The sequence below is a fragment of the Autumnicola tepida genome, assembly GCF_031846485.1.
Taxonomy (GTDB): domain Bacteria; phylum Bacteroidota; class Bacteroidia; order Flavobacteriales; family Flavobacteriaceae; genus Autumnicola; species Autumnicola tepida.
Genome location: NZ_JAVRHQ010000001.1, coordinates 172,318 through 568,834 on the forward strand (window position 1 = coordinate 172,318; position 396,517 = coordinate 568,834).

Here is a 396,517-nt window from a genome sequence, read left to right on the forward strand (position 1 = left end):
CCTGGAACTTCCATATTCTTCTATAGTTTTATATCCCAAATGATTAAAACTAAAGGTTACATTTCGGCAAGGGATCATTTCGTAAGTGCGTTGTGCGGGCACCAGGTGCCTTAATAATTTCATCAAAGAAGTTTTACCGCAGCCTACTGGACCTGAAAGTAGTATCCCTTTTTCGATATCAATTTCATATTTATCGCAGGTAGCCTTGTCCCTGATGAAATAAGAACATAACTTTAATAGGATTTTTTTGTCTTTCTTATAAATTTTGAAATTTTTCCCGAAGAGCAATTTTCCTTTGGCATCAAGGTAGACCAGAATTTTTTCAAAGTCATAGTGCACACATTTTCCGTCAAACCTGCCTAAGGAATATTCAATGCCACCTTCAATTATTTTAGAGGGGTTGTCCATAATCTTTATTTTTTGTGGTTCGCAGGTTGTCCCTGAAATGGGATGCTTGCTTTTTATTTAACTTATTTTTTTCTTTCATAAGCGATTTTTGTTCGACCCAATATTTAGCCAGAGCGCGCCAATCTCTCACATCAGAACCATCACTTGTCTGCCACTGCCGGTCTTCATAGTACTCGTAGAACTCTTTTCCATAATTAAGATTAAAATTTTTATTACTAAAAAAATCCAGTACCACCTTCAAACTGTTTGGATGTTTATTATGTTTTATTGGTTTAGTATTGTTTATAGTAGATACCAAAGCTTGTCCACTGGTGGGACAGTGTTGGTCTATTACTTGTTCCCTTATGGGATGGTAGCGTTCCGCAAGTGGTTCTAATTTGGGATCGTAATGGTCTTCCTCAGGTTCATCACTTGTCCCTATAATAGACATCTTGATTTTACTGCCTTTATAAGGGTTATTGGAAGGAAAGTATTCCAGGTAACTCCAGGTATCAAGATTGGTTATACATCTGTGATAGGTAGATTTAGATCCTATCTTTGCAGCATTCATCAAATCCCTTCGGTTCACGAAAAAATCCGGCGCGAATCTGCTACTATTCCATTCCTGGAATAAAGCCATATACAAGCTGATATGCGTTGGATTTAGACGCTCATCAAAATAAAATTTTTCAAAAGCGGCGTTTAAAAGCTTTATATAATTCATCGCTTAGTATTCTAAATGATGCACACGATTCTCTTCCATTACTTTTTGGATTTCATCCATCTCGTAATAAATGAGCCCACCTATTTTGGTATAAGGCAACGTACCGTTTATTCTTAAGTTTTGAAGCGTTCCAGGACTTACCTTGAGAAGATCCATAACTTCAGCAGATTTCAGGTACTTTTTAATCCTTCCTGACTTTTGCTGGGCAAGCAGTTTTTTAATGTCATCCAGCAGTTCCATTTTAAATTCTCTTAAATCGTCGGTGGTAATAATTGATGTAGGCATAATACAATGGATTTTAAAAAGGGGACTATAGGTTATAATAATTTAAATAGCCCCCTTCAGGTTATTAAAAAAGTCTCCTGTCAAAATTGTAATTAACCTTTGAGAGTTTTTATATAGGGATGTGGTAACTACGTAAAACTTTAACGTTTCATAGTTTTTGATACGATTTGAGATAATTTGGTAAATTCAGTGCCTTGAAAAATGAATTTTGTGCTGGAAATAATAGACAAAACCGAAAACACGTAACTACGTGGTTACTTACGTGTTTTTAGAATAAAAAATAAAAGAAAATTGAAAGTGGTTGCACTCCTTTGCAAGAATTGAAAAGTATTGGATAATGAGATGGAGAAAGATAATTTACTAGCAGGGGCAGGGGTACATGGTTAATTGGTACTATTAATCATCATCCTTATTCATTTTGGTCTCAAGCAACATTATTAACAGGTTTAAGAATTTAGTGCGGTCGCCTTTTCGAGCTTTAATATTGGAGTAGGTTTTATAGGGATTAGCCAGCTTGATATTAAAAATATCCTCAAAAGCCTTGCAAATGGTAATAATGTCTGATGTTCCGTGGTTTAAATATCCGCTGGCAAACAAGGCATATATAAGCTCAATTAAATCAGTTTTTCCGCCTGACCAGACTAAAAGACTGGGTTGTCGTTCTCTAAATTCAGAACTACTGCCGGGCTCTAACCGCTCTAATTGTTCACGGATATAATGGATGTAACGATACAGTGCCTGTACTTTGGCCCAAAGCATATCATGACTGGTAGAAAACTCAGGATTTTCGTAATAATTAATGGAAGGGGTAAGGGAAAAGTCCACCTGACTCTGACGGCTAAAGAACTGGTGATCCAGATAACTATGGTTTTGTTCCATATAATGAACAAATCCGTTATTCGTTGAAAAGAACTTATTGATTTTCTTGATTTCTTTTTTCAGAAATCGCACTTTATGAGAGTTCCCTGCTTTGGGCAATAAGAGCTCGCAAGAACGTACCTCAGTGAAATAGATAAGGTAGCTCATCGGGTAGGGTTTGATGTTTTTGAAAAAATCAATTTCCGATTGGCTATCCTCAAAATCTTCCCGGTCCACCAGCTTTTGCAATCGGGATAAGGTTTTGATACAAAGATTTATACCGCATTCAGCCTTTTTCAAATCGGAATCCTCCGACTTGATAATGCCTTCAACCTTTTCGCTAAATGTCGACATAGTCTTTTCGAACATGCTGGTAGTAAATGAAAATATATAAAATCGTTGTTGGGCTCTTTTCAAGTTTGGTTTTGTTTAGATATATTATACCAGGGGACCCTAATTGGCAATAAATTAGCTCAAATTATATGATTCGAGATGTTAAAAGCAGAAAAACTGCTAAATATTAATTAAATTCACAAGTTTACTTCCAGATTGTATAAGTATTAATTGAATTTTATCTTTTATATTTGAGATATGTAAAACTGGTTCTTCCAGATACTCCCTTAAAAAACCCTACTTAACAAAAATAAACAGCCCCTTATGTTTAAAGGTAAGTATGGTACATATTGGATTGAAGATGGTATTCTATTCGTAGATTATAAGCCAGATCTTGTAGTCTCTCTAAAAGTTGCCAAAAGAATTGCTCGAGACCGGATGGAATTTCAGCAGAACAAGGAATATCCGGTTTTTTGTAATCTTGACGGTATTGTTGGAGCACATTCAGATGCCCGGCACTACCTTGTTCAAGAAGGGACATTGCTAATAAATGCCCTGGCACTTCATTCCACATCTCCGGTTGCTATTCGGCTTACCGAATTCTATCTCAAAATTCACAATCATAAAATACCGACTCAGATTTTTAAACATAAAAACCAGGCTATGCATTATTTAAAACCCTACACCCAATGAAATATTAATCTAAACCTACAATTATGGAACGTGAATTTAATAGGGCAAATTTACGTGGTATATACCGCATGCTTACCGAAATAGCTAAAGGCAATTTTGCCTTTCAAATCAAACGCACCCACCACAGGGATGAGCTCGAAGGGCTCAATGCTTATGCAAATCAAACTTCAGAAGAACTTTATAGAAAGCGGCATCAATTTTTATGGCTTAATAGAAATACCGAAGCTATGGTGATCCGAACAGCGAACTTTCTGTTGGACAAAAATTTAAGGGTGATGGATTATAGCTATAAGCATCCTGATAATATTGAAGTTGCCCAAAATAATATTTTAGGCAAAGCATTTTCTGAACTACTTGTTAGAAAATTTCAGGAAACTTGGGAGAAAAAAATCCTGAAGTTCATAGCAGGCAAAGAACAATCTTTTGATATCCGTTTGGAATATCATTTTGATGAACTGCTAAAAATAAATTTGCATACTGTTGTCTCTAGGTTAACAGGTGTAGTAGAGGAAAAATATATAGTGACTTCTTATCTTATGGATGGCTCTAAAGATTTTTTCTCAGAATTACCAGAAAATTCTGAAATCAAAACGTTTTCAAAATGGGACCAAAAATTATTTCACGAAATCCATATCTATATTATTCACCATTTGGATGAACCTCCTAAAACTTTAGATCAATTAGCTATGCTCTTCAATACCAATGAATATAAAATAAAGACTGGGTTCAAAGAGATTTTTGGTTGTACCCCAAACCAATATTATAATAAGCAGCGCATTCGGGAATGTAAAATACTCATTGAAAATACGAGTCTCTCCCTAACGGAAATTTCAATTAAGATGGGCTTTAGTTCTTACCCCCATTTTTCGAAGAGTTTTAAAAAGGAAACTCATGTAACTCCTAGATTTTACAAAAAAATCACCCGAAATTCATAAAATTTGGATGAATTTATACTGATCTGACAAGTTTACCTCCACTTTGACTAAGTATTTTTACTGATATTTACACTGTTGATGATCAATGAATTAAAAGCTTTTAAATGGAGTTTTTGAAGAATGAAGTTAAGAAGCAAAAACTATAAGCCCTACTTCGTTTTCAGTAACACTCCTAAAGATTTTATTGCGCGATGATGCAGGTGGAAGCCGATTACCTGTTTTACAACGGCATTATTTATTAATCTATAAATTTAATACGATGAAAAATTTAAAATTTTTATTACCGATGTTGGCAATGATATTTGCCATAGGATTGACCTTTGCTACGGTAGATCCGGAGCCGAAGCCGGAACCAGTGGAGCAAGCACAGGACTATATTTTACTCAATGGAACTACTTGGGTGAGTATTGATGAGCAACCATGTGAAACCGGGGAATTTACCTGCCGCGTACAAGACGGGGAAAACGGACCAATATATGAAGTCTACGATGAAAGGAACGATGAAGAGCCAAAAGGAAGCTCTTCTGAGGATCCAATGGTTATTGAACTTTAATTGCTCAATTGAATGTTAGGCACATCGCGTAAAGTGATGTGCCTTTTAACTTAGTTTACCTGCTTCCTACTTTCAGGAAGAGAAAGAAATTTTTGCATGTTTTCTTCGATTAGATATCGTTTGGCTGCCCTATTGATTTCTTCTAAGGATATAAAATATTCCAATAAAGTGCCATACTGTAAAATATCCTGAACATAATTTTCTCCAACCACCAATTTAGACTGAAGGTATTCAGGCCAGAAATTTCCATAACCAAAATTATTAAAACGTCCTTCAAACCCCTTTACTTCCTTAGCAATGTTTTTTTCCAGCCATTCCCTTTCTACACCTTTTTCTTTTAATGCCAAAAATTCTTCCCTGGCATATCGAATCATTTTCTCTTCATTACCAAGTTCACTGTTAAATTGGATGAAAAATGTAAAAATTCCATTTTTAGTATCAAGCCATTCTCCATTTCCAATAGGTGCATAGCAACCATCACGTAATCTTTTTCTGATGCGATCTCCCAATGCTCTAGACAACAGCCTTAATATAGCTTGAGTTTTTAAATCTCTTGTTACCTTAACCGGGTAATAAAGATTAACAAAAGCTTGGTTTATATTTTTAAAATAAAGGGTGTCATCTATTTTTTTCAAAGGAAAATCAAAACCGGTCGTTTTTCCTGAAAACACTTCCCTACGTGCCGGAAAATTTGAAAGTTTTTGAACTATTTGAGGTATTAAACGACTTTTATTAAAACCCCCAGTAATTATAAATGTATAGTCTTGGAAATTATTAAACCATTTTTTGGAGGCATTTATTACTTCTTCCTCTGTTAAGTTTTCTAGGTCCTTCATTCTCATTTTTGGAAGCTGTGGATACCATTTAGTTAGAATTTCATTTTTTATAAAACTGGTTGAACCCCTCAGTCCAAACCCGCTCAATTGTTCTTTCTTTTGAGCCTTCCATCCAGCAAAGCCAACCGAATCTTTCCTTGGATTGTTCATATATAAATACAAGAGGTTAAATAGTTCATTCCAGGACTCTTGAGTACTACTCCCAGTTATCAATTGAAAATCCTTAGTTTGCCTAAAATTAATATTTAAGTGCTTTTCATTTTTAAAGCGCTCCAATTCAAATTTGTTATAGGGTCCGGCACCGGTATATCTTATTACCTCAGGATAAACCTTTGTCGCCAGATATTTTTTGCGATTTTTTAAGGGGTTTCGATTTGATCGAAAAGCTTGAAATGAAATTTTATTTTTGAAATTATCAGAACGTGGCTTGGTTGGTTTTAGGACTAATTTAATTCCGTTTTTAAGCTTTATTGTAGTTACACCAATAATATTTTCTTTTTGTCCAAAATCATTCTTGTTTACTTTATTCGGGATATTGGCTGCTTTTGCTAAAGAATGTATGGGAGGAGGTAGTGGCTTTAAAGGAGTTACTTCTTTGGCACTAATTTCCCTGATCCATTTCCTTAATTTTTCATCTGAGGGTATGCTTTCAATCTTTTCGCTAAAAAATATAAAATCTGTATTTTTATTCAGTGCTGCTTGTTCACCTATAAAAGCTGTCATTTCCCTAAGGCTAATCTGTTCAAGAATTTCAGAAACCAATTTTGATTCTACGCTTGGATGAGGGGCTGCGCTACCTTTTACAAAATGATCTTTTAACCTACTAATCCACTCCGAGGAAGGATAAGAGTTTCTTTCTGTATATTTTTGCATTAGCGATTTCTTGCCTTTTTCTAAATCAGAACTAGTTATTCCCAAATGCATTTGTCTCCAGGCTAGCATTGTTTTTTCCAGACGCTTTTTCATATGTGTGGTATCATTTGTTTCAAAATCAATTTCCATTTTTGAAGCCAAAATTTGTCCTCCTCCTAACAGATTTCGCCTATAATTAAGATTCAAATTGGAATATGGGGGGTGACGTTGCTGTTCAAATTGGTTTTGTTTTTCTTCAATTAATAGCCAATAAAGTTCCTGAATTAAGAAAGACCTATAATCAGATTTAGAACTTGGATTGTAAGAATAATTAGGTTGCTTTCGCAATATTGTTGATCGAAGATTGGAACGTACACTATCAAGCACACTTGTAAACCAAATTTCCCCATCCAATTCAAACTTCTGAGCATTTACATAGGCTTCAGCATTTTTTGGGTTTTCTGGTACTTTCAAATCCGAAAATAAGCGCTTTATTTCTAATTCCGTATTATCCAGATTAATATCTCCAACGATGATTGCAGCTTGTAAATCCGGTCGATACCAGTCTTGGTAAAACCGAAGAAAAGAATCCGGGTTAAAATTTTGGATACTTGTTTTTTCCTTTTTGAAATTGAAAGTTTTAAAATCAGTAGGTTCTAAAATTTTTTTATGAATGACCCTGCTTTTCCAGTCCCTATAAGGATTAATCGTTCTCATCTCACCTAATACCGCAGCCTGTTCAACAGCTATAGACTTTTGGTTTATACGTATGCCACGTGCCCAATCCCTAAGCACTTGTAGCCCATCTTGATATAATGGCTTATTTTGAGATGGAATAGTAGCATAGTACCAGGTAAATGTATATCCCGTTTTGGCACTTTTATTTTGTGCGGGTCCACTAAATTTGGCATCCAGGCTTGGAAAATTCTTTGTCCCTTTTGCTAAAACGTGCTCTAAAAGGTGGGCATATCCCAATTGATCTTTATCCTCATGATACATTCCTGCTTTTACAACCATATTTAGCTCGATACGATTGGATGGAACATCATTCTTTCGAAGATAATAGGTGAAACCATTGTCAAGGCTCCCATACCTTACCAAACTATCCAATTGTAAACTTTCTTCTTTGAGTCCCTTCCTATTTTCCTGCGTTCGGCCACTTCCAATGCACAGGAATAGAAATGCTGCTAAGAAAAAGTATGATTTGTAAGTTTTATTTATAGTTCGGAAATTAATAGCCGTCATTTTGATCTAGGTTTGGGTTTTTTCTTCGCTCTTCTGCAGGAATAGGATAATAAACATCCGTTTCTTCCCACATTGGTTTAGATTGTCCTAAGACTTCTCCTGCTTTATTTATACGTTTTAAGTCCAACCACCTATGACCCCATTCAGCAAATAATTCTTTTCTTCGCTCTTCTATGATTACATCAAGTAACTCTTCCTGAGAGATATCAGGTCTGGTATCCGCTATTAAGGACAGTCCGGCCCTACTTCTTATAATATCTAGATCCTCAACAGCACCTGAAATGTTTCCCTGTCTTGCCCGCGCTTCAGCCCGAATTAAATATTGTTCTGCTAGGCGTAATACCATAGAATATTCCTCAATAGGGAATTCACTCGTATTCCAAACTTTGTATTTATAGGCGAAAAAGGCCTCTTCCTCATTGTGATAGCTTATCCAATTATTAAATCTTAAATCATCTTCTTCAAAAATCTCCACAAAAGTTTCTCGAAGTTGTATACTGGCCACAAATGAAAACACAGGATGGATAAGAAACATACTTGCTTCGTTGGTATTACTAATAAAGCCTCCATCTCCTATTGGGGAAATTTGCCAAATAGCTTCTTTGCTATTAACCAAAAACACATCGTTGAGATTATCCAAAAGTTGATAGGTGCCAGTTTCCGCTATAACCTGGCTACTTAGACTCTCAGCATCTTCCCAATTCTGCAGGTGTAAGTTTACGCGACTTAACAATGCTGTAGCTGCATATTTGTTAACATTGGTACGTTCTCCATTTAAATAATCCGTACCTAATACATCAGCAGCAATTTCCAGATCATTTATTATTTGATCATATACCTCCTCAATAAGAGATCTCGAAGCTAATTGATTATTGTTATATTCAGTGGTTGTTAAAAGGGGTATTTCACCATAGAGATTTACAAGATAAAAATAGCTAAAGGCTCTAATAAATCTGGCTTCACCTTCTAATTGTAATTTGACACCTTCGCTTAAATTTTCGGAGTTGTATACTCCCTCCAATAAGGAATTGGCCATATAAATAATATTATAGGCACTGGACCACAAATAAAGGTTATTTGGGTTATCGGGGATCAATTCATTTTCCTCAAATTCCATCCGGGTATAATTACTCGGATTAATATTCCGAATATTATCGGCTGATAATCCGGACAGGACAGTTACACTGCTTCTGGAGCCATTTGAAAATGCTGCCTTGAATAATTGATTGTAAATTCCATTCATTGCACTTCTCGCTGTTGCATCAGTGCTGAAAACATCCTGTTGTATTAGCTTATTATTTGGAGAGCTTACTTCCACGAAATCTTCGCACGAGAGGAATAGAAGCGCTATAGCAATTACAAATGTGTTATTTATAGAAAGTCGTGATTTCATAATTAAAAAGTTTTAAAAGTTTATTTCAAGACCCGCAGTTATCGTTCTCAGATTTCCAATCCCTGAAGAAGTGCGTTCGGGATCCATTCCGGAATATTCCGAGAAGGTCAATAGATTCTGGCCATGAAGAAAAAGTCTCCAATTTTCCATTCCAAATTTCCGCGTGAATGCTTTTGGCAGGTTATAGTTAAGTGTTATAGTTTTCAGGCGTACAAAAGATGCATCTTCAACAGGAATTGAAGTATTGATAGCATAGCCATAAGCAGTTCTTGCCTGTGCAGATTGTGAAATTTTTTGATAAACGGATTCTCCTGCAAGTGTAGCCAGTGCAACCGATCTTGAATTACCTACTGTCCCACCATCAAAGCTAGTTTGTAAACCTTCTTGCATTACAAACTCCCATAAAAATTGTAGGTTAAAATTTTTAAATGAAAAGCTGTTGTTTATGCCACCAAACAGTTCACGGTTTAAATCCTGGATAATTATACGGTCTTGGTAATCAAAGCTTCCATCTTCATTTACATCTCTTACCGTATAAAAACCCGTTTCAGGATCTAAGCCGGTATAATCAAACAAAAGGGAAATATTTAACGGGTAACCTACCCGATAGGTATTGGCATATGAAGACTGGTCAATATCGGGATAGTTAACCAATTCATTCTTTGGGAGACTAACATTTAAAGAAGTTTGCCATCTAAATTCTTTGCTGTCTATATTGAGGCTTGAAAATTCAAATTCCCAACCGGAGTTTTCAACTGTTGCAGGTAAATTGGCTTGTACTGAGGTGAAACCGGTAATCTCTGGAAGTGGATAACCTACCAATTGATTGGAAGAACGGTTTCGGTAACGACTAAATCCTGCACGAATACGTTCTTCAAAAAGACCTATTTCAAGACCTACTTCAAGTTTTTTATTAACTTCCCAGGAATAATTAGGGTTGGCCAGGCCAGTGGGGTATAATCCCCCGGGGCCATCGGTTGCTTCATAGGCATTTAAATAACCATAATCTCCTATTTGATCATTGCCTGTGGTACCGTAACTTCCTCTTAACTTCCCGAAGCTTAAAAATGGGAGTTTTTCTTTAATGAAATTTTCTTCGGTAAAAATCCAGGCAGTTCCTACAGCACCAAAATTGGCAAACCTATTATTAGGGCCAAACCGAGACGAGCCATCCCGTCTTCCGGTAAGATTAATATAATATTTTCTATCCCAGTTAATGCCAATTCTTGAAAATAGGGCTGCATATTTATATTCTGCACTTTCTCTTCTGGCATTTATAATTGATTCAGCTGCGGCGATATTGCCGATTAATGCTTCCGAAGCATATCCGGTTGCCCGGAAACCTTCCTGGTTTTGGATGTTTTCTTGAAAAGTAGCTCCTACTATTGCATCAATTTTTAAATTATTGAAAGACTTTTCAAATAAAATTTGTGGTTCCAAAATCCAGGATTTTCGGCCAGCGCTTAAGTGTGAAGAGTTATTCGGTGTTTCATCAGCAGGGTTATACGATTGGGAAGGTTGTTTTCTCATTTCCTTTGAATCATAATAGGAATATCCCATACTGGTTTTAAACCTTAATGCAGGAAAGATTTCGTAGGATAAAGTAAGGTTTGAAATGAAATTGTTGGTTTGCGTATTGCTGGTATTAAAATAGCCCTCCAGCGGATTATCAAGTCCGGCCACCCCCCATTCTTCCCAGGCCAGGGATCCATCATTGTTGAAAATTTCGGGTGCATTGGGTGGCAAAAATGCTGTGGTGGCATTGAATCCTACATTTCCCACTAAATTGTTGGTGTCAACTCCGTAATTTAGGGAAAGACTTAGGTTGAATTTATTGTCTCCAGAGCGATGATTAAGATTTAGATTCCCGGTTACTTTTCGGTAATCATAATCCCCGGGATAAACTGTGCCCTGGGTATAATAGGAGCTACCAAATCTAAATGAAGTAGTTTCATTTCCACCTGAAAAAGTAATATTTGCATTAGTTGTTTCAGAAGTCCCTCCATAAAGAAATTCCTGCCAGTCGGTATAACGATCCTGATCCCACAATAAAAGATCATAAGCATTTCTTTCTGTGGGCTCAACTCCGTCGTTTTCAAAAGCTGCTCTTCGAATCTCAAGGTATTCTTCGGTATTTAATAAATCCCATCGATTAGGAACTGTTGCCATGCCAGTATAAAATCTTGCTTTCACGCTGGTCCCAATCTCACGTCCTTTTTTTGTGGTAATTAGAATAACTCCGTTGGCTCCCCTGGAGCCATAAATAGCGGTAGCATCGGCATCTTTTAAAACTTCTATACTTTCAATATTAGAGACATCCAGGTTATTTAACGGATCTATCCCCGCACTTGACATAAGGGAATTACTTTCTACCGGGGTTGAATTGATAGGAACACCATCTATAATATATAAAGGATAGTTTCCTTCTTCCCGTAAACTATTGGTTCCCCTAATTTTTATAGTAGGAGCCATTCCAGGATGGCTGCCACCGGAAGTAACTTCTACCCCCGCCATTCTACCGGCCAGGGCCTGTATAGGACTTACCACCGGTTGTAGTTCTATTTCCTCTGCGGTAACTCTTGAAATATTCCCAGTTCGTTCTCGTTCAGTAGTATTGTAATAGCCAGCATTAATTTTTACTTCGCCAAGGGCAGAAACATCTTCCTCTAATTGAATGCTAATTTCTTCGTTGTTATCTACCGGGATTTCTACTGTTTTAAAACCTATATAGGAAAAAACCAAAGTCCCATTGGCAGGAGCAATGATGTTATATGCTCCATCCAAATTAGTTACTGTTCCTCTATTGGTATTTTTTACTGTAACGGTAACACCTGGAATAGGAAGGCCGTTTTGATCTTCTACTACACCTGAAACTTCTTGCTGCTGCAAGGGCAGGGGAGTAGTGGTTGCTGCATTAGCAGCCTTGGACAGGAAGAAGAGTACCCCGCCTATAATAATTAGCGCCACCCATTTAAGGCGCGAGTAATTATTTTTCATAATTTTACGTGTGTTTTGAATGAAACATTGTTTTATTTAAGCTTAGGCCTTCCCCACACAGACGCCAATCTTTAGGAGGAAGGTCTTTTTGCTTATAGGCTAATTCAAACTTTTCTTCAATAGCAATTTCTTTTTTTTCTAAACCGGTGCCCAAATACCGGTTTCACTTAAACCTATTCACCAATAATTTTACCCAAGGCTCCAGCGGAGCCCCACCCAAAAGCCGCTGAAAATTATAGGGCTCACAACGGCGACCCACGGGATTGTTTAAGTGATTTTTCCTGCTCCCGCAAGCTAGGAATTAGTGAATACAGCTGCGATTTTGCAACCGGTGACCGCTTTGGCCTGAAATAAATTATAGTGTAGGTTAATTTATTAAATACCAAAACCGGCCCTGCTCACCTAAGAACGCAAATTTTGGATTTGCACGAATAAGGAAAACCTATTACATTTATAGCATTGCGAATAACCATATAATGTAGTGTCTTAACCCTTCTGGCAATGCCTGTTTATTTTGCACAGGTAGCGGACCGGTTACGCCCTCATTATTCTGGGGCGCATTTGATGTTTTTTGATATAGGTTGTAACGATCGGGGTTGTACCTTAAGGCTATGGTACGAGACAAAACCTTTTGCCGGTTTACTACCGTAGAAGTGCTTTAATGGGTCTGTTCTTCTCGTTTTCATAGTTTTCAAAATTATGTAAACGATTTGCTGATAGATGAGATACAAAAAAACGCCCCTCACACTTCTGTCCGAAAGGGTAAAACGACCAAGCTTTAACCCCGCCTTAGCTTCGAAAAGCTTTGACGTCCATACAGAAGTTTAACGCGAGAGGCGTCCGCCAGAAAGGCTCTGTAAAGATACCTATTTCTGGCAATTTTGGACGAACTCACGGTCAACTCGTATGGAAATGCTTGGTCTTTTTTTCGAACGAGCAACATCGTTAGTTCTCTCCCAATATGGGAGTGACAGTATTTTATGGATTAATTAAATCCGTACAAGTCTCATTAATAATGATTTGAATTGTTATCGAAACAAATATAAGAAACATTTTTTAATAAACCAATATGTTGGTTTAAAAAACTTATGATTTATGTCTAATAAAAAGGTTTTAATTACAACTGTCTACAGTGAAATATCTCACTTAGATTATCTTTTTATCCTATACATAAAACAACTTCGAGAAAGGAATAATTGGACTCAACAAGACTTAAGCAAAAAGATGGGAGTCTCAAAAAGTTTTGTAGGTAATGTTGAATCATTTATCCAACGCCATAAATATAGTATTAGACATCTAGGTCTTTTAGCAAAAGCATTTCGCTATAAATCGGTAGCAAATCTATTTGACTTTCCAGCTCCAGATTATGATATGATAAAATTGACATTAAAAGTTACCCGCGTTATTCAAGATAGCGGAAAGGTTAGGAATAAGTCGGTAGAGGTTGTGAAGGTGGAGCCGATTGAATAGTGATGTGCGAGATTTTGTATTTTTGTCTTAACTCTCACAACCGTGCGAGTATTAAAAACGAGCAGATTATCCTTCAATAAAAAATTTTATATTTAAATTTCCATAAAGAATTCATTTTAGATGAAAGAAGAAAAATCTTATTCCCGGAAGGAAATAAATGAGATATTTAGCCAAAATGGACTTGATTTTAATTTCGAAGAATTATTGAATCTAGATTCAGACATAATATGGTGGAAAAAACTAAGCTACGATTGGAAAATTATTATGCTTTATAATCACAATTATGAATATAGGTTTTTTACCAGTGGGAGAATAAAAGACTTCAATTCAGTACTAGATGAAATTAAACAATACAACAAATTTGAACTAAAAAAGTTCATTGATGAACTAAAAGAAATCAAAGATTGTTTTTTTAATTTTGATACGAGCCTTTTGATAACTGATTTTAAACCATTGGAAAACTTTTTGAGAATTGAAAGGTTATTTTTAAATGGTATGAGGTGCTGTAATTTAGAAACTATGCCAACTTTAGAAAGTGTAAAGTTTTTAGATGCTAAAAACTCAGCGTTAAATTCTCTTTTAAATATTTCAAAATTCAAAAATTTGGAACATCTGGATATTCATAATACACATATATCTAATTTAAACGGAATTGAAGAACTTAAAAAATTGAATTTTTTAAATGCAAGTAATACTGATATTGATTCACTAAATGGATTAGAAAATCTTAAAAATCTAAAATATCTATCAATATTTCGGACTGAAATTAAAAATTTAGATGCAATAAGAAAACTTGAAAATCTTCGTACTATTTACGCGTATTCAACTAATATTAGGGATTTAAATAAGTTAGCCGAATTAAAGAGCCTTGTAAAAATTAATATTAATAATACTTCGATTAACGATCTATTACCATTAAAAGAAAACCATAATTTACAAGAGGTTGCTGCTAAGGGAACAAATGTAACTCTAGAAAATGCAGAAAAATTAAATGCTTTGATGCCCGGAACAATTATTTTACTACAATAAATACTTACAACAGAGCGGTTCATCGCAAATATCCGGTACCGTTAGAAAGAAAATAATTAACTTGACAAACAAACCTATACTAAGCCGACAAATCAGTTACTCCGCCAACATGCGATAACCGAGACCATTGGCGGTAATTTTTGTCATTCTTTATTATTAAATAGTTGAATTTTAAAATCAAATAATTAATGGGAAAAATTGGCAGACCTCAGAATGAAGTTAATGCTATGAAATACGAAAATTTTCTCAAGAGAGGTTTTCGATTCAATAGAAGAGTAAGTAGAGCAAGTAAGAGTGAATTGATTAATTTGATAAATTGTGAAAATGGAATCAAACATACATTCCTACCAAATAGAGAGAAACAATTATCTGAGATAAAAGGTAGATTAATAAAAGCTATTGAATTAATTATAAAAAATAATCATTTGGATAAGATTAACGAGAAAGCGTTAAGTGATTTATCCATAGAAGTAAATAATGCTAATTCATCATCAGATATTAATAAAATTGTAGAATCTGGATTATATTTTTCACAAGAAAATAAATAGCAAAAAATATATGGAATTTGACATAACAGATATTGATAAAAAACTACTTATAAGGACATTATTAGCACACTCTGAACCAATTGGATTGGGGAAGGCAGAATATAATACTCGAAAATCTCATCGAGAAATCGTTGATGGAATATCGGATCAAGAATGTGATTATTTATTAAGCGAATTTAATCATTCTTCAGAAAAACCTTCAACATTTGGAATTCTAGATTATCATATGGGAAACCGATGAAACTTAACTTTTTTCGAAAACAGAATGGACAAGTAATAGTAAGTTCAGATGACTATGATACTCGAAATGGAAGATATAGATTCTTATAAGCTATGCTAAATACATTTCATTTAGATGAAATAAAAATCACTAAAAAGGGATATCAACAATTCGTAATGACGGATTTACCAAGTGAATTAGAAAGAAATAAAGAAGAAAAAAAGTTATTTAGAGATTTACTAAGAAATTTGACCGAAAAAAAAGAAAATTTTGGAAAATACTGGGAATTTGACCTTGAAAAGGTTGATTACACACCATCAATTATGAGATAAAAAACTACTGCCAACTTAAGTCGGTTCATCGGAAAAAACGGGTATTGTGTAAAAAGTGTAATTTTTAGAAACCAGAGAAAAAGTGCTTAAGCTAGTAAATCCCTTCTAATCTAAATCACTAGAATTTTTAGCTTACAAAAGTAGTTTGTTTGCATAAATCCCCGAAAAATAGTAAGTTTATAACTTAGTTTCTTAGTGCAAATGGAAAATAATAGAAAATACAAATTAAGAAAGGCAGCTTTAAAACCTGGCGTAAAAAATAGGAGATTTAAAGTGTTGGAAGATGATAGAGATCTTTCCTTTATAGGAGCGATTGCTGCTAGTGCTACAAATGAGGCTTATCATAAGGCTGTAGCGATTTCAGAGAGTATTATCGAAGTAGAAGATGGTAAAGTGATTCGCAAACAAAAGGATGGAAGTTTTGAAGTTATTCAAACCTTAGCACCTCGAAAGTCAGTACAAAAAGGAAAGACAATTACCATACCTTAATTTATTATGGCCAGCAAAAGATTGCGAATGTTTGCAGGCCCTAATGGCTCCGGAAAAAGTACCATTTTTAATAAAATACGTTCGCAATTTAGTCTGGGTATTTATCTTAATGCCGATGAGATTGAGTATCTCTTGCGCAACCGGAACCAGTTGTCCTTAAAGGCATTTAATCTTAGTGAATCCCACGGACTAAAATTTAATAAATTTCTTCAAAATCATTCTCTTTTCCAGAAAGCTTCTTCCCAGGGTTATAACATAGACCTTAATTGCCAAAATGGTATAATATCTAACCCTAATAATGCCACACATTCTTATGAGGCTTCAATTCTTACGGATTTTTTAAGAACCGAATTAATTCAGGCTGGTCAAAAAATTACATTTGAAACGGTAATGTCACATCCTTCTAAAATAGAAACACTTAAGAAAGCCAAGGAATTAGGTTATAAGAACTACTTATATTTTATATGTACAGAGAATGTAGAAATTAATAAAGCGAGGGTTGAAGAGCGTGTGAAGAGCGGTGGTCATAATGTGCCTCCCGAGAAAACAGAACAACGATATTACAGAAGTCTTGAGCTACTGCCGGAAGCAATAGAAAATTCTTACCGGTCATTTATTTTTGATAATAGTGAAAATACCTCGAAATTAATACTCGATGTTTATAGGGCAAGAAAGTTACTTTTCAAACTGAAGAAGTGCCGCTTTGGGTAGATAAGTATTTTTTGAATTTATAAATATAGGTTGCTAAAAAATTTATTCAGGAGTATGTATACCCCTCGAATATTTAATAGTTAGTTAAGTTTGAATTTGCCGTGTTTTAATGTTTTTGCAGGTAACCAAGACAGTAACTATGATGGTAACCAAGATGTAGATTATAATAAATTGGTGGAATTAATTAACAAACATAATTTGGAGGGCTTTTTTCCGGAAAATGTAAACCCAACTGAAGAAATTTTGGAGGATAATTTGAATATTTCAAACCAAACAAAAAATTTTAAAACCCATATTGAATCATTGTTTGAAAATAAACTTCTAGGAAGAACAATTAAGGACAAGCCAACAAGCAAGCTACAAAAATATTATACCACCCCTTTAGGAAAAGTAGTCCTTGCCGTTTATAAGAAAAATAAATAAGTTCTAAGAATAAAAGTACTACTTGTATAAATACAGCATAAAATATCCCGTTGCATTTAACCAAGCCAACAAAAAAATTGTTCCAATAGAGAAGGTTACGAAGGATAATAGGTTGAAATTAATTTGTCCTGTGTGTAAGGATAATTTTATAGCTATTATTAATCACCGAAATCCACATTTCAGACATAAACCCAATACTGAGTGCTCCGGCAATTTAGAGTCTTATATACACTGGTTAACAAAAGAGGTTTTTAAACAAATTGGAGAATTGGATATACCTGAACTCTTAATTGATGACCTTCCCGAAAAACATAGGCAAAAATTTCAACTCGATTTTAATGCGATACTAGATACAAATATACCTTACTCATTTCAGGGAGAATTTAAAAAAGGATTAAAAGCAAATCGTATGCGTCCGTCTAAGTGCATCTTTTCTGAGAACCGTGTAGGTTATAATTTAGCAGTCTAAATATACTTAAAAATGACTCGATCTTCTACCTCAGAAATGCGTAAGCTGGTCACCAGCTTTTATGAATCAGATCAAAATCAATCCGCTTTTGCCCGTGCCCATGGAATCAGCAAAGGCAAGCTATCCTATTGGATCCAGAAATTTCCCAGGGAGCAAGTTACAAAACCCGCTAAAAGCAATTTTGTTTCCTTATCGGCCGACCCTTCTACCACACCGACATCCTCCAGGAGTATGCACATCCGTTTAGGTAATGGCGTAGAAATTGAAATTCCCCTGTAATGTTTGCCTTAAGCAGTTCCCTGAATTACCAGTTATATCTTCCTGGTACCGATATGCGTAAGAGTTTTGACGGGCTATGTGGTTTGGTGCTTGGAGAATTAGGTCATAGTCCCCAGGATGGTTCGGTCTATATCTTTATCAATAAAGCGCGCAATAAAGTCAAGTTGCTGCACTGGCAGTCCGGGGGCTTTGTGTTATATTATAAACGCCTGGAGCGTGGTACTTTTGAGTTGCCCGATTACGATGCATCCGTGGGAGGACTCCAGCTGGATTACACCCAACTGGTAATGCTCATAGACGGGGTAGCCATCACTAATATTACCCGGAGAAAACGCTATAAAAAAGCCCAATAAATGCTGGTATATTTTTAACAAGGGTTGTATTTTAGCTACCCGATGACCTACCAGGAGCTACAAAAAGAAAACGAGCAACTTCGAGAGTCCAATGAATTCTTTAAGGAGAAAATTTCCGCTTTGGAAGTGCAACTCGGGCAGCTCTATAAACTGATCCAGGGTTTTAAATCGGAACGTTTTATCCCAGAAATCCTGGAACAGCAACTATCGCTTTTTTCTGAAAAACAAGATGAACCGGGGCAAATAGCTGCACCTAAAGAAACGATCACCTATACCCGGGAAAAACAAAAACACCCGGGACGTGGTAGTTTGCCGGAACACCTTCCGGTGCGGGAAGTCATTCTTGAACCAGAAGAAGATGTAAGCACGCTGAAAAAAATTGGCGAGGAAGTTAGTGAAACCCTGGAATATACCCCGGCCAGCCTGGTTAAAAGACGTACCATTCGTCCTAAATATGCCAGGAAAGACCAGCAAGGGGTACTAATCGCACCACTACCCACGCGTCCTATCGAAAAATCTATTGCCGAGGCCTGCTTACTGGCCTATATCCTGGTGAGTAAATATATTGATCACCTGCCATTCTATCGTCAGATCCAGCGCTTTAAACGAGAGTTTGGGTGGGAACCGGCCTCCAGTACTTTAAGTGACTGGATGGCGAGTTGTTGCCAGCTGTTGGAACCTCTTTATAATACCTTGAAGCAAAAAATCCTTGAAGACGGGTACATCCAGGCGGATGAAAGTGTGTGCCTTGAAGCGGCCTAAAGTAATGCCGCAGGCTGTTAGATTGATGGTGGTAGACCCACCGTAGGGGTTAACAGACAGACCCTACAAACCACCTTGTGGTGCTTTATTTCGAAAGAATGAGGTGCTGAGCGACAAGGAAAAGGCGAGAGAATACTCGTCAGGTGAATTTCAGTGAGCTGAACGAAAGTGAATCACTGGTTAAGTTAAAGTACCGATATCGCCAGATTCTGTCGAAATCGGAGAATTGTGTTTCTTCTCCGAGAATAAAACTTAGTGGCAGTAACCTGAAGTTGACTAAGTGACAGGCGGTACAGAGGTGGCAGGACACTGAAATAGGCGATCTAACGGAACAAGGGAATTTGTACAGGGATGGTAAGGGAAATGCACAAGCGGAAACCCCGTGAGGCAGAAAACCAATGAACTGTACAGAGGCGGACTAAGCCGTAGTACTGCAGAAGTCTCTGTAATGGAGATGGAGGGAAGGGCTTAGCCAGATTAGTTTTATGTAAGACACAACTTTGAAAGAAGGATGATTGATTATTATGAAACAAAACAACATCCAATAACCAAGAAAATGGTATTGGATGCGTACAAGAAAGTAAAGTCCAAAAAGGGCAGTGCCGGAGTCGATGGACAGAGTTTACAGAATTTTAGGGAGAACCTCTCTGGAAATTTGTATAAAATCTGGAACCGTATGACCTCAGGCAGTTATTTTCCGCCTGTTGTAAAGGAAGTTCGTATAACCAAGAAAACAGGAGGCTTTCGCAGTCTCGGAATTCCTACGGTATCGGATCGCATTGCGCAACAGGTGATTAAAAGTTACTTAGAACCCAAGGTGGAAAGCAGTTTTCATCAGAATAGTTATGGATACAGACCCAGGAAAAGTGCGCATCAGGCACTGGAGAAAACAGTGTCCAGATGTGGTTATTACAGTTGGGTGGTAGACCTTGATATTCGTGGATTCTTTGATAACATTGACCATACCCTACTGATGAAGGCAGTAGAAAGGTATACAAAAGAGAAATGGGTGTTGATGTATATTGGAAGGTGGTTGAAAACAGGAGTATCCAGAGAAGGTGAAATCACCGATAGAATAAAAGGTACTCCTCAAGGCGGCGTCATTAGTCCGCTACTTGCCAATATATTTCTTCACTTTGCATTCGATAAATGGATGCAAATCCATCACTCCAATATGCCTTTCGAACGATATTGCGACGATGCCATCATACATTGCACATCAGAGAAACAAGCATATTTCATTAGAGAGGCTGTTTCTAAACGGATGAAAGCTTGTAAGTTGGAACTCAATAGTGAGAAAACTCACATTGTGTATTGCAAGAATCACGTGCACAGCGAAAGTCACAAGAATACAAGTTTTGATTTTCTCGGTTACACGTTCCGCCCCCTCAGACGACCAACCAAAAATGGTTGGAAACTGACTTACTTTCCAGTAATGAGCCACGCCTCAAAGAAAGAAGCAAGGCGAAGACTTAAGAAGGTTGTCAATAGAAAGTTTCGGGGATCCATCCAAGAACTGGCACAGATAATCAACCCTATGATAAGGGGCTGGTATCAATATTTTTGCAAGTATTCGAAATGGACAACCCGTGGACTATGGTATTGGTTAAACAGGAAAATAGTTAGATGGATTAGGAGGTACAGAAAGCGCAGTAGAGTGCAAGCTCGAAAATGGCTAAAAAATGTGTACAAGACTAACCCACAATTGTTTGAGCATTGGAAACCTGTCTTAGATATAAAACCTTACTAATTGTACCGTTAATCTGGAAGCGCCGTATGATGGGAGACTATCACGTACGGTGCTGTGAGAGACTTGGGGTGAAATTCCCCTTGTCTACTCGACCCGATAAAGGTGCTGGATAGTGATAAAAAAGGCAGCACACATCAAGGCTATCAATGGGTCTATCACGACCCCTTGCAAAAACTGGTGCTCTTTAATTACCGCAAAGGACGCGGGCAACATGGTCCCAAGGAACTCCTTGATGGGTATAAAGGGTACGTTCAATGCGATGGTTACACGGTATATGATAAAATCGGGTTAGATCCGGATATTACTATGGCCGGTTGCCTGGTGCATGCCAGGCGAAAATTTGTGGATGCCCGGGACCAGGATCAAGCAAGGGCAGAAAAAGCACTAGCGATATTTAGTGAAATTTATAGGGAGGAACGAGCGATCAAAGAAGCAGCAGCCGGGGATGCAGAGATGCGAAAGGAACTAAGATTACAAAAGGTGCTGCCGCTACTGCAACAGATCAAAACCTGGATCCAGGAAGAACAGTTTAAGGTGTTACCTAAAAGTGCGATGGGGAAAGCCATGACGTATTTTATAAATCAATATCCTAAGTTCGAGGTGATCTTTGAAGATGGCAGGATCGAATTGGATAACAACCTTATTGAGAATGCTATTCGTCCATTGGCTCTCGGCCGAAAAAATTTCTTGTTTGCAGGCTCTCACAAGGCTGCGCAAAATGCGGCTATGTTATATTCCTTCTTTGGGAGTTGTAAAATGCAGGGTGTGAATCCCCAACAGTGGTTAGAGGATACTCTGCAAAGAATACCTAATCATAGCATCCAAAAACTGGAGGAGTTATTGCCCGGCTATCAAAAAGCTTAGCAAGCTTCCCTTGAGAGATACCACAAGAATCCTATACTAAAATATAATTATGAAGAAAGTGACTTATAATGAAAAGGACAATAGTGAAACTTCTGAATTAGCCGGTCTGATCAGAAAAATAGACACTTTAGATGCGCAGTATGTAAATAGGATTTGTGAGGAAATATTTAAACATCAACCTTTCTTCCTAACCGTTCTTCTAGGTTACAGAGCAGATGTTTCCCCGCAGGAGTTGGAAGAAATAATGAAAATTTATTTTTTAATATGGGAGTATTTTGGATCAAACGAAAATCTTCCCAAAAGGAAAGTGACCCAGGCCCAGTTCGAAAAGCTTCAAAGGGGTAATAAGCATATGCTTGATTATAGTGAAGGAGAACCCGAAGAATCCAGAGAAAAGATTTATACAGATACATTGCAGAATCTCCAATCTAAATCCTTGTGGACAGCTGTGCTCTTCAGATATAATAACAGACCAGTACTAATCAATATGGATCGGGAGAACAAAGGAATAATCCTTTTAGGTATTCTTAGCTTTATTCAGAGCTTTGAAACCCAGTAGAGTTTTATAGATGGCAGGGATAGATAAGGAAGGGAATGATGGGGAATATATCTCTACTAGAAATGACCAGAATCCATAACTTCTAAAAACACTGGCTCGGACGGATACAGCAAATCTAACTGATAGTAAAAATTTAGCAATAGAAGGAATAGAAACCGAAAAGGAGTATAATACCGAGCTGGGGAAGGTTAGAATTGACATTGTAGCGACCGTTGGTGATAAAGAGTATTTTATTGAACCATTCTTTTCGAACTCTATAGATGATGATAAGAAGAAAAAATTATCACGAATCAAAAAGCCTACTTTGTCTATAGACCTCGTAGATTTCCTTGATAATTTTTATTTCAATTTTTCATTTGAGACATTGAAGAAATATCTTATTTCAAAAAAAAGTAAAAAGTGGGAATATTTGTCCGAGGATGAATATGGTAGCTATGTAGAGGGTTATCAGCAATATTTATTTGAGGAAATTGAGAGGAATAAATTTTTAATTGATAATCACAATTCTAAACTTGAAAAAATTGCAACCTTAGAAGAAGAATGCGATAAACGTAAGGAAAATATCAATATTCTTAGAAAAGAAATTCGAGAAATAGAAGATGAAATTCTTTCTCTAAAAGATGAACTTAATGTCCCATATTATTAGGAATTATAATAACGGTAAACGGAGCATATTTGGTATTCGCATTCAATCCAACCAACTTGAGTCAGTAAATGACAGGATGTTAAGTTTATTAACGCACTAATATTAATTACTCCTAACCAATTTAATATTCAATGAATAATCGATTAAATAATATAATTAAAGGTGATTTTAAGAATTTCGACCGCTGGATTGAAGTTTTGAACCGGCAAAGGAACTCTTTATTTGATATGGAGAACCAAAGTGAGGAAGAGTTAACAAATTTGACTTACGAAACTTCTGGCATACTTGGGGAAATTGCTGATTTGGCTATAGAATATGGAAATTTTAAAGATGACTTTGATACAAGTAAAATGTACGTGAATTTATATGGACCATCATTAATAATTGAATCAAAAAAGACTGGCGGCACTTATTATTTAGCAACTGATTTAGAAGGGATTTACTTAACAACATCATTTCTTCATGCTGATAACCTGAAAAATATGAGCGATTCTTTTTGGCTAGAACTTTTTAAGCTAAAAAAATTCAGTGGATTTGAGTATGAGGAAAATTCATTTTTCTCAATCGATGTGCAAAGAAAATATCCTGAATTATTTCATACTTACAAAGATACATTGTTCTTAATGTTTAGAAAATTCTTTTTATCGCATACAGAAAAACATAATGACATAGATATTGGAAACTTCAAAGTTAAATGGAAGCCTGACGAGGATTTCAGTAAAATGATTTCGGAAATATGTTTAGCATTTAAATCTATGTATAAAATGGACTATCAATTGTGGAAAATAACTGACTTGCGAATGAAAAAGAATGATACTAGGAAGTAAGCCTTCCTGTTGGTGGTACGGACGAATGTATATGCAAATTTTTAGTATCAATTATTTATAGCAGCTCAGAGGTCACAAACATACCAAAAATTATGAAGGGAGATATACATTATAGTCTTCACTAAAAAGGCCGAGAGAACCAGAGCAATAAAATCTTGCCTAACACTTGAAAAACCATAAAGAATCGTGTAAAGTTTTAATTACTGAATTTCCTTTTCCGGGTGGTTCACTTATGTACCTTGGTAAGATATATAATATGCTAGAAACTCTCGCCTCAGCGCTGGATAAAATAAGCCCCGCCTCATACGGGACTTATTTGCAGATTAATATTAGATAACGCCGTCTTTATCAGCCGCAAGTCGCCCCCATCATCTGCAAGGTGTTGGCCACTCCTTAACCGCTATCTTCAACTTGAATTCAAATATAAAGGACTTTTAAATAACTGTATATTACAAGCTGGGAAACTTAATTTTTTCTAAATTGGTTTTTAACCAGTGAGAATATAGAAATCTAAGGGAGATATAATAAATAAAAATGGGAGTTATGAAGTCATTAAAAATCCAGCTTGCTTTCTTAACAATCATACTATGTTTTTCATCTTGCAAAGAAAATAATGTAAGTAAAGATGCCTTCAGCTCTAAGGAAATGCTCATCAGAATAGCAGAATTAGAAATTTATCCTGAGTACATAGAGGAATATAAGGAAATTTTGAAAGAAGAAGCTGAGGCCTCTGTTAGGGTGGAGCCCGGGGTCGTTTCAATTTTCCCCATGTATCAAACGGAAAACCCTAACCAAATAAGGATTTTAGAAATTTATGCTGATAAAAAAGCATACGAGTCTCATTTGGAAGCACCGCATTTTCAATATTATAAAACCAATACCCAGAGAATGGTAAAATCTCTGAAATTAATAGATATGAAAGCAATTGATGAAGAGTCAATGCCAGAAATATTTAAAAAAATTGACGGACATAATTAGCAGATTTTCTGTTAATCCATTACTGAATATATCTTTAATAACCCTGAAATTAATCTCTCCCGCATCTGTATTTGCAGAAGATATTCTTGGAAATGGAAAGATACTACTGAGGTCACCGGCACCTTTCAAAAAATTTAGGTAATTGCCATCACCTAAATTTAAAAATTGATTACACTATCCAAAGCCTCATCAGCTTCTTTATGAATAAAATTCGCTTGATAATTTATGGTGGTAGTTACCGAGGAATGGCGGTAGAGTTTTTGTAACATTTGAATTGGAATTTTATCGCCAGAAATATTCCCGAAGCTGTGACGGGCGATATGCATGCTCATTTTTTTCTTAATCTCTAGTTTTGATGCCACCCTTTTTAGGAGCCGGTTTAGGTTTCTGTTTACACTTTGGGTTCTAATAGAAACTCTATGGGTATCTGATAGGTCTGTGTCTTTGAGATAATCAAAAATCAAATCCTGTAGGGAATCTTTCTTTCGATACTGTTTGAATATAGCCTCAGCCTTTTCTGGTGTTTTAAGGGTTACCAATTTACTGTTTTTGTTCATTCGGTACATTAACCTTCCATCATTAAAATCTGACCATTTTAATTTTAATACATCACCTACCCTGATCCCGGCAAAATAAAAACTGATAAGCCATACATGCACGGCTTTTTGCTGAGGTTCTGTCAGATCGGCGGCATTTTCCAGGCGTTGTATCTCTTTAAGGTTTAAACCAATTTTCTGGGTTTCTGGAATTTTGATCTGAATTTTTCCTTTTCCGAAGGGATACATACCTCTGTCAACTAAAGATTCAGATATGGCAAGATTGTAAATAGTTCGTATTAAAATCAGATAGTTCACTACCGTACGCGGTGAACGCTTTTTATCATGAAGTAAATAGGCTTCAAATTTTTTAAGAAGTGAAACAGTTATCTCATTAAAACCTAATTCGTTTTTCTTTATAAATTTTTTTAGCTTTTTTAAGCGACCTACCTCAGTATCATATTGATGATGTCGATTCCTGTTTTTTAAATTTTCCAGATGCTTATCTGCAATTTCAAAAAAATCGACTTTTTTATTCTGTGTGATTTTCCTTTTTATGGATCTAACGTTTTGGTATTCTTCACTGCTTTCAGCTTCGAGAACTTTCTTATTTGCTTCGGCAATTTTCGATATAATAAAATTGTTGATGTAATTGGCATTAGGATGTTTTTTCCTCACACACCTATTTGTTTTATCCCAGTATTTTTCTTCAATATATTGACCGGTACCCAGAAACGTACTTTTTCTGTCTTTTGTGATCCTAATTGCTATCGGAAATTTATTTTCTGAGTTCTTTTTTTTGCGTAAAACTGCTCTAATGGTTGCCATAATAAATACATTGAATTATAAATATAGTGAATTATGGGTACAACATAGGTACAACATTTATTAGTTTAAAGCCTTATTTTTTAATATTGAAAAATATTGAAATAATCGTAAATCATTGAAAAACAGGTATTTTAAGTGTATTTGAAGGGTGGAGGTTGAAAACTCATAACCCGAAGGTCACTGGTTCGAGTCCAGTTCCCGCTACTATCAAAGACAGGGCTTCACAGAAATGTGAAGCCTTTTTTTATGGCATATTCAGAAGTAAAGCAATTTTCATGGATCATTCCTAAAAGTTGTGGACTAGGCAAATATTCTGATTAACCTGAACAGGAAGAATTCAAGGATCATTCCTAAAAGTTGTGGACTAGGCAAATATTCTGGTTAATCTGAACAGGAAGAATTCCATATTTTTCACTCCTCTAAACTGACTTCTAAAGGCTTTAATTTTTTGCATTACAGGATTTCTTACCCCCTCCCTTTTTTCTAAACTTAAATTCATATCTGTAATTTATTGATTCTTAGTAAATTATTGAATAAATTTAATGATATTTATAGTGTTTAGTATAAAAAATCTAACCACTAATTATTTCAGCCATGAAAGAAAAGATAGAATCCCTTACCGACGAGCAGGCCCAACATGCTTTATTACGTTTTTATGAACTTTTACCGGAAGAGTTTTGGCAGGGTTCCAGACTTACCTTTGGAGACTTTGAATTCTGGCAGGAAGAGATACAAGAAGCTGCAACCCCGGAGATACAACCTTTTCTTAAAGCAGTGGAAGACGAGGCTGATCCATCAGCAAGGGGAGAAACATCACGGCTTGTACTGAAGCAGATGGCAGCGCACAAAGATTTTCAGCCTTACCTGGAACAGGCTGTGGAAGAGGCTAAAATTCCGCATATGGCTCCCATTCCAGAAATTATTATTGCGGCCACTATTGTACTGGCAGCAATGCCTAAAGAGATTGAATGGAATAATTCGGCTGGAAATCAATTGAAAATCAAGTTAGGGCACTTAGATAGTGCAGCTGAATTCATCAAATCTATTACCTCTTTTCTAAAAGAATCCAAAGGACTGTTGCCATTCTAAAACAAAAAGAATCCAGGTATGAGTACGCTGGTGGAACAGATGAAGCTATTGCAGGAGGCGAATAGGAAACTTGATATCGCCATCCAGGAAAAATGGTGTCTGCTCCCTTACCAGCCTGAAAAAGCAAACAGTGAATTTATAAAAATAAACCAGGAGTTTCAGCAGCTTTCTAAAGACTGGGAGCAATGGTTAAGGGATTTTGAAAGTTTCAATATTGACAATAAAATTGATCTTCGGGATCAGATCAACTCCATACTTGACCAAATGGAGCAGTTTCTCAATCAGGGAATGGGGCTGGCTCTGGCTTTACTTGGCAGGTTAGTTGAGGCCCAGCAGGCTTATGAGCGGAGCCTGAACTTACTTGCAAATTCTCCCGGTCCTTCCGAGGCTTCTTTGAAAGAGGCAATGGGGCAGCTTGCTCTACAACGGGCTAACTTTGATGAAGCCGAAGAATATTTCCAGTCTGCTTACGATGGTTTTATGAAGTTTGCCGTACCGGAGGCCTGGCTAAAGTTTGTAAACCCCGAAGATCTAAAAAAATCTGCCCGTCTTTCGCTGGAAGGTGCAGCCAGAATGCTTGATAACCTGGCACAGGTTGCTCTGCAACGTGGGGATCGCGAAACATTTCTGCAGCGTCAGTTAAAAGCTATTGAATTTGCTAATAGCAAGGATTTTCCCCGCCTGGCAAGGAGCCTGTGGCTTAATTTCTATACCTGGCAACTTCAATGGGACGTACGCGGTAGGCTTCCGGATATTTTAAAGCAAAAGTTTAACGAGCTGCAAGATATGCAGGAAGGTGTGGGATCTGGTTTGGAGACAGATACCCTTATTCTTGAAGCCGAAAACAGTATTGTTCGCGGCAGTAGAAGCCAGGCTAGGAAACTATTGAATAAAGCAAGAGGGATTCTGGAGAAGGAACCCCACCTGATGGATAAGCGTTGGAAGCTGCATTTAGCATTCGTTAATTATTACGAATGGCAGGATGATATCCTAACCGCAATTGCGCATGCCGAAGCAGCTTTAGAGGCTGCCAAACATACCGGAGTGCCTGATCTTATTTATCAGGCCACCGATAGCCTGGTTCGCTTATCGGCCCTTGAGAAAGCAACATCCGGCCATTATTCAAGGGCAAAAAAACTGTTGGACAATACAATAGATATGCTCAGGCAAATCGAGGCGGGTGAGGTCCTGTCGCAGGCGCTAATGCAACGGGCCCTGGCATATCATCTACCTTCCGGTAATTATAAAAAAGCCCTTGCTGAACTTGATGAGGCTGAAGGATATGTTAGAACCCGGGATTTGCGGCAGCTGATCCTGGGTGCACAGGCGGCTGCTTTAAAGATGAATGGGCAAAAGGAAGCGGCATTAATAAAAATTCAGCAAGCCATTAATTTATGCCAGGAGCAGATGTTGCCGCAGGGGCAGGCTTCTGCGAAAAGTTATAGGGATTTACTTCATCAAACTGAAACCCTGCACGAAGCTGCGGCAATTTTATCGGCAGATCTGGGGCGGGTAACCGAAGCTTTTGGCTGGTCAGAAAAAGGTAAGACCCTCCTGCTACGGCAGCAGTTAGCGCAGGCAGGGCAGAAATCTCAATCGGATACATGGGAGATTCCGGGGGTCACCTACAATGAAGAATTGCAACAATCTCTCAAAGAAGAGTCAACGGCATTCCTGTTCTTTTGTATTGGAACCGGCAGAACATTGGCCCTGCTGCTTGACCCAACAAAGACGGCACCTAAACCATTTTTTGTTGACCTTAAAGAGACAGACCTTCAGGGAACAAAATTAGCCAAAGGCTTATGGCCTTCAAGTATTACAAGCGAAAATGAATTTGTCCAACTTCTTTCCTATTTGTCTGAGAAGCTATTAAAGCCGATTGCAGATGTCCTGCAGGATGTAATGGGCCGGTGCGAAACTCTATATATAGTCCCTGATTCCAGATTGTACCTTGTTCCTTTCAGTGCGCTTAGTTGCAATGGAAAACTGCTTGTGGAACACAATCACTGCTCTCTTGCTCTTGCGCCCTCTGTTGCACTGTGGCAATGGTGCCGGCAGCGTCGCCTGGCCATCAGGGAGCGTAGCTGTATGGTGGTTGGCACCGGGCATTCGGGTAAATTTTCTTTTGCAAATCAGGCAAGGGCAATCATGAGGGGATGTAACTGGAAGAATTCGCCAACTTATCTTCTGGATGACGAAAGAGAGGTAACGGCTGAAGGTATTTGGCAGACTGCCAAAAAACATAGTGTACTACACTTTTCCTGTCATGGAATGGAGGAGCCTACAACTCTCGATACGCTTTCTGCATTGCACCTTGTGCTCTCCAACAATGAAAAATGGCATGCTAAAGATGTTTTTAGTCACAAAAATGAATTGTCTGCTGAGCTTGTATTTTTAAACGCCTGTATGTCTGGCAGGTTTAGGTTGCAGGAAGGTGTGGCTATCGGGGGATTTTGGGAAGCTTTTTTGCATGCCGGCGCAACCTCCATAATTGCCACCCTGGCTGAAGTTCATCCCAAAGATGCTGAACAGCTTGCACAATCATTCTACAGAATCTGGTTAAAGGGTAACATAACCAAAGCCCGGGCACTACAAATGGCGCAACAGGAATTGCGTGAAAAAAACACTGATTCCTTTCACTGGGCCCGCTATATCCTGATTGGTGACTGCCGTTAATGCTTCAGATTATTCTCTCTAAAATTTTAATATTTATAGATACCTGCCTAAGGCTTCTGCCTGCCATCATTACGATAAAGGAAAAGTGATAATGAAAAGCCTCTCGATTTCAGTAGGAGGAACTGCATTCTGCTGCTATGCTAGAGCAAATTTATTATAATCCAATTAATAATATTAAGATTAAATGGGGAGAGAAGGCCTCTTTTAGAAACTCAAAATATGTTATCTTGGCAGGCCAACTGTTGGCGTGGCACAACGGCAAAACTAAAACTAGCATTATCATCATTAAGGGGCTAAAAGAATTATTTTCCTTCGGGAAAAAATTTCCGCATCACCTGGGCATCTGCCTAAGTGGTGGGAGTGCACGCGGTTACGCTCATGTTGGGGTTTTACAGGCGCTGCATGAACATGGGATAGAACCGCAAATAATTTCAGGGACAAGTATGGGAGCTGTGGTTGGAGTGCTTTACGCCGCCGGTTATTCCCCGGCCGATATAAAGACAATTCTTATGGAGGAAACCTTTTCTAAAATGACGGGATTTTCCTGGAGAAGGACTGGTCTTTATAAGCTACAGAAAATGAAAACAGCCCTTGAACGTTATATTCCTGAAGATGATTTTGCTGTTTTGAAAAAACCATTTTACCTGGGGCTATGCAATCTTGATTTGGGTTGTGTTGAAATGCGTGGCAGCGGACCGCTTTTTAACTACATTATCGCGAGCTGCTCTGTTCCCGGTTTCTTTGCGCCTATAGTTCTGGATGGCGTCAATTACGTAGATGGCGGACTAATGTGCAACCTGCCGGCCTCACCTATTAGGGAACAATGCAGATATCTTATAGGATCACATGTTAATTTTCCCGGAAAAAAAGTTGGATTTGCCGGGCCAAAAGCGATCCTGGAAAGATCTGTTAATCTGGGGATTACTCAAAATACCGTCCCTGAAAAGGCCTTATGTGATATAGTAATTGATCCTCCAGAGATGCAGGCTTATTCCCTGTTTGATTTCAAGAAGATAGAGGAGATCATTTCAGTTGGTTATACCTGTACTGTTGAAATGATTGATAAAGGAGAAATTCCCGTGAAGAAATTAAGAGAAAGGTGATTTTATTGATATTTTGGTGCGAATATTTTTAGATCAATGAAAAACAGGGGGGAAATCATAGTCCGTAGCTGGGAAAGTTTTGGCTATAATTTTAGCATAATCGTCCAGGATTAACTTTTTAGGTTTGGCTTAAAATTCTTTAATTTCTTGTTTAACAGATAGACTTCCCTGCTTAACGATTCCAGGGATTCCTCAAAAAACTGCATTTTTCCTTTAAAAGCCATTTCCCGGTGGGGAATAAGCACATTGCTCACTTTTCCCATTACCATTAGAAGCTGGTGAATGTCAGATTTTTTTATTTCTTTTTTCCTGCTTTCATCAGGGTTATCGCTCTCCGTCCAGAAATATCTATCATCCTCATGTTTATAAATTCGTTTGGTAAGAATTGCATCTTCCGTTACGAGGATAACAATAGAACCATCGAGCACATGATCCAGATTTCGCTGGGTTTGACATATTAAAATATCACCAGACATTACTGTAGGCTCCATACTATTCCCTTCGTTCTGAATTAAAATACTATCCTTGGTAGGATTAAAACCCGGAATCCTGTAATATTCAAAATCATCCATGACATCTTCCTCATGCATATTCTTTAGGAATCCGGCATGTGTCTTCGCATTAATTAATGGAATAAAGCCGTTCTTGTAATTCATTTCAATTAAATTTTTAGAGGTCAGTATTTAAATTCATATCTTAGAAGTCAATAAAATAAGGGAAATTATGAATGTTTTCAAGGGTCAAAATCTCCTAGAGTTCTCTGATCGGTTCAAAACCGATGAAGATTGTAAAGAATACCTGGCCAGGATTAAATGGAATGATGGGTTTGAGTGCCGTAAGTGTGGTCATAAAAAATCCCAAGTAAGAAAGGATTTCTCGAGAACCTGCAATATTTGTTCGCACCAGGAGTCTGCTACTTCCAATACACTTTTCCATAAAGTCAAGTTTGGCGTGCGCAAGGCTTTTTTTATCGTCTTCGAGATGGCTACCAGCACCAAAAGTCTTTCGGCGAGTTATGTTTCTGTACGTTTCGGGGTGACAGAAAAGACAGCGCGCCTGTTTATGCACAAAGTTCGGGAAGCCATGGAAAGCAGTGGTAACCATCCTATGGATGGAACTGTCCACGTTGATGAATTTGTCCTGGGTGGGCATGAAAAGGAAAAAATTGGCAGAAGTTATAAGGCCAGGAAAAAGAAAGCGATAACGGCTGTTGAGCTAACGGATGATGGCAAGGTCAAGAGAATGTACGCAATGCGTATTGATGATTTTTCGGCCAGATCCCTGCAATATATCTTTGTTGATCATATCAGCCGTGACGCGAAAATAACAACAGATAAATGGCGTGGTTATAGGCCGATTGCAAAAGCGTATGATATTACACAGATTGAAAGTAATTCTGGTTTGAATTTCAAGGCGTTGCACACGATGATCCATCAAATAAAATCATGGATAAGAACAACATACTCTTGGGTCAGCGATTTTAATATCAATAGATATTTTAATGAGTTTTGCTTTAGGGTCAACCGCTCACAGAGCAAGGCAACAATCTTTAATAATCTACTAACCAAAATGGTCAACAAGGATAAAGTGTATCACAAACAAATTATATGTAACTAACTACTGACCTCAATAAATTTTTATTTCCGGATAAGAGAAAATCGGCGGTCACTTCATACAATCTCGACAGTCTTAGGAGGTGTTCCGAATTAATACCGTTTTGACCATTTTCCATGAGAGAATAGGCAGGCTGTGACACAAAAAGTTTTTCAGCTATAAAAGATTGGGGATAGTCCCTCTTATAACGTAAATCTTTTATTCTTCTTGCAATCTCCAATCGTTCTCGCATAATTCCCGTATTGTACCTAATATTATTCGAAAATATAAGGTAGGCTTATTTTTAGGCCTCGATAGTTAAACAGGTGTTAATATGCTATAATCATTTTAAGATAATTTTTAGAAAATCAAGATACTCGTGACCTTCGTTATTCTGCAGGAGATTCGCTAAAGTTGAGTTTGGAGCGTACTTTCCCGGGCTTGTTTTTATACTTGTGAAGCATAATGCTAAAAGTGGTGCCTTTACCTTCGTTGCTTTCCAATTCGACGCTTCCTCCATGTGCCTCAGCAACTGCTTTAATTAAGGTGAGTCCCATTCCCCAGCTTTTTAATTTTCCCGCACTTTCTTTTTTGCTGCTATTAAGAAAATCAAAAATCCCTTCCTGCTTATCCTGTGGGATAGGATTACCAAAGTTATGCACGCTGAGACTTACTTTTTCGGGAAATTCCTTGACCTTAATAGTAATAGCAGAATTTTTTGCACCGTGTTTTACAGCATTAGATACCAGGTTTTCAAGGATCCTTCTTATGGCAGTACCGTCAAATATTCCATTTAATTCCTGGATATCGGTTTCGATGTGAATGTCGTTGGTGTAGATTTCAGAAGCTTCTGAATATACCCATTTAACATCCCGCATCAGGTCTACGTTCTCAAAGTTCATCGTGATGCCTTCCCCTGCTTTTACCGTTATGGCATCAAGCATTCCTTCCATTAATTCCAGCGACTTTTTTAAGCTTCTCAATCCAAGTTTTTGAAGTCTCTGTAGCCTCTCTTCTCCTTCGCTATAATCCATCATCTCTATGGCAAGGTAGGCGGCAGAAACCGGGTTTCGGATATCGTGGGCTAATGTGCCTACCAGCTTATTCCGCATTTCCTGAAGGGCTTTAGTAAATGAACCCGCGGAATTTAACATGGCGGTTTCCAGGGTATACTTCAATAATATTCCAACTTCTGCAGTATAGGCATCATTTTTCCTAAGAAAATCCGTAAGAGTTTTGTGAAATATAATGTATTCATGCAATATTTGCTCCACGGTATATTTTGAAGAGGCAGCCCTGTGCCGCCCGTGGTCTATACTGTTCGATATAATTTCCTCGTATCGCTCCTCATTTTTTATTTCTTCAAAACCCTCATACCTGTCCATAATTTCGGCAATATCTTCCAGTACATGAGGTAGTTGGTTTCTTAATGCAAGATTAGAGCTGATTCTGGAAGCTTCAACTTCCTTTTTTACAGTTTTCGACCAGGAATCCATAATTTCATCATTGAACTTCCTAATGATTTGAGCTGCTCTTTTCATCTTAAATTTGCATGTTAAGGAAATGCAAATTTATTCAAGATTTGCCAATTTTAAAAGTTTAATACTAGTCCAATATAATGATATTTACATTTTATTGCTTTTTTTGAAGGAATTCACCTCCTTTTTTTGTTAAAGTAATCTTAAGATATCTTTGGTTATTCTATGGATTTAACTTAAAATTAAAGTGAAAGAAAAAATACTGTCACCTTACAATGGTTTTTGGAAGATTAGCTCTTAAAAAAGCTATTTTAGTAAAATAACTGTACTAAATGGAATCAATGCAAAACATAAGCCCTGGAAATCTCATCCTTCAGTTACCCCTGAAGGTGCAATATGGGGTAATGGAAGATATTTTAAGAGACCGGGCCATAGGAGAGAAAATCGGAACTGTAGATGATAAAGGGGAAACCACAAACTATGCTGAAATACTGGACATAACTTTTGGAGAAAGCCTCAGAGAAGATTTCGATTTTGCCGTTAACCTGAAATTTAAAACCCTCACCAAATTATTTAAAAATAAGATTGGAAGGCTGGAAATGGATGTGGCACTGGAGTTTGATGAAGCGACGCAGGAAATAGGTATAAAAAATTACAACCTGGAAGGGGATACCAATAATTGGTTAATGAACAATTTTATTGAAAAAATGGTCAATAATGTGCTCTACGGAACATTAAAAAAGAAAATGAAGTTTGATTTGAGCCCTTTGATTGCCCGCCGGTTGGAAAAGATAAATTCAAAGTTCTTGGCTGGGATGGAACCACTGGAAGGTATTCTGGCAACCGGGGAAATTAAAAATTTTAAAATAGACAACATTGTTCCCGGCAGCGGATTTTTACTCATTCAGGTGAGCCTTAATGCTGAAGCCATGGTAGCAATCGAACATTTAAACCTGGAGCAAATAAAAGCATAACGCTGTTGGGTATTAATTTTTATTAAAAGCTGCGTAGAGCCTCTTTTCTATCCAACCGTGAATTTGTTTCCGCATAAAAGGCTGATACCTGTTTTTGATAAAGCTTATAAAGTTTCAGGTTTTTTCCCTTACCAGGTGCAGTAATTCGAATTTCTTCGGAATTTTTAGCGTGGAGTATTCCGGATCATATTCCAGTTGGACCAGGCTTACTTCTTCAGTGTCTATAAAGGCTTTTCCAATTTTAAACGGAAGGCCGTGAAACCTTACCTGGAGATGCTCATAGGGAGTTAGGTATTTCCCGTCTTTATGCTGTTGAATAAAAACTTCACTGGCCCTGCCTCTGAATTTGAAAGTTTTAAGGCTGTACCTGCCCTTCTTATAATCATAGCCATCATGCGCGTCTTCATATAAAACAGAAGTTTCGTTTCCGTTTTTATAATAAATATCAAGATATAGTTCCTTCAGTACAATTTCATCTACATATTGCTGTACCGGGAATTTTGGAATAATAGCTCCCTCTTTTACAAAAATGGGTGATTTTTCTAAAGGCGCATCCACCCAAATTTCTTTTCCGCCAACAATCTGCTCGTCATTCCAGAAATTATACCAGCGTCCTTTTGGAAAATAAACGCGCCTTCCCAAGGAATTAATATCCTGGATGGGACATGCCAAAATCTGGTTACCGAAGATGAATTCATCAGACCTGTAATAAGTATGGGCATCTTCCTGGTCAAAATAAACCAAAGGCTTTAAAATGGGTATTCCCTCCTCTACATATTGGTAAAAAGCCGTGTAAAGATAGGGAAGAAGCTGGTACCTGAGGTTCACAAATTCCCTTGTAATATTCAGGACTTCTTCTCCAAATGACCATGGCTCCTGGTTTCCATGGTCGCCGGAAGAATGCACGCGGCAGAAAGGATGAAAAATTCCCAGCTGAATCCACCTCGTGAACAATTCCCCCGAAGGCTGCTCCGCAAAACCACCAATATCACTGCCTGTAAAGCTCATGCCACTTATACAAAGGCGCTGCACCTGGGTGTTGGCGAGCCATAAGTGTTCCCAGGTGGCAACATTATCTCCCGTCCAGGTGGAGGTAAAACGCTGGCCGCCGGCAAAATTTGCTCGGGTCATATTAAAGGGGCGTTTGGGAAAAGCGTATTTTTTTACTCCCTCGTAAGTGGCCCTGGCCATTTGCATTCCGTAAATATTATGGGCTTTTCTATGGCTGCAGGCATTGTCATCGTAATCATGCCGTACGTCCAGGGGAAATGTTTTGCCGGGCACTTCCATCACTGCAGGTTCATTCATATCATTCCATACGCCTTTAATGCCAATTTCACCAACAAGTTCTTTAAAAAGATCTGCCCACCATTCCCTTACTGCAGGATTGGTGTAATCTGGAAAATAGCACTCACCGGGCCAGACTTTGCCACGCATATATGGGCCATCGGCCCTTTTGCAGAAATAATCCTTTTCCAGCCCTTCCCTGTAAACATCATAATTGCTGTCTATCCTTATGCCCGGATCAACAATTGCCACCGTTTTAAAGCCTTTTTCCTCCAGTTTTTCAACCATCTGTTTGGGGTTCGGGAAATGTTCCCTGTTCCAGGTAAAGCATCTGAAACCATCCATGTAATCTATGTCCAGGTAAACAGCGTCACAGGGAAATTTCAATTTTCTAAAATTATCTGCGAGTTCGCTTAACCTTTCTTCCGGAAAATAACTCCATTTACTTTGATGGAAACCTAATGCCCACATGGGCGGCATGTCGGGCGTTCCGGTGAGGTGAGTGTAGGAGGACACCACATCGGCCATTTGCGGCCCATAGATAAAATAATAGTCCATTTCTCCCCCTTCAGCCCAAAACCTGACCGCATTTCTCTTTTCATGGCAAAAATCAAAATGAGAGCGAAAACTGTTATCAAAAAAAATTCCGTAGGAGGTGTTACTATGGAGCCCAATATAAAAAGGAACCGCTTTATATAATTCGTCTACATCTTTACTGTATGCGAACTGGTCGGTATTCCACAGGCTTAATTTTTTTCCTTTCAGGTTAAAACTGGTTGGCTTATCTCCTAATCCGAAAAAGTTTTCTCCATCCATGGATGTTTTAGACATCTTTACGTAGTTTCCTCCGTATTCAAAATTTTCTTGCCAGTGAAAACCGGCTTCATCTTCAAGAATTAATTTATTCTGAAGGTCATAAATGGCAACTTTCAGGTCCCTGGTAGAAATCCGGCATTTAACTTTACTGGTGAGAATAGTAATAAAAGAAGGGTTTTCCTGTATTTCGAATTTATTAAAACCATGAATAGTTTCCTTATCTATGGCATAGGAAAAGTCGTTTTCAAAGATCCCGTCAGTACCATATCTAAAGCGAAGGATGCTGTCCCTTAAAACATCAATTTTAAGCAGTACGTTGTTTTCTGTGGTAAAAGTGACAGAGTTGCCCTCAAACCGGAATTCCTTTATCTGGCCGGGGAATAAATTTCCTTTGGTTTCCAGTTCGGTACTTGTGATCATAAAAGAAGGTTTTACTAAATCATCAAATTTTTCCCGCGAGTAAAACTTTACCCAAATGAAAATTAGAGGCAAAGATAAGGTATGAAACCATATCATTATTGGTTCGCTATAACATTAACTGATTATTGCTGAAGGAAAAACTTATACTTTGCACTAAAAGTAGTGGCCTTAGCTTTCAGGCTTTAATTCTGTTATGAACATAAAAAAGGATCGCTGTGAATGGCGATCCTTTCGCGTTCGCGGAAGATTTATTGAACGCTGGCTATTTTACTGGGAGAGGAAGGAGGTGGCACGGCATTGTTAACCGGTTGCGTGTTCTTTAAGTAAACGAAGATTGCCGCAAGATCCTTATCGCTTAACTTAGCAAAGTTTTGCCAGGGCATAGGAGGTAATAGTGGCCGTCCTTCTGGCATACCCTTATGTTTCCCTTCTCTTATGGCGGCTATAAACTGTTCTTTTTTCCAGGTTCCAATCCCGGTTTCGTGCGGGGTGATGTTGGATGCATAAGATATGCCCCAGGGCCCAATGGCTGCGGTAAGATCGGCATTCATCAACACCCATCCTTCCGCAACAGCCTCAGGATGGTGCTTTGGAAGTTTTTGCCCTGCCTGGTATCCCGATAAGGCTAATTCCGGTATAATTTCCGGCCCTTGTTCTCCCATTCTTTTTGGCGAATGGCAGTCATGGCAACCAATGGCATTTACCAGGTATTCCCCTCTTTTAATAGAGTCCTTTACAGTCATACTGGCTTTATCAGGAACATCTTCATAGTATTTATCTTTACAGCTGAAAGAAATAAGAATAGAAGCTATAAGGCAGAATCTTAACCAATTATTCCATGCCTGCGAAAAAGACCTTCCGCAGTAAGGCGAAAGGCCGGTAGAGGGAGTAGCCATAGGGGAGAAATATTTATATTAACAATATTAAGATTAGAACAACAGGTTAAAGGTTCTATTAATTACTAGAAATGGCAATAGGTGTTTTCCGGTATTTTTTATTCTTGCGGAGGAAAACTATTTTTGAAATATGAAAATAGATAATCTTGAGCAGGGATTTTTTGGGATTGGTATTCAGAATGGGAAAACGCCCGAAAATCTTGGTGTACTATGGCGTTCCGCTCAAAATATGGGAGCCAGTTTTATCTTCACCATTGGCAACCGGTACGCAAAACAAGCCTGCGACACCCATAAAGCTGTTGGAGCAATGCCTTATTTTCATTATAAAAGCTTTGATGATTTTTATGCTCATCTTCCCAAAGGAGCCATGCTGGTGGGAGTGGAGCTTACAGAAGATGCCGAGCCCCTGGAAACATTTAAGCATCCGCGCCGCTGCGTGTATTTGCTGGGCGCTGAAGATCACGGGTTATCAAAAAAAGCTATTTCAAAAGCCCATCACCTGGTAAAATTTAAATCCACGCTCAGCCTTAATGTTTCGGTAGCTGGAAGTATTGTGATGTATGACAGGGGACTGGAGAAGTAATTCCTGCCTCTGCTCCTGCCTTTTTTCTGTTCTATTCCGTAATTTAGCGGGAGTCAAAAATTAAAATTTTATAATGAAGCAATTTACACGAACAGCCGTTGTGCTTATGCTTATGAGTATTTTTAGCTATAGCGGTTATGCACAGGAGGTTATAGAGGATAACCAGTCCGATTTTGGAGAATTTATGGACCGCAGCGGTAACCGCTTTAGGTCTGCCTCCGGAGTACCTGGTGAAGAATACTGGCAGAATGAAGCTGATTACAAGATTAAGGCGACCCTGGATGATGAGAACCACCGTATTTCAGGGAATGTGGTACTTACTTACACCAATAACAGTCCGCAGGATTTGGATTTTATCTGGATGCACCTTGAACAAAACAGGTTCACCCCCAATTCCCGGGGCACCCTTACCACTCCAATAAGCGGGAACCGCTATAACGGCGATGTAGACGGGGGCTATACGATAAGCAACCTGGAAGCCAAAGTAAAACGCAGCACTTCTTCCCATTATATTATTTCTGATACCCGTATGCAGGTGTTTTTTGATAAGCCTGTTCCTGCCAATGGCGGCCAGGCCACCATTTCTATGGATTTTGAATATAAAATTCCGGAGAAAGGCATGGACCGGATGGGACGTCTTGATGTTGAAGACGGTACCATTTATGCCATGGCCCAATGGTACCCAAGGGCCGCGGTTTATGATGATGTTGAAGGCTGGAACATCGAGCCATACCTGGGCGCGGGAGAATTTTACCTGGATTACGGAAATTATGATTACGAAATTACCGCTCCTTATGATCACATAGTGGTAGGATCTGGAGAATTGCAGAATCCGCGGGAGGTGCTTTCGGGTACTATGCGGGACAGGATGGATAGAGCCTCTGAAAGTGACTCTGCTGTTTTTATCGTAAAGCCTGAAGAGGTGAAGGATATGTCTCTAAGGGCCAAAAACAGCGGCATGCTTACCTGGCATTTTAAAATGGAAAACACCAGGGATGTGGCCTTTGCTTCTTCGAAAGCTTTTATCTGGGACGCGGCTAAAATTAACCTTCCCGGCGGGAAGACGGCCATGGCACAATCGGTTTATCCACAGGAAAGCGCAGGCCGGGAAGCCTGGGGGCGTTCTACAGAATATACCAAAGCAGCCATAGAGAATTATTCCAATATGTGGTATGAATTTCCTTATCCCGTGGCTGTAAACGTAGCGGCAGCGGTAGGCGGAATGGAATATCCCGGCCTTAGTTTTTGCGGATGGCAGTCTGAAGGCGAATCCCTGTGGGGTGTAACCGATCATGAATTTGGACATAACTGGTTTCCTATGATTGTTGGTACTAACGAACGCAGGTATGCCTGGATGGATGAAGGTTTCAATACTTTTATAAACCATTACAGCACTCAAAAGTTTAATAACGGGGAATATGCTTCAACATTAAACCAGACCAGGAGAATGGTTGGATGGTTCACCAGCCCAAGCCGGGAAGGTATAGATACTTATCCTGATGTTACTAATTTGAGAAACCTGGGGATGACGGCCTATTATAAACCAGCCGTAGGATTGTTGCTGCTTCGGGAATATATTTTGGGGCATGAGCGCTTTGATAATGCCTTCAGGTCTTATATTGAAACCTGGGCATATAAACACCCGCAGCCGGCAGATTTCTTTAACCATATGGAAAACGTGGCGGGAGAAAATCTTTCGTGGTTCTGGAAAGGATGGTTCTACGGAACCGGAAATATTGATATTGCCCTGGAGGATGTAGAGGAAAAAGATGGCAATTATATTATAGAGCTTTCCAACCTGGGAGATATGCCGATGCCTGTGGAAATGAAGCTGACTTACGAAGACGGCAGTACAGAAGATCTAAGGCTGCCGGTGGAAATCTGGCAACGTGGTGATACGTGGAGCCATCTTTTGGAAACAAATAAAACCTTGGAGAGAGTGGAGCTGGATCCTGATAAGATTATCCCGGACATCAATTTTTCCAATGATGTCTGGCCAAAGAATATCTATAAGAATTAATTTTTTCTGAAAATTGTAATTTGAAGAGACCGCCTTAAAATTTTGAGGCGGTTTCTTTTTTACATGATCCTGTTTTGAGAAATAATTTTTTAACTGATTTTTTCGTTGGAGAATTTACTCTTTTCGAAACATGTTGTTTTCTTTAATAAGCCTGGCGGTATCTTCAGCCACAGCATCTTCCCATCCGGGTTGGCCTTCCCTAATCATTTCATGCACTTTCCTGGAATTGATCTCCAGGATATGAGGATCGTATTCCAGGATATCCACTACCCGGCCGTTATCCTTAAAAAAGCGGAACAATTCCCTGGCACGTGGTTCCACCTTCAGGTTTTCACTGGTAATAATTTCTCCGGTCTCAGGATCTTTTTGAGGTTGCAGGTAAATTTTAAGGCTTTTAAAGAATAATTTACCAAAAGCTTCAAGGATTCCGCCACTTAAATGGGTATAATAATCTTCCTTAAAAACTTCAATAAAAGTATTTACGCCCATCGTAAGCCCCATGCGTTCGCGTGTAAATGCTGAGAAATATTCCACTACTTTATAATATTCCTGGAAATTAGAGATCATTACTGTATGTCCTAAAGAGCACAGCAGGTCTGCCCGGTCCAGGAAATCTTTTTCATCTATTTCCCCTTCATTTTTAAGGTTGAAAAGGGTAATTTCAAAAATGGCCAAAATCCGGTCTTCATCTACTTTGTTTTCTTTTTTAAACAGCTCAAGTGATTTTTCGAACATGTTGAGGTTAACCTTGGTTACAGGCCTGAAACTTCCCCTAAGGGTAAGAATATTTTTCTTATAAAGAAGGTTGGCCGCCAGTATATTATTGCCATCGGGCGCAAACATTACGGCGTCTGTTTTTCCTGTTTTTACAAGGTGAAGGCTCATTAGCCTGTTATCTACATTTTTAAAAGTCGGCCCTGTAAAATTGATCATATCAATTTCAATCTTAAAGGAATTAAGGTGGTCATATAAGCTATTAAGAAGGTAAACAGGGTCATCATGAAAATAATAGGCGCCGTAAATTAGGTTCACGCCCAGAATGCCTAAACTTATCTGTTGTTTGGCTGCGTTGTTTTCGTGAAACTGAACATGGATAATAATTTCACTATATTCCTCTTTTGGCCTGGTTTGGAACCTGATGCCAATCCAGCCATGTCCTTTGTACTTTTTAGCAAAATCTATGGTGGCCACAGTATTGGCGTAACTAAAAAAGAGCTTGTTTGGGTGCCTTGCACGGGAGATACGTTGTTCAATTAAACCGGTTTCATAGGAAAGCATGCTTTTTAGGCGGGACTCGGTAACGTAACGTTTGTTTTCGCCCACGCCATATATGGCATCGCTAAAGTCTTTGTCATAGGCGCTCAGGGTTTTTGCTATGGTGCCAGATGGGTTTTCTGCCCGGAAGAAGTTGCGAACAGTTTCCTGTCCTGCCCCAATTTCAGCAAAAGTGCCGTAAATATTTTCATTAAGGTTTAATCTTAGAGCCTTATTTTCGATAGAAACGATATCCCTAAACTCTCTTTCTTTTTCTAAATCTTCAGCCATATCTCTTCTTCTCTTTCCCATAAAAGTAAGAATAATATATGTCAAAAAAAGGGAGGAGGCTGCTAAGGATTTGCTAAACTCAGGAGCTGTTTTTCGCTATTTCTAAAAAGATTGGGCAAAATCTAATTTGTTTTTCTATTTTTAAGAATAAATGAAAACAGAATAATAGAATGGCTCATAAATTTTCAAGATTAGTTTTATTGCTGGCTATGGGGTTTTTCAGCTTTAACGGAATGCATTCCCAGGAAATCGGGATATTTGATAATCACCTGGATATAGGTGCGGTAAAGAATGAAGGTTCTGTTACCTACAACGAGGAAGAACAGGTTTACACCATTACCGGTTCGGGAACAAATATGTGGTTTGGTGAAGATGAATTTCATTTTTTATGGAAAGCCATCCAGGGCGATTTTATCCTAAGGGCGAGAGTAGAATTTGTTAGGGAAGGCACAGATCCTCATCGAAAAATCGGGTGGATTGTGCGTAACAACCTTGCTCTGGATTCACCTCATGTAAATGCGGCGGTACATGGAGACGGGCTCACCTCTCTTCAGTATAGAAAAAGTGAAGGAGCAGATACGCAGGAGGTGGTTTCACAGGACGAAGCGCCGGATGTGGTCCAGCTGGAAAGGCGCGGGAATTTATTTATCATGTCCACAGCTAAATTTGGGGAACCCTTTACCAGTGTGGAAGTGGAGATGGACCTGAGAAATGAAGTTTTTGCAGGTTTGTATATAAGCGCCCATAATCCCGATGTTGTGGAAAAGGCAGTTTTTAAAAATGTGCGGATATCCAAACCAGCACCTGAAGACCTGGTTCCTTACCGGGATTATCTTGGGAGCCGGCTGGAGGTTATGGATGTGGAGACGGGGGAGCGCAAGGTGCTTCTAACCTCAGGCCACAGCATACAGGCGCCAAACTGGACAAAAGATGGGAAGCTTATCTATAATTCAAATGGTTGGTTATATGAATATGACCTGGAATCGGGGAAAGTTTCTATGCTGAATACCGGATTCGCCAGCAGCAATAATAACGACCATGTATTGAGTTTTGATGAAAGCAAAATAGCCATAAGTCATCACAATCCTGAAGATAGCGGCAATTCTTCCATTTATTATCTTCCAATCGAAGGCAGTGACAATCCTGTAAAAGTTACCAAAAACGGCGTAGGCGCTTCCTATGCCCACGGCTGGACGCCCGATGCCGGGGAGATTCTCTTTACCGGGGACAGGAATGGGCAGTATGATATTTATAAGGTAGATGTGGAAACGGGAGAAGAACAGCAATTGACCAATACAGAAACACTGGATGATGGATCTGAGTTTTCTCCTGATGGAAAATACATTTACTTTAACTCCAACAGAACGGGTTCCATGCAGGTATGGCGCATGAAGCCTGATGGTAGTGAAGAAACTCAAATAACTACAGATGAATTAAACGACTGGTTTCCCCATATCTCTCCGGATGGGGAGCAAATGATCTTCATTTCTTTTCCTAAAGAAGTGCCTTCCGGCGACCATCCCTTTTATAAAAGATGCCTGCTAAGGTTAATGCCTGTTCAAGGCGGTGAGCCTAAGGTGATAGCTTATCTCTACGGAGGGCAGGGTACTATTAATGTCCCAAGCTGGTCGCCAGACGGGAAACATGTGGCGTTTGTTACTAATTCAGATTAATTATGAAAAAAGTTATTATTTTAGGATTTATCCTAATGTCGATTAATATGAATGCACAAAGCGGCTTTAATTTTAAAAAAGATCATGATGCCCTAATGGTGAACGATGTAGATGCTTCGGCGGAATTTTACATGAACATTCTGGGCCTTCCGGAAATTCCTAATGGCGGTTTGGGGGACCACATCAGGTGGGTGGAATTAAATGATAAAGTCCAGATTCATCTTATAGAAAGTGAAGAACAGGTAGAAAAGAACAAAGGAGTGCATTTGGCAATCAATACCAATAATCTTGAAGGTTTTATGAACTTCTTAAAATCTAAAGATGTTCATTTTGAAAACTGGGCGGGAGAAGCCGGAACCACCAATACCAGGCCAGATGGCGTAAAGCAGATTTATCTCCAGGACCCAGATGGTTACTGGATTGAAGTGAATGATGGTAAATTGAAATAAGGAAACCAACAATCTCTGGTTGGTCTATTTGTATCAATGTGCGGGCAGGAGCGCCACAGAATGCTGTAACCAGGAGATAAGTCTTCTATTTCATCAATTCTGGTGGTTTTTTTTGTACTGATTGATCTTTCAAAAAATTAATGTATCTTTTCGTTTTTAGTTAATAATACATAGGCATATTTATCAAAAACGAAACAGATGATTTTAAAAGCTAAAGGTTTGCTATCTTATTCATGCCTGTTCTTTTTCACATTATTTATTTTTAGTTGTGGAAAAGAAAAAGAGGAGGATACCCCCTGGATGAACCTTTTCAACGGAGAGAATTTGGAGGGTTGGACCAAAAAAGGAGGTGAAGCCAACTATGAGGTGAAGAACGGTGCCATAGTGGGTTCCACGGTTAGAAATACTCCAAATACTTTCCTTACCACAGATAAGATGTACGATGATTTTATCATGGAAGTGGATTTTAAGGTAGATTCCACAATGAACTCCGGCATCCAGATTAGAAGCAATAGTTTCCCCTATTATCAAAATGGCCGGGTGCATGGTTATCAAATAGAAATAGATCCTTCCCCCAGAGCATACAGTGCAGGAATTTATGATGAAGCAAGGCGCGGCTGGTTGAATACATTGGAAGATAATCCTGACGCACAGCAAGCTTTTAAGCAAAATGAATGGAATTCTTATCGTATTGAAGCCATAGGCGATACTATAAAGACATGGATAAATGGGGTGCCTGCTTCTTATCTTATCGATGATAAAACCGGCGAAGGTTTTATTGCACTACAGGTGCACAGCATTGGAGATGAAGAGGAAGAAGGAAAAGAAGTGATGTGGAAAAACATCAGGATTTTAACCGACAGTCTTTCAAAATATTCAAAAGATACTCCCCTGGAACCTGTAGTCACCAGGAACAATCTTACAATGGATGAAAAGAATAATGGCTGGGAGATGCTTTGGGATGGAGAAACCACTTCAGGATGGAGAGGTGCGAGATTGGATGAATTCCCGGAGCAGGGCTGGAAAATAGAAGATGGGAATCTAATTGTATTGGCTTCCGGAGGAGAAGAGTCTGCCGCGGGAGGAGATATTGTGACCAAAGAAGTTTACGGTGATTTTGAATTAAAGGTAGATTTTAAAATAACCGAAGGTGCCAACAGTGGCATCAAATATTATGTGGATACCGATATAAATAAAGGCCCGGGCTCTTCTATTGGTCTGGAATACCAGATCCTTGATGATGAACGCCATCCTGATGCGAAATTAGGAAACCATGAAGGCAGCCGAACTGTTGCTTCCCTTTATGATCTTATTGAAGCAAGCCCCGATAAACCTATAAATCCTGTTGGGGAATGGAATACTGCGCGTATTATCTCCAAAGATAACCATGTAGAGCACTGGCTTAATGGGGTAAAGGTGCTGGAATATGAAAGGAAAAGTGACAATTACAGAAAACTGGTATCTGAAAGTAAATATGATAAATGGCCAAACTTCGGGGAAGCTGAAAAAGGGCATATTCTGCTTCAGGATCATGGAAATCGCGTTGCTTTCAGAAATATAAAAATCAAACCGCTGTAAATTCCGAAGATGACAACGAGAAGAAATTTTATAAAAAAAGCTGGCCTTGGAGGGGTAGCATTAACTGTTGCCGGTTCTGCAATGAATATGTCTGCACAAAGCTATCGCCGCATAATTGGTGCGAATGAAAGATTAAGAGTGGGTATTGCAGGGCTTGGCCGCCGTTTGGGTGCATATTACGATCCTATCGCCAGGACTGATAGCAATGTAGAACTTGCTTACTTGTGCGATGTGATGGAAAGCCAGCGTATAAAAGCACTTCAAAATTTTAAAGAGGTAATAGATTATACTCCCAAACTTGAAAATGATATTAGAAAAGTTATAGATGATCCCGATGTTGATATCTTAATTAATGCGACTCCGGATCATTGGCATACCCCCGGCTCGATTATGGCCATAAAAGCCGGCAAGCATGTATATGTGGAAAAGCCCAGCAGCCATAATATGGAGGAAAACGAAATGCTGGTGAAAGCTGCAGATAAATATAAGCGTGTGGTCCAGATGGGGAATCAGCAGCGGTCCTCTGCGCATACCATAGAAATAATTAATGAAATTCATAATGGTATTATTGGCCGGCCTTATAAAGCGGTGGCCTTTTATACCAATAGCCGGGGAGAAGTGCCGGTTCAGCAAAAAGCACCTGTTCCCGCAGGTCTGGATTGGGAATTATGGCAGGGGCCTGCGCCAAGAAGGGACTATACTTCTGAAACTTGGAATTATAACTGGCACTGGTATGGCTGGGATTATGGAACTGCAGAGACAGGCAATAATGCAACACATGAGCTGGATATTGCCCGGTAGGCACTACAGGTAGGTTTCCCTAACTATGCGAGAACAGAGGCCGCAAAAAGGCATTTTTTGGAAGATGGATGGGAGATGTACGATACCATGGAAGCCACATTTAATTTTCCTGAAGAAAAAGTAATTCAATGGGATGGCAAGAGCCGCAATGGATATGATACCTACGGCGGAGGGCGCGGCACTATAATTTACGGAAGTAACGGCGCTGTTTTTATTGATCGTGAAAAATATGTTTTAACAGACAGGAGCGGCAATGTGGTGCGCGAAAGAAACTCTGCATCTAATGAAGCCGGTACTGCTCTTGGTGGCGGTGGAGATATGTCTACTACCCACATGATGAATTTTTTTGATGCTGTTCGTGGAAAGCAGAAGCTTAATGCTCCTATTGATGATGCCAATGTAAGCATGGCCATGGTCCATTACGCAAACATAGCTTACCGTATAGGAAAAGGTTTTGAAATTGATGAAAATACCGGGCGTATGTATAACCGTGATGCCATGAAGCTTTGGGGCAGGGAATATGCGAATGGGTGGAAGCCTGAAGTTTGAAATGAATGGTTTTTACATTCTTCAATTGTGGCAAGATTATAATTCATCCATTTTAGTATTTCAATGCTTGGTTTTTACGGCTTTCTTTTAGTTGAATGGCCGAAATTCCGCATAAGCGCTTCAGATGGGTACTAGTCTCCACTTATCCTTTTTATTAAATTTGAATAGGTGACTATTTTCGTTTTTCCTATTTTTTCGAGCACAAGTAAATCGCTATCTCCGGTAACTAGATAATCTGCTTTTCCATCGACTGCCAGGTTTAGGAGAAAATTATCTTTTGGATCACGACAAATATTTATCTTAGATTTGATCGCTACCAATTCAGCGTACTGATCAAAAAGATCTAAGAGTTTTTCAATATCTTTTTTGGAGAAGAATTTTTTAAATTTCGGCCTTCCCACGACTTCTATAAATTCTTCCAAAGACTCATTTGAGAATATTAAGTTGATGTCTGCTGTTTGGATTAAATGGTCAATTTTATTGAAGTTTTTGGAAATCAAAAAACTAATCCACAAATTTGTATCCAGGATTATCCTTTTACTCTTCATACCGTGATTTTCTCACGCTCTCTACTTCTTTTGTAATTTCATCAAAACTTATTTCTTCTTTTGATTTAGATCTAAATTTTTTCAGAAGATTTGAAAAATCAGATTTCTTTTCGGTTTTGATTTTTATCAAATTTAAATCAGCTAAATCTTTCAATAAATTTTTAGCTTTCGGATTTAAGATGTCGATTCGGATCGTTTCCATTCCTTATTTTTTATAAAGCTAGTGAATTATTTTCTTTCTTTAATTTTTTTGTGTATGCTGCTCAATGGCATCTGTAACAAAGTATACTTCCGGGCGTCTAAAAATAAAATCATCACATGAGGCGCCTGCTTTTTTATTTCATCTTTTCTGTTATTTCTTCACTGCAATTCCTTTCTGCACAGAACATTTCAGGAACATTAAAAGATTTTCAGACTAAAGAACCTATTCCTTTCGCTACGGTACAATACGGAGCAAACAAGGGAGTGGTAACAAATGATGAAGGTTTTTTCAGTATTCCTGGAGAAAAAATAAGCGTTGATAAAATTTCCATTTCATCCATCGGGTATGAAACCGTGGATATTCCTATAAATAAGCTTGAAGAAATAATCTATCTGAAGGAGAAATCCATAGAACTGGCAGATGTTTTTATTTCAGATAAAAATTTAAGCGCTGAAGAAATTGTGGAACGGGCGCTCGCCAGGGTAGACAGCAATTACAATTTCAATCTTACCAAAAAACGCTTCTTCTTTCGCAGGTCTTATTTTAACAACGTGAACCAGTTTGATCTGGAAGTTGAAGAAAGCACTGTACCGGAGGTCAACCAGGACCTGATGGATGAGGTGGTTGCAAAAATTCCGGATTATGCCCACAGTTATTATGAATATCTTGGCGATTTCTATGGAAATCAGGAGAAGCAGAAGGTTCAGCTTATAAAGGCTGCAAACCTGGAAAACCCTGTAAATGAAGAATCCCTTGAAGAACTTTCGCACAGGTTTGAAAAAATACTTCAGGAAAACCTCGGGGAGGATACCTTCCTGAAAATCAAGACCGGGATTTTAGGTTTTAAGATGGATGCCGAAGAAATAAATGAAGGCATTGAAAAAGCCAATAATCCCGAAGAAAAAACAGCGGAAGAACTGGAAAAGGAGCAGGTAAAAAAGCATAAGGAAGTGCAGGAAACCGCGGCAAAGTTAATCAAGGGTCAGCTGCAAAATATGTTCTGGAAAGAAGATGGGAAACTTGATGTTTTTGAGAAAAGCCGCAAGTATGATTTTGCTGTGGATGGTTACACGCAGCTTGACAATTCCATTGTTTATATCATCTCTTTTGAGCCAAAAAGAAAAGCCGATTTTAGAGGAAAAATGTATGTGAATACCGAAGATTTCGGGATACATCGGCTGGATTACGAAAATGTAAAGCCGCTGAAGAAATTTAGCCTGTTTGGGATAAGCGCAAAAAATGACGTGTATCGCGGCAGCATGATCTTCAGCAGGGATAGCCTGGGGAAATATAACCCGAAATACCTGGAAGTGCAGGATGGAAGTACGGTGGGAGTGGACCGCCCACTTAAATTAATGGTAAAAGAAGACAGGTGGCTCTTTAATAAAAAGCTGAAAGAGGTAGATATGGAAATAAGGATAAACAACAGCGATATTTCCAAATTCCAGCTGGTGATATATGAAAATAGTGAAATTGATGAAGGCACTTACAACAGCCTGAATGTTACAGAGGAATTTGAATTTGGGAACTTTAAAAAATACAACCCCGATTTTTGGACCGGCTATAATATAATTGAGCCCAACGCCGCTATAAAAGCTTTTGAAGTTATAGATGAAGAAGAGCAGGATTTGTAGAAATTCCAGCTCGCTTAAAAGTAATTAGCCATCCGAACGAAGTCGGGAACCTGAAAGATTCTCCCGCCTCCGCCCGAGATAACAATTGCTGATTATTGGCAGCTTAAGTCGTACGTTCTCAAATTTATACTTTATCTGTCGCTACTTTATAATGCGGGTCTTCCAGTACGTTCACTTCAATAATGGCATCGGCATTGTGCAGTAATTGTCGGCAATCTTCGCTCAAATGCCTTAGATGAAGTTTTTTGCCCTGTTTCAGGTATCTTTCGGTTAACTTATTTACGGCTTCTATACCAGACATATCCACAATCCTGCTTTCAGAAAAATCGATTATTACCTCTTCAGGATCATTAAGAATATCGAATTTTTCATTGAAGGCGGCCACAGATCCGAAGAAAAGAGGACCGTAAATTTCATAATGTTTCACCCCTTTTTCATCCACCCGTTTCCTGGCCCGGATTCTCTTGGCATTGTCCCATGCAAATACCAGCGCAGAAATGATTACACCAACCAATACGGCCAATGCCAGGTTGTGCAGGAAAATAGTTACCAGAGTAACCAGTACCATTACCAGAACATCAGACTTTGGCATTCTCCTGAAGGTTTTAAGGCTGGCCCATTCAAACGTACCAATGGCCACCATTATCATTACGCCGGTTAGTGCGGCCATGGGCAGTTTTTCAATAAGGTCTGCGCCAAACATGATAAAAACCAGCAGCATTACCGCGGCCACAATACCCGATAATCTTGCCCGCGCCCCGGAAGATACGTTTATAAGGCTTTGCCCAAGCATGGCACATCCTCCCATTCCGGAGAAAAGGCCGGAAAGCATATTTGCCGTTCCCTGGGCCACACATTCTTTGTTGCCACGGCCACGGGTTTCGGTGATTTCATCTACGATATTCAGCGTTAACAGGCTTTCAATTAATCCTACCCCGGCCATAATGGCCGCATATGGAAAGATCAGCTGCAAAGTTTCCCAGGAAAATGGTACTTCCGGGATATGAAAGGGAGGAAATCCACCGCTAATAGATGCCATATCTCCAACGCTTTTAGTATCTATGCCCAAAGCCACTACAATTCCAAAAACTACTAAAATTGCCGCTAATGAAGAAGGGAATACTTTGGTGAGCTTTGGCAGTCCCCAAATAATAACCATTGCGGTTAATACAAGGCCCAGGAATGTCCAAAGCGGCGGGCCCGTCATCCACACCATTTCTCCGGCAGCATTAAGCGTTTTAAACTGGGCCAGCTGTGACATGAAGATGATAATGGCCAGGCCGTTTACAAAACCAAAAATTACAGAATGCGGCACAAGCCGAATAAGTTTACCAAGCCGAAGCACCCCTGCCAGAATTTGGATAATTCCCGCCAGGATAACGGTGGCGAAAATATATTCTGGCCCGTGTGTTACCGATAGGCCTACGATAACTACTGCCACCGCGCCTGTGGCTCCAGAGATCATCCCCGGGCGACCTCCCAAAATTGAAGTTATCAATCCCATTACAAAAGCCGCGTACAGCCCGGTAAGCGGGGAAAGTCCTGCGATAAAGGCAAAAGCAACGGCTTCCGGGATTAGCGCGAGGGCAACGGTTAATCCCGCGAGAATTTCGGTTTTATAATCTACTTTTTGTTTAAAATCGAAAAGATTAAAAATCTTTGTCATAATCAATAATTTATATGGTGGCGTGAATGGAATTTTTTCAGATAAAATCCTGAAATTGAAGCGTCGGGGCATGAGAGCCGCTTTTTATGGCGGAGTAACAGGAGACGATATTAAAGCTCTTCCGTTTTTCATAAGAGCCGGCAAAATTAGATAATTTTATTTAATGGCAAAGCTTCAGCTTAATTACCTGCTTATTTTTAAGACATTCATGAAAAACCGCTGCTTGTTTTAAAGCATTGATAATCAATTAGCTTATGAAGGTCTGGTTTTTATACTTGTTTTTCCGCCTAAAGCCCTGAAGGATAAAAATGTTAGGAGGGTGGGCTTAAATAAAATACCTTTGTAAAAAATTCTAGTTATGGCACATAAAGCCGGTTTTGTAAATATTATCGGGAACCCCAATGTTGGGAAATCCACCTTAATGAACGCTTTTGTAGGAGAAAAGCTTTCCATTATCACTTCCAAGGCACAAACTACCCGCCACAGGATACTTGGTATCGTGAATGGCGAGGATTTCCAGGTGATTTTAAGCGATACTCCCGGTATTATTAAACCGGCTTACCAGCTGCAGCAATCCATGATGGATTTTGTGAAATCGGCTTTTGAAGATGCCGATGTGCTGGTGTATATGGTGGAAATTGGGGAAAAAGCTCTTAAAGATGAGGCTTTTTTCAGGAAGATTATCCATGCCGATATCCCTGTTTTATTACTGCTGAATAAGATTGACACTTCCAACCAGGAGCAGCTGGAAGAACAGGTGCAGCTCTGGAAGGAGAAAGTACCCAATGCCGAAATTTACCCGATTTCAGCCTTACAGGGTTTTAATGTTTCTGAAGTTTTTAGCCGAATTGTGGCGCTTTTACCTGAAGGCCCCGCATTTTATCCCAAAGACACCCTTACCGATAAGCCGGAACGCTTCTTTGTAAACGAAATTATTAGGGAAAAAATCCTCATGCATTACAAAAAAGAAATTCCTTATAGCGTAGAAATCGACACCCAGGAATTTTTTGAAGAGGAAGAAATCATCAGGATGCGTAGTGTAATTATGGTAGAGCGGGAAACCCAAAAGGGCATCATCATTGGCCATAAAGGATCAGCTTTAAAAAGAGTGGGGGTAGAAGCCCGCAAAGACCTCGAAAAATTCTTTGGAAAACAGGTGCACCTGGAGCTTTATGTTAAGGTAAACAAGAACTGGCGCAGTGATAGCAATCAATTGAAAAGGTTTGGGTATTCAGATTAAGCTGAATCTAAAAAGCCTGAAAATCCTAAATTCTTTATAAGCCCTCCTTTGTGCATAGGCTTCAGGTTTCATTCTTTATATATTTAAGTCTGTTCCATTTTTGATAATTGGTCATGGGCTATTTTTACATTAGTACAATCATTGTTTTTCTGGCTGCCATCTTTGGGTATTTTAATACGCGCTTCCTGAAGTTGCCCAATACCATTGGGCTTATGCTTATTACCATAGTGTTCTCCCTTGGTACTTTTGGCTTAAGTTATTTTGATGATACCATTTTAAATGCTGAAGAATATGTTATTCAGCAAATAGATTTCCGCAAAATTGTGCTGGATTTTATGCTTGGTTTTATCCTTTTTGCCGGAGGTTTACATACAGATTTAAACAAGCTTAAAATGCAGCGGTGGCCGGTTATTGTATTTGCCACAGTGGGAGTACTTATTTCTACCTTTCTGGTAGGAATCCTGATATATTATCTGCTCAACCTGTTTCTGGGGCTGGATCTAAATTATCTCAACTGTCTTTTGTTCGGTGCGTTAATTTCTCCAACAGATCCTATAGCGGTTTTGGGAATTCTAAGGAAGGCCGGTATAGATAAGAAACTGGAGATAAAAATTGTTGGAGAATCCCTGTTTAATGATGGGATAGGAATAGTTATTTTTCTTACCCTCTTTAATACTGTGAGTATGGGAGGAGAAGGATCGGGAGTATGGCAGATATTAAAGCTTTTTGGGCAGGAAGCTGTTGGCGGGGTGGCATTAGGACTTAGCCTGGGATGGCTCACGCATAAAGTGATGCAGACTATAGACGATTATAATATTGAGGTTATTCTTACTCTGGCCACTGTTATGGTGGGGAGTGCCATTGCGCAACAACTCCAGCTCTCGGCTCCGCTTGCCCTGGCTACTGCAGGGCTGTTCGTAGGGCGGGAAACCGTAAGGATAGGGGCAATGTCTGATCGCACTGAAAATTATGTGGATAAATTCTGGGAGCTTATCGATATTCTCTTCAATACCATCCTTTTTGTGCTTATTGGAATGGAAATACTCGTGTTAACAGTAAAGGGAGAATATTTTCTTGCCGGGGCAATTGCCATCCCCGTTGTTTTAATATGCAGGTACTTGTCCCTGCTTGGCCCGGTAAATATTTTTGAAAAAGGCTTTGCTTTCTTTCCAACAAATATCCGCATTATGACCTGGGGCGGGCTGCGTGGGGGGATTTCAATTGCTCTTGCTCTTGGTTTAACAGAAGAAATGCACCGGGACCTGTTTTTGGTAATGACTTATTGCGTGGTGGTATTTGCAATTATTGTGCAGGGGCTAACCGTGCATAACTTTGTAAAAAGCGATAAAAATGAAGCTGAAAAAGAAGTAAGCACAGCCTCCTGAAATATTCCTGAAAATAAGATAAATAATATACAAAGGCATTTGTTTTAAAACCACTAATTTTGCCATTTAAAAAGAATCAAAGATATGGGGAATATTGTAGCCGTTGTAGGAAGGCCTAACGTGGGAAAATCTACCTTTTTTAACCGGTTAATCCAGCGGCGGGAAGCCATTGTAGACGCGGTAAGCGGGGTTACCCGCGACCGGCATTATGGGAAGTCCGACTGGAACGGGCGAAAATTTTCCCTTATCGATACCGGTGGTTATGCCAAAGGCAGTGAGGATGTTTTTGAAGATGAAATAGACAAACAGGTAGAGTTGGCTATAGATGAAGCAGATGCCATTATCTTTATGGTAGATGTGGAAACAGGGATCACTCCAATGGATGAGGATGTTGCATACCTTCTCCGGAAGGTGGATAAGCCTGTATTTCTCGCCGTAAATAAAGTTGATAATAATAAGCGCCTGGCCAATGCCGTGGAATTTTATAACCTCGGCCTGGGTGAATATTATCCCATAGCCAGCACTAACGGTAGTGGTACGGGAGACCTGCTGGATGCTTTAGTTGAAGCCCTGCCGGAAACAGAAGCAGAGGAAGAAACAGAACTGCCCCGGTTCGCGGTGGTGGGAAGGCCAAATGCGGGGAAATCTTCTTTTATAAACGCCCTTATAGGGGAGGATCGTTACATAGTGACCGATGTTGCGGGAACTACCCGTGATTCTATAGATACACGTTACAACAGGTTTGGCTTCGAATTTAACCTGGTGGATACAGCGGGAATCAGGAGAAAATCCAAAGTGAAGGAAGACCTCGAATTTTACTCGGTAATGCGATCTATTCGTGCTATTGAAAACTGCGATGTATGCCTTGTTGTTCTTGATGCCCAGAGAGGATTTGACGGCCAGGTACAGAATATTTTCTGGCTGGCGCACCGCAACCGCAAAGGCATCGTAATCCTGGTGAACAAGTGGGACCTTATGGAAAAGGAGACCAATACGCTTAAAGATTACGAAGCCAGGATAAGAAAAGAAATTGAGCCGTTTACAGATGTGCCAATTGTTTTTATTTCTGTACTCACAAAACAGCGTGTTTTTAAAGCTATAGAAACTGCGGTAAGAGTATTTGAAAACAGGAGCCAGAAAATAAAAACAAGGGAGCTAAACGACGTGATGCTGCCAATTATTGAAAACAATCCACCGCCTGCTTACAAAGGCAAATATGTAAAAATAAAGTTTTGTACCCAGCTGCCTACTCCACAGCCACAATTTGCGTTTTTCTGTAACCTTCCGCAGTATGTGAGGGATCCTTATAAACGTTTTATAGAAAACAAACTTCGTAAGGAATTTGACCTGAAGGGAGTGCCGGTAACAATTTATTTCAGAAAAAAATAGGGTTTTATTAAACTTTTAAGGTTTTAAGGAGTCATAGGAGTACCGGAAGCATAAAACTTCCGGGCATTCTATCAATCAACCTTAGATTTTAATGAAATTTTATCTTAGTCTCGCCTTAGTTTTTCTTTCGGGCCTCGCGTTCTCCCAGCAATTTGAAGTAACAGGAAAAGTGGTAGATGAAGAAGGGCAACCTTTGGAGTCTGCTACCGTTTATCTTGAAAAGGCAGCAGACAGCAGCCTGGTTACCTATACAATTTCAGAAGGCAACGGCAGCTTCCGCCTTACCGGGAGAGCCCCGGAAAATACTCAGGCCAATCTCATCATTTCTTTTGCAGGATATAAACCGCTCCGGAAATCTCTTCAGCTAAAAAATAAAAATATCGCGCTGCCCGCCATCAGCATGGAAATTGAAGATAACGAACTGGAGGAAGTAATGGTTACCGCCACCCGTGCGCCCATAACCATTAAAAAAGATACGCTGGAGTTTAATGCTGATTCCTTTAATACCCGCCAGGATGCCAATCTGGAGGAGTTAATGAAGAAGCTGCCCGGCGTGGAGGTAGATAATGAGGGAAATATTACCGTTAACGGCAAGCCGGTTTCCAGGATCCTGGTAAACGGGGAGGAATTTTTTGGGAACGATCCTAAAATTGCCACCAAGAACCTTCCCAAGGAAATTATTAATAAGATTCAGGTTACCGATACCAAGACGAAATCGGAAGAATTTACGGGCAAAGCCGGAGACCCCGATAACAAAACGGTCAATATTACCATTAAGGAAGATAAAAACAAGGGGTATTTTGCCAGGGCCACCGCCGGCGGGGGAACAGATGAACGCTACGAACTAAGCGGGATAGGAAATTATTATAAAGATAATCTAAGGATTACCGCGCTGGCCAGTTCCAACAACATCAATACTTCAGGCTTCAGTTACGACGAGGTATTCGGGATGATGGGAAGAACCGCCGGGAGAAATATCTTTGGCGGAGGAGGCGGGGGAATAACCAAGGCTGAGACTGCCGGCCTCAATTTCGTGAACAAGTGGGATGAGGAAAAAGAAATTGAATTAAGTACCGATTATCTCTTCGAAAGGGGAGATACCGAAACCCGCACCGTGGTGGCAAGGGAGAATTTCCTGCCAGATTCCCTTTATTATACTAATTCTGAACAGCGCAGCAATTTGCTCAATGACAGCCATAATGCCAGCGTGCGTTTTGAAGTTGAATTTGATACGCTTACCCGCCTTTCTGTACGTCCACGTCTGGATGCCGATTTTGGCCATTCGTATCGAAGCAGAACGGCCGAATCTCTGGATGAAGGGCGAAACCTTGTAAACAGTACAGAAACATCAGAAGATGAAGAGCTTAATAATGTGGATTTCAGCAACGATATAGATTTCATAAGGCGGTTTGGAAGTCGCGGCGCTTACCTGCAGCTGGAATTTTCGAACGACCACAGCCGCCAGAAAAACGACAACTTTTTTTATTCTGAGTTTTACGAGAGCGATGAAGCCCTTACCGAAGTCCAGGATCAGTATATAGATGAAGATGAAAATGAGAATAATTATTCTTTTGAAGTTAGCAAACGCAGCGTGCTTGCGGACCAGTTCTTCCTGGATGTCTCCTATGATTTTGATTATGAGAATTCTACCAACAAAAGGTATGTGTACGAAAATGATGATGCCGGCGGGGATAGCTATAACCAGCTCAATGAGCTGTTAAGCAGTGATTTTGAAGTGACCAGCAGGCGGCACATCCCAAACCTTGGGTTGAATTACGAAGGGGATATCTGGCGGGTAAATACCGAAGTAGGCCTTTTGCATACCAGCCTCGAAAATAGCAATTATTTAGAGGAAACTTCTTTTGACAATATATACAACAACCTTTTTCTGGAGGCAGGGGTGCGCTACGAGATAGAGCGGTCCAAAAGCCTTTCGGTACGGTATAACACCAATGTGGACATTCCTTCCATCAGGCAGCTTCAGCCTGTGGTAGACAGGACTAACCCGCTGAACATTGTGGTGGGTAACCCGGAGCTTGAACCAACTTACCGCCAGAGTATAAACCTTAATTACCGCAATTTCGATTTTGCCACGCGCAGCGGTATCTTCAGCTGGATGAATTTTGATTTTTATAAAGATAACGTGGTGCAGGTGAGCATTGTTGAAGACGGGAGGCGTACCACCACTTATACCAACGTAGATGGGGCAATGAACGCGAATATGGGGGCTTTTTACAACAAGCAGTATAAAACTGAAGCAAGTACTTTTAGGTACAATGTGGGCTTTAGTGCCAGTTACAACAAAAGCGTAGGTTTTATTAATGGTGAAAAATTCCATTCCGAACGCTATAATATTAGCCCAAGGCTGCGTTTGAGTTATGAAATTGAAGAGCTGCTGAATGTTGAGCCAAATTATGAACTTACCTTCAATAAAACCCAGTACGACATTAGCTCTAACCGGAACGAGCAATTTACCAACCATCGCGCCGGGTTGGAGGTCACCACCTACTGGCCTGAAAATGTGGTTTTCGGGAATGATATTTCTTATAATTACTTCGGAATTGTCTCGCCGGGATTTGACAACTCCTCAATTTTATGGAATATGAGCCTGGGCTATGAGTTTTTAGATGATAATGCCACAATTAAGCTGAAGGTGTACGACCTGCTGGACCAGAATATCAATACCCGAAGGGAAATAGGCGATGATTACATACAGGATGTGAGCAGCCTTATCCTTACCCGCTATGCCATGCTTAGCTTTACCTATAAGATCAAGAATTTTGGTGGAAGTTCCGGTCCGGATCAGGGCAGGGGGCGTGGTTATAGAAGATGATCTTGCAGATATTATATAATTGTAAACGCTAAAGGACAACCCTTTTTATAACTCCTGTATGTGAAATTTAATTCTTGGGGATTAATCTGGTCTCTCTGGTCCTGATTCCTGGTTCTTTTTTATTTCACAGAATATTCAGGAGGAAATTAACACCTTTTGGTATGTCTACATTGGCAAATTGTCCAGAGAAAACTACCAGCTTCCACCGGCACCCCCGCCACCAAAGCCGCCACCGCCAAAGCCGCCACCGAAGCCACCGCCTCCTCCAAAGCCGCCACCGCCGCCACCAAAACCACCGCCACCACCAAAGGTGCCACGGCCCAGCGAGCTTAAAATAACTGCATCAAAAAGGGTACTTCTGCCACTTCTGCGGCCTCCGTTTCTACCACCACCTCGTTTCTTACTCAGCGCAATAAGGATAATAATAAAGACGATAAAGAAGATTATAGTTCTTATCGGAGTTCCTCCGGAAGCCTGTCTCCCCTGTGGAGTGCCTTCAAAAGTACCGTTAAGAACTTCAAATACAGCGGTTGTTCCCTTGTCCAGGCCAGCATAGAAATTATTTTGCCGGAACTCTGGCAGAATAATATTTTCTATTATAAGATTTGTTTTAGCATCGGTAAGATATTCTTCCAGGCCGTACCCGGTAGTCATCCATATTTTGCGGTCATCTTCAGCAACAAGAATAAGGAGTCCATTATCTTTTTCACTCTGTCCAACACCCCATTCCTGTGCCCAGTGCGCGGCATAAGTCCCGGCATATTCGCCGTTGAGGGATTGGATAGTGACTACTACAATTTGGGTTGAAGTGGTATCGGCATAATTGATTAGTTTTTGCTCCAGCCTTTGTTCTTCAGAAGAAGAAAGCATTTCCGCTTCGTCATACACGCTGGTTTCTTCTGAAGGTTTTGGCGGAATATCTCTTTGTGCAAGAAGAATTCCTGTGAATGCGAAAAGGAAAAGTAAAGTTAGGTGAAGCTTTTTAGAAAGTACAGGCATTTATCCTTTGGAGATTTTATCGGAAAGTTCGTTTACATCATTTTCATTCCATGGGAAATGTTTCTGAAGTTCTGTTCCTGCTTTTAAAACACCATCCACGAGCCCCTGTTTGAACTTTCCTTGTTTAAACTGAGCCACAATAGCGTCTTTGGTGCTTTCCCAAAAATCATTTTCAACCACATCGTTTATACCTTTATCGCCATAGATCACAAAATTACGGTCCTCTACGGCAACATAAATAAGTACGCCGTTATCCTGCTTGGTATTGTCCATTTTGAGCATGTGAAACACCTCCATGGCACGCTCAAAAATATCTTTGCCGCCGGTGGATTTTTCGAGGTGTACCCGAATTTCTCCCGAAGTATTCTTTTCGGCAGTGCGTATTGCTTCTACGATTTCCTCTTCTTCAGCCTTGCTTAAAAATTCTTCAGCTTTGCTCATATCTTAAAAATCAAATTCCACATCAGGAGCGTTTTCCGCTCCGGCGTCTGCTTCAAAAGTCGGCTTTCTTTCAAACCCAAACATTCCTGCAAAAATATTATTAGGGAACTTTCTAATGTATGTATTGTATTCCCTTACCGATTCATTAAACCTGGTTCTGGCCACGCTTATCCGGTTTTCGGTTCCTTCCAGTTGGGATTGCAGTTGAAGAAAATTCTGGTTAGCCCTTAATTCAGGATATCGCTCCACCGTTACCAGAAGCCTTGAAAGCGCAGAGCTCACACCGCTTTGGGCCTGTTGGAATTGTTGGATTTGCTGTGGGTCCAGATCATCGGCATTTACGTTTACTGATGTTGCCTTAGCCCGCGCTTCAATAACATCGGTTAACGTTCCCCGCTCAAAATCGGCTGCGCCTCTAACCGTACTTACCAGGTTTGGGATAAGGTCGCTCCTTCTCTGGTAGGAGTTTTCCACATCGGCCCAGGTTTGTTTTACGGTTTCTTCAAGTTCTACCGCCGTATTGTTGATGCCCGCGGTAAGGCTGTAAATTATTATAGCTATAACAACAATAACAATTGTGGGGATTAGCCATTTCTTCATAATTACAACTGATTTTTTATATTTATAAGGGTAGCTTTAATGCCCTCTAACTTACGAATAATTTCAAAGTTATTTAGGGTTTGCTGCTTTTCTTCTTTCAGGTGGATTTTGGCGCCTTCAAGGGTGAAGCCGCGCTCTTTTACAAGGTGAAAAATAAGCTCCAGGTTTTTAATGTCCTCCTGGGTGAACTTCCTGTTGCCTTTGGCATTTTTCTTTGGTTTAATAACATCAAATTCCTTCTCCCAAAACCGGATAAGGGAGGTGTTTACCTTAAAAGCTTCGGCAACTTCGCCAATGCTGTAATAGCGTTTTTCGGGTAGGTTGATGTGCATTAATCCAGAGATTGATTTTCCTGTTGTGCTTTTTCCAGAATTTGGTCAAATTCTTCGGGAGAAAGGTTTCCGTAGTAAAAATTGATTGGATTTATCCTTTCATCATCTTTAAAAATCTCATAATGCAGGTGTGGCCCTTCAGAACGGCCGGTGCTTCCAACAAACCCAATCACGTCCCCGCGTTTTACCTTTTGGCCCCGCCTTACGTTATACTTGTAGAGGTGACCATAGAGACTGGTGTAGCCGTAGCCATGGTCTATCCTTATGTGGTTGCCATAGCCGGTGGAGCGGTTGTCTGCCCTGGCCACCCGGCCATCCCCGGTAGCATAAACCGGAGTACCCCGCGGAGCACTAAAATCCATACCGTAATGGAACTTTTTTACTTTGGTAAAAGGATCGGTTCTCCATCCATATCCCGAAGCAATACGTTTTAAATCTTCATTTTTTACAGGTTGAATGGCCGGAATAGCGGCCAGTAAGCTTTCCTTTTCCTTTGCAAGTTCGGCGATTTCATCTAAAGATTTGGATTGAACAACCAGTTGCTTGGTGAGAATATCCATACGTTTGCTGGTTTGGATAATAAGCCTGGAATTATCAAAACCTTCCAGGTCTTTATAGCGGTTAATCCCGCCAAAACCTGCTTTTCGTTGCTCTTCTGGTATGGGGTTGGCTTCAAAATAAAGCCTGTAAATGTTGTTATCGCGGTCTTCTACATTGGCCAGCACTTCCTGTATCTGGTCCATTTTCTTGTTCAGCAGGCCGTATTGCAGTTTCATGTTCTGCAGTTCCCGCTTCAGCGCTTTTTCCTGCGGAGTTTCTATTTGCGGAATGTTCAGGTAAATTACCAGCAGGATAAATCCCGCCAGGAACGAACTAAGGATGCTCAACAGTATAATTCCCAGTTTCCGGCCTTTACGGCGCTCTATTTTTTTATAGGAAAGTGTCTCGCTATCGTAATAATATTTAACCTTCGACATGAGTTAAATTTATGCTATTTTTGCCATTCAGTTACCGCACAATTACTGTGCAAATTTAGATGGTAAACGAACAAATATAGCAATTGTTTCATCGCCATCATAATTTTGTAAAACCACAACAGAAGAGCTTCATGAAATCGCAGGATATCCGAAACCAGTTTCTCGAATTTTTCAAAAGTAAAGGCCATTCCGTAGTAGCCTCGGCACCCATGGTAATTAAAGACGACCCAACGCTTATGTTTACCAATGCCGGGATGAACCAGTTTAAGGAATTCTTTTTAGGAAATTCAGAACCCAAAAATTCCCGTGTTACCGATACGCAAAAATGTTTGCGGGTTAGCGGCAAACATAACGATTTGGAAGAAGTGGGGCATGATACCTACCACCACACCATGTTTGAGATGCTTGGGAACTGGAGTTTTGGGGATTACTTTAAAAAAGAAGCCATTCAGTGGGCGTGGGAACTGCTTACTGAAGTTTATAAAATCAATCCTGAAAATTTATATGTTTCGGTTTTTGAAGGCAGCAAAGACAATGATAAGCTGGAGTTGGATTCCGAAGCGCTGGACCTGTGGAAGGCCATTGTGCCTGAAGAGCGTATTATCTACGGAAACAAAAAGGACAATTTCTGGGAAATGGGAGACCAGGGGCCTTGCGGGCCCTGTTCCGAAATTCATATCGATATCCGGACTGAAGAAGAAAAAGCTAAAAAACCCGGTCGCGAACTTGTAAATGCAGACCATCCGCAGGTGGTGGAAATCTGGAACCTGGTTTTTATGCAATATAATCGCAAAGCCGACGGCTCCCTGGAAGAACTGCCTGCAAAACATATAGACACAGGGATGGGCTTTGAACGCCTTTGCATGGTATTGCAGGGAAAACAGTCTAATTATGAAACCGATGTTTTTACACCACTAATCCATGAAATTGAGGCCGTGACCAACAACAAATACGGTGCTTCAGAAAAGGCAAATATCGCCATTCGCGTAATTGCAGACCATGTGCGGGCGGTGGCTTTTTCTATTGCCGACGGGCAGTTGCCCAGCAATACCGGCGCCGGCTATGTGATAAGAAGGATTTTGAGAAGGGCCATTCGCTACGGATTTACTTTTCTTGGTACCAAAGAACCTTTTATTTACAAGCTTATGGAAACCCTTAGCCGCCAAATGGGCGATGCTTTCCCTGAGTTAAAATCCCAGAAGCAACTGTGCGAAAATGTGATAAAAGAAGAAGAGCATTCATTTTTGCGGACCCTGGATCAGGGGCTGGTGCTGCTGGAAAACATTATAGAAGAAGCCGAAGTAAAGAAAATCTCGGGAAAAAAGGCCTTTGAACTTTACGATACCTACGGTTTTCCCATAGACCTTACAGCGCTTATTTTAAGGGAACGCGGCTACCATCTGGATGAGAAGGAATTTGAAGCCGAGCTGAAGAAGCAGAAGGACCGTTCCCGTGCTGCCACGCAAATTACCGCCGGCGACTGGGTAGAGCTGGGCGAGGTAGATAAAGAATCTTTTGTAGGTTATGATCATCTGGAGGCTGATGTGAAAATTGCGCGGTACCGAAAGGTGGAAACAAAAAAGCAGGGGGAATTATTCCAAATTGTGCTGAATAAAACTCCTTTTTATCCTGAAGGTGGAGGACAGGTAGGCGATAAAGGCTATCTTGAAGCGGCCAACGGAAATGTGACCTACATAACCGATACTAAAAAGGAAAACAACCAAATTATCCATTTTGCCAAATCGCTGCCCGAAAACCCGGAAGAAGATTTTAAAGCAATAGTAGATGCCGACCAGCGTGCCCGCACTGCTGCAAACCATACGGCCACCCATTTGCTGCACCAGGCGCTGCGCAACATTTTGGGAGAACATGTGGAGCAAAAAGGCTCTATGGTGCAAAGCGGCCATTTGCGTTTTGATTTTTCCCATTTCAGCAAAGTTTCTAAAGAAGAGCTGGAAGAGGTTGAGGCTTTTGTAAATGCGCGCATCCGTGAAAACCATGAGCTTTCTGAACAGCGTAACCTGGCCTACCAGGAAGCCATAGACCAGGGAGCCATCGCTTTGTTTGGTGAGAAGTACGGAGATAACGTAAGGGCGATAAAATTTGGAGATTCCATGGAACTCTGCGGCGGGACGCATGTACAGAAAACTTCAGATATCTGGTATTTTAAAATTACAGGAGAAAATGCTGTGGCTTCCGGAATAAGAAGGATAGAAGCCATTACCGGAGAGGCGGTGAAAGATTATTTCGCCAACCAGGATAAAACCCTCGAAGAGGTAAAATCACTTCTGAAAAATGCCAAAGATCCTGTAAAATCCATCAACAGTCTTCAGGAGGAGAATTCAGAATTGAAGAAGCAGGTGGAAAGCCTACTGAAGGACAAGGCGAAATCTTTAAAATCTGACCTTAAAAATGAAATTTCAGAACAAAACGGGATCAATTTTCTGGCAAAAATTGTAGACCTGGATGCAGGAGGCATAAAAGATCTGGCCTTTCAGCTTGATAATGAAATGGAAAACCTTTTTCTTGTATTTGGCACTGAACAAAACGGCAAAGCCCTAATTTCCTGTTATATTTCCAAAAACCTGGTGGCCGAAAAGGATTTAAACGCCGGAAAAATTGTGCGTGAACTCGGGAAGTATATACAGGGCGGCGGTGGTGGCCAGCCATTCTTCGCCACGGCCGGGGGAAAAAATCCTGCTGGTTTAAATGAAGCCATACAGGCAGCGGCAAATTTTGTAAAGTGAAGTATGAGGTTGGAGATACGAGGTAAGAAGTAAAATCTGAAGTGAGAAGTTGAAAAATAAGCCTACAGCCTGCTGCCGAATACATAAAGGAAAAATATGGAATTCAGGACAATAGTACCTACAAAAGAACAACAGCCGAAAATTGATTATAATTCCAAAATTTTTATGCTTGGCTCCTGTTTTACAGAAAATATTGGGGAAAAGCTGGAGTATTTCAAGTTTCAGAATTTTCGCAATCCATTCGGAATATTTTTTCATCCCAGGGCAATTGAGAATTTTCTGGACCGGGTGGTTTCCAGGTTTAAGTATAAAGATGAAGATGTTTTTCGGCATAATGAACGCTGGCATAGTTTTGAAGCCCATTCTGAATTGAGCAACAGCAACAAGAAAAATTTGCTGAGGGACCTCAATACGGGATTGAGAAATTCTGGAAAATTTCTAAAATCTGCCACTCACATAGTCATTACTCTTGGAACTGCCTGGGGATATTACCATAAAGACCTGGATGAAACCGTAGCCAATTGCCATAAAGTTGCACAGCAGGAATTTGAAAAGCAGCTAATGACGGTAGATGAAATCCGCCAGAGTCTTTTGCAGATTTTATCTTCCATTCATCTTATAAATCCCAAAGCTTCCATCATATTTAATATTTCCCCGGTGCGCCATCTTAAAGACGGGTTTACGGACAATCAGTGGAGTAAATCCAATCTCCTGGCGGCGTTGCAGCAATGCTTATCAGAATTTTCTCAAAATAAAGAATGGGGAGAAACCCTTTCCTATTTTCCCAGTTATGAGATTATGATGGACGAGCTCAGGGATTACCGATTTTATGCTGAAGATATGGTTCATCCCAATAAAACTGCTGTGGATTATATCTGGAAACAATTTCAGAAAACGTGGATTTCTGCGGAAGCAGAACCAACCCTTAAGGAGGTTGAGAGAATTCAAAAGAGCCTTTCGCATCGTTCATTTAATCAAAAATCGAAGGCGCATCAAAAATTTCAAAAGCAGCTGCAGGGGAAAATGCAGAAACTTCAAAAGAAGTACTCTCATATCAAATTTTGAGATTCGGATAACAAGAAGGTTACATTGGGATAATCTTAAAAATTTAGTCAAATTTATTATGGGTTTTAAATAATTTGTATTTTTACAATACGGATCCTGACTGTTAAGGTGTTATAGTAAAGGGTTTATATTCTTTATTGCCTGGGCTTCGGGATTTGTAATCTAAAATTTGTTGGGGTAGATTTTAGAATTTTTAAAACTAATGGACGGGTGGGGCCGTCCATTAGTATTTTAAAAAATCAATGAATTTTCCTCCACACCTTTAAAATAGTTGTTTTCTGCAAGATCTCCACGTGTAGAAATATTATTTGTATTTTGCTCCTAAATCATTTAAAAATGAAAAAAATCCTGGCGGGAATCCTGTTGGTTCTACTAATTTTCTTCGCTTATAAATATTTCCAGAATCAACAAAATGAAAGGCAAAAACTGCAGGAAAATACTTCTCTTATTCAGGAGCAAATTCGTAATGTGGGGAAGTTAGTGGTTACTGAAGGCACTTTTTCGCAAGTGTATTCTTACAAAGATTCAAAAAAGTTTTATTTAGATATATTTTCTGCCCGTAAAAAAGCACTCATTGTCGTTAATGCTGAAGTAACTGTAGCTTACGACCTGAGTAAGCTTAAAGTAGCAGTGAATGAAGAAGAGAAAACTGTCAATATTCTCAGTATTCCTGAAGAGGAGATAACCATCAATCCGGATATTCAGTATTACGATGTTACCCAGGATTACCTTAATAAATTCGACGCTTCAGATTACAACAAGATTAAAGAACGGGTAAATGCCTCCATCCGCAGGAAAGTAGAGCAGTCCAGCCTGAAATCTAATGCGCAAAACCGGCTGATAAGCGAGCTTCAGAAAATTTACATTCTTACCAGTTCTATGGGCTGGACGCTGACTTATAATGATAATCCCATCCAGAATTCCGGAGACTGGACGAGCTGAAGATGTAAATTCTATTTCACGAGTTCAGCATCAACCATGGTAATGCCATCTTCAATAAGATGCCTGATTTTTGGCCTTTTTGCTTTCACGGTTTCTAAATGCTCAAGAACTTCTTTGGCCAGGTTCTGGTCTTGGAAAACCGCAAGTTCATAGATTTCCACAGCAAGAAGCCAGTCTTTGGGATGATATTTTTTCAGCAGGTCAAAAGCAGCATTCAGCGAATATTTAGTGGTTTTACCTTCCCTTATATTTCTTACCGACTCATAAAGGCTTTCCAGCTCTTCCCGCTCTGGTGTCTTTTTACTTTTTACCGTAGTTGAAGAGGTTTTGTGGGTAATCAGGTCAAAAGAATTATTATCTGCAGGCCCGGCAAAGGCTGAAATCACCTCCTTGCCAACAGCCATATCATATTTCCCCCACTCCGGTTTAAAAAGTATTTTTTCGCCATGGGTCACGCTGCAGTTTTTAAAGCTGATGAGGATAATTTTTCCCTGCAGGTTGCGGGTACCGGTTATAATCTCGCCCTCAACCACAATACCGCCTTCAAATTCCAGTTTCACCTGCTCGCCTTCATAGATGTCATACGCCCGCAGGTCCCGTGGGCTCATATCTTCAATAGCAAGGTTAATTCCTTTTAGCTTACCAATGGGAGAGCCAAAACCTTCGGGATGATTTTTGGTTCCATGCCCCACCAGTTCCTTTTCCCGGTAAGATAATGCGGTTTTTCCGCTGGTTTTAACGTACACAGGTTCGCCTTCATTGGAGATTACTTCTGTAAAGTCTCCTGAAACCTGCAATCCCGTGCTTAATTCTATAGTGCCAATACTTTTAGAATCAATCAGCTTCTGAATACCTTCCAGTCCTCCTTTGCGAAGCGCCATGGAATTGGCAAATTCTTCCAGCACCAGGCTAAGATGGGCAAAATCTGGCGTTACATATAACTGTGGCTGGGGTTTGGTGATATCAAAATCCTGCTTAACCGCCTCAATAGTGTAAGGCAGCTTCTTCACTTTATCGGTCATGCACCAGGTGCTTTCCCCAATAGAAGACAAAAGTCCGGCGCCATAAATTTTAGGGTTTTCAAGGCTGCCAATCAATCCATATTCTACCGTCCACCAGTGTAAATTACGAATCCGGGCCATTTCGCTGGCTTCACCCATATTATTCTGAAGGTAATCCACTTTTTCTTCCGCAGCTTTAATCTCTTCTTCAGGCGTATCTTCAGCCTCTTTTAAAATACTCAGCAGCCGTATGGCTTCGTACATTTCATAATCCCGGGAACTGGAGATGGCTTTGCAGCCAATCTCGCCAAACCTCCTCAGGTATTCAGCATATTCGGGATTGGCGATAATAGGCGCATGCCCGGCACCTTCATGAATAATATCCGGCGCGGGCGTGTATTCTATATGTTCCAGTTGCCTGATATCACTGGCGATGACCAAAACATTAAAAGCCTGAAATTCCATAAAAGCCGCCGGTGGGATAAATCCGTCTACGGCAACCGCAGCCCATCCAATCTCCTTTAAAATACGGTTCATCCCGTACATATTGGGAATATGGTCTATGGAAATGCCTGTTTTCTTCAGTCCTTCCAGGTAAGAAGAATGAGCCACCCTGCTGAGGTATTCCACATTTTTGCGCATTACATACCTCCAAACCGCCTGGTTAATGGCGGTATAATTATCATAATTCTGCGGTTTTATATATTGCTGAAGATGTGCCGGCAGCCGGTCCAGAATTTCGTTGGATTGAATTTGGTCAAGCATAATCGTGTGGTTGTGGTTTGAACTAAAGGTAAGAAAATTGTAGTTCAAATTGCAGGATTTCGGGAAAGGCTGTAAATAAAAAAGCCCCGGTTAAGGGGCTTTAAAAGTACTTTATTGATTTGATCCCGGAGGATATTTTTCTAAAATTTCACTTACAATCTCATTGATGCGTTCCTGTTTCCTTTCAACTTTTTCAGCCAAAGCTGCAGTTCCCATTCCCTGCCAAACCAGTTCCATATCGTCGGAATCAATTAGGTCAATATAAAGTGTACCTTCACTGGTACGGTTAACGGTATTATAGCCACTTCCCCAATACCATGGGCTCCAGCCCCAACCATAGCCCCAGCCGGGCATATTGTTCTGGTAAATATTAATGTTTTCGTTTGTTTTGGTAAAAATACTTACCAAAAGATCAGGATTTTCAGATTTGGTAAAGCCTTTTTCGTTCATTGCCTGTTCAATAGCTCTCAGAATTCGTTTTTTGTCAAGATCTGAAATTTCCGCCTTGTCAATTCCCGGTTTAAAGAAAGCATAGGTGTTGTAAGAACTAAAATTGGCTTCGCGGTCATAATCGGAAGCGACCCGCACAGTGTTGCAGGAAGTAAAAAATACTGCGGCAAGCAACAGAAATGGTGTAAACTTTAAAATTTTCATATTCTCAAAATTTAAGTGGCCTTTAAACCTCACTTGTCCGTTTACGGTTAATCGGCCTTTAGTTAAATGCCCATGAAGGGCGTCAATGGTTAAGTTAAGCTGAATTAATTAAAAATCTTCTTCAGTAGCGTCTTTTCTTTCCAGATAATAAAAAACATCGTTAGCTGTGATATTATTAAAATTCTCCTTTAAGATGATGCTCAATCTATTTATTGAATACAACATGCATAATTTAACGGAGAAAGACGCTCTTCAGATAATTAAGAATCTCAACAATCATGCCGATAATCTCAGTATTACGCAGGATACATCAGATATTCCTGTTAATATTGTTCTTTATTTGTTGTAAAACAATTGCGTTGTAAACATTTCATCAAATTTTATAAGAACTCTTGTGGCTATTGGATTTCGAGTTACTTTTTAAGATGAAGAGACTGTTCTTGAATATGTAAGCCTACATTTTTTTCCTTTTCTTGCATCCGACGCCCGAAGGGAGAGGAATGCATGTAAAAAAGAAGAGTTTAAAGGAAAGTTTAATTAGGACAGGATTGGTTATAAAACAGTTGAAGTATTGTCGTCGATACCTTTGTGGGAAAAGTGGATTTCCCCATTTTAATTACTGCCTGTTGGTTTTCCTGTTGTAGCCATAAGGACAATGCCGACAGCCGCTTTCACAGCAGTAGCCTCTTTTTAAATGATATTGCTCTGTAAAACATTTATAGCCTTCAGGCGTGAGATAATAATCGCCCTCTTCCAACGGGATCTTTTTTCTTGAAAAATTCATATCACAAATTTACAATTTCTTATATTGAATGTGTGATCGTGCTTGTTAACAAATATCTGCTGGCAAAAGGATTTAAAGGTGTGAGTTTATGGCCTTTTGTAATTGTAAAATATTCGAGGTATAAGAAGGATGGGGTTTTTCTTAATCATGAAAAAATTCATTTACGGCAACAGCTTGAAATGCTCATTATTCCTTTCTATTTATGGTATGCAATAGAATTCTTTATTCGTTACCTTCAGTATAAAAATGGGTATGAAGCTTACAGGAATATCAGTTTTGAAAAGGAAGCTTATGGGCTGGAAAAAGATTTTGATTATCTAAACCGAAGAAAATACTGGTCTTTCCTGAAATATCTCTAGCATTTCGTTGTATGGCAGGAGCGGCTTTTTGATCTTTGCATTATGGCTGATTTTCTCAATGCTGAATTTGACGCGGTTCCCAACCAGTTTATTAAAACCTTTGATAATGGCGTGTCCCTTTACCTGAAAAGGGAAGATTTGCTTCATCCTGAAGTTCCCGGTAATAAATTCAGGAAGTTAAAGTACAATATCGCTGAAGCCAAAAGGCAGGGAAAAGAGAAAATCCTGACTTTTGGCGGAGCCTTTTCCAACCATATAGCCGCCACCGCAGCTGCCGGAAAACATGCTAAAATAAAAACAGTAGGAATTATAAGGGGTGAAGAGCTTGGGAATGATCTGCCAAAAACTTTGGATTTTAACCCCACGCTCAAGTTTGCCAGTTCCTGCAGAATGGAATTGAAATTTATCTCCCGGGAAGTGTTCAGGAAAAAAGAAGATCCGGCGTTTATTGATAAATTAGGAGCAGAATTTGGGGATTTTTACCTGGTGCCTGAAGGCGGCACCAATACGCTCGCTATTAAGGGTTGTGAAGAAATCCTTACTTCAGCCGACGCGAAATTTGATTATATCTGCACTTCAGTTGGGACTGGCGGCACCATCTCAGGGATTATTAATGCCTCTCTTGCCCATCAGCAGGTGTTGGGGTTTTCAGCATTAAAAGGAGAATTTCTTGATTCCGCAGTAAAAAAGAACGTGACCAAAGAGAATTGGCAAATTATACCAGATTATCATTTTGGCGGTTATGCAAAGGTAAATGCAGAACTGGTCCGCTTTATCAATCATTTTAAGGCGGAATATGATATTCTGCTGGACCCGGTTTACACAGGGAAACTAGTTTTTGGTATTTTTGCAATGATCGAAAACGGCTATTTTCCGAAGAATGCAAGAATCCTTGGGGTACATACGGGAGGATTGCAGGGAATTATTGGGATGAATAAACGATTACAAAATAAAAATCTGCCCTTAATCAATGCGTGATATGAAGATAAAACAGCTCCTTTTGTTAATAATGATGAGTTTTTTGCTGTTTTCCTGCGGAAGTAAGAAAAGAGCAGCCAGGCGAAATTCCACCGGAGATACGGTAAGCAGGAGGGAAGCGCCGGCCAGTGTTGAAAATAATGTGAGGGAAAGAAGCGGGCCCGTAACTTATGCGGTAAGTGTGGAGCATTATATACAGTTATTTGCTCCAATTGCGATGGAAGAAATGAAATTGTATAAGATCCCCGCAAGTATAACCCTTGCCCAGGGCATCCTTGAATCCGGCGCCGGCAGGGGACAACTTTCCCGAAACGCCAATAATCACTTCGGGATTAAATGCCATGACTGGAAAGGCGCTAAAGTGTATCATGATGACGATCGCCGGCAGGAGTGTTTCAGGAAATATAAAGACCCAAAATATTCTTACCGTGACCATTCCCTTTTTTTAGCGGAAAGAGGACGCTATGCAGAATTATTTACCCTGGACGCCGATGATTACGAGGGTTGGGCAAAAGGCCTTAAAAAAGCTGGTTACGCTACAGACCGCAGGTATCCCGATAAACTGATTGACCTGATTGAAAAATATCAGCTGCACAAATTTGATGAAGAGGTGCTGGGCAGGCCTTCCCGAAATTATGCCGATGTTGCCGATGGAAACCGTACCTCTACGGCAACTTACGTGGTGCGTAAAGGAGATACGTTGTACTCTATCGCGAAAAAATATAATACCACTGTTGCTCAAATTCAGCGGTCCAATAACCTGGATGGGACAACTATTTCCATTGGGCAGCTGTTGTATATTAACTAAGAAACTAAAATTATGATTTATAAAAGAAGCAGCGAATTGTTCGCTTCAGCTCAAAAAGTAATTCCCGGAGGAGTAAATTCACCCGTTCGCGCATTTAAGGCTGTTGGTGGCGACCCCGTCTTTATTAAAGAAGCTAAAGGCGCATATATTTATGATGAAGATGGGAACCAGCTTATAGACTACATCAATTCCTGGGGGCCACTTATTCTTGGCCATGCGCACCCGCCGGTGATAGACGCACTGGTGGAAAGAGCAGAAAAGGGAACTTCTTTTGGAACACCTACCGAACTGGAAACCAAAATTGCGGAACTCGCGGTAAAAATGGTGCCAAATATAGATAAAATCAGGATGGTGAATTCCGGAACCGAGGCCTGTATGAGTGCCGTGCGTCTAGCCAGGGGTTTTTCAGGAAAAGAGAAAATTATCAAATTTGCCGGCTGTTACCATGGCCACAGCGACAGTTTTCTAATCCAGGCAGGCAGTGGGGCTGTAACTTTTGGAACTCCAAACAGCCCCGGCGTTACCCAGGGAACTGCGAAAGATACTTTGCTGGCAACATATAACGACCTGGAGAGTGTGAAGCAGCTTATTGAAGCGAATAAAGATGAGATTGCCTGCCTGATTATAGAACCTGTTCCCGGCAATATGGGCTGTATTCCTCCTAAAGAAGGGTTTTTGCAGGGTCTAAGGGAGCTGTGTGATGCTAACAATATTTTGCTGATTTTTGATGAGGTAATGACGGGGTTTAGACTGGCTCCGGGAGGTGTACAGCAACGCCTGGGGATCAATGCCGATATTGTTTGCTTCGGAAAGGTGATAGGTGGTGGTTTGCCAGTTGGGGCTTTTGCTGCCCGGGACGAAATTATGGATTACCTGGCCCCGGTCGGGTCGGTATACCAGGCAGGAACTTTGAGTGGAAACCCTTTGGCAATGGCTGCCGGATTGGCTATGTTGCAGGAGCTTAATGACAGGCCTGCAATATATGAATCTATAGATAAAAAAACAGAGTATTTACATAATGGAATGGAAAAGGTACTGGAGGAAAATAATATAGCGCATACCATAAACAGGATGGGATCTATGATTTCAGTGCATTTTTCTGAAGAACCCGTGGTAGACTTTGCTTCTGCGGCAAACGCGGCCTCAAACGGGAAATTTAATACATTCTTTCATAGTTTGCTGGAAAACGGAATATACATCGCCCCAAGCGCCTTTGAAACCTGGTTTATAACTGAAGCATTATCTTATGAAGATTTGGATAAGACTATTGCCGCGGTAGGAAAAGCAGCCAAAGCTTTATAAATTTTGTAGTGCTGAAATAAAGGAGGCTTAGCGAAATCATTAATGTTATTAGTGCGGGTCCTTGTAAAATCTTATTCCCGAAATAGTGTAAAAATTTTATCTATATTTACTTTTTTAAGAGTGATTAGCTCAGTTGGTTCAGAGCATTACCTTGACAGGGTAGGGGTCACTGGTTCGAATCCAGTATCACTCACAAGTTACTGTTCGTCCGGTGTTATGTATGGTTTCAGGATACATATATCCGGATGGATTTATTTTAGGTGCACTTAATCATATTGTTATGGAAGAGTTGAAAATCGATGTAAAAAATAATGGAGAAGTAGTAGGATTTAAAATAGATTCTGAAGTAATGAAGGATCTGTGGCTAACTCATACAAAAGAAAAAGTTGATGCGAATATCAGGAACTTCGCTATTGATATTGAAGTCTCGCCTAATGGAATCGCCACTAAGATTTCTAAGATAGATGAGATGGCCGTACTCACTTTAATAGCTAACAGTGAAAGGAAATATCAATACGTTGTAGGGAAAGATCTGGAAATGGATAAGGTTGCAAATATGGATTCCCATCAAGTCCCCGATCAGATTAAGGGGCTTATAAGGCAAACCTACGACGCGGCTTGTGCTTAAGCCATTTGCTGGTACATTCTTCTCGTGGAAACGGTTCGGGAATTAATGATCCAGAAATAATAGTTATTGGAATTATTTCAAATTTTCTGCCTGCTTAGGTTAAGTGGTTTTTCTGAAGAAAAAGTTTTAGGGAAATACTTTTACTTCGGAATTTTTTAAATTTAAGATCTAAAGCTGCCATATCCAATATCTTAATTATGCTAAAGCCCGGCTTTTTATTTCTTTTTCTGTTTGCTGTATTCCTTTCTACGAACAGTTTTGCTCAAATTGACAGCCTGCCAAAAAAGGAGAACCTGGTTGTAGGGGTTTATTCCCAGCCTCCCTATATGATTGCTGATGATAAAGGGAATTGGGACGGGATTAGTATTCGTCTCTGGCGGGCAGTGGCCGATCGGCTGGATGCTAAATATCAACTAAAAGAAATCTCCAGGGATTCTGCGGTAACGGCATTGGCCAATCAGGTTGATGTGGTCCTTCTGAAAGATGTTACCGCCGATGCAGAAGAACAAATTGATTTTAGCCATATTTATCATAAGGCCGAAATGGGCGTTGCCTCCTCCCAATCAATGAGTCTGTCTTCTATAGCCAAAGCTTTTTTCAATAAGCGCTTTTGGTATATTGCCGGAATGCTATCTGTTTTGTTGCTGATAGTGGGCAGCATTATCTATTTTATTGAACGCGGCAGCAATGAAGATAACTTTGGCGGAGAACGATCTGTCGTGCGGGGAATAGGTTCCGGTTTCTGGTGGGCCGGCGTTACAATGACAACTATTGGCTACGGCGATAAATCCCCGGTGACGTTTTGGGGTCGTGCCGTGGCGCTAATCTGGATGCTTGTGGCTATGGCGGTTACAGCTGTGCTTACTGCTTCCCTGGTTTCGGCGGTTATGGGAAACTCTTCAAGTAAAATAAATATTCCTGAAGATTTAAGAGATATGAAAATGGTTGCAGTGCAAAGCTCTTTTGCGGCAGATTATCTGCAGAAGGAAAGAATTCCTTTTAAGGAGGTGGAGAATATCTCGGAAGCTTTAAAAACAGTTAGGGACCAGAAAGCCGATGCGGTTTTAAACAACGTGCCCGTGATGCGTTATACCATAAACAATGATCCTGACCTTTCCCTAAAGGTGCAACCGATAAATATGGATCCACATTATTATGCCTTTGGCCTCGCCCAGGGAGATTCCCTTAGGGAGCCGCTAAATCTGGCGATGTTAAAGGTGATGAATTCCTCCTTATGGCAACAGGAACTGGAGCGGTATGTGCCAGAGAAGAAAAAACGATAAAATTGATTTTCCTTTTATATAGCTTCCAGAATTCTTTCCAGTGCTAATCCTCTTGAGCCTTTAATAAGAATATGGCAGTTATCAAAGTTGGTTTCCTGGAGATGCTCCTTCAGTTTTTCCACACTTTTAAATTTGATGATGGTATTTTTGTTGGTCTGGGTACGGTTAAAATGATCCCCGACCAGATAACATTCGGTAAAATCATCATTTTCGAGTAAGTTCACTATTACCTGGTGTTCGGTATCTGCTGAAGCTCCTACTTCCAGCATATCACCTAGAATAACAATTTTAGGCTCTTTTGTTTCCAATTCCTGGAAATTGGAAATGGCAGCATGCATACTTGTAGGATTGGCATTATATGCGTCCATAAAAATAGTATTGCTTCCCTTTTTTGTAATCTGCGAGCGATTGTTTGCAGGGGAGTATTCTTCAATAGCTTCTTTTATTGCATCAAAAGGAACTTTAAAATAAAGGCCCATGCAAATAGCGGCAGCGATATTTAAAGCGTTATGCTTTCCTGTAATTTTACTGTTGAAATCTGTATCGTTAAAATTCACGCTGGCGTAAGACTGGTTTCCGGAATAGCTAAACTGAACCTTTGCATCTTCAGCGGTACCAAAAGTAAAAATATGGTCATATTTAAAATGTTCCCGCTGTACAGGGTCATCTGCATTCAGGAAAATCAGCCTCTTGTGTTTTTTCAGATGTGTATAGAGTTCGCTCTTGGCTTCAATCACTCCTTCAAGATTTCCAAATCCTTCCAGGTGGGCTTTTCCGAAGTTGGTGATATAGCCGTAGTCCGGCATTGCGATATTTGAAAGCTCCGCAATTTCTTTAAAATGGTTCGCGCCCATTTCCACAATTCCAATTTCGGTCTCTTCATCCATAGAAAGAAGAGTGAGCGGAACACCAATATGGTTGTTGAGATTGCCTTTTGTAGCTACTGTTTTGTACTTTTTGGAAAGGACTTTATTGGTGAGTTCCTTGGTGGTGGTTTTGCCGTTGCTGCCCGTAATTCCTATAATGGGCAGTTGTAAATATTTTCGATGAAAGTTGGCCAGTTCCTGTAAGGTTTTAAGAACATCTTTTACCAGGATAATTTTTTCCGGATCGGTGGCATAACTTTCTTCGTCTACCACGGCTAATTTTGCGCCTTTTTCTATGGCTTCCCTTGCAAAAGTATTGCCGTTGAAGTTAGTCCCCCTGAGAGCAAAATAAATTCCGTTCTCCTTAATATATCTTGTATCTGTAAAAGCTCCCGAGCTTAACAGGAAACGCTGGTGTATTTGTGCTACATTCATAAAATAAAGCTATAAAAAAAGCCCTAAAAAATAGGGCTTTTAAAGATATTTAACCAAAATTGTTAATTTCTGGCTGTCTTATTTTCTTCTTTGGATTTGGATCCCACCCGGGACATCGCATTTCTAAAGCCAATGTAATCTGTAGCCATATCCTGAGGGAAAAACCTTCTTTGTGCGGGATCTAGCCAGTAGGCTCTGTCTCTCCACGAACCTCCTTTATAGACTCTTACTTCGTCACTAATGAGGGTTGTTCTTTCGGCAGAATCATAACCTCTCTCTGCAATAGTTCCGGTGCTGTCACTGTACTTCACATTGTTGTAAGTTGGAGAATTATACATCCTCTTGGAGGGATCACTTGCATCCTGGAAAGGCTGGTAATATCTTGTAGAACTTTTGTCCCCGTCACGAAAATCCCTCTGGTCACTTTCGGTATAATTGGTTCTCATATAAGTATCCTCGCTGGTCACAGGTGTCTGCGCGATTTCTCCAGGAAGGTTTCTGGCTACAAGTTTACCATTGCTTAACGTATCATACTGAACTTCGTCAGCTCCAAGTATTTTTACACTTCCATCTTCATTAATAGCGTTTTTGGTATACACGTTACCTCTGTAGTAGTTAAAATCGTTAAATTCATCATCTACAATCGGGCGGTAAACATCAAGCACCCATTCTGCAACGTTTCCTGCCATGTCATAAAGGCCAAAATCGTTTGGTTCATAAGATTTTACTTCCGCGGTAATATCGGCGCCGTCATCACTCCAACCTGCAATTCCACCATAGTCCCCGGCACTTTGCTTAAAGTTCGCCAGCTGGTCTCCCTGTCTTTTAACATCACCAGACCTGGTGTATTGTCCATCCCATGGATATTTTTTTCTGCCACGGTAAACATTATAGTTTCTTAACCCAACAAGGGCAAGAGCGGCATATTCCCATTCTGCTTCTGTAGGCAGGCGGTATTCCGGAGAAACCAGTCCGCTTTCCCTGCCGGGATATACTTTTCTAACAGGATTACCTTCATCATTGGTGTCTTCCAGTCTGTCCTGGATTTCTTCTCCCTGGCTCAATTCCGTATTTCCTCCGTAGGCATTTGAAGGGGAATAAATATAAGCTTCGGTATTAAAAGACTGCCCGGGTTCTGCCTGATACCTGGCACCTTCTGCTATAATTCCTTCTTCCTCAAGCATAAGCTCGTTCACCCTGTCGGTTCTCCATTTGCTGAATTCCACTGCCTGAATCCAGCTCACTCCTACCACAGGATATTCAGCATACGCAGGGTGGCGCAAATAGTTGTTTACCATGGTTTCGTTAAAACCAAGGCGGTTTCTCCATACCAGGGTATCAGGAAGTGCTCCTGTATAAATATCTTTATATCTTTCTTCGGAAGGAGGGAATACTCTTTTTATCCAATCCAGGTATTCCAGATACATTTTATTGGTAACTTCTGTTTCGTCCATATAAAAGGACTGTACATGTTGTTGGGTAGGGCTGTTGTTCCAGTCGTGCATGGGGTCGTCCTGAACCCTTCCCATGGTAAAGGTTCCTCCTTCAATAAAAACAAGGCCCGGCATTGTTTCCTGTTCCTTAAAGTCGCTATTGTACTGGAATCCACCTTCGTCTGAATTGATGTCCCAGCCGGTGGCGCGGGAGGTGTTTTTATAATCTCTGGAATTGTTACAGCTTATCAGGCCAATGCCAAAGGCAATTGTAAAAAGTGCTCTTACAGCAATATCAGTTCTCATATTCATCGTCCTTTTGATAGAATTTTTAGGCTTTGCAATATAGTAATTAACGCTAAATGTACAAGATTATTTTATTTAATTAAAAAAGTGTCCAAAGCTCTTTAACTGTCTGATGTGCTTAGGGCTTGCTCCTAATTTCATAGTCCTGAAACATCAAAAAAAGAACCCTGTTATTAACTTTTTAAAAGCGCAAAATTACAGCTTTTTGTGATAGGTTTGCAGAATTAGTGCCAAAATCGGATTTCTGAAATTGAACAATAAACAATAATTTGCTTTTTTTGCAGTTATTATTTGTTGAATGTGGAACTTCCAGATCAAATTTTAATTTTGGAAACCGCTTTAGGCCTTCGTACGGGGACTGCCTGCAATTTTAGGCTGGAAGGTTCTTTCTTAACAGGAATTTAAATATATATTTGTTACAGATAACGTTCAGGATGAAAAAATTCAAAATTGTACTACTTGGAGTTGGGTTACTTTCAGGCTTCTCTTCTTTTGCCCAGGAAGAACAGGATAGGGTGATTACCACTGCAGTTCCATTTTTACAGGTAGCGGCAGATGCCCGTGCTGCAGGTATGGGAGACCAGGGGGTGGCTACTTCTATGGATGTGTATTCCCAGCAATGGAATCCCGCGAAATATGCTTTTGCCGAACGCCAGCAGGGAGTTGGGTTTTCTTACACTCCTTATTTAAGTGATATTGTGAACGATATCTTTCTGGGGAGCTTAAACTATTATTATAAACTGAATGACAGAAGTGTCTTTGCTTCAAGTTTACGTTATTTTAGTTTAGGTTCAATAGAAACAAGAAACACTTTTGAGCAGGCCCCGTTACTGGTGAATCCGCAGGAATTCACTTTTGACCTCTCTTATTCCCTTAAGCTAAGCGAAGATTTCTCTATGGCGGTTGCAGGTAGATATTTGCATTCTGACCTTGGCCTGCAGGATGAAGAAGATTTAGGGGCGGCAGGAAGTTTTGGCGTAGATGTGGCCGCATTTTACCAAAGTCCTGAAATCTATATGGATAGTTTTACAGGGAGATGGAGATTAGGTGCCAATATTTCAAACATAGGCCCTAAGATGAAGTATGATGATTCCGGACAGGAAGATTTTATTCCAACCAACTTTAAAGCGGGAGCGGGATTTGATTTTATCCTGGATCCGCAGAACAGAATAGGGACATATGTGGAATTCAATAAATTGCTGGTGCCCACTCCACAGGATTTTAATGACGACGGGGATATTAACAGTGAAGATGAAGAAATCTATAATGATATAGGAGCAATTGAAGGAATTTTTAAATCTTTTGGAGATGCGCCTGATGGATTTGGAGAAGAGCTTCGGGAAGTGACCTGGGCGCTTGGGGCAGAATATAAATATCAGGATGTATTTGCCTTCAGGGCGGGTTATTTTAATGAAAATGAAAATAAAGGGTCCCGAAAGTTTCTTTCTTTTGGAGCCGGGTTCCGTTATGAGATTGTAAATATAGATATCTCTTACCTGTTCTCTACTTCTAATGTGCCCAGCCCGCTGGAAGGAACCTTACGATTTGGCCTCACTTTTAATTTCGGGGAGGAGTATTATAACTAATTCTAACCTGCAAACTGCTAAAACTATCCCATTTCATTTGGTACATTTGTTGTTCTGGTTACCTTGTATTCCCAATAAGTATTTATGAAACCACTTACTTTTACTTCCAGTCTGGAAGTTTATGATTCTCTTGGTGAACTGCCTGAGGATATTCAGGATTTAATGAAAGAAGCCTTTAAGGCGCGCGATACAGCTTATGCGCCCTATTCAAAGTTTAATGTTGGGGCAGCCATTCTTTTGGAAAACGGGGAAACGGTAATAGGGAGCAATCAGGAAAATGCCTCTTATCCTTCGGGCCTTTGTGCAGAGCGCACTGCTTTTTATTTTGCCGGGGCAAAACATCCCGGGGTAAAAATGCAAAAAGTGGCCATTTCAGCAAAATCACATCAGCGAGCTATGGAAAATCCTGTGCCGCCATGTGGCGCCTGCAGGCAGGCTATGGTGGAGTATGAAGTGAAACAGAATGCTCCTATTGTGCTTTACTTTATGGGAGAAACCGGTAAAGTGGCCAAAGCAAAATCTGTCCAGGATTTACTGCCCTTTATTTTCGACAGCAGCTGTCTGTAATGTTTTCGTATTTTTTGCTCTAAAACTGTTTTTCATTCTTACTGAAAATAGTATTTTTGTTATCCGCTTGGCAAAACCCATCTGTCCGGCCTAAAATTTTATACTTTGATATGAAGAAAATCACAAAAGCCACCTATTTAAAGTGGTACGAGGATATGTTGTTTTGGCGCAAATTCGAAGACAAGCTTGCGCAGGTTTATATTCAGCAGAAGGTTAGGGGGTTCCTACACCTTTATAATGGGCAGGAAGCTATTTTGGCCGGAGCCCTTCATGCAATGGATACTGAAAAAGACAGGATGATTACCGCTTACAGGAACCACGTTCAGCCTATAGGTATGGGAGTGGACCCAAAAAGGGTGATGGCCGAGCTTTACGGAAAAGGCACTGGTACCTCCCAGGGCCTTGGTGGTTCTATGCATATTTTTTCTAAAGAACATCGTTTTTACGGCGGTCATGGGATTGTAGGAGGGCAGATTCCTCTTGGTGCGGGTCTTGCCTTTGCAGATAAATATTTTAAAAGAGACGCCGTGACCCTTTGTTTTATGGGAGATGGCGCCACCCGTCAGGGATCGCTTCACGAAACCCTGAATATGGCAGTGAAGATGGATCTTCCTGTTGTATTTTGTGTTGAAAATAACGGGTATGCCATGGGAACTTCTGTAGCGCGTACTTCTAAAGGAACCGATATCTGGAAACTTGGGAACGGGTACGAAATGCCTTGTGGGCCTGTAGATGCTATGGATCCGGTAAAAGTTGCTGAAGCTCTTGACGAGGCTATTGCCCGTGCAAGAAAAGGGGAAGGCCCAACCTTCCTTGAATTAAAAACATACCGTTACAGAGGCCACTCTATGAGTGATGCCCAAAAGTACCGTACTAAAGATGAGGTTGCGGAATATCAGAAGCTTGATCCTATCACCAAGGTGCGTGATATTATTAAGGAGAAAAAGTACGCTACTGACGAAGAAATAAAAGAAATAGATAAACGCGTTAAAGACAAAGTATCAGAATGTGAGAAATTCGCTGAAGAATCTGACTTCCCTGAGAAAAATGTTATGTACGACGTGGTATACGAACAAAAAGATTATCCATTTTTATCACATAAAGTAGACTAAATTATGGCTGAAGTAATTAATATGCCACGCCTTAGCGACACTATGGAAGAAGGTGTTGTGGCAAAGTGGTTAAAGAAAAAAGGTGATAAGGTTGAAGAAGGAGATATTCTTGCCGAGATAGAAACCGATAAGGCGACTATGGAGTTTGAATCTTTCTACGAAGGAACACTGCTTCACATAGGAATTGAAGAAGGTGAAACCGCGCCTGTAGATACTTTGCTGGCTATAATTGGTGAAGAAGGAGAGGATATTTCTTCTTTAATCGAAGGAGGTTCCTCTTCAGATAAAGAAGAAGAAAAATCTTCCGAAGATAAGTCTGAAGATGCACAGGAACCAGAAGATGAAGCTGCTTCTGAAGAAGAAAATGGAGGAGACGGAGAAATTCCTGAAGGAGTAGAAATAATTACCATGCCGCGCCTTAGCGATACTATGGAAGAAGGTACTGTTGCCGCCTGGATTAAGCAGGAAGGTGATAAGGTTGCCGAGGGTGATATTCTTGCTGAAATCGAGACGGATAAGGCCACCATGGAATTCGAATCCTTCTATGAGGGAACGCTTCTTAAAATTGGGATTCAGGAAGGCGAAACCGCAAAAGTAGACAGCCTTTTGGCAATTATTGGCCCTGAAGGAACAGATGTTTCCGGCATCAGTGCTGATGGTTCAGCGAAAAAATCTTCAGCGAAAAAAGAACAAAAGGAAGATAAGGCCGAAGAAGAGCAGAAAGAAATCGCGGCTACAGAAGAAAAGAGCGCTACCACTTCAGAATCTAAAGATACGGGCCGTATTTTTGCGTCTCCTTTAGCCAAAAAAATGGCTGAAGAAAAAGGTATCGACCTTTCCAATGTGGAAGGTTCAGGAGAAAATGGCCGTATTGTTAAAAAAGACATAGAATCTTATAAACCATCTGAAAAACCTGCAACTCAAACGCAGACTGCCGGCAGCGAGGAAAAACGCGCTTCTGTGCAGCCTTATGTTCCTGCAGGGGAAGAAAGCTTTGAGGAAATTAAAAATTCTCAAATGCGCAAGACTATCGCGAAAAGGCTTGCCGAATCTAAATTTAAAGCGCCACATTATTACCTTACCATCGAGGTAGATATGGATAATGCCATGGCTTCCCGTAAGCAAATTAACGAGCTGCCAGATGTAAAGGTTTCCTTCAACGATATGGTAATTAAGGCCAGTGCGATGGCCCTTAGAAAACATCCGCAGGTAAACAGCCAGTGGACAGACGATTCTATGAAAATGGCCAAGCACATCCACATGGGAGTAGCTGTGGCCGTAGAAGAAGGGTTAGTGGTGCCTGTATTAAAATTTGCCGACCAGATGTCTATGACGCAAATTGGCGGAAATGTAAAAGAACTTGCAGGGAAAGCCAAAGCCAAAAAATTACAGCCTAAGGAAATGGAAGGCAGTACCTTTACGGTTTCCAACCTGGGAATGTTTGGAATTGTGGAATTTACCAGCATTATTAATCAGCCTAACTCTGCTATTCTCTCTGTGGGGGCAATAGTAGAAAAGCCTGTGGTAAAAAATGGTCAAATTGTAGTAGGCCATACCATGAAGCTTACGCTTGCCTGTGATCACAGGACGGTGGATGGCGCTACCGGAGCTGCATTCCTGCAGACCCTTAAAACATATATGGAAAATCCGGTGACTATGCTGGCGTAATTCATTTCCGCTTTTGCCAATAATTAATATCAAAATCCCACTATAGCGTGGGATTTTTTTATCTTTAATGCCAACCAACTGAATTTGTCATTTTGGTCTTTTTTAAACCTTCTTTTAATTATTCTGAAAAATGAAAATCCCCTTTTATAGAATAGGAGCAATAGCTTCAGTTTTTTTAACTGTTGCCTGTAATTCAGCACAAAAAAAATCTTCAGATGCTGTTATTGCTTCTGAAGATAAACAGTCTGCACGGACAAATTTTGAAGTTTCGGCGGCAGATTTAAAAGAGAACCTGGAATATCTGGCTTCCGATGAGCTTCAGGGTAGGTCAACGGGCACAGAAGGAATAGAGAAAGCCGCAGCTTATATTGAAGAGGATTTTAAGGACAACGGCATAGCCTCCTATTTTCAAAATTACAGGGACAGGTTTGAAGTTCAGGGTAAAAAAGCTTTTAATATTGTTGGGGTACTGGAAGGAAATGATCCGCAGCTAAAAGACCAGTACATTATTATTGGTGCTCATTATGATCATATTGGGATTCAGGAAGCTGTGGCCGGGGATTCTATAGCAAACGGCGCTAATGATAATGCCGCCGGGACTGTAGCGGTAATGGAACTGGCTGAAGAACTTGCAAAAATGGATAATAATGGAAGGAGCATCATTTTTGCCCTATTTTCAGGGGAAGAATTAGGCCTTACCGGTTCGGCGCATTTAGCTGAAGTGTTAAAGCAGGAAAACCTGGATTTATACGCGGTGGTAAACCTGGAAATGATTGGTGTGCCTATGAAAGATAAAGAATACATGGCTTACCTCACCGGATTTGAAAATTCTAATTTCGCTGAAAAATTTAACGGGTATGCGGGGCAGGAAATTCTGGGCTTTCTCCCTCAGGCAAAAGAATATAACCTTTTTAAAAGAAGCGACAATTATCCGTTTTTCAACCAGTTTGGGATTCCCGCACAAACCATCAGCACTTTTGATTTTACTAATTACGAATATTATCATCATGCTGAAGATGAAGCGGGAAAAATGAATTTTCAGCACATGGGAAACTTAGTCGAAGCTATTTTGCCGGCGATTTTAAAAATGGCTAATACGCCGGAAAAGGAAATTAAAATGAATGAATAACGACATTTAAAAAATTCATCAATTTAATAAACTTTATGCCGAACAAACAATTATGAAAAATATTGTAATTACCGGAACCAGCAGAGGTATAGGTTATGAACTGATTTCAATTTTTGCCAAAGCAGGGTACCAGGTGCTGGCCCTTTCCCGGAATGATGAACCTGTTAGAAAGCTAAATTTTGAAAATGTGACAGCGCTTTCCTGCGACATTGGTAAAAAGGAAGACCTCGATGAAGTTTCAGATTTTATTTCTTCTGAATGGGGGAATGTTGATATTCTAATAAATAATGCCGGCAAGCTCATTAACAAAGCTTTTGCAGAACTTACTGCCGAAGATTTTGAAATCGTTTACAGGACCAATGTAATGGGGGTGGTAGGCCTTACCCAAATAGTCCTGCCCTTGATGCCAAAAGAGGGACATGTGGTGAACATCAGTACCATGGGTGGCGTACAGGGGAGTATGAAATTTCCGGGTTTATCGGCATACAGTTCCAGTAAGGCGGCCATAATAACTTTAACGGAATTACTGGCTGAAGAATATAAGGAAACTGGCCCGTCCTTTAATGTTTTGGCCCTGGGTGCGGTACAAACCGAAATGCTGGAAGAGGCATTTCCAGGTTATAAAGCTCCTCTTTCCGCAGAAGAAATGGCGGCTTACATTGCAGATTTCAGTTTAACAGGAAATAAATACTACAACGGAAAACTTTTGCAGGTTTCCAACAGCACACCTTAATTTTTGATGAAGCATATACTTGAAAAATATCTCCCCAGTCATGCTACGGAGCCGGTTTTTATGCTTATAAAAGACAATAATGTCCATCTTAAAATTGTAAACGAAAGAAGGACCAGGCATGGCGATTACCGCCGGATGCCTAATGGGGCGCAGCAAATTACAATTAACGCTAACCTCAATAAATACCGTTTTCTTATTACACTTGTGCATGAAATTGCGCACCTGCTGGCTTTTGAACGCTTCGGTAGAAATATTAAGCCGCACGGCACCGAGTGGAAGCTTACCTTCCGCAACCTGATGTTGCCCTTTATACGCCCGGAAATTTTTCCGCAGCAATTATTGCCTTTAATCGCCAGTCATTTCAGGAATCCCAAAGCCAGTAGTGATACAGATGCGAGATTATCGGTGGCACTAAAAAGTTTTGACCCGAACAATGATAGGAGTTATGTTTTTGAGGTGCCTTTTGGGGCGGTTTTCAGGATATATAACGGGAAAGTTTTCAGAAGAGGGGAGAAAAGAATCAAACGCTACGAATGTTTGGAAATGGCTACCGGAAAGATATATTTGTTCCAGCCAAATGCAGAGGTTGAACTTTTAAAAAATTAATATTAGAATGAACAGTAATTATTACGCTATTTTAATGGCAGGTGGAGTAGGTTCCAGATTCTGGCCTGTAAGTACAGCAATGTGCCCAAAGCAGTTTCAGGACGTTTTAGGGGTAGGCGAAACTTTGGTACAAAGTACCTTTAGGCGGCTTTCACAGCTTATTCCGCGGGAAAATATTTACATCCTCACTAATAAAAACTACAGTGATATTGTTAAAGAGCAGCTGCCAGGGGTAAAGCAGGAGCAAATTGTTCTGGAGCCTGTTATGCGCAATACCGCTCCAAGCATCCTGCTTGCTGCCATGAAAATAAAGCAAAAAAATAAGGATGCCGTAATGATGGTGGCGCCCAGTGATCATTGGATCCAGGGGGAGCAACAGTTTGTTGAAGACCTGGAATTTGCCTTTGAAGAGGCCGCAGAGGATGATAAACTAATCACGCTGGGAATTACCCCAAGCTTTCCCAATACCGGGTACGGCTATATAAAATACGATGACACAGAAGAAAAAAGGATGATGCCGGTACAGGCATTTACAGAGAAGCCAAATTTTAAAAAGGCAGAAGCTTTTCTAAGAGAAGGCAATTATGTCTGGAATGCAGGGATCTTTATATGGAATGCCAATGCGATCCTTCAGAATTTTGAAAAATTACTGCCGGAGATGTACAGGCTTTTTGAGAAGGGCAATGCTGCCTGGAATACCGAGAAGGAACAGGAATTTTTGGATGAAAACTATCCGCTGGCTAACAAAATTTCTATTGATTATGGTATTATAGAGAAGGCGGAAAACGTTCATATGATTCCTGCTTCTTTTAAATGGAATGATTTGGGTACCTGGGGGTCTTTGCAGGAGCAACTTCCGCAGGATGATAATGGAAATACGCTTATTAACGCCCGTTTTCTTTCTTTTGAAGCTGAAGGGAACATCATACGGACTGAAAAAAATAAGGTGGTTGTAATTGAAGGGCTCAAAGATTACATCGTGCTGGAAAATGAGCAGGTTTTATTGATAATGCCTAAGAAAAACGAGCAAAACATAAAAGAGATCAGGGATAAAGCTATGGAAAAATTTGGGGATAAACTTGGATAATTTCCGGCAGGGACAAAAGAAGCGGCTTTCGGTTTTTGCTGAAAAAGAAGACACACAGCGGCTAAATGAAGATCAAAACTGATATCCTTAAACTTACTTTAAAGCTATAGTCCCTGTAGTTGCGCCTGTCTTACTTTTTTGAACAAGTCTGAAGAATAAACAAAGTCTGTAACAGTTTCGTCATCGGTCTTAAATATCTGGCTTTTGTCACCTTTCCACGCGAGAACGCCATCTTTTAGAAACGCGATGTTCTCACCAATTTCCAGTACAGAGTTCATATCGTGCGTAATAACCACCGTGGTGATTTCGTACTCCACAGTAAGTTCATGGATAAGGTTATCTATAATTGTAGCTGTTTTTGGGTCCAGCCCGGAGTTAGGTTCGTCGCAAAATAAGTATTTCGGCTTATTTACAATTGCTCTTGCGATAGCCACCCTTTTCTGCATCCCTCCGCTGATTTCCGCAGGAAACTTTTTACGATGCTCTTCTCCCAGCTTAACCCGATCCAGCACTTCATAAACGCGGTCCAGGTGGTTTTTTTTCTTTCCTTTTCTAAACATCCTTAGCGGGAACATCACGTTCTCTTCCACCGTCATAGAGTCAAATAAGGCGCCTCCCTGGAAGAGCATTCCCATTTCCTTCCGCAACTCGCGTTTTTGTTCGGGATTAAAACTGGAATACGCTTTTCCATCATACTCTATTTTTCCTTTCTCCGGAGTAAAAATCCCCAGCATGGATTTTAGCAATACACTTTTTCCTGAACCGGATTGCCCAATAATAAGGTTTGTCTTTCCGGTTTCAAACACAAAGTCGATCCCCTTTAGTACATTCTGTTCACCAAAACTCTTATGTAGATCTTTAACTTCAATCATGTTAGCTAAGTAATAATTGGGTTACTATATAATTTGTAACGATAATTACCACACTGGTCCATACAAAAGAGGTGGTACTTGCTTTTCCTACTTCCAGGGAACCACCGGTCATGTAGTAACCATGGTATGCCGGGATAGTGGCGAGGATCATGGCAAAAAGAAAGGTTTTAAAAAAAGCGTAGAAAACCTGGTAACCTATAAAATCCTCCTGTAATCCGCTAATAAAAGCTTCCGGGCTTAGAAAGCCGCCAAAAACCGCTGCGGCGTAAGCGCCCATAATTCCTAAGAACATGGAAATGGCAATAACAAACGGATAAGTTAACATTGCGATAATCTTTGGGAAAACCAGGTAATTTAGCGAATTTACCCCCATTACTTCCAACGCGTCTATTTGCTCGGTTACCCTCATAGAGCCAATACTTGAGGTAATAAAAGATCCTACTTTCCCCGCCATGATTATAGAAATAAAGGTGGGAGAAAATTCCAGGATTATAGACTGCCTCGCAGCATATGCCACCAGGGATTTGGGGATTAGCGGGTTGTTGAGGTTTAAAGCCGTCTGCAATGCCACAACTCCACCAATAAAGAAAGAAAGGAACGCCACAATGCCTAATGAGCCTATTACCAGTTCATTGATTTCCTTAAAAATTAATTCTTTCAATACCGAGCGTTTGGTCATTCTGCCAAACACCCCTTTAATCATTAAAATATATTCACCAATGGAATGCAGATAACTCATTCAACAATTTTTGTAAAGCTAAAATACAAAAAAGTGCCACTAAAGTTATTAACGTAGAATTAAAGTTTTTGCCACGCTAATCCTTAACTTCGTGTCTTTAAAAAACCTATTATGAAACGCATAATTTTTTCGTTCCTGGCGCTTGTTCTTATTTCCCCCGTTAAAGCCCAGGAAGTAAAGAATGAAAAACCAAAACTGGTTGTGGGGATTGTGGTAGACCAGATGAGGTACGATTATCTCACCAGGTTTTGGGAAAGATACGGGGAAGGAGGCTTTAGAAGAATGATAAATGAAGGCTACAACTTTAAAAACAACCATTTTAATTATGTGCCTACCTATACCGGCCCGGGACATACCTCGGTACATACCGGCACCAGCCCGATGAATCATGGGATAATAAGTAACAGCTGGTATGATAAGTTTGAAGGAGCAGAAGTTTACTGTGCAGGGGATCCTTCTGTAGAACCTGTGGGAACCACTTCTTCCGCAGGAAAAATGTCCCCTCATCGAATGAAGGTTACCACGGTTTCAGATCAAAACCGCCTGCATACCCAAATGCGGGGAAAAACAATAGGTATTTCCATAAAAGACAGGGGCTCTATTTTGCCTGCGGGACATACTGCCAATGCTGCTTACTGGTACCATGGGGGGGACGAAGGTAAATTTATAACCAGCTCCTATTATATGGAGGAACTGCCGCAATGGGTTAAAGATTTCAACAATTCCAACGCTGCGGAAGAATACTTCAAAACCTGGAATACGCTGGAAGATATTTCAACTTATAAAGAAAGCGGGGCAGATATTAACAACTTTGAAGGTGGTTTTAGAGGAAAGGAAACGGCTTCTTTCCCTTATGATCTTGCTAAACTAAAGGATGAGAATGGTAATTATGAGATAATTCCTCAAACTCCTTTTGGCAATGATCTTATCCTGGATTTCATGTTGGTGGCAATTAGAGCCGAGCAACTGGGCCAGGATGAGGATACCGATTTTCTGGATGTGAGCTTTTCCAGTACAGATAAAGTAGGGCATAATTTTGGGGTAGATTCCAAAGAGATTGAGGATACTTATTTAAGGTTGGACAGGAATATTGCGGAACTGCTGCAGTATCTGGACAATTATGTGGGAGAAGGTAATTATACTGTTTTTCTTACTGCCGATCATGGAGGAGGAGAAGTTTCCAGCTACCTGAAATCGGTAAAAATTCCTGCTGATTACTTTGATTACAATGCATTCTCAGATAATCTTCATGCTTTTGTGGAAGAGGAATACGGCGAATCAGACTTCATTGAGAATATTTCCAATAATCAGGTATTCTTTAATTATGATGCTTTAGATGAAGCTGATATTGCAACTAACGAACTGGAAGAAAGGATCGCCCATTATATCCTTCAGCAGGATCAAATCGATAAAGTTTTTACAAGGTCCCAGTTAGAAAACGGCGGACTTACCACCGGCATGGGAGCTTTAATCCAAAACGGTTTTAACCAGAAGCGCAGTGGAGATGTGGTTTTTGTGCTTAATCCCGGCAGCGGCTATTCCAAAGGTTCCACCCACGGCAGCGGCTACAGCTACGATACGCATGCGCCCCTGCTTTTCTTTGGAAATGGTATTCCGCATGGCAGTACAACAGAGCGTTCAGAAATTACAGATGTGGCACCAACTGTTTCGGCTTTGCTGGGAATAGAATTTCCAAGCGGTACAACCGGTCATCCATTATACATTATGCTGGACCAGGAAATTTCAGAATAACTTTTTACGAATATTTTTCCAACGCAGTGCTCTTATAAAGCGGCCTTCTTCTTCGGAAACAAGAAAAGGCTGCTTTTCTTTTTTAGCTTTAAAGTAGCCACGGAGGGAGTCCAGAAGAAACGTGGACTGTTTCTTTTTGAAGGCCAGTTTGGCTGAAGCAATTCCAGTAAGAGCAAATCCGTAATGCAGTCGGTAAAACGCTTCTCCCTGTTTATATTTAGATGTTTTGTTATAATTTTTTCCTGTAGGTTTAAGATGTTTTACCAACAGGCTTTCATCTGTTTTAATTTTCCAGCCGTGATATTGTGCAAGTAACTCATCCAAAGTATCCCAGCCCATCGCTGGCTTTAATTTTCCAATTTCAAGAAAGCATGCCTTGCGATAGGCTTTTAAAGCCCCGCGCACATGGTCTTTCCCGGTTAAGTCTTCTTTTATCCAGCTACCTTTTTCAAATATGGAGCAAAAGCCTCCGCAAATTCCGGTTTTGGGAGAATTCTGGAAGTGTTCAGAGAGCTTTTCAAGATAATTTTCAGGGAAAAGCAGGTCGGCATCAAATTTACAGATCACATCATAATGCTCACCCATTGTTTCATAACCTTTATTGAAGGCATTGATCACTTTGCTGCCGGGAAGATGCGTGCTGCCTGATTGATTTCTCACCAGCTTTATAAATGGATATTTGAGGATAAAAGACTCCACAATGTCTGCAGTCTCGTCAGAAGAATTATCGTCTACAACCACAATTTTATCCGGTAATTTAGTCTGCTGAACCAGGGATTGCAACGTTTGGCCAATAAATTCAGCTTCATTATGGGCCGGGATAACTATATAAATTCTCACAAGATGAATTTTCTAGTCTGTAATTTACAATTTAATGGATACTTCACCTTTCCGCGTAAACCGCATAATAACGGGGTGTAATCCTTCTTAACAAAGGACGTACTCCTACTTTATTTACCGGATTTGTCCATTTTGCGGTGTCCTTTATTTTCCAGCCTGCCTTTTCAAGTAACCAGTCAAACTGCCAGTCTTCAAATTCGTGGTAATGCCGGTCCCATTTGTCGGTTTTGCTTCTGTAGGCCGGAGAAAACCATAATTTTAGCGGAATGGTAGCGATGAGTTTTTCAGCTTTTATATCCTTCAGTACATTAAAAGGCGCCACAAGATGTTCAAAAATTTCAAAGGCAGTAACAGCTTCATGACCTTCTTTTTTTACTGCGGAAGTATCCAGGTCCAGGTCTTCTCCGGAAGTGTTGGTTACTTTATAGCCTTGCTTCCGCATCACTTCAGAAAATGGATTTTCTACTCCTAAGTCTAAAATGTTTGCGGGTGAAGCAACATGTTTTTGTAAAAATTCAATGGTTTCCCTGTACCTTTTGTTCGGAAAGCTGTTTTCGTACATGCTAATATTGGTAAACTACCGCGTTAATGTTCATGCCTGCTCCAACACTTGCAAAAATCATTACGTCCCCATCCTTCAGTTCCTGATTCTCTATTTCACCATTAATAACCAGGTCCAGAAGAGTAGGCACAGTGGCCACACTGCTGTTGCCCAGCTCCTGGATAGTCATGGGAGTAACATATTCCGGGACATCCAGGCCATGTAAATTGTAAAAGCGTTTAATGATGGCATCATCCATTTTTTCGTTGGCCTGATGAATAAATATTTTTTTCAGGTCCTTTATTGATTTCCCGCTTTTTTCGAGGCAGGATTTCATGGCTTTAGGTACATTGACCAGTGCAAACTCATAAATTTTACGCCCGTTCATCTTTATGTACCTGAGATCCTGTGGGGCTTCAGCATTATTGGATTTACCAAAATAGATATAATTCGCTTCGTTGTAAGCATAAGTGGCACTCTCGTGTGCCAGGATTCCGCCTTTTTCTTCTGAAGATTCCAAAACAGCCGCTCCTGCACCGTCTGAAAAGATCATGGAATCACGGTCATGCTTGTCAACAACCCGGGAAAGTGCTTCCGCCCCTATTACCAGGCACTTTTTTGCCATTCCGGCCCTAATAAAAGCCTGCGCCTGTATTAGTCCTTCTATCCATCCGGGGCAGCCAAAAAGCACATCATAACCCACGCAGGATGGATTTTTAATCCGTAGATGATGTTTAACACGTGTGGCCATGCTTGGAACGGTGTCACTCTGGTGACAATTGAATTTTACATCACCGTAATTATGCGCCACAATAATATAATCCAAAGTTTCGGGGTCTATTCCAGAAGCTTCAATAGCCTTTTGAGCGGCAATAATTGCCATCTCCGAGGTATTTAAATTATCGTCCAGGTACCTTCTTTCTTTAATTCCTGTGATGGCTTTGAATTTTTGAATAGTGCTTTCGTTATCACCCGGGAAGGTAGAACCATCTATATTATAAAATTCATGTTGATGAAAATCAGCATTTTTAGTAATTACATTAGGGATGTAGCTTCCTGTGCCGGTTATTTTAATGCTCATTTTTTCGGAACTTGTTAAGTTTGTCTAATTTAACGAAATATTGGGAATTTTTTGCGCCTACCGATGGAAATTACGATGGCTGGCACAAAAATCGGAAGCAAAAAAGAGGAGCTAACAAGCTCCTCCAATGTTTTAAGCTTCAGCATATTCCTCGGTGGGTGGGCAGGTGCACATTAAATTCCTGTCGCCAAATGCCTCATCTACACGCCTAACGCTTGGCCAGAACTTGTTTTCCCTAACATACTCCAGGGGATAGGCTGCCTTTTCCCTGTTGTAAGGAAGGTTCCATTCATCTGAAGTAAGCATTTGCAAAGTATGCGGTGCATTTTTAAGGACGTTATTTTCATCTTCGGCAGAGGTTTCTCCGATTTCCTTTCTAATAGAAATAAGCGCTTCACAAAAACGGTCCAGCTCGGCCTTACTTTCGCTTTCGGTAGGTTCAATCATCACCGTTCCCGCTACGGGAAACGAAACGGTTGGGGCATGAAAACCATAATCTATAAGCCTTTTTGCGATATCTGTAACTTCAATCCCGTTTACTTTAAAAGGGCGGCAGTCAATAATCATTTCGTGGGCAGCCCTTCCTCTTTCTCCGGAATAAAGGGTCTTATAATGTTCATTTAGACGCTCTTTTAAATAATTGGCGTTCAAAATAGCATATTCTGTTGCTTTCCGGATTCCTTTTGTTCCCAGCATCCGTATATAACCATAGGAGATCAGGCAAACTAAAGCCGACCCCCATGGAGCGGAAGAAATTGCCCCGATGGCTTTTTCTCCGCCTGTTTTTATCACAGGATTGCCGGGCAAAAATGGCTTTAACTGTTCGGCAACGCAAATTGGGCCAACACCGGGCCCGCCGCCACCATGTGGAATGGCAAAGGTTTTATGCAGGTTCAAATGGCAAACATCGGCACCTATAGCTCCAGGGTTTGTTAGCCCAACCTGGGCATTCATATTTGCCCCGTCCATATAAACCTGTCCTCCGTTATCATGGATAATATCGGTGATTTCCTTAATAGCCGATTCAAACACCCCGTGGGTGGAAGGGTAGGTAACCATTAAAGCTGCCAAATTATCTTTATGTTTGATAGCTTTCTCCCTAAGGTCTTCCACATCTATATTTCCGTTTTCTGATGCTTTGGTCACGATTACTTTCATTCCCGCCATTACTGCGGAAGCAGGATTGGTGCCGTGGGCCGAAGACGGAATAAGGCAAATATCGCGATGGCCTTCGCCTCTAGACTCCTGGTAAGCTCTTATTACCATTAACCCGGCATATTCTCCCTGCGCGCCGGAATTTGGCTGAAGGGAAGTTGCCGAAAATCCAGTGATCTCGGTAAGGTATTCTTCCAGTCTTTTTAATACAACCTGGTAACCTTCGGCCTGTTCTACCGGTGCAAAAGGGTGGATGTTCCCCCATTGCGGATTGCTGAGCGGAAGCATTTCTGAAGCCGCATTCAGCTTCATGGTGCAGCTTCCCAGCGAAATCATGCTGTGGTTTAAGGATAAATCTTTGCGCTCCAGTTTTTTGATATAACGCATTAATTCCGTTTCTGAACGGTAAGAGTTGAAAACCTCATGCGTTAGAAATTCTTTTTTACGCTGAATCTCCGTTGGGATTACCGTGTTTTGAAGAAGCTCCTTCAGAGGTTCAGCCTCTTTTCCGGCAACTTTGGCGAAAACCGCGATAATATCATTAACATCTTCAAGGGAGGTCGCTTCATTTATAGCAATAGAAACAGTTTCTGTATCGGGATAATAGAAGTTGATCTCATTTTCTTCTGCTATTTTCTTAACAGCTTCAGCTTTGGCCTTAACCTGAATAGTATCGAAATAAACCGAATTTACCTGTTCAAAACCTAACTTTACCAGTTCAGCAGAAAGATTGGTCGCTGAATAATGTACGGTATCAGCAATATATTGTAGACCTTCCGGGCCATGATATACTGCATACATTCCAGCCATAACTGCAAGTAAAACCTGTGCAGTACAGATGTTTGAAGTGGCTTTGTCTCGTTTTATATGCTGCTCCCGCGTTTGCAGGGCCATTCTAAGGGCGTTATTGCCATCGACGTCTTTGGTTACCCCAATAATTCTTCCCGGCAGGTTTCTTTTGTATTCTTCTTTGGTGGCAAAATATGCTGCATGCGGGCCACCATATCCTAATGGAATTCCAAAACGCTGCGTGGTGCCTACAACAACATCTACTCCTAATTCCCCCGGGGCCTGGAGTTTAACGAGGCTAAGAATATCGGCAGCTACGGCTACTTTTATTTCAGCTTCTTTACAATTGGCAATAAATGAGGAGTAATTATGTACTTCCCCAAATTTTCCAGGATATTGTAGAAGCACTCCAAAAAAGTCCGAAGAGAAATCAAAGTTTTTATGCTCCCCAATTACCAGCTCGATACCCAGGAAATCTGCCCTTGTACTTAAAAGGGAAATGGTTTGAGGCAGGGTTTCTTCAGAAACAAAGAATTTATTAATATTTTCTTTCTTTTGCTTTCTGTCCCGAACTGCATGCAATAAAGCCATAGCTTCTGCCGCCGCGGTAGATTCATCCAGGAGTGAGGCATTGGCAATTTCCATCCCGGTAAGGTCACTCACCATGGTTTGAAAGTTGAGTAAAGCTTCAAGGCGGCCCTGCGCGATTTCAGCTTGGTAAGGGGTATAAGCAGTATACCACCCCGGATTTTCCAAAATATTACGCTGGATTACCGCCGGTAATATTGCCTGGTGATAGCCTAAGCCAATATAGCTCTTGAAAACCTTGTTTTTAGCAGAGAGTTTTCCAATATGTTCCGCATACTGGTTTTCACTCAGTGCCACAGGAAGGTTTAGGGGAGATTTAAGCCGAATATCGTCTGGAATGGTTTCGTAGATCAACTGTTCAAGAGAATCTACCCCTATGGTTTGCAACATTTCTTTTAGTTCGCTTTCCCTGGGGCCAATATGGCGCAGTGCAAAAGAATCTGTCCTCATTAAAATACTGTTGTGTTTTGAGCTGCGAAATTACATATTTTAAATGTAAAATAGCCTGATTTAAAGGCGAGCAGTTGTTAAGATTTTATGCAAGTCTAAATGAAGAAAAACCGCTGCTGGAATTTAATAAAAAATACTTTCCCGGGGGAGAAAGTATTTAAAAACTAGAATGGTTAATAGATGTTACTTTTGTTATATATACGCAAGACAGCGGAATTTAGTTTTCGATTTCGGAATAAAATAGATGTAGCGTAAATAATAATCTTTGAAATGTTACTTAATTACCCCAATCTTACAGGATTAAATACGGTTTTGTAAGAATTATATAGTCACAGAGGTTTTTATTACTGCCGTTGTAAGTTGCACATTTGCCCTGCTGAAGCTTTAACTTTGTATTTTTACTAAATGAATCTATTGAAAAATTTATTAGACCTGTACATTAACAGTAGTATTCATGTGGCTTTGGCAGTGGTTTCTTTGAGCCTGGTAAGTTTTTTCAAATTTCAGATCTCTCCTGATTATGATTTGCTGCTTTTTATCTTCTTCGGGAGCATTACCGGTTATAACTTTGTAAAGTATGCGGGAATAGCAAAATTGCACCACCTTAGCCTTACCCGAAATCTTCGATTTATCCAGGTTTTTTCTCTGGTTTGTTTTCTTGGGGCGGGATATTTTGTTCTGCAACAGTCCTGGCAAATATTAATACTTTCGGGAGTTTTAGGAATATTTACCTTGCTGTATGCGGTGCCATTCTGGAAAGGGAAAGCAAATTTAAGGAGTTTAAACGGGACAAAAGTCTTTGTGATCGCCGTGGTCTGGGCTGGAACCAGTGTGCTGCTGCCACTTCATAAGTTATATAATTTGGAAAACAGGGACGTGTTAATTGAATTTTTTCAGCGCTTCCTGCTGGTAATAGTACTCATGCTTCCCTTTGAAATCAGGGACCTGAAATTTGATACCTTGCAACTGGGGACGATCCCGCAGCGTGTGGGATTTGGTAAAACGAAAATCCTGGGATACGTCTTGTTGCTGCTGGTAATTCTTGCTGAAGTTTTTAAAGAAAGGTTTTTACTAACCAACTTTATTTCCCTGGTTCTTGTTTCCCTGGTCTCAGGAACATTTCTTTACAAAACCAGAATAGATCAACAGCCATATTTCGCGTCTTTTTGGGTAGAGGCAATTCCAGTAATGTGGCTGGGAATAACCGTTGTGGTTATAAATCTTTTTTAGCCAGTTCTTCCCTTATTCTTTCTTTCCAGAGCTCTTTGTCTACTTTATTGCAGGTTTTTAAGTTGGATTTTTTTATCAATCTGGTAAGTTGGGTATTGCGGGCGGTATATTGCTTACAGCGCCGGCAGACGGCCAGGTGCATAAGCAATTTGATTTTATTTGCGCGGCTAAGTTCTTTATACTGCGCTTTATCGCAACAATTTTCTGCCTTGGAACAGTCAATAAGAAAAAAGAAATTTCTAAACATCATTAAAACCAGTTTTTTTCCAGGCATGCAGCCATCGCCACCCGTGCTCTGTGAATAATCACCCACAGGTTAGACGGGGTTATATTAAACTCATTACAAATCACTTCAGTATCTGCACCATCAATAGTTTTCATTTTAAAGATCGCAGCCTGCTTTTCATTCAGCTGGTCCAGGCATTCCAAAATGGCCATTCCCAGTTCGGTGTTTTCCATTTCATCTTCCGCATTACGGTCTGAGGCGTCTGCCACCTGCTCTTCCAGCCATTCTCCATCGCTATATTCATCAGAATAATTTATATGGACTTCAGCCTTCCCTTTTTTGGAATTTATACGGCGGTAATAATCTATAATTTTTCTTTTAAGTATTGAAATGAGCCAGGTGCGTTCACTGGCTTCTCCTTTGAAGTTCTTTTTAGATTTTAGCCCGGCAAGAAAAGTTTCAGAAATAAGATCATTGGCAATCTCACGATCATTTACCCGAACAATCGTGTAATTAAAGAGATAATCGGAATATTTGTCTACCCATTTGGTGGGGTCTAGGCTGTGCGCTGGCATGATCTTTAGCTGAATGTCTTCATCCAAAAATAGAAAAAGATAGCATCAAATGAGTTATAAAAATGATAAGATTAAAAGTAATCGGCCAAGTTCCATTTTAATCTGAAAATCAGCCGATTTTCTATTTTGCATCCTAGTTTGGAATTAATCCTGCCCTTTTCAACAGTGCGTCAGGTTGAGGCTCTTTTCCGCGGAATCTTTTATAGAGTTCCATTGGATGTTCTGTACCTCCCCGTGAAAGTATATTTTCCCTGAACTTATTGGCGACTTCCCGGCTGAAGATTCCCTGTTCCTGAAAATATTCGAAGGTATCAGCATCCAGGACCTCTGCCCATTTATAGGAATAATATCCAGCAGAATACCCACCCTGGAAAATATGGGAAAAAGATGTGCTCATGCAATTTTCAGGCACATCCGGATACAACCTTGTAGGTTCAAAAGCTTTATCTTCATGCGCCTTAACATCTGTAATCCCGGTGGGGTCTATTCCATGCCAGCTTAGATCTAGCATTCCAAAGCTTAGTTGTCTCAAGGTAGCCATTCCTTCATGAAAATTAGCCGATTCTTTTATCTTTCCTACCAGTTCCATAGGAATGTCTTCTCCGGTCTTGTAATGTTTGGCAAATAACTGTAAAGCCTCTTTTTCGTAACACCAGTTTTCCAGCACCTGGCTTGGCAGTTCCACAAAATCCCAGTACACATTTGCTCCTGAAAGGCTTGGGTAAGTAGTATTGGCTAGCATTCCATGTAAGGCATGCCCAAACTCATGGAAGAGCGTGGTTACTTCGTTAAAGGTGAGTAAAGAAGGTTCTGTTTTAGAGGGTTTGGTGAAATTACAAACTATAGAAATATGCGGCCTTTCGTTTTTGCCATTTTCTATGGCTTGCTGTTTGTAAATAGTCATCCACGCGCCATTGCGCTTACCTTCCCTCGGATGGAAATCGGCATAAAAAAGTGCAACTTCTTCATCATATTCATCGGTAACCCTGTACGTTTTTACATCGGGATGATATTTATCCACATCAAAAACTTCATTAAAGCTAAGGCCGTAAAGTTTGTTAGCGACAAGAAAAACACCTTCAATTACATTTTGGAGTTTAAAATAAGGCTTCAGTTTTTCATCATTCAGGTTAAAAATTTCCTGTTTTAATTTTTCTCCATAATATGCCGCATCCCATTTTTCAAGATTGTTGATCTTGTCCAGTTTTTTGGCGAAATTTTCCAGTTCGGCAAATTCTCTTTCCGCAGCGGGTTTTGCCTTTTCCAGAAGTTCATTTAGAAAATCATTTACCTTTTCAGGCGTTTCGGCCATTCGCTGTTCCAGCACAAAATGCGCGTGGGTTTTAAAACCTAACAAGTTTGCCCTTTGATGTCTCAATTTGGCAATTTTCAGCACATTTTCCTGGTTATCCAGCTCATCACCATGAAAACCTTTAGCTCCAAAGGCAATGGCCATTTTTTTTCGGAGCTCCCTGTTTTCAATATATTTCATGAAAGGGATATAACTGGGGTATTGCAGTGTAAAGATCCAGCCTTCTTTCCCTTTATCTTCCGCTGTAGATTTTGCTTCTTCCCTAAAACTTTCAGGCAGGCCTTTCAGGTCTTCTTCATCGGTAATATGGAGCTCGAATTTATTAGTTTCCTCCAGGACGTTTTCCCCAAATTTTAAGCTTAAGGAAGACAGCTGCTTATCGATTTTCCTTAATTCCTGCTGTTTTTCTTCAGGTAAATTGGCGCCGTTCCTGGAGAAGGCTTTATATTTTTTCTCCAGTAGAGTCTTTTCTTCAACCCCTAAATCGAGGTTTTCCTGCTCCTGAAAAACCTTTTTCACCCTTTCAAATAGAGCTTTATTAAGGATGGTATCGTTCTTAAATTCGGTAAGTAACGGGGAAACTTCCTGGGCGATTTGCTGGATTTCCTTATTGGTTTCCGCAGAGTTTAAATTGAAGAAAATGCTGGTTACCCTGTCCAGCTGTTTTCCTGCAAAATCAAGGGCTGCGACAGTGTTTTCGAAGGTTGGTGTTTCTTTAGAACCGGCAATCTCATCTATTTCTTTCCTGGCTTTTTTTATGGCTTCCAGGATTGCAGGTTTGTAATGTTTGGTTTCAATTTTTGAAAAGGGAGCCTCATCAAAAGTTTCCAAAAGAGGGTTATATGTGGGTTGCATAATTTTCGTTTATTAATGTTATTGATATTTATTATAATGTAAAAAGTAGCTTTTGGGACTTTTTTAACTATATTTACACCTTGAACAAAACATTTAAAGTGTAGTTAATTTTAAGTTGTGGATTAATATATTTAGAATGGTTAATAAATAGGATTTACAAATTGAAAAGGAAGTTAACTACTCCGCAAGCCGCATTTTATGCGGCTTGTTTCATTTTTGTACCTTTTTAGAACCTTCTATTACTTTCTCTTTAAGCCCTTCTTTATAAACCAATATTTTATCCAGTACGCATTTATCTGAACACCCAATAATCTGCGCGGCGAGAATGCCCGCATTTTTTGCCCCGTCCAGCGCTACTGTGGCTACCGGAACTCCGCCGGGCATTTGCAGTATAGATAAGACCGAATCCCATCCATCTATGGAATTTCTGGATTTTACGGGAACCCCAATAACCGGAAGCGGAGAGAGGGAAGCAATCATGCCGGGTAAATGGGCGGCGCCACCAGCTCCGGCAATAATCACCTGTATATCCCTGGTGTGTGCGTTTTTGCCGTAATCAAACAATTTTTCGGGGGTGCGGTGGGCAGAAACAATATCAACTTCCACTTCAATATCAAAACCTTTCAGGATGTCGATTGCCTCCTGCATCACCGGCAGATCGCTGGTGCTGCCCATAATTACTGCTACTTTTCCCATTTTATTTTTTTGAAATTACTTTAATTGAATTTTTTACTTCTTCAGCTATCTTCCTGGCTTCAGAAATTTCCCGGTTTACAATAGTTACATGTCCCATTTTTCTAAAAGGCCTGGTGATCTTTTTTCCGTAGATGTGAGGCGTCACGCCTTTCATGGACATTATTTTTTCAATATTTTCATAAACCACCTCTCCTTCATGATTTTCATCTCCTACAAGATTCACCATAATTCCGCCAAGCTTGCTTTCCGTTTTTCCCAATGGAAGGTCCAGGATGGCCCTAATATGTTGCTCAAACTGGTTGGTATAGCTGGCTTCAATACTATAGTGCCCGCTGTTATGTGGCCTTGGGGCAACCTCGTTAACCAAAATATCATCTTCTTTGGTCTGGAACATTTCTACGGCAAGTAATCCTACATGCTTAAAAGCTTCGGAAACTTTTTTGGCCAGGTTTCTTGCTTTTTCAGCTACTTCGGAATCTATCCTGGCGGGGCAAATCACGTATTCCACCTGGTTGGCGGTAGGATGAAATTCCATTTCTACCACCGGATAGGTTTTAACTTCGCCTGAAGGATTTCGCGCCACAATTACGGCCAGCTCATTCTTAAAAGGGATCATTTCTTCCGCGATACATTCGGCGTCTTGAATTTCTTCTAAATCTGATTTAGCTTTTATCACGGCCACCCCTTTCCCGTCATAACCTCCGGTAGTGCTTTTCCATACAAAAGGGAAAGTTCTTTTTCCTTCTTCAATAGCCTTTATAAGTTCTTCTTTACTGCCGAAAATTTCAAAGCCGGCAGTAGGAATTTGATGGTCCAGGTAAAATTTCTTCTGAACTCCCTTATTCTGAATTTTTTCCAGGGTTTCTGCCGAAGGATAAGTTTTAATACCTTCTTCTTTTAACTTCCTAAGGGCATCCACATTTACGCCCTCAATTTCAAAAGTAAGCACATCTACTTTTCTCCCAAAATTAAGAACCGTCTCATAATCCATAAGATCACCCTGTTCAAAATAATTGCAGGAGATCCTGCACGGGGCTTCAGGATTGGGGTCTATAACGTGGGTTTGTATATCGAGCTTCCGGGTTTCATAAAGCATCATTTTTCCCAGCTGTCCCCCGCCAAGAATGCCTAATTTGAAATCTGAAGAAAAATAATTGAGCATATATATTTCAGGTTTAAGCAAAAATAAATTTTTAAGGTGGAAACAGCCACTTATTCTGTATAAATCTGATAGGGTGGGTAATTGAGAATCCTTATCTTTGCCTCTTTAAAATTTTTGATGTTTTGATCCAACTTCACGATTTACAATTCGAACCTTTTATTTCCGAAGCAGAAATTGAGGAAGCCATTGCTAAAGTGGCAATTAGCCTGAATGAAGAGTACAAAGGGCAAAATCCTGTTTTTGTGGGAGTTTTAAACGGCGCTTTCATGTTTGCTTCAGATGTGATTAAAAGATTTGAAGGGGATTGTGAAGTGAGTTTTGTTAAACTGGGCTCGTATGAAGGTACTTCTACTACCGGTACAGTAAAAACCCTGGTAGGGCTTAACCAAAAGTTGAAAGGTAGGAAGGTGATTATCCTTGAGGATATTGTGGATACGGGCAACACCCTGGAAGAAATTAACCGTATTCTGGAAATAGAAGAGGTGGCAGATTACCAGGTGGCAACATTGTTTTTTAAGCCTGAAGCTTATAAAAAGGATTTTGAGATTAAATTTAAAGGACTGGAAATCCCCAATAAATTTATTGTGGGTTACGGCCTGGATTATGACGGTTTAGGCAGAAATCTTACACAAGTATATAAACGCAAAGAATAAAAAATGACAAATCTGGTGCTTTTTGGCCCTCCCGGAGCAGGAAAAGGAACGCAGGCTTCTGTGTTAAAGGAAAAATATCAACTGGTGCATATCTCTACCGGAGATGTGTTCAGGCATAATATTAAAAATCAAACCGAGCTCGGTCTAAGCGCGAAATCCTTTATAGACAGGGGGCAGCTGGTTCCCGATGAGGTTACTATAAATATGCTGCGTGCCAAAGTTGAAGAGCATAAGGACGCTAAAGGCTTTATTTTTGACGGCTTTCCAAGAACAGTGGCACAGGCTGATGCTTTAGGTGAATTACTGGCTTCTATGAACGAAGAAGTGGATGCTATGGTTGCGCTGGAAGTGGAAGATGAAATTTTGGTGGAGCGTTTGCTCGAACGGGGGGAAACTTCCGGAAGGCCTGATGATGCAGATGAAACCGTGGTGCGAAGAAGAATAAAAGTTTATTACGAAGAAACTGCTATTCTGAAACAATACTATCAGAAACAGGGTAAATATTACGGAGTAGACGGAGTGGGTTCTATTGAAGAAATTACTGAAAGGCTAAGCAAAGTTATAGATAAACTTATCTAGGCCGGCTTCCCGATTTTTATATTTAGCTGCTAAACCTTAAACTTCCCTCAAAGGAGAAACTACAAAAATGACTGAAGGAAATTTTGTTGATTACGTGAAAATTCATGTTAGTTCCGGAAACGGGGGTAGCGGTTCTTCCCATTTGCACCGGGAAAAATATGTTGCCAAAGGCGGCCCCGATGGAGGCGACGGCGGTAGAGGAGGCCACGTGATTATACGGGGGAATAAGAATCTCTGGACCCTTTTTCACCTAAAATTTAAAAGGCATGTAAGGGCAGAACATGGAGGAAACGGGGGAAAGCAGCGCAGTACAGGTTCCGATGGTTCCGATGAATATATAGATGTTCCGCTGGGAACGGTAATTCGGGATACCGAAACACAGGAGATAATTCATGAAATTACTGAGGACGGAAAGGAATATGTAGTTGCTGAAGGAGGAAAGGGCGGACTTGGAAACTGGCATTTTAAAAGTTCCACAAACCAGACGCCACGTTATTCCCAGCCGGGGATAGACGGGCAGGAGGTAGATGTTACCCTGGAGTTAAAAGTACTGGCAGATGTTGGCCTGGTTGGTTTTCCAAATGCCGGAAAATCTACGCTTCTTTCTGTGATCACCGCGGCAAAACCAAAAATTGCCGATTATGAGTTTACCACTTTAAAGCCCAACCTGGGGATTGTGCAATACAGGGATTACAAAACTTTTGTGGTGGCAGATATTCCCGGAATTATTGAAGGGGCAGCTGAAGGGAAAGGGCTTGGTTACCGCTTTTTGCGCCATATTGAAAGAAATTCCACCCTGCTTTTCTTAATTCCTGCAGACGCGCCCGATGTGAAAGAGCAATATGAAATTCTTGTGGACGAGCTGCGCCGGTATAATCCCGAAATGCTGGACAAGGACAGGCTCATCGCGATCTCGAAAAGCGATATGCTGGATGCAGAGTTGAAGGCGGAACTAAAAAATGAGCTGGATAAAAGCCTTAAAGCCGATTATGTTTTTATTTCTTCTGTAGCGCAGCAGGGCCTGACTGAGCTAAAAGACAGGCTTTGGGAAATGCTGAATAAGAAGCCTGCTTAATATTACGAATTTTTCTTTTCTGGGATAGTTTTTGCTTATTTTTAGTAGAAATCTGGATGGCAGATATTAAACAGGAAGCGGAAGCTTCTAATACCTCTACTAATATGAAAATTGTAAAACTTCTTTTTTTATGCCTGCTTTTTGCGGCTTGTAATACTCCTAAAATTGCTTATGATTACGACCAGAATGCTAATTTTAGCAATTATTCCACCTATGCCCTTTTTCCTGAATTCCATTCCGGGTTAAGTCAGCTGGACGAACAAAGGATTGTAAGGGCGCTGGATAACGCTATGGAGCAGAAAGGCTTCAGTAATGCAGATAATCCGGGGATTTTTGTAAATGTTTACACAGAGAAATTTCAGGAGGAAAGCAATAATTCCGTAGGAGTTGGTATTGGAGGTGGAGGAGGAAATATGGGTGTTGGCGTTTCCGGCGGTATTCCCATTGGAGGCCCGGAAACATTCCTGAGAATGACAATCGATTTTATAGACAGGGAAAAAGATAGTCTTGTGTGGCAGGCCATAATAGATACCAAATTTGATCCAAATTTAAGTCCGGAAGAACGGCAGGCCCTGTTTAGTAAGATCATTAAAAGAGCTCTTGAGGCTTACCCTCCTGAGAAATAAAAAAACAACAAAGCCCTCATCCAGAGGGCTTTGTTTTAGGCTTGGTGCTTAGTCCGCTATATCTTCTGCAGCGTCCTCAACATCATCGGCGGCCTGTTCTATTCCTGATTTTTCTTCCCTACAGGAAGTAAAAACAGTCGTATAACAAACCAACGCCAAAATCAGCATCAGTTTTTTCATATTTTCATTTTTGTTTTCGTGATTAAATCTAATAATCGTCAGTATTGTTGATTTCATCTTCCACTTCATTCCCGGCATTATCTATGGCGTCACCAGTTTCTTCAGCTGCGTTTTCAACTGCATCTCCGGTTTCTTCAGCGGCATTTTCAATGTCCTCATCTATATCGTCGAGATCATCTTCTTCCATATTCATGTCATCGGTTTCCATTTCCATATCATCTGTGCTCTCATTTTCCACATCTCGGCAAGATGTAAAAGAGGTGGCAAAGGTGAAAAGAAATACAAAAAATAAAATTTGTCTTTTCATAATAAATTGTTTTTACAATTATTAATTAACAAAATTAGTTATGTAAATGTCTATTTATTAAAAGTTGTTGCTAAACTTTTCATAAAAAAGTATAAAACTTTGAGTGAATTGAAAATATGGGGCAAGTAGCGAAAACCAGCAGGTTTTCCAAAGCTATAGGAAAGCAGTTCTTGCTTTTTGCTCTCCTTATTTTTTATGAGGAAAATGGCGGCACAGGCTACTGATCTGTAAATGTTTTACCTTCAAAAAAAATACTTGCGAACAACTTCTGTTGCGCCTGTATTTGAATTGATAAAGTGCCCGGCGATCATCCCGGTTTTTTTTCTGAAATTTTCATCGGTCATTAACCTGTTCAGGAGAGAAGAGGTTTCTTCTGCGGAAGCAACCGAATAAAGTCCCGCCAGTTGTTGCAACTGTATGGCTTCAGGGAATTTGGAAAAATTTGAGCCAATAACTATAGGAACCCCAAAGGTGGCAGGTTCCAGAATATTATGAAGGCCGGTTGTTCCCGCAGCACCGCCAACATAAGCCACATCGGCATAGCTGTAAATCTTCCCGAGTAAGCCTATAGTGTCCACTATTAAAACCTGGAATTGTTCCAGATCTTCAAATTGCTCACTGTACCTTGCGGTCTTTTTCTTTAATTTATCCTGTAGCGCGTTTATTTTCTCGGCTTTAATTTCGTGGGGTGCAATGATGATCTTTACATTTTTTGGAGACTCATTGATATAGCTTAGGAGATAATCTTCGTCTTCCGTCCAGGTACTGCCGGCAACCAGGCACAAATTCCCCTGCAGGAAATTTTCAATAAAATCAAGTTTATTATCATATTCAACCTGTCGGGAAACACGATCAAAACGGGTGTCGCCACTAAGGCTGGTGTTGCTGAATCCAATACTTTTCAACAACTCCCGGGATTTCCTGTTCTGAAGAAAAAAATGCTCAAAAGCTGTCAGCGCATTTCGCATCCAGGTTCCGTAGCTTTTAAAGTAGATTTGATTCTCCCTAAATGCTCCCGAAAGAAGGAAACTGCGAATATTGCGTGCTTTTAATTCTTTTAAATAATTTGGCCAGATTTCATATTTTACAAAAAAAACCATTTCAGGATGGCTAAGCCTCAGGAATTTCCGCACATTTTTTTTGGTGTCAAACGGCAGGTAAGTAATCACGTCTGCCAAGGGATGTTTCTTTTTGTTTTCATATCCTGAAGGAGAGAAAAAGGTGACGAGGATTTTATGGTTGGGAAGCTCCTTTTTTATCATTTCCATTACCGGTACGGCCTGTTCAAATTCTCCCAGGGAAGCGGCATGAAACCAAACCACCCTGTCTTTTTGTCTAATTTCAGCTTTAAGTTTGCTGCTAACCTTTTTCCTGCCTTGAATGCCCTGTTTTAACTTCTTATTGAATAATGCAGGGACAGGAAGGAGCATTTCTGCCGCGCCGGTAAATAGATTGTATAAAAATTGCAAAGCGTGTATTTTTTAAGCTTGCTAAATTAAGCCTTTCCTATATATTGCATTGGCTATAGGGCTGATATTTCGTATTTTTGGTGCCCTACAAATAAAAATGATGAAAAAGATACAGATGGTTGACCTTAAGGGTCAGTATAAAGATATTAAAGAAAAAATCAATGGATCCTTTGAAGAAATTCTGGATTCGACTGCTTTTATCAACGGTCCCGAAGTTCAGAATTTTCAGAAAGAATTAGAAGATTACCTGGGTGTAAAGCATGTAATCCCTTGTGCTAATGGTACCGATGCCCTGCAGATTGCCATGATGGGTCTTGGTCTTAAGCCGGGAGACGAGGTGATAACTGCCGATTTTACCTTTGCCGCTACTGTTGAGGTAATCGCACTTTTACAACTGACCCCTGTGCTTGTAGATGTGGAGCCGGACACGTTTAATATCGATCCCGAAGCTATAAAAAAGGCAATTACTCCAAAGACTAAAGCCATAGTCCCAGTTCATCTTTTTGGGCAGGCGGCAAATATGGACGCCATTATGGAAATTGCCAAAGAACATGATCTTTTTGTTATCGAAGACAATGCGCAGGCTATTGGCGGAAATTATCATTCCAAAGCCGGGCAGGTTTATAAAACCGGAACCATGGGAGATGTTGCGGCCACTTCTTTTTTCCCTTCTAAAAACCTTGGCTGTTACGGGGACGGCGGCGCCATTTATACCAATAATGATGAACTGGCGCATACCATCCGCGGGATCGTGAATCATGGCATGTATGAGCGCTACCACCATGATGTTGTGGGTGTTAATTCCCGGTTAGACAGTCTGCAAGCGGCGGTGCTGCGGGCTAAGCTGCCGAATCTTAACCAGTATAATGAAGCACGGCGGAAAGCTGCAGATAAATACGATAAGGCTTTCGAGGACCAGGCAGAAATTGAAATTCCTAAAAGGCAGGGCAATAGAGATGCACATGTTTTCCATCAGTACACTTTAAAGATAACCAACGGGAAAAGAGATGCACTCGCGAAACATCTGCAGGAGAAAAATATCCCCTTCGGAATTTACTATCCTATTCCGCTACACCTGCAAAAAGCTTATGCAGATGAGCGTTATAATGAAGCCGATTTTCCTGTGACCAACAAACTGGTAAAAGAGGTGATTTCTTTGCCTATGCATACAGAACTTGACGATGAGCAAATAAATTTTATTGCCGGAACTATTGTTGATTTTATGAACAGGAAATAGAATTAGTGGTGTAGATTGGCAGTATTTATATTTATTTCTTCGGAAATTAAATTCCCTTCTTCCGTCATTCCCTGGATTAATAATTTAATTTCCGATTGTAAGGTATTTTGTATTTTAATGCTAGCCGTACCTTTTTGATTGAGATATAAGTCACCAATCCACTGGATGATCCCGTAGTCTTCGAAAATCTTGCTGGTATAAGAACGGTATCGTGGAGTATAAAATTCCTTTGCAGGTGCAAAACCATTTTCAGCAGTAGTCATAAAGGTAGTGGAGTCGTCGATATCAGACTTTTCACGGTATAAATCGTTTAAGGTGTTAATTTTGATTACGCCTCCAATGCCGGTAGCACCCATTATACCGCCTCCAGTCCTGTTGATATAAACAGATTCCACGTCTTCTGTATATAAGGTCGAAAGAAAATTATAATTCTGCACTCTTACATTATCCATATATATTATCGGCGAATAATTTTGGCCGAGCCTTCTGGAGATTATCTGGAGTTCGCCACTCCCCGGATTTGTAGAAATTTCAAATCCCTGCATTCTTAAGTAGCTGGTAAAAAATAGACTTTGCTTCGCTACCTGGTCTGTAATTATTTCTGTTTGTCCACTCGGATCTAATTCCATGGCTATCTCTTTTGCGCTTTTGCTACTGCCGGAGATTAAAACTGTGTCTAATTGTTGTGAAGAAGAAATAAAATTTTCAAATTCATAATCCTTTGCAGCTTTGGTTGGTGCAAAAGATTTTTTAATAAGCTGTTGTTCCAGGTTTTCCAGCCTTTTAAAAGGCTTTATCACCAGGTTTATGGCGGGCTTTTCAATTTTATTCTTCTTATTCGCCAGTCCCACATATATAGAAGCACTGTCCATCAAAAATATATTTTCAGCTTTAAAACGGTTCTGTGCATCCAATTCAAGAATCTGGAAGAGGCCAGATTCATTAGATTTTAAAAACAGGGTCTGTCCTTCAGAGACTTCAGGGTTGTTGATTCGGCCTTCAACCGTAAAACCTCTTTCAGCCTGATACCGTTCATGAGGAGGATGATTAAAGATATCTTTCCAGGAATATTTACTCCAACCCTGGGTTAGCAAAAGAAGGTCCAGGTTATATTCCTGCTCTCTTTTATTTTCATCTTTTGAAAAATAGTAGCCGGCATTTTCCACATGACCATTTATATAGGGCTTTAAAAGAAATGCGGATAAGATATCATGATTTGGAGCATTGGCCCTGGTGCCTGCCGGAAGCACCGAAATACTTAAGCTATTGCCCTTTATGCCATTCTTATTTGTGCTGATGGTTAATTCAAGACTGTCACTGGGTTTAGCAGCAAGAGAGGCCTCCACCTCCAGCCTTTTAACTCCTTTATTATTGAAAACAAGGCGTTCTGCCAATGGTTGATGTGCTTCATTAAATATAGTAAGGGTATTAATCCCGGGAAAAAGAGAATCGGTTTTAATATTTACCGGAGCAGTAGGCTTATTATTGGGAAACTGAAACTGGTATATTTTCATTTTTCCTTTTTGGTGTACGGCCAGCAACAAATTCTCTTTCTCCAGGTTGGCAAGACTTTTTTTATTCGTTTTTACAGAAACGATGAGTTCATCTTTTAAAAAATGAGTAGATAAGGTTAAACCTTCCACTTCTGCCGGTCCTATTGGTTGTATAATATTTTCGCCATTTGCGTTGATGACCAGCGAATAGCTTTTCCCGGGCTCAGGTCTGAAACCAAATTTTCCCATTCCGAATTCGTTAGAATTGAAGTAAGTAACCACCTTGTTTTCAGAATCCTTGACTTTTGCATTCAGGAAAGGAATGCCTGCCCCTGTTTTGCCAAGCAGCTTAACTCCTACATTGTTATAGGTATTTGCCAGCAGATGCCCTCCTTCCGGAAGGATCTGCAAATCCACATTTTCCTTTTCCGGAAGAGGATTTTCGCCCGTTGTTCCCCCAAGTATAGTGAATGTTGTGGCGTAACTAAGATCTTCACTGAAATTATCCATGTACCTGGTGGAGGCTTTTATAATATAGTTGCCGGGTTTAAATTCTCCTGGCTTCAACTGGAAAGAACCTGTTCCTTTTCCTCCATTTATAAAAATGGTTTTTGTCCCTAAATGTTCTCCTGAAGCATTATATATATTCACATGTAAATTAGACGTAAAGATGGAAGGGCGATTATTCCCGGGGTTATAAACATAAGCGGCAAACCACAATTCTTCTTTAGGCAGAAAAGAGGTTTTATCTAAATGAAGGTAAACGGCTTCCCGGTTTAAGCTGAGGTATTCAGCGTATTTTTCCTGTAGCCCGATTGCATCTACAGGTTTTTGAGCATATACTATGGAATAAAAAAAACAGCAGAGGAAGAAGGCAGTTCTCTTGATAACAGTCACAGGGATTTAATTTTGAGATTTGATGAATAGTTGCTGTAGGGAAAGAGAATATAATAAAAAATAAGGTAGAATATTAATTGAAGAAGTATAAATGCCGGTTTTTTAACAAAAAGAAGCCTGGTTGTAGTGACCAGGCTTATCTGCAGTATCAAATGTGGGGACCCTTAAATTTCTCCCGAATGCACCTCCGCACTGCGGTCTATTTTTTTTACAAGTCCCTGTAGAACTTTTCCCGGGCCTACTTCAGTAAATGTTGTGGCGCCGTCTTTAATCATATTTTGCACAGACTGCGTCCATTTTACCGGGGCAGTAAGCTGAAATACCAGGTTCTTCTTAATTTCAGAAGGATCTGTAACCGCGAAGGTGCTCACATTTTGGTAAACTGGGCAAACCGGTTTTCCAAAATTCACTTTTTCAATCGCATCTGCCAGTTCCTGTCTTGCCGGTTCCATTAAGGGAGAATGGAATGCGCCACCAACCGGCAAAAGCATTGCCCGGCGCGCGCCTTTTTCTTTTAAAGCTTCACAAGCCTTTTCCACAGCTTCAACTTCTCCTGAAATTACCAGCTGCCCGGGGCAGTTATAATTTGCGGCAACCACCACGCCATCTACATCGGCGCATACTGCTTCCACCATTTCATCTTCCAGCCCCAATACAGCAGCCATTGTGGAAGGTTTAACTTCACATGCCTTTTGCATGGCCATGGCCCTCTTATAAACCAGTTGCAAACCTTCTTCAAAACTTAGCACCTTATTGGCCACAAGGGCAGAGAATTCGCCAAGTGAATGTCCGGCCACCATATCAGGCTTGAATTTATCACCCATCACCTGGCTAAGGATAACGGAGTGTAAGAAAACAGCAGGTTGGGTGACTTTGGTTTGTTTCAGGTCTTCTGCAGAACCTTCAAACATCACATCTGTTATTGAAAATCGAAGAATATTATTTGCCTCATCAAAAAGTTTTTTGGCCGCGGCAGAACTTTCATACAGGTCTTTGCCCATTCCTGAAAACTGCGCACCCTGGCCTGGAAAAATATATGCATTCATTGCTTTTAATTTATGAGGCTAAAATAGACAAAAAAAAAGACCTCATAACAATACGATTATTACAAGGCCTTTTCCTGACAAATACAGATTTAAATATCTAATCTTCCTTTCTCACCAATATCCTTCTGGTCCCCGCCTAATGCCGCAAGTCCCATCTTAAAAAGGGTAATATATTTGTTTTGCTTTGAATCCCAGTAGTAAGCTTCCTGTGGGCGAACCTTGATTGCTGAGAGGTTTGGATCATCTGAACCCGAGAACCAGGCATCATCTACTTTGGAATAAAAATCTTCCAGTGTTTCTTTATCGGTAACAATAGAAGCCTTACCAAAAATGCTTATGAATTCCATGTCTGAAGTATTACTGTAAAGCAGCTGCACTTCGTCATCCTTGGCAATATCAGCATTATGGTCGCTGGCCATACTGCTCAAAAACCAGATATTGCCGTTACCGTCCACTTTTTTTGTTGACATGGGGACCGCACTAACGGGTTTCTGTCCAAGGCCCGTTACCAGAAATCCGGTTTTTATATCATCCACAAGGGAGGTTAATTTTTCTTTTGCTTCCTTTTGATTCAGGTTTTTCGTGCTCATTTCCAATTTTTTATATGAGCTAATGAAGATAAGAAGCCAAGGGCTGGTTTTGAGCTAACAAACTCCTAAAAGTTAAAACAGCAGTGTTAAGAACTGTAAAATTAGCGGTAGCGGCGTAAAATATTTTCTACGGAAGCTTTATATCTGGACCCAAAGATATTTAAATGTACCAGCAAATAGTATAATTGCCAAAGTGGTACTCTTTCTTCAAAACCTTCGGCTAAAGGAAAATGTTTATGGTAAGCCTGAAACATTCTGGCGTCAAAGCCTCCAAACAGTTTCATCATGGCAAGATCCATTTCCCGCGGTGCAAAAGCTACTGCGGGGTCAATAAGAACGGGCATCCCATAGGTACTCGTCATATAATTACCATTCCAGAGATCCCCATGAATCAAAGCCGGAGCTTCATCAGGAATTATTCCGGAGCAATTTTTAAGAAAGTTGTCCTTATTGCCCAGATCGTAACCTCTGTCTTTAGCCATTTTAAATTGTGGCTCCAGCCGCTGGTTTACATAAAAATCGGCTGCGGAATTTTCTGCGGAATTATACTGCGGAAGGCTGCCAATGTAATTATCGGTTTCAAATCCAAAATTTTCAGCAGAAACCTTGTGCAGTTCTGCCATTTGTTTTCCGAAGATTTTCCAAAAATCTGAAGATTTTTTGCCCGCTTCTAAAAATTCAAGGATAAGGTAAGATTGTTCCTCTACTTCACCCCTATGCAGAGTTTTAGGTACTTTAATTATTCCAGATTTTCTAAGGGCGTCCAATCCTGCTTTTTCTGCCTCGAACATTCCAGGATAACGTGCAGCATCATTAATTTTAATCACCAGTTTATCAGCGGAACCTGTTTCAATCAAAAAAACATCATTTATATCTCCGCCGGAGAGGGGAGTGGTGTTTTTTACTGAAAACCCATGTGCTTCTCCCGCGGCATTTATTATTTCTGAAAATTTATTTACGCTCATAGGTGATATATGTAAAGGAATACTGGTGTTTCGCATCCTTTTCATGAAACTCTTCTGAAGAAACTTTCCATTCTTCCTCGTTGATTTTCGGGAAAAAAGTATCGGCATCAAAAGTGCCATGTACGCGGGTGAGTTCAATTTTTTCAGCTTTGTCTATAGCCATTTTATAGATTTCCCCGCCACCTATAATAAACGGCTGCTGATCAGCCTCAGCAGCTTCCAGGGCTTCTTGTAAAGAATTCACCACTATAGCGCCTTCGGGTTTAAAACTTTGGTTTCGTGTAATTACAATGTGGGTGCGGTTGGGCAGTAGGTTTGGGAAAGACTCAAACGTCTTGCGGCCCATAATAATATGATGTCCTGAAGTGAGCTTCTTAAAACGCTTAAAATCATCTGGCAGGTGCCATACAAGGTCGTTATCTTTTCCCAGGGCATTATTTTCCGCGGCAGCGGCAATCATTGTAAGCATAAATCAGGTATTATAAGGTTTACGCGGAGTTTCAGGGTCTGTTTTCTCAGGATGTGAATTTTCAGCTTTTGGCAGCGGATAATCTTTTTCTACCTTGGTCTGCATTTTGGCAATTTTCTCCTTCTGCTTTTTAACCAGGAGTTCCATTTGCCTGTCCTGCCATTCCTTTCCCATAAAAGTATGGACCACAAAAACATTAAAAAAATGGATTAGGAATATTAGTGCCCATAGAAGCACGGCCCATACAAACCAATTATAACCCAGGGGTTTAAAATCTTCCTGGTAGCCAATAACAACGTTTAAAACAATTAGAAAAACAGCTCCTATCAGGAAGATCACAAAATGCTGAAAAAGCCTTTTCTTTTGCAGGGTTCTTTTACGGGCATATTCATAGAGTTCCCGGTTTTCTGCATCTAGTTTGGAGTTGTTTTTTTTTCTGGACAGCATAATTAGGAGTACTTTAGTGTAAACCAAATTTACAGTTTTTAAAAAAGAATTCCCGCGCACCTATGGATAATTTAAGAAAAGGCTTTCCTGTTTTAAAAAGATATACCTATTTGAACACAGCAGCTTCCGGGCTTTTACCAGAAAAAGTTTTTGAATTCCGGCAGAACCATGACCTGGATTTTCTAATTTCTGCCAGCATATTAAAAGAAAGACAGGGGGGGATTTTAACCGATGTAAGGGAAACCGTTGGCAGGTTTTTTAATTGCGAGGCACATCGTGTGGCACTTGTTCCAAATTTTTCCTATGGCTTTAATACGCTCCTGGAGGGTTTTGAAAAACCAAAAAAAGCTTTGTTGCTTAAAGGGGACTATCCCTCTATAAACTGGCCGGTAAAGTCCAGGAACTTTGAGATTTTTTATGCGGCCATTAATGAAAATCTTGAGGATAATATCCGCAAAGCTTTAACTGAAAATAAACCGGACTTTTTCGCTTTTAGCATCGTCCAGTATATCAACGGTGTAAAGTTGAATATCAATTTTATAAGTGAGCTGAAGCAGGAATTCCCCGAAACTCTATTTATAGCAGACGGGACGCAGTACCTGGGAACTGAAGCTTTTGATTTTGATTCCACGGGAATAGATGTGGTGATTAGCAGCACGTATAAGTGGCTGAATGCCGGCTACGGCAATGGCTTTATCCTCTTCAATGAAAAAGTGGAAGGGAAAATTGAACCCAAACATCTTGGCTTTGGATCGCTGCAGGGAAAATATAAAGCGCACGAAGGAAATTTTCTGGGCAAGTTTGAACCCGGCCATCAGGATACCTTAAATTATGGGAGTTTGGCTGTGGCCCTAAGGCTGCTGGAAGAAACCGGAATAAATAAAATTGAAGCGCAGGTTGTCAAATTAAAGAATTTTGCCTGGCAAAAGTTTGCAGAAATGGGACTTCTTGAAAAATATGTACTGGAGAGAAAAGAACATTCTTCGCTTTTTAATATTAAAGGAGATGATACACTTTTTCATCACCTTCGGAATAAAGATATTATTACCTCACAAAGAGGGGAAGGCATACGGGTAAGTTTTCATTATTTCAATACCACCGACGAAATTGAAGAACTTACAGAGGCTGTTAAAGAAAAGATGTAGGTTTCTGTTTTGTAAATCATAAAAGATTTATATCCCATTATTTTTCTTTCGGTAAAATATCATTTCTATTATTAATAATTTCATAAAAGTTATATATCTGGCTGATTTAAGGAAATTTAAATGCATCGTAATTCTTATTTTTACAGCGTTCTAAATATAAAATACAACACCTATGCCTATTACAAAACAATATTTAAAGTCCAAGCCGGAGTGTAAGGTTACTTTCAACATTCCTGCTAAAGAAGCCTCCTCAGTTGCCGTTGCCGGCGATTTTAATGACTGGAAGAAAATGGAATTAAAAAAGCTGAAGAACGGTAACTTTAAAGGCCAGATGAAGCTACCTACAGATAAATCTTACGAATTTAAGTACTGTATAGACGGGGAGTGGAAGAATGAAGAAGAAGCTGACCGTTATAACTGGAATGAATACGCGGCAGCTGAGAACTCTGTTCTGGAGCTTTAATTTGCTGGAAATAAATTGAATTGCCGGAGGCGGTATTTTGCCGCTATCCGGTAATTTCTACTCCGTTCCAAAAGGCAACATAATTTTCAATAGGTTTTGCTGCATGGCTCGCCTGTGGATAATACCAGGCAGCATCTTCATTAACTTTATCTTTCACCTTTATATTAAAATATGAAGCCTTGCCTTTCCAGGGGCAGCGGGTGTGAGTCTCACTTTCCTCCAGGTATTCCTGTTTTACAGATGCCATGGGAAAATAATGGTTGTTTTCCACGATTTTAGTCTCATCACTTTCTGCTATAACAGCATTGTTCCAGATAGCTTTCATAATATTTTTTACTTTAGTTTTATGAAAAAAATGCCAGTGAAAAAGTAGGTTTACTCCACCAGGATTTGATAAACGCCGGTTTCCTCCTGCCGTTCATACTCAGCACCTTCTATTTCCACGCTGTTTATTCTTGTAAAAGAACAGCAATCTTCAGTTACCCTATCGGCGTCTACGAGCAGGCGAAAAGATACTTCTTCTCCTATTTCAATTAAATAATCTGTGTTTTCGGTTTCCCATCCTATGCTGCCAACCTGAAGTATATTATAGTCATTTTCTGAAATAAAAACCACATCCACGTCGGAATCTTCAGACTGGTCGGTAATGGAAATATCCTCTTCCTGAAAGGTACCATTGGTAAACAGGTTCTCACCGGAAGTTGCATCTATAAATTCAAATTCAAATGCTTCGGGAGGTGTAAAGCAGGAATAGTCTTCGCAATTACTGTTACTGTCACACGCTGAAAAAAGAAAAATAAGGCCAGTTAATAAAAGTAATTTCTTCATCTATAATTTTATATTTAAGTTGTTACTACTATTTAGATGGAGAACGCGCGAATGGTTGCGTAAAATCTACACTAATTTTCAGAATCTGCATTAATCCTTTTTCTGAACACGTAATTTTTATAGCAATTTTCATTATCGCTAAAGGCTGTTTCTATTGCCAATCCTGCTTTTTTAGCAAGCCATTTCACAACCGCATCGTCATATTTCTGAGAGATCTCTGTATGAATAGTTTCCCAGGCTTCCAGGTTTACTTTGAGGTCTAATTTTTGAATATAGACCTCCTGTGCTTCTTTACTTACCAAAAAACTTTTTGCCGTTCCGGATTCGGGATCGTAGGTTTCCCAGTGTAGAAAAGAATCAGTATTAAAGTTTCCGGCCAGTTCGGTATTAATCCTTTCCAGAAGGTTCTTGTTGAAAGCTTCGGTAATTCCTGCAGGATCATTGTAGGCGTCCAGGATTTTCTGCGGATGCTTTTTCTGATCAAAACCCATAAAAAGCATGTCATCTGAACTCATGGAATTTTGAATATTCTTTAAGAATACTATGGCATCCTTATGCAGTAAATTTCCAATATTGGAACCTAAGACCATAATAATCTTCTTTCTGGTATTATAATCTGCCAGGCGCTCCAAAGTTTTAAAATAAGTGCCCTGCTGTGTTTTCACCTTCACTTCAGGTATTTCATCGGCCAGTGCAGCTTCTAACTCATCCAGCACATGCTGGCTTATATCCACAGGCTGATAAGTGAAATCGTATTTTTTTTCAGCTAAATGGCGCAAAAGTATTTTAGTCTTTTTGCCGTCCCCGGCACCAAGTTCAATAATGTCAAATCCTGAAGCACCGTTAAAGGAATCGGCAATGGCCGCGGTATGTTCTTCAAAAATTACTTTTTCACAATTGGTCAGGTAGTACTCCGGCATTTCCATGATCTTCTGGAAAAGCTTATCCCCCTTTTCATTATAAATGTATTTTGAAAGCAGATATTTGGGAAAACTCGTTAAGCCTTTATAAGTGTCTTCTGCAAAGGCAGTGTCGAAATCGGTCATTGGTGTGGACATCATAATGTTTTATCTGGCTAATCTCAGGCCTGTGAACTGCCATCTTAGGTGAGGGTGGAAAAAATTTCTGTAAGTTGGGCGGGTGTGTTTTTCTGAAGTGGCCACGGAGCCTCCGCGAAGTACTTTCTGGCTCACCATAAATTTGCCATTATATTCTCCTAAAGCGCCTTCTGCGGTCTTAAAATTGGGATAAGGAGAATAAGCACTTTCTGTCCATTCCCAGCGGCTGCCCCATTTAAAGCTGCTTTGAGCGATTTCCCATTCAGCTTCAGTAGGCAAACGCTGGCCTTTCCATTGGGCATAAGCGAAGGCCTCAAAATAAGAAATATGGCTCACCGGGGCATCAGGAATAAGAGAAATCATTCCGCCAAGCGTATATTGATGCCAGTCTCCGTTAATTTTATGCCAGTAGGAAGGTGAAGAAATATTATGGGTGTTTTTCCAGTCCCAGCCTTCCGCATGCCATAAAAGAACATCATCATAGCCACCGGTTTCAATAAATTCGATATACTCTTTATTGGTAACCAGTTTGTTGGATATCTCATAATCGTTGAGGTAAACTTTATGGACTCCCAGCTCATTGTCATAACAGAAATCCTCAGATTTATGCCCCACCTCGTACACCCCTTCTTCAATTTTTAACCAGTTTGCCTGGAAATCCTGGATGGGGTTTTCTTCAAATTGCTTGTTATAAACCGGGAAAAGAGGGTTGTTGCCTAAAATATATTTGATATCGGTGAGCAGTAATTCCTGATGTTGTTTTTCGTGATGGCAGCCAATTTCAATTATGCCGCATAGTTCTTCTGAAATTTTCTGGTGCTCCAGAAGCTCCGCCATGGCTTTGGTGACATAATTTCTATATTCATAAACCCAGGCAACAGTAGGCCGGGAAAGATTTCCGCGATCTGTACGGATTACTTTTTCACCCACGCTTTCGTAGTAGCTGTTAAAAACATACGCCGAATGCTTATCAAAAAGCTGGTAGTTTTCGGCATATTCCTTCAGCACAAATTCTTCAAAAAACCAGGTGGTATGTCCTAAATGCCATTTTGGAGGAGAAACATCCTCCACAGGTTGTACTACATAATCTTCAGTTTCCAGAAAAGAACAAATAAGTTCGCTATGAGCTCTTGTCTCTTTAAATAATGATGATAATTCGTTTTGTGAAAGCATAAAAAAGAGTGACACTTTAGAGGGTGCCACTCAAATTTACACTTTTTTACTAATGCCAAAAATTAACGCTAGTTAAGGCAAAGTTAAAGTACGCCAGCTTTATAGCGTAAGCGGAATGGTGTATTTTATAGAAGCAGGTTTGCCGCCCCTTGTTCCCGGTTTCATCTTCGGAATTTTTTTGATCATGCTTTCTGCAGCCTGGTTAACCTTTGGGTTATCACCTTCAACTGCTTTTACTACCACTTCGCCGGATTCGTCAATTTCCAGTTTTACAACGGCCTTTCCCCTTATAAAATCTCCATCGTCGTTTTTGGGATATTTATAGTTTTCCCTAATGTGCTGCATCAGTTTTGCGTTAAAGCACTTTTTGGTTTCATTGCTGTCTTCGCACCCCGGCCACACCGGGGCAGATTCTTTAACGGTTATTTTATTGCCCTCAACTTTTACGCCTTCCTGGGCAAAACCCGCCGAAGCGGCAAGAAACATAAAAACTATAAGTATCTTTTTCATAAAAAGTGTAGATTAAAGGTTGGGACTGGAAGGATTTAGAACTTAAAGGTGTTGGTAAACTTCCTGTCGTCTACTTCCCCTCCAAGTGTGCCAGGTTCCATTTTTGGCATTTTTTCAAGCATTTCCCTTGCTGCCTGGTTTACTTCAGGTTCTGGCCCTTCAACAGAATTTACAACTACTTCTCCTTCTTTATTCACGGTAAAGGAAACGGTCACTTTGCCGCGAACATATTCTCCCTTGTCGTTTTTAGGATATTCGTAAGTAGACCTTACAAACTGGGAAAATTTCTGGTTAAAACATTTTTTTACATTGTCACTGCCTTCACATCCGGGCCATACGGGCGATGTTTGATCCTGGGCCATACATAAGCCTCCAACAAACATACACGCGATCACCAATAAATTTTTCATGATAAATTAAAAGTTTTTAAATTATAAAAGAGTTATACCGCAACTTTGCCTTTAATAGGCGGGTGCGGGTTATAATCCTCTAATATAAAGTCTTCAAATTTAAATTCAAAAATATCTTTGACTTCGGGATTCAGCTTCATTTTTGGCAAATTTCGTGGCTCCCTTGAAAGCTGAAGTTTTACCTGCTCCATATGATTGCTGTAAATATGGGCATCTCCAAAAGTATGGATAAAATCCCCGGGCTGTAGATCGCATACCTGGGCCATCATCATGGTGAGCAGGGCATAAGAGGCAATGTTAAACGGAACTCCAAGAAAAATGTCGGCACTGCGCTGGTAAAGCTGGCAGGATAATTTTTCGTTTGCCACGTAAAACTGAAAAAAAGCATGGCAGGGTGGTAATGCTGCTTTACCTTCTTTTACAGTTGCTGAAAATGATTTTGAAGTATCTGGCAATACTGATGGGTTCCAGGCAGAAACCAGCATTCTCCTGCTGTTTGGATTGTTCTTTAGCGTTTCTATAATTTCACTAATCTGATCGATCTCCTCACTGTTCCAGTTACGCCACTGGTGGCCGTAAACCGGCCCAAGATCACCATTTTCATCTGCCCATTCATTCCAGATGCGCACTCCGTTTTCCTGCAGGTATTTTACATTAGTATCTCCTTTAAGAAACCAGAGCAATTCGTAAATAATTGACTTTAAATGCAGCTTTTTTGTGGTGACCATGGGAAAGCCCTCTTCCAGGTTGAACCGCATCTGGTATCCAAAAACGCTTTTAGTACCTGTGCCGGTGCGGTCTCCTTTTTCTGTTCCGTTTTCTAAAACGTGCTTTAGTAAATCGTGGTATTGTTTCATAAGATGTTTGGAGATTTCAGCTAAAATAGAAAACAGCTCCGGTAATCGAAATTTTACCTTCTTAAAAAATTTGAAGAAAATTATCCCAATATCATTCCTGCGATTGTGGCAGAAAGCAGTGAGGCCAGGGTGCCGCCAATAAGCGCCTTCATTCCAAATTCCGAAAGCGTTTTTCGTTGCCCCGGTGCCAGGGAGCCAATTCCTCCAATCTGTATCCCAATAGAGGCAAAATTGGCAAAGCCGCAGAGCATATAAGTCGCCATTATCACAGATTTTTCATAAGTAAGGCTAAGGGCGTTGGCGGGATTCTTTAAATCTGCCAGCTGTACATAACCTACAAATTCGCTAGCAGCGAGCTTAATTCCCAGAAGTTGGCCCATAAGCATCATGTCTTCTTTGGCCACGCCAATAATCCACATTAAGGGCGCGAAAATCAGCCCGAGTACAGATTCAATAGAAAACTTTGAATAGGGGGTGTATTCTGCCATTAACATATTGATATGGGTCCAGCCTCCCACACGTCCAAGAACATAGTTGATCATCGCAATAAAAGCGATAAATACCAGTAACATGGCAGCCACATTCGCGGCAAGTTTTAAACCTTCAGTAGTACCATTGGCAATGGCATCAAGAATATTGGAGCCGATCTTTTCTGAAGAAACATCTACGCTGGAGTCTATAGGCTCCTGCTGCGGATATAAAATTTTAGAGACCACAATAGCTCCCGGAGCGGCCATCACTGATGCAGCAAGGAGGTGTTTGGCAAATTGCAATCTTAAAGCCGGGTCGTCACCGCCGAGAAAGCCAATATAGGCAGCGAGTACCCCACCGGCAACGGTAGCCATTCCGCCTATCATAACCAATAAAATTTCAGACCTGGTCATTTTTTCCAGGTATGCTTTAATCATAAGGGGAGCTTCTGTCTGGCCAAGAAAGATGTTTCCGGCAACGTTAAGGCTTTCCGCTCCAGAAATTCCCATAAGTTTGGTGAGCACCCACGCCATTCCACGTACCACAATCTGAATAATTCCAAGATAGAAAAGTACGGAGGTAAGGGCGGAAAAGAAGATAATTGTGGGAAGTACCTGGAACAGGAAAATAAACCCGAAGCTTTCCACATCCATCATTCCGCCTAGCAGGAATTCGCTTCCCGCAGCGGTAAAATCGAGGATCAGTACAAAAATACTTCCTACAAATTCAAATATTTTTTGGATAAAGGTGATTTTTAATACCCCAATGGCCAGTAAAAGCTGGGCGCCCAGGCCAATTAATATGGTTCGCCAGTTGATGGCTTTGCGGTTGCTGCTAAAAAGGAACGCTATAAGAAGGAGAACCAGCATACCAAGTGCGCCACGGGCAACACTTGTAAAGGAGATGCCTTCGCTGGGTACCATTTCTTTGGCGATTTCTGCCGGGACTGCTTCTTTTATTGTTTCTGAATATTCCTGGAAGGCATAAACGTTACTGCCTTCGGTAAGTCCCATTTCCCCTTCTGAAAGGCCGGAAACCCTAAAGTTTCTAATAGTGTCTTTAGGCGTGCTGTAAAAAAACACCAGATTGTTATTCTGGTAGATATATTCTCCTGTAGCAAGAGTGTCCTGGGAAGCCTGCCTGGTTATGCTGAAGCGCCCTTCTGAAAGGTTCAAAACATTTTCAGAAGAAAAAGCGGTTAAGGGATTTTGTAGGGAATCTTCCGTATTGGGTTGAAATTGCCAGCTTTTAGAGATGCTTTGTGAGGAAGCGGTGCTTATTCCAAAAACAATTAAAAACAGACAGTACCAGATTTTATTCATCTAAAACAGGGAATTTTCAGGCTCCACTATGGTGGTTTTTGTGAGCCTATTACTAAACAAGCACTTAAATGGCATTGGGATTTACTTTCTTTTTGAAATTTCGTCCCTTATGCGTGCCGCTTTTTCATAATCTTCATTATGTACGGCCTGGGATAATAAATCCTTGAGTTCAGACAGTGACAGCTTTTTGTAATTAGTGTCATCAGCCTTTATTTCTATATCGTCAGACAGTAGTTCTTCGGCGATAATTTCTTCCTCTTCCTTTCCTGCAGGCTCCTTTCTTTGTGGTTCTTCTCCTTTCAGGAAAATACCAGCTTTATCCAGGATGTTCTTGTAGGTGAAAATAGGCGCGTCAAACCTTAATGCCAAAGCAATGGCATCGCTGGTCCTCGCATCTATAATTTCTTCAGTTTTATCACGTTCGCAGATAAGACTGGAATAAAAAACACCGTCTACAAGCTTATGAATAATTACCTGTTTAACCACAATTTTAAACCTGTCGGCAAAATTTCTGAACAAATCGTGGGTAAGCGGTCTGGGAGGTTTTATTTCTTTTTCAAGGGCTATGGCAATAGATTGTGCCTCAAAAGCCCCAATAACAATAGGAAGTTTTCTTTCTCCGTCTAATTCGCTAAGTATTAAAGCGTAAGCTCCATTCTGCGTTTGACTGTAAGAAATTCCTTTAATGTTAAGGCGCACTAAACTCATATTCCAAAAATTGAAAAAGGCTGTCTAAATAAGGACATTAGACAGCCCTTTTAATGGGGCACAAGTTATAAAAATTATGCGTTTTTATCTTTAAATTCCTTCAATTTTTCGTTGAGCCTGGGAACGATTTCAAAAGCATCGCCCACAATCCCATAATCTGCAGCCTTAAAAAACGGAGCCTCAGGATCGTTGTTAATAACCACTTTGGTTTTGGCGGCGTTGATTCCCGCAAGATGTTGTATTGCTCCTGAAATTCCCACGGCGATATAAAGGTTGGAAGCAACCGGCTTTCCTGTCTGGCCCACGTGCTCGCTGTGCGGCCTCCATCCCATATCACTCACAGGTTTGGAACAGGCTGTTGCTGCACCAAGAATTTCGGCCATTTCTTCTATCATTCCCCAGTTCTCGGGACCTTTTAAACCGCGTCCTCCGGAAACCACAATTTCGGCATCTGCGATAGTCACTTTATTGGTGGCTTTATCTACAGATTCAACATTTACAGAAAAGTCTTCCTCAGAAAGGCTGGGGCTGAATTCTTCAACTGTAGCTTCTGCCTGCTGTTCTTTTACTCCAAAGGCGTTTTTCGCCAGACCAATAATTTTTACATCGGTAGTGATTTTAGTGAAATTGAAGGCCTTCATGGTAAAAGCATTGCGTTTTACCGTGAAAGGTTCGGTGCTTTCAGGTAAGGCTACTACATTGGAAGCGTAGCCGGCTTCTAATTGCACAGCCAGAACTGGTGCCAGGTAACGGCTGTTCGCGCTTTGGGAAAGCACAATAACTTTACTGCTTTCCTTTTCCGCAGCCTGTTTTATCGCATCGGCATAAGCTTCAGCGTTAAATTTATTTAATTTTTCGTTTTTGATATTCAGCACTTTTTCAATTCCGTAGCTGCCCAGTTCTGCAGATTCGGGCGCATTAAAAGTAACAGCGGTTACTGAAGTGCCCATCATACCGGCAACTTCTTTGGCATATGAAGCAACTTCAAAAGAGGCCTTTTTAAATTTTCCTTCTTCTGATTCTATATATACTAAAACTGACATTGATTTTGTGTTTTGGCATTTCCGCGAAAGCGAAAATCAAATTAATAATTTAATCTTTCCTGATGTTTTTAGATTGCTTTGGCTTCGTTATGAAGCAGGTCTATCAGCTCATCCAAATTTTCAGGATCAATAAGTTTTACTTCGCCTTTTGGAGCTGGTTTTTCATATTTAACCGCTTCTGTCCTTGTTTCCGGTTGTGTTGGTTCCACTACATTAAGTGGTTTTTTACGGGCCTGCATGATCCCCCTCATATTGGGAATTTTCAGGTCGCTCTCTTCCACAAGGCCTTTTTGCCCTCCAATTACAAGAGGAAGGGCGGCCGTAAGGGTTTCTTTTCCGCCATCGATCTCTCTGATGGCAGTGGCCTTATCTCCTTCAATCTCCAAACCGATACAGTTAGTTACAAAATTTGCTCCTAATAACGTTGCTAACATTCCGGGAACCATCCCGCCATTATAGTCTATAGATTCACGGCCGGCAATTATAAGATCGTAATTCCCTTCTTTAGCCACATTCGCCAGTTCTTTGGCTACCTGGAAGCTATCTGTGGGGGCAGTGTTCACCCTTATGGCGCTATCGGCACCTATAGCAAGAGCTTTTCTAAGCGTAGGCTCGGTCTCTGCACCTCCCACATTTACAACATCTACAGTTGCTCCCTGCTTTTCCTTGAACCACATGGCACGCGTAAGGCCAAATTCATCGTTGGGATTGATCACAAACTGCACACCGTTGGTGTCGAATTTGGTATCGCCTTCAGTAAAATTAATTTTTGAGGTAGTATCAGGTACGTGGCTAATACATACTAAAATTTTCATATATAAGGTCGTTTTATAGTAAATCGTTCAATTACGAAGGTACATAATTTAATTCGAAAGTACTATGCATGCATAATAAAATTTGTTAAATCTGAAGACTGAATTGTTAGGCGATTTCGCGGATTAAATTGACTAAAAAGCTCTTGCCAGGCCGGTAATTTTAGTTTTGCATATCCTTTTACAGGCGCCATGGTGAAAACTGCTAAATTTTTGTTCGCCGATTGTGGTGAAAACTTTATTGAATTACTATTTTTGTTCTCGCAAGATTTTAAAATAATTATAATACACTATAATGAAGACAATTCAATTTAGGGAAGCCGTTCAGCAGGCAATGAGCGAAGAGATGCGCAAAGACGACTCGATTTACCTGATGGGGGAAGAGGTGGCCGAATATAACGGTGCCTATAAAGCGTCCAAAGGTATGCTGGATGAGTTTGGTCCTGAACGTATAATTGATACCCCTATTTCTGAGCTTGGTTTCTCCGGAATTGGAGTGGGAAGTGCAATGAACGGTAACCGCCCGATTATTGAATTTATGACTTTTAACTTCTCACTGGTTGGAATTGACCAGATTATTAATAATGCGGCCAAAATGCGCCAGATGAGTGGTGGCCAGTTTAATATTCCTATCGTGTTTCGCGGGCCAACGGCTTCTGCAGGCCAACTTGGCGCAACGCACTCCCAGGCTTTTGAAAGCTGGTATGCCAATTGCCCTGGTTTAAAAGTTATTGTTCCTTCTAATCCTTACGATGCCAAAGGTTTGCTTAAAGCAGCTATCCGCGATGACGACCCGGTAATTTTTATGGAAAGTGAGCAGATGTATGGGGACAAAGGAGAAGTGCCCGAAGAGGAATATGTAATTGAAATTGGCAAAGCCGATATTAAAAGAGAAGGTACAGATGTAACTATTGTTTCCTTCGGAAAGATTATAAAAGAGGCTTATAAAGCGGCTGAAGAATTGGAAAAAGACGATATTTCCTGTGAAATTATTGATTTAAGGACTATTCGCCCGATGGATCACGAGACCATTATCGAATCTGTGAAGAAAACAAACCGTTTGGTAATCCTTGAAGAATCATGGCCTTTTGGTAACATTTCTACTGAAATCACTTATCAAGTTCAGGAAAAAGCTTTTGATTATCTTGATGCTCCAATAATTAAGATTAACACTGCAGATACCCCTGCGCCATACTCGCCGGTACTCCTTCAGGAATGGTTGCCTGGCAGTGAAGACGTGATTAAAGCTGTAAAAAAGGTGCTTTACAAATAGGCGCTTAATTATATTTATTAAAAAACTTCATCTTAACCGGTGAAGTTTTTTTGTTAATATGAGGGATGTATAGTGGAAAAGGAGGCAGGGACTCTTACTCAATAAGGGTCATTGGCAGCATAATGTTATTTTCATAATCTGGATGCCAGGTCCTTTGCGCTTACAGCTTCTATGGGTTTACATTTTTAATAACAGTTTTTAAAGTGGGAATTACTTATATTTGTTGCCCTTAAAAAATAGAAAAATAAATAAAATGTCTGAAACTTTTGACGTATTGATAGAGATCCCGAAGGGGAGTAGAAACAAATATGAATATGATTTTGATCTGAAGAAGGTGCGTTACGACCGTATGATCTTTTCTTCCATGATGTACCCTGCAGATTACGGCTTTATCCCCAATACCCTTGCGCAGGACAGCGATCCGCTGGACGTGCTGGTTTTGGTTTCTGAGCCCACTTTTCCGGGAATTGTAATGGAGGTAAAACCTATCGGGGTTTTCCACATGGCAGATGAAAAGGGACCTGATGAGAAAATAATCTGTGTGCCGGTTTCTGATCCTATCTGGAACAGGTTAAATGATTTAAAGGAGTTGAACGGCCATATGTTGAAGGAGATAGAGCATTTCTTTAAGGTTTATAAAGACCTTGAAAAGAAAAAAGTTGATACCGGTGATTTTGGAGACGCAACAGAGGCACGTGAGATCATAAGGCAATGCGTTGAACGTTTTGAGAATTATGACGGGGATAAGAGTCGATTTGGGATATAATCGCAAAAATAACCTCAATTGATTAATAAATTAAAAGCAATAACCTAAAAAAGTTATTGCTTTTTTAATTATTATTGATTTACTACATTAGCTGTAATTAACTCGCAATTACTAATCTATGGAATCAATAATGATTTACATGCCTGCTGTAATGGCAGTTCTTGGGCTGCTTTACATGTGGTCCAAAAGGTCCTGGGTAATGAAACAGGACTCCGGCGACGGAAAGATGAAAGATATTTCGTCGCATATTTATGAAGGGGCGCTTGCCTTCCTGAAAGCAGAATACAAACTGCTCACTTTCTTTGTTATTGGGGCCAGTCTTGCCTTAGCTTTAATAGCTTTCGTGGTGCCCACTACGCACTGGCTAATTATCGTGTCCTTTATTTTTGGGGCATTTTTTTCGGCTCTGGCCGGAAATATGGGCATGAAGATCGCCACCCAAACCAACGTACGCACTACCCAGGCTGCAAGAAGTAGTCTCCCAAGGGCTTTAAAGATATCTTTTGGGGGCGGAACGGTTATGGGTCTTGGTGTTGCCGGCCTTGCAGTGTTGGGCCTGAGCCTGTTTTTTATCATTTTCTTCTATTATTTTATGGGCGGCGAGTGGACCAATACTTTAGACATGACCGTAGTCCTTGAAACCCTCGCCGGTTTTTCCCTTGGAGCTGAATCCATAGCGCTTTTTGCCCGCGTTGGGGGCGGTATCTATACCAAGGCTGCCGATGTTGGTGCCGACCTGGTGGGAAAAGTAGAAGCCGGTATTCCTGAAGACGACCCGCGTAACCCCGCCACCATAGCAGATAATGTGGGAGACAACGTGGGAGACGTGGCAGGAATGGGTGCCGATTTATTCGGGAGTTATGTTGCCACCGTTTTGGCTGCCATGGTGCTTGGAAATTATATTATTGAAGATATGGGCGGCGATATTGTTGCTGAAGGTTTCGGCGGAATTGGACCTATACTTCTGCCGGTGGCCATCGCCGGTGCCGGGATCATTATTTCCATAATAGGTACCCTGCTGGTGAAAATAAAAGATAATAATGCCAAAGAAAATGAAGTGCAGAAGGCGCTGAATATCGGGAACTGGGTTTCCATAGCCCTGGTTGCCATAACAAGTTTTTTCCTGGTGCGCTGGATGTTGCCGGAGAATACCATGAAAATGGGTTTTTTTGTAGGTGGCCGAGAAGGTTTTGAATTTGTGAATATTTCTTCCATGCGGGTTTTTTATGCTACCCTGGTGGGAATTGGCGTAGGAGGAATTATTTCTGCAGTAACCGAATATTATACAGGCCTGGGTAAGAAACCGGTGCTTTCTATTGTACAAAATTCCAGCACAGGCGCGGCAACCAATATTATCGCCGGGCTTTCTACCGGAATGATTTCCACATTTTCTTCAGTATTACTTTTTGCTATCGCCATTTGGGCTTCCTATGCTTTTGCCGGTTTTTACGGAGTGGCTTTGGCAGCTTCAGCAATGATGGCTACCACGGCCATGCAACTGGCCATTGATGCTTTTGGCCCTATTTCTGATAATGCCGGCGGGATTGCAGAAATGAGCGAACTTCCCGCAGAGGTAAGGGAGCGAACCGATATTCTGGATTCCGTAGGAAATACCACAGCGGCTACCGGGAAGGGATTTGCCATTGCCTCGGCAGCGCTAACGTCCCTGGCGCTTTTCGCGGTATACGTTACTTTTACCGGAATAGACGGGATAAATATTTTTAAGGCGCCAGTGCTGGCCATGCTTTTTGTGGGCGGGATGGTGCCGGTGGTTTTCTCGGCCCTGGCTATGAGTTCTGTGGGGAAGGCCGCCATGCAAATGGTAAACGAGGTACGCAGGCAGTTTAAGGAAATTCCTGGAATCCTGGAAGGGACGGCAAAACCGCAATACGATAAATGTGTTGAAATCTCTACCAATGCGGCCCTTAGGGAAATGCTGTTGCCGGGAGTACTTACCATTGGTTTTCCTATTGCAATCGCCCTTTTGCCCATGCTCTTTGGCTATGAAAAAGTGCTGATTGCTGAAATGCTGGGCGGGTATATGGCCGGGGTTACCGTTAGTGGTGTGTTGTGGGCGATTTTTCAGAACAATGCCGGCGGGGCATGGGATAATGCGAAGAAATCTTTTGAAGCCGGGGTGATGATTAACGGGGAGATGACCTACAAAGGTTCTGATGCCCATAAGGCGGCAGTTACCGGAGATACAGTAGGAGATCCTTTTAAGGATACCTCGGGGCCATCCATGAATATTCTAATAAAACTTACCTGCCTTATAGGATTGGTGCTGGCGCCAATTTTAGGAGGCCATACCACCGATGCTGAAAAAGTGCGGGAAGAACAGGCAAAAGTTTCTAAAGTTGAAAACAGTAGCAATGAAGGGTTCATCAGGCAATAGTAACTTAAAATTGTTAATTTCCTTTTAAGAAGATATCCTGCAGTGCCGGGATTGATTATTTTAAGGCTCATATGAACTATGACGATTTAACTACTTTAGGAATTGCCTTAGGATTGGGAATGCTTGTAGGCTTGCAGCGCGAGCATTCCAACCAGGCCATCGCAGGGGTGCGCACTTTTAGCATCATCTCTATTTTTGGTGCTGTGGCGGGCTTTCTTACCCGCGATATGCAAAATGAATTTATACTGCCCGCCCTGGGAATATCCCTTGTGGCCCTGGTATATACCGGCGGAAGAAGTAAAGAAGATCAAAAGGATCCCGGCAAAACAACTGAAGTCGCCATTTTGCTGATGTTTGCCATTGGCGCCTACCTGGTGTTGGGAAACCGGGTGCTCGGTGTGGTGGCAGGCGGATTGCTAACCATGCTGCTTTATGCCAAATCCCACCTTCACAATTTTATAGATAAACTTAAAGATTCCGATGTTTCTGCAATTATGACCCTCGCGGGAATTTCCCTTATTATTCTGCCAATCCTACCAGACCAGACTTACGGCCCGTATGATGTTCTCAACCCTCATAACATCTGGTTAATGGTGGTTTTTATTGTTGGCCTTAGCGTTGTGGGATACTTTATCTACAAATTTGTGGGTAAAGATTCCGGCGTGATTTCCAATGGGATCCTGGGCGGACTCATAAGCAGCACCGCCACAACGGTAAGCTTTGCACGAAAACAAAAACAGGCGCCAGATATTGCCCGGGTAGCGGTATTCGTGATTACCACAGCCTCGGCAATTGCCCTGGCCAGGGTTTTAATCGAGATATCTGTAGTTGCGCCTGCAGAATTGCCAAAACTGGCTATGCCCATCGCTTTTAATTTCGTGGTAATGTGCCTTATGTGCGTATGGCTTTTCTATACAATTAAAAAAGACAAAGACGCAGGAGAATTGCCCGAGCCCGAAAATCCGGCGCAATTTAAAGCTGCCCTCGTCTTTGGGCTGTTATATGGGCTCATCCTGCTGCTGGTGGCATTCGCCAAGGAACAATTCGGGAACCAGGGGCTTTATATTGTGGCGATAATTAGCGGACTTACAGATGTAGATGCCATTACGCTTTCTATGTCTAAAATGATAAAAGGAGGAGGGGTATCCACCAGTCTGGGATGGAAGCTCATTTTGCTGGCCTCTTTGGCCAACCTCCTCTTTAAAGGAATTATGGCTATGGTTATTGGGACGGGCAAAATTGTAAAATGGCTTGCCCTTACCTTCGGGATCTCGATAGCAGTTGGGTTGCTAACCATTTTCCTCTGGCCGGAAAACTGGCATTTCTAAATCTTCTTTTCCGTTTTTCTGCGGAAAACATTTTAAAGGTTAAAACCACATTAAAGCATGCTAAACTTATTATAATCATGTTCTTACCTGCTTTTTTGCAAATATGATGTTGTAATTTCAAATGAAATTATTAACCAATTAAAAAAACATACATATTATGGGAAGATTGCAGGGAAAGACCGCTATAATAACCGGAGGTGCCACAGGAATAGGAGAGGCCATAGCGAAAAAATTCAGCCGGGAAGGCGCAAAAGTTCTCATTATTGGTCTTCCGGACAATCCGGTAGATCAGGTGGTGGAAGAAATCAACAATAATGAAGGGGAAGCAATAGGCTTTTCAAAAGATATTTCTTCCGAAGAAAATGTAAAGGAAGCCATTAAAACGCTTATTGATAAATGGCAAAAACTGGATATCCTTATCAATAATGCCGGGGTTTTTCCTGAAGCGAATACGGCAGATGAATTTTCTGTGGATGCTTTTGATAACCTTGTAAAGAATAATATTCGTACGACTTTCCTGTTCACCAAGCACGCATTGCCGGAACTGCAAAAAACGAAGGGCTGTATAGTCGCTGCAGGTTCTGAGGCAGGTTTGCTGGGAATCCCGCAGGTGGCCGTGTATGGCGGCACAAAAGGTTTTGTGCACTCCTTTATAAAAGGAATCGCCGGAGAGCAGGCCAAAAATGGCGTGCGGGCAAATGTTGTGGCTCCCGGGGCTGTAGATACCGCCTGGACGCATAAGGAACAGGGGCCAATGGACGAGCAAATGGAAGAGATGATGGTAAATGCCACTCCCATGGGCCGCCGTGGAACAGTGGAAGAAATTGCCAATGTGTACTGCTTCCTTGCTTCAGATGAGGCTTCGTTTGTTACCGGCTCTATTTACTCGGTAGATGGGGGAATTACCATTTCAAAAGGTGCCATGGGCAAACAGGTGCCAGATGAATTGCGTGATAAAAAAGTAGGCCTGGATGTGCAACATTCCAGGGAAGGCGCTACTGAAAAGAAATAAAAATGAATTTCTTCTGAAGAAAGTTTTTCCTTTTCCGAAGTTTTGTGGCGGAATGGGAAAAGCTTTTCTTTTTAGAAGTTGATTGGATAGTATTCAGTAATGAACTGGAAAAAATTCTTATACAGGATATTTGTTGGCTCCCATAATGTTCATTTCAAGCAGCATTTCTTTTATCTTATGGCGATGGCACATCAAAGTTTCCCGAATCCTGCCATCATTGATTTTTGAAAGGCAGGAAATATAATTATCTAATGTGTTCTTCTCTGTTACCAGGCAGTTCTGAAGATCGTCTTTTGTTGGCAGGTAAAATGGAGGTAGTGTGGAACGGGTTTTTTTAGGACTTTTAAAGTCGGGAATGTTGCTTTTGCCAATTTCATATACCTGTTTTTGGAGTTCTTTTATAAGCTTCTCCATTTCCCGAAGACACTGTTCCTTTTGTTTTGATAATCTGAAAAAGAAATTTTTAAGCATCAGCTTCTTATTCCGCATCCCGGCATTTTGATACAACATGAGGCTTTCGAAGTTTTTACTCCGAAGCTCCTCAAGCAATTCAATCGTTAATATTTTCCGCTTTAAATTCATTTTTAATAAAAAACATCTATATAAATTTAATAATTCATAATATCAGATTTTTGATTTATGAGACTTTTAACTTTAATTTAGTTATGCTGAAGAAGAAATTATAATTAACAGTAATAGTCATTCAAAAAGTTGTGAATCAACCTGGCTTGTTATGAAGTTAAATCAGCGTTAATCAACAGCGATAACTAATATAAATTCTTCATTTATTGTAGCTTTAAGAGACAATCCAATAACTTAAATATTTCTGTTATGGCTAAAAATCATGGACCACAGATCAAGAATGATAAGCAATATGAGGAATTGCGCGATAAAGGTATGAGCAAAAGCAAAGCTGCCCGTATTGCTAACGATCCCAACTCCGGCAAAAAAGGAGGCAAGGCAGATAAATATGAAGAAAGGACGAAAGAAGATCTTTATGAAGAAGCCAAAAAAGTGGGCATAGAAGGCAGAAGTGACATGAGCAAGAAAGAATTAATCAACGCTTTGCGCAATCATTAGTAGAGAAAATGAGATCTATTTGGAACGGCTCTATCAGTTTTGGCCTGGTTTCTATTCCGGTAAAGTTATATTCTGGTTCAGAAGAGCGAAAGCTGGACCTGGATATGCTGGACAGGCATGACCATTCCCGCATCAGGTATAAAAGGGTAAATGAAGCTACGGGCAAGGAAGTGGAATGGAAAGATATTGTAAAAGGCTTTAAAAAGGAGGAGGGTTATGTGGTGCTGGAAAAGGAAGATTTTGAAAGCGCCAACCTTAAAAAAAGCAAAACCATAGATATTGAAGAGTTTATCGATGAAGAAGAAGTTGCAGACGTGCTCTTTAAAAAACCGTATTTCCTGGAGCCGCAAAAGGAAGGGGGAAAATCTTACAACCTGCTGCGGGATGCTTTAAAAAAAACCGAAAAATTGGGCGTGGCGACATTTGTGATGCGCCAGAAGGAGCACCTTAGCCTGGTTGGGGTATATAAAGATGCTTTGGTTTTACACGTTATTCGCTTTGCAGATGAAATCAGGGACCCGTCAGACCTGAAATTACCTGATACGAAGATTAAAAAAAAGGAAGTAGATATGGCTATTTCCCTTATTGAGCAGTATACCAGTGAGTTTAGTTTTGAAAAATTCAAGGATGTGTATAACGATCAGCTCCTGAAGATTATTGAATCCAAATCTGCAGGAAAAACTGTGCAGCCTGAAGAATTTGAAAGCAAACCCACCCCTGCCAAAGATCTTATGTCTCAGTTAAAAGCCAGTCTCGAGAAAAAGAAAAAAGGCAAGGCGTCTTAAGATATGAGTCTTGAAGATTATATACGAAAACGGGATTTCTCTAAAACTCCCGAGCCTGGTGGCGAAATAAGCAATGAAAACCGCGGCCGGTTTGTAATTCAGCGGCATAAAGCTACAAGGCTACATTACGATTTACGCCTTGAAATGGATGGGGTTCTTAAAAGCTGGGCGGTTCCCAAAGGCCCTTCCATGAATCCTTCCGATAAGCGCCTGGCCATTCAAACAGAAGACCATCCAATTAAATATCTTAATTTTCACGGTACCATTCCCAAAGGAAATTATGGCGCGGGGGAAATGAGCATTTGGGATGAAGGCGAATATGTTTCCGCAGAAGCTGCAGGAAATAAAGACCTCCTGGAACAGCTTGAAAAGGGCAACCTGAAAATCAAATTTTCGGGAAAGAGGGTAAAGGGAGAATTTGCATTGGTGCATACCCGCCGCGGCGAAGGCAACCAATGGCTGCTCATTAAAAAAAAAGATGATTTTTCTACAGATCTTGTTTATGATGCCGAGGTGTATGCCCCTTCCGAAGAAAAAAAGAAGCCCAAAATAAGAAAATTAAACCCTGAAGATCCCGTACGGCCAATGCTGGCCACTGCCACAAAAGAAATTTTTAATGATCCCGGATGGATATATGAGCTTAAATGGGACGGCTACCGTCTAATCGCAAATATCGATAACGGCAATGTGAGGATCCATTCCCGCAACGGGATTTCATATAATTCAAAATTTCCTAACCTGGTAAAGGACCTGGAACAAATACAGCAGGACGTGATTTTAGATGGAGAGGTGGTGGTTCTTGACAAAAACGGTGTTCCGCTCTTCCAGGAATTGCAGAATTATGATAGCAGCACCAAAGGCGCTTTACGGTTTTATGTTTTTGATATGCTCTATCTTAATGGACACAGCATGCTGGAACTGCCGCTTTTGGAGAGGAAAAGCCTTATTCCAGACGTACTGGAAGAAACCAGCCTTAGCCTCTACTGCGACCATATGGAAGGCATGGGCAGTGCTTTTTACAAAAAGGCCGTAGATGCGGGTATGGAAGGCGTAATCGCGAAAAAGGCAGATTCTACTTATGCGCCGGGATACAGGACAGAGCACTGGCTGAAGATTAAAGCTATGGAAAGCCAGGAAGCTATTATTTGCGGATATACAGAATCTGACAAGGACAGCTCTGTTTTCAGGTCCCTGATCCTGGGGATGCTCGAAAATAACAAATTGAAGTATATAGGAAACTGCGGTACCGGCTTTTCCCATGCTGAACAGAAAGAGCTGTTGGCGCAGATGAAAACACTGGAAACTGAAGAAAACCCGTTTGAAAAAAAGATAAATCTCAAAGGGCGTAAACCGGTATGGGTGAGGCCAGAGCTTATATGCGAAATCAAATTTTCTGAATGGACCAAAAGCGGCAATATGAGGCACCCTTCATATAAAGGCCTGCGGCAGGACAAGAATATTACCGAGGTGCATAAAGAAGAAAAAACGGCCACTCCCGGCGAAGCTTCAGAAACAGAAGTGGGTGCCAATCAGCTGGAAATTGGAGGAATACCGGTATCTTTTACAAACCTTGAAAAGATATACTGGCCGGAAAGTGGTTTCAGGAAATATGACCTTGTAGACTATTATTTGCAGGTTTCTGAATATATGATGCCGTACCTAAAGGACCGGCCTCAAAATTTGCACCGGCATCCCAACGGGATTCATCATACCGGGTTTTACCAAAAAGACAATGAAGGACTGCTGGCAGACTGGGTGGAAACGGTAAAAATTTATTCTAAGCACAATAACCGTGATATTGAATACATGCTTTGCCAGAATGAAGCTACTCTGCTCTATATGGCAAATTTGGGATGTATAGAAATTAACCCCTGGAATTCCAGGGTGGGGAATCTTGAAAACCCCGATTATACGGTAATTGATATAGACCCGACCGATAAGAATACTTTTGAAGAGGTGATTGAAGTGGCACAGGCGGTAAAGGAAGTACTGGATAAAGCTAAGATCGAAGGCTTTTGCAAAACTTCCGGTTCCAGCGGGATGCACATTTACATTCCATTAGACGGGGAGTATAGCTACGAAGAGGCCCGGGATTTTACAAAATTACTGTGCTATTTTGTTCAGGAGAAAACTGGCAAATTAACCAGTATGGAGCGGGCGGTAAAAAGCAGGAAAGGCAAAATTTATCTTGATTTTCTACAGAACAGGAAAGGGCAAACCCTGGCTGCACCCTATTGCGCACGGCCTAAGAAAGGGGCAACGGTGTCGGCGCCGCTGCGGTGGGAAGAAGTGAGGAAAGGCTTGAAAATATCAGATTTTAATATTAAAAATATGCCGGAGAGGATAGAAAAGGAGGGGGACCTTTTTACAGGTGTCCTGGGGAAGGGGATAGATATGGGAGAAGTCCTGGAAAGGCTTAACACTTAAAAAGGAGTATACTTAATGCTGAAACGTTTAAAAAAACTGCTGGGAAGGTACAGGAATTACGACCAGGTTTTGCTGGTGCCTTACCGCAGCTACGGTACTTATTCAAGATTATATGTAAAAGGCCGGGCGCTGGATAATGAACCGCTAAATATTGTGCAGGAGCAATCTACCTTCAGGACTATAAAGAATACCTGGAAGCAGTTTGACAGTTTTGAAATCCCCGATGCCAAAATTGAACTGGTTTTGCCGGGAAAGGTAAAATTATCTGCTAAAACCAATTCTGAAGGCTATTTTTTATTTGATAAAACCCTGGAGAATAACCTGGCTGAACATTCTTCCAATGAAGGATGGATCCCTTACCAGCTGCATTACCGGGAAAAACTGGATCCCGGAACAGAGCTCTTGGAAGGCCATTTCCAGGGCGAATTTCTGGTGCCACCGGTAGACGCCGAGTTTGGGGTGATAAGCGATATTGATGACACCATTTTGCATACCGGTGTAACTTCCTTCCTGAAATGGCGCCTGCTGAAAAATTCCCTGCTCACCAACGCTTATAAAAGAATTCCGTTAAAAGGCGCTCCCGCTTTGTACCAAAAGCTGCAGGCCGGCAAGAGCGGGAAGAACAGGAATCCCATGTTTTACCTTAGCAACAGCCCCTGGAATTTATATGAATACCTTAAGCTTTTTCTCGATCACAACAATTTTCCTAAAGGTGCTATCCTGCTAAGGGATTTCCGCAGCCCTTTTGACGCTGCAACAAAACCGGAAAAACCCCATAAGCAAAAAGAGATCACCAACATTTTAAAAGCTTATCCAGACCTTAAATTTATCCTGATTGGCGACAGCGGCGAGCATGACGCCTCCATTTATACTGAAATCGCCGCGCAGTATTCAGACAGAATCCTGGCTATTTACCTAAGGAGCGTAAAGCACGAAGGAAGAATGGAAAAGGTACGAAGCCTTATCGATAATTTTGATTCCACTCCCGTATTACTGGCAGATTCTTCAGAAGAAGCGCTAAAACATGCGCGTGAAAACGGGTTTATTCAGTAAGCTGTTTATTTGATGAGCCTGAAAAAGACTTCTCTGAACAAATACAGCAGTACCAGGAAAAAGTTATAGCTGTAAATGAGCAGCTTCCAGAAAAAATTTTACCCTGAAGTACAGCTTCAGGGTTAAATTTTAATTTTTTATAGTTCGTTTTAATTTGCTAATCATCAATACTTGTTCCCACAGATGCTCTTTTAGCCATTGGGGATTTACGGGGCATCGTCCTGAAAATATGGTCCCACAGCGCCGAAGATACTCCGAATGCCCGGTCTGGTTCACGATAGTGGTGAATGCTATGGTGATGCCACAGGGTTTTCAAGAAGTTATTGGGCACTTTAAAGGCGTGTACCGAATAATGTACCGCCAGGTAGGCCGCGTAGCCTATAAGAAATCCTGCCAGGAACCCGAACACATAGTCGCCAAGTACTGCCCTGTAAATAATAAAAAGCACGGTGGCGATAATCAGGCTTAACAGCGGTGGCATAGCCAGCCTGGATTTATCCTTCGGGTAATCATGGTGAACCCCGTGCATGGTATATGAAATTTTCTTTTTCCGTTCACTGGTGGCCGGGATGTGGTACAAATACCTGTGCATGATGTATTCCACAAAAGTGAAAAAGAACAATCCTGCGGCAAAAAGAAGTATCATCATAGGTGCTTCAAAACCTTTTTCGATAATTCCGTAGTAAATAAGAGCGGCCGCGATTACCGAGAAAATGATAAGCGGCAATGAAATATGGGTATGGGTTAGTTTTTCAAGAATAGGGTTATCAAACAATTTGGGCGAACCTTTATGCCTGGGCCTTTTTAATTTTGTAGATTCCATAACTGCAATTTTTTAAAATAATCCGTGTAATTCTCCATCAATCCTGTTAATAATATCTCCTAGGTCTTCAGGATTTTCTACGAAGTTAATATTATCAACGTCAATTATCAACAAATTGCCCTTATTATAATCATGCACCCAGGCCTCATAACGCTCATTAAGCCTGCTAAGGTAATCTATGGAAATTGAATTTTCGTAGTCCCTGCCGCGCTTCTGGATTTGGGCAACCAGGTTGGGAATACTGCTTCTTAGGTAAATAAGCAGGTCCGGCCCCTGCACCACGCTTTCCATAAGATCGAAAAGCGATTTGTAATTCTCAAAATCCCTGTTGGGCATCAATCCCATCGCGTGCAGGTTTGGAGCAAAAATGTGCGCATCCTCATAAATGGTCCTGTCCTGAATAATGTCTCTGCCGCTTTCCCTAATCTGGAGGATTTGCCTGAACCTGCTGTTTAAAAAATAAATCTGCAGGTTAAAAGACCATCGTTCCATCTTGTTATAAAAATCTTCCAGGTACGGGTTTTCCAGAACATCTTCAAACTGCGGTTCCCATTTGTAATGTTTGGCAAGTAATTTAGTAAGGGTTGTTTTTCCCGCTCCAATGTTTCCGGCGATGGCTACATGCATAAAGTAAAATTTAGGGTGGTTTAGTGCTGCTGCGATTAAAACAGCGGGGCAAAGATAATAGTTTTGAAATAAATTATTCCTTTTTCACTTAGCTCACAAGGCTTCCTTTTTTTAAAATTATTTAGTGCTTTTCCCGGGGCATAAAATTTGGTATAAAATTTTTACCGCCTGCGGGATAAGGATTAAATTACCGCCGCAAACCTGTCTTCAATGAAAAAATTTTTTCTTCTTTTACTTTTAGTGATAAATATTTCCTGTACCGATGACGATCCGGGGGATGTGCTTTATTCTTCGGAAGTAGTTAAAGTTACGGGCGCGAGATATTCTGCCAGTAATGTAGACTTCAATAATACCTATTCCGCATTTATGGCTGCTGTAAATGAAGAAGACAGCCTGGAAATTTTTCTTGAAATCAATCATGCCGCTAACGCCATTGCCCTGGGACGGGTGCTCAATCCAAGCCGGTTGTTGTTCTTTGGAAGCCCGGGGATGATGATTCCCCTGCTACAGGAAAATCAGTTGGCCGGCCTGGACCTGCCGCAACGAATGCTGTTCTACCAGAATGTGAATTCTGAAGTTTTCGCGGTTTACAACACTGTCCCGTATCTCTCTTCCCGCTACGGCTTAGAGCAGGCAGAACCCCTTCAACATACAGCGGTACTGCTTAAAAACCTTGCCAATGCCGCCACGCGGGCTGAGGTACGCACTGCGGCCGACCTTCTTGTGGAACAGGGGCAGGGGATTATTAGCAAGAAAAGTACACAGGCTTTCGATGCAACCTATTCCGCTGTAAGGAGAAAGTTAGGTGCTTATGAAAATGTGACTATTTTAACCGAAATAAATTTTCAGGATTATTCCCCGGTTCAGGAAAGTGAAAATATTTTAAGGCCTACAAAGCTGGTAATATTTGGGATGCCACAGCTGGGTACACCTTTAATGCAGGATTCGCCGACTCTGGCTCTGGACGTACCACAAAAGATATTGGTGTGGGAAGATGAAGAGGGCATAACAAACATTTCTTATAACGATCCCGCGTTTTTGGCAGATCGCCACAATTTGCCGGCTACCGCTCCCGAAATAGAACAAATAGCCGCTGTGCTCGATGAGGTTTCCAGCGTGAATACCACTAATTAAAGCAGCGACACTATGAGCACCTGAAAATTTTGCTGAGGCAAAATTTACTCTTCTTTTCTGAAGAGGTGCTTTCTGCCCTACGCATTCCATCGTAAACCGCGCCTGCTGCAAAAGCATAAACAGAATGGTGAAGAACATCTATGGCAATTTGCCCCGCCGGCCATTTATTGATGGGTTTGCTGCCTGCAACTGTTGGCAGCATTACCTGCGCGGTACCCCAGATAGCCCCAAAATGAGCGGCACTGGCAATTGGGCCGCGCAGCCCTGCCACATCTAAAGCTCCACGGAACACACCCCACCCGGTCCCATAACCAAAATGCATGATTTGGGAGAATTTTTCTTTATTCTGCGCTACCTGCTGCTGTACTTTTTCTGAAGCTTTATCCTCTTGGGAATTTGCTTTCTCTTTTTCTTCTACCGCTTTTTTACGGGGTTCCACGCCCAGCGTTTTACCGCCCACGATAACGGGTGCATTGCTCATATTTCTCTTAGTGATCTGCATCTCGATCATTTGCGATATTGTAATGGCCACGGTGCCTGCAAAGCCCGCGATAAGGCTTTTGCCCAAAACGCCCCCTGCATTTGCCAGAACCGAAAAAACTTTTGAATCACTCTTCATCTGCTATAATTTAAAATTCCTCCTTATTAATTTTTCCTGCGGAATATGCCGTTACAGGAAATACATTTCTCTAAAAGTTAGGAAATTATCCTGAAATGGGGATGAAAGATCAGATACTTTGGAAAATGTTTAACAGCTGGTTATTTAAGGATAATTGCTGAACCCATTTGAAGATTTCAGAAGAATAATAACATTCCCCGCATTTGGAGAACGTCCAGAGGCAGTGGGTAAAATCGGTAAACATATGGAATAGCAATCCGATGAAAATTAATTTCAGCAGTTGGTTTTTTGCAAATAATACACCCAGTAGATAAAGTATAATCGCCGGTGCTGTATGCATTGGATGGTATCCAATGCCGCAACGTTCTGCATCAAAAACCGGATTGGCAAAAACATGGTCTAAATCCACGAGCATCGTCGCGATTAAGATCATCCAGTTATTTTTCCAGTTTTCTTTATCGTATAGATAAGCAATTGCCCCTATGGCAATAAAATGAAGAAAATAATGGGTAAAAGCCTGCAACATTTATCTTAACGCCTATTCACGCTCTGCTTCTTCTTTTTCCCGTCTTTCAGGTTTAAGAAGTTTATTGAGTTTTCTTTCCAGCGCAATATAACGCGAAATACCCACGGTTATAAACACCACGCAAATAAAGAGGGAGAGGTAACCAAGCCATTTTACGTGCTCATATTCTTTTATTTGCAAAAGCGCCAGCCCGCCAATAAGCAGGTAAAGCGATGCCCTAATGTAAGACAGGACGGTACGTTCGTTTGCCAGTTTTGTGCGTTCCAGGGCAAGATGTTCCCTTATCAGCTTTTCATCAATAATCCTGGTTTTAAAAGGGTTGTGTAATCTTACTTTTCTCATGCCAAAAATGATAATTCAATAGAAGGAGGTAGGTGGCACTGCGGTAAATTCTTCAGCATATCACAGTCCGCTACCTGCAAAGAAAGGTACTTAGAAAAAATTAGTTTTCCAGAAGCCCGGCTGAATTTTGTAATTATAAACGATTCATTATAACTTTATAATGGCCAGATTATGGGCACCAGCAGCAAGATAATTAGAAGCAATATAATGGTTAGGGGAACTCCTGCCTTTATAAAATCAATAAACCGGTACCGCCCTGGGCCATAAACCAGAATGCAGGAAGGTTCAAATGGGGTAATAAGGGAGACAGAGGCCCCGAGCATGATGGCGATGGCGAAGGTTCGCGGATCGGTATTTAAAATCTGAGCAGCTTCTATGGCCACAGGAAGCACCACAAGGGCGGCAGCGGCGTTAGACATAGGCTGGGTAAGCAGGATCACCAAAATCACAAATCCCGCCAGAACATAACGCACCCCAAAATCTCCCAGCAGGGCGATAATGTTTACGGCCAGGAATTCTGAAGCCCCGGAATTGTGCATGGCAGTGCCAAAAGCGCTCATGCCACCTATTAGAATTAGCAGTTTCCAGTTCATGATCTCGTATGCGCGCTCTACGCTTATAGCGCCTACCACAACAGTTAACAGTGCCGCGGTAAGAAAGGCAATAGACAGGGGCACCAGCTGAAAAGATGCGACAGCTATGGCAACAATAAAAGCCAGGGCAGAAAATATTCCCTTACGCTCTTTGAACATATTAACCTTAAAATCGCCCATTACCGAAAAATCTACCGAATGTTTCATGGCTTCTATAGATTCTTCGGTGCCCTGTACCAGCAGCACATCTCCAATCCTGAATTTTAAGCTGCCTATCTTTTGCGAGACCGTGCTTCCAAACCGGTGAATGCCAAGAACCACCAGGTCGTAATTCTGCCTGAACCTTATCTCCTTCAGCGATTTATCCACAAGAATGGAGCCGGGGGTCACCAGCACCTCCATAAGCCTTACCTTGTCGCTTTGGATGTCGGTAGCAATTGTATCGGCAAGCACTTCCAGTCCTACAGCCTCTTTTACTTTAATGAGGTCTTCCATTTTGCACTCCACCAGCAAAATATCATTCAGTTCGAGTCTTGTGAAGCGGTTTGGGATTAATTCATCTTTGCTCCTAATGATTTTTATTATTCTTACATCCCATTTTGCCAGTTCAGACTGAAAAGCAAGTTCTCCAATCAGGTCTGAATTTTCCCTGATTACAATTTCTGAAAGATATTCCTTGATCTTATATTCTTCAGCATAACTTCCTTCTTTATGGTCCGGAAGGATTTTTTTCCAGAAGAGCAGGATAAAAGTAATCCCGGTAATACAGAGGATGATTCCTATTCCGAAGATTTCAAAAAAATGGAGAGCTTCCATGCCCACACTGGCAATATAGCCGCTCACAGCAACATTAGTTGAGGTGCCAATAAGTGTACAGGTGCCCCCAAGAATAGAAGAATAGGCCACAGGAATAAGAACTTTTGAGGGGCTAATGTTGAGCTTCCTGCAGATGCCCACCACCGGCCCTGTTACAAGAGCGGTGACTGTGGTGTTGTTCATAAATGCTGAAAAGGCTCCCGTGATAAACATGGTATAGGCAATAAACAAAGTATTGCTTTTGCTACGTTTTACAAGGGTCGCACCAAGTTTATCCAGGAGGCCGGTTTCAGATAAGGCACCGGAAATTACAAATACTGAAGCCAGGATAATCATAAAATCACTGCTGAAACCTTCAAAAGCTTCAGCCGGAGTTAAAATTCCGCTAAGGCTTAATATCACGAGCAATCCGATAGTGACTACATCAACAGAAAATTTTTCTGTGGCGAAAAGAATTATGGCCGCAATCAACAACCCGATCACTAAAGCTATTTCCATAATTCCTGTTTTTTAAGGAAACTAAAGATAGATAAAATAAGGGCACATTTTAATGCTGAATTCACCGCTGATGTTATTTTTGCGGCTTCTTTATTTCAAAACTACATCCCTTTCAACGCTCCTCCATCTATGGGGATTTGTGTTCCACTGATGTATGCGGCTTTATCGGAGGCCAAAAAGCTTACCAGATAACCATATTCTTCAGGATTGCCTATACGGCGTACGGGTACTTTAGCTTCCATTTCTTTCCGGATCTCAGCCTGGTCAACACCCCGTTCTTTGGCTTTTTTTGCGTTCAGGTTCACAAGGCGCTGTGTATCAAAATAGCCGGTAAGTACACTGTTTACGGTAATTTGATCTGGCCCCACTTCCCTTGAAAGGCTTTTGGCCCAGGTTACCAGGGCCGCCCGCAGGGTATTTGAGAGTACCAGGTCTGGCTTGGGCTCTTTTACTGAAACGGAGGCTACATTTATAACCCGCCCCCACTGCTGTTTGCGCATATGTTTTAAAGCCAGTTCTGTTGTAAAAACATTCACCTTAAATAAGAGATCAAAAGCCTGCTGATAATCTTCAATCTCCTTTTCCAGCGCTGTTCCCGCCGAAGGCCCCTGGGTATTGTTAACCAGTATATCCACAGTGTTTTTTTCGAAATAGGCTGTAATCTGCTGTTTATAATCCTCAAAATCATTAAAATCGGCTACCAGAACTTGGTGTTTCTGCCCTTGACCTGTCGGAAAAGCCTCAACAATGGCTTTCAGTTTATCTTCACTATGGGACATAACCGTTGCGCTGGCGCCGCTTTCGGCAAGCTGTTGTGCAATGGCTTTGCCAATCCCGTCACTGCCGCCGCCCACGAGGGCATTTTTCCTGGAAAGGTTAATATGCATAATTTACTGTTTTAGAATTGAAGTTTTTTAGTTTTTCAATCTTAAAGTTAAAAAAAGGAAGCCTTGGAACAGCCTGAAATACCATTCTTTTTATACCTTCGGATAAATACTACAGATGAAGAAAATTTTACAAATTTCACTGCTACTTTTCTTAATTCTGCCGGTATCAGCACAAAATTCTATAGAAGAAGATAAAAGGCAGACAAGGAATCTAATTGCCAATTCCTTTGATGATATTTTTTCCGATATGGATACGGCAAAACTTTCAAAATACTATACTGCTGATTTTCTGCTTCTGGAAAACGGGGAAATCTGGGATATCGACACGATCAAAAATTACATGAAAAATGCCAGGGCACAGGGGCTGCTGCCAGAAAGGATAAATTCGTTGGATTTTATAGAAATTAAAATTCAGGATAAGATGGCCTGGGTAGCTTATTATAACAATGCTGTTTTTAAAATGGATAATGAAATCAGAAACGAAATGAACTGGCTGGAAAGCGCCACCGCCATTCTTACTCCAGATGGATGGAAGCTGCAAATGCTCCATTCCACAATCCTGCAGCATGAACACTAATAAAAAAGAGCATTAGTTTTTTAAAATATTTACATGAATACATCAAACAAACCTGAAGTTTGGCTGCGGGGGCCTCTCCCGGAAATTCCCGATTTGCTGCAACCCGCTGCCCATGCGTTGCTGCAATCTGCGGAAGAGGTGCAGCGATATACTGAGGATTTTCCGGAGAAAGAATTATGGACAAAACCTGCGGGAAGGGCCTCGGTTGGCTTCCATCTTCAGCATATCACCGGGGTGCTGGACAGGATGTTTACTTATGCTGAAGGGCAGGCCCTGAGCGACCTGCAATTTGAATACTTACAAAATGAGGGACGGGCTTCAGAAGAAATTAAGGTGGATACACTGGTGAAAGCTTTTAAGGAGAAAGTAGGAGAGGCCCTTGAAATTTTTAAAAACACTCCTGAAGATATTTTAGCTAAAAAAAGGACCGTGGGCAGAAAAAAATTGCCTTCTTCCGTGATTGGTTTGTATTTTCATGCCGCAGAACACAGTCAGCGGCACGTGGGGCAGCTACTGGTGACTGTGAGTGTGCTGAAATTGGGCTAAAACGGCAGTTGGTTTAAATCCACATTCCCGCCAGAAATTACAATCCCCACCTTCCTGTTCCTGAATTTTTCTTTTTCACGAAGCACGGCAGCCAGGGCAGTTGCGCTGGAAGGTTCTACAATAATTTTCATTCTTTCCCATATTAGCCTTAAAGCTTCAATGATTTCAATTTCTTCCACACGGATTATTTCAGAAACATATTGCCTTATGATTGGAAAATTTTTGTCGCCAAGCTGGGTTTTTAATCCGTCTCCTATGGTATTGGTGGTTTTATTGGTTTCAATTTTTCCACTTTGCAGCGAACGATAGGCATCATCAACCTCAAAAGGTTCGGCGCCTATGGTTTTACAATTTTTTCCGAAGAAATGGGCAGCAAGGCTTGTACCCGCAACCAGCCCGCCGCCCCCAACAGGAGTGACGATATATTCCAAATCATTCTGCTCTTCGAGCAATTCCATGGCTGCAGTTCCCTGCCCCAGGATAACATCAAGATCGTTGGAAGGATGTAAAAATGCCGCGCCGGTTTCCCGCATAATTTTTTCCGCAGTTTCTTCACGGTCTTTCAGGGTAGGCGGGCATTCGGTAATATTACCGCCATAGGTTTTAACCGCCTCTTTCTTGACTTTTGGGGCAGAAGAAGGCATCACGATATAAGCAGGGACACCCAGGGTTTTTGCGGCCAGCGAAATTGCTTGCGCGAAATTGCCTGAAGAATGGGTGACCACGCCTTTTTGCTGTTGTTCCTGCGAAAGCTTAAGAATGGCATTAGTGGCGCCCCGCATTTTAAAGGCACCCATTCGCTGAAAGTTTTCACATTTAAAAAATAGATCTGCGCCGGTAAGTTCATTCAACAACCGGGAGGTAAGCACCGGGGTTTTATGGATATACGGCAAAATTCTTTTATGGACCTTTTCAAGTTCCTGCCTGGTGTGCATAAAAATTGTTTTCTGCTAAAATTAAAAATTATATGCTTTTTTCCTGCGGAAGGAAATTAAAGAATTCTGGCGTGAAAAAATAAGGCTCCGCAAGTTTTTTAAGCCTGCGGAGCCAGATAATTAGGACCGGGAATTTGTTATTCTTCATCTATAGGAATGGTAAGAATAGGGATACTGGTATTTTTCAACAACTTGAGCGAAACACTTTCCGATAGAAGATTGTGTAAAAAACTATGTTTATGGGTGCCAACAATCATAAGATCAGACTTCAGCTTTTCCGCTTCTTTTAAGACAGTTTCTACTGTAGAACCCTGAATGAGCAGGGCTTCAGATTCTATTTCCTTATTCAGGAAGGCGTCGCGAAGCGCCTGTAAACTGCGGTGTTCTTCTTTTAGTTCTTCTGCCTTGAAATCCCTTATGTACTGCGGGCCTGGTTTAAAACCTACAAAATCGGGATCTGGTTCGGTAACATGGACAAGCCAGATCTTGGCCCCGTATTTTTCGGCAAGGCTTTCAGCGTAGGCTAGCAATTCTCCCACACTTTCATTAAAATCTACTGCTACCATTATGTTTTTGATCCCTAGCATAGGATTACTTTTAAGCTGGTGTTAATAACCTTTCTTTCTCTCTACCACATTTTTCAAAAGTTCTTCTTCCTTCATATGTTCGTAATTTTCAATAATCTGTGGTACTACAGATTCTGCACTGGTAACGCTGGCAATATGGGGGGTTATTAGAATATCGGGGTTTTCCCAAAACGGGTGCCTTTCTGGCAGGGGCTCTTCCTTGAAAACGTCGAGCGCCGCTCCAGATAAATGCCGGCTGCCAATCATTTCCAGTAAATCATGTTCAACCAGGTGTTCCCCTCGGGCCACATTTATCACATAAGCACCTTTGGGTAATTTTTCAAAAAGGTCGCCGTTCAGGATGTTTTCGGTTTGGGGGGTTAAGGGAAGCAGGCATACGAGAATGTTTGATTTGGACAGAAATTCTTCCAGGCCTTCCTCACCGCAATAGGTGTTCATATCTTTCTTGTCTTTTTCGCTCTTTGCCCAGCCCAAAACATTAAACCCATTTTTGGAAAGTTTTTCACCTACTGCTGAGCCCAGAACTCCTACCCCCATAATTCCAACGGTGACGTTCTGCGGCCGTTTATAAGGGGTGCGGTCCCAGCTTTTCTCCTTTTTCTGCTCTTTATAAATGGATAAGCGCCTAATATGGTTCATCACCAGGCCAAGCACAAAATCGCCCATATCTTCTGTAAGCTGGTCATCTACTACTTTGGTGATGGTAATGTGTTCCGGAAGTTCCTTATCACTTGTGATATGGTCTACGCCGGCGCCCATTGAAGCCACCACCTTAAGATTAGGATAATTCTTAAAGAGGCCGCGGGGGTGATTCCACACCAGCGCAAATTCTACTTCCTCCTTATCATGGTCTTCCGGGTACACGTAAATATTTAACCCGGGATGCTGTTTTTTTAAAGCTTCTATCCATGGTTGCGGGTCTTTGCCCGGACTTACAATTAAAAATGACATTTATTTTCTTTTTTAAATTTAGTATTAGCTCACAAATGCGCTAAAGCCGGTAATGGCTCGTCCCACAATTAATGAGTTTATTTCTTTTGTTCCTTCATAGCTGTAAATTGCCTCCGCATCTGCCACAAAACGGGCAACATCATATTCCAGAAGGATTCCGTTGCCGCCCATAACTTCCCTTGCCCTGCTTACCACATCCCGTGTGCGCATACTGCAATAAACTTTGGCCAGGGAGGCATGCTCATCTGTTAGCATATCCTGGTCCTGCATTTCAGAGAGACGAAAAACCAGTGTTTGCATAGCGGTAAGGTTAGAGAGCATTTCCACCAAATGGTTTTGCACAAGCTGGTAAGACGCGATAGGCCTTCCAAACTGCTCCCTTTCTTTTGTATATTTTAATGCGCTTTCATAAGCGCCACGGGCACATCCCACCGCCTGCCATGCCACACCGGCTCTTGTCATCCTCAATACATTTGCTGTATCTTTAAAAGAATTGGCATTTTGCAGCCTGTCACTTTCAGGGATTTTACAGTCGTTTAAAGTGATAAGGGCGTTCTGCACAATACGCAACGCCATCTTATCTTCCATTTTTTCGGCTTTAAAACCCGGATTCTCTTTTTTTACCAGAAAACCTTTCACCTGGTTACTTTCCACATCCCGCGCCCAGATGATAATCACATCGGCAAAAGTGGCGTTTCCAATCCATTTTTTCTGGCCGTTTAATATCCAATTTTCGCCATCAAATCTACAGGTGGTTTCCAAACCTCCGGCAACTCCCGAGCCTACATTGGGCTCGGTTAAACCGAAAGCGCCTATTTTTTCCAGTTTTTGCATTTTTGGGAGCCATTCCTGCTTTTGCGCCTCACTTCCGCATAAATAAATAGATCCCATGGCCAGGCCGCTGTGAACCCCGAAAAAGGTAGAGATGGAAACATCTACCCGGGCGATTTCCTGCGCAATAATGCCTTCCATTAAAAAAGGCAAATTCGGGCAGCCGTAACCTTCATAAGGAACACCGGTAATATTAAGTTCTTTAAACTTTTCTATAATTTCCATGGGAAATTTTGCACGGTTCCAATAATCATTGGCTAAAGGCCTCACTTCCTTTTCCATAAACTCCCGCACCTTTAGTTGTAGCTTTTTTTGCTCGGGGCTTAAGCGTTCATCAAGATTATAAAAATCGCCATTTACAGGAGGCAGTTCATGCTGCTTTTTGGTGCGCTTTGTTTTTAACATTTTCATCAGCCCCTGCAGTTGTCGCTCGTCTAGAGTGCCCAGTGTTTTCATTGCTTCAGAAAGGTCTATCTGCTCATTTACTTTTGCTAACTGGTCCAGATCGACCGATTTTAAGAGGTTAATGGTGTCTCGCACCTTTCCGAAGAATGACATACTATAATTATTGGTTATTTTTAAAAATACCCATTTAAAGCCTTGCGAGTTGTTAAAGCTTTCCGAAGAAAAAGTCAAAAAAGAATAGCATGTTTTGCTTAGGTAAAAAAAGCTTTTAACGCGGAAAAAAGTTCAAAGGAAATAATAGGAGTTTTAGGCAGATTACTCGCAGCGGCTTTTTAAGGTATACTTAAATTTTTAGACTTAATCTATAGAAGATTTATAAAAGCTAAATCCAGATTGTAATCGAAACGAGAAAGGCTGTTTTGCCTCGGCTCTAGCAACCAGAAGGTCTGCTCGAAACTTTTTAGTGCAAAATTAATTATTGGAAATTAAAGTATTAGCAATCCTGCTAGGAGAAGTGCTTTAATAATTAATAAATACTTCTGCTTCGTCACTTATTTTTTCAAAGGATATGATTACAGGATAGTCGTTTCTTGAAATGCCGCCCATAAGCTTCAGCGTCATCTTGTTCTTCCTCAAATGCAGGATCTCGAAAGCTTCCACAAACATTAATCCACCGGAATAAAATAAGTAATAACTGTCTTCCCCTTTGTGCCATTGCCCGCCTTGTTTGTGGATGTTGCGATAGCAGTGGCCTTCTTCAGTTTCTTCATAAACTTCCAGTTGGAAAAGATCATACGCAAATTCCCATTTGCTTCTGCGAAGGCATTCACTTTCATCATCGGTTACACTACGTATAATTTTTCCGGCATCATCAAGATACTGTTTTTCAATAGGTTTCCATACCCCGGGCATGAGAACTTCCGGATCTCCTACTTCATCTTCTTTTGAACATGAATTTAAGAAAAGGCTGAAAATTACAGCAACGACACATAAACAGGATGATTTCATAATTTTAAAAATAGGTATTGCACTAAAAGATGAAGTGCGGTATCAGTGGCCTAAAATACTTTTTTTTTTGAAGATCACGTATTGCTGTTAAGGAATGAAGTTAATTTTTAGTGTTGCGTCTTCTTAAATTCCAGATTAGCTGTTATATCAATTTTAGTAAACTTTTAGCGAAGCCTTTTAAAACTACTCCTGTTAGATAGCTAAATTTGTTAGAGACTTTATTGTATAACAGGATGTTACCGCTGTTAGGTCAACAGTCTTATTAACCAAAAAATCAAATGTTATGAAAGATCCACAGGAAAAATATTCAAAACCACCATTCCCAAAAGAAAAACAGGATGAACCGGGAAAAGAGGAAGAAATGAACCCAAAGGTAGATCATGGGGAGAAATCTTACAAAGGTTCGGGCAAACTGGAAGGTAAAAATGCCATTATTACCGGAGGAGATAGCGGAATTGGCCGTGCAGTGGCTATCGCTTATGCCCGTGAAGGCGCCAATGTCCTTATCTCTTATCTTGAAGAAACAAAGGATGCTGAAGAGACGGCAAAATATGTGGAAGAGGCCGGAAGAAAAGCAATACTTATGGCAGGCGATGTGGGAGAGGAGGAACATTGTAAAAAAATTGTGGACCGTGCTGTAGAAGAATTCGGGCAGATTGATATCCTGGTGAACAATGCGGCTTACCAGATGGCACGGGAATCTTTGCAGGAAGTTTCAGCTGAGGAATGGGATTATACCTTTAAGACCAATATTTATTCCATGTTTTACCTGATTAAAGCAGCAGAGCCACATATGAAGCCGGGTAGTGCCATAATTAACACTACCTCTATTAATGCCTACCAGCCAAATCCCCTGTTGCTGGCATACGCAGCTACAAAAGGTGCTATCCAGAATTTAACGGCCAATCTCGGCCAGGTGATGGCAGACAAAGGCATAAGGGTAAATTGCGTGGCCCCGGGACCTATCTGGACTCCGTTAATTCCGGCTACTATGCCCGGGGACAAAGTGAAAAGCTTTGGGAAAAGTACCCCGATGAAACGTCCCGGGCAACCCGCTGAACTTGCTGCAAGTTATGTTCTTCTGGCTTCGGAAGGTTCCAGTTACATGACGGGCTCCACCGTGCAGGTTACGGGGGGAAGGCTTACAATTTAATAAGTATATAAATCCCCTCAAATTTAAATCAATTGCAATGGAAAAGAAAAATGACAAACCAAAAAAAGAACAACGGAGGCGTTTTATAAAAGGCGCCTTTGGTATCGGGGGAATAATGTTAGGTTCTCCAATGCTTTCTTTTATGTCTGCCCCGGCTGCTGGAGCCGGGCGTAAACAGAAGGAGAAACTGGGAATAGCTTTGGTGGGGCTCGGCAACTACAGTACAAATCAACTTGCCCCGGCACTGCAGGAAACCAAAAATTGTTACCTGGCCGGGATCGTTACCGGCACTCCTTCAAAAATAGACGACTGGACAAAAAAATATGATATTCCGCAGAAGAACGTCTATAACTATGAAAATTTTGATGAGATCGCGAATAATGATGATATAGATATCGTATACGTGGTTCTGCCAAATGCTATTCATCCCGAATTTGTAATAAGGGCGGCAAAGGCAAAGAAAAATGTGATTTGCGAAAAGCCCATGGCCACCAATGTGGAAGATGCCCAAAAGATGCTGGATGCGTGTAATGAAAATGGAGTCCGGCTGGCAATTGGATATCGTCTTCATTTTGAGCCTTTCAATAAGAGGGTGATGGAGTTTGGACAGCAGCAGGTTTTTGGCAAGGTGAAAAGTATTACCGCGAATAACAGCAGTGATATGACCAGCAATAAGCCGAATATCTGGCGGTTGGATAAAGAACTTGCAGGGGGCGGCCCGTTGATGGATCTTGGGATATATGCCGTACAGGGTGCGGTTTACACCATGGGAAAGCCACCCGTTGCGGTAACTGCAGCGTATGGGGAAGTAACAAAACCTTTATATTTTCATGATGTGGAGCAATCCATTCACTGGGAGCTGGAGTTTGAAGATGGAGTGAAGGCACAGAGCAACAGCAGTTATGCTGAAGAGCAGAATGAACTTTCTGCCGAGGCTGAAAATGGCTGGTGGAAACTTAGCCCGGCTTATGCCTATGAAGGCAAAAAGGGAGAAACCAGTGAAGGAAAAATGGATTATCCCAACATTTATGAGCAGGTAAAGCAAATGGATAGCCAGGCAGCAAGCTTCAGGAAAAATGAGAAGTCCATAGTTCCAGGAGAAATGGGAGTACGCGATATGAAAATCTTAATGGCTATCTACGAATCTGCAGATGCGGGAGGCAAGAGAGTGGAGATTCAATATTAATTCTTTTTATTCAGGAAAAGAAAAACCTCACAGGAATCAAAGTACTGTGAGGTTTTTTATATTAATTTATAGCAATCCCAGGCTAAAGATTACTCCAGCCCAAAAACTTCCTTAATCTTATCTACATAATCCAGCTTTTCCCAGGTAAAAAGCTCCACTTCTTTTTTTACTTCTCCCGAATATGGACTTCTGAACACCTTGGTGATTTTTCGTGGTTCTTTTCCCATATGGCCATAAGCCGCGGTTTCCCTGTAAATCGGGTTCCTAAGATTCAGTCGTTCTTCTATGGCAGAAGGTCGCATATCAAAAATCTCCCCCACCTTTTTCGCAATTTCTCCATTGCTCATATCTACCTTCGATTTTCCGTAGGTGTCCACAAAAATAGAGGTAGGTTCCACCACGCCAATAGCATAGGAAACCTGAACCAGAATTTCGTCAGAGAGTCCTGCCGCTACGAGGTTCTTTGCGATATGCCGTGAAGCATAGGCGGCTGAACGGTCTACTTTACTGGGATCTTTGCCAGAAAAAGCTCCCCCTCCATGCGCGCCTTTCCCACCGTACGTATCCACAATAATTTTTCTACCGGTTAGGCCCGCGTCTCCGTGAGGGCCTCCAATTACAAACTTTCCGGTAGGATTAATATGGTATTTGATATTATCAGTAAACAGCTTCTGAACGTATTCCGGCAACTGTTCTTTCACCCTGGGGATAAGAATCTCGATAATATCTTTTTTGATCTTCTTCAGCATTTCCTCATCATTCTCATCAAATTCGTCATGCTGAGTAGAAACCACAATGGCCACTATTTTCTGAGGCACATTATCATCGCTGTATTCTATGGTTACCTGGCTTTTTGAATCGGGTCGCAGGTACTGTATCTCTTTTCCCTCTCTTCTTAATTTGGCAAGTTCAATAAGGATCCTGTGGGAAATATCAAGGGCCAATGGCATGTAATTTTCTGTCTCATTGGTGGCATAGCCAAACATCATTCCCTGGTCACCGGCACCCTGCTCTTCTTTTTTTCCGCGGTCCACACCCTGGTAAATGTCCTGGGATTGTTCATGTATAAGGGAAATCACCCCGCAGGAGTCGCCGCTAAACTTATAAGCCCCTTTGGTATAGCCTATATCATTAATTACTTCCCGGGCAATGTTCTGCACATCCAGATAAGTGTCGCTGCGCACTTCACCGGCCAGAACCACCTGTCCCGTGGTCACAAGGGTTTCACAGGCAACTTTGGAATTTTCATCAAAGGCAAGGAAATTATCTAAAAGAGTATCGCTAATCTGGTCTGCAATTTTGTCCGGATGACCTTCAGAAACACTTTCTGAAGTAAATAAATACGCCATGTTTTCTTTTTTAGTTTAAATTAAACAGAGGCGGAAGTGACGTGCAAGGGCTACAGAAGTACATTACTGCTTTAGCATTTTCAACCGGAGCTGTTCCGGTGTTAGGGTTGCAATCAGTCAAATCTTTCCCTGTAATTAAATCGCTTACAAATGTATAAAAATAGTTTAGATTCAAAATTGCTTTAACGGGATTTTATAGGTATGGGCGCTGCCCTCGCCGGAAATGTTGCCCGGTTTCGTGATAAGGCGGGCTCGGGCCAGGCTTTCGCGGCTCGCTTTTTACAGTTAAAAAGCTGTAAAAGAGCTCAAACAACCGCTCAATCCTTAGCGCAAATAAAAAAACTTTCCCCGTAACAGGTACAGGGAAAGTTTTTTAGCTAACTGGTAAAATAAATTTTCTTAGTCAAAGTCTTCAACAGCGTCTTCTGCGTTGGATCTTGGCAGGAAAATTTGAACGCCTACGGTAAGACCAAGGGAATTCTGGTAATCTTCATTGCCGCCGCCTGCAAGTCCGTTATACTTTAAACTCGTTTCAAGCGCAATGCTCTCGGTGAGGAAATAAGAATATCCTGGCCCAAATCCAAAGGCAAAACCATTGGTTGTACTTCCGCCAGAAACATTTCTTCCGGCAATACCCGCGTTGGTTTCAATAAAGAATTGTCCTGCAGGCACGCTATCTTCAACTCCGGCTTCTCCAGGGCTAATATAATAACGGGTCAGGGCCTGTACCCCATAAACAAAAACTCCATCCGAGCCTTCGCTGGCCTTATAATGCCCAAGGTTAACAATTCCACCCAGAAGAAAGTTGTCGGTTAGCATATAACCCGCTTTTGGACTAATGCCAACATCCCATCCGGCGCCGTCATTCAAGCCTACATTAAGCCCGAACAAGCCATTACTTGCGGGATTTACAAGGCCATTTCCCAAGTCGGCACCTAACATAAAGTTACCTTCCTGTAATTGTGCCTGGGTAATTCCAAAGCTTAAAAACAAAATCAGTGTAAATACCTTTTTCATAATTGTGATTTTTTAAAATTTGCGAATAAACAATTTTGAAATGTAAAGGTAAGGACCACATAGCGCCTGCATGATTTTTTATAAATATCTTAGCAAGATTTTAATAGTTCTCTTAATGCTCAGGAAGCCTTATGGGGCGTATGTTCCAGTTGTTAAAAGAGCTGTATTTTAAGCGCCTTTTTTCTTCATTAATGCGGCACATAGAAGGAAAATCAAAAATAAATTTGCATATTAAAATTTTCTGTGCTTATCTTTGCTTTATAGTCAAACGAGAAAATGAAACAGTTTATTTGCAATATGATGATGTGCATGATGGGGAGACCTTCCGCAGCGCACATTTTTGCATAAAATTGAAAAAATAAATGTAAAAAGCCGCTGCCACCGCAGCGGCTTTTTTGTTAGAATAAAATCGATTATATCGAGAGCAGGAACTTGAAAAAAAGTTCTACAGATTAATTAAATATTTAAAACTATTCAATGATGAAGATGGCAATAAAAATAATGTGCGGCATGATGATGCAGGTGATGTGTATGCGTCGCATGAAAAGCTATTGCCAAAACTCGAGGATGTAAATTAGTTTATATAGTTCAATTCGAAAGTCCCCTTGGTAATAGCTAACCAGGGGGACTTTTTTTTGTATAGAACTTTATGCTTCCTGAAAAGATCTGAAAGGATTCGGAAAAAATAACAAGAACAACAACATTTAAAAATTTATATCATGAGTAATCCAAAATTTTCAACCAACGCCCTTCACGCAGGTCACGATGTAAACGCTAACGGCGGCACAAGGGCCATCCCTATTTACCAGACCACTTCGTACGTGTTCAACAATTCACAACACGCAGCCGATTTATTTTCCCTTGCAGAACCGGGATTTATCTATACCCGGCTCAATAATCCCACCAACGATATCCTGGAACAGCGCTTAGCAGCACTGGAAGGAGGGATTGCCGCTGTGGTCACCGCCTCGGGCACAGCCGCCATTAACACCACCTTGCTTACCTTGCTTAAAACAGGAGATCATATCGTGGCTTCTAACAGCCTTTACGGAGGTACTTATAACCTGCTTAGCGTAACCCTGCCAAGGCTGGGGATCGAAACTACTTTTGTAGACCCCGGCAATCCCGAAAACTTTAAAAAGGCGGCAAAGGAAAATACCCGTGCCTTTTTTGTAGAGTCCCTGGGAAATCCAAAACTGGATGTGCTTGATCTTGAGGCGATCTCTGCCGAAGCCAAAGCTCATAAAGTTCCTTTTATTGTGGATAATACGGTGGCTACACCTTATCTGTTAAATCCTATTGAATATGGGGCAGACATCGTAATTCATTCCCTTACCAAGTACATTAATGGCAACGGGACATCGCTTGGAGGAGTGGTGATAGACGCCGGAAAATTTGACTGGGCCAATGGGAATTTTCCAGAATTTACCGAACCTTCGCCAGGGTATCATGGGTTAGTGTATCACGAAGCCCTTAAAGAAGCTGCTTTTATCGCGAAATTAAGGATTGAAGGTTTGAGAGACCACGGCGCGGCCTTAAGCCCTTTTAATGCTTTCCAGATCCTTCAGGGGCTGGAAACACTTAAGGTGAGGATTAAACAGCATAGTGAAAACGCGCTGGAACTGGCAAAATGGTTAAAACAACAGGAAGAAGTTACCTGGGTAAATTATCCCGGGCTGGACGATAACAAATACAATAAACTGGCAAAAAAATACCTGCCCGAAGGCCAGAGCGGGATAGTGACCTTTGGGGTGCAGGGAGGCTACGAAGCCGCCCGTGTGGTAGCCGATGAAACAAAGATTTTTTCTTTGCTTGCCAATATCGGGGATACGAAGTCCCTTATCATCCACCCAGCCAGTACCACCCACCAGCAGCTGGATGAAAAACAACAGGCTTCTGCAGGGGTGACGCAGGATCTCATCAGGCTTTCTGTAGGGCTGGAAGATCTCGAAGATTTAAAAGCCGATTTAAAAGAAGCGTTTTCAAAAATTGAAAAAAAGGCATCGGTTTAATTATTTGTTGGTTGGAAGCTTAGGGAAAAAGAATCCAAATTATTCCTTTTTCCCTTCTGGCTTCCTCAAAAAAGAAAAATATGCTTGAAGAAATTCGCATAGGGAACTTCAAAAATTCGGCAGGGACAGTTCAGGATATTCCGCTTTCTTACGAAATCTTTGGCCAGCCGCTAAATACTGCGCCGGTGGTAATGATAAACCACGCGCTCACCGGAAATTCCAATGTGGCGGGAGCTGATGGCTGGTGGAAAGAAATTGTTGGGGAGAAAAAATGTATCGATACCAGGAAATACACCATTCTGGCGTTTAATATTCCCGGTAATGGCTATGATGGCTTTATTATCGAGAATTATAAAGATTTCGTAGCCCGGGATATCGCCCAGATTTTCCTTCTTGGCCTGGAAGAATTAAAAATTGAGAAATTGTTCGCTTTAATTGGAGGTTCGCTTGGCGGCGGTATCGCATGGGAAATGGCAGCGATTAATCCTGCAATTACCCAAAATTTAATACCCATTGCTACCGACTGGAAGTCTACCGACTGGCTTATTGCCAATTGCCAGGTGCAGGAATTGTTCCTGAATAATTCTAAAAATCCCGTGCACGATGCCAGGATGCACGCGATGTTGTGTTACCGCACGCCGGAATCTTTTAAATCCCGCTTTAAACGAAGCACCAATGAAGAGCTACAGGTTTTTAACGTTGAAAGCTGGTTGCTGCATCACGGCAACAAGCTCCAGGAACGTTTTCAAATTGGCGCTTATAAGCTCATGAACCAGCTTCTAAAAACCATAGATGTTTCCCGCGGCAGGCCTGAGTTAGATAAAATCCTGGAGCGAATCGAAGGGAATATTTCTATTATTGGGGTAGATTCCGATCTTTTTTTTACTGCGGAAGAAAACAGGGAAACGCATCGGCAGCTCGCGCAAAGCAGCAATAAGGTTACCTACAGCGAGATCCATTCTGTTCACGGCCATGACGCTTTTTTAATTGAAGCCAGGCAGGTGGAGCAGATCATTTCCGGGATTTTTCAGCAGGGAAGTAAGCTTAAAATTGTAAAATTCGGCGGTAAATCGTTGTCCAATGGCAATGGTATCAAAGCGGTACTCGATATTATTGAAGATAAAATTAAAAAACAGGAGCGCATAGGCGTGGTGGTTTCCGCCAGGGGAAAAACAACCGATCAACTTGAAGAACTGCTGGAAATGGCTGCTTCCAACCAGGATTATACGAATGCTTTTAATAAATTCAAGAAATATCAAACTGGTGGCTATGATGCCTTAGATTTTTCCGAAGAATTTAAAAATATCGAAAACCTTCTGGAAGGTGTGCGTTTGCTGGGTGATTACAGCCTAAAGGTGAAAGATCACCTACTTGCGCAGGGAGAAATATTATCGGCTAAATTTATAACTGAAATCCTGAAGCAACGAGGCCATCAGGCAAATTTCACCGATTCCCGCAAGCTTTTAAAGACTGACGATAAATACGGCAGTGCCCAGCCCATCGAAGCAGTTTCCAAAGAATATTTTCTGAAGCATTTTGAACAGCATAACGGGCAGACGGTAAATATTATTACCGGTTACATTGGGGCAACACCAGGTGGCGAAACCACTACCCTAGGTAGAAACGGCAGCAATTATACCGCGGCGCTTATAGCCAATTATCTGGATGCGGAAGAGCTGCAGAATTACACTCACGTAGATGGAATTTTCACGGCCAATCCCGACCTGGTTCGAAGTGCGCAGCGTATTGAGGAGCTTTCTTATAGTGAAGCAAACGAATTGGCCAATTTCGGGGCGACCATCCTGCATGCTAAAACCATTATTCCTTTAATAGAGAAGAATATTCCGCTGCGGATTTTAAATACCTTCAATAATGATAACCAGGGAACTTTAATTACCGCCAAGCCTACAAAGGAAGGCATCAGGTCGTTATCGGTTCTTGAACATAATTCCCTGCTGAACCTGGAAGGCCGCGGACTTTTAGGAAAATCTGGTATCGATGCAAGGATTTTTCGGGCCCTTGGAGATAGCGGAATTAGCGTGAGCATCATTTCGCAGGGTTCTTCGGAAAGAGGGATCGGGCTTGTGGTAGATGCCCAAAATGCCCATCGCGCGGTAAAGGCCCTGGAAAGGGAGTTTGAAAGCGATTTTTATTCCAAAGACGTCAATAAGATTTCGGTGGTAGATGATGTTTCGGTAATATCGATTGTTGGTCAGGATCTAAGTACGTTTCATAAGCCTTATAATGCGCTCATCAGGAACCAGATCGTGCCGCTGCTTTTCAATAATACTGTTACCGGGAAAAACGTAAGCCTTGTGGTGAAGAAATCGCAGCTGCATAAAGCGCTGAATGTTATTCACGGGGAAATTTTTGAAGTTTATAAAAAGATCAATATTGCCATTTTTGGCCATGGAAATGTTGGCGGAACTTTAATCGACCAGATTTTGCATTCTGCAGCTTCAATCGAAGACAGGAAAAAAATTAAACTGAATGTTTTTGCGGTTGCCAATTCCAGAAAACTTCTATTGGATTCCGAAGGCATTTCCGAAGACTGGAAAGAAAAGTTGCAATTATCAGAAAAAGCGTCTTCGGTTTCAGAAATTATAGATTACGCGCGGCTGCATCATTTGGAAAATCTTATCGCCATAGACAATACGGCCAGCAAAGACTTTGTTCAGCAATATCCAAAGCTGGTTAAAAATGGCTTCGATCTAATTTCTTCCAATAAAATCGCAAATACCCTCGATATGGATTTTTACAGGAATTTACGAGAAGACCTGGAAAAAAACCAGAAGCGTTATCTTTACGAAACCAATGTGGGAGCAGGCCTTCCACTTATTGATACTATAAGGATTTTGCATCTTTCAGGAGAAAATATTACCAGGATAAGAGGGGTCTTTTCAGGGACCCTAAGTTATCTTTTCAATACATTTTCTTCGGAAGACCGGCCTTTCAGCAGCGTAGTAAAAGATGCAATTGATAAAGGCTTTACAGAACCTGATCCTCGTGAAGACCTGAATGGAAATGACGTTGGCCGAAAACTGCTAATTTTGGCACGAGAGCTGGATTTACAGAACGAATTTGAAGATGTGAAAATTAAAAATCTGGTGCCGGAAGATTTAAGAGGTGGAGAAGCAAAGGATTTTATTGCCAATCTGGAAAAACTGGATAAAACCTATCAAAAAATAAAAGAACAACAAGAACCCAATCATGTCTTGCGATTTATTGGAGACCTTTCCGGAGATTTGCAGCAGGACAAAGGCGAGCTGGAAGTCAGTTTAACCTCTGTTCCCGCAGATAGCAGCCTGGGGCAGGTTAAGGGCGCCGATTCGATTTTCGAGATTTATACCGAATCTTATGGCGACCGGCCTATTATAATCCAGGGTGCCGGTGCTGGTGCCGCAGTAACCGCAAGAGGTGTATTTGGGGACATTTTAAAATTATCAGAAAAAATAGCTTAATGGAAAACTTTGAAACAATAGCCGTAAGAACTCAAACTGAAAGAACCCAGTTTCAGGAGCATTCCACGCCTTTATATCTCACTTCAAGTTATGTTTTTGAAGATTCTGAAGATATGAGGGCCAGTTTTGCGGAAGAAAAGGAACGCAATATCTACAGCCGTTTTACCAATCCCAATACTTCAGAATTCGTAGAGAAAATCGTGAAAATGGAAGGAGCAGAGGCTGGTTATGCTTTTGCCACCGGGATGGCCGCGGTATTTTCAACATTCGCCGCCTTGCTGAATAGTGGAGATCATATTGTTTCTGCAAGATCTGTTTTTGGTTCTACCCATGGCTTATTCACAAAATATTTCACAAAATGGAATATTTTGCACAGCTACTTTAATGTAAACGAACCCGAGACTATTGAAGGTTTAATTAAACCGGAAACCAAAATATTATTTGCCGAGTCGCCCACAAATCCCGGAGTGGATATTCTGGATTTGGAATATCTGGGCGAAATTGCCAAAAAACATGACCTGATTTTGATTATCGATAATTGCTTTGCCACGCCATATATTCAGAATCCCATGAAATATGGAGCTGACCTGGTTATACACTCTGCCACTAAATTGATTGACGGGCAGGGAAGAGTGCTTGGAGGAGTGACTGTTGGAAGAGAGGATCTGGTGCGTGAAATTTATCTTTTCAGCAGAAATACCGGCCCGGCACTCTCGCCATTTAATGCCTGGGTTCTTTCCAAAAGTCTGGAAACGCTTCCGGTAAGGCTAGAAAAACATTCAGAAAATGCATTGAAAGTTGCAGAATTCCTGCAAGATGTTCCGCAGGCAGAAAGTGTAAAATATCCGTTTTTAAAATCACATCCGCAATATGAAATAGCGAAAAAACAGATGAAGCTCGGGGGGAATATTGTCGGTTTTCAGATTAAGGGCGGGCTGCATGCCGGCAGAAAGTTTATCGACAAACTGGAATTATGTACCAGATCGGCAAATCTCGGTGATACACGGACTATTGTAACCCATCCTGCTTCAACCACACATAGCAAATTATCTTCCGAAGAATTAGAGGCAGCAGGAATTTCAGAAGGTTTGGTTAGGATTTCGGTTGGGCTTGAACATGTAGATGATATTATTGCCGATTTGAGACAGGCACTTGGTAGTGTGTAGTTTTTAGTTCTTAATTAGGAGTGAAGAATGCCATCACTTTTTTTGTAAAACGATGCTCCTTCATTTTCAAAGGGGAGGTCGCCTAAGGCCGGAAGGAGTGCTGGGAAGTTGAAAGTTATAAAGTTTAAAAGTTAATAAGAAAAGTCAGGATCAGGAGACAGGAAGCAAGAGCAATAAATCCATGAAAACTCAGAACTCGACACTTGAAACTTTAAATTTTAAAATTTGGCTATCTTCGCGCTATGCTGTCAAAAAAGACAAAATACGGGATCAAAGCTCTTGCATTTATTGCGAAACAGCCAGGAAAGAAGCCGGTACAGACTTCAGAAATTGCCAGGAGTGAGAACATTTCGCAGAAATTTCTTGAAAGTATTCTGCTGGAATTACGAAAATCGGGCTTCCTTGGCGCAAAAAAAGGCAAAGGCGGTGGCTACTATCTTATCAAGGAACCTGAAGAAATCAAGATGACTGCAGTAATCAGGGTTTTGGAAGGGCCAATTGCGATGGTGCCCTGCGTTAGCCTTAATTATTATGAAAAGTGTGACGACTGCCCAAGTGAGGAAACCTGCTCGGTACACTCATTGATGATCCAGGTTAGGGACAGTACCCTGAAGGTATTGGGAGAGAATACTTTGGCAGATTTGGCTGTAAAGGAGCAGGAATAAGAATTTAATGTTAAAAAGTATAAATTAAGCAGCGATTAATTGGTGTAATGAAAAATGAAAGTTATTTTTGCTTAATAACCTACTAGCCCGATAGGGTATTAGATTAATGTGAATGACCATGCTTATGTTCCTGGAAAAATCTAAAGAAAAAAAGAGCTATAAAAAAGATAAGACATCAGAAAAGCCTCTGCGCAGTATAGCCAAGACTATAAGCTGGAGAATAGTAGGAACAATGGATACGGTGGCCATCTCCTGGATACTTACGGGACAAATAGAAACGGCTCTGGCAATAGGTTCGGTAGAACTGGTAACAAAAATGATACTTTATTTTGGGCACGAGCGGCTTTGGAATATGATAAACTTTGGAAAGGAATAGTTATGAAAAGGTATAGCGAAAAAGAACTTAAAATCTTAAACCAGCAGTTGAAGGGAATCACTCCTGCTGAGATCGTGCAGTGGATTATGTCCAATGCTGAAAAACCTGTTGTTACTACTAATTTCAGGCCGTACGAAGCCGCTATTCTGCATGCCTGCGTAAAAATAGACCCTGCTGTAAAGGTTATCTGGTGTGATACCGGCTACAATACGCCACAAACTTACCGTCACGCCAAAGAAGTTATAGACCTGTTGGGGCTGAATGTGAAATTGTACACCCCAAAGCAAACCGCAGCCTACCGGGACGCCCTTTTTGGAGGTATTCCGCAGGTGGACAGCCCGAAACATGAAGAATTTACCCGCCAGGTGAAACTGGAGCCTTTTCAGCGGGCAATGAAGCAGCAGCAGCCCGATGTGTGGTTTACGAATCTAAGGAAAGGCCAGACCTCCTTCAGGGACAGCATAGAAATTCTTAGTTATAGTAAAGACGGTGTTTTAAAAGTGAGCCCCTTTTACCATTGGAGTGACGAGAAGCTGGATGTTTACCTGGAAGAGCATGGTTTGCCAAATGAATTTAAGTATTTTGACCCGACAAAAGTTTTAGCCAACAGAGAGTGTGGACTGCACGCTTAAAAAGAATATATAATGAACCCAATTTTAAATCAAAATACCTTAGAAAGCGAAGCTATTTACATCTTTAGAGAGGTGGTGGCCCAGTTCGAAAACCCGGTGTTGCTCTTTTCCGGAGGGAAAGATTCCATAACCCTTGTTCGGCTGGCGCAAAAGGCATTTTATCCCGCAAAAATTCCTTTCCCCTTACTTCATATCGATACCGGCCATAATTTTCCCGAAACTATAGAATTCAGGGACAGGCTCGTGGAAGAGCTGGGGCTTCAGTTAATTGTACGAAAAGTACAGGACGATATAGACAATGGAAAAGCTGTAGAGGAAACCGGCAAATATTCCAGCCGTAATTCCCTTCAAACCAACACGCTTCTGGATGCCATCGAAGAGTTTAAATTCGATGCCTGCATTGGCGGGGCCAGAAGAGATGAGGAAAAAGCCAGGGCCAAAGAAAGGATATTTTCAGTAAGAAATGATTTTGGCGAATGGGATGAGAAAAATCAGCGCCCCGAGGTATTCGATATGCTTAACGGGAGAATTGATATTGGCCAGAATGTGAGGGTATTTCCTATTTCAAACTGGACCGAGCTTGATGTGTGGAATTATATAGACCAGGAAAAAATAGAAATTCCTTCTATTTATTTTGCCCACGAAAGGGAGATTTTTGAACGGGACGGCCTTATCTGGACAGCTTCAGAATATGTGTATAAGGAGGATGATGAAATTACCGAAACCCGCAGCGTGCGTTTCAGAACCGTGGGAGATATTACCTGTACCGCCGCGGTAGAATCTAAGGCCGATACCATTCAGAAAATCATTGCTGAAATCAGGGAATCTTCAATTTCCGAGCGAGGCGCGAGAATAGATGATAAGCGGTCCGAAGCGGCAATGGAAACCAGGAAACAACAAGGCTATTTCTAAAACCACTAAGGAAGGTTTTAAACGTGTATAAACGATAGACATTTTAAAAATGAAATTATCAACTAATAATAAAGCCCAAAATGCTCCCTCTCCTTCGGAGAGGGCAGGGGGAGAGGCCATGGAAGTTTTAAAAATAGCAACAGCTGGTAGTGTAGACGATGGAAAAAGTACTCTTATTGGAAGACTGCTTTACGATACGCAATCCCTTACCTCAGATAAGATTGAGGCTATAGACAGGAGCAGCCGCAAGAAAGGCCTTGATTATCTTGATTTCTCCCTGGCTACAGATGGTTTGGTGGCAGAGCGCGAGCAGGGTATAACTATAGATGTGGCGCATATCTATTTTTCCACCAAGAAAAAAAGTTACATTATTGCCGATACTCCCGGGCATGTGGAGTATACCAGGAATATGGTGACCGGCGCTTCCACTTCGCAGGCTTCAATTATCCTTATCGATGCGCGTAAAGGGGTGATAGAGCAGACTTACAGGCATTTTTTCATCAACAACCTGCTTCGTGTAAAAGAAGTGATTGTGGCGGTGAATAAAATGGACCTTGTAAATTATTCTGAAGATGTTTTTAATGAAATTGTTGATGATTTCAGGAAGCTGCAGGAAAAAAGCGATTTTAAAGAACAGAAATTAACCTTTATCCCGGTAAGCGCGCTTTGGGGAGAGAATATTGCTGAAAAATCTACCGCAATGTCCTGGTACAACGGAGACACTGTGCTGGAACATCTTGAAAACATAAAAGCTGAAGATTTTCAGGAAGAAGCGCAGGCCCGTTTTGCGGTGCAAACGGTAATTCGCCCAAAGACGGAAGATTATCACGATTTTAGAGGGTATGCCGGGAAGATCAGCGGAAATAGCCTGAAAGTAGGAGATGAGGTTACCGTACTTCCTTCTCTTACCACTTCCAAAATAAAGGAAATTTTCTTTTTCGATAAAAAATTCCAGGAGGCGCCCGCGGGCAGTTCCGTAACCATAACCCTGGAAGATGATATTAATGTGGCTCGAGGGAATACGCTGGTGAAATCTTCAGAAGTCCCTCAACAGGCAAAATCGCTTAATGCCACCGTTTGCTGGATGGACGGGAAACCCCTGGTGCCGGGCACCAAGTATGTGCTTCAGCATAATACCAACGGGATCCTGGCGAAAATTGATAAAATTGAAGGGCATATTTCCACAAATTTCGGTGGGATAAGTGAAGCCTCTTCTCTTGGCCTCAACGAAATAGGGCAGGTTTCAATTAAATTAAGCAAGCCTATTTTTGCCGATAATTTTGAAGAAAACAAAGCCAACGGAAGGTTTATTCTGATTGACACTCAAACCAATACCACCGCGGGAGTAGGCTTTATTAGGTAAGACTGGATTATGGATATTATGAAGAAATCATCATCAATGTACATGTGCATGCGCTGCAAAGCCAGCACTTAAGAAGCTGTTTTATAAAAACGATTTTATAAAAGGTTCTTTTAAGTGCAAAAACTAAAAAGGACCTTTTTTATTAAATACCTGTTTTACAGGCAACAAAATTAAATACTTATTCACCATGCAAAGTTTTAGAACCGAAATCGAGAATCCTGTTGTTGAGAAAGACATCATAGATTTAGAGAAGAAGATAAGGCTCTTCCGCGAGGGAAAAGCCGATGAAGAGAAATTCAGGAGTCTGCGCCTTGCCCGTGGGGTTTACGGCCAGAGACAGGCGGGCGTGCAAATGGTTCGCATAAAACTGCCGTTTGGTAAAGTTACTTCTGAACAGTTGCACCGTATTGCAGATGTTTCTGATGAATATTCCCGCGGAAGGCTGCATATTACCACCCGCCAGGATATCCAGATCCATTACGTAAGCCTGGACCGCACACCAGAGCTTTGGGCGCAGCTGGAAAGAGATGATATCACCCTGCGTGAGGCCTGCGGGAATACTGTAAGGAATATTACAGCTTCCCCCACTGCCGGGATAGACCCAAAAGAAGCTTTTGATGTGTCTCCTTATGCGCATGCCGCTTTCCAGTTTTTTCTGCGGAACCCTATCTGCCAGGAAATGGGGCGTAAATTTAAAATGTCTTTTTCAAATTCTGAAGAAGATACTGCCTTGAGTTATATCCACGATCTTGGGTTTATTGCGAAGCTGAAGGATGGCAAACGCGGGTTTAAAGTTATGCTTGGTGGCGGTCTGGGTTCTCAGCCACGGCATGCCGATGAGCTTTATGATTTTCTTCCCGCCGAAGAGATCATCCCGCTTATTGAAGGAGTGCTTCGGGTTTTTGACCGTTACGGTGAACGGGCCAAAAGGTTAAAGGCCAGGATGAAATTCCTTATTAAGGATATTGGAAAAGAAGCTTTTATGGAACTGGTGGAAGAGCAAAAAACTGCCCTTTCCCAAAAACAGCCAAAATTTGAAATAGAAAAATTTGAAGCTGCGCCGCCACTTCAGGATATTGAAGTGCCTTCAGTAGAAATTGAGGACCAGAAAGATTTTGAATCCTGGAAAAATACTAATGTTTCTGCGCAAAAGCAGGAAGGTTTGTTTGCAGTGGGAATCCGTGTTCCGCTAGGCGATTTTTATACGGGAGGGGCGAGAAAACTAGCCGATCTCATAAAAAAATATGCAGGCAACGAAATAAGGTTAACTCTTAGACAGGATATTCTAATTCGCCATGTAAGGGAAGAGTTTCTGCCGTTTTTCTATTCAGAATTAAAAAAACTGGGCTATGCCGAAACCGGTTATAACAAAACCGTAGATATTACCGCCTGCCCGGGGACAGATACCTGTAATCTCGGTATCGCCAGCAGTACAGGAATTGCCGATGTGCTGGAAGATGTTTTAAAGGAAGAATACCCGCAATTTGTGAATGGCCGTGACATCACGATCAAGATAAGCGGATGTATGAATGCCTGCGGCCAGCATAATATGGCTGAAATAGGCTTCCAGGGAATGTCTGTAAAAGTTGGTAAAACCGTAGCGCCGGCCTTGCAGGTACTACTTGGGGGCGGAACTTTAGGAGACGGTAACGGCCGGTTTGCAGATAAGGTAGTAAAAGTACCAAGTAAAAGGGGCCCAGAAGCACTAAGGCTTTTGCTGAACGATTTTGAAGCCAATTCAGAAGCAGAAGAAAAATATGCCGAATATTATGATCGCCAGGGCAAAACTTATTTCTATGATTTGCTGAAGGATCTTGCTGATACTTCCAATCTCACTGAAAATGATTTTGTGGACTGGGGCCATGAAAAGCCATACATAAAGGCAGTTGGTGTTGGCGAATGTGCCGGCGTGGTAATAGATCTTATCGCAACCCTGTTATTTGAAAGTGAGGAGAAAATAGATAATGCCAAAAGCGCGCTGGAGCGAAAAGACTGGGCAGATAGTATTTACCATTCCTACACTTCTATTGTAAATTCGGCTAAGGCGCTTTTACTGGCCGACGATGTAAAAACCAATACGCAGGCGGGAATCATTTCCCAGTTCGACGAGCTGTTTGTAGATACCGGAAAAATTGAATTATCTACTTCTTTTAAGGAATTCGCTTACCAGATGAATGAAAACGAACCTACAGAGGCTTTCGCAAAAAAATATCTTGAAGACGCGCATTTGTTCCTGAAAAGGGTGGACGCTTATAGAACAAAGGAGGTGCAGCATGCTTAATTCACCAAGATTAACAGTAGTAGGCGCAGGCCCGGGAGACCCGGAATTAATTACCATTAAAGCTGTAAGGACTTTAGAGTCGGCGCAGGTGGTGCTTTACGACGCGCTTATCAACCGGGAATTGCTGGAATACGCGCCCCAGGCCGAGCATATATTTGTGGGGAAACGAAAGGACAAGCATCGTTATTCACAGGAAGAGATAAACGAACTTATCGTAAAATATGCGCTGGAAAGAGGCCATGTAGTAAGGCTGAAGGGAGGCGATCCGTTCATCTTCGGAAGAGGTTCCGAAGAAATCGACTACGCCAGGAAAAACGGACTCGAAACTGCGGTAGTTTCAGGAATCACTTCATCTATTGCTGTTCCCGCGAATGTTGGGATTCCGCTAACGCAAAGGGGAACATCAGAAAGTTTCTGGGTAATTACCGGCACCACAACTCAGCGTAAATTATCTGATGATGTTCGGCTGGCGGCACAATCTACCGCAACGGTTGTGATTTTGATGGGAATGGGAAAGCTGGCTGAAATTGTGGAAATTTTCAGTCGCTTTGGGAAAGAAGATGTTCCTGTTGGCGTAATTCAGAATGGAACCACGCTAAATGAAAAATCGGGCTTTGGTACCATAAAAACCATTGAAAAAGTAGTTGCTGAGAAACAATTAACCGCACCGGCAATTATCGTTATTGGCGAGGTGGTAAAGGAAAGAAATGAATTAAAGGCAGTTCTGGGAAATGCGATTGAAGAAACAAAATTGATAAATTCCCCCATCGGGGGCTAGGAGGCTATGGAAGAAAGAAATGAATTATACCCCGTTTTTCTGAAAGTCAACAAACTGAATATCCTGGTTGTTGGCGGCGGAAATGTGGGGCATGAAAAACTGCATTTTCTGTTCAAATCCAGTCCGAATGCTAATGTAGAAGTGGTTGCGAAGTGGTTTCTGCCAGAGACTGAAGAGCTGGCTAAAAAGCACGGTGCAAAATTGACAAAAGGCAGGTACAAAAGGAAATATTTAAAGAAAAAGCATTTCGTGATTGCCGCCACTAATGATTCAAAGCTGAATAAGCGGGTTTACCGGCATGCAAAAAAACGGTATTTGCTCGCAAACATTGCCGATACGCCGGAGTTGTGTGATTTTTATATGGGCGGAATTGTAAATAAAGGGCATGTGAAAATTGCCATTTCCACCAATGGAAAATCGCCTACCACGGCAAAAAGGCTGCGACAGTTTTTTGAGGAAGTAATTCCTGAAGATGTAAACCGAATGGTTGAAAATTTAAATGAATATCGGAAATCCATTAAAGGCGATTTTGAAGCTAAAGTGGAGCAAATGAATAATATAACCGAATCCTTAACAGTAAAGAAAGAGCAAAATGATTAAAACAGATATCCTGATAATAGGAGCAGGACCAACCGGATTGTTCACCGTTTTTGAAGCGGGATTGTTAAAATTAAAAACGCACCTGATAGATGCTTTGCCACAGCCGGGAGGCCAGTGCTCAGAGATCTATCCTAAAAAGCCTATTTATGATATTCCGGCCTTTCCGGAAATTAAAGCCGGCGATCTGGTAGATAATCTGATGGAGCAAATTAAACCTTTTGAACCCGGTTTTACCTTAGGAGAACGTGCAGAAACTTTAGAAAAGCAGGAAGACGGGACTTTTATCGTAACCACTAATAAAGGAACACAGCATCATGCGCCTGTAGTGGCCGTTGCAGGTGGCCTGGGGTCTTTTGAGCCAAGAAAACCCCCTATTAAAAATATTGCAGATTATGAAGATAAAGGTGTTTCTTACTTCATCAAAGATCCGGAAGTATTTCGTCATAAAAGAGTGGTAATTGCCGGAGGAGGAGATTCTGCCTTAGACTGGGCGATTTATCTGGCTGATGTTGCTGCGGAAGTCGCACTGGTACACAGAAGGCAGGAATTTCGTGGAGCGCTGGATTCGGTAGAAAGGGTTTCTGAACTGGCAAAACTTGGGAAAATAGAGATGATCACCAATGCTGAAGTTGTTGGCCTTAGGGGGGAAGATAATCTGGAGCAGGTGGTAATTAGGCATAAAGATGAAGCCCGTGGCGAAGAATTAAGGGAAGTAGACGATTTTATCCCGCTTTTCGGGCTCTCGCCAAAACTCGGGCCTATTGGCAGCTGGGGACTGGAAATTGAGAAAAATGCCATAAAAGTCGATAATTCTTATGATTACCAGACCAACATCCCGGGAGTTTACGCCATTGGCGATGTTAATACCTATAAAGGAAAACTGAAATTAATACTTTCTGGTTTCCATGAAGCGGCCATCATGTGCCAGAGTGCTTACCAGAGAATCTATCCGGATAAGAAATATATCCTTAAGTATACTACCGTTGGAGGTGTGGAAGGATTTGACGGCAGTAAAAAAGAAGCTAAAAAAGAAGTTGTTCAGAGTATAGGTTAACCACCACGGCCTTCGGCCATCCTGAGCGACAAGTCATTCAGGCGGGCCTCCTTGAAAAGGAGGGGAGCTGATTAGTCTAATTCGGCATAGTTTTTTGAATATATGTTATTTCGAGCCTGCCTTGGCGGCAGACAGGCGCAGTCGGGAAGTTTTATTTAAAAAGCACCTCTCGGCTGCGCTCGAGGTAACGCTTGTTCCTATAAAGAAATTGCTCCTTCCTTTTTTAAGGGAAGTGGCACTTCGAAGAAGTGACGGAAGGATAAAACCTCATTCTTTTGTGCAGCATAATTTTAGTTGATGCTGATTTTTCTACCTTTGCTTAAAATTTATAATTAAATGAAAGTATTCCTCACCCGATTAAACGACGCGTATCATTTTGAAACCAAGAATGAACGTGGAGACGTAGTTCATTTAGATAACAAATCTGAAGAAAATCCGCAGGGATCGAGCCCTATGGATTTAATTTTAAGAGGAATTTCCGGTTGCAGCAGTATAGACGTGGTGATGATTTTAAAGAAGCAGCACCTGGAACTGGAAGACCTGCAGGTGGAAGTGGAAGGTTTTCGTGAAGATGGCGCTGTTCTCAATGTCTTTAAAAAGATCCATTTAAATTTTATCCTGAAAGGGGAAGTGCCCGATGCCAAGGCATTGCGCGCTGTAGCACTGTCTATGGAGAAATACTGTTCCGTGGCGAAAATGCTGGAAAAAGCTGCTGAAATTACTTATGAAGTGAACCTGAATGGGAAACTGTTGCAGTAAAGTTAAAGAGACAATGAGTTAAAGAGGAAAGAGAGAGTTTTAGTTCCTCTTTAAGCCTTTTCCTTATTCACTTAATTTTTAATTAAATCCCTTGCAATTTCAGGGCTTAAACCTATATTTGCTAATATAAGTTCATTAAATAATCTCGTTATCAAGAAAGGTTGAGGGAATAGACCCGGTGAAACCTTAGCAACCCTCCTGTAATGGGAGAAGGTGCTACCTTCTACTTCGGATTTCTTCCGGGGATAGATAACAAAAGAATGCTTTCCATCTTCTTTTTTTGATAATGATTCAGAATAACAAAAATGTCAAAAATAGAAGAAATTCTTTCTCAAAAAATACTGGTTCTTGATGGTGCGATGGGCACCATGCTTCAGGAATATAAATTTTCTGAAGAAGACTTCCGTGGAGAACGTTTTAGAGACTGGCCCGTAGCCCTGCAGGGAAATAACGATTTGTTGTCTATTACCCAGCCCGAAGCCATTGCTGAAATTCACCGTAAATATTTTCTTGCCGGGGCCGATATTGTGGAAACCAATACTTTCTCGGGAACAACTATTGCCATGGCCGATTATAAGATGGAAAAGCTGGTGTATGAGCTTAATTATGAGTCGGCTAAAATCGCAAAACAGGTAGCGCAAGAACTTACTGCTGAAAATCCTGATAAACCCCGTTTTGTGGCCGGTGCTATGGGGCCTACCAACAAAACCGCCAGTATGTCGCCAGATGTGAACGATCCCGGCTACCGCGCGATTTCTTTTGAAGAACTTAAAGTTGCTTATCAGCAACAGGCAAAAGCATTAATCGAAGGCGGGGTAGATGTTTTACTCGTGGAAACCGTTTTTGACACCCTCAACGCGAAAGCCGCCTTGTTCGCTATAGATGAATTGAAGGAAGAGCTGAATATTGATATTCCTATCATGGTGAGCGGAACGATAACCGATGCTTCTGGAAGAACCCTTAGCGGCCAGACAGCCGAAGCATTTTTAATTTCGGTTTCTCATATTCCGCTGTTAAGCATCGGGTTTAATTGTGCCCTTGGTGCCAAACAGCTTACGCCGCACCTGGAAGTGCTTAACCGCTATGCCACATCTGGAGTTTCGGCTTATCCCAACGCGGGTCTCCCCAATGCTTTTGGGGAATACGATCAGGACGACCAGGAAATGGCGTCGCAAATAAAGGAATACCTTGAAAAAGGGCTGGTAAATATCATTGGCGGCTGCTGCGGAACAACTCCCGCACATATAAAAGCCATTGCTGAAATTGCCAAAAATTACCAGCCAAGGCCGCTGCCAATTAATCTTCAACCGGAAAGCATCTGATATTTATGTTAGAAGAAATTAATTCAGAAGAAATAAAAGAAAAAGACTCCTCCCGATTGGAAAAGGCTATTCGTCCCTTAAAACTTTCCGGCCTCGAGCCATTGGTGATCACTCCTGAAAGCAATTTTGTGAATGTGGGGGAAAGGACGAATGTAGCGGGTTCCCGTAAATTTCTTCGGCTTATTAAGGAAGAAAAATTTGATGAGGCACTGGATGTTGCCCGGGAACAGGTAGATGGTGGTGCGCAGATAATAGATGTGAACATGGACGATGGCCTAATTGAAGGCAGGGAAGCCATGGTGAAATTTCTTAACCTGCTTGTGGCCGAACCCGACATTGCCCGGGTTCCTATTATGATAGACAGCTCAAAATGGGAAATTATCGAAGCCGGCCTTCAGGTGGTGCAGGGGAAATGCGTGGTGAATTCCATCAGTTTAAAAGAAGGAGAAGAAGAATTTCTAGATCATGCCAGGAAGATAAAACGGTATGGTGCCGCCGTGATCGTGATGGCTTTTGATGAGGTGGGGCAGGCCGATAATTATGAGCGCAGGATAGAAATAGCCAAACGTTCTTACGATCTACTGGTGAACAAAATAAAATTTCCTCCTGAAGATATCATTTTTGACCTTAATATTTTCCCGGTGGGAACGGGAATGGACGAGCATCGCAGGAACGCCATAGATTTTATTGAAGGCACACGCTGGGTAAAGAAAAATCTACCACATTGCAGTGTAAGCGGTGGGGTGAGCAATGTTTCCTTCTCTTTCCGCGGAAATAATCCCGTGCGCGAAGCCATGCATTCCGTTTTTCTTTACCATGCCATAAAGGCCGGGATGAACATTGGAATTGTAAACCCCGCCATGCTGGAAGTTTATGATAACATCCCCAAAGACCTGCTGGAGCATGTGGAAGACGTGATTCTGGACAGGCGGGACGATGCTACCGAACGCCTGCTTTCTTTTGCGGAAACCGTTGTGGGCACCACCAAAGAAAGCAAAGTAGATCTTTCCTGGAGGGAAAAACCCCTGCAGGACAGGATTACCCATGCCCTTGTTAAGGGAATTGATGCGTACATTATTGAAGATGTTGAAGCGGCGCGCCTGGAGGCAGATAAACCAATTGAGGTAATTGAAGGAAACCTGATGATTGGGATGAATGTGGTGGGCGACCTCTTTGGAAGCGGAAAAATGTTCCTGCCTCAGGTGGTGAAATCGGCCAGGGTAATGAAAAAAGCCGTGGCTTACCTTTTACCTTATATTGAAGAGGAAAGAAAGAATCAAGCCCCCCAACCCCCAAAGGGGGAGCAATACTGGCGCACTGCAGAGCCGGCGCTTTATGGTAGGATGAAAGAGTTTGCCCGAAACATGCGCTACGAGAAATCAACTAAAGCAGAACGGGTGCTATGGGAGGCTCTAAGCAATAAAAAACTTGAAGGCTATAAATTCCGGCGTCAGCATATTATTGGTAGCTATATAGCAGATTTTGTTTGCCTCAAGGAGCATTTAATTGTTGAGGTTGATGGCTTGATTCATCAGCATCCGGAGCATAAAAAAAGTGATCAGGAGCGGACAGAGTGGCTGAAGGAGTATGGTTTCCGGGTTCTCAGGATCACCAATGAGGAGGTTTTGACAGATATTGAAAAAGTACAGAAGAAAATTCTGCGAGAATTAAAAAAAGCACCCCCATCGGGGGCGGGGGGGGCAGGAAAAGTGCTTATGGCCACGGTAAAAGGCGATGTGCACGATATTGGTAAAAATATAGTGAGCGTTGTACTGGGCTGCAATAATTATGAAATTATAGATTTGGGAGTAATGGTGCCCCCCGAAAAAATTATAGAGACCGCAAAGGCTGAAAATGTTGACGCCATAGGCCTAAGCGGATTGATCACGCCATCGCTGGACGAAATGGTTTTTCTTGCCAAGGAAATGCAGCGGCAGAATTTTGAAGTTCCGTTGCTTATTGGCGGCGCCACCACTTCAAAAGCGCATACTGCGGTAAAGATAGACCCGCAGTATCACCATGCCGTGGCCCATGTAAACGATGCCTCCCGCGCGGTTACCGTGGTGGGCGATTTGCTGAAGGAAAGCACCCGCGAGAAATACAAAAGCGACCTGAAGGCGGAATATGACAAATTCCGGGCAAATTTTAAGAAGCGAAGCAAGGTTAAAAGTTTCCTGAAGCTTTCGGAAGCACGTAGAAATAAGTACAAAATTGACTGGGAAAAAACTTCCATTTTTAAGCCGAATAAACCCGGGGTGCAGGTAATTGAAGAATTTGACCTAAGCAAACTGGAAAAATATATCGACTGGTCGCCGTTTTTCAGGAGCTGGGATTTGCACGGCCGCTATCCTGATATTCTTAAAGATGATAAAGTAGGGGAGCAGGCAAAAACCTTATTTGAAGACGCGCAGCAGCTGCTGAAAAGGATCCTGAACAACAGGCTGCTTAAAGCAAAGGCGATTTTTGGCCTTTTTGAAGCCAATTCTGTTAATGACGACGATATAGAAGTAAGCTATCATGAAGGTTCTGAAGAAAAGACAAAGCTTTTCAGGACGCTTAGGCAACAGCTAAAAAAGCATGGGGAAAAGCCAAATTTCGCCCTGGCCGATTTTATCGCGCCAAAGGAAAGCGGGATCCAGGATTATTTGGGCTTTTTCTGTGTGAGCACCGGTTTTGGAACGGCGGAAATCGCTGCGGAATATGAAAAAAACCACGACGATTATAATTCCATTATGATCAAGGCGCTGGCCGATCGTTTAGCGGAAGCTTTTGCGGAATATTTGCATGAAAAAGTGAGAAAGGAAGACTGGGGCTATGCTTCAGAAGAGAATTTGAGCAATGAGGCCTTAATTAAAGAAGAATATAAAGGTATTCGTCCGGCGCCGGGTTATCCTGCCTGTCCCGATCATTTGGAGAAAATCAGCATCTGGGAACTTTTGAAAGTAGAAGAGAGAATTGGTGTAAAGTTAACCGAAAGCCTTGCCATGTGGCCTGCGGCGAGTGTTAGTGGCTATTATTTTGCCAATCCCGAAGCCAGATATTTTGGTCTTGGGAAAATAAAAGAAGACCAGGTACAGGATTTTGCCGAAAGAAAAGGCATCAGCCTGAAAAAAGCGGAAAAATGGCTGAACCCGAATATTGCGGATTAGTAGTGAGTAGTTAGATTAGACCGCACAGGTTTCAAAAACCTGTGGGGTCTGGAAGGAAAATTCAGTGAGACCTGCAAGGTTTTTAAAACCTTGCAGGTCTGGGAGAAAGAAGTGGGACTGGATAAAAAATAATTTGACATTCCAAACCTGCCTACTGTCAGGCGGGCTTGTTTTAGAATGTTAGAAAGGCTGAAATAAATTCAGCGTTATAAATATTTTGAATTAGGATTAGTAGAAAATTTAGGCTTAGAGCTCATGGCTAAAAGCTTACAGCTAAAAATGCGTTAGGGATTGCAGCGGCATCCTTTTTACCGGCACGCAGCGAAGCGTAGGGCGGGAAAAAGATAAAGCGGAAAGCCCGGGCCTGTAAGGCAACGCCATTAGAAGAATTATAGGTTTACATGAAAGTTACAGAACACATCAAGAACGCGAATGGGAAAACCCTGTTTTCCTTTGAGATTATTCCACCCAAAAAGGGGAAAAACATCCAGGAATTGTATGATAATATAGACCCCCTGATGGAGTTTAAACCTCCTTTTATAGATGTGACCACCTCCCGCGAGGAATATGTTTATGTAGAAAGGGAGGGCCTGCTGGACAGGCAGATTACCCGCATGCGCCCTGGGACGGTGGGGATTTGTGCGGCCATAAAGCATAAATACAATGTAGACACCGTGCCACATGTGCTTTGCGGCGGCTTTACCAAGCAGGAAACCGAATATTTGCTGGTGGATTGCCATTACCTGGGCATCGAAAATGTGATGGCCCTGCGGGGAGACGCCATGAGCCACCAGAAATATTTTGAACCTTCGGAAGGCGGGCACAACTATGCCTGCGACCTGGTGGAGCAAATCCAGAACCTCAACAACGGCAAATATTTGCATGATGTTATTGAAGCCGACCATAAATCTGATTTTTGCGTGGGAGTGGCCGGCTATCCTGAAAAACACCTGGAAGCCCCTTCTTTAAAATCGGATATGAGGAGGTTAAAGGAAAAGGTAGATAGGGGAGCCCATTATATCGTGACCCAGATGTTTTTTGATAATTCCAAGTTCTTCCAGTTTGTGGAAGATGCCAGGGAAGCGGGGATTAACGTGCCCATCATCCCGGGCATAAAGCCTATTGCCACCAAACGGCATTTGCAATTGCTCCCGCAGGTTTTTAGGATAGACCTTCCGGAAGACCTGATTTTAGAAGTGGAAAAATGCAAAACCAATGCCGAGGTACGGCAGGTGGGAGTCGATTGGTGTATAAGCCAGTCTAAAGAATTAATGGATGCTGGCGTGCCGGTGCTGCATTATTATTCTATGGGCAAAAGTTCCAATATTCAGCAAATCGCCCAGGCGGTTTTTTAGAAGTGTGCGCGGAAGAACTTCTGCTTAAAAACCTTAGCTTTGCGGGCATGAGTAGATTTGCCCTGTACCTGCTTGTTTTTTGCTGCGGCATTTTAAATGCCCAGCAGAAAAGTCCGGAAATTTATACCCTGGAGACCAGTTACTTCTATGGCAGTATTATTAGACATAGCCCCGATATCGCGCATCTTATTACCGGCCATCCTAACGGCTTGATTTTAAGTTTTCAGAAAAAAACCTTTGGGTATAAGGAGTGGGAACGCCGGTACAATTATCCTGATGTTGGCTATTCCTTTACCTATCAGGATTTAAAGAATAAACATTTAGGACAGAATTACGGCCTTTATGCTCACCTGAACTTTTATTTTTTAAACCGAAACCTCATGCTGCGCGTGGGGCAGGGCCTGGCTTATGCTTCCAATCCTTACGATGCCGATAATAATTACCAGAACAATGCCTATGGTTCCCGAATTTTAAGCTCCACTTACCTGATGGGGAACTATCGCAGGGAAAATCTTTTTAATGGCTTCGGAATTCAGGCAGGGGTGGGATTGCTTCATTATTCCAATGCCGATTTTAAATCTCCCAATTCCAGCACCAACACCTTTACTTTTAATGTGGGGATGAATTATACGCTGGACTATGAAGAAATTCCCGCATATATCGCAAAGCAGCCCGGCGATATGGAACACAGCGAGCCTGTGCACCTTAATTTCGCGCTGCGGGGCGGGGTAAATACCATGGGCATCATCGGCTCTGCACATTATTTATTTTTTACCCCCACGGTTTTTGCCGATAAGGTTTTAAACGCGAAAAGTACGCTGCAGGCCGGCGCAGAATTTTTTTATTCCAAAGCCCTCGAGGAATATATAAAATATCAGTCGGTCGCTTTTCCTGCCGGCCATACCAGGGGAGATGAAGACGCTAACCGCATAGGTGTTTTTGTGGGGCATCAGCTGAATTTTAATAAACTTTCGGTGATTACCCAGCTGGGGTACTATGTGTATTATCCTTACACCGAGTATGTAGACCAGTTGTATAACCGCATCGGCCTGGGAAGAAAAATAAATAAGGACTGGTGGGTTTCGGCCACGGTGCGTTCCCATGGTGCCAATGCCGAAGCTGTGGAATTCACTTTAGGATACAGATTATGAAAACCTGTAACAGGTATTTAAAAAGAAAATTTTAGAGTGAATGGCATCGTAAATTTTTTGAAACTCTTGGGTTTATTTTAATTTTCTCCGGCCTATCGAAAGTTTATCGTGAAATTTGAAGTGAAAGCACCGTAAAATTTTAGACTCTTTGAGCCTGTTCTTTTTCTTTCTTTAGTTGAATTAGAATGGCGAGTTTCTAAAATTTAGGTGCTGAACGAAAAATTTAATTTAAAATTTTCTTCAGGACAGCAATGATTTACAGTAATTAAATGAAAGTGACTGATCTGGAAATGTATTAATGAAGAAAAAACTGTACATATTATTTTTTAGCATTCTCTATATAGGTTGTTCTCCTGAAGAGGCGGGGACCTGTTTTACAAGTGCCGGCGATATTGTTAAAGATGAAATGGAGCTGCCTGTTTTTGATGAAGTTATTGTTTATGAACGGGTGAAATTATATATCGAGCAGGGGGAGCAGCAAAAAGTAATAGTTGAAACCGGGGAGAATTTGCGGGATGAAGTTTCTGTTGAGGTGGAAAATGGAAGGCTGAGTATTAAAAACAACAATTCCTGTAACATCTTCCGGGATTATGGAGTCACGAAAGTTTATGTAACTGTCCCGGAGCTTACATGGTTGCAGAACAGCAGCGGAAGTACTATCGAAAGTACTGGAGTGCTGAAATTTGAGAATCTATGGCTGCGTTCTGTGAACCAGGAAGAAGATCCTGATGTTCTCACTGTAGGCGATTTTAAGCTGGACCTGGATGTGGAAAACCTTCGCATAACCAACGACCAATATTCCAATTATTTTCTTTCAGGGGAGGTTGAGAACATGAATGTTTTTTTCGCGGCCGGGGATGGGCGGCTGGAGGCTGAAGATCTAATCGTACAGCATTACGATATTTTTCACCGCGGAACCAATAAGATGATCCTCAACCCGAAGCAGTCAATAAAAGGTGAAATCAGGAGTTTTGGAGATGTGATTTGTGTTAATCGCCCTCCTGTGGTAGAGGTGGAAACTTTTTATGAAGGAGAATTGATATTCCCCCCAACCCCCGAAGGGGGCTTTTAAGAGAAATAACTAATAAATTATTCAAGAAACTCCCCCTTCGGGCGCTGGGGGGATAGTAAGTTCGGCAAAAAGACTTTCCAGGTTTTTGGTTTTCTGGTTTAACTGAAGGGTTTTTAGTCCGTTATCGTGGGCAAAATCAAAAACCGCAGGGCGCATGTCTTTTCCCGTATCAAAAATAAGTTCGTACCTAAAGCCGCCGGTGTTTTTCACCCCGGTTAAATGCGGCAGAGCCCGTAAGGCCACTTCTTCAATGCGATAATCAAATTCCACCATTATAGTTTGCTCATTTTCGTCCCGCAGGTCAGCCATTTTCTTATCGGCCACCACTTTCCCGTGATCAATAATAATTACCCTTTCGCAAATAGCCTCCACTTCCTGCATGATATGGGTAGAAAGGAAGATGGTTTTGTTTTTCCCGATGTTGCGGATGAGATTGCGGATTTCCACCAGCTGGTTTGGGTCCAGCCCCGTGGTGGGTTCATCTAAAATAAGCACTTCGGGATCGTGCAGAAGTGCCGAGGCCAGGCCTACCCGCTGCCGGTAACCTTTGGATAGTTGCTCGATTTTTTTGTTCGCTTCGGGCGTAAGGCGGGTAAGCTCAATTACCTCTTCAATCCTGCTTTTGGCTATATTGTAAATATTCGCGTTAAAGGCAAGGTATTCCCGCACATACATTTCAGGGTAAAGCGGATTGTGTTCCGGCAAATAACCAATGCTTTGCTGGACCTGGTGAACGTCCTTATTTAAGGGATTGCCATTTACGGCGGCTTTTCCTTCTGAAGCAGGCAAATATCCGGTAAGGATTTTCATCAGCGTAGATTTTCCCGCGCCATTTGGGCCCAGGAAACCTACAATTTCTCCTTTGGCAATAGAAAAGGAAACCTGGTCCAGTGCCTTTTGCTTTCCATAGTATTTTGAAATTCCTTCAACTGAAATAGACATTTCGCTCTTTTTGTCAAAAATAAGGATTTATTAATTCGCTTCAGAAGGCTTAGGTTTAGATTTTGGCTGAATTGGTTTTAGATGATTCGGAAAAAACCAGAACCTTAAAACCAAAATTTTAAGGAATTTTTTACAGAATGCATTTCCTGAAAAGGAATTGATAAAAAGCGTAAAAAACACGCAGAAACTAGGTTTTATTCTGAAATTATATATTATTTTAGCCGTGTAACAAAGAAGTAATGAGCAATTTAATTACCTGGAACGCATTCTATTATTTTTATTTCTATACCAGAGATAAGATCGGGAGTGCTATGTAATTAACTAAGCCAAATTATATAAAAGTCTCGATCTAAAATCGGGACTTTTTTTTTAGATCAGTTTGAATGGATAAAAAAATAGCGATTCAGGGGATCCAGGGTTCCTTTCATCATCTGGTGGCGCAGCAGTACTATAACGAAAATGTACAGGTGCTGGAATGCATGTCTTTTAGAGAACTTGTCGCGGCACTGGTCTCAGGCGAGGCAGATGAAGCGGTAATGGCCATAGAAAATTCTATCGCCGGCTCAATTTTGCCAAATTACGCCATGATAGATGAAAATAATGTAAAGGTAATCGGGGAACATTATATTCCTATTGATATGAACCTCATGGCGCTGCCGGGGCAAAGTATTGAAAAGATTAAAAAGGTGTTTTCCCACCCCATGGCGCTGCTGCAGTGCAAGGAATTTTTTAAAAAATACCCGCATATTAAGTTGATTGAAGATGCCGATACTGCGGAAGTCGCCAAAAGAATACATGTGCAGCAGTTAAAGCATGTGGGCGCTGTGGCCAGTAAAGCCGCAGCTGATATTTTTGAACTTGAGACGCTGGCCGAAAGCATCCATACCAAGAAAAGCAATGCCACCAGGTTCCTTATTCTCAGCATGAAGAAAAAGGAGCCAAATGGCGAAAAAATAGACAAGGCTTCGCTTAAGTTCGAGCTGGAAAGCAAAAGGGGCAGCCTGGTTTCGGTTTTAAATATTATAAGGGATTTTAACCTGGATATGACCAAAATCCAAAGCATGCCAATAATAGAAACCCCCTGGAAATACTCGTTTTTTATAGATGTAATCTTTGAGGAATACGAAGAATTTAAAAAGGCGATGGAAATTCTGGAAGTGATGACAGAGCAGTTAAAAATTTTCGGGACTTATAAAAACAGTTTGTAATGGTACCACAGGCAAAAAGACTGGACAATGTTCAGGAATATTATTTCTCCAGCAAATTAAGGGAGGTCCGGGCCCTGGAAGCAGCGGGTAAACCAATTATTAACCTCGGGATTGGCAGTCCAGACCTTGCACCGCCAAAACAGGTAATCACCAGGCTTAATGAAGCTTTAATGAACCCCGGCGCCCACCAGTACCAGCCGTATAAAGGTACTGCTGAATTTAGGAATGCCATTAAAGATTTTTATAAGAACCATTATGCGGTAGAATTAAACGCCGAAACTGAAATTTTGCCTTTAATGGGTAGCAAGGAAGGCATTACGCATATTTCGATGGCTTTTTTAAATGAAGGGGACCAGGTTTTAATTCCAAATCCCGGATACCCCACCTATTCTTCGGTTACGAATTTAGTTGAGGCGGAAGCCGTTTATTACGAACTAAACGCTGAAGGCGGCTGGTTGCCGGATTTGAAGAAACTGGCAGAGAAAGATCTGAGCAAGGTAAAACTCATGTGGGTCAACTATCCGCACATGCCTACAGGGGCTTCGGCAAATGAAGAATTTTTTGCTGAACTGGTAGCTTTTGCGAAACAGCATCAGCTCCTGGTGATCAATGATAATCCGTACAGTTTTATTCTGAATGATAATCCGCAGAGCATTTTGAAAACCGAAGGAGCCAAAGAAGTGGTGCTGGAACTAAATTCCCTTAGTAAAAGCTTTAATATGGCGGGCTGGCGCATAGGGATGGTTTGCGGAAGTGAAAAAAATATAAATACTATCCTGAAGGTGAAGACCAATATGGATAGCGGGATGTTTTTCCCTCTACAGGCAGGGGCCGCCGAAGCTTTGCGCCTGGATAGAAAGTGGTTTAGCGATCAAAACGAAGTTTACAGGAGCCGGAAAAATAAAGTGCTGCAGCTTGCCGCCGCCTTAAATTGTGTGCCGGAAAAGGACCAGCAGGGAATGTTTATCTGGGCCAGGGTCCCCAAGGGAAAGACTTCGGAAGGTTTTGTAGACGAACTATTGCATGAGCACGATATTTTTACCGCCCCGGGCTTCATTTTTGGCAGTCAGGGTGAGGGCTACATTAGGTTTTCCTTGTGTACAGCAGAAGAAAATATAGATGAAGCCATTAATCGGGTTAGGAAATGAATGTATATATAATAGGAATAGGCTTAATTGGAGGCTCCTTCGCACTGGATGTAAAGACCGGTTTTCCCGAAGCCGAAATTTTTGGAATAGACGCCAGTGAATCTCATCTTGCCAGGGCCAAAGAATTGAAGCTTATTGATTACCCTGCTGTAATGGCCGATCTTAAAAATGCCGATGTGGTTTTTATTGCCGTGCCCGTAGATGCGAGTATTGGGGTAGCCCGGCAGGTGCTTGATGAGATTGGGGAAAATACGCTGGTGGTTGATGCCGGTTCTACAAAATCGAGGTTGTGCACGGCCATTGCAGAGCATCCTAAAAGGAGGAATTTCCTGGCTGCGCATCCCATTTCAGGCACAGAATATTCAGGCCCGGAGGCAGCCATTCCAAATCTTTTCCGCGGAAAAACTAATATTATTTGCGAAGTAGAGAAGACCGCTTTTAAGCTTCAGGAAAAAGCCATGGAAATCTTCAGCAAACTGGGCATGCGCATCAGGTATATGGATCCTGAATCCCACGACCGGCATATTGCTTATGTTTCGCATTTGTCACACATCAGCTCCTTTATGCTTGGCAAAACGGTACTGGAAAAAGAAAAGAACGAGCGGGATATTTTTGACCTGGCGGGCAGTGGCTTTGCCTCTACCGTAAGGTTGGCCAAAAGCTCCCCCGCCATGTGGTCGCCTATTTTTCAGCAAAATAAGGAGAATGTTTTGGAGACTTTAAATGAATATATCCATAACCTTAATCAGTTTAAGACCCTTATCGAAAATGAGGATTTTGAGGGGGTTTTTAAGGAAATGGAAAAGACCAACCACATAAAATCAATATTAAACGGAATTAACTAATACTACTTAAATTACTTTAAAAATGGAAAACAGGAAAGAACTTAGAAACTGGCTGGATGCTTTTGGACTGGACCATCCCCTTGTAATTGCCGGCCCTTGTAGTGCCGAGACCGAGGAGCAGGTTTTAAAAATAGCGCACCAGCTTAAAGATACCGATGCCACTGTATTGCGGGCAGGGATCTGGAAACCAAGAACCCGGCCCGGAAATTTTGAGGGTGTGGGCGCCCTTGGGTTGAAATGGCTGAAAAAAGCCAAGGAAGAAACAGGAATGCTTACGACTACTGAAGTTGCCAATACTGCCCACGTAGACCTGGCCCTGGAAAATGATGTGGATATTTTATGGATTGGCGCGCGTACCACGGTTTCTCCTTTTATTGTACAGGAAATTGCAGATGCCCTGAAGGGGACCGATAAGGTTGTGTTGGTCAAAAATCCGGTGAATCCCGACCTTTCCCTTTGGCTGGGCGCCGTAGAGCGTTTTTACACTGCAGATATTAAGAATCTTGGGGTGATCCACCGCGGATTTTCGGCTTACGAAAAAACCAAATATCGTAACAATCCGGAATGGCAGATTGCCATTGAACTTCAGAATAAATTTCCTGATCTTCCGCTAATTCTCGATCCTTCCCACATCGCCGGGCGCCGGGACATTATTTTTGATCTTTGCCAAACCGCCCTGGATTTGAACTACGACGGGTTAATGGTGGAAACCCATCATACTCCAGACGAGGCTTGGAGTGATGCGAAGCAGCAAATAACGCCGGAAACACTTGTTCAGATTATGAAAGATTTGAAAATTAGAAAAGAAGTTTCTGAAAGTGAGGAATTTCAGAATAAATTAAGCAATTTGAGAGCGCAGATTGATGTTGCCGATAACCAGTTAATCGAATTGCTGGCCAAAAGAATGCGGGTTTCAGACGAAATAGGAAAGGTAAAGAAAGCGCAGAATGTTTCGGTGCTTCAAACCAAAAGATGGAACGAAATTCTGGGGAAAATGGTGCTTGAAGGGGAGCAGCACGGGCTAAGCGAGGAATTTATCCTGCGCCTTTTTAAAGCTGTTCACCAGGAATCCATCAATCACCAGGAAAAAATCATGAACGCTTAAAGGGAAATCTTCAAAATTTCTGTTATTCCTGAAATTGTAACTTTTGCATTTCATACTTTAGCGATCAAGAGTTATGGTTTGAAAAAATAGATGTGTCACCTCGAGCGCAGTGGGGAGGTACTTTAAAAGATTAAATAAAAACGTTCCCGACTACGCCTGTCTGCCGCCAAGGCAGGCTCGAACTGACATTATTTTTACAGGCAGAATTTTCAAATAGTAGCAAACCTCACAGGTTTCCAAAACCTGTGAGGTTTAAAAGATTATAAATGAAAGGAACGGTATATAAATCCACAGGGAGCTGGTACCTGGTGAAAGCAGAAGACGGAAAAACCTATAACTGCCGTATTAAGGGCAAGTTTCGTATTAAGGGAATTAAAAACACCAATCCGGTGGCCGTTGGGGATAAAGTGAGTTTTGACACTGAAGGGCAGCAGGGAGAGGAGCAGCAAGGGGTGATTAAAAAAATTGATGAGCGCGAGAATTACATCATCCGTAAATCGGTAAACCTTTCTAAGCAAACCCACATTATCGCCTCGAATATCGACCAGGTTTTTTTGATGGTCACGCTTAATAATCCGCCAACCTTTACCAGTTTTATAGACCGCTTTCTGGTAACCGCAGAGGCTTACGATATTAAAGCCGTTATTCTTTTCAACAAAATAGATACCTATAATGAAGAGGAAACGCTGGAAATTAAATTTTTGGCCAAACTCTACCGGGAGGTAGGATATGAATGTATAGGGATTTCAGCAAAAACCGGCAAAAATGTGGATAAAGTCAGGGAGATGATGCTGGACAAAACCAGTATGTTCTCGGGCCACAGCGGTACAGGAAAATCTACGCTAATCAATGCCCTGGAACCTGATCTGAATTTAAAAACTGCGGAAATCTCTGAGCAGCACCGGCAGGGGCAGCATACCACTACCTTTGCCGAGATGTTCGACCTTAGCTTTAATGCGCGAATAATCGATACCCCGGGAATTAAAGGTTTTGGGGTGGTAGATATGGAGAAGGAAGAAATTGGTGACTATTTCCCCGAATTTTTTGAATTAAAGCAGGATTGTAAATTCCATAATTGTTTGCACCTGGAAGAGCCAAAATGTGCGGTAAAGGAAGCGTTGGAAGAGGGAGAAATAGCCTGGTCCCGGTATAAAAGTTACCTGCAAATTATGGAAGGCGAAGACGAAAATTATCGAATAGACAATTATTCAAATCAATGAGAGTAGTATTGCAAAGGGTTGCTGAAGCTTCAGTCACCATTAATCACCGCGTAAATGCAGTTATAGAAAAAGGAATTTTGATCCTGTTTGGGATAGAAGATGAAGATGGTGAGGAAGATGTTGAATGGCTGTGCAATAAGATCGTAAAAATGCGCATTTTCAATGATGAAGATCAAGTGATGAACCTGTCTTTAAAGGATGTTGGCGGAGATGCCATCGTGGTAAGCCAGTTTACTTTGCATGCCAGTACAAAGAAGGGGAACAGGCCCAGTTATATTAAGGCCGCCAGGCCCGAAATTGCCATTCCACTTTATGAAAAATTTATCGAGGTTCTGGAAGAGAAACTGGGCAAGAAAGTTGGGACCGGTGAGTTTGGAGCAGATATGAAAGTAAGCCTTCTTAATGATGGGCCGGTAACTATTTTGATGGATTCAAAAAATAAAAGTTAAAAATTCTTAAAATTTTATATATTGCGATAGTAAATTCTCCTATTCATCACAGTGTATAAGATTTCTTTTGCCGCAGTCTTTGTATTCCTATGCTTTTCTCTGAATGCCCAGGATTACCAGTATCAAAGTATTTTTCTGGATTCCAGCTTAACAGCGAATGCCAATGCAGTTGTTAGGGAAAAAGCCCTGGAAATAGAGGTTTTAGCCGTCGATAAAATGCTTATCAGGCGAAAAATGGTCGTTACCGTTTTAAATGATAATGGTAATCATTTTGCTTTTGCCACAGCATTTTATGATGATAACCGAAGAATAAAAAGCCAGGAAGCTTATATCTTTAATCAACTGGGGGAAGAGGTCCAACATTATAAGAAAAGGGATTTCAAGGATAACAGCGCAGTGGGAGGTTCTACCTTTCATTCTGATGAGCGGGTGAGCTATCTCGATTTTACCCCAAGGAGTTATCCCTACACAATTTTATACGAAAGCGAGGTAGAAACTAATTCTACCATTTTCCTGCCGCCATGGCAACCAGTCTCCGGCTATAATGTTAGTACTGAGAATTCTTCATATAAACTACTAAATCCGGCTAAAATTCCTTTGCGATTTGAAGAGCGCAATTTCGGGGATTTCAATATTGAAAAGAAAAATGCTGAATTTGAATTTTCCTATACTATAAAAAATGTACCCGCTTATGTTCCCGAGGCCCTGGCGCCAGACCTGGGATATTTTACACCAAAGGTTTTGGTGGCTTTAAACGATTTTGCACTGGTAGGTGTTACTGGCCATGCTACCAATTGGGCTGAACTGGGGAAATGGCAGTACGATAATCTGCTTAAAGGCAGGAACAGTTTGCCTGAAGAGACTGTTGCAAAAATTATAGCACTCACCAAAAAGGCCAAAACTAAAGAGGAAAAAGCCAGGATCATTTACAAATACGTGCAGGATAACACGCGCTACATTAGCGTGCAACTGGGCATTGGCGGGTGGGAACCCATGTTGCCTGAAGATGTGGACAGGTTGGGTTATGGAGACTGTAAAGCCCTTACCAATTACACCAAAGCTTTGCTGCAGTCGCAGGGTATTTTATCTAATTACGCGGTGGTTTATGCAGGAGAGGAAAAACAAAATATAGATGCCGATTTTGCTTCTATGCAAGGCACGCATGTTATATTGAATATTCCGCGAGAGAACGAAGACATTTGGCTGGAATGTACAAGCCAGACCACACCCTTCAACTATCTGGGAGATTTTACTGACGACAGGAACGTATTGTTGGTAAAGCCTGAAGGTGGAGAGATAAAACGTTCAAAAATCTATTCGGCATCAGAAAATCTCAGGGAAAGCGTTTGCGAAATAAACTTGCAGCAGAATGGTTCTTTTGCCACCCATTTTGAGCGCAGGAGCAATGGGGTTTTCTATGGGAATATATACCATCTAAAAGATGAAGAAGCTGCTATTCAGGATATTGTTTATAAGGAGAACTGGGGACATTTGCAGGGCTTGAAAATTGAATCCATTAATTATAGGGATGATAAGGAACAGCAGCAGTTTGTGGAGGAAATAGATTTTAGAGGGCAGAAATATGCCACCAAAGCGGGGAAAAGGCTATTGATGCCGGTATGTTTCCTGGAGCTTAACACCTTTGATATTTCAGGCGCGGGAGAGCGAAAACTGCCGCTGGAGATTAGGAGGGGAAAAACTATAGTAGATAATTTCAGTTTCGTTTTGCCGAAAGGTTTTGAGGTGGAATCTTTGCCGGAGTCGGCAAAAGTAACGTCTGAATTTGGAGGCCTGGACCTGCAGCTGAACCTGGTGGAGGTTGAAGGCGAAAAAAAGATTGAGGTAAAGCGAAAATTCAGGATGAACAAAGGCTTCTGGCCTGCTGAAACCTACTCCGAATTTCGAGATTTTATATCAAAGGTAAATTATCTAAATAATCAAAAAGCAGTTATAATAACAAACATCTAATTATGCGCAAATTACTATCTCTCCTATTCCTCTTTACCATCAGCGCGGGCGCCCAGGATTACCGCTTCGGAAAAGTTTCAGAAGAAGAAGTACTGGAAAAAGTTTATCCCCTTGATTCAACGGCAAATGCCGCCGTCTTGTATAAAAGTCAGGATACGCATTATGAAGTCAATCAGCACACTGGTTTTACTCTTGTGACCGATGTTTATGAGCGGATCAAGATTTATAACAAAGACGGTTTTGACTGGGCCACAAAAGAAATTACAGTTTATCAGGATGGTTCAGACCGGGAAAAGGTAACCAACCTCAAAGGCTACACCTATAATATGGAAGATGGTAAATTAGAGGATGAAAAGCTGCGGAATGATGGCATTTTTGATGAAGAAATCAATAAGTACCACCTGAAGACGAAATTCACTATGCCTGCGGTAAAAGAAGGCAGCGTTATAGAATTCTCCTACAGTATAAGATCCCCTTTTTTAATTAGTATAGACGAGACCAGGCTGCAGTACAGCATTCCTATAAAACACCTTGAAGCCAGGGTGAAAATCCCCGAATTCTTTATCTTTAAAATGCACTCTAATCTAAAATCCCCTCTGATTTTTGATATAGAACAGGACAGGGAATCCTTTAAATATTCTTACCAGCAGAGCAACAGGAGGATGTCAGATTACGTGGTGTCTACAGATTATTCCACCAACTCTGTAGATTATATGCAAAATATTTATTCCATTGAAAAAGATAATATTCCGGCATTAAAACAAGAACCTTTTGTGGATTACCTGCAGAATTATGCTGCTTTTATTAAGTGGGAGCTTATGTACACTAAATTTCCCAGTTCTCCCATAAAAAATTACTCCCAATCCTGGGAGAGTGTCACAAAAACTATTTATGAAGGTCTTGGGCGCGAATTAGATCAGCAGGGATATTATAGGAAAGACATAGATAAATTGCTTTCGGGAATATCCAATCCGGCTACCAAAGTGGCTATGATATATGCTTATGTAAAGAACAAAGTAAAATGGAACAATTTTGTAGGATATTATACCGATAACGGACTTAAATCTGCCTACAAAGATGGAGTTGGGAATTGTGCAGATATTAACCTGATGCTTACCTCTATGCTAAAGTATGCCGGTTTAAAGGCTAACCCGGTTTTATTAAGCACTCCCGATAATGGAATTCCGGTTTTTCCAACGAGAAACGGCTTTAATTATGTAATTTCCTGCGTAGAGCTGCCAAATCAAACAATACTACTGGATGCCACAGATCCACTTGCTTCTGTAGGAGAACTTCCAAAAAGGGCAAGAAATTTTCAGGGCAGGCTTATTAGGGAAAAAGGAACTTCAGCCTGGGTGGATCTTATCCCTACTGCTTTTTCTGAAGTTAAAAGTTTTCTCTATATAGGTTTTGATGAAGAGCTTAAGATCCAGGGGAAAACCAGCAAAATACATCAGGGGCTTCATGCAAAACGTTTTCGGGAGAATAATGGCATGAGTGATGAAAAATACCTTGAGAAGCTGGAGGAAAAATTAGCTAATTATGCAGTTTCAGAACTTGCTGTGGAAAATAGGAAGGCTGTGAATAAAAACATTCAGGAAACTTATACATTTACAGGTAAAAATCCGGTAGAAGAAATTAACGGGAAAATATATTTACAACCATTTTTATTTGATGCTATGGAAGAAAACCCTTTTAAGGCCGAAGAGAGAAGTTATCCGGTATTCTTCGATTTTCCTTCCACACAGGATGAATCTATTACACTTATGATCCCTGAAGGATATGTTTTGGAATCTTTTCCGGAAAGCGGAATAATCCAGCTGAATGGGGGAGAAGTAAAATATACTTTTTTAGTACAGCAAAACGGAATGGTGCTGAATATTAAATCTAAGCTGGATATGGCAAAAACTGTTTTTGCTGCTGAAGATTATGACGGCTTAAAGAAGTTTTACAATCAGATTATAGAAAAACAAACAGAAGCCATAGTGCTTTCTAAAGCTTAAGAAATGAAAATACAGGATGCTCAAAAGGCAGTAGATAATTGGATAAATGAACACGGGGTTCGTTATTTTAATGAACTTACCAACATGGCCCAACTAACCGAGGAAGTAGGGGAAGTGGCAAGGATTATTGCCCGCAGGTATGGGGAGCAGAGTGAAAAAGAAAGCGATAAAAATAAAGACCTGGGAGAGGAGCTGGCAGATGTGCTTTTTGTAGTTTTGTGCCTCGCAAATCAAACCGGTGTTAACCTGCAGGAATCTTTTGATAAAAAACTGGACCTTAAAACCAGGAGGGATCATGACAGGCACCACAATAATGAAAAGCTAAAATAATGGGCTTTAAGGGTATCGTATCTAAGGGGAAATACTGGCGTTCTGTCGTGGTGCTGGGGCTGGTATTCACTGTGTTGTATAATTTAATCTCGATTTTCTTTGAATATGGCAGTTTTGCCTTTGAGCAGTATTACCGGGACCATATTGCCGGGAATGGCTTAAAATATGGTATTGGCCAAATAGGAGCGGCACTTTTCTATGGACTCATAGTTTCATACGGCCAGTTTAGGGCAAGGGAAAAAAGGGAAAAGAACTCTAAATAAAAGGAAGCAATGGATATCCATATTTCGCATAGTAAAAAGAAAATTAGCGGGGAGCTGCAAATAACCGGTTCAAAAAGTGAATCTAACAGGCTTTTAATTTTGCAGGCCCTGTACCCCAGCCTGGAAGTGAGCAATCTTTCTAATAGTGACGATACCCAGGTGATGCAAAAAGCTTTGAGCAGCCGCGAGGAAGTTGTGGATATTCACCATGCGGGAACCGCCATGCGCTTTCTTGCCGCTTATTTCGCCACGCGCGAAGGAAGGGAAGTGGTGCTAACTGGTAGCAAACGCATGAAGGAACGCCCGGTAAAATTGCTTGTGGATGCCCTTAAAAGCCTTGGCGCAGATATATCTTATGAAGAGAATGAGGGTTTTCCCCCTTTGCGCATAAAAGGGAAGAAACTTGAAAAAGACGCAGTAAGGGTGCAGGCGAATATCAGTAGCCAGTATGTTTCCGCATTAATGCTAATCGCGCCTTCCCTGCCTGGCGGACTGGAGATTAAACTGGACGGGCAAATTACTTCTGCTCCCTATATTTCCATGACGCTGGAGATTTTGCAGAACGCCGGGGTAAAAGGAGAGTTTAAGAACAATAAAATTAAGATCCAGCCGGAAAAGGAACTGCCTTCCAAAACCATCAATATTGAATCTGACTGGAGTTCGGCTTCTTATTTTTACAGTATAGCCGCCATTTGCGAGGAAGCGGAATTAAAGCTTTCCAATTACCGCAAGACCAGCTTGCAGGGAGATTCCTGCCTGGCCAGGATTTATGAGCATTTTGGGGTGATTACAGAATACCTGAAAGATACCATTGTACTGCGGAAAAAGCCCTGTAAAAAGCCAAAGCGAATAATCGAGAACCTGCAGAATTCTCCCGATATAGCCCAAACCATAGCGGTTACCTGCCTCGCCCTGGGGATAGGATGCGAGTTAAGCGGTTTACATACCTTGAAAATTAAAGAAACGGATAGGTTGGTAGCTTTAAAGACAGAGATGGAAAAATTTGGAGCGAGAGTGGATATAACCCAGGACAGCCTCAGGTTATTTCCGGTAAAGGAGCTGGCCGAAGGCGTTTCCGTAGAAACCTATAACGATCACAGGATGGCGATGGCTTTCGCACCATTGGCCTTAAGGATTGGCCATAGATTACTGGACGCCGGGGTGGTTTCAAAATCGTATCCCTCTTTTTGGGAAGACCTTGATAAACTGCAATTTTCGGTAAAAACTGTGGCAGAATAAATCATTTTTTAAATAAACACCTATTTACTTGACAACCCCTATCTTGAGGTTGTATATTTGCGCCTTTTAAAAATTCAATTATGGGAATGAAACTTTCACACTTCAATTTTGAACTTCCAAAAGAACTTTTGGCTGAATATCCTTCAGAACACCGGGATGAGGCAAGGCTAATGGTGCTTAACAGGAAGGATCAAACAATTGAACACAGGCAATTTAAAGACCTTATAGAATATTTTGATGCGCAGGACGTAATGGTATTGAACAATACCAAAGTATTTCCCGCGAGGCTCTTCGGAAACAAAGAAAAAACAGGAGCGCGAATTGAGGTTTTTCTTTTAAGGGAATTAAATCCTGAAACAAAACTGTGGGATGTGTTGGTGGATCCTGCCCGAAAAATAAGGATCGGGAACAAACTTTACTTTGGTGATGACGAAAGCCTTGTGGCCGAAGTTATAGATAACACTACTTCCAGGGGTCGAACTTTGAGGTTTCTTTACGATGGTTCTTATGCCGATTTCAGACAAAAACTGAACGACCTTGGGGAAACCCCGCTTCCAAAATACATTAAAAGGGAAGTAGAGCCTTCAGATGAAGAGCGTTACCAGACCATTTACGCTAAGAAGGAAGGAGCCGTGGCAGCGCCTACCGCAGGCCTGCACTTTTCAAAGCACTTATTGAAACGCCTTGAGATAAAAGGAATTGATTTTGCTGAAGTGACGCTGCACGTTGGCCTCGGTACTTTTAGTCCGGTTGAGGTAGAGGATCTTTCCAAGCATAAAATGGACAGTGAAGAAGCTTTTATAGACAGCACAGCGGTAAATACCATCAACAAGGCCAAGGCCGAAAAGCGCAAAGTTTGCGCGGTGGGTACTACTGTAATGAGAGCGTTGGAAAGTTCGGTTTCCTCTAACCAGACGCTTAATGAGTTTGGGGGCTGGACCAATAAATTTATCTTTCCTCCTTACGATTTTAGTATCGCTAATTGCATGATAACCAATTTCCATACACCAAAATCTACTTTGCTGATGATGATTTCGGCTTTTGCCGGCCATGATTTTATGAAAAGAGCGTACGAAGAAGCGGTAAAAGAAAAATATAAATTCTATACCTACGGGGATGCTATGCTGATTTTATAGTATTCTGAAGAATAATTTTAAAATAGACCTCACTGGTTTCCAAAACCTGTGAGGTCTTTTGTATTTTTGAAGCGTGAAAAATGACAAGAAAGATATACGGGCATTAACCAGGAAGCAGCTTCAGGAATTCTTTGTGAGTCAGGGTGATAAATCCTTCAGGGGAACGCAGGTTTATGAATGGCTTTGGAATAAAAGCGCCCATACTTTTGAGGAAATGACCAATATTTCCAAAGAAACCAGGGAGATGCTGCAGGAGAATTTCGTGATTAACCATATTAGGGTAGACCAGATGCAGCGCAGCAGTGACGGGACCATCAAAAATGCGGTAAAGCTGCATGATAACCTTACGGTAGAATCTGTGCTTATCCCTACTCCCACGCGTACCACTGCCTGTGTTTCCTCACAGGTTGGCTGCAGCCTGGATTGCCAGTTTTGCGCTACGGCCAGGCTAAAGCGCATGCGAAACCTTAATCCGGACGAGATTTACGACCAGGTAGTGGCTATAGATAATGAAAGCAGGCTGTACTTTGATAAGCCGCTTTCCAATATCGTCTTCATGGGAATGGGCGAGCCGCTCATGAACTATAAAAACGTGATGAAGGCTATTGAGAAAATTACTTCAAAAGACGGTTTGGGAATGTCTCCAAAACGCATCACGGTTTCAACTTCAGGGGTGCCCAAAATGATCAAAAAGCTGGCAGATGATGAGGCGAAAATTAAGCTCGCCGTGTCATTACATTCGGCTATAGACGAGGTGCGTACGCAAATAATGCCCTTTAACGCCACATTTCCGCTTAAAGACTTAAGAGAGGCACTGGAATACTGGTATTCCAAAACCAGGAGCCGCATTACCTATGAATACATTGTTTGGAAAGGAATAAACGATAATGAAGCCGCTGCCAGGGCTTTGGTTAATTTTTGTAAAGCAGTGCCCTGTAAAGTGAATTTAATAGAGTACAATCCCATAGATGACGGCCATTTTCAGCAGGCATCTGCCCAGGCTACAGATATGTACCAGCACATGCTGGAGAAGAACGGGATTACCGTAACGGTGAGGCGTTCCAGGGGCAAAGATATTGATGCGGCCTGCGGACAGCTGGCAAATAAATCGGCCTGATTGCCTTTTGAAAAAGCAGTTCTGAAATTCACATAAAAAGTTATCTTTGCTGACTGCTTTATGAAGGTAATTTCCCAAATAAAACTTCCGGTGGAAAAGGAGATGGAACTTTTTGAAAAAAAGTTCTTCCAGTCCATGTCTTCAAAAGTGGCCCTTCTTAACCGTATCACGCATTACATCGTAAACCGAAAAGGCAAACAAATGCGGCCCATGTTCGTGTTTCTTGTGGCTAAAATGGTATCGGAAGGAAATGTAAATGAAAGGACTTACCGTGGAGCTTCGGTTATAGAGCTTATCCACACCGCCACGCTTGTGCATGACGATGTGGTGGATGATTCTAACAGGAGGCGCGGATTCTTCAGTATTAATGCCCTCTGGAAGAACAAAATTGCCGTTTTGGTGGGCGATTATCTTTTATCTAAAGGCCTGCTGCTTTCTATAGATAATAATGATTTTGACCTGCTGAAAATTATTTCGGTGGCTGTGCGGGAAATGAGCGAGGGGGAATTGCTGCAAATAGAAAAAGCCCGAAGACTTGATATTACTGAGGCCGTTTATTATGATATTATCAGGCAAAAAACTGCTACCCTTATTGCTGCCTGTTGCAGCCTGGGCGCCGCGGCGGTAAAACCTGAAAGTGACGATATTGCAAAAATGCGCAGGTTTGGCGAATTAATTGGAATGGCTTTCCAGATTAAGGACGACCTTTTTGACTACGGCGAGGAGAAAATAGGCAAACCTACCGGTATAGATATAAAGGAGCAAAAAATGACGCTGCCCCTAATTTATACACTGAACAACTGCTCCAAAAAAGAAAAATCCTGGTTGATCAATTCCGTTAAACGATATAATAAAGATAAAAAAAGGGTGCAGGAAGTGATCGATTTTGTGAGGGAAAGAGGTGGCCTGGCCTATGCTGAAAAAAAGATGATGGAATTTCAAAAAGAGGCGCTTCACATCCTTCAGGATTATCCTTCTTCAGCATATCGTAATTCCCTGGAATTGATGGTGAATTACGTAATTGAAAGGAAAAAATGAGACAGCCCGCCTTAAATGCGGGCATAGTGATATAATTAATGCCTTCCCGGAGCAGGAGAAAGTAATCTTTTGAAAACCTGTAGAGCTAATTCTTAAAAATCGTCATTAGCTTCTTCGCCGTTAATATCGTCAGTTTCATGAATTTCTTCATCTAACTCTTCCTCTACCTTTTTGGCCCCGTCTTTTATTTTTTCGCCGGCTTTGCGGGCGTTGTCTTCAATATCTTCTCCTATGGCCTTAACAGCGTCTTCGGTTTTTTCCTGGGTTGTTTCCCTGCAGGATATGAAAAACATGGCTAGAAATGCCAGCGCCATAACTGTCTGCTTTTTCATACAATTATTTAATTAAGATTAAAAAAGGATTTAAAAAAAGCCATCTGCATTTAGCTGGATGGCTTTTATATAACTCTGAAGAAATGAGGATTACATACCTTCGTCAGTATTGTCTATTTCATCTTCAATTTCATCTCCTGCATCTTCAGTAGCATCTTCGATATCGTTACCTGCATCTTCAGCAGATTCTTCGATATCGTTTCCTATTTCTTCAATATCGTTTTCAGCATCTTCCTGAGTTGTTTCTCTACAAGAATAGATTGATAAAGACATTGTTGCTACTGCGAATAATAAAAATAACTTTTTCATTGTACTATTTGTTTAATTAGTTGAAGAAACAAATTTAAACTATTTTTTAATTATGCAAGGGGCTCTTCTCACTTAAATATTTCCAATATCTTTTTGGTACATGTTGAAGGTGTAGCTTCATATTTCTCCTGGACGGAATATTGGTATGGGTAAAGTATTCTTTCCATAGCTTCTTGAATTCTATTTCTTCTGAAGTAAACAGTGCACTATTACTACTATTATGATTAAAATGATGAGAAAAATCCAGGGTGATGCGGTTAACCTCCTGAAGGTCATGATATAGCCCAAAATTTCTCTTCAAGTCATAAATAATCCATTTTTGGTCGGAATATCTTTTTTTAAAATGATCCTTAATGAGGGGTAAAACATTGAAATCTGGTTCAATATTGGCAAAATAGATATCATCTTTAGTCAGCTGAAATCTCACAAATGCTTCCATTCGGTGCTTTTCCCGCCCAACTTTTTTAGCTGTTTGGGCGATTTTCAGCACGGCAGGATGACTAAAATCCTCGTCGACCTGTTTTTTGCTTTCAAACAAGTACTGCAGATATTGAAACATGCACATTTCTATTCCTTGCTCCTCGCTAAGAAACGCCCGGTAAAGGTTTTTTTGTCCCGCAGCTGTGCATTTTCTTTTTATCGCCAGCGCAACCCGGGAAGCTTTAGCTTCCTGTGTAATTATATTCTGAATATTTCCAAACAATTGTTTGGAAGCATTCTCTTGTACCTGTATATCCAAAACCTCCAGCTTTTCTTCATAAGCAACGAAAACGCAGGTGAGTAATCCCTCCAGGCTACCGTCATAACATAAAACACTTTTCATGATTCAAAAATTGATAACTGAGGGCTGTGATTTTTTGCGAATTTGCTGCTGGAATTCCTTAATATTAAATTTTTTATTTTTTCTGAAGTAAGATCTCTTTTCTCCCATTCACGGGAATTACAGGTAATAAAATAGCGGGCGCGGTTTAAGGCAACACCAATATTTTTAAGATGTTCCCAATTGAGACTCCGGTATTTTCGGGCATTGATGATCTTCTGAACTGACTTTAGTCCTACGCCGGGAATTCTTGCCAACATCTGTTTTTCTGCCTTATTGATATCTACGGGAAAATGCTGCAAATTCCGCAGTGCCCAGCTTAACTTTGGATCTATGTCTACATCCAGATTTTTATGATCTTCATTTAATAGTTCTCGTACGTCGAACCCGTAAAAGCGAAGCAGCCAGTCCGTTTGATACAACCTGTTTTCCCGGAGCATGGGAACTGCAGAAGTCAGCGCAGGGAGACGTGGGTCTGAAGATACAGGCACGTAACCAGAATAGTACACCCTTTTCATTTCATACTTCTTGTAGAAATAAGTTGCGGTATACATAATATCCCTGTCTGTTTCCCCGGTTGCACCCACTATCATCTGTGTACTTTGCCCTGCCGGGGCATACTTAGGGGTGGATTTCAGAAATTTTTTTTCCTCCCGGTTTCTTATGATTTCATTTTTTACTTTACGCATAGGCTTCATGAAATCTTCATGATTTTTATCTGGGGCAAGAAGTTTCAAGCCAGACACTGTAGGAATTTCGATATTCACACTTAGCCGGTCAGCGTACAATCCGGCTTCCTGCATGAGTTCATCACTTGCGCCGGGAATGGATTTTAAATGAATATAACCATTGAAGTTTTCTTCCAGGCGTAATTTTTTTGCCACCTGTATAAGCCTTTCCATAGTATAATCGGGATCCTTAAAAATGCCTGAACTAAGAAAAAGGCCCTCGATATAATTCCGGCGATAAAAGTTGATGGTAAGGTCTACCACTTCCTGAACTTTAAAGGCAGCGCGTTTAATGTCATTGCTCTTTCTGGTTACGCAATAAGCGCAATCGAAAATACAATGATTGGTGAGCAGGATCTTTAAAAGGGAAATGCAGCGGCCATCTTCGGTATAACTATGGCAAATTCCCATTCCTGAAGAATCGCCTAATCCCTTTCCCTTATTTTCTCTATTGCTGCCGCTGCTGGAGCAGGATACATCATATTTTGCAGCATCAGCAAGAATAGATAATTTTTCTTTTATGCGCTCAAAATTCATCTTCGTACAGTTTTTTCAAATATAGGATTTATTCCTAATAAATGGATTAATTCCTATTTATTTCTTGAATGTACATCTGAAAAATTTCAGCTTAATTAATAATTTCTGACTGTATCATTTTTTGATCCAGGATAACATCTTTTAAAAAGTTAAACACCTGAGGAAGCTGTTCAAAAGGCATTCCTGAAATTTCATGCCCCGCTCCTTTAAAAGTATATAACAGATAAGGTGAATTTAACTCTTTCAGCTTACCAGCAATAGTTTTAGAGCCATCCAGGATGAGGTAACCCGGATCTTCGGAATGGCAAAAATGATGTGGGGCAGTGTCGTAAGGAACTAGTTGATCTGCCGTTCCGTGGAAAAGGATAGCTGGTACTACATTATTTTCGTTGATGTAGCGTTTATCCAATATGGCACCGGCAAGAGAAAAAACAGCCGCAAAATGGGGTTTTTCTTTCAGGCCGGGAAAAAGCAACTGGTGGTTATAAACTGCATTAAGAACGGCTTCTGCGCCGGCACTGCTTCCTCCTGCAATAATTTTTGAAGTATCGATCTTAAACTCTTTACTATGCTCGCGCATGTAAGAAACGGCATCCAGATAGTCAGCGGCGGCTTCCTTGAAGGTTTTTATTTTTCCCGAAGCATTGTAATCACAGCCAAAAGACTGGTTCTTCCGGGTAAGCCTGTAGGAGATTTGTACCGCCACATAACCTTTTCTGGCAGCCATTTTGGCAAACTCCACTTCTCCTTCGTTCTTGGGGCTTCCGCCGGCAAATCCTCCACCATGCATAAAAATAATGGCAGGTCGTTGGGAAAGCTTATCTCCCTTTGGCAGATAAATATCTGCCATAAGTTTCTCCCCATCTTTTTTTGCGTAAATTTTGGTTATTACCTCTTCATTTTCAAAAATATCATCGATATACCTGGTTTGGGTGTAAGAAGAAAATGTAATTAGCACAAATAGAAGGAGATAAGAAATTCTCATTTATAGGATGTTTTTCAGGAAGTCAAGTTAGTTAATTTGAAAGGAGATTTAAATGGGAATTTTAATTTAATATTTTATCTTCGCATCAGGAATTATTAAGAAATGAGTCTACAGGAAAAGGTGATGGCAGAAATGAAAGCTGCCATGAAAGCAAAGGATAGCTCCAAGCTGGAAGCTTTAAGAGCAGTGAAAAGTGCTATTTTACTGGCAAATACAGATAGTTCTTCCAAAGATGGACTTTCGGAAGAGGAAGAGATGAAACTTTTGCAAAAACTCGTGAAGCAGAGAAAAGAAAGCGCCACGATTTACCGGGAGCAGGGACGGGAAGATTTGGCTGAGCCCGAAGAAAAGCAGGCAGAAGTAATAGAGAGTTTTCTTCCGGAACAAATGAGTGAAGCTGAAATTGAAGCCAAAGTAGATGAGGTGATTGCAAAAACCGGAGCCAGCGGAATGCAGGATATGGGAAAGGTAATGGGAGCTGTTACCGGCGAACTGTCCGGAAGGGCAGATGGAAAGACGATCTCATCAATAGTAAAAAGGAAATTAAGTTAGAAAAGTTCAAGGTTTAATTAAAACTTTGTAAAGTACGAATAAAAATTTTAACAACTTATAACTTATAACTTATAACTTATAACTGATAACTGATAACGGCCCCGTGGCGCAACTGAATAGCGCATCAGATTTCGGCTCTGAGGGTTGGGGGTTTGAATCCCTCCGGGGTCACCTTATGGGACAAATTCAAAAATGATGAATTTGTCCCATTTTTATTTTCATTTAAATCCCTGTCTATCAGCATAATATACTGAATAGCTTCATTGACTCTTATGGTTCGATATTTAAAACCGTCAAAAGTCAATTTTTCAGGAAAGATCGAACCAATTATTTTTCTTTTTTGTATTGTTGAGCCTGATTCATATAAAGAATCCAGTTGGGAAAGATTGCTTATAGCCTTATCCCATAAGGGTTCAATGTTATGCGTGTCGGTTATTGTACTTGTAAGTTTAGCCTCAATCCTGTTTATTGTTTTTTCGGCATCCGCTTTCATCATTCGATAATCAACCGCTTCTATCTCACCGCACAAAAGTAATTCCCTAGCTTTGCTTAGTTTGTTGTTTTCTTCCTGTAGATGAACTTTCAGTTGCTGGATGGTCCCTGTACGGTCTTTTGTCTTTGCTTTATATACTGAAGTAATAATTTCCTTATACAATTTAAGTTTTGGCAATGGACGAACATACCTTCTGATTTCGGCAATAATTTTATCGTTCATATCCGGTGCCTTTAGTCTGAATTTGCAACCGCCTGAACAATGGTAATAATAGTAATGCTTTGAACGTCCTTTAGACTTACTACCTGTAAGCATACGGTCGCATTTAGGGCATTTCAGAAATCCTCTCAAAGGGTAATTCTCATCCACAGTCATTTTTGTACGCATGACTTTCTTACGACCATCAAGAACATCCTGAACCTCATAAAATAAAGCTTCGGATATCAATGGTTCGTGTTGTCCCGTAACCAGTTGGATTTCTTCATCTTTGTATTTTGGGATGGATATTTTACCACAATATACGGGATTGCGAATGGCTCTCCAGAAATTATTCTTGCTACATTTTAGGCCTTTTTCCTTTGCCATCTTCCATACCTGTTCAGTATTAAAGGTTTTTTTTGCCAATTCCTTGAAAGCCCATTTTATAATATCACTCTGGCCTTCTTTGGGAGCAATATATTTTCTACCACTTTCATTTATCCTATTGACGTAACCGATTGGTGCGGTTGCCATCCATCGGCCTTCCTTTTTTGCCCGGCGCATTCCATGGAATACGTTTAACGCCCTTCTATCGTTTTCTACTTCAGGAGCAGCCAGGTAAAAGGCCAGCATCATCTTATTTTCAGGAATTGATAAATCCAATGGTTGTTCGACCGCTTGGGGTTCCACCCCTAAACGTCTTAGTGTAGCAATCATTTGATATGCATCTCCGGCATTCCGGCTAAACCTGTCCCACTTGGTAAAAAGTATCAAATCGGATTGCCCTCTGGATTTACGAAGATTACCGAGCAGCTTGATCCAGGAAGGGCGATTAAATGTTTTTGCCGAATGGTCTTCATAAATAACCTTTCGTACCTGGATATGGTTTATTTCGCAATATTTGCGCAAACGCTCTTCCTGATCCCGCTGGGAGTATCCTTTGTCGGCCTGTTCATCCGTGCTTACCCGTATGTATAAATCTGCAATTTTCATCTTTTGAGTGTCTTAAGGTTGTACCATATAACATCCTGATTATCTTTACAATTTACAAAATTCAGGCAGGTTTTGCCAGATATTGATCCACGACAATTTCCGCCATTTCATACATAAAGTCCAGGATGACTTTCACCTGTTCCGCTGTTACTTCTATACCGTCTTCTTTCAATAGTGCTATTGCTTTTTCAGGCGGAATTCTTACTTCACTTTCCATCTTACATCTCCGCTTTAAAACAGCAAAAGCCCCGAAGGGCTTTGTTCCGAAAATTTAAGTCATGCTACCCATCGCTTTCGGGAAAGTAGATTTTACTCCCCTTGTTTTTATTGAATGAGGGTTCATACCGTATATACCCGTAGGCATTGAGATCCTTTACACATTTATGATATGTCATGGCAGATGATATTTTTGCAATCTTCATAATGTCATAACTAAATGCCAATATCGGATTGCTATAGCCCATCTGTACCTGGTACTCCAACAGGGCAGCATATATCCCTATATGTGTAATACTGATACGGCCATCCTGCTCAATAGCCATAAAAAAATCAGATAAAGGCTTTAACTGTTCCATATCGTTTAGGTTATGGTGGGTCTCTTTCTTTTCTTCTTAGCCTTCGGTATGTCCGGAGCCTCATCGGCAATCGGTTGCTGCTGGTTTTTATGCTCCTGTTTAGTAGAGCGACTCTGTCCTTCCGATTGTTTTTCCGTCCTGGACTGGCGATTATCTACCCGTTGCATATTGACATCATAGATATTGAGGGTCTTGAAGCGGGGATTGGCCTCAATAAATTGTTTCTGCTCTGAATTTTCCCGCTTAAATGTAGCAGATTGGAGATTTCCTTTTTTCAGGGAATCGATCAGATTGGATTTATATTCTTCATTCCCCAGTTCTTTAATGGGATGCTTACCCAGTATAGTTTCGAGATCATAACCATAGTTCTGATGGTATTGCTGCATTTTAAAGTTCCCCTTGTCATCACTTTGCTTAAAATCCATCTTTAACCAGGCGTTATATAATTGCCCCTCTTTGTTAGTCAGATCCTTATTGACCGACCGCCCTTCCATTAAATTATAGGCTTCTTTAAGGGTAATATTATTCCCTTTGTTGATAAAGAAGGTTTGTTTCATCGCTTCATCAGGTTTATTTTCTTTCTGCACACTTACCTGGTACGAGTTAAAGAAATACATATCCGTTTTTTTGGACTTGCTAAAATGTAGTGTGGAATCTACCTTGTCGTTACCAAATTGTGTTTGGTGCGGTATCTTGAATTCAGGCTCTCCCTGTGCTATCTTTTGCTTTAGGACTTCTCCGAGTCCTTCGCCAAAGCCAGTATATTTTATCTGGTCTTTCAGGTATTCAAAATTCTTCTGGTTCATAATATATTAATTTAAGAGTTATTAATGACTGTACTTTACATTGGATTCTAATTTTGGAAGTACAGATGCTTTAGTAATCGTATTGTTTTTTACACTCAGCTCGATATGCCTACCCCCGTTTGCTTCGAATAATTGAATGGCAAGATATTTTTTATCGGGAATGGTGAATTTTAGAACGGCAACCACCAAACTCTGTGAAGACTGACCGGCAATTTTTGTTGCCTCATTTTGAATGTGTACCGGTGTGATCTCGATTTCCTGTGAAGCTGTCCTTTTCGCTTTTTTCTGGTCACGGATAAAAAAGCGTAATTGGTCAATATCATAGCTGATATTGGAGGTGTTGGTAATCGTTAACCGCAGGTACATCAGGTTGTCCCGAATGAATATCCCGTTCAATCCGAAGTGGATACCATATTTGCGGTGCTTTACCTTACGCCCCTTGTATTTGGAATACAGGGCGCGAGTAGCATAGGTAGTGACTTCAGCCTCGTTAACCAATTCGGGTGAAAGGAAAATACTGTTTTTGTTATCCCTTTCCTTTATGGAAATATTTAACATGGACGGTTTGGGCGTGTAGTTAATCACAAAAGAATTTAATTTTCCGTCTGCTGTAATTACCGTTAGGTTGGTCTCCGGGAAACTGTCCCTTGCCGCTTTGAGCTGTAGAATATTGGCAGCTCCTTTGGCTTTTTGTGCCAATACATCTTTACTGCCCCTGTCCACACCTACAATGGCACTTGGAAATATAACATTGGTTGTTTTGAAATAGGTAATCTCCAAAGGATAGGGAGCGATGGATTTGGGCTCAAGCTTAGGGCTGCTTTGAGCGTTTACATTCAATCCGAAAAGGAATAGGAAAAATCCCATCACCATACATGCATTTATCTTTTTCATCTTTATGGAATTTTAAATGGTTATTAATTATTGATCTGTTTTTGTTTCTCATCACGGAGCAATACCTGATAACCCGCTTTTAGGGTTACTTTTATCAGTTTTACTTTTTTACTGAACAGTGATTTAGCCGTTTCTATTCCTGCCCCTGCGGCCTGTGCCTGCCAGGAAGGATCAAGGGAGGTTAGTCCAATATTTTGCATAGAGCGGTCAGCCGATTGTTTGGCGACATCCCGGGTAATGGCGCCGGGAATGTATATTCCGTCCAGTCCATCCATATCATACACGGAGAGTTCTACCGGGAAGAGGGAATTACCGCTTCTAATGCTATTTATTTTGATATGCAGCCTTTCTCCGCTAAGGGAAGCTACCCCAAACACAAAGCTGTCTTTGGGAATATGCACCCCATTAATGAATACATCATTGACCAGGCGAAGCTTCACGGTAGACCCGTTCACTACGGTCTGTGATTCGTGAATAACTGCCTTTATGGCATTTTCCGGTTGTTCAGCAATTTGGTCATTGTTCAGGGAATAAAATCCGTTTGCCGTAGGAGTAACAAAATGTCCGGTATCCAACAGGGAAATACTATCATCTTTCTGTGCAGTGGATACTTCATACAATTGTTCCCTGCGAGCCTCCGATAGTTGTTTTATTTTCTCCTGAACCCGCTCCGGATGTTGTACATCCAGAATCTTTTCCAGCATACTGTTGAGTTGTTCCAGTTCCGGGTCAGGTGCTTCCGGCTGGGTCATCGTATGCATCATTTCTTCCAGCCTGTCCACGTCACTAGAACTTACGGAGGTATTTCCATAATTGGTTTTTGTTTCCTGTTTCGGGGAATCTTCAGGAAGCTGGGTTCGTTCCACCGGCTTATTCAATTCCCTGTTTAAGGCTTCCAGCTTTTTATAAATTTTATCCGTATTCGGATCGTTGCCCTGACCGCTTCCGTACAAGGAAGTTTTCAGTCCACCAGAAGATAGTTGACCCGGTTTTACTTCGGGTTGGGGTAATGCATTCTCCGTATCGGAAATCACACTGTTTTTATAATTCGGATCATTTTTACGGAGTTCCCTGAATTTTGCCGAATCCTGTTCCGCCCGATTGTAGTAGCTCATTTTATCCATTTGCTTATCATCGGTCAGTTTTGCTTCCGGCAGGTGAAGGTTAAACCCGTTCTGTGGAGTTTCCTGAGCCTGTAGTTCCTGTACCTGGCCACCTCCCAATATCAAAAAGATGAGGGTCGTAAAAGGAAGTACGAGCAGCGGCAATACCAATAGGAACTTACGCTGTCTTTTCATTTTTAGTGTTATTACCTGTTTTTCCATGGTCATTGATTTTTAATGGTTTGATATTGTTTTTCGATATAGTGAACCGAATCCATCAGTCCCGGACGAGTTGCTATGATACTGTCATAGATATTTCTGCCCGTTGGACTTCGGGCAAGGCTATCCATATACAACCGGAACTTTTGGATGCGGCTGTAATCCCGTTTGGATACCGGTGGGAGCGGTGATGCTATAGCTTCGGATTCCGTAAGATGCTCGGGACGTTGGATCGGGATTACAGTAAAGGCACTGCCCTTATTTTTTCCCGTGATGGCGTGTACCCCGAGATAGATACAGTAACTGCTTGTAAGGCTTACAAAAACGAACAGTGAGATGGTTACTGACCGCTTTGAAATGCTCTTGGTCTTATTCGACATCCATTGTGCCCATGCTTTTTGCAGCCATTTGTACAAGGCAATTAATCCTAACATTAACAGTCCGTTTTTAGGAGCCTCTTTTTTCTTTTTTACGTTTTGTTTCATTTGTATGAAATTTTATAAGCCCTCCATTGACTTTGTTTGTATAGATTTTGAATAAATGTCCATTATGGACTTAATACCTCCTGGCGGTCGTTTTCAGATCCTTATTGGCGATGGTTGTCCAGCGTTCTATCAGAAAACCATGGGGGTTATTATCACTGCGGGATACATTACGCAACCCTCCTTCGGTAATCAGGCTTCGAGTAGTGATACTGGTGGGACGGACGATACGCTGGGTAGCATAGCATCGAAATTTATAGGGGTTTTCATTGATGTCAACCGCCACGCTATCCACATGGATGGTCTGGTTAACATTTCCGGAAATAAGATCTGCATAATATCCGTTCTCCTTCAGGTCGTCATAAATCCGTTTGGCACTGCCATCAGCCAGATATAGGGCTTTAGTGATATTCGTTTCAATTGCTTTATCATCCGGGTCAAGGGTAAAGAATAATTGGTGGAAGGCTTTCACATGATCCCGCGCTTCCACAGGGATATTGTCCTTACGCCCGGCGGAATAGGCTTCCAGTGCCTTGCCATTGGCAAGAATGTAAATCCTGTCCTGCATCTGGGATACCAGACTGAAACTCTTATAAAGCGCAAAGCAGGATAATAGCACTGAGCCAGCAATAATGAGCATGGTAAATCCCCGGATATGCCGAAAAGCCGTATCGATATTTTTCATTTTTTTAAACATGAATTTTTCTTTTTTTGCTGTTAAGAATTGCCTTTGAGTTTGTCATTCATATAGCCTGAGCCACCACCATTCGAATGACCGTCTCTGAAATAAGGGTTGGTAGTCCCATTGCTGGCCATACTTTGGGAAATACGGCTGGCAGCATTGCCCATTGCATCCGCTGCCATAGTGGCTCCGCCTGTAGCTGCCCCCACAACCGCCCGGGAGGAACTGCTGAAGATACTGGTGACTTTCTGTCCCAAAGCACCGCCACCTCCCGCATGGACGATGTAATTCGCTACCGAAGGCACGGTAAAGTATCCCACAATACCGATGATCATAAATACCAGGTAGGCCATATCCGTCCGGCTGAAAAAAGTATCCCCGTAATCCTGCACCTGGGTAATGTCCATTTCCAGCATTTTCTCCTGGATTTTCCCAATGATGCTTCCGAAAATATTGGCAACTGGGAGCCAGAGAAAAATATTGATGTAGCGGGCGATCCATACCGTAAGCGTATGCTGAAACCCGTCAAAAACAGCTATACCAAACACTAGTGGACCCAAAATAGCGAGTACCACCAATTGAAAGGTGCGTAGCGTATCGATACATAAGGCTGCAGCTTCAAAGAGTACCCGCAGTACTTCACTCATCCATTCCTTGACTGAATTGCGGAAATTGTAGGAGGCCTTGGACATAGCAAACTTGATATCATTGCCAATACTGTCAAAAAGGCCCTCATCGGAAGAGTTGGCATTATCATGTGTATATTTGTACCATCTGTCCCGATCGCCATCACCGCTTTCGCCCACATACATCTGCCAAACATCCGTTTTTTTGATGGCTTCTTCCTTCTTTTCCAAAAGCACCGCAATCGCCCTGTCGGAGCCTTCCACCATCGAAGCGGTAGCGGTCACCGTTGGTTTCATGACCCCATTGATCAATCCTAAAACAGAAGGGAACATCAGTATACAAAAGCCAATCACAAACGGACGGAAAAGCGGATAAAAGTCGATAGGCTCCGCTCTTGACAAATGTCCCCAGACCCTGGAGGCGATATACCACATGGCGGCAAATCCCGCCAGTGCCTGTCCAATGCCAATAAGCTGACTGCATAGTGGCATCATTTCATCATAGAGCCCTTCCAATACGCTATGTAAGCCGCTTATCTCACCGCCAATTCCCTGTGCACTGCCCGTAAAAGGCAATAGGAATCCTATAACCGCCAGCCAGGCGGTTTTTCTATACGTTGCCATACAATTGATTTTTAGTTGTTTATCCCATAAATATTGCGAATGGTGCGGGCATCATTTCTTTCTTTTGCCCTTTGTACCGCAAGAATGATCGTATTATTGTTAAAGTGTCTGAGGAACATTAGTTTATCCTGCATATCGGCATAGATCCGGTCGATGGCCTGTAAACGCTCATCATCACTCATACGGGCTTTACCTGCTGTGATAATGACCAGTAATTCATCAAGGTTGCGCAGGCTTTCATCAAAGAGGTTATCATATACCCGTCCGAGATACGCCAGTTCCTGCGGATTGAAATTCCCGTCACTTTGAAACCGGTCATACGCATCCCGGTATTCCCTGACCAGTATTATCTGGTAGTTTACAATATCGCCCACACGTTTGTAATTGTGAACAGTAGGACTTACTTCCATCAGCCCATCCAAAAAAGCTTTGTGCAGGCTAAAGTTCCCTTCCGATATATCCCTTATGGTATTGTAACCCCCTTCCAGTATCTGATAGCCCTTTTTCATATCGCTCAATATCTGTTTGAACTGGGTCAGTTTTTCTACATTGAGCAAGAGTTGTTGTATCTCTGCGGATTGCGCTGATGCCCTGAAAGAGCAGAAGAGCCCGCAAACCACAAGTCCTACAAGCATTTTGGTCTTTTTCATGGGTTTTCGTTTTGAAGGTTCCTGAGTGTTTGGCCGTATTGTACTTCATGGTATTTCCTGATCCGAACGGCTGCCATCACCCTGGCTTCATTGCCGAAACTTTGTGCGAAGGTGTAATTGTCCTGCATCCGCAAGTAGAGCTTGTCGATATGCTTCATACGCTCATTATCTTCCATTTGCAACTCGGCATCCGTTGTTACCGCCATAAGTTCATCCAGTGCCTGTTCACAATCCTCCAATAGCCGGGTAAAAACCCGCCCGATATAGCTGAGTTCTGCTTCGGTAAAAGCATCGCTATTGCCAAGTTGTCCGTAGGTCTGCCCGTAATCCTGAACAATGCGTATTTGAAGGGAGATGATGTCTGCGACCTTTGCATAGTGTCTGATTTCAGGGTTGATCGTACTTAAAGAGTTTATAAAATCACTGTGCAGGTCAAATTCCCCTTTGGTAAACCCGCCGATGGTCGTCAGACCTTCTTTGGCAATACGGTAGCCTTTTTGAGCATATCCGATATATACCTGTAAAGCGGCAATCTGCTGAAGCAGGTATTTTTGCTGTGTTTTTTTCTGGCGGAACCACTCCGAAAAGGTCTGTGCCTGAACAGTTCCGGCTGCCAGAAACAGCATGAGTCCTATTAGAATTATCTTTCTCATAGTTCGTGTTATTGGGGAAGTCCATATAATTTTTTCACGGTTTGCACTTCAATGGAGGTCTTTGCCCGGGAAAGGCTCAGCAATACATTCTGCTGATTAAAGCGCATCAGGTCATCATAGTTGGCATCGACCTGATCGGCAGCATTGTTGATGATCTCCAGACGTTTAGCATCGCTCATCGTTGTAGTAAAGGATTGGACAATCAGGGTAATTTGGTCGATGTTGTTCAGGCTCTCTTCCAGGATACCGGAGTACACCCGGGACATATATTCAATCTCATCCGAGGTAAAGTGGTCATCCTGCTGAATAAGATGCCAGGCATGTTGGTATTCATTGATCAGCCGAACCTGTTTTTGGGTAATATCCCGGATGCGCTGGTAATAGGAAATAATCGCCTTTACCTTAGCCAGCTCTTCATAATACTCCCGGTATTGCTCTTTTTGTTTTTCCGTCCACTCGGAAATTTCATCCAGTTTGAGTTTGGAAAGTGTGTTTTCCAAGGTCTTCTGGGCATTCTGTAACCAGATGGTCTTATTCTGTAAGCGCTGGATTTTTAAATCCACGGCTTTGATTACCTTTTTGATGCCTGCCTTGATGATTTCTAGAATGGCTATCGGGGTGGCATTCGCCTGTTGTGCCGGTAGTACCGTAAAGGAGATACAAAGGGCAAGCAGTAACATTCTTGCATATTTTTTCATGGTTCATCATTATTTAAGTTTTAGATCTTCCGCCATTGCGGCAATGCCCTTGCGGATGTCCCCGCCAAATTTTGCCGCATATTCCATCAGTTTCACCTTTTCGGTTTGCTCGGTGGTGTACGCCAGGTATTCTTCCACGCTAACTTCGGTGCGGTACACTTTACTGAGCATTCCGCCGAGGCTGATAAAGACCTCTTTGTATTTTCGGGTGGGGTCGTTGACTTTATTGACCGATAACACGAGGGCTTTTTCTTTTTCTGTCAATCCTAAAAGTTCCTGTATTTGGTCAAATTTGTTCTGATACTTGCTCTGGTCGAGCAGTATTTTACAATCGCTGTTATTGATGATTGCCTGCTTGACCACCGGAGAAGAAATAATATCTTCTACTTCCTGGGTCACCACGATAGCCTCGCCAAAGAATTTCCGTACCGTTTTAAAGAGGTATTTGATGTATTCCGCAAAGCCTTCTTTCATCAGAGCTTTCCAGGCTTCTTCAATTAAGATCATCTTTCGGATGCCTTTCATTTTGCGCATCTTGTTGATGAAGACTTCCATGATAATGATGGTCACTACCGGGAAGAGGATGGGATGGTCTTTGATATTGTCCAGCTCAAATACAATAAAGCGCTCCTGTAAAAGGTTCAGGTTTTCAGTGGCATTGAGCAGGTAATCGAATTCCCCACCCTTGTAATACGGGCGGAGTACATACAGGAAATTATCCATATCAAAATCCCGGTCTTTTACCCGATCCTGTTGAAGTACCGCTACATAATTATCCCTCAGGAATTCATAAAAACTATTGAAACAAGGGAAGACCGATGGATTCTTTTCAAGGTGCTGGTAATACCCGGTAATGGCATTGGAAAGTGCAACATACTCACTGCGTTTAAAGGCTTCATCATCCTTTTTCCAAAGGGCGAGCAACAGTGTTTTAATACTTTCTTTCTTTTCTGTGTCCAGGTTGTCACTCTCCCCAATAAAGAAGGGGTTGAAACGGATCGGGTTTTCTTCACTGTAGGTGAAGTAGTAGCCGTTGACCATATCACACAGGCCTTTATAGCTATGTCCCACATCTACCAGTACAATATGGGTTCCCTGCTCGTAATAGCTGCGTACCATATGATTGGTAAAAAAGGATTTTCCGCTCCCGGAGGGGCCTAATATGAACTTGTTGCGGTTGGTACAAATCCCCATGTTCATAGGTTCATCACTAATGTCCACGTGCACGGGTTTGCCCGTCATGCGATCTCCCAGACGAATACCTACAGGACTTAAGGAAGTACGGTAACCCGTTTCCAGGTTCAGAAAACAAGTTGCCTGCTCGGCAAAGGTGTCGAAGGTGTCATTCATCGGAAAGTCAGCGGCATTGCCGGGAATACCCGCCCAGAAAATCTGGGGAGCTCCGATGGTTTCTGGTTTGGCTACCGCATCCATCTGCGCCAGTGCGGAGGAGACTTTGTTTTTCAGGTCTTTGAGTTCTTCCTTATCTTCCGTCCATACCAGTACATTAAAATGAGCTTTTACCGGAAGGCGTTGCTGACTGATGGCTTCATTTAAAAAATCATTGGTCGCATCACGGGCAATCATATTTTCCCGGCTGTAAGCAGACAAGGATTGCAATCGTAGCCTTTTGGATTCCAATTTTGCAATAGTCTTCTGGGCATCCTGGATAAACAGGTACTGATTGTAAATATGGTTACAGGGCAGTAGTTGCCCCAGCGTAGAGGCAAAGCCAATACTAAATTTGGTTTTGTCCGTACTGTACTTGTCGTAATTGATCCGGCTACCGCAAAGTGCCGGAAGGTCGGCAGCATCCCCCAAGGTGTAAAGTTGGCAATGCTTTGAACCTACCTGTAAACCTTCCTGGAAATTGATGTCTCCCAAGAGATACTGGTCATTGCGCGCGGAAAGGTAGCAGTACTTTTCAATGATACCCATTGTCCGTTTGCCGCTCCAAAGTTCCTTCTCCCGTAACCGGGTCAGCTTTACAAAACCACTATCTTCCATGATGCGTTGAAACTGACCGATACTGTCCAGAAAATCCTGTAACAAGGAGGGTTTCAGTGTTTCTTCCGGTACGATGCTCTTACGCAGCAGACTGGAATAGGCAGAAGTGGCCGCTTTCCGGTGAACCGGTTTTTTGGTCAGCAGGATATAACAGCTATGATCCAGAAAGGGGCGTTCATTAAAAAACCGCTCACTTGCCCGGCTTAAAAAACTGGTATCCGCTTTGGTAAAATCAGGCTGATGCCGGGTTTGTAAAAACCAGTCTTGTTTATGCAGTACACCAAATTTGGGCAATACCTTAATGGCTTTTACCCAGGCCTGATGAAAAGCTTCATATTCCTGATCGGAAAGGGTAAATATCTCCGGCAGGTCTGCTTTAAACACTACGGTGACATCGCCTTGTTTACTTAGGATGCAGTCGTGTTCCACATCCATAATCGGTAATAGATCCTCCAACATTTTTTCCATTCTTATAGTATTTACCGAGTTGTTACTTAATTTTTTTATCGTTTTAAAAAAGCCCTGCGGCTTCTGGAGCGAATTGCTTTGGGAACCTGCTTTCGTGCCAGGGTTTTCATGAGTCCGTGTTCCCCGTATTGATGGCTCATCCGATAGATCTTCATCACCAGCAGGGTTCCAGAGCCGAGAATAACACCGATACATACCAGTGTGGGTAGCCCGATGATATACATGATGGCAAATACGATGAGCAATCCTACCACACCGCCACCCAAATACCAGATATATTGGGCTTTTAATCCCTTAAATTCGATACTGCGGTTAATTCCTTTATTAACCTGATATACACTATTTCCCATACGTTTCTTTTTTTAATGTTACAATCGCATCCTGCTACGGGGACGCTCCGATGCCGAAGCAGCTACCACGGTTTCTTTCACGGCATGACCGTTGGTTTGATGTTCCCCGAGTTTGATAACCGGGGTTTGTTCTTCATCCGGTTCATTGGGTTGGTGTTGCTTTAACTGGTTTTCCTGAATCTTAATGGCGATCTGCCGTTCCAGATTAGCGAGTTCTGTTTTCAGTTCCCGTAGCTCGTGCTCCTTGGTAAAAGGTTTGGTGGTGAGTTTTTCAATCTTGGGAAGTTCTGTCTTCAGATCGGAAAGGTTCCGCTCATACCGCTCTTTGAGATGCTCCACCCGGTCAATGGCATTTAAAAAATGCCGTGCTGCCAGCTTCGGATTATCCGTATTGGGTAAACCGTTATTGTAGGTATATTTAATCCCCTCACTTTCCCTTTGTGCATAGAAGCTATTGGAATACCGGTATTCAAATAATCCGTTTTCTTCGTAGGCTTCCTGTTGTCTGCGGATGTATAACTGAAAACCGTACAGGTTGCCAATTTTTTCTTCGTGTTGTCCGGCTTTTGGCTTCCAGTTTTGAAACAGCTCTATAATATGCTTGCCTATAGCTTCACTGTCCCGACCAGCTATTCCGTCCAATTGAATGGGGTTGGCTTTCTTACCTTCTTTGGTCATCTGGAGACAGTCTTTATACACGGCTGCATCGGCAGAAAGCTTTCCAAGTGTTTTTTCAGTGGAAGTATGGTCGTTTTGCAGTTTTTCCAACTGGTATTTATGACGAGTGAGTTCTCTAAAGTGGGAATGTTTCAGACTTTCCATCACCGCCACTTTCTTTTCCAGTTTGCTTTTTTCCAAAAGGGAGGTGTCCCCGGAAAGGATGGCAATGTATTCGGAGAAGTTCATACCACTTTTTTCATCTACAGCCCCTTCATCAATGGTTCGGACATTGAGTTCATTGTTTTTCATTTGGGAAATGAAGGTCTGTTTGTTTTTAAGCAGGTTGAATTTGTAATTGTCCAGCGATTGCTCCACGGCATAGACAAAATTCTGTACCTGATTGCCGTAATGTTCTTTGGCAATACGGTTACCCTGTCTCGCCCCACGGCCATTGCGCTGTTCCAGTTCCGAAGGTTTCCAGGGAATATCCAGGTGGTGCATCGCTACCACACGTTCCTGTACATTCAAACCGGTTCCCGCTTTTTCCGTACTTCCGAGCAGGATGCGGATTTCACCCCGGTTCATTTTACGGAAGAGTTCCGGTTTCTTGCGATCCGTCCAGTCGTGGATAAAAGTGACTTCCGAGACAGGGATATGAAAATCCTTCACCAGTTTTTCCTTCAGGGTATCATAAATATTAAACCGATCCGGTTTGGGTGTCCCGATATCTGAAAAGATAATCTGCGTCCCTTTATGAGGTTGGGTGTGGTGATAAATTTCAGCGATCTTTCTTGCTGCGGTGTTCACTTTGTTGTCCGGATGGTCTCCGTATTTCCAATCATCTACCAATCGCATATCGGCTGCCATTTTCTTGGCGTAATTGGTTGCTATAAGCATACGCCCTTTATCTTCTTCAGGGGTCAGCCTGCCACGCCCGATCAGTTCTCCATTGCCGGTCTTGGCGAATTGCATCAGGTTTTTAATAAACACCGATTGCTGCGGTGTAGGAGGGATATTGACCAGGGTTTCACTGAGTTCCGGTTTATCCAGTTTGATGTGCCTGGCGGTTTTGTAATCGGTAATCTCGTTATAGAACAAAGCCAGTTCAGGGACTTTGATAAAATGACGGAAGCGTTCTTTGGCAATGATCTCATTGGTGACACTAAACTCAAAGTCCGTGGTTTTACGGGCAAATACCGCAGCCCAGCCGTCAAAATTCTCAATACGCTGACGTTCCATTTCTTTAGGTCGCAGGTATTTGAATAGCAGGTACATTTCCGTCAGGCTGTTGGAAATCGGTGTACCTGATAAGAAGGTCACACAGAGATCGGAATTGAAACGCTCCTGCAAGGTGCGCACGGCAAAAAGCATGTTAAGTGCCTTTTGGCTCCCCGCCATATTGCCCAGTCCGGCCACACGGTTATGACGGGTGGTAAAGGTCAGGTTTTTGAATTTATGGGATTCGTCCACAAACAAATGGTCAATACCCATTTCTTTAAAGTTGATGCCGGTATCCTTCTTTTCTTCAATATCCTTGAGTACCGTTTTTAATTTTCCTTCCAGATTGTTTTTTCGTATTTCCAGTCCTTTGAGCATCTTTTTGGAAATCGCCCCGCCCAACTCCCTAACGGTATTCAGGTCACGCTGGATATGATCCAATTCTGTCTGGAAAATCTGTTGCTGCATTTCCGGGGACTGTGGTATTTTACCGAACTGGTCATGGGTAAGGATAATACAATCCCAGTTGTTGTTTTTGATTTCATGGAATAAGCGTAGCCTTTTAGCCGGTGTAAAATCATTTTGCCCCGGGGATAATATTCTTGCATTGGGATAGGCTTTACGATAGGTTTCTGCAATTTGATTGACATTGGCTTTCAGGGCAAGGATCATCGGTTTTTGGACAATGCCGAGCCGTTTCATTTCCTGTGCGGAAACGATCATGGTAAGGGTTTTTCCCAATCCCACTTCGTGATCGATGAGTGCGCCCCTGTTCTGGATGATTCTCCATGCGGCATTCTTCTGACTGCTGTACAAATCTTCAATGCCCAAAGCCTTTTTGTCCAGTCCGGGAAAGTTCAGGTGACTACCGTCAAATTCCCGTAGTACATAACAGTTGAAAGTATCATTGTACAGGTTTTCGATATGCTTTTTATCGGTGTCCGGCAATTCCTTGAGCCAGTCTATAAAGCCATTTCGTATCTGGTCGATCTTTTGGTGCGCCAGTTGAATGGCTTCATTATCGGGAACCCGTATGCTTTTGCCATCCCCAACGGATACTTCATAGGTAAAGAACGGGGTCGTATTTTCCAGGGCATGTTCCAGCAAGGTATAGCCGTAAGTTGTCCGTCCGCTTTTCGGGGTGACGGCAAACTCCCGGGCTACTTTGGTATTCATCCCGGTGGTGACCTTAAAGGCATCCAGGGAAGGGAAATAGTTGATATCCGTATGTTGTTCGAAAAGTTCCGCTGCAAAACGTTCATAATAGCTTAAGGGAATCCAGCGTTCGCCCAGATTAAAATCCAATAGTTCGAACGGGATACGCTGCGGTTGTACTTTTTCCAAAGCGGTCAGGCTTCGCTGTACTTGCAGGTTATCATTTTCAGCACCTACTTGTTGTTTTGCCTGTCGTAATTTTTCCACCACGTTACCGCTCAGGAACTGATCTGCGGTTTCCCAGTCTTTGCTTACCGGGTTTAGGTAAATATGTTCACCCAAACGGGCAATGGTTTCCGGTTTCTCCAATCCCATTGCTGCACTGATAAAATCAATATCCACCTTTCCGGTATCGTTCAGGCTATGCGCCAGGGCTTCAATCGGATCATCGGTGACAAAGCGTTTTACGGATGACTGAGCAGTTCCGGTCAATATATCGGATTTGACAAAATGTTCGCCTTCCCTGCGTTCCAGAGAGGATAACATGATCAAACCGAAAGCGGGATCTTCCAATATGCGTCTGCGGTTACCTTGGCTGTTTAACTGCCCGTATTGGGAAATGAACTGGTCATAATTTTGGTTAAGTTCATCCCGCTCGGTTTGAGAAACCGGAGTTCCTGTACTTTCTTTTTCGGAGATTTCCAGATACTTATCCCGAAGGCTGGTATAGTGTTCATAGAAACGCTTATCGGCTTGCATCCCCAAGGGTTGGAACACCGCATTTTTAAAATCATTATCAATTTCGGAAAGCGTACCCACTTGTCCCTGATAAACGATCAGTGTTCCTTCTTTATGAAAGGCTTGTATATCGGTATAGGTACGTGCTGCCTGCCCGTTTAATTGAAATATCCCTTCTAAAGTTTGGTCGCCTTCGTAGGTAAATGCATGGCCAAATCCTTGTAACTCCCCGGACAGGTTTTGCAGTTCATGCCCCAATAAGCGTGCATCCATCCAATTGGCAGAGAAATGATCAATCTCTTTGACATTGGAATACAGTTTATACAGGTAACGATTGGATTTTTGTTGTTTGGCTGTCAAGAGCACCATACTCTCGTGGATAGGATTATCGGTAGTTCGAATGGTACTGATGACCCGTGCGCTTTCTTTTCGAACAACGGTTGCATCCAAAGGGTTAATATAGGCTATGGCACGGTTGATTTGTTCTGCCGGAGCGGTATCAAAAAGCCCTAACTGCACAGAAACGGTTTCTGCTTTATTCTCAGGCATCGGAAGATAGGTGAGCTTACTGCTACCAAATTCCTGTTTTTCTTTTGGAAGGTATTGACTTTGGAAATAACGTTCCCGATTTAAACGGGTATTAAAACCTTCGGTAATCGTCTGTCCAAGTTTTTCACGGATGTCATTGAGGTCGCCTTGCTGCCATACGGTTTCGTGTGCCTGTCCGTATTGATTTTTACCTGGTTGGATGGTATTGCCCGTAATGATATCCCGATGCTGTTGAATATAGCTATTGCTATGGTAGGTTCCGAATTCATTCTCTAATGGTACGGTAGTCATTAGTAATGCTTCTTCTTCGGACAGGGTCTCTTTTGTTGCATTCTTTTGAACAATCAGCAGGTGATTGGGAGCTTCGGTATTGCCGGTATCCCTCATCAGGTTGTCGGGCATAACGGACAGGCTTATAAAATCCGATTTACCGAACAGGTATTCCCTCGCTTTTTGATTGGAAGGGCTATTTAGGAAAGCATCCGTGGTAATATAAGCCATGAGACCGCCATCCGCCAGTTTGTCCAAGCCTTTGGCAAAAAAGTAATTGTGTATTTTTCCTGAGAGTGCCTTATCTAGATACGCCTCATCATATACCGAAAAGTTGCCGAACGGGATATTGCTGACGATAAGGTCATAGCTGGAATTTTCGGAGACCGGAGTTTCTTCAAAACCGGTGATATGGATTTCTGCCGGAACAGGCAGCGTACTATTGATAGCGGAGAGTACCAGCCCGGAAAGAGTATCTTTCTCGACGGCGGTGATCTGGTTCAATTCAGGAAAAGCCTTTACAGCTTCACTGATAAAAACACCGGAACCCGCCGAAGGTTCGTACAATCGTTTGGGTTGCAGGTTTTGAGCTGCAAGGACAATATATAAAGTTTCCGGGACTACCTGTGGGGTATAAAAGGCGGTCAGGACACTATTACGTAAAGAAGAAATGATATTCCGATATTGAATCTGGCTGTAATTTTCCTTTAGCAGGTCATGAAGTTCCATAATACCTGCATGGTGTTTCAGGTCTTCTTTGGTAGCCCCATTAGCTGACCAATCTCCCGGTGTGCCATAAGGATAAAGGATGGCCTTGATGCCTCCAAAACCTGAGAATTTTTTCAGGTTCGAGACTTCATCAGAGTTTAGTTCTTTTCCGTCTTGATGGCTCAGGGCGATTCGGATCGCCTTGATATTGTCCTTTAGTTTTTCTGAAATATTGTAAGCCATATCCACACATTTTCATTCTCACAATTCCTCTATGGCTGAAAAGCCGTCACCTTCTCCTGATGACTGGCTTTTTTCTTCTCAGTAGTTAATTGAGATACTCGTGTATCTGTCCGATGACAGTGTACCTTAGCTGCCTGTCTTCTTCATTTTCTGTATTAAATCCGTATCCGTCAAAGATGTCCTTGCAATAGGCAATCAGGTTGAGGACTTCATAAGTGAGCGTGCCACTTTCCCGTAACCCCTCATAGTCGGCAGTAAATTCTTCCTCAAGTATTGAAAGGAGGTAGTGGTAACGGGAAGGTTTGAGCTCTTCGGTCATCTGCTCCAGACATAATTCTTCCACAACATAACCGGGCTGGTTTTCACAAAGTAATTGTTCTGCCAAAGGTATAATGTCCTTTACTTTTGAATCTAGATATGTTGTCACCGAATAGTCTTCCTGCAAATTGAACATCAGTTCGGGATTGTTGTGGACGATAAACGCCCACAACTTTTCTTTTAATAGTGTCTGCATACTTCAGGGATTTTAGATACCGAAGAACGACTGGATTACGGTAGCCACAACCACCAGGAAAATACAACTGCCAAACCAGGCGGCTGCCACTTTGCCGGTGTCCTGATCTCCATTGTTCCATTTCTGATACACTTTGACCGCCCCGATCAAGCCTAGGATAGCTCCCACAGCATACATCAGGTTGGTGCCTGCGGCAAAATAGCTGCGTACTTTCATGTTGGCTTCATTGATCCCCTCAATACCATCTTGTGCATAGGCACTGTATTGAATGGCCAATAATGCCATAGCGGCACAAATGGTGATAACCTTTTTGCGGTTAAACTTTGTTTTCTTGCTGCACATTTTCATAACTCACATGTATTAAAGTTTAAAATTAAATGCTTTTAATAAAAGCGGAACGGTTTCGCTACCTCATGCCCATCCTTTTCTGTCACACATCGCCTTACGCTCGGGGTAGGGAAGGGAAACACGTTCCGCCGGGACGGCTACCTTTTATCACTCCACAATTCATCTACTTCCTCTTCATTGAAGGCAGCAATCCCTTGTTTTTCGCACTCCGATACAATAAGTTCGTTGATCGAAGGGCGGAGCGCGGATGTTTTTATGGAAGGAAATTCTTTAAGGACAAGGCGCAGGTACTGTCTAAATTCTTCCTTGACAAGTTGTTTGCCAAGCGCATCGGCAATCATGGCTTTTACCTTCTCGATCAGGTTTTCTACTTCTGCAAATTCGTCCTTGGCTTCCTTATCAGTAGTTACAGGAATACTTTCTAAAGTTTCATTTGGTAAGGTTCCATGTTGCGGAAATCCAGATGGCTTTAGGAGAAGTTTTCGTTTTCCTGAAAGCAGATCTTTCAAGTCACCGGAAAAATATTGTACCCCAACAAATAAGTAATAAATAATTAGTAGTATGGAGACTGCCAACAGGTAGTCCGTCCATGAAATTTGGGTAAACATACGCCTCTCATTTTATCGTTCTACAATTCAACGCGGCATTATAATGTCGGGTTGATTCCTAATATCGATAACAAAGAAACGGATGAAGGAGGGCTGCTACAAGTCCAACTTTTTGTTGGAACCTCTTTGTAACCCTGGGAACCTCAATGAAATATATGATTCAGAAAAGAAATTTTTTCAAAAAAAAAGAACCTCAGAAAGTTCTCTTTTGTATATATGGCTTTGAAAGATTCTTATTGCTTTATCAATTTCCATTTCCCGTCTGAGAAAAGTAGTGTAGCAGAGAGCACAATCGGTTTTGAAAAATCACGTTTCATTAAAAGAGAAAAGGGTGTAACATTGGTACAGGTTACTGTATAAGTCACCGGGATAGATGTTTTACCATTGGATTCAGTGCTATTTCCAAGTTCTATTTGGCTTACAGTTTCTTCTGCAACCTTTACTTTTTGTATGTCCATTTTCTTTTCCTCATCCGTAGGTTTTATCAGATACGGTTGAGCTGCTTTGGTAAAAGATACCAAAGGCGATCCGAGGTCATTTATCTTTTGTGTTTTCTGAATAGTAACCATACCTGCCGTATCAAGCTTTAGATCCAAAAGCTTTTTAGCATGAGCGGGATCACTACAAAAGATTTCATAATCAATAGTATGAGGGTAATGTAATTCTTCAGTGATAATTTTTAGGACAGTATCCTCATTCGGTTTGTTGACAGTATAACATCCTGTAAACAGAATAACGGTAAAGAATAAAAGAAGTAGTTTTTTCATAATGTGATGATTTTAATATTCCCTAATTTTTTTAATGATACGCTCTAGTGTTTCAATGGCTATTTGTTTATCCCGTTCTTCGGCCACATAAGATTTACTACGCATGCCATCATAAGAAAGGTCTTTTTTGTGAGATGTGGATAAATGAGGGACTATGGTTTTAAATACCTGGCTCATGGATTTTGCCACCAATATCCGCGATTCATCCGCGGCACGAAGTATAAGTCCTATCTGGTCTGTAGAAAGCATACAAAGCACTTTCTGTTTTTCCTTTGGAGTTGCCGGATTAGACTTTTGTTTTTCCATTTTGCTATGCAAGGGAACCACCGATAAGCGCAGTTTCTTTTCTAAATAAAGAATCTCCTGAACAAACCAATTACCCAAAATTGTTTCCAGACCATGGTATTTGGGATTAAGAATCATATTAGGCTTTCGATGTAATTGATTAAATGCTTTGTAGTAATAAAGCAGCCTATCCATCTTTTCTATAGTGTTGTCATAACTATTTATGCATCTGGCAAGACGATCAGTAAGTAAGTTCATATAAGCCTTACTGTTATAGTTCAGGTAGATCAGTAACTCATCAAGGGGAGAATAAGCTTCAGTTTGATCTTTTTTCCAATCAAGATCTTCAAGGCCTCGTAAGAGGGTTTTTTTATAGAATACATCTCTAAATGTTACTTGGTACTGAAGACAGGTGGTATTGACAAAATGGTATAATCGGTTTAATATTATTTTAAAAGCAGGATTTTGCTTAACATCGTCATTGACGTTTGATTTCAGTTTATCCACTTTTTTCTTAAGTTCTTTCCGGGTAACAGAAAGATAGGTTTTTGGAACTCTTTCTTCTGGACTGAGATTATCGCAAAATCGTGTTTCTATAAAGGAGAGGAGTTCGTCAATATTTGATAATAGAACTTTATAAAGATTCTTTAAATTGGCCGTTTTTGATGAGGTGGTTTTATTCTGCAATGCCTGGTCAAGGAGTACGATCAGTGAGGAGTGATATTGCTTTATCAGTAGTATAATTTCTTTTTGCTTATTGCTGGAGAAAATCTGGCTCTTTATAAGTGATTGTAGACGTAAGTTCTCTTGAGGAAGGCGATCGATGATATAATCTAACTGCTCACTATCAATAGAAGTTATATCTGTTCTGTCGGGATTAAGTGTAACTGTAATTAATAGATCAAGCCATTCTAGGGGGTATGGTAGGTATTCATTTTTCAATGCTATATAGTAATTTTATTAAAACTAACTTCAAGACATAATTGCATCTGATCTATAAAAATTTCAGCCTTAATAAACGAGGCAATAATGAACCAGGTTGTCCAGGAACCAAGTCTGTTCATTTGGATACAAGAGAAGCCAAACAAAAATCTCAATGCAATAGCAACTGGGGCACAAATTTTAAAGTTCTTCCTCCTTATTTAATCAAAAAGGGGCTGAACCTTTGAAAGTCTAACCCCTGTTTATTTTAATCTAAGCAAGTTATAGCAATGTCTTTCGCCTCTACCGCTCAAACATTGACAACTTGTGGTCCGGAAGGAGAAGGGGGTACTATTTGCTATTATGGAGGACAATTGAAATGGTTCTCGAAAGTTGTGGTATTATTATAAATATTTAAGGATTAGATTCTTATATAATATCTTTTAATTGATTTTACACCAATTTTTGAAACAGAAAATTTTTAAACTCCGCATAATTAATTTCCAAGAGTATAACCTATAGAAAACATAATTTGATAAATTTCGTTTTTTAGGTTAACTGGTCCAGAGTTAACTTTCTTTCCTATATCCAGTAAGTATGATGCATTCAACCCTAATCTAATTCTCTCTAAATCTCTTACTAATCCTATTTCAGTTTTAGCACCGAAGGAAAATTTTTCCATCTCGTAATAGGATGAATAGACTTCACTCTTAAAGCTTGCATCACTTACCAATAAATCCATTTTAGGACCTGCTCCTATAAATAAATGATGATCTACATTCGAAAATAATTTTAATCTTAAAGTACTGTTGAAATGAATAAAATCCCACGTTTCTTCTATCTCAGATAACTCTTCAGATAAATTTGGATTCTTTTCATATCCTCCTATTTTAATATAACCTACCTCACTAGAAATGTAAAATTGCTTTCTATTCCAATAGTCCAAGCCTATATTAACCGAATAACTCTTAATTTTTTGTTCTAGAACATCAAATTTCTTAGAATTACTAAAAGAAGAAAAAGTAATGCCATTATTCAGCTTAAGGGTTTGAGCAGTAACATGAAAATATGATCCTAGAAGAATAAAAAAAAATGGAACAAAAATTTTTTTTGATTTCATCTCAAAACCTTTTAATGCGATTTATTTTAAAATAAGTTCTTTAATTAATATTCTAAATAGAAATAATTAAAAGGTAAATTTTGTCCAATTTGTTCTGGAAGATATCTGTTGATATATTTTCCCTCTAAACTATTGATAACCCGTATGCTGTAGGTGGTTATTATTAAGGTTTGAGAAGTTGAACTAGCGTTCGTGTAATAATTTAAGCCTTTTTCGAAATTTTGCAGGTCAGTGTAGCCGGTCCACTCTTTCGGACTTCCATTGACATACAATATCTTAGGTTCAGCTCTTCCTACAGAATTAATGGATAATTCCACCTCTGCTTTATTTAGGTAAACGTCACAATAGTAATATCCTGTGGCTAATAAAGGTGCACCTGAAATTGCTAATAAAACATCATCTTGAATTTTTGTCTGTTGTGAATATACTGAAAAAGGGCCTTCCCATTCTATGCTTGATTTGGCGATTATTGAATTGAAATTGCCTCCTTTAGAAAATAGGAGATTTAACTCTTCTCCTTTATTAATTTTTTTATAATCTTTAAAATCTAAGGCAATTAGACTATCCAATTCTGCTAATGTTAAAACCTTGACTTTATTAAGAGTATCGATGCTAATTTGGTTACCAGCCTTCAAATCTTCGGCCGTTGATCCTTCTGGATTATTTGAACTGCCAAGATTTATGATTGCCTCTTTACTGCAGGAAAAAATTATTAAAAGAAATCCGGATAATAGAAAAAATTTCTTCATGATATTGAATTGTAGTTAATAGTAATATAAATGTATGAAGGAGGAATAAATAGATTTCTTATTAAACCACATTTCGAATTCGGGAAAACCACGTTTAACAAAATAGAGTATGAGCAAGGAAAAGCAAATATGGTTAATTTATAGTGGATAGTGAATTCAGTTAAGGAGGGCGATTAGCGAGGAGTGATATTGCTTTATCCGTATTATATTTTTTTTGCATACTGGTGGAGAAAATCTGGCTCTTTATAAGTGATTGTAGACGTAGGTTCTCTTGAGGAAGGCGATCGATGATATAATCTAGTTGCTCACTATCAATAGAAGTTATTTCTGTTCTGTCGGAATTAAGAGTGACTGTAATTAATAGATCGAGCCATTCCAGGGGGTACGGTAGGTATTCATTTTTTAATGCTATATAATAAATTTCATTAAGACCAACTTCAAGACGTAATAATTATCTTAATCCTTCTTGATGCTATTGAATCTTACTGAAGCGATCTATGAATAGATAAATGAGGAAGCTGATATAAGGGGATAAGGTTGTTAAAATTAAAGAAACGGAATAATACTTTGGAAAAAATTTTGTTTGCCGATCAAAATTTTTCCATCGGTAACAAGGTTGTCTTCTAGTTCATTAATCAGGTTTATTGATAACTCACTTCCAGTAATTTCATACTTCTCACTAGCTATTTTCTTGAGAGGTACTATTATTTCCTGATAATTCTCCAATTCTATTCTCTCAGATTGATCTAGGTCAGCATTAGAAATCAAGAATAATTTATTTTTACTAGCCACTATCTCCACATCCGTGTATTCTGGAACTTCTATTACATATTTCCCCATTAAAAACATAAACATCACCAAGATTATTACGAACCAGGATCCATATTTTACCGTTAGTCCTCTTCTACCCAATGAAATTTCAGATAACTTTTCCATGAATAAATATTATATTAAAAGCTATAATTAATTACCTAATTCTAATTGATTTTTAACAAGATGAAAATAATCCCCTTTATTGGAAACTAATGATGAGTGATTACCGCATTCAACTATGTTACCATTCTTTAAAACAATAATTTGGTGAGCATTTTTTACTGTACTTAACCTATGTGCTATTATGACTGAGGTTTTACCCTTCAAAAATTCATCTAATTTCTCCATTATCAACTTTTCATTATCAGCATCAAGTGCACTTGTTGCTTCATCAAAAAACAAATATTTTGGGTTTTTATAGACCGCTCTAGCAATTAGAATACGTTGCTTCTGCCCTCCACTTATACCATTACCTGCAGCTCCAATTTTTGTTTTGATCCCCAAAGGCAATCGTTCAATAAATTCACTTAAATTAGCTGTTTCAATCGCCTTCCGTAATTTTTTATCATTTACATTTTCATCCCCAGTTACGATATTCCTTTCAATAGTGTCTGAAAAAATGAAACCATCTTGCATAACTGCGCCACAATGTTTTCTCCAGCTTCTTGAGGACATTTCATTTAATAGAAATTCGTTTACAGAAATTTCACCTGATGCAGGAGGATAAAATTTTAATAGAATTTTCATCAGGGTTGTCTTACCACTACCGCTAGCTCCTACAATGGCTGTTATTTTCCCTTCGGGTATAAATAAACTTATATCTTTTAAAATATAAGGGGACTTCGGACCTTCATATTGAAAGCTTAGATCATGTATTCTTATACCTCTCGAACCATGATTTTCACTTTGATCAATTTTTTGACCATCCAATATGATTTGACCTTGAATTTCTTCTTCATTTTGAGAGTGTACTTCTCCTAATCTATCCATACTAATACGCGCATCCTGAAATGAACGAAAGAAATTTGTTAGCTGATTAATCGGCGAATTCATTTGTCCAATGATATACGAGATACTTAGCATCGCTCCTAAAGAGATATTCCCTTTTATCACTTCATTAGCGGCAATAAAGGTTACCAAAATGTTTTTAAGGTGATTGATAAAATTAAATCCAACACTCTGATATTGATTAACCTGTAATATTCTTTGGTTAACCTGGAATAATTTTATTTGAATTCCCTCCCAAGCATTATTTTTAAACCTTTCGAAATTATTAAGCTTTATTTCCTGCATACCATTGATAAGCTCATAAATAGAATCTTGATGTTCCGCTCTTCTTTGAAAGCTCTGATAATCCAGTATTTTCCTTTTATTTAGAAAAAATAACACCCATATTATTGCCAAAATTGTAAAAATCAAATACACCATTACTATCATTAAATCGTAATAAGCTAAGACGATAAAAAATACAGATACATTGATTAAAGAAAATAACGTAAATAAACTTTGGGATGTTAGAAAAGCTTCAATTCTTTCATGATCTGCTATTCTTTGAGTAAAATCACCTATCATTTTAGCATCAAAGAATTTAATTGGAAGCTTCATGAGCTTTCGGAGGAAGTCAGAAATTATGGAGATATTTATTCTGGCCCCAATATATAGTGTAATCCAGTTTCTTATGATCTCAATTACTGAATTCCCTAAAAATAAAAATATTTGGGCCAACAAAATTATATATACAATTCTCAAGCTTTGATTACCAATTCCCTCATCTATTAATGCTTGAGTAAGAAAAGGAAAAATTAAAGTCAATAGAGAACCTCCTAGTAGACCTATAAATAATTGGAAGAATTCAGATTTATAAGGCCTTAAATAATGGAAAATAAACTGAAAATTTTTTTTTTCCTCTTTTGGAGGTTTTATATCAAGAAACTGATCACCAGGTTTTAAAAATAATGCTACACCTGTGTCGTTATCACTTAGCCAAGATTTTTCTAATTGTTCTGCAGTGAGCTTGATAAAACCATAACCAGGATCTGCTATTTTATAAACATTTTTTTTTGAAAAAAAATCATATTTAACATCATAAAGAACAACAAAATGATTTTGATTCCAGTGAAGAATACATGGCAAGTTTTTTTTATTACTGATTTCTTCTATCGCCACCTTTGCTGAAAAAGTATCGAAACCAATTTTTTCTGAAGCAATACTAATACCTAATAAGCTGACCCCATCTTTACCTAAAAAGCAATTTTCTCGAAGATAACCTAAAGGGTACTTTTTCTTGTAATACATTGCTATCATCGCAATACATGCCGGACCACAGTCCATTTGATCGTGTTGTGCGATAAACTTCATCGGTTATGATCCAATTAATAATAATTCATTCACTTTCGGTAGCTTCTTGTTATTCTCAATCATAAGGGTAATACCAATTCCAGCAATACCCCAGTAAAAAGAATATTTAGCAGAGCTATCTATTTTCCTATCATTTTCATACTGAAACTGAAACCCCGCCAGATTTTGTTTAGAGGAATTTCTATAACTCATTATTTGCTTATACCAATACTTATATACCTGCAAATAGGTCTTGTCAGATGTTGTCTCAAAAAGGTCTCTATACATGTGGTACAGTCCCGAACATCCATATAGAATACTCGCATCTTCAGTATAGGCCGAATTTAGTTTTCTTATTGAAGTAATCTTTGATATTTTTTCAATCCTCTCTTCAAACTCATAGAATTTAAACGTCTTGATTGATTTATATATAGAAAGTATTATTCCCAAATCTCCATAACACATAGATAGTTGCGTTGGTACTAATTTTTCGGAAAGAGGGAATTTATGAGGAAAAAAGCCGTTATGGAAATCTCTATCCCTATTTATGACAAATGAAATAGCTTTTTTAACAATCTCTTTAAGCTCTGGGTATTCACCATCATATATTCTGAAATCAACAATCTTGGAAAGAAAATTAATGATCATGGCTGAGCCGTGAGACAAGCCTAAATATATTTGATTATTATACGTTGGTGACTTCCAATATACTTCTTGATCATTAAGAAGTATAGCATCTTTTAAGATAGATCTAACAATTTTATTTAATGCATAACGTGAAAAAGGATCTTTATCATAGTTATATTTATTTAGAAAGTAATATCCACTTGCTAAACTACCACTAAAATAATCATGATCTTTCCTGGACATTGATTGTTTGGCTGTCTCAAATAAAACATCATTCAAAAATTGAAAATTTTCAGAAAAATCATAATTTTCCCCGTAGTGTCTTTGGATAAATATTAACCCTTTCCCGAAACTGGATATCGTTTGTCCAATCGATTCTCCCTTAAACTTTAATGAGTGGTTTTCTTTAAACGAAATATTAGAGAGCATATTGATTGATTCTTCAATTAAAGATTCTCCTTTTAATAAATACTCTTTATTATCAAAATAATATTGGTAGTAATAATAGAAAACTGCGGCACCCATCTTTCCGTATTCTACTGATGCATCAGAAAATACCTCTAAATGAGAATCTATATCCTTTCTTATTTTTTGAATTACATCTTCGATCATTTCGATTTTTTCATTCTGTGATAAATAGAATTATAAGTTCTAAACATGAAAAAATAGATCACCAATTCATGCATTCTGGCCTTTGTAACAAAAATTCTATTCATATTTATATGAACATAATCCTTGATAAGTTTTTTGAAAATTTCCTGATTGCTACAGTTATTCTTTATTAAACCAGCAATAGCTGCATTTTTCTGAGATCTAAAGTTCAATGGTTTAACAAAGCTTTCAACTTCGGAATAATTATTTAATCGAAGTATTGAATCTATATAGCTAAGATTTTCTTTATACTTTTTTTCTATAGACTTTTTAAACTCCTTAAGATATTCTGAATTAGAAACATCTACATTTTCCGGCGTAAATGTTTGAAAAAGTTCATCAAAAATTTGAATTCTCATTCTTAGAGGAATATCAAAATCATCCATTAAAAAATGTAGAGACATTAATCCTATTTTCCATCTTAATTCTTCATCCAAAAGATCATCTGAAGAAATTAATTCTAAAATTGCAACACTATCATTGAAAAAAAATTCTTCGGATAGTTCCATATTATAGCTTCCGTATCTTTCAACTTCTCTTTTATAAGTGTCGATTTCGATAGAAGATACAATGCCCTCTTCTACCAAATCCTCAATCAAATTATTTATATACTCGATACGTTCTTGATTAAGTTTATGTTTAACGCGAAACCTAATATGAAACTCTGGGTCATTATACCTTATATAATGCCAAAGGGTCTTTTCAATAGTACTAAATTGTTTCATATAAGGTTTAATCACCTTTCTAATTATAGTATCACCATATTTATGACTTGTATAAATTTTGAAAAAACTCCAATCTTCGCCAGGTAAAAATTTTCTCTTAATTTTTTTCTCTGAATCTATATAACTCTCATTTTGCTCCTTCACTTCTACCTTATTAAGCAAAGGAAAAATAAATTCTGCACTAAATTCTTCTCCATTTTCGTTAGGCAACCTTAGGGGGTCAAGATATTCATATACTGTGATAGCTCTTTTTGCAATTTCCTTCATCAAAATATGCAAGCAAGTATCTTCATTGGTTGCCAAAACTATTACGTTGTCTCTTTTTTTAATTTTACAGAGTTTGGGAATATTACTAGTGTTAATAATCTTCTTCAACTTATCAATAGTTATATTTTCATTTTTTTCTATCCGCCAACGCGCTTCTGATAGTATCAATTCTTTGTATTCTACCCGTGGTAAAAAATTATTATTTTTTAAAATTCCCCATCCCCATTTAAACCCAGAGTCTACACCATAAAATTGGAAATCGCCCAAAAAATTAATTACTGGCAACTGATTCTCATTATAATTGTACGCATTGGAATATCTAGGTTTTACATCCTTATTTAAACGTTTTGACCTTAATTTAATTTCTCCTTGTTCATATCGTATATATAGATCATCAATTGATATTACGCAGGAGCCTTCTCTTTTACTTTCTGAGGCATAAGGTAAATCATAGTTATAGAAATTTGGCCGAAGCAAAACATTTCCTAATCTATCCTCTCTATGATGAAGAAGTTCCGCGTAGACACATTGACCAGAATCTTTTTCTGTTATATCTTCCAAATTTTTCCTTAACTCTTCATCGTAATAAGCAAATCTTGATAATATAATATGAGCATTAGCCGTGGGAATGGGTGAAGATGGTAAAAACTTAAAATTACCGGTATTAAGGTCTTTACTATTCTTACAAATAAAAGATCCAAATAAATGACTATTGAAACCAAACGAAGGTAGCTTTTCCTGATCAATAGACGCCTCCTTTACATCTTTCTCAGACAACTTGATCGGGGTAAAATTAATAGGAGAAAAGCTCTGATTATATTTTTTCAGAATAAGCTTTATTAATGGGCTAACTTCAGCATCACTATCCCTAAAATTTTTAAAAGTAAAATATATATTGTTTAAAAGCGGAGTGTGCTCTAAATTACCACTTATGTGTAAGTCATAACCTACTCCAAAGTCTGGATCTAAGGCTTTGACTAACGGGATTTCTTGAGTTTCAAACTTTTTATAAAATCTTTTTATAAAATTTGACATTCTATAATCAATACTGCTTTTGACTAATGGGATAATTTCTTCAGCTCTTTTAGCTAATCGGGATGTTATATTTTCACTTATGACATTATTTTTCAAAGTTATTTTGGAATCTATTTGAAAAATTTGATGTTTTTTATTGAAGCTATCCTCAAATTGATTCGATAGCCTATCAATTTCTTTGATTACTTTATTAGAATTCAAGAGGTTTTTTGAAGTAATATTCTTTCTTACCGCTAAAATTGATTTTAAACTATTGGTTTGAAATTTATACTTTCTTAAATAATCTTCTAATTCACATAAGGGATCATCCAAACTCGTCATAAAAGGAGGGACTCTATCTACAAGTATTTTATTTTCTATTAATGCATTGACATAATCATCAATCTCTTCTTTAGAAACATTTTGCAGTTTATTTTGAAGAAAAACTTCTATTTCAATTTTTTTAATTCCCGGTTTGGCTAATTTTATAATTGAATCCAAAATTGGATCTTGTGGAATCTCTAAGATTTCATAGTTATAACCATTAATCCAATTTATATACCTCCAATTACTGCCAAAAACATACATCGTGTTATTTGGATATAATGGAATATCAAGTAAGCCCTGTTTAGCAAAAATTTCATCTTTTACATGTTTAAGAAAGTAAACATCCGTTCTCGCCTTTGGTATAATTTTTTCATTTTCAAGAACTATATCTGTAGGACCTTGGGACACTTGCCCTGATGCAAAACCGGCAAAAAGACCATAAGGCGTACATCTGCAACACATCCGTATATAATATTTGTATAAACTTTGAAGGACCCGATCTGACGGAGAAAATTCAATATCATCATTTTGCAACCAATTGAGTGCTACTTCATAAAATTCCTTAGAGGCAAAATATAATGCATTAAGAAATTTAATTTCTTTGAAATAAGATTTTATCAAAGAAATATCCTTTGCTCTCATTGCATCATTCAATGATCCAAAATTAGCTGAAGGAAGAGATGATATACGGGCTACGAAAAAATTGGTAGGATTAAGAATTTTCAATTGAATAAAATATGTTTTGACTTCTTTAGATGTGATAAAATTTAAGCAGCTTAATTAAAAACAAACAACCTTTCCAGATTAAATCTGGAAAGGTTGTCTTAAATACTAATTACTCAATATTAGTAGTGGAAGTGGTACTACAATTTTTAGTAGTAGAAGTTCCTGAACAACCTGTTTCAACTTCTGTATCTACACTTTTACTTCTTGCATTATTACCACCTTTAACTGAGCTTAATTGGTCTTCATTTAATTTAGCTATGGTTTTTTTGCTAAATTGAAGTTTACTGAATTTTTTATTCATGACTATAAATTTAAAATTGGTCTCTACTCTTTAAAGGATTTTCGAGTTTCTCCTCAACGCGCGTTTGTCTTTATTTTATTATTAATTTGCTCTTGATTTCTCATTGAACTGAATATTCTTTTTATTGCCATTTACTTTGTTGTTCCCAAATGAATAACTTAAACTAATGACCAGCCTTCTACGATCAAAGTAGCTAGTAAATTCCGATCTATATCCTGAATTATAGGAATAGCCATTACTTTCAAATGTTTTAAAAAGATCAGTTATAACTGCACTAGCGGTGAGCTTTTTATTTAGGAAAGATGCTTTTACTCCCGGTGAAAAGTTTAGTTGACTTTCTATATTTATATTTGCATACACGTAAGGAAGATCATGCCAGTAATTCAATAGTAAAAACCAGGTTTCATCTGTATTTAAGGTTATAGTGTTGTATAGCGAATAGGAAAACGAATTAACATTTAGTCCTTCTGCCTCCTGAATAATCGGTTCCGTAGCAGTATATGTTCCTGTAGCACTAAAAGAGATCTCCCATGCATTAAAATAGCGGTCATTATAATTAATTTGTAAGCCGAGTTTGTTTTCATCAAAGCTATTTTCTATAACATTAGTATAAATCCCATTATTTAGACGAGCTATATTTGAAATGCCATTTTTGCTATATTGATAATAGAAACTTGAACTGAGCTTATTTCTAAACGTGTATGTAAACTCCAGATTGTCACTAAAGGTTGGCCGTAATGTTGGGGTTCCTGTAAAATATGTATATGGATTTGTATACCATCTAAAGGGGTTTAAAGACTGGAAACTAGGACGGTCAATTCTTTTAGAATAACTTAGTGTAAAAGAATTCTCCATCGATGGTTGATATTGAACATAAGCGGTTGGAAATAATCTACCATAGGAATTATTAATAATATCATTATTCTGTTCAGGCGATGTTCCAATCAACGTAGTATACTCATATCTCAAACCTGATTTAGCCGACCATTGATCATTAAAATCTTTCTGCCAACTTATGTAAGCCGCATAATTTTTTTCATTATAATCAAATGCATTACTTTTCTCTGGGTCAATTACATAATTTGAATTAATGACATTGTAATAATCGACATTAGAATTGTTTTCAAATGAAGTATATTTTATTCCACTTTCCACTGTTCCAAATTGATACGGAAGTGTGATATCCGCTTGGCCTGAATAAATATTATAATCTAAATAACTACTATTACGAACAATAGATGCATTCTTCCCATTATCACTAATTGTTTCGAAATCATTAACTTTATCAGGACTGTTTCTCAAGTAATTTCCAGTAATATTAATTCTCTTTCCAGTAGTATCTAATTGTATATCATAATAAGCATTTAAGGTATGAGTTGAAGTTTCCCAGCGTTGCTGTTGAAAAGTACTGAGAATGGAATCTATAGCACCGTGAGATTCATACCTACTTATACCACTGGCATCAATAGCCTGATTTCTATTATTGAAATCATATATAACACCAATATTTTGATTTTTATTTATTTTAAGGTCGAAACTGTAATTAAGACCTAAAGTTTCGGAGTTATCTTTGCGCACCTCACTCGTATAGATACTGTTATTTTCCCCTATCAAGTTACGCGATCCAACTGGTTTAACAGAATATTCATTTTGCCGGAGTTTTAAAGAAGAACTAATGCTATTCGATTGATAATTGATCGTTGCTCCAGAACCAAAACCATCATATGATGTTTTCTGATAAGAACTATTCAAATTCCCATTCCAGCCAAGGTTTTGATTCTTTTTTAAAATGATATTGATAATTCCGCTATTACCTTGGGCACTATATCTCGATGGAGGTGTAGTAATCACTTCTATACTTGCTATATTATCGGAACGCAGAGATTGAAGATAACTAGTCAACTCATTGCCCGAAAGATGAAGTATTCTATCGTTTATCATCAGAATAATATTTCCTTTACCAACGATAGAGACATTTTCGTTTTGAATTCTTACTAATGGCGTATTGCTCAATGCATCCAATGCACTCATTCCTTGTGACGCTATCGAATTTTCAACATTAAATACTAAACGATCTACTTCTCTCTCAATTAAAGGTTTCTTACCTTTAATTGTTACCTCATTTAATAAGTTTGGATCATCATTTAAATTTATTTTTCCCAAATTGATATCTTTTGTCACTTCAATCGTATCATTCCATTTTTTATATCCAATAAAACTTATTTGAAGAATATAATTCCCTGGTGATGTTTTGATAAAATACTCTCCATCATCATTCGTAATCTCTCCCGCAATTAATTGATTATCTGCGTCAAATAACACTACGTTTGCAAAACTTATTGGCTTATCATTTGTATCATAAACCTCCCCGGAAATTTGTATTTGCGAAAAGGTTAGTAATGGGAAAAGCATAATTAAAGTGGGTATTAAATTTTTGATTCTCATTCTTGATTTAAATGTTAATCTAAAATTAAACTCTTCTAATGACATTTGGGTTTGGAAATACCACATGATTATTGTGGGAAAACCACATTTCTTTGCATTTTTAGACATAATTAGGTGAATTTGTTAGTTTCTCTGTAAACTAAGGACAACTAAAACGCTTTTTTGTTACACCATCAAAACCAATGAGCCAAGTAAAACAAATACTGCGGATGCATAAGCATAGTAGGAAAAAAGTCCATTGCCAAGACTTATCGAAAGGGTATTAGAAATGTACAGGCAGGAACGCTCGCCATAGAAGCCTTGCCACATTTTGAGAAACCGATACTGGAAGGGAGACACAGCCACTTGGTAATCCGGCCTACAAAAACTAGCGTTAAGAGCATCTTAAGACGCAGCTTGAATACTACAGCAAAAAACTTAAAATAAGAAGGTGTTACTCAGCAGTGCACTAGGAGAGTAAAAAATGTGTAATCTCCATTCTTATAGCTATGGCCAGTTCTGCTGATACCTCCAGCAATACGTATTTATTTAACGGAAAGGCATCCATTGCCCAGAATAAGGTGGAATGAATTATAGGTGTTTTATGAATAAGCAGCTAAGTTTATATATAACCACTCTCTCTCGCTTTCTCTAATAATGCTTTATTTCCTTCACCACTTACTCCAAAAATTTCTTTCAGCTTTTTCTTTCTATCTTCTACAGCACGTAAAGATAAATTTACAAATTTGGTAAGATCTTTAGTTTTGGTGCCTAATGAGAGCTGGTAAAGTATTATCCTATCGGTTTCGTCTATAGAAAACTGGTGAGCAACTTCAGAACGGAGTAATCTAGAAATTTTTTGCCCATAGTATGGTGGTGCAGTGATGACTTTTTCCAGGCATCTTGATAATTCCTTAGAAGTGGTCTCGCCCTTCAAAAGAAAGCCATCAGGATTAATATTTGATAATATGTTGTGAAGTCGGAACGAATCTTCCAAAACAGTTAATATTACAACTTTAATTTTGGGAAATTGTGTTTTAATTTTTACTCCTAAATCTTCGCCAGAAAGTATTATACTATTTTCCTGGACAGGAAAATTTATATCGAGAAAAACAATGTGGTAGTTCTTATTTTTAATTTTCCCCCAAGCGATATCACAATTGTCAGCCGTATCAATTGAAAGTTCTACGTTATCTAATTCTAACTGGGATAAAACATTCTTGTATCCCTCTAAGATCATATGGTGATCATCAATCAATAAAATATTTATGCTGTTTAACTCTTCCATATTTTTTCTATTTCTCATTTTTTATATTTATTGTAATCTTAATGAGAGTACCTTGTGGGCCCGATTTTATTGAAAAATGTCCATCAATATTGAGGCTACGATCTTTCATGTTTTTTAAACCAATACCTGTTTTGGATTCATCGCTATTAAATCCTACTCCATTATCCCGAATATGAAGAATTATTTTCTTCTTGTTTTTTCGAATTTCAATTTTTGCTTTAGTGGCTTTTGAATGTCTATGGATATTGTTAATGGCTTCCTGGATAATTCGATATATATTAATTTTGATATCATTTCCTATATCTTCCCAGAAAATGGAATTTTCCATTTGCAGTTGAAAATCTACTCCCTGATGTTGATTTTTTATAAGTTCTTCTAATACAGTTTTAAAATCGACATCAACTATAGAATTTTTGTTGAGTTTATGAGAGATCAACCTGATTTCTTCCGCTATTTTTTGTATTTCTTCAATATAATGAAATCTTTTTTTCTTACTCTCGACCTCATCTCGCTCATTTAAAGAATCTAGACTTAACCTTACTCCAAAAAGCTTTCCTAAAATTCCATCGTGTAATTCTCTTGAAATATGCTGCTTTTCTTTTTCCCGGCCTTCTTCAAAATACTTTTGTTGTGCCAATATTAAATTATAAATTTCCTGATTGGCACTTTCCTTTTGTCTTATAAGCTTATTCTTTGATCTTTGATCTTTAATGATGTATAGTAATATAAAAATCAGTAGTATTCCTAAGGTTATTAATGAGATCCGAAATATCCGCTGATTTAGCCTTTCAGTTTCAGAAATATATTCATTTGTTTCAAAGTGTATTCTTGCGAATTTGTTTCTTACAGATCTTTCATGCTTTTGAAGACTATCGCTAATATTTAAAACTTTTCTTGTGTAAAATAAAGAGCTATCTTTTTTTACGTGAGAAAGAAAAATTAATGAATTAATTAAATCTCTGGTATTGCTGGTTTGCATGCTTAATTCTTTCGCTTGAGAGGCATAATGAATAGCAGAAATGGTATCAGAATTTTTAATAAAATATTCGGCAAGGTGAAGCTGATTTATAACTATTCCAGGTATGAAGCGGTGCTTCTTGCGTATTTGAAGAGATTTTTGTAGTTGTTCCAGTATTTCCTTTTTTTCTCCCGCTCTTAATCGGTTATAAGCCTGATTGTCCAATAACATAGCGTAAAGTTCTGGATCAACATTGGCTAAATCCTTTCTGTAATTTAAGGCTTTATTATAATAGTCATTTGCTTTATCAAATTGCTTTTTGTTGTGCAAGACCACTCCAATATTATTCCAAATGGAAGGAAATTTATCTGCTCTTTCGGATTTTTCTAAATAATTTTGAGCTTCTTCATAATAATTTAATGCTTTATCAAATTCCTCTAACTCATTAAAGACAATTCCTAAATTATTGTAGGCGCTGTAAAGTTGTTTGTTCTTGTGTAAGGGCTTTAGCAAAGTGATAGCATTGGTTGTAGTTACTTCACTACCGGTGTAATCTTTTATATTTTTTTGAATCATCGCCATATTTAGCAGTAATCTACCCGAATTGAATTCATTGCCGACAAGAGCATATAGTTTTTGGGCGTTATTATAATAAAAATATGCACTATCTTCTATATTAGTTGTATGGTAGTAATTGCCGAGATCCCAATATGCCATGGCTAAGCTTAGAGAGTCATTTGAGTCAGCAGAAAGTTTTCTTACTTTTTTATTTATGGTTAAAAAAGCTACAGAGTCTCTTAGTTTTAAAAATTGGTAAGAAATTTCTAATAAGTTTTTATTCCTTATATCATCTTCTTGTTCGTTGGCTAAATTATAAGCATCTTGTAGAATTTCCTGCTTTTCTTGAAGTTTGAGGCTGGATTTAGACACTTGATCCAATTTCTGATTTATCAATTTAGAGTAATCATTCTTTGAAGATGAATAATCTTTGTTACAAGAAATTAGAACTAATAATTCCAGTAAGAGAAGTAATTTAGCTATCTTCAAATTATACAGATTTAATAATAGCAAACCTATCCAAAAAGGATTAGGTTTGCTATTTCATTGGTTTTAATCTTCATGTGGGTTCTCTACTTCATAATCCTGGTCTCCTGTATCAGCTGAAATGTTTTTATGAATTGAGGTTGTAGTTTCTGGTAACTCCTCGGGTTCACAGGAATAAGCAACAAGGACTATAAGAGTTAAACTTAATAAATTTTTAAAAGTTTTCATGTCATATTAGGTTAAATTAAACAATAGTGTAGAGGCCCGAAGGCCATAAAATGGCTCAGTGTTTAATCATGCATGATTGAGTTGGACATGAAAGTCCAATTCTTAAGAAGCTTCTCTCTTAAACCGTGTTAAAAGTATCTTAAGGAGATGAAGAAAACCTTTTCTTTTTGTTCCATTTAGTAGTGTGCCAGTTTCTATTAGGTAATGACGAATATTTATTAGTTACTGAAGATTTCTCTCAGCTCATAAAATGTCTTTTAGAAGTTTTTGAGGAATATCTAATGGTTCTAATTGAATGAAATTGCCTTCTGTTCCAATAGTTCTTCTAATGAATGAAGATTATGTCGGTAAGACTTAGAAAAAGGTAAACTAACTTTATTTTGATTTAAATAACATTTTAATTTACCAAAATTGATTCTGGAGATATAGTGTTTGTTTACGATATAACTATGGTGGATCCTTAAAAAATTATCAGGCAAAACCATTTCAAAAGATTTAAGGGTTTTAAAGGCACTCACTTTTTTATCATTCCGTAATATGAAGTCTGTTGCATTATTGTCTGCCTGCAAAAATAATATTTCATCGACGGATAGGAGGGTGTAATCCTTATACGATTTTAAACATAAGGTATTGTCTAAAAATGGTTTTTGCTCTTTTACCAGTTGCAAAATAATTTTACGAATTTCCAGTTCTTTCCCTGGTTTAAGAATATAATCGTAAAACTTGTTTTTTAATGCCATATATGCTTTAGATGTGTCAATTGACAAGGCTACATATAGTGGTTTTTTTTGAATATAGGTGTCAATTTCGCTGCAGTAAGAAAAGACATCACTATACTTTCTATCGGGGTTTGCATCAATATCTATAAAAACAATATCCGGACTATTTTTTAAAATAGCATTCATTCCTTCTTCGTAATCATCGTTGACACCTGAGCAATAAAATTCTGGAAACTCTTCAAATATTTCACAAAGATTACAAGAGGTACAGCTATCATTATTCAGTATGTAGTAGGATTTCAGCAAGTTATAATTTTGATCAAAATTATAGAAGAACTCACAGCTTCCTGATTGGTTTTCCCACATGATTTATGTGGTAATACCACGAAAATTCTGGAAATAAAACGTGGTTTTCCCGTATTTCATTTGTGGGAAAAGTGTATCCTTTTCTTAGTTTTTTATAATAATTTTTATCTAATAATAATTTCTGAACATATCAGATATTTAAATCTCTCAAAATGAAAAAAAACTATTTCCTGTTGTTGGTGGTTATTGCATTTTATGCTTGTTCAAAAGAAGAGTATAATTCAGTTGAAGATGAAAAATTAGTTCCAGAATATTCTGTAGAAAATGTAATGTTCAAAAACAAAAAAATGCCCTCTTCATTAAAAAATATTTTTTCTAAAATTGAAGAAGGGAGGAATGAGATTTTTAATGATAGTATTTTGTATCTTGAAGAATATGATGTTGAGGTGGTATTAACTTCTTCTTTTAATGTTTCGAAAGGCAGCTATGATTCATATACTTTTCCTACTATTCAAAGATTAGACGAGCCAATTAAAAACTTATTATTTTCTAAAAATAAAAATGGTGATTATGATGCATATTTAGTTGAATATGGGTATTCAAAGAATGATCTCACTGAACTAGATTTTGAAGAAATTCCCAAGAAATTTAAAATAACTCCTCTTCAGCTAGATTTAACTGCTCTCACTAAACAACCTATTTCATATTTTTTCTGTACATATGAATATTTTTGGACTCCAGATCAAGGGCAACTTGTAGGAGTAGGTAATACAGAGTTAGGAAGATGGGTTTTAATTGCCAGGCAGTGTTTTACTATTACTTATGAAAATAATGGTACGGTTGGCTTTACGATAGATTACGAGGAAGGTACAGCAAATTACTCTACAGGTTCTATAGGAGTTGCAACTATCCCTATGGATCCGGTTATAACTCCATTTGATGATGAAGAAATGGCAAGAATGGAATATGTTGCAGGGATACTCGGTTTAAATAATGTTCAAAAAAGTTGGTTTAAAACACACGTGCAATCTTTGGCGGTAGTAAATTTTTTGGAAGAAAATGCGTTTTCCGCAGAAGCCGTTGCCTTTGGGAAGAAAGCTACATTAGCTCTTATTCACGGAGATTATGTTGATTTTTCATATCAAGTAATATTAAGTGAGTCTTTTAAAAATAACAGTTGTCTTAATGGAGTTTATCAAGACATGGGAAATGCTTCAGCATTTAATACCTATCTTAACAATTTTGACGGAGATATGTCTGTGGCGAATTTAACTTTTGATTCTTCACCAACTTTACCTGTTAACATCAATGCAGAAACAAGTGCTCCTGAAAATTATATGATAACAATAACATTTAATGAGAATAATCTAACTAGACCTCGATTATCTGTGGCGCGAACATTGATACATGAAATTATACATGCTGAAATGTTTAGGAAACTTCTTTCTGTATGGCAACACCCAAGTCTTGATGGAATTACTTATACAGATATAGTAGCAATGAAGGAAGACTATCCAGGTTTAGTTGATTACTACACCAGGTGGAAAAATAATGTTCCTCAAGGAATGGATGCTACAAGTGCTCAACATCAAGCTATGGCTCAACATTACCGCAATGTGATAATCAATAGCTTAAAAGAATTTGATGATTCATATTCTGATGATGTATACGAAGCTCTGTCGTGGGTGGGGTTGAAAAATTCTATTGCTTGGAATAACTTATCTCAAGCACAAAAAAATAGTATAAATAGTACCTTATATAATTTTGAAAATAATAATCAAAATTGTCAGTGAAATGATTGGAAAAATTTTTTTTATGTGCACTGTGACTATCTTTTTTATTTCAAAAAGCTGGTCACAGGATAACGGTAAACTTTGCGTTTGTTTTGATCAATCGAAGTATATGGATGTACGGCTGCGATCTGATTCTACATATACTGATTTTAAAGTAGTTAAAGAAGGATTTGAATCTAAAATAAAAAGAGCTCGAACTACGGAGAAATCAAAAAATAATTTTCTTGAAGCAGATCCGGAATTTTATCTGCACTTTTATTCTGTTGAGAAGCCAGATGTAATAGAATCCGTAGTTGGTTTATGCCAAGAATTAGTAGAGTTAAATAAATTCAGAAAAAGTAACTATAAAAAACCTTCAAATACTTTTAGTAATACCTTTATTTTTTTGAAAAAGTTGCCTGGCGATCGCTATTTAAAATGGGAGGTTATGTTGGAACCAGAAGAATAATCTAATTTATACTGTTTCGGTAGTGATATGAAGAAGATTTCTTACTTTCCCACATATTTTTCTAGGGTTAGTAATGTCATTCAACAACATCAGGATAGCAATGACATCCATGGACCTCAAGTTCCATCTTGAGCAACTACAATCTTATCTTACGCCCACTTTACGATTTCTTTACTGCTGATGCCAATCACGATGCTTAAAAACAAAAAAAAGCACGGGATAAAAGAGAAATTTACCTGAAAACAGGTAATGTCAAAAGAAAAAATTAACAGCTGATGTGGAGCTGGCTCTTGTTCAAACCAAATTCAACCTTATTTTAGAATTTGCATGGGGTTGGTTTAATAATGTGGAAAATTTTGGTATGGATTAATGACTTTGTTTACAATAGAACCAAACACTTCTTTTTTCGTTTCAAAATGCCATCTAGAAAATCGTTTCATGTCACCTTAGAGGAAAAAATAGAAAAACCGTCTTATTTTACAAAAGTGAGACGGCTTCTCCTTTTTATTACCATTAACTTATTAATACAGATAATTTAAAGCTACTTCATCATAGTAGCCAAAATTGCCATCTTCATTTGCACTAAAGCATGCAAGCATTATAGAATTGGAATCATACCCTGTAGGCGTGCCCGGAATGTGCACTGCGCCATCAGAACCTGCAGATTCCCCTGACTGGCCACAACTCTGCCTGCTATACCAGTCAGTATGTCTTAATCCAACGGAATGACCAATTTCATGGGTTAATACATGTTCATTAGTGGCTGTGCTATAGCTTTCCATTCCAGAGAAGATCTGAACATATTTGTAAGGATTTCCGTTTGCAGGAAAACCGGCTACACCTCCTGCTTCACCATTCGAATTTTGGTAAACTACAATATCATATGGTTGATAATTGGTACCGAAAGTTAATGTAAAATTAATTCCTATATTAAGAGAATTATAATTAGTTATTGCTCTTTGTAAAGCAGATTTTTGCTTATCCGTTAAGCCCTGGCTGGAATTTGCAGTAAAACCAATAACATTAATAGTCTTGGGGCTGCTGACCAAATTATAGGTTCTGTATTGTTTACTTGTAATATCCTGGGCACTCATATTATTTAATTGTGAAGTACTCATAAGGATATCTCCTTCAAGAAGTATAGCCTCTTCAATAGAACCATCCGGTAATAAAAAATCTGTGACCTTTGCTCCTTTGTCATTGAAGTGCAACCTGGTGATATTATCCAAATTCTCTTTGGATAATTTTTCTTCCTGAGAGGAAATTGCATTTACAGGTGATTCAGCGGCTATAGTCTCGTCTTCCTTTTGGCATGAAGTAAAGACAACTGCTGCTGTCAAAATTGATAGTAAAAGTTTTTGTCGTTTCATAAGTAGGTTTTTAAGTTTATAACCATAAAACTATCCTTTAAAAAGTTATTCAAAGAATTTTTATCCACATAAAAATTGCGGTTTTCCCGCAGCTTTGTTGTCGTAGTAGGTGAAGTGGCACCCTTGCAGAAACCTAATTGTCCTTTTTATTAGGAAAAAAACGTGGTTTTACCACAGAATTTCCGTGGTTTTTGAATAGAATGGGGAGATTGCTAAAATCTATATTTACGCCAGTTACGAATAAAGGTAATCGCATATTATTCCTTTCTTTTTCTTAAGAAAGTTGAAAAATAATCACTTTTATTCATGACTATCACAATACACGCGTGTACAAGGAGTTACTCGAAAATCCTAAAAAGAGTAGAGGTTAAATCCAAATTAATTTTTTATGAAAAAAGTGTTAATTTTAGCAGCTATTGGAATATTTTCTTTCCCTTCCTTTGCAGGAAGTAAAATAGTTAAAAATGCTTCTAATTTAAAAGAGGCTGATTTTGCAGTTTATTGTGATGGTGTTTATGCTGGACAAGCCAGTACCGTTCAAGAAGCACTAGATATGTGCAATTAGTAATCTACATTCTTAAATAAGTGCAGCATGTTAAAAGCCATGTTGCACTTTATTTTTATTAGTTATAACTTTTTAATTATGAAACAATTTTGCATTTTGTTGTTCTTCAGCCTAATGAATTTTACGCTTCAGGCTCAAAAAGGTATTGCTTATTATGGCCAGATAAAAAGTCCTGGTATGAGAAGTGCCTCTGGTCCAGATTTAAACGCTTATCTAGTTTTTAATCAGGAACATTCTTATTACGTGACCGCAAAAGACTCATTAGAAAAAGACTTATATGATAATCAATCTATTTTTAAAGGCAATAATGAACAACAAGTAGCTTATAATGGAGGAAAAACCACCAGATATGGGCAACAGGTTTACTATAATAGGGACAAGGATAGTTTGTGGTGGAGCCAACGCTTTCGTGGCAATATATATATAGCGGAGGAAAGACCGATAATCGAATGGAAATTACAATCTGAAACAAAAGAAATTGGAAATTTCAAAGCACATAAAGCTATTGGGAATTTTAGAGGACGTACTTATACCGCATGGTACACTTTGCAAATTCCTCTTCCATATGGCCCCTGGAAGCTGCAAGGATTGCCGGGATTAATCTTAGAAGCCTATGACCAAAAGAAAGAAATGTACCTGTATTTTAAAAATGTGGAATACCCGACTACGAATGAAGCTCCTATTTCTCAAGTAAGAAGGCCAGGCGGAGACCCTGATGGCTGGCAAACAATCCAGGATTTTGAAAAAATGGAGCGAAAGAGCCTGGTTAAAGCTTATAATAGCATGGTTCTAAGGGCGGAAAAAAAAGGAACTGAAAAACCAAAAAAACCTGTTTTTCAAGAAATATATATAGAATCTTTTGAATGAGAAGATTGCCATGGGCATGCCTGTCTTTTTTTCTTTTTATAATGAATATGAATGGACAGACTGCTATTCAAGGTTTTGTTCAGGATCAGGGTGGAAGTCCAATCGAAAAAGCTAGTGTGATTGTCTATAATTCGAGCCAGAGTATCCTTACTTATAGCTATACGGATGAAGAAGGAGGATTTTTGCTGACAATAAAAGATGAGGATATTAATAATAATCTTCTTATCGTTGCCGCTAACAGTTTAGGTTTTCAAGAACAACAGGATAGCTTGCAGCTCGTGCAGGGTAAAAATGATTATTCGGTGATCTTTACATTATCAGAAAAAGCAGAACAACTAAAAGAAGTGGTTCTGGAATCTACCAAAAAAATTTCCGCCAATGGAAATATAACTACTATACAAGCAGGAGCTTTTACAAATAATACAGAACACACTGTTGAAGATGTACTAAAAAAATTGCCTGGAATTGAAGTTCTGGATGATGGAGCCATTAAAGCACATGGAAAATTTATAAATAAATTATTGATCGACGGAGAGGACCTTTTTGCTAATGATTACCAGATTTTATCCAGAAACCTGGATGCAAAAACATTAGATGAAATACAAATTATTGATAAGTTTGAAGATAATCCTGTGCTGGCGAAAGTATTAGATTCTGATAAAGTTGCATTAAACCTAAATCTCAAGGAAAAATTTAAGAATATTTGGTTTGGGAATGTTACCGCAGGATTAGGAACGGAAGAACGAGTAAAAGCAGCTGCTAATATTGGGCTTTTACGAAAACAAATTAAGTTTTTCTATTTCGGAGATTATAATAATCTGGGCAACAAAGCCTCTGATCAACTCACAGGCTCACCCTCTTCGGTCAATATCACTTCAGCTTACCAGGAGCAGGAAATTGAACCCGAAATAAATCCTGTATTTTCCATTCCGATGAATGAAAATAATTTTTTTCGGGAAGGCCAAAGTACTTTTAATAAAGCCCTTTTGAATTCTCTTGGATTCGTTACTAAGCTTACACAAAATATTGAGTTACGTGGTACGGGCTCTTTTACAAATGATATTCAAAATCAACTTTTTTCTTCGGAAACTTTTTTCAATGTTCAGGAAGATCCGGTGATTTTTTATGAGAACAGCGACAGCCATCATACTAACACTATAGGTTCGGGAGAATTAGAAATTAAATATACCGGAGGAGAAAAATCATATTTGAAAAATTTATTTGTTTACCAAAATCAACCGGAAGAGTATAATAATAATTTGCTATTCAATAATATTGACATAGCTCAAAATTTAGTCAAGAAAGAATCTTCTTTTTACAACCATTTTAATTATAGCTATGTATTAAGCAAAAACAACGTATGGCATAATTACATCTATTTTGGACAGAACGAAGTCGAGCAGAATGCTGTTATTCGATCTCCTGTTTTGAACTCTCTATTTTCTTCACCTGAAGACTCCAGAATTGATCATTCTTCTGATGACAAACTTAACGTCTTTGGGTTTACTTCTAATCTCTTCTCCAAGTTTGGGGAATTTGAACATAGATTGGAAGTAGGTTATGAGTCTCTAGCGGAGGATCGCAGGAACAATTTTATCCTTAATACTCAGGAAAATACTCTAGAAGTAGACAGTTTGAGAAACGATCTACAATTTGAACGGCAGAGATTGAACCTGAATACACGGTTAAACTATTCCTTTTCCGATAAAGTAGAATTGGCAATTGGATTTTCATTGGATCATTTAAAAATAAAAAATGGCAGGGATAATAAGGAAGAATGGTTTTTTAATCCTGAGGTAGATCTAGATTTACGAAAAATGAAAATAGGCCGATTTCAATTCAGTTATGAAAACACCTGTAATTTCCCAGAATCAATTTTTTTCCTAGAAAATTATCAATTAAAAAATTATAGATCTGTCGTACAAGGTACTGAAAAGATTTATCTGCCAAAAAGAGACGTGTACGGTTTTTCATATAAATGGGCTAACGAATTGGAATCCCAGGCGTTTACCTTACGTCTTAAATATGATGATACCAACGGAAGATATTCGACGGCCAATCAAATAAGCCAAGACTTTATTTTATCTTCTTACCGTTTCGTCAATGCAGGAGATAGAATTTCGGGGAACATTGATTTCACCTCTTATTTTGCAAAACTTAAGCTTTCCACTAATCTCAGAACCACACAAAATTGGTTTGCAATGCCACTAAAGGCTAATTCGGCGGATTTTAGCATCTTAAAAAACTATTCGGCCTCTTATCTCTTTTCAGGAACGACCTACTTTGATTTGCCTGTAAATTTTGGTTTTAAAATAAACTTAAGCCACAGTAAATCCCAATTCAACGGTGTAATGTCAAAAACTTACCAGAATAATGCAGCAGTAGAAATTAATTATGAGGTATCCAATGAATGGTTCGCTTCTTTAAATAATGATCTATATCAAATGGAGAATAATAGGAGCTACTTTTTAGGTTCCACAATTAGCTACCAACCAAAAGAATCTAATTTTTCCTATAGGCTAAAAATGAATAACCTCACAGGGGAAAATGAATTCAGCACTATTTTCATCGATGATTATGCAATGTATAAGTCTAGTGTAAAACTTCTTCCTAGGTTTTTTCTATTTACACTAAAATATAGATTTTAGAAAGATGAAGAACAAAAAAGAAGAAGGAGGAGTGGTTAGAAAATTAAGCTATATTTCAGCACATGGATATTACAGGGGTTGGAGCATATCAAATTTTGAATTTTCTAATTGAATATCTGACTAAATAAAAATGTTAAAGAAAATTGTAGCACATATTTCTACTTTTATAATATTGATTTTTCTTACTATTTATTTTTTATTAGCGACAATCAATTCAGCTGTTAGCAAAAAATACGAAGTTTTTAATCCTTCAGAAACCTATTATTACTCCACGTTAAAAACTCAAGCTGAGAAAACTGATTATATTAATAAAGTTGAGCACAATAATTTTGTAATCAAAGGAAAAGTATATATCTACTTTATTTTAACCATTTTAAGCTTCCTTGCTGGATTTGTAATTCTATATCATAGAAATAGAACCTCAAGAAGAAAAAATATCATTAATTAATGTTTATTCAAACGCACAGTTTACAACAACGGTAACCGTTGCACAAGCCATTAATTTTCAAAAACCCAGATTAAAATAAGCTACTTTAAGCGGTTTTTCTTGTAGAGATTAGGATAGCTGTGACAAAATTCAGGTTCCTTAAAAGTGGACTTAGGAGCTTCTGCAGTGAGTTTTTGTATGGAAAGAGTAAGGCAGACTGTGCTGCCCCGGATTTTACTCTTTTTGCGGTATGTTTCAGGTACTTCTTCAGATTATAAGCGACTGCTGCCAGGTGCATGCATTTATTGGCCTGCCGGATTCCAATGGTATTGACCTTGCGCAGCCCCAGGAATTCCTTTAAAGTGCCAAAGACGGGTTCTACAGTACTTTGTCGCTTGCCTTTCATATAACGGCCACGCCTGCTGTTCACCCTTTTGATATTGCGCTCATATTCTTCACGGTAGGCAGTGATGGTAATTCGCTTCTCATGGCTTTTCCCGATGCAGCTTTGTTTTAATGGGCAGCCTTTGCAATCGCTTCGCCGGGTAAAATAATCATCTACCAAAGAGCCCTTTCGTACCCATTGCTTGCGATAGGTCACTTTCTTTCCCTGCGGGCATAGCCAATAGTTCTCTTCTTTGATATATTTAAATCCTTCAGGGCCTCCTTTGTAAGTGCCGTGGGGAGGAATATAACTTTTGATCCCTTTGTTTTCAAGATAAGCGTAGTTTTCTCCGCTACTGTAGCCGGCATCTGCCAGTACATTCTCCCAGATCATTCCCTCCCTGCGAAGGCGTCGGTTTAACCTCCGGGTGGCATCCTGCAAATACCGATTATCTTTTTTATCTGCCAGGTAAGCCTGCACATCGGTAATAATATGCCTGCCAGTGTCCACAGCAATATTGCACAGATAATTGAGCTTGCGGGCCTTGCCCGGCTTGACACTTATCTTTGCATCGGGATCTGTAGGACTGTAATGCGTTTTGTTACTGGTGTACCTGCTGCCTTTGTTTTTGGCTCCCGGACGCATGTCCTGATCTTTGCTCCATTTCTTGTTCCTGCTTTTTATTTCCTGAAGCTCCTTTTTGCTGGCCGTAATTTTCTGTTGTTGCTTTGGAGCCTTGTTTTCTTTGGCTTTTCGGTCCCGGCTGCTTTGCACCCTCACTTTGGAAAGATGCTCTTCCAGTTCTTCGGCCGGAACTTTGATCTCCAGGCTGTCCATCGAGGCATTGGCCTTTACGGGAGCAGAGTCAATGGCCTGGGTATGGCCGCTTACCAGCCCGGCTTCAATGCACAGCTTTAATACTCTGGTAAAGACTTCCTCAAAAATATCATCGGGGAAAAGCTGGCGGGTACGGCTAATGGTACTGTGCCAGGGCAATTCCTCATCCACATCATAACCCATAAAATAAAGAATGTCCAACCGCATGGCACAGTGGTTCATCACTCCACGGTCGGTGGTGATGTTTTCCAGATAACCCACCAGGCAGATCTTGAAAAAGACCACCGGATCAATACTTTTCTGGCCGCTCTCTCCATAAAACTTTTGAGTAAGGGGATAAAGAAACTCCAGGTTCAGGGCTTCTTTTAAACGTCTGTAAAAATTTTCTTCTGGGATCCGGTCACTTAACCGGAAGGAAGTGAAGAGTTTTTCCTGATAATTTTTCTTGCCTTGCATGTAGTAAATTAGCACTTTTAGCTAACTTGTGCAACAGGCACAACGGTTATCGCAAATGCCGGGTTTTGCCAAAAAGAACTAACTTAGTTTCCATAACAAACCAAAGCGTTAAGCCGACAAATCCGCTTCCATAACTCCGCGGCACTTGTCGTTAACCGCAACAGTTGTATGCAATTTTGAGAAAATACTAACTATAACATAAATTTTATGATCGAATTCCACGAAGATTCCAATGCACTTCAAATCCATTATTACTTAAGTGACAAATCTCATTCAATGAATGCTTACACTTTAAATAAAGCAGAGAATGAGCTTTTAAAAATTATCGGGGAAGTATCTAAAATATTAGATATACAAGTTGTAACTGAGGCTTATGCTTTAGAAGAAGGTGGAATAAAGGAAATATACAAGTTCGTTCTAAAGCATAAAAAACAAGCAAAATATATAGGTGCGTTTTTAGCGGGAATTTCAGCAACTATAATTTCAGATGTAGTTGGGAATTCTATAAAAACTGACGCTGAGTTGGAAATGCTGAAAAAGGAAGAACTCAGGTTGTCAATAGAGAAATTAAAAAGAGAATTAGAAGATAGTGATCCAGAAAATACGCAAGCTAATACTTTAATAATTGAGAACTTATCAATTGTACTTGCTGAAACCAATAAGGTAAAAATATCTAAATCTAACTTTTACAATACACTACTAAATGAAGAAAAAATTAGTAAAGTTTCAACACAAGAATTGGACAGGAATTTAGAACCAATTGGGCAAGAGAAAATTGTCCCTAGAGCAGACTTTAATAAATTTATAATTGAAGAAGCTGAGATAGAAGATGAGTTTTTGGAACAAGTCGAGTTAGAAATTGTTTCTCCGGTTCTAAGAAGAAATAGATCAAAATGGAAGGCTATCTATAATGACAACTCATTCAGTTTTACAATGAAAGATAATTATTTCCAAGAATTGGTGATAACTAGAAATCTAAGTTTTTCAAATGGAACTAGTATAATTTGTGATCTGGAAACTAGTCAGAAATTAGATATGGAAGGAGAAATAATTCCTGGAGCTAAAAGAGTTTATAATGTATCAGCAATAATTTACAAAGATGGAACTAGATATGATGTAGAATAAAAACTGCATACAATAAAGAACTGAGCTAACATCCAAGTAAATTATCCCATTTTTGATACAAAATGCTCATCATAGGGTAGTCCTGATTTTAATGAAGAGATAAACCAAAAGCTGAAAGAAACCGCGCAGGCACTTTATAAACATTGGTTTATTGATTTTGAATTTCCTAATGAAGATGGAAAGCCTTATAAATCCTCTGGCCGAAGTATGGTTTTTAATGATGAACTCGACAAGGAAATTCCTGAGGGGTGGGAAGTTCTTCCTTTAAAAAAGTTAACTCATTATTCGAAAGAAAGAATAAATATTAAAGAGCTGAATCTGGAAAACTACATTTCAACAGAAAATATGTTACCGGAAAGAAAAGGGATAACCGCAGCTACTAATCTTCCCAATTCAAAGACAGTGACTAAATTTACTGTAGGAGACATATTAATCTCAAATATCCGTCCGTACTTAAAAAAAATCTGGAAAGCTAATTTTGCTGGGGGATGTTCAAATGATATTATCTGCTTTAAATTAAACGGTAGAATTAATCCAACCTTCCTTTATTATACTCTGGAACAAGATATCTTCTTTGATTATGTAATATCAGGAAGTAAAGGGACAAAAATGCCAAGAGGAGATAAGAATTGGATTATGAAATATCTGATTGCAATTCCTTTGAATGATGACCTTTTAAATCGGTTTGCGAGTAAAGCCAAAATTCTATCTCAGGAAATATTGATTAAACGTTCTGAAAATTTCAAGATGGAAAAAATTGAATCAATTGTCTTGTCAAAAATGGCGACCATAGAAGAATCAATATAATATTAGCTATGAGTAAAGGTAGTTTAAAAAATCAGGAAATTGAAGACTTTATAAATGTTCCATTTAATTCTCTATCACCTGTAAGTGATCCTGAAAAACATAAGTTTTACTGTGATTCCCTAGAATGGGCATTATTAAACAGGAAAGAGAAAGATATTAAGAATATCGCTCTCACAGGAACCTACGGCTCTGGGAAAAGCAGTATTTTAAAAACATTTCAGGAGACAACCACAAATGAAAATTTGAAATTTTTAAATATTTCATTAGCAACTTTTAAAGAGGTAGAAGACAAAAATGCATTCTCACGTAGAGAAATAACTAATGATGAGCTTAAACAAAATGTTGATTCCCTTTCAACTATCACAAATGGAACAACAGGGTCTCTGATGGGTACTAAAGACCAATTAAGATTAATAGAATTAAGTATTCTTCAACAAATCTTCTATCATGAAAAATATGATAACATACCAGATTCTCGGTTCAAAAAGATAAGGAGTTTAAAGCCCCAGGAAATTCAGGAGACCACTTGGTTGTTATTTGGACTTATCTTCATATTATTTACTTTTTTTAATTTTCACTATCTCCGATCCTTAATGAATCTGCCGGAACCTAAATTATGGTTCGCATATATCCTACAGGGTTTATTGGCCATTGGAGGAATGATACTTTGCTTTTATTTCCTAAGAGGTATAGTTGAGTTTTCTCAAAAATTTACAATTAGTAAATTAAATTTTCAGAATTTTGAAATTCAGGTTGCGGATAAAATAGACAAATCTATTTTAAATAATCATCTGGATGAAATATTATATTTTTTTGAAGTAACAGATTATAATGTTGTAATTATCGAGGATTTAGATCGTTTTGAGCAAACAGAGATTTTTACCAAACTTCGCGAAATAAATCTTTTAATAAATAATTCAAAATCGATTAATCGTACCGTAACCTTTATTTATGCTATTCGTGATGAAATGTTTAAGGATAAAGATCGTACAAAATTTTTCGACTTCATAATTCCGGTTATACCAGTTATCAACTACTCTAACTCCAATGAACAACTAACCCGAGCATTAGGAAAATTTGATTATTCTTTATCTACAGAATTGATAGATCAAGTTGCATTTTATGTAGATGATATGCGGCTTCTGTATAATACTGTAAACGAATTCCATATTTACTTTCAAAAATTTAAAGGTGAGAAATATCAAAATAAACTTTTCGCAATAATCGTATATAAAAATATTTATCCTGAAGATTTTGTTATGCTAGGGAAAAATCAAGGCCTATTATATAAAAACCTAGTAGAGAAAAAATCCGCTTGGATAAACGATACAATCCGAGAAATTAATGAGGAAATTTCAAGTTTAAAAAGTGAGCTGGCTAAGTTGGAAGAAGCATTACCTAAAAATATGGAAGAATTGAGACGAGTTTACCTTATGGAATATATAAAACGTGCAAACAGCTTAACATATTTTCGTATTGCAAATACCAATTATTCCGTTGAAAAAATGTTAGAAGAGGAAAACTTCGAAAAATTAAAAAGTGGCACAATTTATTATAGAGAGAACCAGTATAATAGACAATTTAACATTAAATTTTCTGATGTAGAATCATATGTGGATCCAAAAAAATTATATTCTGAAAGAAAAAGAGAAATTGAAAGCAAAAATTCTGGAAGAATTAAGGATATACATGAAAAATTAAATCAAAAAGAGGAAGAAAAAAGAAGAGTTAAAAGTGCTAAAATAAAATATCTTCTAAAGAATAAAAGAATCACTTTGTCTTCAAAACCTTCTAAGCAGGAACAATTAATTATTCTTTTGATTCGGAATGGTTACATAGCTGAAGATTACCTTAACTATATTTCTTACTTCTATCCAGGTAGCATAACAGAAAGAGATCACTGGTTCTTAATGAATGTAAGGAATGAATCTGAAAGCGAATTTAATTATAAGTTGGATGAAGTAGATAATGTGATAAAGAAAATAAGTGATTCAGAATTTGAGAAAAGCTATGTTCTTAATTATTCACTGTTGGGCCACCTTCTTGAGAGCCGTAAATTTGCTACCAAGAAAGAAATATTCTTCCGACAATTAGCAAATGAATCTGATATTTCTGTAAAATTCAATTATTCTTACATTAAAGAAGGCGGAAATTTACAATTATTCGTCAAAACTTTATGTGCAAATTGGACACATTTCTGGCGTTACATTGAAAAAGATAGCTCTCTTTCAGAAGATGAAAGGTCTAATTATCTTTCCCTTATTCTTAATAACGCTGAAATTGAAGATATAGAAAAAATAGCTTCTACCTCCCAATTAGAAGTAGTGTTAAATGAAAAATCAGATTTTTTTTCAGTAGTAAATGGTTCTAAGAGACAAATCGAAATCATAGATCATTTTGATCTAAAATTCAAATCATTAAAATGGGATGATTCCTCTAATAAAATAAGGGAGTACATCTATTCTATGAATAACTATGAAATCAATCCCTATATGTTGAGGATAATGATAAAGGAATTCGGTGAATACAGGGACAGTGATTTTAATCATAGTAATTATGCAGCCATTCAATCGTCTGGTTGTGATAGCTTAATTAATTATGTAGAAAAGAATATAGAGGAGTATGTCAATTCGGTTTATTTAAAACTAAAAGATAACTTCAAAGAAAAACAGGACTATCTACTTAAATTACTAAACAATCCAGACATCAAAAAGGCAAGTAAAGAAAACATAATCTCTCAAACCAAAACTCTATTGCCTTCCCTTTCTGAATTAGAAGAACTTAAAGAATTGAGTGATTTTTTACTTGAAAATTTAAAGATAGAACCTACCTGGAAAAATGTAATTTCTTACTATCAAGAAAAGGAGAATTCATTTTCGGAAACACTTACTGGTTTCCTAAATAATCCAAAAATTGCTAAATCTCTAGTAAAAAATTCTATTAAAACAGATAAGGAATTTCTAAGTTTCAGACGTGATTTCTTGTTAAACAATGAGATTCTCGATGAATTATATATTTCTTATTTAAAAGCCGTACCGCTTGCTTTTAAAGAATTAAGCTTTGAAAGTATATCCGTAAAAAAAGTAGAAGCATTAGTAGATGAGCATAAATTATGGTTCAATCAAGAGAATTATAACAAACTAAGAACAAATTTTGCCCCCCTACATCTTATCTTTATTATCCTGAATATTTCAGAGTTTTTCAAAATATATGCAGAAATTACTCTCTCAGAGCCTGATTTAGCGGAAATCCTCGGAAATTCTAGATTAGCTGATTCTCATAAGATAAGGTTAATTGAAAAATTCGAAACGGAAAACGCAATAACGAATAATAAAGCACTGACTCTAATTGGAAAAATGGTTTTGGAATATACAGAACTAAAATTGTCTGATTCATCCATTTCTTCAATTTTATTAAAATCCTTTTTAAAAACAAATGAGAAAATAAAGTTATTCCTTAATAATCCTACTTCTTTTGATAAGGAATTTATAACGTCTTTTTTAAATTCCTTAGGAGGGGACTATAAACATTTAAATGAAAAAGGACCAATGCCTTACTTTGAAAAATCTGACATCTTGATTAATTTCTTCCAGCTCTTAAAAAAGGAAGGTAAAATCTCTAAAATAAAAGAAAAACAGGATCTTATTCAAGTTACAACCTTTAGAAAATAAACCATGTTTATAAAATCCAATGATAATCTAACCGCTTTCCTATAGCACAAGACAAATACAACATGAATAAAAACGGCCTACAACATAACCTGGTAGAGGAGCTAAGCCAGCTTATAGAACAGGGAAAACATCAAATCGCGGTACAGGTAAACAGTACCATGACTTTGGTGTTTTGGGAAGTAGGCAAACGCATAAATGAGGAAATACTGCAAAATGAACGGGCAGATTATGGTAAAAACATTGTGACAACGGTGTCGTCACAATTGAAAAAGCGTTACGGGAATAGCTTTGGAACCCGAAATGTAAGGAGAATGATGCAATTTGCCGATATCTATCCCGATATTCAAATTGTAGATTCCCTATCAAGACAATTAAGCTGGTCGCATTTTGTGGAACTATTCCCAATAAAAAGCAAAGAAACCAGAAACTTTTATGCCCACCAGATAGCAGAAGAAGGCTGGAGTGTAAGGGAAACCCGGAAGCAAATAGAACGAAAAGCTTTTGAGCGCAAAGAAATTGCCAACAGTCAGTTGTCGCATTCCGGCACAGCCATGCAGCATAGTTTTAAAGACCCTTATTTCCTGGATTTTTTAGGATTAAAAGAAGGCTATCTTGAAAATGACCTGGAAGCCGCCATTTTGAAAGAACTGGAATATTTTATCCTGGAACTGGGGAAAGGATTTGCTTTTATCGAACGCCAAAAGCGAATGATTATAGACGGGGAAGATTTTTATCTGGACCTGCTTTTCTATCACAGGAAATTAAAACGACTGGTAGCCATCGAATTGAAAATAGGCAAATTTAAAGCGGCCTATAAGGGGCAAATGGAACTTTACCTTAAATGGCTTGATAAGTACGAAAAACAGAACGGGGAAGAATATCCCATCGGGTTAATATTATGTGCTGAAGCCAGTTCAGAACAAATAGAACTTTTAGAAATGGATAAAAACGGGATCATGGTCGCCGAATACTGGACAGAATTGCCACCGAAAAAAGAACTGGAACAAAAAATACATCATGCCCTGGTCGCAGCGCGGGAACGTATAGCACAGAAAAAATTACAATAAACCAGGCTGGAATGAGTAAAAAGTTTACCGAAGCACAACTGGAAAGTGTTTTTGCCACGCAGCTGGAGCAGGAAGGTTACAAGCATCAATTAGGAGGAACCATATCCCGACAGGAAGATGAAGTGCTCATTGAAAGTGATCTTCGGGAATTTCTCTTGGCAAAGCTTTAAAAGTCGGGCTTATACTACTACTACTACTACTACTACTCGATGAACACGGTTATCCGCCAGTGGAACGAGACGAGGTTTATGAAGAAATCTTTGAACAGGCGGAGAATTTTAAGAAGAATCGACCAGCTTAGAGGAACCCCTAAAATTTAAGGCCTGGCACTAACAGTGTAAATATTTAACCACTCAAATAGTAAAAATACCCTATAAAAAGTTTTTGAATTTGTATGACTTTGGCTTTCGATAAGACCATTTAGGGAATGGCTCATAAATTTTAAGTTTTTCCATTAACCTCTCCAGATTATTATATATGTATCCAAGATCTTCATTATCGTATAAATATTCTTCAATATCTGAATCCCAAAAAAAATCACGAAGAATCGCTATCTTTCTCAAAAATGGCATTCTTGATCCCCTTTCAAGATGTTCGAGTAAAACTAATTGACGGTGTAATTCAAGTAATTTGTCAATGACCTCTTTCCTGAATTCATCGTGAAATTGTACTTCTTTAAATGCTCCCTGCTCTTCCATAATTATTGAATATTTGGTGATTACTAAATATACTACATTGATTTAAATGGTGATATTTGAAAAAGAATACATAATTAAAATGCTTTATGCTTCAAAGTAACCCAACCAGGAAAGGGACAGGAATAGAATTATGGGGTGATTACGGTGACTTAACAAGCCTGTATGAAACCATTCACAAAATAGGAGAGAGGGTAAATGAATATAAAAAGGAAGAGAAGGGGAAATCAGATATAATAATGGGCTTTGCTTACGAGCTTCGTAAGGCCTTCCAGCATTCCAGGTTGAAAGAAAATTTTGTTTTTGATTCTGAGAATAAGGTTGAATATTTAGGCTTCAGATACCTATGGACAGGCTTACTTTATTTGATTTCTGTTCTTCGCTATAATGCAGGTTATGTAGTGTTGGATGCCCTGGATCAGGCAAACCTTTATATCCTGGAATATAATTGTAAAAAAGCCTTATTTGATTATGATCCGCAGGGCGCACAAAAAATTCAAAATTTCCTAGGTCAAGGAATTGATATACATAATGACCTGGTTTTTTTAGTGCTGCAGGCCATTAATATAGAATATTTAAGCAAGACCCCGGGAAAAAGAAGATTTCGGAGTATACCAGATTTGTTAATGGCTTATTCCCAATATTCGCCAGCATATAGAATGTGGAAGTCTGATATGGTAAGCAGGGCTAAGGAATTAAGCTGTAATATAGAAGAATTAAATTATCATGATTATCCTGAAATAGTTTGGTAATCGTTAAGTGAAAAAGCAGCTCTCAGACAGAATTGATTTTTGAAAATCTACAAAACTATCTAAAGCTGCTTTTAAAAACCTTAAACCGTCGCATAAGGAGACTGCAATCCAAAGTCCCATTTAAGGCTTATAAAATAAGTCTTATACCATCACCAGGGAAATGCCATCCGAGGCTGAATATAAGACTTAAAATATTATAATATTTACAAATTACTAAAATAAGCAATTCGGAATAGTAGTATGGGAAAGAAAAAGTTCCTGGCTTTGAACAAACGCAGGTAGTTATTTACCGTAGTGTGGGAGATATTCTGTGTGTAATAAGTAAATTGAGCCTTCCAAAGGATGTGATCCTTTTTTCTTACATTTCAAGTTGTGAGAAATAAGAAGATGAGCTTAAAGTAACTTAAGGTTGTAAATATCAGGTCAATTTTAATAGAAATTAATATGGAAGAAAATAGAAAAACGGTAGCAGAATTGACTATTTATTACAAGAAGCAGCGTTTGACCAGCCTGATTTTTGATAGTCAGCAGACTGCAGACAGATGCTTTGAAACTTTAAATATGCTATTTAACAAAAAAGGAGAAAAGGAATTTTCGTTTAGTGGAGAAATCAAGAAAGTATATTCGGGTAGTAGTCTTATTGAGGAACTCAAAAATTGGGAAGATGGGAAAATAGAGCCCAAAGGTACGCTTCTGGAAATGATAAAAATCCTGGATCGTTTAAATTAGAGTTAAAATAGAGGGTAATTCATTTTCATTATTTCGCTTATACTCAGAAGATTTTTATTTTCAAATAGCTTACATAATTAAATAGAAATTTTTTCATTTCCATCTAAGATTCAAAAAACTATCTTTGTAAAAAATATTCTTGAAGCGTTTTGCTTTGAGTCCGGCACTGAAACTTAGGAACTTTCGATAACAGCAGGACAACAAGTGAAGAACGCTCATGCTATTGCGTGGGCGCACTTATTGTTGTTAGGTTTCCTAAGACCTCAGTGCTGTAAGTTGCTGCCTGCGCTATTTTAAATCAGGCGGTATTAATCCATATTGATATGAAAGCAGCCGCCAAGCATTTTCCCGGATTTCAGTATTCAGCTTCAGAACTCCTCAAATACATTACCGTAGCAAAAGATTTTACCATCATGCTATCATCAGGAGAATTTATTAAATTTACTCCCATTGACGATTCTTTATTTGAAGATTGGCTCATTGCAAACAATGTTCAGAATATCAGAAAAGAAGAAGGCTGGATAACCGAATAACCAGCCTGAATACTTTACTTCCCTTTTCCTAACTCATTCAGCTTTTCATTGAGTTCAATCAGTCCGGCTTTTTCGAGATACTGACCGGCAATACTTTTCAATTCTTCCAGATTTTCTTCGGGCACATTGGATAAAAGTCCATTATTCTTCTCATCATCTTTAACGACCAATCCACGCTCAATTACATGGTTTAGTAATAGCACATTTTTACGTGAGATCCTCAAATCAATCTTCACTGTGTCATTCATACCAGGGATACTTAATATCGTATCATACACTTTGGCTACATCATTCGTTGTCAACATAATCACACGTTTTTAAATCATTCAACATCAGTAACAAAAATAGTAGGAGTTAAAGAAATCATCCTCATCAAAATATAGAGGAGATAATTTTTAGAGCTATGGAAAATAAATCAAACGCTCTCATTATTACTGGAGGTCCCGGAATGGGAAAGACTTCGGTGGTAGAACAACTTACAGTTATAGGATAACATTCCGTTGAAGAAACTGGTAGAAGCATTATTCACAAAGAACTTAAAACAGATGGAAATCGTTTACCGTGGCTTGACAAAAAAGGATTTGCAATGTCTATGTTTCAGCAATCCTTTGAAGATTTTCAAAATGTGTCGGAGAAGAGTGGATTAACATTTTTTGACCTTGGTATTCCAGATGTCATCGGATACCTAAAACCCTGCAAAATTTCCATTCCTGAAACAATATGGCAGGCAGCGAAAGAAAACCGATATTATATTAATGTTTTTATTACCTCACCTTGGAAAGCAATTTACGTAAATGATGCCGACAAAAAACAGACTTTTGAAGAAGCAGTTGCCACGTATCATAACATGAAAGAAAGCCATTCTTTCTTGGGGTATAAATTGATTGAACTGCCTGAAACCACAGTTTTAAAAAGAGCAAAATTTATTCTTGATTATCTTTTAACCTGCTGACTACCATCCTGTTCAAAATATAGAGAGGATGGGTGGAAGCCATACCACTTGTTTAACTTTACGTCCGTGAACTGAATAGTGAAGATGAAAATGTGTAGTTATGGATTTCAGGAAACAAAAACTTTCCATTGAGGAAGCTAAGGAAATGGATATGGTTCAGTACCTCTCCTTGTTAGGTCATGAACCTTCAAAAATCAGGAACAATGACTATTGGTATCGTTCTCCATTGCGGCAGGAAAAAACGCCCTCTTTCAAGGTTAATCGAAAACTGAACCGATGGTACGATCATGGTCTTGGTAAGGGAGGTAATATTATCGATTTTGGGATTCAATATTTTGATTGTTCCGTTGGAGAATTTCTAAAAAAATTAGATGGTGGTTTTTCTTTTCAAGAGCCCTTAAAAAGTATTCCCAAAAGAGAAGGTGAACCTGAGCATCAACTTAAAATTTTAAAAGAGATTGAGCTTAGTTCGTATGCATTGATTCGCTATTTGGAACGACGAAAAATTCCTGTGGAAATTGCAACCCAATATTGCCTGGAAGTACATTATAAACTGAATGCCAAAAGCTATTACGGAATCGGTTTTAAAAATGATTCCGGCGGATTTGAAATACGTAATCCTTACTTCAAAGCAAGCAGTTCTCCAAAGGACATTACTACTGTAAAAAATGGTTCTGATGAGGTGACAGTATTCGAGGGCTTTATGGATTTTCTTTCGTTCAAAAGTATCAGAGAAAATGAGGTAAATAATACTTCTGATTTTGTCATTTTAAATTCCCTTTCCCTGTATGAAAACGCACGCCCATTTTTGGAATCGCACAAGTCAATAAAGCTGTACCTGGACAATGATGCCGCCGGGCAAAAAGTTGCCAGAAAAGCATTGTCTATTGGAAATAAGTATCATGATAAAAGCAGGCTTTACCGAAACTACAAAGACCTTAATGACTGGCTTGTGCATATTGAGAAGCAGCAGAAGAAACGCTTAGGGAGTAAACTGTGATAGTATTTCTAAGCATTTTAGAAAACCTCACTATTTAGAGAATTGCCAAAATCCCTGAAAGTGAATAATAGGCATCCGGGAGACATTGGCAAAACGATGAGTTTGCAACGTTCCTGCAAACGGCAAGATGAACGGTTGTTAAACAACCGACATCTTGCTGCCTGTCACTCGGAACTCGTGGGCAGGGCGTATAGAATGAATTTTTGAGTTTGATAACGTGATAAAGGAGAAGGAGATGGAAGGAAAAAAATCAAACAGGACACGCATTGTCGGGCTGCGTTTAACACCCGATGAGTATGAAAAAATCGAAAAAAAATGGCAACACAGCACCTGCCGAAAACTAAGCGAATATGTTCGTCACAGCCTTTTTGAAAAGCCCATTGTAACCACATATCGCAACCAATCTGCCGATGATTTTATGGCAGAAATGGCTAAGCTCAGAAAAGAACTTAACCACCTGGGCAATAACTTTAATCAGGCGGTAAAAAAGCTCCATACGCTTCATGAAATTAAAGAATTTAAAAGCTGGCTGATTGCCTATGAAGTAGAAAAAAGAACCCTGTTCAATAAGGTGGATGAGATCAAAAATCACATCCAAAAAATGGCAGAAAAATGGTTGCAGTAATCAAAACAGGGCACTCCATTCACCGCATTTTAAACTACAATGAGAACAAAGTGAAGCAAGGCGTTGCGGAATGTATCGGGGCAGGAAATTATCCGGTTGACCCGGATAAAATGAGCTTTACCATGAAGTTGAACCGCTTTTTAAAACAGATGGAATTAAATGAAAAAACAAAACGGAATAGTGTCCATATTTCACTCAATTTTGATGTTTCAGAAAACCATTTGTCAAAGCAAAAACTGCTTGAAATAGCCGACAGTTATCTGGATAAAATTGGTTTTGGTGAGCAACCTTATCTGGTCTATCAACACCAGGATGCAGGGCATCCACACATCCATCTGGTAACTACCAATATCGAAGCCGATGGCAAACGAATTGACTTGCACCATTTAGGTATTCGTAAATCAGAACCCGCTCGTAAAGCATTGGAAAAAGAGTTTGGTTTGGTACATGCTGAATCCCAAAAGAAAGATGAAAATCATCAGTTAAAATCCATAGTTGTAGGCAAGGCAATGTATGGTAAATCACAAACCAAAATGGCTATCCAAAACATTCTGGAAAATGTGTTGAATCCATACAAATATACCAGTCTTCCGGAACTGAATGCAGTACTCAATCAATACAATGTAAAAGCAGAACGGGGAACAGAAAATTCAAAGGTGTACCAAACTGGCGGATTGCTATACCGGGTACTGGACGCCAATGGTAATCCGGTAGGGGTTCCTATCAAAGCCAGCCTGTTTTATAATAAACCTACCTTGAAATTCCTGGAACAGAAATTCAAAGAAAATGTGGCGAAACGAACACCTTTTAAAAGACTGATTAAAAATGCGGTGGATAAAGAATTGTTATCAAAAAAGGCATCCATTCCAGAACTAATATCTGCATTGGAAAAACAGGGTATTCATATCGTACTAAGGCAAAATGCTAATGGAATTTTATACGGAATCACGTATGTGGATCACCAAACCAAATGTGTTTTTAACGGAAGCGCTTTGGGCAAAGCCTATAGTGCAAAAGCCATTCAGGAAAGGTGTTTGACGGAAGGTGTTTCAGGGCAGGATTTGCTAAGGCATCCCGCCCCGAAACAAACCATTGGGTTACAGCCACAGACTACCGCTGCGGCAGAAACCAAAGAAGCTGATAAAGACTTTCAATCTGCTTCCATATCAACAAGAAAAGTAAATGTATTGGAGGTGTTGACCCAGGCAGAAAACACCTCAGATTACGTGTCCAATCAGCTTAAAAAGAAACGCAAAAAGAAGAAAAAAAGAAACCTGAATAATAACCAGTAAAAAAATAAAGCCATGGGAACGCACACCGGAGAAAATGAACAGGCACTGAGAAAGATACTGGATATGACCAGGCTTATCAGTATTACCATATTAATTATCCATTTCTATTATTACTGTTACAGTGCTTTTGAAATATGGGGTTGGCAAAGCACATTTGGCGACCGTATTCTAAGCAATATTTATAAGACGGGCTTGTTCAGCAATTTTTATAAATCAAAATTAATTGCGCTTGGTTTTTTGGGTATATCCCTTATAGGAGCCAAAGGGAAAAAGAATGAGAAATTAAACCACAGAACAGCTTTTGCTTACCTGATTACCGGATTGCTTATTTATTTTATCAGCTACCTGTGCATGAAGTTAAATACACCTGTAATTACGACTGCTATCCTGTATGTGGCACTTACAGGAATAGGCTTTCTTCTGGTATTGACGGGAGGCACCTTGCTTTCCCGAATTATTAGAGATAAAATTAATAACAAGGACATCTTTAATAAGGAAAACGAAACCTTTCCACAGGAAGAACGGCTGCTGGAAAATGAATATTCCATAAATCTTCCTGCCCAATACCAATTAAAAGACAAGCAACGGAAAAGTTGGGTCAATATCATTAATCCATTTCGGGCGATTATGGTATTGGGAACTCCCGGTTCCGGGAAATCCTACTTTGTGATACGTCATGTGATTACACAGCATATCCGCAAAGGGTTTACCATGTTTGTGTACGACTTTAAGTTTGATGACCTTTCCAAAATAGCGTATAACACCTGGCTAAACAACCAGCATCGATATACCAAGCCACCGGCATTTTATGTAATTAATTTCGATGACCTCACCCGTAGCCATCGATGCAATCCTTTGGAGCCTTCAGCGATGACCGATATTACCGATGCAGCAGAAAGTGCCCGTACTATTTTGATGGGATTGAATCGGGAATGGATTAAACGTCAGGGGGATTTCTTTGTGGAATCCCCAATTAACTTTCTAACTGCTATTATCTGGTATCTGAAAAAATATCAGGATGGAGAATTCTGCACCTTACCACATGTGATAGAATTGATGCAGGTAGATTATGATAGCCTGTTTACTTTGCTTCGTACCGAAAAGGAAATTGAAGTGCTTATCAATCCTTTTGTTAATGCGTACCTGAACGATGTCATGGAACAATTGGAAGGTCAGATAGCCTCAGCAAAAGTGGCAATGGCAAGGCTTTCATCTCCACAATTATACTATGTGTTATCAGGAAATGATTTCAATCTGGATATTAATAATCCGGATGATCCAAAGATTGTGTGTATGGGAAACAATCCGCAAAAAATACAGATTTACGGAGCGGTATTATCGCTCTATGTAAACAGGTTAATTAAGCTGGTGAACAAAAAAGGGAAGCTAAAGAGCAGTCTCATATTTGATGAGTTCCCGACTATCTATCTGAATAATATGGATAGCCTGATTGCCACTGCAAGGAGCAATATGGTTTCTACTTGTCTGGGTATTCAGGATTTTAGTCAGCTTCGTAAAGATTACGGACGTGAGCAGGCAGATGTCATTATGAATATTACAGGGAATATTGTTAGCGGTCAGGTTACGGGTGATACTGCCAAACAACTATCGGAACGTTTTGGGAAAATCATGCAGGACAGGGAAAGTTATTCCATTAACAGCGGGGATACTTCCATCAGCCGATCCAAACAATTGGAGGCAGCCATACCACCTTCCAAAATATCGGGGTTAAGCTCCGGTGAATTTGTGGGTATGGTAGCCGATAATCCAGATTGTAAGATTGACCTAAAAGCGTTCCATTGTGAGATCATTAATGACCATGACAGCCTTAAATGTGAGGAGCAAAATTATAAGGACATTGAAGTTATTCGAAAATTGGATTCGGGCATGGTACAGCGGAATTATTTTCAAATCAAACAGGATATTCAGGACATTATACAATCAGAAATGGAACGGCTGCTGAATGATCCGGGACTGAGCCATTTGGTGGTGAGGAAATAATAGCATATTCGTTTTTTTTCCTTGGATAAGAATGACTTTTTCTGTTGTTTTCAAAATTTGAAAAACTCTACAAAATAATTTTATTAAATATTGGATGTTTTTTATATATTTGTAGTGAATTTGAAATAAGCTACAAATTAAATGAAGGTAAAATTAGGAGATATTGCTCAATTACAGTTTGGTTTATACGTGAAGCCTAAAAGTATTGGTAATGCGGTGTATTTGCAGGCTAAGCATTTTGATGATTGGGGGAATCAAACGGATGAGGTTGACACTTTCGTTCAGATAGATCAAAAAAAGAAAGCTCACCTTCTTGAAGATGGAGATATTCTGTTGGTTGGAAAAGGAATGAGGAACTTTGCTTGGACTTATAATAAAGAATTCGGTCCAGCGATAGCATCTTCAATATTTTTTGTTATCAAGCCTGATGCTTTAAAAGTAATACCTGAATTTTTGACTACCCTATTTAATATGCCACAAACGCAGGCTTATTTCCAGACTCTTGGTGCAGGGAGTTCTATTCCTTCCATTCGTAAATCTGAATTGGAGGCTTTTGCAGTGAAGCTTCCTCCTTTGGAATTACAACAAAAAGCAATAGCTATTAAGTCCTTGCATTATAGAGATATGGAAATATCAAAACAGATTATTTTAGAAAAACAAAAAGTATATCAGGGTATAATAGGAAAAATCATTAATGGCGTTATGATTAATTAGATAATGAAAAAATTAAGTGAAATATTAAAAAGGCAAAAGGAATTAATGGGTATTGAGAATAGCTATGCTATTGAAATATCTTTTGACATCAATATCTTTTCGGAATTAATTCTTGAACATAAAACTTATCAAAAATTCCAGAAAACTCAGAATAGGTACACCTATCATCCTGAAGATAAAAATATTCCTGTTAAGGGACATTATCACATTTACCCAAGGAATAGCAAAAAAGAGATTTATGCCGTAAATACCGATGGCACAGCACATCACAAGAGTAATAGAGGTTTTGAGATTCCAAAAAAGGAAGCTATGGAATTAAAGAAACTTGGTGTGCAAATTCCCGATAACAGGATTCTCGAACATAAGGAAATATTCATTAACGAAAATATAGAATCATATACCTCTATATATATAATAATAAACGATTAGCATGAGTAAAAAACCAATTACACAAAACGAGATTAATAATATTGTTTGGAAGGCATGTGACACCTTTAGAGGGGTTATTGATCCATCCCAGTACAAGGACTATATCCTTACTATGCTTTTTGTGAAATATGTATCAGATGTATGGAAAGACAAAAAGAATTTTTATGCAGAAAAGTATAACGGTGATGAAATCAGAGTGCAAAGAGCTTTGAGAAATGAGCGTTTCCAGTTGCCCGATACCTGTACTTTCGACTATTTGTTTGAGAATAGGAATGCGGCAAATATTGGAGAATTGATCAACACTGCACTGGAAAGCATGGAGGATGCCAACCGAAGTAAACTGGAGCGTGTATTCCGAAATATTGACTTCAATTCAGAAGCAAATCTAGGTCAGACCAAAGATAGAAATAGAAGGCTTAAAAATCTATTGGTTGACTTTTCTGCGTTAGATCTACAGCCTTCCCATTTAGAGGATAATGACGTAATTGGAGATGCTTATGAATATCTAATTGAAAAATTTGCCAGTGATGCCGGAAAGAAAGCTGGGGAATTTTATACGCCTGCGCAAGTTTCAAAACTTTTAGCCAAACTACTCAATCCTCAGCCTGGTGATCGCATTATTGATCCGACATGTGGTTCAGGTTCTTTGTTGATTAAACTTGCTGAAGAGGTAGGGAATAAAAATTATTCACTTTATGGTCAGGAAATCAACGGTAGCACTTGGGCTCTTGCTCGTATGAATATGTTTTTGCACGAGATAGATGATGCTACTATTGAATGGGGTGACACTTTAAACAATCCTAAGTTGCTGGAAGAAGATAGCCTGCTTAAAGGGAATATAGTAGGGGCAAATCCTCCGTTTTCATTAGACAAGTGGGGAGCTGACAACGCTATTTCTGATCAGTTCAACAGATTCCATAGGGGAACTCCTCCAAAGAGCAAGGGAGATTATGCTTTTGTTTCTCACATGATAGAGTCTACGTATCATGACACAGGTCGCGTTGGTGTTATTCTGCCTCATGGGGTGCTTTTCAGGGGAAGCAGTGAAAGTAAAATAAGAAAGCAGCTAATTGAAGAAAACTTGTTGGAAGCAGTGATTGGCTTACCTGCCAACCTCTTTTATGGAACGAGTATTCCTGCTGCTATTCTAATTTTTAATAGAGCCAAAGAGAAGAATAAAGATATCCTCTTTGTTGATGCTAGTGAGGGGTATGAATCCAGTACCAATCAGAACCGATTGCGTGATGCGGACATTGATAAAGTTGTCAACTCTTATCGTGCATTTCAGAAAGCCGCTCCCTTGGACAAGGAAGAAGGCAAAGTATTAGAAGAAAAATATGCCTATCGTGCCACAATTCAGGAAGTAGAAGAAAACGGGTACAATCTCAATATTCCACGCTATGTAGACACATTCGAGGAGGATGAGGAGATTGACGTTTCAGCTACGCAAGACAATATCATTGAATTGAAAAAGGAGCTTTCGGATGTTGAAAAACAAATGGATGTATACTTAAAAGAACTTGGATTTTAATGAAGAGCCTCGATATAAACATACTACCAGATACCTGGGATGTAAGAAAGCTAAGTGAAATTACAACAGCTAAAAACTCTTCAATCTCCATGGGAGAAATAGAAGGAGGCAGTGGCTCATTTCCCATTTATGGTGCAAGCGGGATAATTACAACAATCAATACTTACGCAAGTGATGAAGAGTATGTTGGTATAATAAAGGATGGTGCAGGAGTTGGCAGGGTATTAAAATGCGAGCCAAAATCTTCTTTATTAGGGACCCTCACGTATATTTTCCCAAGTGGGAACTGTGACATAGACTATTTATTCTATTCACTTCAAGCTGTTCATTTCAATAAATTCATAATTGGAAGTACAATACCGCATATTTACTACCGAGATTATTCGATGGTTAAAATTCCATTCCCTCCAATAAAGGAGCAGCGTGAGATTGCAATTGTTCTTGTAACTATTGATCGCGCAATTTCAAAATCATCAAGCCTTCTTCTTCTGTCGGAAAAGAGAAAAACAGGATTAAAACAGCAACTTCTCACTGGAAGGAAGCGATTTAAAGAATTTGTCAAAAGTAAAAAATCACTTAAGACTAAATTAGGTGATTTACCAGAAGACTGGGAATTAAAACACATTTCGGACATAGTTCATCGAGTTAAGAAACGATTCACGCCTGATCTTGAAACACCCTATCGTGAAATTGGCATTCGCTCACACTGTAAAGGAATTTTTCATAAAGAAGAAGTTAGCGGAGCTAGCCTTGGTAATAAATCAGTTTTCTGGATTCAACCGGACTGTTTTGTAGTTAATATAGTTTTTGCATGGGAACACGCTATCGCTAAAACCACAGAAGCGGAGGTAGGTATGATCGCCTCTCACCGTTTCCCAATGTACAAGCCCAAGAAAGAAATTCTTGATCTGGACTACCTGCTTTATTTTTTCAAAACCGCCAGAGGTAAGCACCTTTTAGGCTTAGCCTCTCCTGGTGGAGCTGGAAGAAACAAAACCTTGGGGCAGTCAGAATTTGCCAAACTAAAAATACCTGTACCCTCTTTAGAAGAACAAAAGAAGATTGTAGCCGTCCTTTCGGAAGCGGACAAGGAAATAGAACTATTGCAGCAACAAATAGATGTACTAAAAGAGCAAAAGAAGGGTTTGATGCAAAAGCTTTTAACTGGTGAAGTGAGGGTTAAAATTGATTGATATGAGTGATGTAAACGAAATAGCTACCGAACAATCAGAAACATTGGTTTCTGAAATAAAGCATTTTGCTAATGAGCTACCCTATTGGGGACGGTTTTTAGTTGCCAAAATTTTTGAGAATCAGGATATTGATGATACGGTAATTGATTCAGCATACGAATTGCTTTTGGAAGATTTAGGCATTAAGGAAAGTCAAGAGCATGAAGATATTACCTTTGAAGATCCTGACTTTACAGAGGGTTCTTATGGCACTCAGGTTGTTTTTGAAAAACTAGAGAATATTGAAGGGGTAAACGCATTGAGTGAACGGCAACAATTGTTGTTTGATAATAAGTTTACCTTGATTTTTGGAGCCAACGGAGCAGGTAAATCGGGCTATGTGAGATTACTAAAACAAGTATTTCATTCTCGCTCAAAAGAAACTATACAACCTAATATTAATGAAGATACCCCCAAGAATGTAAAAGCAAGCTTTTCGTTCAAAAAGGATGGTACTTCATTGCCATTATCCTATCCAACGGATGAAGCGAATAGTATTTTTGAACAATTTGCTGTATTTGATGGAGATAGTGCCCAAAAGTATCTCAAAGAGAAGAATCAGTTTACTTTTAGACCATCGGGGTTAAATTTCTTTGGTAAATACAATACTGCTATCAATCAACTGGAGGCAAAGCTAAAGGAACAGATTGAGCAAAAAGATACCGATAATAACCTAGAGGCTCTATTTGAAGGTGAATCGGATATTAAATCATTTGTACAAGGTGTTTCTAAAAGCACAACTGAAGAACAAGTTGCTCAATACACTCCTTTTTCAGAGGTCGACAAACAAAAGCAAGAACAGGTTGAGAAAGAACATGATGAGTTAAGCGTTAAGGTTAATTCTAGTAAGAAGGAAATTGAAGCTCTCGAAAAACTTAAGGCTCTCATTCAGCCTAAAATAAGTGAGATAACTGCCTTAAATGCTCATTTTACAACGGAAAAAATGGATGAGTACAACAAGCTTATTACAGGCCTAAACGCATTTGAAACACAAGCAATAAGTGAAGGTATAAGTAATTTCAGTACGGATAAATTAAAAGAGGTCGGCTCAACCGAATGGAAATCGTTCATTACCTCTGCGGATACCTTTGCCAAAAAGCAAAACCCGGATTACCCTGCAAATGATGAAACTTGTTTGCTGTGCCATCAACCATTGGATGAGAACGCAAAAGATTTGATTTCCAAGTATTGGACATTCATAAAAAGCGAAGCGGAGCAAAATTTGAACACGCATATTCAAACATTAACTTCTAAAATTAATCTACTTAAAGATCTAAGTTTTGACCTGCTAAAAGAAGATAGTGTATTGGGTGAATGGATAAAAACTAATCATGAATCTACCTTTATTATAATCACAACTCAGTTGGGCGTGTTAAAAACATTGTGCGGAACAATCACTTCTGCCCTTGACAAACGAGAAACATTCCAAGCTACATCTATTGAGGTTAAAACAGATCAATTAACAGCTTTAGAAAACGGCATTACAACGACTATTAGGCAGCTTAAAAGTGATGAATTACTTACTAAGCTTACCGACTTGAAAAAGGAAAAAACATTCCTGCTCCACAAGCAGAAATACAATCAGCATTTATCGAAAGTAAAAGACTTAGTAGCAAACCTTAAATGGGTTGACAAGGCAAATAAAGTCAAGTATCAGAAACGAAAAGTTACTGATACCGAGAAACTGCTTTCAAATAAGTACTTCAATGATGAGTATGTGCTGGCTTTTAATGAAATCTGTGAAGAGTTAAATGGAAATTTTGGTATTACCATCAATCATACTGGTTCGGGAGGTACATCATTCAGACAATTAGAATTAAAAGGCAATTCTCCTTCTACGATATTAAGCGAAGGCGAACAAAAGGTGATTGCTATTGCAGATTTTTTGGCTGAAATGAAAATGTCAGAAATTAATCAGGGTTTAATCTTTGACGATCCAGTAAACTCATTGGATGATGATAGAAAAGAGATAATAGCCAAGCGTATTGCCAAAGAAAGCACCACAAAACAAGTAATTATCTTTACGCACGACAAGCCCTTCTTTCATCATGTAAGCAATGCTGTTGAGCAATTGGAATTGAGTTTTAAAAACCACATGATAGAGAGCATCGGTAAGGTGTATCTTGATAACTCTCCTAGAATTGAGGCGAAATACAAGAATACAGAAATACCAACTGGTTATTTAAGGAAGAGCCGAGCAGCAGCACCGGAAGAACGTTCTTTGATTCTAGCCCATGGTTTTGCCTCTTTGGCAACCTGTTACGAGTATTTTGTTAAAAACAATATGCTAAGAAGCATCATAAGTCCTTTTGACAAGCATATAAAACTATCTAAAATCAAGGAAATTAAGTTAGATAATGATTTTTCTGAGAAGTTCGTGCAATACTATGGTAATGTATGTGACTTGAAGGAAGGACATCTTCCATCTGATAGTTATAGTAATCTAGAAATTAACTCAGACCTTTTAGACGAGGAAATTAACAAGTTGAATCAGCTAAAAGAAGAATATAAAAACATTTAAATATATGCAGTTAAATTACTTCCCCATACGGTTTGATTTTTCAGATTACCAGATAATAACGGAGACATATTCTGATGAACGATTGCAAGAATTGAGGCAAAATTATAATAGTTCTTACTCATTTTTTAGGGATGGTAATTTGATTGTTATTTCAAATAAAGATGATGAGAAAAGCCTGCTTAGCGGTAAGGTAGAAAAGCGATCGGTATTTGGTGATGCCAAAGTAACCGCATCATTGGTAAAGCACATTTTTTTTAGAACGTTTAAAGATAGGTTTCAAGGCTTTATACCGGTAGATTTTTATCCTTTTAGGTTTTATTCACGCCAAGATAAAGACGATTTAATTTTAAATTTTCTACCAGAAAGATTAAAACATAAAATTGCGTTTAAGAAACTTATCGAGGTACAACTCCGAGATACAAATATTAATGACTCTAAAGGTTTTGCTTTTTTAGTTAACATTCGTAGAAACTGGGTATTTAATATTTCATGTTTGGAACTATCTCGGGAAGGCTTTGATTTGATTGATTTTGAAGTATTACATACTGAAACGCTTCCGGGATTAGATAATATACTTGCTCCAAACGAAGATTTTGTAGGTGTAATAAAATCGATTAGTGGCAATATAGCGATAGTTTCCACAAATGATGGTGACGAGAGTTATCCACTGAACGAACTCTTTATTCGTAAAACGAGGAGAAATATTCAAGCCTATTTAAACTTTGCTATTAATCAGCAAAAATGTGATCAAATATTAGAGGCTGTAAAACAAGAACGTATTAAAAAGCAAAATCCTGTTAGCCAGCTTGCTGAAATAAATAAGATTGCAAAGCACCTTTTTTCGGGTGGTGATAATCCAATTTTGTTTCAAAACCGAGATGGATTTTGTTTTAAAGTAGATACATCGCCATTGCAAGTTCAAAATAGCATGAATTTGCAAACACCAACATTTATCTATGATCATGCTGGCACAAAAAAGAATAATATAAATGCCGATATGGGACTGTCAAATTATGGACCTTATGACAGCATTAGTTTTGATATAAAAAATCCAAGAATAATAAGTATTTGTCATAGAGCCAAGAGAGGTGATTTCACAAGATTCTTGTCTCATTTAAAGGATGGTATAGCAAACTCCCGATACTTCCAAAAAGGATTACTTAAAAAATATGAGCTTCAAGATATTAATTTTGATATACAAGAAATTTCTGATTATGGCTTAAAGGACTATTTAAGTGTAATAAGTAATTATGATAATGAGAAGCCACATCTTGCTATAATCGAGATACCTGATAGATTTAAAGCTCTTTCAGATAGAGACAATCCATATTATAAGATTAAGGCGAAACTACTTTCTTTAGAAATACCGGTACAGTTTGTAAGATCATCTACCATATCTAACTATACGGAATATATATTAAACCCATTAGCTCTTCAGATTTATGCAAAGTTAGGAGGAACACCGTGGGTATTGCCCGCCCAAAGGTCGGTGGACAGAGAAATTGTAATAGGGATAGGACATAGTTGGCTGAGAAGTACAATATACAAGGGAGCTGAAAGTAGTCGTGTAGTGGGAATTACCACCTTTATGTCGAGTGACGGACAATATCTTTTAGGAGACAAGGTAAAAGATGTTCCGTACGAAAGTTATTTTGAAGAATTGCTCAAAAGCCTTAAAAGTTCTATTGGCCGTCTTTCAGATGAATATGCATGGCAAGAAGGAGATACTGTAAGATTGATTTTTCACATATTTAAACCGATTAAAAATGTGGAGTTTGGAGTTATTAGCCAGCTAGTTAAAGAGATTGGACAGTTTAATATCAAGTTTGCTTTCGTAACAATAAGCAAAAGCCATCCAAGCATTTTATTCGATACTAGTCAACAAGGAGAATCAAAATATGGATCGCATCAAATTATAGGAAAGTATATTCCAAAGCGAGGAAGTAATGTCTTTATAGATGATGAAACCTGTTTAGTACAGATGCTTGGAGCAAGGGAACTAAAAACGGCTAAGCATGGCATGAGCACCCCTATACAAATTAAAATAAGAAAGCCTCAAGGAAATTATGATGATCCCGAATTAAAAGACTTGATGTTTTATGATTTGAATTATATCACCCAGCAGATTTATTCATTCACCTATTTATCCTGGAGAGGTTTTTTACCAAGAGAAGAACCTGCGACTATGCTGTATTCTAATCTTATTTCAAGGCTACTTGGAAAAATGAGACATATACCAGAATGGGATGCTGATAAATTGAACTATACCTTAAAGCGAAAAAAATGGTTTTTATAGAAGAAAAGCATAGTTATTTGAGCAGTCTAGCCAAACAACCTAAGCAAGCTGCTTTGGTTGCCTTGGTTACCGATGAGGTATTTCAATTACCTCAAGGTAGCTTTTCAGAACCTGATACAATTTATTACTCGTCTATTCAGGCTATTAAAAAGAATTCAAAAGAAAGTTTTGAGTCTCAATATGCCAAAATATCAAAACGTAAAGTTTCTGAGAACTCTGTTGCTCCTTTTATACATGACGATTTCCTGATTTTTACATTGGTTATAGGGGTGCTGAAATTTGAATGTGATAAAGAATGGCTTTTGGGTGTCATCCGAAACCGAGCTAGAGGTAAGGTTACAACGAGTTTTGAAAATTTATTGATTGGTAATTATCTAAGCAAAGCCAACAATCAGTCTATGGTTTTGGTGTTTCTCTTTTTACTGGATAAACCAAAAATAACCAATGACCAATTGAATGAAGCGTATAATACAATGAGCAACACCAAAGAATCATTTAACAGCGACTTCATACGTATCGTGTATTACCGTGCATTTGATATTATTATCCAATTTAAGTTGCCAAGAGATGCTGATGAAGTATCTCGTTTATTAGAATTTGAGAGTCGTTTTAAAAAGCGAATCAATATTTTTTCAATTGCAGTATACAACCTTTTTATTATTGGGATTCTTTGTGGAGCATATAAAGCCTTTCAATTGTTACCTGAAGACAAAAAGCTATTTGTGAACGACTTGAATCTAATCTTAGGATTAGGTGCAGTTATAGGTTTGTCAGGAAACTTTATTCCTAAATTAAAAATCAAGTTTCAAGAAATGATATTAAGAGCCTTTGGCTACCAAAATACAAAGTAATTATGGGAATATTCTTATCTGAAATAAAATTCACTACTATATTTCAATGCTGAGACTGAATAAAAGTGTGAAGAGTTTTGGATTTGGTAACTAAAAAACAATTCAATAATGAGCAAGAAGATAGGAAGAAACGATAAATGCCCATGTGGCAGTGGCAAAAAATACAAGAAGTGTTGTATGAATTCTGGTCGTACGTTTAGTACTTCACATACTCAACAACAACCTCGCCCATTTTTCTCTGAATACAATTCAATTGACCTTCTAAAGTCCTTCGCTGTTCTCACTTTACTCGCCCAAAATCATGGTAAGAACGTCCGTTTCGAAGAGCTTTCGAGGATATGCCTAAGAAACTTTAATGACGATAAGCCTAATGTATCTCAAGCAGCATTAACGACCTTCCTAAATGAGAATTACCCCTCACATTATCTGGAAGATCCTGTCACAAACCTATTCACAGACTTAATCACATTCTACGGTGGTGACTACATTATTTTCCCAGGCATTACAGAAGGTGGTAGCTATGTGCCCTCCAAGCTATTAACGGCAATTTACAATTGGCCGGATTCAGGCATTCCAGACTGGTTTAAAAACAATTGCATGCATGCAGCTCTGTTAATTTTAAATCTTTCAGACAGAGTGGCTACCCGTCTAGGATATGGCCGATACCAATTTGAAGAAGTTGAGAATAACCTCGTATCTATTCCTGATTCAACACGCCTTGCAGAATTAAAAGCAGCTGTTACTTTTTCTGAGGAGGAAATGACCCAATTGCTTCAATCTGAGCAGATAGCAAGGGAAGCATTAGACATGTTTGTACTTGACATTCACGATCCTGAAATAGCTAATGATCATATTGAGGAAAGTCCATTGCTGGCTAAACCAATAATTCACCACAATGGTGAATACATCATTACCTCCCCGGCAACACTCAGCTATGCTTTAGTCGATTTCATTCATTCAGAAGCAAGGACATCAGGCTGCTTCCCTGCTGTTAGCAACGCCTATCATAATGTCATTTGGAATTACACACAGCTTCACTTGAAGCAACTCGGCTTTTCACGAATTGATATTCCTGCAATTTCAGAAAATACTGACCCTACCATTAGAGAAGCGATCTATCGCTTTGATGATGACAAACTCGCATTTGTTCAATACAGAACATCAGGTGAAGCAACACATGAGCAAAGAAAGCAACAGATTATCAACAGCACCCTGGCATTGCCTGAATTTGCAGGTCACCAGTTTATGGACATTTCCCTGATTTCTTCAATGGGTCAAGACATGTTCTTCATGTATGGCAATACTGAAAACTCTGTGAGTATAGGAATGCCAATCTATGATTTTGACACATTAGTGAAATTGAAAGAACATGACGCTATTGACCTTTGGAATTTCGCCAATGCAAGAGATAGTCAAATCCCAGGCAGCAACATGTTTGGAGCTTCTTTTCTGGATGTCTTCAAAGTATACAAGGAAAATGATGACTCCTTTTATGTTTCAGATGATAGTTCCGGTGTAATCCTTCACGTAGAGCCGGGATATGCAGGTAGTTTATATCAGGAAGCAAAGCTTCTTTCTGATGAGCATTCGGTAACACGATTAGTCGAAGGTAGGCTTGCGAACATCCCTGTGATACGAAAGGATAAGTATGCTCCAATTTATTGTTCCATTGATGAATTGTCAGAAGGCAATCTCAATATGGCTGTCGAAGGGTTTCCTTTACCTGTTTGGGTTTCCCCGAATAAAAACTCATTTGACATCCCCCCAGCTGCAAGAGGCTTGTATTTTGAAATGATTGACGCCATCGCTTTTTGGTTATGGCAATGTCAGGAATTTATAAATGCCGACTTATCTAATCTTGAGCAAGCTCCTATTGCTTTTAGATTCGAGTTTGAGCAGGAAGACCGTTTCAATCCCATAGAGCGAAACTTTGAACGTGATCCTGCGTTGGCCAGTCATTTCAACATATCAGTTGATGGCAATACTATCTCAATTTCGATACCACCTGCCATTATACCATATCTGTACGGGGCAGACAACCAAGGAGAACGAGAATTAACAAGGCAGATTCTTCTAGGAATAAATCTCCTGTTGGAGGCTCAACAGAAGCCGACTATCGAGACTGAAAGAATTAATCAAATTGTTGATGCAGCCGCACCCCTCGGAGTGAAGAAGAAAATCTTTATTCTGGATTCAGCTGATAACCTATTACTCGATCCTTCAAACCTTACAAGGCATAGATATTTACAAGGCTATAATGTGAATACCATATTAAATAGTCTTATTCCGGGCTTGGGCAACTTATGCCCTGCAGTTGGTGAGATTACTGATAAAGCTGTAAAGACCAAATTGACAAGGGATGTAGTGATGCGAGTATTGCTACCTATGCTGCAGACAACAATTAGCCAATACCCTAATGAACCTCTCCTCAAAAGGTTAATCAACCTCAATGAAAGCTTAATTCATAAAAGAGAAGAACTAAGAGTCAAAACACCAACCCGAATTGCATGCTTTGTTACTCAGGAACAACAAACAAGTGATTTACAGGATAGCCTTGCTAAACTCAATCAAACGACCATTGCGGTAAGGTGTTTAATAGAACATCTGGCAGCAGAACCCTCCACTGGCAACAAGATCATTAGCACAACTGCTATAGATGAGCTAGTAGCCATAATGAACGCAATAATCGATTGGGGTTCTATGGGTGATCAGATTGAATTTGACCTTTTCGAAATAGAAATGGGCATTTTGCCTTCAGGTCGTATCGGTACAAGCAAACAACTCTTCCGAGAAATTTTTGACCCATATCACGCCTCCAAGTCGAAAGAGAATGTACGTGATGCTCAAGACACTTTCGAACAAGTATTTCCACAACTGAATCCTATGGAGGGCTCAGACGTACCCGAAAGTCTTGATAATGCTTTTACAGAAGAGTTTGGAATCTCCTTCACAAGATTGTGTAAGGTAGTAAATGACTTGGGAATTGTAGCCTATTCCCAACCTAATGCATGTGCAACCATGCTGAAAAAGGATTTATTCATTGAAATAAACAAGCATGATCACACCTATACTGAGGAAGAATTTAATACAGCAATAGCATATCTGAGTTTATTCAATAGAGGAAAAGTACATCGTGTTCCTGCTGGTTTTGACAATATTGACATTTCACCTTGGAGGTTTAACAGAAGACTTTCCCTGCTTCGCAAGCCATTAGTCTTGGTTGACAACCCCACAGACCCAGACAACCCAACCGTTTACTGGGGATTTAGACAGCTGCTATCAAGCAGAATGTATTGGTATGATCAATGTACCACAAACAGACTCAGAGTAAGTGATGACGGACCAGTGCAAAAAGTCTTAGGCAAACTGGCACAGCATAATGGTAAAAGATTAGTAGAATCCGTTTTGAATGAATTTGATAGAAAGGACTTGATGATTGATTCTGAAGTTCCAATCAATCCAAAATCAGTCCTCAAAAATGATACTGATATAGGTGATGTTGATGTGCTTGTAATAGACACTTCCACAAAGACCATATACAGTTTAGAATGTAAAAGCATGGCTCCAAGTCGAAACATCAAAGAAATGATTGGAGAGGTTGACAAACTATTTGGCAGTGATTCGGAAAAAGGTTGGATTGATAAACATGTGGAGCGAGATAGCTGGTTGAAGGCAAATTTGGATCAACTCAGTAAAAAGTACGGCTTGGATTTATCTGATTACACAGTGAAGTCATTTTTTGTGACACAAGAAGACATGCTTACTCCATATCTTAAAACGAGACAATTGGCAATGCCTTTTGTTACCCTTTATAATTTAAAAGAAAACGGATTAGATGCTCTTAAATAAAAGATTAATATAATGGCAGTACCATCTTTCAAAGAAGACCATATATCACAACTTCCAGCATTGAAATTACTGATGAATATGGGCTGGAAATACATTTCTCCAGAGCAGGCTTTAGAAGCTCGTGGAGGCAGAACCTCCAATGTTCTATTGGAAACTATTTTGAAGAACCAACTTCAATTCATAAACACTATAGAATACAAAGAAAAGGAGTTCCCTTTTTCAGACGTAAATATAAATAACGCAATTCTTGCTATACGTGACCTACCTATTCAGGACGGTTTTATTGCTGCCAATAAAGCATTTTATGAATTAATCACATTAGGCAGAAGCTTTGAGCAATCTATTTTAGGGGACAAAAAAAGTTTCTCATTTCATTATATAGATTGGAAACATCCTGAAAACAACACTTATCACGTATCAGAAGAGTTTAGTGTTCTCAGAAGTGGCAGCAGTGAACATTACCGTCCTGATATTGTATTGTTTATCAATGGTATTCCAGTCGTGGTTATTGAGTGTAAGAGTCCAAAGATCAAAGACCCAATCGACAAATCGATTGAGCAACATCTTAGGAATCAGCAGGAAGATGGAATACGTGCATTATATCAATACTCCAACTTGTCCATGGGACTGGCCACGCATGAAGCCAAATACGCCACAACTGCCACTCAGAAAGAGTTTTGGAGTTTTTGGAAAGAACTCTTTAAAACAAAAGCGGAAGAAACTGCCTGGCTCGATAAGCTCCAAGCTTTAAAAAATCAGCCACTACCTACCAACGAAAGAACAACGGTTTTTCAAGAACGGTATAAAAACGTCTGGACTTTCTTCCAGAACCTCCAAAAGGAAGAACAGGCGGTAACAGAACAAGACAAGCTACTATTTAGCATTTGTAAGCCAGAGAGACTTTTAGACCTATTCTTCAACTTCACTCTTTATGATGATGGCATCAAGAAAGTCACTAGGTATCAGCAATACTTTGCCGTTCACAATACCTTGGATAAGATCGTAAAAACAGATAGCGAAGGATTAAGAAAAGGCGGTGTAATCTGGCACACTCAGGGAAGTGGCAAATCCCTTACTATGGTCATGTTGGCTCAACTGATTGCTACGCATCCTCAAATCAAGAATCCTAAAATCATCTTAGTTACTGACCGTATTGATTTGGACGATCAAATCACAGAGACGTTTAAAAAATGTCAAATACCAGTAGAGAATGCTCAAACAGGCAAGCACTTGGTAGAGCTTCTTTCCGGCACAGGTGATACAGTTATCACTACTTTGATTCATAAATTTGAAGCGGCTGTTAATCAGGCCAAAGACGGATTTGATTCACCCGACATTTTTGTTTTGGTAGATGAAGGGCATAGAAGTCAATATGGTACATTCAATATCAAAATGCAAAAGGTATTTCCTAAAGGTTGTTTTATAGCCTTTACAGGAACCCCTTTAATGAAGAAAGAGAAAAGTACTGCAAATCGCTTTGGAGGTTTGATAGATGTTTACTCTATTACCGATGCAGTTGAAGATGGAGCAGTAGTCCCCCTACTTTATGAAGGTCGCCATAACTTAATTGAAGTGAATGAAAAGCCTTTGGATAATTATTTTGATCGAATATCCGAACCTCTAACACCTTATGGTAAAGCTGCTCTCAAGAGAAAGTTTAGTTCCACCAATCAGCTTAATAAAGCAGAAGAGATTATCTACGCTCGGGCTTGGGATATTTCAGATCACTACGAGCAAAACGTTCAAGACATACTTTTTGGAAGTTTAAAAGCTAAAGGTCAGTTAGTAGCTCCAAATAAGACGACGGCTATACGATACCGTGAGTTTATCAGGCAAATAGGCAAAATAACCTGTGAAGTCCTCATTTCCCCTCCTGATGTTCGAGAGAATTACGAAGATGCCTTTGAAGAAAGTGACGACTTAATATTAAAGTTTTGGAAGGCCATGATGGATAAATATGGTAGTCCTGAGAATTATGAAAAGTCACTAATAAGTTCATTTAAGAAGCAAGATCAACCAGAAATCATCATAGTAGTAGATAAATTACTTACTGGATTTGATGCTCCTAATAACTATGTTTTATATCTCACCCGACAACTTAAAGAGCATACTTTACTTCAAGCTATTGCTAGAGTGAATCGTTTAGCTCCAGGCAAAGAGCATGGGTTGATTATTGATTATTATGGTAATTTGGAAAATCTGGATATGGCATTAGAGACCTACTCTGGAGCAGATAACTATGATGCAGCGGATTTGGAAGGAACATTAACCAATATTAGTGAAGAAATAAAGAGATTACCTCAGGCTCACTCAGAAGTATGGGATATTTTCAAGGAAGTGAAAAATAAGTATGACGAACCTGCTTACGAAGAACTATTGGAGGATGATGCTATTCGACACATTTTTTATGAAAAAGTATCGGCTTTTTCTCGCTTGTTAAAGCTAGCCTTATCGAGTTTTGAGTTTATCAGTAAAACTCCGGAGCAGCAAATAAATAAGTACAAACAGGATGCTAAATTTTTCCTTGGATTAAGAATTGCAGTCAAACGGAGATACTTTGACGATCTGGAATATAAGGAATACGAGCCACAAGTTCAGAAACTCATTGACAAGCATATTACCACAGAAGGTGAAATTCTTCGTATTACTGAAATGGTCAATATTTTTGATAAAGAAGAAAGGGATCGTGAAGTTGAGAAGATAACCAGTAAGGCAGCCAAAGCCGATCATATTGCTAGCAGGACTATAAAAGCTATCAATGTGAAAATAAATGAAGACCCAGTTTACTATAAAAAACTTTCAAGACTTATTAGAGATACTATTGAAGACTATCACCAGCATCGTATTTCAGAAGCTGACTATTTAAATAAAGCGAGAGAATACGAAGATCAATTTCATAATGGTAGACAGGACAATGTGCCGGAGAACCTTACTGGAAATGATACCGGTATTGCCATTTATAATTTAGTGAATGAGATTTTTAAAGGAAACTTAAAGCGTTCGGAAGGCTCACAAAACATTGCTGCATTGATGGCTGAAGGTATTGATGAAGTTATTAAGTCTATTGTATTTGAAAACGGGAAGCCAATAATTGATTGGGTAAATAAATCAGATATTGAAGGAAGGATAAAAATTGATATTGATGATTATTTATTCGATTTAAAGACGCAGCAAGGTATAGAGTTGCCCTTTGACCTAATAGATGAATTGGTTGAAGAAGGAATTAAAGTAGCGAAATTGAAATATGTCTGAAACGCTTAACATACAATCTATAGAATTCGGTTCGAGAAAAATCGCATTTGAACTTTCTTATAAGGATCGTAAAACTCTTGGCATTCGGGTGTATCCTGATTGTAAAGTAAAGGTGATTGCTCCGTATAATACCACAGAGGAGAAACTGGAAGCTAAACTTCGGGAAAAAGCACCTTGGATCATTAAACAGCAGCTTGAATTTTTATCCTATCATCCATTAACACCACCAAGAAAATATGTTAATGGAGAAACTCATCTTTATTTAGGTAGGCAATATAAACTTAGAATAGAGAAGTCGGAAACTAATGAAGTAAAGTTATTTAGAGGAAGATTATTAGTGTTGAAAAAGGATAATACATCCGCTAAAAATCTATTGTCTGAGTGGTATAGAGAAAAAGCTTTCGTTCAGTTTGCGGAGACATTGAAAAAAACAATTCCACTTTTTAAACGATTTGAGATTGATGAACCTGAGCTCCAAATTAGGCTAATGCCCACTCGCTGGGGAAGTTGTACCTCTCGAGGCAAAGTAATTTTAAACCCTGAATTGATAAAGGCTCCTAAAGGAAGTATTGAATATGTTATTATTCATGAATTATGCCATTTGGTTCACCACAATCATACTCGAGCATTTTATGCTTTACAAGAAGCAATAATGCCAGACTGGAAAAAATGGAAAGAAAGACTTGAAACGTCTTTGATATGATTTGTAATTAATGTTTTTTGAATTGCAGAGAAAACTTTTATGAATTTAAAATGAATGTATTTATTAAGGTATACCCAGCCAAAAATGGAGATTGCTTTTTAATAAGCTTTAGTGAGAATGAACAAATACAAAAACATTTGTTAATTGATTGTGGGTATGCTGATACTGTAAAAGCTTATTTAAAAAATGATTTAATTAGAATCGGAGAGGAAGGTGGAATTCTTGAAAAATTGATTTTAACGCACATAGATGCGGATCATATTCAAGGGGCTATAAGACTTTTAAAGGACAATAACTTATTGAAATTTATTGAAATTAAGGAAATATGGCATAATTCGTATCGCCATCTTTCTGAAAAAAGACAAATAGGTATTGATAAAAGCCACAAAAGAATACTCAATCAAATAATTCGGAGAGGATATACATTGAAAAAAAATGATGTAAAAGGTGAACATGAAATAAGTGCTGAACAAGGCACTACTGTAGGGGCATTAATTTTACAAGGGAAATATTCGTGGAATAGCGATTTTGAGGGGAATGCAATATGTACCGACTTTAAAAGAGAAATTAGCATTAGTGAAAGCGTAAAATTATTGCTTCTATCCCCTAATAAAAGGAAATTGGAACAATTGAAAAGTTTTTGGAGGGATGAGCTATATAGATATGGGGTAAGTTATGATGATGGCAACTCAGAATTGTATGATGATGCTTTTGAAATGCTTATGTCTTGGGAAAAGGACAACGCCATAAAGCGATCTGTAGAAATTTCAGCTGAAAAAGAAACATTCCAAGATTTACTTGAAAAGCCTTTTAAAGAAGATAATACTGTTACTAATGGTAGTTCCATTGCTTTCATATTAAAAATTCAAGAGAAGAATTTACTTTTTCTTGCTGATGCACATCCTGATTTGATAGTCCAATCGCTAAAGGAATATAATAAAGATGGTATAATTAAATTCGATTTAATTAAAGTTTCACATCACGGTAGTTTCAATAATATTAGCAAGGATTTATTGGAATTAGTAGATTCCCCAAAATACCTCATTTCTACTAATGGAGGACGCCATAATCATCCTGATAAAGAAACAATAGCACATATTATAAATCGGCAGACAAATTTCCACAGAGAAATATATTTCAATTACATAACTGATAACTCAAAATACTTTGATAGGGCTGATTGGAAAAAAAAATATAATTACTCAATTCATTATTTAAATCAAGCCCCATATAACTTATCACTATGATTTCAAGAATACTACACCCGACAGAAATAGAGAGAGCAAGTGTAAGAATAAAGAGTGGCAATAAATCTGGTACAGCTTTTTTCATCTTTGTTGATAATAAAAAACATTTTTTATTTACATCTGAGCATAATATTCCAGAAGGAGAGTCTATTACATTATACACTGGAGATGATGGAGAGATTGAGGCAGAGGTTTTAGAAAGGATACCAGAACATGATGTTGCTATTCTTGTAGTCAAAAATATAACTATAGACAACATAACTGCACTTCCCCTAAAGAACATACAAATACCTTATAATGAAAACTGGGAGACTTATGGCTTCCCAGTGCAAAGAGTAATTTCTGGAGGAAGATATTCAGGTACTGTATCCCGGATTAGCAAGGGTACGAAATGGGATGTAGATTTAACCTGTGATCAATATGCAGATCTTGAAGACTTTGCTGGTCTATCTGGTTCAGCTTTAATAATTGATGGTTATGCTGTAGGTGTTATTGGGTATGATAATGTTGGTACCCTTGGGGCAACAAGTTTACGAAATATAGCTGAGGTTTTAGCAAAACACGAAATAGTTATCGCAGGTGATAAAGAATACTCTACACCAGATTCAATAGAAGAGGATATCTTAAATAGTACACCTAATGATGAAGTGCTAGTCAAAATAAATGAAGTTATTACGGATCAAATTGCTTCCAGCTATTTTTTGGTAAATGGTAGTCCTGGTTCAGGCAAAACCACAATTGCGGCTCAATTAGAATTAGTAAATAATAATCATGTAATCGTTGATCGTTTCTTTGTTAAAGTTCCTGAAAGTGAAGAATACCCAACACAAATCAGGGCAACCCCTGAGTTTTTTATAAAATGGATTGAAGAAGTCTGTTATCGTGCATTGTATAACAGCCCTCCTCCAAAACCCCAATCAGAAACAACTTTAAATGACAGAGTTTTAACAATTAATCAGGTTATTCAACAACTGTCAAATCATTACCAACAACAAGGAAAGATTGCATTTTTGATAGTGGACGGTTTAGACGATGTTAGTAAATCTAAAATAGAAGATTATCTATTTGTTCTACCACCAAATTTACCATCGAACTTTAAAGTCATCTTCTCCTGTACTTCTCGGGAAGTATTACCCTCTTCAATTCGAGGAATGATTAAAACTTCGAATGAGATTAAAGTTACTCCTTTATCAATACAGAATGCTGAGAAATTTTTGTCTGAGCAATTAAAAGACAAGCAACTAAAGTCCACTCAAATAACCGAATTAGCTCAAAAATCAGAAGGGCATCCGCTATACATGCGGTATCTTATTAAATACGTTTTAGAAACTGCCGACCTTGATGCATTAGATAATTGGATTGATTCCATACCGGCTATCGGCGGAGAAATTGAAAACTATTATAATAAGATATGGCGACAATTAGATAACCAAACTAACGAAATTTGGTTGGCAGCTACCTTGGCGAGATTGAGAGTTCCAGTTGAAAAAAATGTATTACAAGAATTATTACCTTCATCTACCAAAGATCATTTTATATCAAGTTTCAAGGAAATACAACACTTATTGAGGGATAAAACCGTAATAAGTATTTATCACACATCGTTTTCAGATTTTATAAATGAAAAAACAACAGATATAAAAAATCAGGTTCATGCAAATATTGCTGAATATGTACTAAAGCATCGACAAACAAACTTTGGAATTTCAGAGCGGGTTTATCATTTAGCACATGGAAATGAGCAGAACAAAAGAACTGCAATTGAAGAATGCAATCAAACTTGGGTAGATGACTGTGCTCTGAATAGTATTAATCCCGATATAGTCTTGGCAGATATAAAGAACATTATCGGCATAGCAGCAGAATTGGGTATAGCTCACAAAGTCATTTCTTTGCTGCTTCTTTCACAACGTGTAAATTTTAGATACAATACGCTTTTTCAAGAAAATGCCGTTTTTCTTGTTAATGCTCTACTTTCTTTAAATAAGCCGGAAGAAGCTATTAGATATGTCGTTCGTAACAAAACTTTAATAACAGGAGATGGCGATGCACTCTATTTGTTACAAAAATTTTATGAGTATGATGCAAATGAAGAAGCTGAGGCCTTATTGAATGCGATCAATCAAACATGTAATAATATAACAGAAAACGGATTTGATGCTGATTCGTTTAATCGATTTATTCAATTAAAGTTTAGTGCTGTTACATTATCTGCTAATTCAGATTTTAAGGAAGCCTTTCATGAGTTCGATCATTTGAAAAGGACAGCAATTAAGATGATTGAAGCAAGCGGCAATCCCAAAGAAGTTGTTAACAAGTTCAAAGATGATATAGGCTCTTTCAATGGTGGATATTTTATTTGGCGATTTAATATTCCGCCAATATCAAAAAAAATTGAAGAAGAATTGAAGTCTTTCAATTTTGATGATCGTTCGAGCGGTTACATTGCTTTAACAATTTATCATGCTTTGGATTTTCAGGAAAAGAGTCCAAAAAGAAAAAAAGTTGACAATATTCCAGTTTGGATTGAAGACTTAGAATATGTGATTGATAAATATGGCACAAATTCCGATTATCACTTCATGCTATTGCATATTCTTTTGGGGAGGTCGAGAAGAGTAGATATTATTGAAGCCCTCTACCAAGAAGTATATCCCAATGAAGAGAAACTTGATTTTAGAAAAGAGAATGGAGTTGATTTGAATCACCAATCTATACATCGATTTACCCTTTACGCAGAATGCCTAGGATTTTTTGATACTTCCAATAAGTTCCCAGAGTTACCTAAATATGGATTTTTTTTTGGTAACTGGGAGGGTAATATTAAGATGATCTTTCTATATATATGTTTTCTTGATGGTAAAATAAAGCGTTACCAAATGGAGGGTAAAGTTGAGGAAATCAAGTCGCTTGAATCAAATTTTAGAGATTTATTTGAAAAGCTGATTCCTGATCTTAGGGATAGAATGAACTGGAAGCGTGGTTATGCTCTGCCTGAATCTATTTATCCCAATATATATAAGCGTCTTATTCACTTACTTAAGAATTTTTTTCCTAATCAGGTGATTGTGTTTACTGAGGTGATTGTACAGAAAAAAAACTATCAACTCGGATTATATACAGAAGGATATACAGATAGCCTATTTGTCATAGCACGGGAGCTCGCCAAAGATCCTGAATATGAATTGTCCGCTTTTAAAGTAACCAGAGTGTTGGAAGAGCATATTATAACTACAATAGAAAATCGCTGGGAACGAAATGAATATCTGTTAAGATTGATAGAGCTATATGCATTACTGAAAAACAAAGATAAAGCGGCTGATATTTTTGAAGAAATGATTGATACCTCCATGGGTCCATCGTGGTATAAGGAGGCGCAATTAGGAATTATTAATACAGCAGTTTCAAATATTATCCCTGAAAACGGCGACCAATCCTATTTGCAAAAGTTTGCCGCTCATTTGCATAATGCTTCAGGAGAAATGACATTTCAACGTTACGTAAAACAACAACAAGAAGAATTTGTAGGAGATTTAGCTAAAATTGGTTTCTTGGATAAATCAATCTCCTATTTTAAATACTTATTACTTCCTGACTATAGAACAGTTATTGATAATGCAGAATTGTGTAAAGTAGATATGCCTTATTTAGGACATAGTTATGTACTAGGAGCAAGAGGAATTGAGGAACAAAGTGGTATATTAGATATGCTTCGGAATATCGATTGTAAAGGATCATTGATTGCTTGGGGGCTTAGTGAATTATTTATATTAGGTGATGACAGGTATATTAGAGGCTATGCTAAAGTACAAGCAAGTATCTTGAATTATATCGAAAATAATGAAACGGAGAAACTGGATATAATTTTTAAACGTATGTCCCGGTTTGTAGTTACTGAAGTATCTGATGAGTATCGGTATGAATATCTTCGTGAACTATTCAGTGAATTAAGTCAATCAAATTTCGAAAGAGTTAAGGGTTATTTAGAATCTGTTGGTCTGAAACCAACAAATTCCGTACAGGAAAGTGCAGATAAAACAGATACGACCTCTTCACAAATTAATGAAAGAGAAGATCCTTTAGACAAATTAGTCAAGGCTAAAGAAGATGCGCAAAAAAAACTTACTACTGAAAACAAAAGTGAAGCACGAAAAATAATCGTAGAAGCTTTGCAGGAAGTGCAAAATCAAAATTATGGAATATGGTCATTCAATTACTCGAGCAAAATAAATGAAATTAGGAATCTTCTTTCTGAAAGTTATAATAACTCCTTTGAGTTTATTAAAAATATAAGAAACCTGATTATAAATGAACCCTATTTTGAAGAATGGGTTATAGCCAATCAGATTATTAGTCTACTTCGAAATATAAATGACGAACAGGAGAAGCAATTAATTTTATCATCCGTCCTTGAGCATATTGATTTAATGGTAAGAACGCCAAAATTATTCTACAGCAAATATGGTTGGATAAGTAATAATGTTATCGATAATATTACTAATCAAAATGATCAATTGCTGTTAGAATTGCTAATTTGGTTTTTAAACCATCCGTCTCTTGTTGTTAAGAACAGGACGATAGAGATATTAACCTGGCTAGGCACTGCCATGCCTGAAACAGTAACTTATGCACTGATAAACGAAATAACTTGTCAGGGATACAAAATCTCAAAAGAACTTTCAGCTTCTATTATTCATCAGATTTCCAATCTAAACCCAATAGGATTTCCAGAAGTATTAAAAAACATTCTTGAGCAGAATGAACAGAAATTAATGGAACTTCAGCATTTTATGATAAAAAATACTCTGTTGGATTCTCTAAGAGAACTAAAATCACATGGTGTTAACAGCTTAGATAGTTTGATTGCAAAATTTGAGCAAACATTTATAGCTTCTACTAAAGGCAATGGAGATATTATATTCGAAGAAGAGTATTTAGAGTCAATAAGTGATTATTTGTATGAACTTAATGAGCTTAATTTTTTGACTAAAGAATTTGCTCAAACACTTTTGGGGCAAATCAAGAAAATGACTCCACTATCGATTAAAGAATGTCAAAAAGCAAGTGGGTATATTGACAGAAGTTTTAATGACCACAATGACATTACTCTTGTTTCGGATTTTGATACAATATTGAGGTACTCTCTTAATATTGCAATTAGTTCTTGTGTAACACTTGAAGGTAAACAAAAAGTAGCTGATATAATGCGGTTCTATCAGCCTACCTTTCCTGAAAATAATTTACATACTCAACTTAATACTAATAGAGAACAACAATTTGAAACAACGATTAAAAATTTGTTTAGTGAGGGCAAAATGGAATTTGAAAAACTGTTCTTTGAGGGTGAAATAGTATTGAATTATTTTAGTACTAAATATGCCGAATCTCGCCGTAGTTCTAATGAAAAAATTGAGCTTACATCTTATTTAATCCCACTAGATAAATATAAAAATGATAGGCATTCTTATCCTTGGTTAACTTTCTCGGCAAATAGGAATCCTTATGCCACTAATTACGAAGACGATAAAATTGTGATTCCTTTTTTTATCAAAAGCGAATATGCCGGAAATGTCACAGGAAGTGAGCTAGTGCCTGCAATAATCAACCCTAATATTAAGACATTGATTAAAGATATAGCAAGCGATATTAAATCAGTGTACTGGAGAAGGGGAAGAAATTGGGATAATCATATGCAAGGTGTAGCTTTGAAAACAGGATATTTTTATACAATTCCTGAGAATTCTATTAATATTCTAAAGGCTAAATATAAATTGATATTACAGGTATATTATGGATATGAGTTCAAATATATTGATGTCTTTGAACAAAAAGAAATATAAAATGATTACTCCAAATAATAGAAAAGAGTTCGAACGGCACATTGATATTTTAGCTGAAAGTATTGAAAGAAAAACATTTCAATTGCCACCTAGTCGAAGAATATTAAGGGGATTGTTAAGTGCGAAACAATTACCCAATAAAAGAATTAGTTTTTTAACTATTGATGAATCTACTCGGTTGTTAGCAAACTCTTTAGCTAATTTTGATAGGCCAGAATTTAAAAACAGAAAAAATGCCAGATAGTAGAAAAGAATTTGAATATAATATGTATATGTTTTTGGAAAAGTTAGAAAGAGGTCAGGTACATATATCTAGGTCTAATACCAGAACTATCAAAGGTATTATCAATGCTAGATATGCACCTAATAAAAGAGTTAACCTTCATACAATAGATGAAATGGCTAGATTAATGGCAAATAGCATTGCCAATATGATGCAACACAAACAATTAAAACCAGAAGATGAGGGAGAGGAGTAAATATGGAATGCCTCCGCCGAAAACTAGGAGAGAATTTGAACATAATCTTTTTTTATTAGTAGAAGAAACAAATAGAATCCTAGCAAGTGATGAGAAGGATATTATACGAAATTTCTTATGGGCAACATATCCACACATAAAAGGTATAAGAAACCATCCAAACGGTAGGATTAATTTTTTAACAGTGAATGAACAAGCTCGCCTACAGGCGAATATGAAAAAATGGATGAGTAGAAATAATTATTAGTAGCTATAAATCGAGACCCCACCATATTTTGAGTAGGATCCTAAAACCCTTAATAGGTAGCTTTGTATTTGAGAAATGCAGAGTGAAAATGGAAAGAGGAGAAACTCAAAATATAGAATATAAGCAGGCATGGAGGGATGAATACCTGAAATGGATTTGTGGTTTTGCCAATGCAAAAGGAGGACATATTTACATTGGTATTGATGATAATGGAAATATTATCGGCGTAGATAATTATAAAAAGCTAATGGAAGACATTCCAAACAAGTCTGTTAACCATTTAGGACTTGTGGTTGATGTGAATCTCCATGCGGCTGAAGGAAAAAATTACCTTGAAATTATTGTTCCGATTAGTAATGTAGCCATTGCTTATCATGGAGTTTATCACTACCGAAGCGGAAGCACCAAACAAGAACTTAAAGGAATTGCTTTACAAAACCTGTTGCTCAATAAAATGGGAAAGAAATGGGAGGATATGGCTGTTGAAGGAATAACATTTTCCGACCTTAATGGTAATAGCATTCAAGCATTTATTATTAAGGCAATTGAGAAAGATCGTATTCCTCCAAATACACTAAACATTGGTAAGCAAACCCTATTCAAAAACCTCGGACTTCTTACAGAACAAGGGCAGCTAACAAATGCCGCCGTTTTATTATTTGGGAAAAATCTAATCAAGGTATCGGTAACAGCAAGTTTCAAGATTGGACGATTTGGAAAATCCAGCCATAATCTTTTGTTTCAAGACATCGTTGAAACTAATATTTTTGAGATGGCTGATAAAGTAATCGAAATCCTTAAAACCAAATATTTGGTTAGACCTATTTCCTATAAAGGCTTGGAGCGTATGGAACCGTTGGAATATCCAGAAACGGCATTAAGAGAAGCAATATTGAATGCTATTATTCATAAGGATTATTCCAGTACATATACCTTTCTTCGTGTTTATGATGATCGATTACATTTATGGAATCCGGGAACTTTACCCGAGGAATTGACAATAGATAAACTAAAAAAGGAACATTCATCCTATCCCCGAAATCGAAATATAGCCAATGTTTTTTTTAAAGCTGGCTATATCGAATCCTGGGGACGAGGTATTAATAAAATTATCGATGCCTGTAAAGAAGCTGGATTGCCTGAGCCGATTATTGAGGAAGATCAAGGTGGAGTAAGTGTTATTTTTCTAAAAGATATTTATACAGAAGAAATTCTGAAAACATACAATCTTGAATCTCGACATATTAAAGCTTTGTTATTTATAAAAGATAATGGTCGGATTAATAATAAACAATACCAAGAACTTTTTGAAATCTCCAAAAGGATGGTGTCTTATGATTTACAAATGCTTGTTGATAGGAATTTTATAACCAAAATAGGTTCCACCGGAAAGGGAACCTACTATATTCTCCAAAGGGGCAATAAAGGGGCAAAATTACCTCTAAAGGGGCAATAAAGAAGCAATTGAACAAAACTACTTCTTAAACCATTTGTAAATAAGTGATTTGAATTTTTTTAAGCAGCCAGTATATCAGCTAAAAGCTTTAAATCTTCTATTAATTGGTTCGAGTTCTGTACCATAGCGTTCACTATAATTACAAAATCCTTCAAAGTCATTGATTTTGAAGGGTTTTTTGATTCATTTTATAAAAAAAGGAAATTAAAATAAATATTAAATTACTGATTTTTATTGGTTTACGGTTCGAATACCAAGAGGTTATTAGCTGTGCGTGTTTATTACTTGGAAAGAGAAACTGATTCTATTCTGGAAACGGATTTGTCGGCTTAACGCTTTTGTTTGAAGGGAGCAATTGGGGCTAAAGGGTTGCGCATGGGCATCTTCTCAAAGGCAATTTTTCTTGCTAAAATTGTGTCACACATTATTCCCGCGGTGTATTTTATCTTTCAATCCAAACGATTAAATTTATTTTAGATTATAATCCAGTCTTGCTAAGACTTGGGGTTTCTGGGAATGTCGTCTCCATTTATAATATCTGGGCCGGGTTGCCTTTAGGGAATCTTATCTTAGAGTAATCTAAATAAGATTGATATGAGAAAAAAATAATCCTAGACCTACGATAGCTATCCCTGTGAGTTGGTGGCAAATTTGATAGTCATTATTAGGGTTATTCAGGCTTGCAGCTTCGAAAAACTGACTAAAGATATATTAAGGTAACTAGTAAAACTAGGCAGGCTTATTAAAAGTGAAAAATGAGTATATTGGCTCTTTGTTCTTTAAATATTTCTTGTGTAGGCACTAGGAAAAAGATGACACGCCTATAATGAAATGCATAGATTATTCCCCGATGGGATGTTGTTACCGGGCAGGCATGGAAACGCAACGGGTTAAAAAGATTTTTAAGACCCTGCCTCCAACTATGCAAGGAAATGTTTATTTTTATGTAAGCAATGCGTTTATTCTCGTAAAGAGATAGCTCAAAAATTTAATGTTACTCCCAAAACTTTAGAAAATAAAATAGGAAAGGCCTCGAAACAGATTCGGGAGAAGATGACGGATGATTTGATAACCATGCTCTTTTCATACGACCAAGGATACAAAAATTTAAAAATACGCACTGCAAATTTTAGGGGTTCCCTACACTCTAAAAATTTTTATTATTTAACAAACTTTACCAATGACTATGAAAACCAACTTTATCGTAGGGATGTTATTATTGAACTTTTCCCTTTTTGCACAAGAGGTAAAACCAATCACCATCGATATGAATGGTGAGGAAAACATACCCACCATTGATTCTGAACAGACACGATCATTAAATCAGGGGGATTACTTTCAAATTGTTATCGATAATTTAAACACGTACCTCTATAAGGTAACAATTGAAGATGAGGATATTACTATGCAGCCTGCAGAATTACCCAATAGTATTACAGGTCTTGTAACACCAGGTATTTTAGATGGCATCCTGACAAATATCCGAAGTGCCTTATCATCTCCGGTCCCCGATGTCAAGTTTCTGGATACATTACAGATTGAAAAGGGAAATACATCCGATACAATTGTAGAGATCAAAGAGTATGCGGTTAATTCTAACAGATATAAAAATCTTCGAACTGCTTTAGATAAACCAGGCATAAGTGATAAAGATAAAATTTCTTATACAGATAGTATTTTAAGTTACCATCAATGGATTTATAGATATGAATCGGATGCACTTGAAGATAAAATCAGTAAACTGGAGTCGTATTATCAGGATATTTTGAATTACGAAACCGCTTTACATTATGTTAGACCAAATGTGGTGATTGAAGACTTCAATAATCAAAAGGTACGTGATTTACTGACCGAGTATCGGAATTTAAATAATTCAATTCAAAAGTCTATTAACAGCATTGAAAATTCGACTCTGGTCTATGATGAATTCAAAACTAACAATAAAGAACTAATTAATAATAATGACGACTTAAAAAAAACGAGGAATATTGTAGATGAATTCAAAACCGATCTGGATATGGTGATCAAAACAATCAAGAAAGAGATCACTACGGAGAAATACCAGGAATTACAAAAAGGACTGGCCATGATAGTGAATCATAAAGATTTCTCCTTCGCTTCACTACCCATCCAGATCCTGGAAGATGGTAAGAAAATCGATCTAACAATTTCCCCTCGGGATGATGCAACCACGTTAACGAGTTATGAAACAAGTTTTCGAATTCCCGATAAAACTAAAAATTACTGGGCTGTGACTACAGGCTTATACCTTATCGATAATCTAAATCAAAACTATTCTATAATGACAGATATCATTGAGTTGGAACCGGATACCCCTACTGAAGAAACGGAAGGAGAAACCGAGGAAAGTGAAGGACAGGAAGAGGAGCCCACAGAGGAAACTATTTACTCTTTTGTTGAAGAGGATCGATCCAAAGATGAAATAGGTGTAAAAGCAATGGTTCAATATGGCTGGTATTTGACGGAGACTTTTCTTGGTGACTTTTACGTAAACCTGGGAATCGGTGCCGGTTTGTCTATCACGGAAAAACCCAAACCGAGATTCTTTTTTGGTCCTGGTGTATCATTTGGTGACAAAAATAAGTTCACGATTGATTTTGGGGGTGCTTATATTTTCTATGATAAATTGTCAAATGGATATAATACCACGGATGAATACAGATCTAAACCCACGGACTATCTGGTCACGCAAAGTCAGATTAAGGGATATATAGGGGTAGGATATACGATCAACTTTAATGAAGGAGACAAGGAAGAGTAATTGCACTTAACCTTTTGTAAATAAATGATTTAAGCTTTTTTAAGCAGCCATTATATCTGCCAAAAGTTTTAAATCATCTAATAGATGGTTCGATTTATCAAAAATGAAATTAAAATAAATGTTAAATTATTGACTTATAGGAGTTCTACTGTTTGAATGTCAAGAGGTTAATTTAATTAGCCGGTTAAAGTCAAATTTTCTGTACTTATACCAATTTTTATATTATTAACTGCCGTACTTGCGGTAAATAATGTATAAACTTACCCAGATCAGAACTGTTTAATTTTCTAATACAACAATTCTGTACTGATCAAAGGATGGCATTGAATATTCTTGTTCATTTTGCCTTACCTATATATTCCAATCTTATTTTAAATAATCGGATGGAAGAATAGAAACTGCAGAATTCCTTAAATATACCAACTCTCCCTCGCCTTCTCTAGTAGAGCCTTATTTCCCTTAGACGCCAAAGGTATCCTTAAGCTTTTTTTTCCTGATTTCTACAGCCCACAATGAAAGGTTGACATACCTGGGCAAGTTCCTGGTTTTTGTTCCCAAAGAAAGCTGGTACAGAATTATTCTATTAAATTCATCTATTGAAATTGAATAGCTTTAATCAGAATACCGTTTGGTAGGTACCATTAACAATGTTTTCCCAGGCAGTATCACAATTATCTGCGGTATCTATGGAAAGGTAAATATTATTTAATTCTGATCTGGACAGGACATTTTTATAGTCCTCCAGGATCATATGGTGATCATCAATAAATAAAATGTTTATTTCTTCTCTTTCCTGCATTAGAAGTTATTTATGAGTCATGCCAACTTTACAGAACCCTTATAAAGTACCTTAAGCAGATGAATTAATAGAAAATTTTCCATTGATATTTTTTACACGGCTTCCAAATTTTTCAGGTCAATCCCTGTGTTTGAGGGCTTACGTTCTAAACCGACCCCCATTATCTTTTATAAGGACAAGTTCATGATCACTTTTTTCAATTGCCACTTCAGCCGCTGCAGCCTGGGAATGCTTGTGGATGTTATTAATCGCTTCCTGAATTATCCGGTACAGATTGATTTTAATGTCATTTTTCAAATATTGTTCCAGTCATACTCGAATCGACCTTCAAAGTTATCCTAGTTTCCTTCGTACTCTGATTCTTAACAATTTCTTTCAGCACAGTTTTGAAATTCACGTCGACCAGGGAAGTTTTGTTCAACTTATGATAAAGAAACCTGATTTCTTCAGCTATTTTCTGCATTTCCTCTATATATTTTGAATCTCTTCTTCCTGCTCTTCTCAGTTTCTTCCTGGTTTATAGAATCCAGGCTTAACCTTATGCCAAAGAGTTTTCCGAGGATACCGTGATGCAACTCCCAGGATATATGCTGCTTTTCCTTTTCCCGGACTTTTTTCCTTTAAAAATAGTATCATATAAGCTGAAGTGTAAGCACTGTACTAATTAATTGAGGGTTTGTTTTTGCTTCAAATTCTTCACGGAGGTCTTTTAACTTCTTTTCTATAGAACTTTTACTAAAAGGGGTGATGCCCTGAGCTTTAAATTTCATACTTATCTCTTCCTGTATATAACCATCACAAAGAAGTTTCAAGATGGATAGATCATAATCTGATAATTCTTTTACATTCTTATGATGTAGTGTTTGTTCAATATCGGGAGATAGGTATGATTTTCCGCCGTACACTTGCTGAATAGCTTGTTCCAAATGATTCATACCTTTCCGGCCTTTACATACATATCCGTCAACATAGGGAATTATTTTTTTTACCTTTCCCGGATGATCTTCAATAGAATGAATTATAATTTTCAATTCAGGCATTTCTTTTTTAAGGATGAGGGACAATTCTTCTCCTGATCTAATTTTTTCTTCTCTGTGGTCCTGTCTGAATGAAAGATCAGAAATTACGAGTTCGTAGGGAGATTGTTCCTGATAAGCTTTTTTACATTTCAGGTAGGCTTCATCACAGTACGAAGCATACACCACTTCCTGAGCCCCTAAACTCAATAAGAACTTTTTTAATGCAGTGTTCACTGCATCTATATCTTCTGCTATCAGAACTTTTTTAAACATCTAAAAAGGAATTACAATTTGTGCGGAAAATCCCTCGGTGGTTTCCGGTTGAAAATTAAAAGAACCTCCGATAGAATCAATACGGTTTTCCACATTTTTAAGTCCGGCACCTTTTTTTAATTCCGCTGAAGAAAATCCTTTTCCATTATCAATGTAGGAAATTGTAAGTTTTGAAGACGTTTCTTTGAAATTTAATTTTACTATAGAAGCTTCACTGTGTTTTTTCATATTCACCATTAATTCCTGGAGCACACGGTGAACAACTATTTTAGATTCAGTACTTAATTTTGACCAGGAAATATCTTTTAATCCTATAAGATACAATGTTGTTTGTTGAGGTACACTTTGGGATAGCATGTCTTGCAAATCCTCGCGATAACCGGAACTAGTAGTCACTGGAGTATTTTCCCGGGAAATATTCCTTGTTCTATCGTAAATACTTTCTAATTTTTTTACTGTACCTCTTTTATATGAATGATCCGGATTTTCAAGTTCAGTCATAACGTTGTAAACATCGTTTGCCAATTCATCGTGGATTTTTTTAGAGATGCGAGCTTCAGTGGCATGAATCTCTCTTATTCTCTCCTTCTTATGACGTTGCTTTGAATAATAGTAGATGACAGCGGCGCTACCAGTTAAGAGGATCCCTAAGAGAATAGCAATATTGAGCCGATTTCTGCCTCTCAATACCTCAAGCTGTTGTTGTATGGATATTTTTTCTAGTTGATCTATTTCTTCTAATTTCTGCTCCTCATCATATTTAATTTTAGCGAATAAATTTTTGACCTTGTCCCTGGATTTTATTAAACTATCATTCAGGCGGATGTGTTCTAATGCATAAGGTTTGATTTCGTTGACAGGGGATAACCGAACAAGATAATCCAGGGCAGAGATTTCATCGGTGACGCTGTTAAGTTTCCGGGAGGTTTCATAATAAGCTTTGGCATACCGCAAGGCTTCCTTTGGAGAATCTTTTTCATTTACCTTTACTAAATGATCGTAACTCGACAATAATCCGGTGAGGTCATTGTGTTTACTTCTGGCTTCCATAATTAATTCCAGTGAATCAGTAATATCGGTTTTTTCGCTGAGCCATTTCGTAAAGTAATAATTATCCCTGATACGGTTAATGAAATTTTGGTTTTCAGCTAAAGGCAGGATTGACTCTAATAGTCCAAGGGACTTTTTAAAATCTTCTTTCTCAGCATAAACATTAGCTATATTGTTAACTACCGCCAGACTATCCTGTGAAGAATTAATATATTTTAAAGCATTACTGTACTCTTCAATAGCCTCATCAAAATCCTTCAGTTTTCTATAGGTAGCTGCGAGGTTGTTGTAAGAACTAGCAATATAGAAAGAATCTTTGGAAGGCTTTAAAAGGGAAAGCGCTTTAACAGCACTGTTTTGGCTCGCGGGAAAATCACCCAGTCGCGTTTGAGCAATACTCAGTTCCAGTAAACGCTTACCTGCATTTACGCTATCTCCGGCTAATAAATAATACCTCTGTGATTGAAAAGTATTATTAAGCACATTTATTTGGTCATTTTGATAAAAAAAACTTTTTGCCTTCCTGTAATACCCTTTTGCTACTTGCAGGGTGTCTCCTTGCTCAAATCCATTTTTTATAAGAAGATTCGCATAGTATACAGAACTGTCTATTTCTTTTTTTTTGTTGTGAAAATAGATAAGATTATCATAAATGGTTGCTTGTAGTGTGTCTTGGGGTGTGTAGATTTCTGCTAGTGCCTTTTTCAAGAGCGTCAGCTTTTGATTCAGATCCTCTGTTTCTTTGCTTCTCTCAAAGAACTGAGCGGCGAGATCATTCCGACATTGTATTTTTTTAGTTTGATCTTTTTCCTTGCAGGAGATAAGAAGAACGATAAAAAAAATTGAAAGAATCAGGGGGCTTTTCATGCAACTAAAATAAAAAACCCTGCTGATTTAGCAGGGTTTTCTAAAAATTAATTACCGGCTGGCGGTTCTTCGGGTGGATCCAATTGCTGATCTTCACCACCATTACCACCGCCAGTGTCACCATCGGCATAAGTGTCCATTTCTTCCTGCACATCGGCGAGGCTATCGTCTGTACAGGCAATAAATGATAAATTTGCACCTATTAGACATACAATTAATATTGCTTTTTTCATTTTTCTTATTTTAAATTTTAGACATGGGACGTCTGGGGGAGACTTTTCTCTCCGTTTACGACAATCCGTAATTGGGGTACCCGTACTGCGAGTACATTTGGGAAGTTGAAGAGATCAATACGGCTGTGTTTGGTTACTTCCCGGTGACCTTCACAGGCCGTATTGACTTTTCAGAATAATTGAAAGCTGCGCGTGATGATGTTTGCAAGCCATAATCGTCTTTCAATTACATGGCAAAGATGTGAAGGGAAGGGCCTTTTTGCAGAGACATAGCGGCGACATCTAAGGGGCATTTAAAGGACAGGGTGGAGACATGTTAAAGACACGTTTTGTCATTTTTATGTCTAACTGAATTTGAGTATGTTAACGGCAAATGTTAATTTTAGATCATCATCAAAACGATATCTATGGATAAATTTTTACAAGATATTTTTGTTAAGGCAAAGGAAGAATCCGGAGAAGATAGTCTGAGGAAATGGGCGGAGTATATAGCCGAATACTTATTGGAAGAGTTAAAGTATCCTTTGTCAGTAAAAACCCTGGAGAGATACTACAATGGAGAGACCGAGCCGAACCTTGAAAAAAGGAATAAACTCGCCGTGTTTCTTGGCTACAGCGATTACAGGGAATACAAGGCTGGAATGCAGGAAACTCAGCCTAAGGAGGAAGATTCTGAAAAAACCGGAGAAGGTAAGAGCAACAAAAAATACAGCAAGCGAATCATGCTCCTGGTTAGCTTAATTGGAATTTTAGTACTAGGGGCTGGATATCTGGGCTATTCTTCAGGGAGTGAAGATTGTATGATCTGGAAAGAAGATCACTATGAAGTGACTCCTTGTGAGGGTAAAGCAGGAGAAACGAAAAAGACTCTTCACTTACTGGAAAACTTCCGACAAATCGAGGTAAGTGACACCACTACTTTTTTCAGGAATGGAAAAGCAAATGTGTGGTACGATAAGCACGAGAATGAGCTGTACTTTTTTAGTGCCCCCGGAATAAATCCTGAAACCGGTAAAACGGTGAAGGAGATTACTGATTATATGATCAATAAATATGTATTAGTTGATTAGTTGGAGAAAATTAGATTCGAAAATAAAGACTAATAGGTGTTAAGGCGAACTTTCTTTCTCTAAACCTGAATACTTCTGCCTCATCTTTTTAGTAATAATTTCAAAGTGGTGTTTTTTAATAATCCTCTAGGTAGGGTATTCATTCTTCCATTCGCCGGGCAGGATTGATAATTTCGCTGCGGTCAATCCGAATATTTCTGGTTTCTGCATTCTGTTACGGTAAAAATAAGAGGTTGAGTTACATACTGCTATTTAGAAGTATTAAACCAGCAAAACGCCGGGTTCATATAGCACGCCAGTTATCCTATTGCTAAAGACTTATTTTTTGATTTGCATTCCTTTTAGGTTATTTATAAGGATCTCCAGAGGCTGCTGTTACAAATGAGATGTAAGATTTAGCCGGGAATAATAAGTAGAAAATAACCTATTTCCACTATGATAAGCCAAAACAGACCTGTTCCAATATTTCCCTTGTACATTTGTCCCGCTCCTGGAATAACCAGTCTTAATACAGCAGCCACACCGAGGCTCTATTTTCGTTCTCTTAGAGGAGTAGATTGATTTTGATAAGATCGGATGGCTCTTATTCCACCATCCAACATTTCGCTGCAATGTTTACACTTAATTGCTTCTTTATTAATATTTTCTGCGCAGTAAGGGCATTTTTCATTTCTGTTTGCGTTAGTTATTGTTTTTTTTAATCAAATAAAGGCAGTTGAGCTATTGAACATCTTAAATTTTACTCCTAGATATTAACTGGATTCACTCAACCGGCATCCGGTATTTTGTTTCATTGATTTCCATTCTCTCCTTATTTAATGTTACTATGATTGGCTCCTGTCGCTCCCTTTCATATTCCACATACTCATAGATTTTTATTTCCCTTACGCCACTATTTTTATGTCTACATCAATTCCCTGAACCTGATTGTCGTTGTGAAGCCCCAGGAAAAAAGTACCACTTGTGTGGGTAGTATTTTTGCCATATGCAGCAATGCCTTTCCCTTTATCGAAGATGGAAAATGCTTGTCCACTTCTGAACAACCCGAGGTTAGCTTCATCGGGAATAAACCAGTAGGAAACGTCCTCTCCTGTTTTGGGAATGATCAATTCTGAAATCGCACCCATCGCAAGGCCGGCTAAAGGTGTCCCGTAAATAGAGGTAACCTCTTCTGCTAATCCGGTAAAGAACTCCGTATTCTTTTTATATGCTTCCTGAGATTCCTGTCCTACACCTATCCAATAGGCCCAGCTTATTATTCTTTCTTCGCGTAAATCTGTAATAAGCGGCTGTGGCAAATTGATCAGTAAGAAAGTGCTGCTTTCATTTTCGTTGAAGTACGAATGGACCCTCTGATTCTTGTCGACTAAAAGATCCTCTTCCCGCTTAATTTCAATTAATTCCTTTACATTTTCTGTATATTGTATAGTGTTATAGCCTGTAATACTATCAATGGTGTAAGGAATATATACTGTATCCCTCTGTGTTTCCCACCGCCAGTCGGTATTAAAATGCATGGTTTGTTCATTTGCAGGGATCCTGCTAATGGTAATTTTAAATGCTCTATTGGTTAGTGACGGCCTGTAGAACTTAAAGCTATAAACACCCTTCTCTCTGGCTTTAACTTTCTTGCCTGTTAAAGATTTCAATTTGTATTCTGAGAACAGGGTATTTGAGGATGGTCCCGAAATTTGAAATTCTTTTAAATGTTTCCCTTTAACCATTTCAAGGTCTATTAAAATTTCGTCCCCTTCAGCAAAACTGAACAATATTTCTTTGGTTTCATCAAAACTAATTTGAATAGCTGATTCAGTAATAAGAATAGGTTCATTGGATCCAAATGATGAAAAGGATAGGGGGAGGAGTAGGAGTACGAGTAATTTTTTTACCATAGGAGTTGATTTTAATAGTAATTGTAGGTTGTTATTATCTGTTTTGTTTGACAGCTTATTGGTATGCTTCCATAGCATTGGCAAATTCTTCTGCTTTTTCAAAACTGCTCATTAAATAAGCTTCGTTAAGTCCGGTAGAGCTGGATAGTTTAATGGATCCATATTTGCAAACCGGAATCTGATAATTGGCTTTAAACCTTTTATCCGGAGTTCCGTTTTTATTTACTTTGGCCCAGGTGTATTCTATTATAGAAGCATCTCCAGGAACCTTCTCTTCTTCAATAAAACGTTGGCTATGAAAGTAAAACTCTAATTCTTCAATTTCTATAAGTCCAAGATTTTTCCTGTCGTCAACAATTGCCATAAAAGCAGGATACAAGTATAGGTCTCCACCATTGGCGTTTTCCAGGTGTAATGTATCAAAAGAGGATTGAATAATTTCAATATTGTTGAAACCAAATTTTACCGGCCTTCGATTTACAGAATTTGCTGCTGCGGAGCGGGTGATTTTTTGATTTACAGTTTCCCTGGAAGTGATATCCCATATACGTTCACACGAGAGTAAGGTTTTATAATCCTCGATAAGTTGATTATATCTAATTTTTATTTCTTTCGGAAGGTTAATGTCTATATTAATTTTAAAATTTTTTAGCTGCTCTTTCAATTCATTCAAATCTTCCCGATGTTGGCGTTTATTTTCTTTAAACCATTTAATGAAAAAACCGAATATGAAAAAATAAGAGAGTACCAATAAGATGGAAGCGGTAGAAACCTTTCTTTCTGCTTTTTTTATTTCCGCCGTGAGTTCTTTTCTTTCCTGATAACATTCGAGAAGTGTCTTTTTTAAGTCATGTAATCCTTCTGTAGTAATACCTTCTGGTTCATTGGATTTGATTTCAATGGTTTCCTGATAATCGTATTGTTCTGGAGGAGTTGAAGAAATGTGAGATGGAATTTTTGAATTACTTTTTTTTCTACCACCTATTCTTGTGCGGTCGTAAAGTCCCGTTCCGGGAATCCCGGTGTTAAGAAAAGTTCCTTGTTTATTGAAATTTACACTGGCACCCGGAACTCCGATGGTGGTGCTAATGCCCGATTTACTAAAGTTAAGATAAACCCCGGGAAACAATTTTGCTCGTTTTCTAAATCTCATATTCCTGTATTTTAGGACGTCCACAAGTGGGACAGCAGTTAATTTTCTCTTTTCTATTGGTTAATTCTTCAGAAAAGCCGGAGGCAAGAATGCCTGTTGGTAACGCAAATAATCCAATCCCTATAACAGCAATGACACCTCCCATAAATTGTCCTAAGGGTGTTACTGGATAAATGTCTCCATAGCCTACTGTTGTTAATGTTGCAATTCCCCACCACATCGTTTCCGGGATACTGGAAAAGTTTTCGGGCTGTGCTTCATTCTCTATGTAGTACATGAGAGTGGAAGTAATTAAAAGAAGGGAAAGAGTGAATATTAAGGATAGCACTAATTCCTCCTTCTTTTGGCTCACCACCCGGTTCATAAGTGCCAGGGCAGTCACATATCTCGCTATTTTAAAAACCCGAAAGATTCTAAAAATACGTAGGACCCGGAGTAAACGGAGATCTACACCGACAAAAGGAAGAAAAAAAGGTAGGATTGCCAGTAAATCAACAAGGGCAAGTGGAGATAGAGCATATTTTAAACGGCCTTTTACGGGGGAAGGGTAGGCAGGGGAAATATTAGCTGTCCAGATTCTCAAGATATATTCCAAGGAAAAAATGGTGACCGAAAAAATTTCGAAAAGCTTAAATTCTGCTGAATACTTTAGCCGGATAGGTTCAATGGATTCCAACAACATTGCCGCCACATTTCCCACTATTAAAATGATGATAAATACATCAAAATTCCAGCTGGCGTCTCCGGGCTTTCTGGAAACCTTTAAGATGCTGTAAACCCGATGTTTTAATCTTGGAAGACCAGACATCGCTTTCTATTCAAGATCTTCAATTGCATCCATGAAATCGAATTCATGAACCAGGCAAATCGTATGACCTGCTTTTCTGAGATCTAAAGCTTTTTCAACTTTTCGGCCATAGCAAGCAAAAGCCCAGGCTGGATTCCCGTTGTCGCCCACAATCAAATAATCAGTGTTTTTAGAGACTGAGTTCGTCGGAATTCCACCAAGATCTGAGATGATTTGCTTTAGGTTCTCTCTGGTCCCGCTTTTTAAAACTCCGGTCACGCAAAATGTTTTCCCGTCGAATTGAATGTCAGGCTCGCTTGTGCAATGGCCGGAAATATGAATGTCCTGTGTTTCTAATTTAATCTGGTTACTTACATCCTTATTTCGTAGACTCACAAATTGTTTTAAGTAAGCCTTCAAAACCAACTTTTCTTCTTCATCAACTTTTCTATCTGCAACTATAGAGGAAATCAAACTTCTAATCTCATCATAGGGATAATAGGTTCTTAAATGAACATTTCCTTTTAACCATTTTTCAAGGTCAAATACTTCTTTTTCATTGATTTCTCCATCTGCTAAGATACCATGGCAAATTCCCTGTAAAGTTTGTAAATCGGCCGTTACGGTATTGTAGTAGTAACTCTCGCCTTCATATTTTTGACAGAGCCAAAATAAATCTTCAATAGTATCGGTGGAAATGTCTTCATTGGAAATTACTTGCTTAATTGCTGTCATAAATTCCCTGAAAGGGTTACGATTAATTAGATTCCGGTGAGAAATCGTCCATTGATGAAGTTCATTCGTCTCCCTTTTACTAATTTTTCCATCGAGGTTGATCCCCAACAGGATTCCCTTAAGGGAATTGATGGCTTTATCAGCTTGTGCTTTTGAGGTGACAATCTGTAATTGTTTTTCATTTAATTCATTCATAGCGCTTATTTTAATTTATTTCGGCAGCTAATAGAGATATGTAATACACTGCTCAATATTTGATGTAGGTCATTTCCCTGTTCTGTTAATCTTCCCAGCCACAAATAGTTTTTCCTATTTTTTTGGCATCCGCTAAGGAGAGTTTTTTTATGGAAGCTTTGCAGGCATTTAAGCCCCGGCAGTTTTTAGTAAAATGATATTTCTTACCATTTTTGCTATTACAGATAAATACGTCTTGATAGGTTATGGACGGTAAAGTTACTGTAGCAGAAGTCGTAAGAAACGCAACGCTAATGAGTAGGATGAATTTTTTCATAGGTTTGGAGTTAGTTGAAGTTCTAAGGTTTTCAATATTTAGTTATATGGGATTGGCACTCGCAAAAATTTATTCTTATCTAAAGTCCCAGGGTGCTATGGGATTTTCACCCTGCCATAATCCCCGGCGTGCTTTTCTGGCCTCCATCTCAAGAACATCGTAGCTCATTTCCGTACTATATTTTTTGAAGTGCCAGGCATATCCCAATCTTACCATTTCTTTATTTACATTAATCCCTTCCTCATTTAGGATCTCCGCTATTAATCTTCCGCCCATATCAAATTTTCCATCGGTCAGTAAGTTTATGTTCTGACCAAAACAGAGGTCGGATATCACAAGTTTTGCCTTATTCCCAAAGGCTTGTTTCCCTCTCTTTTCCGGTGCATCAATATGTTCCATTCTAATCCTTAATGGCAAGTCGTGATACAAGACATCTACGGTATCCCCATCGACTATTCCAATTACTTTCGCCGGAAGTACTAATTGCTCCTCGGTGGATTTTGCAGTTTTACTGGAATCTATTAATTCTGAAGGAATGGAGTCTGTTACTTTCTGCACCTGGTTGCAGGAGAAATGAACTAAAAGCCACAGGAAGATGAGGGGGAGACGGATTGACATTCTTTCTGTTTTTAAGCTTTTAAGATGAAATCCTGAATGATTTTTTCCATGTTCGAAGGAAGTTCTGCATTTTTGATTTCATATCTCTTGACACCCATTTTTTCAAACCAGTCAGCCCAGTATTTCTTGATTAGCTCTCCTTCATATTCATTTTTTTGATCAGGGTTTATTCCCAGAACCAGTACTTCAAGATTTTCAAGATTTTCTGTTGCCGGTATAAAACCGTACTCATCATTTTTAAATTTAGTAGCCCAATCGGCTGAATTTAATTTTACAGAACGGATATATTCAGGAGTCAGGTAGGTTGTTTTATTTCCTTCCGTTCTTCGGTTATCTACATGAAACATGTAACCGTCCGTTAAGATGACAAGGATGTTCCTGTGACCTTCTGCTATAGAATAGTCTTTAACTTTGTTTTTGAAGAAACTCCAGGTATCAGAACCTACATAGTGGTCATCTTGGATGGCCAGTTCATATATTTTTAAGGGCTCTGTCTGGTACACCTGTGAAAGATTCGACAATACATCGTTAGAGATATTCGTTTTGTTTAGATCAAACTTCAAGTTTTTCGAAATAGAATTAATTTCTGGATTAAGTGGCTCAGGTTCAAAAAACAGCTGAATTCTTTCGTTAATGCTTATTATTTTCTTGTTTGAAAGATGGCTTTGGAATGCTTCTGACACCGCTGCGATGTAAGCCGCGTCCCTTTGATAATATTCCATAGCCGGATTCGGGTATTTTTCGGGATTAATTCGGTCAGAAAGATCTAATAATAAGCTTATGTTAAGGTTGGTAGTTCCGTTTGTGGAGCTAGAAGCCTGGGAAATCTGGTGGGGATTTGGCTCCTGTTTATGCGTATCATTCAAACAGGACATACTGATGATAAGCAACGTGATTAGAAAAACTTTTTTATAAATAGAAATGGTCATTTTATTAATTTTTTGAGTAAACTAAATGTTGAAAATCTGGATCGGTCAATCTCATTTTCGCGAGGTATTCGGTAGAAATCCTTTCGCATTCTTCCAATAGCTCATTCTTTTGTTTAGTGGGAAGGGCAATTTCAGTGTTTATAGCCTGAAACCAGCCTTCCTTATACTGCGAGTGGTATAACAGATACTCCTTAATAGGAAAAATGAAACCATTAATTTTTGCCTGGATTTCTGAGATCTTACCATTTACTTCTGTCATTTGGTGACGGAAACCTTCAATTTTTTCATCTATGGTAGCTTTGGTATTTTTGAGGTTTATGATCTCTTCTTTTTTGTTTTTTATAAAAACTTTGATCTTGTCAATGTTTTCATATTCTTTCATTATAAAATCGAAGACAAGACCCCAGATTATATACACTACAAAACCGGCGAAAATGATCATCCAGAATTCTGCTTCAGTCAGTGCAATCTGTAGGTCATAAGGAGGGGAGTTGAGGGTTTTATTGAAATCGTAGATTTTCTTTTCAATTTGATATGCGAGCAGTGCATCGAAGAGAAATGTAATTAAAAGTAAGCCTCCCAGTTTTAGAAAATTCATAAACCCTTTCCCTTTCTGCATCATATGGATGACATATCCAAGGCCCATAAAAACAAAAGGAATGGTTATCACCAGTAAACCCTCCAGCCAGCTGTCATTGAAGGCGTTATTAAATGCATCTTTGTCAAAAATAGCTGCAGAAAGCATATCATCGGTAAATTCTTTAAAGAAAGCGGAGTAGGATGCCGATACATAAAAAACCAGCAGGTAAAGGGTGATAGGAAGCAGCACAAATAAGCCAATGTAGAACTGGGCTTTTGGCCTTTTATCCGCATCTACCCCATAGTTGCCGGGATTGTGCTTTACATCCACAATTTCTTTTTTTACAGTTTCAATGGATTCAACTACATCGGCCTCTTTTTTCTCAAATATTCCTAATCCGGTTTCCAGTTTTTTAAGTTCGGTGCGCAGCTTTTCCTGTTCTTCCCGGTAAGGCTGCTTAAGTTTCTCCTGTTCGGCCAGTTGCCGCCGGCACTGATCTTCAAAGCTGCTGAATAAATTTTGGAAACAAGCCTGTAGGACTATAGGTTTTCCGGAAGCTTTACTTGATGACGCAAACCCACTTTGATAGTAGGTGATCCTTATTTGTTCCCGGTCATCTGTATCTTCCACAAGGGGCTGGAGGTTCGCTGTGTTATCTTTAATGCTGAACAGTTTTTTTATTGACTCCATAGCTATCCGTTAAGTTGATTAATGATTTCATTTTTGGTTACTCCTTTTTGAACACAGTTTAAAAGATAATCTGCCAGTTCATTTACATTTTCTTCTAAAAATTCGAACTTCCTACAGTATTTTCTTAAGGTATTTTTTTCATCCTCGGTGATGATGTCATCGGCCAGGATCATACAAGCCAGATCATATAAATATTCGATACGAGTAGGAATGTCCTTAGGAATTGAAGTAGAGTGATCTACAGGGTTGAGAAGCAGCCTGTCCAGTTCTTCTTTGGGTACTCCGCGATCATCTGCAAATTGATAGAGCATTTTCAGCTCCATGACATCAAAGTTGTCATCAGATAAAGCCATTTGATACAATCTAAGGAAATGGCTTTTTAATTCAGTGGGGATGAAGGTTTTGTTCATATGGTACGATTAAATGATTAAGTATACACTGGTGAAGGTTAGGGTGATAAAGATGAGGAGTGTTAATACACATCCACTTTTTGAGCTCTTAGAAAAGCTTTTTCTATATGTGGCACCGGGGATTCCCGTTCTCACAGAATATCCTTTGGAGCTTATAGACCCTACTTTTGTTCTTATACTTGGAGATATACCCGACTTACTAATATTCAATCCTATACCTTTCCCGAGGTTAATCCTTTTTTGGTAGCGAAATCCCATAACTTCTTGATTTGTAGTCAAACCTAAGTGATTGTTTTGTAAAAATCTTACGGGTTTCCGTATAGAATAAAAAAAATAGTATGGTATTTGGAGGAAAAACAAAACCCACCAACGTGATGGCGGGTGTTGTTAATTGAGAGAGTATGCCTTTGAAATTGTTAAGTTTACTCTTCTGAAATTAGGATGTAATTAGAATTAACAAAACCTTCCAATTGACCGTTTTGCGTTCTCACCTTTAGCCAATCTCCTGTCTTAGCAAGAAATAACAGTTCTTGATTCTTTTGCAATTTGACCTTAACCGAATAGTTAGTACCTGGTCCATTTCGGAGGTTTAATGTTTGGGCGTCTACAATCAGTAACTTTAAATAATTTTTCGATTTTGTATCGTCGGTCATATTAAAGTCTCTCATTGGAGTGTTGTTTGTTTGTGAACCTGTAGTTCGGGAAATAGAGGAAGATTTATAGCGTGTGCCACTGGTACTTCCTGAACATACTCCGCAGGACCCTCCACTGTTACAGTGTCCACACCTGCTGCAGTTAGTACAGGCTCTGCAATAAGATGAGCCGGTACATTTTGCATTTTCTCCACTACAACAAGAAGAGATGGCTAAATCATTTTGACCGATCAGAAGAGCAGGAGTGAGAGTCAAAAACAAAAAAAAGAACAAGTTTTTCATTCTTCTGAGATTAGTATTTGTATAAATGTTACTTACATCCATTTCTGGAACAGGTTATTCTTTCATTGGTATTTATCCAATGATCAGCTTTTTCTTGAGTGTTGATTCCACAACCGGTTCTTCCCCCTTTGTTCCCCACGTGAACTTCACCTGAGGGTGTGTGTTTAACTGCCATAATTTTATTTTTAGGTTATACGGTAAAATTATTGAAGTTGGCTTTCTGTACCTTACGACATCGCGTAATGGACTGATTTTTTGTGGACAATTCGATTAACTACTTTCCTTAGAGAGAGCTATATGGAATTTTAAAAGTGGTCGGATATTCCGACTATTCGATTCTGAAATTAGCGTAAAGGTGTGGCTTTTAGCTTTGTGCAATATGAGATTCTATCCTAATTTTCAAATCGCCCTGAAAATCTTTAGAGACTTGATAAGTACCACTTGTCCATCCTTTTTACAAGCGTAATTTTCTTAAGCCTGGCTGAACTTGAACCCATCGCTATCTCAATTCTAGCCGTATTATTTTCCATTTCAGTTTCACCCTTTATTCTGCCGGTTTTAAAATTATCTACAAATATGTCCTGCATCTCAGCCGGTTGCATTTGCACCCAACCAATACCCCCTGCATCAGCATCATTCTCGAAGTATGGATCGAGTAGGTGCCTAAGTTTATCAAATTCCCGTTCTTCTGCGGCTTTAAAAATATATCCTAATACACCTTCCGGGGAGTCTTGAAAATCGAAGGTTTGGTGTAAATGGATAAGAGAAATTTCTTCTTCAATACTCGTAATGTAGTTTTCTATTTTTTTGATTTGTTTCTGCTGTTCAAAAAGTTGTCTTTCTTTGGTGGAACTGGATCTGCCTATTTGAAATTCTTCAATTTCTGCCAGATTATTTTCTTCTTCTTGCAAAATCTTTTTAACCCTATCAAGCTCGTTTGTTAGAAATATCTTCTTTTTAGAATCACCAACTTCAATTTTTTCCTGGTGAATTCTTTCCTGTTCCTCTTGAGCTGCAGCTTCTTTCTGTATTTGGGCTAACTGTGCTTTGTACTGTTCTACTTTTGTTTTACTTTTTCCACAGGAACTAATGAAAATAGCCAGGATTAAAATGAAAATGTAATTTGATCTCATAAGTTTGAGGGGATGCTTTAAGGAAGAATTAATTAATGGCATTTTTTTTAACTTTTCAGTTCTTCAATTTTATTTTTAGCTTCAATAAAATTAGATTCTATTCTCTCTAGATCGTTTATGAATAGGGTTTTATCTGAACCATATTTTTCCAATTTTATGTACCAGGTGGCTTTTCCCTTGGATATGAAATAACCTAACTGAAACCCGTCTTCCGTTATAAATTTATTTTCTAAATAATCTGGTCCTGCACTTACATCATTTTCGACTTCAGATTTTAAACTATTAAAGGCTTTTATTACTTCTAATAAATCAGAATATTCAATGGAGGCTGTTGAACTTCCATATTTATCAGGTTTTTCAATTTGATAAAAGTAGCTAGCGTTATCTCCACTATTTATTTTTCTAATTCTGGTTTCCGCGACTGTGTAAGAAGATTTTAAATTACTCAGATTGGAATCTGTGAATTTCGTAATAACACCTGTTTTTGAAGCAAACGCTTCCATTTTAGTTTTTACATCTTCAGATTCTGTCTGGGCGTCTTGTGAAAAACTATATGTTGTTATTAAAAGGGCAAGAATGGTAAGTGTTTTTTTCATGAAAATGAGTAGTTAGGTTTATTTAAAATTAGAGCTCAAGAAGTTTAATTAAGAAATACCGTAATGATTAATGATTAAAGAATAGAAGTATTTCTCTAATCTCCAGGCTTGTGCCTATGAGGTCTTAGCTTAGGATGTTTAGGTTTACTATCAGGTGTAACACGCCTTCTTTTATCTGGTGTTCCATCATCTTTTTTGGGTTTTGGTCCTGGTTTAATAGCTGTGATTGTTATCATATCTATGAATTGATTTGGTAGATTTTAAGGAATTATTCCGTGTATGCTGAACAGGGAATTTATTTTCTTTATATCTTTGGTGGAAAATAGAATTAACTGGTGTGGCAACGTGGTGAACAATGAATACAACCGTTTACCTGGTTGTAAGATTGTTTGGCTTTATCTACTGCCGATTCGCAGTTTGCATGAAATCCTAAATCTTTTCGGTTACTTACTCCTGGTGCATACCTGCAGCTTTCTTTATGAACCTCCCGATCTCCGTTTGGCTGCGGCTGAGTGTTTAAATAATAACGTTCCATAACTGTGTGTTTTTAGGTTAATATTTACAAAGTTAAAGCTGTTGAAGGTTAGTTGTTTACGGTTTCTCGTAAAGCAATGGAATTTTTTTAGAACTTTAATGGAGAATTATCATTGAAAGATCTCCATAGAGATGTTTTGTTCTATGACCTTAAAAAGAATCATTGCGTAGTATTGAGCAAATATTCATTAACACATTAAGGTATTTTTTTGGTGCGGTAGGTCACCTCGTTGCCGTGATAGAGGTCAAGAATCAATGTAGATTTTGATTATATCATTCTCCCAATATCTATTAAATAAAACTTTTGCATTAATCTATTGTTTATTCCAGATTAGCTCACTCTATATTGTATACACGGTTCTATAAATAATGCGGAATATCAGAAACTTGAAAATATATCCAAAAGACGGATACCCGTGCTTTACAGGAACTGATAGATAAAGAATTTGTTGAATGAAAAGGAACAACAGGAAAGGGAACTTCGTATATTTTTCGCTCCAAAACAGCAATGGGGTCATAAAGGGGTCAAACGAGCCACAATGGGGCCATAAATTTGCTGATTATAAATAAATCCTTCATTATCAATTGTTTTGAAAGACCCTATCAGTTGTTAAGCGGCAAGTATAGCACGTTAAACATCACTCTTACAATTTCTCACTTGACAAGTTATATGATAGCCAGCACAGTGCAAGATATAAAGACAGTAATATAGACTAAAAAAGGTTAGGGTAAAGTTAATGATTAAAAAGTCAAAGAACATTTACGGTTTAAAATGAACCATAAATGTTCTTATTTGCAAATATTTTAATAGTCAGTTATTTTAAAAGACCCCATTAGTAATTATGCAGCCAACATCTCCGCCAAAAGCTTTAAATCATCTAATAAATGGTTCGAGTTTTGTACCGTGGGGATCACTTTTAAGAATAACAATTCTTATTAAAACCACGCAAATCTCAGGATTAGCGTGGTTTTTAAGGTTTTAGGAGAAAACTGATGTTAGCTAAAATTCCTAAAGATTCAATATATCAAATTACGGAATTGGCAGACTTATCTTATTAACGCCTTTCTCACCGCAAAATTTGCTGGAAATTTAATTTATTCTGCTTGTAGCCGTGGCTATTGAAATGCTTTTAGAAAAACTGCATCGCTGGATTAAAAACTAATTCCCATAAAATTCCGGCCATCTTTTTACGAATAATTTAAATAATGAAGTTAAACCTTGCTTAAAATGTTTTTCAGGAAGTATGGAAGCAATATTTTTATCTCACAACAAAAATAAAAGTTATGGCTTCATATTTAAATAAAGATGAAATTGCAGCATCCCTAAAGGTGCTGATTAAGCAATACGTGAAGGATTGCGAAGACTGCGGGAAGCTTTCTCCTGAATTTATAAACCTTATCAAACATAATTTTCTTGCAGAATATGTTGTTTATGATAAGGAAGCTAAGACAGTTGAAATAGGAATAGAAGTTTCAGACACTAAATCGGTTTATCCCGAAATAAAAGTTTATCAATTTTCTTTGAAGTCGGCAGAAGACTGGGTAGCAAAATCCTGTAAAGAGGAAAATAGCGATCTCGAATTTTATGGAAAACTTCTAAATAAAAATGATATTTTAAATTCTTCTGATGTGGTATTGCTTCAGTAGATTTTTTATCAGAAGAAATTTTTGGAAAGCGGTTTTTGTATTCAAGAGCCGCTTTTTTATTTCCTCATCCGGTAAAAATTTATCCCACAGCGTTATTTTCAAACAGGAAGCCGATCTGCTACTTTGACAGGATGATAATTTTTTAGGGTAAAATTTATAATATACAAATAAGAGCCTGTTTGGGAATATGAGTTTTAACAGCTTGATAATTAACATTTTTAGAAGTGCTCCTCTGGTGATTCATGCGAAATCTTTTATTAAATTACTCTTGTAAATCATCAAATTTTTATTGTTATGTTAGCATATTTAGAAGCAGGAGAGATTAAAACTTCTTTACAAAATCTTATTAATGAGTACGTACAGGAATGTATGGAACAAAAGGAGCTTTCACAAGATTTTATAGAGCTCGTTAAACATAATTTTCTTGCTAAATATGTTTATTATAACAAGGAAAGGAAGATAATAGAAATTGGTATAAACGAGTCCAAGTCCCGGCAATCCTATCCTGCAATCCAGGTTTATTCTTTTCCTCTGGCAAAAGCGCAGGAGTGGCTTGGGGGAAAATTTAAAAATAACAGGTGTGATCTTGAATTCTACGGAAGCCTTATTAATAGCAGGAATTCTACTTCAATAAGCCGGGTGGTTGTAATGTAAAGTTACGGGAAAACATTATTAGTTTTGTAGCCTCTGTTATTTATTTTATTGATCAATCCCCAGGGGAATGCAGATGGAGATTAACTTTATTAATAAAATTATCAGATTATCCCGGGCTTGGATTCCATTAAGACATATTTAATTTATTTAATGCTTGTTTAACGGACTGGTCCGCTACTTTTCTATAACTTAAAAATAAAAGATTATGGAAAAGTACACGAATTTAAACAAGCAATTTATTGGAGGAAACTGGCAGGATGGAATTGACGATTCAAGCATAACCAATCTCAATCCGTTTGATGAATCTGAAATACATAAGGTTAAAGGCGCGAATGAAGCCGATGTGGATGCGGCATACAAAGCAGCGCAAAATGCTGCAGGAGAATGGGGGAAAACTCTTCCGCAGAAACGTGCTGAAATTATCCAGAATGCCATTCAGCTAATCACCCAAAGGAAAGAAGAAATTATTGAATGGCTCATAAAGGAAGCCGGGAGTACGCGAATAAAGGCTGAAGTGGAAATACAAATAACCCTCGGGATAATGAAAGAATCAGCATCTTTCCCTACCCGTATGCATGGGTTTATTTTTGATTCCATCACCCCGGGTAAAGAAAGCAGGGCTTACCGAAAACCATTAGGGGTAATAGGAATTATAAGCCCGTGGAATTTCCCTTTAAACCTTTCCATGCGTTCCATAGCACCTGCTTTGGCCACTGGTAATGCCATTGTGCTGAAACCTTCCTCCCAAACCCCTGTAACCGGTGCTACTTTGGCAGCCAAAATTTTTGAAGAAGCCGGGCTTCCAAATGGGGTTTTTAACGTGGTAATAGGCAAAGGTTCATCCATTGGAGATGCTTTTGTTGAGCATCCTATTCCAAAATTAATATCTTTTACGGGAAGTACTGCAGTTGGAAGAAATATAGGAAAACTTGCTGGACAGGCAGTAAAAAAGACTTCTCTGGAACTTGGAGGAAACAACGTTTTTGTGGTTATGAAAGATGCCGATATCGACAAAGCAGTGAATGCGGTGGTATTTGGTAAATTTATGCACCAGGGGCAAATTTGTATGGCCATAAACCGCGTGCTGGTGCAGGAGGATATTGCTGAAGAATTTGTAGAGAAATTTGTAGAGAAGACCAGGAAGTTAAAATCGGGTAATCCTTCCGAAAAAGATACACTTATAGGTCCTCTTATAGATCATGACCAGGTAGAAAGGATCCTGAAAGATCTGAATAAAAGTGCCAGTGATGGTGCAATTATCAGAATAGGAGGTAAAAATAAAGGTAATATACTCGAACCGACAATTATTGATAACGTAAGGGACGATATGCCCATTGCCGACAATGAAATATTTGGTCCCGTGGCTCCTGTTATAAGATTCTCTACAGAGGAAGAGGCTCTTAAAATTGCCAATTCCAAGGCGCAGGGTTTAAGCGGCGCGGTGTTTACTAAAGATACTGAAAAAGGGGTTGCTTTCGCCAAAAGAATAGAAACAGGAATGGTCCATATCAATGACCAAACGGTAAATGATGAGCCTAACGCCCCATTTGGAGGAGAAAAAGGTTCCGGAATAGGCCGTTTTAATGGTGATTTTATACTTGAAGAATTCACGCGACTACAGTGGATAACCGTGCAACATCAGCCACGGAATTACGCTCCGTTTGCATAAATAACTATGATTTAATAAAAGTTAAGCCAGGCATCAGTTTCTATGGTGCCTAGCTTTTTGTTGTAATATGCTCCATTATCATTTTTGCATGGATCCTTGAGTTTTCGATAAACCATTTGTGCGTGTCCACTCCGCCACAAATCACTCCTGCGAGGTAAATATTCTCCATATTTGTTTCCATGGTCTGCGGGTTATACTGAGGGATTTTTTTTCCATCCTCAGAAAGTTTAATGCCTGTTTTTTCCAAGAAAGCAAAATTAGGCCTGTAGCCCGTCATTAGCAGGACAAAATCATTTTCCATGGTTTGTTTGCCCTCCGGAGTTTCTATTACTACCTCATTTTTCCTTATTTCCAGAAGCTTTGCACTAAAATGGGCTTTTATACTGCCTTCGTTAATTCGGTTATCGATATCTGGCCGTACCCAGTATTTTACGCGCCGGCCAATTTCAGGTTTCCTAACAATCATGGTAACCTCCCCACCTTTTCTGTATATCTCCAGCGCAGCATCCACGGCCGAATTACTGGCGCCCACAACCACGGTTTTGCGGGTGGCATAGTAATGAGGATCATTATAGTAATGATAAACCTTTGGCAGGTTTTCGCCCGGGATATCCAGGTAATTAGGAATATCATAAAACCCAGTCGCTATAATAACATTTCGCGCATAATAATCGGCTTTTACAGTAGAGATTTTTATAAGGTCATTCTCCTGTTTTTCTACGGAATCAACTTTTTCAAATAAATTTATATTTAACTGATTGGAAGTGGTAATCCTCCTGTAATATTCAAGAGCTTCAGCTTTTTTAGGTTTTGGATTGGTGCTGATGAAAGGGATATTATCTAATTCCAGTTTTTCCGATGTGGAAAAAAAGGTCATATTCGTGGGATAGTGGTAAAGCGAATTTACCAGGCAACCTTTTTCCAGGATGAGGTAATCCAGATTTTTTTTCTCAGCTTCGAGTCCGCAGGCAATCCCTATAGGGCCGCCACCTATAATGACTATATCGTGTATTTTTTCAGGAGTTGGCAAGTTGCTTCAGGTTTTTAATGGTTCCTATTTGATTTTCAGCTTTAAAAACAAAACTGCCCGCAACGAGTACATCTGCTCCGGCTTTGGCAAGTTCTAAAGCATTTTTATCACTAACCCCACCGTCAATTTCAATAAGGGTAGCAGCATTGTTTTGAAGGATCAACTCCTTCAATTGCTTTATTTTTTTATAAGTATTTTCGATAAAGCTCTGACCTCCAAAACCTGGGTTCACACTCATGATGAGGACAATATCAATGTCTTTTATTACGTCCTTCAATAGATCTACATTAGTATGAGGGTTTATCGCAACGCCCGCTTTCATTCCTTCAGTCTTAATAGCCTGGAGGCTACGGTGTAAATGGGTGCATGCTTCAAAATGAACGGTAAGATTTTGGGCGCCCAGTTTCGCGAATTTCTTAATGTACCTGTCCGGCTCAACAATCATAAGATGGACATCCAGAGGTTTGGCGGCATGTTTGGAGATTGCTTCAAGCACCGGCATTCCGTAGGAGATATTAGGGACAAAAACACCATCCATAATATCGATATGAAACCAGTCTGCAGCGCTGCCATTAACCATTTCTATGTCCCTTTGAAGATTGCCAAAATCGGCAGCGAGAAGAGAAGGGGCAATTAATTTTTCTGTCATAGCTTTTGTTGTGTTGCGACAACAAAAGTAACAAGAATAAAACTAATTATTTGAATATATAAAAGTCTTTAAAATACCCTTAACCACTCTCTGGCAGCTCTCATCCAGTACTTTGATATGGTCTAAGTATCCTTGTAAAATTTCTTCTTTGTATTTGGTTTCTTCAGAAACAAAGTCCACATCATATCCGTCAAAAGATTCCTTATTAATTTCCCTGCCAAAAATACGGATTAGGTTATGATGTCTTTTATCTTCTTTAATTTTCCTGTACAACTTTTGAATCTGTTCTTTTTCACCTTCCATCACCTGGAGAAAATTACCGTCAGAATATAGAAGTAATCCCGTAATACCTGTAGCATTATTCTCTTTCCTGCTGTGCAATAACAACTCTTCTATTTCCCATCTTTTTATAGAAGGATTTGCCGTGCTTACATAACAAACAGCGTATCGCATTTTAACAGGTTTTAATTAAAAATAAGGAAAATAACCGGGATGTAAAGAAGGGATAATCAAAAGTTGTATTATCAATTTTTAGCGATAAAAGAGCCGAGAAGATTTTTTATGGCTTTTTGTGTAGAGTTATCCAGGCTCTTAATATTTTCTAGATACCGGTCTATGGCTTTACCCTCATAGCCTACTTCAGAAGAAAGAAATTTACAGGAGTACTCTTCAAAAGATTCTTTGTTAATAGGTTTTTCAAAGATTTTGATAATGCTATGATGACTTTTATCCTGCTTTATTTTCTCATATAGATCTGAAATGGAATGCTCTTCACCCTCCAACACCTGAAAAAAATTTCCTTCAGAAAAAAGCAGCAGGCCGGTGATATTATTATTGTTGTTATTAATTTCTGAGATTTTTAAAATTTCTTCTACTTCCTGGGAAGATAATTCCCTCCTGGCGGTGCTTACATAACTTATGGCATGGCGCATCTTAAATGTATTGATGTTAAAGAACAAGATAACAAATTTTAAGAATTGTTCAAAAGGCTTGTTGGATTTAGGCTATTTAAAATTCTAAAAGTGGTCACGAAGAACCTTCTCGGCTGCACTATATCCACCCATGCCATGTACGCCACCACCAGGAGGAGTGGAGGATGAACAAATATACACCCGGGGATTCGGCGTGGAGTAGGGGGAGAATTTCGTTATTGGCCTGGTAAAAAGCTGGGTAATATCCTGGCTGCCGCCATTTATATCACCGCCCACCAGGTTAGGGTTAAAATTTTCCAAGGCCTGTGTATTCATGGTAGATCTTGCTAATATACATTCCTTAAAACCTGGAGCGGCTTTTTCTATTTGTGCCTCTATTTCTGCAATATAATCTCTGGTGTTTCCATTGGGTACATGGCAGTAGGCCCATGCAGTATGTTTATTTTCCGGCGCTCTGGTAGGATCAAATATGGAATGTTGGGCCAACAGGACATAAGGGTTTTTATTTGTGCTGTGGTAGTGGGTGGAATTTTCAGACCGTTCCAGTTCTTCCTGGCTGTAGCCCAGGTGAACAGTACCAGATTTTTTACACTTCTCACTCAGCCACGGAATAGGTTCGCTTAATGCCCAGTCCATTTTAAAAACTCCCGCGCCATATTTATAATTTCCCATTCTTTTACGATAGAGATCGGGGAAATTTGTGCCTTTGATTTCCAGAAGTTGCTTTGGGGTTAAATCGAAAATATAAGATGTTGCTTCTGGCAAATCTTCAATATGAGTAATTTTTTGGTTGAAATTTATTTCCCCTCCCATAGATTTATAGTAAGAGAGCATGGCCTCAATAAATTTCCCTGCACCTCCTTTTGGAAACGGCCATCCATATTTATGCGCCATGGCTGTTAAAACAAGGCCGAAGGAAGATGAGGCAACTCCTGTTAAGGGCAAAGTCGAGTGTGCCGCCGAACCGTAAAAAAACACCTTTGTTTTTTCATTTTTGAAATAATGATTTACCAGGCTATGGGCAGATGTAAAAGCTTTGAGGCCAAACTTAGACAATTTCAATGGATGCTTTGGCCACTTTAAAGGTCCTAACAGATTATTTTCTATATGCGGCCAGTCATTAATAATAGGTTCAAAAAGACTCTTATAGGCTTTGGCATCCTCGGGTACTTGATCTGCGGTCATATTAATGTCCTTATAACAGGCAAGTGCAGAACCATCAGCAAAAGGATGAGAATAGGGGATATCTGGAAAAATCCATTCCAGTCCGTGCTCCTCCAGTGGTAATGTTCGCAAAAACGGAGAAGCATAGCCTAGTGGAAGAATGGCTGATCCTATATCGTGTTTGAATCCGGGCAGGGTGACTTCCAGGGTTTTTGTTGCTCCCCCTGGAATAGATGCCTGTTCAAAAACAGCTGTTCTTAAACCTTTTTGCTGAAGATGAATCGCTGCCGATAAACCATTTGAACCACTCCCAATTATTATCGCATCATATTTATTATCCATTAAGGCAGCTGATTTTTATCAAGGTTACTTAAATATTCTTTAAAGGTAGTAGTTCCATACTGTTCACCAATCATATCCCTTGTAGTAATGTACTTGAAATAATCGAGTTTATCATGAAAGTCGTCAAAGAATTTAGGGAGTGCCAGCCCTGCATCAGCAACTATTTCAGGGATTTTGATAATTTTTCCGCCAATGGCTTCCTGTATCATTTCTGCCATTTCCAGGCGGGTGTGAATTTTTGGTCCTCCAACTTCAATCAATTCCGGGCCGGAATCTACATAACGTACCACCACTTTGGCCAGGTCTTCATGATGGATACTGTTGGTTTTAGCACTTCCGTCTCCAACTATTGGAATAACATTTCGTTTTGCCATTATGGCCAGATCATGGATTCCTGAGAAAAAACCTACCGGTCTTAAAACGGTATATTCTATGGAAGAAGCACGCAGTTCCTGTTCAAAAAGCTTGTGGGCATTGGCCACAGTATAATCCTTATTGCTGTCTGCACCTTTAATAGAAATATAGACGAATCTTTTAACATTGTTCTTTTTTGCGTCCTGCAGAAGGTTTTTATTAGACTGGTAATCTATCTCATAAAAAGATTCCTTGTTGGGAGTGAACAGGCTTACACTATTTCCCAATGCCGAAACCACGGTATCAATTCCTGCGGTAATATCTTTAATACGGGACACTTCTTTACTGGCATCTGCTTTCCATATATCGTTACTATATGGAGTGAGTTTCTGCTCCCCGTCATCAGAGCTTGTGAGAACCCTTAATTCGTAGCCCTGTTCGCTCATAAATTTTACAATTTCCAGGCCCAAAGCGCCGGAAGCTCCTGCAACCAAAATTTTTTTCTGTTTGTCCATACCGGAATTTTAATGGAAAAAATACACAGAAATTGTAGAAAAAATAAAAAGAATATAGTTGATTAACACATGTTTAGCTTCCGTTGAAGTTGAAAGAAAAAGAATTCCAAAAAGAAAAAACCCCGGTCATCACTCCGGGGTCATTCATCAATCAAAAAACGAACAGTTATTTTCATACCGGTCATCACTCCGGCACTAAACTGTTGTCATCTTAAATATCTTATCCTAAGTAAGTTTTTAGAATCTTACTTCTGGAAGTATGTTTTAACCTTCTTATGGCTTTTTCTTTAATTTGTCTAACTCTTTCCCTTGTTAGATCAAAAGTCTCGCCAATCTCTTCCAAAGTCATGGGATGTTGGTCTCCCAAGCCAAAATAAAGTCGAATTACATCGGCCTCACGAGGAGTTAGGGTTTCTAATGCACGCTCAATCTCGGTTCTAAGCGATTCGTGAAGTAGCTCTTTATCCGGGTTTGGTGATTCCCCACTACGTAAAACGTCGTAAAGGTTAGAATCCTCACCTTCCACCAATGGAGCATCCATAGACACGTGGCGACCGGAATTCTTCATCGATTCCTTTACGTCGTTAATGGTCATGTCCAGCTCTTTGGCGATCTCTTCTGCACTTGGAGGACGTTCGTGGGATTGCTCCAAAAATGCAAAGGTTTTGTTGATCTTGTTAATCGAACCAATCTTGTTCAGCGGCAGGCGCACAATACGCGACTGCTCTGCTAAAGCCTGTAAAATCGACTGGCGAATCCACCATACGGCATAAGAAATGAATTTAAAACCACGGGTTTCATCAAAACGTTTCGCGGCTTTAATCAGTCCTAAATTTCCTTCATTAATAAGATCGGGAAGCGTTAATCCCTGATTTTGATATTGTTTTGCAACCGAAACCACAAAACGTAAATTCGCTTTGGTCAGTTTTTCCAAAGCACGGTTATCACCCGCTTTAATGCGCTGAGCCAATTCTACCTCTTCATCGGCAGTAATCAAATCAACCTTACCAATTTCTTGCAAATACTTATCCAGCGAAGCAGTTTCACGATTTGTTACCTGCTTCGTAATTTTAAGTTGTCTCATCTATCTTTCTCCTTGGATTTTAATATGAATAGCTCTTGTACTGGTTTATACGTAAGGAGTAGTCGTAATGTTACAAAAAAACTTAAAAAAATTTTCAGGGCGCCTCCCTTCGGGCCGGGCTTTTCGCTTCAAGTCCTCGCTCCTTTCAGTCGCTGCGGGCTTTACACTGCAATCCCTGGCGCGAAGAGTTTGAAAGTTGAAAGTGGAAAGGTTTAAAAATAGACCATAGACGGTAGAGTGTAGACTGTAGTTCGGAGTGAATAGCTGGGGGAATAAGATATTGCTGTTTGGTGAAAATTCATATTTCAAGGCCTTATTCAAGATTTTTTAAAATGTCCGAAGTTCTAGTCCGGAGTAAGGAGAAAGCCGGTTTTCTGCAGGTAAAAATTGCCATTTGAAATCTCTCAAAATTTAAAATTATCCATTCAAAATTCAACATTTAGAATAAATCCGCTCCCCATCACTTTAAGAAGTGGGCGAAGGCCGGGATGATTGAAGTAAACAATAGTTTTTAGTTCGGAATTCGGGAAAAGCCGGTTTTGCCAGCTGGAAATTACCATTTTAGTGGTCTCATTCAAAATTCAAAATTTCTAATCCAAAATTTTATAAAGGTTTCCTCTGCGCTGAAAATTGCCGTTTCGGCTTGTTTTTCAAAATTCGACATCTTTAAAATTAAATGCCCCTGAATTTCTCCAGGGGCATTTAAATATATAATTCAGAAGAAATTAATCCTCTTTTCTACGATCTCTCCCGCGGTCGTTTCTTCCTCCACCGCGATTGTCCCTGGAACCGCGGTTATCGCGGTTTCCTCCACCTTTATTATTGTCTCTCGGCGGGCGCGACTGGTAACCTTCAGGTTTTTCAAGTAAAGCCTTGCGCGATACTTTTTCCTTTCGGGTTTTAGGGTCTATACCAAAGTATTTTACATCAATAACATCTCCAATATTTACAATATCAGTTACATTATCGGTACGTTCCCAGGCAAGTTCAGAGATATGAAGCAAAACTTCATTCCCCGGAGCTTCCACGTATTCCACAACAGCACCAAAATCAAGTACTTTAATCACTTTTACTTCGTAAACGCTGCCCTTTTCAGGCTTAAAGGTAATCGATTCTATTTTAGCAAGAACCTTGTCTATACCTTCCTGCTGAGTTCCAAGAATTTCTACAATCCCTTCTTCAGTCACCGGATCTTCGTTAATCACGATTTCTGTTTTGGTTTCTTTCTGAAGTTCCTGGATCACTTTTCCGCCAGGCCCGATTAACGCCCCAATAAATTCATTAGGAATTCTTCTGGTGATAATCTTTGGAGAATGCGCTTTTACATTTCCGCTTGGCTGAGCAATGGTGTCCGTCAGTTTTTCAAGAATATGAAGTCTTCCTTCACGTGCCTGTTTAAGGGCTTTTACTAGAATTTCGTAAGAAAGTCCTTTAATTTTAATATCCATCTGGCAGGCGGTAATTCCATCTGCAGTTCCGGTCACTTTAAAATCCATATCACCTAAAGCATCCTCATCTCCAAGAATATCAGAAAGAACAGCGAAATCTTCTCCCTGCGAAATCAATCCCATGGCGATCCCCGAAACCGGCTTTTTAAGCTGCACTCCAGAATCCATAAGTGCCATAGTACCGGCACAAACGGTAGCCATAGAAGAGGAGCCGTTAGATTCCAGAACTTCAGAAACCACACGTACGGTATAAGGGCAATCTGCGGGAATCATTCCTTTAAGGGCTCTTTGAGCTAGGTTTCCGTGGCCAATCTCACGTCTTGAAGTACCTCTTATAGGGTAAGCCTCCCCGGTTGAGAAAGGAGGGAAGTTATAGTGCAGGTAGAAAGTTTCTTCTCCCTGCTGAGTTGGTAGGTCCACCTGGTTAGCTTCCCTTGAAGTTCCCAAAGTAACTGTTGCCAATGCCTGGGTTTCTCCCCTTGTAAATATTGCCGATCCGTGGGTAGAGGGTAGATAATCTACTTCACACCAGATTGGGCGAATTTCATTCGTTTTTCTTCCGTCAAGACGAATTCCTTCTTTCAGGGTAAGATCCCTTACCGCTGCTTTATGGGCTTTATTGAAATAGGTACTAACAAGGGCAAGATTTTCTTCCAGTTCTTCTTCAGTAAAAAGCGCTTTTACTTCTTCTTTTAATTCAGAAAAAGCCTCAGAACGCTCTTTTTTATCAAGTCCTTGTTTTGCGATATCATAAGCCTTCTGATAAGTGGCTTCATGAACTTTTTTCTCAATATCTTCATCTTCCCTGGCAGTTTCGTACTCGCGGGTTTCCTTTTTTCCAAAGGCTTCTGCCAGTTTTACTTGGGCTTCACACTGCTTTTTAATGGCTTCATGGGCAAATTTAATTGCTTCAGCCATTTCTTCTTCAGAGCATTCGTCCATCTGGCCTTCCACCATCATTACAGAGTCTGCAGAGGCGCCAACCATCACATCCATATCGGCATCTTTCAATTGCTCGCGGCTGGGGTTAATTACAAATTCCCCATTAATGCGGGCAACGCGTGCTTCAGAAATAGGGGTTTCAAACGGAATGTCTGACAACTGAATGGCTGCAGAGGCGGCCAGTCCAGCCAGCGCGTCGGGCATTACTTCCTCATCATGAGACATCAGCTGAATCATTACCTGGGTCTCAAACTTGTAATCTTTAGGGAAAAGCGGGCGCAATACACGGTCTACCAACCTCATCACCAGAATTTCCTCGCTGCTTGGCCTTGCTTCTCTTTTAAAGTATCCACCGGGGAAAAGTCCTGCTGCGGCGAATTTTTCGCGGTAATCCAATGTTAATGGAAAGAAATCCATTGTGGTGGGAGTGTAGGAAGATACCACCGTACAAAGTAACATGGCATTTCCCATTTGTACAACAACAGAGCCGTGAGCCTGTTTTGCTAATTTTCCGGTTTCGATGGAGATCTCTCTTCCGTCTCCAAGGTCGATAACCTCTTTAAATGTCTTTGGAATCATAATATTTTTTGAATTCTATCTGTCCGGCAATTCTCCGGAAAGTGTTAAACAATGGTCTCCGCCTTGCCCGGGCGGCCGGGATGTGTTGTTGTGTTGTGTGAAGTTAAGATTGACCAATGAAAAACTACCTCCTGACTTTCGATGCGAGGTGACAATTTTTAAGTTGAAAAAATGATAAATTTATCATTTCAATATATAAAAAAAGGGGCGAAAAACGCCCCTGAAATTTATTTTCTTAATCCTAATTCCTGAATAATGGCACGATATCTCATGATATCCTTTTTCATCAGGTAATCAAGTAAACTTCTTCTTTTTCCTACAAGTCTTACCAATGAGCGCTCTGAATTAAAATCTTTGCGGTTTTTCTTCAAATGCTCTGAAAGGTGAGCGATCCTGTAAGTGAACAATGCAATCTGACCTTCGGCTGAACCCGTGTCAGTTTTACTCTGACCGTGTTTTTCGAAGATTTCTTCTTTTTTCTCTTTGCTTAAATACATTCCAATATTAATTTTAATGATTTTTATGTATTGATAGGTTTTCTATCAGGCGGCAAATATACTACTTTATATTATTTTACCTACTGATTAGTTCTTTTTTAATTTCAGGCTCTTACCGGCTGATTTTGAATTAAATCCAGATACAGGTTTATCTGGTTTTTAAGCTCCGAACGCTTCACTATAAAATCAAGGAATCCGTGTTCTTGTAAGAATTCGGCGGTCTGGAAGTCTTTGGGAAGGTCTTTTCCTGTGGTGTCTTTAACCACACGTGGGCCGGCGAATCCAATAAGCGCGCCTGGTTCAGAGATATTGATATCCCCAAGCATGGCAAAAGAAGCAGTGGTTCCTCCCGTAGTTGGATCTGTAGCTAAAGAGATGTAAGGAATTTTGGCATCTGCAAGTTGCGCCAGCCTCACAGAAGTTTTGGCCATTTGCATTAAAGAAAATGCAGCTTCCATCATTCTTGCTCCTCCAGATTTGGAGATAATCATAAAAGGAATCTTGTTCTTAAGGGAATATTCTGCAGCACGTGCGATTTTTTCTCCTACCACAGATCCCATGGAACCGCCAATAAATCTAAAATCCATGCATGCGATCACCAGGTCTTTGCCTTTGGATTTTCCAACAGCTGAACGTACCGCATCGTTAAGGCCGGTTTTTTCCTGGGCGGCCTTCAGGCGATCGGTATATTTCTTAGTATCGGTAAACTCCAGCGGATCTTTAGAAGTAATATTTTTATCCAGTTCTTCAAATTCGTTATTATCAAAAAGGATCTTAAAATATTCATTACTACCAATTCTTACGTGGTACCCGTCTTCAGGACTTACATAAAAATTGCTTTCCAGCTGCTCTGCATCTACGATTTTTCCTGTAGGGGATTTATACCATAAACCTTTTGGTACATCTTTTTTCTCTTCCGTTGGGGTTTGAATCCCTTTTTGTGTTCTTTTAAACCAGGCCATAGCTTTCAATTTTTATCTTCCGGGGCTGCATCGTCAACCGGAAATTTTGGTCAAAAAAATAGCTGAAGCACCAACAGTCCTTCAGCTATTTCAAAAATTCAGTTATAAAGTATTGATATTGTTTAAATCTTCAAAGGCTTTTTTAAGACGGGCTTTAAAAGTAAGTTCTCCTTCACGAACCCAAACCCTTGGGTCATAATGCTTTTTATTTGGTACGTCTGTTCCTTCAGGATTACCAATTTGCGCGGCAAGATAATCTTTCTTGTTGCCCATATAATCGCGGATTCCTTCTAGATAAGCATATTGAAGATCTGTGTCGATATTCATTTTAATAACTCCGTATCCAATTCCTTCACGAATTTCTTCAACAGTAGAACCACTTCCGCCGTGGAATACAAAATCGATATGATTTTCTTTTAATCCAAATTTCTTGGAAACAAATTCCTGTGAATTTTTAAGGATTACAGGGGTGAGTTTTACATTTCCGGGCTTGTATACGCCGTGAACATTTCCAAAAGCAGCGGCAATAGTAAATTGTGGACTAACTTTGCTCAATTCTTCATAAGCATAAGCTACTTCTTCAGGCTGTGTATATAACTTTGAAGAATCGATACCTGTATTGTCCACACCGTCTTCTTCACCACCGGTAACGCCAAGTTCAATTTCCAGCGTCATGCCCATTTTGCTCATTCTCTCCAGGTATTTTTTGCAAAGCTCAATATTTTCTTCAATTGGCTCTTCAGAAAGATCTATCATGTGGGAGCTGTAAAGCGGCTTTCCAAAATGCTCGTAATGTTTTTCGCTGGCATCCAGCAACCCATCGATCCATGGCAATAGTTTTTTCGCACAATGGTCGGTATGAAGAATTACGGTTGCCCCGTAAGCTTCTGCCAGTTCGTGAATATGTTTTGCGCCGGCTACAGCACCTGCAATTGCAGCTTTCTGATTTTCGTTAGAAAGGCCTTTCCCGGCATTAAATTGCGCTCCACCATTGGAAAACTGAATGATTACAGGAGAATTTAGCTCTGCTGCAGTTTCCATTACCGCATTGGCACTACTGGATCCAATAATGTTCACAGCAGGAAGGGCAAAGCCCTTTTCCTTGGCATATTTAAAGATTTCCTGAACTTCGTTTCCTGTGGCTACGCCTGGTTTAATGTTATGACTCATAATTTTAGTTAATTAGGCTTACAAAAATAAGAAAATAAGTTGGCTTAAAAAGGATAATTGATCCCTACATTATAAACGGCGTGGTTGAAGTTGTAATTTTGGAACCACCTGTCGCCTGCAGGAAGTGCGGGATTGTAGGTTTTAAATCCTATATCGAACCTTAGAACAAAAAAACTAAAGTCGTACCGCAGGCCAAAGCCGCTGCCTATGGCAATCTCATCAAGGTCTGAAATGGAGGTGAAAGTAGAGGCTTCATCTTCAACAATATCAAGAACATTCCAGATATTTCCCACATCTACGAAAAATGCGCTGTTTAAAGCACCAAACAAATTGTAGCGGTATTCAAAATTAAAGGCCAGCTTCATATTTGCCTCGTTAAATTCACTTCTTCCGCCGCTGCCTCCAGGGCCAAGATCGTACGCCTGCCACGCGCGATTATCGTTGGGGCCTCCGGCAAAAAAACTGCGGGTAAACGGAATGCTGTTAGCGTTCCCGTAAGGAATAGCGATGCCCCCAAAAGCCCTGAGGGCAAAAATATTGTCATGGCCAAGGTCCCAGTGTTTTATATAATCTATCTCTGGTTTTACATATTGTGAAAAAGCCACTCCCATGATTTCATAATTTCCATTCTCGTTTTTATCTGCTCCTGCCAGGCTTGATGCGGCCGATAGAATATTTCCCGCTGTCTCTATTTTAAATCGTAAACGGGAAAATTCCTCGTCGTACAAATTTTCTTTGGTGTTCCATAAATAGGTGAAATTGCTGGCGAATATCAGGTTGTTTTCAGTAAGACGCCTTTTACGCTCCCTTATATTTATAACATTTTGTCGCTGATTTTCTGTAAGGCCGCTGGTTGTATTTTCATTATTGTTTACGGCTTCAATAAAATTTTCCGCGCCAGTGGGGATAGTCAGCTGTCCACTCGTGTTTAAAAAAGAAGGATCGGTGACCACATTGGGCGATTGTACGATGTCGTTTAATTCACTGTAAGAATTACGGTACACATTGAAGTAATTATTGGTGTTAAGATTTCTTACATATTGAAGGTTTATTAAATCCAGCCGATTGGAGACCTTTCGGGAAGGATTCCATTTATAGTTAAGGGTAGAGGAGAGGTTTTGCTTATCCAAACCTATGTTGTTCTGCGTGCTTAGCCCTAAGCTAAGAGTTGTAAAAGGAGACATGTAGCCCGGGATGAATTCTTCAGTTTCAAAAGGGAAAAATATCCGTGGGAAAATAAGGTTTACATCTGCCCCAATTTCAGAAATATCAAAAAAACGGTCTTCATCCCTGCTTGCCGCGGCATCTGTAGAAGAACCTATGCTTCCACGGCCCGCGATTTCCAGGTTTTCTGCTCCGCCAAAAATGTTCCTGATTAAAAGGGAGCCTCCAAACCCAATCCCGAATTTCTGAATATTACTTTGGGAAATATCAAAATCAAAGCCCAGGGAATATTTTTGTTGCGGGGTTAGAAAGATATTAGCTATAAGGGCTGTATTGGTGGAATCTGCAGGATCTGGATTGTACTGGATATTTGGATATTTAAAGACCCTCATGGAATTAAGCCTGCTATAGGTTCGTGTCCTGGCAAGGTCACTGTATGTACGGCCGGGCCTTATAAAAACCGCATCGGTAATAGCTTCAGGTTTATATTCCAGATCCCCAAAACTGTAGATGGTAAAATTACCCACCTGGGCACTATCTGTTACCGGTTCATTACGGTTGGCGTAGGTGTAATCGGTAAAAACATTTACTTTGCTTATCTCATATATTTTAAAGGGAACGCGATAGGTGGAATCTCCATTAGTGACCTGGCGGTTGTTGATGATTATGGTTGTGTTAACTTTATGATTGGTATTAATAGTATCAGCATCAAAATTTAGATATTCCTGCTCGAAATTATAAACTCCGTTATTTCTGAAGAGTTGGGTGAGACGGTCCCTTTCCGCATTAAAATCAAGGGTCCTGTACTGCTGATTGGTCTTTATTTCGGATTCTGCACGATGGCTTTCATAAATAGAATCCAATACCGGGGAATCAATATCGGTTTTGATGGAATCTACCTTGTAGGCTTTATGAGTATTTACATAATATTCCACCTTGGCCCTCTTTTCTTTTTTTTCTGAAGGAATAATGGAATAGTCAGTTTCTACATTAAACCAGCCATTGTTCCAGTACCACGACTGAAGGCGGTTAACAGACTTCCTGGCATCTTCTTCGTTTACAATTACCGGTGCTTCCCCTGTTCTTTTTATCCATTGGTTGAATTCCACACGGGAATTAATGTACTTGTCCAGTTGTTTACGGGAAAGAACAGCTTCCAGCTTTTCCCTTTTTCGGTCATTCTGCAGTAATTTTTCGCTCAATATGGAGTCTATGTTGGGACGGGCGAGATTATAGAAATTTAGCTGAAGTGGCACTCCTAAAAACCTGGAATTTGGCTCCTGGTAAAGTTGATTGTAGATCCTGTTTTCCTGGATTTCCTCTCCGTTTAAAAAGATGCTGTTTTCTGTAAGTAAAGCTTCATCGGGTTCCACACGTTTTACAGCGTTACAGGAAACAAAGAGGGATAAGGTTAGTAAAATTAATGATATTTTTGCGAGAAGCTGTTTCAAATAGAGTTCGTTAAAGCATCAAAAATACATCTTTTGTATGGTTAGTAAAAACCAAATAAAGTTAATTAAAAGCCTCTCTCAAAAAAAGCAGAGGCAGGCAAAAGGCCTCTTTGTGGCTGAAGGAAAAAAGACAATTGCCGAACTTCTGGATTCGCCCCTTAAACTCGGTATGCTCTTTTCTGAAGAGGATATTTTTGATGTTCCCCGGGAGAAATTTGTGCTGCTGGAAAAAGGAGAACTTAAGAAAATCAGTTTCCTGACAACCCCGCAATCGGCGCTTGCTGTTTTCCAGGTTCCTTCAGGTTTTAATCCTGAATATGAAGCATTAAGCCTGGTGCTGGATGGGGTAAGGGATCCTGGAAACCTTGGTACAATTATCAGGTTGTGTGACTGGTTTGGGATTCCCGAGCTGGTATGTTCAGAAGATACGGTAGATTGTTACAATCCCAAAGTAGTTCAGGCAACTATGGGTTCCATTGCCCGGGTAAAAATTTCTTATGTAAATTTAACTGAATATCTAACCGCACGGCCTCAGGATCTTCCGGTTTTTGGTACTTTTATGGACGGAGAAAATATATATTCAGATCCCCTTCCGCAGAAGGCGATGCTTATTATGGGGAATGAAGCCAACGGAATTTCAGAAGTGGTGGCGAAACAGGTTAACCAGCGTGTGGCCATCCCGCAATTTGGAAAAGAGGCCTCTGCCGAAAGCTTAAATGTAGCCACGGCTACGGCGATTTGCCTGAGTGAGTTTAAAAGAACAGCTTTTACTGGAAGGTAAAATTGATAAATATGGCCCTTGAAGTCATTTTGTCCACGTTTCCTGTATAAATGCTATTCGGGTTCTCATCCCGCACCAGTTCGTCATTTATCGCAAATACCCCTCTTATGCTTGGAGTGAGTTTGAAATAGTAAAGATAAAGATCTATGCCAAAGCCCAGTTCATAATAATAAGTATTGGTCTTCATCCTGAACTGGCCCACACTGTTATCATCCGGGCTGTTTTCGTTACTGGAAAGGTTTATGGAAGTGGAAAGTCCTCCCACCACAAAAGGTTTAAAATTGTTCAGCCGGTTGGCAGAAAATTTAAGGAGTAAAGGAATATGCACATAGGTGGAATTTATCTCCCTGAAGGTGTTGGCATCGGCCCTCACAGCCTGAAATCCGCGGGAATTAAAGCTAACGCCTGGCTCCAGCCTTAAATCCAGGTTATTATTAAGCTTTAAGTTGCCCACAAGTCCCACATTGAAGCCAATTCTGCGCTCTACCCGAAAATCCTGGCCGGTAACGGGGCTTGGATTGTAATCCTTATAATCAAAATTAAAATCGTAGCTGTTAAACCCTAGAAAATATCCCCAGGACCAACGCTGCTGGTCAAAGTTTTCATTATTCAGCACCTGGTCTCCTGTGAATAACTGCGCCTGGGAAAACTGGTAGCAGCACAGAAAGAAAGTTATAATAAAAAAGTTTTTCATTTAATTTTTAAAATTTTAACCGCTTGAATATCGAAAACTCGATTTTCACCGAAATTATCAGGATGGTATTTTTTAAAATTTGGTGCAATTATTTTGAAGCAACATATATTGTAGCAACCCCAAAAGTTTGCGGCTTATCTTCTACGTTTATAAACCCGTTTTTCTTCAAAATATTGTTGAAGGCTTCTCCATAAGGAAAGCTGGCGGCACTTTTACTGAGATATGAATAAGCATCCCTGTCTTTTGAAAATAATTTCCCTATAAGTGGAAGGATGAGATTGCTGTATAATTTGTAGCCTTGTTTAAAAGGAAATTTTACGGGAACTGAAGTTTCCAGTACCACAAAAATCCCTCCGGGAGTAAGAACGCGGCGGATTTCCTTTAAGCCTTTATCTAGATTCTCAAAGTTACGGACTCCAAAGGCTACGGTAATGGCGTCAAAAGAATTATCATCAAAAGGCAAAGCTTCGGAGTCGCCCTGCACCATTTCAATTTTCTTTTCCAGGTTTTTCTTTGCTATTTTCTTCCTGCCTACGGCAAGCATTCCTTCAGATAAATCCAGCCCAACAATTTTACTTGCCCCGGTATTAATCATTTTTATTGCAAGGTCTCCAGTGCCGGTGGCAATATCCAATACGGTTTCAGGATTTTGGCTTTCTACAAGTGCCACTACCTTTTTCCTCCATTTTTCATCGGTTCCCAGGGAGATTACGCGGTTTAGCCCATCGTAATTCCCGGAGATTTTATCGAACATCTGTTCTACCTGCTTCTTTTTGTTGAGAGAAGAGCCTTTATAGGGAGTAACTTTCTTACTCATTTCAAAATTTTTTCCAAAGATACATGATATAGGATAACTGCCTTCTTTCCAATTGATTTTTTGTTCTTAACAGGCGATGTTTTGCGTTAATTTAAAATAAGTTACCTTTGCTAATTCTTTACAATTTCAAGTTGTTATATGAAAATAATTATCGCTGGAGCAGGTGAGGTAGGCTTTCATCTGGCAAAATTACTCTCGTATGAATCTCAGGATATTACCTTGCTTGACACCAATCGGGATAACCTCCAGTATGCAGATACTCATTTAGATATAAGGACTATAAAGGGTGATGCTACTTCTATAGCGGTACTTAAAGATGCCCAGGTTAAATATGCCGATATGGTTATTGGCGTGACTTCTAGCGAAGCCACCAATATTACCGTGTGTGTGCTGGCGAAGCAGTTAGGGGCGAAGCGCACTATTGCAAGGATCTCCAACACCGAATTCCTGGAAAACAAAGAAGAAATTGGTTTTGTGAAGTTTGGGATAGATGAACTTATTTCTCCTGAAGCCCTGGCGGCAAGGGAAATTGAGCTGCTCCTGGACCAGTCTGCCTTTAATGATAGTTACGAATTTGAAAACGGGGCTTTGACCATGATTGGTTTAAGTTTATCCCGAAATGCTCTTTTTGTAGGAAAAACGGTAAAGGAAGCTGCAGAAATTTTTCCTGAACTTAACTTCGTGCCCATTGCAATTCAACGTTTTGGTACTCAATACACGTTAATACCCCGGGGAGATACACAATTTAAGGAAGGAGACCAGGTATATTATGTGACCCTGGAAAGTGGAGTTGAAGAACTATACAAGCTCACCGGAAAAACAAAGCAGGATATTAAAAATGTAATGATCCTGGGTGGTAGCAAGATTGGGCGCAAAACGGCAATGGATCTTTCCAGGAAGAGTTTTAATGTAAAGCTGGTCGAAACTAATAAGGAAAAGGCTTACGATCTTGCAGATGAGTTGCCGGGCACACTTATAATTAATGGGGATGGACGAAATGTGGAGCTTCTGGAAGAAGAAAATATTCATGATATGGATGCTTTTATAGCTGTAACCGGAAATTCCGAAACTAATATTATGTCCTGTCTCGTTGCCAAATCAAAAAGTGTAAAAAAGACCATCTCCCTGGTGGAGAATATGGATTATTTTCAGCTAAGTCATTCTATAGGAATAGATACTTTAATTAATAAAAAGCTGTTGGCGGCAAATAATATTTTCAGATATATTAGGAAAGGTGAAGTGGTGGCTATGACGAAGCTCAACAATATGAATGCTGAACTGCTGGAATTTATCGTAAAACCCAACTCACAGGTAACCAATAAGAAAATAAAAGATATAGATTTCCCAAGATCTGCAATTATTGGGGGGATTATTAGAAATGGAGAAGGGATTATTGCCCTGGGAGAATTTCTAATAAAATCCGGGGACCGCATTGTGGTTTGCTGCCTTCCCCGTTCTATTAACAAGGTGGAAAAACTTTTCTTGTAATGCCAAGGTTAAACTACCCTATTATCCTGCATGTAATGGGCTTGTTGTTGCTGTGCAACGGCGGGTTTATGCTAACCGCGGTGCTAATAAGCTGGTTTTATGAAGACGGGGTAACCATGGAAATTTCCATTGCGTCCTTAATTACTTTATTTGTTGGAACATTGCTCATGTTCACCACCCGTGGGCATAGGAAAGAGGTAAAAAAGCGGGAAGGCTATATTATTGTGACTTTTGGCTGGATCTTCATGGCTTTAAGCGGAACATTGCCTTACGTTATAACTGAATCCATCCCAAGCTTTACCAATGCTTTTTTTGAAACCATGTCTGGCTACACCACCACGGGAGCTTCTATTTTAAATGATATTGAAGTGGTGCCGGAAGGAATACTCTTCTGGAGAAGCCTTACCCACTGGATAGGCGGAATGGGGATAATCGTGCTCGCCATAGCTATTCTGCCATTATTGGGGATAGGAGGAATGCAGCTTTTTGCTGCGGAAGCCCCTGGCCCCAGTGCAGATAAACTGAAGCCGCGTATTACCGATACGGCAAAACGACTATGGCTGATTTATGTAAGTTATACTGCCGCCGAAACCATTTTACTTAGCGTGGCCGGAATGAGTTTTTTTGATGCTATCAATCATGCGATGAGTACTTTAAGCACTGGTGGTTTTTCAACAAAAAACGCAAGTATGGCCTATTGGAACGATCAGCCGGTGATTCAATATATCGTGATCCTGTTTATGTTCCTGGCGGGAAGTAATTTTGTGTTGAGTTACTTCAGCTTTAAGGGTAAAATCCAGAAGGTGTTGCATGATGATGAATTCAAGTGGTATTTTATTTTTATCGCTGCATTTACGGTAATATCTTCTTTTATTGTATATCTGGAAGCAAACGTAGAGCTTTCCTCCATAGATCATCCCATGGTTTGGGGTGAGGCTGAAAGTGCTTTTCGGCATTCCCTTTTCCAGGTATTAACGGTTATTACCACCACCGGTTTTGTTTCTGCAGATTACACTATGTGGACGCCGTTTTTGACTATTTTCTTCTTCGGAATGTTTTTCTTAGGTGGGTCCGCAGGTTCTACAGCGGGTGGAGTAAAGGTAATGCGGCATATTATAATGATAAGGAATGGGATTACTGAATTTAAAAGAACCTTGCATCCCAATGCTATTCTTCCGGTGCGTTTTAACAAAAAAAGCATTAGTGAAGAGATCGTTTTCAATATTCTTGGTTTTTTTATTCTCTATATGCTGGCTTTTATTATTGGTTCGGTTGTTCTGGCTGCGCTGGAGCTCGATTTTGAAACGGCAATCGGCGGGGCGGCATCTTCTCTTGGTAATATTGGCCCCGCGTTTGGAGCGTTAAGTCCCGTAAATAATTTCGATATGCTGCCTTCTTTTGGAAAATGGTGGTGCGCTTTTTTAATGCTAATAGGCAGGCTTGAACTTTTTACAGTGCTTATAATCCTTACTCCCTTCTTTTGGAGGAATCGGTAGCCTTCTTAGTTAATTAGGAAAAGAGTGAAAGAGTTAAAGAGAGAAAAAGAGGAAGAGGCATATGCAAATTTTTCTCGTTATTCTTTTACTTTTCCTCTGTAGAAACCGGTTGGTATGAATAGTGAAAAGTTTCAGGTTTAAAATTTGAAATTTTTCTGCGGAAATCTGCGAACTCCGCGGGAGAATTTTTTTAATGTTTACTTCAGCAGAGTGGGAAAATTTTAATTCTGAAACACCCCTTCTTGAGGAATTCTTAGTTTTCAAGTTAATGAGTTAAAGAGGAAAAGAGAAAAAGAGGAAGAGGCATATGCAAATTTTTCTCGTTATTCTTTTACTTTCCTCTGTAGAAACCGGTTGGTATTAATAGTGAAAAATTCCAGGTTTAAAATTTGAAATTTTTCTGCGGAAATCTGCGAACTCCGCGGGAGAAATTTTTTAATGTTTACTTCAGCAGAGTGGGAAAATTTTAATTCTGAAACACCCATTCTTGAGGAATCCTTAGTTTTTTAAGTTAATGAGTTAAAGAGGAAAAGAGAAAAAAAGGAAGAGGCATATGTAGTTCAGTGAAACCTGTTATTTCTTTTTCCGGAAAAGTTAATTGACTTCAAATGAAAAAAACCTCACAGTTCCTAATTTCTGTGAGGTTTTTTAATATTATTTTCAAATTTTTATGCTTCGGAAAGCGCTGTTTTAATTCTCTTCAGGGCTTCTTCAATTTGTTCTTCGCTGGCGGCATAAGAGATCCTGATGCAATCGGGGTTACCAAAAGCGTCTCCGGTAACTGTGGCTACCAAAGCTTCCTCTAAAAGGAACATGGAGAAATCTGTGGCGTTTTCAATTTTATGGCCTTTGATCGTTTTTCCGAAGAAAGCTGAAATATTTGGGAATACATAAAAAGCGCCCTGTGGTTCGGTAGTCACAAAACCATCTATTTCGTTCAGCAGGTCGATGATCAGTTTTCTTCTTGATTTAAATTTATCAATCATATAACTAATCTCGCTCACGGGAGCTTCAAGCGCGGTGATAGTGGCGCGCTGTGCAATACAGTTGGCACCGCTGGTGACCTGGCCCTGCAATTTATTGCAGGCACGGGCAATCCATGCAGGAGCACCAATATAACCAATACGCCACCCGGTCATGGCAAAGGCTTTGGCTACACCATTCACGGTAACAGTACGATCGTACATATCTTCAAAACCGGCCATGGAAGCATGTCCTCCTACATAATTAATATGCTCATAAATTTCGTCGCTCACCACTATAATATCAGGATATTTTGCCAGTACATCGGCAAGTCCTCTAAGTTCTTCTTTAGTGTAAACCATTCCGCTGGGGTTACAGGGCGAGCTGTACCAAATCATCTTTGTTTTTGGCGTGATCGCTTTTTCCAGCTGCTCAGGTGTTATTTTAAAATCGGTTTCCACTGTTGTAGGTACTTCAACAGGAACACCTTCTGCCAGTTTTACAATTTCAGCATAACTTACCCAGTAAGGGCAGGGTAAGAGCACTTCATCCCCGGGATTCAGCAAAACCATGGCCACATTGGCTAAAGATTGCTTGGCTCCTGTGGAAACCACAACCTGGGAATGGTTGTAGGTGAGGTTATTATCCCTCTTGAATTTTGTAATAATGGCATCTTTTAATTCCACATAGCCATCTACGGGGGTGTAAGAATTGTAATTTTCATTAATGGCCTTTATAGCCGCATCTTTAATAAACTCTGGGGTAGTAAAATCTGGTTCGCCAAGGCTAAGGCCAATAATATCTTTTCCTTCGGCCCTTAATTCACGCGCTTTTGCAGCCATTGCCAAAGTTTGGGACGTTGCCAGATTGTTAATCCTGTTTGATAATTGTTCTTGCATTTTAGTTGATTAATAATGATTATTTAACTGGATATTGCAGGTTTGGAACCCATCTCTTTTAGATACTGAAAATGGGCTTTTATAGCTGCGCGTGTGGTTTTGTATTCGTTGTAAGGTAAATTGCATTCCATGGCAGTCTCTTTCACTATTTTAGAAATTTTCGTGTAGTGAATATGACTGATATTTGGAAAAATGTGATGTTCTACCTGATGGTTAAGTCCGCCGGTGAACCAGTTTACGATCCTGTTTTTAGTCGAGAAATTTACCGTAGTGAAAAGCTGGTGAATTGCCCAGGTATTTTTCATGGAGCCTGTATTATCAGGTAGCGGCATTTCAGTTTCTTTTACGACGTGTGCAAGCTGAAAAACCATGCTCAAAATTAAGCCTGCCGTGTAGTGCATTATGAAAAAGCCAATCAAAATTTTCCACCAGGCGATGGAAAGAATGATCATTGGCAGCACGATCCATATGGCGATATATATTAATTTGGTTATCGCGATAATACTCCACTGGGTTACAGGGTTGGGCAATTTCCCGTAGGCAAGTTTTCTTTTTAGATAACGTTTGGTCTGCTTAAAATCTACCGTTAAAGCCCAGTTGAAGGTGAGCAGCCCATAAAGGAAAACCGAGTAATAATGTTGAAATTTATGAAAGCGCTCCCACTTTGCATGTTTTGAAAACCGTATCACCCTTCCTGCGTCAAGATCTTCATCATGCCCGTGAATATTGGTATAAGTGTGGTGAAGCACGTTATGCTGCACCTGCCAGTTGTAAACGTTACCGGCAAGAATATAAATGGTCCCACCCATAAACTTGTTCACCCATTTTTTTGAAGAGTACGAGCCGTGGTTCCCGTCGTGCATAATATTCATGCCCACTCCGGCCATGCCCGCGCCCATTACAATGGTAAGCAGTAACATCCACCATTGGGAAATATCAAGGGTCATAATTAGAAAATAGGGGGTGAGGAAAATACTAAACATCACCGCTGTTTTGAGATGAAGTTTCCAGTTCCCGGTTTTTTTAAGATTGTTTTCTTTAAAATAAGAATTGACCCTTTTATTAAGGGTCCTGAAAAATTTTGCTGAATCGATTCGGGAGAATCTTATATTATTCTGAGGAAACTCCATTTTGCTTTCTTTAATCTTCAAAGGTAAAATATTATACAGTTCTGTGATATGAAATGCTCAAATTTTAAGCCGCGATTCGTATTTTTGCGAAAAATGCTCATAAATTGGAATTAATACAGAAATATTTCCCACAGTTAACGGCGGATCAGATTGATAAATTTCAGAAGTTATCCGGACTTTACAAAGACTGGAATCTTAAAATTAATGTGGTTTCCCGAAAAGATATAGACGAACTTTATCTTAGGCATGTACTGCATTCCCTGGGGATCGCAAAGGTACAAAGCTTTAATCCCGGAGCTGAAATTCTTGATGTTGGAACAGGTGGTGGCTTTCCCGGAATTCCACTGGCTATTTTATTTCCTGAGACAAAATTTCATCTGGTAGATTCCATTGGGAAAAAAATTAAAGTAGTGGAAGAGGTTTCTGCGGGATTAAACCTACAGAATGTAAAAATTACCAATGCCAGGGTTGAAGAAATTGGCGGGCACTACGATTTTATAGTGAGTAGGGCTGTGGCAGCGATGCCTACTTTTGTTCACTGGACCAAGGGGAACATTGCAAAGAAGAGCAGTCATGAACTGAAAAACGGTATATTGTATTTAAAAGGAGGTGACCTTTCCGAAGAACTCCAGCCTTATAAGACGGTGAGTATTTATGAACTGTCTGATTATTTTGAAGAAGATTTTTTTGATACCAAAAAAGTGGTACACCTTCCTCTAAAGTTTAAAGGCTAATAAAAATATGGGCTGCCGGAAAAGGCAGCCCATATTTTTAGTTATTGATGATCATCTTTTTGTTGATGAGTTTATTTTCAGAATAAATTTTCACTACATAAACAGCAGTACTTACGGGACGGCTTACGGTGAGGTGGATCTCCTGTTGTAAAGGGATTTCTTTAAAGCTTTCAATAAGTTTTCCATTAATGCTATAGATGCGGATTTCGTCAATCCTGGTTTCTGCCGGATTGCTGATGATGATTTCTTTAGTATCCATCATATAATCTGCAGAGAGCTCAGCCAGATCATCTTTTTCTCCGGGAATTTCTACTGGGGTTTCCGTTTCAGGATTGCCGGATTCTTCTTCAGAGCCTTCAGAGCCTTCTTCAGGATTTTCGCTGTTCCCTTCTCCTTCTTCCTCTTCCTGATCATCAGAATTGTCTTCTTCGTTTTCTTCGGTATTATCGGGATCCTGTCCTTCTTCTTCTGTGCTTTCCTCAGGCTTTTCAAAAACTAATTCGAACTGGCTGGTATGGTAGCCAGGTTCAATAGTAGATTTGTATTCCCCAGCTCTAAGGTCATGATAAGTAGTGTCTGCATTATTCTTTAGATAAATTTCCATATCTGCGGGAACATTCTCCAGTTCAGCGATTTCTATTTTAAATTCTCCTTCCTGGTCTATGGCAAGCCCTAAAGGTAGCACCTGTCCTGGATTAAAATCCGGTACCGCCTGAATTACGAATTCTGAATCGTTAATTATCCAGAACATATCTTCCAGGTTATAATCCATCATAGGCGCATCATAGCCAAGGTCAAACCCATTGGTGGTAAGGTTATCGGCAGCTACAAGGATCTGGCGGTGATATCCGGTTGGAGAGGAAAAATTCAGCCTGATTTTGTAACGCTCGTCCTTTTTATATTGTGCCTTATTACCTTTTGTTAGATGTAGCGGTTTTAAGAATTGGGATTCTTCAGTGGATTCTTTTACAGAAAGCCTTTGGCCGTTTTTAAAGAGAATATCCCCGCCATTTATTTGGTATTCTTCAGCTATTGCTTCATCTATGATTGTATTTACAAAAAAGCCCTGCGCAACAGGAATATATTTTTCGGGGCGTTTGTCACCCTGATCCCCTGTGGCATCAATGCGGGAATCTGTAGAGATTGCAGGAACTCCGTCTACTAAATTAAAAGTAGCATAGCCTCCTACATATTCTGCCAGGTTATGACTGTCCTTCTTGCCAAAATGGTCCCAAAAATAGAGCGCTCCGTTAAAAATGTTTCTGCTGTTTGTTCCTCCCGGAACATCCTTGAGGTTGTCTCTGATAAACTGTTCGGCATCAATAGCTGAGGGGTAAGGATTTCCCACCAGCCTGTTTTCATTTTCTGAAACTTTTATTCTTATTTCCCCGTTATTCGGTTTTCCTGTAAAGACATAGTTTTGCCTTTCAGAGATTTCCACATTCCCGGAAGTACCCTTCATGGTATAACCTTCTCCGGCATCCAAATGGCCCTCCTTCCCAACATAATCCCATTCTCCATAAGAATCTGCAGTTCCTTCAAATTTGTACAGCCAGTAAGTGCTGATTCTTTTGGCCCCCGAATAGCTTTTATCTGCAAAAGTATAGTCATGGCCAAAGGATAACCTGATCGGATTTTTTGAATTTGTGCCGTCGCGCAATACTTCAGCAATGGTAAAACCTGAATTATTACCGCTTCCCTGAATGCTAACGGGAGATGTCCAGTAATTATAATTGTAACTGTTTGCCGTGCCCTGCTGATCCCTCTCAAGATAACCTGTACTGGAATTTTCCAGTACGCTTCCCTCATCCTGTACCAGCTGGGACTCCCCAACCAGATCGATGATACCATTAAGTTTTAAATAATGGGAAATCTTAAGGTTTTTTCCCCCATTAAATTCATTTTGTGCCTGGTTGGGATTAATCATAGTGAGTTTATTACTCTCTGAGAGTAACCCCAGCAGGTTAATATCCTTATCTCCTGAATTAATAGTATGGGAAATACTGGCGATATTCCAATTAATCTTCTTGCCATTTATGCCAGTACTGTTTGGTGGATCCCATACCTGGGGCCTCTTCCAGGTATTGTTGCTGTACCAGTAGCCTGTGCGGGCAGAAATATATGGCAATGGAGCAGTTCTTTCCTGATTAGTGGTAATATTGACCATTCTTCCTTTTACTGCTAAAGATGCTTTATTTGGAGTATAGCCATTTTCTATTTTTTCAAGTTGATAATATCCTTTTAATTTATCCCATCTAAGGCCTTCAGGAACGTCAAGAGGAATAATTTCTCCTCTTACATTAGCGCCGTTTTGCTCTAGTCTCTGGTTCATCATAAAGTGGAGCTGATTTTCTGAAAGTGCTGTATCCCAGATTCGCACCTCTTCAACCCATCCATGGAAGTAATTAGAAGGCTCTTCAGGATTATCGGCGTTGTACATTGCGCCAATTATAAACGGGTAATTATTGGCGGTTAGAGAGGCGGCACTAGCTTTCCCTACCTCTAGTCCATCAACGAGGATATAAGTGCCCTCGCTTTTCGTAATTACAGCCAAATGGTACCACCTATTTGTGCCAATTGGATCTGAAGATGAGAGCGTATTTCCGTTCCAGCGGAATTTAGGAGTTCTGTTATCAATAACCAGGTCATAACCGCTGCTACTAAAGTCTGTCGTACTGCGTTTAGAAATAACTGTTTTAAGACCTGAGGATGCTTCAGGTGATAATTTTATCCAGGCTTCAAGAGAAAAATTTGTGCTGCCATTAAAGTTGTCGCCAAAAACAATATAATCGTCTTTTCCATCAAAATCGATCGTATTACAGTTGCTCAGGGTGATTTTTACATCATCAGACTTTCCGCAGTCAACGGTCCATCTTAAAGTATAAGTTCCCTGTGTTCCCGTAAAGCTGGTTTCAGGATTTGTGGCATCAGCAAAACTGCCGCCAGCAGGTCCATTAACAATGCTCCATTCTCCGGTAAATTCTTCTGAATTTTCTGTCGGAAGGCTTGCAGATAGCTGAGTTGTAGTGATTCCACAGCTAAGAACCTGGTCCGGGCCTGCATTGGCAATTAATTCTTCCGGCTGAGTAATTGTAACGGTAATCCAGGTTTCACAGCCATTAGCATCTAATACCCGCACATCATGGTCTCCTGCTTCCAGGTTGGTTGCCGTAGGCCCGGTTTGGCCATTATCCCAAACATAAATATAAGCATCTCCTGAAGTTGCCGGTGTACCTCCTTCTGCTGCTACTGTAGCACTTCCATCAGTGCCTCCAAAACAGGTCACATCTGTTTGCTCAACAAGGTTAAGCTGAAGGGGGTTTGAAGGCTGGTTTATTTCTTTGGTCATAAAATGACTTTCGCCTTCAGCATCGCGAACTTCTATATTATAAGTGCCTCCCGGAAGCCCTTCAATTATATTAGTGTCGTATTCTTTTCCATTAAGGAAATACTGGTATGGAGAAACTCCCCCGGAAGCTCTGATCGTAATCTTACCGTCCTCAGAACCATTACATAAAAGCTCGTTTGCAAATGCTACGGCATACAATGGTGAAAAAACAGTCGTTTCATTATTGGTGGAGAAGCATTTAGGTTTGGAACCTTGTCCACATTCCCGGTTTTTATTTTGGGCGAAGGTAAATCGAACTCCATCTATCTTTACAATATCTCCACAGGAATAGTCAATCTGGAAAGTTTGGGCTTTGTCAGGAATATCTTCCTTTTCGTAGAAACAACCTAATTCCCTGTGATTTTCAACCTCTCCTGTTTCAATATTTTCAATAGAATAAATAAATTCCACACTAAGGGAGTAGCGTTTTGGATTAGAGGGGATGTAGATATATATAAATTTATCATCAGAACTTCCACAATTTTCAGCAGTAATTCTGGTACCGCTGCTATCTCCAATATAATAATCTTCTGCTGTTAAATCGTTAGATCCACAATCCGTAACAAAACATGCCCCCACATATTGAATTATAGTTTTTGTAAGCGACACTCCATTTGCGTCAGTTATTTTAACGCTGATCTCTTTATCACCAATAGATTCATAATTTATTTTCGGAGTTTGTAATCCTGTGTATTTAGAGATCGAAGCATCACCTTTAAATGTCCACTCATAGTTATAAGGAGCGGTACCACCTCTGGCACTGCCATCCAAAATTGTAAATGAAGAAGTACGGATTATATCGTTTGTACTTTCACAAATTGAAGTAGGTAAAATTTCTGCGTCCAGACTGTCTATCACAACAACAGATCTGCTGGCTGTACAACCATTTTGATCGGTTACTGTAACGGTATAGGTGCCTGCAGTTAAATTTTGAGCGGTTTGCCCGGTCTGCCCGTCAGACCATTCAAATGTATAATTGGGGCTTCCGCCGGTAACCTGTACTGTCGCACTACCTGTAGCAGAGCCATAAGAAGTGGTTTCGGTAGTTAAAAAACCGCTGATTTCCAGTTTGGTAGGGGAGGAAACAGTGACTGTCCTTTCCTTTTCGCAGCCGTTTTCATCTGTAATCACCACAGTATGATCCCCAGGAGCCAGTCCTGTGGCTGTTTGGGTGGTTTGGCCATCCTCCCATAAATAGGAATATTGGCCGGTGCCACCTACTGCTTTCACCGTTGCTGTACCATTATTTGCTTCAAAACATCCAGAAGTGGAAGTAACTTCAGTAATTTCAATAAAGCTGGCAGGTTCAGTTATAGTTACAGCTATGGGTTCTGTTTTACATCCATTTGCATCAGTTACAATTAGCTCATATTCTCCGGCAGGGAGATCTGTTTTGTTCTCTCCATAGCCTAAGGAGCCCCATGAAAAAGTATAGGGCGCGGTTCCTCCGGTGGCAGAAGCAGTAATTTCGCCTGTTGCAAAGCCTTTACATAAAACATCTGTTGTAGATGCTATAGCTGCAGTAAGCACTTCAGGTTCGGTGATCTCTAAATTGCCGTCGAGAACCAAAATACAGCCGGGCTCACTGCTGTCCCGCATCTGCACATTGTAAGTGCCAGGGGCAAGGGAACTAAATGTATTACTGGCTTGCCAGTTACTGCCGTCTATGCTGTATTCAAAAGTATCGTGTCCTCCATAGGCAAACATCATCTCAATACTTCCATCACTGGCGCCTTTACAGCTAATATTGGCAACTTCCAGTTCAGCCCCAAGAGGGCTAATTACCACATCCTGTTTAATTGTACTTGTATTACCGGCAGCATCTGTAAATTTCCAGGTGATGGTATGGGTGCCTTCAGCAGAATAAGTGAGGGGGTTAGAAGTTGTGGCGGTAATTTCTCCTGAACAATTGTCTGTTGCCACGGGAGGGGTGAGGGTATATTCACATCCGGAGATTACATCTTCTATTGCTGGTAACTCCGGTGCTTCTTTATCTTCCACGGTAATTTTTTGGATAACCGCTACCGCGTTATTTGCATTGGCATCACTTACATTCCAGGTGATTTCTGTTGTTCCTACAGGGAATTCTGCGGTAAGGGCTTTGCCATCGCTCCTGCTGCCGGAAGGGCTGCCCACAGTACAATTATCTGTAGCTGTTGGAGGGGTAATGCTAATACTGGCGCCGCATTTTCCAGCATCATTTGCAACAGTAATTTCTGAAGCTGTGGTTATTACGGGTAACTCTTCATCTTTAACAGTAACGGTGGCAGTAGCGGTAGCCGTATTTTCATTATTATCCGTAACTGTCAGTGCCACCGTGTTTTCCCCTACATCTGTACAGCTGAAATTTTCCCTGTCTAAAGTATAGCTTTTAATTCCGCAGTTATCGCTGGAGCCGTTATCAATATCAGCCGGAATAATGGCAGCATTGCCTGAAGCGTCCAATACAATACTGATATTTTTGGTAATTACCGTGGGATCTGTATTATCTTCAACAGTAACTGTGGCAGTAGCGGTAGCTGAATTTTCATTATTATCGATCACCGTCAGTGTCACCGTGTTTGGCCCTACATCTGTACAGCTGAAATTTTCCTTATCTAAAGAATAGCTTTTAATTCCGCAGTTATCGCTCGTGCCGTTATCAATATCAGCCGGGATAATGGCAGCATTGCCTGAAGCGTCCAATGTAATACTGATGTTTTTGGTAATTACTGTTGGGTCTGTGTTATCTTCAACAGTAACTGTGGCAGTAGCGGTAGCTGAATTTTCATTATTATCGGTCACCGTCAGTGTCACCGTGTTTGGCCCTACATCTGTACAGCTGAAATTTTCCTTATCTAAAGTATAACTTTTAATTCCGCAGTTATCGCTCGAGCCGTTGTCAACATCAGCCGGGATAATGGAAGCGTTTCCTGAAGCATCCAATACAATACTGATATTTTTGGTAATTACAGTTGGGTCTGTGTTATCTTCAACAGTAACTGTGGCAGTAGCGGTAGCTGAATTTTCATTATTATCGGTCACCGTCAGTGTCACCGTGTTTGGCCCTACATCTGCACAGCTGAAATTTTCCTTATCTAAAGTATAGCTTTTAATTCCGCAGTTATCGCTGGAGCCGTTGTCAACATCAGCCGAAGTAATGGAAGCGTTGCCTGAAGCGTCCAATGCAATACTGATATTTTTGGTAATTACTGTTGGGTCTGTGTTATCTTCAACAGTGATAATTTGGGTATCTGAATCTGAAGCTCCTTCAGCGTTGGAAACAATCCAGGTAATTACAGTTGTACCTAAAGGAAAGGAATAAGTATTTGGACTAATTTCACTGCCATTTACTTCCAGTCTCAGGTTATCATATTCACCGGTAATGGTGGGGGAGCCTAACTGTATGCCGGTCGCACTACAGCTGCCATTGCCGGTGTTCACTGTTTTATCTGCCGGTGCTGTAATCTGTGGGTTTTCCAGCTCACTTTTAGCGTAGGAGATTTCTTTTCCGTCAAATGCCCTGTAAGGGGATTCGTTAAAGGTTAAGTTATTGGCCGGTAAAAAATATCCTATAAAAACAATGAGAAATATTGAAATTCCTGTTGCTTTTATACGGGGAGTAATTTTGCCCATACACATTTAGTCAGATAAAATAGATGACAAAATACGCACAAATGAAGTTAAAAGGCAAATTTAATCGATGAAATACATTTTTAATATTCTCGTTATCAGTAATAAAGCACGGCTTACCTAAAGGGATAAAAATACTTATCGCATGATGATTTTTACATTTTTGATGCCCTTGCTATAAATCATCTTAACAATATAGATTCCTGAGCTAAAATCCTTTACCGGAAGGTAAAATTGTTTTTCCGACGGCAATTCTTCAAAAGCTTCCACCAGTCTTCCCCTGATGTCAAAAACCATCAATTCTGAAATTTCCAGAACTTCAGGGTTATCAATTCTTAAATTACGGGTTTTGTGATTATAGGTTATTTGAATACTTTCTGCGGAATTTTCCTCTTCATCGGGATTTTCTCCGGTATTTCCTTCTTCTTCAGTTTCTTCCCCAGGCTCTTCTTCCTGCACATCAGAAAATACAATATCAAACCTGGTGGTGTAATAACCCGGTGCCAGGGTAGCAGTGAAACTGCCTTCAGATAAATTATGATGAGTTCCCGTCTCGTTGTCTCTTATGAAAACTTCAAAATTCTCTGGCAGGTTTTCCAGGCTATCAATAGAAATTTCAAACTCCTTTTCCTCGCTAATGTAAAGCCCCAGGGGAAGTGTCCTTTTCAGTCCAAAATCTTTTACGGCCTGGATCACGAATTCCCCGTTTTTGATCATCCAGAACATATCTTCGGCATTATAATCCATCATAGGGGCATCATAGCCCAGGTCGAAATCGTCTGTTGTAGCCAAATCTGCCGTAGCGAGAATTTGCCGGTGATAGCCGGTAGGCGACACAAAATTCAGCCTTATTTTTGGCCGCGTATCTTCTGCCATCTCTTTTTGTTGCTTCTGGATATTCTCCGGGCGTAAAAACTGGGAATTCCCTGGATTTTCCCTTACATAGGTTCTTTGGCTGTTTTTAAATACCACTTCTCCTCCAGATACAGTAATATCTCCTGCCACCGTCTCGTCCAGGATGGTATTTACAAAAAATCCCTGCGCAACGGGTATTCCGTTCCCCGGCAGTTTGGTGCCGCTGTTGCCATTGGAATGTATTCTTTTGTCATTTGATACACCGGGCACGCTTCCGGCAAGGGTAAAGGCGGCATAACCGCCAATATATTCAGCAAGAACATGTGTGTCTTCCTGCCCAAAATGATCCCAGAAGTAGATAGTGCCATTGAAAATATTCCTGGTATTTCGGCCTCCGTTTATATTTTTAAGATTGTCTTTTATAAATTCCCTGGCATCAATAACCGATGGGTAAGGATTTCCAACCAGGCGGTTCTCATTTTCTGAAATTTTAATTTTGATAGTGCCATTGTTGGGTTTTCCTTCAAAAATATAATTTTGAAGGTCTTTTATTTTTGCTGAACCTGAAGTTCCCTTCATGGTGTAACCTGTGCCTGGCTCTAAATGAGTTGTGGCATCTATATGCTTCCACACTCCATATTCATCTGCAGTACCATGGAAAATATTGAGCCAGTAAGCGCTAATCCTTAGGTTTCCTGAATAATTGCCATCTGCAAAGGTGTGTGAATTTCCAAATGAAATGGGTTTGGGAGTAGATGGGTTGGTACCATCATGAAGTACAGCTGCAATACTATAACCAGAATTAATTGGTTTGTCTTTATAGCTTACCGGAGAACTCCAGTAATTATAGTTGTAACTGTTTTGTGTTCCCTGCTGGTCCCGCTGAATATAACCACTGCTCTCGGGATCAAGAATACTGCCTTCAGATTGGATTAATTGAGATTCCCCGTTTAAATCGATTATTCCATTAAGTTTTAGATAATGAGTGACGGTAAGGCCGCTCCCGTTATGATTGTTGTCTCCCTGCATATCAAATTTGCCGTCTTCAGATAAAAGGCCCAGGAGCGTAATGCTGTTTTTATTATTAGGCGTGCCTGGATTATAAACGTTATCTCCAATTTTAACAATATTCCAGTCTATTTTAGTTTGATTATCTATTCCGAGGCTGTTTGGGGCGTCCCAAACATCTCTCTGGCTGATTGTTTTTCCATTGAACTTTTGAGGCAGCTGCCAGGTAGATTTGTTGTACCATTCTTTGTTACTGGTGTACAAAACGTAGGGCAGGGGAGCAGTGTTTTCCTGCATCTGCTGAATGTTTTTCAGAAGCCCGTCGGCTTTTGAACCCTCTGATCCTAAATTTTCAGTATAGCCTGAACTAATGAGATCTTCCCTTGCCAGAAGCTGATAATACCCGGGCAGATTGCTATAGTTGGGCAGGGTTGGTGCATTGGTAATATTCATTTCCTGCTCTAGTACTTCACCATCTACTTTAGAGCCATTTTTCCAGAGGCGCTGGTTCATAAAAAATCTTATCTGGGCAGTTGGAATAGCGCCTTTCCAAATTCTCACTTCTTCAATAAAGCCGTTAAAATGTTCCTTAGTGCCCCTGGTACTAGCTGGTGAATGTGCTGCACCAATTAAAAACGGAGCTTCAAAATTTCCTGAACCGCCGGGAATATTATTGGTGTTCTTCTGAATTTCTACCCCGTCTACATACAAACTCATTTGAGAGTCGGAATATACTCCAGCAATATGGTACCAGCGGTCTGTGGCAATTTTTTTAGTACTGGTAACACTCCGGTTTCGCACCCTAAAACTAGGTGCGCCATTATTGAGAATAAGATCGTAGCCCAAATTGGATTCACCTTCCACTCGTTTGGAAATAATGGTATTAACCCCGGAAATTGCATTAGGCTTTACCCAGGCTTCCACAGAAAAATCGTTTCCTCCCATAGCATAATTCTCACCGGCATCCACATAATCGTCTTCCCCGTCAAAATTAAGCTTGCTGCAGGATTCTGGGAAATGCACTGTAAGAGTGTCAGAAAGTTCGGGACAATCGGTTTTAGGAATCACTGCCCATTCCAGTTCATAGGTAGTATTTGCTTTCCCGTAGAAAATGGTATTGGGAAGGTGCGCATCTTCAAAATAGCCATCCTGGCCAGAAATTACGTGCCATTCGCCCTCGCCAAGGGATTCATCTACAGGAACTGCTTCCAATTGCACCTGTGTGATGCCACATTGTTCCAGAGACAGGTCTGTTCCCGCATCTACAATAATTTCTTCCGGCTGGGTAATGGTGATATTTGAAGTAAGGCTGGTGCAGTTTGCAGGCGTGCTAACACTAAAGGTGTAGTTTCCTGCAGTAAGGTTGGGAACAGTTATAGTTGGACTTGCCACATTTTCTTCAGTATAAACCATCGCACCCTCACTATCTAACAGCTGAAAATTATATTCGGGGCTGGCCCCTTCAAGAAAACCTCCGGTAACTTCTATAGTTGCCGTGCCATCATTTGCTCCAAAGCAAGTTACCGCGTCAAATTCTGTGGCAACAATTTCTAACGGGGCCGGCTCCTCTATAACGATATTTTCTGAAGATACCGAGCAACCATTCGCATCGGTAACAGTAACAAAAAGATTGTCAGCTTCCCCTGTTTTTCCCAATCTTGTGGCCGTTTGGCCGGTCTGTCCATCGCTCCATAGATAGGTAAAAGGAGCTGTTCCTGTATTTTCAGCAATAATTACAGTGGCTGTAGCGTCATTGCTTTGATAGCAGTTGGCGGGAGTAACTTCAATTGTCATTTCAGGCGAAATATTGAAGAAGATGGTCAACTCGTCGGTACAGGTGGCTTTAGCATCGTTTGAGGTAAGGCTAAGGCTCACACTTCCCGCAGCGATATCATCTTCACTGGCAGTATAAATTGCATCCAGTTGTGTATTATTTGAGAATGTGCCTGAACCTGAAGTACTCCATGTGCCTCCAGCCTCAGAACCTATAATTGTACCGGCTAGCGTGACTTCGGCTGCATTGGAGCATACAGTCTGATCTTCGCCGGAATTGATCTTTAGTATTTTAACTTCTGTAGTAGCCGTTTGGGAAGCGCAACCGTAGAAATCTGTTACTTCCAAATTATAAGTTCCGGCCATGTCAGCAGTTATATCCGGAACTTTTAAAGTAACTGCTTCGTTAAGTTCCTGAAGGGTATTTACTGTTGTGGTATGAGAAAAATTACTACCTGCAGGACCGGTCCATTTAAAAGTTATGGGAAAACGCCCACCTTCAATATTAGCGTATAATTCCAGTTCTTCTCCTTCACATAAAATTGAATTATTGTCGGGGTCAATTTCAAATACTATTGTTTCCAATGTTCCAAAAGAGATGTCATCTAGGCCAAAATCGTTACCCCCTGTATTTGTATTTAGATTAACAATTTCCAACACGGCAGTTGTTGAATTTCCGGAATTCCAAAACGGATTGCTATAAAATTGAACCCAGTTAGCGCGATTTACTTGGCCGTTACTCGTAGGTGTGGCTGCTTGGGACAATTCTGCTATGGTACCTGTATTAACTCCATTAACTTTGAATTGTAAACGAGCTGGGCTGGATGGGTTTAAATTCATACCCCAGGCATTGAAATAATAATTAGTGTTTGGCTGAATGTTTTCTATTGTTTGTCTCCAAACTACTTTACCTGAAGCAGGAGCTCCATTAATTAACATAAAATTTCCATGACCATTACCATACGTATGATCCTGTCCATAAAAATGAGGATGCCAGGAATACGGATTTTGCCTAGCATCATTTGATATAGTGTAAGTTTGTTCAGCCCACAGGGCTGATGTTCCCTGATTATTATTTGTATATGCTGTAGGGTTTGGTTTATAATTATATTCCGTATAAAAACCAGTATTGCCATCTTCGAAGTCGCCATTTGTAATTAACTCATTGGAAACATTGATATATCCTGTACCCTCACAACCTAAATCATCAGTTACAATAAGCGTATATGTTTTTGCAATTTCAACATCCAGGGTTCTGTTTGTGCCTAAGACTTCCCCATTAGCTTCCCAACGATAAGATGAATATTCATTATCTGAAACCAGCTCAATAAATTGGGAACTGCCGCAATAATTTGCTGTAATTGTAGGTTCGGGAGGGGTGCGAACTATAACTTCTACACTGTCGGTTCCCGGGCAATCTACACTTTCATACTCATAAGTGGCAGTAAAAGTTGTCGCCATATTTACCTCAATATTTTGTAGATTTTGATCGTGAGATATCCAGTTTTCATCATCAGACCTTGTCCAGGTAATGTTAGGTTGTTCAGCTCCTTCTCCGGTTATGTTAACGTTTCCAATTGCCCAAAAACCTATTCCATAATAGCCCCTCTCGTGGGTGTTATATAAAAACCGGATTTGAACATTTTCTTTATTTCCTGGCAGTTTTATTTCCTGGTTATTATTAGTTCGTCCTGGAACCATTTGCTCTTCAGATCCAATTGAGGATGTGTAACTAACCAAATTTTGCCAATTCCCATAATTTATGCGAAACTGGACTCTGGCAATATCTGCTTCAATATCATATATACTTCCTGCATCTCTATAAGCATGATCAAAATTTAAAGTTACACTAGAATATCCTATTGTACTAAAACTGGGGCTAATCAAGGCAACATTATCATAATTACCTTCATATTGATAACTGTTTACAGCAAAAAATGGAGAATTTATGTTCTGAAAAGCATATTCGTATTCTTCTGTACATATATATCTGTTCCTATATCCGCATCTGTAATCACGCTCATAAGCAAGATCTCCGTTCTGTCCTGTCCTCCATCGTCTACTTTCGTGGGACGGATCTGTGCTCCATGCATTCCTGGCGCTCGAGGAACTAAAATCCCAAGAGTCAATTTCAGGTGGCAAATTTTCTGTATTCTCTAATGTTGCATTTGAATATAAATCTACAGATGTTGTTCCAGGACAAATTTCGATAAATTCCGAGTTCGGATTTTCGGCGGCACCACTACTTACTATAGAAGCATTTACAACTGGAGCAGGTTTTACCAGGACACGAATTTCATACGGATTTGGGTTATCACACTCATTAGAACTTATAAAAATTTTATAAACTGCTGTAATTTCTGATGATCCGGAATTTATAAGCTTCTCATTTATATTACCGGAGCCATTAGTTGCCGAGTTTTCTCCTACTTGTTGTCGTTCCCAATGGAAGGTGGTATTGGGGGTATTGCTTGATGGGCTAAATTCGAAATTTTCTCCGCCACATGCTATATAATTGTACACAAAATCTTGTTCAGGATCAGTGGACGGATTATTTAATTTAGGAATGGGGTTTACTAACGTTTTTATTTCCTGATTGGCAGTACATCCCTCAGGAGAAGTTAATGTAACTACATAAGTAACTTCTATTGGCTTATCCGACATATTCGTTAGATTTTCCCCAATATCTCCATTTCCACCACCGGTTGTATTGCTTGAAATATTCGGATTCGCCAATCTCTGCCATGAGAATTCTGTATCTGGAATACTGCTGGTCAATTCATAAGTAAATGATGAATTCGAACAAGTCTCTGGTGCGTCAAGAGGTACTGTTAATTTGGGTGTTTCATTCACCGTCACCTCTTGCTCTGTAGTACAACCAGAACTATTTTTTCCAATTATCGTATAGAATCCGGCATTCACGCTATTTGGATTTTGTACCTGATTTCCATTTTTAAAATACGAAAAACTTAATCCCTGTGTTGAATCCTCTGTTAATTCCAGACTTGTTAAATCGGCAGGGGAACATAAAAGTTGTTCAGTTTTAAAGCTGAACTCCGGTAATGGATTCACCGTAACTGTTACCGAAATTGGGGTTCCAGGGCAGCCATTTGCCTCCGGCGTCACCTTATAAATGATTTTCGCCGGGGAGCCGGTAGTATTGGTAAGGTTTTGTTCAATTTTATCTCCACTGCCATCGCTGCCGCCACTAATGCTGCCTGATGGAATAATTTCTGAAACCGTCCAGCTATAGGAAGTTCCCGCTACGGCCCCCGTAAAAGTTATGCCCGTAGTCTCTCCGGAACACAGTGCCTGGCTCGCAGGAGAAATTGTAATATTGGGGGTTGGGTTTACGGTAATGCTAAAAATTTCAGGTTCTCCCGTACAGCCGTTCGCTTTTGGAGTGACACTTATTTCTGCGGTTGCGGGACTCGTGCTGTTGTTATCAGGGGTGAAAGAAGAAATTTCAGTAACCGAACTTTTGTTGGAAAGGCCTATAGAGGAGCCACCTTCAATATCATATGTTGTCCCTTCAACCGGGCCGGTGAGCGAAATGGCCGTTGTGGCAACTCCGTTACAAAAGGTAAAATCTTCAAGCGGTTCTACTTTTGCCTTCGGTTTAACTTCAATAGTAAAGGTTTCCGCAATTCCCTCACATCCATTGGCAGAAGGCGTGACAGTAACGGTGGCAAAAATACTTTCACTGGTGTCGTTGGTGGCGGTAAAGGAATTGATTTTCCCATTGCCGTTGGCCTTCAGGCCAATATTGGTGTTATTATTAGTCCAGCTTTTGCTGGTCCCGCTAACAGAAGCGCCGGGAAATTTTATTTCTTCCACAGTTTCACCTGCGCAAACCGAAATATCCGAAGGTTTTGTAATAGTGGGAGTGGGATTTACAGTAATGGTAAAATTCACAGGCTCTCCCTTACAGCCATTCCCATAAGGAATAATTGTAAATACAGCTTCAATAACTTCACTGCTGTTGTTTCTGGCGGTAAATTCCGGAATATCGCCAGAACCGCTGGATGGGATTCCTATATCAATACTGTTATTATTTACATCTATATAAGACCATTCGTAATATTTGTCTTCCAGTTCATTTCCAGCAAATTTTATTTCCGGGATCACTTCTTCATTGCAGAATTCAGATCCATCTATGGAAGGAACCTGTACAGTTGGTTCCGGAATTAATATATTTTGAGTTGTAGTAACCGAATTTCCTGAGGGATCTGTAAAAACCCATTCAATTGTATAACTTCCAAAATCGTTAAATTCCAGGTCATTATTTGTGGTTGCGGTAATCTCTGCGGAACAATTATCTGTAGTAATAGGATAATCAGTGATTTGCATACCACAGCTCCAGGTAAGATCTGGCAAATCTGGCGCTGCAGGCGCCTGATTATCTTCTACCGTAACCACCTGCGTTGTGGTTTGAACATTGTCCGAATTATCGGTCACGGTCCAGGTTACCGTAGTATTTCCTAACGGAAAAGTAGCCGGGGCGTCATTGGTTACCGATTTTACCCCGCAATTGTCGCTGGTTGTTGGAGTTTCTAAGGAAACCCCTGAGGCAGTACACTGGTTATTATCGGTATTTACCGTTTTGTCTGCCGGGGCCGAAATTGTAGGTTTTTGCGAATCCACTACAGTGATGACCTGCGTTGTGGTTTTAACATTGTCCGAATTATCGGTCACGGTCCAGGTTACCGTAGTATTACCTAACGGAAAAATAGCCGGGGCATCATTGGTTACGGATTTTACCCCGCAATTGTCGCTGGTTGTTGGAGTTCCTAAAGAAACCCCTGAGGCGGTACACTGGTTATTATCGGTATTGACGGTTTTATCTGCCGGGGCCGAAATTGTAGGTTTTTGGGAGTCCACTACAGTGATAACCTGCGTGGCGGTTTGAACATTGTCCGAATTATCGGTCACGGTCCAGGTTACCGTAGTATTACCTAACGGAAAAGTAGCCGGGGCGTCATTGGTTACCGATTTTACCCCACAGTTATCCCTGGTTGTTGGAGTTCCTAAGGAAACCCTTGAAGCGGTGCACTGATTATTATCGGTATTTACCGTTTTGTCTGCCGGGGCCGAAATTGTAGGTTTTTGAGAGTCCACTACAGTGATAACCTGCGTTGTGGTTTGAACATTATCCGAATCGTCGGTCACGGTCCAGGTTACGGTTGTATTTCCAAAGGGAAAAGTAGCCGGCGCGTCATTGGTTACCGATTTTACCCCACAGTTATCCCTGGTTGTTGGAGTTCCTAAAGAAACCCCTGAGGAGGTACACTGGTTATTATCGGTATTTACCGTTTTGTCTGCCGGGGCCGAAATTGTAGGTTTGGTATTATCTTCAAAAATGATTTCTATAGATTCTGAAGAAGAATCTCCGTTGCTGTCAGTAACAGTGATCTCATAAGTACCCGGTGAAAGATTGGCGATATCTTCATTTGAAGAAGAAAAACCTCCGGGACCCGTCCAGTTGTAGTCGTAAGGGGGTACTCCTCCTGAAATGCTGATGTTTATTGACCCGTCAGAACTGGAGCTGCAGGAAGCGCTTGTCCTGGAATCTACCTTTATAATTGGATTTGCGATTACTCCCGATTTCCCTTTGTTCACTTCCAAAGTTTTGGAAGAAGATGCCCCATAATTTCGCGTAGCACTTCCTACTGCCGAAATATTCTTGTAAGAATCTTCGGAAGGTTTGGAATTTGATGCCGTTAAAACAAAACCGATGAAAATAATCAGAAAAGCCGATACTCCAATTGCTTTCATCACCGGGGTAATTTTGCCCATACGCAAATACTCTTAATTTCAGGCTGTAAAACTACGTATAAATTCGGTAAAATGTAAAGTTTTCAGGATTAAATGTAAGCATAAGCTGCTAGTTTTCAATATTAAAGAATAATGGGTGGTTGGTTTTCTTCCGGGATTTGTAGGAAATTAATGTCTTCGCTAAACTTTTTTATCCGGAGAATAGACAAATTCAGAGGAAATAAAAAAGCCGCGCTTAGCACGGCTTTCAGAAAATATTATAAAATAAAGGCTTATTCGCCCATAAATGGATATCTGTAGTCCGTTGCCGGAACAAAGGTTTCCTTAATCAACCTTGGGGAAACCCATCGTAAAAGGTTTAGTTTGGAACCTGCTTTATCGTTTGTTCCACTCGCCCTGGCACCTCCAAATGGCTGCTGGCCTACAACGGCTCCGGTAGGTTTATCGTTAATATAAAAGTTTCCGGCAGAATTTTGTAGTCGTTTTGTTGCCTTTGCAGCTTCATATCGATCCCCGGAAAAAATTGCCCCGGTTAATCCATACATGTTCTGGTCAACTAAATCGAGCGTTTCCTCCCATTTTTCATCTTCATAAACATAGATAGTCACTACAGGGCCAAATAGCTCTGTACACATGGTTTCGTAAGTAGGATTTGAAGTTAAGATCACAGTGGGCTCTATAAAATAACCCTTAGATTTGTCGTAATTTCCGCCTACAATAATCTCCGAATCCTTATCTTCTTTAGCCTCGTCAATATATTTTGCCAGCTTATCAAAAGAAGCTTCATGGATCACAGCATTTATGAAATTTGTCATATCTTCAGGTGAGCCCATTTTAAAGGACTTTACATCTTCAATTACAAAATCCTTTATCTCAGGCCACAAACTTTTTGGAAGATAAACTCTTGATGCGGCACTACATTTTTGGCCCTGGTATTCAAAAGCTCCCCGGGAAATTGCCGTAGCAACCTGTTTTGCATTAGAAGTTGGATGTGCAATTATAAAATCCTTACCTCCGGTTTCTCCTACAATTCTTGGATAAGATTTGTATTTATGAATATTGTTTCCAATCTGTGCCCATATATTTTTAAATACGGTGGTGCTTCCGGTATAATGAATGCCGGCAAAATCAGCGCTATCCAGCACCACATCGGTGATCATCTTGGGATCTCCCATCACCATATTAATCACGCCGTCTGGCACCCCGGCTTCTTTAAATACTTCCATTAAAACCTGGGCAGAGAATATCTGGCTGTCGCTGGGTTTCCATACGGCAACATTTCCCATTAAGGCGGCACTGGAAGGAAGGTTTCCGGCAATGGCGGTGAAATTAAAAGGGGTCACGGCATATACGAAACCTTCCAGGGGACGGTATTCTACACGGTTCCAATTGCCCTCAGAAGATTCTGGCTGGTCATCATAAATCTGTGACATATATTCCACATTAAAACGCAGAAAATCACAAATTTCACAGGCAGAATCAATTTCGGCCTGGTAAATATTTTTTGATTGCCCAATCATAGTCGCAGCGTTCATTTTTGCACGGTATGGCCCGGCGATGAGGTCTGCTGCTTTAAGAAAAACTGCTGCTCTTTGTTCCCATTCAAGGTCTGCCCATTTTTCCCGGGCTTTCAGGGATTCTTCAATAGCTTTCTCTATGTGTTCTTTGCCGGCTTTATGGTAAACACCCAAATCATGCTGATGGTCATGCGGCGGGTGCATGGTTGCGGTTTCGCCTGTTTTAATTTCTTCGGAACCTATGTAAAGCGGTACTTCAATTTTATTGTTGTAAAGTTCTTTGTACGTGTTTAAAACTTCTTTTCTTTCCGGGGATCCTGGCTCATACGATTTCACTGGTTCGTTTGTAGCGACAGGAACATGAAAAAATCCTTTTCCCATAAATTTTTTTAGGTTTTTAGCGTTTGATACTTAGTGGCTAAAGGTAAAAAAATTAAGCGGGATTCATATTTATAAAACCCGTATTCACGAAAGCTTAACTTTTTTTGTAACTTCATGAGATTTTTTAATATTTATGTGTACAGTAAGCCTTGTTGCTCAACCTGAAATCCAGAATGGTTTTGTGCTCACTTCTAACCGGGATGAAATTAACGGAAGAGAGAATTTAGCTCCCTCCTGGGAGGAATATCTGGGGGTGCAGCTTTATTTTCCAAAAGACAAACTTGCCGGTGGCACCTGGCTTGGGGCAAGTGAAAGACAAAGATTAATTTGCCTTTTGAACGGAGGTTATAAAAAGCATGAGCGAAAGCAGCCTTACAGGAAGAGCAGGGGAGTAGTGGTGAAGGATTTTCTGGCGGCCCTGAAGATAGATGAAGTTATTAAAAACTATAATCTTGAAAATATAGAACCTTTTACCATGGTTATTGCCGATTGGCAAGAGGAACTAACTTTTCTTGAATTCGTGTGGGATGGAGTTGAGCGGCACCGGAAAAATTTACAACTTACCAGCCATATCTGGTCTTCTTCTCCTTTATACTCTGAAGAAATGAAAGCGCAGCGCCGGCAATGGTTTGAGGCTTTGAAGAGTGAAAATAAACCAGGTGCAGAAGCCTTGCTGGAATTTCATCATTCGGCAGGAGTGGGAGATAAAAATATCGACCTCGTGATGGATCGTGGTTTTTTAAAAACCCAGAGCATTTCCCAAATTGAAAAGATTACTTTAGGTTTAAGATTTTGGTACAAAGATTTGGCTAATGATAAAGTATCTGAAAGTATCCTCAAATTCTAGTTAAGTGCAAAAGGTGCGCTTAATTTGAAGCTGGGGATTTGTACTTTAAATTTCCTGGCTGAAGTAAAATTTACCATATTATAATGACCTTTCATGGCGCCGAACGGAGCAGTGAGCATGCAACCGCTCTGGTAGGAATGCGTCTCCCCCGGATTTAAAATTGGCTTTTTTCCTATCACACCTTCTCCTTTTACAATTTCTGTTTTATTTAATGCATCTTTAATTTTCCAGAAGCGGGAGGTAAGCTGCACGGCGTCATTACTTTGATTCTCAATTGTTATACGGTAGCCAAAGGCATAGCGAATCTGGTACTCTTTAAAGTAAACTCCTTCAAAGTGCGTTTCAACAGAAATTTTTATTCCCTTTGTTACCTGCTGAGTCATATTTAGAATATTGCAAAGGATGCTAATGCTGAAATTACAGCCGCGGCCAGGGCTAAAATAAAAAATATAACACTGAGTATGATGAACTTTAAAACCGTTTTAACACGGCCCTGATTGTAAAATTTTCTTAAGGCTTTATACAAATACGCCACGAATACGGTAATGGCTATTGTTGTTCCCCAGTCGCCCGAAATAAAGTAATCAAAGATAAGTGCAAGGGAGAATAATACGAAAAAAGTGGTTTGCACATGGAAGGCAAAAATCAAATGTTCCATGTAATTAAAAGGTCTTCTTATGTAAATAAGCCAGATGAACAGAGCGAAAACCGGCAGATAGAAAAAGATGATAAAAGGAAGCTTACTAATAAAGTAGTTTACAAAAATGGAGGGATTTTCGTAGATCCTGTTAAAGTTTACCGCTTTTTTGTATAACCACTCGTTGTAAGTTCCGGGGGTATAGTGAAGGCTGTCTATGGCTCTCCCTGCATTTACGATCTCTGTTTCTTTGTGAAATTCTGAAAAAATTTTAAGTTTTTCGGCATTCCGGTTCCAGAATCCCATGGTATCCAGGTCTTCTTCCGGAATGTAAACATCTGTATAAGAATTTTCCTGTGCTGCCGACTGCACCAAAGAATCCACCCGCAATTCTTCCTGTCTTAAACCCGGGACCATTTTCAGGTTTTGATTTATCTGATTAAGGCTGTCTTTGGGTATGCGGGATAACTCTTCCCGGAATTCGGCCTGGTTGGGACCAAACTCCACTTCATCCCATGAACTGGAAAAGCTCATTATAAGGAAAAATATGATGGAAGCGCTCAGGTAAAACCGAAATGGATTGGCGTAGCGCATTCTTCTTCCCTGGATATAATCTTTTGAAATTTTACCGGGTTGGAATAATAAGGCCTTCAGCGTACGTTGAAAACGTGAGTCGTAAGCAAAAATTCCGGAGAAGAATTCCGAGAAGAAATCATCAAAGCTTAGTTTTTTGGTGCTGTTCATTTGTCCGCATCGTGGACAAAAACGGTCACTAATGCTTAGCTGATGGTCACAGTTAAGGCACCTGGTCCCCCTGTACTTTAGCAGAGATCTTTTAACTTTCATAATCTCTATGGCTGGTTGTTAGTTGCTGATGTTAAGAGAACTGGCCTTGCCAAGGCCAATTACCCTGTCATATCTTGCGCCGGGCGTCCTGTAATAAACCACTACCTGGTAATCATTTTCGGTTTCATCAAAATCCCCGCTTATAAAACCTTCATTCAGGCTGCCATCGGCATTAAGCAAAACGTATTTGTAGTTGTAGAAGCCTTGTTTAAACAATCTTACCCCTTCAAAAAACCCTGTTTCTTCATTAAAATTAAGTCTGGTGGTTTCGTCAAGAACGAAATTATTAAATTTTCCGTAGATGTGAAGCTGCCCCCCGTTCAGCGGCCGTGAATTTTCTAGCTGAAAATGTATCCATACGTATTCTGCCTCAATATCGGGATTGGTGCTATACAGGCTTCTAACTAAAAAGCCTCCGTTAATATCGGGATTGTAGGTGTAAGGTTCAAAAGCCCTGGTGAAATCTGTAAAAAGAAAATGATGATAGAGTTCCTCCAGTTCCACAAAATTAATGTCTCCCGTGGTGGCCCTTAAATCTTTACTGTCAAACTGAATATATTCATTGCCGCCCCAAAAAGCGGTGGGATCATCATATTTGTAAATAAGTTCATTGCCAATAGTGTATTGTGGCTTTATACCTTTAATGGCTGTCTTAAAATTGTGATTTTGAAGCAGAAGGACTTTAACATTTTCAGCAGGATTTTTCAGAAGAAATTCTGAGGAGGTAATGCTGAAGTTTAGCACCTGTTTTTCATTGATGAAATTAATGTCCCTGGACCTTCTTACCGTTGCGCCAACTTTCGCCAGTGGCTCATAAATGATAAATTTACGGGAGAATACAAGTTCCCTTTCCGCATTAAAGATTTTGATCATATAATTTCCGCTAACCTTAAAGCCTCCTGTGTCGCTGTTTGGGATTTGCAGTTCGTAATGGGAGTAGGGCTGTAGGGTATTAAGGGAATTCCTGTAATTAAAAATGCGGATATCGTCAAAACCCAGCAAATATTCAGATTTAGAAAGTTGGGAGGGCGTCCAGTCATAATTATAATGTTCAATTATGTAATAATAATCGGCTTCGTCTCCTATAATATCATCAAATGAAAGGCTTAAACTTTCCCCGAGGAGCATTATAGGGTCGCCACCCGGGGCAACGGCACTGCCATTAAGCTGAATGGTCCTGATATAGTTGGGTGGCAGGATTTCTACTTCAGCCTGGCTATAGCTAAATAGAGTATTCAGAATAAGAAGAGAAAAAAGAAAAAATGCTTTCATTTTTCAAAAGTAAAAACAAAATTAACATTAATCCCATAACAGAATTTTTGGTCTTCCATTTTAACAGTCGGCTCATGTAAAAAACTCCTATTTGTTGGGAAAAGTGAGGTGAAAATTCATAAATTTGCACGACTTTAAAATAAACATTTTTTTAACATACACTCCATCCTATGTCAAAAGACATTCGAATTAAAAGAGGATTATCTCTAAAATTAGAAGGAGAGGCGGAAAAGGAACTTATTGAAGCTCCAAGATCTAAAACCTACGCTATCAAGCCGCCGGATTTTCATACAGTTGTACCAAAAATGGTTGTAAAAGAAGGAGCAAAGCTCCTGGCTGGTGATGAAATTTTCTTCTCAAAATATACTGGTGAGGTGCGTTTTACCAGCCCCGTTAGCGGGACGCTTAAAGAAATAAAGCGTGGTGCAAAACGTAGGATTTTGGAAATTATAATAGAGGCAGATCCTGAAGACACTTATAAAGATTTTGGGAAAATGGATGCTTCTGCATCAGGTCCGGAAAAAGTTAGGGCGCGCATCCTGGAAAGTGGTTGTGGCGCCTTTATTAATCAAAGGCCCTACGATATTATAGCAGATCCTAAAGATTCGCCAAAAGCTATCTTTGTTTCGGCGGTATCTACAGCGCCACTGGCCCCGGATGCAGGCTTTGTTCTTAAAGATAAAGTTGCTGCTTTTCAGGAAGGGATTAATGCTTTAAGAAAACTTACTGACGGGAAAGTGCATCTTTGTGTGGATGAGAGTTCAGCTAAAGTTCTTAAAGATATAAAAGGAGTGGAGCTGCACCATGTAAGTGGCCCGCATCCTGCAGGAAACGTTGGTGTTCAAATTCATAAAATTGACCCTCTTAATTCAGGGGAACGTGTTTGGACAGTTGCTGCGGAAGATCTTACTATTATTGGAAATGTTTTCCTCACCGGGAAATACATCGCCGACCGTACAGTAGCAGTTACCGGAAGCGAAGCTAAAAACCGCAAATATTACAAATCCAAAATTGGAGGAAATGTTACCGATTTGATTGGAGAGCAAACTGATGCGGTGAGGATAATTTCAGGGAATGTACTAACGGGACAAAAATTGTCCAACCACCAGTATATCGGTTTCTTTGACAATGAGGTGACCCTTATTCCTGAAGGTAACAAATATCGTATGTTCGGTTGGTTGCCGTTTACTTATAATAATATCCACTCTAATTCCCGTACTTCTCTTTCGTGGTTGTTTCCGAATAGAAAATACAAGCCAACCACCAACCTTAATGGGGAAGAGCGTGCCCTTGTGGTAACAGGAGAGATGGAAGAAGTGATGCCTATGGATATTTTCCCGATGCAGCTTATAAAAGCATGTTTGGCGGGTGATATCGAAAAAATGGAAAATCTGGGCATTTATGAGGTTGCTCCTGAAGATTTTGCCCTTGTGGAATACGTTAATACTTCTAAGATCGAAATTCAGGAAGTGATACGTTTAGGTTTGGATTTAATGATTACTGAAGTAGGATAAAAAGAAGTTTAACTATGGAATGGATTAGACAGAGATTAGATAAAATAAAAGAACCATTTGCAAAGGGTAATAAGTATGAGAAATTTGCCCCGGCTGTTAATGCCCTGGACACTTTTCTTTTTACCCCTAACCACACTACCCAAAAAGGATCCCATATTAGGGATGCGGTAGATTTAAAGCGGGTGATGATTACCGTGGTAATCGCACTTATCCCGGCCTTGCTTTTTGGAATGTGGAACACCGGGTACCAGTACCTTGTGCAACTTGATGAGCCATTTACCTTCTGGGATGCTTTTGGGCATGGAGCCCTAAAGATCCTCCCAATGATCGTGGTTTCTTATGCCGTAGGTTTGGGAATTGAATTTGCTTTCGCTATTTTCCGAGGGCATGAGGTTAACGAAGGTTACCTGGTGACCGGATTGCTTATCCCTATGATTATGCCTGTAGGCCTGCCTTTATGGATGATAGCCATATCGGTTGTTTTTGCAGTGCTTATTGGGAAAGAAGCTTTTGGGGGCACGGGAATGAATATCCTTAACCCTGCGCTCACGGCCAGGGCTTTTGCCTTTTTTGCATATCCTACTTATATGTCTGGTAACCAGGTTTGGGTAAGTAATGCGTGGGAAGTAGACGGTGTTTCCGGGGAGACTATTCTTGGAACCCTTGCTGCGGGTCATGATGTGCAATATTCAGCAATGAATATGTTTACAGGAGTAATTCCTGGTTCTGTTGCAGAGACATCGGTTTTATGTATCCTACTTGGAGCCCTGCTTCTGGCAATTACCAAAACAGGAAGCTGGAGAATTATGTTAAGCGCCTTTATAGGAGCTGCAGTAATGGGATTGATTTTTAACGCACTGCCTGCAATGGGACTTGAAGGTAACGATCTTACCAATTTCCCATGGTATCTTCACCTGCTTGTAGGTGGGCTTGCTTTTGGTATTGTGTTTATGGCTACAGATCCGGTTTCCGGGGCGCAAACCCTTAAAGGAAAGTGGATCTACGGATTCCTGATTGGGTTCTTCTCTATTATGATAAGGGTTTTCAACCCCGCATATCCTGAAGGAGTGATGCTTGGAATTCTGTTGATGAATGTGTTCGCACCAACGATAGATCATTACGTGATTCAATCGAACATCAAGCGAAGAAAGAAAAGAGTTTACACTACTAACGCTCAAGTAGAAACAGCAGTTTAGTTATGGAAGAAAAATCAGTAAATAAAACGAATAGTAACGGTTATACCTTCATGTTCGCGATCATCATGGTATTGGTCGTCGCCTCTGTACTGGCTTTTACCGCCACTTCGTTACAGCCTACGCAGTATGAGAATGTGCGCCAGGAAAAAATGCAGAGTATTTTAAATACTATAGGTATAGAAACAGACCGCCCGGGAGCCCAGGCATTGTATGACCAGTACATTACTGAGGAAATCGCCCTTAGGGAAGATGGCTCTGTAGCCGAAGATGTAGATGCCTTTGCGGTAGATCTTGCCAAGGAGATAAAGATGGAGGATAATGAACAAATTTATCCTCTTTACGTGGCCGATTATGAAGGAAAGACTTATTACATTATTCCGTTAAGAGGTAACGGACTGTGGAACGCTATTTTTGGATATATCTCTTTGGAAGATGATATCAATACCATTAAAGGGGCCACTTTTGATCACCTTGGGGAAACACCGGGATTGGGTGCGCAAATTACCAAAGCCTGGTTTAGAGAGAGTTTTGTCGGCAAGAAGATCTTCGATAAAACCGGTAAGCTGGAAGGGGTTTCTGTTGTAAAAGGAGGCGCTTCCACAGAGCATGAAGTAGACGCGATTTCCGGGGCGACTATTACCGGGAATGGGGTCTCTAATATGATTTCAGAAAGGTTAAGGCATTACATACCTTACTTTCAAGAACACACAGATATGAAACTTACAGAGTAATTATGGCTAAAGATAAAAACCTTACTTCTGAAGAAAAGGAAGCTAAAAAGAAAGAAATGATCTTATTCCTCTCCGATTCCGAGGAAAAGGAAAGTTTCTTTTCTAAAGAGAACAGAAAACTGATTACAGATCCTTTAAACGACGATAACCCTATTACCGTCCAGGTTTTGGGTATTTGTTCGGCGCTGGCGATTACGGTACAGCTGGAACCGGCCATAGTTATGGCTATAGCGGTAATGGCGGTAATGGCAGGTAGTAACATCCTTATTTCCTTATTGCGTAACCTTATTCCCAGCCGTATCAGGATTATCGTGCAACTGGTAGTTGTGGCTGCCCTTGTGGCGCTGGTAGACCAGATTTTACGGGCTTATGCTTATGATGTGAGCAAGCAGCTTTCGGTATTTATTGGTCTTATTATTACCAACTGTATTGTAATGGGCCGCCTGGAAGCCTTTGCACTTGGCAACGGGGTGTACAAATCTTTTCTGGATGCGATAGGAAATGCAGCGGGATATGGATTAATCCTTATTATTGTGGCATTTTTCAGGGAGCTTTTAGGTTCAGGAAAACTTTTTGGATACGAAATTCTGGGACACCAGGGTACTACTGCGGCAGAGTCTACAGGTTTGTATTCCCTTGGCTACGAAAACAACGGTTTAATGCTGCTCTCCCCAATGGCCCTTATTGTGGTAGGCCTTATCATTTGGGTGCAGCGCTCCAGGAACCGTAAACTGATTGAAGAAAACTAATAGCGCAACAGCTTAAAATTTTATGAAATGGATTTATTAAACTTATTTGTAAGAAGTATTTTCATCGAGAATATGATTTTTGCCTATTTCCTTGGGATGTGTTCCTACCTGGCAGTATCAAAAACGGTGAAAACGGCTGTTGGACTTGGGGCGGCGGTAATATTTGTACTTACCATTACCGTTCCGGTAAACTATTTGCTGGATAATTACCTTCTAAGTGCAGGAGCTTTAACCTGGTTAGGGCCGGAATACGCTTCTGTAGACCTTAGTTTCCTGAGTTTGATCATGTTTATTGCAGTAATCGCATCTATGGTACAGCTTGTGGAAATGGTGGTAGAGAAGTTTGCCCCTGCCCTATACGGTTCTCTGGGTATTTTCCTCCCTCTAATCGCGGTAAACTGTGCCATACTTGGTGGAGCGCTGTTCATGCAGCAAAAAGACTTCAGCTATGTTGGTGAAGCCCTAACTTATGGCTTTGGTAGTGGTATTGGATGGTTCCTTGCTATCCTGGCCATTTCTGCAATCCGTGAAAAAATGGCTTATTCAAATGTTCCTGCGCCGCTAAAGGGCCTTGGGATCACCTTTATTATTACCGGCTTAATGGCGCTTGGGTTCATGAGCTTCATGGGAATTAAATTATAATCGCAAAAAAGGAACTATGACAGTTATAATAGCAAGTGTAGTTGTATTTTTAGTATTAATCTTATTGTTGGTTTCCATTTTGTTGGGTGCTAAAGCCAAGCTGATACCTTCAGGTCCGGTTAATATTAATGTAAATAATGAAAAAGATATAGAAGTTGGTTCCGGGGGAACTTTACTTTCAACTCTTGGAGAAAATAAATTGTTCCTTCCCTCTGCCTGTGGTGGGGGTGGAACCTGTATCCAGTGTAAATGTATTGTAAAAGAAGGCGGTGGGGCAATTCTTCCTACTGAAGAGCCACACTTTACCCGTAAAGAAATTGCCGATGGCTGGAGACTGGGTTGCCAGGTGAAGGTTAAAGAGAATATGAAAATCACCATTCCGGAAGAAGTATTCGGGATTAAGAAATGGGAAGCTACCGTTGTAAGGAATTATAATGTGGCGTCTTTTATCAAGGAATTTGTGGTTGAAATTCCGGAAGATATGGATTATAAAGCCGGTGGGTACATTCAAATTGAAATCCCAAAATGCGAGGTGAAATATGAAGATATGGATATCACCGCGCATCCTGAAGAGCATGACGATCCTAATAAATTTAAAGAAGAGTGGGATAAATTCGGGTTATGGCCACTTGTAATGAGAAATACCGAAACGGTAGAACGCGCTTATTCCATGGCTTCTTATCCTGCAGAAGGTAGGGAAATTATGCTGAACGTGCGTGTGGCCACCCCGCCATGGGACCGTGCTAAAAACGGGTGGATGGATGTGAATCCGGGTATAGCTTCTTCTTATATTTTCTCAAGAAAAAAAGGAGATAAAGTAACAATTTCAGGACCTTATGGGGAGTTTTTTATCAACGAAAGTGATGCGGAAATGCTTTATGTTGGTGGTGGTGCAGGAATGGCACCAATGCGTTCTCACCTTTATCACCTGTTCAGAACACTTCAAACCGGTAGAAAAGTTACTTACTGGTACGGTGGGCGTTCCAAGAGGGAGTTATTTTATGTAGAGCATTTCAGGGCTCTGGAAAGGGATTTCCCAAATTTCAAATTTTACCTTGCCCTTTCAGAGCCTATGGAAGAAGACAACTGGAAAGTGAAAAAGAGCCTGGATGATGATGGAGACGGGTTTGTAGGCTTTATCCACCAGGTAGTTATCGATAATTATCTAAGTCAGCACGAAGAGCCGGAAGAAATAGAATTATATTTCTGTGGTCCGCCGCTTATGAATAAAGCTGTTCAAAAGATGGGTGAAGACTTTGGAATACCACCGGAAAACATCAGGTTTGATGATTTTGGAGGATAAATAATCAATCCCGCTTCGGCGGGATTTTTTTATCTTTGGATATGGCAGAATTAAATAAACAGGAGCTACATAACCTGGCGATGAATATCGTGGGAAAAGATCTGGAGGACAATGGCTACGAATTTCTTGGTGTGAACAGCAAGTTGAAGCGGAATCCCCAGTTTGTAGCGCTCAAGGATAAAAAACTTCATTTTGTAATTGTGCGCGCGATTACTTATCCTGAGAATCCTAAAGATTTTGATCGTATTTTCATGGAAAGCATGAAGGAACATGCGCTTAAATTCAATGCCCGTACGTTCTATGCAGGAGTTGGGCTCGCCAATTCTTTAGATTACGAAAAACCCATTACCAGCGAAGAGGATTATGTGGTTAACTACAATGGCTGGCAGGAAATTTAATCCCGTAATGGGCATTAAAAGTTTAAAATGGCTGTCAAATTCAAATTATAAAATTAGGATAAGGCACGTCCGGTTCAACAAATTAATTAATATCAATGAGAAAATTTCTAGCGGCAATTTTTGCCATTTTTATATTTCTTTCCTGTTCAGAAGATGGGGCAGAGAAATATACGGCTTCAGGAGATGCTTTAGGAACAACATATCATATTACTTTTTTTGCTGAAAATGAACTTCCTGTTGCTGATGCTCTGGATTCCATTTTCAGGGTGATCAATAATTCCATGAGTACTTACCAGGAAGATTCAGATATCTCCAGGATAAATGATGGAAACACCAATATCCAGGTAGATAGTAATTTTGTTGAAGTTTTTAATTATTCAGAAAAAATATATAACGAGAGTAATGGCTATTTTGATCCTACTGTCGGCCTTTTGGTGAATGCTTACGGTTTTGGCCCTGAAAATTTCTATGAAGAGCCAGATAGCCTTGAAATTGATTCCCTGATGACATACGTGGGATTTGATAAACTAAAATTAACTGAAGATCACAAAATACGAAAGGAAGATCCGGGTATTTATATGGATTTTAACGCCATTGCAAAGGGGTACACCATAGATGTGATTGCAAAATGGTTTGATGAAAAAGGTGTGGATAACTATCTCATTGAACTTGGAGGAGAGCTGGTGGCAAAAGGAAAGAATACTGAAAATGACCATTCCTGGCGCGTGGCTATTGATGATCCACAGCAGGAGGAAGGGGAGAGGACTTACCAAACTGTTCTTTCTCTCGAAAACAGGGCTTTGGCAACATCGGGCAATTACAGGAAATTCCGTACCGATTCTTTGACCGGCGAAGCCTTTGTGCATACCATAAATCCTTTAACGGGAAAAGCGCGGCAAAGTAATTTGCTTAGTGCTTCTGTTCTTGCTGAAAATTGTACCCTGGCAGATGGTTATGCCACCGCTTTTATGGCCCTTGGACTTGAAAAATCAAAGGAAATGCTTCAGCGTTTAGATGGGGTGGAAGTATATCTTATTTACGCCGGGGAAGCTAATGAAATGCAGGTGTATTCTTCTGAAGGTTTTAAGAAGTACCTTCAGAAATAACTATTTTCGGCACACAGGAATAATTTCCCCTTTGGCCAGCCTGTATTTGTCAATTTCTGCGGAAGATAATTGGGCTGTATAATCTACTTCTTCCACTTTAAAGCCGATGCTTCTGAGTTTATCGAAATAATCCCTTCCGTAAACCCTAACATGGTCATACTGGCCAAAAATACGTGCCCGTTCTTTTGGATTGGTAATGGAATCGTCCTCAAAAGTCTCACTTCGGCTTAAATCCTGCGGAATCTGAAGAATAGCCGTGCCGCCTGGTTTCAAAATTCTGTAAATTTCCTGCATGGCTTTAGTGTCATCCGGGATATGTTCCAGGACGTGGTTGCAAAGGATAAAATCATAGCTGTTGTCCTGAAATGGCAAATTACAGATATCGGCTTTTACATCGGCCAGGGGGGAATTAAGGTCGGTCGTGGTATATTGAATATTTGGAAGTTTTCGAAAGCGCTTGTAAAAAGCCTGTTCCGGCGCAAAATGAAGGACTTTCAAAGGTTCTTTAAAAAATCCGGTTTCCCGTTGCAAATAAAGCCACAAAAGGCGGTGGCGCTCCAGGGAAAGAGTAGATGGGGAAAGTACATTTTCCCTTTGCTTTTCGTAACCGTAAGGCAAAAATTTTGAAAAACTCTTCCCATCAACAGGATCGGTATAGCGATTTCCCTTGAGGGCAAGCTTTAAAAAAGGCCGGGCAACATAGCTAAACCTAATCAGTAAAGGCCGCGGAATACTATTGAGGACAATTTTAAACAAGCGCTTCATTTAAACAAAAATACGGCTATGAGCCAAACCGGCAATCATATTTTTGTTTTTCTGAAAAGGTCGCCCGTTTCAAACTTCAATATCTCCCCAGTTTTCGCCAGATTTGATGCGGTATAACTGCATCTCGGAAACTCCAAATTGTTTTGCCAGCACTTTTATACGGGTTTTTCGATTTGGGTCCAGCAATTTTTTCTTTAAAATCACTGCCTGCGCGTAACTTAGTTTGGAATAGGAAACCACCTTACGAAGCTTTCTCTTGTGCTTGTTTTCCTTTACGCTTGGGCTGTGATACTGGTGCTCTACCCATTCATCTTTGGTGGCCCAGGCAAGATTGGAAACTTTATTGTCGTCTTTCTCAAAATTCTTGTGGATCACATACTTGTCTCCCTCTTTCTTTTTCAGGAAAAGCTCGGCAACAACGCGGTGCACGTAATAGGTTTTGCTTTTGCCATTTTTAAGCCTCACCGCAAAATTAAGATATCCACCAACTTTGCCGCCTTTCATCAGTTCTCCCTCAGGATTTTTAAGGTAGCTGATTACTCTTCCGTAGTTAGAAACCTTGTAAACAAATCTGTCCTGCCATTCTTCTTTGTGAAGTTTTTTCCAAACTTCCTGTCGATAATCCTTAATCATAAATTTTAGCTCTAAATTGATCTTCTTCTGTGCTTTCAATACCCAAAGCTTCGTAGATGTACTTGAATGTGGAAAGTAACTCGGGTCTTCCGTCTACAAGAGCTACATTATGTTCAAAATGAGCACTCGGTTGGTTATCGGCTGTAAGTATGGTCCAGCCGTCGGGCAACTGTTTAATCCTTTTTGTTCCAAGATTAATCATGGGTTCGATGGCCACCACCATTCCTTCAACAAATTTTTTGCCTCTCCCTCTTTTGCCATAATTAGGCATTTCGGGATCTTCGTGCATTTTCCTGCCTAGGCCATGTCCCACTAACTCCCGAACAACACCATAACCATGTTGTTCAGTATAGTTTTGAATGGCAAAAGCAACATCACCAACTCTGTTCCCTGTCCGGAATTCTTTTATTCCTTCATAAAGGGATTCTTTAGTAACTTTTAGGAGTTTACGGGTTTCAGGAGCAACTTCCCCAACTTCAAAAGTATAGGCATGGTCTCCATAAAAACCATTTTTTAATGCGCCGCAATCAATGGAAATTATGTCGCCTTCTTCCAATGGCTTGTCGTTGGGAATTCCATGTACTACCTGTGCATTTGGACTCATGCACAGAGAATTTGGAAAATCATACAAGCCCAGGAATCCAGGTTGTGCGCCATGATCGCGAATGTGCTCTTCGGCAATTTTATCGAGCTGTAGGGTGGTAACGCCGGGTTTTATTTCCGGAGCCAGAACGCCAAGAGTTTTTGAAACAATGAGAGCGCTTTCTCTAATTATTTCTATCTCTTCTTGTGTTTTGGGTATTATCATAATTTCTTTTTGAGCCGGTCGAGAAGGCCGGATTTCTTTTTCTTTTTTTTAAGGGCAACCGCCGGAGGTTTTTGGCTCGTGAGTTTCTGGTAGATTTCTCCCCAACCAGGAACACCTCCAAGATTACGGTCGTCAATAAAGATATCAGCAAGAATTTTTCTACTTATACTGTTGTCCAATTCTTCCTCGGGATAGCTTTTATTAACAGCATAAAATTCTATTCCCTTTTTTTTGCAAAATTCCACGGCTTCTTCCAGTCTTACTCCGTGTCTATAGGTCCACAGGATTAACTGATGTCCCTCTTCCTGGAGTTTTTTTAGGGTTTCAAAGGCAAAAAGCATGGGTTTTCCAATTTCAGGATATTGATTTTCCACGAGTGTTCCATCAAAATCTACTGCGATTGTCAAAGATTTTTGCATAAACTAAAGCTTAAAAAACAGGTAAATTCTCCCTGCTTTTTTATTTCGCATAAGGATTAGTGTATTCCTCTTCACTAACAATTTTCGCGATATCTTCTTCGAGGCTTTCCTGCGGATATTCCACAAACCTGTTAACCTCTTCTCCGTTTTTGTAAAATATAACCGTAGGTACACGTTTAACGTTCAAACCTTCCTCTAAATTGTCCGGTGTGCTTTTTCTCCTGTCCACCGCAATGAGGCTAAGGTCATCCATATCGTAATCTGCTTCGTCCAGAAGCTTAAATATCTTCGGAACTTCACGTCTGCTGTCCGGGCACCATGTACCAAAAATTACCTTGATTTTATAATCTGAAATATTGTCCTCTATAGTTTCTACTGCCTCTTCTCCGGGCTTATAATCTTCATAACCCTGATTAAACCAGGAAGCGTAGGGTTCTTCTTCCAGGTCTTTCCGTTCTACTTTACCTAACAACATTCCCTGCTGTTCAGCTCTATTTACTTCAGCAGAAGTGTTTATTTCCTTTTCTGAATGTATCGAACTGGCGCTGCCACAGCTTAGAAATACCAGTAAAAACAAGCTTAAAAAATTATTCATAAGAAATATTATATAAGGGGTTCCTGTGTCATTAGTTCAGGTTGATCAATCCCCATTAGTTTTAATATAGTCGGTGCAATGTCTCCAAGTTTACCGCTCTTAATAGATTTTACGTCATTGTCCAGGAGTACAAGGGGAACCGGATTGGTAGTATGGGCGGTATTTGGGCTGCCATCAGGATTAACCATAGTTTCACTGTTACCGTGATCGGCAATTACAAGAACGGCATATCCGTTTTCCAGGGCAGTTTCGGCGACATCTTTGGCACAGGTATCTACTGTTTCGCAGGCTTTTACGGCGGCTTCAAAAACTCCGGTATGGCCAACCATATCAGGGTTTGCGAAATTAAGGCAAATAAAATCTGCCGATTTATCTTTTAACTCAGGTACAATTTTATCCCTGATTTCATAAGCACTCATTTCAGGTTGCAGGTCGTAGGTGGCGACTTTTGGGGAATTGCACATGATCCTGCTTTCTCCTTTAAAAGGTTTTTCCCTTCCGCCGGAAAAGAAAAAGGTAACGTGCGGGTATTTTTCCGTTTCCGCTATACGTATCTGTTTTTTACCCGTATATTCAAGAACCTCGCCAAGCGTGGTCTTAATATTGTCCTTTTTGAAGACAACGTTCACATTTGTAAAATTATCGTCGTATTTTGTGAGGGTTACATAGTACAGCGGCATTTTTTTCATGTCGTACTGCGGAAAATCTTCCTGGGTAAGGGCCTGTGTAAGCTGTCTCCCCCTGTCTGTCCTGAAATTAAAGAAAATCACCACTTCTTTTTCCTTAAGGGTGGCAACAGGATTGCCATTATCATCAGTTAGCACAACAGGTTCAATAAACTCATCGCTTATATCATTATCATAACTGCGCTGCACCGCTTCTACGGCATTGGTGGTTTTATAACCTTCACCTTTTGTGATAAGGTCATAGGCCTTTTTTACCCTTTCCCAACGCTTGTCCCTATCCATGGCAAAATATCTTCCAATAACAGAAGCCAGTTTGCCATTTGTTCTTTTAAGATGTTCATCAATTTCCCGGATGAATTCCTTGCCGGAATGTGGATCTACATCCCGGCCATCTGTGAACGCATGCACATATTTATCTTTCACGCCCAGTTCTTCAGCTGCGGTTAAGAGGCCTTTAAGGTGATTGATGTGCGAATGCACTCCACCGTCACTTAACAGTCCCATAAAATGCACGGGTTTATTGTTTTTAACGGCATAGTTAAAAGCCTCCTGTAAGACAGGTTCATCTTTGAGCGAATTATTTTCTACTGCCATATTTATCTTCACCAAATCCTGGTAAACTATACGGCCTGCTCCAAGGTTCATATGGCCAACTTCACTGTTTCCCATCTGGCCTTCGGGAAGGCCAACGTTCATTCCGTCAGTGCGAAGTTCAGCATGAGGATAATTTTTTATGATAGAGTCAAAAAATGGCGTTTTAGCTTTTGCAATGGCAGATACTTCCGGATCCTGGGTGATGCCCCAGCCATCCAGAATCATAAGTAAAACTTTTTTATTCATCTTGAAATTTTCAAATTCGGGCGTAAAGATAAAAAACAATACGCCGGGCTACTAAATATGCTTCTATAATGTTTTATTAAAACTAACCCTGATTTCGCAAAATTTTTGCTTTTGCCTCTTTAAAATTTTAACATATAAAAGCTGGTTTATAGATAATACAGCGAGGTTTAGCACGTTCTTGAATTCATTCCAAAATCGTGGTAACTACTTGTAATTTAGCTCTTAAATGTTAAATTTCGGGAAATTAGGGTCTCCTGGAGCAATTAAACATTTTTTTTTGTATGTTGGCACAACCTTTGGAATTTATTAACAGAGTAATAATCTAAAAAACATCTTTTATATGACGTATCGATTTCTGACTGTGGTTGCTGTATTGTGTTTTTCTTTTGCTTTTAGCGTTAAAGATAAATTGAATGAAGAAGAAAAGGGGATTAATTCCGGGGCGGAAATAGCAATTGCAGAGCCTTCCAGAAAAGCTGAAAGTTTTGAAGAAAAAGTTAGTAGTACCTACAAAACTTTTGTTGCAAATAACACCAGTATGCCGGCTCCGGATGTTTTTGAAGAAGGCATGAAAGGTTATTATAAACTACAGGAAGAAGATGCGGTTACAAAAAAGATCCTTACTATTATAGATTTTGATCTTTCATCCAGAAAGAAGAGAATGTGGATTCTGGATATGAAAAACCAGAAGGTCCTTTTCAATACCTATACTTCTCACGGTAAAAATACCGGCGGGGAATTTGCCAGTAAATTTTCAAATACTCCAAATTCCCTCCAGAGCTCTCTTGGTTTTTATGTAACCGGAGAAACTTATTACGGAAAAAACGGCTTGTCCCTTTTTATCGACGGAAAGGAAAAAGGATTCAATTCGAATGCGAGAAAAAGATATGTGGTAATCCACGGTGCAGATTACGCTACCCAGGCTTTTATTAAAAAGTACGGAAGGCTTGGAAGAAGCTACGGTTGCCCGGCAGTTCCAAATAAACTGGCTAAGGAGCTTATCAATACTATCAAAGGAGAGTCTGTGGTCTACATTCACAAGAGCTCTAAAAATTACCGGGAAAATTCAGCTTACCTCAATTATCCCACGGTTTAAGCAATTTAGAAGTAGTGTTAACTGAAAAAGTCTCGCCCAAAGCGGGGCTTTTTACTTTTTAAGCAATTGAGAAATCTTATTATCTGTGTTGTAAATATCTTCAGTAAAATGAGTGTTATTATTTTCCCTCCATGCAGTCCAGTAAAGATGATAGACTTTTACCGGCTGGGTAACTGCTATCTTATTTGTTCTTCCGGAGGCGATAATACTGTCAATTTTTTCTGAAGAATAATTCTCCCTGTTGCTCAGGAGATATTTTGATAAGCCTATGGCATCCTGCACCCTTACACAACCAGAGCTTTGCGCGCGGGAATTCTTTTCAAATAAAGCTTTGGAAGGAGTGTCGTGCAGGTAAATAAGATATTGATTTGGATAAATAATTTTAACCCTTCCCAGCGGATTTGTGCTGCCGGCTTCCTGCCGGTAAGTGTAGTTTAATGCTTCACCGGAACTCCAGTTAATACCAGATGGATCCACTGTTTCTCCTGCAGAATTGTAAATTTTTAAATTTCGGTTCCTGAGGTACGAAATATCTTTGGCTGCCCCGGGAATAACATCATTCTTCTTAATGGTGAGAGGGATGGTCCAGGTGGGGTTGTAAACCACGTATTCAATTTCATCGGAAAATACAGGCGTTTTCCGTGCCTGAACTCCAACCATTACTTTATGTTTTGATAAGGTGTCTCCTTCCCGAACAACGCTAAGTTCAAAATTTGGAATATTTACTATTATGTAATGATTCCCAAATTGCCTGGGAAACCAACGCCACCGTTCCAGGTTGGCCAAAATTTGTTGTCGCCGGTCTTCTTTGGTTTTATTTAAATTTCTTACCGTGCTGCTGCCTATAATTCCGTCTAGTTCCAATCCGTATTCCTGCTGAAATTTCTTTACCGCCTCCTGGATAGCCGGGACATAAACTGTGGTTGTGGAATCTTTTTCTACGGAAAAACCCAGTTCTTTCAATCTTTTTACCACGGAAGGAATCCTGGGATCATCTTCGCCGGGTTTTATTATTTTACCTTCTTTAACACTGGTGAATTTTTCTTCTGAAATTGAAGCGGATTCAAATTCTGCAAGGGATTTTTTGAGGCCGTTATAAACAGGGTGCTTTGGTTTGACTGAATTCAATACTTCTGTGATCTCTTCATTAGCAAGAGCCTTTTGTATTAAGCTTTGAATATTAATACTTTCTTTTTTAACATCCCAGATTTCAAATATTTCCTTAGGGTTCAGTTTTCCGTAGTAAAGATCATGTAGAAGCGTATAAAAGCTATCGGTTAGAATAATTTCAAGTCGTCCCCTTGCCTGCTCATCAAGATTTGATAAATCTGCAAGGGAATTTTTCAGATATCCCGCATGATAATCTGCCGGATTCAGCCCTTCTTCAGAAATATTTTGAATGTCTTTGTATAATTCTTTCCGCAACCCGGCTTTTTTCCACACCGGGGAGTAATTCTTAGATTGGTAAAAATCGGCAACAGCTTTGGTATTAGAAAGATTTAATTTTCCTGTTTCAGTAGAATCTGAAAAGAAATTGGTAATAACTTGACTTTCTGCGAGGAGGCCGATTTGTTCATCTTCAGGCGTAGAATCTGCTTCTATGTTATCCTTTTCTTTTTCATTTTTACAGGACAAAAAGGTAAAAAGAACACAGGCAGTCAAAAAAGAAACTCTAAAGCTGAACATAAAGGAAATTTTGAAAATTCAGAAAAAGGGCAGAAGATGGAAACAAAAAAGGCTTCAATATCTTGAAGCCCTTACATCGCTGTATGATTCGTACCTTTCAAACTGCACTTCAGCAAAAGGGCAAAGCGGATCGATCTTCAGGTTATTTTCGCGGGCAAATTCCACCGTTTTTTTAACCAGATTGGTGGCCAGTCCCTGGCCTTCCTTCTTTCGATCTACCTTTGTGTGGTCAATTACAATAATATTGTTGTCCTGTTTTTGGTAAGTGAGTTCAGCAATTATTCCTTTATCCCCTTCAATATAGAACATTCCCCTGCTGTCACTCTCCTTGTGTTTGATATCCATAGGCTACTTTTTTTGAATCCCGTCTACAATTCCATAATCCAGGGATTCTTCTGCATCCATCCAGTAATCGCGGTTAAAATCTTTGAGTACCCTTTTATAGTCCTGGCCGCAGTTTTCAGCAAGGATCTGGGCGCTTAGTTCTTTAGTCTTCAGGATTTCATTAGCCTGTATTTCGATATTGGAAGCCTGGCCTCTCGCGCCCCCACTGGGCTGATGAATCATAACTTTTGCATGCGGCTGGATAAACCTTCTGCCTTTTGTGCCTACAGAAAGCAAAATAGAACCCATAGAAGCAGCCAGGCCGGTGCAGATAGTAGATACCGGGCTGTTGAGGGATTTGATGGTATCGTAAATAGCAAAGCCATCGGTAACATAACCCCCTGGGCTGTTTATAAAAAGTTGAATTTCCTCATCTCCGTCCAGGTCAAGATACATTAAACGATCTATCACATGTTTAGCGGTTTTATCGTTTACCATTCCCCACAGAAAAACTTTACGTTCTTTAAGGAATTTTGCATCTATTAAGTCCTGTATTTTGCCGGTTTTATCTTTCATATCTGTTATAAAAATTATGCAATCTAGTTCAGGCTAAAAATATGATTATTTTAGCAGAAAACTCCTTTATGCAACCGGCATTTAACAAGATTTTAAAAGAAGATATAGACAGCATTATCCCATTTATTCAGAAGCTTTCAAAAGAGCGAATTCCAGGGCAGGTTTTAAAGCAAAGATTTACTGAAATGTTTAGCCAAAACTATGAATGCTTCGGGATTTACATTGATGATAAAATGATTGGTGTTTTTGGATTATGGTTTATGACCAGGCATTACGCGGGCAGGAGCTGTGAGCCTGACCATATAATTATTTCTGAAGAATATCAGAATAAGGGAATAGGGAAGCAGTTGTTCGAATTTATCTACAAATATGCCGGGGAGAAGGGCTGTGAAACCACAGAATTAAACAGTTACGTTGAAAATTACCGGTCTCACAAGTTTTATATGAATGAAGGTTATGTGATCAAGGGATATCATTTTTTAAAAAAGCTATAAGTTTTTTTGGAAGTTGAAAAAGTTAAACTTTATATTTGCAGTGCAAAGGCGGGAGTAGCTCAGTTGGTAGAGCGTCAGCCTTCCAAGCTGAATGTCGCCGGTTCGAACCCGGTCTCCCGCTCACGAAATCAAAACCTCTTCAGAAATGGAGAGGTTTTTTGTTTTCGGCTTGGTTAGTTCAACATAAGACCTCACAGGTTTCAAAAACCTGTGAGGTCTACTTCTTAAGCATAAAAAAACCGGACATTGCTGCCCGGTTTGAAGTCTGTAACAAGTTATTTCTTAACCGTTCATGGAGATTAAGAACTCTTCGTTATTTTGGGTTTGTTTCACCCTGTCATTTATAAATTCCATAGCTTCTATCGGGTTCATATCAGCAAGATATTTACGCAATACCCACATACGCTGGATGGTTGCTTCATCTAATAAAAGATCATCACGACGCGTGCTTGAAGAAATAAGGTCGATGGCAGGGAAAATTCTCCTGTTGGAAATCCTTCTGTCCAGCTGAAGTTCCATGTTACCTGTTCCTTTAAATTCTTCAAAGATTACTTCATCCATCTTAGAACCGGTTTCGGTAAGCGCAGTGGCAATAATTGATAGCGATCCGCCGTTTTCAATATTACGGGCAGCGCCAAAGAAACGTTTAGGTTTATGTAGGGCATTGGCATCCACACCACCACTCAATACCTTACCGCTGGCAGGTTGTACAGTATTGTAAGCCCTGGCAAGCCTCGTAATGGAATCCAGTAGGATCACCACATCATGGCCACATTCCACAAGTCTTTTTGCTTTTTCCAGTACGATATTGGCAACCCTTACATGCTCATGCGCTTCCTTGTCGAAAGTAGAGGCAACCACCTCGCCTTTTACATTACGCTGCATATCGGTCACCTCTTCAGGGCGTTCGTCAATTAACAGGACGATCTGGTAAACTTCAGGATGGTTCGCGGCAATAGCATTGGCGATATCCTTCAGCAACATGGTTTTACCTGTTTTAGGCTGGGAAACAATCATCCCCCGCTGTCCTTTTCCGATAGGGGAGAACAGGTCCATGATTCTGGTGGAAATACTGCTTTGTTTTTCAGCGATATTGAATTTTTCCTTAGGGAAAAGTGGGGTAAGATGCTCAAAGGATACACGGTCCCGCACCACCTGTGGATCTAAACCATTAATTTTGCTGATTTTTATAAGCGGAAAATATTTTTCTCCCTCTTTTGGAGGACGAATCTGCCCTAAAACAGTATCTCCTGTTTTTAATCCGAACAGCCTGATTTGTGATTGCGATACGTAAATATCATCAGGAGAGGTAAGGTAGTTGTAATCTGAAGATCTCAGGAACCCATAATTGTCCTGCATGATATCCAAAACCCCTTCACTTTCTATAATAGCGTCAAATTCATAATCGGGTTCACGGTAGCGGTTTCTGTTATCGCGGTTCCCACTGTTTTTGTTGGAGTTGCTATTATTGTTGTTACTGTCGCGGTTACCGTTTCCGTTATTATTGTTGTTGTCTTTCTTGCCTCTGTTATCTTTTTTATTGTCGCGGCTCTCCCTTGGATTGTTGTTGTTTTTAGATGAATTATCATCTTTATTATCCCGCGGAGCATTGTTTTGAGGACGGCCTTTGGTACCAGTTTTTTCTGGTTTTCCCTTTTTAGGCGTGCCTGCATCTTTGCTGCCAGAATCTTTGGTTTCTTCAGGTTTTGAAGAATCTTCCTTAGTCGGGGAAGGTTTCTTGCCGCTGCCTATTTTTCCTCCCTTACTTCTTTTGGGCTTGTTTTCTGATGCTGATGCCGGTGCTGAAGAAGGAGACGATGCTTCCTGTTCAGGCTCGTCAGTTAATGCTTCTTTTACTTTTTTGGGATTTGAAGCCTGATAATCCAGAATCTGGTAAACCAAATCTAATTTTTTAAGACTTCTAAACTTTGGTACGTTTAAAGTTTTAGCTATCTCCTGAAGCTCAGGAAGTTTCTTAGCTTTTAATTCTGAAATTTCAAACATGAATAATTTTGAATAAGTTTTTGTTTGGATTGTTTATAACTTCTCAGGGAAGAGTCGAAAAATTTTGGAGTCTTAAGTAACCTGTTTTGAATTGGTTACGAAATGTTCCTGCAATAATACGACTTTATTTTAATTTTTAAACAGGTTTTCTGAAAAGAATCTTTTATTTTTGTGAGCCAATTTTAAAAAAAATCATGCTACAACGCATACAAACAATCTATCTGTTACTGGCAGCTATTACCAGTGCCGGTTTGATTTTTCTTTTATATCTTTGGGAAAATTCCAGTGGGGAAACCGTTTATGCTGAAGATGTTTTAATGGTCTTTATCATGTTCCTTTCCTCTGCGGCATTGTCCCTGGTAAGTATTTTTATGTATAAAAACAGGAAGCTCCAGTTTGTACTGGGCCGGCTGAATATAATATTAAACTTTTTTTTACTAGGAGTGTTTGTTTATTGGTCGCTAAGCATACCTGGAGAGATGGATATCTCAGAGAAAGGTATTGGGATGCTTCTTCCAATTGTTTCTATCGTTTTTTTAGTGCTGGCCAACAGGGCCATAAAAAAGGACGAAGATCTCGTAAAATCTGTCGACCGATTACGATAAGCCTATCATCTTAGTAGTATTAGTGCGTGAAAACCCGGAGGTGCCACCTTCGGGTTTTTTTGTGCCCAATTTTAAATTTCTTCTGAAGAAAATTTTTATTTCAGCTTAATAACTTCAAGATCAGAGATAGAATCGCCGTCTATTTTAAACCTTAGCATGGTGCGTTCTTTATGAAAACCCTGTTTGCCCGCCGCGCCCGGGTTCATATGCAACAACCCCAGATCTTTGTCATTCATCACCTTCAGAATATGAGAGTGCCCGGAAATAAACAGTTTCGGCGGATTTCTCCTGATTTCTTCTTTAACGGCAGGGGAATATTTTTTTGGATAACCGCCAATATGGGTAATCCAAACATCCACGCCTTCACACATAAACCGCTGGTTTAATGGGAACTCTTTACGAATTTCGGCATTATCAATATTGCCATAAACCGCAATTACCGGCTTTAGTTCCTTTAATTTATCTGTAATTCCCGGATTTCCGATATCGCCGGCGTGCCATATTTCATCTGCCTCCCCGGCGTAGTGCAGGATCCTGTCGTCTATATAATTGTGGGTGTCGCTGAGTAAAAGTATTTTCTTCAAAATGCTGAATTTAAATTATCAGATTGGTTAAAAACCTAAGGCGGTGGAGAATTACGGCTTGTAATAATTGCCTTATCTTTGCACTTCGCAAATGTAAAAAATTATCTTTTCAGGTTGAGGTATTTCTTGGAACTGGCTTATTTGGGAACGGCATATCATGGCTGGCAAAAACAGCCTGATGCTGTTTCTGTACAGGAAAAAATAGAGCAGGTTTTATCCCGTTTGCTTCAAAAAAAAATCGAAATTGTAGGAGCGGGAAGAACCGATGCCGGCGTGCATGCAAAACAGTTATTTGCTCATTTTGATACCGAAGAATTTCTTGATGAAGAAGAAATGCTTTATAAAATGAATTCAATGCTGCCTAAAGATATAGCTATCAGCCGTATTTTAAGGGTAAAGAATAATACGCACGCCCGCTTTGATGCTTTGAGCAGGAGTTATGAGTATTGTATTGTTCAGGAAAAAGATCCTTTTCTAATCAATAAGGCATATTATCTCAAGCAGCACCTGAATGTTGATAAAATGAATGAAGCGGCGCAGATTTTGAAGAATTATAGAAACTTTAAATGCTTTTCAAAATCCAGAACCGATGTAAAGACTTATAATTGTATAATTGAATCTGCCGAATGGAAAAGGAAAGGCGAATTGTTGGTTTTCCACATTACCGCCGACAGATTCCTGAGAAACATGGTGCGTGCGATTGTTGGCACCTTGTTGCAGATTGGGCAGGGAAAAAATTCCGTAGAAAATCTTCATGATATCATAAAAAGTGAGGATAGGGGAATGGCAGGCGCCTCGGTGCCTGCGCATGGTTTGTTCTTAACCCAGATTAAGTATCCAAAAATTGAAGTAGATTAATGGCGTCAAATACAGGAAGTGCATTCGATTTTAATTTGTTTAAGCGGTTGCTTAAATATACCAATCCCTACAAGAAAACCTTTTATTTTGTAGCGGTTGCGGCCATTTTGCTTTCTGTGGCCTCTGTGCTGCGGCCGTATTTGCTTAAAATCACAATAGACGAGGCCATAGTGCCGCAGGATTATAACGAGCTTACTTTTTACATCCTGTTAATGGGCGGTGTCTTGATTGCTGAAGTGGTTTTTCAGTTCAGCTTTATTTATTTTGCCAACTGGCTGGGGCAGGAAGTGGTGCGGGACCTGCGGGTAAATTTATTTCAGCATATGCTTCAGTTTAAAATGAAGTATTTTGATAGATCTGCCGTGGGCCGGCTGGTAACCCGTGCAGTAAGTGATATTGAGACGATTGCCAGCATTTTTAGCCAGGGCCTTTTCATGATTATTAGTGACCTGCTTAAAATGCTGGTGGTGCTGGGGCTTATGTTTTACCAAAGCTGGTCGCTTACCTTGCTGGTACTTACCGTACTGCCTTTTATTATTTATGCCACAAGAGTTTTTCAGAAGAAAATGAAAATTGCTTTTGAAGAAGTGCGTACCCAGGTGGCCAATCTTAACACCTTTGTGCAGGAGCGCATTACGGGAATGAAGATCGTGCAGCTTTTTACCCGCGAAAAAGAGGAATATAGTAATTTTAAGGAAATTAATGACAAGCATAGAAAAGCCTGGGTAAAAACTGTGTGGTATAACTCCATTTTCTTCCCTATTGCTGAAATGTCTACCTCCATTACCATTGGCCTTATCGTTTGGTTTGGCGGACTTCGGGTTATAGAAGGCGATGGCCTTACCTTAGGAGTTATCGTAATGTTTATTGAGTTATCGCAGATGCTCTTCAAACCGTTGCGCCAGATTGCTGATAAGTTCAATACCCTGCAAATGGGAATGGTAGCGGCCAACCGCGTATTTGGTATTCTGGATACCAGGTCTTCCATAGCAGATGAAGGAAAAATAGAAATACAGGACCTTAAGGGAGAGATAGAATTTAAAGAAGTCCGTTTTGCCTACGTAGATGACGAAGAGGTCTTAAAAGGAGTTTCCTTTAAAGCCAATGCCGGCGAAACTGTGGCGATTGTTGGAGCGACTGGTGCAGGAAAATCTACCATCATTAACCTGCTTAACCGTTTTTATGAAATTAACGGCGGTGAGATTTGTGTGGACGGCATGAATATTAAAGATATTAAGCTGAAATCCCTAAGAGCGCAAATTGCGGTGGTGCTTCAAAACGTTTTTTTATTTGCTGATACTATCATGAATAATATCACGCTGGAAAATCCCGGAATTTCTGAAGAAGACGTGTTAAATGCGGCAAAGCAGATTGGAGTACACGAATTTATAGAAACTCTACCTAATGGTTACCATTACAATGTGAAGGAGCGGGGAGCGATGCTTTCTTCCGGTCAGCGGCAGTTAATATCATTTTTGAGGGCCTATGTAAGCAATCCTAGCATCCTGGTGCTGGATGAGGCCACTTCTTCGGTAGATTCTTACAGCGAACAGTTAATCCAGGAAGCGACCGATAAAATTACGGAAGGAAGAACTTCTATCGTAATCGCCCACAGGCTCGCCACCATCAAAAAAGCTGATAAGATTATGGTGATGGAAGCCGGGGAAATTGTTGAAATTGGTACGCACCAGGAGCTGCTTCAGAAGGAGAACGGGTACTACAAAAACCTTTATGAAGTGCAGTTTAAGGCAGAAGAAGCGGTTTAAGCATTTCCTTCAAAAGGATTAAAACGGCGGAGAAGTTTAAAATTTTAGGATAAGTACATGAAAGAAATTCAGGTTGGGTTTTTAATGTCTTATGATTATAAGTTGCTGAAGAATTCGATTCCCCCGGTTTATAATGAAGCAGATGGCATTACCATTGCGCTGGATGAGAATCTAACCACCTGGTCTGGAGAAAAATTTGAGGTTCATGAGAGTTTTTTTACCTGGCTAAAGTCTTTTGACAGAGAGCACAAGATTAGCATATACAGGGATAATTTTTATGATCCCGGCCTTAATGCCATGGAAAACGAGGTGAAGGAAAGAAAAATGCTCGCCGCAAAAATGGGAGTGGGAAACTGGCTCATTCAGCTGGATAGTGATGAATATTTTATTGATTTTAAAAGTTTTGCCGGGGAACTTAAGAAGAGAAATAAATATTTAGATGCGCCGGGGAAAAATCAAATTCAGATAGCCGGGTATTATATCAATTTATATAAATACACAGACGAGGGTATTTTGCATGTTTCACAACCGCGAAATCAAAAATTCGCCACTAATTATCCCGCTTATGTAACCGGCAGGAATACCAGACAGCGGGTAATCTACGTTCCTCATATTGTACTACACGAATGTTTGTCGCGCAGCGAAAAAGAGATCAGGACCAAATTTTCTAATTGGGGGCATTCCCATCAGATAAATGCTGAAAAATTTCTGAAAAAATGGCGAAGCATTAATCAGTATAACTACAAAGAGTTTAAAAACCTGTTTTATCTGGAACCTGAAAAATGGAAAGAACTGAGTTATGTTAAAGGAAAAACTCTTGCTGAAATTTCGAAAAACCTGGACTATGGTAAATTAATGCCTTCAAGAATATACCTGGCTATTAAAAATACAGAGGAATGGGTGAAGTTTCTTTTCAGGTGATTATTTGTAAAGTTTTCAGTAATGAATTAGAAGTTCGTTTTAAAGTTTTCTGTTTCCGCAGAATATGCTCCCGTTTTCCACTTTTCACCAGATTAAGAAAGATCTTCCTTTAACCTTTCGATCAACTCTTCGTTGGTTTCAAACATCACAAACTCCCCGTCTTTAATATAGGAAATCTGGCCGGTTTCCTCGCTTACCACCAGGGCAAGGGCATCGGTTTTCTCGGTAATTCCCACTGCTGCCCGGTGCCGTAAACCAAAGCGTAAGGGGATAGACCTGTCGTTGGAAACCGGAAGGATTACCCGTGTTGCGGTTATCTTATTGTCTTCAATAACAATGGCTCCATCGTGCAGCGTGCTGTTCTTGTAGAAGATAGACTGGATGATGGGCTGGTTAAGTTCGATGTTCATCTCGTCTCCCGAGTTCTTAACAAAATCAAGTTTAGTGCTTTTTTGTATAACCATTAAGGCGCCGGTAAGGGTTTTGCCCATGGCTTCACAGGCTTTTACGATGGCTTCCACATTGGTTTTTGTTTCGTCCTCTTCCCGGGAAAAGCGCCAGTGCCGGAACAGCCTGTTGTTATGGGTAAAATTCGTGGAGCCTATCATCAGCAAAAATTTCCTTATTTCCTGCTGGAAAACCACGATTAGAGCAAACATTCCAACCCCGATAAATTCCCCAAGCACATTGCTTAAAAGCTCCATTTGAAGAAGCCTGGTGAGCCACCATGCTACGTAGATAATAACAATCCCAAGGAAAATATTAACCGCCACGGTCCCTCTAACCAACTTGTATAAATAATAGAGTAGAAGCGCGACAAAAACAATATCTACTATATCGAGAATACGAAGATCAAGAATGTCCAATTTTGCTTTGGGTTTTTGTAAAAATAGGAAATATACAGCTACTTTTTCATCTGTGATACTAATTTCACACATTCCACCGCTTCTTTCACATCGTGCACCCGTAAAATGTTTGCGCCTTTTTGCAGGCAAATGGTATTTAAAATGCTGGTGCCGTTAAGCGCATTTTCAGCAGTGGTGTTTAAGGTTTTGTAGATAAGCGATTTTCGGGAAATCCCGGTCAAAACCGGCAATTCGAGCATCTGGAAAATTTCCAGCTTATTTAGAAGTTCAAAGTTCTGGGTGATATTTTTGGCAAAGCCGAAGCCGGGATCAATAATAAGGTCGTTAATACCGGCTTCTCTGACCTGCTTCACTTTTTCAGAGAAATAATAAAGGATCTCCTGCAGCATATTTTTGTACTGATTTTGCTCTTTCATGTTTTGCGGCGTCCCCTTCATATGCATCATGATATAAGGCACCTGATATTTGGCAATTATCGGTATCATTTTTTTATCAAGATTACCGGCAGAAATATCATTAATTATGTGAGCTCCGGTGGCGATGCTTTCTTCAGCTACTTTACTGCGGAAGGTGTCTATGGAAAGCAGGGCGTTAGGGAAATACTGCAGCAGCAGCTCCACCACCGGCACGACTCTTTTCAATTCGGTTTCTACTGAAATATTTTCTGCCTGTGGCCTGCTGCTGTACCCGCCAATATCAAGAAAATCGGCGCCGTCTTCCAGCATTTTTTCAGCTTTGCTTAAAACAGCGTCTTTCTCTGCTGTTCTGCTTCCGGAGAAAAAAGAATCGGGGGTAATATTAAGGATACCCATAACCTTGGGTTGTGAAAGATCTATAAGTTTTCCGGCGCAGTTTATGGTCATTTTCTTATTTTTAGCCTGTTTTTAAGTCAGAAGAAAGCTTTGACTAATTGGAATATTTGGCCGAAATTTACGCAAATTACTACTTTTTTTATGCAGGATACTTCAAAACAATACGACGCGGTGGTGGAAACCTGCCGTAATTTGTTTACCAATAAAATGAAGGATTATGGGAGTGCCTGGCGCATTTTGCGGCTGCCTTCACTTACCGACCAGATTTTTATAAAAGCACAGCGCATCAGGAAACTCCAGGAAAACAAGGTGCGAAAAGTAGATGAAGATGAAAAATCTGAATTTATTGGCATCATTAATTATTCGGTTATGGCCCTTATTCAGCTGGAAAAAGGCTTTGCAGAACAACCCGATTTAAATGCTGAAGAAGCCGCTGTTTTATATGATGAAAAGATTGCTGAAACCAAACAGCTGATGATGGACAAAAACCATGATTATGGAGAAGCCTGGCGGGATATGCGGGTAAGTTCGTTAACCGATTTGATCCTCCAGAAGTTGCTGCGCGTAAAGCAGATTGAAGATAATAAAGGAAAAACCCTAGTGAGCGAAGGTATAGACGCTAATTACCAGGACATGATAAATTACTCCGTTTTCGCACTGATACTGATGCAGGATGCTGAGTAGCAAAAATCGAAAAAAATGAAGTTATTAGTAGGAATCGCCCGTGTGGTGGTAGGAGTGCTTTTTATATTTTCAGGTTTTATAAAGCTGAATGATCCCGTTGGTTTTTCCTTTAAGCTTCAGGAATATTTTAGCCAGAGCGTTTTGAATATTGAGGTGCTCATTCCTTTTGCGCTGGTAATTGCCATTTTACTGGTGGTATTTGAGCTGGTACTGGGCATTATGCTGCTGATAGGTTATTTGCCAAAATTCACCACCTGGTGTTTGCTGCTCATGATCGTGTTTTTTACGTTTCTCACCTTTTATTCTGCTTATTATAACAAGGTAACCGACTGTGGTTGTTTTGGGGATGCCATCCCGCTAACCCCCTGGCAGTCGTTTACCAAAGATGTCATTCTTTTGCTTTTAATCCTGCTGTTGTTTTTTAAAAGGAAACTTATTACGCCTGTTTTTGCACGCGCCTCGCATCGCTGGATCATATTTTTATCATTTATGTTATGTTTTCTTTTCTGCTATCATGTACTCATGCACCTGCCGGTTTTTGATTTCAGGCCGTATAAAATTGGCGCAAACATACAGGAAGGAATGGAAGTTCCTGAAAATGCGCCCGAAGCGGTTTATGAATATAAATGGAAATTCAATAATAATGGCGAAGAGGTAATAATTACCAATAAGGGGAAGTACCCGCAGCAGGAAGGCGAATTTATTGGGGTGGAAACCGAACTGGAGCAGGAGGGGTACGAGCCGCCAATTCATGATTTTTATATTGAAGATGATGGCGAGAACATTACTTCAGAAATACTAAATGCTGAAAAAGTACTTTTTATTGTGGCATATAACCTTAAAAGCACAGAACGTGAGGGTTATAAAGCCATAAAATCATTAAGCGATGCAGCTTTGGAAAAAGGTTACAAAGTTGTGGGAGTGACTTCTTCCGGAGAAGAGCTTCAGCAGCAAATAATAAATAAATTTGGGCTGAAATTCGAGTTTTACCAGGGAGATGCAACGGCGCTAAAAACAATCGTGAGAGCCAATCCCGGAATCCTGGTGCTTAATAAAGGAACAATAACCCAGAAAAAACACTGGTTTGACGCGGCTGATATAAATTTATGAGTCAACGGGCTATTCCTTTAAAATTTTGATAAAAACAAGGCTAAAATCATAGGTTTTAAGCTTATGTAGTTTGTTATCGATATATTTGTAATGCCTCCGGAACATCACAGGCAGGCATAAAAAACAACCTGAAAAAAGATTAACCAAAGAATTATGAGAAAAAATATTGTAGCCGGAAACTGGAAAATGAACAACGACCTTGCGGAAACCGAAGAATTGCTTTCGCACCTAAAACTGCAAATGGTTAAAGAGCCGGAAGCCGAGGTTATGGTTGCGCCATCTTTCACCAATTTGTACAGCACATTTAAGGCGCTTAAAGATACTCCTGTTAAAGTTGCCGCACAAAACATGCACCAGGCAAAAAGCGGTGCCTTTACGGGAGAAGTATCGGCTTCTATGTTAAAAAGTATAGGGGTGAATACCGTAATTCTGGGACATAGCGAGAGGCGCGCTCATTTTCATGAGACCAACGAGATCCTGGCTGAAAAAGTAAACGCGGCCCTGGAAAACGAAATGGAAATAATCTTTTGTTTTGGGGAAGAACTGGAAGACCGCAAAAGCGAGAAGCATTTTGAAGTGGTGGCAAGGCAATTGGAAGAAAGCCTCTACCAAATTTCTGAAGAGTCCTGGAGCAAAATCATCCTGGCGTACGAACCTGTTTGGGCAATTGGTACAGGAGAAACAGCATCGCCAGAGCAGGCACAGGAAATGCACGCTTTTATCAGAAAAAATATTGCTGAAAAATACAACCAGCAGGTTGCCGATGAGGTTTCCATTTTATATGGTGGAAGTGTAAAGCCGGCCAACGCAAAAGAGATTTTTGCTAAGGAAGATGTGGACGGCGGCCTGATTGGTGGCGCCAGCTTAAAAGCTGTAGATTTTATGGCGATTGTAAATTCGTTTTAAATGGCATCGAACTACCTCGAATTCATCTTTAAAATTGAGCCGGTACAACCCGCTTCAGAAATTCTGGTGGCAGAACTGGGGTACCTCGGCTTTGAAAGTTTTGTTGAAAATGAAGATGGTGTAACGGCTTATATTCCCCTGGAAGAATACGAGGAAGACCTGCTAACCAACGTGCATATTTTACAATCTGAAGAATTTGAGATTACCTATAGCCAGTCTGAGATCGAGCAGGTAAACTGGAATGAGGAATGGGAAAAGAATTTTAGTCCGATAGTTGTAGATGATATTTGCAGTGTGCGGGCGCCATTCCATCCAAAACCTGAAGCAGATTTTGATATTGTTATAGAACCAAAAATGTCTTTTGGCACCGGGCATCACGCCACTACTCATATGATGATCAAGCTTATCCTTGAGAATGAATGGGAGGAAAAGCGTGTACTGGATATGGGTTGTGGTACTGGTGTGCTGGCAATTCTCACTGCTTTAAAAGGTGCAGCCAAAATAGACGCGATAGATATTGATAACTGGTGTTATTTAAATACCCTTGAAAATATTGAACGGAATGATTGCGAACATATAAATGTAGAAGAAGGTGGCGTAGAATTGTTGCAGGGAAGAAAGTATGATGCAATCCTGGCTAATATTAACCGTAATATTTTGCTGAAGGATATGCAGGCTTATGTGGAGGCACTGAATAAAGGTGGTGAAATTTACTTTAGCGGATTTTATACTGAAGACCTTGAAATTATCAAAAATGCAGCTGCGGAATTAGGGCTTAAATATGAAGATCACCTGGAAAGAAACAATTGGGTAGCTGTAAAGTTTTCTTTTTAAGGTTTTTAGAAAGATTGTATCTTAGATAAGTATTTATTATTGAAAAACGATTGAAGATGAGCACGCAAGAAGAAGTCTTAGAAAAAGTAAGTACAAAGGCGAAGGAGAAAAAAGAGAATGAGATTGTACTGTATAATGACGACTATAACACTTTTGATCATGTAATCGAAACGCTTATTTATACCTGCGACCATACGCCGGAGCAGGCAGAGCAATGTTCTTTGCTGGTACATTATAAAGGGAAATGCACCGTAAAGACAGGCGCTTATGAAGATTTAAAACCCCGTTGCTCCAAAATTCTTGAAGCCGGATTGAGCGCTGAAATTGTTTAGTCAAAAAAATTATCGAAATCTTTTCAGGTTTTGAAATATCTGTTATATTTGCAGCCGCTTACCGATAAGGTTAAGCATTAAAAATACGGCCTCGTGGCGCAACTGAATAGCGCATCTGATTACGGCTCAGAAGGTTCCAGGTTTGAATCCTGGCGAGGTCACTTTTAAGGATATTTATTCTTATCAAAACCGCGCAAATCTAAGGATTCGTGCGGTTTTTTTAGGTTCTGGGAAATCATTTAATTTGATTTGATTTTAAAAGTTGGCTGGATTAACCTCATCTAATCTTAAAAAACTATGAATACCTCCAACATATTTTCAGTCCCTTTCCAGGTATTTTCAAGTATAAAAGAGCTTTTCTTAAGGCTGGCTCGGTAAGAGTAATCAAGAGGATGCTATAATGGTATCTTCACAACTTCGGCCTGGCCGGGGATAAGGGCATTTCTTGTAGCCCAGAGATTCCCTTCTTTATCAAAAACAATTGAGGTTAACATCGGAATGTTGCTGGCTACAACTTCACAGTGAAGCGTTCCAGGGTCACATGCCTGTATACGGCCTCCTTCTCCTACTCCTGCTTCTATTGCAAACCAGCTTCTTACATCCATTTCAGCAACATATAACAGTCCGTCTTCCCCAAAAGTCATATCCATGATAGAAGTGAAACCGCCGTCAAATGCCTATGTACAATCCGCGCTTGATCCGCACATAGCTCCCTCTGCATTAGGTGCGATTCGCCAAATGTTTGCTTCACCTGTGGGTGCTGGAAATCCTTTAAGCTCGCCCACATAATAATACCCGTCGGGCCCAATTACCACTGTGGTGGGTACTGCCTGGGCCGGCATCATAGGTGGCAATTCACAGAGATCTGCTCCCGAACCGGGACAGCCGACGAGATTTTTAACATTATCGGTAGATACTACTTCCGGAGGAAAAACTGCCACTACTTCAATATTGCCCAAATTGTCCACACGTAACAGATCATTGCCTCCCGCATCTACTACAAGAGCTAAATTTTCATTTATTGCTTTAACATCAAAAGGATTGGAGTTTACATCTGCACCATCGGGGTTGTAGGCCGCTTCAAATTCAAAAAGATTTACGACTTTTTCGACACGGTTATTAAGAACCTGATATAGCCGCTGATTCTCATCAAGGGGTGTCTCCTCGGCAGGGCCCGTGGTGGCCCACATATTTCCTGTTCCTACTGTGGCGATAGAATTAACGCCGGGAAGATCCAGTATCATATTTCCGTAAAGATCTTTTATCCCAGCCGAAGCATCGGCTACTAAAATTTTACCGTAAGGTATCGTAATCAAATCAAACAAGGGGCCATTGAACTGGGTAATAATCCCATCGCTGCATCCAAACATCAGGTGCTCGTAATCAACAGCCTCATCTCCATCAAAATGCGCCTGAATATCTTCCCGGCTTAAAGTTCCATTCAATGTAGAGGCATCTGCATCACCATAAACACCTGCCCAATCCAGTAAAGTGATTTCGTAGTAAATGTAATCTTCATCATCGGCAAACTCAGCCAGGTCCGGAAGGACAATACATAAAGGTTCAGCCGAGGGGTCTTCGCCCTGAGTTGAAACATTGTTTTCTTCATTGGAATATAATTGAATACCTGTGTCATCTGTTCCAAGCCAGATATCTAGTGAAAAAGCAGCTGGAAAATGTCTTCCGCTGTTTTTGCAAAAATTGGCGAAGAAACAGAAATCAACTAATTCAGTAGGGATAAGGTCAAAGAATAGATATCCATATTCATTAACAAGGCGTTCATCATAACAGAGAACAGGAACATCTACATACTTCTTAACACCGGCACCTAAATTAATGGTCAAAGGCAACGGGTTTTCGACAAATCCTTCTAATTCGCCTCCCCGCGGGGCCAACCAGATAAGTTCACCGGCAGAATTATAGACCGCAAAATAATCTAAAGAATAGGTTCCCGGGTCCAGTTCCAATTCAGGGACGTACTGTGTAAAAGTTTCTCCCGCAACCAAGTCAATTTGGAAAGGTTCTCCTGGGGACCCCAGGACTTCAACCACGTCCTGCAGTAAAATAATTTCAACATAAGAGGGATCATCATCTGAACAGGCGGGCAAGTCATTAACCGCCTGTTTAACTGCTGCTTTATCCGCAAGCAAATCGTTTAGTACCGCACCAAAGGAGATGCTGGATTTTTCACTGGCTATTGGGGAATTTTCTTCTTCACTGCAAGAAATGAACAGGAAATCAAAGGACAGGAATAACAATAATTTGGACAAGTTTTTCATCACATTATATAAATTAAAATGGTTGCTTTAAAAACTATTGTACTAAAAAGAAGACCAGGATTCTTTTGCGATTCTTGGGAGGTGTACTGTTAAACTTGAAGATCATTTAATTGGGGAATAAAAACAACTTCGAAAATATCTGAAAGTAGAGTATAATTATTTAATAAGGTATAGGTGTTTTCCTGTAAAATTTCAAAACGAAGAGGCATTTTTTAAGTGGTAGAAAGAGAAAAACCGAAGTTTAATTCTCTTTAAACGAAAGAATTTATATCCCTGGGAAGGATTATTCTTAACACCCATCCGCATTTATGTTATCGATTACATTTTTTAGCTTCAGAGGCCGGCTAAGCATTCCAAAATAGGAGAAATTTATCATATTCTCGAAATTAAGTGCCTATGGCAGCTTAATTATACGTTATTCCCTAGCGTAAATCATAAAATTTTATTTTTTAAAGTAAAAAATTTTGTAATCAATAATTTATAAATATATTTACGTAATCGATTACATTGTTAAAATAATTGTGATTTTTGTCCCTTATATAAGTATGCCTGAGGTTGCAAGCTTAAATAGATCTTAAATTCCTTTTTTTGACATTTTACGATATCGTTTTCGGTTTGTTTTAGAAGAAAATGAAAATTATTTGACTAACTAATTCAATTTCACATTTATTAAATGAGGTTTTTATGAAGAAAAAAATTCACTACAAATTATGTTGTCTCTGCAGGAAAGAATTTTCCGGTAGAAAACATGACGGTATTCCTTTAGTGATGTTACTTATGTTCGTTTTTATACTTTCAGGTAATTCGCTTTATGCTCAAAATACAGAGATAACCGGAACTGTGATCGCTGAGGATAGCGGGGGACCTCTTCCTGGAGTTACAGTACTGGAGAAAGGAACTTCAAACGGTACGGTTACAAATTTTGATGGAGAATATTCTATTGAGGTTTCAGGAGAAAATGCTGTTTTAGTCTTTAGTTACGTGGGCTTTAAAACACTTGAAGTTCCTGTAAATGGCCGTAGTGCTATTAACGCCACGCTTCAGGTGGATTCAAGTTCCCTGGATGAGGTTGTGGTGGTAGGATATGGTACCAGCCGAAGGTCCGATTTAACAGGTTCTGTAGTTTCTATTTCGGGAAATGAATTAAAGGAACAGGCGAAATCCAGTGTTGCTGAAACCTTAACAGGTAGGCTGGCCGGTGTGCAGGTGTTATCTACAGAAGGTTCTCCTGATGCTGAAATTAATATCCGTATTCGGGGTAACGGCTCCTTAACCCAGGATAGTTCACCATTAATTATTGTAGATGGGTTTCCTGTAAATAGTATGAGTGATATAAGCCCTACAGATATTGCGAATATTTCAGTTTTAAAAGATGCTTCCTCTACTGCTATTTATGGTTCCAGGGGTGCAAACGGGGTAATTATCATTACCACTAAAGATGGGGTTAGTGGTAAGATAAGTGTGAATGCCAATTCCTTTTATGGCTTCCAGAAGATCGCCAATACAATAGATGTTCTTTCGCCTGAAGATTTTGTAAAATGGCAATATGAGTATGCTTTGCTTGATGATCCTGAAAACCTGGATTCTTATGAAAGATACTTTGGTTTGTGGCAGGATTACGATCAGTACAGCGGACTGGAAGGCAATAACTGGCAAAAGCAGATTTATGGCAATATGGGCGAAGTTCAGAGTTATGACCTGGCGATTAGAGGTGGTTCTGAAAAGGCTAATTTCAACTTTAATTATGCCCATTACGATGTAAATACAATCATGATAGGTTCTGATTTTAAACGGGACAACCTTTCTCTTGCACTAAAAAGCCAGGCTGGTGAGAAGGTGGATTTATCTTTTACCCTTAGGTATTCTGACACTGAGATTAATGGTGGGGGTGCCAATGAGCAAAATGAGATTTCTTCTTCTGATTCCCGCTTGAAATATAGTGTGCAATATTCTCCAATTCCAATTTCGGGCCTTACTACTACAACTTCTGATACAGAGGGGGCCGTGGCAAGCTACTTAATAAACCCTTTTGTAGCTACCGCCGACAATCAAAGGCAGCAACTAAGAAAGAATTTTAATATGCTGGGAAGCTTTGGTTGGGATATCCTGGAGAATCTTAGATTTCAATCAGATTTTGGCCTGGACACGCGTTACGAGCAGGATTACCGTTACTACGGGCGTTCTACATATTATTCAAATAACAGGCCTTCAGCAGAAAATCAGGGGTTACCTTCGCTGGTTTATAGTGATCGGAAGCGCGAAAGCTTTAGGAATGCAAATACCCTTAATTTCAACTTTAATGATTACTTCAGTGAGGATCACAGCCTTAAGTTACTTTTAGGTGAAGAAATGATCGTGACACAACATAATGTTGAAACCTCTGAAATACAGGGTTTTCCAAGAGATTTTGATTTTGAAACCACCAGGAAGTTGACTACACAGGGAATTCCGCAGAGTGTAGATAACTTTTATAGTCCGGACGATAAGCTATTGTCTTTCTTTGGCCGTGTTAATTATGAATTTCAAAATAAATATTTAGTCACAGCAACTTACCGTGCCGATGGTTCGAGTAAATTCCTTGGAGACAATCGCTGGGGGTATTTTCCCTCGGCAGCGGTAGCATGGAAGATAAAAGAAGAAGGTTTTTTACAGGATACAGAGTGGCTTGACGCACTTAAGCTTAGATTGAGTTATGGTGAGGCTGGTAATAATAATATTCCTTCCGGTCAAACTGTACAAAGCTTCCAGTCCAACACCACAACCTATCTAAATGGTATTCCAACGTACTGGTCTGCTTCAAGGGTTTTGGCTAATCCAGATCTTAGGTGGGAAACTACGGTAACTCAAAATGTTGGTCTTGACTTCGAAGTGCTGCAGGGCGTATTAAGCGGTAGTGTTGAAGCATATAAAAACCTAACAACAGATTTATTGCTTGCCTTCCGGACTCCCGGGTCGGGATATGAATATCAGTATAGAAACCTTGGTGAGATCCAGAACACCGGTATAGAAGGTTCATTAAATTATAATGCAATCACCAAGCAGGACTATGGATTGAGCTTCAATTTTAATATTTCAGCAAACAGGAATAAGATTAATTCCCTGGGATCATTAGAAGATTATCAGGAATATTCAGGATGGGCTTCTTCCCAGATAGGTAGCGATTATGCGATTTGGGAAGGCCAGCCTGTAGGAGCAATGTATGGGTATAGAAATGATGGGCGCTACGAAGTTTCTGATTTTGACTTTGATCCCGCAACAGAGACCTATACGCTAAAACCCGGAGTAGTGGATAATAGTGCTATAGTAGGCGAACTCATGCCTGGATCTTTAAAGTTGCAGGATATTAATGGCGATGGAGTGGTAGATATTGAAGATAATTCTATTATTGGGGATGCTAACCCAGATTTTACCGGTGGTTTTGTCCTTAATGCGTATGCTTATGGTTTCGACTTTTCAGCAGCCTTTAACTATAGTGTTGGAAATGACGTTTATAATGCAAACAAGATACAATATACCACCGCCAATGAAAATAGCCAGTACAGAAACCTGAGTACTATTATGGCAGATGGTAACAGATGGACAAATCTTGATCCTGAAAGCGGCCAGCTAATAACAGATCCAGACCAGTTAGCGGCTGTAAACGCCAATACTACAATGTGGTCTCCTTATATGCGTAGTTACGTATTTAGTGATTGGGCTGTGGAAGATGGATCTTTCCTTAGGTTAAATACAATTACTTTAGGTTATACCCTTCCTGATTCACTAATGTCTAAATACGGAATTAATAAACTGCGATTGTACGCAACTGCAAATAATGTGTTTATCCTTACCGATTATTCAGGACTAGATCCTGAAGTTTCTACCAGGAGGCAGACTCCTCTTACACCGGGGGTTGATTATTCTCCATTCCCCAGAAGCAGGCAAGTGGTATTTGGGCTAAACCTTAATTTTTAAAAATTAGATGAAAATGAAAAATTTAATAAAAATCTGTTCAGTATTTCTTATAACAAGCCTGGTGGTATCCTGCGAGGAAGATTTTTTAGATGAAGATTATCTGGATGCTCCGGCAAAGTCAACCCTCGATGAATCAACTATTTTTTCAACAGTAGATTTAGCAAAGGGTGCTGTGGACGGTATTTTGGAACCTGTTGGGCAAACCAACTCTTACAGGGGTCGTTTTATTCCATATTACGGGTTTAATACCGATGTGGAATATAATTATAGTGCAGGCGATGAAGGGTCGGATGCAGACCTGGTTTATTATGATGCAAAGCCCAGCAATTCCCGAATGAATACCGATAATAATGCCTGGGCAATGATGTACCAGGGCATAGAAAGGGCAAATATTGTAATTAGAGGTTTAAGAAATTATGGTAATCCTGAACCAGGAACTGAATTTGGTCAGCTCTTAGGTGCAGCCCTTACCTATCGGGCAATTTATTATGCCGATCTAATGAAGACCTGGGGCGATGTTCCGGCACGTTTTGAACCTATTACCAGTGAGACACTATATTTGCCAAAAACAAGCCGTGACACCATTTATAAACGGCTGATCGCCGATTTAGGCGAGGCATCCACATTGGTGGCATGGCCTAATCAATCAGCTGCAACCACCACAGTAGAACGTATTAATAAAGCCTTTGTAAAAGGATTACGGGCCAGGTTGGCAATGGTTGCGGCTGGCTATCAGCAGTATCCTGATGGGGTTAGAAGAAGTAATGACCCCGATCTTTCCGTTCAGAATATGTACCAGCTGGCACTGGAAGAGTGTAGGTCTGTAATTAATAGCGGGACAGCTTCCCTAAATCCTTCTTTTGAAGGTTTCTGGAGAGCATATAACGAGGAAAATATTAACGCAGGCGGGGAATCCTTATGGGAAATACCCTTTGCCGATGGCCGCGGGCGTGTATTATTTTCATTTGCCGTACGCCACCGCAGTGCAGACCAGTTTACGGCTCAGCCACGTGGTGGTACTGCAGGTCCTACTCCTACTGTGTTTTATGATTATGATGAAGATGATACGCGTAGGGATGTTACCTGTGTTCCCTATGAGTGGGGTGCCGCAATAGAGGGAATTGCCCAACAGGAGCTGGTTGGTATCGATACCTGGTACTTCGGTAAATACCGCTACGAATGGATGGATCGTTATGTAACTTCTACAAATGATGATGGCGTTAATTTTATATACATGCGATATGCCGAAATTCTTTTAACCGCAGCAGAAGCAGCTAATGAACTGGAAGGCCCTGCAGCGGCAGCGCCTTATCTTAAAGAAATCCGCAGAAGGGCTTTTCCTTCAGATTTGCATAGTGAAAAAGTGGATGCTTATGTAGATGCGCTAGGTTCCAAGGAAGAAATGTTCAATGCTATCGTAGAGGAGTACAAATATGAGTACACAGGAGAGATGGATCGAAAAATGGATCTTATTAGATGGAACCTTTTAAGTGAAAAACTGGATGAAGAAAAGCAGGAATTGGCAAATCTCGAGAATAGGACAGGAGATTATGCCAACGTGCCAACAACCCTTTATTACAGGTATGAAGATGATGGCTATACCCTTGATATCTATGGTTTAGAAAGAGGGGAGACTTCAAATCCCGGACCCGATTATTCTGCTTTTCCGTGGGATCAGCCACTGGATGAAATTATAAACACCATCTATAAGCCGGGAGTTAATGTGGATGAAAGACAATTCTGGCCGATCTGGCAGGTCTTTATCGATGCCAGTAATGGTCAGTTGGTAAACGATTACGGTTACTAGAACTTAAATAAAAGAATTAATTTATTGAATTATGAAAGTAAAATATATCATTAAAAGTTTACTGATAGCGATTCTGCTTACGGCTACCATTACGGGCTGTGACTATGATAAGGAGCTTATCGAAGACCTTCCGGTAGACAGGGAATTTGCTCCGGTTAATCTAAGGTCCTTCGTAAGGAATCAGATAAATGTAGAGTTAAACTGGACGGTTGATGAAAATGTTAACAGCTATATTGTAGAGTTTTCTAAGGATTCACTAAGCTTCAATAATATAGTGAAAACCATTGAGGTTAATCCAGAGGAATTACCGGTAACAGTACCTTTGGAAAGTGAGACCTTATATTCAATTAGGGTGAAGGCCATTAGCGATAGAGGAAATGATGATTCTTCCTGGGCTGTTACTACAGCGCGAACTCTAACAGAACAACTTTTTATAGAAGGCGAACCAGATGATGTTAAGGCTAAAGAAGCTATTTTTAGATGGGTTCCAGGTAGCGAGGTGACTGAAATCAGTATAAGTCCGGGCGATATTACCCATACCCTAACCCCAGAGGAAGTGGCAGGGGGAATGGCTACGGTTACTGGGCTCACGCCTGAAACGGAATATACCGCAACCTTGTTTAATGACAGCCAGATAAGAGGTATTAGAGAGTTTACCACAGGGATTGACATAGGTGACGGCAAATTGGTTACCCCGGAGGATGATTTGCTGCAAATGATAACCGATGCCATTGCAGGAGACATCCTTGTTCTTGAACCAGGAGATTATACCGAACAAACAGGAACTGTAACCCTGGACAAATCCATTACCATAAGAGGTTTGAGAAGTTACGACAAACCTATGCTGAAAATGAATTTTGAACTTGTTGCCGGTGCAGAGGATGTGGAACTGATAGATCTGGACCTGCAGGGTCTTGGTGAAGGATCATCAGACCTGTCAGATGTTGTTAGGTATACTGGCCCGGGCAGCTTTAATTCTCTGTTGATAAGCGGCTGTAACATCCATGATTATGGACGTTCCTTTATTGCCGGTAATGAAACTGATGCCATTTTACAAACACTTACTGTTGAAAATAGTATTGTGTATAACATCTTTACTTCAGGAGGGGACTTTATAGATTTTAGAAATTCAGATGTACTTAATGTTAATATTTTAACAAGTACTTTCTATAATTGTGCACCAGACCGCGATTTCATAAGAATGGATGCCGCTGGAACTTCCAATGATAGTGGTATAACTGCTAATATACTCATAGATAGTTGCACTTTATACGCTGTTTCTGATAATGATAGTAGCAGGATATTATACATTCGGTTTGTATCCAATGATGTAACAGTTAGAAATACGATTATTGCTGAAACCGATTCAGAAGGTTATGCAGACAGGGAGGGGATAGATGAATCTCCGGACTTTAGTAATAATAATTACTTCAATGCACCCGGATTCCTGGATACATCGCAGTATATTTATGATGATAGCAATTACTTCAACTTAGATCCTGGTTTTGTAGATCCATCTACTGGAGACTTTACGGTTACTAATCAAACATTAATTGATAATAACGTGGGTGATCCTCGTTGGAGATAAGATGGTTTTAAAAAATTAAATAGATCAAAAAGGGTATGTGTTTTAAGGACACATACCCTTTTATTTTTTTACTTCATATGCAGGGCGAAAACGATATCGGCAAAGTTTGAGTCAGAAAAGGCAATTATCGCGATAAATGTGAAAATAAATGCCCGGGCAGCAGTAAATGTCTCATTTATAGAATTCTGTCCCGGATTTTAGAAAACTGAAAGCTTACAGGGAAGATTAATAGTCTTCATATTAATACATTTTAACCAAATTAAATCTTTATGGAATGATGAAAAAATTACACTTATTAGGCCTGTTCCTCCTTCTGGGAATTTTACAGGGCTATTCACAAGAAACCTCAGAAAATCTTCCCGATGTCTGGGATTTTGGAGCCACACAGCTCGATGAATCTGAGTACAACAATCAGTTGACTGAAGAAATTATTAATTCCTGGTATGATGCGTCCATAACCCCGGGAACCTCGGGCATTAATTTGCCAGATTTCACGGTTGGAGATCTTAGCTTTACAGGAGGTGGTAGTGACCGCCTGCGAACCAGCAATACGAATCTTACCCGTTATGATGATGATATTGATGAATATGAAGATTTTAAAGGAAGGGTCTATATCAATTCATCGGGTGCTACAGGCAGGTTCCTCAGCATCGAGTTGGCTGAAGGTGATGAAGTAACAATCTGGGCGCTTTCCCAGGAAGGTGACAGTAATATTCATTTTCAAAATGCTGCAGATCCAGAACTTCAGAATGATATCATTGCCGTAGGGGAAGAAATTACCGAATTAAAATTTACGGCAGAAACTTCCGGTACTTATAATATCTATGATGATACCGGGAAACCAAGTTATTTTAGAATTGTACGTGAAAGTAATACGATGAGTTCAGAATCAGGCAGTGATCTTACCGATGTTTGGGATTTTGGTGCCACACAGCTTGATGCGTCTGAATACAATAATCAATTGTCGGTAGATATTATCAATTCCTGGTATGATGCATCCATAACCCCGGGAACCTCGGACATTAATTTGCCAGATTTCACGGTTGGTGATCTTAGCTTTACCGGAGGTGGG

At 39.6% G+C, this 396,517-nt stretch carries 350 protein-coding genes, 4 tRNA genes, 1 pseudogene and 1 riboswitch (1 of these 356 cut by a window edge); of the genes and pseudogenes, 185 read left to right on the forward strand and 170 right to left on the reverse strand.

Annotation, left to right across the window (positions count from 1 at the left end; genetic code table 11):
• From RM553_RS00855 to RM553_RS00870, 4 genes are all read right to left on the reverse strand, one after another.
• On the reverse strand, positions 1-408 hold the 5' portion of the coding sequence (locus tag RM553_RS00855; protein WP_057482319.1) for a hypothetical protein. 255 nt of this gene lie to the left of the window's left edge; 408 of the gene's 663 nt are visible here — the first part of the coding sequence; its start codon is at positions 406-408; the stop codon falls past the left edge of the window.
• Positions 392-1,111, reverse strand: coding sequence for a hypothetical protein (locus tag RM553_RS00860; RefSeq protein WP_311533006.1), 720 nt, complete (start codon positions 1,109-1,111; stop codon positions 392-394). Before RM553_RS00860 ends, RM553_RS00855 begins: the two co-directional genes overlap by 17 nt.
• Positions 1,112-1,114: 3 nt before the next feature.
• Positions 1,115-1,396: a helix-turn-helix domain-containing protein gene (locus RM553_RS00865; protein WP_037317115.1), complete on the reverse strand. Its 282-nt coding sequence runs from the start codon at positions 1,394-1,396 to the stop codon at positions 1,115-1,117.
• Between the two features lie 396 nt (positions 1,397-1,792).
• Positions 1,793-2,608, reverse strand: a complete 816-nt coding sequence (locus RM553_RS00870; RefSeq protein WP_236698864.1) for an RteC domain-containing protein — start codon at positions 2,606-2,608, stop codon at positions 1,793-1,795.
• A 303-nt stretch (positions 2,609-2,911) separates the two neighbouring features.
• Between RM553_RS00870 and RM553_RS00875 the strand changes: the two genes are divergently transcribed.
• The 3 genes from RM553_RS00875 (at position 2,912) to RM553_RS00885 (ending at position 4,768) form a co-directional block, all read left to right on the forward strand.
• Positions 2,912-3,280: a DUF7793 family protein gene (locus tag RM553_RS00875; protein WP_057482316.1), complete on the forward strand. Its 369-nt coding sequence runs from the start codon at positions 2,912-2,914 to the stop codon at positions 3,278-3,280.
• Between the two features lie 23 nt (positions 3,281-3,303).
• Positions 3,304-4,215, forward strand: coding sequence for a helix-turn-helix domain-containing protein (locus RM553_RS00880; protein WP_075325756.1), 912 nt, complete (start codon positions 3,304-3,306; stop codon positions 4,213-4,215).
• 259 nt (positions 4,216-4,474) lie between these two features.
• Positions 4,475-4,768: a DUF6520 family protein gene (locus RM553_RS00885; protein WP_057482314.1), complete on the forward strand. Its 294-nt coding sequence runs from the start codon at positions 4,475-4,477 to the stop codon at positions 4,766-4,768.
• 50 nt (positions 4,769-4,818) lie between these two features.
• Here RM553_RS00885 and RM553_RS00890 read toward each other — a convergent pair whose 3' ends face one another.
• From RM553_RS00890 to RM553_RS00900, 3 genes are read right to left on the reverse strand one after another with little or no spacing between them, the layout of a single operon-like run.
• Positions 4,819-7,701, reverse strand: coding sequence for a M16 family metallopeptidase (locus tag RM553_RS00890; RefSeq protein ID WP_311533012.1), 2,883 nt, complete (start codon positions 7,699-7,701; stop codon positions 4,819-4,821).
• Positions 7,688-9,094, reverse strand: a complete 1,407-nt coding sequence (locus RM553_RS00895; protein WP_057482312.1) for a RagB/SusD family nutrient uptake outer membrane protein — start codon at positions 9,092-9,094, stop codon at positions 7,688-7,690. The genes RM553_RS00890 and RM553_RS00895 overlap by 14 nt, the downstream gene beginning before the upstream one ends.
• Before the next feature lie 12 nt (positions 9,095-9,106).
• Positions 9,107-12,091, reverse strand: a complete 2,985-nt coding sequence (locus RM553_RS00900; protein WP_075325757.1) for a SusC/RagA family TonB-linked outer membrane protein — start codon at positions 12,089-12,091, stop codon at positions 9,107-9,109.
• Positions 12,092-13,186: 1,095 nt separating this feature from the next.
• Between RM553_RS00900 and RM553_RS00905 the strand changes: the two genes are divergently transcribed.
• From RM553_RS00905 to RM553_RS00990, 18 genes are all read left to right on the forward strand, one after another.
• A complete protein-coding gene (locus RM553_RS00905; protein ID WP_057482310.1) occupies positions 13,187-13,561 on the forward strand; it encodes a helix-turn-helix domain-containing protein in 375 nt (124 codons plus the stop codon).
• Between the two features lie 120 nt (positions 13,562-13,681).
• Positions 13,682-14,590 (forward strand): leucine-rich repeat domain-containing protein, encoded by a 909-nt coding sequence (locus RM553_RS00910; RefSeq protein ID WP_057482309.1) that lies wholly within the window; start codon positions 13,682-13,684, stop codon positions 14,588-14,590.
• Between the two features lie 188 nt (positions 14,591-14,778).
• Positions 14,779-15,138, forward strand: a complete 360-nt coding sequence (locus tag RM553_RS00915; protein WP_057482308.1) for a hypothetical protein — start codon at positions 14,779-14,781, stop codon at positions 15,136-15,138.
• Positions 15,139-15,148: 10 nt separating this feature from the next.
• Positions 15,149-15,379, forward strand: a complete 231-nt coding sequence (locus tag RM553_RS00920; RefSeq protein WP_057482307.1) for a hypothetical protein — start codon at positions 15,149-15,151, stop codon at positions 15,377-15,379.
• 92 nt (positions 15,380-15,471) lie between these two features.
• Positions 15,472-15,690, forward strand: coding sequence for a hypothetical protein (locus tag RM553_RS00925; RefSeq protein ID WP_013073378.1), 219 nt, complete (start codon positions 15,472-15,474; stop codon positions 15,688-15,690).
• 201 nt (positions 15,691-15,891) lie between these two features.
• The gene (locus tag RM553_RS00930) at positions 15,892-16,179 is read left to right on the forward strand and encodes a hypothetical protein (protein ID WP_013073377.1); all 288 of its coding nucleotides are present in this window, start codon (positions 15,892-15,894) and stop codon (positions 16,177-16,179) included.
• A gap of 6 nt (positions 16,180-16,185) precedes the next feature.
• Positions 16,186-16,890, forward strand: coding sequence for an ATPase (locus RM553_RS00935; RefSeq protein ID WP_311533016.1), 705 nt, complete (start codon positions 16,186-16,188; stop codon positions 16,888-16,890).
• A gap of 90 nt (positions 16,891-16,980) precedes the next feature.
• Positions 16,981-17,313, forward strand: coding sequence for a hypothetical protein (locus tag RM553_RS00940; protein ID WP_103294481.1), 333 nt, complete (start codon positions 16,981-16,983; stop codon positions 17,311-17,313).
• A 22-nt stretch (positions 17,314-17,335) separates the two neighbouring features.
• Complete coding sequence (locus RM553_RS00945) at positions 17,336-17,782, forward strand: competence protein CoiA family protein (protein WP_311533019.1); 447 nt, start codon at positions 17,336-17,338, stop codon at positions 17,780-17,782.
• A gap of 12 nt (positions 17,783-17,794) precedes the next feature.
• The gene (gene tnpA / locus RM553_RS00950; protein WP_013073373.1) at positions 17,795-18,061 is read left to right on the forward strand and encodes an IS66 family insertion sequence element accessory protein TnpA; all 267 of its coding nucleotides are present in this window, start codon (positions 17,795-17,797) and stop codon (positions 18,059-18,061) included.
• Positions 18,061-18,414, forward strand: coding sequence for an IS66 family insertion sequence element accessory protein TnpB (tnpB, locus tag RM553_RS00955; RefSeq protein ID WP_013073372.1), 354 nt, complete (start codon positions 18,061-18,063; stop codon positions 18,412-18,414). The genes tnpA and tnpB overlap by 1 nt, the downstream gene beginning before the upstream one ends.
• Positions 18,415-18,456: 42 nt before the next feature.
• Positions 18,457-19,176, forward strand: a complete 720-nt coding sequence (locus RM553_RS00960; RefSeq protein WP_013073371.1) for an IS66 family transposase — start codon at positions 18,457-18,459, stop codon at positions 19,174-19,176.
• 511 nt (positions 19,177-19,687) lie between these two features.
• Positions 19,688-20,926 (forward strand): group II intron reverse transcriptase/maturase, encoded by a 1,239-nt coding sequence (gene ltrA / locus RM553_RS00965; protein WP_013073370.1) that lies wholly within the window; start codon positions 19,688-19,690, stop codon positions 20,924-20,926.
• 102 nt (positions 20,927-21,028) lie between these two features.
• Complete coding sequence (tnpC, locus tag RM553_RS00970) at positions 21,029-21,790, forward strand: IS66 family transposase (protein ID WP_013073369.1); 762 nt, start codon at positions 21,029-21,031, stop codon at positions 21,788-21,790.
• 49 nt (positions 21,791-21,839) lie between these two features.
• Positions 21,840-22,349 carry a hypothetical protein gene (locus RM553_RS00975; protein WP_013073368.1) on the forward strand — a complete coding sequence of 170 codons (510 nt, stop codon included), beginning with the start codon at positions 21,840-21,842 and terminating at the stop codon, positions 22,347-22,349.
• Positions 22,350-22,653: 304 nt separating this feature from the next.
• A complete protein-coding gene (locus RM553_RS00980; RefSeq protein ID WP_103294480.1) occupies positions 22,654-22,995 on the forward strand; it encodes a hypothetical protein in 342 nt (113 codons plus the stop codon).
• A 131-nt stretch (positions 22,996-23,126) separates the two neighbouring features.
• The gene (locus tag RM553_RS00985) at positions 23,127-23,822 is read left to right on the forward strand and encodes a hypothetical protein (protein WP_013073366.1); all 696 of its coding nucleotides are present in this window, start codon (positions 23,127-23,129) and stop codon (positions 23,820-23,822) included.
• Between the two features lie 543 nt (positions 23,823-24,365).
• Entirely contained in the window at positions 24,366-24,800 is a 435-nt protein-coding gene (locus tag RM553_RS00990; RefSeq protein WP_041580114.1) for a putative quinol monooxygenase, read from the forward strand.
• Between the two features lie 158 nt (positions 24,801-24,958).
• Here RM553_RS00990 and RM553_RS00995 read toward each other — a convergent pair whose 3' ends face one another.
• Entirely contained in the window at positions 24,959-26,164 is a 1,206-nt protein-coding gene (locus RM553_RS00995; protein ID WP_037317065.1) for a site-specific integrase, read from the reverse strand.
• 594 nt (positions 26,165-26,758) lie between these two features.
• On the opposite strand from RM553_RS00995, the gene RM553_RS01000 reads away from it, so the two are divergent.
• From RM553_RS01000 to RM553_RS01010, 3 genes are all read left to right on the forward strand, one after another.
• Positions 26,759-27,253 (forward strand): hypothetical protein, encoded by a 495-nt coding sequence (locus RM553_RS01000; RefSeq protein WP_311533029.1) that lies wholly within the window; start codon positions 26,759-26,761, stop codon positions 27,251-27,253.
• Between the two features lie 18 nt (positions 27,254-27,271).
• Complete coding sequence (locus RM553_RS01005) at positions 27,272-29,929, forward strand: CHAT domain-containing protein (protein WP_311533030.1); 2,658 nt, start codon at positions 27,272-27,274, stop codon at positions 29,927-29,929.
• Between the two features lie 227 nt (positions 29,930-30,156).
• Positions 30,157-31,032: a patatin-like phospholipase family protein gene (locus tag RM553_RS01010; RefSeq protein WP_311533032.1), complete on the forward strand. Its 876-nt coding sequence runs from the start codon at positions 30,157-30,159 to the stop codon at positions 31,030-31,032.
• 110 nt (positions 31,033-31,142) lie between these two features.
• Here the strand turns inward: RM553_RS01010 and RM553_RS01015 are convergent, their stop codons facing one another.
• Positions 31,143-31,688, reverse strand: coding sequence for a S24 family peptidase (locus RM553_RS01015; protein WP_311533034.1), 546 nt, complete (start codon positions 31,686-31,688; stop codon positions 31,143-31,145).
• A gap of 67 nt (positions 31,689-31,755) precedes the next feature.
• Here RM553_RS01015 and RM553_RS01020 point away from each other — a divergent pair, with 67 nt between their 5' ends.
• Positions 31,756-32,649, forward strand: coding sequence for an IS1595 family transposase (locus tag RM553_RS01020; RefSeq protein WP_311533035.1), 894 nt, complete (start codon positions 31,756-31,758; stop codon positions 32,647-32,649).
• On the opposite strand, the gene RM553_RS19675 is transcribed toward RM553_RS01020, so the two are convergent.
• Together RM553_RS19675 and RM553_RS01025 are read right to left on the reverse strand one after the other, a co-directional pair.
• Positions 32,636-32,878 (reverse strand): helix-turn-helix domain-containing protein, encoded by a 243-nt coding sequence (locus RM553_RS19675; protein ID WP_432271439.1) that lies wholly within the window; start codon positions 32,876-32,878, stop codon positions 32,636-32,638. The two genes, RM553_RS01020 and RM553_RS19675, sit on opposite strands and share 14 nt — an antisense overlap.
• A 136-nt stretch (positions 32,879-33,014) precedes the next feature.
• A complete protein-coding gene (locus tag RM553_RS01025) occupies positions 33,015-34,166 on the reverse strand; it encodes a sensor histidine kinase (RefSeq protein ID WP_311533036.1) in 1,152 nt (383 codons plus the stop codon).
• Positions 34,167-34,444: 278 nt separating this feature from the next.
• On the opposite strand from RM553_RS01025, the gene RM553_RS01030 reads away from it, so the two are divergent.
• Positions 34,445-35,077 carry a DUF4403 family protein gene (locus RM553_RS01030; RefSeq protein WP_311533038.1) on the forward strand — a complete coding sequence of 211 codons (633 nt, stop codon included), beginning with the start codon at positions 34,445-34,447 and terminating at the stop codon, positions 35,075-35,077.
• Between the two features lie 114 nt (positions 35,078-35,191).
• Here the strand turns inward: RM553_RS01030 and RM553_RS01035 are convergent, their stop codons facing one another.
• Positions 35,192-37,600: a glycoside hydrolase family 31 protein gene (locus RM553_RS01035; protein WP_311533040.1), complete on the reverse strand. Its 2,409-nt coding sequence runs from the start codon at positions 37,598-37,600 to the stop codon at positions 35,192-35,194.
• Between the two features lie 248 nt (positions 37,601-37,848).
• Positions 37,849-38,496, reverse strand: a complete 648-nt coding sequence (locus RM553_RS01040; protein ID WP_311533042.1) for a c-type cytochrome — start codon at positions 38,494-38,496, stop codon at positions 37,849-37,851.
• 130 nt (positions 38,497-38,626) lie between these two features.
• On the opposite strand from RM553_RS01040, the gene RM553_RS01045 reads away from it, so the two are divergent.
• Positions 38,627-39,079: an RNA methyltransferase gene (locus RM553_RS01045; RefSeq protein ID WP_311533044.1), complete on the forward strand. Its 453-nt coding sequence runs from the start codon at positions 38,627-38,629 to the stop codon at positions 39,077-39,079.
• A gap of 73 nt (positions 39,080-39,152) precedes the next feature.
• The gene (locus RM553_RS01050; RefSeq protein WP_311533046.1) at positions 39,153-41,099 is read left to right on the forward strand and encodes a M1 family metallopeptidase; all 1,947 of its coding nucleotides are present in this window, start codon (positions 39,153-39,155) and stop codon (positions 41,097-41,099) included.
• A gap of 114 nt (positions 41,100-41,213) precedes the next feature.
• On the opposite strand, the gene RM553_RS01055 is transcribed toward RM553_RS01050, so the two are convergent.
• Entirely contained in the window at positions 41,214-42,644 is a 1,431-nt protein-coding gene (locus RM553_RS01055) for a TonB-dependent receptor (RefSeq protein WP_311533047.1), read from the reverse strand.
• A gap of 170 nt (positions 42,645-42,814) precedes the next feature.
• Here RM553_RS01055 and RM553_RS01060 point away from each other — a divergent pair, with 170 nt between their 5' ends.
• From RM553_RS01060 to RM553_RS01080, 5 genes are all read left to right on the forward strand, one after another.
• Positions 42,815-44,317 carry a TolB family protein gene (locus RM553_RS01060; protein ID WP_311533049.1) on the forward strand — a complete coding sequence of 501 codons (1,503 nt, stop codon included), beginning with the start codon at positions 42,815-42,817 and terminating at the stop codon, positions 44,315-44,317.
• Between the two features lie 2 nt (positions 44,318-44,319).
• On the forward strand, positions 44,320-44,766 hold the full coding sequence (locus tag RM553_RS01065) for a VOC family protein (protein ID WP_311533050.1): 447 nt from the start codon (positions 44,320-44,322) through the stop codon (positions 44,764-44,766).
• A 198-nt stretch (positions 44,767-44,964) separates the two neighbouring features.
• On the forward strand, positions 44,965-46,344 hold the full coding sequence (locus RM553_RS01070; RefSeq protein ID WP_311533052.1) for a 3-keto-disaccharide hydrolase: 1,380 nt from the start codon (positions 44,965-44,967) through the stop codon (positions 46,342-46,344).
• A 9-nt stretch (positions 46,345-46,353) separates the two neighbouring features.
• The gene (locus RM553_RS01075; RefSeq protein ID WP_311533054.1) at positions 46,354-47,145 is read left to right on the forward strand and encodes a Gfo/Idh/MocA family protein; all 792 of its coding nucleotides are present in this window, start codon (positions 46,354-46,356) and stop codon (positions 47,143-47,145) included.
• Between the two features lie 57 nt (positions 47,146-47,202).
• Positions 47,203-47,694: a Gfo/Idh/MocA family oxidoreductase gene (locus tag RM553_RS01080; protein ID WP_311533056.1), complete on the forward strand. Its 492-nt coding sequence runs from the start codon at positions 47,203-47,205 to the stop codon at positions 47,692-47,694.
• A gap of 131 nt (positions 47,695-47,825) precedes the next feature.
• Here the strand turns inward: RM553_RS01080 and RM553_RS01085 are convergent, their stop codons facing one another.
• Positions 47,826-48,242, reverse strand: coding sequence for a putative toxin-antitoxin system toxin component, PIN family (locus RM553_RS01085; RefSeq protein WP_311533058.1), 417 nt, complete (start codon positions 48,240-48,242; stop codon positions 47,826-47,828).
• Positions 48,232-48,444, reverse strand: a complete 213-nt coding sequence (locus tag RM553_RS01090; RefSeq protein ID WP_311533060.1) for a hypothetical protein — start codon at positions 48,442-48,444, stop codon at positions 48,232-48,234. Before RM553_RS01090 ends, RM553_RS01085 begins: the two co-directional genes overlap by 11 nt.
• 116 nt (positions 48,445-48,560) lie before the next feature.
• Between RM553_RS01090 and RM553_RS01095 the strand changes: the two genes are divergently transcribed.
• Positions 48,561-50,078 carry a carboxypeptidase-like regulatory domain-containing protein gene (locus RM553_RS01095; RefSeq protein WP_311533063.1) on the forward strand — a complete coding sequence of 506 codons (1,518 nt, stop codon included), beginning with the start codon at positions 48,561-48,563 and terminating at the stop codon, positions 50,076-50,078.
• Positions 50,079-50,202: 124 nt separating this feature from the next.
• Here the strand turns inward: RM553_RS01095 and RM553_RS01100 are convergent, their stop codons facing one another.
• Positions 50,203-51,744, reverse strand: coding sequence for a SulP family inorganic anion transporter (locus RM553_RS01100; RefSeq protein WP_311533065.1), 1,542 nt, complete (start codon positions 51,742-51,744; stop codon positions 50,203-50,205).
• Between the two features lie 358 nt (positions 51,745-52,102).
• Between RM553_RS01100 and era the strand changes: the two genes are divergently transcribed.
• The 4 genes from era (at position 52,103) to RM553_RS01120 (ending at position 58,591) form a co-directional block, all read left to right on the forward strand.
• A complete protein-coding gene (era, locus tag RM553_RS01105) occupies positions 52,103-52,984 on the forward strand; it encodes a GTPase Era (protein WP_311533067.1) in 882 nt (293 codons plus the stop codon).
• Positions 52,985-53,097: 113 nt separating this feature from the next.
• Positions 53,098-54,369, forward strand: coding sequence for a cation:proton antiporter (locus RM553_RS01110; RefSeq protein WP_311533069.1), 1,272 nt, complete (start codon positions 53,098-53,100; stop codon positions 54,367-54,369).
• Positions 54,370-54,453: 84 nt separating this feature from the next.
• Complete coding sequence (der, locus tag RM553_RS01115) at positions 54,454-55,758, forward strand: ribosome biogenesis GTPase Der (protein ID WP_311533071.1); 1,305 nt, start codon at positions 54,454-54,456, stop codon at positions 55,756-55,758.
• Between the two features lie 91 nt (positions 55,759-55,849).
• Positions 55,850-58,591: an outer membrane beta-barrel protein gene (locus tag RM553_RS01120; RefSeq protein ID WP_311533073.1), complete on the forward strand. Its 2,742-nt coding sequence runs from the start codon at positions 55,850-55,852 to the stop codon at positions 58,589-58,591.
• Positions 58,592-58,783: 192 nt separating this feature from the next.
• Here the strand turns inward: RM553_RS01120 and RM553_RS01125 are convergent, their stop codons facing one another.
• From RM553_RS01125 to RM553_RS01145, 5 genes are read right to left on the reverse strand one after another with little or no spacing between them, the layout of a single operon-like run.
• Positions 58,784-59,590: a TPM domain-containing protein gene (locus RM553_RS01125; RefSeq protein ID WP_311533075.1), complete on the reverse strand. Its 807-nt coding sequence runs from the start codon at positions 59,588-59,590 to the stop codon at positions 58,784-58,786.
• Complete coding sequence (locus RM553_RS01130; RefSeq protein ID WP_311533076.1) at positions 59,591-60,031, reverse strand: TPM domain-containing protein; 441 nt, start codon at positions 60,029-60,031, stop codon at positions 59,591-59,593. It abuts the gene before it with no gap.
• 3 nt (positions 60,032-60,034) lie between these two features.
• Positions 60,035-60,631, reverse strand: coding sequence for a LemA family protein (locus RM553_RS01135; RefSeq protein ID WP_311533077.1), 597 nt, complete (start codon positions 60,629-60,631; stop codon positions 60,035-60,037).
• A gap of 2 nt (positions 60,632-60,633) precedes the next feature.
• Entirely contained in the window at positions 60,634-60,963 is a 330-nt protein-coding gene (locus RM553_RS01140) for a MerR family transcriptional regulator (protein WP_311533079.1), read from the reverse strand.
• Positions 60,963-61,940: a M23 family metallopeptidase gene (locus tag RM553_RS01145; RefSeq protein ID WP_311533081.1), complete on the reverse strand. Its 978-nt coding sequence runs from the start codon at positions 61,938-61,940 to the stop codon at positions 60,963-60,965. Before RM553_RS01145 ends, RM553_RS01140 begins: the two co-directional genes overlap by 1 nt.
• Before the next feature lie 131 nt (positions 61,941-62,071).
• On the opposite strand from RM553_RS01145, the gene alaS reads away from it, so the two are divergent.
• The 3 genes from alaS to RM553_RS01160 all read left to right on the forward strand — a co-directional run bounded on the left by alaS (position 62,072) and on the right by RM553_RS01160 (position 66,694).
• Positions 62,072-64,687, forward strand: a complete 2,616-nt coding sequence (alaS, locus tag RM553_RS01150) for an alanine--tRNA ligase (protein ID WP_311533082.1) — start codon at positions 62,072-62,074, stop codon at positions 64,685-64,687.
• Positions 64,688-64,783: 96 nt separating this feature from the next.
• Positions 64,784-65,752 carry a GSCFA domain-containing protein gene (locus RM553_RS01155; RefSeq protein ID WP_311533085.1) on the forward strand — a complete coding sequence of 323 codons (969 nt, stop codon included), beginning with the start codon at positions 64,784-64,786 and terminating at the stop codon, positions 65,750-65,752.
• Between the two features lie 336 nt (positions 65,753-66,088).
• Positions 66,089-66,694 (forward strand): DUF4230 domain-containing protein, encoded by a 606-nt coding sequence (locus tag RM553_RS01160; protein WP_311533087.1) that lies wholly within the window; start codon positions 66,089-66,091, stop codon positions 66,692-66,694.
• An 11-nt stretch (positions 66,695-66,705) separates the two neighbouring features.
• Here RM553_RS01160 and RM553_RS01165 read toward each other — a convergent pair whose 3' ends face one another.
• Together RM553_RS01165 and RM553_RS01170 are read right to left on the reverse strand one after the other, a co-directional pair.
• Entirely contained in the window at positions 66,706-68,460 is a 1,755-nt protein-coding gene (locus RM553_RS01165; protein ID WP_311533089.1) for an aromatic amino acid hydroxylase, read from the reverse strand.
• Between the two features lie 111 nt (positions 68,461-68,571).
• Complete coding sequence (locus RM553_RS01170) at positions 68,572-69,114, reverse strand: DUF4136 domain-containing protein (RefSeq protein ID WP_311533090.1); 543 nt, start codon at positions 69,112-69,114, stop codon at positions 68,572-68,574.
• Between the two features lie 193 nt (positions 69,115-69,307).
• On the opposite strand from RM553_RS01170, the gene RM553_RS01175 reads away from it, so the two are divergent.
• The gene (locus RM553_RS01175; protein WP_311533092.1) at positions 69,308-69,463 is read left to right on the forward strand and encodes a hypothetical protein; all 156 of its coding nucleotides are present in this window, start codon (positions 69,308-69,310) and stop codon (positions 69,461-69,463) included.
• Positions 69,464-69,730: 267 nt separating this feature from the next.
• On the opposite strand, the gene RM553_RS01180 is transcribed toward RM553_RS01175, so the two are convergent.
• Entirely contained in the window at positions 69,731-69,898 is a 168-nt protein-coding gene (locus RM553_RS01180; RefSeq protein WP_311533093.1) for a C1orf53 family protein, read from the reverse strand.
• Between the two features lie 32 nt (positions 69,899-69,930).
• On the opposite strand from RM553_RS01180, the gene RM553_RS01185 reads away from it, so the two are divergent.
• The 7 genes from RM553_RS01185 (at position 69,931) to RM553_RS01215 (ending at position 75,256) form a co-directional block, all read left to right on the forward strand.
• Entirely contained in the window at positions 69,931-70,257 is a 327-nt protein-coding gene (locus RM553_RS01185) for a hypothetical protein (protein WP_311533095.1), read from the forward strand.
• 42 nt (positions 70,258-70,299) lie between these two features.
• Positions 70,300-71,235, forward strand: coding sequence for a 1-aminocyclopropane-1-carboxylate deaminase/D-cysteine desulfhydrase (locus RM553_RS01190; RefSeq protein ID WP_311533098.1), 936 nt, complete (start codon positions 70,300-70,302; stop codon positions 71,233-71,235).
• A gap of 1 nt (position 71,236) precedes the next feature.
• Complete coding sequence (locus RM553_RS01195) at positions 71,237-72,043, forward strand: glucosaminidase domain-containing protein (RefSeq protein ID WP_311533099.1); 807 nt, start codon at positions 71,237-71,239, stop codon at positions 72,041-72,043.
• A 12-nt stretch (positions 72,044-72,055) separates the two neighbouring features.
• Positions 72,056-73,345, forward strand: coding sequence for a glutamate-1-semialdehyde 2,1-aminomutase (hemL, locus tag RM553_RS01200; RefSeq protein ID WP_311533101.1), 1,290 nt, complete (start codon positions 72,056-72,058; stop codon positions 73,343-73,345).
• 118 nt (positions 73,346-73,463) lie between these two features.
• Positions 73,464-73,538 (forward strand) — tRNA-Val (locus RM553_RS01205).
• 87 nt (positions 73,539-73,625) lie between these two features.
• Positions 73,626-73,973, forward strand: a complete 348-nt coding sequence (locus RM553_RS01210; protein WP_311533103.1) for a hypothetical protein — start codon at positions 73,626-73,628, stop codon at positions 73,971-73,973.
• Positions 73,974-74,170: 197 nt separating this feature from the next.
• Positions 74,171-75,256: an ion channel gene (locus RM553_RS01215; protein WP_311533105.1), complete on the forward strand. Its 1,086-nt coding sequence runs from the start codon at positions 74,171-74,173 to the stop codon at positions 75,254-75,256.
• Positions 75,257-75,270: 14 nt separating this feature from the next.
• Here the strand turns inward: RM553_RS01215 and RM553_RS01220 are convergent, their stop codons facing one another.
• Positions 75,271-76,557, reverse strand: a complete 1,287-nt coding sequence (locus RM553_RS01220; protein ID WP_311533107.1) for a UDP-N-acetylmuramoyl-tripeptide--D-alanyl-D-alanine ligase — start codon at positions 76,555-76,557, stop codon at positions 75,271-75,273.
• A 62-nt stretch (positions 76,558-76,619) separates the two neighbouring features.
• Positions 76,620-78,302, reverse strand: a complete 1,683-nt coding sequence (gldJ, locus tag RM553_RS01225; RefSeq protein ID WP_432271440.1) for a gliding motility lipoprotein GldJ — start codon at positions 78,300-78,302, stop codon at positions 76,620-76,622.
• Positions 78,303-78,730: 428 nt separating this feature from the next.
• Here gldJ and porV point away from each other — a divergent pair, with 428 nt between their 5' ends.
• The 8 genes from porV to RM553_RS01265 all read left to right on the forward strand — a co-directional run bounded on the left by porV (position 78,731) and on the right by RM553_RS01265 (position 86,784).
• Positions 78,731-79,882 carry a type IX secretion system outer membrane channel protein PorV gene (gene porV, locus RM553_RS01230; RefSeq protein WP_311533111.1) on the forward strand — a complete coding sequence of 384 codons (1,152 nt, stop codon included), beginning with the start codon at positions 78,731-78,733 and terminating at the stop codon, positions 79,880-79,882.
• Positions 79,883-79,966: 84 nt separating this feature from the next.
• Positions 79,967-80,449 (forward strand): cytidine deaminase, encoded by a 483-nt coding sequence (gene cdd, locus RM553_RS01235; protein ID WP_311533113.1) that lies wholly within the window; start codon positions 79,967-79,969, stop codon positions 80,447-80,449.
• Positions 80,450-80,559: 110 nt separating this feature from the next.
• A complete protein-coding gene (pdhA, locus tag RM553_RS01240; RefSeq protein WP_311533115.1) occupies positions 80,560-81,561 on the forward strand; it encodes a pyruvate dehydrogenase (acetyl-transferring) E1 component subunit alpha in 1,002 nt (333 codons plus the stop codon).
• Positions 81,562-81,564: 3 nt separating this feature from the next.
• Positions 81,565-83,229 (forward strand): pyruvate dehydrogenase complex dihydrolipoamide acetyltransferase, encoded by a 1,665-nt coding sequence (locus RM553_RS01245; RefSeq protein WP_311533116.1) that lies wholly within the window; start codon positions 81,565-81,567, stop codon positions 83,227-83,229.
• A gap of 130 nt (positions 83,230-83,359) precedes the next feature.
• Entirely contained in the window at positions 83,360-84,358 is a 999-nt protein-coding gene (locus RM553_RS01250) for a M20/M25/M40 family metallo-hydrolase (RefSeq protein ID WP_311533119.1), read from the forward strand.
• Between the two features lie 52 nt (positions 84,359-84,410).
• Positions 84,411-85,091 (forward strand): SDR family NAD(P)-dependent oxidoreductase, encoded by a 681-nt coding sequence (locus RM553_RS01255; protein WP_311533121.1) that lies wholly within the window; start codon positions 84,411-84,413, stop codon positions 85,089-85,091.
• 6 nt (positions 85,092-85,097) lie between these two features.
• Positions 85,098-85,697 (forward strand): SprT-like domain-containing protein, encoded by a 600-nt coding sequence (locus RM553_RS01260; protein ID WP_311533123.1) that lies wholly within the window; start codon positions 85,098-85,100, stop codon positions 85,695-85,697.
• A 7-nt stretch (positions 85,698-85,704) separates the two neighbouring features.
• Positions 85,705-86,784 (forward strand): mannose-1-phosphate guanylyltransferase, encoded by a 1,080-nt coding sequence (locus RM553_RS01265; protein WP_311533124.1) that lies wholly within the window; start codon positions 85,705-85,707, stop codon positions 86,782-86,784.
• Between the two features lie 104 nt (positions 86,785-86,888).
• Here the strand turns inward: RM553_RS01265 and RM553_RS01270 are convergent, their stop codons facing one another.
• Both RM553_RS01270 and RM553_RS01275 read right to left on the reverse strand, forming a co-directional pair.
• Positions 86,889-87,656, reverse strand: coding sequence for an ABC transporter ATP-binding protein (locus RM553_RS01270; RefSeq protein ID WP_311533125.1), 768 nt, complete (start codon positions 87,654-87,656; stop codon positions 86,889-86,891).
• Between the two features lies 1 nt (position 87,657).
• Entirely contained in the window at positions 87,658-88,395 is a 738-nt protein-coding gene (locus tag RM553_RS01275) for an MlaE family ABC transporter permease (RefSeq protein WP_311533127.1), read from the reverse strand.
• Positions 88,396-88,506: 111 nt separating this feature from the next.
• Between RM553_RS01275 and pafA the strand changes: the two genes are divergently transcribed.
• On the forward strand, positions 88,507-90,147 hold the full coding sequence (gene pafA, locus RM553_RS01280) for an alkaline phosphatase PafA (RefSeq protein ID WP_311533128.1): 1,641 nt from the start codon (positions 88,507-88,509) through the stop codon (positions 90,145-90,147).
• Here pafA and RM553_RS01285 read toward each other — a convergent pair.
• The 4 genes from RM553_RS01285 to gcvP form a co-directional block, all read right to left on the reverse strand.
• Positions 90,139-90,987, reverse strand: a complete 849-nt coding sequence (locus RM553_RS01285) for a glycosyltransferase family 2 protein (RefSeq protein ID WP_311533130.1) — start codon at positions 90,985-90,987, stop codon at positions 90,139-90,141. The genes pafA and RM553_RS01285 overlap by 9 nt on opposite strands.
• 43 nt (positions 90,988-91,030) lie before the next feature.
• Positions 91,031-91,549, reverse strand: coding sequence for a methyltransferase (locus tag RM553_RS01290; RefSeq protein ID WP_311533131.1), 519 nt, complete (start codon positions 91,547-91,549; stop codon positions 91,031-91,033).
• Between the two features lies 1 nt (position 91,550).
• Positions 91,551-92,609, reverse strand: a complete 1,059-nt coding sequence (locus RM553_RS01295; RefSeq protein WP_311533132.1) for a 3-oxoacyl-ACP synthase III family protein — start codon at positions 92,607-92,609, stop codon at positions 91,551-91,553.
• A 132-nt stretch (positions 92,610-92,741) separates the two neighbouring features.
• Positions 92,742-95,591 (reverse strand): aminomethyl-transferring glycine dehydrogenase, encoded by a 2,850-nt coding sequence (gene gcvP, locus RM553_RS01300; RefSeq protein ID WP_311533133.1) that lies wholly within the window; start codon positions 95,589-95,591, stop codon positions 92,742-92,744.
• Between the two features lie 405 nt (positions 95,592-95,996).
• Between gcvP and RM553_RS01305 the strand changes: the two genes are divergently transcribed.
• Positions 95,997-96,821 carry a UbiA prenyltransferase family protein gene (locus RM553_RS01305; protein WP_311533134.1) on the forward strand — a complete coding sequence of 275 codons (825 nt, stop codon included), beginning with the start codon at positions 95,997-95,999 and terminating at the stop codon, positions 96,819-96,821.
• Here the strand turns inward: RM553_RS01305 and RM553_RS01310 are convergent.
• From RM553_RS01310 to RM553_RS01330, 5 genes are all read right to left on the reverse strand, one after another.
• Positions 96,805-97,071, reverse strand: a complete 267-nt coding sequence (locus RM553_RS01310) for a hypothetical protein (RefSeq protein WP_311533136.1) — start codon at positions 97,069-97,071, stop codon at positions 96,805-96,807. The genes RM553_RS01305 and RM553_RS01310 overlap by 17 nt on opposite strands.
• Complete coding sequence (locus tag RM553_RS01315) at positions 97,071-97,622, reverse strand: sigma-70 family RNA polymerase sigma factor (protein ID WP_311533138.1); 552 nt, start codon at positions 97,620-97,622, stop codon at positions 97,071-97,073. Before RM553_RS01315 ends, RM553_RS01310 begins: the two co-directional genes overlap by 1 nt.
• Before the next feature lie 133 nt (positions 97,623-97,755).
• Positions 97,756-99,789, reverse strand: coding sequence for a M3 family metallopeptidase (locus tag RM553_RS01320; RefSeq protein WP_311533140.1), 2,034 nt, complete (start codon positions 99,787-99,789; stop codon positions 97,756-97,758).
• 210 nt (positions 99,790-99,999) lie between these two features.
• A complete protein-coding gene (gene purE / locus RM553_RS01325) occupies positions 100,000-100,485 on the reverse strand; it encodes a 5-(carboxyamino)imidazole ribonucleotide mutase (protein WP_311533143.1) in 486 nt (161 codons plus the stop codon).
• A 1-nt stretch (position 100,486) separates the two neighbouring features.
• Positions 100,487-101,647, reverse strand: coding sequence for a 5-(carboxyamino)imidazole ribonucleotide synthase (locus tag RM553_RS01330; RefSeq protein WP_311533145.1), 1,161 nt, complete (start codon positions 101,645-101,647; stop codon positions 100,487-100,489).
• A 122-nt stretch (positions 101,648-101,769) separates the two neighbouring features.
• On the opposite strand from RM553_RS01330, the gene hpt reads away from it, so the two are divergent.
• The 4 genes from hpt (at position 101,770) to RM553_RS01350 (ending at position 104,580) form a co-directional block, all read left to right on the forward strand.
• Positions 101,770-102,300, forward strand: coding sequence for a hypoxanthine phosphoribosyltransferase (gene hpt / locus RM553_RS01335; protein WP_311533147.1), 531 nt, complete (start codon positions 101,770-101,772; stop codon positions 102,298-102,300).
• A 3-nt stretch (positions 102,301-102,303) separates the two neighbouring features.
• Positions 102,304-102,879, forward strand: a complete 576-nt coding sequence (locus tag RM553_RS01340; RefSeq protein WP_311533148.1) for an adenylate kinase — start codon at positions 102,304-102,306, stop codon at positions 102,877-102,879.
• A gap of 67 nt (positions 102,880-102,946) precedes the next feature.
• On the forward strand, positions 102,947-103,954 hold the full coding sequence (gene obgE / locus RM553_RS01345; protein ID WP_311533150.1) for a GTPase ObgE: 1,008 nt from the start codon (positions 102,947-102,949) through the stop codon (positions 103,952-103,954).
• 56 nt (positions 103,955-104,010) lie between these two features.
• Complete coding sequence (locus RM553_RS01350; protein ID WP_311533151.1) at positions 104,011-104,580, forward strand: DUF4136 domain-containing protein; 570 nt, start codon at positions 104,011-104,013, stop codon at positions 104,578-104,580.
• Between the two features lie 48 nt (positions 104,581-104,628).
• On the opposite strand, the gene RM553_RS01355 is transcribed toward RM553_RS01350, so the two are convergent.
• The 3 genes from RM553_RS01355 to RM553_RS01365 all read right to left on the reverse strand — a co-directional run bounded on the left by RM553_RS01355 (position 104,629) and on the right by RM553_RS01365 (position 106,536).
• Positions 104,629-104,760 (reverse strand): hypothetical protein, encoded by a 132-nt coding sequence (locus RM553_RS01355; RefSeq protein WP_311533152.1) that lies wholly within the window; start codon positions 104,758-104,760, stop codon positions 104,629-104,631.
• Between the two features lie 28 nt (positions 104,761-104,788).
• A complete protein-coding gene (locus tag RM553_RS01360) occupies positions 104,789-105,067 on the reverse strand; it encodes a hypothetical protein (RefSeq protein ID WP_311533153.1) in 279 nt (92 codons plus the stop codon).
• 242 nt (positions 105,068-105,309) lie between these two features.
• Positions 105,310-106,536, reverse strand: coding sequence for a 3-deoxy-D-manno-octulosonic acid transferase (locus RM553_RS01365; RefSeq protein ID WP_311533154.1), 1,227 nt, complete (start codon positions 106,534-106,536; stop codon positions 105,310-105,312).
• Between the two features lie 100 nt (positions 106,537-106,636).
• Here RM553_RS01365 and RM553_RS01370 point away from each other — a divergent pair, with 100 nt between their 5' ends.
• Positions 106,637-107,773 (forward strand): DegT/DnrJ/EryC1/StrS family aminotransferase, encoded by a 1,137-nt coding sequence (locus RM553_RS01370; protein ID WP_311533416.1) that lies wholly within the window; start codon positions 106,637-106,639, stop codon positions 107,771-107,773.
• Between the two features lie 2 nt (positions 107,774-107,775).
• On the opposite strand, the gene RM553_RS01375 is transcribed toward RM553_RS01370, so the two are convergent.
• The 6 genes from RM553_RS01375 to RM553_RS01400 all read right to left on the reverse strand — a co-directional run bounded on the left by RM553_RS01375 (position 107,776) and on the right by RM553_RS01400 (position 113,680).
• On the reverse strand, positions 107,776-110,163 hold the full coding sequence (locus RM553_RS01375) for a hypothetical protein (RefSeq protein ID WP_311533156.1): 2,388 nt from the start codon (positions 110,161-110,163) through the stop codon (positions 107,776-107,778).
• 164 nt (positions 110,164-110,327) lie between these two features.
• A complete protein-coding gene (gene fabD, locus RM553_RS01380; RefSeq protein ID WP_311533159.1) occupies positions 110,328-111,209 on the reverse strand; it encodes an ACP S-malonyltransferase in 882 nt (293 codons plus the stop codon).
• 89 nt (positions 111,210-111,298) lie between these two features.
• Positions 111,299-111,799, reverse strand: a complete 501-nt coding sequence (locus RM553_RS01385; protein WP_311533161.1) for a pyridoxamine 5'-phosphate oxidase family protein — start codon at positions 111,797-111,799, stop codon at positions 111,299-111,301.
• A gap of 101 nt (positions 111,800-111,900) precedes the next feature.
• A complete protein-coding gene (locus tag RM553_RS01390) occupies positions 111,901-112,764 on the reverse strand; it encodes a fructosamine kinase family protein (RefSeq protein WP_311533163.1) in 864 nt (287 codons plus the stop codon).
• Positions 112,751-113,233 (reverse strand): dihydrofolate reductase, encoded by a 483-nt coding sequence (locus RM553_RS01395; RefSeq protein ID WP_311533165.1) that lies wholly within the window; start codon positions 113,231-113,233, stop codon positions 112,751-112,753. The genes RM553_RS01390 and RM553_RS01395 overlap by 14 nt, the downstream gene beginning before the upstream one ends.
• Positions 113,234-113,236: 3 nt before the next feature.
• Positions 113,237-113,680, reverse strand: a complete 444-nt coding sequence (locus RM553_RS01400) for a 2TM domain-containing protein (protein WP_311533166.1) — start codon at positions 113,678-113,680, stop codon at positions 113,237-113,239.
• A 62-nt stretch (positions 113,681-113,742) separates the two neighbouring features.
• On the opposite strand from RM553_RS01400, the gene RM553_RS01405 reads away from it, so the two are divergent.
• Complete coding sequence (locus RM553_RS01405; protein WP_311533168.1) at positions 113,743-114,825, forward strand: aminotransferase class V-fold PLP-dependent enzyme; 1,083 nt, start codon at positions 113,743-113,745, stop codon at positions 114,823-114,825.
• Between the two features lie 172 nt (positions 114,826-114,997).
• A complete protein-coding gene (locus RM553_RS01410; protein WP_311533170.1) occupies positions 114,998-115,288 on the forward strand; it encodes an isoamylase early set domain-containing protein in 291 nt (96 codons plus the stop codon).
• Between the two features lie 43 nt (positions 115,289-115,331).
• Here RM553_RS01410 and RM553_RS01415 read toward each other — a convergent pair whose 3' ends face one another.
• The 11 genes from RM553_RS01415 to RM553_RS01465 all read right to left on the reverse strand — a co-directional run bounded on the left by RM553_RS01415 (position 115,332) and on the right by RM553_RS01465 (position 124,483).
• Positions 115,332-115,613 (reverse strand): DUF427 domain-containing protein, encoded by a 282-nt coding sequence (locus RM553_RS01415; RefSeq protein ID WP_311533172.1) that lies wholly within the window; start codon positions 115,611-115,613, stop codon positions 115,332-115,334.
• A gap of 50 nt (positions 115,614-115,663) precedes the next feature.
• Entirely contained in the window at positions 115,664-116,116 is a 453-nt protein-coding gene (locus RM553_RS01420; RefSeq protein WP_311533173.1) for a hypothetical protein, read from the reverse strand.
• Positions 116,117-116,187: 71 nt separating this feature from the next.
• On the reverse strand, positions 116,188-117,177 hold the full coding sequence (locus RM553_RS01425) for an L-histidine N(alpha)-methyltransferase (protein WP_311533175.1): 990 nt from the start codon (positions 117,175-117,177) through the stop codon (positions 116,188-116,190).
• Between the two features lie 6 nt (positions 117,178-117,183).
• Complete coding sequence (egtB, locus tag RM553_RS01430; protein WP_311533178.1) at positions 117,184-118,347, reverse strand: ergothioneine biosynthesis protein EgtB; 1,164 nt, start codon at positions 118,345-118,347, stop codon at positions 117,184-117,186.
• Positions 118,348-118,446: 99 nt separating this feature from the next.
• Positions 118,447-118,857, reverse strand: coding sequence for an energy transducer TonB (locus RM553_RS01435; protein ID WP_311533179.1), 411 nt, complete (start codon positions 118,855-118,857; stop codon positions 118,447-118,449).
• Positions 118,858-118,892: 35 nt separating this feature from the next.
• The gene (locus RM553_RS01440; protein WP_311533180.1) at positions 118,893-119,267 is read right to left on the reverse strand and encodes a TonB family protein; all 375 of its coding nucleotides are present in this window, start codon (positions 119,265-119,267) and stop codon (positions 118,893-118,895) included.
• Between the two features lie 32 nt (positions 119,268-119,299).
• Complete coding sequence (locus tag RM553_RS01445) at positions 119,300-120,124, reverse strand: thymidylate synthase (RefSeq protein ID WP_311533182.1); 825 nt, start codon at positions 120,122-120,124, stop codon at positions 119,300-119,302.
• 80 nt (positions 120,125-120,204) lie between these two features.
• A complete protein-coding gene (locus RM553_RS01450; protein ID WP_311533184.1) occupies positions 120,205-121,917 on the reverse strand; it encodes a NupC/NupG family nucleoside CNT transporter in 1,713 nt (570 codons plus the stop codon).
• A gap of 81 nt (positions 121,918-121,998) precedes the next feature.
• Entirely contained in the window at positions 121,999-122,625 is a 627-nt protein-coding gene (locus RM553_RS01455; protein WP_311533186.1) for a bifunctional nuclease family protein, read from the reverse strand.
• A 74-nt stretch (positions 122,626-122,699) separates the two neighbouring features.
• Complete coding sequence (locus RM553_RS01460; protein ID WP_311533188.1) at positions 122,700-123,668, reverse strand: electron transfer flavoprotein subunit alpha/FixB family protein; 969 nt, start codon at positions 123,666-123,668, stop codon at positions 122,700-122,702.
• A 68-nt stretch (positions 123,669-123,736) separates the two neighbouring features.
• The gene (locus tag RM553_RS01465; protein WP_311533190.1) at positions 123,737-124,483 is read right to left on the reverse strand and encodes an electron transfer flavoprotein subunit beta/FixA family protein; all 747 of its coding nucleotides are present in this window, start codon (positions 124,481-124,483) and stop codon (positions 123,737-123,739) included.
• A gap of 292 nt (positions 124,484-124,775) precedes the next feature.
• On the opposite strand from RM553_RS01465, the gene RM553_RS01470 reads away from it, so the two are divergent.
• From RM553_RS01470 to RM553_RS01490, 5 genes are all read left to right on the forward strand, one after another.
• Positions 124,776-125,753: a pyruvate dehydrogenase complex E1 component subunit beta gene (locus RM553_RS01470; protein WP_311533192.1), complete on the forward strand. Its 978-nt coding sequence runs from the start codon at positions 124,776-124,778 to the stop codon at positions 125,751-125,753.
• 253 nt (positions 125,754-126,006) lie between these two features.
• Entirely contained in the window at positions 126,007-126,519 is a 513-nt protein-coding gene (locus RM553_RS01475; protein WP_311533193.1) for an inorganic diphosphatase, read from the forward strand.
• 118 nt (positions 126,520-126,637) lie between these two features.
• Positions 126,638-128,914 carry a sodium-translocating pyrophosphatase gene (locus RM553_RS01480; RefSeq protein WP_311533194.1) on the forward strand — a complete coding sequence of 759 codons (2,277 nt, stop codon included), beginning with the start codon at positions 126,638-126,640 and terminating at the stop codon, positions 128,912-128,914.
• 71 nt (positions 128,915-128,985) lie between these two features.
• Complete coding sequence (locus RM553_RS01485) at positions 128,986-130,242, forward strand: MgtC/SapB family protein (protein WP_311533196.1); 1,257 nt, start codon at positions 128,986-128,988, stop codon at positions 130,240-130,242.
• Between the two features lie 157 nt (positions 130,243-130,399).
• A complete protein-coding gene (locus RM553_RS01490; RefSeq protein ID WP_311533198.1) occupies positions 130,400-131,254 on the forward strand; it encodes an SDR family NAD(P)-dependent oxidoreductase in 855 nt (284 codons plus the stop codon).
• Between the two features lie 117 nt (positions 131,255-131,371).
• Here RM553_RS01490 and RM553_RS01495 read toward each other — a convergent pair whose 3' ends face one another.
• Positions 131,372-131,836, reverse strand: a complete 465-nt coding sequence (locus RM553_RS01495; protein WP_311533200.1) for a hypothetical protein — start codon at positions 131,834-131,836, stop codon at positions 131,372-131,374.
• A 249-nt stretch (positions 131,837-132,085) separates the two neighbouring features.
• Here RM553_RS01495 and RM553_RS01500 point away from each other — a divergent pair, with 249 nt between their 5' ends.
• Genes RM553_RS01500 through RM553_RS01515 form a run of 4 tightly spaced genes read left to right on the forward strand, consistent with a single transcriptional unit; the run spans position 132,086 to position 136,599 of the window.
• On the forward strand, positions 132,086-132,334 hold the full coding sequence (locus tag RM553_RS01500; RefSeq protein WP_311533202.1) for a DUF7218 family protein: 249 nt from the start codon (positions 132,086-132,088) through the stop codon (positions 132,332-132,334).
• 8 nt (positions 132,335-132,342) lie between these two features.
• On the forward strand, positions 132,343-133,119 hold the full coding sequence (gene ku / locus RM553_RS01505) for a non-homologous end joining protein Ku (protein WP_311533204.1): 777 nt from the start codon (positions 132,343-132,345) through the stop codon (positions 133,117-133,119).
• A gap of 3 nt (positions 133,120-133,122) precedes the next feature.
• Entirely contained in the window at positions 133,123-135,546 is a 2,424-nt protein-coding gene (gene ligD, locus RM553_RS01510) for a DNA ligase D (RefSeq protein ID WP_311533206.1), read from the forward strand.
• A gap of 15 nt (positions 135,547-135,561) precedes the next feature.
• Positions 135,562-136,599: an App1 family protein phosphatidate phosphatase gene (locus RM553_RS01515; protein WP_311533208.1), complete on the forward strand. Its 1,038-nt coding sequence runs from the start codon at positions 135,562-135,564 to the stop codon at positions 136,597-136,599.
• Between the two features lie 157 nt (positions 136,600-136,756).
• Here the strand turns inward: RM553_RS01515 and RM553_RS01520 are convergent, their stop codons facing one another.
• Positions 136,757-137,422: a sterol desaturase family protein gene (locus RM553_RS01520; protein WP_311533210.1), complete on the reverse strand. Its 666-nt coding sequence runs from the start codon at positions 137,420-137,422 to the stop codon at positions 136,757-136,759.
• Between the two features lie 12 nt (positions 137,423-137,434).
• A complete protein-coding gene (locus tag RM553_RS01525) occupies positions 137,435-138,049 on the reverse strand; it encodes a deoxynucleoside kinase (RefSeq protein WP_311533212.1) in 615 nt (204 codons plus the stop codon).
• Between the two features lie 210 nt (positions 138,050-138,259).
• On the opposite strand from RM553_RS01525, the gene RM553_RS01530 reads away from it, so the two are divergent.
• A complete protein-coding gene (locus tag RM553_RS01530; RefSeq protein ID WP_311533213.1) occupies positions 138,260-139,183 on the forward strand; it encodes a DUF302 domain-containing protein in 924 nt (307 codons plus the stop codon).
• A gap of 10 nt (positions 139,184-139,193) precedes the next feature.
• On the opposite strand, the gene RM553_RS01535 is transcribed toward RM553_RS01530, so the two are convergent.
• The 5 genes from RM553_RS01535 to RM553_RS01555 form a co-directional block, all read right to left on the reverse strand.
• A complete protein-coding gene (locus RM553_RS01535) occupies positions 139,194-139,802 on the reverse strand; it encodes a hypothetical protein (RefSeq protein WP_311533215.1) in 609 nt (202 codons plus the stop codon).
• A gap of 109 nt (positions 139,803-139,911) precedes the next feature.
• Complete coding sequence (locus tag RM553_RS01540) at positions 139,912-140,328, reverse strand: DUF6122 family protein (RefSeq protein ID WP_311533217.1); 417 nt, start codon at positions 140,326-140,328, stop codon at positions 139,912-139,914.
• A 12-nt stretch (positions 140,329-140,340) separates the two neighbouring features.
• Positions 140,341-140,670 carry a DUF202 domain-containing protein gene (locus RM553_RS01545; protein WP_311533218.1) on the reverse strand — a complete coding sequence of 110 codons (330 nt, stop codon included), beginning with the start codon at positions 140,668-140,670 and terminating at the stop codon, positions 140,341-140,343.
• A gap of 155 nt (positions 140,671-140,825) precedes the next feature.
• Positions 140,826-142,577: an SLC13 family permease gene (locus tag RM553_RS01550; RefSeq protein ID WP_311533219.1), complete on the reverse strand. Its 1,752-nt coding sequence runs from the start codon at positions 142,575-142,577 to the stop codon at positions 140,826-140,828.
• 101 nt (positions 142,578-142,678) lie between these two features.
• A complete protein-coding gene (locus RM553_RS01555) occupies positions 142,679-143,464 on the reverse strand; it encodes an SDR family oxidoreductase (protein WP_311533220.1) in 786 nt (261 codons plus the stop codon).
• A gap of 115 nt (positions 143,465-143,579) precedes the next feature.
• Here RM553_RS01555 and RM553_RS01560 point away from each other — a divergent pair, with 115 nt between their 5' ends.
• Together RM553_RS01560 and RM553_RS01565 are read left to right on the forward strand one after the other, a co-directional pair.
• Positions 143,580-144,041 (forward strand): DUF4440 domain-containing protein, encoded by a 462-nt coding sequence (locus RM553_RS01560; protein ID WP_311533221.1) that lies wholly within the window; start codon positions 143,580-143,582, stop codon positions 144,039-144,041.
• A gap of 33 nt (positions 144,042-144,074) precedes the next feature.
• Positions 144,075-144,587 carry a DinB family protein gene (locus tag RM553_RS01565; RefSeq protein ID WP_311533222.1) on the forward strand — a complete coding sequence of 171 codons (513 nt, stop codon included), beginning with the start codon at positions 144,075-144,077 and terminating at the stop codon, positions 144,585-144,587.
• Here the strand turns inward: RM553_RS01565 and RM553_RS01570 are convergent.
• The 5 genes from RM553_RS01570 to RM553_RS01590 all read right to left on the reverse strand — a co-directional run bounded on the left by RM553_RS01570 (position 144,584) and on the right by RM553_RS01590 (position 149,304).
• Complete coding sequence (locus tag RM553_RS01570) at positions 144,584-145,522, reverse strand: pyridoxal-phosphate dependent enzyme (protein WP_311533223.1); 939 nt, start codon at positions 145,520-145,522, stop codon at positions 144,584-144,586. The genes RM553_RS01565 and RM553_RS01570 overlap by 4 nt on opposite strands.
• A gap of 137 nt (positions 145,523-145,659) precedes the next feature.
• Positions 145,660-146,109 carry a universal stress protein gene (locus RM553_RS01575; RefSeq protein WP_311533224.1) on the reverse strand — a complete coding sequence of 150 codons (450 nt, stop codon included), beginning with the start codon at positions 146,107-146,109 and terminating at the stop codon, positions 145,660-145,662.
• Positions 146,110-146,130: 21 nt separating this feature from the next.
• A complete protein-coding gene (locus RM553_RS01580) occupies positions 146,131-147,060 on the reverse strand; it encodes a 2-hydroxyacid dehydrogenase (protein WP_311533225.1) in 930 nt (309 codons plus the stop codon).
• Positions 147,061-147,084: 24 nt separating this feature from the next.
• Positions 147,085-148,449: an acyl-CoA dehydrogenase family protein gene (locus tag RM553_RS01585; RefSeq protein WP_311533226.1), complete on the reverse strand. Its 1,365-nt coding sequence runs from the start codon at positions 148,447-148,449 to the stop codon at positions 147,085-147,087.
• 366 nt (positions 148,450-148,815) lie between these two features.
• The gene (locus RM553_RS01590; protein WP_311533227.1) at positions 148,816-149,304 is read right to left on the reverse strand and encodes a hypothetical protein; all 489 of its coding nucleotides are present in this window, start codon (positions 149,302-149,304) and stop codon (positions 148,816-148,818) included.
• 283 nt (positions 149,305-149,587) lie between these two features.
• On the opposite strand from RM553_RS01590, the gene RM553_RS01595 reads away from it, so the two are divergent.
• Positions 149,588-150,457, forward strand: a complete 870-nt coding sequence (locus RM553_RS01595; RefSeq protein WP_311533228.1) for an SDR family oxidoreductase — start codon at positions 149,588-149,590, stop codon at positions 150,455-150,457.
• 37 nt (positions 150,458-150,494) lie between these two features.
• On the forward strand, positions 150,495-151,643 hold the full coding sequence (locus RM553_RS01600) for a Gfo/Idh/MocA family protein (protein WP_311533229.1): 1,149 nt from the start codon (positions 150,495-150,497) through the stop codon (positions 151,641-151,643).
• Between the two features lie 89 nt (positions 151,644-151,732).
• Here the strand turns inward: RM553_RS01600 and metK are convergent, their stop codons facing one another.
• Together metK and RM553_RS01610 are read right to left on the reverse strand one after the other, a co-directional pair.
• On the reverse strand, positions 151,733-152,992 hold the full coding sequence (gene metK / locus RM553_RS01605) for a methionine adenosyltransferase (protein ID WP_311533230.1): 1,260 nt from the start codon (positions 152,990-152,992) through the stop codon (positions 151,733-151,735).
• A 399-nt stretch (positions 152,993-153,391) separates the two neighbouring features.
• The gene (locus RM553_RS01610) at positions 153,392-154,009 is read right to left on the reverse strand and encodes a hypothetical protein (protein WP_311533231.1); all 618 of its coding nucleotides are present in this window, start codon (positions 154,007-154,009) and stop codon (positions 153,392-153,394) included.
• A gap of 719 nt (positions 154,010-154,728) precedes the next feature.
• On the opposite strand from RM553_RS01610, the gene RM553_RS01615 reads away from it, so the two are divergent.
• From RM553_RS01615 to RM553_RS01700, 18 genes are all read left to right on the forward strand, one after another.
• Positions 154,729-156,021, forward strand: coding sequence for an O-acetylhomoserine aminocarboxypropyltransferase/cysteine synthase family protein (locus RM553_RS01615; RefSeq protein WP_311533232.1), 1,293 nt, complete (start codon positions 154,729-154,731; stop codon positions 156,019-156,021).
• Between the two features lie 80 nt (positions 156,022-156,101).
• Positions 156,102-159,482, forward strand: a complete 3,381-nt coding sequence (gene thrA / locus RM553_RS01620; protein WP_311533233.1) for a bifunctional aspartate kinase/homoserine dehydrogenase I — start codon at positions 156,102-156,104, stop codon at positions 159,480-159,482.
• The gene (locus RM553_RS01625) at positions 159,482-160,648 is read left to right on the forward strand and encodes a trans-sulfuration enzyme family protein (RefSeq protein ID WP_311533234.1); all 1,167 of its coding nucleotides are present in this window, start codon (positions 159,482-159,484) and stop codon (positions 160,646-160,648) included. Before thrA ends, RM553_RS01625 begins: the two co-directional genes overlap by 1 nt.
• A gap of 242 nt (positions 160,649-160,890) precedes the next feature.
• Positions 160,891-161,313: an RrF2 family transcriptional regulator gene (locus RM553_RS01630; protein WP_311533235.1), complete on the forward strand. Its 423-nt coding sequence runs from the start codon at positions 160,891-160,893 to the stop codon at positions 161,311-161,313.
• Between the two features lie 118 nt (positions 161,314-161,431).
• Positions 161,432-161,689: a DUF2061 domain-containing protein gene (locus RM553_RS01635; protein ID WP_311533417.1), complete on the forward strand. Its 258-nt coding sequence runs from the start codon at positions 161,432-161,434 to the stop codon at positions 161,687-161,689.
• A gap of 2 nt (positions 161,690-161,691) precedes the next feature.
• Positions 161,692-162,321, forward strand: coding sequence for a phosphoadenosine phosphosulfate reductase domain-containing protein (locus RM553_RS01640; protein ID WP_311533236.1), 630 nt, complete (start codon positions 161,692-161,694; stop codon positions 162,319-162,321).
• Between the two features lie 12 nt (positions 162,322-162,333).
• Complete coding sequence (gene cysD, locus RM553_RS01645; protein ID WP_311533237.1) at positions 162,334-163,233, forward strand: sulfate adenylyltransferase subunit CysD; 900 nt, start codon at positions 162,334-162,336, stop codon at positions 163,231-163,233.
• 118 nt (positions 163,234-163,351) lie between these two features.
• Complete coding sequence (locus RM553_RS01650) at positions 163,352-164,596, forward strand: sulfate adenylyltransferase subunit 1 (RefSeq protein WP_311533418.1); 1,245 nt, start codon at positions 163,352-163,354, stop codon at positions 164,594-164,596.
• A 187-nt stretch (positions 164,597-164,783) separates the two neighbouring features.
• Positions 164,784-166,877: a HEPN domain-containing protein gene (locus RM553_RS01655; protein WP_311533238.1), complete on the forward strand. Its 2,094-nt coding sequence runs from the start codon at positions 164,784-164,786 to the stop codon at positions 166,875-166,877.
• A complete protein-coding gene (cobA, locus tag RM553_RS01660) occupies positions 166,870-167,655 on the forward strand; it encodes a uroporphyrinogen-III C-methyltransferase (RefSeq protein ID WP_311533239.1) in 786 nt (261 codons plus the stop codon). The genes RM553_RS01655 and cobA overlap by 8 nt, the downstream gene beginning before the upstream one ends.
• 6 nt (positions 167,656-167,661) lie before the next feature.
• Positions 167,662-168,255 (forward strand): precorrin-2 dehydrogenase/sirohydrochlorin ferrochelatase family protein, encoded by a 594-nt coding sequence (locus tag RM553_RS01665; protein ID WP_311533240.1) that lies wholly within the window; start codon positions 167,662-167,664, stop codon positions 168,253-168,255.
• Complete coding sequence (locus RM553_RS01670) at positions 168,248-169,309, forward strand: NAD(P)/FAD-dependent oxidoreductase (RefSeq protein WP_311533241.1); 1,062 nt, start codon at positions 168,248-168,250, stop codon at positions 169,307-169,309. Before RM553_RS01665 ends, RM553_RS01670 begins: the two co-directional genes overlap by 8 nt.
• 336 nt (positions 169,310-169,645) lie before the next feature.
• Positions 169,646-170,068, forward strand: a complete 423-nt coding sequence (locus RM553_RS01675; protein ID WP_311533242.1) for an OsmC family protein — start codon at positions 169,646-169,648, stop codon at positions 170,066-170,068.
• Between the two features lie 145 nt (positions 170,069-170,213).
• Positions 170,214-170,324: riboswitch (SAM riboswitch) on the forward strand.
• A 49-nt stretch (positions 170,325-170,373) separates the two neighbouring features.
• Positions 170,374-171,390 (forward strand): homocysteine S-methyltransferase family protein, encoded by a 1,017-nt coding sequence (locus RM553_RS01680; protein WP_311533243.1) that lies wholly within the window; start codon positions 170,374-170,376, stop codon positions 171,388-171,390.
• 5 nt (positions 171,391-171,395) lie between these two features.
• Entirely contained in the window at positions 171,396-174,539 is a 3,144-nt protein-coding gene (locus RM553_RS01685) for a vitamin B12 dependent-methionine synthase activation domain-containing protein (RefSeq protein WP_311533244.1), read from the forward strand.
• Between the two features lie 401 nt (positions 174,540-174,940).
• A complete protein-coding gene (metF, locus tag RM553_RS01690) occupies positions 174,941-175,894 on the forward strand; it encodes a methylenetetrahydrofolate reductase [NAD(P)H] (RefSeq protein WP_311533245.1) in 954 nt (317 codons plus the stop codon).
• A 47-nt stretch (positions 175,895-175,941) separates the two neighbouring features.
• Complete coding sequence (locus RM553_RS01695) at positions 175,942-177,045, forward strand: acyloxyacyl hydrolase (RefSeq protein ID WP_311533246.1); 1,104 nt, start codon at positions 175,942-175,944, stop codon at positions 177,043-177,045.
• Positions 177,046-177,343: 298 nt separating this feature from the next.
• A complete protein-coding gene (locus tag RM553_RS01700; protein ID WP_311533247.1) occupies positions 177,344-178,117 on the forward strand; it encodes a head GIN domain-containing protein in 774 nt (257 codons plus the stop codon).
• A 21-nt stretch (positions 178,118-178,138) separates the two neighbouring features.
• Here the strand turns inward: RM553_RS01700 and gldA are convergent, their stop codons facing one another.
• Positions 178,139-179,059: a gliding motility-associated ABC transporter ATP-binding subunit GldA gene (gene gldA, locus RM553_RS01705; RefSeq protein WP_311533248.1), complete on the reverse strand. Its 921-nt coding sequence runs from the start codon at positions 179,057-179,059 to the stop codon at positions 178,139-178,141.
• 383 nt (positions 179,060-179,442) lie between these two features.
• Here gldA and RM553_RS01710 point away from each other — a divergent pair, with 383 nt between their 5' ends.
• From RM553_RS01710 to RM553_RS01775, 14 genes are all read left to right on the forward strand, one after another.
• Positions 179,443-180,267: a prephenate dehydratase gene (locus RM553_RS01710; RefSeq protein ID WP_311533249.1), complete on the forward strand. Its 825-nt coding sequence runs from the start codon at positions 179,443-179,445 to the stop codon at positions 180,265-180,267.
• A complete protein-coding gene (locus RM553_RS01715) occupies positions 180,267-181,415 on the forward strand; it encodes a pyridoxal phosphate-dependent aminotransferase (protein ID WP_311533250.1) in 1,149 nt (382 codons plus the stop codon). The genes RM553_RS01710 and RM553_RS01715 overlap by 1 nt, the downstream gene beginning before the upstream one ends.
• Entirely contained in the window at positions 181,412-182,260 is an 849-nt protein-coding gene (locus RM553_RS01720; RefSeq protein WP_311533251.1) for a prephenate dehydrogenase, read from the forward strand. Before RM553_RS01715 ends, RM553_RS01720 begins: the two co-directional genes overlap by 4 nt.
• A gap of 22 nt (positions 182,261-182,282) precedes the next feature.
• Entirely contained in the window at positions 182,283-183,365 is a 1,083-nt protein-coding gene (locus tag RM553_RS01725; protein WP_311533252.1) for a chorismate mutase, read from the forward strand.
• Positions 183,366-183,631: 266 nt separating this feature from the next.
• On the forward strand, positions 183,632-184,585 hold the full coding sequence (rsgA, locus tag RM553_RS01730; RefSeq protein WP_311533253.1) for a ribosome small subunit-dependent GTPase A: 954 nt from the start codon (positions 183,632-183,634) through the stop codon (positions 184,583-184,585).
• Complete coding sequence (gene dtd / locus RM553_RS01735) at positions 184,582-185,034, forward strand: D-aminoacyl-tRNA deacylase (protein ID WP_311533254.1); 453 nt, start codon at positions 184,582-184,584, stop codon at positions 185,032-185,034. The genes rsgA and dtd overlap by 4 nt, the downstream gene beginning before the upstream one ends.
• 51 nt (positions 185,035-185,085) lie before the next feature.
• The gene (locus RM553_RS01740) at positions 185,086-187,002 is read left to right on the forward strand and encodes a DUF3858 domain-containing protein (RefSeq protein ID WP_311533255.1); all 1,917 of its coding nucleotides are present in this window, start codon (positions 185,086-185,088) and stop codon (positions 187,000-187,002) included.
• Between the two features lie 2 nt (positions 187,003-187,004).
• On the forward strand, positions 187,005-189,005 hold the full coding sequence (locus RM553_RS01745) for a transglutaminase family protein (protein ID WP_311533256.1): 2,001 nt from the start codon (positions 187,005-187,007) through the stop codon (positions 189,003-189,005).
• A 3-nt stretch (positions 189,006-189,008) separates the two neighbouring features.
• Entirely contained in the window at positions 189,009-189,335 is a 327-nt protein-coding gene (locus RM553_RS01750) for a nucleotide pyrophosphohydrolase (RefSeq protein ID WP_311533257.1), read from the forward strand.
• Positions 189,335-189,598, forward strand: coding sequence for a hypothetical protein (locus RM553_RS01755; protein ID WP_311533258.1), 264 nt, complete (start codon positions 189,335-189,337; stop codon positions 189,596-189,598). Before RM553_RS01750 ends, RM553_RS01755 begins: the two co-directional genes overlap by 1 nt.
• A gap of 9 nt (positions 189,599-189,607) precedes the next feature.
• Positions 189,608-190,837, forward strand: coding sequence for a 3-phosphoshikimate 1-carboxyvinyltransferase (aroA, locus tag RM553_RS01760; RefSeq protein ID WP_311533259.1), 1,230 nt, complete (start codon positions 189,608-189,610; stop codon positions 190,835-190,837).
• A gap of 86 nt (positions 190,838-190,923) precedes the next feature.
• Positions 190,924-191,973 carry a tRNA preQ1(34) S-adenosylmethionine ribosyltransferase-isomerase QueA gene (queA, locus tag RM553_RS01765; protein WP_311533419.1) on the forward strand — a complete coding sequence of 350 codons (1,050 nt, stop codon included), beginning with the start codon at positions 190,924-190,926 and terminating at the stop codon, positions 191,971-191,973.
• A gap of 73 nt (positions 191,974-192,046) precedes the next feature.
• Positions 192,047-193,090, forward strand: a complete 1,044-nt coding sequence (gene rlmN / locus RM553_RS01770) for a dual-specificity RNA methyltransferase RlmN (protein WP_311533260.1) — start codon at positions 192,047-192,049, stop codon at positions 193,088-193,090.
• Positions 193,091-193,150: 60 nt separating this feature from the next.
• The gene (locus tag RM553_RS01775; protein WP_311533261.1) at positions 193,151-194,128 is read left to right on the forward strand and encodes a polyprenyl synthetase family protein; all 978 of its coding nucleotides are present in this window, start codon (positions 193,151-193,153) and stop codon (positions 194,126-194,128) included.
• Between the two features lie 92 nt (positions 194,129-194,220).
• On the opposite strand, the gene RM553_RS01780 is transcribed toward RM553_RS01775, so the two are convergent.
• From RM553_RS01780 to RM553_RS01800, 5 genes are all read right to left on the reverse strand, one after another.
• Positions 194,221-194,460: a hypothetical protein gene (locus RM553_RS01780; RefSeq protein ID WP_311533262.1), complete on the reverse strand. Its 240-nt coding sequence runs from the start codon at positions 194,458-194,460 to the stop codon at positions 194,221-194,223.
• 90 nt (positions 194,461-194,550) lie between these two features.
• Positions 194,551-194,769: a hypothetical protein gene (locus RM553_RS01785; protein WP_311533263.1), complete on the reverse strand. Its 219-nt coding sequence runs from the start codon at positions 194,767-194,769 to the stop codon at positions 194,551-194,553.
• Positions 194,770-194,815: 46 nt separating this feature from the next.
• The gene (locus tag RM553_RS01790; protein WP_311533264.1) at positions 194,816-195,592 is read right to left on the reverse strand and encodes a TIGR03915 family putative DNA repair protein; all 777 of its coding nucleotides are present in this window, start codon (positions 195,590-195,592) and stop codon (positions 194,816-194,818) included.
• Positions 195,589-196,854, reverse strand: a complete 1,266-nt coding sequence (locus RM553_RS01795; protein ID WP_311533265.1) for a putative DNA modification/repair radical SAM protein — start codon at positions 196,852-196,854, stop codon at positions 195,589-195,591. Before RM553_RS01795 ends, RM553_RS01790 begins: the two co-directional genes overlap by 4 nt.
• A 91-nt stretch (positions 196,855-196,945) precedes the next feature.
• Entirely contained in the window at positions 196,946-197,839 is an 894-nt protein-coding gene (locus RM553_RS01800; protein ID WP_311533266.1) for an alpha/beta hydrolase, read from the reverse strand.
• 102 nt (positions 197,840-197,941) lie between these two features.
• Here RM553_RS01800 and RM553_RS01805 point away from each other — a divergent pair, with 102 nt between their 5' ends.
• The gene (locus RM553_RS01805; protein WP_311533267.1) at positions 197,942-198,391 is read left to right on the forward strand and encodes a GatB/YqeY domain-containing protein; all 450 of its coding nucleotides are present in this window, start codon (positions 197,942-197,944) and stop codon (positions 198,389-198,391) included.
• Positions 198,392-198,488: 97 nt separating this feature from the next.
• Positions 198,489-198,562, forward strand: a tRNA-Arg gene (locus tag RM553_RS01810).
• Here the strand turns inward: RM553_RS01810 and RM553_RS01815 are convergent.
• From RM553_RS01815 to RM553_RS01970, 32 genes are all read right to left on the reverse strand, one after another.
• Entirely contained in the window at positions 198,516-200,075 is a 1,560-nt protein-coding gene (locus RM553_RS01815) for a recombinase family protein (RefSeq protein ID WP_311533420.1), read from the reverse strand. The genes RM553_RS01810 and RM553_RS01815 overlap by 47 nt on opposite strands.
• 61 nt (positions 200,076-200,136) lie before the next feature.
• The gene (locus tag RM553_RS01820) at positions 200,137-200,292 is read right to left on the reverse strand and encodes a hypothetical protein (protein ID WP_311533268.1); all 156 of its coding nucleotides are present in this window, start codon (positions 200,290-200,292) and stop codon (positions 200,137-200,139) included.
• A 64-nt stretch (positions 200,293-200,356) separates the two neighbouring features.
• Positions 200,357-200,650, reverse strand: a complete 294-nt coding sequence (locus RM553_RS01825) for a hypothetical protein (RefSeq protein ID WP_311533269.1) — start codon at positions 200,648-200,650, stop codon at positions 200,357-200,359.
• A gap of 5 nt (positions 200,651-200,655) precedes the next feature.
• Positions 200,656-201,456: a hypothetical protein gene (locus RM553_RS01830; protein ID WP_311533270.1), complete on the reverse strand. Its 801-nt coding sequence runs from the start codon at positions 201,454-201,456 to the stop codon at positions 200,656-200,658.
• Between the two features lie 21 nt (positions 201,457-201,477).
• Complete coding sequence (gene traN, locus RM553_RS01835) at positions 201,478-202,350, reverse strand: conjugative transposon protein TraN (protein ID WP_311533271.1); 873 nt, start codon at positions 202,348-202,350, stop codon at positions 201,478-201,480.
• Positions 202,351-202,373: 23 nt separating this feature from the next.
• Positions 202,374-203,675: a conjugative transposon protein TraM gene (gene traM / locus RM553_RS01840; RefSeq protein WP_311533272.1), complete on the reverse strand. Its 1,302-nt coding sequence runs from the start codon at positions 203,673-203,675 to the stop codon at positions 202,374-202,376.
• Positions 203,676-203,677: 2 nt separating this feature from the next.
• Positions 203,678-204,157 (reverse strand): hypothetical protein, encoded by a 480-nt coding sequence (locus RM553_RS01845; RefSeq protein ID WP_311533273.1) that lies wholly within the window; start codon positions 204,155-204,157, stop codon positions 203,678-203,680.
• Between the two features lie 70 nt (positions 204,158-204,227).
• Positions 204,228-204,851 (reverse strand): conjugative transposon protein TraK, encoded by a 624-nt coding sequence (gene traK / locus RM553_RS01850; RefSeq protein ID WP_311533274.1) that lies wholly within the window; start codon positions 204,849-204,851, stop codon positions 204,228-204,230.
• A gap of 20 nt (positions 204,852-204,871) precedes the next feature.
• Entirely contained in the window at positions 204,872-206,086 is a 1,215-nt protein-coding gene (gene traJ / locus RM553_RS01855) for a conjugative transposon protein TraJ (protein ID WP_311533275.1), read from the reverse strand.
• Positions 206,087-206,097: 11 nt separating this feature from the next.
• Positions 206,098-206,736 carry a tellurite resistance TerB family protein gene (locus RM553_RS01860; RefSeq protein ID WP_311533276.1) on the reverse strand — a complete coding sequence of 213 codons (639 nt, stop codon included), beginning with the start codon at positions 206,734-206,736 and terminating at the stop codon, positions 206,098-206,100.
• Positions 206,733-207,389 (reverse strand): hypothetical protein, encoded by a 657-nt coding sequence (locus tag RM553_RS01865; RefSeq protein WP_311533277.1) that lies wholly within the window; start codon positions 207,387-207,389, stop codon positions 206,733-206,735. Before RM553_RS01865 ends, RM553_RS01860 begins: the two co-directional genes overlap by 4 nt.
• Before the next feature lie 8 nt (positions 207,390-207,397).
• Positions 207,398-208,087, reverse strand: a complete 690-nt coding sequence (locus tag RM553_RS01870) for a conjugal transfer protein TraI (protein WP_311533278.1) — start codon at positions 208,085-208,087, stop codon at positions 207,398-207,400.
• Positions 208,088-208,096: 9 nt separating this feature from the next.
• Positions 208,097-210,562 carry a TraG family conjugative transposon ATPase gene (locus RM553_RS01875; RefSeq protein ID WP_311533279.1) on the reverse strand — a complete coding sequence of 822 codons (2,466 nt, stop codon included), beginning with the start codon at positions 210,560-210,562 and terminating at the stop codon, positions 208,097-208,099.
• Between the two features lie 35 nt (positions 210,563-210,597).
• Positions 210,598-210,912, reverse strand: a complete 315-nt coding sequence (locus RM553_RS01880) for a DUF4133 domain-containing protein (RefSeq protein ID WP_084839762.1) — start codon at positions 210,910-210,912, stop codon at positions 210,598-210,600.
• Positions 210,913-210,930: 18 nt separating this feature from the next.
• On the reverse strand, positions 210,931-216,453 hold the full coding sequence (locus tag RM553_RS01885; protein ID WP_311533280.1) for a helicase-related protein: 5,523 nt from the start codon (positions 216,451-216,453) through the stop codon (positions 210,931-210,933).
• 85 nt (positions 216,454-216,538) lie between these two features.
• Complete coding sequence (locus RM553_RS01890; RefSeq protein ID WP_311533281.1) at positions 216,539-216,967, reverse strand: DUF1896 family protein; 429 nt, start codon at positions 216,965-216,967, stop codon at positions 216,539-216,541.
• 12 nt (positions 216,968-216,979) lie between these two features.
• Positions 216,980-217,315, reverse strand: coding sequence for a DUF4134 domain-containing protein (locus tag RM553_RS01895; protein WP_432271441.1), 336 nt, complete (start codon positions 217,313-217,315; stop codon positions 216,980-216,982).
• Between the two features lie 137 nt (positions 217,316-217,452).
• Positions 217,453-217,923, reverse strand: coding sequence for a hypothetical protein (locus RM553_RS01900; protein WP_311533282.1), 471 nt, complete (start codon positions 217,921-217,923; stop codon positions 217,453-217,455).
• Between the two features lie 233 nt (positions 217,924-218,156).
• Positions 218,157-218,690, reverse strand: a complete 534-nt coding sequence (locus RM553_RS01905; RefSeq protein WP_311533283.1) for a hypothetical protein — start codon at positions 218,688-218,690, stop codon at positions 218,157-218,159.
• 12 nt (positions 218,691-218,702) lie between these two features.
• Positions 218,703-219,917, reverse strand: a complete 1,215-nt coding sequence (locus tag RM553_RS01910; RefSeq protein WP_311533284.1) for a hypothetical protein — start codon at positions 219,915-219,917, stop codon at positions 218,703-218,705.
• A gap of 475 nt (positions 219,918-220,392) precedes the next feature.
• A complete protein-coding gene (locus RM553_RS01915; protein ID WP_311533285.1) occupies positions 220,393-221,016 on the reverse strand; it encodes an outer membrane beta-barrel protein in 624 nt (207 codons plus the stop codon).
• 44 nt (positions 221,017-221,060) lie between these two features.
• Entirely contained in the window at positions 221,061-221,765 is a 705-nt protein-coding gene (locus RM553_RS01920) for a hypothetical protein (protein ID WP_311533286.1), read from the reverse strand.
• 546 nt (positions 221,766-222,311) lie between these two features.
• Complete coding sequence (locus tag RM553_RS01925; protein WP_311533287.1) at positions 222,312-222,701, reverse strand: hypothetical protein; 390 nt, start codon at positions 222,699-222,701, stop codon at positions 222,312-222,314.
• A 27-nt stretch (positions 222,702-222,728) separates the two neighbouring features.
• Positions 222,729-224,936 carry a peptidase domain-containing ABC transporter gene (locus tag RM553_RS01930; RefSeq protein WP_311533288.1) on the reverse strand — a complete coding sequence of 736 codons (2,208 nt, stop codon included), beginning with the start codon at positions 224,934-224,936 and terminating at the stop codon, positions 222,729-222,731.
• 3 nt (positions 224,937-224,939) lie between these two features.
• Entirely contained in the window at positions 224,940-226,154 is a 1,215-nt protein-coding gene (locus tag RM553_RS01935; RefSeq protein WP_311533289.1) for a lanthionine synthetase LanC family protein, read from the reverse strand.
• Entirely contained in the window at positions 226,151-229,252 is a 3,102-nt protein-coding gene (locus tag RM553_RS01940) for a lantibiotic dehydratase (RefSeq protein WP_311533290.1), read from the reverse strand. The genes RM553_RS01935 and RM553_RS01940 overlap by 4 nt, the downstream gene beginning before the upstream one ends.
• 109 nt (positions 229,253-229,361) lie before the next feature.
• A complete protein-coding gene (locus RM553_RS01945) occupies positions 229,362-229,553 on the reverse strand; it encodes a class I lanthipeptide (protein ID WP_311533291.1) in 192 nt (63 codons plus the stop codon).
• 81 nt (positions 229,554-229,634) lie between these two features.
• Positions 229,635-232,106 (reverse strand): TonB-dependent receptor domain-containing protein, encoded by a 2,472-nt coding sequence (locus RM553_RS01950; protein ID WP_311533292.1) that lies wholly within the window; start codon positions 232,104-232,106, stop codon positions 229,635-229,637.
• A gap of 493 nt (positions 232,107-232,599) precedes the next feature.
• Positions 232,600-233,283 carry a response regulator gene (locus tag RM553_RS01955; RefSeq protein WP_311533293.1) on the reverse strand — a complete coding sequence of 228 codons (684 nt, stop codon included), beginning with the start codon at positions 233,281-233,283 and terminating at the stop codon, positions 232,600-232,602.
• On the reverse strand, positions 233,273-235,270 hold the full coding sequence (locus RM553_RS01960; protein WP_311533294.1) for a tetratricopeptide repeat-containing sensor histidine kinase: 1,998 nt from the start codon (positions 235,268-235,270) through the stop codon (positions 233,273-233,275). The genes RM553_RS01955 and RM553_RS01960 overlap by 11 nt, the downstream gene beginning before the upstream one ends.
• A 63-nt stretch (positions 235,271-235,333) precedes the next feature.
• On the reverse strand, positions 235,334-235,495 hold the full coding sequence (locus RM553_RS01965; protein WP_311533295.1) for a hypothetical protein: 162 nt from the start codon (positions 235,493-235,495) through the stop codon (positions 235,334-235,336).
• A gap of 287 nt (positions 235,496-235,782) precedes the next feature.
• Complete coding sequence (locus RM553_RS01970) at positions 235,783-236,580, reverse strand: LytR/AlgR family response regulator transcription factor (RefSeq protein WP_311533296.1); 798 nt, start codon at positions 236,578-236,580, stop codon at positions 235,783-235,785.
• 152 nt (positions 236,581-236,732) lie between these two features.
• On the opposite strand from RM553_RS01970, the gene RM553_RS01975 reads away from it, so the two are divergent.
• Positions 236,733-238,313 carry a hypothetical protein gene (locus tag RM553_RS01975; RefSeq protein WP_311533297.1) on the forward strand — a complete coding sequence of 527 codons (1,581 nt, stop codon included), beginning with the start codon at positions 236,733-236,735 and terminating at the stop codon, positions 238,311-238,313.
• A 1-nt stretch (position 238,314) separates the two neighbouring features.
• Complete coding sequence (locus RM553_RS01980; protein ID WP_311533298.1) at positions 238,315-238,761, forward strand: hypothetical protein; 447 nt, start codon at positions 238,315-238,317, stop codon at positions 238,759-238,761.
• Between the two features lie 521 nt (positions 238,762-239,282).
• On the opposite strand, the gene RM553_RS01985 is transcribed toward RM553_RS01980, so the two are convergent.
• Entirely contained in the window at positions 239,283-240,131 is an 849-nt protein-coding gene (locus tag RM553_RS01985) for a M57 family metalloprotease (RefSeq protein WP_311533299.1), read from the reverse strand.
• Positions 240,132-240,519: 388 nt separating this feature from the next.
• On the opposite strand from RM553_RS01985, the gene RM553_RS01990 reads away from it, so the two are divergent.
• The 4 genes from RM553_RS01990 (at position 240,520) to RM553_RS02005 (ending at position 244,659) form a co-directional block, all read left to right on the forward strand.
• Positions 240,520-240,696: a hypothetical protein gene (locus RM553_RS01990; protein WP_311533300.1), complete on the forward strand. Its 177-nt coding sequence runs from the start codon at positions 240,520-240,522 to the stop codon at positions 240,694-240,696.
• 27 nt (positions 240,697-240,723) lie between these two features.
• On the forward strand, positions 240,724-241,563 hold the full coding sequence (locus RM553_RS01995; protein WP_311533301.1) for a GLPGLI family protein: 840 nt from the start codon (positions 240,724-240,726) through the stop codon (positions 241,561-241,563).
• A 47-nt stretch (positions 241,564-241,610) separates the two neighbouring features.
• Positions 241,611-244,211: a carboxypeptidase-like regulatory domain-containing protein gene (locus RM553_RS02000; RefSeq protein ID WP_311533302.1), complete on the forward strand. Its 2,601-nt coding sequence runs from the start codon at positions 241,611-241,613 to the stop codon at positions 244,209-244,211.
• 130 nt (positions 244,212-244,341) lie between these two features.
• The gene (locus RM553_RS02005) at positions 244,342-244,659 is read left to right on the forward strand and encodes a hypothetical protein (protein WP_311533303.1); all 318 of its coding nucleotides are present in this window, start codon (positions 244,342-244,344) and stop codon (positions 244,657-244,659) included.
• A gap of 85 nt (positions 244,660-244,744) precedes the next feature.
• Here RM553_RS02005 and RM553_RS02010 read toward each other — a convergent pair whose 3' ends face one another.
• A complete protein-coding gene (locus RM553_RS02010; protein WP_311533304.1) occupies positions 244,745-246,316 on the reverse strand; it encodes an IS1182 family transposase in 1,572 nt (523 codons plus the stop codon).
• A gap of 207 nt (positions 246,317-246,523) precedes the next feature.
• Here RM553_RS02010 and RM553_RS02015 point away from each other — a divergent pair, with 207 nt between their 5' ends.
• The 6 genes from RM553_RS02015 to RM553_RS02040 all read left to right on the forward strand — a co-directional run bounded on the left by RM553_RS02015 (position 246,524) and on the right by RM553_RS02040 (position 253,287).
• A complete protein-coding gene (locus RM553_RS02015) occupies positions 246,524-247,441 on the forward strand; it encodes a hypothetical protein (RefSeq protein ID WP_311533305.1) in 918 nt (305 codons plus the stop codon).
• Positions 247,442-247,648: 207 nt separating this feature from the next.
• On the forward strand, positions 247,649-248,248 hold the full coding sequence (locus RM553_RS02020; protein WP_311533306.1) for a restriction endonuclease subunit S domain-containing protein: 600 nt from the start codon (positions 247,649-247,651) through the stop codon (positions 248,246-248,248).
• An 8-nt stretch (positions 248,249-248,256) separates the two neighbouring features.
• Positions 248,257-251,919 (forward strand): YobI family P-loop NTPase, encoded by a 3,663-nt coding sequence (locus RM553_RS02025; protein ID WP_311533307.1) that lies wholly within the window; start codon positions 248,257-248,259, stop codon positions 251,917-251,919.
• Between the two features lie 62 nt (positions 251,920-251,981).
• Positions 251,982-252,986, forward strand: a complete 1,005-nt coding sequence (locus tag RM553_RS02030; protein WP_311533308.1) for a PDDEXK nuclease domain-containing protein — start codon at positions 251,982-251,984, stop codon at positions 252,984-252,986.
• 11 nt (positions 252,987-252,997) lie between these two features.
• Positions 252,998-253,156 (forward strand): hypothetical protein, encoded by a 159-nt coding sequence (locus RM553_RS02035; RefSeq protein WP_311533309.1) that lies wholly within the window; start codon positions 252,998-253,000, stop codon positions 253,154-253,156.
• A gap of 11 nt (positions 253,157-253,167) precedes the next feature.
• The gene (locus tag RM553_RS02040) at positions 253,168-253,287 is read left to right on the forward strand and encodes a type I restriction enzyme endonuclease domain-containing protein (RefSeq protein ID WP_311533422.1); all 120 of its coding nucleotides are present in this window, start codon (positions 253,168-253,170) and stop codon (positions 253,285-253,287) included.
• Positions 253,288-253,357: 70 nt separating this feature from the next.
• On the opposite strand, the gene RM553_RS02045 is transcribed toward RM553_RS02040, so the two are convergent.
• Positions 253,358-253,684 (reverse strand): hypothetical protein, encoded by a 327-nt coding sequence (locus tag RM553_RS02045; protein ID WP_311533310.1) that lies wholly within the window; start codon positions 253,682-253,684, stop codon positions 253,358-253,360.
• An 86-nt stretch (positions 253,685-253,770) separates the two neighbouring features.
• Here RM553_RS02045 and RM553_RS02050 point away from each other — a divergent pair, with 86 nt between their 5' ends.
• From RM553_RS02050 to RM553_RS02060, 3 genes are all read left to right on the forward strand, one after another.
• A complete protein-coding gene (locus tag RM553_RS02050) occupies positions 253,771-254,433 on the forward strand; it encodes a DUF6904 family protein (protein WP_311533311.1) in 663 nt (220 codons plus the stop codon).
• Between the two features lie 444 nt (positions 254,434-254,877).
• On the forward strand, positions 254,878-255,162 hold the full coding sequence (locus tag RM553_RS02055; RefSeq protein ID WP_311533312.1) for a hypothetical protein: 285 nt from the start codon (positions 254,878-254,880) through the stop codon (positions 255,160-255,162).
• Between the two features lie 323 nt (positions 255,163-255,485).
• Positions 255,486-255,695, forward strand: coding sequence for a hypothetical protein (locus RM553_RS02060; protein WP_311533313.1), 210 nt, complete (start codon positions 255,486-255,488; stop codon positions 255,693-255,695).
• A 14-nt stretch (positions 255,696-255,709) separates the two neighbouring features.
• Here the strand turns inward: RM553_RS02060 and RM553_RS02065 are convergent, their stop codons facing one another.
• Complete coding sequence (locus RM553_RS02065) at positions 255,710-256,000, reverse strand: hypothetical protein (RefSeq protein WP_311533314.1); 291 nt, start codon at positions 255,998-256,000, stop codon at positions 255,710-255,712.
• A gap of 206 nt (positions 256,001-256,206) precedes the next feature.
• On the opposite strand from RM553_RS02065, the pseudogene RM553_RS02070 reads away from it, so the two are divergent.
• The 22 genes and pseudogenes from RM553_RS02070 to RM553_RS02175 form a co-directional block, all read left to right on the forward strand.
• Positions 256,207-256,647 (forward strand): annotated as a pseudogene (locus tag RM553_RS02070) (AAA family ATPase); the annotation flags it as partial.
• Between the two features lie 100 nt (positions 256,648-256,747).
• The gene (locus RM553_RS02075; protein WP_311533315.1) at positions 256,748-257,647 is read left to right on the forward strand and encodes a DUF8464 domain-containing protein; all 900 of its coding nucleotides are present in this window, start codon (positions 256,748-256,750) and stop codon (positions 257,645-257,647) included.
• Between the two features lie 235 nt (positions 257,648-257,882).
• The gene (locus tag RM553_RS02080; RefSeq protein ID WP_311533316.1) at positions 257,883-258,272 is read left to right on the forward strand and encodes a plasmid mobilization protein; all 390 of its coding nucleotides are present in this window, start codon (positions 257,883-257,885) and stop codon (positions 258,270-258,272) included.
• Complete coding sequence (locus RM553_RS02085; RefSeq protein WP_311533317.1) at positions 258,260-259,564, forward strand: relaxase/mobilization nuclease domain-containing protein; 1,305 nt, start codon at positions 258,260-258,262, stop codon at positions 259,562-259,564. The genes RM553_RS02080 and RM553_RS02085 overlap by 13 nt, the downstream gene beginning before the upstream one ends.
• A gap of 12 nt (positions 259,565-259,576) precedes the next feature.
• Complete coding sequence (mobC, locus tag RM553_RS02090; RefSeq protein WP_311533318.1) at positions 259,577-261,565, forward strand: conjugal transfer protein MobC; 1,989 nt, start codon at positions 259,577-259,579, stop codon at positions 261,563-261,565.
• 141 nt (positions 261,566-261,706) lie between these two features.
• Positions 261,707-262,279 (forward strand): restriction endonuclease subunit S, encoded by a 573-nt coding sequence (locus RM553_RS02095; protein WP_311533319.1) that lies wholly within the window; start codon positions 261,707-261,709, stop codon positions 262,277-262,279.
• Positions 262,280-262,282: 3 nt separating this feature from the next.
• The gene (locus RM553_RS02100) at positions 262,283-262,708 is read left to right on the forward strand and encodes a hypothetical protein (protein ID WP_311533320.1); all 426 of its coding nucleotides are present in this window, start codon (positions 262,283-262,285) and stop codon (positions 262,706-262,708) included.
• A gap of 1 nt (position 262,709) precedes the next feature.
• Positions 262,710-264,239: a type I restriction-modification system subunit M gene (locus tag RM553_RS02105; RefSeq protein ID WP_311533321.1), complete on the forward strand. Its 1,530-nt coding sequence runs from the start codon at positions 262,710-262,712 to the stop codon at positions 264,237-264,239.
• The gene (locus RM553_RS02110) at positions 264,239-265,432 is read left to right on the forward strand and encodes a restriction endonuclease subunit S (protein WP_311533322.1); all 1,194 of its coding nucleotides are present in this window, start codon (positions 264,239-264,241) and stop codon (positions 265,430-265,432) included. The genes RM553_RS02105 and RM553_RS02110 overlap by 1 nt, the downstream gene beginning before the upstream one ends.
• A gap of 1 nt (position 265,433) precedes the next feature.
• Positions 265,434-267,992, forward strand: a complete 2,559-nt coding sequence (locus tag RM553_RS02115) for an AAA family ATPase (RefSeq protein ID WP_311533323.1) — start codon at positions 265,434-265,436, stop codon at positions 267,990-267,992.
• A 4-nt stretch (positions 267,993-267,996) separates the two neighbouring features.
• Positions 267,997-270,288, forward strand: a complete 2,292-nt coding sequence (locus RM553_RS02120; RefSeq protein ID WP_311533324.1) for a Piwi domain-containing protein — start codon at positions 267,997-267,999, stop codon at positions 270,286-270,288.
• Complete coding sequence (locus tag RM553_RS02125; protein WP_311533325.1) at positions 270,276-271,139, forward strand: hypothetical protein; 864 nt, start codon at positions 270,276-270,278, stop codon at positions 271,137-271,139. Before RM553_RS02120 ends, RM553_RS02125 begins: the two co-directional genes overlap by 13 nt.
• Positions 271,140-271,247: 108 nt before the next feature.
• On the forward strand, positions 271,248-274,988 hold the full coding sequence (locus tag RM553_RS02130; protein WP_311533326.1) for a YecA family protein: 3,741 nt from the start codon (positions 271,248-271,250) through the stop codon (positions 274,986-274,988).
• Between the two features lie 12 nt (positions 274,989-275,000).
• The gene (locus RM553_RS02135) at positions 275,001-278,240 is read left to right on the forward strand and encodes a type I restriction endonuclease subunit R (RefSeq protein WP_311533327.1); all 3,240 of its coding nucleotides are present in this window, start codon (positions 275,001-275,003) and stop codon (positions 278,238-278,240) included.
• The gene (locus RM553_RS02140; protein ID WP_311533328.1) at positions 278,233-278,943 is read left to right on the forward strand and encodes a M48 family metallopeptidase; all 711 of its coding nucleotides are present in this window, start codon (positions 278,233-278,235) and stop codon (positions 278,941-278,943) included. The genes RM553_RS02135 and RM553_RS02140 overlap by 8 nt, the downstream gene beginning before the upstream one ends.
• Before the next feature lie 50 nt (positions 278,944-278,993).
• On the forward strand, positions 278,994-280,190 hold the full coding sequence (gene avs1a / locus RM553_RS02145) for an AVAST type 1 anti-phage system MBL fold metallo-hydrolase Avs1a (RefSeq protein ID WP_311533329.1): 1,197 nt from the start codon (positions 278,994-278,996) through the stop codon (positions 280,188-280,190).
• Complete coding sequence (locus RM553_RS02150) at positions 280,187-286,030, forward strand: S1 family peptidase (protein WP_311533330.1); 5,844 nt, start codon at positions 280,187-280,189, stop codon at positions 286,028-286,030. Before avs1a ends, RM553_RS02150 begins: the two co-directional genes overlap by 4 nt.
• A gap of 1 nt (position 286,031) precedes the next feature.
• The gene (avs1c, locus tag RM553_RS02155) at positions 286,032-286,274 is read left to right on the forward strand and encodes an AVAST type 1 anti-phage system protein Avs1c (protein ID WP_261450734.1); all 243 of its coding nucleotides are present in this window, start codon (positions 286,032-286,034) and stop codon (positions 286,272-286,274) included.
• Complete coding sequence (gene avs1c / locus RM553_RS02160) at positions 286,264-286,509, forward strand: AVAST type 1 anti-phage system protein Avs1c (protein WP_261450732.1); 246 nt, start codon at positions 286,264-286,266, stop codon at positions 286,507-286,509. Before avs1c (RM553_RS02155) ends, avs1c (RM553_RS02160) begins: the two co-directional genes overlap by 11 nt.
• Complete coding sequence (locus tag RM553_RS02165) at positions 286,493-286,756, forward strand: hypothetical protein (protein WP_311533331.1); 264 nt, start codon at positions 286,493-286,495, stop codon at positions 286,754-286,756. The genes avs1c (RM553_RS02160) and RM553_RS02165 overlap by 17 nt, the downstream gene beginning before the upstream one ends.
• An 88-nt stretch (positions 286,757-286,844) precedes the next feature.
• A complete protein-coding gene (locus RM553_RS02170) occupies positions 286,845-288,212 on the forward strand; it encodes an ATP-binding protein (RefSeq protein ID WP_311533332.1) in 1,368 nt (455 codons plus the stop codon).
• Positions 288,213-289,398: 1,186 nt separating this feature from the next.
• Complete coding sequence (locus RM553_RS02175; protein WP_311533333.1) at positions 289,399-290,994, forward strand: hypothetical protein; 1,596 nt, start codon at positions 289,399-289,401, stop codon at positions 290,992-290,994.
• A gap of 616 nt (positions 290,995-291,610) precedes the next feature.
• On the opposite strand, the gene RM553_RS02180 is transcribed toward RM553_RS02175, so the two are convergent.
• The 4 genes from RM553_RS02180 to RM553_RS02195 all read right to left on the reverse strand — a co-directional run bounded on the left by RM553_RS02180 (position 291,611) and on the right by RM553_RS02195 (position 295,235).
• Positions 291,611-291,793: a hypothetical protein gene (locus tag RM553_RS02180; protein WP_311533334.1), complete on the reverse strand. Its 183-nt coding sequence runs from the start codon at positions 291,791-291,793 to the stop codon at positions 291,611-291,613.
• Positions 291,794-292,425: 632 nt separating this feature from the next.
• A complete protein-coding gene (locus tag RM553_RS02185) occupies positions 292,426-293,085 on the reverse strand; it encodes a response regulator (RefSeq protein ID WP_311533335.1) in 660 nt (219 codons plus the stop codon).
• Entirely contained in the window at positions 293,086-295,002 is a 1,917-nt protein-coding gene (locus RM553_RS02190; RefSeq protein ID WP_311533336.1) for an ATP-binding protein, read from the reverse strand.
• Positions 295,003-295,049: 47 nt separating this feature from the next.
• The gene (locus tag RM553_RS02195; protein WP_311505085.1) at positions 295,050-295,235 is read right to left on the reverse strand and encodes a hypothetical protein; all 186 of its coding nucleotides are present in this window, start codon (positions 295,233-295,235) and stop codon (positions 295,050-295,052) included.
• Between the two features lie 407 nt (positions 295,236-295,642).
• Between RM553_RS02195 and RM553_RS02200 the strand changes: the two genes are divergently transcribed.
• Positions 295,643-296,305, forward strand: coding sequence for a hypothetical protein (locus tag RM553_RS02200; protein WP_311533337.1), 663 nt, complete (start codon positions 295,643-295,645; stop codon positions 296,303-296,305).
• 884 nt (positions 296,306-297,189) lie between these two features.
• Here RM553_RS02200 and RM553_RS02205 read toward each other — a convergent pair.
• From RM553_RS02205 to RM553_RS02260, 14 genes are all read right to left on the reverse strand, one after another.
• Positions 297,190-298,197 (reverse strand): hypothetical protein, encoded by a 1,008-nt coding sequence (locus RM553_RS02205; RefSeq protein ID WP_311533338.1) that lies wholly within the window; start codon positions 298,195-298,197, stop codon positions 297,190-297,192.
• 55 nt (positions 298,198-298,252) lie between these two features.
• Entirely contained in the window at positions 298,253-299,350 is a 1,098-nt protein-coding gene (locus RM553_RS02210) for a DUF4236 domain-containing protein (RefSeq protein ID WP_311533339.1), read from the reverse strand.
• Positions 299,340-300,158 (reverse strand): ion transporter, encoded by an 819-nt coding sequence (locus RM553_RS02215; RefSeq protein ID WP_311533340.1) that lies wholly within the window; start codon positions 300,156-300,158, stop codon positions 299,340-299,342. The genes RM553_RS02210 and RM553_RS02215 overlap by 11 nt, the downstream gene beginning before the upstream one ends.
• Positions 300,159-300,164: 6 nt before the next feature.
• Entirely contained in the window at positions 300,165-301,067 is a 903-nt protein-coding gene (locus RM553_RS02220; RefSeq protein WP_311533341.1) for a BRCT domain-containing protein, read from the reverse strand.
• A gap of 85 nt (positions 301,068-301,152) precedes the next feature.
• On the reverse strand, positions 301,153-301,383 hold the full coding sequence (locus RM553_RS02225; RefSeq protein ID WP_311533342.1) for a hypothetical protein: 231 nt from the start codon (positions 301,381-301,383) through the stop codon (positions 301,153-301,155).
• Positions 301,384-301,458: 75 nt separating this feature from the next.
• Positions 301,459-302,001, reverse strand: a complete 543-nt coding sequence (locus RM553_RS02230; RefSeq protein ID WP_311533343.1) for a thermonuclease family protein — start codon at positions 301,999-302,001, stop codon at positions 301,459-301,461.
• An 11-nt stretch (positions 302,002-302,012) separates the two neighbouring features.
• Positions 302,013-302,930: a hypothetical protein gene (locus tag RM553_RS02235; protein ID WP_311533344.1), complete on the reverse strand. Its 918-nt coding sequence runs from the start codon at positions 302,928-302,930 to the stop codon at positions 302,013-302,015.
• A gap of 4 nt (positions 302,931-302,934) precedes the next feature.
• On the reverse strand, positions 302,935-304,200 hold the full coding sequence (locus RM553_RS02240; protein ID WP_311533345.1) for an ABC transporter permease: 1,266 nt from the start codon (positions 304,198-304,200) through the stop codon (positions 302,935-302,937).
• Positions 304,201-304,202: 2 nt separating this feature from the next.
• Positions 304,203-304,610 carry a hypothetical protein gene (locus RM553_RS02245; protein WP_311533346.1) on the reverse strand — a complete coding sequence of 136 codons (408 nt, stop codon included), beginning with the start codon at positions 304,608-304,610 and terminating at the stop codon, positions 304,203-304,205.
• A 9-nt stretch (positions 304,611-304,619) separates the two neighbouring features.
• Positions 304,620-304,868 (reverse strand): DUF4236 domain-containing protein, encoded by a 249-nt coding sequence (locus tag RM553_RS19680; protein WP_432271442.1) that lies wholly within the window; start codon positions 304,866-304,868, stop codon positions 304,620-304,622.
• 164 nt (positions 304,869-305,032) lie between these two features.
• Positions 305,033-305,587 (reverse strand): SH3 domain-containing protein, encoded by a 555-nt coding sequence (locus RM553_RS19685; RefSeq protein WP_432271443.1) that lies wholly within the window; start codon positions 305,585-305,587, stop codon positions 305,033-305,035.
• 377 nt (positions 305,588-305,964) lie between these two features.
• Entirely contained in the window at positions 305,965-306,720 is a 756-nt protein-coding gene (locus RM553_RS02250; protein ID WP_311533347.1) for a hypothetical protein, read from the reverse strand.
• Between the two features lie 5 nt (positions 306,721-306,725).
• Entirely contained in the window at positions 306,726-307,274 is a 549-nt protein-coding gene (locus tag RM553_RS02255; protein ID WP_311533348.1) for a hypothetical protein, read from the reverse strand.
• A 328-nt stretch (positions 307,275-307,602) separates the two neighbouring features.
• The gene (locus tag RM553_RS02260; protein WP_311505125.1) at positions 307,603-307,809 is read right to left on the reverse strand and encodes a hypothetical protein; all 207 of its coding nucleotides are present in this window, start codon (positions 307,807-307,809) and stop codon (positions 307,603-307,605) included.
• Positions 307,810-309,092: 1,283 nt separating this feature from the next.
• Between RM553_RS02260 and RM553_RS02265 the strand changes: the two genes are divergently transcribed.
• From RM553_RS02265 to RM553_RS02275, 3 genes are all read left to right on the forward strand, one after another.
• Positions 309,093-309,455: a hypothetical protein gene (locus tag RM553_RS02265; RefSeq protein ID WP_311533349.1), complete on the forward strand. Its 363-nt coding sequence runs from the start codon at positions 309,093-309,095 to the stop codon at positions 309,453-309,455.
• 294 nt (positions 309,456-309,749) lie between these two features.
• Positions 309,750-310,109, forward strand: a complete 360-nt coding sequence (locus RM553_RS02270) for a hypothetical protein (protein ID WP_311533350.1) — start codon at positions 309,750-309,752, stop codon at positions 310,107-310,109.
• A 205-nt stretch (positions 310,110-310,314) separates the two neighbouring features.
• The gene (locus RM553_RS02275; protein WP_311533351.1) at positions 310,315-311,778 is read left to right on the forward strand and encodes an aldehyde dehydrogenase family protein; all 1,464 of its coding nucleotides are present in this window, start codon (positions 310,315-310,317) and stop codon (positions 311,776-311,778) included.
• Between the two features lie 49 nt (positions 311,779-311,827).
• On the opposite strand, the gene RM553_RS02280 is transcribed toward RM553_RS02275, so the two are convergent.
• The 12 genes from RM553_RS02280 to tamL all read right to left on the reverse strand — a co-directional run bounded on the left by RM553_RS02280 (position 311,828) and on the right by tamL (position 326,061).
• Positions 311,828-312,808 (reverse strand): YpdA family putative bacillithiol disulfide reductase, encoded by a 981-nt coding sequence (locus tag RM553_RS02280; protein ID WP_311533352.1) that lies wholly within the window; start codon positions 312,806-312,808, stop codon positions 311,828-311,830.
• Positions 312,795-313,457, reverse strand: a complete 663-nt coding sequence (gene rpe, locus RM553_RS02285; RefSeq protein WP_311533353.1) for a ribulose-phosphate 3-epimerase — start codon at positions 313,455-313,457, stop codon at positions 312,795-312,797. Before rpe ends, RM553_RS02280 begins: the two co-directional genes overlap by 14 nt.
• Before the next feature lie 42 nt (positions 313,458-313,499).
• Positions 313,500-313,910 (reverse strand): BLUF domain-containing protein, encoded by a 411-nt coding sequence (locus RM553_RS02290; protein ID WP_311533354.1) that lies wholly within the window; start codon positions 313,908-313,910, stop codon positions 313,500-313,502.
• Between the two features lie 71 nt (positions 313,911-313,981).
• A complete protein-coding gene (locus tag RM553_RS02295; protein ID WP_311533355.1) occupies positions 313,982-314,416 on the reverse strand; it encodes a BLUF domain-containing protein in 435 nt (144 codons plus the stop codon).
• Positions 314,417-314,473: 57 nt separating this feature from the next.
• The gene (locus RM553_RS02300; RefSeq protein ID WP_311533356.1) at positions 314,474-315,895 is read right to left on the reverse strand and encodes a phytoene desaturase family protein; all 1,422 of its coding nucleotides are present in this window, start codon (positions 315,893-315,895) and stop codon (positions 314,474-314,476) included.
• Positions 315,895-316,764, reverse strand: coding sequence for an SDR family oxidoreductase (locus RM553_RS02305; RefSeq protein ID WP_311533357.1), 870 nt, complete (start codon positions 316,762-316,764; stop codon positions 315,895-315,897). The genes RM553_RS02300 and RM553_RS02305 overlap by 1 nt, the downstream gene beginning before the upstream one ends.
• Positions 316,765-316,984: 220 nt before the next feature.
• Positions 316,985-317,848: a sigma-70 family RNA polymerase sigma factor gene (locus RM553_RS02310; RefSeq protein ID WP_072552879.1), complete on the reverse strand. Its 864-nt coding sequence runs from the start codon at positions 317,846-317,848 to the stop codon at positions 316,985-316,987.
• A gap of 725 nt (positions 317,849-318,573) precedes the next feature.
• On the reverse strand, positions 318,574-320,817 hold the full coding sequence (locus RM553_RS02315) for a polyribonucleotide nucleotidyltransferase (protein WP_311533358.1): 2,244 nt from the start codon (positions 320,815-320,817) through the stop codon (positions 318,574-318,576).
• 227 nt (positions 320,818-321,044) lie between these two features.
• Positions 321,045-321,314 carry a 30S ribosomal protein S15 gene (gene rpsO, locus RM553_RS02320; RefSeq protein ID WP_311533359.1) on the reverse strand — a complete coding sequence of 90 codons (270 nt, stop codon included), beginning with the start codon at positions 321,312-321,314 and terminating at the stop codon, positions 321,045-321,047.
• 104 nt (positions 321,315-321,418) lie between these two features.
• Entirely contained in the window at positions 321,419-322,276 is an 858-nt protein-coding gene (gene accD / locus RM553_RS02325; RefSeq protein WP_311533360.1) for an acetyl-CoA carboxylase, carboxyltransferase subunit beta, read from the reverse strand.
• Positions 322,277-322,378: 102 nt separating this feature from the next.
• Complete coding sequence (gene fbaA, locus RM553_RS02330) at positions 322,379-323,446, reverse strand: class II fructose-bisphosphate aldolase (RefSeq protein ID WP_311533361.1); 1,068 nt, start codon at positions 323,444-323,446, stop codon at positions 322,379-322,381.
• Between the two features lie 44 nt (positions 323,447-323,490).
• On the reverse strand, positions 323,491-326,061 hold the full coding sequence (tamL, locus tag RM553_RS02335) for a translocation and assembly module lipoprotein TamL (protein ID WP_311533362.1): 2,571 nt from the start codon (positions 326,059-326,061) through the stop codon (positions 323,491-323,493).
• Between the two features lie 37 nt (positions 326,062-326,098).
• Between tamL and RM553_RS02340 the strand changes: the two genes are divergently transcribed.
• On the forward strand, positions 326,099-326,842 hold the full coding sequence (locus RM553_RS02340) for an RNA methyltransferase (RefSeq protein WP_311533363.1): 744 nt from the start codon (positions 326,099-326,101) through the stop codon (positions 326,840-326,842).
• Here RM553_RS02340 and porT read toward each other — a convergent pair.
• Positions 326,829-327,536, reverse strand: coding sequence for a type IX secretion/gliding motility protein PorT/SprT (porT, locus tag RM553_RS02345; RefSeq protein WP_311533364.1), 708 nt, complete (start codon positions 327,534-327,536; stop codon positions 326,829-326,831). The genes RM553_RS02340 and porT overlap by 14 nt on opposite strands.
• An 88-nt stretch (positions 327,537-327,624) precedes the next feature.
• The gene (ubiE, locus tag RM553_RS02350; RefSeq protein ID WP_311533365.1) at positions 327,625-328,353 is read right to left on the reverse strand and encodes a bifunctional demethylmenaquinone methyltransferase/2-methoxy-6-polyprenyl-1,4-benzoquinol methylase UbiE; all 729 of its coding nucleotides are present in this window, start codon (positions 328,351-328,353) and stop codon (positions 327,625-327,627) included.
• A 138-nt stretch (positions 328,354-328,491) separates the two neighbouring features.
• Between ubiE and trkA the strand changes: the two genes are divergently transcribed.
• A complete protein-coding gene (trkA, locus tag RM553_RS02355; RefSeq protein ID WP_311533366.1) occupies positions 328,492-329,841 on the forward strand; it encodes a Trk system potassium transporter TrkA in 1,350 nt (449 codons plus the stop codon).
• Positions 329,841-331,337, forward strand: coding sequence for a TrkH family potassium uptake protein (locus tag RM553_RS02360; RefSeq protein WP_311533367.1), 1,497 nt, complete (start codon positions 329,841-329,843; stop codon positions 331,335-331,337). The genes trkA and RM553_RS02360 overlap by 1 nt, the downstream gene beginning before the upstream one ends.
• A 668-nt stretch (positions 331,338-332,005) precedes the next feature.
• Here RM553_RS02360 and RM553_RS02365 read toward each other — a convergent pair.
• A complete protein-coding gene (locus tag RM553_RS02365; protein ID WP_311533368.1) occupies positions 332,006-333,199 on the reverse strand; it encodes a pyridoxal phosphate-dependent aminotransferase in 1,194 nt (397 codons plus the stop codon).
• 23 nt (positions 333,200-333,222) lie between these two features.
• Positions 333,223-334,329: a fatty acid desaturase family protein gene (locus RM553_RS02370; protein ID WP_311533369.1), complete on the reverse strand. Its 1,107-nt coding sequence runs from the start codon at positions 334,327-334,329 to the stop codon at positions 333,223-333,225.
• A 104-nt stretch (positions 334,330-334,433) separates the two neighbouring features.
• On the opposite strand from RM553_RS02370, the gene rsmG reads away from it, so the two are divergent.
• Positions 334,434-335,063: a 16S rRNA (guanine(527)-N(7))-methyltransferase RsmG gene (rsmG, locus tag RM553_RS02375; RefSeq protein WP_311533370.1), complete on the forward strand. Its 630-nt coding sequence runs from the start codon at positions 334,434-334,436 to the stop codon at positions 335,061-335,063.
• A 37-nt stretch (positions 335,064-335,100) separates the two neighbouring features.
• Here rsmG and RM553_RS02380 read toward each other — a convergent pair whose 3' ends face one another.
• The 3 genes from RM553_RS02380 to pruA all read right to left on the reverse strand — a co-directional run bounded on the left by RM553_RS02380 (position 335,101) and on the right by pruA (position 353,372).
• Positions 335,101-342,066, reverse strand: a complete 6,966-nt coding sequence (locus RM553_RS02380; RefSeq protein WP_311533371.1) for a DUF8693 domain-containing protein — start codon at positions 342,064-342,066, stop codon at positions 335,101-335,103.
• A gap of 135 nt (positions 342,067-342,201) precedes the next feature.
• Positions 342,202-351,495, reverse strand: coding sequence for a DUF8693 domain-containing protein (locus tag RM553_RS02385; RefSeq protein WP_311533372.1), 9,294 nt, complete (start codon positions 351,493-351,495; stop codon positions 342,202-342,204).
• A gap of 251 nt (positions 351,496-351,746) precedes the next feature.
• Positions 351,747-353,372 carry an L-glutamate gamma-semialdehyde dehydrogenase gene (gene pruA / locus RM553_RS02390; RefSeq protein WP_311533373.1) on the reverse strand — a complete coding sequence of 542 codons (1,626 nt, stop codon included), beginning with the start codon at positions 353,370-353,372 and terminating at the stop codon, positions 351,747-351,749.
• A gap of 133 nt (positions 353,373-353,505) precedes the next feature.
• Between pruA and RM553_RS02395 the strand changes: the two genes are divergently transcribed.
• Positions 353,506-354,219 (forward strand): NRDE family protein, encoded by a 714-nt coding sequence (locus RM553_RS02395; protein ID WP_311533374.1) that lies wholly within the window; start codon positions 353,506-353,508, stop codon positions 354,217-354,219.
• Here the strand turns inward: RM553_RS02395 and apaG are convergent.
• Genes apaG through RM553_RS02410 form a run of 3 tightly spaced genes read right to left on the reverse strand, consistent with a single transcriptional unit; the run spans position 354,216 to position 356,974 of the window.
• On the reverse strand, positions 354,216-354,602 hold the full coding sequence (apaG, locus tag RM553_RS02400; protein WP_311533375.1) for a Co2+/Mg2+ efflux protein ApaG: 387 nt from the start codon (positions 354,600-354,602) through the stop codon (positions 354,216-354,218). The genes RM553_RS02395 and apaG overlap by 4 nt on opposite strands.
• Positions 354,603-354,604: 2 nt before the next feature.
• Positions 354,605-355,702 carry a DUF3667 domain-containing protein gene (locus RM553_RS02405; RefSeq protein ID WP_311533376.1) on the reverse strand — a complete coding sequence of 366 codons (1,098 nt, stop codon included), beginning with the start codon at positions 355,700-355,702 and terminating at the stop codon, positions 354,605-354,607.
• A gap of 18 nt (positions 355,703-355,720) precedes the next feature.
• Entirely contained in the window at positions 355,721-356,974 is a 1,254-nt protein-coding gene (locus RM553_RS02410) for a type IX secretion system plug protein (RefSeq protein ID WP_311533377.1), read from the reverse strand.
• 170 nt (positions 356,975-357,144) lie between these two features.
• Here RM553_RS02410 and RM553_RS02415 point away from each other — a divergent pair, with 170 nt between their 5' ends.
• The 8 genes from RM553_RS02415 to RM553_RS02450 all read left to right on the forward strand — a co-directional run bounded on the left by RM553_RS02415 (position 357,145) and on the right by RM553_RS02450 (position 364,613).
• The gene (locus tag RM553_RS02415) at positions 357,145-358,488 is read left to right on the forward strand and encodes a Na(+)-translocating NADH-quinone reductase subunit A (protein WP_311533378.1); all 1,344 of its coding nucleotides are present in this window, start codon (positions 357,145-357,147) and stop codon (positions 358,486-358,488) included.
• Between the two features lie 14 nt (positions 358,489-358,502).
• A complete protein-coding gene (locus RM553_RS02420) occupies positions 358,503-359,684 on the forward strand; it encodes an NADH:ubiquinone reductase (Na(+)-transporting) subunit B (protein WP_311533379.1) in 1,182 nt (393 codons plus the stop codon).
• Positions 359,685-359,686: 2 nt separating this feature from the next.
• Positions 359,687-360,415, forward strand: a complete 729-nt coding sequence (locus RM553_RS02425; RefSeq protein WP_311533380.1) for a Na(+)-translocating NADH-quinone reductase subunit C — start codon at positions 359,687-359,689, stop codon at positions 360,413-360,415.
• 2 nt (positions 360,416-360,417) lie between these two features.
• Positions 360,418-361,164, forward strand: coding sequence for an NADH:ubiquinone reductase (Na(+)-transporting) subunit D (locus RM553_RS02430; protein ID WP_311533381.1), 747 nt, complete (start codon positions 360,418-360,420; stop codon positions 361,162-361,164).
• A 27-nt stretch (positions 361,165-361,191) separates the two neighbouring features.
• Positions 361,192-361,806, forward strand: a complete 615-nt coding sequence (gene nqrE, locus RM553_RS02435) for an NADH:ubiquinone reductase (Na(+)-transporting) subunit E (RefSeq protein ID WP_311533382.1) — start codon at positions 361,192-361,194, stop codon at positions 361,804-361,806.
• A 16-nt stretch (positions 361,807-361,822) separates the two neighbouring features.
• On the forward strand, positions 361,823-363,109 hold the full coding sequence (nqrF, locus tag RM553_RS02440; protein ID WP_311533383.1) for an NADH:ubiquinone reductase (Na(+)-transporting) subunit F: 1,287 nt from the start codon (positions 361,823-361,825) through the stop codon (positions 363,107-363,109).
• Positions 363,110-363,150: 41 nt separating this feature from the next.
• Positions 363,151-363,507, forward strand: a complete 357-nt coding sequence (locus RM553_RS02445) for a DUF8840 domain-containing protein (protein ID WP_311533384.1) — start codon at positions 363,151-363,153, stop codon at positions 363,505-363,507.
• 95 nt (positions 363,508-363,602) lie between these two features.
• Positions 363,603-364,613, forward strand: a complete 1,011-nt coding sequence (locus RM553_RS02450; protein ID WP_311533385.1) for an FAD:protein FMN transferase — start codon at positions 363,603-363,605, stop codon at positions 364,611-364,613.
• Here the strand turns inward: RM553_RS02450 and RM553_RS02455 are convergent, their stop codons facing one another.
• From RM553_RS02455 to gpmI, 6 genes are all read right to left on the reverse strand, one after another.
• On the reverse strand, positions 364,614-365,378 hold the full coding sequence (locus tag RM553_RS02455) for a class I SAM-dependent methyltransferase (protein ID WP_311533386.1): 765 nt from the start codon (positions 365,376-365,378) through the stop codon (positions 364,614-364,616).
• Positions 365,379-365,447: 69 nt separating this feature from the next.
• Positions 365,448-366,011 carry an HNH endonuclease gene (locus tag RM553_RS02460; RefSeq protein WP_311533387.1) on the reverse strand — a complete coding sequence of 188 codons (564 nt, stop codon included), beginning with the start codon at positions 366,009-366,011 and terminating at the stop codon, positions 365,448-365,450.
• Entirely contained in the window at positions 366,004-366,819 is an 816-nt protein-coding gene (gene map / locus RM553_RS02465) for a type I methionyl aminopeptidase (protein ID WP_311533388.1), read from the reverse strand. The genes RM553_RS02460 and map overlap by 8 nt, the downstream gene beginning before the upstream one ends.
• Complete coding sequence (locus RM553_RS02470) at positions 366,816-367,238, reverse strand: BT0820 family HAD-type phosphatase (RefSeq protein ID WP_311533389.1); 423 nt, start codon at positions 367,236-367,238, stop codon at positions 366,816-366,818. Before RM553_RS02470 ends, map begins: the two co-directional genes overlap by 4 nt.
• Before the next feature lie 40 nt (positions 367,239-367,278).
• A complete protein-coding gene (locus RM553_RS02475) occupies positions 367,279-367,833 on the reverse strand; it encodes a TlpA family protein disulfide reductase (RefSeq protein ID WP_311533390.1) in 555 nt (184 codons plus the stop codon).
• Between the two features lie 8 nt (positions 367,834-367,841).
• Positions 367,842-369,359, reverse strand: a complete 1,518-nt coding sequence (gene gpmI / locus RM553_RS02480; protein ID WP_311533391.1) for a 2,3-bisphosphoglycerate-independent phosphoglycerate mutase — start codon at positions 369,357-369,359, stop codon at positions 367,842-367,844.
• 340 nt (positions 369,360-369,699) lie between these two features.
• Here gpmI and RM553_RS02485 point away from each other — a divergent pair, with 340 nt between their 5' ends.
• Complete coding sequence (locus tag RM553_RS02485) at positions 369,700-370,455, forward strand: murein L,D-transpeptidase catalytic domain family protein (RefSeq protein ID WP_311533392.1); 756 nt, start codon at positions 369,700-369,702, stop codon at positions 370,453-370,455.
• A 51-nt stretch (positions 370,456-370,506) separates the two neighbouring features.
• Here RM553_RS02485 and RM553_RS02490 read toward each other — a convergent pair whose 3' ends face one another.
• Genes RM553_RS02490 through RM553_RS02500 form a run of 3 tightly spaced genes read right to left on the reverse strand, consistent with a single transcriptional unit; the run spans position 370,507 to position 373,041 of the window.
• The gene (locus RM553_RS02490) at positions 370,507-372,141 is read right to left on the reverse strand and encodes a L,D-transpeptidase family protein (protein WP_311533393.1); all 1,635 of its coding nucleotides are present in this window, start codon (positions 372,139-372,141) and stop codon (positions 370,507-370,509) included.
• A 54-nt stretch (positions 372,142-372,195) separates the two neighbouring features.
• A complete protein-coding gene (locus RM553_RS02495) occupies positions 372,196-372,486 on the reverse strand; it encodes a GNAT family N-acetyltransferase (protein WP_311533394.1) in 291 nt (96 codons plus the stop codon).
• A 3-nt stretch (positions 372,487-372,489) separates the two neighbouring features.
• Positions 372,490-373,041 (reverse strand): ClpP family protease, encoded by a 552-nt coding sequence (locus tag RM553_RS02500; RefSeq protein WP_311533395.1) that lies wholly within the window; start codon positions 373,039-373,041, stop codon positions 372,490-372,492.
• Between the two features lie 41 nt (positions 373,042-373,082).
• On the opposite strand from RM553_RS02500, the gene RM553_RS02505 reads away from it, so the two are divergent.
• Positions 373,083-373,535 carry a GNAT family N-acetyltransferase gene (locus RM553_RS02505; protein WP_311533396.1) on the forward strand — a complete coding sequence of 151 codons (453 nt, stop codon included), beginning with the start codon at positions 373,083-373,085 and terminating at the stop codon, positions 373,533-373,535.
• A 48-nt stretch (positions 373,536-373,583) separates the two neighbouring features.
• Positions 373,584-373,656, forward strand: a tRNA-Gly gene (locus tag RM553_RS02510).
• A 161-nt stretch (positions 373,657-373,817) separates the two neighbouring features.
• On the opposite strand, the gene rho is transcribed toward RM553_RS02510, so the two are convergent.
• Entirely contained in the window at positions 373,818-375,539 is a 1,722-nt protein-coding gene (rho, locus tag RM553_RS02515; RefSeq protein WP_311533397.1) for a transcription termination factor Rho, read from the reverse strand.
• Positions 375,540-375,733: 194 nt separating this feature from the next.
• Between rho and RM553_RS02520 the strand changes: the two genes are divergently transcribed.
• The gene (locus tag RM553_RS02520) at positions 375,734-376,144 is read left to right on the forward strand and encodes a DUF4293 domain-containing protein (protein WP_311533398.1); all 411 of its coding nucleotides are present in this window, start codon (positions 375,734-375,736) and stop codon (positions 376,142-376,144) included.
• Positions 376,145-376,239: 95 nt separating this feature from the next.
• On the opposite strand, the gene RM553_RS02525 is transcribed toward RM553_RS02520, so the two are convergent.
• Positions 376,240-376,728: a metallophosphoesterase family protein gene (locus RM553_RS02525; RefSeq protein ID WP_311533399.1), complete on the reverse strand. Its 489-nt coding sequence runs from the start codon at positions 376,726-376,728 to the stop codon at positions 376,240-376,242.
• A gap of 114 nt (positions 376,729-376,842) precedes the next feature.
• Between RM553_RS02525 and truA the strand changes: the two genes are divergently transcribed.
• From truA to RM553_RS02540, 3 genes are read left to right on the forward strand one after another with little or no spacing between them, the layout of a single operon-like run.
• The gene (truA, locus tag RM553_RS02530) at positions 376,843-377,586 is read left to right on the forward strand and encodes a tRNA pseudouridine(38-40) synthase TruA (RefSeq protein ID WP_311533400.1); all 744 of its coding nucleotides are present in this window, start codon (positions 376,843-376,845) and stop codon (positions 377,584-377,586) included.
• Positions 377,586-379,352 carry an ABC transporter ATP-binding protein gene (locus tag RM553_RS02535; RefSeq protein WP_311533401.1) on the forward strand — a complete coding sequence of 589 codons (1,767 nt, stop codon included), beginning with the start codon at positions 377,586-377,588 and terminating at the stop codon, positions 379,350-379,352. The genes truA and RM553_RS02535 overlap by 1 nt, the downstream gene beginning before the upstream one ends.
• A gap of 57 nt (positions 379,353-379,409) precedes the next feature.
• Complete coding sequence (locus RM553_RS02540) at positions 379,410-380,273, forward strand: hypothetical protein (RefSeq protein ID WP_311533402.1); 864 nt, start codon at positions 379,410-379,412, stop codon at positions 380,271-380,273.
• A 92-nt stretch (positions 380,274-380,365) separates the two neighbouring features.
• On the opposite strand, the gene cdaA is transcribed toward RM553_RS02540, so the two are convergent.
• Both cdaA and folP read right to left on the reverse strand, forming a co-directional pair.
• Complete coding sequence (gene cdaA / locus RM553_RS02545; protein WP_311533423.1) at positions 380,366-381,139, reverse strand: diadenylate cyclase CdaA; 774 nt, start codon at positions 381,137-381,139, stop codon at positions 380,366-380,368.
• Positions 381,140-381,177: 38 nt separating this feature from the next.
• On the reverse strand, positions 381,178-382,002 hold the full coding sequence (folP, locus tag RM553_RS02550) for a dihydropteroate synthase (RefSeq protein WP_311533403.1): 825 nt from the start codon (positions 382,000-382,002) through the stop codon (positions 381,178-381,180).
• Between the two features lie 90 nt (positions 382,003-382,092).
• Between folP and RM553_RS02555 the strand changes: the two genes are divergently transcribed.
• The 6 genes from RM553_RS02555 to RM553_RS02580 all read left to right on the forward strand — a co-directional run bounded on the left by RM553_RS02555 (position 382,093) and on the right by RM553_RS02580 (position 385,978).
• Positions 382,093-382,635 (forward strand): DUF1599 domain-containing protein, encoded by a 543-nt coding sequence (locus RM553_RS02555; protein WP_311533404.1) that lies wholly within the window; start codon positions 382,093-382,095, stop codon positions 382,633-382,635.
• Between the two features lie 15 nt (positions 382,636-382,650).
• Positions 382,651-383,745, forward strand: coding sequence for a BT_3928 family protein (locus tag RM553_RS02560; protein ID WP_311533405.1), 1,095 nt, complete (start codon positions 382,651-382,653; stop codon positions 383,743-383,745).
• Positions 383,746-383,898: 153 nt separating this feature from the next.
• On the forward strand, positions 383,899-384,651 hold the full coding sequence (gene tpiA, locus RM553_RS02565) for a triose-phosphate isomerase (RefSeq protein ID WP_311533406.1): 753 nt from the start codon (positions 383,899-383,901) through the stop codon (positions 384,649-384,651).
• Positions 384,652-385,485 carry a 50S ribosomal protein L11 methyltransferase gene (prmA, locus tag RM553_RS02570; RefSeq protein WP_311533407.1) on the forward strand — a complete coding sequence of 278 codons (834 nt, stop codon included), beginning with the start codon at positions 384,652-384,654 and terminating at the stop codon, positions 385,483-385,485.
• A gap of 56 nt (positions 385,486-385,541) precedes the next feature.
• The gene (locus tag RM553_RS02575) at positions 385,542-385,817 is read left to right on the forward strand and encodes an ATP-dependent Clp protease adaptor ClpS (RefSeq protein ID WP_311533408.1); all 276 of its coding nucleotides are present in this window, start codon (positions 385,542-385,544) and stop codon (positions 385,815-385,817) included.
• An 87-nt stretch (positions 385,818-385,904) separates the two neighbouring features.
• Positions 385,905-385,978 (forward strand) — tRNA-Arg (locus RM553_RS02580).
• A 234-nt stretch (positions 385,979-386,212) separates the two neighbouring features.
• Here the strand turns inward: RM553_RS02580 and RM553_RS02585 are convergent.
• Together RM553_RS02585 and RM553_RS02590 are read right to left on the reverse strand one after the other, a co-directional pair.
• A complete protein-coding gene (locus RM553_RS02585) occupies positions 386,213-386,467 on the reverse strand; it encodes a hypothetical protein (protein ID WP_311533409.1) in 255 nt (84 codons plus the stop codon).
• A gap of 27 nt (positions 386,468-386,494) precedes the next feature.
• Complete coding sequence (locus tag RM553_RS02590; protein WP_311533424.1) at positions 386,495-388,096, reverse strand: ScyD/ScyE family protein; 1,602 nt, start codon at positions 388,094-388,096, stop codon at positions 386,495-386,497.
• 684 nt (positions 388,097-388,780) lie between these two features.
• Between RM553_RS02590 and RM553_RS02595 the strand changes: the two genes are divergently transcribed.
• The 4 genes from RM553_RS02595 to RM553_RS02610 all read left to right on the forward strand — a co-directional run.
• On the forward strand, positions 388,781-392,050 hold the full coding sequence (locus tag RM553_RS02595) for a SusC/RagA family TonB-linked outer membrane protein (protein WP_311533410.1): 3,270 nt from the start codon (positions 388,781-388,783) through the stop codon (positions 392,048-392,050).
• A gap of 13 nt (positions 392,051-392,063) precedes the next feature.
• Positions 392,064-393,857, forward strand: a complete 1,794-nt coding sequence (locus RM553_RS02600; RefSeq protein ID WP_311533411.1) for a RagB/SusD family nutrient uptake outer membrane protein — start codon at positions 392,064-392,066, stop codon at positions 393,855-393,857.
• Between the two features lie 31 nt (positions 393,858-393,888).
• Positions 393,889-395,445, forward strand: coding sequence for a DUF5123 domain-containing protein (locus tag RM553_RS02605; protein ID WP_311533412.1), 1,557 nt, complete (start codon positions 393,889-393,891; stop codon positions 395,443-395,445).
• A 274-nt stretch (positions 395,446-395,719) separates the two neighbouring features.
• On the forward strand, positions 395,720-396,517 hold a 798-nt coding region (locus RM553_RS02610), incomplete at its 3' end, for a hypothetical protein (protein ID WP_311533413.1).

Coding starts and splice junctions, on each gene's coding strand:
- RM553_RS01475 (WP_311533193.1), top strand. CDS start 126,007: ATGTCTGAAACTTTTGACGTATTGATAGAGATCCCGAAGGGGAGTAGA.
- RM553_RS01665 (WP_311533240.1), top strand. CDS start 167,662: ATGGAAGAAAGAAATGAATTATACCCCGTTTTTCTGAAAGTCAACAAA.
- traK (WP_311533274.1), bottom strand. CDS start 204,851: ATGTTTAAAAAAATGAAAAATATCGATACGGCTTTTCGGCATATCCGG.
- RM553_RS01670 (WP_311533241.1), top strand. CDS start 168,248: ATGATTAAAACAGATATCCTGATAATAGGAGCAGGACCAACCGGATTG.
- avs1c (WP_261450732.1), top strand. CDS start 286,264: ATGCCAGATAGTAGAAAAGAATTTGAATATAATATGTATATGTTTTTG.
- RM553_RS02455 (WP_311533386.1), bottom strand. CDS start 365,378: ATGAAGCGCTTGTTTAAAATTGTCCTCAATAGTATTCCGCGGCCTTTA.
- RM553_RS02185 (WP_311533335.1), bottom strand. CDS start 293,085: ATGTTTAAAAAAGTTCTGATAGCAGAAGATATAGATGCAGTGAACACT.
- RM553_RS01635 (WP_311533417.1), top strand. CDS start 161,432: ATGCTTATGTTCCTGGAAAAATCTAAAGAAAAAAAGAGCTATAAAAAA.
- rho (WP_311533397.1), bottom strand. CDS start 375,539: ATGTTTGAAATTTCAGAATTAAAAGCTAAGAAACTTCCTGAGCTTCAG.
- RM553_RS01130 (WP_311533076.1), bottom strand. CDS start 60,031: ATGAGCAAAGCTGAAGAATTTTTAAGCAAGGCTGAAGAAGAGGAAATC.
- RM553_RS01210 (WP_311533103.1), top strand. CDS start 73,626: ATGGAAGAGTTGAAAATCGATGTAAAAAATAATGGAGAAGTAGTAGGA.
- RM553_RS01745 (WP_311533256.1), top strand. CDS start 187,005: ATGCGCAAATTACTATCTCTCCTATTCCTCTTTACCATCAGCGCGGGC.
- rpsO (WP_311533359.1), bottom strand. CDS start 321,314: ATGTATTTAAGCAAAGAGAAAAAAGAAGAAATCTTCGAAAAACACGGT.
- RM553_RS01610 (WP_311533231.1), bottom strand. CDS start 154,009: ATGAAAAAGGTATTTACACTGATTTTGTTTTTAAGCTTTGGAATTACC.
- RM553_RS02560 (WP_311533405.1), top strand. CDS start 382,651: ATGAAGTTATTAGTAGGAATCGCCCGTGTGGTGGTAGGAGTGCTTTTT.
- RM553_RS00910 (WP_057482309.1), top strand. CDS start 13,682: ATGAAAGAAGAAAAATCTTATTCCCGGAAGGAAATAAATGAGATATTT.
- RM553_RS01935 (WP_311533289.1), bottom strand. CDS start 226,154: ATGATCGAAGATGTAATTCAAAAAATAAGAAAGGATATAGATTCTCAT.
- RM553_RS02015 (WP_311533305.1), top strand. CDS start 246,524: ATGATCGAATTCCACGAAGATTCCAATGCACTTCAAATCCATTATTAC.
- RM553_RS02430 (WP_311533381.1), top strand. CDS start 360,418: ATGGCTAAAGATAAAAACCTTACTTCTGAAGAAAAGGAAGCTAAAAAG.
- RM553_RS01565 (WP_311533222.1), top strand. CDS start 144,075: ATGAATACATCAAACAAACCTGAAGTTTGGCTGCGGGGGCCTCTCCCG.
- thrA (WP_311533233.1), top strand. CDS start 156,102: ATGCTTGAAGAAATTCGCATAGGGAACTTCAAAAATTCGGCAGGGACA.
- RM553_RS01045 (WP_311533044.1), top strand. CDS start 38,627: ATGAAAATAGATAATCTTGAGCAGGGATTTTTTGGGATTGGTATTCAG.
- RM553_RS01890 (WP_311533281.1), bottom strand. CDS start 216,967: ATGCAGACACTATTAAAAGAAAAGTTGTGGGCGTTTATCGTCCACAAC.
- RM553_RS01480 (WP_311533194.1), top strand. CDS start 126,638: ATGGAATCAATAATGATTTACATGCCTGCTGTAATGGCAGTTCTTGGG.
- RM553_RS02010 (WP_311533304.1), bottom strand. CDS start 246,316: ATGCAAGGCAAGAAAAATTATCAGGAAAAACTCTTCACTTCCTTCCGG.
- RM553_RS02290 (WP_311533354.1), bottom strand. CDS start 313,910: ATGCGATACGCTGTTTGTTATGTAAGCACGGCAAATCCTTCTATAAAA.
- RM553_RS01865 (WP_311533277.1), bottom strand. CDS start 207,389: ATGAGAAAGATAATTCTAATAGGACTCATGCTGTTTCTGGCAGCCGGA.
- RM553_RS01290 (WP_311533131.1), bottom strand. CDS start 91,549: ATGTACGAAAACAGCTTTCCGAACAAAAGGTACAGGGAAACCATTGAA.
- RM553_RS02405 (WP_311533376.1), bottom strand. CDS start 355,702: ATGAAAGTTAAAAGATCTCTGCTAAAGTACAGGGGGACCAGGTGCCTT.
- RM553_RS02220 (WP_311533341.1), bottom strand. CDS start 301,067: ATGAATGAATTAAATGAAAAACAATTACAGATTGTCACCTCAAAAGCA.
- RM553_RS01145 (WP_311533081.1), bottom strand. CDS start 61,940: ATGTCGAAGGTTAAATATTATTACGATAGCGAGACACTTTCCTATAAA.
- RM553_RS02300 (WP_311533356.1), bottom strand. CDS start 315,895: ATGGATAATAAATATGATGCGATAATAATTGGGAGTGGTTCAAATGGT.
- RM553_RS02080 (WP_311533316.1), top strand. CDS start 257,883: ATGGAAGGAAAAAAATCAAACAGGACACGCATTGTCGGGCTGCGTTTA.
- RM553_RS02470 (WP_311533389.1), bottom strand. CDS start 367,238: ATGCAAAAATCTTTGACAATCGCAGTAGATTTTGATGGAACACTCGTG.
- RM553_RS00930 (WP_013073377.1), top strand. CDS start 15,892: ATGGAAAATAATAGAAAATACAAATTAAGAAAGGCAGCTTTAAAACCT.
- RM553_RS02420 (WP_311533379.1), top strand. CDS start 358,503: ATGGAATGGATTAGACAGAGATTAGATAAAATAAAAGAACCATTTGCA.
- RM553_RS01750 (WP_311533257.1), top strand. CDS start 189,009: ATGAAAATACAGGATGCTCAAAAGGCAGTAGATAATTGGATAAATGAA.
- RM553_RS02315 (WP_311533358.1), bottom strand. CDS start 320,817: ATGATTCCAAAGACATTTAAAGAGGTTATCGACCTTGGAGACGGAAGA.
- RM553_RS01420 (WP_311533173.1), bottom strand. CDS start 116,116: ATGAAGAAATTACTTTTATTAACTGGCCTTATTTTTCTTTTTTCAGCG.
- RM553_RS02245 (WP_311533346.1), bottom strand. CDS start 304,610: ATGAACAAAACCTTCATCCCCACTGAATTAAAAAGCCATTTCCTTAGA.
- RM553_RS01560 (WP_311533221.1), top strand. CDS start 143,580: ATGAAGAAAATTTTACAAATTTCACTGCTACTTTTCTTAATTCTGCCG.
- fabD (WP_311533159.1), bottom strand. CDS start 111,209: ATGAATGCATATATTTTTCCAGGCCAGGGTGCGCAGTTTTCAGGAATG.
- porV (WP_311533111.1), top strand. CDS start 78,731: ATGAAAAAATTCAAAATTGTACTACTTGGAGTTGGGTTACTTTCAGGC.
- RM553_RS01095 (WP_311533063.1), top strand. CDS start 48,561: ATGAGGCGCCTGCTTTTTTATTTCATCTTTTCTGTTATTTCTTCACTG.
- pruA (WP_311533373.1), bottom strand. CDS start 353,372: ATGGGAAAAGGATTTTTTCATGTTCCTGTCGCTACAAACGAACCAGTG.
- RM553_RS01570 (WP_311533223.1), bottom strand. CDS start 145,522: ATGCACACCAGGCAGGAACTTGAAAAGGTCCATAAAAGAATTTTGCCG.
- RM553_RS01795 (WP_311533265.1), bottom strand. CDS start 196,854: ATGAATTTTGAGCGCATAAAAGAAAAATTATCTATTCTTGCTGATGCT.
- RM553_RS00915 (WP_057482308.1), top strand. CDS start 14,779: ATGGGAAAAATTGGCAGACCTCAGAATGAAGTTAATGCTATGAAATAC.
- RM553_RS02020 (WP_311533306.1), top strand. CDS start 247,649: ATGGTTTTTAATGATGAACTCGACAAGGAAATTCCTGAGGGGTGGGAA.
- RM553_RS01715 (WP_311533250.1), top strand. CDS start 180,267: ATGGTACCACAGGCAAAAAGACTGGACAATGTTCAGGAATATTATTTC.
- RM553_RS01320 (WP_311533140.1), bottom strand. CDS start 99,789: ATGCAACCCACATATAACCCTCTTTTGGAAACTTTTGATGAGGCTCCC.
- RM553_RS02340 (WP_311533363.1), top strand. CDS start 326,099: ATGGTTAGTAAAAACCAAATAAAGTTAATTAAAAGCCTCTCTCAAAAA.
- RM553_RS02055 (WP_311533312.1), top strand. CDS start 254,878: ATGGAAGAAAATAGAAAAACGGTAGCAGAATTGACTATTTATTACAAG.
- RM553_RS02200 (WP_311533337.1), top strand. CDS start 295,643: ATGGATAAATTTTTACAAGATATTTTTGTTAAGGCAAAGGAAGAATCC.
- traJ (WP_311533275.1), bottom strand. CDS start 206,086: ATGGCAACGTATAGAAAAACCGCCTGGCTGGCGGTTATAGGATTCCTA.
- RM553_RS01815 (WP_311533420.1), bottom strand. CDS start 200,075: ATGAAAATTGCAGATTTATACATACGGGTAAGCACGGATGAACAGGCC.
- RM553_RS01340 (WP_311533148.1), top strand. CDS start 102,304: ATGACAAATCTGGTGCTTTTTGGCCCTCCCGGAGCAGGAAAAGGAACG.
- RM553_RS02175 (WP_311533333.1), top strand. CDS start 289,399: ATGAAAACCAACTTTATCGTAGGGATGTTATTATTGAACTTTTCCCTT.
- RM553_RS01390 (WP_311533163.1), bottom strand. CDS start 112,764: ATGAGCGTAAATAAATTTTCAGAAATAATAAATGCCGCGGGAGAAGCA.
- RM553_RS02520 (WP_311533398.1), top strand. CDS start 375,734: ATGCTACAACGCATACAAACAATCTATCTGTTACTGGCAGCTATTACC.
- RM553_RS02360 (WP_311533367.1), top strand. CDS start 329,841: ATGCCAAGGTTAAACTACCCTATTATCCTGCATGTAATGGGCTTGTTG.
- RM553_RS01975 (WP_311533297.1), top strand. CDS start 236,733: ATGAAAAAAAACTATTTCCTGTTGTTGGTGGTTATTGCATTTTATGCT.
- RM553_RS02170 (WP_311533332.1), top strand. CDS start 286,845: ATGGAAAGAGGAGAAACTCAAAATATAGAATATAAGCAGGCATGGAGG.
- RM553_RS01925 (WP_311533287.1), bottom strand. CDS start 222,701: ATGGAAAAGTTATCTGAAATTTCATTGGGTAGAAGAGGACTAACGGTA.
- ltrA (WP_013073370.1), top strand. CDS start 19,688: ATGATTGATTATTATGAAACAAAACAACATCCAATAACCAAGAAAATG.
- RM553_RS01190 (WP_311533098.1), top strand. CDS start 70,300: ATGGCTGATTTTCTCAATGCTGAATTTGACGCGGTTCCCAACCAGTTT.
- hemL (WP_311533101.1), top strand. CDS start 72,056: ATGATTTATAAAAGAAGCAGCGAATTGTTCGCTTCAGCTCAAAAAGTA.
- RM553_RS01990 (WP_311533300.1), top strand. CDS start 240,520: ATGAAAAAAGTGTTAATTTTAGCAGCTATTGGAATATTTTCTTTCCCT.
- queA (WP_311533419.1), top strand. CDS start 190,924: ATGAAACTTTCACACTTCAATTTTGAACTTCCAAAAGAACTTTTGGCT.
- RM553_RS02585 (WP_311533409.1), bottom strand. CDS start 386,467: ATGGATATGACTTTTGGGGAAGACGGACTGTTATATGTTGCTGAAATG.
- egtB (WP_311533178.1), bottom strand. CDS start 118,347: ATGCTTTCACAAAACGAATTATCATCATTATTTAAAGAGACAAGAGCT.
- RM553_RS00975 (WP_013073368.1), top strand. CDS start 21,840: ATGAAGAAAGTGACTTATAATGAAAAGGACAATAGTGAAACTTCTGAA.
- RM553_RS01495 (WP_311533200.1), bottom strand. CDS start 131,836: ATGAATTTAAAGCGGAAAATATTAACGATTGAATTGCTTGAGGAGCTT.
- RM553_RS01260 (WP_311533123.1), top strand. CDS start 85,098: ATGAAGCATATACTTGAAAAATATCTCCCCAGTCATGCTACGGAGCCG.
- RM553_RS01310 (WP_311533136.1), bottom strand. CDS start 97,071: ATGATGTTTAGAAATTTCTTTTTTCTTATTGACTGTTCCAAGGCAGAA.
- pafA (WP_311533128.1), top strand. CDS start 88,507: ATGAAACGCATAATTTTTTCGTTCCTGGCGCTTGTTCTTATTTCCCCC.
- RM553_RS01895 (WP_432271441.1), bottom strand. CDS start 217,315: ATGAAAATGTGCAGCAAGAAAACAAAGTTTAACCGCAAAAAGGTTATC.
- gldA (WP_311533248.1), bottom strand. CDS start 179,059: ATGTCTATTTCAGTTGAAGGAATTTCAAAATACTATGGAAAGCAAAAG.
- RM553_RS02265 (WP_311533349.1), top strand. CDS start 309,093: ATGGCTTCATATTTAAATAAAGATGAAATTGCAGCATCCCTAAAGGTG.
- RM553_RS01725 (WP_311533252.1), top strand. CDS start 182,283: ATGGAAAACAGGAAAGAACTTAGAAACTGGCTGGATGCTTTTGGACTG.
- map (WP_311533388.1), bottom strand. CDS start 366,819: ATGATAATACCCAAAACACAAGAAGAGATAGAAATAATTAGAGAAAGC.
- RM553_RS01845 (WP_311533273.1), bottom strand. CDS start 204,157: ATGAAACAAAACGTAAAAAAGAAAAAAGAGGCTCCTAAAAACGGACTG.
- RM553_RS02165 (WP_311533331.1), top strand. CDS start 286,493: ATGAGGGAGAGGAGTAAATATGGAATGCCTCCGCCGAAAACTAGGAGA.
- RM553_RS01515 (WP_311533208.1), top strand. CDS start 135,562: ATGCTGAAACGTTTAAAAAAACTGCTGGGAAGGTACAGGAATTACGAC.
- fbaA (WP_311533361.1), bottom strand. CDS start 323,446: ATGAGTCATAACATTAAACCAGGCGTAGCCACAGGAAACGAAGTTCAG.
- RM553_RS00860 (WP_311533006.1), bottom strand. CDS start 1,111: ATGAATTATATAAAGCTTTTAAACGCCGCTTTTGAAAAATTTTATTTT.
- RM553_RS02605 (WP_311533412.1), top strand. CDS start 393,889: ATGAAAGTAAAATATATCATTAAAAGTTTACTGATAGCGATTCTGCTT.
- RM553_RS01775 (WP_311533261.1), top strand. CDS start 193,151: ATGAAGGTAATTTCCCAAATAAAACTTCCGGTGGAAAAGGAGATGGAA.
- RM553_RS01550 (WP_311533219.1), bottom strand. CDS start 142,577: ATGGAAATAGCTTTAGTGATCGGGTTGTTGATTGCGGCCATAATTCTT.
- RM553_RS00925 (WP_013073378.1), top strand. CDS start 15,472: ATGCTAAATACATTTCATTTAGATGAAATAAAAATCACTAAAAAGGGA.
- RM553_RS02490 (WP_311533393.1), bottom strand. CDS start 372,141: ATGTTCAGCTTTAGAGTTTCTTTTTTGACTGCCTGTGTTCTTTTTACC.
- RM553_RS01270 (WP_311533125.1), bottom strand. CDS start 87,656: ATGATTGAAGTTAAAGATCTACATAAGAGTTTTGGTGAACAGAATGTA.
- RM553_RS01585 (WP_311533226.1), bottom strand. CDS start 148,449: ATGTCATTCTTCGGAAAGGTGCGAGACACCATTAACCTCTTAAAATCG.
- RM553_RS01625 (WP_311533234.1), top strand. CDS start 159,482: ATGGAAAACTTTGAAACAATAGCCGTAAGAACTCAAACTGAAAGAACC.
- RM553_RS02035 (WP_311533309.1), top strand. CDS start 252,998: ATGAGTAAAAAGTTTACCGAAGCACAACTGGAAAGTGTTTTTGCCACG.
- RM553_RS01825 (WP_311533269.1), bottom strand. CDS start 200,650: ATGGAACAGTTAAAGCCTTTATCTGATTTTTTTATGGCTATTGAGCAG.
- RM553_RS01630 (WP_311533235.1), top strand. CDS start 160,891: ATGCTGTCAAAAAAGACAAAATACGGGATCAAAGCTCTTGCATTTATT.
- RM553_RS01790 (WP_311533264.1), bottom strand. CDS start 195,592: ATGAAAAGTGTTTTATGTTATGACGGTAGCCTGGAGGGATTACTCACC.
- RM553_RS01785 (WP_311533263.1), bottom strand. CDS start 194,769: ATGAAAAAGTTATTTTTATTATTCGCAGTAGCAACAATGTCTTTATCA.
- RM553_RS02230 (WP_311533343.1), bottom strand. CDS start 302,001: ATGTCAATCCGTCTCCCCCTCATCTTCCTGTGGCTTTTAGTTCATTTC.
- rpe (WP_311533353.1), bottom strand. CDS start 313,457: ATGACAGAAAAATTAATTGCCCCTTCTCTTCTCGCTGCCGATTTTGGC.
- RM553_RS01070 (WP_311533052.1), top strand. CDS start 44,965: ATGATTTTAAAAGCTAAAGGTTTGCTATCTTATTCATGCCTGTTCTTT.
- RM553_RS01465 (WP_311533190.1), bottom strand. CDS start 124,483: ATGAAAATTTTAGTATGTATTAGCCACGTACCTGATACTACCTCAAAA.
- RM553_RS01885 (WP_311533280.1), bottom strand. CDS start 216,453: ATGGCTTACAATATTTCAGAAAAACTAAAGGACAATATCAAGGCGATC.
- gcvP (WP_311533133.1), bottom strand. CDS start 95,591: ATGAGGACAGATTCTTTTGCACTGCGCCATATTGGCCCCAGGGAAAGC.
- RM553_RS01165 (WP_311533089.1), bottom strand. CDS start 68,460: ATGCTTGACCAAATTCAATCCAACGAAATTCTGGACCGGCTGCCGGCA.
- RM553_RS01355 (WP_311533152.1), bottom strand. CDS start 104,760: ATGAAAAAACTGATGCTGATTTTGGCGTTGGTTTGTTATACGACTGTT.
- RM553_RS00990 (WP_041580114.1), top strand. CDS start 24,366: ATGAAGTCATTAAAAATCCAGCTTGCTTTCTTAACAATCATACTATGT.
- ligD (WP_311533206.1), top strand. CDS start 133,123: ATGAGTCTTGAAGATTATATACGAAAACGGGATTTCTCTAAAACTCCC.
- RM553_RS02180 (WP_311533334.1), bottom strand. CDS start 291,793: ATGCAGGAAAGAGAAGAAATAAACATTTTATTTATTGATGATCACCAT.
- RM553_RS01680 (WP_311533243.1), top strand. CDS start 170,374: ATGTCAAAAATAGAAGAAATTCTTTCTCAAAAAATACTGGTTCTTGAT.
- RM553_RS01995 (WP_311533301.1), top strand. CDS start 240,724: ATGTTAAAAGCCATGTTGCACTTTATTTTTATTAGTTATAACTTTTTA.
- RM553_RS01655 (WP_311533238.1), top strand. CDS start 164,784: ATGCAAAGTTTTAGAACCGAAATCGAGAATCCTGTTGTTGAGAAAGAC.
- RM553_RS01615 (WP_311533232.1), top strand. CDS start 154,729: ATGAGTAATCCAAAATTTTCAACCAACGCCCTTCACGCAGGTCACGAT.
- RM553_RS19675 (WP_432271439.1), bottom strand. CDS start 32,878: ATGCGAGAACGATTGGAGATTGCAAGAAGAATAAAAGATTTACGTTAT.
- RM553_RS02275 (WP_311533351.1), top strand. CDS start 310,315: ATGGAAAAGTACACGAATTTAAACAAGCAATTTATTGGAGGAAACTGG.
- obgE (WP_311533150.1), top strand. CDS start 102,947: ATGACTGAAGGAAATTTTGTTGATTACGTGAAAATTCATGTTAGTTCC.
- RM553_RS02190 (WP_311533336.1), bottom strand. CDS start 295,002: ATGAAAAGCCCCCTGATTCTTTCAATTTTTTTTATCGTTCTTCTTATC.
- RM553_RS02475 (WP_311533390.1), bottom strand. CDS start 367,833: ATGAATAATTTTTTAAGCTTGTTTTTACTGGTATTTCTAAGCTGTGGC.
- RM553_RS02500 (WP_311533395.1), bottom strand. CDS start 373,041: ATGAAAGATAAAACCGGCAAAATACAGGACTTAATAGATGCAAAATTC.
- folP (WP_311533403.1), bottom strand. CDS start 382,002: ATGACCATAAACTGCGCCGGAAAACTTATAGATCTTTCACAACCCAAG.
- RM553_RS01880 (WP_084839762.1), bottom strand. CDS start 210,912: ATGGGAAATAGTGTATATCAGGTTAATAAAGGAATTAACCGCAGTATC.
- RM553_RS01370 (WP_311533416.1), top strand. CDS start 106,637: ATGAAAAAGATACAGATGGTTGACCTTAAGGGTCAGTATAAAGATATT.
- RM553_RS00865 (WP_037317115.1), bottom strand. CDS start 1,396: ATGCCTACATCAATTATTACCACCGACGATTTAAGAGAATTTAAAATG.
- RM553_RS01140 (WP_311533079.1), bottom strand. CDS start 60,963: ATGCACATCAACCTACCCGAAAAACGCTATTACAGCATTGGCGAAGTT.
- RM553_RS01580 (WP_311533225.1), bottom strand. CDS start 147,060: ATGTCATTTTTAATTGTAAGTCCGGGCAAAGACCCGCAACCATGGATA.
- era (WP_311533067.1), top strand. CDS start 52,103: ATGGCACATAAAGCCGGTTTTGTAAATATTATCGGGAACCCCAATGTT.
- RM553_RS01695 (WP_311533246.1), top strand. CDS start 175,942: ATGAGTAGATTTGCCCTGTACCTGCTTGTTTTTTGCTGCGGCATTTTA.
- RM553_RS02370 (WP_311533369.1), bottom strand. CDS start 334,329: ATGGAGTTTCCTCAGAATAATATAAGATTCTCCCGAATCGATTCAGCA.
- dtd (WP_311533254.1), top strand. CDS start 184,582: ATGAGAGTAGTATTGCAAAGGGTTGCTGAAGCTTCAGTCACCATTAAT.
- RM553_RS19685 (WP_432271443.1), bottom strand. CDS start 305,587: ATGGATGTAAGTAACATTTATACAAATACTAATCTCAGAAGAATGAAA.
- RM553_RS01455 (WP_311533186.1), bottom strand. CDS start 122,625: ATGAGTTTAGTGCGCCTTAACATTAAAGGAATTTCTTACAGTCAAACG.
- RM553_RS02110 (WP_311533322.1), top strand. CDS start 264,239: ATGAAGAGCCTCGATATAAACATACTACCAGATACCTGGGATGTAAGA.
- RM553_RS01040 (WP_311533042.1), bottom strand. CDS start 38,496: ATGGCTACTCCCTCTACCGGCCTTTCGCCTTACTGCGGAAGGTCTTTT.
- RM553_RS01920 (WP_311533286.1), bottom strand. CDS start 221,765: ATGAAGAAATTTTTTCTATTATCCGGATTTCTTTTAATAATTTTTTCC.
- RM553_RS01755 (WP_311533258.1), top strand. CDS start 189,335: ATGGGCTTTAAGGGTATCGTATCTAAGGGGAAATACTGGCGTTCTGTC.
- RM553_RS02450 (WP_311533385.1), top strand. CDS start 363,603: ATGAGAAAATTTCTAGCGGCAATTTTTGCCATTTTTATATTTCTTTCC.
- RM553_RS01015 (WP_311533034.1), bottom strand. CDS start 31,688: ATGAATTACAAGAACGGCTTTATTCCATTAATTAATGCGAAGACACAT.
- RM553_RS01400 (WP_311533166.1), bottom strand. CDS start 113,680: ATGCTGTCCAGAAAAAAAAACAACTCCAAACTAGATGCAGAAAACCGG.
- avs1a (WP_311533329.1), top strand. CDS start 278,994: ATGAATGTATTTATTAAGGTATACCCAGCCAAAAATGGAGATTGCTTT.
- RM553_RS01060 (WP_311533049.1), top strand. CDS start 42,815: ATGGCTCATAAATTTTCAAGATTAGTTTTATTGCTGGCTATGGGGTTT.
- RM553_RS02120 (WP_311533324.1), top strand. CDS start 267,997: ATGCAGTTAAATTACTTCCCCATACGGTTTGATTTTTCAGATTACCAG.
- cobA (WP_311533239.1), top strand. CDS start 166,870: ATGCTTAATTCACCAAGATTAACAGTAGTAGGCGCAGGCCCGGGAGAC.
- RM553_RS01090 (WP_311533060.1), bottom strand. CDS start 48,444: ATGGAAACGATCCGAATCGACATCTTAAATCCGAAAGCTAAAAATTTA.
- RM553_RS01470 (WP_311533192.1), top strand. CDS start 124,776: ATGAAGACAATTCAATTTAGGGAAGCCGTTCAGCAGGCAATGAGCGAA.
- RM553_RS01500 (WP_311533202.1), top strand. CDS start 132,086: ATGGCTAAAAATCATGGACCACAGATCAAGAATGATAAGCAATATGAG.
- RM553_RS01535 (WP_311533215.1), bottom strand. CDS start 139,802: ATGAAGAGTGATTCAAAAGTTTTTTCGGTTCTGGCAAATGCAGGGGGC.
- RM553_RS01905 (WP_311533283.1), bottom strand. CDS start 218,690: ATGAAAAAACTACTTCTTTTATTCTTTACCGTTATTCTGTTTACAGGA.
- RM553_RS01965 (WP_311533295.1), bottom strand. CDS start 235,495: ATGAAAACTTTTAAAAATTTATTAAGTTTAACTCTTATAGTCCTTGTT.
- RM553_RS01025 (WP_311533036.1), bottom strand. CDS start 34,166: ATGAAAAGAGCAGCTCAAATCATTAGGAAGTTCAATGATGAAATTATG.
- nqrF (WP_311533383.1), top strand. CDS start 361,823: ATGACAGTTATAATAGCAAGTGTAGTTGTATTTTTAGTATTAATCTTA.
- RM553_RS01315 (WP_311533138.1), bottom strand. CDS start 97,622: ATGCCAGCGCACAGCCTAGACCCCACCAAATGGGTAGACAAATATTCC.
- RM553_RS02045 (WP_311533310.1), bottom strand. CDS start 253,684: ATGGAAGAGCAGGGAGCATTTAAAGAAGTACAATTTCACGATGAATTC.
- tnpA (WP_013073373.1), top strand. CDS start 17,795: ATGACTCGATCTTCTACCTCAGAAATGCGTAAGCTGGTCACCAGCTTT.
- RM553_RS02060 (WP_311533313.1), top strand. CDS start 255,486: ATGAAAGCAGCCGCCAAGCATTTTCCCGGATTTCAGTATTCAGCTTCA.
- RM553_RS00895 (WP_057482312.1), bottom strand. CDS start 9,094: ATGAAATCACGACTTTCTATAAATAACACATTTGTAATTGCTATAGCG.
- nqrE (WP_311533382.1), top strand. CDS start 361,192: ATGGATTTATTAAACTTATTTGTAAGAAGTATTTTCATCGAGAATATG.
- RM553_RS02395 (WP_311533374.1), top strand. CDS start 353,506: ATGTGTACAGTAAGCCTTGTTGCTCAACCTGAAATCCAGAATGGTTTT.
- RM553_RS02235 (WP_311533344.1), bottom strand. CDS start 302,930: ATGACCATTTCTATTTATAAAAAAGTTTTTCTAATCACGTTGCTTATC.
- RM553_RS02460 (WP_311533387.1), bottom strand. CDS start 366,011: ATGATTAAGGATTATCGACAGGAAGTTTGGAAAAAACTTCACAAAGAA.
- RM553_RS02240 (WP_311533345.1), bottom strand. CDS start 304,200: ATGGAGTCAATAAAAAAACTGTTCAGCATTAAAGATAACACAGCGAAC.
- RM553_RS02305 (WP_311533357.1), bottom strand. CDS start 316,764: ATGGACAAACAGAAAAAAATTTTGGTTGCAGGAGCTTCCGGCGCTTTG.
- porT (WP_311533364.1), bottom strand. CDS start 327,536: ATGAAAAACTTTTTTATTATAACTTTCTTTCTGTGCTGCTACCAGTTT.
- RM553_RS01275 (WP_311533127.1), bottom strand. CDS start 88,395: ATGAGTTATCTGCATTCCATTGGTGAATATATTTTAATGATTAAAGGG.
- RM553_RS02050 (WP_311533311.1), top strand. CDS start 253,771: ATGCTTCAAAGTAACCCAACCAGGAAAGGGACAGGAATAGAATTATGG.
- RM553_RS01545 (WP_311533218.1), bottom strand. CDS start 140,670: ATGAGAAAAGTAAGATTACACAACCCTTTTAAAACCAGGATTATTGAT.
- RM553_RS01820 (WP_311533268.1), bottom strand. CDS start 200,292: ATGGAAAGTGAAGTAAGAATTCCGCCTGAAAAAGCAATAGCACTATTG.
- RM553_RS01525 (WP_311533212.1), bottom strand. CDS start 138,049: ATGCATGTAGCCATCGCCGGAAACATTGGAGCGGGAAAAACAACCCTT.
- RM553_RS01245 (WP_311533116.1), top strand. CDS start 81,565: ATGGCTGAAGTAATTAATATGCCACGCCTTAGCGACACTATGGAAGAA.
- rsgA (WP_311533253.1), top strand. CDS start 183,632: ATGAAAGGAACGGTATATAAATCCACAGGGAGCTGGTACCTGGTGAAA.
- tnpB (WP_013073372.1), top strand. CDS start 18,061: ATGTTTGCCTTAAGCAGTTCCCTGAATTACCAGTTATATCTTCCTGGT.
- traM (WP_311533272.1), bottom strand. CDS start 203,675: ATGGAAAAACAGGTAATAACACTAAAAATGAAAAGACAGCGTAAGTTC.
- RM553_RS01265 (WP_311533124.1), top strand. CDS start 85,705: ATGAACAGTAATTATTACGCTATTTTAATGGCAGGTGGAGTAGGTTCC.
- RM553_RS01720 (WP_311533251.1), top strand. CDS start 181,412: ATGAATGTATATATAATAGGAATAGGCTTAATTGGAGGCTCCTTCGCA.
- RM553_RS01180 (WP_311533093.1), bottom strand. CDS start 69,898: ATGAATTTTTCAAGAAAAAAGATCCCGTTGGAAGAGGGCGATTATTAT.
- RM553_RS01170 (WP_311533090.1), bottom strand. CDS start 69,114: ATGAAAATTTTAAAGTTTACACCATTTCTGTTGCTTGCCGCAGTATTT.
- RM553_RS00960 (WP_013073371.1), top strand. CDS start 18,457: ATGACCTACCAGGAGCTACAAAAAGAAAACGAGCAACTTCGAGAGTCC.
- RM553_RS01075 (WP_311533054.1), top strand. CDS start 46,354: ATGACAACGAGAAGAAATTTTATAAAAAAAGCTGGCCTTGGAGGGGTA.
- RM553_RS01530 (WP_311533213.1), top strand. CDS start 138,260: ATGAAAAAATTTTTTCTTCTTTTACTTTTAGTGATAAATATTTCCTGT.
- RM553_RS02065 (WP_311533314.1), bottom strand. CDS start 256,000: ATGTTGACAACGAATGATGTAGCCAAAGTGTATGATACGATATTAAGT.
- RM553_RS02100 (WP_311533320.1), top strand. CDS start 262,283: ATGAAAAAATTAAGTGAAATATTAAAAAGGCAAAAGGAATTAATGGGT.
- RM553_RS01970 (WP_311533296.1), bottom strand. CDS start 236,580: ATGTGGGAAAACCAATCAGGAAGCTGTGAGTTCTTCTATAATTTTGAT.
- RM553_RS01640 (WP_311533236.1), top strand. CDS start 161,692: ATGAAAAGGTATAGCGAAAAAGAACTTAAAATCTTAAACCAGCAGTTG.
- RM553_RS02255 (WP_311533348.1), bottom strand. CDS start 307,274: ATGAAAAAAACACTTACCATTCTTGCCCTTTTAATAACAACATATAGT.
- RM553_RS02030 (WP_311533308.1), top strand. CDS start 251,982: ATGAATAAAAACGGCCTACAACATAACCTGGTAGAGGAGCTAAGCCAG.
- RM553_RS01000 (WP_311533029.1), top strand. CDS start 26,759: ATGAAAGAAAAGATAGAATCCCTTACCGACGAGCAGGCCCAACATGCT.
- RM553_RS01915 (WP_311533285.1), bottom strand. CDS start 221,016: ATGAAATCAAAAAAAATTTTTGTTCCATTTTTTTTTATTCTTCTAGGA.
- accD (WP_311533360.1), bottom strand. CDS start 322,276: ATGGCCTGGTTTAAAAGAACACAAAAAGGGATTCAAACCCCAACGGAA.
- aroA (WP_311533259.1), top strand. CDS start 189,608: ATGGATATCCATATTTCGCATAGTAAAAAGAAAATTAGCGGGGAGCTG.
- RM553_RS01305 (WP_311533134.1), top strand. CDS start 95,997: ATGAATCTATTGAAAAATTTATTAGACCTGTACATTAACAGTAGTATT.
- RM553_RS02270 (WP_311533350.1), top strand. CDS start 309,750: ATGTTAGCATATTTAGAAGCAGGAGAGATTAAAACTTCTTTACAAAAT.
- RM553_RS01250 (WP_311533119.1), top strand. CDS start 83,360: ATGAAAATCCCCTTTTATAGAATAGGAGCAATAGCTTCAGTTTTTTTA.
- RM553_RS02540 (WP_311533402.1), top strand. CDS start 379,410: ATGAAAGAAATTCAGGTTGGGTTTTTAATGTCTTATGATTATAAGTTG.
- RM553_RS02075 (WP_311533315.1), top strand. CDS start 256,748: ATGGATTTCAGGAAACAAAAACTTTCCATTGAGGAAGCTAAGGAAATG.
- RM553_RS01485 (WP_311533196.1), top strand. CDS start 128,986: ATGAACTATGACGATTTAACTACTTTAGGAATTGCCTTAGGATTGGGA.
- RM553_RS02140 (WP_311533328.1), top strand. CDS start 278,233: ATGTCTGAAACGCTTAACATACAATCTATAGAATTCGGTTCGAGAAAA.
- tpiA (WP_311533406.1), top strand. CDS start 383,899: ATGAGAAAAAATATTGTAGCCGGAAACTGGAAAATGAACAACGACCTT.
- RM553_RS01590 (WP_311533227.1), bottom strand. CDS start 149,304: ATGAAATCATCCTGTTTATGTGTCGTTGCTGTAATTTTCAGCCTTTTC.
- RM553_RS02225 (WP_311533342.1), bottom strand. CDS start 301,383: ATGAAAAAATTCATCCTACTCATTAGCGTTGCGTTTCTTACGACTTCT.
- RM553_RS02105 (WP_311533321.1), top strand. CDS start 262,710: ATGAGTAAAAAACCAATTACACAAAACGAGATTAATAATATTGTTTGG.
- trkA (WP_311533366.1), top strand. CDS start 328,492: ATGAAAATAATTATCGCTGGAGCAGGTGAGGTAGGCTTTCATCTGGCA.
- RM553_RS01395 (WP_311533165.1), bottom strand. CDS start 113,233: ATGCTTACAATGATTGCCGCTGCCGCGGAAAATAATGCCCTGGGAAAA.
- avs1c (WP_261450734.1), top strand. CDS start 286,032: ATGATTACTCCAAATAATAGAAAAGAGTTCGAACGGCACATTGATATT.
- RM553_RS02425 (WP_311533380.1), top strand. CDS start 359,687: ATGGAAGAAAAATCAGTAAATAAAACGAATAGTAACGGTTATACCTTC.
- RM553_RS01410 (WP_311533170.1), top strand. CDS start 114,998: ATGCCTATTACAAAACAATATTTAAAGTCCAAGCCGGAGTGTAAGGTT.
- RM553_RS02025 (WP_311533307.1), top strand. CDS start 248,257: ATGAGTAAAGGTAGTTTAAAAAATCAGGAAATTGAAGACTTTATAAAT.
- RM553_RS02130 (WP_311533326.1), top strand. CDS start 271,248: ATGAGCAAGAAGATAGGAAGAAACGATAAATGCCCATGTGGCAGTGGC.
- RM553_RS01155 (WP_311533085.1), top strand. CDS start 64,784: ATGGAATTCAGGACAATAGTACCTACAAAAGAACAACAGCCGAAAATT.
- RM553_RS02495 (WP_311533394.1), bottom strand. CDS start 372,486: ATGGATATCAAACACAAGGAGAGTGACAGCAGGGGAATGTTCTATATT.
- RM553_RS01945 (WP_311533291.1), bottom strand. CDS start 229,553: ATGAATAAAAAATTCAGTAAACTTCAATTTAGCAAAAAAACCATAGCT.
- RM553_RS01985 (WP_311533299.1), bottom strand. CDS start 240,131: ATGAAACGACAAAAACTTTTACTATCAATTTTGACAGCAGCAGTTGTC.
- RM553_RS01445 (WP_311533182.1), bottom strand. CDS start 120,124: ATGAAACAATACCACGATTTACTAAAGCACGTTTTAGAAAACGGAACA.
- RM553_RS02085 (WP_311533317.1), top strand. CDS start 258,260: ATGGTTGCAGTAATCAAAACAGGGCACTCCATTCACCGCATTTTAAAC.
- RM553_RS02380 (WP_311533371.1), bottom strand. CDS start 342,066: ATGGGCAAAATTACTCCCCGTATAAAAGCAACAGGAATTTCAATATTT.
- RM553_RS01135 (WP_311533077.1), bottom strand. CDS start 60,631: ATGAAGAAATGGCTAATCCCCACAATTGTTATTGTTGTTATAGCTATA.
- RM553_RS01415 (WP_311533172.1), bottom strand. CDS start 115,613: ATGAAAGCTATCTGGAACAATGCTGTTATAGCAGAAAGTGATGAGACT.
- RM553_RS02115 (WP_311533323.1), top strand. CDS start 265,434: ATGAGTGATGTAAACGAAATAGCTACCGAACAATCAGAAACATTGGTT.
- RM553_RS02485 (WP_311533392.1), top strand. CDS start 369,700: ATGACGTATCGATTTCTGACTGTGGTTGCTGTATTGTGTTTTTCTTTT.
- RM553_RS01405 (WP_311533168.1), top strand. CDS start 113,743: ATGGATAATTTAAGAAAAGGCTTTCCTGTTTTAAAAAGATATACCTAT.
- RM553_RS01055 (WP_311533047.1), bottom strand. CDS start 42,644: ATGGCTGAAGATTTAGAAAAAGAAAGAGAGTTTAGGGATATCGTTTCT.
- RM553_RS02250 (WP_311533347.1), bottom strand. CDS start 306,720: ATGCCATTAATTAATTCTTCCTTAAAGCATCCCCTCAAACTTATGAGA.
- RM553_RS02535 (WP_311533401.1), top strand. CDS start 377,586: ATGGCGTCAAATACAGGAAGTGCATTCGATTTTAATTTGTTTAAGCGG.
- RM553_RS02600 (WP_311533411.1), top strand. CDS start 392,064: ATGAAAAATTTAATAAAAATCTGTTCAGTATTTCTTATAACAAGCCTG.
- RM553_RS02445 (WP_311533384.1), top strand. CDS start 363,151: ATGGCAGAATTAAATAAACAGGAGCTACATAACCTGGCGATGAATATC.
- RM553_RS02505 (WP_311533396.1), top strand. CDS start 373,083: ATGATTATTTTAGCAGAAAACTCCTTTATGCAACCGGCATTTAACAAG.
- RM553_RS01195 (WP_311533099.1), top strand. CDS start 71,237: ATGAAGATAAAACAGCTCCTTTTGTTAATAATGATGAGTTTTTTGCTG.
- RM553_RS02595 (WP_311533410.1), top strand. CDS start 388,781: ATGAAGAAAAAAATTCACTACAAATTATGTTGTCTCTGCAGGAAAGAA.
- RM553_RS01120 (WP_311533073.1), top strand. CDS start 55,850: ATGAAATTTTATCTTAGTCTCGCCTTAGTTTTTCTTTCGGGCCTCGCG.
- RM553_RS01540 (WP_311533217.1), bottom strand. CDS start 140,328: ATGTTGCAGGCTTTTACCCATTATTTTCTTCATTTTATTGCCATAGGG.
- apaG (WP_311533375.1), bottom strand. CDS start 354,602: ATGACTCAGCAGGTAACAAAGGGAATAAAAATTTCTGTTGAAACGCAC.
- RM553_RS01675 (WP_311533242.1), top strand. CDS start 169,646: ATGAAAGTATTCCTCACCCGATTAAACGACGCGTATCATTTTGAAACC.
- RM553_RS01900 (WP_311533282.1), bottom strand. CDS start 217,923: ATGTTTACCCAAATTTCATGGACGGACTACCTGTTGGCAGTCTCCATA.
- RM553_RS01450 (WP_311533184.1), bottom strand. CDS start 121,917: ATGAATAAAATCTGGTACTGTCTGTTTTTAATTGTTTTTGGAATAAGC.
- RM553_RS01050 (WP_311533046.1), top strand. CDS start 39,153: ATGAAGCAATTTACACGAACAGCCGTTGTGCTTATGCTTATGAGTATT.
- RM553_RS01870 (WP_311533278.1), bottom strand. CDS start 208,087: ATGAAAAAATATGCAAGAATGTTACTGCTTGCCCTTTGTATCTCCTTT.
- ku (WP_311533204.1), top strand. CDS start 132,343: ATGAGATCTATTTGGAACGGCTCTATCAGTTTTGGCCTGGTTTCTATT.
- RM553_RS00900 (WP_075325757.1), bottom strand. CDS start 12,091: ATGAAAAATAATTACTCGCGCCTTAAATGGGTGGCGCTAATTATTATA.
- RM553_RS01600 (WP_311533229.1), top strand. CDS start 150,495: ATGGAAAAGAAAAATGACAAACCAAAAAAAGAACAACGGAGGCGTTTT.
- gldJ (WP_432271440.1), bottom strand. CDS start 78,302: ATGAATATGAGAACTGATATTGCTGTAAGAGCACTTTTTACAATTGCC.
- RM553_RS01685 (WP_311533244.1), top strand. CDS start 171,396: ATGTTAGAAGAAATTAATTCAGAAGAAATAAAAGAAAAAGACTCCTCC.
- traN (WP_311533271.1), bottom strand. CDS start 202,350: ATGAAAAAGATAAATGCATGTATGGTGATGGGATTTTTCCTATTCCTT.
- RM553_RS02260 (WP_311505125.1), bottom strand. CDS start 307,809: ATGGAACGTTATTATTTAAACACTCAGCCGCAGCCAAACGGAGATCGG.
- RM553_RS00935 (WP_311533016.1), top strand. CDS start 16,186: ATGGCCAGCAAAAGATTGCGAATGTTTGCAGGCCCTAATGGCTCCGGA.
- RM553_RS01875 (WP_311533279.1), bottom strand. CDS start 210,562: ATGGAAAAAATGTTGGAGGATCTATTACCGATTATGGATGTGGAACAC.
- RM553_RS02005 (WP_311533303.1), top strand. CDS start 244,342: ATGTTAAAGAAAATTGTAGCACATATTTCTACTTTTATAATATTGATT.
- RM553_RS01780 (WP_311533262.1), bottom strand. CDS start 194,460: ATGAAAAAGCAGACAGTTATGGCGCTGGCATTTCTAGCCATGTTTTTC.
- RM553_RS02385 (WP_311533372.1), bottom strand. CDS start 351,495: ATGGGCAAAATTACCCCGGTGATGAAAGCAATTGGAGTATCGGCTTTT.
- RM553_RS01085 (WP_311533058.1), bottom strand. CDS start 48,242: ATGAAGAGTAAAAGGATAATCCTGGATACAAATTTGTGGATTAGTTTT.
- RM553_RS02310 (WP_072552879.1), bottom strand. CDS start 317,848: ATGAGACAACTTAAAATTACGAAGCAGGTAACAAATCGTGAAACTGCT.
- RM553_RS02575 (WP_311533408.1), top strand. CDS start 385,542: ATGAGCACGCAAGAAGAAGTCTTAGAAAAAGTAAGTACAAAGGCGAAG.
- cdd (WP_311533113.1), top strand. CDS start 79,967: ATGAAACCACTTACTTTTACTTCCAGTCTGGAAGTTTATGATTCTCTT.
- RM553_RS01030 (WP_311533038.1), top strand. CDS start 34,445: ATGCAAAACATAAGCCCTGGAAATCTCATCCTTCAGTTACCCCTGAAG.
- RM553_RS01350 (WP_311533151.1), top strand. CDS start 104,011: ATGGCAGATATTAAACAGGAAGCGGAAGCTTCTAATACCTCTACTAAT.
- RM553_RS01100 (WP_311533065.1), bottom strand. CDS start 51,744: ATGACAAAGATTTTTAATCTTTTCGATTTTAAACAAAAAGTAGATTAT.
- RM553_RS00995 (WP_037317065.1), bottom strand. CDS start 26,164: ATGGCAACCATTAGAGCAGTTTTACGCAAAAAAAAGAACTCAGAAAAT.
- RM553_RS01555 (WP_311533220.1), bottom strand. CDS start 143,464: ATGCATATTAACCTTTCCAGGAAAAATGCCCTCGTGGGCGGCGGCAGT.
- RM553_RS00880 (WP_075325756.1), top strand. CDS start 3,304: ATGGAACGTGAATTTAATAGGGCAAATTTACGTGGTATATACCGCATG.
- RM553_RS01800 (WP_311533266.1), bottom strand. CDS start 197,839: ATGAGAATTTCTTATCTCCTTCTATTTGTGCTAATTACATTTTCTTCT.
- purE (WP_311533143.1), bottom strand. CDS start 100,485: ATGGGAAAAGTAGCAGTAATTATGGGCAGCACCAGCGATCTGCCGGTG.
- RM553_RS02150 (WP_311533330.1), top strand. CDS start 280,187: ATGATTTCAAGAATACTACACCCGACAGAAATAGAGAGAGCAAGTGTA.
- RM553_RS02000 (WP_311533302.1), top strand. CDS start 241,611: ATGAATGGACAGACTGCTATTCAAGGTTTTGTTCAGGATCAGGGTGGA.
- metF (WP_311533245.1), top strand. CDS start 174,941: ATGAAAGTTACAGAACACATCAAGAACGCGAATGGGAAAACCCTGTTT.
- RM553_RS02215 (WP_311533340.1), bottom strand. CDS start 300,158: ATGTCTGGTCTTCCAAGATTAAAACATCGGGTTTACAGCATCTTAAAG.
- RM553_RS01005 (WP_311533030.1), top strand. CDS start 27,272: ATGAGTACGCTGGTGGAACAGATGAAGCTATTGCAGGAGGCGAATAGG.
- ubiE (WP_311533365.1), bottom strand. CDS start 328,353: ATGAGTAAGAAAGTTACTCCCTATAAAGGCTCTTCTCTCAACAAAAAG.
- RM553_RS01805 (WP_311533267.1), top strand. CDS start 197,942: ATGAGTCTACAGGAAAAGGTGATGGCAGAAATGAAAGCTGCCATGAAA.
- RM553_RS01490 (WP_311533198.1), top strand. CDS start 130,400: ATGGGAAGATTGCAGGGAAAGACCGCTATAATAACCGGAGGTGCCACA.
- RM553_RS00870 (WP_236698864.1), bottom strand. CDS start 2,608: ATGTCGACATTTAGCGAAAAGGTTGAAGGCATTATCAAGTCGGAGGAT.
- gpmI (WP_311533391.1), bottom strand. CDS start 369,359: ATGAATAAAAAAGTTTTACTTATGATTCTGGATGGCTGGGGCATCACC.
- RM553_RS01220 (WP_311533107.1), bottom strand. CDS start 76,557: ATGAATGTAGCACAAATACACCAGCGTTTCCTGTTAAGCTCGGGAGCT.
- RM553_RS01930 (WP_311533288.1), bottom strand. CDS start 224,936: ATGAAGTTTATCGCACAACACGATCAAATGGACTGTGGTCCGGCATGT.
- cysD (WP_311533237.1), top strand. CDS start 162,334: ATGAACCCAATTTTAAATCAAAATACCTTAGAAAGCGAAGCTATTTAC.
- RM553_RS01950 (WP_311533292.1), bottom strand. CDS start 232,106: ATGTCTAAAAATGCAAAGAAATGTGGTTTTCCCACAATAATCATGTGG.
- RM553_RS01710 (WP_311533249.1), top strand. CDS start 179,443: ATGGATAAAAAAATAGCGATTCAGGGGATCCAGGGTTCCTTTCATCAT.
- RM553_RS02555 (WP_311533404.1), top strand. CDS start 382,093: ATGCAGGATACTTCAAAACAATACGACGCGGTGGTGGAAACCTGCCGT.
- RM553_RS01065 (WP_311533050.1), top strand. CDS start 44,320: ATGAAAAAAGTTATTATTTTAGGATTTATCCTAATGTCGATTAATATG.
- der (WP_311533071.1), top strand. CDS start 54,454: ATGGGGAATATTGTAGCCGTTGTAGGAAGGCCTAACGTGGGAAAATCT.
- RM553_RS01160 (WP_311533087.1), top strand. CDS start 66,089: ATGAAAAAAATCCTGGCGGGAATCCTGTTGGTTCTACTAATTTTCTTC.
- RM553_RS01035 (WP_311533040.1), bottom strand. CDS start 37,600: ATGATCACAAGTACCGAACTGGAAACCAAAGGAAATTTATTCCCCGGC.
- RM553_RS01700 (WP_311533247.1), top strand. CDS start 177,344: ATGAAGAAAAAACTGTACATATTATTTTTTAGCATTCTCTATATAGGT.
- RM553_RS01020 (WP_311533035.1), top strand. CDS start 31,756: ATGAATGTTTTCAAGGGTCAAAATCTCCTAGAGTTCTCTGATCGGTTC.
- RM553_RS02195 (WP_311505085.1), bottom strand. CDS start 295,235: ATGAAAAAAGCAATATTAATTGTATGTCTAATAGGTGCAAATTTATCA.
- RM553_RS02590 (WP_311533424.1), bottom strand. CDS start 388,096: ATGAAAAACTTGTCCAAATTATTGTTATTCCTGTCCTTTGATTTCCTG.
- RM553_RS01830 (WP_311533270.1), bottom strand. CDS start 201,456: ATGAACCAGAAGAATTTTGAATACCTGAAAGACCAGATAAAATATACT.
- RM553_RS01385 (WP_311533161.1), bottom strand. CDS start 111,799: ATGAGCACGAAAAACCTGAATCAAAAGGAAGCAAAAGAAAAATTAACC.
- RM553_RS02210 (WP_311533339.1), bottom strand. CDS start 299,350: ATGAGATTTAGAAAACGAGCAAAATTGTTTCCCGGGGTTTATCTTAAC.
- RM553_RS01435 (WP_311533179.1), bottom strand. CDS start 118,857: ATGAAAAAGATACTTATAGTTTTTATGTTTCTTGCCGCTTCGGCGGGT.
- alaS (WP_311533082.1), top strand. CDS start 62,072: ATGAAATCGCAGGATATCCGAAACCAGTTTCTCGAATTTTTCAAAAGT.
- RM553_RS02125 (WP_311533325.1), top strand. CDS start 270,276: ATGGTTTTTATAGAAGAAAAGCATAGTTATTTGAGCAGTCTAGCCAAA.
- metK (WP_311533230.1), bottom strand. CDS start 152,992: ATGGCGTATTTATTTACTTCAGAAAGTGTTTCTGAAGGTCATCCGGAC.
- RM553_RS01955 (WP_311533293.1), bottom strand. CDS start 233,283: ATGAGAAATAGAAAAAATATGGAAGAGTTAAACAGCATAAATATTTTA.
- mobC (WP_311533318.1), top strand. CDS start 259,577: ATGGGAACGCACACCGGAGAAAATGAACAGGCACTGAGAAAGATACTG.
- RM553_RS02415 (WP_311533378.1), top strand. CDS start 357,145: ATGTCAAAAGACATTCGAATTAAAAGAGGATTATCTCTAAAATTAGAA.
- RM553_RS01125 (WP_311533075.1), bottom strand. CDS start 59,590: ATGCCTGTACTTTCTAAAAAGCTTCACCTAACTTTACTTTTCCTTTTC.
- RM553_RS01860 (WP_311533276.1), bottom strand. CDS start 206,736: ATGAAAAAGACCAAAATGCTTGTAGGACTTGTGGTTTGCGGGCTCTTC.
- RM553_RS02135 (WP_311533327.1), top strand. CDS start 275,001: ATGGCAGTACCATCTTTCAAAGAAGACCATATATCACAACTTCCAGCA.
- RM553_RS01360 (WP_311533153.1), bottom strand. CDS start 105,067: ATGAAAAGACAAATTTTATTTTTTGTATTTCTTTTCACCTTTGCCACC.
- RM553_RS01595 (WP_311533228.1), top strand. CDS start 149,588: ATGAAAGATCCACAGGAAAAATATTCAAAACCACCATTCCCAAAAGAA.
- prmA (WP_311533407.1), top strand. CDS start 384,652: ATGGCATCGAACTACCTCGAATTCATCTTTAAAATTGAGCCGGTACAA.
- RM553_RS02095 (WP_311533319.1), top strand. CDS start 261,707: ATGAAGGTAAAATTAGGAGATATTGCTCAATTACAGTTTGGTTTATAC.
- RM553_RS01460 (WP_311533188.1), bottom strand. CDS start 123,668: ATGTCAGTTTTAGTATATATAGAATCAGAAGAAGGAAAATTTAAAAAG.
- RM553_RS01295 (WP_311533132.1), bottom strand. CDS start 92,609: ATGAGCATTAAAATAACCGGCACAGGAAGCTACATCCCTAATGTAATT.
- RM553_RS01215 (WP_311533105.1), top strand. CDS start 74,171: ATGCTAAAGCCCGGCTTTTTATTTCTTTTTCTGTTTGCTGTATTCCTT.
- RM553_RS01255 (WP_311533121.1), top strand. CDS start 84,411: ATGAAAAATATTGTAATTACCGGAACCAGCAGAGGTATAGGTTATGAA.
- RM553_RS02365 (WP_311533368.1), bottom strand. CDS start 333,199: ATGCAAGAACAATTATCAAACAGGATTAACAATCTGGCAACGTCCCAA.
- RM553_RS01650 (WP_311533418.1), top strand. CDS start 163,352: ATGGAAGTTTTAAAAATAGCAACAGCTGGTAGTGTAGACGATGGAAAA.
- RM553_RS19680 (WP_432271442.1), bottom strand. CDS start 304,868: ATGGGATTTCGCTACCAAAAAAGGATTAACCTCGGGAAAGGTATAGGA.
- pdhA (WP_311533115.1), top strand. CDS start 80,560: ATGAAGAAAATCACAAAAGCCACCTATTTAAAGTGGTACGAGGATATG.
- RM553_RS00890 (WP_311533012.1), bottom strand. CDS start 7,701: ATGACGGCTATTAATTTCCGAACTATAAATAAAACTTACAAATCATAC.
- RM553_RS01520 (WP_311533210.1), bottom strand. CDS start 137,422: ATGGAATCTACAAAATTAAAAAGGCCCAGGCATAAAGGTTCGCCCAAA.
- RM553_RS01330 (WP_311533145.1), bottom strand. CDS start 101,647: ATGCTCAATTATTTTTCTTCAGATTTCAAATTAGGCATTCTTGGCGGG.
- RM553_RS00920 (WP_057482307.1), top strand. CDS start 15,149: ATGGAATTTGACATAACAGATATTGATAAAAAACTACTTATAAGGACA.
- RM553_RS01440 (WP_311533180.1), bottom strand. CDS start 119,267: ATGAAAAATTTATTGGTGATCGCGTGTATGTTTGTTGGAGGCTTATGT.
- RM553_RS02410 (WP_311533377.1), bottom strand. CDS start 356,974: ATGAAAGCATTTTTTCTTTTTTCTCTTCTTATTCTGAATACTCTATTT.
- RM553_RS01175 (WP_311533092.1), top strand. CDS start 69,308: ATGATGCTCAATCTATTTATTGAATACAACATGCATAATTTAACGGAG.
- RM553_RS02205 (WP_311533338.1), bottom strand. CDS start 298,197: ATGGTAAAAAAATTACTCGTACTCCTACTCCTCCCCCTATCCTTTTCA.
- RM553_RS00905 (WP_057482310.1), top strand. CDS start 13,187: ATGTCTAATAAAAAGGTTTTAATTACAACTGTCTACAGTGAAATATCT.
- RM553_RS00985 (WP_013073366.1), top strand. CDS start 23,127: ATGAATAATCGATTAAATAATATAATTAAAGGTGATTTTAAGAATTTC.
- RM553_RS01980 (WP_311533298.1), top strand. CDS start 238,315: ATGATTGGAAAAATTTTTTTTATGTGCACTGTGACTATCTTTTTTATT.
- RM553_RS00875 (WP_057482316.1), top strand. CDS start 2,912: ATGTTTAAAGGTAAGTATGGTACATATTGGATTGAAGATGGTATTCTA.
- RM553_RS01575 (WP_311533224.1), bottom strand. CDS start 146,109: ATGCTAGGGATCAAAAACATAATGGTAGCAGTAGATTTTAATGAAAGT.
- RM553_RS01110 (WP_311533069.1), top strand. CDS start 53,098: ATGGGCTATTTTTACATTAGTACAATCATTGTTTTTCTGGCTGCCATC.
- RM553_RS00885 (WP_057482314.1), top strand. CDS start 4,475: ATGAAAAATTTAAAATTTTTATTACCGATGTTGGCAATGATATTTGCC.
- RM553_RS01425 (WP_311533175.1), bottom strand. CDS start 117,177: ATGATGTCCACACCAATGACCGATTTCGACACTGCCTTTGCAGAAGAC.